Source organism: Vibrio sp. J502, from assembly GCF_025397955.1.
GTDB lineage: Bacteria > Pseudomonadota > Gammaproteobacteria > Enterobacterales > Vibrionaceae > Vibrio > Vibrio anguillarum.
Map to the genome: position 1 here is coordinate 634,386 of NZ_CP104554.1, position 461,373 is coordinate 1,095,758.

The 461,373-nt window shown below is 44.5% G+C and carries 384 protein-coding genes, 9 tRNA genes, 1 other RNA gene and 12 pseudogenes (1 of these 406 cut by a window edge); 239 read left to right on the forward strand and 167 right to left on the reverse strand.

The annotated features are described in order from the left end of the window. Window positions 1-63 precede the first annotated feature (63 nt). From tssI to N5E84_RS03160, 3 genes are read left to right on the forward strand one after another with little or no spacing between them, the layout of a single operon-like run. On the forward strand, window positions 64-2,043 hold the full coding sequence (gene tssI, locus N5E84_RS03150; protein WP_019281888.1) for a type VI secretion system tip protein VgrG: 1,980 nt from the start codon (window positions 64-66) through the stop codon (window positions 2,041-2,043). After that, window positions 2,043-2,831 (forward strand): DUF4123 domain-containing protein, encoded by a 789-nt coding sequence (locus N5E84_RS03155; RefSeq protein WP_019281887.1) that lies wholly within the window; start codon window positions 2,043-2,045, stop codon window positions 2,829-2,831. Before tssI ends, N5E84_RS03155 begins: the two co-directional genes overlap by 1 nt. Further along, window positions 2,821-4,431, forward strand: coding sequence for a hypothetical protein (locus N5E84_RS03160; RefSeq protein WP_095661310.1), 1,611 nt, complete (start codon window positions 2,821-2,823; stop codon window positions 4,429-4,431). The genes N5E84_RS03155 and N5E84_RS03160 overlap by 11 nt, the downstream gene beginning before the upstream one ends. Before the next feature lie 159 nt (window positions 4,432-4,590). Here the strand turns inward: N5E84_RS03160 and N5E84_RS03165 are convergent, their stop codons facing one another. Next, window positions 4,591-5,622, reverse strand: a complete 1,032-nt coding sequence (locus tag N5E84_RS03165; RefSeq protein WP_026027704.1) for an IS630-like element ISVa15 family transposase — start codon at window positions 5,620-5,622, stop codon at window positions 4,591-4,593. Between the two features lie 118 nt (window positions 5,623-5,740). On the opposite strand from N5E84_RS03165, the gene N5E84_RS03170 reads away from it, so the two are divergent. From N5E84_RS03170 to N5E84_RS03195, 6 genes and pseudogenes are all read left to right on the forward strand, one after another. Next, window positions 5,741-6,523: a glycosyl hydrolase family 26 gene (locus N5E84_RS03170; protein WP_214650825.1), complete on the forward strand. Its 783-nt coding sequence runs from the start codon at window positions 5,741-5,743 to the stop codon at window positions 6,521-6,523. A gap of 9 nt (window positions 6,524-6,532) precedes the next feature. Beyond that, window positions 6,533-6,832, forward strand: coding sequence for a type VI secretion system PAAR protein (locus tag N5E84_RS03175; protein ID WP_019283321.1), 300 nt, complete (start codon window positions 6,533-6,535; stop codon window positions 6,830-6,832). A 6-nt stretch (window positions 6,833-6,838) separates the two neighbouring features. Then, window positions 6,839-7,831 carry a glycosyl hydrolase family 26 gene (locus N5E84_RS03180; RefSeq protein WP_232513650.1) on the forward strand — a complete coding sequence of 331 codons (993 nt, stop codon included), beginning with the start codon at window positions 6,839-6,841 and terminating at the stop codon, window positions 7,829-7,831. Between the two features lie 9 nt (window positions 7,832-7,840). Further along, a complete protein-coding gene (locus tag N5E84_RS03185) occupies window positions 7,841-8,140 on the forward strand; it encodes a type VI secretion system PAAR protein (protein ID WP_088732997.1) in 300 nt (99 codons plus the stop codon). A 432-nt stretch (window positions 8,141-8,572) separates the two neighbouring features. Next, window positions 8,573-10,030 (forward strand): tetratricopeptide repeat protein, encoded by a 1,458-nt coding sequence (locus N5E84_RS03190; RefSeq protein WP_069212188.1) that lies wholly within the window; start codon window positions 8,573-8,575, stop codon window positions 10,028-10,030. A 445-nt stretch (window positions 10,031-10,475) separates the two neighbouring features. Next, window positions 10,476-12,113 (forward strand): annotated as a pseudogene (locus tag N5E84_RS03195) (DNA topoisomerase III); the annotation flags it as partial. Window positions 12,114-12,187: 74 nt separating this feature from the next. On the opposite strand, the gene N5E84_RS03200 reads toward N5E84_RS03195, so the two are convergent. Together N5E84_RS03200 and N5E84_RS03205 are read right to left on the reverse strand one after the other, a co-directional pair. After that, window positions 12,188-12,415: a hypothetical protein gene (locus N5E84_RS03200; protein WP_026028272.1), complete on the reverse strand. Its 228-nt coding sequence runs from the start codon at window positions 12,413-12,415 to the stop codon at window positions 12,188-12,190. A gap of 224 nt (window positions 12,416-12,639) precedes the next feature. Then, window positions 12,640-12,730: transfer RNA gene (locus N5E84_RS03205), tRNA-Ser, on the reverse strand. A 568-nt stretch (window positions 12,731-13,298) separates the two neighbouring features. Here N5E84_RS03205 and N5E84_RS03210 point away from each other — a divergent pair. Both N5E84_RS03210 and N5E84_RS03215 read left to right on the forward strand, forming a co-directional pair. Then, window positions 13,299-14,189, forward strand: a complete 891-nt coding sequence (locus tag N5E84_RS03210) for a formate dehydrogenase accessory sulfurtransferase FdhD (RefSeq protein WP_019281851.1) — start codon at window positions 13,299-13,301, stop codon at window positions 14,187-14,189. Between the two features lie 10 nt (window positions 14,190-14,199). After that, complete coding sequence (locus N5E84_RS03215; protein ID WP_069212187.1) at window positions 14,200-16,509, forward strand: FdhF/YdeP family oxidoreductase; 2,310 nt, start codon at window positions 14,200-14,202, stop codon at window positions 16,507-16,509. 54 nt (window positions 16,510-16,563) lie between these two features. On the opposite strand, the gene N5E84_RS03220 is transcribed toward N5E84_RS03215, so the two are convergent. The 3 genes from N5E84_RS03220 to N5E84_RS03230 all read right to left on the reverse strand — a co-directional run bounded on the left by N5E84_RS03220 (window position 16,564) and on the right by N5E84_RS03230 (window position 18,757). Beyond that, window positions 16,564-16,640, reverse strand: a tRNA-Pro gene (locus N5E84_RS03220). Window positions 16,641-16,702: 62 nt separating this feature from the next. Next, window positions 16,703-18,508: a DUF3413 domain-containing protein gene (locus N5E84_RS03225; RefSeq protein ID WP_017049110.1), complete on the reverse strand. Its 1,806-nt coding sequence runs from the start codon at window positions 18,506-18,508 to the stop codon at window positions 16,703-16,705. A 24-nt stretch (window positions 18,509-18,532) separates the two neighbouring features. Further along, entirely contained in the window at window positions 18,533-18,757 is a 225-nt protein-coding gene (locus N5E84_RS03230; protein ID WP_013856392.1) for a YejL family protein, read from the reverse strand. An 84-nt stretch (window positions 18,758-18,841) separates the two neighbouring features. On the opposite strand from N5E84_RS03230, the gene yejK reads away from it, so the two are divergent. Both yejK and N5E84_RS03240 read left to right on the forward strand, forming a co-directional pair. Next, entirely contained in the window at window positions 18,842-19,843 is a 1,002-nt protein-coding gene (yejK, locus tag N5E84_RS03235) for a nucleoid-associated protein YejK (RefSeq protein ID WP_081245451.1), read from the forward strand. 173 nt (window positions 19,844-20,016) lie between these two features. Further along, entirely contained in the window at window positions 20,017-21,213 is a 1,197-nt protein-coding gene (locus N5E84_RS03240) for an Hpt domain-containing protein (protein WP_019283224.1), read from the forward strand. Window positions 21,214-21,290: 77 nt separating this feature from the next. Here the strand turns inward: N5E84_RS03240 and N5E84_RS03245 are convergent, their stop codons facing one another. Both N5E84_RS03245 and nhaC read right to left on the reverse strand, forming a co-directional pair. Next, on the reverse strand, window positions 21,291-22,598 hold the full coding sequence (locus N5E84_RS03245) for an IS4-like element ISVa16 family transposase (protein WP_029388402.1): 1,308 nt from the start codon (window positions 22,596-22,598) through the stop codon (window positions 21,291-21,293). A gap of 148 nt (window positions 22,599-22,746) precedes the next feature. Further along, window positions 22,747-24,183 carry a Na+/H+ antiporter NhaC gene (gene nhaC / locus N5E84_RS03250; RefSeq protein ID WP_019282652.1) on the reverse strand — a complete coding sequence of 479 codons (1,437 nt, stop codon included), beginning with the start codon at window positions 24,181-24,183 and terminating at the stop codon, window positions 22,747-22,749. Window positions 24,184-24,605: 422 nt separating this feature from the next. On the opposite strand from nhaC, the gene asd reads away from it, so the two are divergent. Next, window positions 24,606-25,736 (forward strand): aspartate-semialdehyde dehydrogenase, encoded by a 1,131-nt coding sequence (gene asd / locus N5E84_RS03255; RefSeq protein WP_029189775.1) that lies wholly within the window; start codon window positions 24,606-24,608, stop codon window positions 25,734-25,736. A gap of 130 nt (window positions 25,737-25,866) precedes the next feature. Here the strand turns inward: asd and N5E84_RS03260 are convergent, their stop codons facing one another. Then, window positions 25,867-26,505: a YchE family NAAT transporter gene (locus tag N5E84_RS03260; protein ID WP_010318853.1), complete on the reverse strand. Its 639-nt coding sequence runs from the start codon at window positions 26,503-26,505 to the stop codon at window positions 25,867-25,869. Between the two features lie 629 nt (window positions 26,506-27,134). Between N5E84_RS03260 and adhE the strand changes: the two genes are divergently transcribed. Further along, window positions 27,135-29,807 (forward strand): bifunctional acetaldehyde-CoA/alcohol dehydrogenase, encoded by a 2,673-nt coding sequence (gene adhE / locus N5E84_RS03265; RefSeq protein WP_019281523.1) that lies wholly within the window; start codon window positions 27,135-27,137, stop codon window positions 29,805-29,807. 123 nt (window positions 29,808-29,930) lie between these two features. Here the strand turns inward: adhE and N5E84_RS03270 are convergent, their stop codons facing one another. Then, on the reverse strand, window positions 29,931-30,806 hold the full coding sequence (locus tag N5E84_RS03270; protein ID WP_069211943.1) for a DMT family transporter: 876 nt from the start codon (window positions 30,804-30,806) through the stop codon (window positions 29,931-29,933). Between the two features lie 122 nt (window positions 30,807-30,928). Beyond that, complete coding sequence (gene rne / locus N5E84_RS03275) at window positions 30,929-34,015, reverse strand: ribonuclease E (protein WP_069211944.1); 3,087 nt, start codon at window positions 34,013-34,015, stop codon at window positions 30,929-30,931. Window positions 34,016-34,630: 615 nt separating this feature from the next. On the opposite strand from rne, the gene rluC reads away from it, so the two are divergent. Continuing rightward, entirely contained in the window at window positions 34,631-35,578 is a 948-nt protein-coding gene (rluC, locus tag N5E84_RS03280; protein WP_029388080.1) for a 23S rRNA pseudouridine(955/2504/2580) synthase RluC, read from the forward strand. 106 nt (window positions 35,579-35,684) lie between these two features. Here rluC and N5E84_RS03285 read toward each other — a convergent pair whose 3' ends face one another. Further along, entirely contained in the window at window positions 35,685-36,269 is a 585-nt protein-coding gene (locus N5E84_RS03285) for a Maf family protein (RefSeq protein WP_019281525.1), read from the reverse strand. A 146-nt stretch (window positions 36,270-36,415) separates the two neighbouring features. Between N5E84_RS03285 and yceD the strand changes: the two genes are divergently transcribed. The 14 genes from yceD to ptsG all read left to right on the forward strand — a co-directional run bounded on the left by yceD (window position 36,416) and on the right by ptsG (window position 48,904). Continuing rightward, window positions 36,416-36,940, forward strand: coding sequence for a 23S rRNA accumulation protein YceD (yceD, locus tag N5E84_RS03290; RefSeq protein WP_010319120.1), 525 nt, complete (start codon window positions 36,416-36,418; stop codon window positions 36,938-36,940). Between the two features lie 33 nt (window positions 36,941-36,973). Next, window positions 36,974-37,144 carry a 50S ribosomal protein L32 gene (rpmF, locus tag N5E84_RS03295; RefSeq protein WP_010319119.1) on the forward strand — a complete coding sequence of 57 codons (171 nt, stop codon included), beginning with the start codon at window positions 36,974-36,976 and terminating at the stop codon, window positions 37,142-37,144. Between the two features lie 9 nt (window positions 37,145-37,153). Further along, the gene (gene plsX / locus N5E84_RS03300; protein WP_017042562.1) at window positions 37,154-38,179 is read left to right on the forward strand and encodes a phosphate acyltransferase PlsX; all 1,026 of its coding nucleotides are present in this window, start codon (window positions 37,154-37,156) and stop codon (window positions 38,177-38,179) included. Window positions 38,180-38,184: 5 nt separating this feature from the next. Beyond that, complete coding sequence (locus N5E84_RS03305; RefSeq protein WP_010319117.1) at window positions 38,185-39,135, forward strand: beta-ketoacyl-ACP synthase III; 951 nt, start codon at window positions 38,185-38,187, stop codon at window positions 39,133-39,135. A 63-nt stretch (window positions 39,136-39,198) separates the two neighbouring features. Next, on the forward strand, window positions 39,199-40,122 hold the full coding sequence (gene fabD / locus N5E84_RS03310) for an ACP S-malonyltransferase (RefSeq protein ID WP_017045257.1): 924 nt from the start codon (window positions 39,199-39,201) through the stop codon (window positions 40,120-40,122). A 19-nt stretch (window positions 40,123-40,141) separates the two neighbouring features. After that, entirely contained in the window at window positions 40,142-40,876 is a 735-nt protein-coding gene (fabG, locus tag N5E84_RS03315) for a 3-oxoacyl-ACP reductase FabG (protein WP_029388081.1), read from the forward strand. 234 nt (window positions 40,877-41,110) lie between these two features. Continuing rightward, window positions 41,111-41,344 (forward strand): acyl carrier protein, encoded by a 234-nt coding sequence (gene acpP, locus N5E84_RS03320; RefSeq protein WP_014204679.1) that lies wholly within the window; start codon window positions 41,111-41,113, stop codon window positions 41,342-41,344. Window positions 41,345-41,434: 90 nt separating this feature from the next. Next, a complete protein-coding gene (fabF, locus tag N5E84_RS03325; RefSeq protein ID WP_029388082.1) occupies window positions 41,435-42,679 on the forward strand; it encodes a beta-ketoacyl-ACP synthase II in 1,245 nt (414 codons plus the stop codon). Window positions 42,680-42,756: 77 nt separating this feature from the next. After that, a complete protein-coding gene (gene pabC, locus N5E84_RS03330) occupies window positions 42,757-43,554 on the forward strand; it encodes an aminodeoxychorismate lyase (protein ID WP_019281528.1) in 798 nt (265 codons plus the stop codon). Continuing rightward, on the forward strand, window positions 43,551-44,567 hold the full coding sequence (gene mltG, locus N5E84_RS03335) for an endolytic transglycosylase MltG (protein WP_019281529.1): 1,017 nt from the start codon (window positions 43,551-43,553) through the stop codon (window positions 44,565-44,567). The genes pabC and mltG overlap by 4 nt, the downstream gene beginning before the upstream one ends. Then, window positions 44,564-45,208: a dTMP kinase gene (tmk, locus tag N5E84_RS03340; RefSeq protein ID WP_017045261.1), complete on the forward strand. Its 645-nt coding sequence runs from the start codon at window positions 44,564-44,566 to the stop codon at window positions 45,206-45,208. The genes mltG and tmk overlap by 4 nt, the downstream gene beginning before the upstream one ends. A 9-nt stretch (window positions 45,209-45,217) precedes the next feature. After that, the gene (gene holB, locus N5E84_RS03345) at window positions 45,218-46,204 is read left to right on the forward strand and encodes a DNA polymerase III subunit delta' (protein WP_017049101.1); all 987 of its coding nucleotides are present in this window, start codon (window positions 45,218-45,220) and stop codon (window positions 46,202-46,204) included. After that, window positions 46,195-46,980: a TatD family hydrolase gene (locus N5E84_RS03350; RefSeq protein WP_017042571.1), complete on the forward strand. Its 786-nt coding sequence runs from the start codon at window positions 46,195-46,197 to the stop codon at window positions 46,978-46,980. The genes holB and N5E84_RS03350 overlap by 10 nt, the downstream gene beginning before the upstream one ends. 427 nt (window positions 46,981-47,407) lie before the next feature. Continuing rightward, the gene (gene ptsG, locus N5E84_RS03355) at window positions 47,408-48,904 is read left to right on the forward strand and encodes a PTS glucose transporter subunit IIBC (RefSeq protein ID WP_019281530.1); all 1,497 of its coding nucleotides are present in this window, start codon (window positions 47,408-47,410) and stop codon (window positions 48,902-48,904) included. A 349-nt stretch (window positions 48,905-49,253) separates the two neighbouring features. On the opposite strand, the gene N5E84_RS03360 is transcribed toward ptsG, so the two are convergent. From N5E84_RS03360 to N5E84_RS03370, 3 genes are all read right to left on the reverse strand, one after another. Further along, window positions 49,254-49,349: a MetS family NSS transporter small subunit gene (locus tag N5E84_RS03360; RefSeq protein WP_019281531.1), complete on the reverse strand. Its 96-nt coding sequence runs from the start codon at window positions 49,347-49,349 to the stop codon at window positions 49,254-49,256. Then, complete coding sequence (locus N5E84_RS03365) at window positions 49,349-50,809, reverse strand: sodium-dependent transporter (protein ID WP_017045264.1); 1,461 nt, start codon at window positions 50,807-50,809, stop codon at window positions 49,349-49,351. Before N5E84_RS03365 ends, N5E84_RS03360 begins: the two co-directional genes overlap by 1 nt. A 477-nt stretch (window positions 50,810-51,286) precedes the next feature. Continuing rightward, window positions 51,287-51,967 (reverse strand): outer membrane beta-barrel protein, encoded by a 681-nt coding sequence (locus N5E84_RS03370; protein WP_019281532.1) that lies wholly within the window; start codon window positions 51,965-51,967, stop codon window positions 51,287-51,289. Window positions 51,968-52,005: 38 nt separating this feature from the next. Between N5E84_RS03370 and N5E84_RS03375 the strand changes: the two genes are divergently transcribed. Both N5E84_RS03375 and N5E84_RS03380 read left to right on the forward strand, forming a co-directional pair. Then, window positions 52,006-52,095 (forward strand): YnhF family membrane protein, encoded by a 90-nt coding sequence (locus tag N5E84_RS03375; protein ID WP_094123948.1) that lies wholly within the window; start codon window positions 52,006-52,008, stop codon window positions 52,093-52,095. 18 nt (window positions 52,096-52,113) lie between these two features. Then, window positions 52,114-53,313, forward strand: coding sequence for a patatin family protein (locus N5E84_RS03380; RefSeq protein ID WP_019281533.1), 1,200 nt, complete (start codon window positions 52,114-52,116; stop codon window positions 53,311-53,313). Window positions 53,314-53,331: 18 nt separating this feature from the next. On the opposite strand, the gene pyk is transcribed toward N5E84_RS03380, so the two are convergent. Then, window positions 53,332-54,780 (reverse strand): pyruvate kinase, encoded by a 1,449-nt coding sequence (gene pyk, locus N5E84_RS03385; protein ID WP_069211945.1) that lies wholly within the window; start codon window positions 54,778-54,780, stop codon window positions 53,332-53,334. Between the two features lie 279 nt (window positions 54,781-55,059). On the opposite strand from pyk, the gene N5E84_RS03390 reads away from it, so the two are divergent. Together N5E84_RS03390 and N5E84_RS03395 are read left to right on the forward strand one after the other, a co-directional pair. Continuing rightward, complete coding sequence (locus N5E84_RS03390; protein WP_013856420.1) at window positions 55,060-56,277, forward strand: ROK family protein; 1,218 nt, start codon at window positions 55,060-55,062, stop codon at window positions 56,275-56,277. A gap of 90 nt (window positions 56,278-56,367) precedes the next feature. After that, window positions 56,368-57,312 carry a chemotaxis protein CheV gene (locus tag N5E84_RS03395; protein WP_017048555.1) on the forward strand — a complete coding sequence of 315 codons (945 nt, stop codon included), beginning with the start codon at window positions 56,368-56,370 and terminating at the stop codon, window positions 57,310-57,312. Between the two features lie 131 nt (window positions 57,313-57,443). On the opposite strand, the gene N5E84_RS03400 is transcribed toward N5E84_RS03395, so the two are convergent. After that, complete coding sequence (locus tag N5E84_RS03400; protein WP_017048556.1) at window positions 57,444-58,187, reverse strand: YciK family oxidoreductase; 744 nt, start codon at window positions 58,185-58,187, stop codon at window positions 57,444-57,446. A 90-nt stretch (window positions 58,188-58,277) separates the two neighbouring features. Between N5E84_RS03400 and sohB the strand changes: the two genes are divergently transcribed. Further along, a complete protein-coding gene (sohB, locus tag N5E84_RS03405) occupies window positions 58,278-59,339 on the forward strand; it encodes a protease SohB (protein WP_029388085.1) in 1,062 nt (353 codons plus the stop codon). 64 nt (window positions 59,340-59,403) lie between these two features. On the opposite strand, the gene rrtA is transcribed toward sohB, so the two are convergent. Further along, window positions 59,404-59,997, reverse strand: a complete 594-nt coding sequence (gene rrtA / locus N5E84_RS03410; protein ID WP_017045270.1) for a rhombosortase — start codon at window positions 59,995-59,997, stop codon at window positions 59,404-59,406. Window positions 59,998-60,000: 3 nt separating this feature from the next. On the opposite strand from rrtA, the gene N5E84_RS03415 reads away from it, so the two are divergent. Next, complete coding sequence (locus N5E84_RS03415; RefSeq protein WP_019281536.1) at window positions 60,001-60,609, forward strand: tRNA-uridine aminocarboxypropyltransferase; 609 nt, start codon at window positions 60,001-60,003, stop codon at window positions 60,607-60,609. Window positions 60,610-60,658: 49 nt separating this feature from the next. Here N5E84_RS03415 and N5E84_RS03420 read toward each other — a convergent pair whose 3' ends face one another. The 3 genes from N5E84_RS03420 to N5E84_RS03430 form a co-directional block, all read right to left on the reverse strand. After that, the gene (locus N5E84_RS03420) at window positions 60,659-61,984 is read right to left on the reverse strand and encodes an anti-phage deoxyguanosine triphosphatase (RefSeq protein WP_029388086.1); all 1,326 of its coding nucleotides are present in this window, start codon (window positions 61,982-61,984) and stop codon (window positions 60,659-60,661) included. A gap of 58 nt (window positions 61,985-62,042) precedes the next feature. After that, window positions 62,043-62,627, reverse strand: coding sequence for a 5'-deoxynucleotidase (gene yfbR, locus N5E84_RS03425; RefSeq protein ID WP_026028390.1), 585 nt, complete (start codon window positions 62,625-62,627; stop codon window positions 62,043-62,045). 121 nt (window positions 62,628-62,748) lie between these two features. Then, window positions 62,749-63,963: a pyridoxal phosphate-dependent aminotransferase gene (locus N5E84_RS03430; RefSeq protein WP_013856428.1), complete on the reverse strand. Its 1,215-nt coding sequence runs from the start codon at window positions 63,961-63,963 to the stop codon at window positions 62,749-62,751. 236 nt (window positions 63,964-64,199) lie between these two features. Here N5E84_RS03430 and N5E84_RS03435 point away from each other — a divergent pair, with 236 nt between their 5' ends. From N5E84_RS03435 to menE, 6 genes are all read left to right on the forward strand, one after another. Then, the gene (locus N5E84_RS03435; protein ID WP_019281539.1) at window positions 64,200-65,507 is read left to right on the forward strand and encodes an isochorismate synthase MenF; all 1,308 of its coding nucleotides are present in this window, start codon (window positions 64,200-64,202) and stop codon (window positions 65,505-65,507) included. After that, a complete protein-coding gene (menD, locus tag N5E84_RS03440; RefSeq protein ID WP_019281540.1) occupies window positions 65,504-67,219 on the forward strand; it encodes a 2-succinyl-5-enolpyruvyl-6-hydroxy-3-cyclohexene-1-carboxylic-acid synthase in 1,716 nt (571 codons plus the stop codon). Before N5E84_RS03435 ends, menD begins: the two co-directional genes overlap by 4 nt. Beyond that, the gene (gene menH, locus N5E84_RS03445) at window positions 67,209-67,997 is read left to right on the forward strand and encodes a 2-succinyl-6-hydroxy-2,4-cyclohexadiene-1-carboxylate synthase (protein WP_019281541.1); all 789 of its coding nucleotides are present in this window, start codon (window positions 67,209-67,211) and stop codon (window positions 67,995-67,997) included. Before menD ends, menH begins: the two co-directional genes overlap by 11 nt. A 45-nt stretch (window positions 67,998-68,042) precedes the next feature. Further along, entirely contained in the window at window positions 68,043-68,909 is an 867-nt protein-coding gene (gene menB, locus N5E84_RS03450; protein ID WP_029388087.1) for a 1,4-dihydroxy-2-naphthoyl-CoA synthase, read from the forward strand. Between the two features lie 94 nt (window positions 68,910-69,003). Then, window positions 69,004-70,002, forward strand: a complete 999-nt coding sequence (menC, locus tag N5E84_RS03455; RefSeq protein ID WP_019281543.1) for an o-succinylbenzoate synthase — start codon at window positions 69,004-69,006, stop codon at window positions 70,000-70,002. Beyond that, window positions 69,993-71,501, forward strand: coding sequence for an o-succinylbenzoate--CoA ligase (gene menE, locus N5E84_RS03460; protein WP_019281544.1), 1,509 nt, complete (start codon window positions 69,993-69,995; stop codon window positions 71,499-71,501). Before menC ends, menE begins: the two co-directional genes overlap by 10 nt. On the opposite strand, the gene N5E84_RS03465 is transcribed toward menE, so the two are convergent. From N5E84_RS03465 to N5E84_RS03480, 4 genes are all read right to left on the reverse strand, one after another. Beyond that, window positions 71,448-72,158, reverse strand: a complete 711-nt coding sequence (locus tag N5E84_RS03465) for an SDR family NAD(P)-dependent oxidoreductase (protein WP_019281545.1) — start codon at window positions 72,156-72,158, stop codon at window positions 71,448-71,450. The two genes, menE and N5E84_RS03465, sit on opposite strands and share 54 nt — an antisense overlap. Before the next feature lie 5 nt (window positions 72,159-72,163). Beyond that, complete coding sequence (locus N5E84_RS03470; protein ID WP_069211946.1) at window positions 72,164-72,562, reverse strand: thiol-disulfide oxidoreductase DCC family protein; 399 nt, start codon at window positions 72,560-72,562, stop codon at window positions 72,164-72,166. A 98-nt stretch (window positions 72,563-72,660) separates the two neighbouring features. Next, entirely contained in the window at window positions 72,661-74,532 is a 1,872-nt protein-coding gene (locus tag N5E84_RS03475; RefSeq protein WP_019281546.1) for an MFS transporter, read from the reverse strand. Between the two features lie 9 nt (window positions 74,533-74,541). After that, window positions 74,542-75,138, reverse strand: coding sequence for a TetR/AcrR family transcriptional regulator (locus N5E84_RS03480; protein ID WP_017048569.1), 597 nt, complete (start codon window positions 75,136-75,138; stop codon window positions 74,542-74,544). Window positions 75,139-75,316: 178 nt separating this feature from the next. Between N5E84_RS03480 and N5E84_RS03485 the strand changes: the two genes are divergently transcribed. Then, window positions 75,317-76,186, forward strand: a complete 870-nt coding sequence (locus N5E84_RS03485; RefSeq protein WP_019281547.1) for a Tim44 domain-containing protein — start codon at window positions 75,317-75,319, stop codon at window positions 76,184-76,186. 57 nt (window positions 76,187-76,243) lie between these two features. On the opposite strand, the gene N5E84_RS03490 is transcribed toward N5E84_RS03485, so the two are convergent. After that, a complete protein-coding gene (locus N5E84_RS03490) occupies window positions 76,244-77,311 on the reverse strand; it encodes a PLP-dependent cysteine synthase family protein (protein ID WP_013856440.1) in 1,068 nt (355 codons plus the stop codon). A gap of 119 nt (window positions 77,312-77,430) precedes the next feature. On the opposite strand from N5E84_RS03490, the gene N5E84_RS03495 reads away from it, so the two are divergent. After that, window positions 77,431-77,892, forward strand: a complete 462-nt coding sequence (locus N5E84_RS03495) for an Lrp/AsnC family transcriptional regulator (protein ID WP_017044403.1) — start codon at window positions 77,431-77,433, stop codon at window positions 77,890-77,892. A gap of 19 nt (window positions 77,893-77,911) precedes the next feature. On the opposite strand, the gene tesB is transcribed toward N5E84_RS03495, so the two are convergent. Then, complete coding sequence (gene tesB, locus N5E84_RS03500) at window positions 77,912-78,772, reverse strand: acyl-CoA thioesterase II (protein ID WP_017044404.1); 861 nt, start codon at window positions 78,770-78,772, stop codon at window positions 77,912-77,914. A gap of 146 nt (window positions 78,773-78,918) precedes the next feature. Here tesB and N5E84_RS03505 point away from each other — a divergent pair, with 146 nt between their 5' ends. Beyond that, window positions 78,919-79,350 carry a YbaY family lipoprotein gene (locus N5E84_RS03505; RefSeq protein WP_019281548.1) on the forward strand — a complete coding sequence of 144 codons (432 nt, stop codon included), beginning with the start codon at window positions 78,919-78,921 and terminating at the stop codon, window positions 79,348-79,350. Window positions 79,351-79,418: 68 nt separating this feature from the next. On the opposite strand, the gene N5E84_RS03510 is transcribed toward N5E84_RS03505, so the two are convergent. Then, window positions 79,419-79,721, reverse strand: coding sequence for an MGMT family protein (locus N5E84_RS03510; RefSeq protein WP_019281549.1), 303 nt, complete (start codon window positions 79,719-79,721; stop codon window positions 79,419-79,421). Window positions 79,722-79,790: 69 nt separating this feature from the next. Here N5E84_RS03510 and N5E84_RS03515 point away from each other — a divergent pair, with 69 nt between their 5' ends. From N5E84_RS03515 to N5E84_RS03550, 8 genes and pseudogenes are all read left to right on the forward strand, one after another. Further along, on the forward strand, window positions 79,791-80,534 hold the full coding sequence (locus tag N5E84_RS03515) for a hypothetical protein (protein ID WP_017044406.1): 744 nt from the start codon (window positions 79,791-79,793) through the stop codon (window positions 80,532-80,534). A gap of 83 nt (window positions 80,535-80,617) precedes the next feature. Next, a complete protein-coding gene (locus N5E84_RS03520; protein WP_019281550.1) occupies window positions 80,618-82,684 on the forward strand; it encodes a GGDEF domain-containing protein in 2,067 nt (688 codons plus the stop codon). 173 nt (window positions 82,685-82,857) lie between these two features. Further along, an RNA gene (gene ffs / locus N5E84_RS03525) (signal recognition particle sRNA small type) lies at window positions 82,858-82,954 on the forward strand. Between the two features lie 119 nt (window positions 82,955-83,073). Then, window positions 83,074-83,697 carry a TnsA endonuclease N-terminal domain-containing protein gene (locus N5E84_RS03530; RefSeq protein ID WP_019281551.1) on the forward strand — a complete coding sequence of 208 codons (624 nt, stop codon included), beginning with the start codon at window positions 83,074-83,076 and terminating at the stop codon, window positions 83,695-83,697. 2 nt (window positions 83,698-83,699) lie between these two features. Then, window positions 83,700-85,565, forward strand: a complete 1,866-nt coding sequence (locus N5E84_RS03535; RefSeq protein WP_017049080.1) for a Mu transposase C-terminal domain-containing protein — start codon at window positions 83,700-83,702, stop codon at window positions 85,563-85,565. Continuing rightward, window positions 85,531-86,319: pseudogene (locus N5E84_RS03540) on the forward strand (TniB family NTP-binding protein); the annotation flags it as partial. The gene N5E84_RS03535 and the pseudogene N5E84_RS03540, both read left to right, overlap by 35 nt. Window positions 86,320-86,371: 52 nt before the next feature. Beyond that, window positions 86,372-87,403 carry an IS630-like element ISVa15 family transposase gene (locus N5E84_RS03545; protein ID WP_026027704.1) on the forward strand — a complete coding sequence of 344 codons (1,032 nt, stop codon included), beginning with the start codon at window positions 86,372-86,374 and terminating at the stop codon, window positions 87,401-87,403. 6 nt (window positions 87,404-87,409) lie between these two features. Then, a pseudogene (locus N5E84_RS03550) lies at window positions 87,410-87,727 on the forward strand (ATP-binding protein); the annotation flags it as partial. A 3-nt stretch (window positions 87,728-87,730) separates the two neighbouring features. On the opposite strand, the gene N5E84_RS03555 reads toward N5E84_RS03550, so the two are convergent. Further along, the gene (locus tag N5E84_RS03555) at window positions 87,731-88,039 is read right to left on the reverse strand and encodes a helix-turn-helix domain-containing protein (RefSeq protein WP_017045290.1); all 309 of its coding nucleotides are present in this window, start codon (window positions 88,037-88,039) and stop codon (window positions 87,731-87,733) included. Between the two features lie 100 nt (window positions 88,040-88,139). On the opposite strand from N5E84_RS03555, the gene N5E84_RS03560 reads away from it, so the two are divergent. From N5E84_RS03560 to N5E84_RS03570, 3 genes are all read left to right on the forward strand, one after another. Then, the gene (locus tag N5E84_RS03560) at window positions 88,140-88,685 is read left to right on the forward strand and encodes a hypothetical protein (protein ID WP_017045291.1); all 546 of its coding nucleotides are present in this window, start codon (window positions 88,140-88,142) and stop codon (window positions 88,683-88,685) included. Then, a complete protein-coding gene (locus N5E84_RS03565) occupies window positions 88,679-90,031 on the forward strand; it encodes a DEAD/DEAH box helicase (RefSeq protein ID WP_116285022.1) in 1,353 nt (450 codons plus the stop codon). Before N5E84_RS03560 ends, N5E84_RS03565 begins: the two co-directional genes overlap by 7 nt. 28 nt (window positions 90,032-90,059) lie before the next feature. Beyond that, window positions 90,060-91,210 (forward strand): IS3 family transposase gene (locus N5E84_RS03570; RefSeq protein ID WP_095661212.1). Its coding sequence is split into 2 segments (ribosomal slippage): window positions 90,060-90,303 and window positions 90,303-91,210, totalling 1,152 coding nucleotides; the frame shifts between segments, so codons are not numbered across the junction. 328 nt (window positions 91,211-91,538) lie between these two features. On the opposite strand, the gene N5E84_RS03575 is transcribed toward N5E84_RS03570, so the two are convergent. Next, window positions 91,539-92,024: a VOC family protein gene (locus N5E84_RS03575; protein WP_081245312.1), complete on the reverse strand. Its 486-nt coding sequence runs from the start codon at window positions 92,022-92,024 to the stop codon at window positions 91,539-91,541. 110 nt (window positions 92,025-92,134) lie between these two features. Then, complete coding sequence (locus N5E84_RS03580; protein ID WP_026027704.1) at window positions 92,135-93,166, reverse strand: IS630-like element ISVa15 family transposase; 1,032 nt, start codon at window positions 93,164-93,166, stop codon at window positions 92,135-92,137. Between the two features lie 334 nt (window positions 93,167-93,500). On the opposite strand from N5E84_RS03580, the gene N5E84_RS03585 reads away from it, so the two are divergent. The 7 genes and pseudogenes from N5E84_RS03585 (at window position 93,501) to N5E84_RS03615 (ending at window position 99,868) form a co-directional block, all read left to right on the forward strand. Continuing rightward, window positions 93,501-94,109: a thermostable hemolysin gene (locus N5E84_RS03585; RefSeq protein WP_013856449.1), complete on the forward strand. Its 609-nt coding sequence runs from the start codon at window positions 93,501-93,503 to the stop codon at window positions 94,107-94,109. A gap of 10 nt (window positions 94,110-94,119) precedes the next feature. After that, a complete protein-coding gene (locus tag N5E84_RS03590) occupies window positions 94,120-95,619 on the forward strand; it encodes an AMP-binding protein (protein ID WP_081245310.1) in 1,500 nt (499 codons plus the stop codon). 1 nt (window position 95,620) lies between these two features. After that, window positions 95,621-96,362 (forward strand): annotated as a pseudogene (locus tag N5E84_RS03595) (TenA family transcriptional regulator). Continuing rightward, window positions 96,352-97,149 carry an SDR family oxidoreductase gene (locus tag N5E84_RS03600; RefSeq protein WP_081245308.1) on the forward strand — a complete coding sequence of 266 codons (798 nt, stop codon included), beginning with the start codon at window positions 96,352-96,354 and terminating at the stop codon, window positions 97,147-97,149. The pseudogene N5E84_RS03595 and the gene N5E84_RS03600 overlap by 11 nt, the downstream one beginning before the upstream one ends. A 27-nt stretch (window positions 97,150-97,176) precedes the next feature. Continuing rightward, window positions 97,177-97,806, forward strand: a complete 630-nt coding sequence (locus tag N5E84_RS03605; RefSeq protein WP_176212345.1) for a tetratricopeptide repeat protein — start codon at window positions 97,177-97,179, stop codon at window positions 97,804-97,806. A gap of 3 nt (window positions 97,807-97,809) precedes the next feature. Then, window positions 97,810-98,466 carry a response regulator gene (locus N5E84_RS03610; protein ID WP_013856454.1) on the forward strand — a complete coding sequence of 219 codons (657 nt, stop codon included), beginning with the start codon at window positions 97,810-97,812 and terminating at the stop codon, window positions 98,464-98,466. 61 nt (window positions 98,467-98,527) lie between these two features. Next, window positions 98,528-99,868, forward strand: a complete 1,341-nt coding sequence (locus N5E84_RS03615) for a sensor histidine kinase (RefSeq protein WP_176212347.1) — start codon at window positions 98,528-98,530, stop codon at window positions 99,866-99,868. 29 nt (window positions 99,869-99,897) lie between these two features. Here N5E84_RS03615 and N5E84_RS03620 read toward each other — a convergent pair. The 6 genes and pseudogenes from N5E84_RS03620 to N5E84_RS03645 form a co-directional block, all read right to left on the reverse strand. Further along, a pseudogene (locus tag N5E84_RS03620) lies at window positions 99,898-100,329 on the reverse strand (phosphoethanolamine transferase); the annotation flags it as partial. Window positions 100,330-100,366: 37 nt separating this feature from the next. Then, window positions 100,367-101,899 (reverse strand): IS66-like element ISVa11 family transposase, encoded by a 1,533-nt coding sequence (locus tag N5E84_RS03625; RefSeq protein WP_069211897.1) that lies wholly within the window; start codon window positions 101,897-101,899, stop codon window positions 100,367-100,369. A gap of 59 nt (window positions 101,900-101,958) precedes the next feature. Next, entirely contained in the window at window positions 101,959-102,312 is a 354-nt protein-coding gene (gene tnpB, locus N5E84_RS03630; protein WP_019283195.1) for an IS66 family insertion sequence element accessory protein TnpB, read from the reverse strand. Continuing rightward, a complete protein-coding gene (gene tnpA / locus N5E84_RS03635; RefSeq protein WP_095661309.1) occupies window positions 102,309-102,629 on the reverse strand; it encodes an IS66 family insertion sequence element accessory protein TnpA in 321 nt (106 codons plus the stop codon). Before tnpA (N5E84_RS03635) ends, tnpB (N5E84_RS03630) begins: the two co-directional genes overlap by 4 nt. A gap of 78 nt (window positions 102,630-102,707) precedes the next feature. Continuing rightward, window positions 102,708-103,919: pseudogene (locus tag N5E84_RS03640) on the reverse strand (phosphoethanolamine transferase); the annotation flags it as partial. Window positions 103,920-104,083: 164 nt separating this feature from the next. Then, on the reverse strand, window positions 104,084-104,527 hold the full coding sequence (locus N5E84_RS03645) for an Lrp/AsnC family transcriptional regulator (protein WP_017050939.1): 444 nt from the start codon (window positions 104,525-104,527) through the stop codon (window positions 104,084-104,086). Window positions 104,528-104,632: 105 nt separating this feature from the next. Here N5E84_RS03645 and N5E84_RS03650 point away from each other — a divergent pair, with 105 nt between their 5' ends. Continuing rightward, complete coding sequence (locus N5E84_RS03650; RefSeq protein WP_013856459.1) at window positions 104,633-105,217, forward strand: LysE family translocator; 585 nt, start codon at window positions 104,633-104,635, stop codon at window positions 105,215-105,217. A gap of 107 nt (window positions 105,218-105,324) precedes the next feature. Here N5E84_RS03650 and N5E84_RS03655 read toward each other — a convergent pair whose 3' ends face one another. From N5E84_RS03655 to N5E84_RS03665, 3 genes are all read right to left on the reverse strand, one after another. After that, window positions 105,325-106,983, reverse strand: coding sequence for a putative transporter (locus N5E84_RS03655; RefSeq protein ID WP_026027818.1), 1,659 nt, complete (start codon window positions 106,981-106,983; stop codon window positions 105,325-105,327). 285 nt (window positions 106,984-107,268) lie between these two features. Beyond that, window positions 107,269-107,970, reverse strand: a complete 702-nt coding sequence (locus N5E84_RS03660; protein WP_081245304.1) for a response regulator transcription factor — start codon at window positions 107,968-107,970, stop codon at window positions 107,269-107,271. Beyond that, entirely contained in the window at window positions 107,967-109,562 is a 1,596-nt protein-coding gene (locus N5E84_RS03665; RefSeq protein WP_081245303.1) for a sensor histidine kinase, read from the reverse strand. Before N5E84_RS03665 ends, N5E84_RS03660 begins: the two co-directional genes overlap by 4 nt. 176 nt (window positions 109,563-109,738) lie before the next feature. Between N5E84_RS03665 and N5E84_RS03670 the strand changes: the two genes are divergently transcribed. Continuing rightward, window positions 109,739-110,305 (forward strand): phosphoribosyl-AMP cyclohydrolase, encoded by a 567-nt coding sequence (locus N5E84_RS03670; RefSeq protein ID WP_094145483.1) that lies wholly within the window; start codon window positions 109,739-109,741, stop codon window positions 110,303-110,305. 69 nt (window positions 110,306-110,374) lie between these two features. Here the strand turns inward: N5E84_RS03670 and N5E84_RS03675 are convergent, their stop codons facing one another. Beyond that, window positions 110,375-110,851, reverse strand: coding sequence for a hypothetical protein (locus tag N5E84_RS03675; protein ID WP_164732777.1), 477 nt, complete (start codon window positions 110,849-110,851; stop codon window positions 110,375-110,377). 321 nt (window positions 110,852-111,172) lie between these two features. Between N5E84_RS03675 and N5E84_RS03680 the strand changes: the two genes are divergently transcribed. Then, entirely contained in the window at window positions 111,173-112,180 is a 1,008-nt protein-coding gene (locus N5E84_RS03680; RefSeq protein ID WP_026027817.1) for a substrate-binding domain-containing protein, read from the forward strand. A 70-nt stretch (window positions 112,181-112,250) separates the two neighbouring features. Here N5E84_RS03680 and edd read toward each other — a convergent pair whose 3' ends face one another. Next, entirely contained in the window at window positions 112,251-114,062 is a 1,812-nt protein-coding gene (gene edd / locus N5E84_RS03685) for a phosphogluconate dehydratase (protein WP_019282200.1), read from the reverse strand. After that, window positions 114,059-114,592 carry a gluconokinase gene (locus N5E84_RS03690; protein ID WP_013856467.1) on the reverse strand — a complete coding sequence of 178 codons (534 nt, stop codon included), beginning with the start codon at window positions 114,590-114,592 and terminating at the stop codon, window positions 114,059-114,061. Before N5E84_RS03690 ends, edd begins: the two co-directional genes overlap by 4 nt. Window positions 114,593-114,752: 160 nt before the next feature. Here N5E84_RS03690 and N5E84_RS03695 point away from each other — a divergent pair, with 160 nt between their 5' ends. From N5E84_RS03695 to N5E84_RS03705, 3 genes are all read left to right on the forward strand, one after another. After that, on the forward strand, window positions 114,753-116,129 hold the full coding sequence (locus N5E84_RS03695; protein WP_029388227.1) for a GntP family permease: 1,377 nt from the start codon (window positions 114,753-114,755) through the stop codon (window positions 116,127-116,129). A 26-nt stretch (window positions 116,130-116,155) separates the two neighbouring features. Continuing rightward, complete coding sequence (locus tag N5E84_RS03700) at window positions 116,156-116,764, forward strand: bifunctional 4-hydroxy-2-oxoglutarate aldolase/2-dehydro-3-deoxy-phosphogluconate aldolase (RefSeq protein WP_019282198.1); 609 nt, start codon at window positions 116,156-116,158, stop codon at window positions 116,762-116,764. A gap of 159 nt (window positions 116,765-116,923) precedes the next feature. After that, a complete protein-coding gene (locus N5E84_RS03705) occupies window positions 116,924-117,787 on the forward strand; it encodes a DMT family transporter (protein ID WP_069212230.1) in 864 nt (287 codons plus the stop codon). A gap of 484 nt (window positions 117,788-118,271) precedes the next feature. On the opposite strand, the gene N5E84_RS03710 is transcribed toward N5E84_RS03705, so the two are convergent. Both N5E84_RS03710 and N5E84_RS03715 read right to left on the reverse strand, forming a co-directional pair. Further along, window positions 118,272-118,649 carry a hypothetical protein gene (locus N5E84_RS03710; protein ID WP_410001437.1) on the reverse strand — a complete coding sequence of 126 codons (378 nt, stop codon included), beginning with the start codon at window positions 118,647-118,649 and terminating at the stop codon, window positions 118,272-118,274. Between the two features lie 45 nt (window positions 118,650-118,694). Continuing rightward, window positions 118,695-119,996: pseudogene (locus tag N5E84_RS03715) on the reverse strand (IS66-like element ISVa9 family transposase); the annotation flags it as partial. Between the two features lie 59 nt (window positions 119,997-120,055). On the opposite strand from N5E84_RS03715, the gene N5E84_RS03720 reads away from it, so the two are divergent. Next, window positions 120,056-121,206 (forward strand): IS3 family transposase gene (locus N5E84_RS03720; RefSeq protein ID WP_095661212.1). Its coding sequence is split into 2 segments (ribosomal slippage): window positions 120,056-120,299 and window positions 120,299-121,206, totalling 1,152 coding nucleotides; the frame shifts between segments, so codons are not numbered across the junction. Here N5E84_RS03720 and N5E84_RS03725 read toward each other — a convergent pair. From N5E84_RS03725 to N5E84_RS03825, 21 genes are all read right to left on the reverse strand, one after another. Further along, window positions 121,178-122,110, reverse strand: coding sequence for a hypothetical protein (locus tag N5E84_RS03725; protein ID WP_157731304.1), 933 nt, complete (start codon window positions 122,108-122,110; stop codon window positions 121,178-121,180). The two genes, N5E84_RS03720 and N5E84_RS03725, sit on opposite strands and share 29 nt — an antisense overlap. A gap of 313 nt (window positions 122,111-122,423) precedes the next feature. Beyond that, window positions 122,424-122,666, reverse strand: coding sequence for a hypothetical protein (locus N5E84_RS03730; RefSeq protein ID WP_019281957.1), 243 nt, complete (start codon window positions 122,664-122,666; stop codon window positions 122,424-122,426). A 48-nt stretch (window positions 122,667-122,714) separates the two neighbouring features. Next, window positions 122,715-123,884: an ISL3-like element ISVa10 family transposase gene (locus N5E84_RS03735; protein ID WP_076611988.1), complete on the reverse strand. Its 1,170-nt coding sequence runs from the start codon at window positions 123,882-123,884 to the stop codon at window positions 122,715-122,717. A 425-nt stretch (window positions 123,885-124,309) separates the two neighbouring features. Next, window positions 124,310-125,083 (reverse strand): outer membrane protein OmpV, encoded by a 774-nt coding sequence (ompV, locus tag N5E84_RS03740; RefSeq protein ID WP_019282463.1) that lies wholly within the window; start codon window positions 125,081-125,083, stop codon window positions 124,310-124,312. 375 nt (window positions 125,084-125,458) lie between these two features. Then, the gene (locus tag N5E84_RS03745; protein ID WP_019282461.1) at window positions 125,459-126,688 is read right to left on the reverse strand and encodes a beta-ketoacyl-ACP synthase; all 1,230 of its coding nucleotides are present in this window, start codon (window positions 126,686-126,688) and stop codon (window positions 125,459-125,461) included. Beyond that, window positions 126,685-127,410: a 3-ketoacyl-ACP reductase FabG2 gene (locus tag N5E84_RS03750; RefSeq protein WP_019282460.1), complete on the reverse strand. Its 726-nt coding sequence runs from the start codon at window positions 127,408-127,410 to the stop codon at window positions 126,685-126,687. Before N5E84_RS03750 ends, N5E84_RS03745 begins: the two co-directional genes overlap by 4 nt. Further along, the gene (locus tag N5E84_RS03755; protein WP_019282459.1) at window positions 127,407-127,871 is read right to left on the reverse strand and encodes a hotdog family protein; all 465 of its coding nucleotides are present in this window, start codon (window positions 127,869-127,871) and stop codon (window positions 127,407-127,409) included. Before N5E84_RS03755 ends, N5E84_RS03750 begins: the two co-directional genes overlap by 4 nt. Further along, window positions 127,849-129,084, reverse strand: a complete 1,236-nt coding sequence (locus N5E84_RS03760; protein WP_019282458.1) for a beta-ketoacyl-[acyl-carrier-protein] synthase family protein — start codon at window positions 129,082-129,084, stop codon at window positions 127,849-127,851. Before N5E84_RS03760 ends, N5E84_RS03755 begins: the two co-directional genes overlap by 23 nt. Before the next feature lie 9 nt (window positions 129,085-129,093). Beyond that, window positions 129,094-129,714, reverse strand: a complete 621-nt coding sequence (locus N5E84_RS03765; RefSeq protein WP_019282457.1) for a DUF3261 domain-containing protein — start codon at window positions 129,712-129,714, stop codon at window positions 129,094-129,096. After that, on the reverse strand, window positions 129,711-132,059 hold the full coding sequence (locus N5E84_RS03770; protein WP_019282456.1) for an MMPL family transporter: 2,349 nt from the start codon (window positions 132,057-132,059) through the stop codon (window positions 129,711-129,713). Before N5E84_RS03770 ends, N5E84_RS03765 begins: the two co-directional genes overlap by 4 nt. Further along, the gene (locus N5E84_RS03775) at window positions 132,031-132,642 is read right to left on the reverse strand and encodes a LolA family protein (protein WP_017048106.1); all 612 of its coding nucleotides are present in this window, start codon (window positions 132,640-132,642) and stop codon (window positions 132,031-132,033) included. Before N5E84_RS03775 ends, N5E84_RS03770 begins: the two co-directional genes overlap by 29 nt. Then, window positions 132,639-133,079 (reverse strand): acyl-CoA thioesterase, encoded by a 441-nt coding sequence (locus N5E84_RS03780; protein WP_017050416.1) that lies wholly within the window; start codon window positions 133,077-133,079, stop codon window positions 132,639-132,641. Before N5E84_RS03780 ends, N5E84_RS03775 begins: the two co-directional genes overlap by 4 nt. Before the next feature lie 8 nt (window positions 133,080-133,087). After that, window positions 133,088-134,632 (reverse strand): histidine ammonia-lyase, encoded by a 1,545-nt coding sequence (gene hutH, locus N5E84_RS03785; protein ID WP_019282455.1) that lies wholly within the window; start codon window positions 134,630-134,632, stop codon window positions 133,088-133,090. Beyond that, entirely contained in the window at window positions 134,613-136,343 is a 1,731-nt protein-coding gene (locus N5E84_RS03790; RefSeq protein ID WP_019282454.1) for a glycosyltransferase family 2 protein, read from the reverse strand. Before N5E84_RS03790 ends, hutH (N5E84_RS03785) begins: the two co-directional genes overlap by 20 nt. Beyond that, window positions 136,327-136,695, reverse strand: coding sequence for a 3-hydroxyacyl-ACP dehydratase (locus N5E84_RS03795; protein WP_017045145.1), 369 nt, complete (start codon window positions 136,693-136,695; stop codon window positions 136,327-136,329). The genes N5E84_RS03790 and N5E84_RS03795 overlap by 17 nt, the downstream gene beginning before the upstream one ends. A gap of 22 nt (window positions 136,696-136,717) precedes the next feature. Beyond that, a complete protein-coding gene (locus N5E84_RS03800) occupies window positions 136,718-138,103 on the reverse strand; it encodes an AMP-binding protein (RefSeq protein WP_019282453.1) in 1,386 nt (461 codons plus the stop codon). Window positions 138,104-138,110: 7 nt separating this feature from the next. After that, complete coding sequence (locus tag N5E84_RS03805; protein ID WP_019282452.1) at window positions 138,111-138,668, reverse strand: hypothetical protein; 558 nt, start codon at window positions 138,666-138,668, stop codon at window positions 138,111-138,113. Further along, window positions 138,668-138,925 carry an acyl carrier protein gene (locus N5E84_RS03810; RefSeq protein WP_013856486.1) on the reverse strand — a complete coding sequence of 86 codons (258 nt, stop codon included), beginning with the start codon at window positions 138,923-138,925 and terminating at the stop codon, window positions 138,668-138,670. Before N5E84_RS03810 ends, N5E84_RS03805 begins: the two co-directional genes overlap by 1 nt. A 15-nt stretch (window positions 138,926-138,940) precedes the next feature. After that, entirely contained in the window at window positions 138,941-139,201 is a 261-nt protein-coding gene (locus tag N5E84_RS03815; RefSeq protein WP_019282451.1) for a phosphopantetheine-binding protein, read from the reverse strand. Between the two features lie 190 nt (window positions 139,202-139,391). Beyond that, window positions 139,392-140,165, reverse strand: a complete 774-nt coding sequence (locus N5E84_RS03820) for a lysophospholipid acyltransferase family protein (protein WP_029388279.1) — start codon at window positions 140,163-140,165, stop codon at window positions 139,392-139,394. Beyond that, entirely contained in the window at window positions 140,159-140,896 is a 738-nt protein-coding gene (locus tag N5E84_RS03825) for a beta-ketoacyl synthase chain length factor (protein WP_019282449.1), read from the reverse strand. Before N5E84_RS03825 ends, N5E84_RS03820 begins: the two co-directional genes overlap by 7 nt. Window positions 140,897-141,011: 115 nt before the next feature. Between N5E84_RS03825 and N5E84_RS03830 the strand changes: the two genes are divergently transcribed. From N5E84_RS03830 to N5E84_RS03875, 10 genes are all read left to right on the forward strand, one after another. Beyond that, window positions 141,012-142,118, forward strand: coding sequence for a class I SAM-dependent methyltransferase (locus N5E84_RS03830; RefSeq protein ID WP_019282448.1), 1,107 nt, complete (start codon window positions 141,012-141,014; stop codon window positions 142,116-142,118). A 23-nt stretch (window positions 142,119-142,141) separates the two neighbouring features. Continuing rightward, a complete protein-coding gene (locus N5E84_RS03835) occupies window positions 142,142-143,386 on the forward strand; it encodes an NAD(P)/FAD-dependent oxidoreductase (protein ID WP_019282447.1) in 1,245 nt (414 codons plus the stop codon). A 206-nt stretch (window positions 143,387-143,592) separates the two neighbouring features. Beyond that, window positions 143,593-147,156 (forward strand): ATP-binding protein, encoded by a 3,564-nt coding sequence (locus tag N5E84_RS03840; RefSeq protein WP_095661305.1) that lies wholly within the window; start codon window positions 143,593-143,595, stop codon window positions 147,154-147,156. Beyond that, window positions 147,153-148,931 carry an EAL domain-containing protein gene (locus tag N5E84_RS03845; RefSeq protein WP_019282446.1) on the forward strand — a complete coding sequence of 593 codons (1,779 nt, stop codon included), beginning with the start codon at window positions 147,153-147,155 and terminating at the stop codon, window positions 148,929-148,931. Before N5E84_RS03840 ends, N5E84_RS03845 begins: the two co-directional genes overlap by 4 nt. Before the next feature lie 522 nt (window positions 148,932-149,453). Further along, window positions 149,454-151,085, forward strand: coding sequence for an ABC transporter substrate-binding protein (locus N5E84_RS03850; protein WP_127170311.1), 1,632 nt, complete (start codon window positions 149,454-149,456; stop codon window positions 151,083-151,085). Between the two features lie 117 nt (window positions 151,086-151,202). After that, window positions 151,203-152,123: an oligopeptide ABC transporter permease OppB gene (oppB, locus tag N5E84_RS03855; RefSeq protein WP_013856495.1), complete on the forward strand. Its 921-nt coding sequence runs from the start codon at window positions 151,203-151,205 to the stop codon at window positions 152,121-152,123. A 15-nt stretch (window positions 152,124-152,138) separates the two neighbouring features. Continuing rightward, window positions 152,139-153,041, forward strand: coding sequence for an oligopeptide ABC transporter permease OppC (oppC, locus tag N5E84_RS03860; RefSeq protein WP_026028150.1), 903 nt, complete (start codon window positions 152,139-152,141; stop codon window positions 153,039-153,041). Between the two features lie 22 nt (window positions 153,042-153,063). Then, window positions 153,064-154,035, forward strand: a complete 972-nt coding sequence (locus N5E84_RS03865; RefSeq protein WP_010319733.1) for an ABC transporter ATP-binding protein — start codon at window positions 153,064-153,066, stop codon at window positions 154,033-154,035. Then, complete coding sequence (gene oppF / locus N5E84_RS03870) at window positions 154,032-155,024, forward strand: murein tripeptide/oligopeptide ABC transporter ATP binding protein OppF (protein ID WP_010319732.1); 993 nt, start codon at window positions 154,032-154,034, stop codon at window positions 155,022-155,024. Before N5E84_RS03865 ends, oppF begins: the two co-directional genes overlap by 4 nt. 180 nt (window positions 155,025-155,204) lie before the next feature. Then, the gene (locus tag N5E84_RS03875) at window positions 155,205-156,155 is read left to right on the forward strand and encodes a glutathione S-transferase family protein (protein WP_029388200.1); all 951 of its coding nucleotides are present in this window, start codon (window positions 155,205-155,207) and stop codon (window positions 156,153-156,155) included. Window positions 156,156-156,234: 79 nt separating this feature from the next. Here the strand turns inward: N5E84_RS03875 and pta are convergent, their stop codons facing one another. Together pta and N5E84_RS03885 are read right to left on the reverse strand one after the other, a co-directional pair. Continuing rightward, window positions 156,235-158,379, reverse strand: coding sequence for a phosphate acetyltransferase (gene pta / locus N5E84_RS03880; protein ID WP_019282075.1), 2,145 nt, complete (start codon window positions 158,377-158,379; stop codon window positions 156,235-156,237). A 172-nt stretch (window positions 158,380-158,551) separates the two neighbouring features. Continuing rightward, window positions 158,552-159,748 (reverse strand): acetate kinase, encoded by a 1,197-nt coding sequence (locus tag N5E84_RS03885; RefSeq protein ID WP_013856499.1) that lies wholly within the window; start codon window positions 159,746-159,748, stop codon window positions 158,552-158,554. A 348-nt stretch (window positions 159,749-160,096) separates the two neighbouring features. On the opposite strand from N5E84_RS03885, the gene yfbV reads away from it, so the two are divergent. The 4 genes from yfbV (at window position 160,097) to N5E84_RS03905 (ending at window position 163,668) form a co-directional block, all read left to right on the forward strand. After that, a complete protein-coding gene (gene yfbV / locus N5E84_RS03890) occupies window positions 160,097-160,549 on the forward strand; it encodes a terminus macrodomain insulation protein YfbV (RefSeq protein ID WP_013856500.1) in 453 nt (150 codons plus the stop codon). Window positions 160,550-160,907: 358 nt separating this feature from the next. Continuing rightward, a complete protein-coding gene (locus N5E84_RS03895; RefSeq protein WP_013856501.1) occupies window positions 160,908-161,873 on the forward strand; it encodes an ABC transporter substrate-binding protein in 966 nt (321 codons plus the stop codon). Between the two features lie 59 nt (window positions 161,874-161,932). After that, window positions 161,933-162,877 carry an ABC transporter permease gene (locus N5E84_RS03900; protein WP_017050406.1) on the forward strand — a complete coding sequence of 315 codons (945 nt, stop codon included), beginning with the start codon at window positions 161,933-161,935 and terminating at the stop codon, window positions 162,875-162,877. After that, window positions 162,874-163,668: an ABC transporter ATP-binding protein gene (locus N5E84_RS03905; protein WP_010319725.1), complete on the forward strand. Its 795-nt coding sequence runs from the start codon at window positions 162,874-162,876 to the stop codon at window positions 163,666-163,668. Before N5E84_RS03900 ends, N5E84_RS03905 begins: the two co-directional genes overlap by 4 nt. A 101-nt stretch (window positions 163,669-163,769) precedes the next feature. Here N5E84_RS03905 and dusC read toward each other — a convergent pair whose 3' ends face one another. Further along, the gene (gene dusC / locus N5E84_RS03910) at window positions 163,770-164,726 is read right to left on the reverse strand and encodes a tRNA dihydrouridine(16) synthase DusC (RefSeq protein WP_095661344.1); all 957 of its coding nucleotides are present in this window, start codon (window positions 164,724-164,726) and stop codon (window positions 163,770-163,772) included. Between the two features lie 62 nt (window positions 164,727-164,788). On the opposite strand from dusC, the gene N5E84_RS03915 reads away from it, so the two are divergent. From N5E84_RS03915 to serS, 4 genes are all read left to right on the forward strand, one after another. Next, window positions 164,789-165,445, forward strand: a complete 657-nt coding sequence (locus N5E84_RS03915; RefSeq protein WP_019282072.1) for a YecA family protein — start codon at window positions 164,789-164,791, stop codon at window positions 165,443-165,445. A gap of 179 nt (window positions 165,446-165,624) precedes the next feature. Then, entirely contained in the window at window positions 165,625-166,227 is a 603-nt protein-coding gene (gene lolA / locus N5E84_RS03920; RefSeq protein ID WP_026027187.1) for an outer membrane lipoprotein chaperone LolA, read from the forward strand. A 48-nt stretch (window positions 166,228-166,275) separates the two neighbouring features. Continuing rightward, window positions 166,276-167,625 (forward strand): replication-associated recombination protein A, encoded by a 1,350-nt coding sequence (locus N5E84_RS03925; RefSeq protein ID WP_029388198.1) that lies wholly within the window; start codon window positions 166,276-166,278, stop codon window positions 167,623-167,625. A 102-nt stretch (window positions 167,626-167,727) separates the two neighbouring features. Next, a complete protein-coding gene (gene serS, locus N5E84_RS03930; protein WP_013856507.1) occupies window positions 167,728-169,035 on the forward strand; it encodes a serine--tRNA ligase in 1,308 nt (435 codons plus the stop codon). 79 nt (window positions 169,036-169,114) lie between these two features. On the opposite strand, the gene bioA is transcribed toward serS, so the two are convergent. Further along, entirely contained in the window at window positions 169,115-170,404 is a 1,290-nt protein-coding gene (gene bioA, locus N5E84_RS03935; protein WP_029388197.1) for an adenosylmethionine--8-amino-7-oxononanoate transaminase, read from the reverse strand. Between the two features lie 134 nt (window positions 170,405-170,538). On the opposite strand from bioA, the gene bioB reads away from it, so the two are divergent. Genes bioB through bioD form a run of 4 tightly spaced genes read left to right on the forward strand, consistent with a single transcriptional unit; the run spans window position 170,539 to window position 174,215 of the window. Continuing rightward, window positions 170,539-171,591: a biotin synthase BioB gene (gene bioB, locus N5E84_RS03940; protein ID WP_013856509.1), complete on the forward strand. Its 1,053-nt coding sequence runs from the start codon at window positions 170,539-170,541 to the stop codon at window positions 171,589-171,591. Then, complete coding sequence (gene bioF / locus N5E84_RS03945) at window positions 171,563-172,726, forward strand: 8-amino-7-oxononanoate synthase (protein ID WP_019282069.1); 1,164 nt, start codon at window positions 171,563-171,565, stop codon at window positions 172,724-172,726. The genes bioB and bioF overlap by 29 nt, the downstream gene beginning before the upstream one ends. 2 nt (window positions 172,727-172,728) lie before the next feature. Next, window positions 172,729-173,532 (forward strand): malonyl-ACP O-methyltransferase BioC, encoded by an 804-nt coding sequence (bioC, locus tag N5E84_RS03950; protein WP_019282068.1) that lies wholly within the window; start codon window positions 172,729-172,731, stop codon window positions 173,530-173,532. Then, on the forward strand, window positions 173,529-174,215 hold the full coding sequence (gene bioD, locus N5E84_RS03955; protein WP_043004323.1) for a dethiobiotin synthase: 687 nt from the start codon (window positions 173,529-173,531) through the stop codon (window positions 174,213-174,215). The genes bioC and bioD overlap by 4 nt, the downstream gene beginning before the upstream one ends. A 61-nt stretch (window positions 174,216-174,276) precedes the next feature. On the opposite strand, the gene dsbB is transcribed toward bioD, so the two are convergent. Together dsbB and nhaB are read right to left on the reverse strand one after the other, a co-directional pair. Then, window positions 174,277-174,816, reverse strand: coding sequence for a disulfide bond formation protein DsbB (gene dsbB / locus N5E84_RS03960; RefSeq protein WP_069212015.1), 540 nt, complete (start codon window positions 174,814-174,816; stop codon window positions 174,277-174,279). A 75-nt stretch (window positions 174,817-174,891) separates the two neighbouring features. Then, window positions 174,892-176,481, reverse strand: a complete 1,590-nt coding sequence (gene nhaB, locus N5E84_RS03965) for a Na(+)/H(+) antiporter NhaB (protein WP_013856514.1) — start codon at window positions 176,479-176,481, stop codon at window positions 174,892-174,894. Window positions 176,482-177,136: 655 nt separating this feature from the next. On the opposite strand from nhaB, the gene fadR reads away from it, so the two are divergent. Next, window positions 177,137-177,976: a fatty acid metabolism transcriptional regulator FadR gene (gene fadR, locus N5E84_RS03970; protein ID WP_010319711.1), complete on the forward strand. Its 840-nt coding sequence runs from the start codon at window positions 177,137-177,139 to the stop codon at window positions 177,974-177,976. A 52-nt stretch (window positions 177,977-178,028) separates the two neighbouring features. Here the strand turns inward: fadR and N5E84_RS03975 are convergent, their stop codons facing one another. Beyond that, entirely contained in the window at window positions 178,029-179,189 is a 1,161-nt protein-coding gene (locus tag N5E84_RS03975) for a DUF1887 family protein (protein WP_013856516.1), read from the reverse strand. A 176-nt stretch (window positions 179,190-179,365) separates the two neighbouring features. Next, entirely contained in the window at window positions 179,366-181,357 is a 1,992-nt protein-coding gene (locus N5E84_RS03980) for a methyl-accepting chemotaxis protein (protein ID WP_026027184.1), read from the reverse strand. Window positions 181,358-181,714: 357 nt separating this feature from the next. Between N5E84_RS03980 and hinT the strand changes: the two genes are divergently transcribed. From hinT to N5E84_RS04015, 7 genes are all read left to right on the forward strand, one after another. Then, the gene (gene hinT, locus N5E84_RS03985; RefSeq protein ID WP_026028145.1) at window positions 181,715-182,065 is read left to right on the forward strand and encodes a purine nucleoside phosphoramidase; all 351 of its coding nucleotides are present in this window, start codon (window positions 181,715-181,717) and stop codon (window positions 182,063-182,065) included. A 67-nt stretch (window positions 182,066-182,132) separates the two neighbouring features. Then, complete coding sequence (locus N5E84_RS03990; RefSeq protein WP_017042311.1) at window positions 182,133-183,524, forward strand: COG3014 family protein; 1,392 nt, start codon at window positions 182,133-182,135, stop codon at window positions 183,522-183,524. Next, a complete protein-coding gene (locus N5E84_RS03995) occupies window positions 183,524-183,913 on the forward strand; it encodes a YcfL family protein (protein ID WP_017045169.1) in 390 nt (129 codons plus the stop codon). Before N5E84_RS03990 ends, N5E84_RS03995 begins: the two co-directional genes overlap by 1 nt. Window positions 183,914-183,935: 22 nt before the next feature. After that, window positions 183,936-184,526 carry a penicillin-binding protein activator LpoB gene (gene lpoB / locus N5E84_RS04000; protein ID WP_019282066.1) on the forward strand — a complete coding sequence of 197 codons (591 nt, stop codon included), beginning with the start codon at window positions 183,936-183,938 and terminating at the stop codon, window positions 184,524-184,526. 34 nt (window positions 184,527-184,560) lie between these two features. Next, entirely contained in the window at window positions 184,561-185,412 is an 852-nt protein-coding gene (locus tag N5E84_RS04005; protein WP_043004321.1) for a phosphotransferase, read from the forward strand. Between the two features lie 100 nt (window positions 185,413-185,512). Beyond that, window positions 185,513-186,055 carry an alpha/beta hydrolase YcfP gene (ycfP, locus tag N5E84_RS04010; protein ID WP_013856523.1) on the forward strand — a complete coding sequence of 181 codons (543 nt, stop codon included), beginning with the start codon at window positions 185,513-185,515 and terminating at the stop codon, window positions 186,053-186,055. A gap of 354 nt (window positions 186,056-186,409) precedes the next feature. After that, entirely contained in the window at window positions 186,410-187,699 is a 1,290-nt protein-coding gene (locus N5E84_RS04015) for an NAD(P)/FAD-dependent oxidoreductase (protein WP_026028144.1), read from the forward strand. Window positions 187,700-187,812: 113 nt separating this feature from the next. Here the strand turns inward: N5E84_RS04015 and N5E84_RS04020 are convergent, their stop codons facing one another. From N5E84_RS04020 to N5E84_RS04035, 4 genes are all read right to left on the reverse strand, one after another. Next, a complete protein-coding gene (locus N5E84_RS04020; RefSeq protein ID WP_019282064.1) occupies window positions 187,813-189,894 on the reverse strand; it encodes a beta-prism lectin domain-containing protein in 2,082 nt (693 codons plus the stop codon). A 420-nt stretch (window positions 189,895-190,314) separates the two neighbouring features. Further along, window positions 190,315-191,085, reverse strand: coding sequence for a peptidoglycan binding protein CsiV (locus N5E84_RS04025; protein WP_019282063.1), 771 nt, complete (start codon window positions 191,083-191,085; stop codon window positions 190,315-190,317). A gap of 28 nt (window positions 191,086-191,113) precedes the next feature. Beyond that, the gene (gene mfd, locus N5E84_RS04030) at window positions 191,114-194,575 is read right to left on the reverse strand and encodes a transcription-repair coupling factor (RefSeq protein WP_019282062.1); all 3,462 of its coding nucleotides are present in this window, start codon (window positions 194,573-194,575) and stop codon (window positions 191,114-191,116) included. A gap of 8 nt (window positions 194,576-194,583) precedes the next feature. After that, window positions 194,584-195,153 (reverse strand): hypothetical protein, encoded by a 570-nt coding sequence (locus tag N5E84_RS04035; protein ID WP_019282061.1) that lies wholly within the window; start codon window positions 195,151-195,153, stop codon window positions 194,584-194,586. Window positions 195,154-195,318: 165 nt separating this feature from the next. Here N5E84_RS04035 and lolC point away from each other — a divergent pair, with 165 nt between their 5' ends. The 3 genes from lolC to lolE are packed head-to-tail and all read left to right on the forward strand — an operon-like array spanning window position 195,319 to window position 198,451. Continuing rightward, a complete protein-coding gene (lolC, locus tag N5E84_RS04040) occupies window positions 195,319-196,527 on the forward strand; it encodes a lipoprotein-releasing ABC transporter permease subunit LolC (RefSeq protein ID WP_019282060.1) in 1,209 nt (402 codons plus the stop codon). Then, window positions 196,520-197,206 carry a lipoprotein-releasing ABC transporter ATP-binding protein LolD gene (gene lolD, locus N5E84_RS04045; RefSeq protein ID WP_019282059.1) on the forward strand — a complete coding sequence of 229 codons (687 nt, stop codon included), beginning with the start codon at window positions 196,520-196,522 and terminating at the stop codon, window positions 197,204-197,206. Before lolC ends, lolD begins: the two co-directional genes overlap by 8 nt. Next, window positions 197,207-198,451: a lipoprotein-releasing ABC transporter permease subunit LolE gene (gene lolE, locus N5E84_RS04050; RefSeq protein ID WP_019282058.1), complete on the forward strand. Its 1,245-nt coding sequence runs from the start codon at window positions 197,207-197,209 to the stop codon at window positions 198,449-198,451. A gap of 138 nt (window positions 198,452-198,589) precedes the next feature. On the opposite strand, the gene N5E84_RS04055 is transcribed toward lolE, so the two are convergent. Then, on the reverse strand, window positions 198,590-199,099 hold the full coding sequence (locus N5E84_RS04055) for a DUF2062 domain-containing protein (RefSeq protein WP_010319231.1): 510 nt from the start codon (window positions 199,097-199,099) through the stop codon (window positions 198,590-198,592). Between the two features lie 6 nt (window positions 199,100-199,105). Here N5E84_RS04055 and N5E84_RS04060 point away from each other — a divergent pair, with 6 nt between their 5' ends. The 5 genes from N5E84_RS04060 to kdsB are packed head-to-tail and all read left to right on the forward strand — an operon-like array spanning window position 199,106 to window position 205,059. After that, window positions 199,106-201,349: a DNA internalization-related competence protein ComEC/Rec2 gene (locus N5E84_RS04060; protein WP_029388196.1), complete on the forward strand. Its 2,244-nt coding sequence runs from the start codon at window positions 199,106-199,108 to the stop codon at window positions 201,347-201,349. A 32-nt stretch (window positions 201,350-201,381) separates the two neighbouring features. Beyond that, the gene (gene msbA, locus N5E84_RS04065) at window positions 201,382-203,130 is read left to right on the forward strand and encodes a lipid A ABC transporter ATP-binding protein/permease MsbA (RefSeq protein WP_019282056.1); all 1,749 of its coding nucleotides are present in this window, start codon (window positions 201,382-201,384) and stop codon (window positions 203,128-203,130) included. Window positions 203,131-203,133: 3 nt separating this feature from the next. Next, the gene (lpxK, locus tag N5E84_RS04070; protein WP_019282055.1) at window positions 203,134-204,141 is read left to right on the forward strand and encodes a tetraacyldisaccharide 4'-kinase; all 1,008 of its coding nucleotides are present in this window, start codon (window positions 203,134-203,136) and stop codon (window positions 204,139-204,141) included. Continuing rightward, window positions 204,122-204,301, forward strand: a complete 180-nt coding sequence (locus N5E84_RS04075) for a Trm112 family protein (protein WP_013856535.1) — start codon at window positions 204,122-204,124, stop codon at window positions 204,299-204,301. Before lpxK ends, N5E84_RS04075 begins: the two co-directional genes overlap by 20 nt. After that, entirely contained in the window at window positions 204,301-205,059 is a 759-nt protein-coding gene (kdsB, locus tag N5E84_RS04080) for a 3-deoxy-manno-octulosonate cytidylyltransferase (RefSeq protein WP_019282054.1), read from the forward strand. Before N5E84_RS04075 ends, kdsB begins: the two co-directional genes overlap by 1 nt. A gap of 83 nt (window positions 205,060-205,142) precedes the next feature. Here kdsB and N5E84_RS04085 read toward each other — a convergent pair whose 3' ends face one another. The 6 genes from N5E84_RS04085 to pflA all read right to left on the reverse strand — a co-directional run bounded on the left by N5E84_RS04085 (window position 205,143) and on the right by pflA (window position 212,365). Continuing rightward, a complete protein-coding gene (locus tag N5E84_RS04085) occupies window positions 205,143-206,681 on the reverse strand; it encodes a SpoVR family protein (protein ID WP_019282053.1) in 1,539 nt (512 codons plus the stop codon). A 12-nt stretch (window positions 206,682-206,693) separates the two neighbouring features. Continuing rightward, the gene (locus tag N5E84_RS04090; protein ID WP_017042294.1) at window positions 206,694-207,965 is read right to left on the reverse strand and encodes a YeaH/YhbH family protein; all 1,272 of its coding nucleotides are present in this window, start codon (window positions 207,963-207,965) and stop codon (window positions 206,694-206,696) included. A gap of 82 nt (window positions 207,966-208,047) precedes the next feature. Beyond that, window positions 208,048-209,982: a PrkA family serine protein kinase gene (locus N5E84_RS04095; RefSeq protein WP_017042293.1), complete on the reverse strand. Its 1,935-nt coding sequence runs from the start codon at window positions 209,980-209,982 to the stop codon at window positions 208,048-208,050. A gap of 288 nt (window positions 209,983-210,270) precedes the next feature. Next, the gene (locus N5E84_RS04100; protein ID WP_013856541.1) at window positions 210,271-210,771 is read right to left on the reverse strand and encodes a YfbU family protein; all 501 of its coding nucleotides are present in this window, start codon (window positions 210,769-210,771) and stop codon (window positions 210,271-210,273) included. A 123-nt stretch (window positions 210,772-210,894) separates the two neighbouring features. Then, entirely contained in the window at window positions 210,895-211,560 is a 666-nt protein-coding gene (locus tag N5E84_RS04105) for an energy-coupling factor ABC transporter permease (RefSeq protein ID WP_013856542.1), read from the reverse strand. Window positions 211,561-211,624: 64 nt separating this feature from the next. Next, window positions 211,625-212,365 (reverse strand): pyruvate formate lyase 1-activating protein, encoded by a 741-nt coding sequence (gene pflA, locus N5E84_RS04110; RefSeq protein WP_013856543.1) that lies wholly within the window; start codon window positions 212,363-212,365, stop codon window positions 211,625-211,627. A 201-nt stretch (window positions 212,366-212,566) separates the two neighbouring features. On the opposite strand from pflA, the gene N5E84_RS04115 reads away from it, so the two are divergent. Next, window positions 212,567-214,444, forward strand: a complete 1,878-nt coding sequence (locus tag N5E84_RS04115) for a methyl-accepting chemotaxis protein (RefSeq protein ID WP_017048071.1) — start codon at window positions 212,567-212,569, stop codon at window positions 214,442-214,444. Between the two features lie 17 nt (window positions 214,445-214,461). On the opposite strand, the gene N5E84_RS04120 is transcribed toward N5E84_RS04115, so the two are convergent. From N5E84_RS04120 to N5E84_RS04130, 3 genes are all read right to left on the reverse strand, one after another. Further along, window positions 214,462-215,448, reverse strand: a complete 987-nt coding sequence (locus N5E84_RS04120; protein ID WP_029388195.1) for a lipid A deacylase LpxR family protein — start codon at window positions 215,446-215,448, stop codon at window positions 214,462-214,464. Window positions 215,449-215,648: 200 nt separating this feature from the next. After that, window positions 215,649-217,925, reverse strand: coding sequence for a formate C-acetyltransferase (gene pflB, locus N5E84_RS04125; protein ID WP_013856546.1), 2,277 nt, complete (start codon window positions 217,923-217,925; stop codon window positions 215,649-215,651). Between the two features lie 268 nt (window positions 217,926-218,193). Further along, window positions 218,194-219,735, reverse strand: coding sequence for a DUF3360 family protein (locus tag N5E84_RS04130; protein ID WP_017042289.1), 1,542 nt, complete (start codon window positions 219,733-219,735; stop codon window positions 218,194-218,196). Between the two features lie 614 nt (window positions 219,736-220,349). Between N5E84_RS04130 and N5E84_RS04135 the strand changes: the two genes are divergently transcribed. From N5E84_RS04135 to N5E84_RS04150, 4 genes are all read left to right on the forward strand, one after another. Further along, window positions 220,350-221,120: an ABC transporter ATP-binding protein gene (locus N5E84_RS04135; RefSeq protein WP_013856548.1), complete on the forward strand. Its 771-nt coding sequence runs from the start codon at window positions 220,350-220,352 to the stop codon at window positions 221,118-221,120. 126 nt (window positions 221,121-221,246) lie between these two features. Then, complete coding sequence (locus tag N5E84_RS04140; protein WP_026028918.1) at window positions 221,247-222,023, forward strand: ABC transporter substrate-binding protein; 777 nt, start codon at window positions 221,247-221,249, stop codon at window positions 222,021-222,023. A gap of 208 nt (window positions 222,024-222,231) precedes the next feature. Then, entirely contained in the window at window positions 222,232-222,972 is a 741-nt protein-coding gene (locus tag N5E84_RS04145; RefSeq protein WP_013856550.1) for an ABC transporter permease, read from the forward strand. Between the two features lie 2 nt (window positions 222,973-222,974). Beyond that, entirely contained in the window at window positions 222,975-223,652 is a 678-nt protein-coding gene (locus N5E84_RS04150) for an ABC transporter permease (protein WP_019282050.1), read from the forward strand. Between the two features lie 112 nt (window positions 223,653-223,764). Here the strand turns inward: N5E84_RS04150 and xthA are convergent, their stop codons facing one another. Then, window positions 223,765-224,574, reverse strand: coding sequence for an exodeoxyribonuclease III (xthA, locus tag N5E84_RS04155; RefSeq protein WP_069212014.1), 810 nt, complete (start codon window positions 224,572-224,574; stop codon window positions 223,765-223,767). Between the two features lie 711 nt (window positions 224,575-225,285). Between xthA and N5E84_RS04160 the strand changes: the two genes are divergently transcribed. Genes N5E84_RS04160 through N5E84_RS04170 form a run of 3 tightly spaced genes read left to right on the forward strand, consistent with a single transcriptional unit; the run spans window position 225,286 to window position 228,959 of the window. Beyond that, window positions 225,286-226,476, forward strand: coding sequence for a DNA cytosine methyltransferase (locus tag N5E84_RS04160; protein ID WP_019282049.1), 1,191 nt, complete (start codon window positions 225,286-225,288; stop codon window positions 226,474-226,476). Window positions 226,477-226,526: 50 nt separating this feature from the next. After that, window positions 226,527-228,494: an ATP-binding protein gene (locus tag N5E84_RS04165; RefSeq protein ID WP_043004325.1), complete on the forward strand. Its 1,968-nt coding sequence runs from the start codon at window positions 226,527-226,529 to the stop codon at window positions 228,492-228,494. A 57-nt stretch (window positions 228,495-228,551) separates the two neighbouring features. Beyond that, window positions 228,552-228,959, forward strand: coding sequence for a hypothetical protein (locus N5E84_RS04170; protein WP_069212013.1), 408 nt, complete (start codon window positions 228,552-228,554; stop codon window positions 228,957-228,959). Between the two features lie 18 nt (window positions 228,960-228,977). Here the strand turns inward: N5E84_RS04170 and N5E84_RS04175 are convergent, their stop codons facing one another. Genes N5E84_RS04175 through tnpA (N5E84_RS04185) form a run of 3 tightly spaced genes read right to left on the reverse strand, consistent with a single transcriptional unit; the run spans window position 228,978 to window position 231,240 of the window. After that, the gene (locus tag N5E84_RS04175) at window positions 228,978-230,510 is read right to left on the reverse strand and encodes an IS66-like element ISVa11 family transposase (RefSeq protein ID WP_069211897.1); all 1,533 of its coding nucleotides are present in this window, start codon (window positions 230,508-230,510) and stop codon (window positions 228,978-228,980) included. A 59-nt stretch (window positions 230,511-230,569) separates the two neighbouring features. Continuing rightward, window positions 230,570-230,923 (reverse strand): IS66 family insertion sequence element accessory protein TnpB, encoded by a 354-nt coding sequence (gene tnpB / locus N5E84_RS04180; RefSeq protein ID WP_019283195.1) that lies wholly within the window; start codon window positions 230,921-230,923, stop codon window positions 230,570-230,572. Next, the gene (gene tnpA / locus N5E84_RS04185) at window positions 230,920-231,240 is read right to left on the reverse strand and encodes an IS66 family insertion sequence element accessory protein TnpA (RefSeq protein ID WP_019283194.1); all 321 of its coding nucleotides are present in this window, start codon (window positions 231,238-231,240) and stop codon (window positions 230,920-230,922) included. Before tnpA (N5E84_RS04185) ends, tnpB (N5E84_RS04180) begins: the two co-directional genes overlap by 4 nt. Window positions 231,241-231,307: 67 nt before the next feature. On the opposite strand from tnpA (N5E84_RS04185), the gene N5E84_RS04190 reads away from it, so the two are divergent. The 3 genes from N5E84_RS04190 (at window position 231,308) to N5E84_RS04200 (ending at window position 236,073) form a co-directional block, all read left to right on the forward strand. Beyond that, window positions 231,308-231,946 (forward strand): ATP-binding protein, encoded by a 639-nt coding sequence (locus N5E84_RS04190; protein WP_095661304.1) that lies wholly within the window; start codon window positions 231,308-231,310, stop codon window positions 231,944-231,946. Continuing rightward, window positions 231,946-233,631 (forward strand): response regulator receiver domain, encoded by a 1,686-nt coding sequence (locus N5E84_RS04195; RefSeq protein ID WP_069211959.1) that lies wholly within the window; start codon window positions 231,946-231,948, stop codon window positions 233,629-233,631. The genes N5E84_RS04190 and N5E84_RS04195 overlap by 1 nt, the downstream gene beginning before the upstream one ends. A gap of 324 nt (window positions 233,632-233,955) precedes the next feature. Beyond that, window positions 233,956-236,073, forward strand: coding sequence for a methyl-accepting chemotaxis protein (locus N5E84_RS04200; RefSeq protein ID WP_069211960.1), 2,118 nt, complete (start codon window positions 233,956-233,958; stop codon window positions 236,071-236,073). 33 nt (window positions 236,074-236,106) lie between these two features. On the opposite strand, the gene rsmS is transcribed toward N5E84_RS04200, so the two are convergent. The 4 genes from rsmS to dinG are packed head-to-tail and all read right to left on the reverse strand — an operon-like array spanning window position 236,107 to window position 239,732. Next, a complete protein-coding gene (gene rsmS / locus N5E84_RS04205) occupies window positions 236,107-236,277 on the reverse strand; it encodes a pleiotropic regulatory protein RsmS (RefSeq protein WP_013856554.1) in 171 nt (56 codons plus the stop codon). A gap of 1 nt (window position 236,278) precedes the next feature. After that, window positions 236,279-236,827 (reverse strand): primosomal replication protein PriC, encoded by a 549-nt coding sequence (gene priC, locus N5E84_RS04210; RefSeq protein WP_029388376.1) that lies wholly within the window; start codon window positions 236,825-236,827, stop codon window positions 236,279-236,281. After that, window positions 236,824-237,603: a sulfite exporter TauE/SafE family protein gene (locus N5E84_RS04215; RefSeq protein ID WP_019282896.1), complete on the reverse strand. Its 780-nt coding sequence runs from the start codon at window positions 237,601-237,603 to the stop codon at window positions 236,824-236,826. The genes priC and N5E84_RS04215 overlap by 4 nt, the downstream gene beginning before the upstream one ends. 53 nt (window positions 237,604-237,656) lie before the next feature. Beyond that, window positions 237,657-239,732: an ATP-dependent DNA helicase DinG gene (dinG, locus tag N5E84_RS04220; RefSeq protein WP_038172098.1), complete on the reverse strand. Its 2,076-nt coding sequence runs from the start codon at window positions 239,730-239,732 to the stop codon at window positions 237,657-237,659. 513 nt (window positions 239,733-240,245) lie between these two features. On the opposite strand from dinG, the gene N5E84_RS04225 reads away from it, so the two are divergent. Both N5E84_RS04225 and N5E84_RS04230 read left to right on the forward strand, forming a co-directional pair. Beyond that, entirely contained in the window at window positions 240,246-241,268 is a 1,023-nt protein-coding gene (locus N5E84_RS04225) for a porin (RefSeq protein WP_019282894.1), read from the forward strand. 140 nt (window positions 241,269-241,408) lie between these two features. Next, window positions 241,409-241,957, forward strand: a complete 549-nt coding sequence (locus tag N5E84_RS04230; protein ID WP_157731302.1) for a DUF2057 family protein — start codon at window positions 241,409-241,411, stop codon at window positions 241,955-241,957. 48 nt (window positions 241,958-242,005) lie between these two features. Here the strand turns inward: N5E84_RS04230 and N5E84_RS04235 are convergent, their stop codons facing one another. The 4 genes from N5E84_RS04235 to N5E84_RS04250 form a co-directional block, all read right to left on the reverse strand. After that, window positions 242,006-242,473, reverse strand: a complete 468-nt coding sequence (locus N5E84_RS04235; protein WP_043004743.1) for a YchJ family metal-binding protein — start codon at window positions 242,471-242,473, stop codon at window positions 242,006-242,008. 67 nt (window positions 242,474-242,540) lie between these two features. Continuing rightward, window positions 242,541-243,755 carry an EAL and HDOD domain-containing protein gene (locus N5E84_RS04240; protein WP_095661303.1) on the reverse strand — a complete coding sequence of 405 codons (1,215 nt, stop codon included), beginning with the start codon at window positions 243,753-243,755 and terminating at the stop codon, window positions 242,541-242,543. Between the two features lie 97 nt (window positions 243,756-243,852). Further along, a complete protein-coding gene (lpxH, locus tag N5E84_RS04245) occupies window positions 243,853-244,587 on the reverse strand; it encodes a UDP-2,3-diacylglucosamine diphosphatase (protein ID WP_017048060.1) in 735 nt (244 codons plus the stop codon). A 36-nt stretch (window positions 244,588-244,623) separates the two neighbouring features. After that, window positions 244,624-245,118 carry a peptidylprolyl isomerase gene (locus N5E84_RS04250; protein ID WP_010319203.1) on the reverse strand — a complete coding sequence of 165 codons (495 nt, stop codon included), beginning with the start codon at window positions 245,116-245,118 and terminating at the stop codon, window positions 244,624-244,626. Window positions 245,119-245,297: 179 nt separating this feature from the next. On the opposite strand from N5E84_RS04250, the gene cysS reads away from it, so the two are divergent. From cysS to nadA, 16 genes are all read left to right on the forward strand, one after another. After that, window positions 245,298-246,680, forward strand: coding sequence for a cysteine--tRNA ligase (gene cysS / locus N5E84_RS04255; RefSeq protein ID WP_019283295.1), 1,383 nt, complete (start codon window positions 245,298-245,300; stop codon window positions 246,678-246,680). An 81-nt stretch (window positions 246,681-246,761) separates the two neighbouring features. Next, a complete protein-coding gene (ruvC, locus tag N5E84_RS04260; RefSeq protein WP_013856565.1) occupies window positions 246,762-247,283 on the forward strand; it encodes a crossover junction endodeoxyribonuclease RuvC in 522 nt (173 codons plus the stop codon). A 100-nt stretch (window positions 247,284-247,383) separates the two neighbouring features. After that, window positions 247,384-248,004 (forward strand): Holliday junction branch migration protein RuvA, encoded by a 621-nt coding sequence (gene ruvA, locus N5E84_RS04265; RefSeq protein WP_010319200.1) that lies wholly within the window; start codon window positions 247,384-247,386, stop codon window positions 248,002-248,004. After that, window positions 248,001-249,005 carry a Holliday junction branch migration DNA helicase RuvB gene (gene ruvB / locus N5E84_RS04270; protein WP_017042275.1) on the forward strand — a complete coding sequence of 335 codons (1,005 nt, stop codon included), beginning with the start codon at window positions 248,001-248,003 and terminating at the stop codon, window positions 249,003-249,005. The genes ruvA and ruvB overlap by 4 nt, the downstream gene beginning before the upstream one ends. 472 nt (window positions 249,006-249,477) lie before the next feature. Then, window positions 249,478-251,064 carry a cytochrome ubiquinol oxidase subunit I gene (gene cydA / locus N5E84_RS04275; RefSeq protein WP_029189795.1) on the forward strand — a complete coding sequence of 529 codons (1,587 nt, stop codon included), beginning with the start codon at window positions 249,478-249,480 and terminating at the stop codon, window positions 251,062-251,064. Between the two features lie 17 nt (window positions 251,065-251,081). Beyond that, window positions 251,082-252,218 carry a cytochrome d ubiquinol oxidase subunit II gene (gene cydB, locus N5E84_RS04280; protein ID WP_019283297.1) on the forward strand — a complete coding sequence of 379 codons (1,137 nt, stop codon included), beginning with the start codon at window positions 251,082-251,084 and terminating at the stop codon, window positions 252,216-252,218. Window positions 252,219-252,229: 11 nt separating this feature from the next. After that, a complete protein-coding gene (gene cydX, locus N5E84_RS04285) occupies window positions 252,230-252,337 on the forward strand; it encodes a cytochrome bd-I oxidase subunit CydX (protein ID WP_000270284.1) in 108 nt (35 codons plus the stop codon). Continuing rightward, window positions 252,330-252,632 carry a cyd operon protein YbgE gene (gene ybgE / locus N5E84_RS04290; protein ID WP_013856571.1) on the forward strand — a complete coding sequence of 101 codons (303 nt, stop codon included), beginning with the start codon at window positions 252,330-252,332 and terminating at the stop codon, window positions 252,630-252,632. Before cydX ends, ybgE begins: the two co-directional genes overlap by 8 nt. 179 nt (window positions 252,633-252,811) lie before the next feature. Further along, on the forward strand, window positions 252,812-253,231 hold the full coding sequence (ybgC, locus tag N5E84_RS04295) for a tol-pal system-associated acyl-CoA thioesterase (protein WP_017042272.1): 420 nt from the start codon (window positions 252,812-252,814) through the stop codon (window positions 253,229-253,231). Continuing rightward, entirely contained in the window at window positions 253,221-253,904 is a 684-nt protein-coding gene (tolQ, locus tag N5E84_RS04300; RefSeq protein ID WP_013856573.1) for a protein TolQ, read from the forward strand. Before ybgC ends, tolQ begins: the two co-directional genes overlap by 11 nt. Window positions 253,905-253,907: 3 nt before the next feature. Continuing rightward, a complete protein-coding gene (gene tolR / locus N5E84_RS04305; RefSeq protein WP_013856574.1) occupies window positions 253,908-254,351 on the forward strand; it encodes a protein TolR in 444 nt (147 codons plus the stop codon). A gap of 12 nt (window positions 254,352-254,363) precedes the next feature. Beyond that, the gene (tolA, locus tag N5E84_RS04310; RefSeq protein WP_017048055.1) at window positions 254,364-255,434 is read left to right on the forward strand and encodes a cell envelope integrity protein TolA; all 1,071 of its coding nucleotides are present in this window, start codon (window positions 254,364-254,366) and stop codon (window positions 255,432-255,434) included. A gap of 27 nt (window positions 255,435-255,461) precedes the next feature. Then, on the forward strand, window positions 255,462-256,799 hold the full coding sequence (tolB, locus tag N5E84_RS04315; RefSeq protein ID WP_103261226.1) for a Tol-Pal system beta propeller repeat protein TolB: 1,338 nt from the start codon (window positions 255,462-255,464) through the stop codon (window positions 256,797-256,799). A gap of 30 nt (window positions 256,800-256,829) precedes the next feature. Then, on the forward strand, window positions 256,830-257,369 hold the full coding sequence (pal, locus tag N5E84_RS04320) for a peptidoglycan-associated lipoprotein Pal (protein ID WP_010319189.1): 540 nt from the start codon (window positions 256,830-256,832) through the stop codon (window positions 257,367-257,369). A 15-nt stretch (window positions 257,370-257,384) separates the two neighbouring features. Then, complete coding sequence (gene ybgF / locus N5E84_RS04325) at window positions 257,385-258,161, forward strand: tol-pal system protein YbgF (RefSeq protein ID WP_081245171.1); 777 nt, start codon at window positions 257,385-257,387, stop codon at window positions 258,159-258,161. A gap of 132 nt (window positions 258,162-258,293) precedes the next feature. Beyond that, complete coding sequence (gene nadA / locus N5E84_RS04330; protein WP_026028138.1) at window positions 258,294-259,355, forward strand: quinolinate synthase NadA; 1,062 nt, start codon at window positions 258,294-258,296, stop codon at window positions 259,353-259,355. Between the two features lie 112 nt (window positions 259,356-259,467). Here nadA and N5E84_RS04335 read toward each other — a convergent pair whose 3' ends face one another. Beyond that, window positions 259,468-260,049, reverse strand: coding sequence for a UPF0149 family protein (locus N5E84_RS04335; protein ID WP_019283300.1), 582 nt, complete (start codon window positions 260,047-260,049; stop codon window positions 259,468-259,470). Window positions 260,050-260,198: 149 nt separating this feature from the next. Between N5E84_RS04335 and N5E84_RS04340 the strand changes: the two genes are divergently transcribed. The 6 genes from N5E84_RS04340 to N5E84_RS04365 all read left to right on the forward strand — a co-directional run bounded on the left by N5E84_RS04340 (window position 260,199) and on the right by N5E84_RS04365 (window position 267,739). After that, window positions 260,199-262,634, forward strand: coding sequence for a hybrid sensor histidine kinase/response regulator (locus tag N5E84_RS04340; RefSeq protein ID WP_081245172.1), 2,436 nt, complete (start codon window positions 260,199-260,201; stop codon window positions 262,632-262,634). A gap of 237 nt (window positions 262,635-262,871) precedes the next feature. Next, entirely contained in the window at window positions 262,872-263,321 is a 450-nt protein-coding gene (locus N5E84_RS04345; protein ID WP_017042265.1) for an L-alanine exporter AlaE, read from the forward strand. Window positions 263,322-263,489: 168 nt separating this feature from the next. Beyond that, window positions 263,490-263,577: transfer RNA gene (locus N5E84_RS04350), tRNA-Ser, on the forward strand. A 187-nt stretch (window positions 263,578-263,764) separates the two neighbouring features. Further along, window positions 263,765-264,799, forward strand: coding sequence for an ABC transporter substrate-binding protein (locus N5E84_RS04355; protein ID WP_019283301.1), 1,035 nt, complete (start codon window positions 263,765-263,767; stop codon window positions 264,797-264,799). Then, window positions 264,796-266,136 (forward strand): GGDEF domain-containing protein, encoded by a 1,341-nt coding sequence (locus N5E84_RS04360; protein ID WP_017045214.1) that lies wholly within the window; start codon window positions 264,796-264,798, stop codon window positions 266,134-266,136. Before N5E84_RS04355 ends, N5E84_RS04360 begins: the two co-directional genes overlap by 4 nt. Before the next feature lie 151 nt (window positions 266,137-266,287). Continuing rightward, window positions 266,288-267,739, forward strand: coding sequence for an NAD-dependent succinate-semialdehyde dehydrogenase (locus N5E84_RS04365; RefSeq protein WP_029388446.1), 1,452 nt, complete (start codon window positions 266,288-266,290; stop codon window positions 267,737-267,739). A gap of 11 nt (window positions 267,740-267,750) precedes the next feature. Here the strand turns inward: N5E84_RS04365 and N5E84_RS04370 are convergent, their stop codons facing one another. Beyond that, a complete protein-coding gene (locus tag N5E84_RS04370) occupies window positions 267,751-268,005 on the reverse strand; it encodes a DUF1496 domain-containing protein (protein WP_019283303.1) in 255 nt (84 codons plus the stop codon). A gap of 28 nt (window positions 268,006-268,033) precedes the next feature. Next, window positions 268,034-268,927, reverse strand: coding sequence for a pyridoxal-phosphate dependent enzyme (locus N5E84_RS04375; protein ID WP_019283304.1), 894 nt, complete (start codon window positions 268,925-268,927; stop codon window positions 268,034-268,036). Between the two features lie 448 nt (window positions 268,928-269,375). Here N5E84_RS04375 and N5E84_RS04380 point away from each other — a divergent pair, with 448 nt between their 5' ends. The 3 genes from N5E84_RS04380 (at window position 269,376) to fabV (ending at window position 273,720) form a co-directional block, all read left to right on the forward strand. Continuing rightward, window positions 269,376-270,002 (forward strand): TetR/AcrR family transcriptional regulator, encoded by a 627-nt coding sequence (locus N5E84_RS04380; protein WP_010319039.1) that lies wholly within the window; start codon window positions 269,376-269,378, stop codon window positions 270,000-270,002. Between the two features lie 55 nt (window positions 270,003-270,057). Further along, the gene (locus tag N5E84_RS04385; protein WP_029388447.1) at window positions 270,058-272,340 is read left to right on the forward strand and encodes an acyl-CoA dehydrogenase; all 2,283 of its coding nucleotides are present in this window, start codon (window positions 270,058-270,060) and stop codon (window positions 272,338-272,340) included. Window positions 272,341-272,517: 177 nt separating this feature from the next. After that, on the forward strand, window positions 272,518-273,720 hold the full coding sequence (gene fabV / locus N5E84_RS04390) for an enoyl-ACP reductase FabV (RefSeq protein ID WP_026028134.1): 1,203 nt from the start codon (window positions 272,518-272,520) through the stop codon (window positions 273,718-273,720). 121 nt (window positions 273,721-273,841) lie between these two features. Here the strand turns inward: fabV and N5E84_RS04395 are convergent, their stop codons facing one another. From N5E84_RS04395 to N5E84_RS04415, 5 genes are all read right to left on the reverse strand, one after another. Next, window positions 273,842-274,240, reverse strand: a complete 399-nt coding sequence (locus tag N5E84_RS04395; protein WP_017045220.1) for a hypothetical protein — start codon at window positions 274,238-274,240, stop codon at window positions 273,842-273,844. Between the two features lie 329 nt (window positions 274,241-274,569). Then, the gene (locus N5E84_RS04400) at window positions 274,570-274,752 is read right to left on the reverse strand and encodes a hypothetical protein (protein WP_010319035.1); all 183 of its coding nucleotides are present in this window, start codon (window positions 274,750-274,752) and stop codon (window positions 274,570-274,572) included. 172 nt (window positions 274,753-274,924) lie between these two features. After that, window positions 274,925-275,902: a J domain-containing protein gene (locus tag N5E84_RS04405; protein ID WP_019283307.1), complete on the reverse strand. Its 978-nt coding sequence runs from the start codon at window positions 275,900-275,902 to the stop codon at window positions 274,925-274,927. Between the two features lie 105 nt (window positions 275,903-276,007). Further along, window positions 276,008-276,691, reverse strand: a complete 684-nt coding sequence (locus N5E84_RS04410) for a DUF2786 domain-containing protein (RefSeq protein WP_017042255.1) — start codon at window positions 276,689-276,691, stop codon at window positions 276,008-276,010. 127 nt (window positions 276,692-276,818) lie between these two features. Beyond that, window positions 276,819-277,508: a DUF3334 family protein gene (locus N5E84_RS04415; RefSeq protein ID WP_026028133.1), complete on the reverse strand. Its 690-nt coding sequence runs from the start codon at window positions 277,506-277,508 to the stop codon at window positions 276,819-276,821. Window positions 277,509-277,783: 275 nt separating this feature from the next. Between N5E84_RS04415 and N5E84_RS04420 the strand changes: the two genes are divergently transcribed. Further along, the gene (locus N5E84_RS04420) at window positions 277,784-280,819 is read left to right on the forward strand and encodes an FAD-binding and (Fe-S)-binding domain-containing protein (RefSeq protein ID WP_029388448.1); all 3,036 of its coding nucleotides are present in this window, start codon (window positions 277,784-277,786) and stop codon (window positions 280,817-280,819) included. Between the two features lie 50 nt (window positions 280,820-280,869). Continuing rightward, window positions 280,870-281,361, forward strand: coding sequence for a methyltransferase family protein (locus N5E84_RS04425; RefSeq protein ID WP_019283309.1), 492 nt, complete (start codon window positions 280,870-280,872; stop codon window positions 281,359-281,361). Window positions 281,362-281,489: 128 nt separating this feature from the next. Here N5E84_RS04425 and N5E84_RS04430 read toward each other — a convergent pair whose 3' ends face one another. From N5E84_RS04430 to hutC, 6 genes are all read right to left on the reverse strand, one after another. After that, window positions 281,490-282,215: a DUF3581 domain-containing protein gene (locus tag N5E84_RS04430; protein ID WP_029388449.1), complete on the reverse strand. Its 726-nt coding sequence runs from the start codon at window positions 282,213-282,215 to the stop codon at window positions 281,490-281,492. A gap of 109 nt (window positions 282,216-282,324) precedes the next feature. Further along, the gene (hutH, locus tag N5E84_RS04435; protein ID WP_017048047.1) at window positions 282,325-283,857 is read right to left on the reverse strand and encodes a histidine ammonia-lyase; all 1,533 of its coding nucleotides are present in this window, start codon (window positions 283,855-283,857) and stop codon (window positions 282,325-282,327) included. 12 nt (window positions 283,858-283,869) lie between these two features. Continuing rightward, entirely contained in the window at window positions 283,870-285,567 is a 1,698-nt protein-coding gene (gene hutU, locus N5E84_RS04440) for a urocanate hydratase (protein ID WP_019283311.1), read from the reverse strand. Window positions 285,568-285,644: 77 nt separating this feature from the next. Beyond that, window positions 285,645-286,658 carry a formimidoylglutamase gene (hutG, locus tag N5E84_RS04445; protein ID WP_029388450.1) on the reverse strand — a complete coding sequence of 338 codons (1,014 nt, stop codon included), beginning with the start codon at window positions 286,656-286,658 and terminating at the stop codon, window positions 285,645-285,647. Continuing rightward, window positions 286,651-287,865 (reverse strand): imidazolonepropionase, encoded by a 1,215-nt coding sequence (gene hutI / locus N5E84_RS04450; RefSeq protein ID WP_029388451.1) that lies wholly within the window; start codon window positions 287,863-287,865, stop codon window positions 286,651-286,653. Before hutI ends, hutG begins: the two co-directional genes overlap by 8 nt. Window positions 287,866-287,992: 127 nt before the next feature. Further along, window positions 287,993-288,706 (reverse strand): histidine utilization repressor, encoded by a 714-nt coding sequence (gene hutC / locus N5E84_RS04455; RefSeq protein WP_029388452.1) that lies wholly within the window; start codon window positions 288,704-288,706, stop codon window positions 287,993-287,995. Between the two features lie 229 nt (window positions 288,707-288,935). Here hutC and yqfB point away from each other — a divergent pair, with 229 nt between their 5' ends. Further along, a complete protein-coding gene (yqfB, locus tag N5E84_RS04460) occupies window positions 288,936-289,280 on the forward strand; it encodes a N(4)-acetylcytidine aminohydrolase (RefSeq protein ID WP_010319023.1) in 345 nt (114 codons plus the stop codon). A 98-nt stretch (window positions 289,281-289,378) separates the two neighbouring features. Here the strand turns inward: yqfB and N5E84_RS04465 are convergent, their stop codons facing one another. Both N5E84_RS04465 and yeiP read right to left on the reverse strand, forming a co-directional pair. Continuing rightward, the gene (locus N5E84_RS04465; protein WP_010319022.1) at window positions 289,379-289,699 is read right to left on the reverse strand and encodes an HI1450 family dsDNA-mimic protein; all 321 of its coding nucleotides are present in this window, start codon (window positions 289,697-289,699) and stop codon (window positions 289,379-289,381) included. Window positions 289,700-289,701: 2 nt separating this feature from the next. After that, on the reverse strand, window positions 289,702-290,268 hold the full coding sequence (yeiP, locus tag N5E84_RS04470) for an elongation factor P-like protein YeiP (protein WP_013856610.1): 567 nt from the start codon (window positions 290,266-290,268) through the stop codon (window positions 289,702-289,704). A 134-nt stretch (window positions 290,269-290,402) separates the two neighbouring features. Between yeiP and N5E84_RS04475 the strand changes: the two genes are divergently transcribed. Continuing rightward, window positions 290,403-291,170, forward strand: coding sequence for a nucleotidyltransferase (locus N5E84_RS04475; RefSeq protein ID WP_013856611.1), 768 nt, complete (start codon window positions 290,403-290,405; stop codon window positions 291,168-291,170). Between the two features lie 24 nt (window positions 291,171-291,194). On the opposite strand, the gene N5E84_RS04480 is transcribed toward N5E84_RS04475, so the two are convergent. Beyond that, the gene (locus N5E84_RS04480; RefSeq protein WP_029388453.1) at window positions 291,195-293,501 is read right to left on the reverse strand and encodes a DNA polymerase II; all 2,307 of its coding nucleotides are present in this window, start codon (window positions 293,499-293,501) and stop codon (window positions 291,195-291,197) included. Window positions 293,502-293,982: 481 nt separating this feature from the next. Between N5E84_RS04480 and uvrY the strand changes: the two genes are divergently transcribed. The 8 genes and pseudogenes from uvrY to N5E84_RS04520 all read left to right on the forward strand — a co-directional run bounded on the left by uvrY (window position 293,983) and on the right by N5E84_RS04520 (window position 299,627). After that, window positions 293,983-294,627 (forward strand): UvrY/SirA/GacA family response regulator transcription factor, encoded by a 645-nt coding sequence (gene uvrY / locus N5E84_RS04485; RefSeq protein WP_026028128.1) that lies wholly within the window; start codon window positions 293,983-293,985, stop codon window positions 294,625-294,627. Beyond that, a complete protein-coding gene (gene uvrC / locus N5E84_RS04490) occupies window positions 294,627-296,459 on the forward strand; it encodes an excinuclease ABC subunit UvrC (protein WP_019283316.1) in 1,833 nt (610 codons plus the stop codon). Before uvrY ends, uvrC begins: the two co-directional genes overlap by 1 nt. A gap of 46 nt (window positions 296,460-296,505) precedes the next feature. Continuing rightward, window positions 296,506-297,063 carry a CDP-diacylglycerol--glycerol-3-phosphate 3-phosphatidyltransferase gene (pgsA, locus tag N5E84_RS04495; RefSeq protein WP_019283317.1) on the forward strand — a complete coding sequence of 186 codons (558 nt, stop codon included), beginning with the start codon at window positions 296,506-296,508 and terminating at the stop codon, window positions 297,061-297,063. Between the two features lie 268 nt (window positions 297,064-297,331). Then, window positions 297,332-297,405: transfer RNA gene (locus N5E84_RS04500), tRNA-Cys, on the forward strand. A 2-nt stretch (window positions 297,406-297,407) separates the two neighbouring features. After that, window positions 297,408-297,483: transfer RNA gene (locus N5E84_RS04505), tRNA-Gly, on the forward strand. An 85-nt stretch (window positions 297,484-297,568) separates the two neighbouring features. Then, a tRNA-Leu gene (locus N5E84_RS04510) sits at window positions 297,569-297,655 on the forward strand. 23 nt (window positions 297,656-297,678) lie between these two features. Continuing rightward, window positions 297,679-297,754: transfer RNA gene (locus N5E84_RS04515), tRNA-Gly, on the forward strand. 899 nt (window positions 297,755-298,653) lie between these two features. Continuing rightward, a pseudogene (locus tag N5E84_RS04520) lies at window positions 298,654-299,627 on the forward strand (carbohydrate porin). 84 nt (window positions 299,628-299,711) lie between these two features. Here the strand turns inward: N5E84_RS04520 and N5E84_RS04525 are convergent. Next, a complete protein-coding gene (locus N5E84_RS04525; protein ID WP_019282586.1) occupies window positions 299,712-300,194 on the reverse strand; it encodes a GNAT family N-acetyltransferase in 483 nt (160 codons plus the stop codon). A gap of 216 nt (window positions 300,195-300,410) precedes the next feature. On the opposite strand from N5E84_RS04525, the gene pheS reads away from it, so the two are divergent. The 3 genes from pheS (at window position 300,411) to ihfA (ending at window position 304,516) form a co-directional block, all read left to right on the forward strand. Beyond that, the gene (gene pheS / locus N5E84_RS04530; protein WP_017044058.1) at window positions 300,411-301,394 is read left to right on the forward strand and encodes a phenylalanine--tRNA ligase subunit alpha; all 984 of its coding nucleotides are present in this window, start codon (window positions 300,411-300,413) and stop codon (window positions 301,392-301,394) included. 16 nt (window positions 301,395-301,410) lie between these two features. After that, on the forward strand, window positions 301,411-303,798 hold the full coding sequence (pheT, locus tag N5E84_RS04535) for a phenylalanine--tRNA ligase subunit beta (protein ID WP_019282585.1): 2,388 nt from the start codon (window positions 301,411-301,413) through the stop codon (window positions 303,796-303,798). Between the two features lie 421 nt (window positions 303,799-304,219). Continuing rightward, on the forward strand, window positions 304,220-304,516 hold the full coding sequence (gene ihfA, locus N5E84_RS04540) for an integration host factor subunit alpha (protein WP_010319630.1): 297 nt from the start codon (window positions 304,220-304,222) through the stop codon (window positions 304,514-304,516). A gap of 70 nt (window positions 304,517-304,586) precedes the next feature. Here ihfA and N5E84_RS04545 read toward each other — a convergent pair whose 3' ends face one another. After that, window positions 304,587-305,360: a RelA/SpoT domain-containing protein gene (locus tag N5E84_RS04545; protein ID WP_019282584.1), complete on the reverse strand. Its 774-nt coding sequence runs from the start codon at window positions 305,358-305,360 to the stop codon at window positions 304,587-304,589. 347 nt (window positions 305,361-305,707) lie between these two features. On the opposite strand from N5E84_RS04545, the gene N5E84_RS04550 reads away from it, so the two are divergent. Beyond that, a complete protein-coding gene (locus N5E84_RS04550; protein WP_019282583.1) occupies window positions 305,708-306,355 on the forward strand; it encodes a thiopurine S-methyltransferase in 648 nt (215 codons plus the stop codon). Between the two features lie 121 nt (window positions 306,356-306,476). Next, on the forward strand, window positions 306,477-307,775 hold the full coding sequence (locus N5E84_RS21255; protein WP_019282582.1) for a methyl-accepting chemotaxis protein: 1,299 nt from the start codon (window positions 306,477-306,479) through the stop codon (window positions 307,773-307,775). Window positions 307,776-307,839: 64 nt separating this feature from the next. Here the strand turns inward: N5E84_RS21255 and purT are convergent, their stop codons facing one another. Further along, the gene (purT, locus tag N5E84_RS04565; RefSeq protein WP_017047011.1) at window positions 307,840-309,015 is read right to left on the reverse strand and encodes a formate-dependent phosphoribosylglycinamide formyltransferase; all 1,176 of its coding nucleotides are present in this window, start codon (window positions 309,013-309,015) and stop codon (window positions 307,840-307,842) included. A gap of 288 nt (window positions 309,016-309,303) precedes the next feature. Between purT and N5E84_RS04570 the strand changes: the two genes are divergently transcribed. Continuing rightward, complete coding sequence (locus N5E84_RS04570) at window positions 309,304-312,051, forward strand: EAL domain-containing protein (RefSeq protein WP_231494656.1); 2,748 nt, start codon at window positions 309,304-309,306, stop codon at window positions 312,049-312,051. A gap of 58 nt (window positions 312,052-312,109) precedes the next feature. On the opposite strand, the gene cdd is transcribed toward N5E84_RS04570, so the two are convergent. The 6 genes from cdd to N5E84_RS04600 all read right to left on the reverse strand — a co-directional run bounded on the left by cdd (window position 312,110) and on the right by N5E84_RS04600 (window position 318,190). Beyond that, window positions 312,110-312,997: a cytidine deaminase gene (gene cdd, locus N5E84_RS04575; RefSeq protein ID WP_019282580.1), complete on the reverse strand. Its 888-nt coding sequence runs from the start codon at window positions 312,995-312,997 to the stop codon at window positions 312,110-312,112. 208 nt (window positions 312,998-313,205) lie between these two features. Further along, the gene (locus tag N5E84_RS04580) at window positions 313,206-313,886 is read right to left on the reverse strand and encodes a CidB/LrgB family autolysis modulator (RefSeq protein ID WP_010319624.1); all 681 of its coding nucleotides are present in this window, start codon (window positions 313,884-313,886) and stop codon (window positions 313,206-313,208) included. Further along, window positions 313,886-314,218 carry a CidA/LrgA family protein gene (locus N5E84_RS04585; protein WP_033197434.1) on the reverse strand — a complete coding sequence of 111 codons (333 nt, stop codon included), beginning with the start codon at window positions 314,216-314,218 and terminating at the stop codon, window positions 313,886-313,888. The genes N5E84_RS04580 and N5E84_RS04585 overlap by 1 nt, the downstream gene beginning before the upstream one ends. Window positions 314,219-314,342: 124 nt before the next feature. Beyond that, window positions 314,343-315,767 (reverse strand): exodeoxyribonuclease I, encoded by a 1,425-nt coding sequence (sbcB, locus tag N5E84_RS04590; RefSeq protein ID WP_069211963.1) that lies wholly within the window; start codon window positions 315,765-315,767, stop codon window positions 314,343-314,345. A 151-nt stretch (window positions 315,768-315,918) separates the two neighbouring features. After that, window positions 315,919-317,286 (reverse strand): L-cystine transporter, encoded by a 1,368-nt coding sequence (locus N5E84_RS04595; protein ID WP_029388301.1) that lies wholly within the window; start codon window positions 317,284-317,286, stop codon window positions 315,919-315,921. A gap of 220 nt (window positions 317,287-317,506) precedes the next feature. Then, a complete protein-coding gene (locus N5E84_RS04600; RefSeq protein WP_019282578.1) occupies window positions 317,507-318,190 on the reverse strand; it encodes an NAD(P)H-binding protein in 684 nt (227 codons plus the stop codon). Window positions 318,191-318,406: 216 nt separating this feature from the next. Between N5E84_RS04600 and N5E84_RS04605 the strand changes: the two genes are divergently transcribed. After that, window positions 318,407-320,365: a methyl-accepting chemotaxis protein gene (locus N5E84_RS04605; RefSeq protein WP_069211964.1), complete on the forward strand. Its 1,959-nt coding sequence runs from the start codon at window positions 318,407-318,409 to the stop codon at window positions 320,363-320,365. 46 nt (window positions 320,366-320,411) lie between these two features. On the opposite strand, the gene N5E84_RS04610 is transcribed toward N5E84_RS04605, so the two are convergent. The 3 genes from N5E84_RS04610 to N5E84_RS04620 are packed head-to-tail and all read right to left on the reverse strand — an operon-like array spanning window position 320,412 to window position 326,006. Beyond that, entirely contained in the window at window positions 320,412-322,547 is a 2,136-nt protein-coding gene (locus N5E84_RS04610; RefSeq protein WP_069211965.1) for a type I secretion system permease/ATPase, read from the reverse strand. 1 nt (window position 322,548) lies between these two features. Beyond that, window positions 322,549-323,901 carry an HlyD family type I secretion periplasmic adaptor subunit gene (locus N5E84_RS04615; protein ID WP_017049398.1) on the reverse strand — a complete coding sequence of 451 codons (1,353 nt, stop codon included), beginning with the start codon at window positions 323,899-323,901 and terminating at the stop codon, window positions 322,549-322,551. After that, on the reverse strand, window positions 323,898-326,006 hold the full coding sequence (locus tag N5E84_RS04620) for a peptidase domain-containing ABC transporter (protein WP_019282577.1): 2,109 nt from the start codon (window positions 326,004-326,006) through the stop codon (window positions 323,898-323,900). Before N5E84_RS04620 ends, N5E84_RS04615 begins: the two co-directional genes overlap by 4 nt. A 325-nt stretch (window positions 326,007-326,331) precedes the next feature. Here N5E84_RS04620 and N5E84_RS04625 point away from each other — a divergent pair, with 325 nt between their 5' ends. The 10 genes from N5E84_RS04625 to btuD all read left to right on the forward strand — a co-directional run bounded on the left by N5E84_RS04625 (window position 326,332) and on the right by btuD (window position 346,727). Then, window positions 326,332-326,667 carry a hypothetical protein gene (locus tag N5E84_RS04625; RefSeq protein ID WP_013856638.1) on the forward strand — a complete coding sequence of 112 codons (336 nt, stop codon included), beginning with the start codon at window positions 326,332-326,334 and terminating at the stop codon, window positions 326,665-326,667. Window positions 326,668-326,682: 15 nt separating this feature from the next. Beyond that, on the forward strand, window positions 326,683-327,144 hold the full coding sequence (gene rtxC / locus N5E84_RS04630) for an RTX toxin-activating lysine-acyltransferase RtxC (protein ID WP_069211967.1): 462 nt from the start codon (window positions 326,683-326,685) through the stop codon (window positions 327,142-327,144). Window positions 327,145-327,166: 22 nt separating this feature from the next. Further along, complete coding sequence (rtxA, locus tag N5E84_RS04635; protein ID WP_069211968.1) at window positions 327,167-340,366, forward strand: MARTX multifunctional-autoprocessing repeats-in-toxin holotoxin RtxA; 13,200 nt, start codon at window positions 327,167-327,169, stop codon at window positions 340,364-340,366. Between the two features lie 191 nt (window positions 340,367-340,557). Further along, window positions 340,558-341,586 carry a nicotinate-nucleotide--dimethylbenzimidazole phosphoribosyltransferase gene (cobT, locus tag N5E84_RS04640; protein ID WP_019282575.1) on the forward strand — a complete coding sequence of 343 codons (1,029 nt, stop codon included), beginning with the start codon at window positions 340,558-340,560 and terminating at the stop codon, window positions 341,584-341,586. Beyond that, window positions 341,586-342,386: an adenosylcobinamide-GDP ribazoletransferase gene (locus tag N5E84_RS04645; RefSeq protein ID WP_019282574.1), complete on the forward strand. Its 801-nt coding sequence runs from the start codon at window positions 341,586-341,588 to the stop codon at window positions 342,384-342,386. The genes cobT and N5E84_RS04645 overlap by 1 nt, the downstream gene beginning before the upstream one ends. Further along, a complete protein-coding gene (cobU, locus tag N5E84_RS04650; protein ID WP_019282573.1) occupies window positions 342,386-342,985 on the forward strand; it encodes a bifunctional adenosylcobinamide kinase/adenosylcobinamide-phosphate guanylyltransferase in 600 nt (199 codons plus the stop codon). The genes N5E84_RS04645 and cobU overlap by 1 nt, the downstream gene beginning before the upstream one ends. Beyond that, window positions 342,982-343,584, forward strand: coding sequence for a histidine phosphatase family protein (locus tag N5E84_RS04655; RefSeq protein WP_019282572.1), 603 nt, complete (start codon window positions 342,982-342,984; stop codon window positions 343,582-343,584). Before cobU ends, N5E84_RS04655 begins: the two co-directional genes overlap by 4 nt. Window positions 343,585-343,806: 222 nt before the next feature. After that, window positions 343,807-344,835, forward strand: a complete 1,029-nt coding sequence (locus tag N5E84_RS04660; protein ID WP_019282571.1) for a succinylglutamate desuccinylase — start codon at window positions 343,807-343,809, stop codon at window positions 344,833-344,835. Window positions 344,836-344,989: 154 nt separating this feature from the next. Further along, entirely contained in the window at window positions 344,990-345,985 is a 996-nt protein-coding gene (gene btuC / locus N5E84_RS04665) for a vitamin B12 ABC transporter permease BtuC (protein WP_029388300.1), read from the forward strand. Then, window positions 345,972-346,727 (forward strand): vitamin B12 ABC transporter ATP-binding protein BtuD, encoded by a 756-nt coding sequence (gene btuD / locus N5E84_RS04670; RefSeq protein ID WP_010318604.1) that lies wholly within the window; start codon window positions 345,972-345,974, stop codon window positions 346,725-346,727. Before btuC ends, btuD begins: the two co-directional genes overlap by 14 nt. A 228-nt stretch (window positions 346,728-346,955) precedes the next feature. On the opposite strand, the gene N5E84_RS04675 is transcribed toward btuD, so the two are convergent. The 3 genes from N5E84_RS04675 to N5E84_RS04685 all read right to left on the reverse strand — a co-directional run bounded on the left by N5E84_RS04675 (window position 346,956) and on the right by N5E84_RS04685 (window position 349,553). Further along, a complete protein-coding gene (locus N5E84_RS04675) occupies window positions 346,956-347,531 on the reverse strand; it encodes a nucleoside triphosphate pyrophosphohydrolase family protein (protein ID WP_019282569.1) in 576 nt (191 codons plus the stop codon). 171 nt (window positions 347,532-347,702) lie between these two features. Beyond that, window positions 347,703-348,269 (reverse strand): DUF1415 domain-containing protein, encoded by a 567-nt coding sequence (locus tag N5E84_RS04680; protein WP_095661302.1) that lies wholly within the window; start codon window positions 348,267-348,269, stop codon window positions 347,703-347,705. A 69-nt stretch (window positions 348,270-348,338) separates the two neighbouring features. Further along, window positions 348,339-349,553, reverse strand: a complete 1,215-nt coding sequence (locus tag N5E84_RS04685) for an MFS transporter (protein WP_019282567.1) — start codon at window positions 349,551-349,553, stop codon at window positions 348,339-348,341. A gap of 154 nt (window positions 349,554-349,707) precedes the next feature. Between N5E84_RS04685 and N5E84_RS04690 the strand changes: the two genes are divergently transcribed. Continuing rightward, window positions 349,708-350,577: a LysR family transcriptional regulator gene (locus tag N5E84_RS04690; protein WP_026027359.1), complete on the forward strand. Its 870-nt coding sequence runs from the start codon at window positions 349,708-349,710 to the stop codon at window positions 350,575-350,577. A 23-nt stretch (window positions 350,578-350,600) separates the two neighbouring features. On the opposite strand, the gene N5E84_RS04695 is transcribed toward N5E84_RS04690, so the two are convergent. Then, window positions 350,601-350,828, reverse strand: coding sequence for a glutaredoxin family protein (locus N5E84_RS04695; protein ID WP_010318599.1), 228 nt, complete (start codon window positions 350,826-350,828; stop codon window positions 350,601-350,603). 165 nt (window positions 350,829-350,993) lie between these two features. On the opposite strand from N5E84_RS04695, the gene N5E84_RS04700 reads away from it, so the two are divergent. From N5E84_RS04700 to N5E84_RS04710, 3 genes are all read left to right on the forward strand, one after another. Beyond that, complete coding sequence (locus tag N5E84_RS04700; protein ID WP_069211969.1) at window positions 350,994-351,497, forward strand: M48 family metallopeptidase; 504 nt, start codon at window positions 350,994-350,996, stop codon at window positions 351,495-351,497. Further along, complete coding sequence (rlmF, locus tag N5E84_RS04705; RefSeq protein WP_019282566.1) at window positions 351,497-352,531, forward strand: 23S rRNA (adenine(1618)-N(6))-methyltransferase RlmF; 1,035 nt, start codon at window positions 351,497-351,499, stop codon at window positions 352,529-352,531. Before N5E84_RS04700 ends, rlmF begins: the two co-directional genes overlap by 1 nt. A gap of 62 nt (window positions 352,532-352,593) precedes the next feature. Then, window positions 352,594-352,815, forward strand: coding sequence for a hypothetical protein (locus N5E84_RS04710; protein ID WP_019282565.1), 222 nt, complete (start codon window positions 352,594-352,596; stop codon window positions 352,813-352,815). Window positions 352,816-352,837: 22 nt separating this feature from the next. Here the strand turns inward: N5E84_RS04710 and pilW are convergent, their stop codons facing one another. After that, the gene (gene pilW / locus N5E84_RS04715; protein ID WP_019282564.1) at window positions 352,838-353,551 is read right to left on the reverse strand and encodes a type IV pilus biogenesis/stability protein PilW; all 714 of its coding nucleotides are present in this window, start codon (window positions 353,549-353,551) and stop codon (window positions 352,838-352,840) included. A 145-nt stretch (window positions 353,552-353,696) separates the two neighbouring features. Further along, window positions 353,697-354,638 (reverse strand): homoserine O-succinyltransferase, encoded by a 942-nt coding sequence (gene metA / locus N5E84_RS04720; protein ID WP_013856656.1) that lies wholly within the window; start codon window positions 354,636-354,638, stop codon window positions 353,697-353,699. 137 nt (window positions 354,639-354,775) lie between these two features. On the opposite strand from metA, the gene N5E84_RS04725 reads away from it, so the two are divergent. Next, window positions 354,776-355,150 (forward strand): ATP-binding protein, encoded by a 375-nt coding sequence (locus tag N5E84_RS04725; protein ID WP_029388298.1) that lies wholly within the window; start codon window positions 354,776-354,778, stop codon window positions 355,148-355,150. Window positions 355,151-355,154: 4 nt separating this feature from the next. On the opposite strand, the gene N5E84_RS04730 is transcribed toward N5E84_RS04725, so the two are convergent. From N5E84_RS04730 to N5E84_RS04750, 5 genes are all read right to left on the reverse strand, one after another. Continuing rightward, window positions 355,155-356,291 (reverse strand): ABC transporter permease, encoded by a 1,137-nt coding sequence (locus N5E84_RS04730; RefSeq protein WP_019282562.1) that lies wholly within the window; start codon window positions 356,289-356,291, stop codon window positions 355,155-355,157. Then, on the reverse strand, window positions 356,284-357,432 hold the full coding sequence (locus N5E84_RS04735) for an ABC transporter permease (RefSeq protein WP_069211970.1): 1,149 nt from the start codon (window positions 357,430-357,432) through the stop codon (window positions 356,284-356,286). Before N5E84_RS04735 ends, N5E84_RS04730 begins: the two co-directional genes overlap by 8 nt. A 5-nt stretch (window positions 357,433-357,437) precedes the next feature. Then, window positions 357,438-358,412, reverse strand: coding sequence for an HlyD family secretion protein (locus N5E84_RS04740; RefSeq protein ID WP_019282561.1), 975 nt, complete (start codon window positions 358,410-358,412; stop codon window positions 357,438-357,440). After that, entirely contained in the window at window positions 358,409-359,845 is a 1,437-nt protein-coding gene (locus N5E84_RS04745) for a TolC family protein (protein WP_069211971.1), read from the reverse strand. Before N5E84_RS04745 ends, N5E84_RS04740 begins: the two co-directional genes overlap by 4 nt. Window positions 359,846-359,989: 144 nt before the next feature. Further along, window positions 359,990-360,244 carry a hypothetical protein gene (locus N5E84_RS04750; protein WP_013856662.1) on the reverse strand — a complete coding sequence of 85 codons (255 nt, stop codon included), beginning with the start codon at window positions 360,242-360,244 and terminating at the stop codon, window positions 359,990-359,992. Between the two features lie 360 nt (window positions 360,245-360,604). On the opposite strand from N5E84_RS04750, the gene N5E84_RS04755 reads away from it, so the two are divergent. The 7 genes from N5E84_RS04755 (at window position 360,605) to N5E84_RS04785 (ending at window position 373,239) form a co-directional block, all read left to right on the forward strand. Beyond that, the gene (locus N5E84_RS04755; RefSeq protein ID WP_019282560.1) at window positions 360,605-362,224 is read left to right on the forward strand and encodes a sensor histidine kinase; all 1,620 of its coding nucleotides are present in this window, start codon (window positions 360,605-360,607) and stop codon (window positions 362,222-362,224) included. After that, window positions 362,221-362,901 (forward strand): response regulator, encoded by a 681-nt coding sequence (locus N5E84_RS04760; protein ID WP_013856664.1) that lies wholly within the window; start codon window positions 362,221-362,223, stop codon window positions 362,899-362,901. Before N5E84_RS04755 ends, N5E84_RS04760 begins: the two co-directional genes overlap by 4 nt. Window positions 362,902-363,058: 157 nt before the next feature. Beyond that, window positions 363,059-363,838, forward strand: a complete 780-nt coding sequence (locus tag N5E84_RS04765) for a substrate-binding periplasmic protein (protein ID WP_019282559.1) — start codon at window positions 363,059-363,061, stop codon at window positions 363,836-363,838. Between the two features lie 24 nt (window positions 363,839-363,862). Continuing rightward, the gene (locus N5E84_RS04770; RefSeq protein ID WP_026027355.1) at window positions 363,863-364,837 is read left to right on the forward strand and encodes a chemotaxis protein; all 975 of its coding nucleotides are present in this window, start codon (window positions 363,863-363,865) and stop codon (window positions 364,835-364,837) included. A 160-nt stretch (window positions 364,838-364,997) separates the two neighbouring features. Continuing rightward, the gene (locus N5E84_RS04775) at window positions 364,998-365,816 is read left to right on the forward strand and encodes a hypothetical protein (protein WP_019282558.1); all 819 of its coding nucleotides are present in this window, start codon (window positions 364,998-365,000) and stop codon (window positions 365,814-365,816) included. Window positions 365,817-366,206: 390 nt separating this feature from the next. Then, entirely contained in the window at window positions 366,207-372,248 is a 6,042-nt protein-coding gene (pulA, locus tag N5E84_RS04780) for a pullulanase-type alpha-1,6-glucosidase (RefSeq protein WP_019282557.1), read from the forward strand. 319 nt (window positions 372,249-372,567) lie between these two features. Beyond that, a complete protein-coding gene (locus N5E84_RS04785) occupies window positions 372,568-373,239 on the forward strand; it encodes a DUF2726 domain-containing protein (RefSeq protein WP_019282556.1) in 672 nt (223 codons plus the stop codon). On the opposite strand, the gene N5E84_RS04790 is transcribed toward N5E84_RS04785, so the two are convergent. Continuing rightward, the gene (locus N5E84_RS04790) at window positions 373,227-374,288 is read right to left on the reverse strand and encodes a GGDEF domain-containing protein (protein WP_019282555.1); all 1,062 of its coding nucleotides are present in this window, start codon (window positions 374,286-374,288) and stop codon (window positions 373,227-373,229) included. The genes N5E84_RS04785 and N5E84_RS04790 overlap by 13 nt on opposite strands. Before the next feature lie 272 nt (window positions 374,289-374,560). Between N5E84_RS04790 and N5E84_RS04795 the strand changes: the two genes are divergently transcribed. After that, window positions 374,561-374,637, forward strand: a tRNA-Val gene (locus N5E84_RS04795). A 26-nt stretch (window positions 374,638-374,663) separates the two neighbouring features. Then, a tRNA-Val gene (locus tag N5E84_RS04800) sits at window positions 374,664-374,740 on the forward strand. 428 nt (window positions 374,741-375,168) lie between these two features. On the opposite strand, the gene N5E84_RS04805 is transcribed toward N5E84_RS04800, so the two are convergent. Continuing rightward, complete coding sequence (locus N5E84_RS04805; RefSeq protein ID WP_013856670.1) at window positions 375,169-375,387, reverse strand: helix-turn-helix domain-containing protein; 219 nt, start codon at window positions 375,385-375,387, stop codon at window positions 375,169-375,171. A 100-nt stretch (window positions 375,388-375,487) separates the two neighbouring features. Here N5E84_RS04805 and N5E84_RS04810 point away from each other — a divergent pair, with 100 nt between their 5' ends. From N5E84_RS04810 to N5E84_RS04825, 4 genes are read left to right on the forward strand one after another with little or no spacing between them, the layout of a single operon-like run. After that, window positions 375,488-375,724: a hypothetical protein gene (locus N5E84_RS04810; RefSeq protein ID WP_013856671.1), complete on the forward strand. Its 237-nt coding sequence runs from the start codon at window positions 375,488-375,490 to the stop codon at window positions 375,722-375,724. Beyond that, the gene (locus tag N5E84_RS04815; RefSeq protein ID WP_019282554.1) at window positions 375,717-376,928 is read left to right on the forward strand and encodes an Arm DNA-binding domain-containing protein; all 1,212 of its coding nucleotides are present in this window, start codon (window positions 375,717-375,719) and stop codon (window positions 376,926-376,928) included. Before N5E84_RS04810 ends, N5E84_RS04815 begins: the two co-directional genes overlap by 8 nt. Then, window positions 376,925-377,263, forward strand: a complete 339-nt coding sequence (locus N5E84_RS04820; RefSeq protein ID WP_013856673.1) for a hypothetical protein — start codon at window positions 376,925-376,927, stop codon at window positions 377,261-377,263. Before N5E84_RS04815 ends, N5E84_RS04820 begins: the two co-directional genes overlap by 4 nt. Before the next feature lie 8 nt (window positions 377,264-377,271). Further along, entirely contained in the window at window positions 377,272-377,412 is a 141-nt protein-coding gene (locus N5E84_RS04825; protein ID WP_019280941.1) for a hypothetical protein, read from the forward strand. Window positions 377,413-378,471: 1,059 nt separating this feature from the next. On the opposite strand, the gene N5E84_RS04835 is transcribed toward N5E84_RS04825, so the two are convergent. From N5E84_RS04835 to N5E84_RS04845, 3 genes are read right to left on the reverse strand one after another with little or no spacing between them, the layout of a single operon-like run. Beyond that, window positions 378,472-378,768, reverse strand: a complete 297-nt coding sequence (locus tag N5E84_RS04835; RefSeq protein ID WP_013856676.1) for a PAAR domain-containing protein — start codon at window positions 378,766-378,768, stop codon at window positions 378,472-378,474. A 9-nt stretch (window positions 378,769-378,777) separates the two neighbouring features. Then, window positions 378,778-379,341: a DUF6931 family protein gene (locus N5E84_RS04840; RefSeq protein WP_029189801.1), complete on the reverse strand. Its 564-nt coding sequence runs from the start codon at window positions 379,339-379,341 to the stop codon at window positions 378,778-378,780. Continuing rightward, entirely contained in the window at window positions 379,341-381,332 is a 1,992-nt protein-coding gene (locus tag N5E84_RS04845; protein WP_029388295.1) for a type VI secretion system Vgr family protein, read from the reverse strand. The genes N5E84_RS04840 and N5E84_RS04845 overlap by 1 nt, the downstream gene beginning before the upstream one ends. 675 nt (window positions 381,333-382,007) lie before the next feature. Between N5E84_RS04845 and N5E84_RS04850 the strand changes: the two genes are divergently transcribed. The 26 genes from N5E84_RS04850 (at window position 382,008) to N5E84_RS04975 (ending at window position 414,090) form a co-directional block, all read left to right on the forward strand. Then, a complete protein-coding gene (locus N5E84_RS04850) occupies window positions 382,008-383,399 on the forward strand; it encodes an ImpA family type VI secretion system protein (RefSeq protein ID WP_029189803.1) in 1,392 nt (463 codons plus the stop codon). A 26-nt stretch (window positions 383,400-383,425) separates the two neighbouring features. Next, window positions 383,426-383,956, forward strand: coding sequence for an Hcp family type VI secretion system effector (locus tag N5E84_RS04855; RefSeq protein ID WP_013856681.1), 531 nt, complete (start codon window positions 383,426-383,428; stop codon window positions 383,954-383,956). A 69-nt stretch (window positions 383,957-384,025) separates the two neighbouring features. Then, a complete protein-coding gene (gene tssB, locus N5E84_RS04860; RefSeq protein WP_013856682.1) occupies window positions 384,026-384,535 on the forward strand; it encodes a type VI secretion system contractile sheath small subunit in 510 nt (169 codons plus the stop codon). Further along, window positions 384,535-386,016, forward strand: coding sequence for a type VI secretion system contractile sheath large subunit (tssC, locus tag N5E84_RS04865; protein ID WP_064625423.1), 1,482 nt, complete (start codon window positions 384,535-384,537; stop codon window positions 386,014-386,016). The genes tssB and tssC overlap by 1 nt, the downstream gene beginning before the upstream one ends. A gap of 46 nt (window positions 386,017-386,062) precedes the next feature. Next, window positions 386,063-387,418, forward strand: a complete 1,356-nt coding sequence (locus N5E84_RS04870) for a type VI secretion system contractile sheath domain-containing protein (RefSeq protein WP_013856684.1) — start codon at window positions 386,063-386,065, stop codon at window positions 387,416-387,418. Further along, window positions 387,415-387,831, forward strand: coding sequence for a type VI secretion system baseplate subunit TssE (tssE, locus tag N5E84_RS04875; RefSeq protein WP_013856685.1), 417 nt, complete (start codon window positions 387,415-387,417; stop codon window positions 387,829-387,831). The genes N5E84_RS04870 and tssE overlap by 4 nt, the downstream gene beginning before the upstream one ends. Next, a complete protein-coding gene (tssF, locus tag N5E84_RS04880) occupies window positions 387,824-389,605 on the forward strand; it encodes a type VI secretion system baseplate subunit TssF (RefSeq protein ID WP_069211972.1) in 1,782 nt (593 codons plus the stop codon). The genes tssE and tssF overlap by 8 nt, the downstream gene beginning before the upstream one ends. Next, window positions 389,587-390,570 carry a type VI secretion system baseplate subunit TssG gene (locus N5E84_RS04885; protein WP_019282552.1) on the forward strand — a complete coding sequence of 328 codons (984 nt, stop codon included), beginning with the start codon at window positions 389,587-389,589 and terminating at the stop codon, window positions 390,568-390,570. The genes tssF and N5E84_RS04885 overlap by 19 nt, the downstream gene beginning before the upstream one ends. Window positions 390,571-390,578: 8 nt before the next feature. Beyond that, the gene (gene tssH, locus N5E84_RS04890; RefSeq protein ID WP_019282551.1) at window positions 390,579-393,185 is read left to right on the forward strand and encodes a type VI secretion system ATPase TssH; all 2,607 of its coding nucleotides are present in this window, start codon (window positions 390,579-390,581) and stop codon (window positions 393,183-393,185) included. Between the two features lie 142 nt (window positions 393,186-393,327). Next, window positions 393,328-394,482 carry an ATP-grasp domain-containing protein gene (locus tag N5E84_RS04895; protein ID WP_013856689.1) on the forward strand — a complete coding sequence of 385 codons (1,155 nt, stop codon included), beginning with the start codon at window positions 393,328-393,330 and terminating at the stop codon, window positions 394,480-394,482. 9 nt (window positions 394,483-394,491) lie between these two features. Beyond that, window positions 394,492-396,687 carry an MFS transporter gene (locus N5E84_RS04900; protein WP_019282550.1) on the forward strand — a complete coding sequence of 732 codons (2,196 nt, stop codon included), beginning with the start codon at window positions 394,492-394,494 and terminating at the stop codon, window positions 396,685-396,687. After that, window positions 396,684-397,817 carry an ABC transporter substrate binding protein gene (locus N5E84_RS04905; protein ID WP_013856691.1) on the forward strand — a complete coding sequence of 378 codons (1,134 nt, stop codon included), beginning with the start codon at window positions 396,684-396,686 and terminating at the stop codon, window positions 397,815-397,817. Before N5E84_RS04900 ends, N5E84_RS04905 begins: the two co-directional genes overlap by 4 nt. Before the next feature lie 2 nt (window positions 397,818-397,819). Next, window positions 397,820-398,515, forward strand: a complete 696-nt coding sequence (locus tag N5E84_RS04910; RefSeq protein WP_019282549.1) for a substrate-binding periplasmic protein — start codon at window positions 397,820-397,822, stop codon at window positions 398,513-398,515. A 33-nt stretch (window positions 398,516-398,548) separates the two neighbouring features. Next, the gene (locus N5E84_RS04915) at window positions 398,549-399,496 is read left to right on the forward strand and encodes a type VI secretion system-associated FHA domain protein (RefSeq protein WP_029189804.1); all 948 of its coding nucleotides are present in this window, start codon (window positions 398,549-398,551) and stop codon (window positions 399,494-399,496) included. Beyond that, complete coding sequence (gene tssJ / locus N5E84_RS04920; RefSeq protein WP_019282548.1) at window positions 399,496-399,963, forward strand: type VI secretion system lipoprotein TssJ; 468 nt, start codon at window positions 399,496-399,498, stop codon at window positions 399,961-399,963. Before N5E84_RS04915 ends, tssJ begins: the two co-directional genes overlap by 1 nt. Next, complete coding sequence (gene tssK / locus N5E84_RS04925; protein ID WP_019282547.1) at window positions 399,963-401,279, forward strand: type VI secretion system baseplate subunit TssK; 1,317 nt, start codon at window positions 399,963-399,965, stop codon at window positions 401,277-401,279. The genes tssJ and tssK overlap by 1 nt, the downstream gene beginning before the upstream one ends. Before the next feature lie 7 nt (window positions 401,280-401,286). Further along, a complete protein-coding gene (icmH, locus tag N5E84_RS04930; RefSeq protein WP_013856696.1) occupies window positions 401,287-402,429 on the forward strand; it encodes a type IVB secretion system protein IcmH/DotU in 1,143 nt (380 codons plus the stop codon). A 1-nt stretch (window position 402,430) separates the two neighbouring features. Continuing rightward, window positions 402,431-405,883, forward strand: a complete 3,453-nt coding sequence (gene tssM, locus N5E84_RS04935; RefSeq protein ID WP_019282546.1) for a type VI secretion system membrane subunit TssM — start codon at window positions 402,431-402,433, stop codon at window positions 405,881-405,883. 8 nt (window positions 405,884-405,891) lie between these two features. Continuing rightward, window positions 405,892-406,524, forward strand: coding sequence for a protein kinase domain-containing protein (locus tag N5E84_RS04940; RefSeq protein ID WP_029189805.1), 633 nt, complete (start codon window positions 405,892-405,894; stop codon window positions 406,522-406,524). A gap of 15 nt (window positions 406,525-406,539) precedes the next feature. Then, window positions 406,540-408,429 (forward strand): hypothetical protein, encoded by a 1,890-nt coding sequence (locus N5E84_RS04945; RefSeq protein ID WP_013856699.1) that lies wholly within the window; start codon window positions 406,540-406,542, stop codon window positions 408,427-408,429. Window positions 408,430-408,806: 377 nt separating this feature from the next. After that, a protein-coding gene (locus tag N5E84_RS04950) for an IS3 family transposase (protein ID WP_088732546.1) occupies window positions 408,807-409,984 on the forward strand; the annotation gives its coding sequence in 2 pieces (ribosomal slippage) (window positions 408,807-409,065 and window positions 409,065-409,984; 1,179 coding nt in all). 322 nt (window positions 409,985-410,306) lie between these two features. After that, window positions 410,307-411,017 carry a transcriptional regulator gene (locus N5E84_RS04955; protein WP_019282907.1) on the forward strand — a complete coding sequence of 237 codons (711 nt, stop codon included), beginning with the start codon at window positions 410,307-410,309 and terminating at the stop codon, window positions 411,015-411,017. Then, window positions 410,971-411,498 (forward strand): hypothetical protein, encoded by a 528-nt coding sequence (locus N5E84_RS04960; protein ID WP_019282908.1) that lies wholly within the window; start codon window positions 410,971-410,973, stop codon window positions 411,496-411,498. Before N5E84_RS04955 ends, N5E84_RS04960 begins: the two co-directional genes overlap by 47 nt. A 128-nt stretch (window positions 411,499-411,626) precedes the next feature. Next, window positions 411,627-412,415 carry a transcriptional regulator gene (locus N5E84_RS04965; RefSeq protein WP_013856703.1) on the forward strand — a complete coding sequence of 263 codons (789 nt, stop codon included), beginning with the start codon at window positions 411,627-411,629 and terminating at the stop codon, window positions 412,413-412,415. After that, window positions 412,399-412,881, forward strand: a complete 483-nt coding sequence (locus N5E84_RS04970) for a hypothetical protein (RefSeq protein ID WP_013856704.1) — start codon at window positions 412,399-412,401, stop codon at window positions 412,879-412,881. The genes N5E84_RS04965 and N5E84_RS04970 overlap by 17 nt, the downstream gene beginning before the upstream one ends. A gap of 204 nt (window positions 412,882-413,085) precedes the next feature. Then, a complete protein-coding gene (locus tag N5E84_RS04975) occupies window positions 413,086-414,090 on the forward strand; it encodes a GlxA family transcriptional regulator (RefSeq protein WP_013856705.1) in 1,005 nt (334 codons plus the stop codon). A 96-nt stretch (window positions 414,091-414,186) separates the two neighbouring features. Here N5E84_RS04975 and N5E84_RS04980 read toward each other — a convergent pair. The 4 genes and pseudogenes from N5E84_RS04980 to N5E84_RS04995 all read right to left on the reverse strand — a co-directional run. Then, window positions 414,187-414,459: pseudogene (locus N5E84_RS04980) on the reverse strand (IS3 family transposase); the annotation flags it as partial. Window positions 414,460-414,510: 51 nt separating this feature from the next. Then, window positions 414,511-416,060, reverse strand: a protein-coding gene (locus N5E84_RS04985) for an IS3 family transposase (RefSeq protein WP_410001431.1) whose coding sequence is annotated in 2 segments (ribosomal slippage) — window positions 414,511-415,592 and window positions 415,592-416,060 — 1,551 coding nt in all. Because the reading frame shifts where the segments join, the coding sequence is not laid out codon by codon here. 86 nt (window positions 416,061-416,146) lie between these two features. Further along, window positions 416,147-416,398 (reverse strand): annotated as a pseudogene (locus N5E84_RS04990) (transposase); the annotation flags it as partial. Window positions 416,399-416,505: 107 nt separating this feature from the next. Next, window positions 416,506-416,837 (reverse strand): annotated as a pseudogene (locus N5E84_RS04995) (IS4 family transposase); the annotation flags it as partial. 298 nt (window positions 416,838-417,135) lie between these two features. On the opposite strand from N5E84_RS04995, the gene N5E84_RS05000 reads away from it, so the two are divergent. Both N5E84_RS05000 and N5E84_RS05005 read left to right on the forward strand, forming a co-directional pair. Continuing rightward, window positions 417,136-418,167 (forward strand): IS630-like element ISVa15 family transposase, encoded by a 1,032-nt coding sequence (locus tag N5E84_RS05000; protein WP_026027704.1) that lies wholly within the window; start codon window positions 417,136-417,138, stop codon window positions 418,165-418,167. A 563-nt stretch (window positions 418,168-418,730) separates the two neighbouring features. Further along, window positions 418,731-419,498, forward strand: coding sequence for a potassium channel family protein (locus N5E84_RS05005; protein ID WP_019282399.1), 768 nt, complete (start codon window positions 418,731-418,733; stop codon window positions 419,496-419,498). Window positions 419,499-419,544: 46 nt separating this feature from the next. Here N5E84_RS05005 and N5E84_RS05010 read toward each other — a convergent pair whose 3' ends face one another. The 3 genes from N5E84_RS05010 to N5E84_RS05020 all read right to left on the reverse strand — a co-directional run bounded on the left by N5E84_RS05010 (window position 419,545) and on the right by N5E84_RS05020 (window position 423,632). Then, entirely contained in the window at window positions 419,545-420,933 is a 1,389-nt protein-coding gene (locus N5E84_RS05010) for a cyclic diguanylate phosphodiesterase (protein WP_231494631.1), read from the reverse strand. Between the two features lie 254 nt (window positions 420,934-421,187). After that, the gene (locus N5E84_RS05015; RefSeq protein WP_019282397.1) at window positions 421,188-422,108 is read right to left on the reverse strand and encodes an aminoimidazole riboside kinase; all 921 of its coding nucleotides are present in this window, start codon (window positions 422,106-422,108) and stop codon (window positions 421,188-421,190) included. An 84-nt stretch (window positions 422,109-422,192) separates the two neighbouring features. Further along, the gene (locus N5E84_RS05020; RefSeq protein ID WP_029388259.1) at window positions 422,193-423,632 is read right to left on the reverse strand and encodes a sucrose-specific PTS transporter subunit IIBC; all 1,440 of its coding nucleotides are present in this window, start codon (window positions 423,630-423,632) and stop codon (window positions 422,193-422,195) included. A gap of 273 nt (window positions 423,633-423,905) precedes the next feature. Here N5E84_RS05020 and N5E84_RS05025 point away from each other — a divergent pair, with 273 nt between their 5' ends. The 4 genes from N5E84_RS05025 (at window position 423,906) to N5E84_RS05040 (ending at window position 429,235) form a co-directional block, all read left to right on the forward strand. Beyond that, complete coding sequence (locus N5E84_RS05025; protein ID WP_019282395.1) at window positions 423,906-424,892, forward strand: LacI family DNA-binding transcriptional regulator; 987 nt, start codon at window positions 423,906-423,908, stop codon at window positions 424,890-424,892. A 118-nt stretch (window positions 424,893-425,010) separates the two neighbouring features. Beyond that, window positions 425,011-426,690 (forward strand): glycoside hydrolase family 32 protein, encoded by a 1,680-nt coding sequence (locus N5E84_RS05030; RefSeq protein WP_019282394.1) that lies wholly within the window; start codon window positions 425,011-425,013, stop codon window positions 426,688-426,690. 249 nt (window positions 426,691-426,939) lie between these two features. Next, window positions 426,940-428,478 carry a methyl-accepting chemotaxis protein gene (locus N5E84_RS05035; RefSeq protein WP_019282393.1) on the forward strand — a complete coding sequence of 513 codons (1,539 nt, stop codon included), beginning with the start codon at window positions 426,940-426,942 and terminating at the stop codon, window positions 428,476-428,478. A gap of 25 nt (window positions 428,479-428,503) precedes the next feature. Continuing rightward, window positions 428,504-429,235: a transporter substrate-binding domain-containing protein gene (locus N5E84_RS05040; protein ID WP_069211927.1), complete on the forward strand. Its 732-nt coding sequence runs from the start codon at window positions 428,504-428,506 to the stop codon at window positions 429,233-429,235. Between the two features lie 92 nt (window positions 429,236-429,327). Here N5E84_RS05040 and N5E84_RS05045 read toward each other — a convergent pair whose 3' ends face one another. The 7 genes from N5E84_RS05045 to N5E84_RS05075 form a co-directional block, all read right to left on the reverse strand. Next, window positions 429,328-430,311, reverse strand: a complete 984-nt coding sequence (locus N5E84_RS05045; RefSeq protein ID WP_026027546.1) for a rhodanese-related sulfurtransferase — start codon at window positions 430,309-430,311, stop codon at window positions 429,328-429,330. 90 nt (window positions 430,312-430,401) lie between these two features. Continuing rightward, window positions 430,402-431,184, reverse strand: coding sequence for a heme ABC transporter ATP-binding protein (locus tag N5E84_RS05050; RefSeq protein ID WP_010319753.1), 783 nt, complete (start codon window positions 431,182-431,184; stop codon window positions 430,402-430,404). Beyond that, entirely contained in the window at window positions 431,181-432,215 is a 1,035-nt protein-coding gene (locus tag N5E84_RS05055; RefSeq protein ID WP_019282391.1) for a FecCD family ABC transporter permease, read from the reverse strand. The genes N5E84_RS05050 and N5E84_RS05055 overlap by 4 nt, the downstream gene beginning before the upstream one ends. Before the next feature lie 10 nt (window positions 432,216-432,225). Beyond that, window positions 432,226-433,074: a hemin ABC transporter substrate-binding protein gene (locus tag N5E84_RS05060; RefSeq protein ID WP_019282390.1), complete on the reverse strand. Its 849-nt coding sequence runs from the start codon at window positions 433,072-433,074 to the stop codon at window positions 432,226-432,228. Window positions 433,075-433,125: 51 nt separating this feature from the next. Beyond that, complete coding sequence (locus N5E84_RS05065) at window positions 433,126-433,536, reverse strand: ExbD/TolR family protein (protein ID WP_013856733.1); 411 nt, start codon at window positions 433,534-433,536, stop codon at window positions 433,126-433,128. Beyond that, complete coding sequence (locus N5E84_RS05070) at window positions 433,533-434,240, reverse strand: MotA/TolQ/ExbB proton channel family protein (protein WP_019282389.1); 708 nt, start codon at window positions 434,238-434,240, stop codon at window positions 433,533-433,535. The genes N5E84_RS05065 and N5E84_RS05070 overlap by 4 nt, the downstream gene beginning before the upstream one ends. Beyond that, the gene (locus N5E84_RS05075; RefSeq protein WP_029388257.1) at window positions 434,240-434,950 is read right to left on the reverse strand and encodes an energy transducer TonB; all 711 of its coding nucleotides are present in this window, start codon (window positions 434,948-434,950) and stop codon (window positions 434,240-434,242) included. The genes N5E84_RS05070 and N5E84_RS05075 overlap by 1 nt, the downstream gene beginning before the upstream one ends. A 301-nt stretch (window positions 434,951-435,251) precedes the next feature. Here N5E84_RS05075 and hutX point away from each other — a divergent pair, with 301 nt between their 5' ends. Both hutX and hutZ read left to right on the forward strand, forming a co-directional pair. Further along, window positions 435,252-435,761, forward strand: a complete 510-nt coding sequence (gene hutX / locus N5E84_RS05080) for a heme utilization cystosolic carrier protein HutX (RefSeq protein WP_026027544.1) — start codon at window positions 435,252-435,254, stop codon at window positions 435,759-435,761. A gap of 54 nt (window positions 435,762-435,815) precedes the next feature. Continuing rightward, window positions 435,816-436,346 (forward strand): heme utilization protein HutZ, encoded by a 531-nt coding sequence (gene hutZ / locus N5E84_RS05085; protein ID WP_017044790.1) that lies wholly within the window; start codon window positions 435,816-435,818, stop codon window positions 436,344-436,346. A gap of 124 nt (window positions 436,347-436,470) precedes the next feature. On the opposite strand, the gene N5E84_RS05090 is transcribed toward hutZ, so the two are convergent. Continuing rightward, window positions 436,471-438,621 carry a TonB-dependent hemoglobin/transferrin/lactoferrin family receptor gene (locus N5E84_RS05090; RefSeq protein WP_029388256.1) on the reverse strand — a complete coding sequence of 717 codons (2,151 nt, stop codon included), beginning with the start codon at window positions 438,619-438,621 and terminating at the stop codon, window positions 436,471-436,473. Window positions 438,622-438,833: 212 nt separating this feature from the next. Then, entirely contained in the window at window positions 438,834-439,730 is an 897-nt protein-coding gene (locus N5E84_RS05095) for an ROK family protein (protein WP_019282387.1), read from the reverse strand. Between the two features lie 223 nt (window positions 439,731-439,953). Here N5E84_RS05095 and ribA point away from each other — a divergent pair, with 223 nt between their 5' ends. From ribA to N5E84_RS05135, 8 genes are all read left to right on the forward strand, one after another. After that, complete coding sequence (gene ribA, locus N5E84_RS05100; RefSeq protein ID WP_013856740.1) at window positions 439,954-440,601, forward strand: GTP cyclohydrolase II; 648 nt, start codon at window positions 439,954-439,956, stop codon at window positions 440,599-440,601. Between the two features lie 166 nt (window positions 440,602-440,767). Continuing rightward, window positions 440,768-442,030 carry an imelysin family protein gene (locus N5E84_RS05105; RefSeq protein ID WP_019282386.1) on the forward strand — a complete coding sequence of 421 codons (1,263 nt, stop codon included), beginning with the start codon at window positions 440,768-440,770 and terminating at the stop codon, window positions 442,028-442,030. Window positions 442,031-442,108: 78 nt separating this feature from the next. Then, window positions 442,109-443,491: a di-heme oxidoredictase family protein gene (locus N5E84_RS05110; RefSeq protein ID WP_019282385.1), complete on the forward strand. Its 1,383-nt coding sequence runs from the start codon at window positions 442,109-442,111 to the stop codon at window positions 443,489-443,491. Between the two features lie 9 nt (window positions 443,492-443,500). Continuing rightward, a complete protein-coding gene (locus N5E84_RS05115; RefSeq protein WP_069211926.1) occupies window positions 443,501-444,538 on the forward strand; it encodes an imelysin family protein in 1,038 nt (345 codons plus the stop codon). After that, window positions 444,528-445,625: a DUF1513 domain-containing protein gene (locus N5E84_RS05120; protein WP_029388255.1), complete on the forward strand. Its 1,098-nt coding sequence runs from the start codon at window positions 444,528-444,530 to the stop codon at window positions 445,623-445,625. Before N5E84_RS05115 ends, N5E84_RS05120 begins: the two co-directional genes overlap by 11 nt. Before the next feature lie 143 nt (window positions 445,626-445,768). Beyond that, window positions 445,769-447,322, forward strand: a complete 1,554-nt coding sequence (locus N5E84_RS05125) for a murein L,D-transpeptidase (protein WP_019282383.1) — start codon at window positions 445,769-445,771, stop codon at window positions 447,320-447,322. Window positions 447,323-447,542: 220 nt separating this feature from the next. Further along, the gene (locus N5E84_RS05130) at window positions 447,543-448,085 is read left to right on the forward strand and encodes a YcbK family protein (protein ID WP_017044782.1); all 543 of its coding nucleotides are present in this window, start codon (window positions 447,543-447,545) and stop codon (window positions 448,083-448,085) included. Window positions 448,086-448,160: 75 nt separating this feature from the next. Then, complete coding sequence (locus tag N5E84_RS05135) at window positions 448,161-448,817, forward strand: MBL fold metallo-hydrolase (RefSeq protein WP_019282382.1); 657 nt, start codon at window positions 448,161-448,163, stop codon at window positions 448,815-448,817. Window positions 448,818-448,864: 47 nt separating this feature from the next. On the opposite strand, the gene N5E84_RS05140 is transcribed toward N5E84_RS05135, so the two are convergent. Next, entirely contained in the window at window positions 448,865-449,530 is a 666-nt protein-coding gene (locus tag N5E84_RS05140) for a DUF2982 domain-containing protein (protein WP_019282381.1), read from the reverse strand. Window positions 449,531-449,729: 199 nt separating this feature from the next. On the opposite strand from N5E84_RS05140, the pseudogene N5E84_RS05145 reads away from it, so the two are divergent. Beyond that, window positions 449,730-450,118, forward strand: a pseudogene (locus tag N5E84_RS05145) (MarR family transcriptional regulator). Window positions 450,119-450,196: 78 nt separating this feature from the next. On the opposite strand, the gene N5E84_RS05150 reads toward N5E84_RS05145, so the two are convergent. Continuing rightward, the gene (locus tag N5E84_RS05150; protein WP_010320725.1) at window positions 450,197-450,673 is read right to left on the reverse strand and encodes a MarR family winged helix-turn-helix transcriptional regulator; all 477 of its coding nucleotides are present in this window, start codon (window positions 450,671-450,673) and stop codon (window positions 450,197-450,199) included. A gap of 392 nt (window positions 450,674-451,065) precedes the next feature. Here N5E84_RS05150 and N5E84_RS05155 point away from each other — a divergent pair, with 392 nt between their 5' ends. Beyond that, window positions 451,066-452,643 carry a BCCT family transporter gene (locus N5E84_RS05155; protein ID WP_069211925.1) on the forward strand — a complete coding sequence of 526 codons (1,578 nt, stop codon included), beginning with the start codon at window positions 451,066-451,068 and terminating at the stop codon, window positions 452,641-452,643. A gap of 233 nt (window positions 452,644-452,876) precedes the next feature. After that, a complete protein-coding gene (locus tag N5E84_RS05160; protein WP_017043629.1) occupies window positions 452,877-454,760 on the forward strand; it encodes a methyl-accepting chemotaxis protein in 1,884 nt (627 codons plus the stop codon). Window positions 454,761-454,887: 127 nt separating this feature from the next. Here the strand turns inward: N5E84_RS05160 and N5E84_RS05165 are convergent, their stop codons facing one another. The 4 genes from N5E84_RS05165 to N5E84_RS05180 all read right to left on the reverse strand — a co-directional run bounded on the left by N5E84_RS05165 (window position 454,888) and on the right by N5E84_RS05180 (window position 460,708). Next, window positions 454,888-455,607, reverse strand: coding sequence for a 3'-5' exonuclease (locus N5E84_RS05165; RefSeq protein WP_069211924.1), 720 nt, complete (start codon window positions 455,605-455,607; stop codon window positions 454,888-454,890). Window positions 455,608-455,612: 5 nt separating this feature from the next. Further along, window positions 455,613-457,502 carry a putative nucleotidyltransferase substrate binding domain-containing protein gene (locus tag N5E84_RS05170; protein ID WP_069211923.1) on the reverse strand — a complete coding sequence of 630 codons (1,890 nt, stop codon included), beginning with the start codon at window positions 457,500-457,502 and terminating at the stop codon, window positions 455,613-455,615. Between the two features lie 269 nt (window positions 457,503-457,771). Continuing rightward, window positions 457,772-458,962 carry an amino acid aminotransferase gene (locus tag N5E84_RS05175; RefSeq protein ID WP_088721173.1) on the reverse strand — a complete coding sequence of 397 codons (1,191 nt, stop codon included), beginning with the start codon at window positions 458,960-458,962 and terminating at the stop codon, window positions 457,772-457,774. A 291-nt stretch (window positions 458,963-459,253) separates the two neighbouring features. Further along, window positions 459,254-460,708, reverse strand: coding sequence for an HD domain-containing phosphohydrolase (locus N5E84_RS05180; protein WP_019282377.1), 1,455 nt, complete (start codon window positions 460,706-460,708; stop codon window positions 459,254-459,256). A 432-nt stretch (window positions 460,709-461,140) separates the two neighbouring features. Between N5E84_RS05180 and N5E84_RS05185 the strand changes: the two genes are divergently transcribed. Continuing rightward, window positions 461,141-461,373, forward strand: the start of a protein-coding gene (locus tag N5E84_RS05185) for a methyl-accepting chemotaxis protein (RefSeq protein WP_013856758.1). It continues 940 nt past the right edge of the window; the window shows 233 of its 1,173 coding nt (coding positions 1-233); its start codon is at window positions 461,141-461,143; the stop codon falls past the right edge of the window.

Sequence of the window (461,373 nt, forward strand, 5' to 3'; positions counted from 1 at the left end):
AGTGCATTCAATGAGTGTGACTTGCTTAAGGCTTTGCTGTTTCTAGTGTAAAGAGGATGGAAGATGGCCACGCTGAATTTTACGTTAAAGGTTGATGGACTCGCAGAGGATGTGTTTGTAGTGCGAGACTATCAAGGTCAGGAGTCGTTATCGGACACGCGACAGGTCAATGGTGAGCCTTGTTATGGGTTTCGTTATCACATTGAGCTGGCGAGTCGTCAATCCACGCTCAGTGCGATGGACGTGGTGGATAAAAACGCCCAGCTTGCGGTTATCCGTAATGGTCAGGTGGTTCAGTACGTGCATGGCATTGTTCGCCATTTTGGTATCGGAGATACCGGTCACAGCCACACCCACTATTCGCTGACTTTAGTCCCTGCATTAGAGCGGTTATCACTGCGCCATAACAGCCGTATTTTCCAGCTTAAAACGGTGCCTGAAATCCTTTCCGTTTTACTTGAAGAGATGGGCATCAGTGATTACGCCTTTTCACTCAAACGCGAGTGTGCTCAGCGTGAATTTTGTGTTCAGTACCGTGAAACCGACCTTGATTTCTTGCATCGCTTAGCCGCCGAAGAGGGGTTGGTGTATCACTTTGTTCATCAGGCTGGTAAGCACACGTTATTTTTCAGTGATGACAGCCAAAGCTTAAGCAAACTCGATAGCCCGGTGCCTTGGAATGCCCTGTCTGGAGGGGTAGCCGACACACCTTATGTGTCCAAGTGGGCTCAACACACTCAATCGCATGTGGCGCAGAGCCAATTAGCCGATTACAGCTTTAAAAAACCCGCTTACAGTTTCAGTCAAAACGCTCGTGGTACGGAGATGAATTACCAACAGCCGAACTATGAGCATTTTGATTTCCCCGGACGCTTTAAAGACGATGTGAGCGGTAAGGCGTTCAATCAAATTCGTTTAGAGTATTTACGCCGTGAAGCGCACACCGCGCAAGGCGCCAGTAATGAGCCTCGTTTACGCGCAGGGACAAAGTTTGACCTCATAGACCATTTGGACCCGCGCTTTAACCGTGATTGGGTCGTAGTGAGTATTGTCCATACCGGGAGCCAACCTCAAGCCCTCGAAGAATCGGGAGGCAGTGGCGCGACGACCTACTCCAACCATTTCACTGTGATACCCGCCCATGTGACGTGGCGAGCCACGCCGCAACCCAAACCACAAGTCGATGGCCCGTGCATGGCGAAAGTGGTTGGCCCAGACGGTGAGGAAATCTTTTGTGATGAGCATGGCCGGGTCAAACTGCATTTTCCATGGGATAGAGAGTCTGAGGGGAATGAGCTGAGCTCATGCTGGGTGCGCGTGTCTCAAGGATGGGCAGGAGGACAATATGGCATGATGGCCATTCCTCGTATTGGTCATGAAGTGATTGTGTCTTTTCTTCATGGCGACCCAGACCAACCGATTGTCACTGGGCGCACGTACCACGCGACCAATACGTCGCCTTACGTCTTGCCCGATCATAAAACCAAAACCGTGTTGCGCACGCAAACCCACCAAGGCGAAGGGTTTAATGAACTGAGCTTTGAAGACCAAGCTGGGCAAGAGTTGGTGTATGTGCACGCGCAAAAAGATATGCAAGTGAAGGTCGAGAACTCTCATCATGCCCGCATCAACTATGACCAGAGTGTGAGTATTGGTCATGATGAAATGCATGTCGTCGCCAATGACCGCAAGCTCACGGTAGATGGCTCACAAAGTCAGGTCACAAAAGGTAACTACCTCTCTGATACTCAGGGGGATAAACACGAATCCATCGGCGGTGATTTAGCACGCAAAATTGCGGGTGCCATCGGGGTCAGTGCCGACGGTGACATTACGATAAAAAGTGGCAGCAAAATTACCCTACAAGTTGGCGGAAGTTTTGTGGTGATTGATGCCAGTGGCGTTGCGATAGATGGTGGCACCATCTTGATTAAATCGGGAGGCTCACCCGGCTCACTAGCCCTTCCTTCAAGCGCGGAGGTTTTAGAAGCGGCCGCCTCAGCTGGGAGCGCTTTTGTCGCTAACTGCCCGGAGATGAGCTGATGCGTCATTTAGTCAATTATGCCGTGGTAGATCGAGCCGTGGCTCCTGAGTTTATTGCCGAAGTGAAAGAGTCGAATAACGAACATTGGTGTTTATTTCCAGAGCCAATCGAAGAAGACTTTGCCCTAGTGGCTCCTTTTCTGGTGCTCATGACACCAGAGCTTACCGCGCAGCTCATCACAAAAAATGCCCCTTGGGGATTTTTTCTTCAATCAGAACATGACCACAAGACGCTTCGCGCTCATCTTCGTCGTCTGATGAATATTGAGATCCTACAGACCAAAGAGCGGCTGTTTTTTCGTTACTACGATCCACGAGTATTATGGGCTGTCCTCGATGGATTTGAGCCACTCTGGCTAAACCACTTCCTCGGCCCGATACAGAGCGTTCATACCACATTCCCACAACAACGTGCGTCAGACTTCGAGCCATTGCTGACACCCTATCGCCGATTTGGGTATGAAACATTCACACCGTTTCCAATAGAGCGCATTCACTATCAAGCCATTCTTGCTCAGTGTGAGCAAAACTTGGTCGATGAAGTTGCCAGCATTGTTGGCGATACGGACAAAGTTTTTAGCGAAGCGCTGGTCAACCAATTGATTGAATGGGAGATCTCCCTTCCAACTTACATCAAAAGGGTTGCACAGTGGTGTTCAGATGAGAAAATTACTAGCCTGCTTAACTTTCCTAAGCCGTGGCAAACACTGTTGTCGAACACTCAATATCCAGCGGATTATCGAATCATGCGTCTTCAGTCTGAAGTAAGGACAACTCATGTCATGTAAACACCCGGCAGGTGTTGCCTGCCGCTGTAATCTAAAAGGCGATTGTTTAGTTCGCTACCAAATCACTAGCGATGCAGGACTATTCGAGTTTAAAAATGGCGATGTTGGCACTCGTACCGTCAAACTCGTGGATAAAGGGGAAGGCACTTCCGTTAATATTGCGATTGAAGGGAGCTGCGTCAATCATCTCTCTTCCTGCCCTACGGGGTACTTAAGCGATAACATCGCGTATTCTGAAGCGCTGTCGGCTTCACAATGTAAAAATCACACCTTGTATTATCGCGCGATACCCAGTGAAAGAATGGGGTTACTTGGGGCGATACAAAATTTACTGTCTGAAAACAAAGCCACCGCATTGAGCCATACCCGTTATAAAGTGTGTATCACGCAATGCGCCGGAAAACCGCAAGCCGAGCAGACACTGTGGCTTTCTCCACCTATTAGTTATCTTTTGGGGCCAATCCCCAATGACACCTTTATTGACGTGTATCCTCAGCTCACGCTGAAACCGAAGTTGACGTTGGCAGGAAAACACATCAAGAAAAGCATCTCAGATGAAGACCGACACAAAGCGTATCAGTACAAAGAGAGTACGGGGCAACTTGATGGTCTCAGTATTCCAACAAAGGAAATTGAAAAAGGCTTTTCTCTGTCAGGGAGTTTATCCATCAATGAAGGGAGCCAAATCACTCAGTATGGGGTGGGTTATACCCATACGGACTCTAATATCCCGGGTAAGCCCAGTACACGTGATTTAGACACGGAATTTGAGGGCATCAAAAAGAAAATGAAGCTCGTGAAAGCGGCGACCCAGATGGTGGAGCAGATACAATCGGGTCTTTATACGGAAAAGGCAGGCAAAAGTGAGGTGAAACTGTATCATTTCGATTTTCAGCCGCCCTCCTTAAGCCTTGAAGGGGAGCAGACCGTTAACGTGGCCAATAACGGGTTGGATGTCGACGGAAAGGTGACACTGGGTTTGGATCCCCTGATTGGCTTTGAGTTGAAGCTTGATATGCTGATGGCTGCAGCCATGTATTTTAAATTGGGCAACGTTGTGCAAACGGTGCGGGAGAAAGCCGCAGAGTTGGAGCAACGAGTCAAAGAAGGGAAAGCCGGAGCCGAGTTTGATATCACGCTAAAAGCCGCGTTGAGCGCGAAAGGCAGCATCCAGTATACACCACAGAAAGCGCCGACTTACGATTTTGAAGCCGAAGTGGAAATGCCGATCAAGGGCGATTTGAATGCTCGCAGCGGCCTTCGTGTTTGGATGATGGAAGGTGCGTTTAATGTAAATGCAGAAAGCAATGTCAATGCCAAGGGGATGCTGGCGTTAACGACAGAGACGAAAGATCCAAACGCTCGGGTTGAGTTGGTATTTTATCATGGTGGGATCTGGGCGGAAGTTTTGCTCGAAACCTCGACGGATATAAATACAAATTATACTGATTCATCAAATGGCGATGTCGGATGGGATGGTGTCTTGGGGTCAGAAGAAACACAAGAGCAATCTAACTCAACAAAAATCAAAGAAAAATGGCAATGGGTTGAAGCGAAAAGTAAACAAGATTCAGAATATCGCGTAGTCGTGATTGGATAAAAAGAGGAAACAATGAAAGCGTATTTTATTGCAGCGTGCATAACGTTACTGGCAGCCTGTTCGGGAGACAATGAATTAATGAGTATTAGAGAGCAAGTGTCTACAGTCGATATTAGCATTGAGAATGAGGGGCAAAAACCTGAGGTGATATATACCGAATCAACTTGAAGATGCAGGCTTGAGAACCTGAAAATGATCATTAATTCGAGATGTCAAAGAGCCTGCGATCTCTGGAAGAGTCACAGAAAAAAATTGGTCTATTGCCGCCTTGAAGTCCCGTTTTCTTTTGAAGTAAACGTTGTTCCTCGACTTCTCATTCATTACTTTCCATAGCCGCTCTATTGGGTTGAGGTTTGGACTGTAAGGTGGAAGATAATGCAGTTTAATATTCAGGACAAACGCCGCATCTTTGACTAAGTCACTGCGGTGATATCCCGCACCATCTAATATGATATGAAGCTTATGGGCTAACGAATAACTCTCTCTTAACTTACAGAAAAAACGAACAATCGATTCACTGTTAATGCTCTCATAGTCGTGAACAATGGTTGCACCAATATCCGACAGGTTCAGTGCGCCAATAATGTTCAATCGGCTACGATTACCCGTTGTTTCAATCACTTTATCCTGACCAGTACGTATCCAGCCATGCGATATCTTTGTTGATAGTGTTGGGTGAACTGCATCGATAAAGACTATCGATTCATCCTCGCCACAGCTTGCCTTTAGCGCTTCATACGCCTCTATGAATGCTTGCTGTTTTGCTTCATCAAACTTGTGTGGTATGCCTTTCGGTTGCTTGTAGCTAAAACCATTATGGTGAAGCCATTTGTTCATACCAGAAACAGTATAATCAAGCCCAAACGTCTCTTTAACATAGGCGACAATTTGATGAGTATGAGAATAGGTTTTCTCAGTCAAATGCTCGATTAGGTGCATGGTTTGAATAGCAGAAAGCTTGCTTTGGCTTCCTCCATTCTCAGGCTTAAGTTTTTCAGAAAGTACGTAGTCACTGAGGTGACGTGCAACGGTCGATTCATGAATACGAAGAGCTTGTGAAATCATAGTCTGACTCCAGCCTTCAGAAGCCAGCAAAACAGCCTTAATACGGTCGCAAACTCGACTATCACGCTCAATGTCGTGCATCTGTTCGAGTTGCAGTTTCTGTTGAGGAGTCAGTGTGATTTTCATGGTTTGTAGCATGATCCTGATTCTATTGAAAATCAAGCATCTTCAATGATCACGGGTATACACCACTAATATCCGAGCGCAAACCGTATACTGCCTTGGTCTATTTAATGAAATAAAAATGCTGGACAACTTAAAAACCAGCAGTGGCACCTTCACTTCTGGCTTTAATCCCACCGCTTATTTGCAGCCAGGTGAAAATTCTTTAGACCTTTATACCGCGCCTATTGGCTTATATGAGCGGGATTATACATATCATGACGATGACTATTGTGAAATGACGCTATACGGCGCTTTCCCTAATGGAGAGAAGGAGGAAATGTCCTCTTTGCATATCACCATCGAAGAGGGAAAGCCGACGGCTAAAGCGTCGAAAACCTATCCGGCTAATCACCAAACCCCATTAAATGATGTTGAGGGCGAGGTTGAAGGTAGAGCGACTAAATTTGCTCGCCCTGTTAACATTAAAACCATTCCTCGTTGGCGTTGGGTTGATGCGACGCCTATTCGAGAAGATAACCCAGAGCAGATGAAGCAGTTGTACCGCGCTTACAGTAACTTGATTGAGTTGATGGAAAAGCGCGATTTTGAAGGGTTAAAAATGGCTTGGTCTTTAGCCATGCGTGAAAAAGCAAAAGCCGATGGGTATTTCGCCAAACCGGAAGATTTCTATGATGCTGTTGGGTTTGAAGATACCTTTGATAAATGGGCAGATGCGGCTGTTAGGCCCCGCGAAGACTGGAGCGAATATAAGCTTGAATCGCATATGGATGGACGTCTTGTACGATTAAAGGATAAACGCAGTCTTTCTCCATTGAGAATTCGTTCAGTTAAAGAAGATCAAGGTTTTTCTGTCCTCCCCTATTTTTCGATGATCGATGGACGAGTCGTCGTATCACGTTAGGAGGTAATGATGCCAGGTGCCGCAAGATTAGGTGATATTGGCTCAGAGCATGATTGCTTCCCGCCAACGCCGATTATTTCTGCCAGTAGTGGTGTGTTTATTAATGGCCAACCCGCGGTACGTCAAGGAGATGCACTGCAAGATCATGGCTGCCCATGCTCTGAAAAACCCCACGGTAGCCACCCGCGAAGTATTTCTGGTGGTTCAAGTGGGGTGCTGATTGATGGCCAACCCGCCGCCCGTTTAGGCGATGCAATTGATTGTGGAGGCACCATCGCCTCTGCATCATCGGATGTGATGATTGGGTAAGGAAAGATGAAGTTAAATCCCGTACTAGTTCTACGCCTCGTGATGTTGTCCGCTCTAACCGCCTGTTCGGGAGACAATGAATTAATGAGCATTAGAGAGCAAGTATCCACAGTCGATATTAGCATTGAGAATGAGGGGAAAAAACCTGAGGTGATATACACCACTAATATCCGAGCGCAAACCGTATATTGCTTTGGTCTATTTAATAAAATGCAGATGCTGGACAACTTAAAAACCAGCAGTGGTACCTTCTCCTCTGGTTTTAATCCCACCGCTTATTTGCAGCCAGGTGAAAATTCTTTAGACCTTTATACCGCGCCCATTGGCTTGTATGAGCGGGATTATACATATCATGACGATGACCATTGTGAAATGACGCTATACGGCGCTTTCCCTAATGGAGAGAAGGAAGAAATGTCCTCTTTGCATATCACCATCGAAGAGGGAAAGCCGACGGCTAAAGCGTCGAAAACCTATCCGGCTAATCACCAAACCCCATTAAATGATGTTGAGGGCGAGGTTGAAGGTAGAGCGACTAAATTTGCTCGCACTGTTAACATTAAAACCATTCCTCGCTGGCGTTGGGTTGATGCGACGCCTATTCGAGAAGATAACCCAGAGCAGATGAAGCAGTTGTACCGCGCTTACAGTAACTTGATTGAGTTGATGGAAAAGCGCGATTTTGAAGGGTTAAAAATGGCGTACTCACTGTCAATGCGAGAGCATGCTAAAGCAGATGGGTATTTCGCTAAACCGGAAGATTTTTATGATGCAGTAGAGTTTGAAGACACATTTGCTACATACCCCGATGCAAAAGTGAAACCTCGTCGAGATTGGAGTGAGTATCAATTCAAATCCTACATGGATGGACGTCTTGTCAGGTTGATGGATAAGAAAAGTAGCTCCCCACTTCGAATTACATCTGCTAAAAATGACCTAGAACGTACATTCACTCCTTATTTTTCCATGATTGATGGTCGAGTTGTCGTATCGCGTTAGGAGGTAATGATGCCCGGTGCCGCAAGATTAGGTGATATAGGCTCAGAGCATGATTGCTTCCCGCCAACGCCGATTATTTCTGCCAGTAGTGGCGTGTTTATTAATGGACAACCCGCGGTGCGTCAAGGAGATGCACTGCAAGATCATGGATGCCCATGCTCTGAAAAACCACACGGTAGCCACCCACGAAGTATTTCTGGTGGTTCAAGTGGGGTGCTGATTGATGGCAAACCCGCCGTCCGTTTAGGCGATGCGATTGATTGTGGAGGCACCATCGCCTCCGCATCATCGGATGTGATGATTGGGTAAAGTATGCACTTAAATCTATTACTACCAATAAATAGCCAGCTTAGCCATCACTCTCTCAGCTTGCTCTAGAGAGGGTGATTTAATGCCAATCAGAGAACAAAGTTGCCACCGTTGCGATCACAATCGATAACGAAGGTGAAAAGCCGCCTGTGCTCTACACAGCAAGCTTTAAGAAATGGTATGAAATAATAGATAAAGCCGCAGGAGATTTAGTTGATGGTATGATTGGTTATGTTAGTCGTTTGAAATATCGTGATTTTTTTAGAGGTCGCGGGTATAAATCCACTTGTTTTTGCTGTTTGTTCTTCCTGTATAAATTAGCCAGATTGGTTAAACATTCCCGCTCAGTAGAAAGGATGTATGGATGCGTATTCTCGTCAAATACGGTAGTGGTTCCAACCCCAAATTCGTTCTCAATAGTAAAGGTGAAAAATGAAAATTGGTATTTTACTCTTTTTAGTGATGTTATTTCCTCCGATATTGGCAAGTAAGGCATTGGTCAGCGATGAGGTAGACCAAATATATTCGCGCTTGCAACAAGGTGATCATTCAGCGCTTAAAGCGCTAATGACTGACAATAGTGCTAAAGCCAATTATCTATTGGGTTTTATTAATGAGTTTGGTGTTCAACAGCAAAAAAGCGTCAAGGATGCTATCTACTTTTATAACAAAGCTTGTGAGCAAAGTAAGCTTTATGGGTGTTATAACTCCTGGTACTTTTACCAGTTTGGTATCGGTGTCGCGCAAGATAAACAACAAGCGAATAAGATTATTGAACATAGGATAAACGAAGAAGATATAAAGGATACTCAATGGTTTATCGATAAGGCTTATGCCTTAAAAGCGAACTTAGAAGTGGACCCTTCGGCCAGTGTCGAACTGTTGAAGTTTGTTTCTCGGTATGCGATTCGAGGCTCTAGTGAAACTAAAGAGATATTAAGGAAGGTGGGGTTTGGTCCTGAAGATGTACTGCGCTTAGCAGAAATGATGGCTAAGGATGGTGATCCGCAGTTGAACTTTTTAGTCGGCAGTTTCTATAACCAAGGTATTGCAGATTTAAATCATAGCCAAAGAGATATTGAAGCGATGAAGTGGTTTAAGCGTGCCGCAAATGCTGGCCATGATGAAGCTCAAAATATTGTCGCTATGGCAATGTTAAGGGGGAATATGGAAGAGCCCCTTAACCCCAAAGGAGCCATTACTTGGCTGGAAAAATCCGCCGCACAACAGAATATGAATGCACTGGTTAATTTGGGTGACATTTATTATTCGGGCGAATTAGTTAATCATGATTATCAAAAAGCTTATCGCTATTTAAACCAAGCGAATATGAGCGATCCTTCTCGTTCGGCCGCGTATTTGAGTGCGCTTTATTATAATGGCCAAGGAGTCGAAGTCGATTGCGACAAGGCGTGGGATTATTATGCTGAAAGCGTGCGCGGAGAAGATAACAAACATAAAAGACCGTTTATAGCACAATGCCTGAGTACGGCTAAACAACGCAAGGCACACGATAAGCTCCCCACAAATTTATATTTAGATATAAGTTACTCACATCGAACCGTTGAAGGCTGCATTATTCGTTTTGAGTTATCAACTGACAAGGTCAGCGATATCAATAGTGTTCGTATTGAGCTTGGGGTAACTTCAGGCGAAGCCTCTCTTGGTCAGCATTTGCTCGCTTTTAGTCATTTTGGTCTTCCTGTGTTAGACAGTGGTGAGCCGGGGCTAGTTACGTTCCAGCAATCAACATATCAAAGTCTCTTTTTAGCCCAGAGTGAAAATTGCAGTGGCTTAGATTTTAAAGCCACTCAGGCCACTGCCGCAATTGAAGGCCATGATACCGACTTAGTTAAAACAGGTTTACTAAAAGTGGTTAGCAGTCATTAATCGATTATTTATCTCATTAAATTATAGTCAGCGCTGTGATGCAGCAACTACCGAGTTCTTCAGCATGTCACTCGGTAGTTGGTAAATTACAAATGACCTAACGAAGCACCAAGGGAATATAGGCCTAGTGACCGCTGCCAGCTTGATTGGATGATAATTTCGCTGCGTACTTCTCCCGAGAAACTATAGAGTTGTCGAGCACAGTTTTATGTGAATTCATATTATCATTCAATTGGTATCAGTATTTTTAGTCCACTAAATTAGCAAGGACACTGACCTGTTTTTGTTTGGGCTATGTGAGACCACATGAAGCTCTTGGTTTATCGTCGTCTAGCTCATTGCATTTTTGTTTAGGATTGAATGAAAAACGATGGAAGTGTGAAAATGGAAATGTTCAATAAAAACAAAAATATAAATATTTTCATTGTTTTTTTCTTGTAATAGTAACCGCGAAGGGCAACTATTAGTTGATGAAGTGATTGATTATTGCAAAGTAAGCCAAAGTAAAAAAGAGCAAGCATTGCGGCTACTGATCAGCGATTTAAACCTTCCAGCCGTGCAGCGTGCACTGAAACAGATGCGCAGTAACCGCGAATTCATCCCTTTATCGGTTTCAGCGCTCGCGCGTTCAAGAGCCGATTGGTTGTATGGCATGAATATGTCACGGGCTTATACTTTGCTGGGGCAGAAAGCGGGCTATCAAGGTGTCTTGTCGGTTGGACGGGTACAAACTCCTATTCTAGGGCTTGTGGTACGTCGGGATGAGGAGATAGAAAACTTCATCCCGCGAGACTATTTTACATTACATGCGTTAATCCCTTATCAAACTGATCAAGTGGCGTTTGATATCCGTGCGCGCTGGAAACCCAGCGATGCTTGCCAGCCGTGGCAAGATGAAGAAGGGCGAGTCTTAAACCGCAAGTTGGTGGAAAATGTCGCACAGCGCATCGCAGGGCAACCCGCCACAGTGATTGAAGCCGAACAAAAGCAAACTAAGCAAGCCGCGCCGTTACCTTATTCCTTATCTGCACTGCAAATTGATGCAGCGAAGCGCTTTGCAATGAGCGCCCAGCAAGTGTTAGACACTTGCCAATCTCTGTATGAGAAGCATAAATTAATCACCTATCCGCGTTCAGATTGTCGTTACTTACCACAAGAACATTACGCTCAAGCTTCGTCAGTAACTCAAGCTATCGCGTGCAACGCCAAAGAGTTGTTAACGGCGGTCAGTGGCGCAAACTTAGCTCTTAAATCCAAAGCATGGAACGATAAGAAAGTGGACGCACACCATGCCATTATTCCCACACCAAAGCAGGCATCCGTCAATGCCTTGTCGGGAAATGAGATGAAAATATACCAATTGATTGCGCACCAATACTTGATGCAATTTTATCCCGCTGCCGTGTACGCGGAAGCCAAGCTGGTGTTTGATATTGCGGGTGGCTTTTTTGTTGCGTCAGGGCGACAACTGGTTGACACCGGTTGGAAGAGTTTGTTAGGCAAAGTCGATGAAGAAGAGAACGGAGTCGATGCCGTTCCACCACTGAGTAAAGGGACGGTGCTGACGTGTCGAGAAGGGGAGATTCACGATCGAAAAACCGAGCCTCCTCGTCATTTTACTGAAGCGACTTTGCTACAAGCGATGACGGGAATTGCTCGCTATGTTGAAGATAAAGAGCTGAAAAAAATCTTACGTGAAACCGATGGTTTGGGTACGGAAGCGACGCGAGCGGGGATCCTTGACACTTTATTCAAGCGGCAACTCTTAACACGTCAAGGTAAGCTGATTCTAAGCTCGCCAGCGGGAAGGGGTTTAATTCATGCGCTGCCAAATGAATCAACTTATCCTGATATGACCGCCCATTGGGAGCATCAATTGCAAGCGATGGCTGAACGTGGGCAAGCGTATCAACCCTTTATGCAAGTGCTGCAAGAGCGCATTATTCAGATCATGGAACAGGCGAAATCGGGCGCAGTGCCAGAGTCGCTTCGCTCATTGCCCAAAGTGGAGCGCCCTGCATTCAAACGAAAGATACGTAAATCCAGCAAAACCACGCGTTATCAACGTAATTCGGCTCAATAAAATGACATCAAAGAATCGGTCGCTAAGTAAGCTGAGGCCTGCGAATTAGGTAAGATATTCACCGACCTGACGAGCTAATTATCACATTTTCGATAAAAAAGGCTGGTATCCCAATCGGTTACATTGTCAGTCACTTTGCCGACAAGTGGTAGTAAACGCCACGCCTCGCGCTCTTGAAAAGGGTGGCTTGTTATCACGGCAAAACCAGCAATACAGCATCTTCCACCTTTAGAACGGATAAACTGGGCAATCGAGCTGACCGCTTCTTCACTGTAGGATTCAATCTTATAGAGATGGCTCATACATTTCTCCTCTCTAACCATGTCATTAATTACGACATAACCGCTGAATAATGGGAAGCATATTTGATGCCAGTTTCTAAAAAATACACCTTTGGTATGTGATGAATGGAGAGGGTACTTATCTAATGAATGGCAACTGGTGCGTGGAATAAAATATCAGTATGAGAAAATGATGTTAATCAGATACGAAAAGCCGCTGTAAAAACAGCGGCTTTTCTTAAAAGTGGCGGAGAGATAGGGATTTGAACCCTAGGATAGCTATTAACCATCGCCGGTTTTCAAGACCGGTGCTTTAAACCACTCAGCCATCTCTCCGTGTGGTGCGCATAATAGCGAGGCAATTTTACTTTGTAAAGTCTTGAGCTGATCGTTTGCTGGTTTTGTATGCAATTGACGATAATTTTCCACTAATGGCTTGATTCTTAGCGCCTTGTTGGAGAAAAAATGTACATTAATGCGTGCTTCGTTATGGCGCATTTTTTATTTGGTTGCTGGCTTAACGGTGAATTCTTACGATGTTTATACAGAAATAATCGGTTATGTATTAGCAACGGTTTACCAAGAGCCTGATGCTCTCTTGTAGTATCAGGCTACCGAAGTTTCATAAATGGAATGTTATTTCTTTTTTATGCCTTTATGTTCATATAATGCTTGAACCTCTGGGAATGACGGGTAACAAGCTAAAACTGGCAGGGAAATGGTACTAAACCTGAACCATAGCCAAAAGATGGCTTTCTTGACCCTGCGCAAGGTGAGGAGTAATTTGCAGCTTCCTGTGTTTAAGGCACTGCTTCCATTTCCAATCATTAAGTACAGAGTGTTTGCAGGAGTTTATCTTGCACTCACCTATGCTGATGATTGAAATCAGTCAATAAAAAGAACCATGCTAGAAGAAACGACAACCAATGACCCTCATGATGCTCAACCTGAGGGAACTGAACGCATTTATCGCCAACGTTTTGATTCCAAAATAGGGTTTCAAAATGAATACGATATTCTTGCTATTGAAGAGCCTTTACAAATCAGTTTGCAATGGAATGATACGGTTACTAACAAGCTGCATATCGAAGAGTGGAGCATGGCAATGCGAACGCCCGGTGACGATGCTCATCTCATCGGTGGCTTACTTTACACGCAGCAGGTGATCGATTCATATGACCATATACTCAATATGGAATTGGTTGACGACGAATCACGCCATGGCCAGAATCACTGGTTGGTCACGCTCAATCATCCATACACTGATGTGATTCAGCATCAGGCCCGTCGTTATATGAGCCAGTCGAGCTGTGGCATTTGCGGTATGACATCCATCCGAGCCTTGAGTTTGAGGCAAGAAATTCGTGTTGATGATAGCCCGAAATGGCTCTCTTCTGATGTTGTTATTGCGCTTCCTAATCTGCTTCTTGTTCATCAACCACTGTTTGCAAAAACGGGGGCGGTGCATGGTGCGGGTTACTTCGTGAATGGCGAGTTGATTGCCGTTGCGGAAGATGTGGGCCGCCATAACGCAGTGGATAAGTTGATTGGTCGAATTTTGAATGAGCAACGTTGGCACCCGCAAGGGGTATTAATTCTTAGCGGCCGAGTGAGTTTTGAGTTAATGCAAAAAGCGGCTATTGCTGGCATTTCAGTGGTGGTGGCTGTTGGTGCGCCATCACGTTTAGCGCTCGATATGGCGCGTCAGTTTGATATGACACTGATTGGTTTTATCAAAAAAAATCAGTTCAATATATACCATGGTCATGCACGTTTGCAGTCAGTGAAAGAGTGAGAAGAAGAATATGAGTATTAAGCAATATACCAGTTCGGCTGGTGGTTGGGGAGCGCTAAAAAGCACCGCGCATCATCTATTGAAAAGTCATAATGTTGCCAAAAATATTTCCAATCTTTTAAAAACCAACCAAGACCATGGTTTTGACTGTCCGGGCTGTGCTTGGGGTGAAAAACATGTCCCAGGGCGTTTTCGTTTTTGCGAAAATGGCGCTAAGGCCGTCAACTGGGAAGCCACTTCTCGACGCGTTGGGGCGGATTTCTTTAAGCAATATTCGGTTACTTGGCTCAATAAGCAGAGTGACTATTTTCTCGAATCTCAAGGGCGTTTAGCGGAACCAATGCGCTATAACGCTCAAACGGATCACTATGAGCCAATCAGCTGGGATGAGGCGTTTGTACTGGTTGCACAACACCTCAATCAACTCGCTAGTCCAAATCAGGCGGAATTTTATACATCAGGCCGCGCGAGTAATGAAGCTGCATTTCTATACCAGTTGTTTGCGCGCCGGTTTGGTACCAATAATTTTCCTGATTGCTCAAACATGTGCCATGAAGCTACGAGCGTCGCCTTGGTTCGCTCGATTGGCATTGGTAAGGGAACTGTGACTATTGAGGATTTTGAAGAATCCGATGCTATTCTTTTATTTGGACAAAACCCAGGAACGAATCACCCTCGTATGTTGGAAACACTGGCGTCAGCCTATAAGCGTGGCGCTCGGGTTGTTGCGTTTAATAATTTAAAAGAGCGAGGATTGGAGCGTTTTACTAACCCGCAAAATCCTTTTGAAATGTTAAGCAATGGTTCAACACCGACCACTAGCCATTATTTCACTCCTAAATTAGGCGGAGACATGGCGGCGGTTCGTGGCTTGGTGAAAATTCTTCTGGCTCGTCATCAGCAAGCACAGACCCGTGGTGAATCGATATTCGACCTTGATTTCATTGCCCAGCATACCGAAGGGATGGAGTCTTATTTAGCCATGGTACAGGCTACGTCGTGGTCAAGTATTATTGAACAATCTGGGCTCACGCAACAAGATCTAGAGCTGGTGGCAGATATTTACCAGGGCGCTAAACGCGTGATCGTGACTTGGGCGATGGGGGTGACTCAGCATAAGCATTCGGTGGCAACCATACAAGAGTTGGTCAATCTACAATTACTGTTTGGCCAAATTGGTAAGGATGGTTCTGGGGTATGTCCTGTCCGTGGCCACTCAAATGTGCAAGGTGACCGCACGGTTGGAATTAATGAAAAACCGCCTGAATTTCTACTCGACAATATTGAAAAAGTACTGGGCTTTACGCCACCAAAAGCGCATGGACATAACGTAGTTAATGCTATTGAGGCGATGCTACGGGGTGAAAGTAGAGTCTTTATCGGTTTAGGAGGAAACCTCGTTGCTGCTGCGCCCGATACCGAGCGTGTCGCACAAGCAATGAAAAACTGTAATTTGACCGTAAACATTGCGACTAAACTGAATCGGAGCCATGTCAACCCGGGCAAGGATGCGTTGATCCTGCCTTGTTTAGGTCGGACAGATATTGATATTCAGGCTCAGGGGCCACAGAAAATTACCGTTGAAGACTCATTCTCCATGGTTCATGCCTCTTCTGGGCGAATTGATGTTACAGGAGAGATTATGCGCTCAGAGCCTGCCATTATCGCAGGAATGGCAAAAGCGACCTTAGGGGAGGAAAATCCAATCGATTGGCAATCCATGGCCGATAATTACGATAACATTCGAGATTTGATTGAAAAGATTATCCCAGGATTTGCCAATTTTAATCAGCGGCTCAAAGGGCCTGGCGGTTTTTATCTTGGTAATTCAGCGCGTGAATTTAATTGGAAAACGCCCACAGGAAAAGCGCAGATAAGCAGCAATGCACTTCCTGAATCTATCGTTCCGCTCAAAACTCAGCAGATGACCAAGAAACCGATTTTTGTGTTGCAGACGATGCGTTCGCACGATCAGTACAACACCACGGTTTACGGTTTGGATGATCGTTACCGAGGTGTATTTGGCGAACGTAATGTCATCTTCATGAATGAAAAAGATATTGAGCAGCTGCAATTAAAAGCGGGTGAACGAGTCGATATTGAGACACTGTGGGATGATGGTATTAAACGTGAAATTTTGGGCTTCAAAGTGGTCGCCTATGTAATTCCTCAAGGGAATGTAGCGGCCTATTTCCCTGAGGCAAATGCACTCATTCCATTGAGCAGCAAAGGCGACTTTAGTGATACCCCGACATCAAAATCTATTGCCGTTGTCATTCACCCAACCAAAGTTGCACCACTGTTAGTTCAAACAGACTAAAAAATCAGATACTAAAGCAAAAAAGAGAGCCGAAGCTCTCTTTTTTTAGGTGTATGGTCGGACTGAGAGGATTTGAACCTCCGACCCCCGACACCCCATGACGGTGCGCTACCAAGCTGCGCTACAGTCCGATTGGCGTAATCTAATCATTTATCCCTTTAGCGTCAAGAGATAATCTTGCTAACGACCTGATTTAATTATCTTTGGCGTAAAATCTCTGCAATTCAGTTAAGCCTTGCATCAGTACAGGTAACGCTGGGCTAGAGTCTTTCTGACGTTGATAGTTTTCATCAAACAGCTTGAAGTTGCCAAATTTATCAATGAGAGTCGTTTGGGTATCGGTAATCAAAGCTAATTCACGGGCATCACCGGCTAAGATCCACTTCCTTTTGTTTTCATCAAACAAGTTTCTACCACTGCTAAATTCAATAGGGTTGGATGAAGCACCTAACAGATCCTGTAAAAGCGTGACTGAAAAATCTAAGTGACTTGAACGGTGTGAGTATTCTCCTGCCATTTTTCCAGGCCAATGGATGATCATCGGCACTTGTAACTGGTATCGGCTGTAATTGCTGTTAGCACCCCAGCTGTTGGTTTTTGTCTCGTTAAACTCCGCGCCATGATTTGAGGTGATCACAATCAGCGTATTGTCTTGCAATTGTAATTCGTCAATCTTAGTGAGCAGCAGGCCTATTTCTTGGTCGGCTGCATTGACCGAGTTATTGTAACCAGCACGCAGGCGATCGCTGGCACTACCTTTACTTGACCGAGGGTCAAAGTCATTAAAGTTGTCAACGGTCGTCAACTCCAAATAGCTGAACCAGGGTTGTTCGGTTTGCTCGGATACCCATTTATGCCAGCGTTGTATAGTTTGGTTATCTGTGCTCGATTCTTGATCAAAAGGAGCTTTAGAGACCGTTAAAGTGCGGAAAATCGTCTCTTCGTATAAGGTGTCGTCAAAATTATCGCCACTAAAGAGGCCAAACTGATAATTCTGTTTTTTCAATACATCTATCAGTATCGGAGGGGTACCTTGTGAACGAATGGCGTTGGCATAACTGCTTGGCAATCCATAAAACAAGCCAAAGATCCCAAACATGTCATTACTCGAGCTGTAATGATTATTAAACTTCAAATTTTCTGTCGCAAATTGGTAAGTGTTGGGCATGATTTCAGCTGTCAGCACATCACTTCTTAAATTATTGACACTCACTAGCAAAATATTGAGATTATTTGCTCTGCGGCCAAATTGAAGAGGCTCAAGAGGATAACGAACAATGTTAAGGTTCTCTTCATTATCCTTCAAACGCTTTAAGTACACATCACGATCAAATAGACCGTGTTTTTCCATGAACGATTTTGCCGTCATTGGATAGGAGAGCGGGAAGTTTGATTTTTGGCTGGTCACTGATGTTTCTAAATACGCATCAGACCAAACGTAAATAAGGTGGCTGGTAATAAAACTAATGAAAAATACCGCCGCGATGGGTCGGCCAACGTGTTTATGCGATAGTTTTCGCTGCTTACGCCAGACCCACTCCGAAAGCCCAAGTTGTAAGAGGAAAATGAGCGGCATGACCACAAACAGATGCTGTAAGTCGGCGGTGATAGCGCTGGTCTCATCGCTAAAAAGCAGTTCCCATACAATCGGTGTTAAGTGCAGGTTGATTGCTTGATAAGCTTGGGTATCGATTAATAAGAGTGTGAGTCCTAACGTTGCAAAACAGACCGCCACGAAGCGAAATAGTTTGCGCGACGGAATGATGAATGTCAGAGGGAATAAAACCAGCAGATAGAGTGCAAAGACCAAAAATCCAAAATGGCCGACCCAAGACACAGCTAAATAAAACTGCCCCAACAAGGTTTCAGGCCATGGTGATTGTACGATATATCGAGTACCAATAAGCATTGCTGCAATGATATTGAAGAAAGCAAACCAATGCCCCCAACCAACCAACCGTGATACGCGTTCACCGTATGTATTTTCGCTATCTGCCATGTGATTTTCTATCTATGCATTCTATTAGTGAGTAGTAGTTTCTAAAGACGACATCAATGCCTGAGCAAATTTTTCCGCAATCGCCTTACGCTGTGAAGCGGCAACGTTTTGGTTTAAGACATTCGTTGCAATGTTTCCCGCAATCATGAGAGTAAGCTCAGGGGAAGCACTATGTTTAGCGAGGATGGCAGCAACTTCTGTCAGGATATTTTCAATTCTTTCGTCGCTGTATTTAGATGTAATAGGCATAAAGACTCTAATGATGATAGTAAAAGCGGCTTATGATAACCTACAATGCCTTACAACTGAAACCAGAACGATGATAATTTCACTATGAGTCTTCACCTTTCCAACGTGATTTTGCACCAATTAAGCAAAAACGAGCAAGATGAGTTGGTGGTTAAATACCGCTCTCAATCTTTAGATAATGATACGTCTGCCGAAAATTTAGTGGCTGAGTTGCATCGCGTGTTTAATTCGAAAGCGAGCAAAGGTTTTGGTTCGTTTAAGTCGGACAGTGATTTTCAAACTTGGTTGCAAGAACTTCGTCAAGGTGAGCGTGATTTTTACGATTTTTCACAAATCAGTGCTCAACGGCTGAAAGATGAATTATCAAAGTATCCGTTTGCTGATGAAGGGATCTTAGTGATGGCCGAATATCAGTCACTGGCTACCGATTACCTATTTATTGGGCTTTTACCTCTCAACCAAAGTTTGAAAGTAACAGAGGGGCTCGACATTAGCGCGACAGATTATCTTGATATCAACAAAATGGATATCGCGGCGCGTCTTGACCTCTCAAGTTTTGAAACGGACAAAAACTCAAACCGCTACCTTGCCTATATCAAAGGTCGTGTTGGTCGAAAAGTGTCGGATTTCTTTCTTGATTTTCTGCAAGCCGATGTCGGGTTAGATACCAAAGTGCAAAATCAAGTACTGATGCAAGCGGTACAGGATTTTTGCACGGATTCTAAGCTAGAAAAAGATGAAGCGATCGGTTACAAGAAGCAGGTTTACGATTACTGCAGTGAGCAAATTAAAGCCGGTGAAGAGGTTCATATTCGTGAGTTGTCTGGTGAATTACCTGCTAGCCAAGACGGCACGGGTTTTTTCGAATATACGCAGGCACATGGCTATGAACTGGAAGAGAGCTTTCCTGGTGATCGTTCTACCGTGCGTAAACTGACCAAGTTTGTCGGTGCAGGGGGCGGTTTGAATGTGAGCTTTGATAGCTTATTATTGGGAGAGCGTATTTTTTATGATCCTGAAAGCGACACGTTAACCATCAAAGGCACGCCACCGAATTTAAGAGAACAGTTAACGCGCCAGCGTTAATCGTTTACCACTAAGAGAGCTTGATATGGCTCTCTTTTTTGTCTTTTCTCCCGATGTACAACTCAGCACGGTCCAAACTTTAGGTTTATGCTTGTATTAATTACAAGTACAAATTGGTAATCACAGTGTTTGGGCAAAAGAAATCAAAACGATTCAGCGTGAGATCGTATGGAGTGATTCTGTTTGGTTGGTTAATCTCCGTTGGTCTTGTGTTTTGGCAAAGCCATTTAAGCTACCAAGCCATGCATGCGGTGAAAGAGTTACATTACAGTGTTGAAGAACTTAAAAGTTCACTCTATTTTAAAGAGCCTTATCGTTCGACGCGAGCGAATGATATCGCGCTGAATGTGCAGCTACTCTATTCACTTAGGCTACAGCTGGAAGTTGAGCACCGAGATTTTTCATGGCGACCAGATATTCAGCAATTGCTACATGTGACTGATCGCTATATCACACTGACCAAATCGTATTTGTCGATTGAGCTTAACATTCAACCCTTGGTTGAACGCCTACAAGTGCTGCGCGATAATCCCACTAATTCAGAACAACTCAAGCAAATGTATGTGGTGTTAGGCGCTTATGTATTTGAAGCGATGTTCAGTGACACTGAGCAAAATCAGGGGATCTATCGAGCATTAGATAAACTCTATGTGGATGGGCAATCTTTACCAGCCATTCAGAAAAAAGAGTTAGAGCAGACATTAGCACAAGCGTCTGATTTACTGAATCAATACGCCCAAGGTGCACGTTTGGTCGACAATTTAATCAATCACTCTATTTACAATCAGCTTATCCATGTTGAAAACCAATACCATCGTCTTTTAAACATCTATGCTTATCTTGTCACGGGGTTAAGTGGTGGTGTTATGCTATTGCTGGGTTGGTTGATGTTTCGGTCATCAGTTTTAACTCGTTCTCATGTTAATAAAGTTCCCAGTGCTGCGAAAGAGGATACGTCATCTGAGATAAATCCCAGTCGTGTTTTGTCTACAGAAGAACCACAGGTGGAAACATCGGATCTGTCTGATGATTTGGCCATCGATATTGAATCCATGCTCATAACTCTCAATGGCGATGTTGAGTCTGTCACTCTGCTGTTGAGCGTATTTATACAAGATCATCAGCATGATGCCACTGAATTGAAAAGATTGGTGCATTCTGATTTGGAGGCCGCTCAGCGCCGAGCACATAGCCTGAAAGGCGTCGCGGGCAATCTTGGTTGCCGTTCTCTCAAGCAGATAGCGTCAGAAATAGAGTTGCGACTTAGTCAGAAGCAACGACCTACAGAGAAGCAATTGGAGTTATTAACGACGCAATTAGCGGCCGCTATAGCCAGTGCACAACACTACCTTGATCAAAGAAAACGATAAGCCAGTTCTATCGTGTCAGCTTTAAATGGTGATTCTGCTTGTAGTAAAAAAGAGCTCAGTTGAGTAATGCCGTTCACTTAAGAGTGAACGGCATTTTTGTTCTTAGCATACCGTTGTGGTCTAGGCTTAACTGTTCTAGGGAATGTTCTTTCCCTTCGCCCTTCAAGTATTAAGCTTTCAGCCATGTTGTGAAAACCCTTTAACTGACGAGGTATTGCTCCTGGTGTTGAGTAAGGTAAGCCTACAAGTAACGCAGATACATGAGCTAATGTGCCGTTAAAACTCAGTTGATAAGGAAGGTAGTTTCCCTTTAAATTGAAGCAGAGCTCTACCATCTGATATCGAATTAAATTGTAAGTAAGTAAGATGCCCCATAACTCCTGCTTTACCAACTCTGGCAAACGACTTCGCAGCGTGAGACGGTTTCCAAGCATGTATTGTTTTTGCTCTCGGTAGCCTAGCTCTATCTCCCAACGATGCTCATAAAGACCAGTAATATCTTTTGATGGGTAACGCAGCGGATCTGTCATAGAAGTTAATACTTGGTAGTCTTTTCCTTTAATTTTACGAGTGACAAGTCGAGCGGTTATCGACTTTGGTAAATCAGACCATCGCTTTCTAGCTCTTGGATTACTGTGTAATTGAACAAGTTTGTCATTTCGCCCTAAAGATTGAACAATGTCATATTGTGTATTTTTCTTGAGGGGAATAAGCCAATGGCGCTCTGAGCCAGAGTCTTGCCATTTATGTAATAAGCCTAAAGAATAGAACCCCTTATCGAACATTGTCACGCTATGATTCGGTGTTGTTTCTATCAGTTTTTCAGCTAATACCATTTCGTTTGTATTGTAGTTATCAAAAGCACTGGCCGTGATAATATGACTGCTTAGTTCCATTTGGCAGACCATTCTCACTTGCGGATATTGTGTCCCTTTTTGTCGAGAAAATGCATTTTCATTTTGCGGGTTATCGGGCGTGCGCCAAACCACTCCATCGACGCCAAGAAGCGTTAATCCATTCCACTGGGGTAACTTTGCACTTTTTAACCATGAAGTCGTCATTTGCTCAAAGACCGCTTTAATTGCGCCTTCACCCAACGTCTTTCGACGTTGAGTCAACGCACTCGGTGCGACAAAAGCTTTACCCGTACGATCGACAATATCAAGCTGGTTAACTAAGTCTTTCATGGATTTATTGTTATAGATAGCCATTCCAACAAGTAACCAAACCATGGATTCTAGAGTTAATTTCCTCTTTCTCATCGTGACGGTATCAGTAAGAGAATAAGCTTCGTTGATGAGGTCAATTGGAAGTAAGTCAGACAAAGTCTCAACGTTGCTAGGTTTCCAATCATTAATTATGTTTAGAGCTTGGGAAACATCCATAAAAAAATCCAAGTGCATTAAATACACTTGGATTTTGACAGCTCTGAAGGATCGTTCAACCGATCCCTTTGGCCTTAACTGATCGGCATTAGCTCAGTTGAGCTCTTTTTTAATGGTTTTTTAGTTCAATGACTTTTGCAATACTCTGCTAGGCTGACTGTTGGTTGAGAGCCGATGCTTGTTCAGCACTGTCTGCTGGTGCAGTAGGTTCACATTTATCAACAAACCAACCCATGTAAGAGGTAAAAATGGTTACTAAAATACAGACAAAGCTTAGCCACATAAAAGGGGCATATGAGAGCGTTGCAACGCCTAGAATGCTCGCCATATAGATGCCATTATCGCTCCATGGCACCATACCGGAGGTGAGCGTGCCACCAAATTCAGCGTTACGTGATAGGTTCTTACGCTGATAGCCTAAACGGTCATAGTTCTTGGCACAGATTTTAGGGGTCAGGATGAGTGAAACATACATGGCTGAGCCAAAAACGTTGCCCATAAATGCAGTACCAATAGTACTGGTTGCCAGTGAACCTGCGCTTGTCACGCGGCGCTCAAACAGTTTTGCGATGGTTTCAAGCACACCCACTTTATCTAGCAATCCACCAAACCCGAGACCAAAGACAATCACGGCAACAGAACCAAGCATAGAGGACATGCCGCCTCGGTTTAAGATTGAGTCAATGAAGCCAACGCCAGATTCAATATTGTAAGGTGCCCATGCGGTATTGAAAGCTTGCAAGAAGTCTACGTCTTGGATCATCACAGCCCAAATGATGCCCAGCAAAGAACCAAAGCTAATTACAGGAAACGAAGGCATTCTCATCGCAAGCAAGTCAAGTACAATCAGCACTGGCACAAAAGAGTATGGGGTAATGTAAAACTGCTGTTCCATCGCCTCAATCACGCTTTGTACTTGAGACATGTCTACGTTACCCGCATAGTGGAAACCAAATAAGGTAAACATGATACCCGTGATCACGTAGCTGATAAGCGCTATCGGCAGCATACCTTTAATGTGCTCCATCACTTCAACGTTAGACATCGAAGACGCAAGAATAACGGAATCAGATAATGGCGACATTTTGTCACCAAAGTAACAACCTGAAAGTACTGCGCCAGCGGTGATTGGTGCTGGAACGCCAAGACCCTGACCAATCCCCATCATGGCAATCCCCGCGGTACCAGCTGCACCCCATGAGGTTCCAGTTGCTAAAGCGGTGAGAGAGCAGATGATCATCGTTGCAAGAAGGAAAATAGAAGGATGGATTGCTTGAAGACCGTAGTAAATGATGGTCGGCACGATCCCGCCGGAGATCCAAGTACCAACTAATGCGCCAACAGCTAAAAGTATCAACACGGCACCTAAACCATTAGAAATACCATTCAGTGCTGCTTTTTCTAATTCTTTATATTGGTGACCTAAACGAACACCGAGCACAATAATGATGAACCAGCCAATGTATAAGGCCAGTTGGATAGGGAGATCGAGTTGAGCTGTAAACGAAAACGCGAGTAACAAAAACAAGCCTAGAGCAATAATTACTTGAATTAAGCTAGGTAGGCGTTGAGGGGCTTGCGTCATAAAAGAGCCTCTTGTCAGATTTATGATCTAAGGACAGAACGGTGCCCTTATTGAGTTCGATCGCACTTTACAATAGTTAGCATAATATATCGACATCAAACACCTCGGATGTGATTTATGTCGTTTAAGTGGTTAATCTTCGATGTTAAATGTTGATAATGGTTAAATTTAATGGTTGTAAATGTTTTGTGGTGAGGGGTTTTTGTGTAACAAGAATGTGATTATTTAGCGTTTCGTTGATTATTGAATGCTGAATCATAGTGCGGTTGAGTGATTTTTAGGCTTGAATGTGTTTTTTACAAAACTGGCTACGCAGAAAGAAAAAGTTACCACTTTTACTAAGAAAGTCTTGAGATTTTATGCTGAACCACTTATAGATGGAGCAATAAATTTTCATTTTAGATACATGGAGAGTGAGCGCGATGAGAGTAGGTTTAGTGGGTTGGCGTGGTATGGTCGGTTCTGTACTGATGCAGCGTATGGTTGAAGAAAATGACTTTGACTTGATCGAACCGGTTTTCTTTAGCACATCTCAAATTGGTATTCCTGCCCCAACGGTGCCTTCTAAGAAAGGCAATCATCATACAGGGTTACTGCAAGATGCTTATGATATTGATAGCCTCAAACAATTAGATGCCATTATCACTTGTCAAGGTGGTAGCTACACTGAAAAAGTGTATCCAGCACTTCGCCAAGTGGGCTGGAAAGGTTACTGGATTGATGCTGCATCTACCTTACGGATGGATAAACAATCAATCATCACTTTAGATCCAGTTAACTTGACACAAATTCAGCACGGCATCCATTCAGGAACCAATACCTTTGTTGGCGGTAACTGCACAGTCAGTTTAATGCTCATGGCATTAGGCGGCCTTTATGAGAAAGGTTTGGTCGAGTGGATGAGCGCAATGACCTACCAAGCAGCTTCGGGTGCTGGCGCTCAAAATATGCGCGAGTTGATCTCGCAAATGGGAGTAATTAACGATGCGGTGAGCTCTGAATTGGCTAATCCATCGAGCTCAATTCTTGATATTGACAGAAAAGTTGCTGAAACCATGCGATCACCTTCTTTTCCTACCGAGCAGTTTGGTGCACCACTAGCGGGTTCATTAATCCCTTGGATTGACGTCAAACGCGACAATGGTCAAAGCAAAGAAGAGTGGAAAGCGGGCGTTGAAGCTAATAAAATTCTGGGACTTCAATCGTCACCGATCCCGATTGATGGAACCTGTGTTCGTATTGGCGCAATGCGCTGCCACTCACAAGCATTAACCATCAAGCTGAAGAAAAATGTTCCGCTTGATGAAATCGAAGAGATGATCGCTACGCACAATGATTGGGTGAAAGTTATTCCAAACGAGCGCGATATTACCGCACGTGAATTGAGCCCTGCCAAAGTCACTGGCACCTTGTCAGTTCCCGTAGGACGTTTGCGTAAAATGTCTATGGGTGATGATTTCTTAAATGCGTTTACGGTGGGTGACCAATTATTGTGGGGAGCTGCTGAGCCGCTTCGCCGTACTTTGCGGATCATTCTGGCTGAAAAACAGTAAAGATGGATCTCGGTTTAAAACTACCTGAGTAAAAATAAAAAAAGGGCGCTTTATGCAAAGCGCCCTTTTTTTATGTTTTTATGCTTTTTGTCTGTAGTAACAGTAGTAACAGTGACGATGTTAACCGCGGTTATGCAAGGCCAGGAAATAAATTTCTGAGCCCATTGGCAATAAACTCAATACCGAGTGCGCCTAGTATCAAACCCATGATCCGCGTAATCACGTTGATACCCGTTTGACCTAAGAAGCGGACAATATAGGGCGCTGAACGAAACAGCAGCCAAGAGCTTAAACTAAATAACACCACAGTGATTATAATGCCCACGGTATCGAACATGCTTGGGTAGCGAGAGCCATACACTATGGTTGAACTGATGGCACCCGGTCCTGCCATTAAAGGCATAGCGAGTGGCACAACCCCAATTTGTTCACGGCTAATGTATTCAGATTTCTCTTGTTTGTTTTGTTTATCTTCACCCAATTTACCGCTCATCATCGAAAACGCGATGCTCAGCAGCAATAGGCCACCAGCTACTCGAAACGAATCTAAAGAGATACTAAACATATCCAGTAACATCTGCCCAGCAAGCAGTGCGGTAATCAAAATTATTGCCACAGCAATATTCGCTGTAGCCGCCGTTTTGTGTTTCTCTTCTTGCGTCATATGCCCAGTGAGAGAGACAAATATTGGCATAATCCCCACGGGGTTCACAGCGGCTACAAGGCCTAAGAAAAACTGCAGGAAAATGGCTAACTCAAAGGTTTGCATGGCATTTATCTCTAATGGATCATTTCGATGAAATATTACGTGGCTAATGTAAGCGAAAGCAAAGGATAGCACGAATGAAAAAAACTAAAGCGATTGGGGTTTTATTGCTGAGAAAAACTAATTCAATGAAGAAAACGTTTTACAATTGTTTTTCTAATGTATGTGAGTGGTGTTGTTTTTTGCTCAACTGTTAACATCTGCACATTTTTAATAAAATTAGTGCTCCTAGCTGGTGGTAAAAGTGAGAGTCGATATACTCTCAGTAGCACGTAAAATGAGGTGTGTTCATTCATCTATCGCTCAAAAATGAAACTTTTTTACAGATTGTTGTAGTTTTTATAGTTTTCGTTGTTTAAGTAAATGTTTTTTATTCATTTAATTATCTATATGTTTTTTGTTTGTTTTCAGTGTCTTGTGGGCGATTTTGTAGGGTGGTTACCCCTAATTGGGTAATTAGTTTTTGAGAACTGATCTGAGTCAATTTTTTTCACACTCTGAAATATTATACTCAGTCCTGAAAGCAATTTACTAAGTCTGTCATTGTTTAAGTTGTTGAGAAAAAACAAAAACACAAAGCTGCAAACTTAATAAAGAGTTTTTAACATTTTTCTATTTTTAGGAGATCCATTATGCCTGTAACTAATTTAGCTGAACTTGATGCTCTAGTAGCGCGCGTTAAAGCGGCTCAAGCAGAATTCTCTACTTACTCTCAAGAGCAAGTAGATAAAATTTTCCGCGCAGCATCATTAGCAGCTAACCAAGCTCGTATCCCTCTAGCGCAGCAAGCGGTAGCGGAATCAGGCATGGGTATTGTTGAGGATAAAGTAATCAAGAACCACTTTGCGTCTGAGTTCATCTACAACAAATACAAAGACGAAAAAACGTGTGGCATTCTTGAAGAAGATAAAAACCTAGGCACGATGACTATCGCTGAGCCTGTAGGCATCATCTGCGGTATCGTTCCAACCACTAACCCTACTTCTACTGCAATCTTCAAATCTCTCATCTCTTTGAAGACTCGTAACGGTATCATCTTCTCGCCACACCCACGTGCGAAAAATTCAACTAACGATGCAGCTAAACTCGTGTTAGATGCAGCAGTTGCAGCTGGCGCGCCAAAAGATATCATCGGCTGGATTGATCAACCTTCAGTTGAGCTATCTAACGCGCTAATGAAGCACGAAGGTATTACACTTATCCTTGCAACAGGTGGTCCTGGCATGGTGAAAGCAGCTTACTCGTCAGGTAAACCAGCAATCGGTGTAGGTGCAGGTAACGTTCCAGTTGTAATCGACGAAACGGCAGACATCAAACGTGCAGTTGCTTCTGTTCTTATGTCTAAAACATTCGATAACGGTGTGGTATGTGCTTCTGAGCAAGCGGTTATCGTTATGGACGAAGTGTATGACGAAGTAAAAGAACGTTTCGCGAGCCATAAAGCGCATGTTTTAAGTAAAGCAGACGCAGACAAAGTACGTAAGGTACTGCTTATCGATGGCGCACTAAACGCGAAAATCGTAGGCCAACCAGCAACAGCCATCGCTGAAATGGCGGGCGTTAAAGTTCCAGCAGATACTAAAATCCTTGTCGGTGAAGGTATTGGCGAAGTTTCTTATGACGATGAATTCGCACATGAAAAACTTTCTCCAACACTTGGCATGTTCCGCGCGACTTCTTTCGAGAACGCGGTAGAACAAGCAGTAAGAATGGTAGAAATCGGCGGTATCGGCCACACTTCTGGTCTATACACTAACCAAGACGTTAATGCAGACCGTATCCGTTACTTTGGTGACAAAATGAAGACGGCGCGTATTCTTGTAAACATCCCAACCACTCATGGTGGTATTGGTGACCTTTACAACTTTAACGTTGCACCATCTCTAACGCTAGGTTGTGGTTCTTGGGGTGGTAACTCGATTTCTGAGAACGTAGGTCCTAAGCACCTAATCAACAAGAAAACTGTTGCGAAGCGAGCTGAAAACATGTTGTGGCATAAACTACCTAAGTCAATTTACTTCCGTCGTGGTAGCCTTCCAATCGCTATGAGCGATCTTGAAGGCAAAAAACGCGCATTCCTAGTTACTGACCGTTTCCTATTCAACAACGGTTATGCAGACGACGTAGTGACTCTGCTGAAGTCAAACGGTATGGAAGTTCAAACATTCTTTGATGTAGAAGCTGATCCAACTCTATCTGTCGTAGAGAAAGGCGCTGAAGCAATGAAGAGTTTCCAACCAGACGTGATTCTAGCACTTGGTGGTGGTTCACCAATGGATGCGGCGAAGATCATGTGGGTTATGTATGAGCACCCAGAAACTCACTTTGAAGAGCTTGCAATGCGCTTTATGGATATCCGTAAACGTATCTACAAGTTCCCTAAAATGGGTCAAAAAGCAGAATTGGTTTGTATCACGACTACTTCAGGTACAGGTTCAGAAGTCACACCATTTGCCGTTGTAACAGACGACAAAACAGGTGCTAAATACCCACTAGCGGATTATGAGCTAACACCTAACATGGCTATCGTTGATGCGAACCTTGTGATGAATATGCCTAAGTCTCTAACGGCATTTGGTGGTTACGATGCTGTGACTCACGCTCTTGAAGCCTATGTATCTGTTCTTGCGAACGAATACTCTGATGGTCAAGCCCTACAAGCACTTAAGATGCTGAAAGAGTACCTACCATCAAGCTACAAAAATGGCGCAGCAGACCCAATTGCTCGTGAAAAAGTGCACAATGCAGCGACTATCGCAGGTATTGCTTTTGCTAACGCGTTCTTAGGTGTATGTCACTCTATGGCGCACAAGATCGGTGCTGAGTTCCACATCCCGCACGGCCTTGCTAACGCATTGCTTATCTCTAACGTTGTGCGCTATAACGCGAATGATAACCCAACCAAACAAACTGCGTTCTCTCAATACGACCGTCCACAAGCACGCCGTCGTTACGCTGAAGTGGCTGACCACTTAGGCTTGAGCCAAGCGGGCGACCGTACTGCTCAGAAGATTGAACGTCTACTGACTTGGTTGGAAGAGCTGAAGAAAGATCTCGACATCCCGCTATCTATCCAAGCGGCTGGCGTGAATGAAGCGGATTTCCTCGCAAAAGTTGACGTGCTATCAGTTGAAGCGTTTGATGACCAATGTACTGGTGCAAACCCACGCTACCCACTGATTTCTGAGCTAAAAGAAGTACTTCTTGCGGCTTACTATGGTACAGCGTTTGTTGAAGGTGAAACTTTCGAAGGCACTACCGTTATCAAGAAGAAAGATGACCAAAAACCAGCAAAGAAAAAGTAAGCTGAGTTATTGAGAGATTTTCGCTAGCACGAAACAATCTCTATCGGGAAAAGATAAAGCCTCACCGTCTGGTGAGGCTTTTTTTGTATCGAGTAACTTCATCATCAAAGCGTGGATGGGTATCTATCCCCACATGACTAAGATAGCGGCAATTGCGACTAGAACAAGCCCCAGCCCATCTTTAATTTTCACCGATTGTTTTAGCCAAAAAATAGAAATTAACATCGTAAAAAAGATCTCAATTTGGCCTAAAGTTTTTACATAAGGCACGGTTTGAAGAGACATTGCACTGAACCAACCAATAGAACCAAGACAGCTACTTGTGCTGGTTAATAGCGTTAGCTTAGGTCTTACCCATAACTGTTTTAATGAGTTGTTGTCGGTCACCATTAGGTAAATTAGCAGTAATAAAGTCTGCAGTGAAATGACCAACAATAATACCCAAGCAGAACTGTGTGGAAAGGGTAAGCCAAGCGCTAAACTGGCTTCACGTACCCACAATGAAGTGAGCGCAAAGGCACTACCACAACTTAATCCCAGTAAAACAGTTGGCATTGAAAGCTGCTTAATATTGCCGTGCGTGCTCATCAAAAATACACCAATGCCACCAACGATGACGCCAATCCAGCCCAAGCCTGTCAAATGAGTCCCAAAAAAAATCATTCCTAAAATAGCGGCAACTAAGGCTTCGCTTTTGGCTAGCCCAGCACCTACAGCATAGTTATTTAATTTAAACAGCTTAACCATGAGCGCAGTCGCGACGATTTGCATCAATGACGCGCCGATAATGAAAGCGATAAAGGTCAATGACAATGTAGGTAATTTCGCGGGTATGAAATGATACAAAGTGATGAGATAGAGAGCCGCGATAGGGCCAGCCCAAAGAAAGCGGGCAAGGGTAACACCAGTAGTACTGACCTCAGTTGCTAAGCGACTTTGGAATGCATTGCGCCAAGATTGCATGAATGCGGCCAGAAGGGTGAATAAGATCCAAGTCATGGAAGTCCATTTTGAGTGACAAGAAAGAGGCAATGCTATGAGATGCAGAGATATTGAGCAAGCGGAATATAAAAAGGGCTGCGAATGCAGCCCTTTAATGGTATTTAAACTCGGTTCAGAGATTAATACTGTGGTTTAGTCATTGCCGCACCAGCTTGACTTTGCGCTGACTGGCTGCCTGCTGCACGAGTTGCAATTCGTTCAGCATGGAAAGGTGCTGATACGATTTCAATCTCTTTGAGCAACAAAGAGCCTGAGGCTTTGGTCATCGGAGAGAATGCATGCGCTTTGATTGTTTTGGGTAATACGGCTTCAGGTGCCTTAGTTACTGCTTCAACCTTCAATGCTGGTACTTTCTCTGTCGTGGCTTTTTCTTCGACAACGAGCTCAATAGCGGTAGTCTTTTCAATAACAACTTCTGCGATCACTGGCTCTGAAATAACGGCTTCTACAGTGACCGATTCTGTGACTGAAACCGATTCTGTTACCATTGTCGATGGTACTTGAGGTTCAATAGCGTCCTGTAAAGAGACTGTAACAGGTTCTTCAACGACGCTCTGGTTCTCTTCGTGGCGAATAATGACCTTACCCATTGCCATTTCAGGGAAAGCAAAACCACCTAACGTTATCTCAGTATTGTTATCTACGACATCTGCCACTTGTTGAACAGGTTCAACCGCTGCGACTTGCTCTGTTACTGGTGCTTGATACACAGGTTTAGAGAGGTCATAGCGAGGCATCACTTTACCCATTGCCATCTCAGGAGAGGCAACCCCACCTTTGCGTAAACGGAATGGGTTAGGGCGACGATCACGACCACGGCGTCGACGTTGACCACTGGCTCGTAAATGACGAGGGGAGCGGCGATTGCGACGTTGATTTTGATCGTCATTCTCATTGTCGTCGTTTGGTGTAACGACCGATGTCTCAACAGATTGTACTGTTTCAGCTTTTACGGCTTCAATAACCTCTGCTGCCGGAGTTGTATTGATCAACATTTCAGCTTCTGGTTGTTCTTGAGCGATTGTCTGATCTTTTACACGAACTTGTTTGTTTAACTTACGGCGTTGACGGCGTTCTTTGACTTTTGCCGTTTTCTCTTCCGTTTTATCTTCATTCGCTGTCAAGGTAACGGCTTGCGCTTCAGCCGCAAGTTGTAGCCCTTGCTCCGCTAACTTTTCAGATTTGCTGTCATCACGCTTGTTGCGGCGCTCTTGTTTTGGCTTGCGAGCTTGTGTCTTACGAGGCTCGTTGGTAGCAACAATTTCTTTGTCTTGTGTTTCTTCAACAAGAGCAGAGGTATTGACAGGTTTACGTTTGTTTCTGTCACGGTTTGCGTTGTCGCGATTAACATTTTCACCGCGTCCGTTACGACGACGTTGGTCATTTCGATCACGACGCTGGCGTGGTGCTTGGCTACGTTCGTTTTCTTGTTTTTGTTGCTCTTCCTCAGTTTTCACCTCTTCCGTGGTGGTTGAGAAGATGCTACCAAGAGCTTTAACGATGCGGCCAAATAGACCTGGTTTGCCTGGTTCAACAGCGATCTCTTTGACTGGAACCGCTACTTCTGCTTTAGGTGTTGGAGCTGGAATAGTTTGTGCTGGAGCAGCAAACCCTTTCAACGCTGGTTCTTCAATGCGTTTTGGTTTGAAATCGATATCTGAGCTTTCTTTACCTTCTGCTTCTTTCAGTGCTTCTAGTTTCATTGGCACTAAGTAAGAGAGTATTTCTTGCTCTTCCCCTTCACGGACACGGATCACTTCAAAATGAGGCGTTTCCATTTCAGAGTTAGGGACAATGGTGATCTCGACTTCTTGAATGCGTTCAATATGATTGATTGAGCGACGTTTTTCATTGAGTAGATAAGATGCAATAGGAACGGGAACCACCGCCATAACTTGAGCGGTATTATCTTTTAGTGCTTCTTCTTCAATGAGACGTAAAACAGAGAGCGCAAGAGATTCATTATCACGAACCACTCCGGTACCAGAGCAGCGTGGGCAGATATGGTGACTTGCTTCGGCAAGTGATGGGCTCAAGCGCTGACGCGACATTTCTAACAAGCCAAAACGTGAAATTCGGCCAATTTGTACGCGAGCACGATCTAGGCGTACGGCATCGCGTAAACGGTTTTCTACTTCACGTTGGTGACGAACAGGAGTCATATCGATGAAATCGATAACCACTAATCCGCCCAAATCGCGCAGACGTAATTGGCGAGCAATTTCATCGGCTGCTTCTAAGTTGGTGTTAAGCGCCGTCTCTTCAATATCGCCGCCTTTTGTTGCACGAGCAGAGTTGATATCAATTGAGGTCAATGCTTCGGTTGGGTCGATAACAATAGAGCCACCAGAAGGCAAACGCACTTCACGCTGGAAAGCCGATTCGATTTGGCTTTCAATTTGGTAATGGCTAAATAGGGGTACTTCACCGTCGTATTTTTTTACACGACTCACGAAATCAGGACGCACCAAACGAATGTGCTCAAGGGCACGTTCATAAATTGTGTTGCTATCAATTAGAATTTCACCAATGTCACGACGCAGATAATCACGAATTGCGCGTACAATGACGTTGCTCTCTTGGTGAATAAGTAGCGGTGCAGGACGCAAATCGGAAGCCTGTTTGATTGCGCTCCAGTGATTGAGCAAAACGTTTAAGTCCCACTCTAGCTCTTCCGCACTTTTGCCCACACCTGCAGTGCGAACGATAAGGCCCATGCCTTGAGGAAGCTCTAAACTGCTCAATGCGGTTTTTAATTCGGTACGCTCATCGCCTTCGATACGGCGTGAAATACCACCGGCACGAGGATTGTTTGGCATAAGAACTAGGTAGCTACCAGCAAGAGAAATGAAAGTGGTCAACGCAGCGCCTTTGCTGCCTCGTTCTTCCTTTTCAACTTGGACAATAACTTCTTGGCCTTCTTTAAGCGCTTCTTTGATGTTTGGACGGCCTTGGTAAGTGTAGCCATCAGGGAAGTATTCGCGGGCAATTTCTTTGAGAGGAAGGAAACCGTGACGTTCAGCGCCGTAATCAACAAATGCAGCTTCTAAACTCGGTTCAACACGGGTGATACGTCCTTTATAGATGTTCGCCTTTTTAGATTCATGCCCTGGACTTTCGATGTCTAGATCAAAAAGTCGTTGGCCATCAACCAGCGCGACACGCAACTCTTCTTTTTGAGTTGCGTTAATTAGCATTCTTTTCATTTAAAAATCTCGTTATCTTTCTTTAGTTTTGATTATTGGACTTGTTGCTGGGTTTCGTTTTCACGGTGCCAGATCCCATGACTAAAAGGTGCAGCCTCCCGGCTGGAGGGGATGCTCTAGGGCACTTCAGTTATCGCACGCACACGATTGCCTGCGATCCGCGTATTGGCGGAAAATACTCAACATGAAATGACGATGAGTAGAGCAACAAGATAGCTTCGCTCAATAGTGTCTTACGCCATGTGCAGCACATTGACGCTTAGCAGTCTACTCACTATTTTGCTCAAAAATGGACGGTAAAGAATAAAAAATCACCGAATCATTCATTGCAGCTGTGAACTATAGCAGTGACAGGTAAACACAGCAATCTGCTTTGTTATGAACAGGTCAAAAAAATGAGAATAGGTCTAAAAGTTAGATGGCTAATTTAATGTTTATCAAAGAGTTTTAGTTGTTAAAGTAAGAATTGTAATGGGTAATATTTAATTTTATCCACAGTCACATTTCAATTGGTGTAATTCTCGCCAATTTGCCATTAAACAGCAGATGAAAATATTCTTTTTTGTGGCGAAGAAAATGTGAATTTAAACAATTTACAGTGGTACAATGGCGCCCATGAGTGAAATTAGAACCCAAGTCCAGCTCATCGATATCGATGAAGATATGGCTGGTCAACGCATTGACAATTTTTTGCGTAACCAATTAAAAAACGTTCCCAAAAGTATGGTTTACCGAATCCTGCGCAAAGGAGAGGTTCGTGTAAATAAAAAACGCATCAAAGCAGAATATAAGTTATCGGCTGGTGATGTGGTGAGAATACCACCAGTGACTCTCGAACAGTCGGATCAAGAGAGTAACACACCCAATACCAAATTGAGTAAAGTCGCCGAGCTAGAACACTGCATTATTTTTGAGGATGAGCACTTACTTATTCTGAATAAACCTTCCGGTACGGCTGTTCATGGTGGGAGTGGTTTGAAATTTGGCGCAATTGAAGCGCTGCGGGCATTGCGCCCAGAAGCTCGCTTTTTGGAATTGGTGCACCGTATCGATCGCGATACGTCGGGCATTTTATTAGTGGCTAAAAAGCGCTCCGCGCTGCGTCATCTCCAAGCCCAGTTTAGAGAAAAAACGATTCAAAAATATTACTTTGCTTTAGTTATGGGGCAATGGAAAAGCAGCTGTAAAGTCGTGAATGCGCCACTATTGAAAAATGAAGTGAACAGCATTGTGCGAGTCAATCCAAACGGTAAAGCATCGGAAACGCGCTTTAAGATCCTTGAACAGTTTGCACAAGCAACTTTGGTGCAAGCCAGTCCGATCACTGGCCGTACTCATCAGATCCGCGTTCATACTCAGTATACAGGGCACCCGATTGCGTGGGATGATCGTTATGGTGACCGCCGTTTTGACGCATATACCGCACAGTTTGGCATTGACCGATTATTCTTACACGCGGCGAATATTCGTTTTGTTCACCCTTCGACAGAGGCGTTAATGGACATTAATGCACCACTCGATACTCAACTAGAGCAAGCATTAGTCAAATTGAGAAACGCTTAAGGCCAGCTTTCATTCGCTAACGAGTAGCAACATAGTAGAAACATAAAGTAATGGTCGAAGTCATGGTATAAAAGTGAGCGCGGATCAAGGCGCTCACTTTTAATCATTATCCTAAAACGGTAATGCCTTGAGACTCAAGCATTGAGACTAGCTTAATTAATGGTAGTCCAACCAAACTATTAGGGTCATCACCTTCTAAACGTTCAAAAAGTGCAATGCCCAGGCCCTCACACATAAAGCTACCTGCGCAATGTAGTGGTTGTTCTTTTGCCACGTAAGCCGTCACCATCTCGGTAGATAAAGAGCGAAAATGAACCGTGAAGGGTTCTACGGTGACCGTGCATTGGCGGGAGACGGAGTTGTAAACCGCAAGCCCAGTATAAAAAGTGATGGCTTTTCCACTTTGTCTGAGTAACTGTTTAATGGCTTGTTCTTGAGTATGAGGTTTGCCAATAATCTCACCGTCAATCACGCAAACTTGATCAGAACCGATGACTAAACTGGGTTGGTTTGGATGGCAAGATCTTGCTTTCGTTTCCGCTAAACGAGTCACCAGATCTTGTGCGGGCTCACCAGGTAACGGAGTTTCGTCGCAATTAGGCGAGCAGGTAACAAAAGGTAAATCCAGCTTTTTAAGTAATTGCTGCCGAAACGGCGAAGTAGATGCTAAAACTAGTTGGTAATTTTGCATTTTGATTTAGAATTGCTGCGAATTTTACCGCAGCATATATCAATCAGACATGCTGTACATAATTCTCTCAGTGGAAAGGGGGAAAAACGAACTTTTTTGCCTTTTTCTTTGACTAAAACCGATTTGGAAGATAATATTCGCGCCCTATGCAAAAGGTAAAAATACCGCGATCGATTGATCCGGCTAAAGCAGCTCAAAAACGACTTGATTGTGATGGTATCATCCAACTCAGTCTTTTTAAGCGTTTAGAAGAATCAGTCGCAGGCGTTAAACGCGACGCACAAGTCTCATTGTCATTTGGGCTTGATGAACAGCGACTAGTTGTTATCTCTGGTAAAGCTAACATCTCTGTCGATTTAGAGTGTCAACGCTGTAACAAAGTTTTCGCACATGAGTGCGAAGTCCAATTCAAGTATACTCCTTACTTGGGGAGTAAAACGGATGAAGACGCACCGGAAGAGTACGATTTGGTAGATCCGAATGAGTACGGTGAGATCGACCTTGTACAATTAGTTGAAGACGAGTTCATCATTAATTTGCCACAAGTAGCAATGCACGATAGAGCGGAATGTAGCGTTAATTCAGACAATTTAGTATTTGGTGAACTTCCAGAAGAACTAGCGGAAGAAAAGCCGAATCCATTTGATGTTTTAAAAAACTTAAAACGATAATTCGTTATAGGTTAAGACAAAGGAGTAGGGTCAATGGCCGTACAAAAGAGCAAAAAATCACGCGCACGTCGTGGCATGCGTCGTTCACATGATGCGCTAACTACATCTGCACTATCTGTAGATGCGACTTCAGGTGAAACTCACCTACGTCACAACATGACTGCTGACGGTTATTACCGTGGCAAAAAGGTTATCAGCAAGTAAGGTTGACCTTTGCAATATTTAACCGTTGCACTTGATGCAATGGGCGGGGATTTCGGTCCTCGCGTAACAGTGCCTGCCGCCGTGCAGGCACTGTCGCATTTCCCAGAGCTCAAAGTGATCCTCGTTGGTGATCAAGTTTTGATCACACATCAATTATCTCAATTAGGTTATGAACTTAATACTCGCTTGAGTATTTTGCACAGTGACCGCGTTATTTCTAACTCCGAAAAACCTTCTCTGGCCTTACGCAATAGTGCTGGAAGTTCAATGGGCATCGCAATTGACCTAGTTTCTGATAGCCGTGCTGATGCTTGTGTCAGTGGTGGTAATACAGGTGCGCTCATGGCGTTATCTCGTTTTCGTCTGAAATTGCTGCCCGGCATTGATCGTCCTGCATTAGTTTCAGCGTTGCCGACGGCTTCAGGTCAACGCACTTGGATGCTGGATTTGGGTGCGAACGTATCAAGTGATGCAGATTCTCTGTTTCAATTTGCTGTCATGGGGAGTGCGCTGGCCGAACAGCATTTAGGTCGTTCTGCAAAAGTTGCCATCCTTAATATTGGTGCGGAAGAGATTAAAGGGAATGATTTAGTGAAGCGTTGCGCTGAAATGCTGAATCAAACTCAGGCCGTCAACTATATCGGCTATATCGAAGGTAATCAGTTGTTGGATGATGTCGCTGATGTGATTGTTTGCGATGGTTTCGTCGGCAATGTTTGCCTGAAAGCATGTGAAGGCACAGCACAACTCTTTATTGATAAGTTAAAAAGCCAACTTTTGGGCTCATCCATAAAGGGTTGGATTGCACGAAAACTGTTTTCTTCATTATTTACTGAACTAAAAACATTGAACCCCGACCAGTATAACGGCGCAAGTTTGTTAGGATTGCGCGGCATTGTCATAAAAAGTCATGGAAGTGCTGATGTACTCGCCGTCGTGAATGCGATTTCCGAAGCGGTACACGAGGTCAAACGACAAGTCCCCAGCCGTATAAGCGATCGTTTGGAAGCGGTTTTACTCGAGAGGCATTATTAGTCTTCATGTATAGCAAAATTTTAGGTACTGGCAGCTACTTGCCATCTCAGGTGCGTACCAACGCAGATTTAGAGAAAATGGTAGAGACAAGCGATGAGTGGATTATTGCCCGTACGGGTATTCGTGAGCGCCGTATTTGCGCGGAGAATGAAACCGTTGCGGATATGGCTTTCTATGCAGCGCAAAATGCCATTCAAATGGCTGGCATTGATAAAAACGATATTGATCTGATTATTGTTGCCACAACCAGCAGTAGCCATGCATTTCCTTCGGCGGCATGTCAGGTACAAGGCAAGCTTGGCATCAAAGGATGTCCTGCTTTTGATTTAGCGGCGGCCTGTTCGGGTTTTGTCTATGGATTATCGATTGCAGATCAACACATTAAATCGGGTATGTGTAAAAACATTCTTGTCATTGGTGCTGATGCCTTGTCTAAAACCTGCGATCCAACAGACCGCTCGACAATCATTTTATTTGGTGATGGCGCAGGCGCTGTCATTATTGGTGCAAGTGAAGAGCCAGGAATTTTGTCGACTCATATCTATTCTGATGGTGAGTTTGGCGAGCTCTTGAGTTTACCTGTTCCAGAGCGTGGTGGTGATGCTGATAAATGGCTTTATATGGCGGGTAATGAAGTCTTTAAAGTGGCAGTGACGCAACTCTCTAAGCTTGTTAAAGATACGCTTGCTGCCAATAACATGCACAAATCAGAATTAGATTGGTTAGTGCCTCATCAAGCTAACTATCGCATTATTTCCGCGACCGCGAAAAAACTATCGATGTCACTTGACCAAGTCGTAATAACGCTTGATCGCCATGGTAATACGTCTGCCGCTACTGTCCCAACCGCACTCGATGAAGCCGTGCGAGATGGTCGAATTCAACGTGGTCAAACGTTATTGCTTGAAGCCTTCGGTGGTGGTTTTACTTGGGGCTCGGCACTCGTTAAGTTTTAAGCGGATAGATTTTTATTTTAAGGGGTTGGTTCAACCTCTTGTTTTTACTTAAGGAAACAAACAATGAGCAAGTTTGCTATCGTATTTCCAGGTCAAGGCTCGCAATCAGTTGGTATGCTTGCAGAGCTTGGTCAGCAGTATGATGTCATTCAACAGACATTTGCCGAAGCTTCTGAAGTGCTGGGTTATGATTTATGGGCATTGGTACAAAATGGCCCAGTAGAAGATCTTAACCAAACCTCTCGTACTCAACCGGCATTACTCGCTTCTTCTGTTGCCCTTTGGCGGTTATGGCAAAGCCTAGGTTTAGAGCAGCCAGCCTTGCTTGCTGGCCATAGCTTGGGTGAGTATTCCGCACTGGTGTGTGCAGGTGTAGTTGACTTTAAGCAAGCCATCAAATTAGTAGAGCTGCGTGGTCAGTTAATGCAAGAAGCCGTTCCGGCAGGCGTAGGCGCGATGTCGGCTATTATCGGTCTTGATGATGAGCTGATAGCAAAAGCGTGTGAAGAAGCTGCTCAAGGTGAAGTGGTTTCACCGGTTAACTTTAACTCGCCAGGTCAAGTTGTCATCGCAGGCAATAAAGATGCAGTTGAACGTGCGGGTCAGTTATGTAAAGAGGCCGGAGCAAAGCGCGCGCTGCCATTGCCAGTTTCTGTTCCTTCTCACTGTGCTTTAATGAAGCCAGCAGCAGACAAGTTAGCGGTTGCATTACAATCGATTGAATTTCATGCACCACAAATTCCGGTTATCAATAATGTGGATGTAATAGCAGAAATTGATCCGGCCAAAATTAAAGATGCGTTAGTTCGTCAACTATACAGCCCTGTTCGTTGGACGGAATGTGTACAGTTGATGAGTGAGCAAGGCATAGAAAAGCTGCTTGAAGTTGGTCCAGGCAAAGTTTTGACGGGCCTGACTAAGCGCATTATTAAATCGCTTGAATCAGCAGCAGTGAATGACATTGCTTCACTTGATGCCGTTAAGTAATCAAAGGAAAGAATAGATGATGAACCTAGAAGGTAAAATTGCTCTCGTGACTGGCGCAAGCCGTGGTATTGGCCGAGCGATCGCTGAATTATTAGTTGAACGCGGTGCAACAGTGATCGGCACGGCTACTAGCGAAAGCGGTGCAGCGGCAATCAGTGAATATCTTGGTAATAATGGTAAAGGCCTAGCGCTGAACGTGACGGATGTGGAATCTATCGCAGCGACGCTGAAAACCATCAATGACGAGTTTGGCGTGATCGATATTCTTGTGAATAACGCCGGGATTACTCGTGATAATCTATTAATGCGCATGAAAGATGATGAATGGTCAGATATTATTGATACCAACTTAACGTCTATCTTCCGCTTATCGAAAGCGGTGCTACGTGGCATGATGAAAAAGCGCAATGGTCGCATCATCAATGTGGGCTCTGTGGTCGGTACTATGGGTAACGCTGGTCAAGCCAACTACGCAGCGGCAAAAGCGGGCGTAATTGGCTTTACTAAGTCTATGGCTCGTGAAGTTGCATCTCGTGGTGTGACGGTTAACACAGTTGCGCCAGGTTTTATCGAAACAGATATGACAAAAGCGCTGAATGATGACCAACGTACTGCTACACTAGCCCAAGTGCCAGCTGGCCGCTTAGGCGATCCACGCGAAATTGCCTCGGCAGTGGTATTTTTAGCTTCTCCAGAGGCTGCCTACATTACGGGTGAAACTTTGCACGTAAATGGCGGGATGTACATGGTATAAGTTGGTTTTTGAACGTTATTGATGAAATAAAGGCTTTGCTATTGTCAACAACGTGTAAAACTTGCTAACTATATGCGCAACATTTGTGCATGATTTAAGTCAAAAATGGTCTTAATTTCGGTTAAAATCGGTAAAATTGTGGTTTGACCAGCAATGACCCACTTGCAACTTTCCCTAGTTAGAATAAACTACGGAACCATCGCATTAGGCGAAATCTGTAAAGGAAAAGAAAACATGAGCAACATCGAAGAACGCGTAAAGAAAATCATTGTTGAACAGCTAGGTGTAGACGAAGCAGAAGTAAAGAATGAAGCTTCTTTCGTAGAAGATCTAGGTGCTGATTCTCTAGATACAGTTGAGCTAGTAATGGCTCTAGAAGAAGAATTCGATACTGAAATTCCAGATGAAGAAGCTGAGAAGATCACTACTGTTCAAGCTGCAATCGACTACGTAAACAGCGCTCAGTAATATCTCTCCCCAGGCGGCCCTCTGGCCGCCTGAGTTTTTCTAACTCTTCTATACCTCTCATAGAACTTTTCAACTCCGGAGAATATGATCGTGTCCAAGCGTCGTGTCGTTGTCACTGGCATGGGTATGTTGTCACCGGTAGGCAACACTGTAGAATCTTCTTGGAAAGCCCTGCTAGCTGGTCAAAGCGGTATCGTTAATATCGAACATTTTGATACCACCAATTTTTCAACTCGTTTTGCAGGTCTAGTCAAAGACTTTAACTGCGAAGAGTATATGTCTAAAAAAGATGCCCGTAAGATGGATCTCTTTATCCAGTACGGTATTGCGGCGGGTATCCAAGCACTTAATGATTCTGGTATCACAGTAACTCCAGAAAATGCCCCAAGAATCGGTGTTGCTATCGGCTCTGGTATTGGTGGTCTTGACTTGATTGAAACTGGTCATCATGCCTTGGTAGAAAAAGGCCCACGTAAAGTGAGCCCGTTCTTTGTACCCTCAACGATTGTCAACATGGTTTCAGGCAACTTGTCTATCATGCGTGGTCTTCGTGGTCCAAATATCGCTATTTCTACCGCATGCACAACAGGTTTACATAACATTGGCCATGCGGCACGTATGATTGCATACGGTGATGCCGATGCGATGGTGGCAGGTGGTGCAGAAAAAGCATCGACACCACTTGGCATGGCGGGTTTTGGCGCAGCAAAAGCATTGTCTACGCGTAATGATGAACCGCAAAAAGCGTCTCGTCCTTGGGACAAAGGCCGTGATGGCTTTGCTCTAGGCGATGGTGCGGGTGTTATGGTTCTTGAAGAATATGAACATGCTAAAGCACGCGGTGCGAAGATTTACGCTGAGTTAGTTGGCTTTGGTATGTCTGGTGATGCTTATCACATGACTTCACCAAGCGAAGACGGTTCAGGTGGTGCGTTAGCGATGGAAGCCGCGATGCGTGATGCGGGCGTAACAGGTACTCAAATCGGTTACGTCAACGCGCATGGTACTTCGACTCCAGCTGGTGATGTTGCGGAAATTAAAGGTGTTAAGCGCGCTTTAGGTGAAGAAGGTTCGAAACAAGTTCTTGTCTCTTCTACTAAATCGATGACTGGTCATTTGCTAGGCGCGGCTGGTTCTGTTGAAGCCATTATCACCGTTATGTCATTAGTTGACCAAATTGTTCCACCAACCATTAACCTTGATGATCCAGAAGAAGGTTTAGGCATTGATCTTGTTCCACACACTGCCCGCAAAGTGGAAGGTATGGAATATGCGATCTGTAACTCTTTTGGTTTTGGTGGTACAAACGGCTCGTTGATTTTCAAAAAAATCTAATGATTGTGGTTGTGACACTTGAGTTTGAACGGCTTGATGCTTAGCATTGAGCCGTTTCTTTTTGTGGGGTAAGCACGATGTTTTGGGTAAATGGACAACCTAGTAACACCCTATCTCTTACTGATCGCTCTTTTCAGTATGGGGATGGTTGCTTCACAACGATTCTCGTTTGCGATGGTGAGCTTCAATATTGGGATATGCACGTTGAACGCATGGAATCTTGTTTGCGGTGTTTAGCTATTCCCGCCCCTGATTGGCGGCAAGTTGAACATTGGCTCTCAACGATCGTTCCTAGTACCGCAAAATCCGGTGTGAAAATTCATATTAGCCGCGGACAAGGTGGTCGGGGTTATAGCCCTGCTAACGTTGGCGATTCTCAAGTCACTATCAGTACCTTTGAGTATCCAGCCCATTATGGTCAGTGGATAGCCGATGGTATCGAGCTTGGTGTATGCCAACAGCGGATGGGACTCTCGCCATTATTGGCGGGTCACAAACATAACAATCGACTAGAACAAGTTTTATTGAAGTCAGAGATGGATGCAAAAGGGTACGCTGACGGCATCGCGCTAGACATCAATGAGCATGTCATAGAAACTACGGTTGCAAATATTTTTTGGGTGTCAGGGGATAGGTTATGTACGCCAAGCTTAGACAATGCAGGCGTAGCTGGGGTTATTCGCCGTGTATTATTGGCGGCGGCTACCGATCTCAAGGTTGAGGTGAGAGCATTCTCATTAGAAGAGTTATTGTCGGCAGATGAAGTGTTTATTACTAACTCCTTATTAGGCGTTGCGCCTGTCACGGCAATTGCAAATACGATTTTCCCTATTGGTAAAATAACACGCTATTTTCAGGAGCGTTTTAACTCGTGATTAATCGAATTTTCGTTGTATTACTACTGATCATTATCGCCGTTGGAGCTGGATATTTCTACATTGAGCGACAGGTAGATGCTTATTTAGAACAGCCTCTATCGCTTCCTTCATCGCAAGTCGTGACCATAAAATCAGGCACGAGCCTTAATGGCGTATTAACGCTATTGAATGAGAAAAAATGGATAACGGATTTTTCGATGTACAAGTTAGTGCGACGTCTGCATCCTGAAATAACCAAAATTAAGGCGGGAACTTACCAAGTACAACCCGGAGATCGATTGATCGATCTCTTAAGTGACGTGATCTCCGGTAAAGAGCATCAGTTCTCTATTACCTTTGTCGAAGGGAGCCGCTTTAATGAGTGGCGAGCTCTGCTTGCACAAACCGAAGGCGTGACAAACACGATAGCTGATTTGGCAGAAGCCGACATTGCCCAAAAATTAGGCATTGAGCAGCAAAAGCTTGAAGGATTGTTTCTAGCGGAGACTTATCATTTCCCTTTTGGAACGACCGATCTTGAGATTCTAAAAAGGGCCAATAGACGTCTTGAGAAAATACTCGATCAACATTGGGCCAATCGCCAGCCAAATCTGCCAATTAAAACGCCTTATGAAGCGTTGATTTTGGCGTCAATTATTGAAAAGGAAACGGCTATTGCTTCAGAGCGAGAGCGCATTGCCTCCGTTTTTGTCAATCGACTCAATAAACGGATGCGGCTACAGACTGATCCTACGGTCATTTACGGGCTTGGCGATGCCTACGATGGCAATCTTCGTAAAAAAGACTTAAGAACACCGACGCCATTTAATACTTATACTATTTTTGGTTTACCTCCTACGCCTATTGCGATGGCGGGGGAAGCCTCAATCAAAGCGGCATTAAACCCAGAGCAGAGCAATTATTTGTATTTTGTTGCCAGTGGCTCTGGTGGACACGTTTTTTCTAAAACATTGAATGAACATAATCGCGCTGTTCGCGCTTATTTAAAACAGTTAAGAACCCAGTCATGAATGCTAAATTTATTGTTGTAGAAGGTTTAGAAGGCGCAGGAAAAAGCACTGCTATTCAATCCATTAGAGAAACACTTATTGAGTTCGGCGTGACAAACATCACTCATACTCGTGAGCCGGGTGGAACTGTTTTAGCAGAAAAAATGCGCGCCTTAGTCAAAGAAGAGCATGAAGGTGAAGTGCTTCAGGATATGACTGAGCTGTTATTAATGTACGCCGCTCGTGTTCAATTGGTTGAAAATGTGATTAAGCCTGCACTTGCGGCTGGTTCGTGGGTGGTTGGTGATCGCCATGATATGTCCTCTCAAGCCTACCAAGGTGGTGGGAGGCAAATTCCGCTAGAAACGATGCAAAACCTTAAAAAGGTAACGCTAGGTGATTTTAAGCCAGATTTTACGCTCTATTTGGACCTAGATCCGAGCATCGGTTTAGAAAGAGCCAGAGGTCGAGGTGAGCTTGATCGTATCGAAAAAATGGATATTGGTTTTTTTGAGCGCACGCGTGAACGTTACCTTGCCCTAGCTAAGGAAGATAAAAGCGTGGCTGTGATTAATGCTGAACAAACAATAGAAGCGGTGGCATTCTCTATCAAAGCAGCGTTAACCCAGTTTCTAGAAACCAATATGCTAGAGAGAAACTAGGGCTAAACATTGAGTAACAAATTAATGATAAATGATCTGTATCCTTGGTTAGCAGGCTATTGGCTTCAGTGGCAAACCAGCCTCAATAACCAGCAGTTCCCTGCGGCGAGCTTACTCGTTTCTCCCTCAGGGCTGGGCGCTGAACGGCTCATTGAGAAGTTGAGTGCAGCAGTGATGTGTTCGCATAGCCATTCAGAAGCGTGTGGGTTTTGTCATAGCTGCGAATTGATGAAGTCTGGTAGTCACCCTGATTTTCATCTGATCTCGCCTGAAAAAGAGGGGAAGGCGATTACCGTTGATCAAATTAGGCAATGCAATAAGTTGGCTCAAGAATCGGCGCAGCTTTCTGGTGCTCGCTTTATCGTTATTAATCCCGCCGATTCCATGAATGAATCAGCAGCGAATGCACTGCTCAAAACGTTAGAAGCTCCGGGGCGCAATTGTTTTTTCTTACTTGTCGCCTCTCGTATCAACCCATTACTCCCAACCATTATCAGTCGCTGTCAAAAAACGGTGCTGACACCACCGAGCAGTGAACAAGTCTCGCATTGGTTAAGTGAACAGACATCGCAACCTGTCCCTCCTTATGCGGCGCATTTAAATGGTTATTCACCACTAAATACGTTGGCGTTTATTCAATCGGGAGAGTTAGCAAAATATCAGGCTTTTGAGCAAAATATTGCCCATTGCTTAACCGATGCCAGTGCTGATATTTCCGCTTGTGTGAAGCAGATTAATGAGGCGCCTACCCAATATTTGGCTTGGTTGTGGACCATGTTGACCGATACGCAAAAGGTACAATTTGGCGTGGTTGAACAGCAGCAGCTTCCTATTAGCCTTCGATTAGCAAAACAGATCAGCTACCCAGTACTTTATCGCCAAACCAAGGCATTAACTCGTTTAATGGAAGAACTAAAGACGTTTAGTGGACTCAATAGCGAGCTACTGATCAGCGATTGGCTATTTAACTTTAATGATGAGAAAACATGTTTGTAGATTCGCACTGCCACTTAGATAAACTTGATTACGATACGCTCCATATCGATGTTGCTGATGTAGTAGAAAAAGCTCGTCAAGCCAATGTTAAGCAATTGCTTTCTGTTGGCGTAACGCTGGATTCTTTTGAACCAATGTTAGAGCTTATTCAGCCCTTTGATAATGTTCATGCTTCTTGTGGTGTTCATCCACTTGACGTTGAAAGTCATTTTGAATTGACCCGCTTCCATCAATACGCGAGTCATCCCAAAGTGGTGGCGATTGGCGAAACGGGGCTAGATTATCACTATCAACCGGAAACGGCTGAGTTACAGAAATTACGGTTTTCACAGCACATTGAAACCGCTGTTGCCCTTAACAAACCTTTGATTATTCATACACGAAATGCCCGGGCTGATACTCTTGAAATGCTCCGTGATGGTGGGGCAGAAAGGTGCGGTGGTGTTATCCATTGTTTTACTGAAGATCTTGCCTTTGCACAAGCCGCTATGGAGCTTGGCTTTTATATTTCTATTTCAGGAATTGTCACGTTTAAACAAGCGACAGAATTGAAAGAAGTTGTGAAGGCGCTGCCCTTGGAACGCTTGCTGATTGAAACTGATTCCCCTTATCTTGCGCCGGTTCCACACCGTGGTCAGCAAAATCAGCCAGCCTACGTTGTTGAGGTTGCTGCTTATATTGCACAGCTAAAAAATCTGTCATTAAAAGAAATTGAAGAAAAAACGACCGAAAATTACCAAAATCTTTTTTTGCGACGGAAAGTTGAATTGTCGTGAGAGATGCGTGTAAGACGGCGTTTTTTATCAAGTTAGTGTGACAATTAACAACTTATTACCTTATTTACTTAATCTGTTGAAAAAATAAGCTCGAAAGTTAAAATTGTAATTTTGTTACTAAAAATAACAAGTGCGCTAATTTTATTCACTCTGTGAAATTAATGGTATTGTTAGCAATGTCATTATAAAACATGGAGTTATATTAATTGATTGGCAGTGTTTACACCCTCCCGCATTGTGATCGGTCTATTGTTTTGAAACAAAATTTCGTTACTAACTAGAAAGTTTGAGTGGCATCAAGATATATTTAGAGGCGAAAAATATAATGCGATATGTGGTTACATTTTCATTGGGTGCTAACATTTAGGCTACGGGGGTGTGCCGTTAGAACCCAAACAATTCTAATAACTTAATCAGGAGCATAAACATGTTTAAAAACCTTTTTGCAAACCTGCAGAAAGTTGGTAAGGCTCTGATGCTTCCAGTATCAGTTTTACCAGTTGCGGGTATTTTGCTTGGTGTGGGTGCAGCGAACTTTAGCTGGCTACCAGAAGTTGTTTCACATTTAATGGAACAAGCTGGTGGTTCGGTTTTTGGTCAAATGGCACTACTCTTTGCAGTAGGTGTAGCATTAGGCTTCACGAATAACGATGGTGTTTCAGGCCTGTCAGCAATTGTTGGCTATGGTATCATGGTTGCGACGCTGAATGTATTAGCTGATGTCGAAATTGGTCATGCAAGGGACGCGTTGCTAGCCATTGGGCAAACGCTTGATGATTCAGCAATTGAAGCTATCAGAAGAAAGTATGAAACCGGTGTTCTTGGTGGCATTCTAGCCGGTGGCGTTGCTGCTTGGGCATTTAATCGCTTTTACAAAATCCAGTTACCAGAGTATTTGGGCTTCTTTGCTGGCAAACGTGCAGTACCGATTATTACCGGTTTCTTAGCGATTGCATTAGGTGTCATCCTTTCTTTTATATGGCCACCAGTGGGTGCACTGATCGCCTCTTTCTCTGATTGGGCAGCAAACCAAAACCCTGTCACTGCATTTGGTATTTACGGTGTTATTGAGCGTTCATTGATTCCATTCGGTCTTCACCATATTTGGAACGTTCCTTTCTTCTACCAAGCTGGCGAATGTGTTAATGGTGCAGGTCAAACGGTCAATGGCATCATGACTTGCTTCTTGACGGCTGATGATGCGTCTCGTGCTGCTGGTAATGGCTTTGGTCAACTAGCGGGTGGCTATCTATTTAAGATGTTTGGTCTTCCTGCTGCTGCATTTGCTATTGCTCATTCTGCAAAACCAGAAAACCGCGCTAAAATAATGGGCATCATGGCGTCTGCCGCATTGACGTCATTCCTAACGGGTATTACCGAACCTATCGAGTTCTCATTCCTATTCATTGCTCCAGTACTTTATGTTGTTCATGCTTTGCTAGCTGGTCTTGCTTATGTATTGACTAACGCTCTAGGTGTTGTTCACGGTCACACGTTCTCGAACGGTTTCATTGACTTTGTTGTTCAATCTCCTCGTGCTGAAAACATGTTGCTATTGGTTGGTCTAGGTATTGCTTATGCAGTTCTATACTATGTCGTGTTTACTTTCGTTATCCGTACGATGAACCTGAAAACTCCAGGTCGTGAAGATGAATCTGAAGAAGCTTCTTCTGCTACAGGCAGTGAGTTAGCTGGTGAACTTGTTGCGGCCTTTGGTGGTAAAGAAAACATCACTAACCTAGATGCATGTATTACTCGTCTACGCGTTTCTGTTGCTAAAACAGAAGCAGTAAACCAAGAGAAATTGAAACAGCTTGGTGCTGCGGGTGTTGTTGTTGTATCGGGTGGCGTTCAAGCTATCTTTGGTACTAAGTCTGACAACCTTAAAACTGAAATGGATGAGTGGATCCGTAACCACGGTTAATTCATATCTTTTCATTCCCCTATAAAAAAGGAGGCGAAAGCCTCCTTTTCTTTTGCCGCTAACTCGCTCATCAGCCATTCTCTATTTTTATAAGTTGATCATTGCCATCTCATTTATTAGTTGAGTTGTCCGCTTGCGGCGATAAGACGGATCTCACGCTTGGCTTGTCGACTTAACTCTCTTTTATCTCAAACGATAATCAAGTAAGGGCTATTTCGCTCTATTCCTTTATTCACATCACTTGTTTAATTTTGCTGTGGAATAGGTTTGGCTTCAAGAGGCAGGTGTAGCGGTTGTCGACAGGCATAAAAAAAGCCGATGATGACATCGGCTTTTAGAATCAACAGGATTATTGTTTGTTCATGGCTTTTTTAATGCAGATGGCGGCGCCACCCCACGTAATGCGCAAACCAATAATCATCATAATAATTGCACTTGTCGTCATTAGTTGCACTCCTTGCGGCTTGTTGCATTGATTGTTACGCCTATAGCGAATAGTAACCCGATCATGACCCATCCGAGGGTGAGGTCATAACCACCGTAACCTTCTGTGAATAGAGCGTTCAGTTTTGTGGCGACAATAATGGCCAAAATTACAGGTGAGATAAAGCGCAGACAAATATCAAACCACACGCCAATATTGAAATCGGAAATGCTGTTCACGTATTTGCGTACGTCAGAAATCTTAAATAGCCATGCCATGAGTGTAAGTTCCACTAGACAGCTCGCCATAATGCCCACGTTGTTTGCGAAGTGGTCGACAAGGTCGAGCAGCAACAGGCCACCGTTGGTCGCAAAGGCCATTGAAACCAAAAACCCTACGCTGATAACTACATTAGCGGCCTTTTTACGGCTCCATTTTAGCTTATCGATGACGGCTGAGGTGACGGCTTCAATGATTGATATGTGTGAGCTTAGGCCTGCAACAACAAGTGCAAAGAAGAAGATTGGCCCAAGAATATAGGGCGCTGGCAATAGGTTGATAGCCGCTGGTAACGTAACGAATGCAAGCCCAACGCCCGCAGACACGACTTCTGTCAACGGTTTGCCTTGTTCATGAGCCATGTAGCCAAGAACAGAGAAAATCATAATCCCCGCCAGAATTGAGAAACCACAGTTGATCAATACTGTCATGAAGGCGTTATTCGTTATGTCTGATTTCTCAGGAAGGTAGCTGGAATACGCCAGCATGATGGCAAAACCAATACTTAGGGTGAAGAAAATCTGTCCATAAGCAGCAGCCCAAACCTTCACATCCCAGATCTTGTCAAAGTCAGGCTCAAACATGTAGTTCACACCATCTAATGCACCTGGTAGGAAAATCATGCGGCCAATCAAAAGCAGTACCATGATAAACAGTATTGGCATCATGATTTTTGAAGCGCGTTCGATTCCAGATTTCACTCCACCGACGATAGCAGCATAAGTAATGGCCCATGCAATCAGCATTGCAATGGCGATTTTCCATTGAATACTACCGAGATTTGTCGGTGAATTATCGCCTAGTGCTAAATAGTTGCTAAAGAAGAAAGCATTAGTATCGGTTCCCCAACTTTGTGTAAACGACATACCAAAGTAGGAAATAGCCCAGCCAATAACGGCCACATAATACACAGCAATAATAGCGGCAACCCCTACTTGGAACCAACCTAACCATTCAAATTTTGCGTGAATTTTAGCCAGTGTGGCTGGTGCTGAACCGCGATGCTTTTGACCCATACTGAACTCTAGGATCATAAACGGTATACCCGCTGTGATCATGGCGAAAAGGTAAGGGATGAAGAATGCACCACCCCCATTCTCATAAGCCATATAAGGGAAACGCCATATGTTTCCAAGACCGATAGCCGAACCTACGGCAGCCAGAATGAACCCTGCACGGGATCCCCATTGTTCTCGCTTCATTGTTTACTCCTTTACGACTTCCCTGAGGTATGAAGCTTCTCTTCGGCTGCGGAGCCAGTGTTGGAGTGATGAATACTATCGGTACACTAAGTAGACCGTGAATATTTGCGCCATCATCCATGAACTGGCAAAAAGTTAGTGTTATATGTTGTCAGCTTTCCGAGAACTCAGAATATTGTTCTTAATAGTTCGATGTGTGTTTGCTGTATCTGAAATAATCAGCTACGCATGGGTTCGAGACTACAGACTAATCTAAGTTAAGGCAATAGATTGTAAATGTTATTCCCTGGTTTTTTGATGGTGTATTAGTTGTTAATTAATTAGGATCTAGGTGGAATGAACGTCATTTTTTAATAAGAATGGAATTTATAACTTCGTTGTCTAAAAAATATAAATGATAAAACTATTTTTTGTCGAAGAGTGTATGACTGAAAAACATACACTCACTAGTGAATCACACCACAATTTTATCTTGGTTTAAAAACGAACTGTCAGGCCGATATTAGCCGAAAATTGATTGATCCAATCAGATTTAAAACGAATCGCGCATGTTTCTGAAGAGGGCAGTGTGCAGGTTGCTGAAGTTTCGTTGTCAACAGAGGTACCTAACCAACGCACTTGGCTATTCAGCGCAATGTTATCGGTAAAGGCATACTCAAAACCCCCAAACAAGCTTGAAGAAAAACCATATTTATCTTTAGCCCAGTCAACATCCGTATAAGAACCACCGATACCTAGGCCTATATAAGCGGTCAATTGTTGGCTTGTCGGATAATAAATGCTGCTTTGAAAGTGGAGATAATGGATGTTGGCATCCGCGTTAATGGTTTCAACTGCGGTGTTTTGAGTGGCATAAAACAGACCAATTCGGCCTTTTTCGTAATCAGTTTCTATAGCGAGGCCATAACCAGAGGAAGCTTTTAAATCGTATTCATTGCTGGCTTGATCCTCGACTTCGCCCCCAATGATATACCCAAAAAAGGGAGAGACGATGACTTGCGCTTGTGCATAGTGAGCAGATAAAGCTCCTATGATAAGAATGATTTTATTGTATTGATGCATAATTATTAACCTAAGCCACTTTTTAACGATTAGGTTATTGTGATGGTAACTCCATAATTGTGCACGAAAAACCAACGATTCTTGAAGATACTTCACACTGATGTTATTACTTTGTTATCTGATAGGAGGTGGCTATGGAACTTGATCTAAAATATGCATTAGTGATTACTGCAACGGTCTTTACTATTCTCGTCGGTTTTGGTTTGATCGCTATCAGCCATTAATCAACGAGGGTTCTGCTGATGAACACTAGTGGAACTATCTCTGATAAAGAGACGAGAGCGGATTTAGATCGGCTCTCGAAGTACATTGGAGGAAAAAATGCATTGGTTGCCCAAGGTGGTGGCCAAAGAGGTATTTTTACCGCAGGTGTGTTAGATGCGTTCCTTCTTTCCAATTTTGACCCCTTTGATGAATTTTATGGCACCTCTGCAGGTGCATTGAATTTGTGCGCTTACCTATGCCGTCAGCATGGGTTAGGCAAGGCTTTTATTTTAGAACTCACCACGGATGCTAATTTTTTTAATCTATTTAGCTACGTTCGGCGTAAGCAGTTCATGAACTTGGATTGGGCTTTAGATCGCATATCGGAATTTCCTTATCGGTTGGATGTCGATATGGGAGCCCAAGTCCTTGCGAAAAGAAAAGCTTATGCTGCTGTTACCTCAGCACACTCACTCCACGACCATTATTTCCCGATATTAGAAAGTAACTGGCGAGAGGTGTTGATTGCCACCTGTGCGATTCCCCGCTTATATCCGCATGAAGTCAAGCTGGGTGATGACCTATATATTGATGGTGGAGTATCGGCATCAATTCCAGTTCAGGAGGCATGGCGTAGAGGTGCCCGTTTTGTCGCGGTAATCCGCACTGAATGCCCTGATGTCGACGCGGTAGAGAGTGGGTTACCGATGAAGCCGTTGCCTTCTGCTAAGCCTTACAACGAGGCTCATTGGTTACATGAACCTTTGCAAAATATTCAAGGTCAGTGGCGACAAAAATTGTCTTACTGGAAGCAAGAGTGGAGTGGTCTTCTCCATCAACAAATAGAACGTTTTAAGCTACAAAAACGTGAGCAAATGAATTTGGAGCTACTCAATGGTGGACGCTGGTTATTTGGCGCTGATGATATTTATCGCTTGAGTCATTTAATTGGTGACAAGTTTGATTCGGGGTTAGCGGATATGTTAATGGTGCATTACCAAACTTATTCTCTTACTCAAGAATTTTTGCGTGCGCCGCCGGATGATGTTTACATCCTACAGATTGTGCCCAGCGAACCACTGAGGTCAAGATCTCTCTTAAGCAGCAAAGAAGATCTGCTTTATGATTATGAGCTGGGACTGACGGCGGGTTATCGCTTTATCGACCAATTTAACCAAGCGCAGTCGGCATATCAGTCCCGTATTGCATCATCGGATTATTTTCCCCGCGACCATTAAGTCAACGGGGAGCACGGGTTATTCAAGGACCGGCAGGATACGCATGCAGTTGGTTGACCCTTCGACATCCATAATGTCACCTTGAGTGATGATCACTAAGTCACCGAACTCTAACAATTTTTTCTCCTTAAGCGTATTGAGAGCTGCAACGGCCACATCAAAACCAGTGTCTGCTTTGGTATCAAAATAGACGGGTGTGACTCCCCGATATAGAGCGCAGCGGTTTAAACTTCGTTCATTGGGTGACATAGCAAAGATAGGCAGTACAGAATTTAAGCGTGAGGTCATAAGCGCTGTTCTTCCTGATTCGGTCAGAGTCACCATGGCTTTGATTCCTTCCATGTGATTGGCCGCATAGATAGTGGACATCGCGATGGTCTCTTCAGCAGTCACAAACGAAGTATCGATTCGGTAATTTTGTTGGCTAGCTTCGATCATTTTTTCCGCGCCGACACACACTTCGGCCATCGAACGAACCGTTTCTACTGGGTATTTACCAGCAGCAGTTTCACCTGAAAGCATCACCGCATCGGTTCCGTCAAGCACCGCATTGGCAACATCCATTACCTCCGCGCGGGTTGGCATTGGGTTCTCTATCATTGACTCCATCATTTGTGTTGCGGTGATCACTACTCTATTGAGTGCCTTAGCGCGGCGGATCAGTTTTTTCTGCACACCAACCAGCTCAGGATCACCAATTTCTACCCCCAAGTCACCACGAGCGACCATGATCACATCGGAGGCCATAATGATGTCATCAATATTGTGATCATTGGCAACGGTTTCTGCCCGTTCCACTTTCGCCACGAGTTTGGCTTCAAGGCCTGCATCACGAGCGAGGCGGCGAGCGTATTTCATATCTTCGCCATTGCGAGGAAATGAAATGGCCAGATATTCAACCTGTATTTCGGCGGCGAGTAGTATGTCTCGTTTGTCTTTTTCGGTCAGCGCTTCCGCCGATAAACCGCCACCCTTTTTGTTGATGCCTTTGTTATTTGAAAGTGGACCACCGACGGTGACTATGGTGTGTATTTTAGCACCATCGACTGCTGTGACGAGTAGTTGTACTCGTCCGTCGTCCAATAGCAGCAAGTCATCCTGCTGCACATCTTGTGGTAGTTTTTTGTAGTCAATGCCAACCGAGTCTTGGTCACCTTGCCCTGGGGGGAGCTCTGCATCAAGAACAAATCGGTCACCTTCATTTAAGTAGACTTTTCCTTCTTTAAATGTGGAGACCCTAATTTTTGGTCCTTGTAAATCACCAAGTAAAGCGACATGGCGACCCAACTTAGCAGCGATAGCTCTTACTCGTTGCGCTCGCAGTTTATGGTCCTCGGAGCTACCATGTGAAAAATTCATGCGCACAACATTTGCGCCAGCTTTGATAATCGCCTCTAATATCTCGCCTTTGTCTGTTGATGGGCCTAAAGTAGTCACGATTTTTGTTCTTCTTAACACAGCGGTCATTGTGTTCTCCTGATGGGGCGGGAATCTAGATTGAGTATATGCAAGATCTGGCGAAAGAAAGGGGATAAGAGTGAAATTTATCGACAGGTGTCAGATGATTTTTGTCACAAAAAAAGAGGAGTTTCATATTTTTTGAATGTAAACAAATGGCAGTTTATTGGCTAAATACACGAAGATCTAGGTATATCCGTGATGCTTGTCACGGCAATATACTAAAGCGCTTCACAATTACTTCGCAAAGTAAAAAAATTGGCATGTTATTGATTTCTGGAGCTCCCAATGTATATGGCGCAACCAGGCCATATTGATCATATCAAACAGGTCAATGCTGGTCGTGTATATAAACTCATTGACCAAAAAGGTCCCATTTCTCGCATCGATTTATCGAAGGAGAGTGAGCTTGCTCCGGCAAGTATTACCAAAATTACTCGTGAGTTAATTGAAGCTCATTTAATCCATGAAACGACAGTACAAGAAGCGATCAGCCGTGGTCGCCCAGCCGTTGGTTTACAAACCAATAATGAGGGATGGCAATTTTTATCCATGCGTTTAGGGCGTGGCTACCTAATTATTGCCCTGCATGAGTTGGGTGGTGAAGTGTTGATCGACACCAAAATTGAGATCCATGAGCTAGACCAAGATGACGTGCTCGCTAGGTTGCTTTACGAAATTGAAGAGTTTTTTCAAACCTACTCGTCGCAATTGGATCGAGTGACGAGTATCGCAATTACCTTGCCCGGTTTAGTGAATTCAGAGCAAGGGATTGTACTGCAGATGCCTCATTACAATGTGGAAAATCTGGCTCTTGGTCCTGAAATTTATAAGGCGACGGGCCTACCTGTATTTGTGGCGAATGATACCCGAGCTTGGGCACTGGCTGAAAAGTTGTTTGGCCACTCGCAAGGCAATGAAAATTCGGTTCTTATCTCTATTCACCACGGTTTAGGGGCCGGCATTATCCTTGATGGCAGGGTGCTGCAAGGTCGGCACGGGAATATCGGTGAGTTAGGTCATATCCAAATTGATCCGCACGGTAAACGTTGCCATTGTGGCAATATTGGCTGTTTGGAGACAGTCGCCAGTTCGCAAGCAATTCGTGAAGAAGTGGCGCTGCGTATTGCAAACGGTGAGGTTTCATCATTGACTGAGCACAGTGAAATCACTATTGAAGATATCTGTGAGGCCGCAGCAGAGGGTGACCCATTAGCGGTGGATGTGATAGAGAAACTAGGGCGTTATTTAGGGGCCGCAATCGCAATTGTGATCAACCTATTTAACCCAGAAAAAATTCTTATCGGTGGTGTTATCAACCAAGCTAAGAACGTGCTATACCCTGCATTGCAAAAATGCATCGAAGAGCAGAGCTTACCTGTCTATCATCAAGATCTCGAATTAGTGGAATCACGTTTTTATAAACAGGCAACCATGCCCGGTGCGGCTTTGATTAAACAAGCTCTCTATGATGGACTTTTGCTGATGAAAGTTGTCGAAGGTTAATTTTTTCGCGGTTAGATCATTTATATTTTTTACAATTAACCCATATGGCTATACTGTTATGTGAGTTCACTATAATTTTCGGGATTTCGTATGTCAGGTGTTTTAAATACGGTTGACCAGCGCACCAATCTTGTCGGAGAGAATCGACTTGAGTTGCTTTTATTCAGCTTAAATAGCCGGCAAATTTTTGCGATCAATGTATTTAAGGTGAGGGAAGTGATCAAAGTTCCTCAGTTAACGAAATTGCCCGGTTCTCATCATAATATTACGGGTGTAGCCTCATTGAGGGGAGTGCCAGTTCCTGTCATTGATTTGCGCAGTGCGATCGGTTTTCCTCCATCTCGCTTGGATAGCCAGGAACAGAACCTCATCATCACTGAGTACAATCGAACCATTCAAGGTTTTTTGGTTGGGCAAGTTCGCAATATTATCAATACCGCATGGACTGAAATTCAGCCACCACCGCGTTTAGCTGGCCGGTCTAATTACCTTACCGCTATCACCCATGTTAAAGAGGTCAACAGTAGCCATATTGTTGAAATCATTGATGTTGAAAAAGTGTTAGCTGAGATTATTGATTATGACGTTTCTATCTCAGAAGGCGTTCTTGACCATGATTTGGTTGCGGAGATGGTCGGGCGAAAAATTCTGATTGTGGATGATTCTTCAACGGCTCGTAACCAAATAAAAGGGACGCTCTCACAGCTTGGTTTGGAAATTGTCGAATGCAGAGATGGCTTAGAAGCATTGAATCTTCTGAAGTCGTGGAGCGATGAAGGAAGAGATGTAACGAGTGAGCTTTTACTGATGATCACCGATGCTGAAATGCCAGAAATGGACGGCTATAAACTGACTTCCGAGATCCGTAATGATCCGAGAATGAAATCACTATTTATTACGTTAAACACGTCACTCAGTGGCAGCTTTAATGAAGCCATGGTACAAAAAGTGGGTTGTGATCGTTTTATCTCTAAATTCCAACCCGATTTATTAGTACAAGTGGCACAAGACCGATTACGTGATGTGCTTTCGTAAGATTTTTAGCCATCATTACAATAAAGTCGTCTCTAATGTAATGTGCTGACATGAAATAGTAACGTTCACCTCAAACGACAATGCCTTGCTGATGAGGCAAGGCATTGAAAGATTAAGAAAAAGCTAAGCCATTACTTTTTCGGTTGTGCATCGATACATTGACCATTCACGGCTTGGCTTTCCGGCGCCATTAAATAGAGATAAAGCGGCATGATATCTTTAGGCGTTTTCAACAACTCCACATCTTCAGCGGGATAAGCTTTGGCGCGCATGCCTGTGCGCGTGCCACCGGGATTAATTGCATTCACTCGAATTGACGTGTTGCTTAGCTCATCAGCTAGCACTTGCATCATCCCTTCTGTGGCGAATTTTGACATAGCATAAGTGCCCCAAAAAGCACGACCATCATGGCCTACGGTTGAAGACGTAAATACAATCCGCGCATCTGGAGATTTGTGCAGCAATGGCAGCGCCGCTTGGCTGAGTAAGAATTGCGCTTTGACGTTGACCTGCATGACATCGTCATAAGAATCTTCACCGATCTGATCAAACGGGCTGATCACACCCAAAAGTCCCGCGTTATGTAGCACACCATCTAAGCGACCAAACTGCTCTGCAATGGTATCGATCATATCGAGGTAATGTTGCTTGGTGGCTCCTTTCATGTCCAGCGGAACAATCGCAGGTGTTGCGTAGCCAGCGTTTTCTATCTCATCATAAGTTTGTTCTAACTTTTTCACCGTGCGGCCGAGCAAAATGACGGTTGCGCCGTGGGCTGCATAGCTGATGGCGGCTTGTTTACCGATACCGTCACCAGCACCTGTAACTAAAATGACTCTATCTTTGAGGGCATCTGCAGAAACTGAATAATCCACCTTGTGCTTCCTTATTGTTATGATTTGCTTTAAGTCTTCGTGACAAGGTGGTTACAATACACCAAATCAAAACCTATGAGGATTAGGACGTTGGAATTTTTATTGGACTACGGCCTATTTTTGGCCAAGATTGCGACAATCGTCGTCGCTCTTGTTGTGCTATTGGTCATTGTGAAATCAGTGGGCGGAAAAAACAGCGCGCAGAAAGGCGAGCTGGAAGTGGTGAATTTAACCGAGCGTCATAAAGAAATAGTCGAGCAGATGGAACACCATCTGCACGATGATGCTTTCTTGAAGGCTCGCGATAAAGCAGAAAAGAAAAGCGAAAAAGAGAAAAACAAAGTACGTGACAAAGCGATCAAAAAAGCGGCCAAAGAGGGAGCGTTAGATACCAAACGTGAACCGCATCTCTTTGTCTTGGATTTCAACGGCAGTATTGATGCCAAAGAAGTGAGTTCGCTACGCGAGGAAGTGACCGCCATTCTCGCCGTTGCTCGTCAAGGTGATGAAGTGTTGCTGCGTTTAGAGACTGGCGGTGGCATGGTGCATGGTTATGGTTTGGCTTCTTCGCAGCTCGATCGCATTAAAGCAGCTAGGTTACCCCTAACCATCGCAGTTGATAAAGTGGCCGCCAGCGGTGGTTATATGATGGCGTGTATTGCTGATAAAATTGTGGCCGCTCCTTTTGCTATTGTCGGTTCCATTGGCGTTATCGCGCAACTACCTAACTTTAATAAACTGCTTAAAAAACATGATATTGAATTTGAACAGTTGACCGCAGGTGAATACAAACGCACGCTGACTATGTTTGGTGAAAACAGTGATAAAGCGCGCGATAAGTTCAAGCAAGAACTCGAAGAGACTCACGAACTGTTTAAAGATTTTATCCGCGAGCATCGTCCAGCGCTTGACCTTGAGAAAGTGGCCACTGGTGAACACTGGTTTGGGACTCAAGCTCAAGAGCTCGGTTTAGTCGATGAGATCAAAACTTCTGACGACTTAGTGGTTGCTGCGTGTAAAGATAAAACGGTACTGGCAATCCATTATGTGCAGAAGAAAAAACTGACTGATAAATTGGCTGGTGTTGCGGGCGAAGCGGCCGATAGCGTGCTTCTGAAATTGATCAGTCGCGGTCAACGGCCAATCGTTTAGGTTAGGTGCGTCTTTCTCGAAGCAGGCAGATTATTTTTCGGAGAGTATTAAGCGGAGAAGTACGTTACTTCTCCGTTTTTTTTGATCTCAGCCATTCACCGATGGCGAGTATCAACCCGGCCAACATGCCTGCTAAATGCGCTTCGATAGCCACGCGTGCATTAATAAGCTCACTGGTGTTACTTGAAGCGCCGAAAATTTGCTCCCAGACAACTTTGACAATAACACCAACCACCAACAGCCAACTGCTGCGACGCCCTTGCAGTGCTTCTTGCAGCGCCAAATAGGCAAACATTCCATGGAGCGCGCCTGAAAGGCCGACATAGACTTGCATACGGCTCAAAAAAAGGCTGACGCCTACCATCAGGCTGGTTGCCAGAAGGCTGATTAACCATTTTTTACTGCTCGGCTGAAACACAAAATGGATAATCCACAGCCCTGCGAGGTTCATACCAAGATGTGTAAAGTTGGTGTGTGTGAAATTTCCTGTTAGGATCCGCCACCATTGGCCCGCTTCAATGGCAGGCCGATTCCACGCACTGAGGGCGGCCAGTGGCGGCCATTGCAACCCCAAGCAGACCAAGCTGATAGCAAGTAGTGCAAAATAACGATTTTTTTGATGGTTTATGTTTAGTAAGCAAAGGCGAAAGTAATTCACGTTATGTCTCGATACTGTTCTCAATGTGGTAAAGCGCGAAAAGCCTGCATCTGTTCTTTGATCGTACCGCTTTCCTCGTCGGTCGAGCTTATCATTCTTCAACATCCGACAGAAGAACATCGCCCAATGGGCACAGCCCGAATTCTCGATTTATCTTTAGCCAATTGCAGGCGCTTTGTTGCCGAAGATTTTAGCCAGCACACTCAGCTGAATGAGTGCTTAGCTGAGCCGGGTGTGTTCAACTATGTACTTTACCCGCATGAGACTGCGCAGCCCGTGTCGGCTATGAACATCAATGCTGATACCAGAAAAGTACGAGTTATTTTACTTGATGGTACTTGGAAGAAAGCGTATAAAATGTGGCAACTCTCGAGCAATTTACATTCGCTAGCGTGTTTGCACTTGCCGACCGATCTCAAAGGCAATTATCGCATTCGTAAAGCACCGAGTGAAAACAGCTTATCGACCGTTGAAGCTGGTTTTCATATCTTGTCATTGCTTGAGCCTCGGCAAAATTTTCAACCGCTCCTTGATGCTTTTGATGCGATGGTTGCCTTTCAAATTAGCCAAATGCCAGCTGGGGTTTTTAAGCAAAACTATATCAGTGAGTAACCGCTATATCAGTGAGTAACGGTGGCAGAAGCTACCACTCAACCAGCCATTAATAGTGATTATGAGCTGAGAACAGTTGTTGATGGAGCCTTTGCGCATAGCCATCGGTCATAGCCGAAATATAGTCACAGATGACGCGCATACCATCGTCTTCATTAGTTTGGGCTTGCCATTTACCGCGCGTTGTTTCTGGCAGTAAGCGTTCAGGATCGGCGCTCAGTGCTTCAAATAGATCCATGATGATCTGCTGGCCTTTGTATTCAAAACGCTGCACTTGCGGAATTTGAATCACATATTGGTTCACAAATGATTTCAGTACTTCCAGCGCGGCGGCCATATTGGGTTCTAAATAGGCGTTGAAGGCGAGTAATTCATTCTCAAAATGCGCATCAACGGCTTGAATATGAATGCTAGTCAGTAGCGCATTAACAATCCCGCCAATCGCATCTTTACGACGATAATGTTTGCCTGCAAACAGCATTTCACTGATGGAAGCGATGTGTTCTTCAAACCACGCATCGCCGCATTCGGCCAGTTTCGAGGCTGCGGCCTCTTGCCACTGTTGGCGAGTCACCATGCCAAGCACGATGGCATCTTCTAAATCGTGCACGCCGTAGGCAATGTCATCGGCCAGCTCCATGATTGAGCAATCGAGTGATTTAAAGCGAGTCTTGTGATGTTGATAAGGCGTTGCGGGCTGACCACGCATTTGACTGAGCAGGGCTTTATCTTGCGCAGAGAGCGGCTCCGTTACCCAACAAAAAATCGCGTGATCGCAATCGTATATTCCCTTAGCGGGCGACCACTCTTTAGCTTTCAACTGACGCTGGTGAGCGACTGCATTGGGTTGCTGTACGGCGCGAGTTTGGCTCAGCAGTGCAGGATATTTTAATAAGCCCAGCACAGTGCGGCGCGACAGGTTCATACCATGGTGTTCGGTGTAGGGCTCTAAGCTGGTCACAATTCGAAAGGTTTGCGCGTTGCCTTCAAAGCCGCCGTGATCGCGCATCATATAATTGAGCGCCACTTCGCCGCCATGACCATAAGGAGGATGGCCGATATCATGCGCTAGGCATAAGGAATCGATCAAACTATCCGAAGGCAGCAAATCACGAAACTCTGGTTGCTTGAGTTTAATTTGCGCCACTATACCAGTGCCGAGTTGCGCGGCTTCTAAGGAGTGAGTGAGGCGAGTGCGATGGAAATCATTCAAGCTAGTGCCATGTACTTGAGTTTTGGCTTGCAAGCGACGAAATGCTGCCGAGTGAAGAATACGTGCCCGATCGCGTTGGAAAGGGCTGCGGTGATCATCGCGGCGGATTTTATGCTCATCATCTTGGCGTTCAAGCCATTTGGGGTCAATGGATATATCCATGCCATCTCCTGCAGTACATTTATGTTTTTCAAACACTTAACAAGTAACTTAGCGTGAGTTAGCTGATCTCGTCCAGCGTTAATTCGAAACTAGGGGCAAAGGTATTGAGAAAATACTCCATCTCAGGTGTATGGCGATCTCGTAAGGTGACGTCTAAACGTTTTTTGGCCAGCGCATATTCATGGTTGCCCGCGCTGAGTTCTTCTAAGCATTTGAGATAGGCGCAGAGTGAATCTGCCTGTTTGACTATCGCCACATCTTCAGGGTGCGCGGCGTCTGAAACGAGATATGGAGCAAAATCCTCACGCAGCTCTTCAGGCAACATCGAGAGCAGTTTTTGTTCGGCAGCGGCTTCTATTTTTTTGTATTCTTTAGCAATATCGGGGTTGTAGTATTTAACTGGTGTCGGAAGATCGCCTGTCAACACTTCACTGGTATCGTGATACATACCTAAAATCGCAATCCGTTCAGGGTTGACCTTGCCGCCAAATTTTTTGTTTTTGATTACGGCTAAAGCGTGAGCGACAAATGCCACTTGTAGGCTGTGTTCAGAGATATTTTCACTGGAGATGGATCGCATTAAAGGCCAGCGTTGAATTAACTTCATTCGGGCTAAGTGAGCAAAAAAGTGACTCTCTTTCATTGCAATAAACATCCTTGCTGTTTTGGGGACCAAGAGAAAAATTGGCGATTAAAAGAAAACGGGCGCACTTTTAGTATCGAAAAGTGCGCCCGTTTAGCATATGGAAGTTTACGTCAGAATGCTACTGACTGTAGGTCGATAAGAAACGTTCGAAGCGGCCAATGGCAATTTCCAAATCTTCAATATGCGGTAAGGTGACAATGCGGAAGTGGTCCGGTTTTGGCCAGTTAAAGCCCGTTCCTTGAACCAATAGCACTTTCTCTTGTTTTAAGAAGTCGAGTACCATTTTTTGGTCATCTTTAATGCTGTACATTTTCGTGTCGATTTTCGGGAACAGGTACATGGCTCCTTTAGGTTTGACACATGAGACGCCGGGGATCTGGTTGATCAATTCCCACGCGCGGTCGCGCTGTTCGAGCAGTCGGCCACCGGGTAAAATCAGCTCATTGATACTTTGATAGCCACCTAATGCGGTTTGAATCGCATGCTGCATGGGCACGTTGGCACACAAACGCATTGAGGCAAGCATTTCCAAACCAGCCACATAACCTTTGGCAATGTGTTTTGGCCCGGTAAGGAACATCCAACCACCACGGAACCCGCATACACGGTACGCTTTTGACAGGCCGTTAAAAGTGACCATTAAAACGTCATCAGCCAGTGTTGAAATGGGCGTATGGGTTGCACCATCGTATAAGATTTTGTCGTAGATTTCGTCGGCGAAAATGATCAATTTATGCTTGCGGGCAATCTCAACAATTTCCAGCAGGAAATCACGGCTATAGACAGCACCTGTTGGGTTGTTGGGGTTGATCAACACAATACCGCGTGTTTTGGGCGTGATTTTACTGTTGATGTCGTTGAGATCAGGATACCAATCGGCTTCTTCATCACACAAGTAATGCACAGCAGTGCCACCGGAGAGGGCGACCGAAGCGGTCCATAATGGATAATCAGGAGCAGGGACAAGCATTTCATCGCCATTATTAAGCAACGCTTGCATCGCCATCACGATAAGCTCTGAAGCACCATTACCGATGTAAACATCTTCTACATCTAGGCTACGCAGCCCTTTTTTCTGGTAGTGCTGCACCACGGCTTTGCGCGCGGAATAGATCCCCTTTGAGTCGCAATAGCCTTGTGAAGTAGGCAGATTACGGATCACATCAACTAGGATTTCATCTGGGGCGTCAAAGCCAAATGGGGCGGGGTTACCAATGTTTAACTTCAGTATTTTATGCCCCTCTTCCTCCATGCGTTTAGCATGTTTGAGTACAGGACCCCTAATGTCATAGCAGACATTGTCGAGTTTTGACGACATCCCGATATTTTGCATTGTATAATTCCTGAAAAATAAATAATTTCTTTATTAAACTACACTAAATTGATGTTTGATAGAATAAAAATCTGCCACTGTGCGCTTTTAGGATACAGATGAGGATGCCCGTTATCACAGGAATCTGCAAAAGATAACTCGTAACCTTGATTTCGTTTCCCTCTCTAAATAGAGTAGCCGTCAGTAAATAGAGTAGCCGTCAGTAGAGCCCGTGTCTCAATGTTTTCGAGGTCGATTTGTCGCATTTTCATCAAGCTATTGCTCGGTTAATCGAGCAAATAAACGACGCGAAGGATGATGACGTTCGTTTTGTACAAATACTGCAAGAAGCTCCCCCTTTCGCGCCAATTGATTGGCTTGAAGCGCAACCCATTTTCCCTAAATTTTATTGGCAGTCACGTGATACGCGCGAAGAAGTCGTGGCATTAGGTCAACTGTATACTTTTTCTGAGGCTGAACCTGCCTACGCTATTCTTGGTCAGGAGCAGCGAGTTTGGGGTGGACGTTCTTTTGATGGGCATACGGACAAAAATCGCCGTTGTCTATCCTCATTTTTCTTTTTACCGCAAATTGAGCTGATTTGCTGTGATGGTCAGTGGTCATTGGCGGCGAATATTACCGCTGAACGCCAACGAACCTTGGTCGCACTGCATAAACTGCAACTTGAAGTTAGTCCGTTACGTGGTATGACGTCACATATAAAACAGGTCACCCATCAACCTAATGAGGTGAAGTGGCAGCAGTTGGTCAATCAAGTGCTTGAGGGAATTGGTCATCAAGCGTTTAAGAAAGTGGTACTCGCGCGGCAAACGATACTCAGTTTAGATAAGCCGTTAAGCGCGGCGCAGTTGCTTAAGGCAAGTGCGGCGCACAATCATCACAGTTTTCATTTTTTATTAGCATTTGATCAAAAACACAGCTTTATGGGGTCGACACCTGAGCGTTTGTACGCTCGTCAAGGGCAGACTTTGTATACCGAAGCGCTGGCGGGAACTATAGGTCGGGGAGAAAATGCGAGCCAAGACATGGAGTTATCTCATTGGCTTACCCAAGACAGTAAAAATCTTAATGAAAATCAATATGTAGTGGATGACATTATTGAACGGTTAACGCCTCATTCTGAAAGGGTTGATGTTGAACAGGACGTCCGTTTAGTGCGTTTGCGCAAAGTGCAACATTTAAAACGGGGTATCCATGCGCAGCTGAAAAAGGGGGTGAATGGTGTGCAACTGCTGAATGCTTTACAACCAACCGCGGCTGTGGCTGGCCTGCCGCGTAAAGCGGCGATGGATTTTATTCAGGCTAATGAGCCTTTTGCACGTGGTTGGTATGCCGGCTCAGTCGGTTATTTTAGCCATCAACAAGCGGAGTTTTGTGTGGCGATTCGCAGCGCTTTGCTGGTGGACAATCAGGTCCAACTGTTTGCCGGAGCGGGCATTGTTCCAGGTTCAGTTGCTGAGCATGAATGGCAAGAGTTAGACAAAAAAATGGCAACCTTACTGAGTTTGATCAGCGACCATTTTCCTCTAGGAGTGGCGTCATGAAGCATGACCAAGCAGTGCTGAACCGAATTTGGAGCCAAACGCTACTTGAGGAGCTTACTCGACTTGGGGTGCAAGAGATCTGTATTGCTCCGGGTTCACGCTCGACACCTTTGACCTTAGAGGCGGCCGCCAATCACAAGCTTTCAATCCATACTCACTTTGATGAACGTGGGCTGGGCTTTTTTGCTTTAGGTCTTGCTAAGGCGAGCCAAAAACCAGTTGCGGTGATTGTCACTTCTGGCACGGCGGCGGCTAATTTACTGCCAGCGATTGCTGAGTCACACCTCACGGGTGAAAAACTCGTTATACTCACGGCTGACCGGCCCGTTGAGCTTGTAGGATGCGGTGCGAATCAAGCAATCAATCAAGTAGGTATTTACTCATCACATGTCACGCAGGCGGTGAATCTACCCAGTCCATCGACGACTATCCCATTGACTTGGTTGTTAACCACAGTGGATGAGGCTATGGCTAACCAAGATTATATGGGTGGTGCAATACATATTAACTGTCCCTTTCCCGAACCACTTTATGCCGAACATGATGTAGATCTCTACGCGGACTATTTGGCTGTGATTGAAGCGTGGCGTCAGCGTGAGCAAGCATTCAGCTCTCGCCAGTACCAAACCGAAACCAAAACGTTAGATGATGGTGCATGGCTGAGTAAAAAAGGGCTGGTGATTCTTGGTTCGTTGACGTTAGCTGAAGCGAAGAAGGCCAAGCACTTTGCCAACAAACTTGGCTGGCCAGTCTTATGTGATCCACAATCAGGCGTGAGCAGCGAATGGGCGCATTTTGATTTATGGTTGCAAAATGCGCGAGCACGTGAGCTGCTTAGTGAAAGTGAGGTGGTGATCCAATTCGGTTCACGGCTGGTCTCAAAACGACTTACTCAATGGCTAGCTAGCCATGCTCACATGGGTAACGTGCAGTATATTTACGTTTCACCCCAAATGGCACGTAATAATCAAAGCCATCTGATGCAACAGCAGTTTGTCACTGATATTGCGTGCTGGGTCGATCGGCATATTGGTAAATTAACGGCTTTAGGTGCGGCGCAAGCGGGTTGGTTGGATCGGATAAAAACGGTCGCGCAAGAGATTGCCCAACTGGCTAAATTGCATTTGAACGGTGACTCTTCTATTACAGAGATTGGTTTAGCGCTCGATATGGCCGAGCGTAGCGAAGGGGCCGACCTATTTATCGGCAACAGTTTGTTCGTCCGTTTAGCCGATATGTTTGCTCAAATTGAGGGACGTTCGGTTTACTCCAATCGAGGCGCTTCGGGTATTGATGGCTTAGTGGCAACCGCCGCAGGAGTACAGCGAGCCAATCATAATCCAATGTTGGTATTTATTGGTGACACGTCATTGCTGTATGATCTTAATTCTCTAGCTCTGCTTAGCCAAGTCAGCACGCCTCTGGTGCTGGTGGTGGTGAATAATGATGGCGGCGCTATTTTTGATCTATTACCCGTTCCCAAAACGCACAAAACCGCCTTGTACCAAATGCCCCATGGCTACCAATTTGAACACGCCGCACGGCAGTTTCGTTTAGGTTATGTTTGTCCGCAAACCTTATCTGCTTATCAAAGCTTGGTCCGTGAACATTTACAGCAGGGTACTGGCACCTTATTGGTTGAAGTGACCACGCCGTCTGGGCAAGCCGGTGAGCAAATCACACAATTTACCCAGCAAGTTTATGCTTTGTAGTCGTTTTTATTGCAGCACCACCACAGGTTCGACGTCGGTCGAGCCTGTGGTGGTTTTTCTACATGGTTTACTAGGCAGTGGGCGAGATTGGTCGAAAACGGCGGTTTTTCTTTCGCCATACTCGCAATTATGGATTGATCTTCCCGGCCATGGCGGTAGTCAGTCTCTCTTATGTGATGACTTTGATGAGTGCTGCGCTCACATTTCTGCAACCGTGCTTAAGCAGCTTGGCGAAAAAACACCTATCGTATTGGTGGGCTATTCACTTGGTGGAAGGCTGGCAATGTATGGCGTGGCGATGCAGCGTTTTTCGGCGTTGAATATTCAAGGTTTGATCGTTGAGGGTGGCAACTTCGGCTTGCAGAGTTCTTTTGAACGTGAGCAACGATTGAAAAATGATCACCATTGGGCACATCGTTTCCAAACTGAGCAGATTGAGCGAGTTTTGGTCGATTGGTATCATCAACCCGTTTTTTCTTCATTAAATCATGAGCAAAGACAAACTTTAGTCACTCAACGCAGTGCTAATCTTGGGGCGGCAGTGGCTCACATGCTACTTTCGACTTCATTGGCAAAGCAGCCTTATCTGCTCGCACAACTTGAGCAAGCCGCATTGCCAATAGTCTATGTTTGTGGGGAGAAGGACAGCAAGTTTGTTCATCTGGCACAGCAAAGCGGTTTCGAATATCGCCAAGTGCAGGCTGCAGGGCATAATGTCCATTATGAGCAGCCCGAGGTATTTGCTCATCTTATTCAAGAGTTTATCAGCCAATGCTAACGCGTTGGTTCAAAAACTATAATTAATAGAACAATGGAAAGCACCATGGCTAAAACAGTCGGTATTACTGAACAAGAATTGTATGCACCAGTCATCTGGAGTAACTGCAGCGCCGAATATGAAGATATTCACTATCACAAATCGCAAGATGGCATTGCCAAAATTACGATTGCCCGTCCTCAGGTGCGTAATGCCTTTCGCCCACAAACGGTTAAAGAGATGATCAGTGCGCTGGCTGATGCGCGTTATGATGAGCAAGTTGGCGTGATCATTCTAACTGGTCTTGGTGAAGCGGCATTTTGCTCTGGTGGCGATCAAAAAATTCGTGGCGACTACGGCGGCTATCGTGATGAGTCCGGTACGCATCATCTCAATGTGCTCGATTTCCAACGCCAAATTCGTACCTGTCCGAAACCTGTAATTGCGGCGGTTGCTGGTTGGGCTGTCGGTGGTGGCCATGTGCTGCATATGATGTGCGATTTAACTATAGCGGCAGAAAATGCCCAGTTTGGTCAAACAGGGCCCAAAGTGGGTTCATTCGATGGTGGATGGGGTGCGTCTTACATGGCCCGTATCGTTGGGCAGAAAAAAGCGCGTGAAATTTGGTTCCTTTGCCGTTTTTATGATGCTCAAGAAGCGTTGGACATGGGGCTGGTCAACACGGTTGTGCCAGTAGCTGATTTAGAAAAAGAGACGGTTCGCTGGTGTCGTGAAGTATTGCAGCATAGCCCTATGGCGCTGCGCTGTTTGAAAGCAGCGCTCAACGCAGATTGTGACGGCCAAGCAGGTTTGCAAGAACTAGCGGGTAACGCAACCATGATGTTCTATATGACAGAAGAGGGGCAAGAAGGGCGCAATGCCTTCAATGAAAAACGCCGCCCTGATTTCAATAAATTCCCTCGTAATCCTTAAGCGTAAAATCGGCTCAAATCATCCAATTCTCCGTGATGATTTGGGCTAGTGGTCTCAATGAACAAAGTCGAATATCGAACAAAAGGTTGAAATTATGCGCAGCGCAACACTGTATCGCTACTGTTTACCGATGGATAGCGGCGTTATTCTCCGCAATCAGAAGCTGGTAGAACGTGAAGGTCTGATTATTGAATTACAAGATGATCACGGTTCAGCGTTGGGTGAAGTTGCCCCATTACCCGGTTTTAGTTTAGAGTCACTTGAGCAAGCACAGCAGCAGTTAATAGCGCAGCTTCAGCTTTGGGTTAGTGGTGAGCTTATTACCTATGATGATCTTTTTCCTTCTGTTGCCTTTGGTTTGTCGATGGCGGAGTTAGAGCTGGATGGTGGGTTGCCTCAAGCCGGACACTATCACGCAGCACCTTTGTGCTCGGGAGACCCTGATGAACTGATCCCGCTTCTGAACGCGCTACCGGGCGATCATAGAGTTGCGAAGATTAAAGTTGGGCTGTACGAAGCGATTCGCGATGGGATGATCGTAAATCTGTTTTTAGAATCCATGCCTGATTTGCAATTGCGTCTTGATGCTAACCAAGCTTGGACACCCGCTAAAGCTGAAAAATTTGCCCAATATGTCTCTCCTTCGCTGCGTCAACGCATTGCGTTTTTGGAAGAGCCGTGTCCATCTCCCAGTGACAGCTTGGCTTTCGCTATCAATACGGGCATTGCGATTGCGTGGGATGAAACCTTACAGCAAGCCGTTCGCCGTGCAGATTTTCAGCTAGAAGATCTGACGGGAGCGAAAGCCATTGTGATTAAACCGACCTTGATTGGGTCGGTACAGCGCTGTATCACTTTGATTGAAAAAGCTAAAACATTAGGCATTCAAGCCGTTATTAGCTCTAGCATCGAATCGAGCTTAGGGCTTTGTCAATTAGCTCGTTTTGCGCAGTGGCAACTGCCTAATGAAATTCCGGGGCTAGATACGATTAGTTTGTTTAAAGCACAACTCGAAAGCGCATGGCCCAACAGCGCATTGCCGATACAAACGCTCGCTCAGCAAACGGTGGTTTGGCAATCTCAATGCGAGTAGGCGTTTCCTTTTGCCAAAAGCCGTGGCAACAACATGCTTTGTATACGCCGCACGCGATCGCATTGCGTACGGCGAATCAAACCTACACTTGGCAGCAGTTAGCGAATCGTATTGACGCTTATGCTTTTGCAATGCAGCAACAAGGTTTGCAGAACCAAGATGTGCTGACGTTAGTGGGTAAGAACAGCCTTGAGTTAGTGTTAATCTACCTTGCGTCGTTAAAACTTGGCGTGATCTGCGCCATCACCATGCCACAACCTGTGATGCTGCTGAAACAGAAACTCAGTACCTTATACGGAGAGAATAAACCACATTGGTTATGGTTAGGTGAAGGAGCTAGGCTCAAGGAGAATGAGCTAACTTCATTGCTCGCTGACGCTAACATCCGGCTTTATACTCATGAACATGTTACTCATGAACATGTTTCGCCGCCCACGAGCGCTATGGTAAACAAGGCTGAGACACAGTTTGCCTCAATCATCTTTACTTCTGGCTCTACTGGGGTTCCTAAAGCCGTTATTCATACTTTTCAGCAGCATTGGTCGTCAGCCAGTGGTTTACTTGAGGTATTTTCATTTCGTTGCCATGATACGTGGCTGCTGAGTTTACCGATGTATCATGTGTCTGGGTTAGCCATTATTTATCGCTGGCTAGCAGCTGGTGCTTGCTTAAAAGTCGGCAGCGGCGATCTCACCCAAGATATAATTCATGTTACGCATGCTTCATTGGTTGCTACTCAACTGAAGCGTTTATTAGACAGTAAAACACCGCTCGCATTAACGCACGTGCTGCTTGGCGGAGGCCATATCCCAAACCATCTCGCCCAGCAGGCGGCAAAGCATGGCATTGAAACTTGGGTGGGTTATGGTATGACGGAAGCAGCTTCCACTGTCACAGCAAAACGTGTTAACGCAAGCCAGAGTGTTGGCCACGTGCTACCTAAACGGCAAGTGAAGCTACAAGGTCAGCGCATTTTCATTGGCGGTGAAACCATATCCAGTGGCTATTACCAACAAGGCTTAATCACGCCTCTTATCGATGAACAAGGATGGTTCGACAGCCAAGATCTTGGCCATTGGCAGAATGATGAGCTGTTCATTATTGGCCGCGTTGATAACCAATTTATCTCTGGAGGCGAAAACATTCATTGTGAAGAGATTGAAGCGGTATTATCTCACCACCCCGACATTGCTTTAGCGATGGTGATCCCTGTTCATGATGATGAGTTTGGCGCGCGCAGCGTTGCTTTGTTGCAATGCCAAACTATGCCTAAAAAAGAGGCGTTAGAGCAGTGGCTCAATGGTAGGCTTGAAAGATTTAAATATCCCATCGATTATTTTTTAATACCAAATCACTTGAGCGAAACGGGTATTAAAATATCGCGCAAGACCTTAAAAACATGGCTCACCGAACATCAGCTGCGTTATCGACCACTCAATGAGCGATCACCATTTGATGGTCTGGTGCTGCCAATCCACAAAACAGACGGGCTTATCTAACATTTCCTTTTGCTGTAGTTGATAAAGTTGCTTAGCCACAAACTCCGGTTCAAAGAGCTTATCGCTAGCCACATTACGCTGAAATGGTTTAGAAAGCGGGGTGTCGGTGGTTCCCGGATGAAACAGAATAGTTTGTGTGTTGGGATGAGTGCGAGCTAGCTCTATCGCAAAACTTTTCGTCGCCATATTTAGCGCCGCTTTACTCATCCGATAGCTGTACCAGCCGCCACTGTAGTTATCCTCTAAGCTACCTATCCGCGCGCTAAAAACCGTAATTTTTGCAAAAGATTGACGATCAATAAGTGATGGTAAATATTGAAACCAACGCACTTGGCTCAAAACGTTACATTGTAAAAGCCATTGAAAGTAAGACTCGTCAAACCTTGAGATACGCTTTTCCGGTGTATAGGTGCCGTTGTGTAGTTGCCCATTAAAAAACACAATTTGATCAAACTTATGCCCGATGTCGGCCAATGTTTTGGCAATCAAGGCCGTTGATTCGATACTGTAGTCGGTTGGAAAATGTTCGCTTGAGGATTGGGCGAGATATTTTTGTCTTGAGACGGTAACGATTGCTGGCGCGAAAGTCTGCGCTTTGAGCTCCTTTATAAAAGCTTGGGCGATGATGCTTGAGGCGCCAATAATGAGGTATTTCATTGTTATCACTCTCTGTTTTTACAAACGCCATTACGGCATTGAGCATGACTAAACCAGCGAGATATCGACATGCGATGTTTTGCAAAAAGGAGATAAATTTGGTCGCTAATCCATTTTAGGACGGGTAAGCGCGTAATGAATAACCAGCGATGTTTGTTGACTAAACGCCAAGCTAGAACGGTCACATCCAGCCCATAAAGCAGATTGCCTTGTTGATCTAAGCCATGCAGTATCGATAACGCCTTGCTTTTGTCGATAGAAGGAAAGCTACGCATAGCATCGCCGTCATTTATGTCGATAAGCTGAACCCGACCATGGTGAGCGAAGGTTTTTAATGAACGCATTTCATTGTAGCATAAAGGACACTGCGCATCGAAAAAAATCACTAAAGATGGGGTACTCATATGTATGTCATCAGCCTAACAGCCCGTGAATAACATATTTGTACGTTCACTCTTCAGTATAAGATCAAGCTAGTGTTTGGTTTGCACTCAATCCCAATCTAACGCCAATCCCCCCTGAGTTCTGCGACTTTTTGTTGCATCACTTGTGTTGTTGCCTCTTTGGGAGGGACGGGCTCGCCAGCTTCAATTTCTATATGTGACCAAAAACGAGTCGGTAGCCCACAGCAGGCGCGCCCTTTGGCACGGCTAAAATAGCTTCCCCACAACCCCTTCAATGCCATGGGGATGACAGGCACAGAGCTGCGTTTTAAAATAATATCCATCCCGCGCATGAAATCGCTGATTTCGCCATCCGCGGTTAACCGTCCCTCTGGGAAAATGCAGACGATATGCCCCTCTGCCAATGCTTGTTCTACATCGTTAAAGGCTTGGCGGATAGAACCGCGACGCGTTGCGGAAATAGGTATCACGCCTGCACGTTTCAAAAAGCGACGAAGTGGCGGCAAATTGGCGTAATCCTCTTCCATCACAAAACGAATTAAGCGAGGACAAACCGCGCTCAGCAACAGTGCATCCATATAGCTAACATGATTGCACACCAGCAGTGCTCCGCCCTTTTCAGGTAAGTGATGAAGATTTTTGTGGCTGACTCGATACATGGTATGCGTGAGCATCCACATTAGAAATCGCACCAAAAAGACCGGGACTTGGTAGCATAAATAGAGTGCAACAAAGCCATTAAGCAAAGCTAATATAATGAAGAACTGAGGGATCGTAAGCTCAAGAAAGCTCAAACAGACAATCCCTAATAGTGCGCTCGCCACCATAAACAGTGAGTTGTAGATATTCAAAGCGGCAATGACTTGTGCGCGTTGAGTGACTTTAGCACGCTGCTGCATTAGCGCATATAAAGGCACAATGAAGATGCCACCGCAGACGCCAATCAACAATAGGAAAAGAAACATCGGCCATAGTGATTGGTAGCTGATAAATTGATAAAAATCAGTAAATTGAGGTAATTTTTTTGGCACGGAGGTTGCCATTAAATAGCCAAATAATGTAATGCCAAAACTGCCGATAGGCACGATGCCGATCTCTATTCTATGATGCGATAATTTGTCACAGGTCAATGAGCCAGTGGCAATGCCAACAGAAAACAGTGCTAGCAAAAAAGAAACGGCGCTCTCTGTGCCATATAAATAGTGATGCGTGAAATTTGGAAATTGAGTTAAGTAGGCAGCACCTAAAAACCAGAACCAACTGATCGCCATTACGCATTGGAAAATAGTACGGTCTTGTTTGGCAATCGCAATGGTCTGCTTGGTTTGCTCAATGGGCTGCCAGCGAAAAACGAGATCGGGTGCGCAAGCAGGGGCTTTAGGAATATGACGGCTGGCTAAATAGCCTAACAACGCAAATAGCACCACCGCGCCAGCAGCCACGTATTTAGTGTAGGGCATCGAGGCAATGAGCCCAGCCCCCAATGTGCCTAATAAAATCGCTAAAAATGTGCCTGTTTCCACTAACGCATTACCTGGAACCAATTCATTTGGCTTGAGTTGTTGCGGCAATAAAGCGTATTTGACTGGGCCAAAAAAGGCCGATTGTGTCCCCATCAAAAACAGTAATAACAGTAAAATGGCGTAACTCTCGGTCATAAAACCGATCGCGCCAAGACACATGATGCCAATTTCAGCCAATTTCACTTTACGAATGAAAGCGGATTTTTCGTACTTGTCAGCAAGCACACCAGCAGAGGCAGAAAAAAGGAAAAAAGGAAGAATGAATAGCCCTGCGGCAAGGTTAATAAATAAATTACTGGAAACCGGTAACACGTTCGCTCCAGCAAACGCGACCAATAGCAGCAAGACATTTTTAAAGATGTTATCGTTAAATGCGCCAAAAAACTGGGTGATGAAATACGGAAGAAATCGTTGCTGAGTCAGCAATGAAGATTGAGATTGACTCATTGATGGTCCTTATCGCGCCCAGTGATTAAGATAGTTTGAGAGTAGGTTTTCAATCAGCTCTTTCCCATCGATGGGTTCGGCGGCGAAAAATTTATCATCTACGCTTAATAAGGTAATACCATGTACGCCAGACCACAGGACTCGGCTTGCTTGCAGCACTTCTTGTTGCGAGTGTTGTGGAGCAAGGATGGTCAATAAACCTTCAAGCATGGCGGTCATGTTGTCGATGCGCTCTGCTTGCCACTGGGGAAGTCGTTCGCCATTCATATTATGTTCAAAAATAAGTTGCCAGCGATTGGGGTGCAACTGAGCAAAATCGTGGTAGCAATAGGCCAATTTATACAACGCTTCTTTTGGATCGCTACACTTACCCACCACTTTTTTCGCTTGCGAAGAGAGTTCATCCAAGGTTTGAGCTACCACATGCAACAATAAAAGATTGTAACTGCCGAAGACATTGACCAAAGTGCTAGGTACGTAGCCAATCATGGTTGCGATTTTACGCAGGCTGAGCTCGTGATAAGTGTGATTTTGAAGAAAATGCTTCGCGGTCTTGAGTGTCAATGCAATCAGTTCTTCTCGTGTGTGATCGTTTCGTCTGGCCATGGTTACGTATCAATTATGAACAACGTTCGATATTCTAGTGGGGTGGTGTATAAGCGTCAACTTATGGACGGTTAATTTGCAATATTCTGATACATGTCTGCGAGAAGCAACGGTTTTCTTGTCTATCCGAAGTGGTTATGATGAGTAAGCCTCAATAATTATAACCCTAAGGAAAAACATGAAACGTTTTTTTTCCCTTGTAGCACTGCTGATGGTTGCTGTTGCGATCACACCGATAGCAGAAGCAAAGAAATTTGGCGGTGGTAAATCGTTTGGTAAAAGCTATAAAACGGCTCCAGCGCCCAAACAGCAGACTCAAAAAAATGACACCATTAAGCAAGATCAAGCAGGTAAAGCTGGTTCGACCAAAAAAGGTCTGATGGGCGGATTACTGGGTGGTTTACTCGCTGGTGGTCTACTGGCTGCTTTCTTTGGCGGCGCGTTTGAGGGTATCCAATTTATGGATATTCTGATCTTCGGTCTGATTGCTTTTGTGCTCTTTAAACTGATGCGCGGTATGCTTGGTGCGAAGCAGGGTAGCATGAATCGGCAGCAGCCTGCGTTTGGTGGTGTTAATAACCGGACGGAATTTGAACAGCCGAACGTGCACAACTTTGAACAACAGCCTCAAGCTACGGGTGGTTTTGGATCGAATGCACACAGCGATATCCCACATAACTATCCAGCCGGTTTTGACAAAGCAGCTTTCATTAATGGTGCGCGCGAACACTACCGTATTTTGCAAGGTGCTTGGAACCATAACCAACTTGAAACTGTTGAAGAATATGTATCGGCGAGCTTGTTTGAAGATTTAAAACAAGAGCGCGCAAAGCTAAACGGTGAACAGCACACAGATGTGATGTACGTAGACGCTGAAGTCGTTCGCGCCGATTACGATGCAAGTAAAGCGCAGTTGAGTTTGCAGTTTACTGGCCGCTACCGCGATTCCGTGGAAGGCATTGAAGAAGATATTAATGATGTGTGGCATTTAGAGCGTGATTTAACCGTACCTAATGCACCTTGGTTGATTGTCGGCATTCAAGGCTAAGACTTTTCACGATGGATCCAAAACGCCCAAGTTTGTCTTGGGCGTTTTGCTAGGTCACTAAGCTAATTTAGCCGTTGTTTCAAAGGCTTCTAATTTTGAAAGATAAGGTGTTAAATCACCAATATTGCTTTTCACCCAATCGGCACAGTAATAGGTATCTAAATAACGTTCGCCGCTGTCGCATAACAGCGTCACGATGGAGCCTGTTTCACCTCGTTGTTTCATCTCACTGGCAATTTGCAAAACCCCATAAAGATTGGTGCCGGTAGAAGGGCCTGCTTTGCGGCCGAGTAGTTTTTCCAACCAATAGATCGTAGCGACACTGGCGGCATCCGCAACGGTACGCATTTCATCGACTACGCCGGGAATAAAACTCGGTTCAACTCGTGGACGACCAATTCCTTCAATTTTGCTACCACACTGCAAGGTTAAGCTTGGGTCTCGGCTTTTGAAATAATCATGAAATACCGAGTTTTCAGGGTCTACAACGCACAGTTTGGTATTGTGTTTTTGGTAGCGAATAAAGCGGCCTATAGTTGCTGAGGTTCCGCCTGTGCCTGGGCTCATTACAATCCATGTCGGAACGGGGTGATCTTCCATTTGCATTTGGTTAAAAATACTGTCGGCAATATTGCTATTACCACGCCAGTCGGTTGCACGTTCAGCATAAGTGAACTGGTCCATATAATGACCATTCAGTTCTTTGGCTAAGCGGTGTGATTCGGCATAAATTTGATCAGAGCGATCGACTAAATGCGCTTGGCCGCCATAAAGCTCAATCTGCTCAATTTTTTTACGTGCAGTACATTTGGGCATTACAGCAATAAAAGGCAAGCCAAGTAAACGGGCAAAATAAGCTTCTGATACCGCAGTACTGCCCGATGAAGATTCAATGATAGTCGTTTCAGGGCCAACCCAGCCGTTACAGATGGCATACAGAAAAAGAGAACGGGCTAGGCGGTGTTTGAGCGACCCCGTAGGATGCGTACTTTCATCTTTGAGATAAATATCGACCCCAGCGACACAAGGCAAATCGAGCTTGATCAGATGAGTATCGGCCGAGCGTTGGTAGTCCGCTTCTATTTTTCGAATTGCGTTGTTAATCCATTGATGATCGGTGCACATGGTTCTCTCTCCATCGTTATTATGAGGGTAATTTACCCTTAATGTGAGAGAAAAGCTTTGCTATTTTGCCTGTCATTTTGTAGTTTTGGAGAAAATTATTCTCTTATTCTGGGGAGGCTATGGAGCTTGATAGAATTGATCGTATGATCCTCTCATTACTGCAACAAGACAGCACTTTGTCGCTAAATGATTTGGCTGAAGCGGTGAACTTAACCACCACACCTTGCTGGAAGCGATTGAAAAAGCTTGAAGAATCTGGCGTGATTGCGCAGCGAGTTGCCCTGCTTGACCCAGAAAAATTAGATTTGAGTTTTACCGCGTTTGTGTTGATTAAGACCAGCGATCACTCTCACGAATGGTACAGCCATTTTGTCATGACTGTGTCTGAGTACCCTGAGGTGATGGAGTTCTATCGAATGGCGGGTGAGTACGATTACATGATGAAAGTGTTGGTCAAAGACATGAAGTGTTTTGACCAGTTTTATAAAAAACTGGTCAATGGCGTGAAAGGGATTAATAACGTGACTTCAACCTTTGCAATGGAGTCATTGAAGTACACTACCCAATTGCCTCTGGCATAGCCTGCTCGTCCGAGTCTTTTTATTTGGTGAAGCGCATCACACCTTCTTGCACTGCTGTTGCGACTAAATCTCCTTGGCGGTTGTAAATCTCGCCACGCACTAAACCACGGGTATTGCTGGCCGTAGGGCTTTCTATTGCGTAGAGCAACCATTCATCCATTTTGAATGGGCGGTGGAACCAAATCGAATGATCAATCGTCGCGACTTGAAAGTTAGGCGTCATCAAAGAGACTTTATGAGGGTGCAACGCTGTGACTAAAAACCCCCAATCAGACGCGTAACCGAGCAAATATTGATGGATGAGTTGGTTATTTGGCAACTCACCATTAGCGCGTATCCACATGTACTGTTTTGGCTCCGCTTTTTGTGGTTTTAGCGGGTTAATTACGGTCACTGGACGCATCTCAATCGCTTTTTCGCCACAAAAAACCTTTTTTATTTTTTCAGGTAATAAGTGTGCAATCTGGGCTGCCAGTTCAGATTCAGAGGCAAAATTTTCAGGACCAGGGATGTCAGGCATGGTGTTTTGATGTTCAAAACCGGGCGCTTCACCGTGATAAGAAGCGGTGAGATAGAAAATCGGCCGACCATTTTGAATGGCTTTGACTCGTCTGGTACTGAAACTGCGTCCGTCTCTTAAATTCTCAACATCATAAATAATTGGTTTTTCAGGATCTCCGGGGTAAAGAAAATAGCTATGAAATGAGTGAACAGTGCGGTCGGAATCAACCGTATAGCGAGCCGCCGAGAGTGCTTGGCCAATCACTTGCCCACCATACACTTGTGGCAGACCTAAGTTCTCGCTCTCACCTCGGTATAAACCTTCTTCTAGCTTTTCCAGTTGTAGCAAATCCAATAGTTCATTTAATGGTTTACTCATAGACCCTCACCGAGATTCTTAATGTAATTATTATCATTGTTGACTAAGTCAATATCTTGTTAATACCAAATGGACGACCATGACAGCAGATAAAACCGAACCTATAATCATCACCTATCTAACACCATAACTGAGGTTTTATCCTTATGAAAAAGGCACTGTTGCTGATTATGTCGTCTGTTTTGGGTCTAATGCTTGTGGGTTGCCAGTCAGCGCAAAAACCAACCTCTTCCGAGAGCAATATTCAATCTATCATGGGTACGGTTTCGTACCGTGAGCGTATTGCACTGCCGGATAAGGCGCTTGTCACTATCACTTTGCAAGATGTTTCATTGGCTGATGCACCCGCTAAAGTGATCGCAAAACACCGCTTTGAAACTAACGGAATGCAAGTGCCGCTTGAGTTTGACTTGGCATTCGACAACCGAAAAATTGATGCTCACCACCGTTACAGCGTCAGTGCTCGCATCGAAGTAGATGGAAAACTGCGCTTCATTACGGACACCCATTACGCCGTGATTACTGATGAGAATAACACTAAACGGGTTGATTTGCGTTTGGTTGGTGTTAAACAGTAAAACAAGAAATAGTAAAACAGCCCTTTCCCGTGCTAGATAGGCGGGAAAGGCGCTTGACCGAAAGGGGCTTAGGGGCGCCACTGGTATAATCGAAGTTTTATTTTGCCATGCTCGTTCACTTCGACGCCTTCGGCGATCAATTTCTGTCGTTGACGTAACAAATCCTCTCCTTTTAGCGAAATCTCTCCTTTGCTGTTGATCACACGAAACCAAGGTAATCGGCTGTTTTTAGGTAGGTTACCTAATGCTTTTCCAACATGTCGTGCGTGGCCGGGGTAGCCAGCTAAGCGAGCAATTTCGCCATAAGTGGTCACTTTTCCCGCGGGAATTTGATGTATAACTGCAAAAATTTGCGCTAAAAATTGGTTCATGCTGACAATTCGTCCATACTAGCAGTGTCCTAGTTCGATAGTTACCAAGGAACGGTATAAGGAGAGGGCATGCTATTTTCTACCTTTCAATTTTTAATCACAACCGTGTTGGCTGTGGTTTGTGCAAGAGCCATAGGTTTAAGCGAAGGGGACATCCCTGTGCTGGCCATCGTGATCCCTGCGCTGTGGATTTTACCGCAAGGGGGTGTCGCGGGTGTGTTGCTACTGGCCGCAATGACCGCTTACGGTTTCACTTTATCTTATCAGCCGATCGCCCTTTCTGTCAGTGTTTGGGTGCTACTCCCGTTGTTGATGGTGGTCTTTTCTAAACGCAGTAGCATGGGTGTTATCTTAGTGAGCACGTTGATCGTACTGACGTTGCAAGTCGGTATCATCGTTACTCAATCGGCTGGGAAATTAGGCGGTACAGGCTGGCTTACTGTTATTCAGACTCTTTCTGTTATCGTTGTTTGGTGGTCGGTTGCGCACTGGAAGCCATCTAATAAGCACCGTTGGTGGGCGTTAGGGTTACTGCTACCGTTATGGATGGCCGATTTCTCGTATGCAGTGTTAGTTGCGTTAAGCATTACTGGCATTATGGCGTCGATGGAAAGTTTAACCCAATCCAAACCAGTCGCAGTGAATTGGAATGGTTTGTTATGCTGGACACTTCCGACGGTAGGCTTTGCAAGCTTAGTCGTCTCGCCCACAAGTGACGTACCAAACCCAGTATTCGTGGTTTGGATCTGTTTACTGGCAACCGCTTGGATGACCGATTATCTACTCAAGAGCACCGAAGAGAATACCGAATGACCAGAACACAAATGAATGTAGATTAGAGCATGTTGTGGGTGAAGTTGTGACTTCATTCTTATGCATATATAGAGCATTAGTATATGATGCTCACCTCTCAGTACAATAATATAAACGTCATGGTTCGTGCATTTCGGCTAATAGGTCTTTTATGGCTAGCAACGGCGGCACACAGCGTCATTAGTGCTCCCATAATCAACGCTAAAACATATCGAGTAGCGACAGAAGCGGACGATGTTGTCACGCGTATTTTGTTTGATGCCATTGCTTACCAATTTCGCCTTGAGATTGACTATGTTAATTACCCCAGCTTTGATGCGATCTTGACCGCTATCGAACAAGGGGAGAGCGATTTTGCAGCCAATGTGACTTACACCGAACAGCGTGCTCAACGCTTTGATTTCTCAAGTCCTACCAATATTGAATACACCTATGCATTTAGCCATAGCAACGTACAGTTAACCGATCTGGCGAGGGTCGGGGTTCCCAAAGGAACGATTTATGGTGAGCTGATTGCCGCTTATTTTCCTCATATCATACAGGTTGAGTATGATGGTGCTCGGCGTGCCAAAGAACTTTTAAGCACGGCTGAAGTCGATGTTGTCGTAGACGCGATTAATCAATTAAAGCCGATGTTGATGGCAGGGCTCGATGCGCAATTGCTTAATGACCAACTGCCTATTCAGCCGGTTGCCATTATTACGCTAAAAGGGCACAACACTTTATTACTCAACAAAATTCAAGAATATGTGCACTCAGCGTCGGTACAAAAACTGCTTAGAAAATCAGTACAAAAATACCAATTTGATATCCGCAAACAGGCGTTGCGTCAATCAGTCATCGATAGCGGCTTAAACGTGCAGCGACCGTTAAAAGTAAAATTGGAGAACATCAGCCAATTTGCTCAGTATCAGCACGATGGTAAAGTGAAAGGAATAAACGCGGACATTGTTTTTAAAGCATGTGACATTCTGTTGCTCAAATGTGAACTGGCCAGCCAGCCAGACGAAACGTGGGAGAGTATGTATGCCGATTTGGTCAATAAACGCATTGATATCCTAGTACCAGTTACCGTCTCTCAACAACGAAAATCCGACGTTTATTTCAGTGACACGTATTACCAGCCTGAAGCCGTCTTGATTAAGCGTGAAAATTACAAAGACAATGTTTACAGCAATGTGTCTGAATTAATTGTTGAGCGCATCGGCGTGATTAAAGAAGATTTCTTTGAAGAGCTGTTAGGAAAAATGCTGCCCAATAAAGTGCTACATGTTTATAAAACTCAAAATGAATTGGTCAAAGCCTTGCTCGGTAAGGAGGTCGATTACATCGTTCTAAACCGTGCTAACTTTAACCAAATATTGCGTGAAGCGGATAACTTATTGCCGTTGGAGGAAGATCTATTTATCGGCAGTTTTTACTCGTCTGAGATTGCAATGGGCTTTCCCAAAAATAGCATGGGCGCTTCGCTGGCTCCTTTATTTACTCGTGCTATTAAGATGATTGATACGCAGAAAATCATCAACACCTATGATTATCAACCGAATTGGCGAGCAACGTTAGCGGCCGAGAAAACTTTTTCACGCCACACTCAATGGCTGTTTACGTTGGTATTTGGCTTCTTGTTAGTGGTTGCTTTCTATCTACACTCACAATCTGTTACCGATAATTTAACCAAGCTGCGTAATCGCCGAGCTTTATATCGCCGTTATTCGAGAGGCTTAAACAGCGATCTAACCTTGATTTATTTAGATGTGAATAACTTTAAGCCGATAAACGATAACTATGGTCATGAAGTGGGGGATGAAGTGTTGAAAGCACTTGCCAGCCGTATCGATTCTATTTGGCGTGGTCGTAGTTACCGAATCGGGGGTGATGAATTTATCCTGATTGGGCAATATAGTGATGAGGAGCTTGAGCCTGTGTTAATGCAGTTAGAGTCCTTTACCTACAGCGATTCTGCTCGAAATTTAAACATAAAAGTCAATGTGGCGATTGGTGTGTCGAATTACAGAGATCATTTCATGAGCCTGGAAGAAGTATTGCACCAAACTGATATTGCCATGTACCAAAGTAAGCACCACGGTAGCGGCCAACGAGATAATACAAAGCCTCTTCTCAAGATAATCAGAAGTTCAAACAAGAGCTAAAATAGTTCACCTATTTTATTGAGTAGAAGAGAAAACAGAAGATTTGTTCAAATGGTGTTCACTTAAAACAAAAAGCTTCCATCCATTGGGATTTCGGCTTGCAATCATTACTATGATGCTTGATAATCGCCGCACTCTTTGGCTAGCAAGCCAAGAAAACAAATCAATGGAGGCTCTGGTCCTCCCGCAACACTAACTTGTGAACTCGGTCAGGCCCGGAAGGGAGCAGCCGCAGCAGGCGACGTGTGTGCCGGGATGTGGCTGGGGCCTCCACCCTTTTGATGTTTGCAACATATGTTCGCATAAATTGCAGAATAGTTTGCAAATTTGCATTATAAGTCTTCATAGACTATTTTTTGTTGTAGGTTTACAACAAAAGTGATTTGGCTATGTTTGACCAAACTAAGAAATCATCTCACGTACACAACATCTGTAAGTTCATGAGCTTGAAGAATGATGCTGTTGTTCGCACTCTCTCCATTCTGGAGTTCGATTTCTGTTTTCACCTCGAATACAACCCAAACATCAAAACTTTTACCTCTCAACCTTTTGGCTTTCATTACCAATTCAATAATCGTAAATGTCGATATACCCCAGATTTTTTAGTGACGGATCACAAGGGGCAATCAACTTTCTTCGAAGTTAAGCACTCCAGTCAGATACTCAAACCTGATTTTAGGGAGCGCTTTGAAGAGAAGCAGAGAGTAGCGTTGAATGAGTTCAACAGACGGCTAGTTTTAGTTACTGAAAAGCAAATCAGGATGGGACCAACGTTAGACAACTTTAAGTTGCTACACCGCTATTCTGGATTGCGTACAGTGACAGAATTTCAAAAGCGAGTTTTGGCTTTTATTCAACGCAAGCAAATGGTGAAACTGCAAGAGGTGTCTTTGTATTTTGGTCTATCAGAGCAAGACACACTTATCTCTACTCTACCTTGGATCTCTTCGGGGCACGTTAAAACAGACCTCAATACGATTGGCTTTGGTCTAGAAACTTGCGTTTGGTGCTAACTATGCCATCGGACTCTAATAATATATTTGGGTTCTTTGATGAGTTTGAAGCGTCAGAAGAAAAATCACAACGGCTTCCCAAAGAGCTAGTGCTAGAACCCATTGAAGTACTGTCGACCATAGATAGCTTGCCAGCAAAAATTCAGGAAGAGGTTCTTCGCCGCATAAAAGTTATTACCTTTGTGGAGACGCGCTTGAAAGGTGGGTGGACTGAGAAAAACTTGAAGCCCATCTTAAGTCGCGTTGAGTCAGAATTACAGCTTACTCCCCCTAGTTGGCGGACTGTAGCAACTTGGAAAAAATCCTACTCTGAAGCAGGTAGAGAACCATGGACACTTATTCCGAAGCATACGTTTAAGGGCAACCGCCAAAAAGAAATGGATTCGCAATCCTTGATTGACGAGGCAATTCAGAGCGTATACCTGACACGTGAACGACTTAGCGTTGCAGAAGCATACCGATATTATAAGAGTCGAGTGATTCAAATAAATCGAGGGATTGTTGAAGGAAAAATCAAGCCAATTGCCGAACGTTCTTTTTACAATCGAATAAATGAGTTGCCCCCTTATGAAGTGGCGATTGCAAGATTTGGTAAACGATATGCAGATCGGGAGTATCGCTCGGTTGGTCAGCAGGTCGCTGCAACTAAACCTATGGAGTTTGTTGAAATAGACCATACACCAGTTCCAGTGATTTTGATTGATGATGAATTAGATATTCCGTTGGGCCGCCCCTATTTGACGATGCTTTATGACCGTTTCAGTAAGTGCATTGTTGGTTGCAGTATCAACTTTAGAGAGCCAAGCTTTGACTCTGTTAGAAAGGCTCTGTTGAATTCACTTTTGGATAAAAGCTGGCTCAAAGCAAAGTATCCATCGATTGAGAATGAGTGGCCTTGCCACGGTAAGATTGATTGCTTGGTCGTCGATAACGGTGCCGAGTTTTGGAGTCAAAGCTTGGAAGATTCGTTACGGCCTTTGGTGTCAGACATTCAATACAGTCAAGCAGCGAAGCCTTGGCGAAAGTCAGGGATCGAAAAGTTGTTCGATCAAATGAATAAAGGGTTAGTTAACGCGCTGCCTGGAAAAACCTTCACCAATCCTACTCAACTACAAGATTACAATCCAAAGAAGGATGCGGTGGTTAGGGTATCGGTATTTCTTGAATTACTCCATAAATGGATTGTCGACTATTACCACATGGCACCAGATTCTAGAGAGCGTGAGATTCCATACCACAAGTGGCACCAATCGAAATGGACGCCTTCTTACTATGATGGTGCTGAGAAGGAGCAACTCAGAGTAGAGTTAGGATTGCTTAGACACAGAACCATTGGAGTGGCTGGGATCGGGCTGCATAACTTACGTTATCAGTCCGCCGAGCTTATTGAATATCGGAAATATTGCACACCTAATAATGGCAAAAAGCTTTTTGTTAAGACCAAAACAGATCCTTCGGATATCAGCTACATTCATGTTTACCTAGAATCAGAAAAGAAGTACATAAAAGTTCCAGCGGTAGACAACAGCGGGTATACAAACGGACTTTCACTTTTTGAACACCAGCGCATAAAAAAAGTACGCAGACTGAACACCAAGGAGCTTGCTGATGATGAGGCTCTTGCGGATACATTTCTATATATGAAAAAACGTATCCAGGAAGAAACCGATAGATTCCGTCGTGTTAAAAGTAGCAAGCCCAATCTTCCTAAAACAGGTAACACTTCGAAACTAGCAAAGTTTAATGATGTCGGCTCTGAGGGACCAAGCTCGATCAACGAGACTCCTGTTAGGCACAAATCTGAGGTTGTCTTCGATGCCACAGAGCACTTAGATGACGATGATTTTGAAGATATTGAAGGGTATTAATTTGAATTTAACGCCAAAGCAGCTTGAGCAGCTAAAGTCCTTTGAAACCTGCTTTATCGAGTATCCCGCGATAACTGAAATCTACTCTATTTTCGATCAACTTCGTTTCAATCACACTCTAGGTGGTGAACCAGAGTCTTTCTTGTTAACTGGTGAGGCCGGAAGTGGAAAGACGGCTCTGATCAACCACTACTTATCACGCTTTCAATCAGGTTCAACTTGGGGAAAGCAGCCAGTATTAAGCACTAGAGTACCAAGCCGTATCAATGAACAGAATACGCTTACCCAATTTTTGGTTGATTTAGATTGTAAATCAGGAGGAAGAGGTGTTCGGCGTCGTAATGAAATCGCTCTTGGCGAAGCGGTTGTAAAGCAACTTAAACGAAAATCTGTTGAGCTGATTATTGTTAATGAAATTCAAGAGCTTGTTGAGTTTTCAACCGCAGAACAGAGACAAGTTATTGCCAACACATTCAAATATATAAGTGAAGAAGCAAGAGTCTCGTTTGTGCTAGTGGGTATGCCTTATGCTGATGTGATAGCGACAGAACCACAATGGAACTCGCGGCTAAGCTGGAGGAGAAAGATACATTATTTCAAGTTGTTGAAAGCGAATAGTCATTCGAGTAGAACGGCATCTTATGGGTTTGATTTAGAACAAAAAAAGCATTTCGCCAGATTTGTCGCGGGTTTGAGCTCAAGGATGGGCTTTGATGAGCCACCGGTACTTACAAAGAATGAACTGCTATACCCGTGATCATTGAAGATGCTTGATTTTCAATAGAATCAGGATCATGCTACAAACCATGAAAATCACACTGACTCCTCAACAGAAACTGCAACTCGAACAGATGCACGACATTGAGCGTGATAGTCGAGTTTGCGACCGTATTAAGGCTGTTTTGCTGGCTTCTGAAGGCTGGAGTCAGACTATGATTTCACAAGCTCTTCGTATTCATGAATCGACCGTTGCACGTCACCTCAGTGACTACGTACTTTCTGAAAAACTTAAGCCTGAGAATGGAGGAAGCCAAAGCAAGCTTTCTGCTATTCAAACCATGCACCTAATCGAGCATTTGACTGAGAAAACCTATTCTCATACTCATCAAATTGTCGCCTATGTTAAAGAGACGTTTGGGCTTGATTATACTGTTTCTGGTATGAACAAATGGCTTCACCATAATGGTTTTAGCTACAAGCAACCGAAAGGCATACCACACAAGTTTGATGAAGCAAAACAGCAAGCATTCATAGAGGCGTATGAAGCGCTAAAGGCAAGCTGTGGCGAGGATGAATCGATAGTCTTTATCGATGCAGTTCACCCAACACTATCAACAAAGATATCGCATGGCTGGATACGTACTGGTCAGGATAAAGTGATTGAAACAACGGGTAATCGTAGCCGATTGAACATTATTGGCGCACTGAACCTGTCGGATATTGGTGCAACCATTGTTCACGACTATGAGAGCATTAACAGTGAATCGATTGTTCGTTTTTTCTGTAAGTTAAGAGAGAGTTATTCGTTAGCCCATAAGCTTCATATCATATTAGATGGTGCGGGATATCACCGCAGTGACTTAGTCAAAGATGCGGCGTTTGTCCTGAATATTAAACTGCATTATCTTCCACCTTACAGTCCAAACCTCAACCCAATAGAGCGGCTATGGAAAGTAATGAATGAGAAGTCGAGGAACAACGTTTACTTCAAAAGAAAACGGGACTTCAAGGCGGCAATAGACCAATTTTTTTCTGTGACTCTTCCAGAGATCGCAGGCTCTTTGACATCTCGAATTAATGATCATTTTCAGGTTCTCAAGCCTGCATCTTCAAGTTGATTCGGTATATATCCTTTGTTTGCAATGTGCCGAGGAGAATGTAGAGCGTTAAAACTCTTCTTGAAAGACGCGTTGCTTATGAGTTTTAACGAGAATGCTGATACGATAGACAGAGCAATTTTGTCACGCACTTTTGCATTCAAGTTCCCTTACCTAGATAACCCGTTTGATCGTCCTTTAGAGAAGCTTAGTCTTCATCAAATTGACTCTGGTTCTGTTTACAACTTAAATGCGATCACCACTGAAGATAAAATAGTGGCTCCTCGCTTTACTGACGCCATTCCGTTGAGCATACTATTGAGTAAAAATGGGCTTAAAGCTTAGAGGCTACTTTTCACGGTTTAGGCTGTCCAACAGCATCGCTTTCTCTTCATCACTCATCTTATCGATCGCACACGCCAATTCTGCGCTTAAATCATTTTCACAAAAGAAATAATTTAAAGGAACATTAAGCTCCTCAGCCATACGCTGTAGCGTGCCAATATCAGGTACATGTCTTCCTTTTTCGTAATGATTCATACGACCACTAGCCGAGCCTTGTTCCATGCCAATTTTCACCCCTAAATCTTTTTGGGTGATCTTGGCTTTTTTACGCGCAGCTTTGAGCCTCGCTGGGATTGGGTTGTCTTTTTGCACTTACACATTTCTTTTCAACCTTTAGATAACTTAGATTGTCTAAGTTTTACTGATTTTTGTATACTTAGCAATCCTAAGTTTTAGTTGTGTAAATGTTCAGATGAAGAAATCCAAGAAAATAAACGCATACATGTTTAACCTATTGATAGAAAAAGAGATGGATAACTTTTTAGTTGTTGAACTGAGAGATGCGTTGATGTCGATTACTAAAAATGTCACAGATCCGGATGAAGCGAGAAAGTATGTATATAGGCAAATACTCTCATTTGAACGTAAAGGTTGGCTTTTTTCTACAGGAAAAGATCGGGCTAAGAGATACCAAAAGACAGAGTTATTTCGTCAAATAGACTTTTCACCCCGTGAATCAGAGGTCAAGTCACCACCTGAAACAGAGTTAATCACTGAAGTACCGATGAGTGGATTAGCTGTATTACTAAAAGAAAAAAATCAGCATGAAGGTGAGCTGGCAATTGTTCTTGGTGAAGTTGAAGAATATCAATCCTTGATCAACCGATTTCCACAAAATCGTGATCTGTTTTTACCTTTGTTTACTGATGCAAAGGAATGTTCAGCTCGTCTGCTTGGTAAAATTAACGCTATATCTAAAGCTCTTAAAGCATCTGGTTTTCGAGGGATTGAATGTTAAGGTTATGGCAAGATCAATGTGTACAAATAGCTCTGAATAAGTTTGAAAAACAACATGCTCACTTCTTTTGTCAAGCAACGCCGGGTGCAGGTAAAACAGTGATGGCCGCTGAATTAGCAAAGCAGTTATTTATACGTGATGAAATAGATCTCGTGTTGTGCTTCTCTCCATCACTCACAGTCTCTGAAAGCATTAAACGAACATTTTCTTGGAAATTAGATTGCTCATTTAATGGTGGTTTGGGTTCTTTAGGCGCTTCTTATACTTATCAAACTATTCGTTTTTTAGGTGATGATTTTTGGAGTACGATGAGCAAGCATCGTGTGTTTGTAGTGTTTGATGAAATTCATCATTGCTCCTATGAAGAACAAGGGCGATCAAATGTATGGGGTGAGCAAGTGCTCGCGAAAATTCAAGGATTGGCTAAATACACTCTCGCTTTATCAGGAACGCCGTGGCGTTCTGATTCTCTACCTATTGCGATGGCTGACTATACCGACCCTGAAGGTCAGCTAATTTTCGATTATCAATATGGATTAAAGCAAGCCATCCAAGATCAGGTCTGCCGACGTCCAAAAATCGTATTGGTAGACAATGAACATTTAACCATCGACGGCAAAGGTGAGATGCAGTCCTTTTCTTCGATATTAAATCTTCTCAAAGAATCAGATATTTCTTATCAAAGCGTTATTCACAATGAAGAGGCTATGGGTTATTTGCTTGAGGAAGGGTGCAAAAAACTAGCGCAGATCCGTCAACAATCACCGCAAGCTGGCGGTCTAGTTGTTGCTTCCTCGGTTAAGCATGCGAAAGTGATACAGGAGTTACTGATACAAAAATTTGGGCAATCGGCGTGTATTGTTACGTACCATCATGATTCGCCACTTGAAGAAATTGATGCTTTTAGGCATGGGAGCAGTCAGTGGATAGTCAGTGTTGGGATGATAAGTGAAGGTACGGATATTCCTCGGTTGCAGGTTTGCTGTCATATGAGCTCAGTGAAAACAGAACTCTATTTTAGGCAAGTTTTAGGTAGAATACTGAGAGTCACAGACAGCCCAAATCAAGAAGCGTGGCTTTTTACCTTTGCGGAGGAAAGCCTTGTCGGTTTTGCTGAACGGATCGAACAAGATATCCCAGATACGTGCATGTTCATAAAGGATAAACAGGATGAAGAACAGTTAAATTTTCTTAATACTTCAATAGCTCCACAGTCAGAATTAAACCGACATTCATCAACGCAAGCGAATACTTTTACTTGGCAACAAATAGACAGTGACTCAGTGTCCAAGAATTCTGAGTACTCCCCAACTGATCCGCACCACCAGTTTTGGACACCTAATTAAGTGAGTACAATCACTAATGAGGTGAACCATGACAAACAAGAAAAAACGTATTCTCCATTCTGCTGAATTTAAAGCAGAAGCACTGAAGCTAGCAGAAAAGCTGGGAGTAGCTACGGCAGCGCAGCATCTCTCGTTACACGAATCCCAGATCTACGGTTGGCGTAAAGCAGCCAAGAAAGATACTAGCACCAGTCAGCGGGAAAAAGATCTAGCCGCTGAAGTCGCAAAGCTCAAAAGGCAATTGGCCGAGCAAGCTGAAGAGCTAGATATCGTAAAAAAGGCCGCCACCTACTTCGCGAAAAATCTAAAGTAGATAGCTACGAATTTATGCTCGAACACCTGCTGTGCTTCAGTGCTGTCCGCATGGCTAAGGTGTTCGGGGTTTCACGAAGTGGGTTTTATTACTGGATTAAGCATCGCCACAAGGCCACTCAGCGCGAGGTAACTCGCCAAGAGCTTGATACGAAGGTCAAAAAGGCTTTTGACAACAGCAAAGGCCGTGATGGTTCAAGGCGTATCCAGAAAGAGCTGGCAGAGAACGGTGATAGCCGTAATGTTAAAACCATTGCCGCTAGTATGAAGCGTCAGGATTTAACGCCGAAAGCGGCACGTAAGTTTAGGTGCACTACGGATAGCAAACATAAAATGCCAGTTGCTCCGAACCTGCTAGCTCAGGATTTTAACGCGGAGGCTCCGAATCAAAAGTGGGCGGGAGACATCACCTATGTTGCGACAAGTGAAGGCTGGCTGTATTTGGCGGTAATTATTGACCTTTATTCAAGGCAAGTAGTCGGCTGGTCTATGGATACCAGAATGACCGCAACACTGGTCTGCGATGCATTATCAATGGCCTTGTTCCGTCGTGGGTTCCCTGAGCAGGTGATCGTTCATAGTGACCGAGGTAGTCAGTACTGCTCAAAAGATTATCGAGACATCATAACCGCTTATAATCTAAAGCAAAGTATGAGTAGGAAAGGAAACTGCTGGGATAATGCTTGTGTTGAGAGCTTCTTCCATTCAATGAAGGTTGAAGCGATCCAATATGAGCCGATCATGACGCGAGACGAGATGCGTCAAACGCTCTTTGAATACATCGAGGTTGATTATAATCGGACAAGAAGGCACAGTGCTCTTGGGTATCTAAGTCCAGTTAACTTTGAAAATAAAAATGTCGCTTAATGAAGTGTCCAGTCTGGCTGGAGCAGATCAGTTCCTCGATGGTGCGTTAACTTGTTCGCGGATAAAGAGCAGCTAAAAATATTCAACATTACTGCAGATATACAAGAACCTGTTTACTTGGTTAGCAAACTTAATTCACCTCTTGCTAGGCGTTATGAGCAAGTCATTGATGTTATTGATCACTCTTTTAAGGTTGTTTGACTTGATTGAACCTCACATAAGCAGATGATATTGGCATTAAAGCTTCATAGCTGACCTTGCAATAGAAACCAAAAAGGGCTGGTTGTGCTACCTGCCCTTGAAATTTTATTAATGCATCACAGATCGACTATTCGTAATCAGAGGCATAAGTTTCTTCGTATGAGTGCGAGTAAAGCTCAAATAGGTTACCAAATGGGTCTTCTAGATAAACCATTTTAGCGAGCTTGTTATCATCTTTTGGGTGGTAACGCATGATATCCATACGCGCTTTACCGCCATATTGTTCAATGCGCTTAATCGCGCCTTCAAAGTCGTCGGTTTGTAGACAGAAGTGGAAGATACCAAGGCGAGAGAAGTCTACTTCGTGACGCTCTTCGCGCTCTTTCATTTCAAACAGTTCAACGCCAATACCATCAATTGTTACTAGATGTGCAATATTGAAACCTTTGAAACCCTCACCAAAAACAGCAATACACATGCGTCCAATCGCTGACTCTCGCTCTTCAATAACTTGTGTATTATTCATAACGATTTTTAAACCTAAAGCCTGAGTGTAGAACTCAACAGCTTTATCCATATTGCCAACCATAATACCGACGTGATTCATTTTCATAATTCGCTCCTAATACCTTTGATTTTTTGGCTTCGTTTCGATAGATGGAAGTATATGGAGATTTATTGATTAAATAAAATTATCAGTAATTATAAAAATGATATACCGAATCAACTTGAAGATGCAGGCTTGAGAACCTGAAAATGATCATTAATTCGAGATGTCAAAGAGCCTGCGATCTCTGGAAGAGTCACAGAAAAAAATTGGTCTATTGCCGCCTTGAAGTCCCGTTTTCTTTTGAAGTAAACGTTGTTCCTCGACTTCTCATTCATTACTTTCCATAGCCGCTCTATTGGGTTGAGGTTTGGACTGTAAGGTGGAAGATAATGCAGTTTAATATTCAGGACAAACGCCGCATCTTTGACTAAGTCACTGCGGTGATATCCCGCACCATCTAATATGATATGAAGCTTATGGGCTAACGAATAACTCTCTCTTAACTTACAGAAAAAACGAACAATCGATTCACTGTTAATGCTCTCATAGTCGTGAACAATGGTTGCACCAATATCCGACAGGTTCAGTGCGCCAATAATGTTCAATCGGCTACGATTACCCGTTGTTTCAATCACTTTATCCTGACCAGTACGTATCCAGCCATGCGATATCTTTGTTGATAGTGTTGGGTGAACTGCATCGATAAAGACTATCGATTCATCCTCGCCACAGCTTGCCTTTAGCGCTTCATACGCCTCTATGAATGCTTGCTGTTTTGCTTCATCAAACTTGTGTGGTATGCCTTTCGGTTGCTTGTAGCTAAAACCATTATGGTGAAGCCATTTGTTCATACCAGAAACAGTATAATCAAGCCCAAACGTCTCTTTAACATAGGCGACAATTTGATGAGTATGAGAATAGGTTTTCTCAGTCAAATGCTCGATTAGGTGCATGGTTTGAATAGCAGAAAGCTTGCTTTGGCTTCCTCCATTCTCAGGCTTAAGTTTTTCAGAAAGTACGTAGTCACTGAGGTGACGTGCAACGGTCGATTCATGAATACGAAGAGCTTGTGAAATCATAGTCTGACTCCAGCCTTCAGAAGCCAGCAAAACAGCCTTAATACGGTCGCAAACTCGACTATCACGCTCAATGTCGTGCATCTGTTCGAGTTGCAGTTTCTGTTGAGGAGTCAGTGTGATTTTCATGGTTTGTAGCATGATCCTGATTCTATTGAAAATCAAGCATCTTCAATGATCACGGGTATAAATTATAATTATAAGCGAAACGCAAGATGTCTTCGTGTTAGAACCAATACAAATGGCGATAGTAGAAAATGATAATTTTCCGTATCTAAGCCAATCCGTGACAGGCTAATTTAGAAAAATCGTTCAGTTCAGATTTGGCCACACATTTGCTAGTGAGCTAAGTGGTATCGGATATTCAACGGCTCCTCATCCATTGAGTTGAAGAAAAAATCTCTTATTAAGGGATTCTTAAGTTACGTCCGTTATTTTTGTTTACAGAGTAAGCAAAAAGGAAATGCCGATGAAAACCATACGCTCAGCATCTGATCTGCAATTGGCCGTAATTGATCCCTCTCATCCTCGCTGGTTGGAAGCCATACACCTTGTGCGCGAGCGTTATCAGCAAGCGTTTGATGCACGCCTTATTACTTTTATGCCTGCTTATTTAGCTTTGCTTGATCATGACGAAATGAAATCCGTATGTGGTTTTCGCGTAGCGCAGCAAGAGCCTCTATTTCTCGAACAATACCTTGACCAACCTGCCGATGAAATTTTATCGCAGCGTTTTGATTGCCGAGTATCCCGAAGTGCTTTGATTGAATTTGGCCAACTGGCCTCTTTTGGTCGTGGTTTATCGGCGCTGCACTTTACTTTGATCGCTCAACAACTGGTTGATTTAGGGTATGAATGGTGCGTTTTTACAGCAACGGATCCACTGCATGCTTTGATGCGTCGATTTGGTTTACAACCGACATTGATCGCGAAAGCGTCAGCATCTTGCATTCCTAACGCCAACCAAATTTGGGGCAGTTATTACCAACACAGCCCTCGAATTTTAGCGGGAAATTTGGCGCAGGGGCTGGCGTTGCTCAACCGATTTCATTTAAACCAGAAACAAGCGTGAGGCCTTTGCTATGAACCGAATTTTATCGGCGCTTCATCAACATGCGCAGCAAAAGCCAGATAGCATTGCCTTCATTGGGCACAATGCCAAACAAGAAAAGATAGCGCTGAGCTATCAACAGCTCTTAGAAAAAGTGGAAGCCACAGCACGCACATTGTGCCAGTGGCAGGTTCAGCGTATTGCATTAAAAGCTGAAAATAGTTTGGATTGGGTGATCATCGACCTTGCGGCCATGCACGCAAAAATAGTGCTCGTTCCTGTACCTACTTTCTTTAGCAAGGCACAGGTTGAACACTTACTGTATGAATCGGGTGTTGATGTTTGCTTAGGTGATTGGCCAACGCTAGGTGAACCTTTCTCAACGCTCAGCCATCTACCTGCTTTTGTCTATTTGGCGAATCCATCAGCACAGGTGTTGCCTTTGACGCAAAAAATCACCTTTACGTCTGGGTCCACCGGAACGCCGAAAGGGGTGTGTTTGAGTGACGAAAACATGCAAGCGGTCACGCTGGCGATCGCAGAGAAAATGTCCGCGCAAGTTGAGCGTCACCTCGTGATGCTGCCTCTCTCAACCTTGTTGGAAAATATTACGGGTGTGTATGTTCCTTTGATTCTGGGTGTGACATCGACAGTTGTCTTTGGCAGCGAAGTAGGCTTGACCGGTTCTAGCCAGTTCTGTGGTGCAACGTTCGCACTTGCACTGCAACAGTTTCAGCCGTCAAGCTTGGTGTTAACGCCTGCGTTATTGCTGGCATTAATTGAAGTCGTCAAGCAGAGCCCAGCTCTTGCGCTGCCTTTACGCTGGGTTGCCGTGGGCGGGGCGCGAGTGGCTCCCCAATTAATTGACGCAGCTCGCCAGCTCGGCATTCCCGCTTTTGAAGGGTATGGTTTGTCTGAAAGTGCTTCGGTCGTGAGTATGAATACACCCCAACAAAATCAGCCGGGGTCTTGCGGACAGGTGCTGTCTCATCTTCAGGTTTCGCTGGCACAAGATGGCGAATTGTTAGTTAAAGGCAACACGGCTTTGGGGTATTTAGGTGAGCCGTTTAGCCACGAGTGGTTGTCAACTGGCGATATGGCCACAATCGATGATGAGGGTTTTTTAACCATCATCGGGCGTAAAAAGAACCTCATCATCACCAGTTTTGGGCGTAACGTGGCCCCTGAATGGATTGAATCTCAAGCATTGGCTTTGATTGCACACCATCGATTTGTGGTGGTGGGCGACGGGCAGGCAGGCCTCACGGCCGTCAGTGATAGTCCTTTACCTGATCTCGTTACGCGCGTGCAACAGCTCAATAGCGTGTTGCCCGATTACGCACACATCACGCAGCTTTGGTTGGTGAGCGATATTCACTGCTGGCAAAAGTGGCTGACCGCTAATGGTCGCCCAAAACGCTTAGCTATTGAAAACGCACTGCAAGAGGCTCGCTTGGCGCGCCACACCACTAATCCACAGACGGTTTTTATCTCTATTCCTTCCTTCTATTCAATGGCTGAGGAGCTTTAAAATGAGCAAATTTTTCCATATTTTAAAAACACAAACTGAGCCAGCACAGCAGCAGATGTTGCAAGCTCCGGTATTTGATGCCTGCGCAAGAGGTGAGATCAGCCTAGAGATGTATATTCGTTTTCTCACTCAAGCTTATCACCATGTTAAACATACGGTGCCACTGCTGATGGCATGTGGCAGCCGCTTAGGCGATGAATATGAGTGGGTACGAACGGCGATTGCCGAGTACATCGATGAAGAAAAAGGCCACCAAGAGTGGATCTTGAACGATATTAAAGCGTGCGGTGGTGATGTGGACGCAGTGCGTCATAATGAGGGCGCAGGGCGCAGGGCGCGTCAGCGCTTCCATCGAACTCATGGTGGCGTATCTCTATCACCAGATTGATCGCGCTAACCCGTTGAGCTTATTTGGTATGGTGTGGGTACTTGAAGGAACCAGTGTGGGTGTCGGTGGGAATATCGCACGGTTAGTCAAACAGCGTTTGGAGCTTCCTGATGCGGCGATGACCTATCTCACTTCGCACAGTGAACTTGACCAAGGGCACATCCGCTTTTTTGAATCGTTAATGAACAACATTCAGTGTGTATCCGATCAAGAGGCCATCATCCTCTCTGCAAACATGGTGTTTGATCTGTATGGGCAGATGCTGCGAGAACTACCGCTTCCTTGCGAGTCAATGGTGCATGCAGGTTCGCAAGATTTAGCTTCGCAAGGTGTAAGGTCGCAATATGGATCTTAATCATCAACATGTTTTACTCACCGGCGCTTCCGGTGGTATCGGGCAACGCATTGCATTTCTGCTTGCTAAGCAAGGAGTCAGTCTAGTTCTGGTGGCTCGTGATGGTCAAAAACTCGAGCAACTTCGGCAAACGCTACCCATGCCTGAGAAGCATCTGACTTTGAGTGCAGATTTAAGCACAGAGTCAGGAATAGAGCAGATCAACACCTTCATTCAGCGCTTTTTTATGGGCCAGAAACGAATCAGTGTGGTGATCAATAATGCGGGCATCAACCAGTTTCGCTTATTAGCCAGACGAACCGCAGTTTCAGTGCAGCAGGAGCTGCATTTGAATTTACTTGCTCCGATGCAACTGACTCAATCGGCGATACATTGGTTGAATAAACCGGGGATTATTTTAAATATTGGCTCAAGTTTAGGGGCTATTGGTTACCCGGGTTATGCCACGTACTGCGCGACCAAAGCAGGGTTGCACCGTTTTAGTGAAGCGATGCAGCGTGAGCTTGAGGGGACGGGTATCAAGGTACTTTACCTAGCGCCGCGAGCGACCAATACCGAGCTAAATAATGACACGGTGAACCAGTTCAACCAAGCCGTAGGCAACCACTGTGATGAGCCAGAGGTTGTTGCCCAACATGTGCTTAGTATGCTCGAAAGCGAATCAACAACTCGCTGGATTGGCTGGCCTGAAAAAGTGTTGGTGCGATTAAATCAACTATGGCCAGCAGTGATTTCGTCGGCAATTAAAAAGCAGCAAGCGACCATTCTTGCCTTTTTGAACCGTTAAAGCGTGATAATTCAAGGAGAACAACATATGAAAACTGTGTTTAAATGGGCCAGTGCATTGGTCATCTTTGCGGTAAGCACGACACCCGCTTTTGCGATCACTCCTTTAGCTCAGGTTCAATCTGATTGGGCCAAATGCCAATACAAAATGAAGTCGAGCGATGATCAAGAACGTTGTTTTGAGCGTGTCATTATGCGTAACACCTTAGAGATGCAATCAAGCAACAGCCCAGAACTCAAAGTGTGGCTTGCCATCAATAAATCCTCATTAGCGGGCGTAAAAGGTGGGTTGGGTGCGCTATCTTTAGTGAAAGAGGCGAAATTATTGTACGAAGAGGTTATCGATCAAGCGCCTAATACCTTAGATGGCTCGGCTTTCACGAGTTTAGGCACCTTATATTACAAAGTGCCCGGCTGGCCAGTGGCTTTTGGCGACGACGTTAAAGCGGAAGAGTTGCTGCAAAGAGCACTGCTGATTAACCCGACAGGAATTGATGCCAACTATTTTTACGGTGATTTTCTTGCCGAGCAAGGCAGAACCGATGAAGCAAGAAAGTACCTGTTACAAGCACAACAAGCACCAGCAAGGCCACAAAGAGCGATTGCCGATGCTGGGCGTCAGCAAGAAATTGCCCTTTTGTTGGAGAATTTAAAATAACGTATGCGTTTATTATTAGTCGAAGATGACAAACAACTGGGCGAGTCAATGCAGGTGGCGTTGACTCGCCAAGGTTATACGGTGGATTGGCTAGAAAAAGGTGGCGGCGTGGCGTGTGCGCTCAAAACTGAACAGTTTTCGGCGGTGATCTTGGATTTAACCTTACCGGATATGGATGGTCTTGAGGTGTTGCGCGGCATTAGAAACGCCGGTTATTCGCTGCCTGTGATGATCCTAACGGCGCGTGATGATATTAGCGATCGCGTCAAAGGGTTAGATGGTGGAGCCGATGAATACATAGGTAAACCCTTTGCGCTAGAAGAGCTACTGGCACGTCTACGGCTTATCATTCGTCGCAGCTCGGGCAGCGCCGAGGCTCTGATTTCGATTGGTGATCTGAGCCTCTCTCTTTCCAAACAGGAGATTGAATATCGTCAGCAACCCCTCAAACTGACGCGCAATGAATATAAAATTCTCGCCAGTTTGATCACTCAAGCAGGGCGAGTGATGAGCAAAGAGCTATTGCAACAAGCGCTTCATGGCTGGGACGAAGGCAGCAGTGACAACGCTATCGAAGTTCACATTCATAACTTGCGTAAAAAAATGCCAGAAAATGTCATCAAAAATATCCGTGGTGTGGGGTATATGATTGAAAAATAAAAAAATCTTTTCGATTAAACGTCGTTTAACACAGTCGGCTGTATGGTTAAGCGGTGGCTTACTGCTCATTTCTCTTTATTTCAGTTTTTCTACTGCTCAACATGAAGTTGAGGAGGTGTACGATGCGCGCTTAGGTCAATCGGCAAAATTACTGTTGATGGCGACTTCTGTCTCTATAAAAGAAGGAGACAATGCCGATCTTCATCAACAGTTTGATCAGTGGATGCAAAGCATTGAACGTCTTTCGCAAGCCAACAAGGAGATGGCAACGCAGTATGGTCACCCTTATGAGCGGTACATTCTGTTTCAGTTTTATCGAGATGGTCAGTTGATGTACAGCTCCGATAGCCAGCAACCCGCTTTTAGCAGCAATGCCAGCAATAATGGATTTGGCAGCGTCACCATTGATGGCCAAACATGGCGCTATTTTCAGTTGTCGCAACCTCATCCTGATCACGGTTCGGAATACATTCTCGTTGCGGAAAAACAGAGTATTCGTGATGAAATGGTCAATGAAATTGCACTGTCGACTGCATTGCCGCAATTGATCCTGATCCCATGCGTTATCTTGGTGCTGGTGATGCTTATTGGCCGAAGTTTCAAACCACTGCAAGAGCTAAAATCGGCGATTGCCATTCGCAGTGTCCACAAGTTGGATCGCATTTACGTTACAGAACAAACCACTGAACTTTCACCATTAGTAGAGACACTCAACCAACTGTTGGCTCAATTAGAATTGGCTTGGCAGCGAGAAAAACGCTTCACACGCATGGCTGCTCATGAACTTAAAACACCACTAACGGTATTGAGATTAAATGCCGAAAACGCGATGCTCAGCCAGAATGAGCAGCAACTGAAATATGATTTGGACATGATTCTTAAGGGTATTGAGCGTACTGACCGCCTTATTCATCAGTTGTTGATGTTAGCCAAAGTAGAAAGCACTATGGAATTGTCATCACAAACGGTCGATCTCTCAGTCTCTATTAAGCAAGTTATCGCAGACCTTGCGCCGTTAGCGTTAAAGCACGACCAACAATTGAGCTTTGAAGGGCAGAGTTTGTCGGTTCAAGGCGACGAGCTATTACTCGGCGTGTTGTTTAAAAACTTAATCGATAATGCGATGCGCTATTCTGGCGTACACAGTCACATTGATATTACGTTGCATGGCGATGATCAGTTTATTCAAGTGAATGTGACTGATAGCGGCCCCAACATCACGAACGAAGCCCGAGAAAAAATATTTGATAACTTTTATCGAGCTAACAGTGAAAAAGGCGATGGGGCAGGGCTTGGAATGTCGATTTGCCGTGATATCGCCGCGCTGCATAATGCCACCGTCGAGTTGCTGCCGAGACACAACGACAGCAACATCTTCAGGGTTTGTTTTTATCTAAGTTAACGGGTCTCTTCTGTTTTTATCCATATTCTTTAGCGGCATGGCGCAAAAATATCTTGCGCTTTCTCGTATGCATTGGTTGATACATCCATAATGCCAAGTAAAGAGTGAAAGAGATTACTGTGAGCATAGGGCTGAGTGGCTGTTTGACGTAAACAGGTTTTATTCACGCCTTTCGTACGGGCGAATCCGTCAGATAACCAGACTAAAAGCGGTACTTGAGTTTGATCATCGGGTGCTAGGCTGTACGGCATGCCATGTAAGAACAGTCCATTTTCTCCCAGCGATTCCCCATGGTCGGAGACATAAATCAATGCGGTGTTGTATTGCGCTTGCAGTGATTTTAGCTTTTCAATCAGCTGCGCCAAAACAAAATCTGTATAACGAATAGTGTTGTCGTAAGTATTCACTATCTGTTCAACGCTGCAATTTTCAATATCCGCTCTTGGGCAATCAGGTTGATATTTCGTATCCGCCCCATGATCCCACGGGGCGATATTGTTAGTGTTGGAAGTTCCAAGGCAGGAGTGCATCGATATCAGGCTCAGATTTCGCTAGCTCTTTCATGCACTTAACCATGTAGTCGTAAAGGATAAGGCCGTTGGCTTTCGCTGTCTCGACGATACTGTAAAGCATCGCGCTCGCTTCAGCTCCATTGGGATTGGTCGAGAAGAGCCAGTTCTTTCTGCCTATAACCAGCGGTTTTATTGCGCGTTCAGCACGATTATTGTCTATCGATAAGTGACCGTCATCGATATAGCGGCTCAGCTTCGGCCACTGACCGAGCGTGTATTTTATCGCTTTACCCAGCGGGCTAGACTCAAGCACTTTCTGAGTTGTCATCCATTCATAAAGCTCATCCAGTATCGGCTTAGCATGCTCTTGGCGCTCTGCTTTCCGTTTTTCGGCACAGGCACCTTTTAAGCGTGATTCTATTCCATAGAGTTTCTGGATTTTAGCCAATGCACTATCCGCTTTGCCTGACTTGCCTTTGCCTTGCAGCTTTTTCGCCTCCATGAACTTGCGCCGAGCATGCGCCAAGCAACCGACATTGGTGACGAGATGAAGCCCATCATAAACACCATAGCCATCGGTTTGTAGATAACCACTGTAATCCCCCAAGAAGGCAACAGGGCACGCCCTAGCTCGACTGTTTTGATAGTCGTACAAGACGATATTTCTCACATTAGGGAGGGCGGCTTCAGGCGAGTCTGCGCCCGAGCAGTAAAGCCACATATAACACTGTTTATCTTCTTTGAGGACATTGAGCGGCGTTTCATCCGCCTGAATCACCACTTGCTCAAGTAGGTGCGTTTTTAAGGCCGCGTAAAGTGGAGCGAACTTCTCACTGACTTGGATAATCCACCTTGCCATGGTGGTTCGTGAGAGTTCGATACCCGACTGGGTAAACAGGGATTCTTGGCGGTAAAGTGGCATCGCGTATTGATATTTGCCGAGGATGATATTGGCCAACAAGCTTTCTGTGGCGAAGCTCTTCGGGATAATGCTTTGCGGCGCTGGCTTTTGAACGACGTGGTTTTTGTCTTCTGTTTGCTCGCATTGGCGGCAAGCATATTTAGGACGAACATATTCCAACACTTTTAGTACCGCTGGCGTGAACTCAAGTTTCTCGCTACGGTCTTCACCGATTTTATGCAGGTTATGTTGACAGCAAGTGCACTGCTTTTCATCGTCGTTTAAATCGAGTTCGATAACTTCACGAGGCAAGGTCTTTGGCAGTGGTTTGCGTTTACCACGTTTCTTCTTTGTGATGGTCGTTGTGACAACTTCAACCTCTTCTTCCTTAGCGGCCTCACACTCCGCTTCGTTGAAGAGATCACCTTGAGATTCATCGTAAGGCTTTAACGCCTCCGAGCGTTTAGCGAACTGACGGTCGAAGGCAAGTTTGAGCTGTTCAAGCAGCGATTGACGCTCTTGTTTCAATTGGGTTTCTGACGCCAACAGCGCTTTCACCATCGCTTGTAGCTCGGCAACATCTTGGCTTTCTGAGTTGATATTTGGCGTCTTTTTCATGGCATTGATTATACTAAAATCATGCCGTTAATGCTTGGTGGATATGGCTATATTATCGCTTAAGTCATTGTAAAATCGTTTATTCTAACGGGTTTATGGCCGATAATCGTGAAGCCAGAAAGCAGTCTGTCAAGCTCGAATTGAGTTAGGGTAAACACCTCATTTTGCTCTTTTGATGGCCACTTGTACTTGGCTTTTTCAAGGCGCTTGTACCAAAGAGCAAAGCCTGTTTTATCCCAGTACAGCACTTTGATTTTGTCGCGCTGTTTGTTGGTGAACAGGAACAGTGCGCCGCTGCCCAAGGGCAAGTCGGTGTCATTTTCGATAATCGCAGCGAGGCCGTTGATGGACTTTCTAAAATCGACGCTTTCGCGATAGAGATAGATTTCGGGAGCACTGAGCATACGTTTCATGACAGCGCACCGATAAGCTCTGCGAGATAGGTCGCTGGCGTGCCTTGTGGGATGCTCAGTTCAACATCATTGACGAGCAGCGCCATATTGGCAACGACAACGTGAGTGGCTTGATACTTTGTGGTCTTTTCAACGACTTCTGCTTTAACAAAGCCAACCGTGTTCGGTTTTTCGATGTGCTTTAACTGTTGGCGCTTAGCGTAAAAAGTGGAGAGGCTCAGTCCGTTACGTTCACAGAATAATCGTTGTGATAGTTGGCTGGATTCATAGTGTTCGAACAGGGTTCGCCATTCTTGGTTAGTGCGTCGTTTGGCCATTTCAAATCTCCTTTGGGTTGGAGGTTTGATCTTATTATTCGGGCTAGGTGATTAGAATGCGGGGTTTATGACGCGCTTACGATATTTCGCCATGTCTTTAGGATAGCGCTTAAAGTAGGTTGGCCCGTGACTTCCAATAATGTGCATTAAAATCATTCGGTTACCAGTTTGGTTGGCAATTTCTTCATCTAAGTTGTCTAGCATTGTGACGTCATAACAAGTGCTGCCGTCACATCGGCCTTCTCGCGCAGTTTTATCCAGCTCTTTCTGCGGAATATTTTTCGCGACACCTTTATCTCCTCCATCATTTTCTTTCCATAAGAGGTCGACGCCTGCGCGCTGCAAGATATCGAGGACGTTGTCTTGGTTATCCGCTTTGGTACGATCAAAATTATGACGATCCATATTGGAAAATAAACAAGGTACAGAGACCGCTGTCGCAGTACCACAAGAGGCGACATCACTGAAAAATATAGGCTGATAAGGCGCGGTATAAGCATTGGTATCACGTGTGTAGCCGTAGTATTGGTAATTTTGTGCGCGAGCCGTTTCTCCTAGCACAAATAAGACTAAGGTTGGTTTTTCTGCATCACGGCTATGGGTAGTTTTCGGTTGCTGCTGCGCATCAGCGCCGATAATTTGATACACCACGGGCTCGGTAAAATAACGATCTTTCACAAGACCGTAAGCGCTATAGACAAAGTGAGTGGGGATGATCATTTTCTTGAGGTAACTATTGTTGCGCCCAACCGACGAATAGTTCTGATAATACAGCGCCGCAATAATGATGATGCCGAGTAAAGAGAGCAATATTGATAGCGCTTTATAGCCTAAAAAGCGGGAAATGGATTTTTCTACTTTAAGTGGCGAAAGCAGTAATAGAGCGGCAGGGAGGATGCCCAACGCTGAGATCCAGACAATGGAATAGAGACTGACATAAGAGCCTGCCTCACTGCTATTGGTTTCAACGACATTGATCAACATGTCTCGGTCGACAATCGTGCCGTAATTGTAACTCGCATAACTCACCACAGCAGAAAGGATGAGTAAGACCGCAAAAAAAGGTTTTAGAAAATAAGGCCACGCAAACAGTTGGAAAATAACGTTCAGCGCCAAAAAGAAAAAAATCGGTATTGAGAAGGCAAACCCCCAATTGAACTGCTCAGCAGCCGAAAAAATCTGTGCCAACTTGGCATAAATAGGAATGTTGAGTACCAAGCTGAAATAGAGAGCAAGCAACAAGGTAATACTTGCGTATGAGAAGCGAGGATTTTTCATTGTGGGTTCCATAGCATACCGTGTGATTAGAAGACGTTATGGAACTTATAAAGATCTTTTCTTAATAAAGACTTAAGAAACTTAATGAGTTGGGTAATATGTGATATGCATCTTGTTGCGCTTGGTTGGTAATTTCTTCGTGCTTTGTTGAACGTTAAAAGTGATGGCGTATCACACTATTGCCGTTCGTCTTTAGGAGAGTCCATGACCACCATGGTGGTAATCGATTTCACCGTTAAGCACTCACCAAGCACATCGGCGTGAAAACGTTTATAGGCGCTGAGATCTTTGGTTTCGACGCGCAGCAAATATTCGTTCATCCCGGTAATATTGTGGCATTCGACCACCTCCTTGGCGTAGCGCACATGTTCTTCGAAACTGAGCTGCGCTTTTTTCGTGTGGCTGTTTAAGCCAATTGCCACATAAGCGACAAACCCGACATCAAGTTGGGTTTTATTTAAGACCGCTCGATAGCCTTTAATGATCTGCTTACGCTCGAGATCCTGCACGCGGCGCAACGTGGCGGAGGGCGATAAGCCGATGCGTTCAGCCAGCTCGACATTCGAGACTCGGCCATCAAGTTGTAGCTCTTGCAATATTCTCTCGTCAAATCTGTCCATGGCTTATTTTTATTGCTCAATATTAGTGGTATTGACCAATATAAGCACAATATTGCCAGCCGATACCATTATTATTTGTTCATCATTATTAAATAGAGAAAGAAGATGGATTACACACAATGGTGGCCACTGGTGGCTTTTGCTTTTGTTTCGACCTTTTCACCGGGTCCAAACAACATCATGCTGATGACATCCGGTGCGAATGTGGGCTTTATGCGCACTATTCCGCACATGCTTGGTGTAACGTTTGGTTTTAGCATTATGGTGCTATTGGTTGGTGTTGGGTTAACGGGTTTATTCCATCGTTATCCTATGTTGCAACAAGGCTTGCAAATTGCCTGCACCATTTATTTGGTCTATTTGGCGATAAAAATTGCGCTGAGTAATCCTTCGCAGGGAGAGAAGCAGTATCAACCGATGTCATTTGTTTCGGCTGTACTGTTTCAATGGGTCAACCCCAAAGGTTGGTCGATGGCGCTGACTGCGGTGAGTGTATTTAACCAAAGTGCGAGCTGGGCGCAGTTAATGCTGATTTCATTGGTGTTTGCTTTGGTGAACATTCCGTCGGTCAGTGTTTGGACTGCGGCGGGTAAACAGTTGAGCCACTGGATGAATCACCCAAGTTATGTCCGCTGGTTTAACGGCGCGATGGGCGCGTTGCTGCTACTGTCCGTTGTTCCTATGTTGTAGAGATTTGGTGAGACGTTGCTGTGTGGGAGCATTATCAACGCAGCAAAAAAAAGTGGGTACTGAGCGACCCACTTTGTTTATCTAGCTTGCCTGATATTAACCGTTCGCTATATTGCCCATAAAATTAACGCCAATATTTGCGGTGAGAGTATGCGCAGGCACATCACTAACGGATAGACAGTAGCGTATGCCAATGCAGAAGCGCCACTGCTTTCGTGCAGCGCATTTGCAAAAGCAAGAGCGGGTGGATCGGTCATCGAGCCTGCCAGCATGCCACAGATGGTGAGATAGTTAATATGGCCTAAAACACGAGCCAGTATTCCGACGGTGATCAATGGAATACCCGTGATCAACATGCCGTAGCCCATCCAACTGACGCCATCGCCTTGCACTAAGGTTTCAACAAAATTGCCCCCAGATTTTAACCCGACCACGGCTAAAAACAGCACAATACCAATTTCTCGTAGAGCAAGGTTCGCGCTGGGCGGCATAAACCAATACATTTTGCCAATGCTGCCGATACGCGCCAAAACAAGTGCAACAATCAGCGGTCCTCCAGCTAAGCCGAGCTTAATAGCGGCGGGGAATCCCGGTAGATAAAACGGAATAGATCCGAGTAATACCCCAAGTCCAATCCCAACGAAGACTGGTAGCATCTGCACATGCTGTAATTTTTGGTGCGCGTTGCCGACCATGCCACTGACCGCTTCAATCGCTTCTTGACGCCCGACTAAATTGAGAATGTCGCCAAACTGCAAGGTAGATTGGCTGGTTGGGATAAGCTCAACCCCGGCACGGTTTAAACGCGAAACTACGACGTCGTATTTCTCTTTTAAATCCAGATCGCGCAGCTTTTTACCAAGCACAATCTCGTTGGTGACGACTAAGCGCTGTACTCGCAGCTCCGTGCCGCGTGTCGAAAGTGATGCATCGACCTCTTCGCCAATCACCAAGCGTGCTTTTTCTAACGCTTTTTTATCGCCGACCAGATGAAGCAAATCATTCACTTCAACTCGTGAATCGGGTTTGGGCACGGAAAGGTGTTCACCACGTTTGAGGCGCGAGCACACAATATCGCCATCACTGAGCGCGGGAATGTCTTTTAAGAGCAGGCCATTTAAGTTGGGGTTTTTAATCGCAACGTTAATGGTGTGCAAGCTCTCTTTTTTGTGGCCGTTGTGGATCTCAAACTCTTCGGCTTCGGCGTCAACACTGACACGAAAGGCAATTCTGAGCAGCCACATGGTAAGCAAAATACCGCATATGCCAAAGGGGTAAGCAATCGCATAACCCATACCCGTAAGGTCAAGCATGTTCTCTTGGCCACCTAACTCAGTCAGGATTTGTTGCCCTGCGCCTAATGACGGCGTATTGGTGACTGCACCGGAGAATACACCAAGAATAACGGGTAAAGGCACATCAAACAGATAGTAAAGCGCAACCGTCACCACACAGCCCAGCAACACAATCAGTGCGGCAAAGGCGTTGAGTTTTAGTCCTGAGCTTCGAAGTGAAGAGAAAAAACCGGGTCCGACTTGTATGCCAATGGTGTACACAAATAGGATAAGGCCGAACTCTTGAATAAAATGCAACGTATTGTAGTCAAGAACCACACCCCACATGCCTGTAAAGTGACCGACGAGAATACCGCCAAACAGCACCCCGCCGATCCCTAAACCAACACCGTAGACGCGCCAATTCCCTATCCACAAACCCAGCACAGCTACCAGCGAGAGAATGCTGATAGAAAGTGCAATGTCACTCATGATGAGTCTCCTGAACAATTAAAAAACGGCTGATGGGCAAGCTTAATGAACGGCAGGGGTAGGCGTAAGAACTCGGTTAGTGGTTATGTCTACAGCTGGAGGGTTCAAATACGGCATTGAGAAGTCACCTAGTGAAATGAACTCTCGATGTCGTTTTGTGGTTGCCCTAACTTATGACCAGTAATACTGTAATGAACTACAAATGTTAACTATAGGTATGCAAATTTGTGCACCGGAACGAATATTAAATTTCTCAGATAACTAATTGTTAGATAAGAGTTAAATTTATCCATTTCCTGTGCGTTGCTCACCACTATTTTTATCGAGAAAATAGCCCATACCGCGTTTAGTTTTAATCAGTGCTGATGAGAAAGGGTCATCAATTTTTTTGCGTAGACGACGCATATACACATCGACTACGTTGGTTAGGGGATCTTGATGGAGACCCCAAACATTAGCAAGAATCCGTTCTCGGCTAAAAATATGACCAGGTTTATGCATCAATAGCTCTAATATGGAGAGTTCTTTGGCGGTTAACTCAATGGCTTGCCCTGCCCGTGTTACGGTCATGGTTGATAAGCAGAGCGTTAAGTCTGCAATGTGTAGAGTGGGCATTGGCGCAGAGTCAGAATGTCGACGTTGCAGCGCATCTAGGCGAGCCAGTAACTCTTCAAAATGAAAAGGTTTTGCCAGATAATCATCCGCACCAATGCGTAGGCCCCGAACCCGTTCTTCAACTTCGCCCAGTGCAGAAAGCATCAAAATGCGCACATCAATACCGGCTTCACGTATTTGCTGACAAAGAGTTAATCCATCGGTGTGCGGAAGCATTCGATCTAAAATTAAAATATCGGGCTCGCCGCTTATGAGTGTTTCAAGTGCGTATTGCCCATCATTTAGTCGCTGAATGTGGTGACCTTCTGCTTTGAGCCCTCGCTCAATAAAGTTGGCAATTCTGGCATCATCTTCAATTAAAAGAATTCTCATGATTCTTCCTCTTCCAGTTCAAAGGTAAGTGTAACGGTTGTGCCTTGAGCCAGTTGGCTTTGGAATGCGATGGTTCCGCGTTGCTGTTGCACAATGTTATAAGCCAGCGTTAAACCAATCCCCAAGCCATCAGGGCGATAGCGTTTGCCGTTTTCGGACCGAAAATAGCGTTGGAAAATCTGTGCGAGGTCCTCTTGGTCAATGCCAATACCGTGATCTTGCAATTGAAGATGAAATTGCTGGGGCTCAACTAGCAGAGTGAGCGTAATAGGCTGGTGATGTGGATCATAGCGCAATGCATTATCGACGATAATTCGCACGGTCATCAGTAGCTTATCTAAATCAGTATGAAAGATCCGAGCTTGCCAGTTTGCCTGTTGTGGGTGAAGGCATTCAAGTTGCACTTGATGCGCGTGAGTTAAAAGGGTGGCTTGTCTCGTCACCGACTGCCATAGACTCTCTAAGGTGATAGGGATAAGAGTCGGTTGGAACAGCTTTTCATCTTGACGGATAAGCAGCAATAAATCGTCGATCCGGTAGGAAAGGTGGGTTGCCGATTCATTGATACGCTGTAGCGTTTGTCGATACTCTTCATCACTATTTTGACGACTGCGAAGGGTAATTTGCGCTTCCCCTAAAATGGCCGTTGCGGGAGTACGCAATTCATGGCTGACGTTCGCAAAAAACTCTTTCTGCTGACGTTTAGCTTGCTCCAATGTTTCGAGTGCATTGGCGAGTTCTTGGGTGCGTGCGGTGACTTCTCGCTCAATGAGTTGACGCGAAGCGATCTCTTTTTGCTGCGCATTTTCAAGGCTTTGTGCCATGTAATTAAAATGCTGCGCTAGGGTTCTGAGCTCACTTGGTCCGCTGACCGATACTCGATGGTTAAGATGGCCTTGTTCTAAAGCTGAAGTGCTTTTTACCAGTTCCGCTAACGGTTTGGATAAGGTGCGCAGTAACCAGCCTCCGAGTAGCAAGCCAAAGACTACCCCCAGTGATGATAAGGTTACAATGACATTTTCTACATCAGATAATGATTTCATCGCTGCCGCTTCATAGCGTGCAGTACGTTGCTTCTGTAGAGAAATAGCTTGATTTAGCAGCTGGCGTAGGTCGGTATTATCCACTTTATCAAAGGTGTCACTGAGTAAAAGCCAGCGATCATTATTGTCTGTGATTTTTGCTATTTCCCAGGAGCGAAGCGCTGTTTTTAATCGTCCAAAGTTAGTTTCAAAGAGAGAAATGACTTTGATTTGCTGAGTGATCTCGGCGAAGTCTTGGTTGGTGATACCGTGTTGTTGTGCTTGCTCGGTTAGCAAATAGAGCTCGCTGAGCAAATCTTCAATTTTTGAAAAGCGCATGTCTCGTTTGAGCGTGCTGCCATCTTTGGTCAATAAATATTCGGCAAGCCAAATTTTTAACTGCTGTTTTTCCGTGCTCAACTGCATAAAGCTTTGCAAGATTTGATTGGAGATCTGTCCGCGCTGAATGTGCTCATTAGCGACGTTATTTGACCATAAAGCGGTGCCAGCTTGGGCTAAGATTAGGGTGAGTAACAGAGCCAGTACGAGAGATAATTGATAACGAAACATAATGATCGCCGCATAAATTCAATAGATGAGCAGAGTAAGCGATCCGTTGGTATTGGGTAAAGAATATTCATCTGAAGTTAATCTAAGCGCATGCTTTAGGTTCATCGAGAGGCCGTAAATTACTCCCATCAACCACATTACTCCCATCAACTAGATAATTAGATAAGGTCTTCATCATGCAACGTACACATAAAAGAATTTCTATTTCAGCATTATTACTCTGCGGGTTGTTACCGCTGTCCGCTCAGGCTTCTGACTTATTGGTTAATAACAATATTAGCCATCAAGAGGTGCTTGATGCCCAGCAAGCTTGGGGAGAAGCGTTAATCAAGATAAGCCAGACTTATGAGCAAAAAGGTCATGCTGAAGCGAAGAAGTTGGCAAAGCAAGTATTAGACCAAGCGTATGGCTATCAACAAGGTGCGGTGCTTTTCAAACCTACGCTTGCCAGTGGGGAGCAAACCTTTCGTACAGAAGCGGACGGAGCACTATCGTATTTTGTCGGCAGTGATAAGCAATACCCACAAGATTCTGGCTTTGCACTAAAAGGTTGGAAGGAGTATAGCTTTGATAACGCAGCAGTCTACATCAACGGCGATGTGGCCTTAACCATGGGGCACGTTAAGCTCATCGACAATAAAGGAAAGAAAACCGTGGTGGATAAAAGCTGGGCATTTAAGAAAGATGAACAGGGCCAACTGCGAATTGTTCTGCACCATTCATCACTGCCTTTTCAACCTTAATTGAGGGGAAAACTTTTAGATGTGGGTGATGGTAATACACCCACATCGCAGACCTTTCTGTTGTGCCAGTTAAACGCCAGCACGCTTGAGCAGGCCAGCCATCAGTGGCGAGCTTGAACGAACCTGTTTTGATTTGTTCTGTAATGTTTTAGCTAGCGTCGGGTTATTGATGCTTTTGGCAATGTAGGCCATTGAATGATAGAAATCTCCTGCGGATTTCATTTTATTGGCGTCATTTAATGGTGCTAACAACTGCACCATGGTTGTGCCACTCATTGCTTGTTGGGTGGCGTACTCTTGTACTGCATCGAGTAGAAGATCGAGATCGACCATCGCTTCGGCACTTTCCACACCATGTTTTTTCATCTCTTTGCGGTTACGTTTACGCATTTGCTTAATGACAAAGGCCGGTTTGTTGAGCTTTTTAAAAGTAAAGTAACCAAGAACGACTGCAAGCACGACACCGCCCGCCACATAACCCCAAATAGAACCGGAAGATTCAACAACAGGCTTTAGGGTTTCAACGGTAGTGGGTGTATCAGACATTATTATTTCCTTAGAATGCAGCTTCAAAATCAGAAGCTATTAATTAATCTGGCAGGGGGAAAAGCGCCTTGCGATGAATCAAAGATCCATGAAAAGGAGAGCTTCTGCCTCACATTACTCTCTTTTTGGGGTGAGGAGGCAAGAAAGCAAGTCCATTTTAGGGATTATTAATGAGTTTGTTGATAATTGTGCGAGTTGGTCACACAAATTACGCCATTGCCTCTGTGTGTATGAGCTTAGCGAGGTGATATAAAGATTGAAATGCACAGTCGTCATGAGGTTTAATGTTACAGTAACATTAAGTTGGAAAACAGAATAAAAATGAGCAGTATGCAACGTAAAACTAGGCCTACCCTGCAAGATATCGCAGACCGCGTGGGGGTGACGAAAATGACCGTTTCCCGTTTTCTACGCGACCCCAATTCGGTCGCATTGGCAACCCAAGAAAAAATTGCCGCAGTGATTGAAGAATTAGGTTATATACAAAATCGCGCCCCGGCGATGTTGTCGAAATCGTCAAGTAAGGCGATTGGTATTCTTCTGCCTTCCTTGTCAAACCAAGTGTTTGCCAATTTAGTTCAAGGGATTGAGTCGGTAACCAAAGCAAGAGGTTACGATACACTTATTGCCCACTTTGGTTATAACGTGCAAGAAGAAGAGGAGAAAATTGCCTCGTTGCTGTCGTATCAAGTCGATGGTCTTATTTTGACCGAAACGCACCACTCCGAACGTACCATCCAAATGCTAAAAGCGGCGGGTGTGCCAGTGGTTGAAACGATGGAGCTGCCAGACAAGCCGATCAATATGGCGGTGGGGTTGGATCACGAACAGGCCTCGTATCATGTGGTGACGCAGATGATTGATAGTGGCAAACAGCATATTGCCTATCTCGGTGCGCGTCTTGATACTCGAACGCAGTTGCGGATGAATGGCTATGATCGTGCAATGCAAGATGCAGGCTTAACCGCAGTTCATATCCTAACTCAAGAGCATTCAAGTTTTACTCTCGGCGGTGATTTACTCGAACAAGCCTTAGAAGAGAGGCCAGAGATCAACGGCATCTTCTGTACTAATGATGACATTGCAATTGGTGCCATGATGAAGTGTGCACATCGAGGGCTGAAGATTCCTCAAGATATTGCAATCGTGGGGTATAACGCGCTCGATATAGGTCAAGCGATTTCGCCAAAGCTAACCAGTGTAGAAACGCCTCGGTTTGAGATTGGCAAGAAAAGTGCTGAGCTATTATTGTCCGCACTGGCGGGTGAAGTGATTGAGCAGAAAGTGTTCGACTTAGGCTTTAGTGTCACCGATGGCGAGAGCCTGTAGTCAGCTTGTTATTCAGCCATTGAAGTGGTTGGGTTTGTCACTTCAATGGCTACATCAAGCTCATGTTGTATCAATTAGGGTAGAGGAACGAAGCCCCTTGATTGGCGGCAGAGACATTATCTCGGCACACTTTAAACAGATCGCGCCCCCAAGTTTGCTGTGTGAGCTCAGTATCACAAGTGGCGATATCGCGGCCTTCGGTTGGCGTTAAGTTCTCTAATCGGCCTGTCACCGCATCGACGCGGATCCTATCTCCCTCTTCAATAAGCGCAATTGCGCCGCCTCTTAATGCTTCCGGTGAGACGTGAATAGCCGCAGGAATTTTACCAGAAGCGCCGGACAAACGACCATCGGTCACTAACGCAACCTGATAGCCCGCTTTTTGTAAGTTGCCCAAAATCGGCATTAACTTATGCAGCTCAGGCATGCCATTGGCTGCTGGCCCATTGAAGCGGACTACAACCACGCAATCTTGATTGAGCTCGCCGCGTTGATACGCCTGCTCAACCTGATGTTGGCAAGCGAACACTTTGGCGGGCGCTTCAACAATGCGATGCTGCTCAGCCACGGCAGAGACTTTGATCACCGCTTGCCCAAGGTTACCCGATAACACTTTAATGCCACCAGAGCGCTGAAATACCTTATCAGGTAGGGCGATTACCGAGGGGTTTTTAGTTTGAGTACATGCTTGCCATTCTAGAGTATGGCCCACTAATTGCGGTGATTTTAGTTGATCTGCAAATTCACCAAACACGGGTTTTACGTCGCTGTGAAGTAACTGCGCTTGATGCAGACGCGTCATCAACATAGGTACGCCGCCTGCGAGCTCAAATTCATTGATATCCGCCGAACCATTGGGGTAAACATTCACCACAAGAGGAACGACGTCAGACAGATCACTGATATCTTGCCAAGTCAGCACAATACCCGCCGCGCGAGCAACAGCCAGTAAATGAATGGTATGGTTTGAACTGCCACCAGAGGCGAGCAAAGCCACTAGGCCATTGACTACGCTTTTTTCGGTCACCACCTCATAAAGTGGACGGAAATGCGCCGTGCCATCGCTCATGGCGGCAAGGCGGATTGCGGCATGTTGCGTCAATGCATGGCGCAGTGGGGAAAAGGGAGCGACAAACGCTGACCCTGCCAGCATTAAACCCATCGCCTCAAACACTAATTGGTTGGTATTGGCGGTGCCGTAGAAAGTGCAAGTGCCCGGGGAGTGATACGAAGCGCACTCCATATTCAGCAGCGCGCTATCATCAACCAAACCTGCCGCGTGTTTTTGGCGAACATCGACCTTCTCATCATTAGTAATGCCAGTGGACATTGGCCCTGCGGGAATAAAAGCCGTTGGTAGGTGCGCAAACGCCAGCGCGCCCATCAGTTGCCCGGGCGCAATTTTGTCGCAAATACCGAGCAGTAATGCGCCATCAAACATATTGTGGCTGAGTGAAAATGCCGTGGCTTGTGCAATCAAATCGCGTGAGAACAACGACATATCCATGCCCGCTTGGCCTTGCGTTACGCCATCACACATCGCAGGAACGCCGCCAGCAACTTGTGCCGTGTGGCCAAATGGGGCGAGCACTTTTTTGATTTGCTCAGGGTAATCTTTATACACTTGGTGCGCGCTAAGCATGTCGTTGTATGCTGTGATAATGGCTAAGTTAGAACGCGTTAAATCGAGAATGTGCGCTTTTTCTTGAGAGCAAGAGGCGGCGACGGCGTGAGCCAAATTACCACAAGAGAGTGATGCTTTACCCTTGCCACTGTGCTGCTGTGCCTTGACGCGGTTGAGAAACTCATCACGCAAAGTACGGCTACGCTGAATAATTCGTTCGGTGACGGCTGTGATGGTTGGGTTTAAGGCTGTACTCATGCTGACACCTTTTGACCATCTAAAGTGAGCTCGCGCAATGCCACTAGGGCGCGCTCTACAACCTCATCAATATCCGTATCGATATCAACGATAGCGACTTTCACTTCGTTGTCGGGGCGCTCTAACGTATTGAACTGGCTTTCCACCATGTTCGCTTTCATAAAGTGGCCTTTACGCGCTTGCATGCGCTTCATGATTAAATCAAAACTGCCATCGAGAAAGAGAAAGGTCACATTTTGGTTACCGTCACGGATTTGATCGCGGTAGGTTTTTTTCAACGCAGAGCAAACAATCACGCCGTGCTCATTTTTACTCTCTAAGCTAAAAGCCGCGTCACGGATGCGCTCTAACCAAGGTTTGCGATCGTCATCATTTAGCGGCTCTCCGCCTGCCATTTTGAGAATATTGGCTTTTGGATGAAGGTCGTCACCGTCGATGAATTTCGCCCCTAATTTCTGGGCCAGTTTCGCGCCTACAGTGCTTTTTCCGCAGGCGCATACGCCCATTACAATAATGCTACTACCAGTCATACGGACTCCTTGAGTGGTATTCTGAGCTGGATCTCATTTTTTAAATTCACTTGGAAATATGACTTTATCTTATCCATGTTATCGGTAACATGTTACCCGTAACTTAGAGATTTGTGAACTGAAACACAAACAAAACAATACGTGATATAAGGTGAAGAACATGGAATTGATGACTCAAAGCAGTAACCCTGCTTACCTATTAGCAATCGCGGGATGTGCGATTGCAGCACTACTGATTTTAATCATGAAGTTGAAGATACACGCCTTCGCTTCATTAACCTTAGTCAGCCTCGGCACTGCAATTGCCACCGGCGTTGCGGCGGAAAAAGTGGTCCCAACTATGATGTCTGGTTTTGGTGGAACCCTAGCGTCTGTTGCTTTGCTGGTCGGTTTAGGTGCGATGATTGGCAAAATTTTAGAAGTGACGGGCGGTGCTAAAGTGCTGGCCGATACCTTGATCGGCCGCTTTGGTGAAGAAAAAGCGCCGTTTGCACTGGGTATTGCTTCATTATTGTTTGGTTTTCCCATCTTCTTTGATGCGGGATTGATCGTGATGATGCCGATCATCTTTAGTGTAGCGAAGCGCTTTGGTGGCTCACCATTGAAATACGCGCTGCCTTCAGCTGGTGCTTTTGCCGTGATGCATGCCTTTGTGCCGCCTCATCCTGGGCCAGTTGCGGCTTCAGATCTTTTAGGTGCTGATCTTGGTCTGTTGCTGATTGTTGGTATCTTGGTCGCGATTCCTACTTGGTATTTTGGCGCTTACCTCTTTGGCCTGTATGCGGGTAAGAAATTTGATATTCCACTCTCTAAAGCGTTTTTTAATACCGAGCAAATTATTGATGAAAATAAATTGCCAAAATTTGCCACGGTATTAGCGATTTTAGTGATGCCTGTGCTGCTCATCTTTATGGATACAGGTCTTAATACCCTTGCGGTAGCAGGTGTGATTGACGGCAAAGCGCCATTGGTTGAATTCTTACGCATGTTGGGTAAAACCCCGGTGGCCCTGTTGCTGACTCTGCTAACTTGTTTACTGGTGTTTGCCAAAGATTTTGGAATGAGCAAGCTGGAAAAACTGTGCAGTGACTCGTTAGCGCCTATCTGTGCGGTAATTCTTGTGACAGGTGCGGGCGGCATGTTTGGTGGTGTGTTGCGCGCCAGTGGCATTGGCCAAGCATTGGCTGACGTGTTATCCGATACAGGCATGCCTATCATAGTCGCGGCGTTTGTTATCGCAACTTGCTTACGTGTGGCGCAAGGCTCTGCCACCGTGGCACTAACCACCACCGCCGCTTTGATTGCGCCAATTGTGGCACAAACCACGGGTTTGAGTGAGTTGGATTTATGTTTTATCGTGATTGCGATTGCTGGTGGTGCAACGGTACTATCTCACTTTAATGACTCAGGCTTCTGGCTGGTTTCTCGCTTGATGGAAATGGATGAGAAAACCACACTCAAAACTTGGACTGTGATGGAAACACTGCTTGGTAGCATCGCGTTTGTGATTGTCGCTGTCCTAAGCTTCTTATTATAAAAAGCGTTTTACTATAAGGTTATGAAATGAAAACTCTTGAACAACGATTGAAAGAAATCAAAATCGTCCCTGTGATTGCGATTAATGATGCTAGCCAAGCGGTCCCTTTGGCCAAAGTATTGGTTGAAAATGGGTTGCCATGCGCGGAAGTGACCTTTAGAACAGAAGCGGCTGCAGAATCGATTCGTTTGATGCGTGCCGCCTACCCAGAGATGCTGATTGGCGCAGGGACAGTACTGACCACGGCGCAAGTAGATCAAGCCATTGAGGCGGGCGTGGATTTTGTAGTCAGCCCCGGTTTTAACCCAACCACGGTGAGATATTGCCAACAGCGTCATGTGACAATTGTTCCGGGCGTCAACAACCCAAGTTTGGTTGAGCAAGCGATGGAAATGGGTTTGCGCACATTGAAATTCTTCCCAGCAGAGCCTTCAGGTGGCGTGGCAATGCTCAAAGCATTGACGGCGGTTTATCCGGTTAATTTCATGCCAACAGGTGGCGTTAGCCCAAGTAACGTTCAAGATTATTTGTCGATTAAATCCGTAGTGGCGTGTGGCGGTACGTGGATGGTACCGACAGATCTAATGGATAAAGGTGATTGGCAGGGAATTGCGGAATTGGTTAAAGCGCTATAACCCTTTCTATTTTCTTTAAGAACAACGGCTTGCTTCGGTAGGCCGTCTTTTTATTCCCTGCGCACCTCCGACCATTAACGATAAAAGTAATCGAGAGTAACGCGCGATCAAAAATCTCGTTACAATCGTTCTCCTACTCATTTCACGATAAGCTAAGCTATGTACGCAAACCGACGCGCAGAATTAATTTTAGTTATCACGACCTTATTGGCTGCTGCGGGCTGGGTGTTTTCCAAACAAGCTATTCAAGGCCTACCGCCTTTTGGCTTTATTGGTGTGCGCTTTCTTTTAGCGTCGCTGTGCCTACTGCCATTTTGTCTTAAAGCGCTGCGCCAAGCTTCACTGCACGATTGTTTAAAATCGATGAGTGTGGGCGTGTTGCTAGGTGGCTCGATTTTTTGCTGGATCCACGCGATTTCCATTAGCGACACGCTAGGCGAGGGCGCATTCATCATGAGCCTCTCTATGCTGTTTGTTCCGTTATTAGCATGGCCGCTGTTTGGCACTAAACCGGCGCGCGCATTTTGGTTGTCGCTACCCATTGCACTGATTGGGCTTTTTTTACTGTCGTGGAACGGGGAGTGGGTCGTCGCGACCAGTCAGCTGTGGTTTATGGCTGCGGCCTTTAGCTTGGCATTACATTTTAACTTTAACAGTCGTTTTTCGGCTAATCTGCCGCCGATGTTGCTCACTACATTACAACTGTTTGTTGGCGGCTGCCTTGGGGTATTACTCTCTTTACTGTTTGAGTCATGGCCAGATCACATAAGTTTGATGACATGGAAGTGGCTTGCTCTGAGCGTATTACTCGCCACCAGTTTGCGGTATTTGATGCAAACCATAGGTCAAAAGCACGCCAACCCCACCAATGCGGCGATATTAATGCTGCTTGAGCCAATCTGGACACTGGTTCTGAGCGTGCTGATTTATGATGAATCGATGCCAGCGAATAAGATTTTCGGCTGCGGCTTGCTGCTCTGTTCGCTTCTTTTCTATCGAATGGGCCATTTTCGTCATCGCTAAAAGAGCCAAAGCGTGAAGCGAAATTAAGTTGCTAGAGAGCTCTAAGAAGCATTGAGTTTCTTTGCCTTTTAAGGAAGAAAACAGACATTACGCACTTTGATAGCGTAGGGCCATCACGTTTGATTATCGTTTTTGGACAAACTGATTCCCTCTTCTTGAAGGGGAGGTTTTGTTGCTGACGCTCTTTAACCCCCTCCTAACCTCCCCCTGAAAGGGGGAGGAACAGAACAGTTGTCAGCTTCCGCTCTAGAGCATAATTGGACACAAATGAGCTGCAGCTTTTGCTAAATTAGCAGTTAATTGATTAGCAGAGGTATTGCAAAACTTCTAATGTCGTGAACATAATCATTAAGGCTCTACATAAATTAAGATAGGAGCTACTACATCAAAGCGTATCACCGAAAGCTAGACACTCTACTCAGTCCACGTAGGGAACTAGTAAACTTAGGGTGATACACCCATGTATACAACAAAAAAAACATGATCAGTTTTCAATTAGCAAAGCTGGCCAAAATGCTGGGTTAATAGTGAAATCAATGTCTACCTTTTTTTTGATGATTCCAAGCATTAGATTCATACTGTAGTTAAAGTCAAATATATATTTATCATTACCTGAAACATTTATCCCTAAAAAACCATACCAAATTAGGAGGTTAAAGATTCTCTCGATATTACCTTCTTCTACGCCATAATCTAATAAAGCTTGTTTTACATCTAGCCTTTTAAGTTCAGACGAACTTTGTATAAAGGCATATAGTATATCTTCCACACCTTCTTCAACATCATTAATTTCATAACTAATATCTGTCAATAAATCAGTAGAATAAGCTTCCAATCCTTTTTTAATATCTTCTTCCTCAATCCTATTATGATTGAGTGTATGCGCCCCATGATCCCACGGGGCGTTTTAATTTGAATGTGAGAAGTTCCAGGGAAGCAGTGAGTTGATATCAGGCTCAGACTTTGCCAGCTCTTTCATACATTTGACCATGTAATCGTAGAGTATCAGTCCGTTCGCTTTCGCCGTCTCGATGATGCTATACAGCAAAGCACTCGCATCAGCACCAAGCGGATTCGTCGAGAATAACCAATTTTTTCTGCCAATGACCAGCGATTTGATTGCGCGTTCCGCTCGGTTGTTGTCGATAGATAAATGCCCATCTTCAACATAGCGTATCAGCTTAGGCCACTGACCCAAGGTGTACTTGATGGCTTTACCAAGAGGACTCGATTCGATGACTTTCTGCGTGGTTAACCAGTCATAGATGTCATCCAACATCGGTTTAGCCTGCGCTTGTCTTTCTGCCCAACGCTCTTCGACCGAAGCCAGTTTTAATCGAGATTCAAGTGCGTACAACTTTTGGATTTTGGCTAACGCCACATCCGCTTTACCTGTTTTACCTTTGCCCTGAAGCTTCTTCGCTTCCATGAACTTACGACGTGCATGAGCGAAGCAACCGACATTGGTGACGTTGGTTAATCCATCATAAGCCGCGTAACCATCACTTTGCAGATAGCCTGAGTAATCACCCAAGAAGTTCACGGGGCACACTCTCGCGCGACTGTTTTGATAGTCGAACAAGACGATATTTTTCATGTCAGGGAGTTTAGCTTCAGGGGAGTCGGCTCCCGAGCAGTACAACCACATATAACATTGCTTGTCTTCCTTGAGCACATTGAGCGGCGTTTCATCGGCCTGAACCACCACTTGTTCGAGTAAGTGAGTCTTCAGTGCCTGATAAAGCGGTTTGAACTTTTCACTAACCTGGATTACCCACCTGGCCATGGTCGTTCTCGATAACTCGATACCTGATTGGGTGAACAAGGTTTCCTGACGATACAGCGGAAGCGCATACTGATATTTGCCTAAAATAATGTTGGCAAGCAGACTTTCGGTAGCGAAGCTTTTGGGGATGATACTTATCGGTGCGGGTTGTTGGTGAATGTGGCTTTTTTCAGCCTCTTGTTCACACTGACGACAGGCGTATTTCGGGCGAACATATTCCAACACTTTTAGGACGGCGGGCGTGAACTCAAGCTTTTCACTGCGGTCTTCGCCGATTTTATGCAAAATGTGTTGGCAGCATGAGCACTGTTTGTCGTGCTCATCTAGGTCAAGCTCGATAATTTCACGTGGCAAGTCTTTAGGAAGCGGTTGACGTTTACCACGACGTTTGATTGTCGTCGTGGTGATAACCTCATCTTCTGATCCGCACCACCAGTTTTGGACACCTAATTAAGTGAGTACAATCACTAATGAGGTGAACCATGACAAACAAGAAAAAACGTATTCTCCATTCTGCTGAATTTAAAGCAGAAGCACTGAAGCTAGCAGAAAAGCTGGGAGTAGCTACGGCAGCGCAGCATCTCTCGTTACACGAATCCCAGATCTACGGTTGGCGTAAAGCAGCCAAGAAAGATACTAGCACCAGTCAGCGGGAAAAAGATCTAGCCGCTGAAGTCGCAAAGCTCAAAAGGCAATTGGCCGAGCAAGCTGAAGAGCTAGATATCGTAAAAAAGGCCGCCACCTACTTCGCGAAAAATCTAAAGTAGATAGCTACGAATTTATGCTCGAACACCTGCTGTGCTTCAGTGCTGTCCGCATGGCTAAGGTGTTCGGGGTTTCACGAAGTGGGTTTTATTACTGGATTAAGCATCGCCACAAGGCCACTCAGCGCGAGGTAACTCGCCAAGAGCTTGATACGAAGGTCAAAAAGGCTTTTGACAACAGCAAAGGCCGTGATGGTTCAAGGCGTATCCAGAAAGAGCTGGCAGAGAACGGTGATAGCCGTAATGTTAAAACCATTGCCGCTAGTATGAAGCGTCAGGATTTAACGCCGAAAGCGGCACGTAAGTTTAGGTGCACTACGGATAGCAAACATAAAATGCCAGTTGCTCCGAACCTGCTAGCTCAGGATTTTAACGCGGAGGCTCCGAATCAAAAGTGGGCGGGAGACATCACCTATGTTGCGACAAGTGAAGGCTGGCTGTATTTGGCGGTAATTATTGACCTTTATTCAAGGCAAGTAGTCGGCTGGTCTATGGATACCAGAATGACCGCAACACTGGTCTGCGATGCATTATCAATGGCCTTGTTCCGTCGTGGGTTCCCTGAGCAGGTGATCGTTCATAGTGACCGAGGTAGTCAGTACTGCTCAAAAGATTATCGAGACATCATAACCGCTTATAATCTAAAGCAAAGTATGAGTAGGAAAGGAAACTGCTGGGATAATGCTTGTGTTGAGAGCTTCTTCCATTCAATGAAGGTTGAAGCGATCCAATATGAGCCGATCATGACGCGAGACGAGATGCGTCAAACGCTCTTTGAATACATCGAGGTTGATTATAATCGGACAAGAAGGCACAGTGCTCTTGGGTATCTAAGTCCAGTTAACTTTGAAAATAAAAATGTCGCTTAATGAAGTGTCCAGTCTGGCTGGAGCAGATCAATGTCTCAGTTTTACTATCAGGTAGCGTTATGCCTTCTTGAAATGCCTCGGCAACATTTCCAGCAAATTCGGCTATGAACTCGTTAATATCATTGGGGTGGTATATGGTTTTAACAAAATCTCGATAGTCTAGTGGGACAGGTTCTTCTCCATTTTGAATAAGACAAAGTGCTTTCCCCATACCATCAGATAACCCCGCGATAAATGCTCCACGCATATTATTTAGTTCGCCACCATTTGCAGTACTAGAAAGCAATGGAACAACGACACCGTGGGATTGAGCTACTTGACTTATTGCATCATTGGCAGATAAGCGGGGTTGTTCGTTGGGGTCGAAAGAACGAAATAAATACTTAGCTTTCTTAATTCTAGAAACTATCCGTGTTGCATAATCAGTTTTATGCTGCCCTTCTAATAGATATACAGGAGATCTGGAGTTGATTTTATTTGGTATTTTAAGAGGGTTTACTGTCTTGGCAGCGTCAATAAAGCTAGAAAGCTGGTCAGAATTTTCGTATGTGCTGTACCCTATAGTGTCGAAAATACCGACATCTCTGATTGATAAGCCCAACTCTCGGATTGATGAGTTTTTGACTAATAGAACTCTTTTTCCTTTACCAATTGCATATCCAATCTCATAGGTAACGTTGAAATTTAATATTGATATATCAGCCAATAAAAAATCACACTCTTCAATTTTTGATACAACTTGTTCAGATATGAAATGACCTACTATATCGAGTGCCTTCCAAGATTCTACAGCTACATTCCCCTTAGAGTTTACCTTCTGGATCGAAGATTCAATGGTATCCCCAATATCCCTCGGTTCTGCTGCGTACGCAAAGAATCCTTTTTGCTTCATAATATCCTTCAAGCCTCGTCGTCCCACACACCCTGGTGATCCAGTCTACAGTGTAATCGTAAAATATTGCAATTATCTCATGTAGTTATTGATGGTCGAGTCTAACTTTCTTGAGAGAATAGTAGAATTAGTAAGCCCTGAATGTTGTCGGCTCTCTAGGGTGAGAAAAGTAGGCCAAATACTCATTCGTAAAAAGGGGCTGATAAGTGGGCTAACTTTGAAAGGGGCAAAAACGCGTCAGCTAAAGGCGCTGGGCAATGGCGTAAAAACATTAAACCAGTTGGCTCAACGGTGGGTAGATTTCAGACTTTATGATATCCGCAAGCTAAGCTTCATCGTACTTCCCCGAATCTAATTCAGTGAAAAACTCATCGCCTTCCATTAAGTCATCTTCTTTGATATCCAAAAACCGAGAGCAAATTAGTCTCATTTTATCTTCTTCCGTAAGAGAATCATTTTGCTCTAGGCTTAATGCTACTGGTGTTACATTTATAAATTCATCAAAGTGTTTAGTTGAAGGGGGCATTCCCTCAAGAAGTTCTTTTTCTGATGGTCGTATTTTGCTCATTTTATCTTCTCAGTACATGATGACATTAGATAATGGGCTCTTCTCCGCTTAGGTGAGCTTGATATTTGGGTAAAAAGTTGAGTGTGTATCGGGAACCGATGTTTGTCTGATCTTCAATTTGAAATAGTCTGTATCTCTCACCCCTCTTGCCCTTCGTCTGAGTAAGCCAATCGAGACATTACCTGCTTCTACCCGAGCGTTAGTCAGTTTGTATTTTCCGTAGTTACAAATACCCACTTTTCTTTCCAATAAAGCATCGGCAAAATTAATTAAGGAAAGTATTCTGGTCGATTTGGCAAGACGACACCAAGCTTCTAGAGCTGCCACCATTGTTTCGTAATCGGGTTCATCCCATATGGCTTGTAGCTGCTCTTTGAGCATGTAAACAACGCACAAAGTCTTGTTGCTCTCAAGTAAGTCATCAAGTCTGTCAGACTGCCTATCATCCAATTTGTGAGCGTTTTTCAGTAGGAGGAAGAGCGTTCCTTTCAACATTTTTTTTTCGTCGTGAGAGCCATTTCTAAAAGCTTTTGCTCTCTCTTTTTTGATTAAGATGCAGTAGTTCTGCATGACATGAAATCGGTCAAAAACAATATCAGCATTGGGAAGCATTTTCCTGACCGCCGACTGGTAAGACTGGCCCATATCCATTGATACTGCTTTGATTCCTGATTTGGTTTCTTCTGATAGTTGCTCAAAGAAGGAGATCAGAACTTCTGCTTTTCGGCCATGTTCAACCCAAATTAAATGCCCAGAGACGAGGTCATAAACAACCGTCATATAATCGTGTCTCTTGGCTCTGGCAACTTCATCGACGCCAATATGAACCAAGTTATTCAGTTTCTCGGGGTCTAATGCTGGTAGGCTTGAACGCAAGTATTCCCTATCGATATTTTTTACTGTTTCCCAGCGGATTCCTAAATGTTGAGAGACGGCATGTATGCTCATATGGCGACATAACCCACTGATGAACTTGCAAAAGCGAGCGGTATAACGACCACCTTTAGCCACATATTCAGTCTCTTCGATCAACCGTCGTCCTTCTTTGTCTCTAGTTTTAGCCAGCTCAACCTCAATCGTACAAGGTCGCCCACTCACAGGTAAATCTTGAAGACGTCTTTTAACGTAGTGATCGACGGTGCAGGAAGTCCCTGATATTGGCTCTTTGACTTTATACCTACGATCTCGACGACAGCGAACGAGTACGCCTTGGGACATTTCTTCTATTGAACAAGATTCAACACACTGGCCTTTAAAGCTAAATAACGAGGAAGACAAAGACGACAAAATAGACTACTGACTTATTTTTAAAATAAGCATTATAAATCATGTGATTATGATGAATGAGCCTGTGCATACAGACTCATGAAAGCGGAGAAGAGCCGATAATGTATAGCATAATGAGTTACCAGCAAAACGCTGTAAACCACTCGATAACAAGGTTTGGGGCAGAAATGAGTTTCATGGAATCGTAGATTTGTACTGCATGAATTACCTCAGGCATGGAAAACTCAGACAGGCAAAAGGCAAGATTCATAGAGAATCAATGCGTGGGTTCATATCGACGCTATTTTGATCGAGAAGGGCAGTTCAAGTAGAAAAATCAGGCAGGGGATACGGCTCCTGCCTGAGGGCGGTACAGCTTAAAAGTGGTAAGCGACGGTTGCGCCAACGAGCCATTGGTTTGCGCTTTCTACGATTGGCGAATTGGTGACATCAGAGCCTAAACGGGTGTAAGAACTGGTTTGGGTGATTTCCCAACGGTCATTAATTGGGTAAGCCAGTTTGTAACCTAGGTTGTAAGAGAAGTCGCCACCTGCATGGTAAGCTTTACGCTGTGCGGTCGCTTCTTTGTCTTTCACACCGAAATAGTAGTTGTTGTAATCCGAACTCTGGTAACTAATGCCCGCAAAAGGTACCAAATCAACAGCACCTAAATCGATGACATGGAAGTAGTTAACGCCAGTTTTGTAGCCTTTATTTTCGTTGAGAATATCGTGTTGGAAGTAGGTCGATACGGTACCGTCACCCAGCGCGATATCGGCGTTTAAACCCAGATCAATCGTGGCTTTACGCTTATCCATTCCTTTAACGCTGTTTGCCGAATCTTGGTCATAAGTAACGCCGCTGCCCGTCAGGTAAGTACCTAGATTAACGACATCCCCTGTGTTACCAAAGAAGCGGTAGTTAATACCGGTGAGGTCTGCATTCAAATCTTCACCGTGGTAGCCAAAGTTCAGCAAAGCGCTGTAAGACTTGTCTTGATCCTTGAGTAGGTCAGTGCTGCCAAAAGCACCCACTTCCGCAACCCATTGACCTTCATGAGTATAGATATTGCCGTTACGAATGTACGTTTGGGCAGCTAAAGTGTTGCCCGCGATAAGCGATGCTGTAATAAATAGTGCGATCTTTTTCATTATGTTCTTCCATTTAAGGGCTTATGTTTGGATGTGAACACTGTACAAAATCGATAGAGAGGATAATATCAATAGCTTGTATGGTTATGTCTGACTTTTGTCAAAGCGGCTTATTCTTGCCTTACTCGTTGCAGTGGTTGGCTACGTTCGCTTATCCGAATCACATAGCCTTTCAGGTTTGATTTTGTGTGGGCAGGGCTCTGTTTGCTTGGCGCGGTGTTTTTTATTTTCAGACCGCAAATCCTCGAAGTACTTGCGAAAAGTATTGGCTGATTGCTGGTGAGTATTTGGCAGGCTATCAATATTTAAGAGGCAAATGCCGGATAAATAAACTCGTAAAAAAAGCCGTTGTGTGGGCAACGGCTTTTTATGGGATTATTCGCTGAATTTCTTAAAAATAATCGAGGTGTTGATGCCACCAAAAGCAAAGTTATTGCTCATTAGGTATCGCACATCCAGCTCACGTCCTGTGCCTGTAATGTAATCAAGATCGCCACATTGCGGGTCGATGTTATCTAGGTTAAGGGTTGGATTAAACCAACCGCTGCGCATCATTTCTAAACCCAACCAAGCTTCAACCGCGCCACATGCGCCCAATGTGTGACCAAAATAACTTTTCAACGAGCTGATCGGCACTTTACCCAACGCGTTTGCGGTGGCGTGACTTTCTGCTATGTCTCCCCGGTCGGTCGCCGTACCGTGGGCAGAAACATAGTCAATTTTATCTGCACTTAAATTGGCATCACGCAGCGCCATCTCCATACAGATTTGCATGGTGTCCATTTGTGGTTGAGTGACATGGGCGGCATCGCAGTTGCTGGCAAAACCGATGATTTCTGCGTGAATGGCGGCACCGCGTGCGATGGCGTGTTCATACTCTTCAAGCACTAAAGTTCCTGCGCCTTCACCAATTACTAAACCATCACGCTGAGTATCATACGGGCGTGGGGTGGTTTTTGGCTGGTCGTTTTTGAGGCTAGTGGCAAATAAGGTATCAAATACGGCCGATTCGGTAGGGCAGAGCTCTTCACCACCGCCCGCCACCATTACGGTTTGGTAGCCGTGTTTGATCGCTTCATACGCGTAACCGATGGCTTGGCTACCAGACGTGCAGGCGCTACTGGTTGGAATGACGCGGCCTTTGAGCCCGAAAAATAGGCCTACGTTCACCGCGGCAGTGTGAGGCATCATCTGCACATAAGTGGTGGCGGTAATGGCTCGAGTGGTTTTTTCGTTGAGCATGACACCAAACGCACCGATGGCATCGGTGCTGCCTGTTGATGAACCATAAGCGATACCGGTTTGGCCGTTAGTCAGCACTTCATGACCAATTAAGCCCGCTTGTAGCAGCGCATTTTCGGTGGCAACGGTCGCCAGTTGTGACACGCGGCCCATACCTCGGACTTGCTTACGTTTGTAGTGGCTAGGCAGTGTAAAGCCCATTATTGGCGCGGCGAGTTTTGTGTTTAAACCCTCATACTGCTCATAGGAGGGCATATATTGAGTGGCATTTTCACAAGCTCTGAGTTTTGGCTCAATACTGGCCCAGTCATTACCAAAAGCAGTCACGCCGGACATGCCTGTAACTACAACGCGACGGATCATACTAAGCCTCCATTAACCGAGATAACTTGGCGAGTAACATAAGCGGCAATATCAGACATTAAATAGCTCACAAGGCCTGCGACTTCTTCAGGTTCACCCATGCGGCGTAAAGGAACTTGTGGCAGAGCGTGTTCTTTGACGTGCTCCTCCACCATGCCTGTATCGATTAAACCCGGAGCAACGCAGTTGACGGTGATTTTGCGCTTAGCCAGTTCAAGCGCGAGCGATTTGGTCGCGCCAATCACGCCAGCTTTGGCGGCGCTGTAATTGGTTTGACCACGGTTGCCTGTGATGCCCGACACCGACGCTAAAGTCACAATGCGCCCACCTTGGCGTTTTTGCACCATTGGCATCACACAAGGGTGGAGGACGTTATAAAAGCTGTCTAAATTGGTGTGGATTACACCATCCCATTCTTGTTCTGTCATGGCGGGAAACGCCGTGTCACGAGTAATGCCCGCGTTATTGACCACGCCGTAATAAGCACCATGCAGAGCAATATCGGCTTCTAATACTTCGCGACACTGAGCTCGGTTGCTTATATCAAATTGAATCAATCGGCCTGAACCACCGTTTTGCTCGATGGTCGCTAGTGTTTGCAGGGCACCTTGTTGGTCGCCCATGTAATGGACAGCAATGGCAAAACCATCTTTGGCGAGCGCAATCGCAATCGCTTTGCCAATACCTTTACTTGCACCAGTCACTAATACGTGTCGGGTCATGCTTGACTCCTTATTTTCATCTCTTCTAATTTTTGTTCTGATGGCACATACACATTTAATTGGCATTCGGCCAAAAGCTGGTGCTGGTGCTCTATTCTTGCGCTAAACACAGCCATACCATTGTCTTGCATTAGTTGTTCAGCATAGATATCGAGCGTTTGCCCTTTCAAGAATGCATCGCACAGCGCGCGATAACGGCGACTGCCGAGCAGAAAGCCAATCGGTGGTTGAATGCTTTGGATAAGTGAATGATACCCAGACCACGCGGCAATAGCTTGTGCCATAAACTCGATACCGACATAGGCCGGTATGCTTTGTGTCGTTGAGTCAAAAAACAGGTGGTGCGATTCAATATCCACTTGGCAGTGGATAGATTCACTCTGTACCTCAAGCGCGCGGTCGATCAAAATCATCGGCGCTTGATGAGGCAGCAGTTGATCAATTGCAGGAAGCTTTGTCATTAACGTAACCAAAAATGAGGCTAATATTGTTGCCACCAAAAGCAAATGAGTTGCTCAAAATGGCCTTATTTTCTAAATATTGGGTGGTCTCCACCAGCGTAATATCGATGTCTGGCGCTTTGTTAGCACAGCGCTGAATGGGCAAAGGCAATTGGTATTGCAGTATATGCCAAGCAATGGCAGCTTCGGTTGCACTGGCCGCGCCGAGCGTATGTCCAGTGAGTGGTTTGGTTGAACTCACCGCAACGTGCTGGCCAAAAACGCGGAAAATCGCTTTACTTTCCATGCTGTCATTGAGCGGTGTTGCGGTGCCGTGAGCGTTGATATAGCCGATATCACTGGCGGTTAATTTGGCATCTTGCAGCGCGTTACGCATCGCCTGTTCTGCACCGTTTCCATCTGGGTGGGGCGCAGAAATATGGTGTGCATCGGAACTGTCGCCAGCGCCCAATAGCGCAATGGCGTGAGCGTGTTGCTGAGACGGCGTTTTACCCAGCAGCATAAAAGCGGCAGATTCACCAATGTTGATGCCATCTCGCTGTGCATCAAACGGTTTACACAAACGTTGAGACAATGCCTCTAAACCGTTAAAACCATTGAGTGTTAAGCGGCACAAAGTGTCGGCACCACCGACAATCACCGCATCAACCAGCCCTGCATTAAGCATTCTTTTGGCGGTGATAAAGACGCGGCCACTGGACGAACAGGCGGTCGAAATGGCGTAGCAGGGGCCGCTTATTGCAAAATAGCGCGCGATAAAATCACTGCAATTGCCTAATTCCTGTTTGTAGTAGTGGTAGCCGCTTGGGAATTTGCCCTGCTCTAACTTGTGGGTGAGTGCGATTTCGCCATCAGCAATGCCGGACGTGCTCGTGCCAACCACCACTGCAATGCGATCTGCGCCATAGGTGGCAATCGCGTGGCGGACGCTCGGTTCGATTTGTTGTAGTGCAGAAAGAGCAAGTTGGTTGTTGCGCGTATTGAACGCACTTAGATGCGCAGGGATTTCTGGTAGTGGCTCACTCACTCGGCCTACGATGGTTGTGGTGCCAGTATTGAGTGACGAGCAGTCAGCCACCATGTTGTCACAATAGCCCTGCGCCAAACTTTGGTGAATGTGCGACGAGTCACTCCCCATCGCGCAGTGAAAACCGCAATCTTGGACATAAATAGGTGAGCGAGAATCAATAGGAGAAGTCGTGGATGAGTTCATGATAGCTATCTACGGTTGTGTGGGCGGCAAAGGGTGCTGGGCACTGAGTGTTTTAATCGTAATGGTGTAATTCAATAATTGATTGTGGAAGCGAATATCGCCCTTCATCGCGAAGGGATGTTGATAATCAATAACAATCACTGTTTCACCCAGTTCATTGATGAGTGTTCGTCTATTCTCATCATCAATGATTTGCCACTTTACCTTATTTAACGAGGCTTCCCAAGCATTTCGCGGCCAGAGCGTGATCATCAGGTTAAAGAGTATCTGTTCGGGCTTCGGCAAGGTGTTTTCCAAGCCATTGAGTACACTGGTCTTAATAGTATCTTGCTGATAATTGAGCGATAAAATCCGCGTTCCCCAAGATGAAAACCCTGCCAGCACAATCTTGTCATCGGTCACCTGCAACTGGACCGGAAGCTGTTGGTTATGCTGGCCGTTATCATCTTGCCAATGGGCGCTGATCAACTGACTTGCCGTGACTTGGTACCCAAGTTGCGCAGGTTTGGGCAGAGTAACGAATGTGTTGGGGCTAATTTCTACCTGCGTGGAGGCTTGGTTTGGCACTAAAGAGCAGCCAGACAACATCAGTAACAGCAAGGGCAGCGCACGGCGTATTCTCATCATCATAGTTTTTCCTCATGCGCTTTCATGGCGGCAGGTTGTGATTTGATCGCCATTGGTGAAAGCAACCAAGCAACGAAAATGCCGCTCAGTACCGTCAAACCAAAACTGTGGATGGCGTGAGTTTGGCTAAGAGCAAGCAGACCAAACGAGAGCAAAGTCGTTAGTGCCGAAAGGGTTATGGCAAGCAAGGTACTGTGACTGCGGGCTTGTTCGGCAAAAAAGAGCGTGTAATCAATACCGATACCTATCACTAACACCAGTGCTAATAGATTGAATAAATTGAGCGTAGAGCCTGTTGCGACGGTGACGGCTAACCCAGCGATGCAAGCAATCAGCGAAGGTAACATAATGCGAATGCTATGTTTCACGCCGTAGCGCCAAATAGTGAGAGCGCTGATCAAGGTCAGAGCCAGCGCAATTAACTCCATCACTTTAAGGCGATACTGCCCAAACAGGGTTGAGATCTCTTCGGTTTTATTCAAATAGGCGTAGTCGCTATTTTTCGCCGCAAACTGCTTAATTACTGCTGCTTGGTAAACCTCTTTCAACAGCACTACCGCCGCCACTTTTTGCTCAACTTCACCTAAATAAAGAAAGCGCAGCGGTTGGGAAACATCATGGGCTAAATAATGCACCAGTGTCATGGGCAAAAATGACGCTTCAAGTTTAGGAGCCGAAGATAGTTTCAGCGTTTGAGCCAGTACTGCGCCTTGGTTTGCGTACAGTGCTTCAACCAGTGCGTAGTTTTCTTGCTGACGCTTAAGCGAGCTGATGTTTTGGCTTAAACTTTGGTAGCCAGAAAGTACGCCTTGTTGTTGCCATTGTGAAAATTGCGTATCTAATTTTTCTAACTGCTGCATTAATGCTTCATCATCGTTGGCACTGACGACCAACATCTGCTGTGATGATTGAATACCAGTCAAGGCGCTGATTTGCAGCTCTTGCTGTTTCAAGTCGCTAGGCATGGCTTGTAATTGTCGAATGTCATCGTTGTAGTGCACTTGCGTCAGGGCAAGGCTGCTGATGATCAATAACGCCGTGGGTAGGCCCCATTTAACCCATGGCTTTTGCCAAAGCGCAAACCATAAAGACCAATAAGTGATGCCGGGAAGCGTTCTCGATGAACTTGGTTTTTTGGCCAAAATCGGATACCAAGCCACGACCGTCGCGTAAGCGGCAACGAGCCCTAAGGCGGAAAATAGCGCTAACTGTTGTAAGCCGGGAAAAGGGGCGACCAGTAGACCGAGATAGCCAATTAAACTGGTGATTAATCCTAAGGTAATGGCAGTCAGGATATGCTTTAGTCCTTGCACGCTGTCCCAGTGTTCATTTGCGGCAAGGCGATCGGTCAGGTAGTGAAAGGCGTAGTCGATTGAAACGCCAATCAGGCTGGCCCCAAACACTAAGCTAAACAGATGGATCTGACCAAAAAACGCGGTGGTGATCACCATGGCAACCACTAATCCAACGGATACCGAGAGCAGTGCCAACAGTAAAGGCATGGCACTGCGAAAAACCAGCATCACCAACAGCACAATGCCGAGTAATGAGAAAAGGCCAATAGTGCTGATTTCTGACTTAGCACTTTGAGTACCAAAATCGGCGTAAAATAAAACACCAGTGTGATAAATGTCCGCACCGAATTGTTGCTTGATGCGTTGTTGCCATTGAGCAATATCGGGCACCACTTGTTGCGCTTTGAAACTGTATGGTGAGTCGTTGAGCTGTGCGGTGATCAGCACGTATTTTTGGCCTTGATACTCGCGGGTTAAGTATCCATCTTGCAAACGAAAATGAGACGATAGCTGGCTAAGTTGTGCTAAGTGGTCGCGAAATAGCAGAAAAGGGTCGTGACTGAGCTCTTGCCCTGTTACCCCAGAAAAAGGGTTATATAGGGCTTGCACCACCGCTTGCACTTGTTGTTCGGGATGTTGACTGAGCTGATTGCGTTGCTCGCTGGTGAGCAGTTGTGCTCGATGTTGAAAGTAGTAACTGGCCCAAGCGCTCTGTTGAGTGGCATCGATTTTCCCAACCACATCCTTGAAATAGCTACTCTGCTTGAGCTCGCTTTCTAGCGCTGTAACGGATTTGAGTCGGTCAGCCTCATTGGGCGCAGTGACAATAAAGACCACTTTATCGCTCATACTGGCAGTGACTTTTTCAAACGCTTGCTCGGCGAGCACACTTTGCTGGTTGACCGGCAGTAGCTTAAGGATATCCGTCTCGATCGGTGAGGCTGCTGAAAAGAACCACTGCTTGAGTAGTAAGCCAAGACAAAGGGTCACAAAAGCCAACCAGAACAATGCCAGCCGGTTCGATTTAGAAGTTAAACTGTGCTTGCTCAGCATGGGTTAAACGCTCTGGCTGGTGGTTTTGGTTAGTAAACTGAATCTCGGTTTTGTCGCCTCGCACTTCTTGCAGGATCAAACCATCAATGTCATCTCGCCCCGTTAATGTTATCGAGGTAAACACCGAGCTCAGTGGCGCATTTCTCGGCGTTAAATTTAACTGCCACTGGCCATCTTCGCTGTGCAGCGTCATCGTAAATTGTTCATTCAATTGCTGTGTGTCACCATGAAATACCGACAAAAAGAGATGGCTGAAATAAAACGCCATTGGGTTCTCTTTTTCGGTAATCACCTGTGGTGGTTGGTTAGCAAAAGTTTGGCGAAGCTTATCTTGAGTTAGCACCAAATTAACTGGAAATGGTGAGTTTTGTTGCCAAAGTAAGCCATTTTGTTTATCGAGCAAGAATTTCCCGGCTGACGACAGTGGTTGTTCGAACATCTCAATATGGCGGAGTTGAGTAAACTCTCCGCGTACGATCTGGTGTTTCGCCAACTGCGCTTGCAGTGAAGCAAGGTCGGTCACCTGCGCCCAGAGTAGGGGCGAGAATAGAGCTAAAGTTAGCCAGAGAAAACGGCGCATCATAATTTCCCATAGGTATGCCAGTGCTGCACTTTGTCGGTAAATAGCGTTGGTGAAGCGAAACACATCTCTTGCGTGTCGATGCGAACCGCTACTTGAGTGGTGTGCGCTTTACACATTCGTTGCCCGGTCTGGCTATCAAAAATCATGTAGTCAACACGCAAGCGATTTTCCCATTCTGTCAAGGTCGCTTTGACACGAATCGTATGGTTGAACGGGATCGCTTTCACGTACTTCACGTGGGTATCAATCACCGGCCATAGGTAGCCCGACTGAGTCATCGCGTGATAGCTGTAATCAATTTTTTCCATCAGCACGCGGCGTGCTTCTTCAAAAAAACGAAAATAGTTGCCGTGGTAGATAACGCCCATTGGGTCGGCATCTTGAAACGAGGTGACTAAAGTCACCTCACTTTCCAATGGATGGAGTACATCGCTCATCGCGCTTCCTAGTAAAGTGTCCAGTGGCGTTGTTGAATGCGGCTAATAAAGTGGCGCAAATCATGTTCTAGCGGACGATCTTCCACCACAAAGTCAAACTCTTGTAACACGGCTAAGCGCATCTGCTTGATATTGTGACTCATGTGTTGCTCATCCAGCTCATGATGACGTTTGCGCAATTCTATTGCTTGGGTCGCTGCTAACAGCGAGGCGGCCGCCACTTGTTCTGTCAGTTCAAGCACACGTAGACAATCACGTGCGGCAATGGTTCCCATGCTGACTTTGTCTTGATTGTGACACTCAGTCGAACGTGAAAAAACGCTGGCAGGCATGGTATGTTTCAAGGCTTCGGCCGTCCACGCTGAAATGCCAATCTGCACGGCTTTAAAGCCGTGGTTGATCGGTTTTCTTTCGCCTTCTGCGCCAGTTAAGTTAAACGGCAAACCGTTGTTGAATTTGTAATCCATCAATTGCGCCATTTGGCGATCGAGCAAATCGGCTAGGTTAGCAACCTGTGTTTTTAAGGTATCCATTGCCATGGCAATGTGGCCGCCGTAAAAATGGCCGCCGTGCAGTACGCGTTCATTATCGCCATCGATGATGGGGTTGTCGTTGGCACTGTTGAGCTCATTTTCAATCAGTTGACGTAGCCACGGCAGTGCATCTTGTACGGTGCCAATCACATGGGGTGCGCAGCGCAATGAATAGCGATCTTGCAGGCGATCACTGTTGCGAGGTGGGCGTTCTGCTTGTAAGTCATCGCGTAGCCATGCTGCGATTTGTTGCTGACCAGGATGCGGCTTGACGGCAAATAGTGCGGCATCAAAATGGAAGTCGTTACCCTGAATACCGACAGACACCATGGCGGTAATTTTGGTGCAGAGTTGAGTTAAATACTCGGCGCGTTTATAGGCTAAACAGGCCAAAGCAGTCATGACTGATGTGCCGTTCATCAGCGCTAATCCCTCTTTTGGTTTTAGCTTGATCGGGCGAATACCTAGTTCGTGAAACACATCTTGAGTTGGGCGCATCTCACCTTTATAAAGCACGTCGCGCTCACCAATCAGTGTGGCCGCGAGGTAGGAGAGTGGCGTTAAATCGCCGCTTGCCCCGACCGAACCTTCTTGTGGAATACGAGGGGCGATATCGTGGTTGATCAAGGTGACGATTTGGTTAAGCAGTTCATGGCTCACACCAGAGACACCTTGCGCTAGTGAACACAAGCGTGTTGCTAATACTGCGCGAGATTGCTGATGGCTTAATACCTCGCCTAAGCCACAGCCGTGAAAGCGAGTCAAATGCAGTGGTAATTGGTCTACTAGATTCGGCGGAATGGCAACGGTACATGAATCACCATAGCCGGTGGTTACACCGTAAATCACGCCTTCTTCTTTTAAAAGTCGTTCTAGAAAAGCGACGCCGCGATCAATTTTAGCGGTGAATTCCGCTGAAGAATTGAGGTCGGCCTGCGCGCCTTGCGAAATCGCGACAACATCTTCAATGGTGAGGCGATCGACGCCAAAAGTTATGCGGTTATCTGTCTGAATCATCATGCTGCTGTTTACTTAGAGTCCAAAAGTTGAAAAAGTTATACCACTGCAGTGGAGCTTGCAGTGTGTAATGTTCCAGCCGATCAGCGTAGCGTTGTACTACCTGCGCTAGCGCCGCTTGTCGCTCTTTTCTCGGTAAATCTATGTTGTCGCTAAAGTGCTCGAAATAGACGTTAAAATGTGGAGTTTTAGAACGTTCGTCTCTTAAGCCAAACAAAAGGTAGACGGGAGCTTTCAACACCGAGGCCAACATAAAAGGGCCTTGTGGAAACGGCGCGGGTTGGCCTAAAAAATCGGCCCATACGGCTCGGGTCTCTTTGCTGGTGGACGTTCTATCTCCGACGATCACCACCCATTCTCCCTGCTCTATTTTCTGTTGAAGCAAAATAGCAGTATCGGGGCCCAAACGGCTCACTTGAATGAGGTTCAGTTCTGAGTTGGGATTGATCGCTTTTATTACCGCATTGAAGCGTTCGGCGTGCTCGGTGAAGACTAACGCATTGATCTTAATATGAGAATGCCGACGTCCCAGAGCGCGGCACAGTTCAATATTTCCAAGGTGAGATCCTAAAAGAAGCACACCTTGTTTTCGTTTTGCTAAAGTTTGGAACGATTCTTGACCATGGATGGTCAAATTTTTTACCGAAAAATCGCCTTTCCATGCCGCCAATTTATCCAGCATAGTGTGGCCAAAAGAGAGCAGATGGTTATAGCTAGAGAGATGATTTGGCAGCGTGATTTGGCGACGGTTTGCGTAGCTTTGTAAGTGCTGTAAATACTGTTCAGAGGCTTGGCGAGCTTGTTTTCCAGTAAGATAGTAATAGCTCATTACAAGTTTCAGCATCAGGTTAAAAATTGGCCGACCGAGTAGGCTATATACCGCCAGTAACGCTTTAATACCCAGAACCGTTCCTCGTTCTTGACGCTTTGACCAGTGCTGGTTTGGCTCTGCACCACTTTTGTTGTGCCTGCTTTGGTTGCGTTTCAGCAGTTGAGGAATACGCGGTAACATGCCAAAAAATAATTTGCTGTGCATCCAACTGATTTTGACGTTATCCCATAGTGCATCGAAATGAGAGACGCCTCCTTCAGGATAAATGACGCGGGTTTCCACAAAATCGATATCGACCCCGTGCCAATACATGCGAACTAAGATTTCGATATCGAAATCCATGCGCGTGCCGATCTTATGGTTATTGAGCACCTCAACGGTGAGGTCTACAGGATACGCGCGAAAACCACACATACTGTCTTTGATCGTAAAGGATAGCGTTTCAATCCAAACCCAAATATGCGTTGCGTAACGGCCATATAAACGCGCTTTGGGTACGCTGTCATCGTAAATCGGCTGACCAGAAATTAGGTGGTTTGGATGTTGCTTTGACGCGGCCAGTAATTTAGGCAGCGCTTGTAAATCATGTTGGCCATCGGCATCAATTTGGATGACGTGACTAAACCCCAACTGCTGCGCTTGGCGAATACCAGCCATTACCGCACCACCTTTGCCTTGGTTTTGTTCTAGGGTAATTAGGTGAACATGTGTTTGCTGAGCGACGTTGCTCAACACCTGTTTTGTTTGCTGATTGCTGCCATCATCAACCAGTAAAATGGGAAGTTCAAATACGCTGAGTGATGAGACCACTTCTGCTACTGTGCTGCCGTGGTTGTAGCACGGAATTAAAAAACAAGCTTGATAATCAGCCACAGATTTCACCCAACTTCATTTTTCCTGATGAGTGAATGATGTTTAAACCCTCACGCTGTGAACTATAACTAAACGCGAGTTTCTGTTTTTCCTCATCCCAACTTAATGCCAGTTGAACGGTCATGTCTGGCAAGATAGGTTCTTGGAATTTGATCACTTCCATACCTTGAAAGCTTGTGGGTACAGATAAGTATTCTCGTGCATAGCGCAGTGCCCAATCGATTTGGGTAACGCCTGGCAGCAATGGAAAATGTGCAAAGTGTCCTGAAAAATCAATAATGTCGGCGTCAACGCGCAGCGTCAAATTCACCGTGTGAGGCTGAGTTTCAGCACATAATAATGTGGGTGTTCTTTTGGCCATAATCTATTGGGCTTCGTTATTTTTATGGTTGGAATAGTGTTTCTAGTTCAGCAACAAGGCGCTTACCTTGGCTGTTGAGTGGGATCTCTTTTACCACTCTAAAGCGTCGAGGTACAGCAATAGGTTCTAACCATTGGCGCAGTTCAGAACGCAGCAACAGCCAGAACTTCCCCTTTCCAAGTTGAGCTAATTTTTCAGTGCCGCAGGCTGACAGTACAATCGCTGAGATTAAGATCAAACGTTCACCGTCTTGTTGTGGTAACACGGCTGTTTCACTGATCCACGGCAGTTGTTCAATACGCTGTTCCACTTCAACCAGTGAGATCCGTTTTTCTTCGATTTTGATGATGCGATCGGTGCGACCTTTCAAGGTAAAGTGCCGCTGGTCGGAAAGCTCACATTCATCGGCTGTTTGATACCAATGATTTGGATCAATATGTGCAGAGCGCAAGGCTAAGCAGTGCTCGCTGTTAAGTCTTGCTTCAACAGTAGGAAAAAGCTGCCATTGCTGCGTTGCACTGTGCTGTTGCCGAAAAGCGATACCGCCAGTTTCCGTACTGCCATACACTTCGATAGGTCGTTGCCCAAACAGGGTTTTTGCGTGACAAGAAGCAGAGTAGGGAAGCGGGCCACCGGAAGAAAACAGTGTGCGCAGTGGGCTTGGCTGGTGCTCTTGTGATAAGCGTTTCAATAGCGCAGGGCTACTGATCAGCACAGTGTCCGGATGCGCATGTGCGGTCACTTGTTCTGGAAATTCCAAGTTGTGGCGGGCAAATGCTCGCCCTGCACACAGTGGCCATAACACACGAAATAGCAGCCCATAAATATGTTGATGAGAAACTGTACTTTCCACTTTTGTACCAATGAGCTGTTCGCCCCAAAGCTGCTCTAAAATGGCGATTTCAGCTTCAAGCTGCCGCAGTGTTTTGATGATAGCCTTAGGCTGACCGCTGGAGCCTGACGTAAACAGCGTCACGGTTTGTGTCTCTAATGAAAGTGGTGCAAAACAAACGGCTTCATCGCGCATGTCGTTGGGTAGCGCTAAATAGTTAAGAGAGAGAGTTGGCGTAGAATTGGGTATTGTTATTGCCTCATCACACAGCAACAACTCAAAGTGTTGGCTCAGTTCTGCCAGTGCCGCAGGTTGATAATTACCGGGCAGAATTAATGATTTTTGCGTGTAACAGACGGCGAAAAAACCGACTGAGAACCGATAGCTATCGCCAGCACACAGTGCAATATGATGTTCATTTCGCGACGCTAATTGCCGGCTTAGTTGGCTAACATCGGCGACAAAGTTTGCCCAGTTAATGGTGTTATTGAGGTCAAAAGCAACACAATGCGAATCGTTTCTTGGTGAGGAGAGTAACGTTGCAAGCGAGCAAAAATCGGGGTTGCCGAAAGTCATAGCGTACCTAGCCTTTGCGAATCCGTTGTCTTACTAGCCATTCCGTTACAAAGAGGCTGCCAGCAAGGAGATAACTGATCAATCCGTTATACAACGTCCAGATCTCGATAGATTGGAAGCAGGTATAAAGTGCGATGGCTCCATTCATGATGAAGTAGAGGCACCACACTTTAGTGACCGTGCGTGTGTACTCAATGCCACTTTGAGGAAGTTCAGGCTCTTGCAGCCTCGCCAACCGTTCAATCACTGTTTGCGGTTGCGTCAGGCTCAAGGCAAAAAGAGCCAAAAGACATATATTAACCACAACAGGGTAAAACAGTAGCCAACCATGCTGCTGAAATAGCATCCCCAAAGTCACCAAAGTGATACCAACGAACCCACTAAGCCAAGCCAGTTGCTTCAGTTCTTGAAGCTTGGCTTGCCAACCAGAAAGAATTCTTAAAGCGAAAATAGCGGCTAAGAAGCCCCCTATAGCTTGCAAACCAAACTGATTAATCCCGAAGTAGACCGCGAGTGGGTAGGTAAGCAGGACGATTGCAGACAAAATCGTCAGCAATCGCCGCATTAGCTTTCCTTAACAAGTTCAATAACCGATTCCACCACATCATTGACGGTGCGAACGGTTTTAAACTCTTCAGGCTTGATTTTTTTGCCAGTCACTTTTTGTAAGTGAACGACAAGATCTACAGCATCAATACTGTCGAGATCGAGATCTTGATAAAGGTGAGCGTCTGGTTGAATATCGGCTTCATCAATTTCAAATAGTTCAACGAGAGCTTCTTTAACTTGATCAAATACTTGTTGTTGGTTTACTTCTGTCATAACGCTATCTATTTATTAGTGGCTAGTTTGAGATGAAATATAATTTGCTAAGTTTGCCACTGATGCAAAGTGTTGGCGAGTATTGGAGTCATCAGCGTCAATGACGATATTATACTTCTTTTTAATGGCCAAACCGAGCTCTAAAGCATCGATAGAATCTAAACCTAACCCATCACCAAAAAGTGGTGCGTCAGTTTCGATATCGTTAACAGAGATATCTTCAAGATTTAGTGCGTCGATAATGAGCTGTTTTATTTCTGTGTGTAGTATTTCCACTTCAACCTACTTATATAATGTTCTAGCCGTTTTGAACAAAACCTTGATATACACTTCCCCACTTAAAGTTGCAGCGGTGTTGGCTACGTTCGCTCACCCCAATCATACCGTTATCTATACGGATGGGGACTTACTCACTTTCCGCTTCGCTGCAACTTGACGTTATGGGGCGATAACTTCAATAGTTTTGTCATTTCTGGTTATTGTTTTGGGGGAAAATCACCTCTGCAAGGTGGCGATTTAAACGTCGTGCTGCAGTGGTGGGGTTATCAGCACCTTCAATAAAAGGTGTGACGGCAACTTTACCCTTTATCTCCACATGGAAAAAGGGTTTGGTTTTAGGAACTTGGTACCACTTTTGCTCTTTTGTGAGAAAACTCGGAGAAACGGTAATATGTACGATGCGTAAGTCTCTTTGAGTTCGGATTGCGATTTGCGCCGCACCGCGCTGCAATTTGGGTTTAACGCCGGGTGTGGTTCGCGTGCCTTCAGGGAAAATCAATAATACGTTTCCGCGACTCATGCGTTCCTCGCACACATTTAACAAATCATCAGGTGTTTCATTTGGGATATAACCTGCGGCTTGAACAATCCGTTTCATAAAAGGATTGGCCCAGATAGCTGACTTAACCAAGCAATCGCACTGATGAAGTTGTGATGCAATGAGAACATAATCAATTAAGCTTGGATGATTGGCGATAATAAGGCAGCTTTTATCCTGTTTTAATAGTTCAGTGTTGGTTATTTTATAGTCGATGGCACCTGTTAATTTCATCAACTTACAAAATATATTGAATGAGTTTTGGATTGATTTTTGAACTTTATATTCTCGACGATCTGTTTGCGATGAAAATAATGCAATCAGTGGGATAATAATAAAACTCAGCGTTAATCCGCCTAAACCAAATATAAAAAAACAAAAACCTGTAGCAGCAATACGCCAGTAGCGGTTGAACTCTAACATTTTCCTTGCCATTTCCAAGCGCTTTGCGAGCCCTCAATGATCCATTCAGATTTTTCTGATAAATAGTGGTGAAGAAACGACAATGCTTGCGGCTGTTGTGGCTTGGTATCAGATGTCTGCATAGAGAGTGTAAAATCTGAACCGTGAGACAGGGTTAACCCTAAGGCATAGCCTTGAAATTGCCACTCTTCGTATTGTTGGTAGTCGCTAGGTAATGGCTCATCAAAATCAACCAACAGCACTTTGTGACTAGGGTGCCCATTTAAATAGAGCCAAGCTTCTAATATGGCACTTTGAAATGTGTTTTGTGCTGCTGCAATCGAGGTTAACGGGATCGGTTGTTTTGAAGCGATGGTTGCTAGGCCTGCCGCTGTATTATGAACAGATTGTGAAAATGCCATTGGTGAGGCTTCTTCGCCAGTTAATATTGACTTCACGATTTCAACGCTACGATGAAGTTCGCCATGACGACATGAAAATACCATGTAATCAATATGTTGTGATTCTATGGCAGTCAGTGCAGTCTGCACGGCTAATTTGCTCAAACTACTCATTCTGCGGCGCATCATTGGAGGAATATGGTCTGTGTTGAGCGTATTATCGTCAGGCCATATCTCTTCTCTCGCCCAATTTTGCCAATCAGAAGGGTGAGATAAGCCTGCAGAATTTGCAACCCAAGTATCAATATTTAACGTGATTATTTGCTGTTGATTTGACATAAGATATTGCATTGTTTTTGATAGGGTTAAATACTATGGCACAAGATTATTCTTCGCAACTATAAACGTTTGTATCCTTGACTTAAATATTGATTTTTAAGAATTGACTCGAACTTAGATTAAGTGTTTGGATATTGTTCACAAATTAAAGTTAGGTTTTAATGTGTTAAATCAAAAAATAGATCCTTATAACGCTTTAGAGGCAAAAACCGAAGCTCAAAAATTATCTTTTGCCCCCATCGTTTTTCATACGGCGCGTACATTACGTGACTTAGGCATACTGGCTGCATTAGATAATGCTGGCGAAAAAGGTTTAAACGCAGAACAAATTGCTCAAGAAACGAGCGTGTCAGAGTATGGCGTTAAAGTATTACTCGATATGGCCATCAGTGCCCACATTGTTTTATGGGATAAACCGAATTATTCATTGGCTAATCTAGGCATTTTTTTGCTGCATGATGGGATGACGCAAGCCAATATGGATTTCACGGCAGACGTTTGTTATGCCGCCATGATGCACTTAACCGAATCGATCACCGAAGGCAAGCCTGCTGGTCTGAAAGAACTCGGCGATTGGGATACCATCTACCAAGGTTTATCGCGTTTGCCCCAGCAAGCTAAAGAGAGTTGGTTCAAATTCGATCACTTCTATTCCGATCGTTCTTTTCCTATTTTGCTGAAAGAAGTGTTTCGTAAAAAACCGAAACATTTGGTCGATATTGGTGGCAATACGGGTAAATGGGCACTGCAATGTTGTCACTATGATTCAGACGTTGAAGTGACGATTGTGGATCTGCCACAACAGTTGGAAATGGCGATGGCTAACGTGCAGCAACAAGGTTTTACGCAGCGTATTCATCCTTTTCCAGCCAACATGCTCGATAAAGAACAACCGTTACCAAAAAATGCGGACGTGTGGTGGATGAGCCAGTTTTTAGACTGTTTTTCGCCAATGGAAATTTTGAGTATTTTAAAACGCGTTCGCGCCAATCTTTCTGCATATTCGACGGTTTATATTTTGGAACTGTTCTGGGATTCACAGAAGTACGATGCGGCTTCTTATAGCCTCAATGCCACCTCTTTGTATTTTACCTGCCTTGCAAATGGTAATAGTCGCTTCTATCGCAGCGAAGATTTCTTAGAAATCGTTCAAGCAGCAGGATTACAGGTGATCAAACGGACCGACAATATTGGCCTTGGCCACACCTTGTTAGAGCTAAAAGCCCAAGCTTAATTAAAATCGATGCGAGTCAATTCATGAATAAAGAGATAACTCAAGTTGTTATCATTGGTGCGGGCCCTTCGGGTTCGACTGCCGCGGCATTACTCCATGCGCAAAACATACGCGTGTTGGTTATCGAAAAAGCACTTTTCCCACGCTTTTCTATTGGCGAAAGCTTATTACCTGCTTGTATGGAAGTGATAGAAGCGGCGGGAATGTTACCTGATGTTATGCGTGCGGGTTTTCAATATAAAAATGGTGCTGCCTTTCGAAAAAATGGTGTATACGCTCAGTTTGATTTTACCGACAAATATTCGAATGGGCCGGGAACCACTTTTCAGGTACAGCGTAGTCAATTTGATAAAGTATTAGCGGATTCTGCTGTTAAGCAAGGGGTTGAAATTCGTTATCAACATCAACTGACGAATATCGAATTTGAAGAGAATAAATCACAATTATTGGTGACGGATCAACACGGTATAACGTATCAAATTGAAGCCGACTTCGTGCTTGATGCCAGTGGCTTTGGGCGAGTATTGCCTAAGTTACTCGATTTGGAAGAGCCATCGTGTTTACCTCCGAGAAAAGCCATCTTTACCCATATCATTGATCATATCTCCCCTGAACAACCAGACTACGACCGAAACAAGATACTGATCTCCGTCCATCCGCGTAATCCTGACGTATGGTACTGGCTCATTCCTTTTTCTAACGGCACATGTTCATTAGGTGTTGTCGGTGAACCGTCGTTTTTTGACGGCTATCCAAGTGATAAAATTGCGGCGATCCAGCAATTGGTGAATGAAATGCCTGAGCTGGCGGAACTGCTTTCGAAGTCCGAATACCCTAATCCTGCTGGTGAGCTAGGCGGCTATTCTGCAAATGTTAAGCAGTTGGCCACGGTAAATTATGCGTTATTAGGCAATGCTGGTGAATTTTTAGACCCGGTGTTTTCATCAGGTGTAACGATAGCCATGAAATCGGCTCAGTTAGCAGTGTCTTGCGTTGTACGCCAACTAAAAAACGAAAGTGTAGATTGGCAGCAAGAGTATTCTCAGCCATTAATGGTCGGAGTGGATACGTTCCGCACTTATGTGGAAGGTTGGTACAACGGCATGTTACAAGAGGTGATTTTTTACCAAACGCCCAATCCAAGAATAAAGCAGATGATTTGCTCTATTCTTGCAGGATATGCTTGGGATAGTAGTAATCCTTATGTCGCTGAGCATCAACGACGCTTATCAAGTTTAGCTGAAATTATTCGTACTTCATCTCATTAATAATATCCGCACCGAAATTATGTTTTGGTGCGGATATGCATCTCACATTCTAATTTTATGGGTTTATTCTCTTGTAAGATTATTCCTACACCGCATTAACGTGTTGATAAATATGTATTTTAATCAATTTTGTTCTGATGCCCTATTCTTGGCAATGACGAGCAGGATCGTTAAACTAGTTGGATATTGGAATCAATATCACGAGAATGAATTTGTTACGTATCTACTTGCTGTTAATTTTAGCAATTAACTTACTTTTTAATACTGTTTATGCCGCCGATTATTTATCAGATTCGGAACGTACCTATTTAAAAACAAAAAAAGTCATTGTAATGGGTGTATTGTCTGAACCTTGGCTACCTTATTGGGGCGGCATTGAGAATACAATCGGTATTCAACATGATTATGCGGTAGGAATAGGAAAAGAGCTTGATGTCAAAATTGAATATCGTAGCTATCAATCGATAACTGATCTTGTTGCTGCTGTGCATGGTGGTGATGTGGATTTTGCTATTGGTTTTAGCAAAACAAAAGAGAGAGAAGAAAACATTTTATTCAGTTTGCCACTCTATAATAACCTACGAGTGATTTGGCTAAGGGACAAAAAATTAAATCAGCAAGATATGAGTCATTTGAAATGGGTTTGCGTACAAGGTTCATCTTATTGTGAAACATTAGAGCAGAGCCATTACCCACACATATTACTAGCACAAAGTTTCTTAGAATCAGCAGAAATGATGAAGCAAGGTTTAGCCGATGCAACGATAACCAACTATATATCACTCAATCATTATATCAGCCCTAATTCTGGATATGACGGTGAGATTATTGCAGATGGTCGATTAGGTGTCGAAATAAATAGAATCATTTTGCCGATGGAAAATAATGAATTAAAAAACATTTTTGATAAACTCATTCTTGCTGAAGCAACTGGAAATACAGCTAATAAGATAGACTCGACTAATATTTATTTTTTGAATAATAAAGACAGCCTAAAATTATTAAGTCAAGAAAATAGCAATCAAATTGTCAGATACACCATAGAAGAAGATATATATCCACTCTCTTATTGTGATGAGGGTGATAATCAGGTGAAAGGATATGTCCATGATTTACTCAAGCTCATTGAGTCAAAAAGCTTCCTTAAATTTCAGTATGTACCGGCCAATGGCAGAGATATTAGACAGATGCTTATCGATAATGAAGTTGATTTATTGCCTTCATTAAATGTCGATGATATCGATAATCGTGATTTTATAGCGACCCCATCTTACACTAATTTGCAATTTGGTTATGTGGTCACTAAAAAGCCTTTTCAACAGAAAAAATTAGCGATATTAGATCGTACTGGTTACTTATATAGCCACTTAAAAATCTATGAAGATAATAAAAAAGTTAAAGTTTATAGAGATCTTAAAAAGGTTATTCTAGATTTAAAATCAGGTAAGATAACCCATGCCTTAATGAATCAAGATATTATAAATCAGCAAATGGCATATCTTGGTGATAAGTTCTTGATACTTCCAGCAATAGATAATGAAGGTTACTCTATTAATATCGGTATGGTCTTTCGAAAGGATGAGTCGATATTGTTTGAAATGCTCAGCCGATCTTTAACTATGGTAACTGAGTCTGAGATTAATGCACTAAAATCACTCCATAAGAAAGTGAATGTGAATTATGGTTATGATAAGCAGCAAGTTATAATCTATTCTTTGATTGCAATGTGTATTTTTTTGTTTTTATTATTTGGAATAATTATATTTTATAAGTTAAAAAGTTCCTTAAAATACAGTCAAATCAGTTCAAAACTTTCAGAAGTTCAAGTGCAATGGCTGACGGATTTGCTCGATAAAATACCCAACATGATCTTTATTTCAGATGTGAATGGGAAAGTAGTGTTATCTAACCGTTCATATAAGCAATGTAGCAAGGCTTCTCTAATTAGTGATGATGTGAATTGCCTCATATGTACTGGCATCGGATCTGTCGATCTGTCGAATAAACACTATCAGATTGATGAGAAATATTATGTCATTAATCATGAATCGATTGCGCATCCCAAGAGTGGGGATACTCATTACTTGACCGTTTGCAGTGATATCACAGAACTCAAGCTCTCAGAATTAGCATTACGTGATTCTAATAATAAGGCACTAGAAGCCGTAGATGCGAGGAATCATTTTTTAGCTGTAATGAGTCATGAGCTTAGAACGCCAATTGCGGCCATGCTAGGGTTGATGGAGATTTTATCAACTCGAATTAAAAACGATGAGAGCCGTTTGCTATTGACGAATGCAATTCGTTCTGCCGAGAGAATTAAGCACCATGTCCATGAGATTTTAGATTTTTCAAAAATGGAAGCTCAGCAATTACAATTAGATATACGCCAGCATAATATTTTAGAAGAGTTATGTCCCACCATTAGAAGCTTTGAAGCGAGTGCTAAGTTGAAAGGCGTTGAGTTCGTTGTTGATTGGGTGCCGACAGCTATTATTTACGCAAAGTTTGATGCGTTACGCTTAAATCAGGTTCTTACCAATGTATTAGCCAATGCTGTTAAATTCACTACGGCAGGTACGGTTTCGATCCACGTTGAATTGACGGAAGAACAGATAGTCTTTGCCGTAAAAGATACGGGGTGCGGAATGAATGAAGCGCACTTGGATTCGTTATTTAAGCCATTTATGCAAGCGGATAAAACCATTACTCGCCAATATGGTGGTACTGGGCTTGGTATGTCAATAGTATCGAATTTAGTCAATCTAATGGATGGTCATATTACGGTTTCCAGTACGCTGAATGAGGGGACTCAAGTAACAATAGTGCTTCCCATTTTTGGTGAGCTGCTATCTGAACCGTTGAGTCAACGTAACTACCGTTGCACTAACGAACGCATTATCGAGTGGTTGAAGTGTTGGCAAGTTTCGGTGAGTCAAGATGGTGTATCCTTGGTCGATTTTGACGCGATAATGACCAAAAAACATCTCTATCCTGACCTTATTATTGATAAGATAAAAGATAGTGAGCAAGTGCTGGTTCAACCGAAAAAAATGAAACTTTGTGGGCATGTTTTGGTGGTTGATGATGACGCTATTAACCGTTTGTTATTAAAAAAACAGCTGCATGAACTTGGTGTACAAGCAACCATCGTTGGTGATGGAGAAGAGGCATGCCATCTTTTACAAAGCGAAGACAGCCAGTTTGATTTACTACTAACAGATTGCCATATGCCTAAAATGGATGGTTTCGCTTTAGCAAGATTTGTTAAAAATTATATTCCGCAAGAGAGATACAAGGTGGTTATCGGTTGTACGGCAGAAGACTCACGGTTGATCGCAGAGAAGGCTCACCAGTCTGGTATGGAACACGTGTTGTATAAACCCTACTCGTTGGCGTCGCTGTATACTATGTTGAGTGGTTATCTTTCTATGTATCCTTTAGTAAATGCTGACTCAAAAAGCTGGCTTGAGAGCTTTTTACCGGGTGAAAAAAGTGAAATTGCTTCTGTTGTGGCAGAATCTTTAGCGGCCGAGGTCGATAGACTCGAAAAGCATGATTCTGATTACAAAATGATAGCTCATCGTGTTAAAGGCTCTGCCGAGGCGCTTCAACTGGATTATCTCGCGAGTCTTGCGGTTAGCTTGGAGCGCGAATTAGAACCACAAGCTGTTGTATCTGCAAAACAACGACTGATAATGGAAATGAAAATCGTGATTACACAAGCACAAGAATGGTTAGATAAACAGCAACGAGTAGATGACGAATGAACATTTTGATTGTCGAAGATGATCGAATTCAAGCCACGAGTTTGAAACTGAAACTCAGACAACTTGGGTTGAATAATGTCGATATTGCAGCAAATGGACACCAAGCGTTGGCTTTATGCTTGCGCAAAGAGATATCGCTGGTTTTTTGTGATATTCATATGCCGGAAATGGACGGAGTTACGCTTTTGTCGATGCTTGGGGATAAATATCCTTCACTCGGAATTATTATATTGAGTGCTGTTGACGATGCCGTGTTAGACCTTACTTATAACATGTGCTGTTTAGCGAGCTTTAATTTTGTCGATGTTTTGCGAAAACCCTATTCTATTGAGCAACTTGAAACCGTGATTCATGCGTTTCATGTGAAGTGTGAACAACAGGCCGCAAGCATTACGCCTATCTCATTAGGGTACAAAGAGATAGAAACAGCATTCAGCGAAGATTGGTTATTCAATTACTATCAACCTCAGTTTGATTTTAAAACGGGTGCCATGGTTGGAGTCGAGGCACTTGTCCGATTAGATCACCCAGTTCATGGTGTATTAAGCCCTGCGCATTTTCTGCCTCTTATTGAAGAGCTGAATTTGATGGATAAGCTGTTTTTAATTGTTTTGGATAAAGCATTATCGGCTTTAGGCAGTTTGTCAGCCGATCTCCAGTTATCAATCAATATCTCCCAGAGTAATTTACAACAGCTGATCTGTGACCCCATTCTTACTCTCTGTCACAAATACGCGTTTCCCACTGATAAACTCACGCTCGAGCTGACGGAAGATCATGTCTATAATGGTACGACAGCATCACTGGCTAATCTTGCGCGTTTAAGAATGCATGGTGTTGGTTTATCCATTGATGATTTTGGCACAGGCTACGCCTCTCTAAGTCAGCTCTCGAAATTACCCTTTACAGAACTTAAAGTAGATCAAAGCTTTGTCCGTGATCTCTCCACCAATTATAAAAACCAGCAACTCACCAACATGTGCTTATTGCTAGCGCAATCCTTAGGCTTGCATTGTGTTGTCGAAGGTGTGGAGGATGAAGATACTTGGCAATATTTACGTCATTTAGGCGTGGATACTTGTCAAGGTTATTATTCGGCGATGCCGATGCCGATTGGCGATCTCGCTGAACTGTATAGCAAAAATATCAGCAAGCAGTTAAGCCATCAAAGTATTGAAGATGGTGTGTATTGCTTATTAGTTGGAGAAAATTCGACTAGCGCTAATGCCCTAAGAAAAATGTTGATGAGAGAAAAACGCGTTACGCAGGTGGTCGTTGCCAGTGATCTCGCTTGCGCTGTAAAGAGATTGCGTGATTTACCTTTTAATTTAGTGGTTGTGGATAGCTACTGCAGTAAAGACGCTAGTTTGCAGTTGCATCAGCATATTGAATCGATGAATTTTAAGGGAAGACTTATTTTTCTCAATGAATATCATGAAGCAATATCTGCAGAACTTGCACATGCGCGCCACATTGTGAAATCAGCTGCATTGACTGACACCATTCAGAGCATAATGGGGGAGGTTGGGCGAACAGTTAATTTTCAACCTAGTTTTCGACTCAATGAAAGACTATCCAGCAGAGAGTTGAGTGTGGCAAATTTGTTGATTCAAGGTTTGACCAATAAGCAGATAGCTAATCAACTGGATATTAATCAGAAAACAGTCAGTACTTACAAAGCGAGAATTCAAAGTAAATTGGGCATTCGTTCGGCCATGGAGCTGATTCGTTACATTGAGCTCGATCATCTTAGTGCCAGTTTGAGCATCGCTTAAACTGAATGTCGATTTGCGTAAGCATTAGATTACACTTTTCGGTGAAAGTGTTTATTTATTATTACCAATCAACACGTTGTTAATTTATTGTTAATCGATTTTAGTGACACTCTTCACGGATTTTATTTTCAGATGGCAGGATTATCCCTTTAAGTTAGATCTAACGTAACTAAGATGTTAAAAAAAGGCTGATTTTCCAGTGAAACGTGCTGAAAATGTACTCAACACTAGATGATTTAGCACTATGGTCTGACCAGATAGCGCTTGGTAACTTTAATTCACTGAGTTTGAGTTAATTGTTGGGCTATTTATCTATTCCATTAGGTAAACCATGGAATTATGCATTTTTTTGCTACGATTTTATGGCAAATTACTTCAATGGTTGCTAATGTGTGCCGCTATCCTTAGGAGTTTTTAGATTTTTCTGCTTAGTTTTTGCGCTAAATAAATCTAAAGTTCTAGCGATGCTAGAGAGCTCTCAAGGAAGTCATGGATGCAAAAATAAAAACTTGGAGTTTATGCATGTATAAAAATAAAATCACCCAAGCCCTTCTTCTAGGGGCGGGTATGGCAGTGGCTGCCACTTCTACTTTTTCTATCGCGGCTGATGTTCCAGCTGGCACCAAATTGGCCAAAGTTCAGGAGCTCGTTCGTGGTAACGGTACTGAAGTCGCCACACTCGATCCTCACAAATCCCAAGGTGTTCCTGAGTCAAACGTTATAAGGGATATTTTAGAAGGTTTGGTCAACCAAGATGGAAAAGGGAATACCATTCCTGGTGTGGCTGAAAGCTGGGAAACAGCAGACAACAAAACTTTTATTTTTCATTTACGTAAGAATGCAAAATGGTCAAATGGTGATCCTGTTACTGCTCATGACTTCGTATATAGCTTACAGCGTACAGTTGATCCCGCTACTGCATCTCCTTATTCTTGGTATATGGAATATACTAAGATGCTTAATGCCAAAGATATTATTGAAGGAAAAAAGGATAAAAGTACTCTAGGAGTAAAAGCTCTTAATGATTACACCTTAGAAGTGCAATTAGATGAAGCTGTCCCTTACTTTGTCATGATGGCTGGCCATACAATTATGAAGCCAGTTCACAAAGCAACTATCGAAAAATATGGTGATCAATGGACTAAGCCAGAACACTTTGTTGGTAATGGTGCATTCAAAGTTAATACTTGGGTGGTAAACGAACGTTTAGTTCTTACTCGAAATCCTCAGTATTGGGAAAACAATAAAACCATTTTAGATAAAGTAACTTATTTACCTATAGAAAACCAAGTAGCAGAAATGAACCGTTTTCTTGCTGGAGAAATTGATTTCACAGCAGAGCTTCCGATCGAACATTTTAAGCGATTGAGGAAGGAGCACCCTGAATCGGTTGCTATTACTGGGTTGCTCTCTACTTATTATTATCAATTTAATACTAAGAAGAAGCCATTTGATGATGTTCGTGTCCGCAAGGCTCTATCTTATGCAATTGATCGTAATATCATTACTGATGCTATTCTTGGTCAAGGCCAAAAACCTGCTTATTTTCTGACTCCCGAGATTACAGCTGGCTTCAATCCTGTGCTACCTGACTACGGAAAAATGTCGCAAAAAGAGCGTAATAAAGAAGCACAATCTCTTTTGAAGGAAGCCGGTTTCGATTCATCGAATCGTTTGGCGTTTACCTTTCTTTATAACACTTCTGAAAACCATAAAAAGCTTGCTGTAGCGGCTGCATCTATGTGGAAGAAGACGTTAGATGTCGATGTTGTTCTTGAAAATCAGGAATGGAAAACTTACCTAGACACGAAAGATCAAGGGAACTTTGAAGTAGCTCGTGCTGGTTGGGCTGGAGATTATAATGAGCCTTCAACATTTTTGACCTTAATGACAAGCAGTAATACCAGTGCTGGTACTCATTATGGTAGTAAAGAATACGATGAAATAATCAATAAAGCACTTACATCAACCTCTCAGCAAGAACGTGAGTCATTATACGTAAAAGCAGAGGAAAAACTGGTGGAAGACATGCCTATTATTCCAATTTATCAATATGTAAGAGCTCGCTTGCTTAATCCCCAAGTTGGTGGTTTTGCGATTGATAACGCCGAAGAAAAGATCTACTCAAAAGATCTCTATATCAAAGCAAAGTAAGCCCCTTACGCTGATAACAATATAACGACTTAGACACTGCATGTAGCTATCTTCAGATAGTAATTTACATGCAGCGTCTTTCTAATTTTCATTGTCACAGACTGAAAGAGTGAGTTTATGCTTAAATTCATCGCAAAAAGGATATTGGAAGCGATACCAACCATGTTGGTGTTGATCACAGTATCTTTCTTTCTCATGCGTTTCGCTCCGGGTAACCCATTCTCAAGCGAACGTCCTTTACCACCGGAAGTGATGGCCAACATTGAGGCCAAATATGGCTTAGACAAACCTGTGTCTGAGCAATACTTCACCTACTTGACCAATATTTTGCAAGGTGATTTTGGCCCATCATTCAAATACCAAGATTATACGGTGAATGAATTGATCGCCGTTGCCTTGCCTGTCTCGGCAAAAGTCGGCTTTATCGCTTTTATTTTTACCGTTATCGCGGGTGTTTCCATTGGTACGATTGCCGCACTAAAACACAACACTTGGATTGACTACACCATCATGTCGACGGCAATGATTGGCGTGGTGATGCCGTCGTTTGTTCTCGCCCCAGCTTTAATTTATCTCTTCTCCTTGCATTGGAAAATATTCCCAGCTGGTGGTTGGTTAGATGGAAGTTTCCAATATTTAGTACTGCCAGTGCTGGGTATGTCGATGCTCTATATTGCCACCTTTGCCCGTATCACCCGTGGTTCAATGATAGAAACACTCAACAGTAACTTTATTCGCACGGCACGCGCGAAAGGGTTGAGTTATCCCTATATCGTTGTTAACCATGCTTTGAAGCCAGCTTTACTGCCTGTTGTGTCGTATATGGGGCCTGCATTTGTCGGTATTATTACGGGGTCTGTGGTGATTGAAACGATTTTCGGTCTACCGGGTATCGGTAAGCTGTTTGTTAACGCTGCATTTAACCGCGATTACTCATTGGTGATGGGTGTAACCATTTTAATTGGTTTCCTATTTATTCTTTTCAACGCCATTGTTGATATTTTGCTTGCGGTCATTGACCCGAAAATTCGCTACTAACAGGGACGTATGGTTATGTTAACGAAAAGAGAAAACCTAGCCGCGGTTGAGAAGTTTTCTGAAAACTTAGAAATAGCTGGCCGCAGCTTATGGCAAGATGCGCGAATTCGCTTTATGCGTAACAGAGCGGCAATGGTCAGTTTGTGTATTTTGACGATGATGACCCTTGCGGTGATCGTACTACCGATGATGGCCCCGTATACCTATGACAATACGGACTGGTATTCAATGCACGTTGGGCCCAATGCGGATCATTGGTTCGGCACCGATAGCCTTGGGCGTGATTTGTATGTGCGTACCTTAGTGGGTGGGCGAATTTCGCTGATGGTTGGCGTAATGGGCGCGTTGGTTGCTGTTCTGATCGGCACACTTTATGGTGCGGCGTCGGGCTTCATCGGCGGTAAAGTAGACCGCATTATGATGCGTATTTTGGAGATTCTATACGCTGTTCCTTTCATGTTCCTTGTGATTGTGTTGGTGACTTTCTTTGGCCGAAATATCGTGCTTATCTTCGTCGCTATCGGTGCAATTGCATGGCTTGATATGGCGCGAATTGTGCGTGGTCAAACCTTGAGTCTACGCAGCAAAGAGTTTATTGAAGCGGCGCATGTGTGTGGCGTCAGCAACTGGAAAATTATTACACGTCATATTGTGCCAAACGTGTTGGGTATTGTAGCGGTCTATTCGACGCTGTTGATCCCAAGTATGATTTTGACAGAGTCATTTTTATCTTTCCTTGGTCTTGGTGTTCAAGAGCCGATGACAAGCTGGGGAGCACTTCTACAAGAAGGTTCACAAACAATGGAAGTCGCTATTTGGCAACTTGCTTTCCCAGCCGCGTTCATGGTGGTCACCCTGTTTTGCTTTAACTATGTCGGTGATGGTCTGCGTGATGCGCTTGATCCTAAAGACCGATAATTAAAAGATTAAGGAAGCAATAATGAGCTTATTAGATGTCAAAGATCTGCGGGTCGAATTTACCACTCAAGATGGTATTGTTACCGCTGTCAACGATTTAACTTTTTCACTGGAGCAAGGCGAAACCCTCGGTATCGTAGGGGAGTCTGGCTCTGGTAAATCGCAAACCGTGTTCGCTATTATGGGTCTACTTGCCAAAAACGGTATTATCACGGGTAGCGCAAAATTTGAAGGGAAAGAGATCCTCAATTTGCCAGAAAAAGCCTTGAACAAAGTGCGCGCTGAACAAATTGCGATGATCTTCCAAGATCCAATGACGTCACTGAATCCTTATATGAAGGTCAGCGAGCAGTTGATGGAAGTGCTGATGCTGCACAAAGGAATGAGCAAGTCGGCTGCGTTTGAAGAGTCGGTACGTATGCTAGAGGCGGTTAAAATCCCCGAAGCGCGTAAGCGAATTACCATGTATCCGCATGAGTTTTCTGGTGGTATGCGTCAACGCGTTATGATTGCAATGGCGTTGTTATGCCGGCCTAAGTTACTGATTGCCGATGAACCCACCACCGCATTGGACGTAACGGTGCAAGCCCAAATTATGGATTTGTTGAATGAACTCAAAAGCGAATTCAATACCGCTATTATCATGATCACCCATGATCTGGGTGTGGTTGCGGGTTCATGTGACAAAGTATTGGTAATGTATGCAGGGCGTACGATGGAATATGGCTCTGTGGATGAGATTTTCTACAACCCGAGTCACCCTTACGCTGAAGGTTTATTAAAAGCCATTCCTCGTTTGGATACGGAAGGTGAAATATTACCAACAATTCCTGGAAACCCACCTAACTTGCTACGATTGCCACCGGGTTGCCCTTATCAAGAGCGCTGCCACCGAGTGACAGAACGCTGTAAACGTGAAGCACCTATTTTATTGCCATTTGCCGATGGTCGCCAACGTGCCTGTTTTTCTGATTGGGAGGCTTGGGTTAAATGAGCGAACAAAAACCATTATTACTGGATGTAAAGAACCTCAAAGTTCACTTCAATATTGCCTCTAAATCCGCGTGGCCGTGGTCTAAACCATCCAACCTAAAAGCCGTAGATGGCGTTAATGTGCGCCTATATGAGGGTGAAACTCTCGGCGTAGTAGGCGAATCAGGTTGCGGAAAGTCTACTTTTGCGCGAGCGATCATTGGTTTAGTCGAAGCCACCGAGGGTGAAGTGGTGTGGCTAGGAAATGATTTGACGAAAATGCATGAGGTTGAGCGTCGCAAAACCCGTAAGCAAATTCAGATGATTTTCCAAGACCCACTGGCGTCATTGAACCCAAGAATGTCGGTTGGCGATATTATTGCAGAGCCACTTCAAACCTTTTATCCAGAACTTTCGAAGCAAGAAGTAAAGGATCGTGTAAAAGAGATGATGACAAAAGTCGGTTTATTGCCGAACGTCATTAACCGCTATCCCCATGAATTCTCTGGTGGTCAGTGTCAACGTATTGGTATTGCCCGTGCGCTCATTTTAAAACCGAAAATGATCATCTGTGATGAGCCAGTTTCTGCTTTGGATGTTTCAATCCAAGCGCAAGTGGTTAACCTGCTCAAAGAGCTGCAAAATGAGCTTGGTTTAAGTTTGGTTTTTATTGCCCATGATTTATCGGTAGTGAAACATATCTCTGATCGTGTACTCGTGATGTATTTAGGCAATGCGGTCGAGCTTGGCACCTCGGAGGCGTTGTTTGCAAATCCATCACACCCTTACACCAAAGCTTTGATGTCGGCTGTGCCAATTCCAGATCCAAAACTGGAGCGTGCTAAGAAAATTCAGATGCTAGAAGGGGATTTACCCTCGCCAATCAACCCGCCTTCTGGATGTGTTTTCCGTACCCGCTGTCCTCAAGCGACGGAAATTTGCGCACAGCAAAAACCGCAGATTAAAGGTAGTGATGAACATGCTGTGTCTTGTTTGCATGTCGAACTCTAAATTTAGCCTGTGACAGGCTTAAGCGCGGCGCATTTCTGGGTCGCGCTTTTTTTATCTGTGCGCTTAGCGGGGTAAATCGCACTGTTCAAAATTTCTGAATAACAAGGACAACTTCCTCCGGTTTTACCATTTTCTATCCTACTTATAATAAAAAAGTCATCGGAATGAGGAGTGGAGATCATGGGAAAATTAGTTGAAGGCGTCTGGCACGATGTTTGGTATGACACCAAAAGCAGCGCTGGGCATTTTGTACGCGAAGATGCAGGATTCAGACACTGGGTCGACAGCCAGCCAGATGCACGATTTCAACCAGAATCGGGCCGTTATCATTTGTATGTCTCTTTGGCATGCCCTTGGGCTCACCGTACATTGATTTTTCGCCAACTCAAATCACTCACCGAACACATTGATGTTACGGTCGTTTGTCCTGACATGCTAAGTGAAGGCTGGTCTTTTGGTATTCCTGAACCTCTGTTCGGCTATACCAAACTCCACCAAATCTACACCAAAGCAAAGGTAGATTATTCAGGGCGAGTAACTGTACCTGTGCTGTGGGATAAGAAGACCAATACTATTGTTAGCAATGAATCTTCTGAGATTATTCGCATGTTTAACAGTGCATTTAATGAGTTAACGGGTAACCAGCAAGACTACTATCCGCAAGCACTCAGCAAAGCTATCGATGAATGGAATGCGTATATCTACCCCAATATTAATAATGGCGTCTATCGATGTGGGTTTGCGACCACGCAAGAGGCCTATGACGATGCTTATGATGCACTCTTTACGGCATTAGATAAGGTCAACAATCATTTAGCGACGTATCGCTACTTGGTCGGTAACCAGATCACCGAGGCGGATTGGCGTTTATTCACTACACTTATCCGTTTTGATGCTGTTTACGTCGGTCATTTTAAATGCAATAAACAGCGGATCGCCGATTATGAGAACTTAAGCGGTTACTTAAAAGAGCTTTACCAAATCGACGGTATCAAACAAACGACCGATTTTTACCACATCAAACGCCACTATTATTTCAGCCATATCGGCATTAACCCAACGCAAGTGGTACCTAAGGGGCCGGATCTTGATCTTGATACGCCCCATGAGCGCGGCTTTATTGGGTTATAACGAGGGTGGAAGTGTGCTATAAAAAAGGCTCTTATGTGATACATAAGAGCCTTTTAATCAGCAAGTTAGGCTAAGAATTTTATTTTGTTTCTTGGCTTGCTTGAATCGCCGTTAACGCGATTGTGTAAACAATATCGTCAACCAACGCACCGCGAGACAAATCGTTTACTGGTTTACGCATGCCTTGCAGCATTGGACCGATAGAAACAAGGTCTGCTGAGCGTTGTACCGCTTTGTAAGTTGTATTACCTGTGTTTAGGTCAGGGAAGACAAATACCGTTGCTTTACCAGCGACTGGAGAGTTTGGTGCTTTAGAAGCCGCCACGTTTTCCATGATTGCAGCATCGTATTGCAAAGGACCGTCGATAATAAGATCTGGACGTTTCTCTTGAGCAATGCGCGTCGCTTCACGCACTTTATCTACATCAGCACCTTTACCTGATTCACCCGTCGAGTAGGAGATCATCGCCACGCGCGGGTCAATGCCGAATGCTGCCGCAGAATCGGCCGATTGAATCGCAATTTCAGCAAGCTGTTCAGCATTTGGATCTGGGTTGATGGCGCAGTCGCCGTATACCAACACTTGATCAGGCAATAGCATGAAGAAGATAGAGGATACAATTGAGGCATTTGGCGCGGTCTTAATGATTTGGAATGGAGGAACAATGGTGTTGGCTGTGGTATGAACCGCACCAGAAACCAAACCGTCAACTTCATCCGCTTCAAGCATCATTGTGCCAAGGAATACTGAATCTTGCAGTTTTTCACGAGCCACAACTTCCGTCATACCTTTTGAACCACGCAGTTCAACCAAGCGAGCAACGTAGTTTTCGCGCACTGAGTCAGCATCGATAATTTCAACGCCAGCACCTAACTCAACACCTTGCTGCGCAGCAACGCGGCGGATTTCATCAGGGTTACCAAGCAGAACACAAGTCGCAATACCGCGCTCAGCACAAATAGATGCCGCTTTCACTGTGCGTGGTTCATCCCCTTCAGGAAGCACAATACGTTTACCTGCACGACGAGCATACTCAGTTAACTGGTAACGGAATGCTGGCGGGCTAAGGCGACGAATACCTTGCGTGCCCTCAGTGAGCGAATTAATCCAAGGGCCATCGATGTGGCTAGCAACATGATCGCTGATGAACTCGATACGTTCTTTATCGTCAGCTGGAACTTCTAGGCTAAAGCTTTGTAGGTTGAGTGACGTTTGCCAAGTGTTACCTTGCGCTTTAAAAATAGGCAAGCCGCTTTCAAAGGCTGGTTTACATAGGTTCACAATCTCTTGTGGCATGTCGTAACCGCCAGTCAGCAGTACCGCACCAATTTCAACGCCATTCATTGCGGCCAGAGAGGCGGCAACAATCACGTCAGGACGATCGGCCGATGTTACTAAAAGTGACCCTGGCTTAAAGTGCTCAATCATGTGTGGCAAAGAACGCGCACAGAAAGTGATGCTCTTAATACGGCGAGACTTAATTTCACCTTCATTAATGATTTCAGCTTTCAGGTGTTTGGCCATATCAATAGCACGAGTCGCGATAAGATCGATACTCCAAGGCACGCAACCTAACACACGAATTGGGCTAGTGTTGAAGATCTGCATCACTTCTAAATTGGCTTGTTTCGCGCTATCTGCATCATCAAAAATTTCTGATAAGTCAGGGCGAGTACGGCCTGCTTCATCAACAGGGGCATTAAGCTTGTTGATAATAACACCTGAAATGTTTTTATTTTTTGTTCCACCAAAGTTTGAGCACGCAACTTCAATACGCTCTTTCAACTGAGTTGGGTTGTCCGTTCCCGGTGTCACGACAAACACAATTTCTGCGCCCAGTGTTTTGGCAATTTCTGCGTTCACTTGGTTCGCGAATGGGTGTTTGCGTGTTGGCACAAGGCCTTCAATCAGCGTTACTTCAGAATCTTTATTGATGTGGTTGTAACGCTCAACGACGGTTTCAAGCAACACATCCATCTTTTCGCTACCGATCAACGTTTCTGCCGCTGACATCATCATCGGTTCTGCAATGCTGATGTCGCTGTTGCGACCGATAATCGTTGAAGTGAGATCAGGTTGATCGCCACCCGAGCGAGGTTGTGCAATAGGCTTATAAAAAGAAACGCTAACACCTTTACGCTCCATGGCGCGAAGGACACCCATGCTCACGCTGGTAAGACCAACACCAGCGCTGATAGGGATAAGCATAATAGTACGGGACATGAGTAGAGTACCTCAAACTATTGAAATCAATCTAACCGAAACTAGATTGAAAAAGGAACAAAGCCCAACATGACCTTCTTCGGAAATAAGCCTGCTGACCTAAATCGCTAGAAACTAAGGGTTGAGCCCCGGTAAAAAACTGGCTAACTCAGAGAGTTAGCCAGAAAGTCAATTAAAGACCTGCCAGACGAGCAGTATCTTCAGCAATCACTAGCTCTTCATTGGTCGAGATAACCATAGCTGGAATACGGCTGTTTGCCGTTGTGATCACACCTTCGCCGCCAAAACGTGCTTTTAGGTTTGCTGCGCTGTCGACTTCGATACCGAAGATAGCCAAACGGTTTAGTACCATTTCACGGATAGGGCCTGAGTTCTCACCGATACCACCAGTGAAGACGATAGCGTCTAGGCGACCGTCAAGGCTTGCTGTGTAGCCAGCCACGTATTTTGCTAGGCGGTGGCAGAACACGTCCATTGCACGAGTCGCTTCTTCTTTCTCACCGTAGTTATCTTCAACAAAACGGCAATCCGAAGTCACTTGAGTTAAGCCTTGTAGGCCAGACTCTTTGGTTAGCATAGTGTTGATTTGATCAACAGAGTAACCCAGTGCATCGTGCAGGTGGAAGATGATTGCAGGGTCGATGTCACCACAACGTGTGCCCATCACTAAACCTTCAAGCGGCGTTAGACCCATTGAAGTATCAACTGATTGACCGTTTTTGATCGCACAAACAGAAGCACCATTGCCTAGGTGACAGTTGATGATGTTAACTTCTTCAACTGGCTTGTTGAGTAGGCCTGCAACTTCACGAGTGATGAATAAGTGTGAAGTACCATGCATGCCATAACGACGGATACCATGCTCTTTGTATAGATTGTACGGAAGAGCGTATAGGAAAGACTCTTCAGGCATAGTTTGATGGAACGCAGTATCAAACACAGCTACGTTTTGAAGCTCAGGGAAGTTTTTCTTAGCGGCTTCGATACCGATGATGTGTGCTGGGTTATGAAGCGGTGCAAAGGTTGCAGCGTCTTGAATACCTTTCAGTACATCATCAGAGATAAGTGCAGATTGAGTGAACTGCTCACCACCGTGTACGATACGGTGACCGATAGCGCCAAGGTTAGCTTTAAGCTCAGGCTTAGAAGCAAGAATAGTTTCAACCATAAACGCGAGTGCTTCTTCGTGCGCTGCACCTTCGCCTAGTTGCGCTTCGTGTTTACCGTCAAGTTTCCACTTGATACGTGCTTCAGGAAGGTGAAGACATTCAGCAAGACCTGATAGGTGCTCAGCACCTGTTTCTGCATCGACAACAGCAAATTTAAGAGAAGAACTACCGCAGTTTAAAACTAAAACTAGCTTAGACATGTGTGACTACCTGTAATAATCGGTTAGGATAAAAATCATTCACAAGAATAGTAGAACCGTTGTGGAGCGCTACTAATCTTGGTCAATAAAACTTGAATTTCCGTATAATGAGACGGGGCTTTTAACGTAAAGTCGTCGATGCATTCCTTGCAGATTTCATCTCGGAGTTGCCTAAATTGTAAATAACGGCAACAATGAGATTGAGGGCTCGCAAAGAATAGCGATAATGGGCCAATATAACAAAAAAAAATTGAAATAATATTAACTTCTATCAATTTTTTACTAGATTAGTTGAATCATTAAACTATTTTTTAGTTGAATGGGCAGCATCGAGAGTGAGGGCGCGCTATGAATAACAAAGTTGGAATCGTTCACAGCCTGAAAGATGGTCAGAAATATATGGATGTTTGGCCTGTGCGCAAAGAGCTAGGCCTCATTTTTCCTGAGCAACGGATCATTAAAGCCACGCGTTTTGGCGTTAAGGCTATGCCAGCTATCGCCGCAATCAGTGTACTGACACAGATGGTTTTTGAAAATACACAGGCGATGCCCCAAGCAGTGGTAGTAGCACTTTTTGCCATAAGCTTACCGCTACAAGGTATGTGGTGGCTGGGAAACCGCGCCAATACCCAACTTCCACCTTCGCTTGCTGGGTGGTACCGAGAGCTGTACCAGAAGATTGTCGATACTGGTTTTGCTTTAGAGCCAATCAAAGCGAAACCGAGATACAAAGAGCTGGCTGCTATCCTCAACCGAGCATTCCGTCAGTTAGATGACGCCGCGTTAGAACGCTGGTTCTAGCCACCCAGGTAGCATGTGAATAAAAGGCAAAGAGGACTTCCGCAGTGAACTCCTCTTTGTTATTCAACTTTCGCCTTATTCTTATCTCTCTTTTTGTTACTTTACTGTTAAACCTCACTTCCCTTTAGCCTGAGTTACTGGTAATAATGTTGTCAGCGACGCTCAGTGCGCGTACATAAAAATATTAAAAACACAACATCCAACATGTATACCCAAACAATATGAAGTTGTAAGCAATCTGCAATGGGATGAATCCTAATGTGGCACAGGTTAACTGTGTTTAACGGGATGAGCGCATTTGCTAGCACTGCTACCGCTTTAAGTAGGAAGGGTATAATGCTTAAATCAAGGAGTTAAGATGAAAGCAGGCAAAGCCATTGTTACCGCCGTTTTTGCAGGAGCAGTATTACTCTCTTCCACAAGCATCATGGCCAAAACAGCGAAAGTCGCCGTATCGCAAATTGTTGAGCACCCAGCTTTAGACGCAACCAGACAAGGTTTACTTGATGGTTTAAAAGCAAAAGGTTATGAACAAGGCAAAAATCTAGATTTTGATTTTAAAACCGCGCAAGGCAACCCAGCCATTGCTGTTCAAATTGCGCGCCAATTTGTCGGGGAAAATCCTGATGTGTTAGTCGGCATCGCAACCCCCACGGCGCAAGCGCTCGTCTCTGCAACCAAAACTATTCCTGTCGTGTTCACGGCGGTGACCGATCCTGTCGGTGCTAAATTGGTGAAAAAACTTGAGCAACCGGGTAAAAACGTGACCGGGCTTTCTGATCTATCGCCAGTTGAACAGCACGTTGAGCTGATCAAAGAGATCATGCCAAACGTGAAATCTATCGGTGTAGTGTATAACCCCGGTGAGGCTAATGCAGTGAGCTTGATGGAACTGCTTAAATCGAGCACTCAAAAACATGGCATTAAACTTATTGAAGCGACAGCCTTAAAAAGCGCAGACGTACAAACTGCGACACAGGCGATTGCCTCAAAATCAGACATTATCTATGCCTTGATTGATAATACCGTCGCCAGTGCGATTGAAGGGATGATTGTTTCGGCAAACCAAGCTAAGACCCCAGTATTTGGCGCAGCAACCTCTTATGTTGAACGCGGAGCGATTGCTAGCCTTGGCTTTGATTATTACCAAATTGGCGTACAAACCGCGGACTATGTTGTCGCTATCTTGGAAGGCCAAGCACCGGGTAAACTGGATGTTAAAGTGGCCAAAGGGTCTGATTTAATGATCAACAAAACCGCAGCGGAAAAACTGGGCGTAACGATTCCTCAGTCAGTACTTGATCGTGCTACGAGCGTAAAATAAAGACCATTCAGAGCTAGAGCGAAGGCTTTAGCTCTGTTTAAGCAGAGAAAGGAGTTGTTATGTCTGCTTTTGCTTTTTTTGGCGCTCTAGAGATAGGGCTGCTGTACGGATTAGTGGCATTGGGTGTTTACCTCACTTTCCGTGTCCTTGATTTCCCCGATTTAAGCGTTGACGGCAGCTTCCCGATGGGCGCTGCGGTGGCCGCAACGGCGATTGTGGCAGGTATTAACCCTTGGGTCGCTACAGGAATGGCAATACTTGCGGGTGCCTTTACCGGTTGGGTGACTGCATTTCTTGCGGTTCGCTGCGGTATTTTGCATCTATTGGCGTCGATTCTCACCATGATTGCCGCCTTCTCCATCAATATTCGTATTATGGGACGCCCCAATATTGCTCTGCTTGGGGAGGAGACCATTCTTACGCCCTTTGAAGCCATGGGTGACTCGGTTTACATTCGCCCGCTGGTTGTGGGTGTATTGGTCTTGATGTCGGCCTGGTTTGTGGTGCGATTATTAAACAGTGACTTTGGACTTGGACTGCGTGCTACGGGTGTTAATGCCCGCATGGTGAGAGCACAAGGCGGAAGCACCTCGTTTTATACCTATTTTGCTCTTGCGTTATCGAATGGTTTTGTCGGTTTTGCTGGGGCACTGTTTGCGCAAACCAACAGTTTTGCTGATGTAACTTCGGGCGTAGGGACGATTGTCGTTGGCCTTGCCGCTGTGATCTTGGGGCAGACGTTGATCCCTGGGCGCCGGATCTGGGTTGCAGTGCTGGCGGTCATCGTCGGTTCAGTGCTGTACCGTTTAGCGGTCGCCTTTGCTTTGAGCTCGGGCATGTTCGGTTTGCAGGCATCTGATCTCAACTTAGTTACTGCTGTGCTGGTGGCCATTGCACTGATTGCGCCAAAAATGAAAAGGAACTTCAAAGCAAAAAAGGGTAATTCTCCTGCTCAGAAGTCGGTTGTTGCTAAGCAGGATAAAGCGTCAGGAGAAACATTATGATTCGTTTAGAAGATATTCAAGTCACGTTTAACCCTGGCACAATTTTAGAAAATAGAGCGTTAAGAGGTGTTCACCTCGAAGTACCTGAACATCAATTTTTAACTGTGATTGGCTCAAATGGTGCAGGGAAATCGACCTTATTAGGCGCTGTAACGGGCGAAACGCCCATGATGGCAGGCAAAGTACTCATCGATGAAGTCGATGTCACGCGCCAGAGCGTGGATCAGCGTGCACGTTTATGCGCTCGCGTATTCCAAGACCCACTTGCCGGTACATGTGGCGATTTAACCATTGAAGAGAATATGGCTTTAGCCTACATGCGCGGCAAGCGCCGAGGGTGGGGGCTGTCACTTTCTTCATCACGTCGCAAGTTGTTTCAAGAGCGAATCGCTATCCTTGGTTTGGGATTAGAAGATCGTTTAGGCGATAACATCGGCTTACTGTCTGGTGGGCAGCGTCAAGCGGTTAGCTTAGTGATGGCAACCTTATCTGACAGTAAATTGTTACTGCTTGATGAGCACACTGCGGCTCTGGATCCTAGAATGGCGGCCTTTATCATTGATTTGACCAAAACAATCGTCAAAGAATTTAACTTGACGGTGATGATGGTAACGCACTCGATGAAAGATGCTTTAGCGTGTGGTGATCGCACTGTAATGCTGCATCAAGGTGAAATTGTTCTTGATGTGTCTGGTGAGCAGCGTGCCAATATGAAAGTGCCTGATCTACTGGAAATGTTTTCGAAAGTTCGAGGCGAAGAGCTGGCAGATGATAGCCTTCTACTCAGTTAATGGTTTTATTTCGTCATCACAGAGGGTTAGTTAACACAGTGGTTGACTAAGCAGCAACAGGCTTTCTCGGCGTGAGGTTGAGAAAGCCTGAAGAAAACGCATCACAAGGTGTTTTGTAACCGATCACGGTAACGCTGAATGTGCTCCACGATAGGTTCTGATTTGGTGAAGGTCCTGATTTCGCGAAATAGCTCGTTAGCTTGAGGATATTCTTGACGCAAGTAGGTAAACCATTGCTTGACTCGATTGGGATAGTAAAAGCCTTTATCGCCTCTAATTTCAAATTGCGAATAGCGCAGGAGCAGATCAACCACATCATGCCAAGGCATCACTTTATGGTTATGTTTGACCACATTGCCTAAATTGGGAACGTTGAATGCGCCTCGACAAACCATCAATGACTCTACGCCCGTCGCTTTAATACAGGCTTGACCATCGTCATAGTTCCAAATTTCGCCATTAGCGATCAGAGGCAGAGACGTCTTCTGGCGTATCTGATTAATGTAATCCCACTTAATTTCACTGGCGCGATAACCGCCCGCTTTTGTTCGGGCATGAACTGTGAGCTCGTTTGCTCCAGCTTGTTCAATCGCATCGACAATTTCAAAGCAGTCGTTAGGGTCTTCCCAACCTAAGCGGATTTTAGCCGAAACAGGGATCGCTTTCGGTACCGCATCTCGGCATGATTTTACCACTTGATAAATCAATTCCGGATGTTGTAACAGCGCCGCACCGCCTTTGTGTTTGTTGACCGTTTTCGCTGGGCAACCAAAATTCAAATCAATGCCGTGCGCGCCTAATTCAGCAACTCGTGCGGCATTTTCTGCCATCCAATGTGGCTCTTGGCCGAGCAGTTGAACGTGCACGGGAACACCAGCTTGCGTTTTTGAGCCTGTTTTCAGTTCAGGACAAAGGCGATAAAAAACGTGGTCAGGCAATAATTGGTCAACGACACGCACAAATTCAGTCACGCACAGATCGTAATCATTCATCTGGGTGAGCAGTTCACGCATCAAGTGGTCTAGCACACCCTCCATTGGGCCCAAAATTACACGCATCATCATTTCGCCTTAAAAATTCGAGGCGAGATTGTAGTGGTTACCGAATCAAAAGTCACTAAATGCAAGAGTTGGTATATAATCCTTGGTCAACCATTTTAACTGTACAGATTTTCATGACCTACTCATTGCTCTCTCTTCCTCAATCAGCTCCTCAATCCGCTCATTTTTTTGAAGGGGCTATTTTGGCATCCAATTTCGCCACTAAGCCGTTAGAACCCACAACTTGGTTAGAACCTTTAGTGGGGGAGCAAGTCAAAGCACTTGAACCAGCGGTGATGGCGCAAATTAATCTGCAATATAACTTGCTCAAACGTAGCGAATATTCGGCGTTAGCCTTGCTAGATAATGCGACTCAGTGGGCTGATTTTGCTGAAGGGTTTATGAGCGTCTGGCCAGTCGTTGAACCGCAATGGTTAGAGACTCAAATTGGTGATGGCAGCCTGCGCATGCTGCAAGCTTTGTTGACCACCTTCATGTTAGCCATCGATGAAACACAAACACGGCAGCAGATGAGCGAAGCGGGTTTTGCAGCACCACCCAGTTTGAGTGATTTTGCTGAGCAGTTGGATGTCATGATCACCGAAGTGGCGTTAATGGCTGATGAATTAATGCTCGGCATGAAAACGCAGCGGGTTAACCCATTTAAAGAGATTGGACGCAATGATCCTTGTCCGTGCGCCAGTGGCAAAAAATTCAAACAGTGCTGTGGCCAGTAAAGTACGCCGCCTGAGGTTTAATCTCAACAAAACGCTGACAAACCCAAGCAAATAAGCCCTTATAAACGAGTTATTCTGATACATAAGTTGTTATGATAAGCGAACGCTTCTTATGAGAAGGCCCTTATCAATAAACCCTATAGACAAGAAAATTGTTATCCAACTGGAGTGTGGTAATCATGAAAAGAGTGTTAGCCCTGTTGCTGTGTAGTTTTTCTGTCGCTGTTTTGGCTGCGCCAAAAGAGGAGTTGAGCCAACGCCTCGCGCTGAACGCTGGTTTTAGCGCTACCTTTGCCCAGCAAGTGATCAGCCCTGAAGGTGATATTGTGATGGAAGGTCAGGGGAAAGTTGATATTGTTCGGCCAAGCCTTTTCCGTTGGCAAACGACCGCTCCTGATGAAAACTTACTGGTGTCTGATGGTAAAACCTTGTGGTATTACAGCCCATTTATCGAACAAGTGAGTATTTATAATCAAGAACAAGCGACGGAACAAACTCCTTTTGTGTTGCTGACTCGTAATCGCGCCAGTGATTGGGATCACTACAAGGTTGCACAAAACGGTGATGATTTCACCCTAACGCCAACCGCGGTAGATTCAAACCAAGGGCAGTTTCAGATAGCGATTGATGAGAAAGGGATCGTGAAAGGTTTTAACGTGATTGAACAAGATGGGCAGAAGAGTCTGTTTACGTTTAGCGATGTACAACTAACACCGGCCGCTAAAGCGCGTTTCACGTTCCAGATCCCGCAAGGTGTCGAGGTTGATGATCAACGTAATTGAGATAGGGACTAAGGCGTGAGTAATTATAGTGTGGGTAACTACAGCAGTGTGGGTAACTACAGTTTAGATTTTTCGGGTGATGAAGATTTCCGTCCGTTGGCCGCGAGAATGCGCCCTCAGACGGTTGAGCAGTATATTGGCCAGCAGCACATTTTAGGCGTGGGTAAACCCTTGCGGCGTGCATTAGAGGCCGGTCATATTCATTCGATGATCTTGTGGGGGCCGCCCGGTACGGGTAAAACGACCTTGGCTGAAGTGGCGGCGAATTACGCCAATGCAGAGGTTGAACGTGTTTCTGCGGTGACTTCTGGCGTTAAAGAGATCCGTGCTGCCATTGAAAAAGCACGCGAAAATAAAATGGCGGGTCGACGTACTATTTTGTTTGTAGACGAAGTGCATCGTTTTAATAAATCTCAACAAGATGCCTTTTTGCCACACATTGAAGATGGCACTGTGACTTTCATTGGTGCCACGACAGAGAATCCCTCTTTTGAGCTCAACAACGCTTTGCTATCTCGTGCTCGGGTGTACAAATTAAACTCGCTGGCTAGCGATGAAATTTTGCTGGCGCTCAATCAAGCAATCAACGATGCCGATCGCGGTTTAGGTAAAGTTGCAGCGCAGTTTATGGATAACGTGCTCGAACGTTTGGCTGAATTGGTCAATGGTGATGCGCGCATGTCACTCAATTATCTTGAGCTGCTGTACGACATGGCCGAAGAGAATGCGCAAGGTGAAAAGCTCATTACGCTCAAACTGTTGGCCGAAGTGGCAGGCGAAAAAGTGTCGCGCTTTGATAATAAAGGCGATATTTGGTACGACCTTATCTCTGCGGTGCATAAATCGATTCGAGGTTCCAACCCCGATGCGGCGCTGTATTGGTCGGCCAGAATGATCGCAGCAGGCTGCGATCCACTTTATATCGCTCGCCGTTTATTGGCGATAGCTTCGGAAGATGTCGGCAACGCCGACCCAAGAGGCATGCAGGTGGCGCTCGCCGCTTGGGACTGTTTTACCCGCGTTGGTCCTGCGGAAGGTGAACGTGCTATTGCACAAGCGATTGTCTATTTAGCGTGCGCGCCCAAAAGTAATGCCGTGTATAGCGCGTGGAAGCAAGCCTTAGCTGATGCGCATAATTTGCCAGAGTATGAGGTGCCGCCTCATTTGCGTAATGCACCAACCAGTTTGATGAAAGATCTTGGTTATGGAGCACAATATCGCTATGCCCACGATGAACCGGGAGCTTACGCGGCTGGCGAAAGTTATTTGCCGCCTGAAATGAGCGATACACGCTACTACCAGCCAACAAATCGAGGGTTAGAAACCAAAATTGGTGAAAAGTTAGATTACTTGGCTAGTTTAGATGCAAAAAGCCCACAAAAGCGCTATGAAAAATAGTCTCTTTTCGTTATCTTTGTCGGGTTCAATTTTCTCTACGCGTCGCTCTTATTAGAAAGGGATGCAGACGCGTTTTTCATAACTAAAAGCATAGGATTAGCAATGCTGGATTCTAAATTACTTCGCACTGAGCTGGATGAAACAGCTGCAAAATTAGCGCGTCGCGGTTTCAAACTCGACGTTGAGACAATTCGTCAACTTGAAGAACAACGTAAGTCCATTCAAGTAGAAGTTGAAAATTTACAATCCTCGCGCAACTCCATCTCCAAAGAAATTGGCCAAAAAATGGCCGCCGGCGACAAAGCGGGCGCAGAAGCAGTCAAGCTACAAATCGGCTCTCTAGGCAGTGACTTAGACGCGAAAAAAGCGCAGTTGAATGACATCCAAGCACAATTGGATGCGATTACTATGTCTGTACCCAACGTACCAGATGAATCGGTTCCTGACGGTAAAGATGAAAATGACAACGTAGAAGTTTCTCGTTGGGGCGAACCTAAAACTTACGATTTTGAGCTCAGAGATCACGTTGATCTTGGCGAAATGGCCGGTGGTTTAGATTTTGCTAGTGCGACTAAAATTACTGGCGCTCGCTTTATCGTGATGAAAGGCCAATTTGCTCGCCTACACCGTGCGATTGCTCAGTTCATGCTGGACTTGCACACACAAGAACATGGTTATACAGAAATGTATGTCCCTTATCTTGTCAACGCTGACAGCCTGTTTGGTACTGGTCAGCTACCTAAATTTGGTCAAGACCTATTCCATACTGAGCCACTAACTGAAAAAGTGAATGATGAAGAGCCACGTAAACTGTCTCTTATCCCAACGGCTGAAGTACCGGTAACGAACTTGGTGCGTGACACCATTTCTGACGAAGCCGATCTGCCACTTAAAATGACGGCTCATACACCTTGTTTCCGTTCTGAGGCGGGATCGTATGGTCGCGATACACGTGGTCTTATCCGTATGCACCAATTTGATAAAGTCGAATTGGTTCAGATTACGCGCCCAGAAGATTCAATGGCGGCGCTGGAAGAGTTAACTGGTCATGCGGAAAAAGTGCTGAAATTGCTTGAACTGCCGTACCGTAAAGTGGTGTTGTGTGCAGGTGACATGGGCTTTGGCTCTCGCAAAACTTACGATCTAGAAGTGTGGGTTCCTGCGCAAGGCACATACCGTGAGATCTCCTCTTGCTCAAACATGTGGGATTTCCAAGCACGTCGTATGCAAGCCCGTTTCCGTCGCAAAGGCGGCAATAAACCTGAGCTTGTACACACGCTGAACGGTTCAGGCCTTGCTGTGGGTCGTACTATGGTAGCCATTTTGGAAAACAACCAACAAGCCGATGGCCGTATTGCCGTTCCTAGCGTACTGCAACCATACATGGGTGGCGCAACGCATATCGGTTAATCATGATGCGTTAAACACAGTAAAAAAACCGACTTGCGAGTCGGTTTTTTTATGCATCAATATTCTATGTCGGTTCTATTTAAGCCCCATCGATTTGAAAGCATTGCGAATTTTGCAATGCCACCGCTACAGCGTTGATCAGTTTTTCAATGTCATCTACTTGGCTAATAAACGGTGGCATCACATAGATTAAACAGCCAAAAGGACGGATCCAGACCCCTTGCTCAACAAATAGCGCTTGAATGACTTCCATATTGACAGGGCGATGCGTTTCAATCACGCCGATAGCGCCCAGCCAGCGCGTCTCTTTTACCATCTCAAAACGGTTAAGCATGGGCAGTAAATGAGCAAATTGCGCTTCAATACGCTGGGTTTGCTGTTGCCAATCGCCCTGTTCGATGAGCTCTAAGCTAGCGCAGGCGACGGCGCACGCCAATGGATTAGCCATAAAGGTTGGCCCATGCATAAAGCAGCCCGCTTCGCCAGCACAAACCGTATCGGCGACTTGCTTGGTCGCCAGTGTGGCCGAAAGCGTCATATAGCCACCCGTTAAGGCCTTGCCGACACATAAAATATCAGGTGCGATATTAGAGTGCTCACAGGCGAAGAGCTTTCCAGTACGGCCAAACCCAGTTGCAATCTCATCGGCAATCATTAGCAAACCATATTGATCGCAAAGTGCACGCACGCCTTTTAAAAACTGAGGATGATAGATACGCATACCGCCAGCACCCTGCACAATTGGTTCTAAAATTACCGCCGCAAGCTCTTGATGAGCGTGCATTATTTTCTCTCGAAAATCATCGAGATCGCGTTCATCCCACTCATCCCAAAAACCGCAAGTTGGCGAATCGGCAAAAATATGCTGCGGCAAAAAACCTTTGTAGAGCGAATGCATCGAGTTATCTGGGTCAGTGACTGACATTGCGGCAAACGTATCGCCGTGATAGCCATGACGTAAGGTGAGAAATTTCGCTCGTGGTTGACCTTTTGCATGCCAGTATTGCAGCGCCATTTTTAAGCTGACCTCCACGGCGACAGAGCCAGAATCGGCTAAAAATACGTGCTCAAGATTGCTTGGCGCTAATGCCAGTAATTTTTTACAAAGCGTAATGGCGGGTTGATGTGTGATACCGCCAAACATCACGTGTGACATTTTATCAATTTGCTGATGCGCAGCGTAATTAAGGTGTGGATGGTTATAACCATGAATAGTTGCCCACCAAGAGGACATTCCATCAATCAAGCGTCGCCCATCTTCCAAATAAAGATGGACACCTTGAGCGTGAGTGACGGGATAACAAGTCAATGGCGTCAGCGTTGAAGTGTAGGGATGCCAGATATGTTGGCGGTCGAAGAGTAAATCCATGATCAGTCCATATTGCTGGGTTTGCTTAAAGATCAATCAAACGTAAACTTATGTTTTCTTTGTTTGTTGACAGTTTATCGCTTGTCAGTAGACTAGCCAAGCAACAAAATAATAAAACTGAATAAGGAAGAGATGTGGAAGTTCGTCATAACTGGACCGTTGCTGAGGTGAACGCACTGGTCGAAAAGCCGTTTATGGATCTACTGTTTGAAGCGCAGCAAGTACATCGTCAATACCATCCCAAAAATTATGTTCAGGTCAGTACGTTACTTTCTATTAAGACGGGGGCGTGTCCTGAAGATTGTAAATATTGCCCGCAGAGTGCGCATTACCGGACTGATGTTGATAAAGAACGGTTGATGGAAGTCGAGCGGGTGTTAGACGCGGCGCAAAAAGCGAAGCGCTCTGGCTCGACCCGCTTTTGTATGGGAGCGGCGTGGAAAAACCCGAAAGCGCGTGATATGCCTCTCTTGAAAGAGATGATCAGTGGCGTGAAAGAGATGGGCTTGGAAACGTGTATGACGTTGGGCATGCTAACGCCTGATCAAGCAAGTGAGTTGGCCAGTGCAGGGCTTGATTACTATAACCACAACCTAGATACCTCACCTGAATACTATGGCAACATTATCACCACTCGAACCTATCAAGATCGCCTTGATACCTTATCGCACGTGCGCGATGCAGGAATGAAGATCTGCTCTGGGGGAATTATCGGTATGGGAGAGAGCGCTAATGACCGCGCTGGCCTGTTGGTGGAATTAGCGAACTTACCAACCCATCCTGAAAGTGTACCGATTAATATGCTGGTCAAAGTGAAAGGCACACCGTTAGAGCAAGCCGAAGATGTCGAAGCGTTTGATTTTATTCGTCTGATTGCTGTTGCTCGGATCATGATGCCACAATCGGCGGTGCGTTTATCGGCTGGACGTGAAAATATGAATGAGCAGATGCAAGCGCTGTGCTTTATGGCAGGTGCAAACTCCATTTTCTACGGTTGCAAGTTGCTAACGACTCCTAATCCTGATGAAGATAGCGATATGCAGTTATTTAAAAAACTGGGTATCAATAGCCAACAAGTGAGCCAAAAACCGGATGAAGTTGCAGAAAGTGAGCTGCTTGAACGTGTCGTAAAACGGGTGGCAGCTCGTCCTACTAAAGATGATCTTTTCTACGATGCCAGCGTTTAATTCACGTATTTCAGCGGCGCTCAGTGCTCGTCACGATCTTGGGCTTTCTCGTTCTCTTATCGAGCTTGAGGGAGGCAACCAGGTTCGATTGTGCAAAGATGGCCGCCAGTATCTTAACTTTTCCAGTAACGATTACCTTGGCCTTGCACATGACTCAGAATTGATTGCCGCTTGGCAGCAAGGGCTGAGTATGTATGGTTGCGGTAGTGGCGCATCTCCTTTGGTCACAGGCTTTAGCTCAGCCCATCGCAACCTTGAATCTAACTTGTGTGAGTGGCTAGGTTATGAGCGAGCCATTTTGTTTGGCTCGGGTTTTAGTGCTAATCAGGCACTGCTGTTTAGCCTGCTCAATAAAGACGATTTGCTACTGCAAGATAAACTTAACCACGCCTCTTTGATGGAAGCAGGAATGCTTTGCGCAGCCAGTATGAAGCGTTTTCGGCACAACGATGTCACTCATCTTAAGCAACAGCTTAACAGCGATAGTCATACGTTAGTGGTGACTGAAGGGGTCTTTAGCATGGATGGTGATTGTGCACCGCTGTGCGAAATCACGGATGCACTGCAAGGTGAAGCGTGGTTGGCAGTCGATGATGCACACGGCATCGGTGTGTTGGGCGAGGGTGGGGCAGGCAGTTGCAGTGCGGCAGGAATAAAACCACAGCTCTTAGTGGTGACCTTTGGCAAAGCCTTGGGGTTATCGGGTGCAGCTATCTTATGCAATCAAGAGGTGGGTGACTTTCTTACGCAGTTTGCTCGTCACCACGTCTATTCTACAGCCATGCCGCCAGCGCAAGCTTATGCAGTAACTCATGCTATTTCAATGGTCACTCAGCAGTCTTGGCGCAGAGAAAAACTAACTGAGCTGCAAGCTTATTACGCTGAATCCATGCAAGGTTTCGATGGTTATGTTGAAACGCTAACGCCAATCAAACCCTACCTTGTTGGTGAGGCGCAAACAGCATTGAATATCGCCGAACAATTGCGACATCACGGGTGTTGGTTGACCGCGATTCGCCCACCAACGGTGGCTCAAGGCCGCGCCCGATTGCGTATCACTCTAACCGCCAACCACACTATTGCTGACATAGATCAACTAACCACACAACTGCAACGTGCGCTAGAGGAGAGCTGAATATGTCACAAACTCATGCGATAGAGATAAATGCGCTGCATGACAAAGCCGCCATTGCCCATTCTTTTAGCCGCGCGGCAAAGCATTATGATGTACATGCCGCTTTTCAACGTGACGTAGGACACCGTTTATTGGACAAAATGCCGCACAGTCTAGTAGGGAAAAGAGTGCTCGATCTTGGTTGTGGTACGGGCTATTTTTCAGAGCAACTGCGGCGTAGAGGGGCGTATGTGGTATGTGCTGACCTCTCCAGTGAGATGCTAGTACAAGCTAAAATACGTTGTGGTGATGTTGGCGTCACCTACTATCAAGCCGATGCTGAGGCGCTTCCTTTCGCCAACGCCTCTTTTGATTACGTTTTTTCTAGCTTAGCGCTGCAGTGGTGTGATGACCTTGTTCTACCACTGCGACAAATTCACCGCGTATTGAAACCACAAGGGATGGCTTATTTTTCGACATTATTGGACGGTTCGCTGTTTGAACTGAAACAAGCGTGGACAAAAATTGATACACATCAACACGTCAATGATTTCATCACACTCAATCAGGTAAAAATTGCGTTAGCGCAATCTCACGGTTACCACCATCAACTAGACTTGCCTTCGATCACAGTTTGGTATGACAAAGCTTTTTCCTTGATGAGAGATCTTAAAGGAATTGGTGCAAATCACGTAAGTGGACGCTCACAAGGGTTAACAAGCCGCAAGGCTCTACTGCAAATTGAGCAGGCATACCAAGCATTTCAAAACCATCAAGGTCTTCTACCTGCAACTTATCAGGTTTGTTTAGGGGTTATACATCGATGATTGATGCATTTTTTATTGCGGGTACGGACACCGACGTTGGAAAAACGGTCGCTTCAAAAGCGATTCTACAAGCATTAGCCGCCAAGGATTTGGTGACTATTGGCTACAAACCCGTTGCCGCTGGTAGCGAAAAAACGGAATTTGGCTTACGCAACTCAGATGCGTTACATCTGATGAAAGCGGCAACCAAAGAGATGCCCTATGGTGATGTGAATCCATATTCTTTAGCGCTCCCTACATCACCACATATCGCCGCAAAACATGAACACGTCGAGATTGATTATGGCGTGCTCAGTAGCAAATTAGCTAAGCATAAAGCGAACGCTGACATTGTGTTGATCGAAGGTGCTGGTGGTTGGCGCGTTCCGATCTCCGATACGGACTGCTTGTCTACTTGGGTTAAACAAGAACAACTACCAGTGGTATTAGTGGTAGGGATTAAACTAGGTTGCTTAAGCCATGCAATTTTAACAGCGGAAAGTATTATCGCCGACGGGTTGAAGATTGTTGGCTGGGTAGCCAACCGAGTGAACCCCGGAACTGAGCATTACGCTGAAATTATTGCAATGTTGGAATCGCGCATTCCAGCGCCTAAGCTTGGTGAAATACCCTATGTGCCAACGGTAAAACGGCAACAAATTGGTAAGTATATTAATGTTGATCCGCTGTTTGCGTCAGAGTAAGCGATGTGAATCAGCCCAAAGGCATCTCTTAGCGAGATGCCTTTTTTGATCAAGCAGGTTATTACCGCAGCTTATTGACGGGGGTTTTCGCGAACTGAGCTAAAACAACAAAAGCGAGCACCAGCAAGTTAGCAGCATAGATGACCACTAGCCACTGTGGCATGGAAAGCGTTAAAAATTGCCATACCACTTTCGAACAGTCACCGTAAGCTTCGAACATCCAAGGTGCCCATTGATTGAGTGGTGCCCAGCTGGGGAAAGTGACAAATAAATCACAAGTGGCAAAAGGAGAAGGGTTGAATTGGTAATCCACATGTTGCATAGCTAAGGTCAAACCTTTATAAGCACTGGCTCCCCAAGTAACGAGTCCAATCCAACGAACAATCGGATTATTGGGTGCGATTAAGCCAAGCAGAGCTGCTCCGCCAATTCCTAGCATCGCCACACGTTCATAAATGCACATCACACACGGCGCGAGCATCATGATGTGCTGAAAAAAAAGCGCACAAGCCTCAAAAAAAACCACAAAAAGAAGTAATAAAAACCAAGATTTTCTCGATTGAGAGAACAGTTTCAGAGTAGAAAAAAAAGTCACATTCAATACCTGTAAAGAATAAAAAGCCCTGATAGTTCAGAGCTTTTTAACTTAGATAAGTTTCATTATCAACCGAATATTTTAATGCCCGGCAGAGATGGCTTGAACTGCTTTGGCTGAATGGTGCGTAATCCACCCTAAGTCATAAAAATGCGCAGTCATGGGTTCAACTAAGAAGACAATGCCAAACAGGCCAACTAATGCCAATACAATCGTGTAAGGCAGAGCCATGATGACCATTTTGCCATAAGAAAGGCGGATCAATGGTGCAAGTGCTGATGTTAATAAGAATAAGAAAGCGGCTTGACCGTTTGGTGTTGCTACTGACGGTAAGTTCGTACCTGTGTTAATCGCGACAGCCAATAAATCGAATTGGTCACGCGTGATAACACCTTCTAGTAGCGCTGTTTTGACTTCATTAATATAGACAGTGCCAACGAAAACGTTATCCGAAACCATCGACAAAAGCCCGTTAGCCACATAGAAGAGAGCAAGCTGAGCCCCTTTATCTTCAACATTCAACACAGCATCGATAACTGGTTTAAAGAGTTGTTGATCGATAATTACGGCTACGATGGAGAAGAATACCGCCAGCAGCGCCGTAAAGGGTAGGGCTTCTTCAAATGCTTTGCCTAGCGAATGTTCTTCTATCACACCAGTAAATGCTGTCGCCAAAATAATAACTGAAAGACCAATCAATCCCACTGCCGCTAAGTGCAGTGCCAATCCAACAATCAGCCAGACAGCAATAGCGCCTTGGATCCAAAGTTTTGCGACGTCTTGATTGGTTCGATTTTTGCGCTCAGCCGTGTCAAAATCGACCAGAATTTGACGAACGTTAGCGGGTAATTCTGCGCCGTAACCAAATAGCTTCAGCTTTTCAACTAACACACAGGTCAAAATACCACAGAGAAAAACAGGTACGGTTACCGGAGACATACGGATGATAAACTCGCCAAAAAACCAACCTGCTTGATCGGCGATGATCAGGTTTTGTGGTTCACCAACCATGGTCATCACCCCGCCTAAAGCGGTACCTACGCCAGCATGCATCAGTAGTGAGCGCAAAAACGCACGATAGTTTTCTAGGTCATCACGTGTTAGTTCTGAGATATGCTCATCTTGAGTATGGTCATGAGCGGAGCTTGTCCCTTGTCCCGATGCCACTTTGTGATAAATCGAGTAAAACCCGACGGCGACACTGATGACCACAGCGATAACTGTTAAAGCATCCAAAAATGCAGACAGGAAAGCAGCTGTAATGCAAAAGGCGACCGAAAGCATCGCTTTTGAACGAATACCAAGTAGTATTTTGGTGAAGATGAACAGCAATAGCTGTTTCATGAAATAGATACCAGCCACCATAAACACCAGTAGCAGCAGAACTTCGATGTTATTCACAAGCTCATGTTTTACTTGCTCTGCACTGGTCATCCCAATGGCGATAGCTTCGATAGCCAGTAAGCCACCAGGTTGCAGGGGATAGCATTTAAGCGCCATCGCTAGGGTGAAAATGAATTCAACCACAAGTAGCCAACCAGCAATAAATGGGTCGACCAAAAAGAAAACAATCGGGTTGATAATGAGAAAAGCAATAATGGCAACTTTGTACCAGTCAGGGGCTTTACCAAGAAAGTTCTTGAGAAAAGCGCTTCCGAGGGACATCGGCATGGGTAGTTCTCTTACTGTTGAGATGATAGACGCTGTCAGCTTATCTTTAATTCATTATGTGAAGTGGCCAAATAGAACGTGTTAAACACGAAAACAGTATCTATCGGCAATGTTCTAGCGAAACAACAAACCGTTTAGGGATTATGGTTTTACCAAGACACTCCTTGAGTGAGACAAGCAATCCTTACTTCGACCGTCACTCTACTCCGCAAGCTTTTTTAGTCAATAATAATCAGGTTATTGATAAAACACTTACCGATATTTTGGTCAAAAACGCGATCAAAGTTGGGTAAGCATAGCATAAGAGTTGTGAAAAATTCACGCCGAGCCGTATTTTGAAGTGGAGTTAAGGTAATAGGCATCTAAATGACTAAAAAGAGCGAATTTTGCAAGCTTAAATTGATTATTTTAAGTTTATTAATGTGAGTTATATCTCTTTATTTTTTCTACTCTTATGAGTTCTTCCTTTTGAAGAACTGCTAAAAATTACCATTTCATTGACTCGGTATTGTTCATAAACAAGATGATTAAATTAGAGTTTAAGCTCTATTTTGTTTGTGATAACTTCGCGGATGGTTTGTTTCCGATAACGTTCAACTAGTGGTATGATGAGTCCCATTCGACCCAAATAAATAGAAAACTGGATAAGTACTTAATGGTCATTAAGGCAAAAAGCCCAGCAGGTTTTGCTGAAAAATACATAATTGAGAGCATTTGGAATGGTCGCTTTGCACCGGGTTCTATCTTACCTGCAGAGCGCGAACTTTCAGAATTAATTGGTGTAACACGTACAACGCTTCGAGAAGTATTACAACGCTTAGCCCGTGATGGTTGGTTGACTATACAGCATGGTAAACCAACGAAAGTAAACCAATTTATGGAAACTTCCGGTTTACACATATTAGATACACTAATGACGCTCGATGCTGAAAATGCCACCAGTATTGTGGAAGATTTACTTGCGGCTCGGACAAATATTAGCCCCATATTTATGCGTTATGCATTTAAAGTGAACAAAGAGCCTGCCGAGCGCACTATTACTAATGTTATCGAAAGCTGTGAAGCACTATTAAGTGCCAAATCTTGGGATTCTTTTATGGAGTTATCTCCTTATGCACAGAAAATCCAACAGCATATTAAAGATGATGGTGAAAAAGACGAATATAAACGTCAGCAAATATTGATTGCGAAAACCTTTAATTTTTACGATTACATGTTATTTCAGCGTTTAGCGTTTCACTCAGGAAATCAAATTTATGGTTTGATTTTTAATGGGCTAAAGAAATTATATGACCGAGTTGGCAGCTATTATTTCTCTAATCCAGAAGCACGCGAGTTAGCCTTGCAGTTTTACCGTGAATTATTAGCAGTATGTGAAAGTGGCAATCGTGAGCAGTTGCCGATTGTGATCCGTCATTACGGTATTGACAGCGCTCACATATGGAATCAAATGAAAACAACGTTACCGACAAATTTTACAGAAGATGATCATTAGAAAATTCGTTTTACTGTAAAAAAAGCCCGTATGAAACGGGCTTTTTTGTAGGTTAGATATCTTCGTTACCACCCGCTTCTTTAAACCAAGCGGCTAAATGTAATTTTAAATCTTTCAGTTCATCTGGGCCGATTAAGGCCAACCCTAAATCTTCTGCACGAGTAATGTCATTATGGCGGAGCGGGCGAAAGCTCACGAGCATAGCGCGAGCTTGTAGGCCACCAAGCAAATCACGTAATGATTCTAGCTTATAAAGCGTATCATCGCCGTCATCACGCATACCTTTCGTTTTACATTCAATAATATGCAGTTTGTTATTCACCACTGTAGCGACATCGAGTTCATTTCTGACTTCTCGCTCACCTAATTGACGGTAGACTTGAACATTCAAAGAGCGATCTTGAATGGTTGGCATATCATCTTGGATCTGTCTTATTGTACTGTGCACTAATGTTTCTAACCATTCTCCATTGGAAAATCGGCGCGCATCTTCGTTGGCGAAGGTTAAAATGCCATTTTGATAGGTGGCGATTTGTGCTTCGACAAGATCGGTCAACAGAATATGAAGTTCACGATACCCTTGTTGTTTTTCTGAAAGTGCAACATCTAGCCGCTGCTCTTTGCGGCACGTCGTCGCTAAATAGTTTAATGTGGCTAAACCAGGACCAAGTTCTAATGCATTACTTGCCCAGCGCTCGCCGAGTTCGTAAAGTTTTTGGTCAAGTTGTGGCGGAATATGATGCTCACTAAATTCACCCCGTGCACCAAAAATGGTTAAGTAGTCTGAAATGGTAATGTGGTCTTGCACTTGGGTATTATTTTGACCATCGGGATAAAGCCAACACAGCTGATCACTGTTCGGTTCGACGACAAAAATAGGCCATTGATAGCTACGGAACACCTCATAAACGGATAATAAACGATGTCTCAAACCACAACTTGCGTTCAGCTTGACTTCGTCGTATCTGGTTTTCAAATCTTCCGCTAAAAACTGGATAGCTTGTTTGATTGCTGAGGTATTGGAACCCGATGGGATTTCAAAAAACTCAGAAGTGATATCGCGCTGACTCAATACCGAGTGTAAACGTAAATACATTGATTTTTGGTCTTGATCACCGATGAAGACAATGTGCGAACTTACCGTTCGATTATCAAGCAGGGGAGTAACCAAGCGAATAGGGTCTTGGTCGATAATGCCAACATGAACAGCCATAGATCATCCTCATGTTTGGCTTGCAAAGAGTAGGAGGTAGATAATAATGCGCAAGCCGATAGTTATCATATAACGATGTGGCATCAAAAAAACAAGGGCGACTTTAGATTAAAAGCCGCCCTTGAGACATAATTTACATGTAACTTACAAATGGGGTTGAGTTTGTTAACGGTCACTCATAATGTAAAACGATGGACTAATTCATTCTGCTGATTAGCAAGCTGAGTTAGGTTGGCGCTTGCCTGTGCAATTTGAGACATGGCTTGATAGCTACCATCTGCGATTAAATTAATATCCTCGATACTGCGTGCAATGTCACCAGTTGTTTCACTTTGCTCGGCGGCCGCCTGTGTAATATGAGTACTCATCTGACTGATTTCTAGAATTAACGCTTGGATCTCTTCCATTGCGCTATTCGCCGTTGATGCTTGCTCGACAGAAAGTTCCATATCAGTCATGCAGCTTTCAATAACAGTACTGGCAGAAGATGAGCTGGATTGCAAGTTGCTGATCATACTTTCAATTTCAGACGTCGAATCCGTTGTGCGTTTTGCCAAAACACGAACTTCGTCAGCTACGACTGCAAACCCGCGCCCTTGCTCTCCAGCACGAGCAGCTTCAATCGCGGCATTGAGCGCCAATAAGTTGGTTTGTTCTGCAATGTTACGAATCACATCCAAGATAGAACCAATTTGGCTGCTCATTTTTTGCAGTTCACCGACAGCATCAACCGATTGATTTAAGCGAGTCTCAAGTTGATTAATGGTGGTGATATTGTCACTCATAATTTTACGGCCAGATTCAGAAGCCGATTCAACTTTCTGCACCATCTCTAGCGAACTTTGAGCACTTTGCGCTACTTCTTGTACTGAATGAGCCATTTCTGTCATTGCGGTTGCCACGCTCGCGGTTTGCTCACGTTGGGTGCTGAGTTGTGACTGTGCTTTTGAAGAGGTGGTTTGGTTATGGTTAGCTGTGTTGGTTAAATTTTCAGAAGCATCATTCAACTGCACCAAAATATGGTGCAAATTATCTGCTAGCGAATTGATGTGGCCACTTAAGCGACTAAACTCGTTGTTGTAACGAATTTCAATGCGTTGTGTCATATCTCCTTTTGTCAGCCCTTCTAGCGTTTTGAGTATACGATTTAACGGCTCACGAACACTTTGCGCAATGTGGTAACCAATACCCGTAGCCACTAGCACAACCGCAATACCAATCACGATCGCTTTAATAACTCCTTGCTTATAGACTTCCCCGGCTTCTCGCAGAGAGGCATTTAAACCGTCGGTCGCAGTATCGTTAAAAGAGTCTAAAATCGTCATTGCTTTATCGACCTCGATAGCCAAATTCGCAATGTTTTCATAAAGGGCTGTTTTCGCTAGTAAGTAACTATTGTGTTGATCAAGCACACCACCCTTTTGTCCAATATCTTGAGAGAACTTTTGGACGAGATCGTCAAATGTTTTTTTCAGTTCAGGTAATTGGGTCGATAAGCCTCGGTAAGCGTAGTTGAGGTGCGTGACCGCTTTTTTATTCATGGTGACGGCCTTGTCAACAAAGGCGACATCCGAACTGGCCAAAGCGTCTGAAGTGATTAATTCCGCATCTTTCAATTTAATGAAATAACTTTTCGCCATGACTTTAACTGAAATACTATTTTGCCCATCGACAAAATCTTTCATTCCGGTGCTTAAATCGGCATGAAGTCTTTGAAATTCACGAGTTGATTTTTGCACTTGAGCTTGCGCCTCAAACATCGCCTGATAATTATTCATGGCTTGTTCTGCTTCTGAAAAGTAGCGGAGTTCCATCTGTTTAAGTTGGCTTATCCGCTCTTCAAGAGAGGGGTTCATTGCACTTGCTTGTTGGAGCTGGTTTAGCACGTCAGCAAAATCTTGTTTTGCTTTAGCAAATTCTGAACGCATCACATTCATGCGATCTTGGTTTTGTGTCGTCAAAAAGTCCTTAAAAGATTTATCGGCAGAAAGCAGTTGAACACTTGTTTTGTTTGACAAAGAAACGAGCGGTAAGGCGGTGGTTGATACACTTTCGAAATTAGAATGAATTTGATTCATTCCTCCCATCATAATGGCGGTCGTTACTGCAAACATGATGATGATCAGTGTGAAACCAGCGTACATTCGCCTAATCACTGAACCCTTCATAATCCTCTCCCTAGAAAAATAGTGTTTTGTTTTAAAAAATAACAAAATAATGAGTATTGTATTGAATGTGAGACGTACATTTTATGACGGGCCTGGCAAAACGCATTTTTTATATTAGTGTTCTGTCATTTATGCTACGCGTACGGTGTTTTTTATTGAGCTTTTGACAGGGTTCACGCATACTCAAATCCAACTACACACCTATTATATTCAGTAGCATTAAGGTCAAATTAGTGTCGGTTCTATCGGTTGTCGATATGTTGTCGTGGGCCACTTAGGTATTAGCCTTGAACCACTTATCTCGATCTAATGTACTTTGATGTGACTGCGTAGGCCTATTTACTAGTGGAGTATTTCATGGCTGAAGAAACCATTTTTAGCAAAATTATCCGTAAAGAAATTCCTGCAGATATCCTCTATCAAGATGATTTAGTTACCGCCTTTCGGGACATTAACCCTAGAGCGCCTAGCCATATTCTTATCATTCCCAATGCGTTTATTCCGACGACCAACGATGTTGAACTTGAGCATGAAGCGGCTATGGGACGTATGTTTACAGTGGCAAAAAAAATCGCTCAACAAGAAGGTATTGCACAAGATGGCTATCGCTTGATAGTGAATTGTAACGCTCATGGTGGCCAAGAGGTTTACCACATTCATATGCACTTGGTTGGTGGTCGCCCGTTGGGTCCGCTTTTGATGAGCTAATGCATGGGTCGCCCAGTCACTATTGGGCGCTCGATTGATACGATTAGAGTTAAATATGGAGTATTGAGTGAAGCGTTACGTGCGACATATTACGGTTTTTTTATCGCCTTTTTTTCTCAATGCCTGTGCTAATTTTTCTGCGGGGAACTTGTTTAGTCATTACAGTGCTCAAAATGGCGCTGTCTATCAGTCAGTTAAATCTGGGCAGTATCAAGATGCGGAGAATGAACTTGCGGAATTTGTCGCGGGTGACATTCTGGACAATCTGGAAAAAGGGCGAGTCCATTTTCTTAACCAGAATTATGTAGACAGTAAGCGTAGTTTCGAATTGAGTGATTCTGCGGTTAAAATTCAACAAGATAAGGCATTGATTTCACTAAGTGATACGGCGACAAGTGTCGGTGCGTTGGCTGTGAATGATAACTTGATGGAATACGTTCCTGCGGATTATGAACTCGGTTTTTTACATCTTTATCTCGGTTTGAATTATTTACAACAGAACGATTTGGATGGAGCTCTGGTTGAAGTTCGGCGAGCGAATCAGGTACAAGAGCAAGCAAGGCAGGCTAGAGAAGCGGAACTTGAAAAGGCGCAAAAAGAGCTAAAATCACAAGGTGTGACACCAAACTTAGGCAGCGTACTAGCAAACTACCCTGATGCAGGAAAAGCTTTGCAGGCGGTGCAGAATGGTTACCTTTTTTACCTTTCTGCTTTGCTTTATGAAGCCTCTGGTGATGTTAACAGTGCCTATGTCGACTATCGACGCGCTTTGGCAGTCACTCCCGATAATATTGAGGTTATAGAGGGGACATTACGCGTTGCGAAACGATTAGGGATGAGAGAAGACCTAATCCAATTAGAGAAACGCTACGGGAAATCTCATTCACTGACTGCTTCTCAAGGTCGTGTGCTTATAATAGAAGAGCAGAGTGTGGTGAAAGCCTTAGATAGCTGGCGTCAATCTTTACCCTTGTATGACAGCAGAGGAAATGGCGCATTGTATTCTCTCGCCTTACCTTATTATCCGAATACACCCGTTGAATCATTTTCATCACTGACGATGAATGACAAAGTACTGACTTCTCATTTTCTGACGGATGTGAATTTAATGGCAAGTCGAAACTTGTCTGAGAAAATGCCCTCTATAGTAATAAGGCAAGTGTTGAGAGTGCTGGCGAAAGATCAATTGCGCAAAGAAGCGGCTAAAGATGACAATGTTGGTAATTTAGTCTTCAACGTTTGGAATCTGCTGACAGAGCAGCCCGATACGCGCAGTTGGCTAACGCTGCCAGGGTTGGTGCAAACGGCCAGTCTGCAAGTCAATGCAGGCGAGCAACGAATAAAGGTGGGAGAGCAAGAATATCAGTTTTCTGTACCGGAAAAAGGCACCACTTTGGTGTGGGTTTCTCGTCAGGGACGCCATTCAACCATCTGGCATAAACAACTAGGAAGATTGTAATGAAAAAGTGGATATTGGGACTGTTAGTCACATTCTCATTGATTGGATGTGCTGAAAATACCGCAGGATTAAGAGTTGATGGCGCTTCGCAAAAAGTGCTATTTGGCGACAATGTCTTAGGTAATCGCTTGGTTGTTGAAGATATTGCAACTAACCAAGTGGATGGTCATACGAGGGGAGTTGTGCGTTTAGTGAGTCATTACCAAGGTGACCAAATTATCGAGTACCGTTTTTCTTGGTATGACGATGATGGGCTTGAAGTCAATAACAGACAAAGTCCTTGGAAACAAAAGATCATCAGTGGGATGGAGACGGTGTCGTTGTCGGAGATTTCTGTCAATCCAAATGGAAAACAGTTTCGCGTACAGATCCGTGGGTCAAATAATTAAATTGGGAAAGTAAGGAGCCAATATGAACAAAAGTATTATCGCATTGCTAGGACTCGCTGTCATTTTGGGCGGCTGTTCAAATAAAGTCAGCTACGGAGATGCACAATCCGTTGAAACGACGACTGTTGATTTTGGTTCAACAGATTTACAAAAAATCGCGGGGGAAATGGTTGATAGCATGATGATGTCAGGTTCGGTAGCAGCGATTACCCGTGATTCTCGTCCTATCGTGTTTGTCGAGCGAATCAAAAATAAAACCAGTGAGCACATTGATACTGAATCTATCACTGACACCATCAGTACTAAGATGTTGAATTCAGGTAAGTTCCGCTTCGTCGACATGGGTCGTATTGAAGCCGTGCGTGAACAGCTCAATTTCCAAAATAATGATGAGTTGGTCAACCAAAGTACCGCCATTCAGTTTGGCAAAATGGTTGGCGCACAATATATGCTGTATGGCAACTTGTCGAGTATTGTGAAAAACGCAAGCAGTGATAAAGATGTATATTACAAAATGACGATGCGTTTAATGGATCTTCAAAGCGGCCTTATTGAATGGGCAGATGAAACCGAAATTCGTAAACAGCAGTCAAAAAGTTTACTCGGTTTTTAATCACAAAATTGAGTAATTGAGAGAAGAGGTCCTTATGGCGAGAATGTCTTGGCGTGAAGCTTGTCAGCTTGATCGTACCTTAACGTCGCTAGAAGGATTCTTCTCTACTCCCCCTGACTACGCACAAACGCTGACAGGGGGGTTAACAAACCGATGTTGGAAAATTGTCACGGAGGAACGCAGCTTTGTTTGGCGGCCTAATACTCCGATCACTCAAGCCTTTTCCATTTCGCGTTTTCAAGAATATCAAATTCTCTCTGCTATCGAATCTTCTCACTTAGGCCCCAAGCCACTTTCCATTAATGATCAAGGATTATTGGTTGAATGGATTGATGGCCAATCCCTTACTGGTGGTTTACCTTTCGATTCTCTATTAAAAACACAGATAAAGATCCATAATCTCAGTACAGCACGCATCCCAGTTGCCCCTTTCAGTTTTATCGCTCGGGTTGATCATTATTGGCTACAGCTCAAAGCTGAGTATAAAAGTGAGGACTTGTCGGCTTTATATCAACGTTGGCGCACCGCACCTAACCTTGCTGATGTTGGTCATACTTTGTGTCACTTTGATTTAGCTGGCTACAATATGGTTAAAACCGATGAAGGTAACCGCGTGATTGATTGGGAATACGCCTCAATTGCCGACCCCCGACTCGACCTGGCTTTAAGCATTGATGTTGCAGAAGAAAAACCATTAGAGGCGGTCTACCGTTATTGTCAATTGCGTGAGATTGTGGGGGTCGATGATTGGGTCGAAGGAGTGGTGGCTTGGCATCCAAGAGCAACAATGATGGCCATGTTATGGTATTTGTTAGCACATCAATTATGGGGTGATGACTATTATCGTCAACAAGCCGAACATCTAAAACGCACATTATGTAGCTAGGATCACTGTTTCGTCGTTTTGTTGCAGTAAATTAAGGTTAAAGTCTTTGAAACCACAATCTTCGTGGTAGATTAAAAACCTCAAGGAGTGGGGAGTTATTATGATTATTTATCTGCACGGTTTTGATTCAACAAGCCCAGGAAACCATGAAAAAGTACTGCAATTGCAATTTATTGACAGCGATGTCCGTTTTATTAACTACAGTACACAGCACCCAAAACACGATATGCAGCATCTTCTAAAAGAAGTGCATAAAGTGATTGAGTTGTCTGATGACCCACATCCGATTATTTGTGGCGTAGGCCTCGGCGGCTTCTGGTCTGAGCGGATTGGATTCTTATGCGGAATTAAGCAAGTGGTGTTTAATCCTAACTTGCATCCGGAAACAAACATGACTGGACGCATCGATCGCCCTGAAGAGTATGAAGATATTGCGACTAAGTGTGTTGAGCAATACAGGGTAAAAAATAAAGGACGCTGTTTAGTGATTTTATCTAAAGAAGATGAAATTCATGACAACAGCAAAACAGCAGCAGAGCTCGAAAACTACTACGATATCATTTGGGATGAAACCCAGAACCATAAGTTCAAGAAAATCTCACAGCATTTGCAAGCGATGAAGGCATTTAAAGAATCAAATTAAGCATCCGTGCATCATAGTTTCGACTGAACGACTCACAATTGTGAGTCGTTTTTTTATGGCCCAACCCCCCTATGTCTCGTAGTGAAATAGAGGAATTCTTTGGTTGCACCGTGAGTTTTGCTCTATATAATGATTAAATTATAAATATTTTGATAAATATCAAAAAAAATTGAGAGCAAGTCTTAAATTTGCCTAATTTGTGTGTAGTTACATGCACTTATCCTAATGAAACGTGCTGCGAAGATAGCTTCATTTGCTGAACAAGATTTATCTGAAGCAAGCGCATTACTGAGAATTCCTTCAGTGTGAGATTTCACGCTGAATCATGTTTATTTCTTTTTGAGGATTATTGTTGTGACACGAATTATCGTAGTCGGTGGTGGCGCGGGTGGTTTAGAGCTCGCGACTAAACTTGGTCGCACTCTTGGCCGTAAAAATCGCGCAGAAATCACATTAGTGGATCGTAAAGCAAGCCACTTATGGAAACCGTTATTGCATGAAGTGGCAACGGGTTCATTAGATGAAGGAGTGGATGCGCTAAGCTATCGCGCTCACGCAAAAAATCATCGTTTTGATTTCCAAATGGGTAGTCTTGCTGATATTGATCGTGAACGCAAAGTGATTGTTCTTAGTGAATTGCAAGATGAGCATGGTGAATTGTTAATGCCAAGTCGTGAGCTTGAATATGACATTTTGGTGTTGGCAATCGGTTCAACGTCTAACGACTTCAATACTCCAGGAGTTCGTGAGCATTGTATCTTCCTTGATAGCCCTGAACAGGCAAATCGTTTTCGTACTGAAATGAATAATGAGTTTCTAAAACTTCATGCGAAAAATGGTAACGGTACAGTTGATATTGCGATTGTTGGCGCAGGTGCAACGGGTGTTGAATTATCTGCTGAGCTACATAATGCAGTAAAAGAGCTGCGAACTTATGGTTTTGGCGATCTTGATTCAAGCAAACTGAATGTCAACCTTGTGGAAGCGGGTGAGCGTATTCTACCCGCTCTTCCACCTCGCATTTCTAGTGCTGCACACAGCGAATTAACGAAATTAGGTGTCAACGTTCGTACTGCGACTATGGTCACGCGAGCAGATAAGGATGGCCTAACAACTAAAGATGGCGAAAAGATTCCCGCTCAGATCATGGTGTGGGCTGCTGGCATCAAAGCACCGGATTTTATGAAAGAGATTGCCGGTTTGGAAACAAACCGCATTAATCAGTTAGTGGTAAAAAATACCTTACAAACCACAAGAGATGACGATATTTTTGTGATCGGTGATCTAGCACAATGTACACAAGCCGATGGTTCATTTGTGCCACCTCGTGCACAAGCAGCGCACCAAATGGCAAGCCAAGCGTTCAAGAATATTGTTGCTAAGCTTAACGGGCGTGAGCTCAAACCGTATGTTTATAAAGATCACGGTTCGTTGGTTTCATTAAGTCGTTTTTCTACCGTTGGTAGCTTAATGGGTAATTTAACCAAAGGCTCGATGATGGTTGAAGGTCGTATTGCGCGAGTAGTGTACATTTCTTTGTATCGCATGCACCAAATGGCGCTGCACGGTATGTTCAAAACAGGGTTGATGATGTTAGTTGGCCGTATTAATCGTGTGTTGCGTCCAAACTTAAAGCTTCACTAATATTCCCAGCGTACTGGCCATAAAAAAGCCTCGCCTTTGTTAAAAGGCGAGGCTTTTTTTGTCATCCCCCCACCACCGCCTTGGACGGTAGTGGGGGTTATATCAAATTCAAGTTATTTAATGGTACTTGAGCGATAAGTGTTATGTGTTAGCCAACTAGGCTGAGCATTGGTTGGTACTGAGCCATCTTGGTTAATGTTTGAGAAATGGAACGAATGTTGGTTCCAAATTCTCGTTGCATTTTTCCATGGTTTATCAGCATCGGCTGACTGGTAAACATAAACACCATGGTTGATAGCTCTTTCTGGAGCATAGTCATTTGCTACGACAATAAGCGATGCATTGTTATTGCCTTCTAGATCCGCCACAACAGGGTATTCCCACAAGGTGTCAGATGAGTTTGCAATCGTTGCTAATACAGCACCAGTACGCCCATCGAGGATTCGAACTCTTAGGAAGTCCTGTACGATAACTTCATCAATGCCATCACCAGTGAAGTCATAAGCAGAGACACCAATTTTTCCACTATTAGAGTCATCATTTTTCACAGACCAAACCTTACCGCCTTGCGCATTGTACATGTCAACAGCATAGTAACCAGCGTATACGATACCCATATTCTGTATGTTGTTGTTGATTTTTTCACCCACAATAAACTGTACAGCATTCACATGCTTTTTGAAGGTGAAGATAGGCTTTGGTTTACTCCACACATTTAAGCCTACCAGTTGGGTATTGCTTGGGACTGTATATCGTTCAGTGGTTGCTTTGCTCTTCATGACAGGAACAGCATAAGGAATCGTTTTAGTTTTCCAAACAGGAGCTAGGTAAGAAACTGTTTTGGTATGCCAGCCAAAGAACCAGTAAGAAACTTGTTTTGTTCTCCACTCCAATCCAAGATATGGAACTTCTTTGGTTCGCCACTCTAATGCCGGGTATTTAAAGGCTGAATCTTTTGAACCTAACGTTATTTTCGAACCATCATTGAGAGTGAATTCCATCTCGAGTACGCCATATGTCCACCACGTTTTATATTTGCCGTAGGTTACATCGATAGAGCGGACTTTGCTTGTATCAATAGTATGCAGTGAACCGCCTTGACCACCCACCATATTACTAGCTGTTGATCCAATAGCATCAATCAGATCTCCTGAGCGGATTTTAAGTTGGTTGTCATCTGCTATTTTCACTGGATGGTTGTGATGTAGATGGGTATATCCATAAACAGGGGACTTATCGATTTCATTGGTAGAGGTTGTAGCTTTGCCTAGGAAGTTTGAAATAGCTTGAGCACCACCACCTGGATTTTCAGTATTAGTAATTTCCCATTTCACACTTCCATCACTTTCTAATACAGCAAAAGAGCTATTTTGTGATGCTGAGAGTGACGCTGGTACTGAGATAATGATCTCAGGTTTGTTATCATTATCCAAGTTAGCAACGGCTGAGAACCAAATGTGGTCGTTTGTAGGATGCTGCCAAGTAAATGCGCCATTACTTTGATAAAGAGAGCCATTTGAGAACACTTCTTGTATGCCATCACCATCCACATCCAAGCTTATAGGTGATGGAGACCAATCGTAGGTGAATAATAGCCCAGTATCGTAGTTATAGACACCATCAGCCGATAAGATCTCAACAGAAGAGTCGTTGTTGAGGTCGCTTAATGCGATATTTCCTGATGCGCCACCACCAGTTTTGGTTTTAGTAATCTGCTTTTTAATATTTCCGTTAACATCAAGGATGTTGATGAATTTGCTATCTAGACTCGTGCTAACAATCTCTACCAAGCCATCTCCATCAAGATCAGCTATAGCAGGGGAATAGCGAGCATCGGCTATAACACCACCATTATTGTATGACCAAAGTTCAGAACCATCAACGCCACTCAGGGCTCTAATTATTCCCCCTTTCGCATATTTGTTACCTTCAAAAGTAACAACGATAATATCAGCGATATCATTCTCGTCGATTTTTCCGTCACCATTATCATCATTTAACTGAGCAACGATAGGTGCCGCCATGACTTGGTTAAACTCAGGTTGAAATGAACTGCCTTCCCAAGACCATTTTAATTGTGTTTTTATCTCACTAGGATTGTGATGATGGTGGTTTGATGCGATTGCAATGTTACTTGCTGTGATACTGCCTATTGACAGTAGCCCGGCCGCACATAACGAAAATTTAGAAGTCATCAGGTAACATCTCTCAGTATGTATGTTTGTGTAAATTCGGATTTAAATTAATGTTGTTAACCAGTGCCATGCTTTACGGAAATTTTTCAAGATCTGGATTGAATATTGCACAACATAAGTTAGGAGAGATTATCAAGGCTTAATTAAAGGTATTCAATCCAATATGGTTCTCATAAATGAGAGGTCTTAAAAATGAAACGCTCATTAGTGAAATACATTACCAGTTTAACTTTTAGAAGATCACGTACCCAAACCATTGGAATGGCCTGCAGGTGGTCAGCGAACGGTCATAGATGGCTGTGTTATTGGAATGGTTAATAACAGAATAGCTCTAACCTTTAAGGATATGAAATCAGTGAGCTAAACTGTATGAGAGATGAATAAAAGAAGAAACGCCCAGGCAGGGCGCTTTGTTAGGCTTTATTCTGCAACGCGGCGAACTTGAATGATCATTCCCATTAATGGATGGTCTAGATAGTGGGTTTCGTTGCTGCGCATACGGCGTTTTTGGTCCATCCGATAGCTCTTTAAAAACTCTTCCTTTTCCACTGTTGGGGAGATAGCTTCTAGGTTCCCCAGTTGAACCTCGGCATTTTGCTCTTCAGGTGTAATATCTAACTCCAATGGTTTACTTTGGAGCACGATTTCTCGCACACTCGGGGCTTTTAAGTCGAGCGTGGTTTCAGCATAAAGATAGTGCTGCACATAGATTTGTAATTTACCATCGAGTTCGTAAAGGGGGCTCGCGATGTTTTGTTCTAGCACACCGTTTACTGGCGATTCTTCTAGTACAGCCACTTTTTCACTGCCGTCAGTATTGAATTTAGCGGAGTAATCTTTACCCGCCTGAATATGGAAAATCGGCGCGGAAGCTTTGCCTTGATCGCCTTGACGCCAAGCCGTATGCAATAGCACTTCAAAGCCGGCGTGGTTTTTCAGTTTTTGTGCTTGCTCGTTAAGTTGGTAGTCGGAAAAAGGCAGCATTTTCACGCCTTTTTCTTGGCGATAGTTTAAGTCACTAAAACTGCCCGCGCGTTGAATATTGATCTCAGGCAATGAGTTAGGCCACGACTCACTGACCTTCTCTGCATCAATTGCACGCTTAAAAATGATCACTTCTATGTCAAATTGCCGTTGTGCCAGACTTGGCATCGAAATAAGCAAAAGTAGGAGTGGGATCAGTTTTTTCATTATGGCTCCATCATTTTTTGTGCGTAATTTATGCTCTAGGCATCAGGTTTTGTTGGAATTCGCTGAGCATACTCGACACAAATTGAATTCGTTCACGTCTATCGGCTAATGGTACAGCAAACTTAAACTTAGTTGGCCCTTCCATTGCAAATTTTTTCGGTTGTGATTGCAGAAGTCTAACCAAAAAGACGGGGTTAATGTCAGCATCTGGATAGAACTCAATGTAGCCGCCTTTTTCATGTGCTTCGATTTTCTTCACTTTTATACGTGCAGCATCAATTTTAACTTCAGCAACGCCGAGTAAGTTATTTGCAGCATCAGGTAACTTACCAAAGCGATCAATCAACTCGACTTTGAGCTCGGCGAGCTCATCTCGGCTAGCGACACTCGCTATCTGTTTATACATGGAGAGGCGAGTATTTACATCAGGAATGTAATCATCGGGTAATAGCGCTGGCAAACGCATTTCTACTTCGGTTTGTTCACGAAGCAAATCGTCAAGAGAAGGTTCTCTGCCATTTTTTAATGCTTCAACCGCTTGCTCTAGCATCTCCATATAGAGAGTAAAACCAATCGATTGGATCTGACCGCTCTGTTCATCGCCCAATAATTCACCCGCTCCACGGATTTCTAAATCGTGCGTTGCTAGGGTAAAACCGGCCCCAAGATCTTCAAGAGATGCAATCGCTTCTAAACGTTTCACGGCATCTTTAGTGATGGCTTTAGGATGTGGAGTGAGTAAGTAAGCATAAGCTTGATGGTGAGAACGTCCTACTCGGCCACGAAGTTGGTGTAGCTGCGCTAAGCCCAGGTTATCTGCTCGGTCCATAATGATGGTGTTCGCGGTCGGGACATCAATCCCTGTCTCGATGATGGTTGTGCAAACCAATACATTGAATCGTTGGTGATAAAAGTCGTTCATCACTTTTTCCAGCTCACGTTCACGCATTTGTCCATGGGCGACGGTAATTCGAGCTTCAGGGACCAGCTTTTCTAAATCGGCGGCCACTTTGTCGATAGTTTCTACTTGGTTATGTAGAAAATAAACCTGTCCACCGCGCATGATTTCACGTAATACGGCCTCTCGAATCGTATTGTCATCATGTTGGCGTACAAAGGTTTTGATGGCTAATCGTCGTGCGGGTGGTGTGGCGATAATCGATAGATCGCGCATTCCGCTCATCGCCATGTTTAATGTGCGCGGAATCGGTGTTGCCGTTAGCGTGAGAATATCCACATCAGCACGCATCGCTTTCACTTTTTCTTTTTGGCGAACGCCAAAACGGTGTTCTTCATCAACGATCAAAAGACCAAGATCGCTAAATTTTAGCTCGCTGGAAAGCAGTTTATGCGTGCCAACCAAAATGTCGACTTTGCCGTCAGCGACATCTTGTAGAATCTGCTTTTGCTCTTTCGCTGATTTGAAGCGTGATAAAACTTCGACACGGATCGGCAGGTTAGCGAATCGGTCTCGAAAGTTCTCAAAATGCTGCTGTGCGAGTAAGGTTGTCGGCACTAATACAGCCACTTGTTTATTGTTGTCGGTGCAAACAAAGGCGGCGCGCATGGCGACTTCTGTTTTGCCAAATCCAACGTCACCACACACTAATCGGTCCATCGCTTTTTTCTGACACATGTCCGATAGCACGGCGTTGATAGCTGTATTTTGATCATCGGTTTCTTCAAATGGGAAACCTGCTTTAAAGGTCGCGTATTGGCCACGATCCAGAGCGAACTTATAGCCTGGTTTGAGCTCTCGCTTGGCGTAAACATCCAGCAGCTCTGCAGCAACATCGCGGACTTTTTCGGCCGCTTTTCGTCGTGCCTTGGTCCATGCTTCACCCCCGAGTTTATGCAATGGTGCGCTTTCTTCCGCGCCGCCAGAGTAACGACTAATGAGATTCAATGAAGCGACAGGGACATAAAGTTTGGCTTCGTTTTGATACTCAAGGGTGACGTATTCGGTCATCATGCCACCCGCTTCAAGCGTCTGTAACCCGAGATAACGGCCGATACCATGATCAATATGAACAACGGGTTGCCCTGGTTTGAGTTCAGCTAAGTTACGAATGACAGCGTCACTATTGGTGACTTTACGATCTTTCTTACGGCGAAGAATGACACGGTCACCGAGTAAATCACTTTCGCAGATAAACGCTAAGTTGGCATTGTTATCAATAAAGCCGTGCTCAGATGCCCCTAATACGAGACATTGTTTTTCTTTTGCTTGGCACGCTTGCTGGAAGGTTTCTTTTTCGATAGGGCGCAGTTTTACGCGTTGCAATAGCTCTAGTAATGCTTCGCGACGGCCTTCTGATTCGACGGAAAAAATGATTTTCCCAGTGAAACTTTCACTAAATTGCCGGATGGCGGCTAAAGGCTCTTTATTTTGATGCATGACCGCCAAGTCGGGTAATGCACTGACCGCTAAATTGATCCGCCCTTGCTTTTCTGAAATCGGTTCTACACTGAGTTGGAGCTGAGCCACGTTTTTGAAAAGACTGAAAAGCTCATCTTTTTTAAGCCACAATTCATGAGGCGGCAGTAACGGGCGAAGAGGGTCAACTTTACGCTGCTGGTAACGATATTCGACGTCGGTTAAAAACTGGTCAATCGCTGTTTCGATATTTCCTACGATAATTAGTTGGCTTTCTGGCGCGATATAATCGAACAAGGTTTCGGTGTGTTCAAAAAATAGTGGTTGCCAGTATTCAATACCGGCTGGCCAAATCCCCTTTGAGACTTGCATATAGACAGATTCTGGTTCACGACGCGCTTCAAATCGTTGACGCCAGCGGGTGCGGAAATCTTCAATCGCACTTTCTGTGGTGGGAAATTCATGAGCAGGTAGCAAGCGTATCTCACTGATTTCTTCAATTGAGCGTTGATTCTCAGGATCGAAGGTGCGTATGGTGTCGATTTCATCATCAAAAAAATCAATGCGATAAGGATCGCTGCTGCCCATTGGAAATAAATCAAGAATCGAACCTCGGCTGGCGTACTCGCCTGGGCCAAACACTTGATCAACATGACGATAGCCCGATTTTTCCAGCTGAAGACGCAGTTTATCTAAGGAAAACTGATCGCCAGTTTTAACCATCAGGGTATGCTGTAGCAGAAATTCTCGCGGCGTCTGACGCTGCAATATGGTGCTCACTGGCACAATGGTAATGCCTGTTTTCAAGCTCGGTAATTGATACAGGCGCGCGATGCGATCAGAAATGATCTCTTGATGAGGCGAAAAACTATCATAAGGCAAAGTTTCCCAATCAGGAAACAGCGCCACTTCGGCGTCACTAAACTGCTCAATTTCGTGCTGCAGCTTTAAGGCGGTTTGAGGATCAGGTACAGCCAGTAAAGTGTGGCTATTATGCTGGTTGGCCAGCTCTGCAATTGCCAACGCAAGGCTTGCACCACGTAGGTTACCAATGTGTTTTTTGTCGCCCGCGCCAGCAGGTTTAATCAGAGTCAGTAAAGAGTGTGTAGTCATGAGAACGCTTATGGTTTATTTCGGTCTAAAGAGCGTTGACGCAGCAATTTTTGCTGCTGGTACAGTGCGGCTTTAATCAAGAGATCTTGGTCAGTATCTCGCAGTAAATCGTATTTCATCGTGATGAGATAGTGTTGCTCGTCAGCTTGGCAATCAATCACCGAACTATAGCAATAAATAGCGGCTGCAGGGTGGTCCAAAAACAGTTTACAGCGGGCTTGGGTACCAATCTCTAGTGCATTTGGATAACGAAGAGAGAAGCGACTGGCACCAAATGTGCTGGTGATGAAGCGTGAATGTGGCTCATCTTGCTGTGACAGCATAAAGGTTAGCAACAAATTCAGTTTCGAATTTTGAGTATCAAGTAACTGAACGACGTGCTTGAAATCACTATTTTTCAGTTCTAGTCGTGCACTTTCGGTGAGTGCATCCAACTGGCTAAACTCACTGGCCACAATAAATGGGTCAGGAATCTCCGCTTCAAATATTGATTGGGAAGGTAGCATAAATGTGCTGTCTAAAAGTTCAATATTGGTTGTCAGTCCATAGTGAACCGTAAAAAATTCTTGCTCGGTCATAAAGGCATCCTTCTCATCGCTTTGTTGATTATCGTCATACCGGCGAACTAATCAAGGTATGTCCTTGTTATCGAGTCTATTTAACCGATTTTTGGCAAATTAAAGCTACAACCTTCCACCGTTTCTCGTTACAGTACTGAGCATCACTTTTAGGCGGTTTTTCTTATGTTTCATCCTATTTCGGCGTTCATCGGCTTGCGTTATTTACGTGGGCGATCCGGTGATAGATTCAGTCGATTTGTCTCTTATATGTCTACGGCGGGGATAACCATTGGCGTGATGTCACTGGTGACGGTGCTTTCGGTCATGAATGGCTTTGAATCCCAGCTCAAAAATAGAATTTTAGGTGTGTTGCCTCAGGCTGTAGTTTCGCAAAATGGCGATCGCACTTTGCTCACGCAAGATGTGCCTCAATTCATTAGCCAACTCTCTAGCGCCAGAGCGGCTGAACCGATTGTACGCAGTGAAGCGGTTGTTCAAAGCTCATCGCAACTGGCCGCAGGCTTGTTGGTGGGAATTGAACCTAATCAACATGATCCGATTGCGGCGCACTTGATTGCGGGTCAAGTGAGTGCGCTCAAGCCGGGCGAATATCAACTGTTCCTTGGCCATTCATTGGCGCGGGCGCTCAACGTGACAATTGGCGATAAAGTGCGTTTGATGGTCACTTCAGCTAGCCAATTTACCCCCTTAGGCCGTATTCCTGCGCAGCGTAATTTTACAGTCGCAGGCATCTTCAATACGGGGTCTGATGTGGATGGACAGCTGATGCTGACGCACATCAAAGATGCAGCGCGATTGCTTCGTTTACCATCAAATACTGTGTCGGGATGGCGGCTCTTTTTTGACGATCCTTTTGTGGTCGCAGACCTAGCTAGCGCACCTTTGCCTGAGGGATGGCAATGGAGTGACTGGCGAGATCAGCGTGGCGAGTTGTTCCAAGCTGTTCGCATGGAAAAAAATATGATGGGTTTGATGCTTGGGTTGATTGTTGGCGTGGCGGCTTTCAATATCATTTCCGCGTTGATCATGGTGGTGATGGAAAAACAAGCTGAGGTCGCGATTTTGAAAACGCAAGGCATGACAGATCAACAAGTACTGGCCATTTTTATGGTTCAAGGCGCAAGTAGTGGAGTGATTGGTTCGCTTGTCGGTGGTGTGTTAGGCGTATTGCTTGCCAATAACCTCAATGGATTATTAGAAAGCATGGGTGTAGCGCTGTTCTCTGTGGGGGGAACGCTGCCTGTAGTGATTAACCCCATGCAAATTATGTTGGTGGTGATAGCAGCTATCACGCTCAGCTTATTCGCGACACTGTTTCCTTCCTACCGCGCGTCATCCGTAAAACCTGCCGAGGCTTTAAGATATGAATAACCTTTTACAATGCCATAACGTATGCAAAACCTACCAAGAAGGGGAGCTACGGACTCAAGTGCTAAAAGGCGTCAGTTTTGGCATTCAAGCGGGAGAGTTAGTCTCAATTATTGGGACTTCTGGATCTGGGAAAAGTACGTTATTGCACATTCTGGGTGCACTGGATGAGGCAACCGAAGGTTCAGTGTCGTTTTTAGGTCAGGATTTATCGAGCTTAAGCTCCAATAAACAAGCGAACATTCGCAATCAACATTTGGGTTTTGTGTACCAGTTCCACCATTTATTAGCCGATTTCACCGCTCTTGAGAATGTTGCCATGCCGTTGCTTATTGGTGGCCAAAAAGCATCGCGTGCTAAACAGGCCGCGCAAGCACTGTTAGAAAAAGTGGGATTGGGACATCGTTTATCTCATCGACCCTCAGAGCTCTCTGGTGGAGAGCGGCAACGGGTAGCGATTGCGCGAGCGCTTGTTAATCAACCCGATTTGGTGTTAGCCGATGAGCCTACGGGCAACCTTGATCACAAAACGGCGCTGGCGATTTATGATTTGATGCGTCAAATGAATCAAGAGTTTGGCACGGCATTTTTAGTGGTAACGCATGATAGCGAACTTGCTGAAAAAATGGACAGACAGATGCACATGCAAGATGGTTTGCTGATTAATGTGGAGGCATCGTAGATGTTCACCTCGCTCTCTTTAGTGATTGGTCGGCGTTTTAGCCTGGCAAAGCAGCGTAATAAAATGGTGTCGTTTATCTCGCTCTCTTCCATTATCGGTATCGCCGTGGGCGTTGCGGTGATCATCGTGGGTTTGTCGGCGATGAATGGTTTTGAGAGAGAGCTGCAGAACCGCGTGTTATCTGTCATTGCACACGGAGAGTTTGAAGGGGTTCAAAAACCCATCACGAATTGGTCGTCATTAGTCAAGCAAGCCGTGCAGCATCCAAAAGTGGAAGCGGCCGCTCCTTATGTAAAATTGACGGCGCTGGCAGAGAAAGGTGCGCAACTGAAAGCGATTGAGGTGCGCGGAATTGATCCGCAAATGGAGCGCGCCGTGTCGCGTTTATCTCAATTTGTCTCTTCCGATGCATGGCAAGGTTTTGTCGCAGGTCAGCAACAGGTCATTTTAGGCAAAGGAGTGGCGGATAAATTGGGCGCGGCAGTCGGTGACTATGTCACTTTGATGATCCCCTCTACGAATGAGAGCGCTAAAGTTCAAGCGCCAAAGCGCGTGCGCGTCAAGGTCTCAGGGCTTTTGGAACTCAATGGCCAAATTGACCACAGCCTTGCATTAGTGCCATTGGCAGATGCACAAGCTTACGCCAAATTAGGAGAGCGAGTGACGGGCGTTGCGATCAAGGTCTCAGAGGTATTAAATGCAACTCAAATTGTAAGAGAGGTCGGCAATACGCTTGATCAATACGTCTATCTACGCAGTTGGCAGCAAAAGTTTGGCTTTTTGTACCGTGATATTCAGCTGGTCAGAACCATTATGTATTTGGTGATGGTGTTGGTGATTGGTGTGGCGAGCTTCAACATCGTTTCAACACTTATGATGGCGGTCAAAGATCGTGCGGCTGAAATCGCTATTTTGCGCACTATGGGCGCGACCGATGGATTAGTGAAACGAATTTTTGTCTGGCAGGGTGTTTTCTCTGGTGTATTAGGCAGTGTGATAGGTGGCGTGTTAGGTGTGCTGATTGCGTGGAATTTAACAGCGTTAATCAAAGGATTAGAACGGTTAGTCGGCCATCAGTTTTTGTCTGGTGATATCTATTTTGTCGACTTTTTGCCATCACAAGTGAACCTATCGGATGTGGTGCTTGTCTCTTCGACGGCGATTGTGTTGAGCCTATTAGCTACTTGGTATCCGGCCTCTAGGGCCAGTCAACTGAATCCGGCGTCTGTGCTTAGCGCTAAATAATCTCAACTCGGATTCTTTTCGTTCATCAGCATTGAGCTATTTTTAGCAAACCAAAAGGACCACTTGGTCCTTTTTCAACATCATGCGACATCGTTTTACATGCTCAGTTGTATAGCCAGTCTCAATCTCTTGAAGCTTTTATCTCGCTTGGCGCTTTTGCCAGCTTCTTACGACAGAATAGCGCCATAAACCGTGAATGCCGAAGTAGCCAATTATGGCGGAGATCACTCCGCACATCATGCAACCCAAAAGGAATGGCGGACCAATGGTACTCATTTGTTGCATGATAAAATGCCAAGAGAGTTCAAAGTGAAATGGTTGTGGTGGTGTTTGCATTACCCATGCGCCAAGCTTGTAGGCGAAGTAGAACAGCACTGGCATGGTGATGGGGTTGCTAATCCAGACCAAGGCTACAGAGAGCGGTAAATTGACGCCGCACATAATGGCAAGGCCAGCGGACATGATCATTTGACTCGGAAGTGGAACAAAAGCCATGAACAAACCTACGGCGAAGGCGCCCGCTGCTGAGCGGCGGTTCAAACACCATAAATTGGGGTTGTACAGCACATTGCCAAAAATTTTTAATGCCTTCTGACGCTTAATCACTTCATGGTTAGGCATAAAACGTTTGATGAACTTTCTTGGCATCGTGACATGACTCTCTTATCTAATTACTGGACCCTAGCTTCGTTTTCGCTAACCGCCATTTCTGCTTCTTATTGGCCTTGGATGCCAGATTGGAAATGGAGTATGCCTCTATTCGCCATTCTTATACTCTCTGTCGGTTATAGAAAACTGCGCTTTCTCTCAGGAGTAACAATGGCTTTAGTGGTCATTTTGATCAGCGGGAACTTATTACGTGAGCAGTCCAACACTATTTTTCAGACAGGTTCGGATATTACCATAAACGGACAGGTTAACAGCTTTTTTAGACAAATTAGTCATGGTTATGAAGGAACAATTTCGATTCGATCAATCAATGGTCAAACCTTAGGCATTTTTTTGCGGCCCAAGGTGCGATTAATTGCTCCTTTGCCGTTGAAGTATGGTGACGTGGCTGAATTCTCCATCACAGTAAAACCTATCTTTGGTCGGTTAAATGAGACCGGGTTTGATGCAGAGGCGTACTCTTTGAGCCAAGGTATTGTGGCTCGTGCAACGGTTAATAATGGACAGTCTTATCGCATTGAATCATCACCAGAATGGCGAGCACAATGCTACCAGAAGATCAAAACCTGGCTCGCTGATGATCCCAATCTTGGTATTTTAATGGCGCTTACGTTTGGTGAGCGCAGTGATATTTCAACGGCACAGTGGCAAGCATTACGAGACAGTGGGCTGATTCATTTGGTTGCCATTTCTGGTCTGCACATTGGCATCGCGTTTGGTTTTGGTTATAGCCTTGGGCTCGTATTGATGCGTTTACATCATCGTATGGGGTGGTCGCCATTCGTCGTAGGAAGCTTGTGCGCACTAGGCTATGCTTGGTTGGCTGGCTTTACCTTGCCCACTCAACGCGCACTGATCATGTGTTTGCTTAATGTGGCGATGATTGTCCTCAATGTCCGTATCAATACGTTGCAGCGACTGCTTATGACGTTATCGGCGGTGCTGCTCATCGATCCTTTTGCTGCGTTATCCAGTAGCTTTTGGATGTCCTTTATTGCTGTCTCAGTGGTGTTCTACCAACTTTCTCTACCTCAAACTCAGCGATTTTTTTTATGGCGTTTATTGACGATGCAGATTGGGTTAGTGCTGTGTATGCTTCCGGTAACTGCTTATTTTTTCGGTGGAGTCAGTACCAGTGCGGCGCTCTATAACTTAGTGTTTATTCCTTGGTTCAGTTTTGTGGTGGTTCCGGCGATCTTTGTTGCTTTAGGGTGTACGGTTTTGACTTTTGATGGCGCACCTATGGTGTGGCATTGGGTGGCTAAATTACTCATTCCCGTTGATTGGTCAATTCATTATTCAAGCCTCAGTTGGTTTCCTATTTCTGGAGCTGTTTTGGTTCTGTTGAGCAGTGCTCTGTTGCTGTTTGTGTTTTCACCGTTGATCTCGCGTTTTGCACTTGCGGTTTACAGCCTAATTGTGATGGTTTCTTGGCTCACCATTCCGGTAAAAACGGGTTGGCGGATTGATGTGTTAGATGTTGGGCATGGGTTGGCGGTGTTGATCGAAAAAGAAGGACGCTACGTGCTTTATGATACTGGTGCAAGTTGGCAAGGTGGTGATCACATCCAAGCAACAGTTGCCCCCGTGTTAAACAAACGGGGAGCTACGCAATTAGACGGGTTGATTTTGAGTCACTTGGATAACGACCATGCAGGTGGAAGAGCGGAAGTTGAGCGTGTTTGGCAGCCCAAATGGAAACGTGCTAGTCAAACGATAGCGGGTTACCAACCTTGTATTGCTGGCGAACAATGGCAGTGGCAACAACTCTCTTTTGACGTTATCTGGCCACCTAAAACTGTAGCGCGGGCTTACAATCCTCACTCTTGCGTGATTCGAATCTTTGACTCAAATACCGGTTTTTCAGTGCTTTTACCCGGGGATGTGGATGCAATGAGTGAGTGGTTACTTGCGCGAACAGAGCAATCCTTACAAAGTCATATCCTGCTTGTACCACACCACGGTAGTAGGACATCTTCTACTGTTGCTTTGATTCGTAAGGTGAATCCTGAGGTCGCTATTGCCTCGCTCGCCAAAGGCGGACGCTGGCAATTACCTTCCGCACAGGTTGTTCAACGCTACCAACAACATGGAGCAAACTGGTTGGATACGGGTGAAGCAGGGCAAATTAGCGTTATTTTTGGCATGCAGAATTATCAAGTTAGCAGCTTGCGTATCTCTCGCTCTCAGCCTTGGTATAGGCAGATGCTCCGTAACGAGGTAGAATGAGCGCAATATTTTCTTAAAAACAAAGCATTTCTATGTCACTCAATACTGACGAAACCACTTGGCAAACCTTCAAACGCCTGTGGACCTATATCCGCCTATATAAATCTGGCTTAGCAGTTGCGGTTGTCGCATTGATTATCAATGCGGTCTCTGACACCTATATGGTGTCATTACTTAAGCCTCTTCTAGATGAAGGGTTTGGGAATGCGGAATCCGATTTCTTGCGAGTGCTGCCTTTTATTATTTTGGGGATGATGGCGCTGCGTGGTTTAAGTGGCTTTGTCTCCTCGTACTGCTTGAGCTGGGTTTCTGGCAATGTTGTGATGTTGATGCGTCGAAAAATCTTCAATCAATTCATGCATATGCCTGTTAGTTTTTTTGATAGAGAATCAACGGGTGGTCTGTTATCACGTATCACCTATGATTCAGAGCAAGTGGCTGGGGCGACCAGTCGTGCATTGGTCAGCATTGTTCGCGAAGGTGCGAGTATCATCGGCCTATTGACCTTGATGTTTTGGAATAGCTGGCAGTTATCTTTGGTATTAATCGTGGTTGCGCCAGTGGTTGCTATGGGGATTGGCATTGTCTCTAAACGTTTTCGCAAGATATCAAAAGGGATGCAGACCACCATGGGTGATGTGACCTCTTCAGCAGAGCAGATGCTAAAAGGGCACAAAGTCGTACTGAGCTATGGTGGACAAGACGTAGAGCGTAAACGTTTTGACCATGTCAGCAATCAAATGCGTCAACAAACAATGAAGCTGGTTGCGGCGCAGTCCACTGCTGACCCTATTATTCAAATGATTGCTTCTTTAGCACTTGTCACTGTGCTGTTTTTAGCCAGCGTTGATTCTATTCGTGCCGAATTAACACCAGGTACTTTTACGGTGGTATTCTCGGCAATGTTTGGCTTGATGCGACCACTGAAAGCGTTAACGAGTGTTACCTCCGATTTCCAACGTGGTATGGCGGCCAGCCAAACATTATTTGAGCTGATTGATTTAGAAACCGAGCGCGACACTGGTCAGTTTGAAGCCGAAAAAGTACGTGGTGACGTTAGAGTTCAGGATGTGACCTTTACTTATCAAGGTAAAGAAAAACCAGCGCTGTCTCATGTGAGTTTTGAGATTCCTCAAGGTAAAACTGTCGCGCTTGTTGGGCGTTCCGGCTCAGGGAAAAGTACTATCGCGAGCCTCTTGACTCGTTTTTATGATGTCGATTCAGGTGCTATCTATCTAGATGATCATGATATTCGTGACTATAAACTGAAGAACTTACGCACTCACTTTGCGCTGGTTTCGCAAAACGTTCACCTTTTTAACGATACCATTGCCAATAATATTGCCTACGCGGCAGAAAATGAGTTTACGCGTGAGCAAATTGAGCACGCAGCTAGGCTTGCTCATGCCATGGAGTTTATCAATAGCATGCCTGATGGCTTGGATACCATGATTGGTGAGAATGGAGCCAGTTTATCGGGTGGTCAACGTCAACGAGTAGCGATTGCACGAGCGTTATTACGTGATGCACCCGTACTTATCCTAGATGAGGCGACTTCTGCGTTGGATACAGAATCTGAGAGAGCGATTCAATCAGCACTTGAAGAGCTACAAAAGAATAAAACGGTATTGGTCATTGCGCACCGCTTGTCGACGATTGAAGAAGCCGATGAAATTCTAGTGGTCGATGAGGGTGAAATTATCGAACGTGGTCATCATGCTCAGTTAATTGCACAGGATGGGGCGTATGCCCAACTACATCGAATTCAATTTGGTGACTAATCAGTGATTGAAAAAATCTGGTTCGGACATCACCCAGCGTGTTTTTTGTTGTGGCCACTGTTGTGGCCCCTGAGTGTCTTGTTTCGGTTGGTCAGTCAAGCACGCAAGCGAGCGTTTCAAGCGGACAAAAAAGAGCGCTATAAGGCTCCCGTTCCTGTGGTGGTGGTGGGTAATATTACCGCGGGTGGTAATGGTAAAACACCGTTGGTTGTATGGTTAGTGGAAGCTTTACAAGAACAAGGCTTCAAACCAGGAGTTGTTTCGCGTGGGTATGGTGGTAAGGCTCCGGTTTATCCATTAGTGCTGCAAAGTGATACGCCAACCGCTCACTGCGGTGACGAACCTAAATTGATTCACCAGCGCACGGGGGCTCCGGTTGCTGTTGCACCAAAGCGCTCACAAGCAGTGCAAGCCCTGCTTCCGTTGGGTGTTGATGTGATCATCACTGACGATGGCCTTCAGCACTATGCATTGGAGCGTGATCTCGAATTTGTAGTCGTGGACGGCGTTCGTCGCTTCGGTAATGGGCAGTTCATGCCTTTAGGTCCGTTAAGAGAGCCACTCTCGCGGTTAGCGGAAGTTGATTTTATTGTGACTAATGGCGGTCAAGCTCAATACGGCGAATTGGCTATGCACCTTTCACCTAGCTTAGCCGTTAACTTAGTGACAGGTCAGCAAGCGCCAGTGAGCCAGTTACCTGCATTAGTGGCTTTTGCTGGCATTGGTTATCCCACGCGCTTTTTCAATACATTAGAAGCTTTAGGTGCAAAGACGGTATTGACCCAAGGTTTTGCTGATCACCGAGAGTATCAATATTCAGAATTAGAGGCGCTTGCGCAACATGGAGCAAACGTCATCATGACAGAAAAAGACGCAGTGAAATGTGCGGCCTTTTCACAAGAAAACTGGTGGTATCTTCCCGTTTCTGCGCAATTTAGTTCGCCAGATGAAAGGCGTATTTTGGACAAAATAAAAGAGGTAATGGAGTCATATGGATCACCGTCTGCTTGAAATTGTAGCTTGCCCTGTATGTAAAAGTAAGTTGACTTATGATAAAGAAAATCAAGAGCTTATTTGTAAATTAGATCGTTTGGCCTACCCAATAAAAGAAGGGATTCCTGTGTTGCTTGAGCCAGAAGCGCGCAGCATGACGATGGATGAGGGACGATAATGGCTTTCACCGTTGTTATCCCTGCTCGTTATCAGTCAACTCGCTTACCTGGCAAACCTTTGGCCGATATCGGCGGTAAACCCATGATTCAGTGGGTTTATGAGCAAGCGTTACAATCGGGAGCTGAGCAGGTCGTTATTGCTACTGATGATGATCGTGTTGAAGCGGCTGTCCATGCGTTTGGTGGCAATGTTTGTATGACATCATCACATCACGAGTCCGGTACTGAGCGTTTAGCCGAAGTGGTGAAATTAATGGGCATTGCCGATCACCACATTATTGTTAACGTACAAGGTGACGAGCCACTCATTCCACCGAGCATCATCAAGCAGGTCGCTAACAATTTAGCCAACAGTAGCGCGCCGATGGCGACTTTAGCGGTTGAAATTACTGATCAAGCTGAAGTGTTTAACCCTAACGCGGTTAAAGTGGTAACAGATCAAGAGGGTTACGCGCTGTATTTCAGCCGTGCGACAATTCCTTGGGATAGAGATAATTTTGCAACTGGTGGTCAAACGGTGATTCAGCCATTGCTACGTCATATTGGTATTTACGCTTATCGGGCTGGTTTCATCAATACTTATATCAACTGGCAACCCAGTGTACTTGAGAAAATTGAGTGTTTAGAGCAGCTTCGAGTACTGTGGTATGGTGAAAAAATTCACGTTGCCGTTGCTAAAGAAGCACCACCTGCAGGTGTTGATACACCAGAGGATCTTGAATTGGTCCGTGCTCTCGTTAGTTCACATAACGCTTAAACTGTTTGAATTTACGCTAAGATCGAAGGGAAAACTAAGAAAAAGGAGCTAAATAGCTCCTTTTTCTCTTTGGTCTCGGATTGCTAAATCCGAGTTTCACGGAGTTGTGGGCAGGCGGCTAGAATTTCACGTCGGCCGCTCTCTTTGAGCTCTTCCAAAATGACATCAAATCCCCATAAACGGTAAAGGTGTTTTAGTACCTCATGATAGCTTTGATCTAAAGGAATTCTATCGTGTGGAACGTGTTGAAGCGTCAGGGAACGATCACCACGAACATCCACGTTATAAACTTGAATATTCGGTTCTAAGTTACTGAGATTGTACTGTGCTGCAAGCTTTTCACGGATGGCGTGATAGCCAATATCATCGTGAATGGCACTAACTTCAATGAAATTCTTACGATCATCATCCACAATGGCAAACAGCTTGAAATCGCGCATTACTTTAGGTGAAAGATACTGGCTAATGAAGCTCTCGTCCTTAAAGTTGTGCATAGCAAAATGAAGCGCATCTAACCATTCTGTGCCAGCAAGCTCAGAAAACCATTCCCTATCTTCATCGGTTGGCTCTTCACAAATACGTTTAATATCTTTAAACATAGCAAAGCCAAGTGCATATGGATTGATGCCACTAAAATAGGGGCTGTTGTAAGAAGGTTGTGCGACGACACTGGTGTGGCTGTGTAGAAACTCAAGAATGAATTTCTCAGAAACAAAACCTTCATCATAAAGGTGATTCAAGATAGTGTAGTGCCAGAATGTGGCCCAGCCTTCATTCATCACTTGCGTCTGTTTTTGTGGGTAAAAATATTGGCTTATTTTCCTCACAATACGAACGATCTCCCGTTGCCATGGCTCAAGCAGTGGCGCATGTTTCTCAATGAAATAAAGAATGTTTTCTTGTGGCTCACTTGGAAAACGAACTTTAAGATCTTCTTCTTTGGTTTTTGCTTTGGGCACGGTGCGCCACAGTTCATTAACTTGTGATTGTAGATAAGCTTCGCGCTCTTCTTGACGTGCTTTTTCTTCTGCTATCGATATTTTTTCAGGTCGTTTATAGCGGTCAACACCATAATTCATTAACGCGTGGCATGAGTCGAGCAGCGATTCGACTTCGGGTACGCCATATTTTTCTTCGCATTCTGAAATGTAGTTTTTGGCAAACAAGAGATAGTCAATGATAGAACTCGCATCCGTCCAAGTTTGGAAAAGGTAGTTGCCTTTGAAAAACGAGTTGTGACCATAGCAAGCGTGCGCCATCACTAAGGCTTGCATAGTGACGGTGTTTTCTTCCATTAAATAGGCAATGCATGGGTCTGAGTTAATAACGATCTCATACGCGAGCCCCATTTGGCCATGTTTGTAACCTTGTTCCGTTTGAATAAATTTTTTGCCAAATGACCAGTGGCTGTAATTAATCGGCATGCCAATGCTGGAGTAGGCATCCATCATCTGCTCGGAGGTAATAACTTCAATTTGATTGGGGTAAGTATCGAGACGATAAAACTCAGCTACCCGGCGTATTTCAGTATGGTATTTCTCCAAAAGCTCAAACGTCCAGTCAGGCCCGTCTGGTAACAATTTGCTCTTGCGTTTTGAAGTACCTTTCGCTTTTGTTGTCATTAGTATGCCTCCCTAAGCTGTTTCCTTTTGGAATAGCTCCCTAAATACAGGGAATATGTCATCCACGGTGCGAATGTTTTTAATCGCAAAATTGCCAAATGAGGGTTGTAATTTTTCGTACTCGTGCCACAAGGTTTGGTGTGAGCGACGAGTGATTTCAATATAAGCGTAATACTGGCAATATGGCAGAAGCTTATTGGTGAGGAGTTCTTTACAACGAGGCGAATCATCAGCCCAGTTATCACCATCGGATGCTTGAGCTGCGTAGATATTCCATTCGCCGAGTGGGTAGCGTTGTTCAATGATTTCATGCATTAATTTCAGGGCGCTAGAAACAATCGTGCCGCCGGTCTCTTGAGAGTAGAAGAACTCGTGCTCATCCACCTCTTTGGCTTGTGTATGGTGACGAATAAACACCACTTCGACATTTTCATAAGTGCGAGTTAAAAATAGATACAGCAACACGTAAAAACGTTTGGCAATATCTTTAGTCGCTTGATCCATTGAACCCGACACATCCATTAAGCAGAACATAACAGCTTGGCTCGATGGAATGGGGCGCTTTTCAAAGTTTTTGAAACGCAGGTCAAACGTATCAATAAACGGCACACTTTCAATTTTTTTACGCAACGCTTCGATTTCTTGCTTAAGTCGCTTCTCTTCTAATACTTGAGCGGGCTCTCTATTTTGAATGCGCAGTAACTCTTCTTCTAATTCCCCCATTAAACGACGTTTTCCCGCTGTCATTGCGGTGCGGCGAGCCAGTGATTGTTGCAAAGAACGAACTACAGCGATGTTCGATGGTACACCTGCCGTTTTGAAACCCGCGCGATGAGTTTTCCATTCTGTAATCTTATTGATTTGATTTTTTTCTAGATTAGGCAATTCCAGATCTTCAAACAGTAGATCAAGATATTCATCTTTAGAGATTTGGAAAATAAATTCATCTTGGCCTTCGCCATCAGCACTCGCATCACCTTGTCCTGAACCATTGCCTTGTCCGCCACCTTTAGGTCTCTCAATTTTATCACCAGTAATAAACTGGTCATTACCCGGGTGAACCCGTTCTTTCAAACCGCCTTTTCCTTGATGAAACACGGGTTCTTTGATGTCGTGATTTGGGATCGACACATCTTCGCCAGACTCGGTGTTGGTGATGGAGCGACGATTCACTGCGTCTGCAACAGATTCTTTGATCTGCTCTTTATGACGGCGTAAAAAGCGTTGTCTATTGACCGCGCTTTTGTTTTTACCGTTCAATCTTCTATCGATAAATTGCGCCATGAGTATCCCCTTGAAAACGTCACCTTTACGTTAGCCATTGTTCGTATGGCTAACGCATGTACAGGTTTTGGTTTGCTTGAAGTTAAGAAGATTTACGGACGCGTAAATACCACTCAGACAACAGCCTTACTTGTTTTTCTGTATAACCTTTCTCCATCATACGAGCGACAAAATCGTCGTGTTTTTTCTGATCATCCGATGATGTTTTGGCATTAAAAGAGATAACAGGAAGTAGCTCTTCGGTATTTGAGAACATTTTTTTCTCAATAACAGTACGCAGTTTCTCGTAGCTGGTCCAAACCGGATTTTGCCCATTGTTATTAGCTTTTGCGCGCAACACAAAATTGACGATTTCATTTCGGAAATCTTTCGGATTGCTAATACCTGCCGTTTTCTCGATTTTCTCTAATTCGCTATTGAGCGATGAGCGATCGAAGAGTTGGCCAGTTTCTGGGTCTCGATACTCTTGATCTTGGATCCAGAAATCAGCATAAGTAACGTAGCGGTCAAAAATATTTTGACCATACTCAGAATAAGATTCCAAATAAGCCGTTTGAATCTCTTTACCAATGAACTCGACATAACGAGGCACTAAGTAGCCTTTTAAAAACTCCATATACCTTTCAGCGATTTCTTGAGGGAACTGCTCGCGTTCAACTTGCTGTTCGATGACATAGAACAGATGAACGGGGTTAGCCGCAACTTCCGTTTGGTCAAAGTTGAATACGCGCGACAGTATTTTAAAGGCAAAGCGAGTCGATAAACCGGACATCCCTTCGTCAACACCTGCGTAGTCACGATACTCTTGATAGCTTTTTGCTTTTGGATCGGTATCTTTTAGCGTTTCACCATCGTAGACGCGCATTTTGGAGAAGAGTGACGAGTTTTCCGGCACTTTTAGGCGCGAGAGGATACTAAATTGACCAAGTAATTCTAGTGTGCTTGGTGAGCATGGCGCTTTGGATAGTTCACTGTGTTCAAGCAGTTTTTGGTAAATTTTCACTTCTTCCGAGACGCGTAAACAGTAAGGGACTTTAACGATATAAACCCGGTCCAAAAACGCTTCGTTGTTTTTGTTGTTACGGAATGTCTGCCACTCTGATTCGTTTGAGTGTGCTAAAATCATGCCATCGAAGGGTAGGGCGGATAACCCTTCTGTACCGTTGAAGTTTCCTTCTTGCGTGGCGGTTAAGAGTGGGTGAAGCACCTTAATTGGCGCTTTGAACATCTCAACAAACTCCATTAACCCTTGGTTGGCTTTACAGAGTGCACCGGAATAGCTATATGCATCGGGGTCATCTTGCGAGAAATGCTCGAGTTTTCGAATATCCACTTTCCCAACCAGTGACGAAATGTCTTGGTTGTTTTCATCACCGGGCTCTGTTTTTGCGACGGCAATTTGATCGAGAATTGAAGGTCGTACTTTGACCACTTTGAATTTGGAAATATCGCCACCAAACTCGTGTAAGCGTTTGGCCGCCCAAGGTGATGTAATTGAGCGTAAATAGCGTTTTTCTATCCCATATTCCTGCTTGAGGATTTCGCCATCTTCAACCACATCAAACAGACAAAATGGGTGGTCATTGACTGGGCTACGAACGCCATTTGCAGACAAAACATAAATAGGCATTTGTTGCATTAAAGCTTTGAGTTTCTCCGCCAGTGAAGATTTACCGCCACCAACTGGACCGAGTAGATAGAGAATTTGTTTTCTTTCTTCTAAACCTTGGGCAGCGTGTTTGAGGTAGGAAACAATCTGTTCTATGGCTTCTTCCATGCCATAGAAATCCTCAAAAGTTTTATAACGAGAAATCACCCGGTTAGAGAAAATACGACTCAATCGGGGGTGTTTTGCTGTGTCTATCAGCTCAGGCTCACCAATCGCCATTAACAGCCGCTCTGCTGCATTGGCATAAGCACTTTTATCTTCTTTACACAGAGCTAAAAACTCTTGCAGTGATAGCTCTTCATCCTTGGCGGCTTCATAGCGTGCCTGAAAGTGGTCAAAAATACTCATAGTGAATTCCCCTCTGAAAACTGTCTAACTGACAACACCGCTTAAAAACACAAATTAATAACAATTTAAGACTAGTCCGAGTTTGACAATTTTGCTTAACAATTATGTGTTTATTTAAATTTCGTGACAGTAATAACGTCGAGCAGGTTGAACTATTTAGTGTGTGAATATCAAGAGTTCGAGGGATAAGTTGGTGTTGGAGTTAATAACTGCGAGGGGGAATGTAAAAAAGACGCAGTGTCTGCGTCTTTTCATCTTTCGTCAGCCTACCTTGCTAGGTATTAAAATTTAGGCATTAAAAATTTGTGTAAATTCTGCGGTTGACAAATGGTATTGGCGAGGACAATTACGCCAAGCCGTTAACATGCGACGATATTTATCTGACATTGGCATTTGGCTGTTGAAGTGGTGATCGGCTTTATCAAATTGTGGGTAAAGCCCTTCAGACTCAACCAAGAAACGCACGTAATGAACGCGTTGTGACTCTTTAGCGATATCAAACCCTAAAAAGTGCAGGCGGCGCTGATCCACATTTTTGCTTTCTGCATCGGAGAGCATTTTGTGTGATTCTTGCATGGCGTGATACATCTCCATGATGTCGATCACTTCGCGACACTCCGCTTCGGTCAAGCAGCCAAATTCTTTGTTGAGTTCTCGCATTTGCAGTTCATAACCACGTTCTACAATGGTTTGTAACCGCTTGTATTTTTTGGCGTTGTTGGGATCCATCTGTGACATCAAAAAATACTGATTAGATAGAATCAGTCGTTGAGCGTTGGTCATTTCCATGGAGGTAGCCTCACTAAATTTTATGTTCTATTTGATGGCATAAGGTTAACAGCAATTATCGACAATGAAACATGATCTCAACACGGATTTAATATGGAAAGTATAAAATGTGTGCAATTCTTGTCACTTTTTGTGTAAGTGGTTATAGATATAATCTTTGTCGGAAAAGACACGCAACCATTCCGGCTTAAATACGGATAGTATCGCTAACGCCATACCATTGAGCAGCCCTTCTGGGAAAGCGAGTAAAGGAACAAAAATTAGGTAATTATCGCGGATGACTTGCCAGCCATGTTGCCCAAGAAGCAATTGATAAGCGGTGTTAATGGCCAAATGCAGGCTACCCGTCAGGCCGCCATTTAAAAAACCAGCCACAAAAATAAACACAAAAATGTTGCGCGGTAGATAATGATAACTCAAAGCAAACAAAGCATAACTAACTAGGATTGGCAGTAGCGATGATAGCAGTAAGTATTCGGGGATGTTAAAGAAGGCCAGTTTACCGACCACCGCCAGTGCGAATGTAACAGGAATAGTTATAACAAATGCGCAGCGCCAGCCAAACATCATCGTGAGGGTTGTTAAACCGAGAAAATGGATAGGCAATCCTTCGGTCACTCCGGCTTGAGCTAACCACAAAAGAAAAAGCGCAAAAGAGGCAAAATAGGTGAGATGCTGAAAGGATTTCTCGGCCTTAAACTTTGTCCAAAATGAGTATTTAAAATCGCGAAGGGTCGTTAACCCAACAAGTAGCAGGAGCAATAGCACCGCAAGTTGTTCCAGCTGCATGGCTAGCCTCTCTATAAAAATGCCAGCATTATGCTGGCATTTTTATGGTTATTAAATCAAGCAATCAATATTTTATGTTTGAGTGATACTGAGCTAAGATCCCAACGATTTTGTCCATGGTCTCTTTTGACGGCGGATTCACACCTTCTAATGGGTATTCTAACCCCATTGCTTCCCATTTATGAGCGCCCAATTTGTGATAAGGCAGCAGCTCTACTTTTTCGATGTTATCCATATCTTTAATAAAATCACCAAGCATATGAGCCGCTTCTTCGTCATCAGTGTAGCCAGGAACAATCACATAACGGATCCACGTTTTTTTACCTATGGTGTGTAAGTAGCGCGCGAAATCTAAGGTTCGCTTATTCGACACACCAATAAAATCATGGTGGATCTCATCTTTCATGTGTTTGATGTCTAACATCACTAAATCAGTGGCATCGAGCACTTCATCAATCACGTCTGTGTGTTTGCGAATATAACCGTTGGTATCTAAGCAGGTGTGAATACCCTCAGCTTGCGCTGCGCGGAATAAATCACGAACAAATTCAGGTTGAAGCATAGCTTCACCGCCTGAACAGGTAATTCCGCCGCCAGAGGCTTTCATAAAATGGCGATAAGATTTTGCTTCGGTAATGATTTCTTCAACAGTCACTTCCTTGCCTTCATGGGTGTCCCATGTGTCACGATTATGACAATACATACAACGCATTAGGCAGCCTTGCATAAAAACAATGAAGCGAATTCCAGGGCCATCTACCGTGCCACAAGACTCAAAAGAATGAATACGACCAGTTGTTGACATCAGTTCATCTCGAATAGGTTATTTGCCCGTTATTTTATTACAAATGGTAGGGATTAAGTAGGGTTAATGTGCAATTGCCGCCGCATATCCTAAACCATATGTTGTGGCTCAAAATGAATGCCATGAAATTCTGCACATTGACTACACTGTATAGAAATAAGAACTCGTTGAATGCGATAGGGTTTAAATAAGGAATAGTTCATGGATGTACAGTTTTCTCAAAAGCAAAAAATCAGTCTATTTTTAGTTATCCTTTGTGTTGGTTTTTTAGGTTTAGGGATTTATACCGCAAAGAGCTTGATGGGAATGGATGAACAGTATCGCTCCAGTGGCGAAGTGGCATCCGGTTCTGTGGCGATATTTACTACTCAAGCAAATTTGTTGTCGCTTGCATCAGAGCTAAACAACATGCAAGGCAATCAGGTCAACTCGATTTTGAATAAATTGGATCAGTTGATGGGAGAGGTGAATGCTAATGTTGCTTTCCTGCAAAAGACCAATTTTGCTCAAGAAGGGGAAGTGTTGCTCAAGGCGGCCAAACAATTTGACCAATTTTTGCGTCCTTGGTTGCAAGTGAAATCAGAGGTGGGTTTCAACGTTAACGAAGGTAAGCTGGGTGAGCTGAAAACGTTGGCCACCACGATAGAGAAAAAGATAGATGAGACGGGGATGGTTACAATCAACTCGGATTTTCAAGCCATGGTTAAGGCGCAGCAAAATTATTTATTAGAACCCACGGAGCAAAACTTAAAACTGTTTAATCGTGCTATGGCCAGTTTCGTCAATATGTCTGATTCTTATTCGATGTTAGATCTGTATGAAAAAGAGATACAACAATTTAAACAGGCTTTTTTACGTGTGAGTGAACTGTCTCAGCAATTGCAAGTGATGGAGAAACAAAGAGGCGATACAGAGGCGCAAGTTAAGTCGGTGATTCAAGATATTTCAACCAAGCTTTCCGCGTTGAGTGAGCAATATCAGTTGGCCGCAAAAACGACCGCATCGCAAACACAGTGGTCTGTATTGGCGGCCTGTGCGTTACTTGCCATATTGACCATTGCTATTTTCCTTACCTTTAGTTTTTCTCTTTCTCGTTCTTTGTCGCAAACTATTCACGTGTTGAACAATATCTCGCGTGGCGATTTGTCACGACGTATGCCGATGACGAATAACGAAAAGGACGAATTCAATCAACTGGCATTGGCCATTAACCAAAGCTGTGAAAATTTAGGGAAATTGGTGAGTGGTGTGCAGAAAAGCAGTGAAGCCTTGTCTGGTGATGCCGCATCACTGAATGTTGGATTAGACACTTTGGTGACAAATCAATCTGATGTTTTGGGACAAACGCAATTATTGGCATCGGCCACAGAAGAGGTCAGCGTGACGACCCAAGAAGTCTCTAACTCATTGGAGTTTGTTGCGGAACTCAGCAAATCTTCTATGCAAAGCGCAGAAGAGGGAGGAAAAGTGATTTCCGTTGCTATTACGTCACTGGTTGAGGTTGGTAAAATCCTAAGCTCGGCCGCAGGCCACATTCATCAACTTGAACAAGCTTCTGCAAAAGTAGACTCGGTGATGGACATCATTAATGGTATTGCCGAGCAGACTAACTTATTGGCACTCAATGCCGCAATTGAAGCGGCGAGAGCGGGAGAGCAAGGTCGTGGCTTTGCTGTTGTCGCTGATGAAGTTCGAAGTTTAGCAGTAAGAACGGTCAATGCCGTGGCCGAAATTTCCGGCACTATTGATACTATGCAAAAGGAAAGTGCGGAAGTAATCACTTATATTGCGCAATCTGAGCAGTCTATGCAGAGTGGGCAAGAGAAAGGTAATGAGGCAATACAGGCCATCGCGCAAATTATCAAAAAAGCAGATGAAGCGGCGAATAAAACAGAAGCCATTTTTGCATCGATCCGAGATTTGGCGACGACTAGCCATTCAATGGCAGATAATATGATACAAATATCTCGAGCCATGAAAGCCTTGGAAGAGAACAATGAACAGTTAAGAGCAACCAGCCAGATTGTGGATAAACGCTCTAGCAGCCTAAGTGTAGACTGCCAAAGTTTCACCATATAATTTCAGTTTGCTAAACGTTAGAAAAAAGCAAAAAGAGAAATATTACCGACACCGTGAATGGAGCTTTTGTCTTCCTTATACTCAGGTGTGTTTGCGGTGAACGTTAAACTCGCACCGACTTGTTGAATATACCAAGCCGCACCAACTACGGCGGTCGCCTGAAGATTTTCCAAGTTAACTTGGTAATATTCAGATGGGTGATCTAATCCGTTTAAAGGCCTATCTCCTTCGATGGTAATGTCATTGAAGCGATAGCGTCCTTCTACACCTCCGAATAGAAACCATCCAGTATCCGAGGCACCAATCATCCCTGCCGAGAAAGGGTTTTCTGCACTGATTTGAGCACTGCCAAAGTTACCCGCAAGATCGGTCCCCCAACGCATCATAAAACCTGTGGAGAGATCACTGCGAAAGTTACCTACATTGACCTCTGAAACGTTGGAAAGCTCAACGTCAGTTCCTGCATAGCTGCGGTATCGTGTCAGATTAAAGTGAGATAGATAACCCACGCTGCCGACGATTTTTTCCTCTACTTGGTAGGCCCAACCATTGGGTTCGTCAGATTTAGTTATGCTGTGCACTAACTTTTGCGCTTTCTCAGAAAGCGCAGCATCTCCGGTGGTTCCAATGGTTAAATTTGCCCGCGTGGCTTGTTGGGGATGCAAACTAATATAGTTAAGCTCGGTGTGTAAATACCCAGCGTAAGGTCGTTCATTCGGCTCTGGTTTGGTAAGAGAAATCTCCGAAGGAGTCCACATTTTGTGGCCAATGCTGATTTCCCATTTGTCCAATGGGGCCGCTCCCCAAACCGAAAGGCTAAGTGGTTTAGCCCACCAATATGGAGCAATCGCCCCTGAGGTGTAGCTTAAAAATAAACCATTGGTGTAGTCGCGATCTACGCCAAATACGCCATCGTTATCGAGGTTAAAAGCAACCGTTGCGTGTTGAGAGGCCAGCGCAGAAGCACTGAGTAACGTCAATGGAAGAATGTGAAATAGCTTCATACGAACACTGCAGAGTATAGACAAACCCTAATCATATAGGAAAGATGCGCTATTCAGTTGATAAATAGGCAATTGAATCAAAATAAATGTGGTAAGCGTAACATTTGTGGTCGATGCATTACGCATTTTTGATTTCTGAGTATAAAAAAGCCCCACTCATCGAGCAGGGCTTAACTATTTTGCTAGTAATTTAACTGAAATTATAGAGATTCAGTGAAAGTACGTGCAATAACGTCAGCTTGTTGTTCAGCAGTCAGTGAGTTAAAACGCACAGCATAGCCAGATACACGAATGGTCAGCTGAGGGTATTTCTCAGGGTGTTTAACCGCATCTTCTAAAGTTTCGCGATTAAGCACGTTCACGTTTAGGTGTTGGCCACCCTCAATGCCTGCTTCATGGTGGAAGTAACCATCCATCAGGCCAGCAAGGTTGGCACGTTGACTTGCTTCTTCTTTGCCTAACGCATTTGGAACGATAGAGAAAGTATAAGAAATACCATCTTGTGCATCAGCAAACGGTAGTTTCGCTACTGAAGTCAATGATGCTACTGCACCTTTTTCGTCACGGCCATGCATTGGGTTTGCACCCGGTGCGAAAGGCATACCAGCACGGCGACCATCAGGTGTGTTACCTGTTTTCTTACCATATACCACGTTTGAAGTGATAGTCAGGATAGACTGAGTTGGAATTGCATCACGGTACATCTTAAGTTTACGGATTTTGCCCATAAACGTAGAAACAAGTTGGCATGCGATGTCATCAACGCGGGCGTCATTGTTACCAAATTTAGGATAATCACCTTCGATTTCGAAATCGATCGCTAGGCCATCTTCGTCACGAATTGGCTTAACTTTTGCGTATTTGATTGCTGATAGAGAGTCAGCAGCAACAGACAGGCCAGCAATACCACATGCCATCGTACGTTTAACGTCACGATCATGCAGTGCCATTAGCGCGGCTTCATAGCTGTATTTGTCGTGCATGTAGTGAATGCTGTTTAGTGCGGTCACATATTGCTTCGCCAACCAATCCATGAAGTGGTCCATTTTTGCCCATAGTTCGTCATAGTCAAGATACTCACCTGCGATCTTGTCCATTTTAGGACCAACTTGGATTTTCAACTTCTCATCAATACCACCATTGATGGTGTAAAGCATGGTTTTAGCAAGGTTTGCACGCGCTCCGAAGAACTGCATTTGTTTGCCTACAACCATTGGCGATACACAACATGCGATAGCATAGTCGTCAGAGTTCATGTCTGGACGCATTAAATCATCGTTTTCGTACTGGATAGATGAAGTATCGATAGATACTTTTGCACAGAAACGTTTAAAGCCGTCAGGTAGCTGCTCAGACCAAAGTACAGTGATGTTTGGCTCTGGAGAAGGACCCATAGTGTATAGGCTGTTTAGGAAACGGAAGTTAGAACGCGTAACGAGTGTACGACCATCAAGACCCATACCACCCATTGATTCTGTTGCCCAAATTGGGTCGCCAGAGAATAGTTCATCGTATTCAGGAGTACGTAGGAAACGAACCATACGCAGCTTCATTACGAAGTGGTCGATCATTTCTTGAGCTTGTACTTCAGTGATTTTACCCGCTTCTAGATCACGTTGGATGAAGATATCTAGGAAAGTCGAAGTACGACCTAGCGACATTGCCGCACCGTTTTGTGATTTAACAGCAGCTAGGTAGCCGAAGTAAGTCCACTGGATAGCTTCTTGTGCAGTTTCTGCTGGGCGAGAGATGTCAAAACCGTATTTTTCAGCCATTTTTTTCATTTGGCCAAGTGCGCGGTGTTGCTCTGCAATTTCTTCACGAAGTTGCATCGTTGCCGTTAGATCTTCGCCGTTCTCAAAACGCTCTTGTAGAGAAGTGAATTGAGCAAGCTTATCCTTCATTAGGAAATCAATACCGTAAAGTGCTACGCGACGGTAGTCACCAATGATACGGCCACGACCATAAGCATCAGGAAGGCCCGTCAGAACACCAGACTTACGACACGCTAGAATATCAGGAGTGTAGATATCGAAAACGCCAGCGTTGTGAGTTTTACGGTATTCTGAGTAGATTTTTGAAATCATAGGGTCAAGAGTTCTACCGTATGCTTTGCAAGAACCTTCAACCATACGCACACCACCGTTAGGGATGATAGCGCGCTTAAGTGGTTTCTCAGTTTGTAGACCAACGATAGTTTCAAGATCTTTTTCGATGTAGCCTGCATCGTGAGCAGTGATGGTAGAAATAACGTCAGTATCGAAATCGACAGGGGCTTTAGTCGCGTTTTCCTGTTTGATACCTTCCATTACTTTAGCCCAAAGCTTGTTTGTCGCTTCAGTACCTTCAGAAACTAGGAAAGATTCGTCACCTTCATACGGCGTATAGTTCTTTTGAATAAAATCACGAACGTTAACTTCGTTTTGCCACTCACCTGCAACAAAACTTTCCCAAGCTTTAGCAAATTGCTCTGCCATGACATACCTACCTTTTTAGTAGAAAAAACACGTACCGTCTTCACCGTTGAGCCAGTTATCCTCGAAAGGAGCAGTACACTCTATTAATACAATATCTATATTCACACTATTCAATTATCTGAATATAGATATTGTGCTTTTAAGCCTTGAATGCAAGATTAGACTAAAATTTTTTTGCAAACCTTAAACTAAATCAATAAAAGTTAAATTTTTCAAATAAAGTTTGGGTAGTGCGAGCACTACCCAAATTCGTATTAGTCCAAGCTCATTATAGCCAAGCTTTTAAACCGTATTGGTTTTCAAGCATACCAACCGCAAGCATAGCAATTAAACAGATGATCAGCACACCACCTGGAATGATGATTTTATCGATAAAAGACAGCTTTGATGCACGTTCTTTGTCGCCAATTAGGCCATTGTTATCGAGTAGCATGGTCAATGCCCACGCTAGAACAGGGTTCACCACAGCGCTACCAAAGATACAGATGCCCGCTGCTTGTGAATCTTTTGTGTTTCTTACCATTTGCATACCCGCTTCTAGTAAAGGAAGAAATACCCCTACTAATAGAGCAATACGCATCACTGGAGGCCAAACCGCTACGTCCATAGGGAAGCCAAGGATAGCAATAGTCATGACCAATAAACCTAAGATGATGGCACCACCAGGAATTGGGCGTTTAGCAATCGCCGCTGGGATCATATACGTTCCCCATGACGATGTGATATTACCACCACCAAGTGCTGTACCTACCATTTGACGAATTGAACACATGGTCATTGTGTCATCAACATCCATCAGTACTTTTTCAGTTCTCTTTGGATAGTTCAATTCTTGGAAAATTCGGTGACCAAGGAAATCTGGTGACCACATCGCAACGGCCAAAATAGCAAAGGGCAATGAGGCGATAAAGTGCTCTACTGTTGGCAAACCAAGCATCCAACCTTCAGTGGTTGAGCCCCACCAGTAAACAGGATTAAGGTTAGGTAAGCCCATTTGAGTTTCAAATTGAAGATCAAAGCCAGTACCGAATAAAAGCGCAATCGCAAGCCCTGTCATTGCACAGACAGGAATTGCTAACCAACGCATGTTGATTTTTGCAAGAAATGCATACAGCACAATATTGACACCTAAAACCACTAGGCCAACGTAACCTAAGCTGCCTGCGGCGACATCGGCCGATTGCAAACTGGTAGCCCAAGTTTGGATAGAACCAATTTGGCTCATTGTTCCGGTAAAGCCGAGGAAGATAAGCAACCCGCCTGCGGTTCCCTCGGAGGTTAGATTGACCAGTTTCGAGCCTCCTTTAAAGTAACTTAAGAGAAGACCAAAAACGCCAAGCAAAATTGCCAATGCCAAAGGGTGTGCACCGGCTAATGCGATTGAGCCGATAAGAGGGATCATTGGGCCATGGTTGCCAGCTAAGTTGGCTTTTGGGTTTAAGAAACCAGAGGCAATAACACAGAAGAAGAGGGCAGGAAATAACATCTCTACACGTGCAACTTCAATCGCGAAGTCTTTACCTAGATGAATGTGATCCCATGCTTGGGTTAGGCCATCAGCCCAAGACATCATTACCGCTGAGTACATGGCGATGATGCCGATTGTGCCCGCGATGGCTGGTACAAAATCTTCAAGTTCAAAACGGAAGTCACGACCAGGTAAGTTCAAACCAAAGCGACGGGGCTTCATGATTTGCAGTTCGTGGTCTAGGTAATCTGAACGGCTTGCAAACTCAGATGCTGGACGATGCAGCTCTTTATAGCTTTTCGTCTCGATTTCTGAGCGCTCATTGTTGACTACGTCTGGCATAGATTCCTCATATTTTTTAAAAGTTAGTAATTCGTACTGAATCCTAGTAATCCGCGAAGAAGCGGTAATGTTTTTAATTGAATATGTAGCACATCTCATATGTGCTTGCATAACAACAACTAAAAAAGAGAGTGTGGTTATTTATACAACCTTATCTTTGCTCGCGAGTTTAGCTTGCTTATCCTTTAGGGTGATTGATCTTGATCACTTTAAGAATAAATGTGAAAGAAAACTACAGCAGCCTAATGAAAACGGGGGGTTGAGGCGTTACTTGCTTGAAATAAGTTTTCACATTGTGATGTTTGTAAAAGAGTTTCAATGATATTAATGACCTTAAATATCCTATGAATCTAGGTGTACTTTATACATGAATAGGTTGTCTATTTTTAAGTAAATGTTAATGAAATGAGTTAACTGTTAATTGCTTGATGTGCCATTTATATGCGCCATATGGAGAAGTATTGGCTAAAATGTGAATTTTTAATCAGATAAAATAACTAAATATCCTTATTTCCAGGTTAATAATTTGTTGCATGTTTTCGGTGTGAATGCTAGTTTGCATCAAAAATGGGAGTTGGAATACTCTGCAGTAGCAAATACAGGGAGTTAAGCGCATGACTGATGTACCGGCGCTGAATATTAAAGAGCTGCACAAAACCTTTGGTCAAAACGAAGTACTAAAAGGAATCTCACTAGAAGCTCGTAAGGGTGATGTGATCTCCATTATTGGTTCTTCTGGCTCGGGAAAAAGTACCTTTCTTAGATGCATCAATTTACTTGAAACACCAACCTCTGGTGATATTTGGGTCAATGGTGAACTCATTCAAATGAAAAAAAATCGGCAAGGTGAAGCTTCACCTGTGAGTGAAAAGCAGGTGCAACGAATTCGCTCACGCCTTGCTATGGTATTTCAGGGATTTAACCTTTGGTCGCACATGACGGTGTTAGAAAACGTTATTGAAGCACCAATTCATGTGTTAGGAGTACCGAAAGCACGAGCCATCGAGAGTGCTGAGGTGCTGCTAAAAAAAGTCGGCCTGTATGAACGTAAAGACTATTATCCTGGTCACCTTTCTGGTGGGCAACAACAACGTGCGGCGATTGCTAGAGCGTTGGCCGTGGAGCCAGAAGTCATGCTGTTTGATGAGCCCACTTCTGCACTTGATCCTGAATTGGTGGGTGAAGTGTTGGGTGTTATGAGAGACTTGGCAGAAGAAGGCCGTACTATGCTGGTAGTGACTCATGAAATGGCCTTTGCTCGCGATGTTTCAAACCATGTGATGTTCTTGCACCAAGGTTTAGTGGAAGAGCAAGGAGATCCAGCCATCCTGTTCACCCAGCCTAAATCTGAACGGTTAAAACAATTTATATCCTCTATTTATTAATGTGTTCATTATGTTGTGGTATTCGTCACGACATAAATATTAAGCAAAACCAACATAAACATTAAGCAAAACCAACATAAACATAGCATGATAAATAAGTAAGACCTCAATCACAGGAGTATGGAAATGAAAAAGTGGTTATTAGTTGCAGCCGTTGCTGCTAGTGCAATGACTGGTATGGCCCAAGCGAAAGAATGGAAGACGGTTCGTTTTGGTATAGAAGGGGCTTATCCTCCTTTTAGCTGGACAGAGGCTGATGGATCTCTCAAAGGCTTTGATGTTGATATGGCCAATGCGTTGTGCAAGGAGATGAAAGTGGAATGTAAAATCGTTCCACAAGACTGGGATGGCATTATCCCATCACTGCTTGCACGTAAATATGACGCGATTATTGCAGCCATGTCGATTACCGACGAGCGCAAGAAAAAAGTCGATTTCACTGGTAAGTACGCATTAATTCCCAATAAATTTATCGCCAAGAAGGGAGCCGCGTTGGATTTTTCTAAAGAAGGTCTAAAAGGGGTGAAAATTGGTGTACAACGTGCAACAACGCACGATAAGTATCTTACTGATAATTATGGCGATGCAGTTGAAATTGTCCGTTATGGTTCATTTGATGAGGCCTATCTTGACCTAGCCAATGGTCGTATTGCGGCAGTATTGGGTGATGCCTCTGCATTGGAAGAGGGTGTGCTTAACAAAGCGGGCGGCGAAGCGTATGAGTTCGTCGGCCCATCATTAACCGATCCGAAATGGTTTGGCGATGGTTTTGGTATTGCGGTTCGTAAACAAGACAAAGATCTCACTCAAAAACTTGATATGGCGATTAAATCTCTTCGTCAACAAGGGATTTACCAAGAAATTGCGACCAAATACTTTAATTACGATGTATACGGTGAATAAGCTGTAACATCATATCTTACCCATATAATTAGAAGGTGAGAGTGGGCCGAGCATATGAATATGTTTATCGATCACTCTGTAATTAGGACTGGTTAGCTCAGTTGACTCCACCTTCTCAATTATGATGGGAATCCATTGATTCTTAACGGCTGGATCCTAGTTCCAGAAGTACCCAGCCGTTAAATTCTCCAGGGACTAGGGATGAATTATGTTGGACCTACACGGATATGAAGCCTCAATTTTGAAGGGAGCGGTGCTGACCATTGAAGTTGCCGTGCTCTCTTTATTACTTGCCATGTTACTTGGCATGCTAGGTGCGCTAGCCAAGCTTGCACCTTACCGTTGGGCAAGAGCCATTGCCACTCTTTATACGACCATCATTCGCGGTATTCCAGACCTTGTGTTAATGATGCTTATTTTCTTTGGCGGTCAAATATTGTTGAATAATAGCCTTTATTCAATCAACGAATGGCTAAACAATTGGTTTATGGCAAGTGACCCGAGCCATGAATGGACCGCTTATCTCCCCGATTATATTGATGTTAGCCCTTTCATTGCTGGGATACTAACCATAGGTTTCATTTTCGGTGCCTATATGGCTGAAACCTTTCGTGGCGCTATTATGGCGGTTGATAAAGGAGAGATGGAAGCGGCGAAAGCGTATGGTATGAGTTCTACCTTAGCATTTAGACGCATTTTGCTTCCTCAAATGGTTCGTCATGCATTGCCAGGGTTTGGTAATAACTGGTTGGTATTGCTCAAAACGACGGCACTTGTTTCCATTATTGGATTAGAAGATATGGTCAGAGTCAGCTCACTCGCGGCGGGTTCGACAAAAATGCCATTCACCTTTTATATGGCTGTCTCAGTGATCTTCCTTTTCTTTACCAGTGTATCAACCGGTCTTCTCAAATTGGTTGAGCGCAAGTTTAGCATTCACACGAGGTAAATATGGATTTTTCCCTTATTGCTCAAAGCCTACCAATTTATTTTAGTGGGCTATGGACAACGGTTTGGCTGGTGGGGTTGTCGTTAATCATCGGTTTGAGCCTTGCCATCCCCTTAGCGATTGCTAGAAATAGCCACAACTATTTTATTCGTACTCCAGCATGGACTTATACCTACTTTTTTCGTGGTACACCGTTATTGGTCCAGCTTTATCTCATCTACTATGGAATGGATCAATTTTTCCCGGTGAAAGATACCTTGTGGGAAAACGCTTGGTTTTGCGCGTTGGTTGCTTTTGTTCTCAATACGTCCGCCTACACGGCTGAAATTATTCGCGGTGCGATCAATGGGTTGCCTAAAGGCGAAGTTGAAGCGGCGAAGGCATACGGAATGAGTACTTGGAAAACGTATCGACGAATTATTCTACCGAGTGCGTTAAGGCGCGCACTGCCCGCTTATAGTAATGAAGTTATCTTCATGCTCCACGGTTCTGCGGTTGCTGGTATTGTTACCATTATGGATTTAACGGGGGCTGCGCGTTTAGTGAACTCTCGTTATTATGCCCCATTCGAGTCATTTTTAACCGCAGGTTTGTTCTATATGGGCTTGACCTTCATTATTTTGTTCTGCTTCAAACAGGCTGAAAAACGCTTCTTGGCTTATTTGCGTCCATTGAGCTGAAGGGCTGCGAGTAGCAATTTGTTGTACCGAGTTTGTTTCTATAATCAAGGCATAGATTAAAATAAGAAGCGCGCTGAATGCGCGCTTCTTATTGGCACGTTACTTTCTGTTCCTACAAAGAAAAACTGGACCAAATTGGCGCGTGATCAGAAGGTTTTTCTATTCCTCGAAGTTCATAGTCGATGCCGGCCTCTTGGCATTTTTTTGCTAGGTTCGGGGTCGCTAAAATGACGTCGATTCGTAGCCCGCGGTTATCATCAAAGCCGCGTGAGCGATAATCAAACCACGAAAATTGATCATTTACATCCGGATTTAACTGACGGAATGTGTCAACAAAACCCCAGTCCATTAAAGTTTGTAACCATTCGCGCTCTTCAGGTTGGAAAGAGCATTTTCCCGTTTGCAACCAGCGTTTTCTATTGGCTTCACCAATCCCAATATCCAAGTCGATAGGGCTGATGTTAATGTCTCCCATCACAATTATTTGTTCGTCAGGGGAATGATGTGTCGTTAAGTAACCCATTAGATCTTTATAAAACTGACGCTTATAGGGGTATTTTGTTTCATGGGAAATATTCTCCCCTTGAGGAAAATAGCCGTTGAGTATGGTTGTTTTTTGGCCGTTGTCATCTTCAAAAGTGGCCATAATCATGCGTTTTTGATGATCTTCATTATCGCTAGGAAAGCCTTTCTGTACTGAAATGGGTTCCTTCTTACACAACATGGCGACGCCATAATGTGCTTTTTGACCATGAAAATAGACGTGGTAGCCCATGGCTTCAACATCCTCAAGAGGAAAAGCGTCATCGTGTACTTTGATTTCTTGAAGTCCAATGACATCAGGTTGATGCTTATCAATAATCGCTTGCAGTTGATGAAGGCGAGCTCTCAAACCGTTGATGTTAAAACTGATGACTTTCATATAATTCTGAACCTCTTGGTATGTCTGGTAATTTGTTATGATTTCTAGGTTTTGATTCTTTTTAATATGCGGAATTACTCGTTATTTAACGCTCTAATCTGACCGCTATCGCCACTTTGTCGCCATTTTTAGGCGCTATATTTTCATATCTGCAATAGGATTTAAGCGTATTACTTCTGACGGATGATTTGGAGAAAAGTGAGCATAAATCATCGTTAGTTCAATCTTCGAATGTCCTAGTGCTTGTTTCAAGTCAAGAATATTACCATCTTTACACATGAAATCGGTGGTGAATGTGTATCCAACTACTCTTTATGGTTTCAAATAAGCAAAGTCTTTGTTCCTCTCTCAGGAAAGTGAGCTCAGATTCTGACTTAGTCATTGGATTCACACCGTTAACTGGATTAGGTGATCCCGATTCATTCAAAGCAATCAGCTTGTTGACGATGGATTCGAGCAAGCGAAATCGTGATTGTTTGAACTTATAGCCATTTGTTGTTTTCATGCCCACGATCTATACCAGCTCTATTTGCACGGTAATGTGCCGAATGCGCACACAGTATAAATCGGGTGTGAAGCGCTAAACAGTGTACTTTGTTCTCAAAACAAATATTGGAAATCGTCTGATTTATCGCCTGATGAGCTTCGGAAAATAGCTTTTTTTGGATAACTGAGTAGAATGTTTCCTCTTCTGATTCACGGGTATTTTGAATGACAGTTAAGACCATCAAAGCAATAGATTTATTCGCCGGTGCGGGCGGCTTCACTTGTGCAGCACATAGTGCTGGAGTGGATGTTATTGCTGCTATTGAGTTCGATCAAGCTGCATCAGATACTTACCGCAAAAACTTCATTGAACGTGAAAGACGTGAAATTCTTTTAAGAGCTGGTCCTGTTGATGGTGATATCAACAACGTTGACCCCAAAAAGCTAAGAAAAGAGCTAAAACTAAGACCTAGAGAGCTAGATTTAATTCTTGGCGGTCCGCCATGTCAGGGTTTTTCTACGCACCGTATAAAAAATGCTGGAGTTAACGACCCAAGAAACCAACTTCTATTGCGCTATTTTGAATTCGTCAATGAATTTAAGCCGAAAGCGTTCTTAGTGGAAAACGTGGCTGGTTTATTGTGGAAACGCCATAAAGACTTTTTAGATAAGTTTATCGCTCTTGCTGAAGGGGAGCATTACATCATCAAATTCAAAGAAGTATTGAATGCTAAAGACCATGGTGTTCCGCAGAACAGGAAACGTGTTTTCATCTTAGGTGTAAGAGAAGATATAGATAAAAAGTATGACTTTCCTTTCCCTCCAGAACCGACACATTTTTCTCCGAGTTCTAAGTTCTCTCCTAAATGGGTGCCAGCATCAAGTGTATTTGAAAAGGTACCAGAGGAACTCTATGAAGAATATTGGATCAAATATTTTAGAGATAAGTCCAAGTGGACTTATGATGAAACAATGCAAACTTTGGCTTCTCTGCCATATGGTTCACCTTTTAAAAATAATGATCCGTGTGATGTAAACATGAGGCCTACGCCGAAAATGAAGCGCAGGTTCATGGCTACTCCATTAAATGGCAGCCGAGAAGATGCTGGTGATGAACATCGGTTGAAATGTCATTCAGGTGATTATAAAGGTCACAAAGATGTTTACGGCCGCATAATGATTCATCTGCCAAGTAATACTATTACCACAGGTTGTAACAATCCGTCCAAAGGGCGCTTTGTCCATCCTTGGTTACATCATGGTATGACATTACGCCACGCAGCTAGATTGCAAACTTTTCCAGATTCCTTTGACTTCGTAGGAAGCACGACTGATATGGCAAGACAGATCGGGAATGCAGTACCACCATTACTCGGTAAAGTACTGATAAGTGATATATGCAGTAGATTGAAATAACTAAAGTGCCTACAATGTTAGGCACTTTTTTTAATCAGGAACTAAGCTGCATGGCTCAAATGAATGTTAGTGCCAGAGCTGTTGACATGCTAGGTCGGCAGCAGATAGCGGGTATTCCAACTGCTATACACGAGCTGTTTAAAAATGCACACGATGCATATGCTAGAAATGCAGAAATTGATTACTACCAGAATCAAAACTTAGTTGTTTTACGCGATGATGGTATTGGGATGACGGAAGAAGACTTCATTAGTAAATGGCTTACTATTGGAACTTCAAGCAAATACGGCGTCAACAGAAAATCTGAATACATTCCTGAAGGAATGGCCGAGCGAAAGCTAATGGGTGAGAAAGGCATTGGTCGTCTTGCTATTGCATCAATTGGGCGTCAGGTAGTCGTTTTAACTCGCGCTGAACGTCGTGATGGGTTACATGATATGGTTGTAGGACTTATACACTGGAGCCAGTTTGAAATTCCAGATATAAGTATTTCAGATATTACCATTCCAACACGTACTTTCCCCTTGGGTATACTTCCAACTGCTTCAGATCTTAAAAGTATGGCTAGTGAGCTGATATCCAACTTGCAAAAATTGGGGAATAGAATCCCAAAAGAGTATTTCGAGTTAATTTCAAAAGATTCTGAGTTGTTAAGTTTTTCTCCGGAAATGCTATTTAAAAATTTGCAGGTACAAACTGAGAGTAATTGGCAAAAATCATGTTGCGAATCGGAAGGATTCAGTTCGCAACATGATGAAAGTCCGGTTCTTGATGGATTTGGGAAAGGAACGCATTTCATCATCATGCCATGTGATGAAACACTTGCTCTAGATGTTAAACCAAATGATAAGTCTACTACTGAACTGCAAAAGATATTGGTGGGATTTTCTAACTCTTTGTCAGACAATCAAGAAGCTGTCCTCACAACAAAATTCCGTTTGCACCAAGGTAATGCTGACCCACAGGAATTGATTGAAGCTGGTTTTTTCAATAAGTTAGATGCAGCGAATGGTGATCATTTTGTTGAAGGTGAGTTTGATGAGTTTGGTCAATTTAAAGGTTTTGTAACTGTTTATCGCGGAGAACCACAGCAACATATTATTAACTGGAATGAAAGCTTTGGGCATAAAACTCGTTGTGGTCCATTTAAAATTCAATTTACTTATTTACAAGGTGATAATAGTGAATCATTAGTTTCACCTGAAACATATGTAGAAATTAAAAATAAATTACATATGTATGGTGGTTTGTATCTCTATAAAGATGGGATTCGAGTATTACCTTATGGTAAGCAAGAGTTTGATTTTTTGAGGTTTGAAGAAAAGCGTACAAAGAATGCAGGCTCAGCATTTTTCTCTCACCGGTTAATGTTTGGTGCTATCAGTATTGAACATGATGTAAACACAGAACTTGAGGAAAAGGCTGGACGAGAAGGTTTACGAGAGAATACTGCATATCGAGAATTTAAGGGTATTCTCGAACATTTCTTTGAACAATTGGCTGCGGATTTTTTTAGAGAAAACTCATCTAATGACAGATTCAGTGAGATAAAGAATAAGTTTAAACAGGAAGCTCTAGTTGAAAAAGAACTTCTGAAAAAGCGGAAGAAGAATGTTGGTCCAAAAAAAGAGCGATTACAGGCAGAGCTCGGAAATTTCTTCTCTGATCTAGAAAGTGGTTATTATATAAATGAAGCAAATAAGATCGCGCAGTTTGTGGAATCAGAACTGAATAAAACAGATGATAACTGGAGTGATAAAGAAAAACATAAATTTATAACTGAAGTTAGAAGTTATGTATATTCTAAATGGAAAGAATTAGACAAGAAGATCAAGATAATTCGACCAAATATTGGTTTGAATAAGTCGATCAAGCGAGATTGGGAATCCTATTTGAAGAATAGAGAGAAGATTACTAACGAAGTTATCATTCCAAATAAACAATCTATTGAAATTTTAATATCTGGCTATATAGAGCATAACGGCATTTCATTCTCTCTCCGAGACCGTGTTACCTAGTTATTAGAGGAAGAGAAAAAAACTCTGTCTAGAAACATTTCAACCTATAGAAATGAGTTGAAGGAAAATGTTGTCGAAATTGACTCGGCGATTAAGGTTAAAGCTAGAGTCAAGTCTAACGAGTATACTAATGCATTATCTGAAGTGATGTTAGAAATTAACTCAACTGCAATTGATACGATGTCAAGTGAAGAATCAATGGCTCTTATAGCTAATTGGGAAAATAGATTAGACGAAATAAATTCTCAAACAGATGCGTATTTTACAAAAATGCGCGATACGATTGAGCTGGTAATCAATGATTTAAATGATGATTCATCTAGTTCAGTTGATATCCTCAGTGCATTAGAGAATGAAAATGAACAATATAAAGAGTCTTTAAATCAATACTTTGAATTTGCGCAGTTGGGTATGTCGTTGGGTATTATTCAGCACGAGTTTAGTAGTACCGTATCCGCCCCATGATCCCACGGGGCGATATTGTTAGTGTTGGAAGTTCCAAGGCAGGAGTGCATCGATATCAGGCTCAGATTTCGCTAGCTCTTTCATGCACTTAACCATGTAGTCGTAAAGGATAAGGCCGTTGGCTTTCGCTGTCTCGACGATACTGTAAAGCATCGCGCTCGCTTCAGCTCCATTGGGATTGGTCGAGAAGAGCCAGTTCTTTCTGCCTATAACCAGCGGTTTTATTGCGCGTTCAGCACGATTATTGTCTATCGATAAGTGACCGTCATCGATATAGCGGCTCAGCTTCGGCCACTGACCGAGCGTGTATTTTATCGCTTTACCCAGCGGGCTAGACTCAAGCACTTTCTGAGTTGTCATCCATTCATAAAGCTCATCCAGTATCGGCTTAGCATGCTCTTGGCGCTCTGCTTTCCGTTTTTCGGCACAGGCACCTTTTAAGCGTGATTCTATTCCATAGAGTTTCTGGATTTTAGCCAATGCACTATCCGCTTTGCCTGACTTGCCTTTGCCTTGCAGCTTTTTCGCCTCCATGAACTTGCGCCGAGCATGCGCCAAGCAACCGACATTGGTGACGAGATGAAGCCCATCATAAACACCATAGCCATCGGTTTGTAGATAACCACTGTAATCCCCCAAGAAGGCAACAGGGCACGCCCTAGCTCGACTGTTTTGATAGTCGTACAAGACGATATTTCTCACATTAGGGAGGGCGGCTTCAGGCGAGTCTGCGCCCGAGCAGTAAAGCCACATATAACACTGTTTATCTTCTTTGAGGACATTGAGCGGCGTTTCATCCGCCTGAATCACCACTTGCTCAAGTAGGTGCGTTTTTAAGGCCGCGTAAAGTGGAGCGAACTTCTCACTGACTTGGATAATCCACCTTGCCATGGTGGTTCGTGAGAGTTCGATACCCGACTGGGTAAACAGGGATTCTTGGCGGTAAAGTGGCATCGCGTATTGATATTTGCCGAGGATGATATTGGCCAACAAGCTTTCTGTGGCGAAGCTCTTCGGGATAATGCTTTGCGGCGCTGGCTTTTGAACGACGTGGTTTTTGTCTTCTGTTTGCTCGCATTGGCGGCAAGCATATTTAGGACGAACATATTCCAACACTTTTAGTACCGCTGGCGTGAACTCAAGTTTCTCGCTACGGTCTTCACCGATTTTATGCAGGTTATGTTGACAGCAAGTGCACTGCTTTTCATCGTCGTTTAAATCGAGTTCGATAACTTCACGAGGCAAGGTCTTTGGCAGTGGTTTGCGTTTACCACGTTTCTTCTTTGTGATGGTCGTTGTGACAACTTCAACCTCTTCTTCCTTAGCGGCCTCACACTCCGCTTCGTTGAAGAGATCACCTTGAGATTCATCGTAAGGCTTTAACGCCTCCGAGCGTTTAGCGAACTGACGGTCGAAGGCAAGTTTGAGCTGTTCAAGCAGCGATTGACGCTCTTGTTTCAATTGGGTTTCTGACGCCAACAGCGCTTTCACCATCGCTTGTAGCTCGGCAACATCTTGGCTTTCTGAGTTGATATTTGGCGTCTTTTTCATGGCATTGATTATACTAAAATCATGCCGTTAATGCTTGGTGGATATGGCTATATTATCGCTTAAGTCATTGTAAAATCGTTTATTCTAACGGGTTTATGGCCGATAATCGTGAAGCCAGAAAGCAGTCTGTCAAGCTCGAATTGAGTTAGGGTAAACACCTCATTTTGCTCTTTTGATGGCCACTTGTACTTGGCTTTTTCAAGGCGCTTGTACCAAAGAGCAAAGCCTGTTTTATCCCAGTACAGCACTTTGATTTTGTCGCGCTGTTTGTTGGTGAACAGGAACAGTGCGCCGCTGCCCAAGGGCAAGTCGGTGTCATTTTCGATAATCGCAGCGAGGCCGTTGATGGACTTTCTAAAATCGACGCTTTCGCGATAGAGATAGATTTCGGGAGCACTGAGCATACGTTTCATGACAGCGCACCGATAAGCTCTGCGAGATAGGTCGCTGGCGTGCCTTGTGGGATGCTCAGTTCAACATCATTGACGAGCAGCGTCATATTGGCAACGACAACGTGAGTGGCTTGATACTTTGTGGTCTTTTCAACGACTTCTGCTTTAACAAAGCCAACCGTGTTCGGTTTTTCGATGTGCTTTAACTGTTGGCGCTTAGCGTAAAAAGTGGAGAGGCTCAGTCCGTTACGTTCACAGAATAATCGTTGTGATAGTTGGCTGGATTCATAGTGTTCGAACAGGGTTCGCCATTCTTGGTTAGTGCGTCGTTTGGCCATTTCAAATCTCCTTTGGGTTGGAGGTTTGATCTTATTATTCGGGCTAGGTGATTAGAATGCGGGGTTTATGACGCGCTTACGTAGTACCGCCAGAAATGTGAGGGAATCTATTCGTTCATTGAAACCTTGGGCTGATAAAAATGAGAAGTTGGGCGGGTTGTATAATAACATTAGCCATAGTTTTGCACATTTAGATGGCTATCTAAAAATGTTTACACCACTTAACCGCCGTTTGTACCGCAGTAAAGTTGAACTTTCTGGAAAGGAAATAGAGAGTTATCTTCGTGATATATTCGATGAACGTTTAACTAGACACCATATTCGTTTGGAGGCATCACCTCAATTTTTAACGCGAACTACAGAAGTTTTCCCATCTTCATTTTTGCCCGTATTTATAAATGTCGTAGATAACGCCATTTATTGGCTAAACACCCAGAGAGAAACTGAGAATCCAACGAAGAATATTAAACTGGATGTGGACGGTGAATTGCTAACAATAAGCAATAATGGTCCCTCTATCGCTATTCAAGATGAAGAGAGAATTTTCGAATTTACATTTTCTCGAAAAATGGAAGGTAGGGGTATGGGGCTGTATATAAGCAAACAGTCTCTGAACAGCGAAGGATTTGATATTCAACTAATTAGTGGGGGTGCTAGTGCTTCTCCATGTTTTGCTATCGGCAAGCAGATTTCGGAGGAAGCATAATGTCCGCATTTCAAGAACATTGTAATGAAATAGTTAGAGAGTATGTCGAATCTGTCATCATAATAGATGATGGGGCAAATTTAGGACAGGGTTCAGATAAATTAGAAGGCGTTGATTCTATTGTTGAACCAGAACCAGAAAGAAATGCATTCTTAAAACCAGAGCCAAAGTTTGAACAAAAGATAATAAAAAATCCAGAAAAGAAAAATAGTCATCCACTGAATACATTAGAATTGACGAGTGCTTTTTATAATCTGGGTATAATGGCTGGTATTCATCAACCACAAATCATTGATGAAACACCAGATAAATTTGCAAAGAAGACTGTTGTAGCATCAATGTCGGCAGATATTATCATTTTGGACTGGATGCTTAAAAAACATGATGATCGATATAGTCAAGAAGTGGTCAAAGAGGTTTTGTCTAAAGATGCAATTTCTGGTGGGAGATTAAGAGCCATTGTAATCTATACAGGTGAGCCTAAACTAAATGATTTAAGGAATAAGCTTTGGACATTTTTGAATAATACCACTCTCAAAAAAGACAAAGACTTTACTATTTATTCCGATAGTTTAAATATCGCTTTTTACAATAAATCTGAAACCACTGCTGGTGAGAGGATTATTTCAGAACAAGAGCTGCCACATGCAGCTTTAATTGAATTTTCTACTTTAGTTGATGGTTTAGTGCCAACGTTCGCTGTTAAGTCTGCTTCTGAAATTAAGAGAAATATAGGCAGGTTGACATCTAAATTCTCAAAGACTATCGATGCTGCATACTTGTCACACCGCTCCTTACTCCCTTCGCCAGAAGATGCTGAACTATTTATGTTAGAAATTTTTGTTAGCCATCTCAGAAGTTTGTTAGCTATCTCTAAGCCGGACAAAACATGTTTAGGCTTTGAGGCGATAAAGAAATGGGTTGACTCATCAGAAGCGATGATCTGCAGAGAAATAAATGCTTGTGGTGTGAAGTTCTGTATGACTAAAGATGGTGTTTTAGAAATACTTGAGAATGGATTAAATAGTGATAGAGAAGATTATGGCTTAAAAAAGGTACTATTTTCTTTGATAGATAGCAGTAATGATAAAGGTCAAACATTATCGAAAAATAAAGTTAGTAGTTTGGTTTCTAAAGAAAAGTTACATGAGCTTTTCGCAATCTATTCAAAAGAAGGAGAGTTACTCGATTCTTTGAAAGAGCTTTCAGTCTTGTCTTTATTTAAAAGAACTCGAACAGACATAACTAAAAACTTTCCTTATTTAACTCAAGGAAGCGTAGTTTATTGTATCGGAAGTGAAACGTATTATTTATGTGTTACACCTAAGTGCGATACAGTAAGGCTGACTGGAAAACATAATTTTTCTTTCACCCCTTTAGAAGAGGCTGATACTAAATTTGATCTGATTATCCGAAACCTAAATCTAGACAGTTATAAAACTTTACGTACACAGAGTAAATTTTACAACTTGAAGCATATAGAATTTTCTCCTTCAGAAGATGGGCGAGTTCAGTGTACCGAAGATAATGGGCGATTAGTTTTTGTTTCTGAACAAAATATGAAATATCAATGGATCGGAGATTTAGAAGAACTACAAGCTCAAAACCGCGTTACTGAATTAGTTGGAAATTTAAGCCGCAATGGTGTTGACGAAATGGAATGGCTAAGGAAGCAGTACCAGTAGCCAAAAAGTATCCACCGGCATAGCCAATGGGTTTTCATTGTCATCCCTAAACCACCGCCTTGGGCGGTGGTGATTGAACTTTGGGGCTATTGCCTGAAGAAGTGCCCATGTTAGAAGTAAACCTCTTATTCACCACAAGTAAGAGGAAACAAAAAACATGGGCGACTACAGAAGTCCATCACATGTCCATTGGCGTTGTAAATACAAGAATATTTTTATTAACATTTATGTAAACTTACGATTGATCTCTCAAGTCAATATGCTCTAATTAAAACGGTCACCGTTTTGTCTGAAAACCCTATTAGCGCAGCATAAGGATGTAGTATGCGAACACTTTCGGTTCAATGGAAAATAACCCTTTTAGCCGGCCTTTGCCTGTTAATTACGTCATTGTCTCTCATTGGTTTTTCTGTTTATAACGCAGTGAATAACCAACAAGCAATAAAACAACAAAGTTCAGATTCTGTGATCAATAAATCGCAGCAGTTATTAGAAACTCGGGCGCGGCTCAATGCCACCGAAGTATCTGAATATCTCAGTGAAGCTATGTATCGGGCTCAAATGCTTGCTGATACGGCCTTGTTTTTCAAATCAAATACCGAAGAAAATTTTGGTGAAAGCGAAGCGTTAAGGACATCTTTAGATGAAATGGTTCGCAAGACGGTAGTCAATTATCCCAATGTTCAGGGGGCTTATCTCGTCTTTAAGCCAAATTTGCTCGATAGCGAGGATGACAACTACCAGAATGCTGACTATGTAGGCTCAAATGAAATAGGTCGATTCGCTGCATACTGGATAACGTCCTCCAATGGTGAAAATGTGGTGGCAAATGTATTAAGCGAAGTGGCATTGAAGGATGAAGGAAACAGTGAGCGTTTCGCCTGCCCGTTAACAACCGCTAGTGCATGTATCTCATCGCCTAAAATCGTGATTCAAGATAATGAAACGTTTCTTACTTCTTCTCTCTCTCTGCCCATTTTGATTGATGGCGTTGCGATTGGCTTTTTTGGCATCGATTTAAAACTTAGCCCACTGGTAGCGATTGCACTGAGTTCAGATCAAAGTCTATTTGGTGGTAGTGGTAAGGTCTTTATTGTCAGCTTAAATAACACGCTTATTGCGACTGATGAGCGTGAATTAACCTTAGGCGCGCCACTGGCTGATTCAGTCTTGACTACAAAGGAGATCGCCAATCTTCTAGCCGAGGGTAAAGTCCATTCTCAATGGAATTCAGATCGGCAGTGGTTGTCTGTCTTTGCTCCTATTCAGGTGGCGAACCAGACTTGGGGCGTGGTTTTTGAAATGCCGACATCGAGTGTGCTAGCTGATGCCAATCAACTGGATCAGATCATTACTCAACAGGTAGAGAATGGCGTTAGAGCGGAGCTATTAGTCGGCGCATTGCTAGTCTTTTTAGGGCTCGCAATCATTGCGCTAGCTGCCACCCAAATTGTGAAACCTATTCGAGCGGTCGTGGAGCGGTTACGAGATATTGCTTCTGGTGAAGGGGATTTAACTCAGCGGCTTGTCATCAGTAGTCATGATGAAATCGGTGATTTGGCACGCGGCTTTAACCAGTTTTTAGACAAATTACAGGCTATCATTCAGCAGATCGTAGAAAGTGCGAACCAAGTAGCTCAAACGACTGAACAGGCACGGCAGTCTGCTGTACAAACGCGTAGCCGTAGTGAGTCTCAATTTAAAGAGATGGATATGGTGGCGACTGCCTCTGAAGAAATGACACAAACAGCAAGTCTCGTTGTGCAAAATGCCGAGGCTGCGGTGCAAGCCGCTTCGCAAGCTAATCACTCCGCACTGACTGGGCAGGATGTCATCCGTGCCTCTGAAGCTGAGATGCATAAGCTGGTGGTGCGAATGAGTGATGCGGTGCCTGTTGTTGAAGAGTTGGCTCAAAATAATATCAATATTACCGAAATCCTAACGGTCATTGAGGGAATTTCACAGCAAACCAATTTGCTCGCATTAAATGCGGCTATAGAAGCGGCTCGGGCCGGAGATCAAGGGCGAGGGTTTGCTGTTGTCGCCGATGAGGTACGTAATTTGGCCCAGCGGACTCAGAACTCTGTGGGTGAAATACGCAAAGTGATAGAAAAAGTCCAACAAGGTACTGAGGGCGTAGTTGAGGTGATCCAGCAAGGAAACGCGTTAGCAAATGGAACTGCGATGCAAGTTCAAAAGGCCGTTGCTGAATTAGAAATAGTGTTTGAATCCATCTCAGCAATTAACGATATGAATAGCCAGATTGTGAAAGCGGCCCAAGAACAGCAAGCCGTCTCTGGTGAAGTCAACCTCAACCTATCCAATATTCGTGATCTTAGCGCGCAGATATTGACACTGGTCGGTGAATCAGAATCGGTTGGTGCTCAGATAAGTCAACTCTCGGCCAAGCAACAACAGTTGGTTGGACAATTTAAAGTCTAACGGCTGAAAGAGTAAGAAGTAGATGTTTGCTTCTTACTCTCTCGCTGTATCATCCAGTTTACGCAATAAATCCTGCTGTACGATTTTCAGCGCTTCAAGTGCGGTGTGTGGTTCAATCTGATTAGTTTCTAATAAGTAGATGAGATCAACAGCGAGCTTTATCTCTTCAGACGCACCGTCTAGCGGTACAGTAGGATCATTCATTTTATTGGTTTTTCTCCCTGAACGTAATTTGTTTTTCGATCTTAGCCTTAGCTTCTTGGCAACGCTTGAGCCGTTGCTCTACCATTAATAACGCTTTTTGTGCTTGCTGCTGACTAACAGCAGAAGTTTGCTTGAGTCCGAGTTCTTTTTCTCTCACCATATCCATCAGCCTTCGCTCCCATTCTTGGTGCTGGGCTAGCTCTTGATATAACGCGTTGATCGGTTTGCGATAATAGCTGCGATGCTTGGGCTCACTTTTTCTGATCGATACTGTCGATATTTCGCGTTGGATTGCCGCAATTTGTGCAAGCAGTCGATCGGTTAGATATTGAGCTCGTTGACTGGTTAGCCGTTGACTCTCTTGTTCGCGCACGATGGAGTCAAAGGTCGCTTTTGCTTCCGTAACACAAGGGATTAATAAGTGTGCTTTACAGTGGAACAGGCGCTCATCAAACAGAGCCTGATGGTGTTCACCACGAGTTCGGTCAACACTGGCGGCTTGTTGTTTCAACTCTTCAATTAAGGACTTCAATTGAGAAAAATGGTTCATAAGCCTGCAAACCACGCATCATAAGTCAGCTTGATTGCAAGCACACTGACCACACTCACAAACACCGGACGAATAAATTTAGCGCCGAAACGAATCGCTGAATGTGCGCCAACAAAAGCTCCAGCCATCAAACAAACTCCCATAGTCAGTCCCAGCACCCAGTCAATATGCCCCAAAATGGCAAAGGTAACCAATGACGTTACATTACTGGTAAAATTCATCGCTTTAGCAAGGCCAGAGGCCAATAAAATGTTGAGTCGGTATAACGCCATCGAACTGACTGTCCAAAATGCGCCAGTCCCCGGCCCTGCCAGCCCGTCATAAAATCCAAGTATCAAGCCTTGCGCATACTGCTTTTTGTGAAGTACAGGGCAGGGAGGCGGGCTGACATTCTGGTGTGCATGTGGTGTTTTATGCCATATCGTATAGATAGCGGCAGCTAGAATAATGAGCGGCAGCACTTTTTGTAGCCAATCGGTGCTGATCGCATCGACAGCAAAAGTACCTATTGTTGCGCCAATTAAGGTGGCAATGAAAGCTCTGACCCAGCAACTTGGTTGAAACAACTTCTTCTTATAGTAGGTTAATGCGGCAGTTGATGAGGCAAATGTTGCCGCCAGCTTATTCGTTCCTAGTGCGATGTGCGGCGGAAGACCGATTGATAATAACGCGGGTACAGTAAGCATGCCACCGCCGCCAGCGACTGCATCGATAAAGCCAGCAATAAAAGCAACAAGCGCCAACACAATCAAAGTGGTTGGCTCAACAAATTCCATGAATAAAATCGGCCCTGAGTAATGAGATGAAAGGGCGTAGTGTTAAGCCCTAGCTAATATTCTATTGTTCTTTTAAATGGAGGAAGCGAGTCCAATAATGATTTTCCGTAGCGTTTTGAAACGATTCGGCGATCGAGAATCACGACTCTACCAGAATCACGCTCTTTGCGCAGCAATCTCCCGACGGCTTGGATCAGCTTTTTGCTGGCCTCAGGAACGGTTATCTGAATAAAAGAGTTTCCGCCTCGCTTCTCTATGTATTCGGCGTGAGCTTGCTCAACTGGAGAGGTTGGTACGGCAAACGGAATTTTTGTGATCACCAGATTCTCCAAAAGTTCTCCTGGTAAGTCTAGCCCTTCCGAAAAGCTACTGGTGCCAAACATTACGCTCGTTTTACCACACTGCACTAGCATTTTATGTTTATTTAGAATTTCTGTGCGTGATATTTCACCTTGGACTTGCAGCGCCCAGCCTCGTTTAACAAAATCTGTTGATATTTTTTCAGCCACTTCGCGCATTTGCCAGTAAGAAGCAAACAGCACTAAATTAGCTTTGTTTGGCTGAATAAACTCAGCGAGCCGCTCTACCAGATAATCAGTATACTCTTTCGCTTGCGGTTCAAAACGCATTGCTGGAATGAGTAACTCGGCCTGATTTTGATAATCAAACGGTGAAGCGAGTGCTAGGAAACGTGTGCCATCTTCTGCCTTTTCACTGATCCCTGCTTGCGAGCAAAAGTAGCTGAATGAGTTAAGAGCTCGCATCGTCGCGGAGACTAAGATTGCGCCTATGCAGCGGCTCCAGATCTGTTGATCAAGTTGCCAACCAATTTCTAGCGGTGAAACGTTAACAATGAAATCACCTTCACGTTCAGGGTGAATTTCAAGCCAACGTGCCAAAGGGGCTCCTTTTTCTCGCTTGGGCTCCGCCATCAGCAACCATACTTGGGCAAGGTTCTCTAAACGTTGAATATAAAAGCCTAATTCAGTCAGTGCTGGTTCTGCCAACCGAGCAGCGAGTTCGCCTTCCTTAACTCGTTCAGCAATCAAGTCCGCAATTTTAGCGACGGATTGATTGGCTTTTTGAGAGAGCCGCTTCAGGGTTTTAGACTCTTCTTCAAGCCATTGTGGCAGTTCTCCATGCTCAAAACGGTATCGCTTTTCTTCAAATTGTTCGGGTACAAACTGCTTTGTCAGTTGGCTCAAGCTTGGGATAAGTTGTTGCAGTGTCTCTTGCAGTTCGTTACGAAAACGTGCCACTCGTTTTTCTTCGGCTAAGCTTGAAAACTTGGTTACGGATTGATTGAGTTTTTCTAACCAACTTGCTGCGCCTTTCAAACTTGCGGACGCTGAAGCGTGATCTCGTGCTACATGAGGTAAGTGGTGTGCTTCATCAAAAATGTAAATGGTGTTTTCGGGCTCAGGCAGAATGACACCACCGCCAAGGTCAGCATCCGCCATGACCAAGCTGTGGTTGGCAATAATGACATCGGCTTTGTCCAGTTCCGAACGCGCCTTTTGAAAAGGACAATCTCTGTGGCCAGCAAAGCTACCATTACAACTATGCTTATCACTAACAATCAGTTGCCATAACTCATCTTTAATCGCTTTTGGCCACGAGTCACGATCACCGTTCCATTTTCCTTGAGCCAGTTTTTCATACATGGTGGTGAATAATTCAACGTCTTTTTTTTGTGGCTTTGATTCGAACAGGGCAATTTGTGATCCATCCACCCCACAAGCAGCCGCGAGTTTTTCGGTGCAACAGTATCGTTGACGTCCTTTGGCAAGGATAAAAGAGAATTGACGATCAGTGATGCGTCTAAATAAAGGCAAATCTTTGCTGATCAGCTGTTCTTGAAGTGCCACCGTGGCTGTCGAAACAACAACCTTTCTATTATTCAACACAGCAACAGGAACCGCTGCCATTAAATAGGAGAGTGATTTCCCTATTCCTGTACCCGCTTCAGCAATCAAGATTCGGTTGGACTTGTGATATGAACCACACAATGTTTTTGCAATCTCAGCAACAAGATAATTTTGTCCTCGCCGAGGAATGAAGTTTTCGAGCTGAAATTGCAGGTTTTGATAACTATCCCGAATGGATTTTTGGATTTTCGTTGTAAGCATACACAGACCTAAATAGCAGAGTGATGAGTCTAGCACAGTTCACTAAAGGATACGCAGTTCACGAAATCGTATGCTTTTAGATCAAATCTAGATCTTGTTCACAAAAAAAAACTGAACCTTCAGGAACTTATGTTTAATTCTCATTGTAAAAAATATAAAACTATCCATTCGGTTAAATGATGACATCAACATCCATTTAATCTTGCCAAAATAAATTTTACTGGTGTTTAATTCTGATGTTTCATGATTGTTAGTTTTTAGATTGTGTGATGTTTTTGCTTGGAAGTCGCCCGTAATTTTATGAAAATATCATGTAACTACATGTTTTTAATTATTTTTACCTTTATTTTTGTTTATTTTTTAGGATATTTGACATGCAGGATAATCTTTTGCAATCTAATCCTTGAGATTTAATGGCGGCAACGAACCGAGTTTAAATTTGGAAGTTGCCAGCAAAAACAAAGGGAACCGGATAAGGAATTCCCATACATAAGAAAAGGCAGTGGATTAATTATGAAAAAGACTCTATTAGCACTAGCAGTGCTTGCGGCAGCAAGCTCAGTTAACGCAGCAGAAATTTACGCTAACGACACGACAGCCGTGAAGCTCAAAGGCGAAGTTGATGTTTATTTGGCAACAACTAAATCTACAAATACCGCTCAAGTAGAAACAAAAACCGATCCAGATGTTAATGTTTGGGGAAAAATCCAGCTTGATGCAGAAACAAAACTGACTGATACCCTGAAAGCGTTTGGTTCTTTTGAAATAGAGGCTGGTTCTGATTACGAGTCTACTGATAGCAAAGCATCATTTGACGATTTGTATGTCGGCGTTAAAACTGAGACTTGGGGTGTTGCTGTAGGTGAAGTTGGAGATCTAGCTGACTCTATGGATGCTATCCAAAAAGATGATATTACCAATGAAGGTAAATACATGGGCTCTACAGGTGGTCACCGTAGCGAGTCAACAGGTCACGGCGCTGTATTTAAAGCTAAAGTTGTAGACGGTTTAGTATTTGTAGCTGATGTCAATACAGAATCTAACGAAAATGTTGACAATACCTACGGTGTATCACTTGACTACACTGTAGATATGTTTTCTATCGGTGCTTCATACCTAACAGGTGAAGCTGCAGCTGATACTGATTACTCTGTAGCAGGTATCTCGGCTTCTGTTGATGTATCTGGCTTTTTCTTCGCTGTGACTTATGGCCAATATGAAGGTAACAACAAGTATGGTTTCTTCACAGCCTCAGATTTCTATTCTGGTGATGCGATTGGTGTAGCTGCTTCTTACTCATTTAATGATGTACGCCTCTATTCAACTTATGCTGTTATGAGTATTGATGAAGTTACTAAAACCGGTGTAGATGCTAAAGGTGATACAGAAAACCTAGTTGTCGGTGTTGATTATGCTCTAGCAAGCAACATTACGGTATTTGCTGAATATCAAACTGCAGAAACATCAAATGATTTTGCTGCAGGTGGTAACCAAGAAAAAGATGTTGCTCTAATCGGTGCTTACTACACGTTCTAAAATACTTTAATTTTTAAGTATCATAAAAGCCAGTGCAGTGCATTGGCTTTTTATTTATCGGGAGATTTGATTTGTTGTTGAGAGCCTTTATTTGTATTTTAGTTTTCTTATGTAGCTCAACAGTGGCTAATGGGTATGAATTGTCTGTAGACTCTGGCATCGAGATACTTTACGTAAATGGGCAGAAGGCTGATAACTCTCTGACCTTTGACAGTGAATATTTGCAACTTGTTCTCCGGTATTCTGGACGCCTAAAAAGTGGTGGAAAAATGGAGTATTATGCTACCTACCCTTATTTGGTTACCCTGACATTCCAGGGGCAGAAAGACATAAATAGTAAAGCATTTATAAAATTGATTTCTAATCGTTATGACAAAATTAATGCTGAAAACGAACGGAAAAAACCAGTTTTTGATATTCAAACTTCTGAGGATGTGAGTGTCGAACAGAAAATTCTTCCTTCGACAGTCGAAGTATTCCCATATATGGATGTTGGATCTTTAGTTAAATCATATAACATTGACAACGCAATATTTTTTTCTGACAACCTCAAGAAAATAGATATGGTGAATAATTCTGATGCCGTTAGCACAACTGAAGACTCTCTGACCCAGCTTCAAATATGGTATCTAAAGTCAACAAAGGAAGAGCGCAAATCGTTTCGAAAATGGATTATCGAACAAGAGTGATCGCCATCAAATATGAAATGCCAAATTTCTCTAGTTTGGCGTTTTAATTTAAGTACAACACTTCTTAAATTTCTTGCCGCTACCGCAATGACATGGGTCATTTCGTCCTAGCTTCGTTGGTGTGTTCTCCTGTGGAAATTCACCGTCAATGTAGAACCAGATACCATTTTCTCGTATAAATCGTGAACGTTCTTGCAGACAAAATTGCTGTTGATTCTGTGTGTAATAGGCTTTGAAATGAACGAAGCCTTCATTTTCGTTGTTGCGGATACTTGCGGAGATGACGTCTAGCCCACACCATTGACTGTTGATTGATTCTTCAATCGCGTCGCGTTGCTGTGGTGCATTGCAACTCGGATGATAGGTATTGATGACGAAATCAACCAAGCCCAGAACATGGGCACTATAGCGGGCTCTCATCAGTTGTTCTGGATAGATGGCTAAAGCTGAATCACTGTGGATTGGTTCACAACAGTGTTGGAAATCTAAATGGCTACCACAATAGCATTGGCTCATAAATCCTCTCAAATTGCCCATTCATATAAGACGGGGAAGTTTAAGGAGATCTAAACTCGATGTCTACTCAGGAGTGGACACCCAGTAAATCGGCTGTCCATTTCACAGCTTCGTTGTAACACTCTTTCACCACGGGTTCTTCGATACTTAATGCATGAGCAATTTTCTCAACCTTTTGCCAGTCAGCCTGTTCATAAGCTCGAGTTAATTCAAGTACCAGACCTAATTCTCCTTTCCCCTCTATTAGTGCAAGTTTAACGTATTCGTCGATAGGCATCTCTTCCATGATACTTTCTAAAGGTTGATCGAGTAGGCTATCGAGTAGCGAAAACATTCCTGTTAGGAACGCAGACCCAGGTTCAACATTAATTTTTGCTTTCGCACCGATCAGTTCGCAATATCTTGCCCTTTGAATGGATAAGCCATACAAATAATCCGGTTTAGATTCTTGCGTCGAAGCAATCGCAACCAAGGAGATAAACTTTCTCAATCGTTGTTCACCGAGATAGATCAGCGCTTGTTTAAATGAGTGGATCTTTGAACTGACTGTCGCGGATGAGTTAACAAAGGTTAACAGTTTATAAGACAGGGTCAGGTCGGTGGCGACAAGCTCCTCAATGGCTTTGTAATCGAGGTTAGCTTTGGCTATTTCTTTGAACAGTTGCACCACAGTAAGAAATGCAGGCTCTAACGCTTTGCGCTGTAACATCTCTGGTTTGCTAAAAAAGTAGCCTTGAAAATAGGTAAAGCCCGCCTTTTTAGCTTGCTTAAACTCTTCATAGGTTTCTACTTTCTCAGCAAGGAACTCAATTTTCGTTGCGCCAAGTTTTTGAATAAAGCGAGCGGCCTTTTCAAGGGAAACAACACGGATGTCAAATTTGATAATTGACACATAGGGGAAGAAGACGAGCCAGCCTGAACTGGGTACAAAGTCATCAAGCGCAATTCGGTAACCAAGCTTCGCCATCTTTTTAATTGCTTCTAATAACTCTAAAGTTGGTTCGCAATCTTCCAATACCTCAACGACCAAATTTTGCGCAGGAAAAAGCGTAGGCACGAGGTTAACCAGGCTTTGATAAGGAAAATTGACAAACCCTAAATGCTTACCCAGCGTATTGTAATGAGTGGATAAAAAATGATCAGAGAGTAACCTGCTCGTTGCTAAGTCGGGGTCTATATCTGGAAAGGTGTTCTTAGGGCCGTCTCGAAATAGCAGCTCGTAGCCGATAGTTTTTCGGTCACGATCTAGTATAGGTTGTCTGGCGATATAGGAGTATTTCAAGGCAAGACTCTTATCTAATTATTGATATTATTGATATTACTTATTATAGCTTAGCTTTTGATACGAACAATGAATAGTATCAGAGTGCGACTTGACATCAGTTTTTAGAACTAAATGGCCGAGTTTGCAGTTCGTAACCATCATTAGCATAGACTAAGACTGAGCCTTGGGTGTACCAGTCACCCAAAACAATTCGCGTTGCGGTGCCATGAAGTTGATTTCTGTGATGAATCTCTGGTCGATGAGTATGGCCATGAATCATTAAATCGACCCCATACTGGGTCAGAACTCTATCCACTTCACTTTGTGTAACATCCATAATATCCATAGATTTCATTTGCTTATCATTGTGGATGCCCGACTGTACTTTACCCACAATACGAACCTTTACAAAAAATGGCAGCCGATTAAATACCCATTGTAGCCAAGGCTGGTGAACCTTCTTTCGATAGGCTTGATACTTTATATCGTCAATACAGAGTGTGTCGCCATGCAACACCACGGCTTTTTTTCCGTAAAGGTCAATTACTTGTTCTTCTTGGAGAAGAGTGATTCCGGTTTCTTTCGCAAATCGTTTGCCAAGCAAGAAGTCGCGGTTTCCTTGAGTAAAATAGCAAGGAACCCCTTCGCGAGTCAGTTGTTTAAATTCCGATTTTATTTGGTTGGCGAAAGGTGAATTATCATCGTCACCTATCCAAAATTCGAAAAGATCGCCAAGCACGTACAGTGCATCGGCATGAATGGCTTCTTCGCGCATGAAACGGATAAAACACTCGGTGATATCTGGTCGAGAAGGGCTTAGGTGTAAATCAGAAATAAATAGTGTATGCATAATAAAAATAAGGAGCGCATAGCGCTCCTTTTACCGTTACTCTTCGATGGTTGTGCCAGAAATGAACACTTCTTCTAGTGGAACATCTTGATGCATGCCCATAGAGCCTGTGCTCACGGCTTTTATTTTGTTCACAATATCCATACCTTCGATCACTTCTGCGAATACGCAGTAGCCCCAGCCATCTCGGCTTTCTGAACGAAAATCTAGGAATGTGTTGTTGTTCACGTTGATGAAAAACTGAGAACTTGCAGAGTGTGGATCCATAGTGCGCGCCATGGCAAGAGTTCCGATCTTATTGCTTAGGCCATTGTTGGCTTCGTTTTTAATCGTTGCGCGAGTTGTTTTTTCTTTTAGGCCAGAGGTCATGCCGCCGCCTTGAATCATGAATCCATCGATAACGCGGTGGAACAGAGTGTTATCGTAAAAACCGTCACGGCAGTACTGTAGAAAGTTTGCGCTTGTTTCTGGTGCTTTTTCTTCATTAAGTTGAATTTTAATATCACCAAAATTCGTGTGAAGGATGATCATGATAGTTACCTTTATCTATTTTTCGTTGAGGCCCGGATTTTAACTGAACTTTGGACACATTCAAATCAACAAATGTCTTTAGGGGCCGTATTATTGCGAGAGAATAAGGATGACCAAGCTAGGCTAGAGTTGTTATACTGTGAAGCCATTTTAGTTCAAACAGTTATTAGATAGAGATCATGCTGAAAATATATAACTCAATCACTAGACAAAAAGAAGAATTCAAACCAATTCATGCCAACAAAGTGGGTATGTATGTCTGTGGAGTCACCATTTATGATCTCTGTCATATTGGCCATGGTCGCACCTTCGTTTCTTTTGATGTGATTTCTCGTTACTTGCGCTACTTAGGCTATGACCTTACATTTGTGCGTAACATCACTGATATTGATGACAAAATCATTAAACGTGCTGCCGAAAATGGTGAATCTTGCGATTCGCTAACCGAGCGCTTAATCGCAGACATGCATGCAGATTTCGATGCATTGAATATGAAACGTCCAGATGTCGAGCCTCGTGCAACCGCTTATATCCAAGAAATCATAGGCTTGGTGCAACGACTGATTGAACGCGGTTTTGCTTACGTTGCTTCTAATGGTGATGTGATGTTTGAAGTCAGCAAATTTGACGAATACGGCAAGTTATCCAAACAAGATCTCGATCAGCTTCAAGCGGGCGCTCGTGTTGATGTTGATCTTGCTAAGCGTAGCCCACTTGATTTTGTGTTGTGGAAAATGTCGAAGCCGGGCGAGCCCACTTGGGAATCCCCATGGGGAGAAGGACGCCCAGGCTGGCACATCGAATGTTCGGCGATGAATTCAGCGATTTTGGGTAACCACTTTGATATCCATGGTGGAGGCTCTGATTTGCAATTTCCTCACCATGAAAATGAAATTGCTCAATCATGCTGCGCACATGACACTCCCTATGTGAACACATGGATGCACAGTGGCATGGTGATGGTGGATAGAGAAAAAATGTCTAAATCATTAGGGAATTTTTTCACAATCCGCGATGTACTTGCTCACTATGATGCGGAAACGGTGCGCTATTTCTTGATGTCGGGCCATTATCGCAGCCAATTAAATTACAGCGAAGATAACCTAAAACAAGCGCGTGCCTCGCTAGAGCGTCTATACACAGCGTTGAGAGGGTTGGATTTAACCGTAGCAGTTGCAGGTGGTGAGGAGTATGTCAGTCGCTTTACGATGGCGATGAATGATGACTTTAATACGCCAGAGGCTTATTCCGTCTTGTTTGATATGGCACGTGATATCAACAAGTTGAAGACAGAAAATCTTCAGCAAGCCAGCGCTCTTGGCGCACTTATGCGTGAGCTTGCCGATGTGATTGGCATTTTGCATCAAGATCCAGAAGCGTTTCTTAAAGGGGACGCTAATGGCGACGAACAAGTGGCTGAGATTGAAGCTTTGATCAAACTGCGTAATGACTCACGTGCAGCAAAAGATTGGGCTAATGCTGACGTGGCACGCGATAAGTTGAACGAACTCGGCATCATTTTAGAAGATGGCCCAAGTGGAACTACTTGGCGTCGTAAATAATCAGGCAGTTAACTTGTCGATGATGGGCTTGAACTTTATTGGTTAAGCCCATTTTGTTTTTCGTCCACGATTAAGGTTTTCATGTCAATTATTTTAGGTATAGATCCCGGCTCGCGAATCACAGGTTATGGTGTGATCAGGCAGCATGGACGATATTTGTACTATCTTGGTAGTGGATGTATTCGTACCTCCGAAAAAGAGTTACCTGGGCGGCTCAAGCAAATTTACGCTGGCGTGACGGAAATCATCACACAGTTTCAGCCTGATGTTTTTGCCATCGAGCAAGTATTTATGGCAAAGAATGCGGACTCAGCACTCAAACTCGGGCAAGCAAGGGGCAGTGCTATTGTGGCGGCGGTGAATGCGGATCTTCCAGTGTATGAATATGCCGCTCGACTGGTTAAACAATCTGTAGTTGGTACGGGTAGTGCTGATAAAGCGCAGGTACAACATATGGTCCAGCAAATGCTCAAATTATCGGCTAAGCCACAAGCGGATGCCGCTGATGCTCTGGGTGTGGCAATTTGTCATGCGAATACCAATAAAACCTTGATCGCTTTAGCTGGGCGGGCAAGCAGTGCTAAAAAAGGCCGATATCGCTGAAAAACCGATCTCGAGCGAGGTGGTATTTTTCTACTGGCTATACATCCAGTTATTTATTATCATCCGAGTCAAATAACCTCATTTCTCTAAGGAATTTCCTGTGATTGGACGTCTTCGCGGCATTCTGATTGAAAAGCAACCTCCAGAGCTATTGATTGAAGTCGCTGGCATTGGTTATGAAGTCCAAATGCCAATGAGTTGCTTCTATGAACTCCCTAAATTGGGCGAAGAAGCGGTCATTTATACCCATTTTGTGGTCCGAGAAGATGCGCAGCTTTTATATGGTTTCAACACGGTAAAAGAGCGAGCTTTATTTCGTGAAGTGATTAAAGCGAATGGCGTCGGGCCAAAATTAGGCTTGGGTATTTTGTCCGGAATGACGGCCGGACAATTTGTTTCATGCGTTGAACGTGAAGATATCTCCACATTAGTTAAGCTTCCTGGGGTGGGTAAAAAAACCGCTGAACGTTTGGTTGTTGAGATGAAAGATAGGTTGAAAGGTTGGGGAGCTGGCGACCTTTTCACTCCCGCTACTGACGCTGCGCCAGTCGATAACAATTCCTTGGAAGCGCTCACGAGCAATGCGGAAGAAGAAGCGATCAGTGCGTTACTGTCTTTGGGTTATAAGCCTCAACAAGCTTCTAAAGTAGTGGCGCAAGTAATGAAAGCTGACATGACCAGCGAAGTGCTGATTAAAGAAGCCTTGAGAGCAATGGTATGATTGAAGCTGATCGCTTAATTGCCCCTGATAGCCCTATTTTTAAAGATGAAGATATTATTGATCGCGCGATTCGTCCCAAAAAATTAGCGGATTATCGTGGCCAAGATCATGTACGCAATCAAATGGAAATCTTCATTAAAGCGGCACAAATGCGCAGCGAACCACTCGACCATCTGCTGATTTTTGGCCCTCCAGGGCTTGGAAAAACAACATTAGCCAATATCGTTGCCAATGAGATGGAAGTGAATATCCGCACAACTTCTGGTCCGGTATTGGAAAAAGCAGGCGATTTGGCGGCATTACTGACTAACCTTGAAGAGAACGATGTTCTTTTTATTGATGAAATTCATCGATTAAGTCCGGTGGTTGAAGAAATTCTTTATCCCGCAATGGAAGATTACCAGCTCGATATAATGATTGGCGAAGGCCCAGCCGCTCGGTCCATTAAAATCGATTTACCCCCTTTTACACTGATTGGGGCAACAACTCGCGCTGGCTCGTTAACCTCACCCTTGCGTGATCGCTTTGGTATTGTACAGCGCCTTGAGTATTACAAAATTGATGACCTACAGTACATAGTGCAAAGAAGCGCGGACTGTTTAGGGTTGTCGATGGAAGCGGATGGTGCACTTGAAGTGGCTAGGAGAGCAAGGGGAACGCCTCGGATTGCCAACCGTTTATTGCGCCGAGTTCGAGATTACGCTGAAGTGAAAGGTAACGGGCACATATGTATAGAGACTGCAGATAAAGCGCTAAACATGTTGGATGTTGATAGCCAAGGTTTCGACTATATGGATAGAAAGCTATTACTAGCGATTATGGACAAATTTGGCGGTGGACCTGTTGGTCTCGATAACCTAGCAGCGGCGATCGGCGAAGAAAAAGATACTATTGAAGATGTGTTAGAACCCTTTCTTATCCAACAAGGTTATTTACAACGGACCCCAAGGGGGCGAATGGCGACCGATCGCGCTTACCTTCACTTCGGAATTGAAAAATAAGTTTGCATCTCATCGTCATTTTTAGGTGGTAAGCACAAAGTGTGAACTAAATCTTATTTATGATAATTTTCTTATCACTAAAGAGTTAATGATGTGAAGTGTATTGTTAACTCTCTGTGTGATTCGTTGTATTAATTTCTATCCCTTTCACTAAATACTCACAACAATTTCATTCTTCCTTTGATGTGGATCATTTTGTTCTTTTTTTGTTCAGGTTTGGCGCGTGAAAATTGATGTAAATCAAGGCGTTTTTCTCCCATAAATCTTTTGAAACAACCTGCATTTAGAAGTAGTATTAGTCTCAGCTATATTAGCCAATGCTTAACAATTAACTAACCATAACGGTACATGCTTGCAACAAAATTCTGATATTTTTCAACATTTGATGAGGTTATATCACTGATGAATTTTGAGGAATTTTAACCCGTTCAGCATGTCAAAAGTGTCATTCAGCCGGCACAAAGGAGTTACCATGATTGACGTCGTTGATCTATCGCGGTTGCAGTTTGCACTGACAGCGATGTATCACTTCCTGTTCGTTCCATTGACTCTAGGTATGGCTTTTCTTTTAGCCATCATGGAATCTTTGTATGTAATGACTGATAAGCAAATCTATAAGGACATGACAAAGTTCTGGGGTAAGCTTTTTGGTATTAACTTTGCCCTTGGGGTGGCCACTGGCCTCACTATGGAGTTCCAGTTCGGTACAAACTGGTCATACTATTCCCACTATGTAGGTGACATTTTTGGCGCCCCTCTTGCGATTGAAGCACTTGTAGCCTTCTTTTTAGAATCAACCTTTGTCGGTTTGTTCTTCTTTGGTTGGGATAGACTATCAAAACGCCAGCACTTGGGCGTGACTTGGTTGGTTGCTTTGGGGTCCAATTTCTCGGCACTTTGGATCTTGATTGCGAATGGTTGGATGCAAAACCCAGTTGGCGCAGAATTCAATTTTGAAACTATGCGTATGGAAATGGTTAGCTTTGCTGAAGTCGTTTTCAACCCTGTCGCTCAAGTGAAATTTGTGCATACCGTCGCTTCTGGTTACACCACTGGCGCGATGTTCATTCTTGGTATTAGTTCATATTACTTGCTGAAAGGTCGAGACGTTGCGTTTGCACGCCGCTCATTCGCTATCGCTGCATCATTCGGCATGGCCGCTATTTTGTCCGTGATTGTGCTTGGTGATGAATCAGGATATGAAGTGGGTGAAGTTCAAAAGGTGAAGCTGGCTGCGATTGAAGCTGAGTGGCACACGGAACCTGCACCGGCTGCATTTACACTGTTTGGTTTGCCTAACCAAGACGCCATGCACACCGATTATGCAGTAAAAATTCCGTACGTGATGGGTATTATCGCTACACGTTCACTGGATACCGAAGTCACAGGGTTACGCGATCTACGCGATCAACACGTTGACCGAATTCGTAACGGTATGTATGCCTATGAACTGTTAGAGAAATTACGTGCAGGCGAAAAATCGCCAGCAAACATTGCCGCTTTTGAAGAAGTGAAAGGCGATTTGGGCTACGGCTTATTGCTAAAACGTTATACCGATAAAGTGAGCGATGCAACGGAAGAGCAAATTCAAGCCGCCGCCGATGATTCAATTCCAACCGTATGGCCACTATTTTGGTCATTCCGTCTGATGGTCGGTGTTGGTTTTGTGATGCTATTTGTCTTTGGTGCAGCATTTATTCAAACTTGTCGTCAGAAAATTGAGCAAAAACAATGGGTACTTAAAGCCGCCTTGTTCAGTATTCCTCTACCGTGGATTGCAATTGAAGCGGGTTGGTTTGTTGCTGAATATGGCCGTCAACCATGGGCTGTTGGTGAAATATTGCCGACCAATGTTGCCGCTTCTGCGCTAACTCTGGGCGAATTATGGACCTCATTGTTTGCGATTCTTGCACTGTACACTGTGTTCTTGATTGCTGAAGTTTACCTGATGGTTAAATTTGCTCGTAAAGGGCCTAGCAGTCTGAAAACTGGTCGTTATCACTTTGAGCAAAACGCAAACTCTGTTGAAGACAAAGTTAGCCGTCAAGTCGAAGCATAAGGCAGGGAGATAGAATAATGTTTGATTACGAAATCTTGCGACTAATTTGGTGGGTGCTGATCGGCGTACTGCTGGTTGGTTTTGCAATCACAGATGGTTTTGACATGGGCGTTGGTGCTCTTGTTCCCGTCATTGGTAAGAATGACAGTGAACGTCGTGTCATGATCAACTCTATTGCCCCACACTGGGATGGTAACCAAGTTTGGCTTATCACGGCAGGCGGTGCACTGTTTGCGGCTTGGCCGTTAGTCTATGCGACATCATTTTCCGGATTTTATTTGGCTATGATTGTTACATTGGCTGCATTATGGCTTCGTCCGATTGGTTTGGATTACCGTTCAAAAATTGAAGATCCAAAGTGGCGTAATACTTGGGATATCTGTATTTCAATTAGTGGCTTTGTACCACCAGTCATCTTTGGTGTTGCCTTTGGCAACTTACTACAAGGCGTGCCATTCCAACTCAGTGATTTCATGATGCCAACGTATCACGGTTCATTTTTTGGTCTGTTGAACCCATTTGCTCTGCTTTGTGGTTTAGTCAGCTTGTTTATGATTATTTTACAAGGTGCCGCTTGGCTACAGATGAAAACCACCGATGAGCTGCATGCACGCGCTCGTGGCGTCGCTCAACTAATGGGCTTGTTGGTTGCTATTACTTTCGTCGCTGCAGGGTTTTGGATCCAAAACATCGATGGTTACGTGATTACCAGCGTCATTGATACACATGCCGCATCAAATCCACTCAATAAAGAAGTGATACGTGAGGCGGGGGCGTGGATGGCTAATTTCAACGCTTACCCATTACTATGGATAGCGCCAGCTTTGGGTGTTGCCATGCCACTACTTGCTGTGTTGGCGTCGCGTTTTGAAAAAGGTGGTCTCGCATTCTTGGCTTCTAGCTTAGCCAATGCGGGTGTGATTTTCACCGCTGGTTTTGCGATGTTCCCATTTATCATGCCTTCAAGCTTAGTACCAAGTAACAGCTTGACCATGTGGGACTCAACATCGAGTGAATTGACGTTGAACTTAATGACAGTGGTCGCTTTTGTAATGGTACCTATCATTCTTGGTTACACCACTTGGACTTACTACAAGATGTTTGGTCGTCTTGATAGCAAGTTTATTGAAGAAAACAAAAACTCACTTTACTAAGGAGCATAGATATGTGGTATTTCGCATGGATTCTAGGTGTGCTTTTAGCTTGTGCATTTGGCATCATCAACGCTCTTTGGTTAGAGCATTCTGAAATGATGGACAAAGACAGTGAGTAAACTTGCAATGCAAGTCACTGAGTACCATAAACTGGTTGATAAGACTCTGCTCAGAGTCTTATCGCTCTTGCTTGGTTTTTATCATATCGCCATGATTATGTGGGATCCCGAGTTGTATTCTCAGAGCATTGGTGGTTTTAACGCGGTTATTTCACCACTCATGATATGGGCGCTGTGTGCAAGTATGGTTTTTGGTGTTGGCTTTAGACCACGCAAATGGTTTTGGCAATTATTGTTTAGCCCCTACATTTCATTATCGATCTTAATTTACCTAACGATTATTCGACTAGTTTGATATTTACTGTGTATGAATAACCTATCGAAGGTTGATTAACGACCCACATTAGTGCTGCCTCTTTGAGACAGCACTAATTTTTTGTTTCAAGTTTTGTAAAAGTCCACTCAATGCTTGTACTAACGTCAATGAGTTGCGTTATAGTATTCGCCTAAATCTGCATATGTGTTGGAACCTTTGTGCAAAATACAGCCTCAGCCTTTCATTGGCCTGTAACGATTTACTATGAAGATACGGATGCTGGTGGTGTCGTCTATCACTCAAACTATCTTAAATTCTTTGAACGAGCCCGAACTGAAATGTTACGCGCAGTTGGAGTGTCTCAGCAGACGCTTTTGCAGCAGAACATTGGTTTTGTGGTCAGGCACGTGGACATCGATTTTCTACAAGCTGCACGTTTAGACGATATGCTGACGATAAATACTGTGATTTCGGCATTGAAAAAAGCCTCACTGATCTTCTGTCAAGAGCTCGTCAATCCTGAAGGTAAAGTATTGTGTAAAGCAATAGTTAAGGTAGCATGCATCGACAATCAGAACATGAGGCCAAAAGCGATGCCTCAATCAATAATTTTGGAGTTAACCCATAGTGACTGCTGATATCTCAATTCTCGATCTGTTTTTGCAAGCCAGCTTATTGGTCAAGATGGTGATGCTAATCCTTTTGGGGATGTCTATCGTTTCGTGGGCGATGATCATCAAACGTAGTAAAGTCCTTTCCCAAGCAGAAAAGAACGCTGATGCTTTCGAAGACAAATTTTGGTCTGGTACTGACTTATCCGTTATTTATCAAGATGTCAAAAAGCGTAAAGATGAACTTTTGGGTACAGAAGAGATTTTTTATTCTGGCTTTACCGAATTTGCACGTTTACGCAAGACTAACGCCACTTCACCTGATTTCATCATGGAAGGGACGGGACGTGCGATGCGAGTTGCTGTCGCAAGGGAAGTGGACGAGTTAGAGACCAGTCTGCCATTTCTAGCGACCGTGGGTTCTATCAGCCCATACATTGGATTATTTGGTACGGTATGGGGAATCATGCACTCATTTATTGCGTTAGGTGCGGTGAAGCAAGCGACGTTAGCAATGGTGGCTCCTGGTATTGCAGAGGCGCTGATTGCGACCGCCATGGGTTTATTTGCGGCTATTCCTGCGGTGATGGCTTACAACAGGTTGAGCAATAAAGTTAGCAAATTAGAGCATAATTACGCCACCTTTTCTGAAGAATTTCATAGCATTCTTCACCGCCAAGCGATGGCTGGTAGGGAATAGACGATGGTGGGTTACCAGCGTAAAAAGCGCAAGTTGACAGCTGAGATTAACGTTGTCCCTTATATCGACGTTATGCTCGTGTTGCTGATTATTTTTATGGTGACATCACCGTTTGTCACTCAAGGCGTTGATGTCGAGCTTCCTAAAACCACCACTTCAAAGTCAGCGGCTGAGCTGAAAGGTGATAGTGATAGTAGTTTTATCATCGTGGAAATAGATAAAGAAGGTCGTCTCGGGTTGAGCGTAAATAATGAGGAAGTCGAGCGGGGTCTTTCGCTGCAAGATGTCATCATTAGAGTCAAAGCAGAGCTGTCGTTGAAACCGGATTCACCGGTTGCGGTTGGCGGTGATGCTGCAACGCCTTATGCAGAAGTGATACTGGTTCTGGATGAATTGAATCGTGCGGGCATTTCAAAAGTAGGTCTGCTAACCGAAATTAAAGGATAGTTTGTACTGTTCATGAAAGATCATAAATCCAAAAAAAGTGATTACAAAAAGCCCATCATTATCTCGGCTGTTTTGCATATAGTGTTGATCATTGCTTTGTTATGGGGTTCGGATTTTAGCCTAACTAAGCCCGAGCCTGCAGGGCAGATGGTTCAAGCTGTGGTGATTGATCCACAACTGGTACAAAAACAAGCCCAGCAAATTCGTAACCAGCGTGAAGCTGCTGCCAAAAAAGAGCAGGATCGGCTGGATAAGTTACGCCGCGAAAGTGAGCAGTTGGAAAAAAACCGCAAGGCGGAAGAAGAGAATATTCGCCAACTAAAAGAACAACAAGCTCAGGAAGCGAAAGCGGCCAGAGAAGCTGAAAAGCAACGTGCCGAGAAAGAACAAGAGCGTAAAGTGGCAGAAGAACGAGCTCGTAAAGAAAAAGAGCGAGCGGTAAAAGCGGAAACGGAACGTAAGATAAAAGAAGAAGCGGTAAAAAAAGCAGAGCAGGAGCGCATCGCTAAAGAGGCTGAAATTGCGAAAGCGGAAAAAGAACGCATTGCCCGTGAAAAAGAGGCAGAACAAGCTAAAGAGAAAGCTCGTAAAGAGCGAGAAGCAGCAGAGCGAGCCGAGAAAGAGCGAATAGCCAAAGAACAAGAGGCGAAGAAAGCGGCCGAAAATGCAAAAAAAGAGAAAGCACGTCTAGAGAGATTGGAGCGTGAACGCAAAGAACAAGAAGCGGCGCTGAATAACATTTTTTCTGGGTTAGAAACAGAAGCAGAGCAAAATAGCTCAGCTCGTTCCCAATTTGTAATGAACGAAGCTCAGCGGTATGGAGCAATCTATACGCAGCTCATTCAACAAAATTTGCTGATTGAAGACAGTTTTAAAAGTAAACAGTGCAAAGTGAACCTACGGCTCATTCCGACGGGAACTGGAGCAATAGTCGGTAATCTAAGCATTATTGATGGTGACTCAAGGTTATGCGCGGCGACGAAACGTGCTGTGGCGCAGGTGGGGACGTTTCCGCTGCCCAAAGATGATCTTGATGTAGTCAATCAATTGAAAAACATTAATTTAACTGTAGAACCAAATTAAAAGGAAAAGCTTGTGTTAAAGCGATTGATGTTAGGATGCTTACTTGTCATCGCAAGTAGTGTACAGCTCGCCAACGCCGCATTGGAGCTTGTGATCACCGACGGCATTAATTCAGCAAGGCCGATTGCTATCGTACCGTTTAAGTGGGAAGGTAAAACAAAATTACCACAGGATATTTCTGCGGTGATCGCGTCAGACTTACAGCGTAGTGGTAAATTCAGTCCAATCGATACTAATAAAATGCCACAAACCCCTTACAATGAAACCGATGTGAAGTTTGATGCTTGGACCAGTATTGGTGTTGATGCTTTGCTCACGGGTAGCATTACGCAAAATGCTGAAGGTAACTATGTCATCAACTATCAGTTAGTGGATGTGGTCCGTGGGCAATTGACGCAAGGGCAAAGTAAGGCATTAAGTAATGATGGGCAGTTGGTACTCTCTAAAGATCACGTGTTATTTAATAAAGTTGCTACCGTACCCGCCAATCGTATGCGTGAGTATGCGCACCGAATTTCAGATTTAGTCTACCAAGAACTTACGGGCGATAAGGGTGCCTTTCTTACTCGCATTGCCTACGTGGTGGTCAATGACGATGAGCAATATCCTTACCAGCTAAGAGTTGCCGACTATGACGGTTACAATGAACGGTTGGTACTTCGTTCAAAGCAGCCTTTGATGTCGCCGACTTGGTCACCTGATGGCAAGCAACTGGCGTACGTGAGCTTCCAAAACGGCCAAGCGGAAATATTCATCATGAATATTTATACTGGTGAAAGAGAGAAAGTGACCTCGTACCCACGCCATAATGGGGCACCAAGGTTCTCGCCAGATGGGAAAACCCTCGCCTTGGTGTTGTCTAAAACGGGCAGCTTACAGGTTTATACTCTGGACTTGGCAACCAAGAAGCTGAAACAAATAACGAGTGGCAGATCAAATAATACAGAACCGTTCTGGCATCCTGATGGTAAATCGCTAATATTTACTTCGGATCGGGGTGGTAAACCACAGATATATCAAGTAAATTTATTTGGCGGTTCTACCAATCGTCTGACATGGCAAGGCAGCCAGAATTTAGGTGGACAAATAACGCCTGATGGTCGATTCCTTGTCATGGTAAACCGAAGTAATTCGGGTTTTAATCTGGCGAAACAAGATTTGGAAACTGGTTCAGTGCAAATTCTAACAAAGACTTTGCTCGATGAGTCTCCAAGTATTGCACCCAATGGTGGTATGGTCATATACAGTTCTATTTATAACAAAGCGAATGTACTTTCGATGGTGTCTATAGATGGGCGTTTCAAAGCTAGATTACCGGCAACAAATGGTCGCGTTAGGGCTCCTGCGTGGTCTCCGTTTTTATAGCAAGTAAGTATCAAAAAGTAAGGAAAAAAAATGCAACTTAATAAAGTTCTTAAAGGGCTGCTGATTGCGCTACCAGTACTTGCAGTAACTGCATGTAGTTCAAGCGATGAAGCGACTAACGCTTCTGGTACTCAAACTAACCAGTCTACTTCAGGTTCAGCAAACAGCGTCGATACAACCGTAGTTTCTCCAATTGATGCGAATGGCCAACTCGCTGAACAAGAGCTAAAGGAACAAGCTCTTCGTGAAACCCAAACCATCTATTTCGCATTTGACAACGCGACAATTGCTGGTGATTACGAAGATATGCTTGCTGCACACGCGGCTTACCTAAGCAAAAATTCAGCAATGAAAGTTACCATCGAAGGCCATGCTGACGAACGTGGTACGCCTGAATATAACATCGCGCTAGGTGAGCGTCGTGCACAAGCTGTAGCAAAATATCTACAAGCGCTAGGTGTACAAGCTGACCAAATCTCGATCGTTAGTTACGGTGAAGAGAAGCCACTTCTTCTTGGGCAATCTGAAGAAGTGTATGCGAAGAACCGCCGCGCGGTTCTCGTATACTAATCGAGGAATCGCCTCATGTTCAGTAACTTTAAGCGAATTGTAACGCTTACGTTACTGGCAAGTGCAGCGGGTCAAGTGCCCGCTGCACCAGCTCCAGTAGCCGATCTTAGCAACAGCGTTTCAGTCAGCACATCTCGCGCTAAAAAACCATCATCTGAATCTGATGTGCAACGTCTTGAACGTCTGCTTGAAAACCGTAATAGTGTTCAACTTAAAATGCAGCAGCAGCTCGATGATATGGCACTTGAAGTCAGTGAACTACGTGGTCAGCTAGAACGTAACAGTTACGATATGCAGCAAATGTTGCAGCGTCAACGTGAACTCTTTATCGAGTTAGATCGCGTACGTGGCGAAATGAAGAATAAAACCACAAGTTCGTCACAGCCGACAGTTGACACTGATATAGCAGGAACGTTTAGCAGCAATGTTGATGAGCAAACCGCTTATCAAAATTCGGTTGATTTGATCCTAAAGAAAAGGGATTACAGCGGTGCTATTGCTGCGTTTCAGCAGTTCCAAAAAGATTACCCGGATTCTAATTTTGCCTCTAATGCTCATTATTGGCTAGGGCAGCTCTATTTTGCGAAAAAGCAAGATAAAGAAGCGACGCAAAGTTTTGCTGCGGTGATCACTTACAGTGATTCTAACAAGCGTGCTGATGCGCTGGTTAAGTTGGGTGATATTGCCAAGCGCAATAATAACTTGGCACAAGCCAATAAGTACTATCAGCAAGTTGTCGATGAATATCCTAGTAGTGCATCGGCAAAGGTAGCTAAAGAGAATTTGAATTAATAGTAATTTGAGTTATTAAATCAGAGGCCGTAAGGCCTCTTTTCAAATATGCAATTTATGAATCACTTTTGATCCTTCGTTAGGTGCGGTGTACAATGCTCGGATTCTTGGAAGTTGCGTAGAGCAAGAGCAATGAGCCACATATTAGATACGATTGAAACTATTTATCCATTTCCGCCAAAGCCCATTCCACTGACGGTTGAGCAAAAACAAGCCTATACAGCAAGTATCAAACAACTCTTAAAAGAAAAAGATGCAGTACTGATTGCGCATTACTATACCGACCCTGAAATTCAAGCTCTTGCTGAAGAAACTGGTGGTTTTGTTGGTGATTCATTAGAGATGGCCAAGTTTGGTAATCGCCATCCTGCCAGTACATTGATCATCGCTGGTGTGCGCTTTATGGGCGAATCAGCAAAAATCTTAACCCCTGAAAAACGCATTTTAATGCCAACGTTAAAAGCAGAATGCTCTTTGGATCTAGGGTGCCCTGCCGATAAATTCACAGAATTTTGTGATGCACACCCAGATCATACCGTTGTTGTGTATGCAAACACATCGGCGGCGGTCAAAGCTCGTGCCGATTGGGTGGTGACATCAAGTATCGCGCTGGATATTGTCGAACACTTAGATGCGGAAGATAAACCGATTATTTGGGGGCCAGATCGCCATTTAGGCTCATACATCGAGAAAAAAACAGGTGCAAAGATGTTGCTCTGGCAAGGTGAATGCGTCGTTCACGACGAGTTCTCTGCCGATGCATTGCGTAAGATGAAAGCACTGTATCCCGATGCGGCCATCCTTGTACATCCAGAATCACCAGCTAGTGTGGTAGAACTTGCGGATGCTGTAGGCTCTACCAGCCAGTTGATTAAGGCAGCAAAATCCTTACCTCAACAGAAAATGATTGTGGCGACCGATAAAGGCATCTTTTTTAAGATGCAGCAGTTAGTCCCTGAGAAAGAATTAATTGAAGCACCGACGGCAGGAGCTGGGGCAACATGCAGAAGCTGCGCGCATTGTCCTTGGATGGCGATGAATGGTCTGCGAGCGATTGAGTCAGCTCTTATGGAAGGCGGTAAAGATCACGAAATCTTCGTCGATGAAGCCGTGAGAGTGAAATCACTCATCCCATTAAACCGTATGTTGGATTTTGCGGAACAGTTAAATTTGCAAGTCAAAGGGAATGCCTAATTCCTTTCGGCGGTAGTGGATGAAAAAAGGCTCTTATTCAGAGCCTTTTTTATCGCAAGCAAATTGATGTGAAATTAACGTTATTCGAAAATAAAACTATTCAAAAACACAGTTATTGCTCTAGTGCCAACTGAGCGCCGCGTTGCGTTAAGCCACACAACATCACCGGTATGGCCTGATAGATTTCTTCAAACTGGTCGAGTCCTTGCATACCTTGTTGGGAAAGTGTTGCCAAGGACGTCTCCGGATCATAAAGCATACTCAGCGAAAGGAGTACGCCACCAAGTAGCGCATTGTCTTGGCTATCTTCAGGCATTAACGTTTCCCAATCATCACGCGTAAGTTGCCAACCTTGAAGAAAACCTTCACAAAAATCACGGACACGTTCAGTCACTATTTCTTGTTCATCGAGTGAGCAACCCACAGGCCAGCTCCATTGATTTTCGAGCAAAGCAGGGCGATAGTCATTCCACATTTCAACGATCAGTTGGAAATAGGTTTCTAACTGTTTGCCTTCGCTAAATGGCGCGATCTCTTCTCCTCCCCATAGAAAAGGGAGCCATTCCTCTGGTGGGAGCAAGTTAGGCGCTGACGCCATGGATGCCACAAAACCTTGAGTTTTGGCCTCATTAAGCAATTTATCTTCTAGTTCGGGTTGGGTAAGGAGTTCTTGTAAATTCACAGCAGATCCCATCAGTTGCCGAGTGTATTTGCGGTCATTTTAACGTTAAAGCGATGCGATGTGCGAATTTTGCTGATAATTTGTTGGCTTTAGTGAGGTTTTACAACAATCAACATATTGCTCGCTAAGATTGTTCACTATAATTTGCACAAAAGAAAAAGTTGAAAGGATTTATGAGAGCACTTATTTCATTGAAGAGAAAGAGCATTATCGCTCTTGCTTTGTATCTCTGCTTTTTTATTGCGATCACAGGTAGCGTCACTTATTGGGTGGTCGAAGCGCCACTACGAGCTGAATTAAATCAGAATTTAGATCTTCGTGCGGAAGTACTATCAGCTCAAATCCGCGAACCTCTCAATCGTTCTATTGGCGTGCTCCAAAGCATAGTGAGCCTTGGACAAGCTGCAGCCAACCAAGCTGAGCAAGACAGAATGCTCTATTCGCTGTTCACTATACTTGATGATGTTGTCGTCAGTGGTGGACTATGGCCGAAACCCTATAGTATTAATGCATCGCAGCGATACAGTAGCCTATTTTATAATCGAGCCGCTGACGGTCAAGTCGACAAATTGCATTCTTGGAACAATCAAGAAGCGCATGGTTACGATAACGAAGAGTGGTACAACGCAGTAAAAGAGAAGCCTGTCGGTAGTGTGGTATGGTCAGAAGTCTATGTTGATGCCTATACACACGTTCAGATGATCACGGCTTCATCGCCCTATTACGTTAACGGTGAATTTGCTGGAGTAGCAACAGTCGATCTGTCATTGGCGGGGTTAGCCACATTTATTGCCAGTCAAGCGGAGCTTTATAACCTTGGCGTATCCTTAAGTGATTCGGGGGGCTCCCTGATCACTGAACATAATTTTATAATACGTGAAGAAGCTAACGTAAGTCATTTCGGTTTTGGTGATTTTGAATGGCGAGTTGATGTTATTAATGCCCATCGGTTAGTGAATGACGAAGTGTTTGATCTGGTGATGAATGTCGAACGGAGTATCATTCCAATCCTTTTAGTTTGCGTTATGATCGGTTATTACTTGATCAATCAATATGTGATCAAACCGATTACCATGATTGCCAAAAAAGTGAGTGATTCTAAACAGGGCGGTATTATTGATATGCCGTATCGAAGCCAAGATGAGATACGACAGCTTATCGATTCATTTAACCAAAAAACCGTTTATCTTGAAGCGGAAAAAGTGAAAGCTCAAGCTTCCACTCAAGCCAAAAGTGCCTTCTTAGCAACCCTGTCACACGAAATCAGAACTCCAATGAATGGTGTTTTAGGAACCGCGCAAATCTTATTGAAAACAGAGCTTTCCCCAGAACAGAGGCAACACCTTAATAGTCTGTATGAGTCTGGCGAGCACATGATGGTGCTGCTTAACGAAATTCTCGATTTCTCCAAGATTGAACAAGGGCGATTAGAACTTGATAACACCCGTTTCCCCTTGGATTTACTGATTGGTAGTATTAACAGTGTTTACCATACCTTATGCAATGAAAAAGGACTGCAGTTTAGGATTTACAGCGATATTGTTCACGATCGCTGGTATTACTCAGATAAAGCACGATTGAGACAGATTCTGTTTAATTTACTGAATAATGCGGTCAAGTTTACCTCTCACGGCTTTGTCGAAGTGACTCTAAAAGAGCAGCAGATGGAAGATAAACGGTATCTTTCTATTCAGATACGGGATTCGGGGATAGGTATAGCAAAAGAGGCTCAGGAAAAAATATTCCGCCCATTTGAACAAGCTGAATCATCGACGACACGGCGTTTTGGTGGAACGGGGTTGGGCTTAGCGATTGTAAAACAAATTGTAGAGCTAATGGATGGGACAGTCACGGTAACCAGTGAGTTAGGAATTGGTACCAGTTTTCACGTTATGCTAGCGATAGAAACAACGACGCCCGGGACCATTGAAGTCAAGCCACGTCGCAAGCTTAATTACCAAGGACTGAAAGCTCTCATTGTGGAAGATAACCGGACCAACTCTATCATCATCGAAACCTTTATGAAGAATAAAGGGTTTACATGCGATTGTGTTGAGAATGGTGAATTGGCAATTCAAGCGGTTGTTGGCGGGAATTATGACCTGATATTGATGGATAACCATATGCCCGTAATGGATGGCGTAGAAGCGGTGTCTGCGATTCGGATCTTAGTTGGGGAGCAACGTAATGTGCTTATTTTTGGTTGTACTGCTGATGTTTTCAAAGAAACTCGTGAGCGAATGTTATCGGCCGGCGCTGATTATATTGTCACCAAACCCATTGATGACAATGAATTAGATGATGCTCTTTTCCAATTTGTCGAAAAACTGTATCAATATCATCCAGAGTCCTCTATGCCGCTAAAGATAGGCTCAGCAGAGGAATCATTGGTGACGTTTTATATGGCCGTGGAAGATCAAAACATAGAACTTGCATTAGCCATGATTCAACGTTTGATACAGCAGTTGCCGGAGATTGAAAATACTCATATTCATCAAGTGTTAATCGATACCCAAACAAGCTTAGAAAAACACCAGTTACCTACACAGCAGCAAGTCGATTTGCTAACGGTGTTGCTTTCCGATTTTTGTAATTAAATAACCATTTTGAGATTTAGTAAGAATGCGTTGTAACAGGAATTTAAAGAATAGCGTTAGATTCTAGTTTCCGATTCAAAATTGGTTATAAATTTACCTAAGTTAATTAAAATTGGTCACTAAATCTACAAAATATGTGTTCTAATTCCCTCATTATCTAGCTTGTTGTTATTTTCTAGGTATCTGTATTGCTGATTGGCATATTTAATAGTTATATCTATTGTGTAGAGGGAAGTAATGAAAGCTCGTGGCCCATTTTGTATTCGTCATGCTGCGGCGGACACATTTGCAATGGTTGTTTTTTGTTTTATATCAGGCATGATCATTGAAATTTTCATCTCTGGAATGACCTTCGAACAGTCGCTAGCATCACGTACACTGTCTATCCCAGTTAATATCGCAATAGCATGGCCTTATGGCGTATTTCGTGACTTTATTCTGCGCCAGGGACGTCAATGGTCTGAGACTGGCTTAATGAAGAATGTCTCGGATTTGGTTGCTTACGTTCTATTTCAATCTCCGGTCTATGCCGCCATTCTATGGGCTGTAGGCGCATCTACAGAGCAGATCATAACCGCAGTATCAAGCAATGCCATTGTGTCGTGTGGAATGGGCGTTCTCTATGGCTATTTTTTAGATATGTGCCGCCGTTGGTTCCGTGTCCCTGGTTATCATCGTAGCGCCTAACCGTGACACTCACTGAAGAAAGGCTTGTATTGAATTTCATCAAATAAGTCAATAAGTAGTCAAACGAACCAAAGTGGTGGGCTTTTTTATTATTTTGGCTTGACCTAATCCTATAGAATCATTAAATTAGCGCCTCGTTAGCCAAATGCGCTAACCACAATATAATTTGGTGAGTTGTCCGAGTGGCTTAAGGAGCACGCCTGGAAAGTGTGTATACGGCAACGTATCGAGAGTTCGAATCTCTTGCTCACCGCCATATTCTAAACCGTAGACGATCGTCTACGGTTTTTTGTGCGTAAAATACCATGTCAACTTAAGCTTAACTCACTGTTTAATCTAAACAATCTCAATGCATCCCCTGCTAAAAGTTATTAAATAGCCATTCACTCAAAAATAATTCCAATTCAGAGCTAAACTGTTATATATAAAACTAATTTCATTTATTGGCTATGGTTACGAAAAAGCACAAAGCTCAGACCTTTCATAAAGTTGCAGTGGCTATTGTTGTATTGGTAGTCACTATTGCTATTTTTAATAGGCAACTTGGTCATTTTTATGATGCTAGCCGTGTTGAAGAGCGTAAAGCAGTAAAAATAGCGGTTTCGCAAACGCCACTCTCTTCCTCCTTCATTATTGCCGACAGTTTGGGGTTTTTTGAACAACAAGGGGTTAATGTCGAACTAGTGCCCTGTTCTGGAGGTGTGGCCTGTTCTCAAGCTTTGTTTAGTGGGAATGTAGACTATGCGACTGCCTCTGAGTCGGTGGTTATGTTTAAGCTTTTCCAGCGTAATGATTTTGCACTATTAACCAGTTTTGTTGAGTCAGATAACGATTTAAAGCTGCTCACGTTAGAGCGATTAGGCATTGTTAACCTGAGTGACTTGGAAGGTAAAAAAGTAGGCATCGTTAAGGCGAGTGCCAGTGAGTTTTACTTTGATTCATTGTTGATTGCCAGTGACCTGAAAGAGATGGCTGTTGAAAAAGTCTATTTACCACCAGAAGCGCTAAATGACTCATTATTCTCCTCACAAGTTGATGCTATTTCTGTTTGGGAACCTTACGGTTATAAAACTGAAACCTCTGCACCATCCGATGTATTGAACCTTGGGCTATCTGGTATTTATCATTTGTCGTTTAATTTACTTTCGATGAAAGCAACCGTCGAAGAGGCGCATGATGAGATAGTGGCAATATTACGTGCATTAAAAGAGGCTAATGAATGGATTAACCTCAATCCTGAACAATCGAGAGAGGTGATTGCACAGGCCTTAAATATTCCGTTACCCCAACTCGAGTGGTCTTGGAATGATTATGTATTTCGTTTGTCGTTAGGTAATGCACTTTTATCTAACTTACAGCTTCAAGCAAGATGGGCGATTGAGGCTGGTATGGTTACGGGCGACAAGCCGGATTTTCGGACAGTGCTTGCTTCCAAGCCGATCGAGGAAGTGCTACGTACTAAGGTATCGATAAAATGATCAGTTCGATTGTGCGTAAATTGACATTATTGTTCGCATCCACGGCATTTCTAATCCTTTTGATCACTTTTTCTCTGTGGGGCTTACTTAAAGAACAAGAGCAAACAAAAAAAGATCTAGAAGATATTATGCAGATCCAATTGAGTGTGGATTTGTTGCGTAGCCAACTTTGGATTTTCCTGCAGTATTCTGATGTATCAAGTTTGGACCAGGTTGATATTGCTCAGCAAAGCCTCTCCAAGAGACTGCTTAATCATAAGATGATGGGCAAACATATCGAAAACTTACAACGTATGAATACTAGCCTTGCCGTCTTACTGCAACAAGAAAAAAAGCTTACTCATCAAGATGCTGAAGCAAAAAGCAACTCTTTAATCAGCGCGAAAGGGCTGTTACATTCACGTTACAATATGCTCGTGCAAAATATGACTGAAGAGTTGTTTTACTTACAAAAATCAGTCTTAGCAAAAAGCATTGAGAGTCAACAAATGACCTTGATGGTGAGTGCACTGAAAATATTATTTTTTTCAATCTTAGTGAGTGGCATTGCCTGGTTGATTTTGAAACGTTTCAAAAGGGGGTTTGCGTCAATTAAACAAGGTATCCTAGCTTTGACGTATGGTGACCTTGAAAGCAAGATTGAACCAGTTAATCTGGATATTGAATTTGTAGCTTTGGCTGACTTTTTTAACCATATGAAGGTCTCACTAAAAACGACAACCGTGACAAAAGATGAATTGCAATTAGAGGTTGAGCGACAAACCTCAGAGTTAAAAATTCAAAAAGATCAGCTTCAGTTTCTATCTGAACATGATTCGTTGACGGGGCTACTTAATCGGCGAGCGTTTGAAAAATTGTTGGATAACGCCATCGTAAAAGCCAATAGGACTAAGGTGAAGTTAGCGCTGCTCTTCATTGATTTGGACAATTTCAAAACCATCAACGACACTCAAGGCCACTGCGCGGGAGATGAAATTTTAAAGCAAATCGCGATTCGCTTAGAGGCCAGTATCCGCCAATCTGATTTTTCGGCAAGGCTTGGAGGCGATGAATTTGTAGTGTGTCTCGATCTGATTGATGAGTACGATTTTGTCGCAGAGAAAGTCAAACAAATTATCAAATGCTTAGGGCTGCCCATTGAGTTTGAAGGGCAAAGCCTAACCGTTGGTGTTAGTGTCGGTATCAGCTATTTCCCCTTACAAACCAATAGTATGCACCATTTAATGGCCTTGGCTGATGAGGCGATGTATCAAGCGAAAGAGGTGGTTGGTAACACTTATTGTCAAAACATTGATCCCTTAAGGGGAGTTTTTACAGTGGAAGACGTGGTGAGTTAACGCCATTTTTCTGCATAGGAAGCGGCTGGGTCGAGGCTGATGCATGAGTAGATAGCCGCAATCCCTGAATAATACCGTTTATCAATTGAACCTGACTCAGTTTCCTTTTACCCTGTGCTTCTCCCCTCTTATTATCGCTAGGAGCATTGTCATGCAGCTTCGTGATCCTCAACTTTTTAAACAACAATGTTATCTCAATGGTCAATGGGTTTGTGCATCCAATTCGCTCACCTCAACTGTTTACAACCCTTATGACGGCACTCTGATTGGAACGGTTCCGCAGCTAGATAGTGCGCAAGTTCAACAAGCGATTGAGGGTGCAGAGCTTGCGCAGAAACTGTGGAAAAAACAGCCAGCGGCGGACAAAGCGAGAGTGCTTAGAGCTTGGTATGAATTGATTGTTGAACACAGCGATGATCTGGCACTGATTTTAACCAACGAGCAAGGCAAACCTTTAGCGGAAGCGAAAGGCGAGATCAGCTATGCTGCCAGCTTTGTCGAATGGTATGCCGAAGAGGCAAAACGAGCTTATGGTGAGCTTGTCCCGAGTCATAGAGCGGATGCAAGAATACTGGTATCGAAAGAACCTATTGGTGTGGTTGCTGCGATCACGCCTTGGAATTTCCCTGCGGCTATGGTGACTCGTAAATGTGCTCCAGCGATTGCGGCTGGGTGCGCAGTGGTACTCAAACCAGTACCAGATACGCCTTTTACTGCACTTGCTTTGGCAGAATTGGCGCATCGTGCTGGGCTTCCCGCTGGCTTATTGCAAGTGGTGACCGGAGAGGCAATCGCAATCGGGCAGCAATTAACCAGCAGCAAAGTGGTACGCAAACTCTCATTTACTGGCTCAACAGGAGTGGGGAAAATATTAATGGCACAGTGCGCGCACAACATCAAAAAGTTGTCGCTCGAGCTGGGTGGTAATGCCCCTTTTATTGTGTTTGATGATGCCGACATTAATGCCGCCGTAGAGGGTGTGATGGTGGCGAAATTTCGTAACGCTGGCCAAACTTGTGTCTGTGCCAATCGAATCTATGTGCAAGAGGGCGTGTACGATAAATTTGTTAAAAAATTGGTTGATAAAGTCAGCAAGCTGATTGTGGGAAATGGGTTGGAATCAGGCGTAACAATGGGGCCTTTAATCAATGATGCGGCGGTGGCTAAAGTCAAATTACATATTGCGGATGCCACCGCGCAAGGCGCTCTAGTGCAATATGGCACTCTGCCTCAAGCCGGTAGCCGCTTGTTTGAGCCTCACGTATTAACAGAGATGACAGAAGAGATGTTGGTGGCTCAAGAAGAAACCTTTGGCCCACTTGCACCTTTGTTTCGTTTCACTCACGAAGAGGAAGTGATTGAACGTGCAAACCACACGGATTCTGGATTAGCGGCATACTGCTATACGCAGTCACTGGCTCGGGCTTGGCGCTTGAGTGAGGCACTGGAAGTCGGTATTGTTGGTATTAACGAAGGTTTGATATCAACTACAGTCGCACCGTTTGGCGGCATCAAAGAGTCCGGTCTTGGCCGCGAGGGAGCAAAGCAGGGGCTAGACGAATATTTGGAAGTGAAATACACCCTAATGGGAGGCTTAAACTAACCTTCCTCTCACTATTTTTGTTGAGTCAGTAACACCCATCTTAAGGGGCCATTGGTTTCAAAATCATTGGCCTCTTGGCAGATCATATACAGCTCACTGACTTGAATCACTGCACCGATAGAATAAGCTTGGTCCTTATAATAGCAAACACGTTGCAAAGCTTTACCTTCTGTAGCCACCACAACCGGTAGCGAAGCGGTATTGATTACTTTCGTGTAGCCAAAGCTAGGAGCAATCAATAATAACCAAACACAGTACTTCAGCATGGTGTATCTCCTATTTATAGTGAGGTAGTTAATCAAATTGCCGCTGGTAGCGGGGCAGCATACTTTCATTGCCCAGTAACCCACCTTGATGAATATAAATCACCGTTTTTTCTGGATGAGCTTCCATCCAAGGTAACAAACATTGCCACATCATAGGGTCATACAACAGATCAAATTCCACATGAGTCTGCTCAAGTAGATTTTGCCACATCCGATAATCGGCTTCGTACAATCGTCCAAAGTGATGCTTTTTCTCTGTAGATATAATCGTAGGGTACTGGCGCTCTTCAAGCTCGTCAAATTGTTGGATGAGGTAGTCATTTCCCCCTACACAAGCACAGGTCAGAACCTCAATGCCGTGCGGTTTTAGATATTTTTGCAGGTAGATCGCAGTGGTTCCTGTCCCGGAGGGCAACGCAACGACGAATTGCGTTTTTGTCTCCATTCTAATCCAGTTGAGAATTTCTAGAGCCAAATGCTTAATGCCCGTTTCGGCCATCTTTGAGCGACCGCCTTCCGGTACGACTAAGCATGAAGTATCAGGCTGACGGATCGTATCAATATACTGCTCGGGGGCCATTATATTGATGGGGCTAACTTCGATGATGTGCGCTCCTAAATCCAGTGCACCACGATAGTTGCCAATCGGCCTTTGTTGTAACCACGTTGGAATGTGGTCTACATAAAACTCAAATTTCCACCCTTTAATACGCGCAAGAGCTGCCAGAGAATAGAGAGCATTCGACTGCGCCGAACCATAGCTGATTAAAGTGCTGATGCCGGGGAGATCGCTATCCAATAACGCCATGAACTTACGCGCTTTATTTCCGGAAAAATGGCTGTGAAGTTGATCATCACGTTTTAAATAGAAGCGGTTATTGGCAAAAGTATGTTGCGTTATCGGGGTATCAGACAGTTTCATGATGATTTTCGAGCAGAAAAGGGCCGTAGTATATACTGACCTGAGTAAAAATTGCAGTGTTGGCCGGTTTTATCGCTCGTCAGTTACTGCTTTGCCTCTCATGCAGCAAAAAAAAGCCCAGAGCAAAAGGCGCTGGGCGGATACAAATAAACATAGGAGTTAATAAGAAAAAGCAGCATATCGGTAGTTACAGTAAGAAGAAAAATTTGACGGCCTGTAAAATTCTTAATGCTCTGCTAACTACACTTATTGAGACTGAGCATTTCACAATCAGTTCCATCTTAAAGCCATTTTTTTTCAATTTATTTTTAAAATATTTATCTTTCATTAGCTTACTTCTATTTTGCTCTTCAGCTCCGATCATTTCGTAAAAATGTGATGTTAATTGCTTGTTAATCAATTGTGTCGATAGTATATTTCAAACACCTGTTTGATACGAGTGATTGAAATGGCACCAAGAAGTAGTACCAAAGAAAAAATCCTAGATGTTGCAGAGGGATTGTTTGCTGAACATGGCTTCAACGATACATCGTTACGAGCTATCACCAGCAAAGCTGGAGTAAATCTAGCCTCGGTTAACTACCATTTTGGTGATAAGAAAACGTTAGTGCGTGCAGTGTTGAATCGTTATTTAGAAGCATTTATGCCAGCCGTTCAACAAGCGCTGCAGGAGTTAAACTCCCAAGATGAATATCAAATGTCGGAAGTGTTTGAGTCATTGCGTACACCATTACGTGCGTTGAATGATGTTAGGCCCAACGGTACCAGCCGTTTTATGTTGTTGATTGGTCGCGGTTATACCGATGTGCAAGGTCATTTGCGTTGGTTTATCACCACACGCTACAGCGATGTATTATCACTGTTTACTCAGTCAGTGATGAAGGCGAACCCAAAACTGACGCCTGAAACTCTATTCTGGCGTTTGCACTTCACGCTAGGCACGTGTGTTTTTACCATGGCGTCGAGCCAAGCATTGGCTGAGATTGCCGAAAGTGATTTTGGCAACCAAGTGGATGCCAAAGCCGTCGTCGACTTACTTATTCCTTATTTAGCCGCCGGCGTTGCGGCTGATTAACCCAATTAAATCTATTATAAGAAGTAACAATCCAAGCGAACAAAAGGATCTGATCATGAGCTCTCTACGAAGAAAATGGATAAGCGACCCCGCCTTTAAACTGTTTAAGCAAGTTTTGCCTCCGTTATCGGAGACAGAAAAAGAGGCGATGGAAGCGGGCAGCGTTTGGTGGGATGGTGAACTGTTTTCAGGTCGTCCAGACTTTACCAAGCTGCATCATTACCCAAAACCAACCTTGTCAGATGAAGAGCAATCTTTCATTGATAATGAGTTGGAAACGCTGCTGTCCATGTTAGATGACCATAAAATCGTGAAAGAGGATCGCGACTTGCCAGCGGAAGTGTGGACGTTTCTGCGTAAAGAGCGTTTCTTCTCTTTGATTATTTCAAAGGCCTACGGCGGTCGTGAATTTTCCGCACTCGCCAACTCCACCATAGTGTCACGGATTGCGACGCGCAGTATCAGTACCGCTGTTACAGTGATGGTGCCAAACTCGCTTGGCCCGGGAGAGCTTCTCTCTCACTACGGTACACAACAACAGAAAGACTACTGGCTTCCTCGCTTAGCTGACGGTACGGATATCCCTTGTTTTGCGCTGACCGGGCCAGAAGCAGGCTCCGATGCTGGCGGCATTCCTGATCAAGGCGTGGTGTGTTACGGCAAGCACGAGGGCAAAGAAGTCCTTGGGATTAAACTCAGTTGGAATAAGCGTTATATCACGCTTGTTCCGGTTGCAACTGTGCTAGGCCTAGCTTTCAAACTCAGTGATCCTGAAAAACTTCTAGGCGATAAGCTCGATATCGGCATTACCTGCGCGCTGATCCCTGCTAATCACAAAGGCGTGGAAATTGGCGAGCGACACGATCCACTCGGCCTTGCGTTTATGAACGGCCCAACGCGTGGTCAAGATGTTTTCATCCCGATGGATTGGCTCATCGGTGGTGCTGACTATGCGGGTAAAGGCTGGCGCATGCTGGTGGAATGTTTGTCGGCAGGGCGTGGTATTTCATTGCCCGCACTTGGTACGGCGATTGGTCACTTAACTTCGCGTACGACAGGTGCATACGCTTATGTGCGCAAGCAATTTGGCATGTCGATTGGTAAATTTGAAGGGGTAGCTGAAGCGCTAGGTCGTATCGGTGGCTTAACTTATTTGCTTGAAGCGACACGAACCTTAACCACAACCTCGCTCGATTTGAAAGAAAAGCCGGGTATAGTGACCGCCATTGCCAAATACCATATGACAGAAATTGCGCGCACAATTTTAAATGATTCGATGGATATTCACTCTGGTCGAGCGATTCAAGATGGACCAATGAACTACCTCGGAACACATTATCTCGGTATCCCGGTCGCAATTACGGTTGAAGGGGCCAATATCCTAACTCGCAATTTGATGATCTTTGGCCAAGGTGCCACTCGTTGTCATCCTTATGTTTTGAAAGAGATGGAAGCGGCGGCTAATCCTGATACAGAGCAAGGCGCGAAAGATTTCGATAAGCTGTTGTTTAAGCACATTAGCCACGCGACCAAAAATACCTTTGGGGCGCTCGGTGCTGCATTAACGGGTTCGCGCTTTGTCAAAGCGCAGATGAGCGGCCCAACAAAAGCGTATTACCAACAGTTAACGCGCATTAGCCGAGCACTTGCCGTGAGTGCCGATTTCGCTATGTTGACGTTAGGTGGCGATCTTAAACGTAAAGAGATGATTTCAGCGCGTTTAGGTGATGGTTTGAGTTATCTGTACATGGCTTCAGCGACCTTGAAAAAGTATGAAGATGAAGGCCGCCAACAAACTGATTTAGATTACGTGCACTACGCGGTGCAATATTGTTTGTACCACGCGGCTAAATCTTTGCAAGAGGCGTACAGCAACTTCCCCAGCAAAGTGGTTGGGCGCTTACTTAAGGTGTTGGTCTTCCCTTTGGGCAATCATTATGACAAACCTAGCGATGAGCTGTCGGTCAAACTGGCGGAAAGCTTAATGACTCCTGGAGCACATCGAGATCGTCTCACTCATCTTTGTTACATTGGGCCAGAGGAAGACGATAGCGTTGGCTTGATGGAAAAAGCGTTTTTGGCGATGTATGGTATCAGTGCACTTGAGCGCAAGCTGTTCCGCGCAGCCAAAGAGGGTAAAATTGCGCGTAAAGGTGCCCTGACTGAGCGATTGGCTCAAGCCTTAAGTGAAAATGTGTTGACTCAAACTGAAGTAGACCAAATTTTGGCCGCAGACAAACTGCGTTATAAAGCGATTCAAGTTGATCACTTTAGCCATGACTTGAGCGAGGTGATGACCAATAAGCCGGGAAAGCCAAAGCTTAATCATGTTGCTTAGTCGCGAATATCGTTACTAAAAGTGTGACCATATATCAGGGCATCCTAGTCGGGTGCCCTGATTGTTTGAGCCACGAGAGATCCAACCACTTGCAATTTCTGCCTGTTTTTAAAGAAATAGGGTGAGATCTTCGAGCGAAACTTTTATCCTAGCGGAGATTTTTGAAGGAAGTTGAATATGATCATCAAACCTAAAATTCGTGGATTTATCTGTACGACAACGCACCCTGTGGGTTGTGAAGCTAATGTAAAAGAACAAATTGCTTACACCAAAGCACAAGGCCCTATCAAAAATGCACCGAAACGTGTACTTGTTGTAGGCTCATCCAGTGGCTACGGCCTTTCGTCTCGTATTACCGCCGCTTTTGGTGGAGGTGCTGCGACCATCGGTGTTTTCTTTGAAAAACCGGGCACGGACAAAAAACCAGGCACCGCCGGTTTTTATAACGCAGCCGCGTTTGACAAGCTTGCTCACGAGGCGGGTTTGTATGCTAAAAGCCTAAATGGTGATGCATTTTCTCACCAAGCAAAACAGAAAGCGATCGAGCTAATCAAACAAGACTTAGGTCAAATTGATATGGTGGTTTACTCGCTTGCTTCACCAGTGCGTAAATTACCTGAAACTGGCGAACTGATTCGCTCATCATTAAAACCGATTGGCCAAACATACACCGCGACAGCGGTTGATACCAATAAAGACATCATCATTGAAGCCAGTGTTGAACCTGCAACTGAGCAGGAAATTGCAGACACGGTAACGGTTATGGGTGGTCAAGATTGGGAGCTGTGGATCCATGCACTTGCTGAAGCTGGCGTATTGGCTCAAGGGTGTAAAACCGTGGCTTATAGCTATATCGGTACTGAGCTAACTTGGCCAATCTATTGGGATGGTGCGCTAGGTAAAGCGAAGATGGATTTAGACCGCGCCGCATCGGCACTGAATGAACAGCTTTCTGTACTAGGTGGTACGGCTAATGTGGCCGTTCTTAAATCGGTTGTTACTCAAGCCAGTTCAGCTATTCCTGTTATGCCTCTTTACATCGCAATGGTGTTTAAGAAAATGCGTGAGCAAGGTGTACATGAAGGATGTATTGAACAGATCTATCGCATGTTTAGCCAACGTCTTTATAAAGAAGACGGTAGTGCGCCGGAAGTAGATGAGCAAAATCGTCTGCGTCTGGATGACTGGGAACTGCGTGAAGATATTCAAAAGCATTGCCGTGAGCTTTGGCCACAGATCACTACTGAAAACCTAAAAGAGCTGACGGATTACGTTGAATACAAAGAAGAATTCTTGAAGTTATTCGGTTTTGGTGTTGATGGCGTTGATTACGAAGCCGATGTCGATACTGAAGTGGCATTCGATGTAATTGATATCTAATCTATTGGTGTCACATTGACACAATAAGATGTTCTAATCTCAAAGGTCTAGCCACAATGCTAGGCCTTTGCTGTTATGGAGGGTAATACAGCATTATTCACCCTCAACAGCATTTTCTCGATCAATGGAACGGTTGCTGTTTCCCTGCAACAAAAAACACATCACAGTGGTGCTCGGCCGCTAATTGCTTGAGTAGGTGTTGGTTGATAGGCTCAATAGTATTTGACGCGATTATCGCACTGGCATTTCCGGAGCGGATAGCTTTAATCACAATCTCTAATTCCGATAACGTTTGAGAGGGTTTCATGTGGATCACTCTGTCGCAATGTATATTGAAAGAAGCAAACTGTTCATACTGTGGTCGAGGACATTCAGAGGTGAATAAGATCCACTGCTGTTGGTGCTGGGATAGCTTAGCAAGCTTTGACATCATGGCTTGTTCAATCGTATTGACTGAGCGATGGGCATTAGCCAAAGGGTACTGAGCTGATAGTTGAGAAGCGAAATTTACTTGAAGCATAATACTGTCCTTTCATACATGCTGTATGTGTATACAGTATTTGAGTTGTAGATACTGATCAAGTTTTTTTTGCTGAATTTATCAGCATAACCAAGCTTGAATTCGTTAGATTTTGTTTTAATTTATTGATTAATAACTATTTTTAGCAACAAATTAAATTGCTCAAAGATAAAGCGCCATTGTCTATTTTGTGATCAATGTGAGTATCCTAGTAACAGTGTCTCGTCATTAATTAGATAAGTTATCATAGTCGCTGAAATGGGTGTGCTTTAAAAATAGGCAGTAAAAAAGCGCCGTGTTGGCGCTTTTTCATGTATAGCTATTGATGCCTAATGTGACAGTGACTGTCGATCTCGAAATGCTTGCTCTGCAATATTAAACTGCCTGACATCCATGCGCGCAAACTCATTGCAACTTTCACATGAGTGATGCGATTTCCCATCAATATATTCGTGTTTTATTAATAGCTTTGGTTGTTTACACCAATCGCAAATACCTTCAATCGTAAACATGTTTTCTCCCCACCTAGAAGATTTAGGTGTAATTTTCGCGGCGCATTATCCCATATAAAAGAGAATTAAGTTAACTATTTGTTACTTTAAGTGAGATGGAGATCGATTGCGTTGTCTATCTTTAGCGAGTGTTTTAATCGCGAGCGGTAATATTTCGCATTAAAAATAACATTTACTTAACGTGAGGCAGGATGATTTTTAACGCACCATTGAGTCGTTTCATTTCGTCTTGTGAGCCTTGAAGATCTGGGTGGTATATTTTGCACAGTTGCTTGTAGCGAAGCTTGATGCTTTTTTCATCGGGAAGTTCACTGGGTTTAAAGCCAAATAATGCACAGGCTAATAGTAATTTTTGATCCTGAGATTGAGCCACATGATTGTTTTGCAGTCTTTTGATCTCTTTGAATAAGCTTTCAAGCTGCCTTTTTTGCTGTTTGATCATAAAGGCCTGCGATTCGATTTCTTGCTGGTGTTGACTATTTTTATCGTGTTGTTGAGTCTTACGTTTTCGGCTCCAGAAGCGGAAAAGATAGATAAGCATCAAAAGGAGTAACATCAGCAACAACAGAGATAAGTAATCCGTCATGATAGAGCTTGTCGAGTCGTGCTCAACGGGTGCAGTGCTGACCACCATGTCAGCTTCATCGCTGCTGTCAAAAGCGCTGTCTAATTGGCTGATGGAGGAGACTTGTTTTGCACGTTGTTGATTGAATTTTTCTTGCAATACACGGGCATAACCCTCTTCGGCTTGGCTACTCTTACTTGCCGCAATGCGATACCACATTTCTGACAATTCTAACGCAGAGGGTGGCGAAGGGAGTGTTTCGTAAGTTCTAGCGAGTTGTAATTGAGCATTCACATCGCCGCTAGTGGCTAAGTCTGTCAGCCAAAATAGAGCTTGAGGGATGTCTTTTGGGGTTCCTTGTCCCTTTAAATAGAGATTGGCTAGCCTAGATTTGGCTAAGGGGTGTCCATTCTGCGCCGCTTGCTGAAACCAATAAAACGCATTGTTTAGGTTAACAGCAACTTTGTCCCCTTGCTGATAAGCCAGCGCCAATTGATATTGTGCATTTGAGTTTTGTTGCTGAGCTTGGGCAGTTAGCTCAGCAACAGGAGAAGCCAGTACTAATGAGGAGAAAAACAGGCACAAACTAAGGACAACTCTCAAATTTTCACCATGTTTTGTGGGGCTAATTTCTGTTCAAATAGTAGCGCATTTCTATCGAATGCACAGAGCAGAATAGCGCATTAATGGTTATCTAAGACGTTTTGGAGCAGGTGCGCCATCAATCGGTCGGTTTACAGATACTTTACGGCCTTTTTTTAACCCAGTTTCGTAATCCGCGGTAATATTTTTCATAGCATCACGCAGCTGCTGCTTGAAGGTTTCACGGTCAATATTTTGAAACTCTTTATCAATGTAATTATTGATTTTGTTATTGGATTCATCATCGGCGGTGATCACTGGAAGCTTTTCTAATGCCCCTTCAATCCAACCCGAAACGAATGAATTGACGCGCCGTGTGACTTCCATGCTGGAAGTGCCACTGCCCGCGAAACTATTTCGAAATTGGCCTGTGTGCTCGTTCATTTCTCGGTAAATGATATCAAAAGCGAATGCGGCAAAAATAGCGCGATCGGCCTCACCAATAAACTCAACACGTTTGAGTCCTTTATGATTGAGTAGCACCGCTTCTACACCAAACTTAGTATTGATACCGCGGATCACTCGCAGTAGTGATGAGGTGATCGATGCGGGTAGTAAATGGGTTGATTGGGTTTTGCCCATCTTGATAAATTCGATGTCATCTTTATCAAGCCCATACTTCAGCATCAGGCTATGCGCCATCTTGATGGCATTGGCCGCTTCATTCACATTCGCGGAATTACCAAGTTCAAGACATTTAGCGATCTTCTTTAGAGCTTTCTGTTTATCCATTAATTCGCAAATACAATTCTACAACTTCAGAAAAGTCCGACATTTTAGCGGTTTTATGCTGGAAGTGAAAGCGAAGTGGAGAATCGCTGCCCAAAATCAGGCAGCGAGTCGAGAGGAGGTTGGTGGTTTAAATACCAAGTTCATCCAATAGGTCTGTAGTCAAATCATCATCACTGTTGTTTTGCTTGTCGTTTTTTGCTTTGGCAGACAGTTTTTGCTGAGTCGCTTCTAAAATTGAATCAGGGCTTTCATCTTCTTGAACTTCAAACTCTTCAAGTTGGATGAATTCGGTTTTATCCATTGCCAGTTCAAGATAGAAAATATTATTACTTTCTGTCGAGAAGGTAACTCGGCGTGCTTGTGGACGATCTAAATTAGTATCCACCGACAAAATTACCTGTTTGTTGAGTGACAGCATCTTCGGTTGGTTTTGGGTAATGTTGGTTTGCAGTTCTTTGCGGATTTTATTTGTGAAGTCGCCTACGAGTTGATTCATCAATTCGCCCAGTACATCGCCCACCTCGTCAGAAGTGTGCAGCACGGCCAGCTCTTCTTCTGGCATTCCCATGTTGCGCATATAACTGGTGTAAATTTCCAGCGCAGCCTTGGCCGTAAAGTTGATAACAACGAGCCCAGAGAAGCCACCATCAAACAAAACGAAACAGCCGAAATCTGGCTTTAGTGACGTTTTGTTGATTTTTTGTACCATCGCTGAGTAAGCAATGTTGGTCGCCGTTGCAGAACTGAGCACTCCTGACACTGATTGACAAAGCTTAAGCAAAATATCTTCAGTGGTAACAATCTTGTTTTTTTTCATTCTGATATCCGTAATGTGCATTGCAGTTTAAAAGCGGTATTTAACTCTCTATATCAATATATAAAGCATAAAGCGTTAATTAACTATATATAGCTAAAATGTTGTGTACAGGAAAAATGTCGTACTGATGACTTTTTAGAGAGATTCATTCTTGCATTGAGATTCTGATTTGATCACCTTTTTAAATGTTGTAAAGTGACGAAATTCAAAGATTAATATCAAAATAACCATTAACCCACAGCTGATTGGATCAGCGCAGTAGGGGCAGGAAGCAAATGTTACCAAGACTTCATCACCAAACGGACGTCGATCCCGTCGTTTTGAGCTTTTTACAACAACTCGAAAACGAGGGGTTTAGCGGCGATATCGAATCACAATACTCTAGCCGGCTTGCTGTTGCGACTGATAACAGTGTCTATCAGCAATTGCCTCAAGCCGTTGTGCATCCCAAATCAACTCATGACGTAGCACTTATTGGTAAGATTAGCTCAAAACCAGAGTTTGAGAGAGTCACTTTTTCACCGCGCGGTGGTGGCACTGGTACCAATGGCCAGTCGTTAACCAAAGGTATTGTGGTTGATTTATCTCGTAACATGAACCAAGTGCTTGAAATTAATGCTGATGAAGGTTGGGTAAGAGTACAAGCTGGTGTGGTGAAAGACCAATTAAATGATGCGGTCAGACCATTAGGTTATTTTTTCTCACCGGATCTTTCGACCAGTAACCGAGCCACACTTGGTGGCATGATCAATACCGATGCGTCAGGGCAGGGCTCTTTAAAATATGGCAAAACGTCGGATCATGTCTTGTCTCTGCAAGCCGTTTTTGCCGATGGCTCGGTACTTGAATCGGATCTCTCATTAGGCTTGCCTGAAAGTGGTACTTTTGCTGCAAACGCTTTGCAAGTGACCGAAGCGGTATGCCGTGGCAAGCGCGAACAAATTGTGGCGAAATTTCCACCTCTTAACCGCTTTCTGACGGGCTACGATCTTAAAAATGCGCTTGATGAAGAACGTGATCACTTTAATCTCACTCGGGTACTTTGTGGCGCAGAAGGCTCTTTGGTCTTCATCACAGAAGCAACCTTGAATCTGACGCCTATCCCCCAAGCTCGCACCTTAGTCAATGTGAAGTACAACAGCTTTGATTCGGCATTGCGTAATGCCCCTTTAATGGTAGCGGCCAATGCGTTATCGGTTGAAACCGTCGATTCCAAAGTATTAAATTTAGCTAAGCAAGATATTGTTTGGCATAGCGTCAGCGAGTTATTAGCGGATGTTCCGGGCAAAGAGATGCAAGGCATCAATATGGTCGAATACGCAGGCCAAAGCGAGCAAGAGGTTGCCGCGCAGGTCGCTTCATTGACGCAGCGTCTTGATCAGATGCTTGAGCAAGAACAAGCGGGCATCATTGGCTATCAAGTGTGCAGTGATTTGGCGAGCATTAACCTGATTTACAACATGCGCAAAAAAGCGGTGGGGTTATTAGGGGCGGCCAAAGGGAAGGCTAAACCCGTTGCTTTTGCTGAAGATACTTGTGTTCCTCCTCAACACTTGGCTGATTTTATTAGCGAATTCCGTACCTTGCTGGATGGCAAACAGCTCAGTTATGGCATGTTTGGCCACGTGGATGCCGGCGTGCTGCATGTGCGTCCTGCTTTGGATTTGTGTGACCCACAGCAAGAGCTTCTGATGCATGAAGTGTCTGATGAGGTGGTCAAACTGGTGGCAAAATATGGCGGTTTAATGTGGGGCGAACATGGCAAAGGTTATCGCTCCGAATATGGCCCCGCGTTTTTTGGTGAGGAACTATTTGCTGAATTACGACGCGTTAAAGCAGCCTTTGACCCGCACAATAAAATGAACCCCGGCAAAATATGCACGCCACTTGAGACCAATTTTGAATTGGTCAAAGTCACGGACACCAAACGCGGCTATTTTGATCGTCAAATCGATGTGAAGGTCCGTGACAGTTTCAAACAGGCGATGGAGTGTAATGGTAACGGTTTATGCTTTAACTATGACACCAGTTCGCCGATGTGTCCGTCGATGAAAGTCACGGCGGATCGTCGTCACTCACCGAAAGGCCGTGCCGGTTTGGTGCGTGAATGGTTACGCCAACTTACCGAGCAGGGTGTAGATATTCTCGACCTAGAGAAACAAGTGTTGGAGTCAAACCCAACCATCAAAACTATGATTGATCGCGTGCGTAACTCTTTCAATAAATCGCGTGAGTACGATTTTTCACATGAAGTGTATGAAGCGATGAACGGCTGCTTGGCGTGTAAAGCGTGTGCCAGCCAATGTCCAATCAAAGTGGATGTGCCGAGTTTTCGCTCTCGTTTTTTAAATATCTACTACTCACGTTATCAGCGTCCGGCTAAGGATTATCTCGTCGCGAATATTGAAACGCTTTTACCGGTCATGGTAAAGGCTCCGCAAGTGGTGAACGGGGTGTTGGCTCAGAAATGGGTACAAAGCCTCACCGCTTCAACCGTTGGTTACGTTGATGCACCCTTGCTTTCGGTACCGACGTTGGCAAAGCGTGTCGCAGGCCAAGTGGTGAAATTCGATATGCAGCGCCTCGCTGGGCTGTCACAGCAAGATCGCGCTGAACATGTGATTATCGTTCAAGACCCATTCACCAGTTATTACGATGCTGAGGTGGTTGAAGATTTCGTACAATTGCTGATCAAATTAGGCAAAAATCCGATACTGTTGCCATTCAAACCCAATGGTAAAGCGCAGCATATCAAAGGATTTTTAAAGCAATTCACAGCCACTGCGAAAAACACCGCTGCGTTTTTGTCACAAGTGGCTGATCTCAATATTCCAATGGTCGGTGTCGATCCGGCGTTAGTGCTTTGCTACCGTGATGAGTACAACGAAATTCTTGGCGATAAGCGCGGTGAGTTTGATGTGTTGACCGTTCATGAGTGGCTGTTGCCACGTTTGTCGGAGTTTAACCATCACCAAAACCACAGTGACGCGCCTTGGTATCTGTTTGCTCATTGCACGGAAAAGACCAAACTACCGAATGCAGAAAAAGAATGGGGCGCGATATTTAGCCATTTTGGTTCTCAGTTAAAAACGGTGCCAGTTGGTTGTTGTGGCATGGCTGGAACCTTTGGCCACGAAAAGGATAAGCTGGAGATGTCGAAAGATATTTATGGTTTAAGCTGGAAGCCAAGTTTAGAAAAACTGCCCAAAGAGCGTTGCTTGATCACAGGGTATTCCTGCCGTAGTCAAGTGAAACGATTTGAACAGGTAAAACCAAAGCATCCGTTACAAGCTTTACTGGCATTGTTGTAAACCCTAAGCCCAGACCTTACTGGGCTTTTTACTATACTGTCGATATTGGTTTGGATCGAAGCACAGTCAGGTGGAGCAGCATGGAAAAATTTGAACTGAAAATACCCCCAGTGGCGATATTTATTGTGGCGTTACTGTTGATGCATCGTATCTCATACAGTTTTGAGTTTGCAAGCCTCGCTTTACCTCTGCCTCGAGTGGTCTTTGCGATTTGCTTTGTTTTATCTGGCATCGTTGGTTTACTGGGGATTTACGAATTTCGCCGCAAGAAAACTACGGTCAATCCAACCAAACCAGAAACGACATCGTGTATTGTGGATAGCGGTATCTACCGTTATTCGCGGAATCCGATGTATCTGGGGCTATTTTTTCTGTTGTTTGGTGTGGCCTATTGGCAACACAATGGGTTGAGCCTCGTGGTCGCATTTTTATTTGTGTGGTTTATGAATCGTTTTCAGATTTATCCAGAAGAGCGAGTGCTGGAAGCGCGTTTTGGCGAAGAGTATGTCGATTACAAGCAGCGTGTCAGGCGCTGGATATAGTTGAATGGAAATCAAAAGCCCCGCAAGAATAGCGGGGCGGCAATCTATACAACGAACGTGGTTCTAGACAACAAATATGGTTCTAGATGATAAGCAAAAGAGCTCAAGCCATAGTGAAAAGAATACGGTTAGGCTGCTTTTGAAAATTGAGCTAAAAACATCTCTTTACGTTCATTGAAGCGATTAACTAAGTCATCGACTGCTTCTTGGTCATAAGGTTTCAGGCCACTGGCTACCATGCGCTTTACCCCTTTCCCTACGATTTGCCCGTTTTCTTTAAAGGCAAAGTTAAGCGTGACAATGCCACGTTTACCGTCAACATCAAACGTCGCACCAGAAAACTCAACTTCAGGTGAAGTGAGGTCTAAACGTTCAAATTCCACTTCCATGCTTTCATAGATGACTAATGGGCGCTGGCAGTTAATCATCATCTGCGCTTCTTCCATCAATGGCACCATGATGTGCGGGAAGTTCATACCAGAAAACTGCACATAGTTCGTCACAACGTGTTCGATAAATGCGGTGTTGTGGCTTACTTGGCCTTCACGGCTCATGTGTAGATACTCTTTGCCGGCAGTATCGACAAGAGCGCTCTCTTTCATACACTTATTTTCAATGTGCAGTGCAATGCCATCGCTGACCATGCCTGAAAAATCAAAACGCATCTTTTGGCTAATGCTTTCTTTTTGCAGCAATACTGCAAAGAGCAAATCGCCCGGAACACAGAAACGCTTGCTGTCTTCGTCGTGGATTGGGTTGAAATCTCCCGCCACTTTTTTAGCAAAGTGACTCGCTTGTTGGCGAGTGAACTGGAATTTTTGATCTTGATGAGAGAAATAAGATGTAAGAGACATAATGTACGCTGTATAGCCAAAACTGACGCGATTATAAGTCAACTCCACTCGATGAATGGTCCAATCAGTAAAAAGAGCCTCACAGAGAGCGAGGCTCAATAGCGTAACATTATAAGCTAGGGAGAAGATTTTCCGGCATGAGCGAGTTATGTACCGCCAGTTCTAACAAGGTATTGGCTTGTTCAATGTCTGGCGAGAAGTAGCGATCCTTATCGTAAAACGAAACTTTTTTACGCAGGATTTGTTTCGCTTCTTCGACTAATGCGGAGGATTTATTGGGCGCTCTGAAATCGAGCCCCTGCGCGGCAGAAAGATACTCGACCGCTAAAATACCACGCGTGTTTTCGCTCATATCACGCAGACGACGACCAGCAAACGTTGCCATCGACACGTGATCTTCTTGGTTGGCCGAAGTGGGTAAGCTGTCTACCGAAGCCGGATGGGCGAGCGTTTTATTTTCACTGGCTAGCGCTGCCGCCGTCACTTGCGCAATCATAAAGCCAGAGTTAACGCCACCGTTGTCCACTAAAAATGGTGGAAGCTTGCTGAGCGCGCTGTCAATCAAGAGCGCCATTCGTCGTTCTGACAAACTGCCGATTTCGGCAATTGCTAGTGCCAAATTATCCGCAGCCATCGCGACGGGCTCTGCATGGAAATTACCGCCAGAGATGATGTCGCCATCGTCTGCAAACACCAGAGGGTTGTCGGAAACGGCATTGGCTTCCACTTCTAGCGTTTCAGCCGAATTGCGAATTTGCTGTAAGCACGCGCCCATCACTTGTGGTTGGCAACGCAGTGAATACGGATCTTGTACTTTTTCACATGCGGTGTGGGATTCACCAATCTCGCTGCGGCTGTCAAGTACATGGCGATAAGCGCTGGCGGCATCCATTTGCGCGCGATGGCCGCGAACGCGATGAATGCGCGGATCAAACGGGCGGCGACTGCCCAGCGCCGCTTCGACCGACATCGAACCACACACAATGGCGGAGGCAAATAAGTCTTCTGCGGCAAATAACCCCTCTAGTGCAAATGCGGTAGAAGCTTGTGTGCCATTGAGCAGCGCGAGCCCCTCTTTTGGCGCTAAAGTAATAGGAGTTAGCCCTGCGATTTTCAACGCGTCCAGCCCAGAGATGATTTCGCCGTTGTGGCGAGCTTGTCCTTCGCCGAGCAGTACCGTACTCATGTGTGCTAAAGGTGCCAAATCGCCCGATGCACCAACCGATCCTTTTTGCGGAACACAGGGGTAGACTTGGTGATTAACTAACGCCATCAAGGCGTTGATCACCTCAAGTCGAATACCAGAATACCCACGGGAAAGGCTATTAATTTTGAGTACCATCATCAAGCGAACGGTTTCATCCGCCATGAATTTACCAATGCCCGCTGCGTGTGAAAGCACGATGCTGCGCTGCAAGGTTTCTAAATCTTCAGGGGCAATTTTAGTATTGGCAAGTAGGCCAAACCCCGTGTTGATACCATAAACAGTACGATTTTCGGCAATCACCTGCTCAACGACTTGTGTGCTTGCTTCAATACCCGCTATCGCGCTGGAGTCGAGTGATACGGTGACCGGCTTTCGGCTGACTTGACGCAGTGCTTTTAAGCTCAATTGGCCCGGTTTAATAACAAGATTTAACATGTTTTTTTGTCCTTACTTCAGTTGCGCGAGTTCATGGTTGAGCATTGGCAGGTCGAGCTTTTGTTCTTTAGCACAGCGTTTCGCAATGTCATAGCCTGCATCAGCATGGCGCATGACACCTGTGGCTGGGTCGTTATGTAAAACACGCGCAATGCGTTGCGCTGCGTCATCTGAACCATCGCAGCAGATCACCATGCCAGAGTGCTGAGAAAAGCCCATACCTACGCCACCGCCGTGGTGGAGTGACACCCAAGTTGCGCCACCGGCGGTATTGAGCAGTGCGTTGAGCAGCGGCCAATCGGAAACAGCGCCTGAGCCATCTAGCATACCTTCAGTTTCACGGTTTGGGCTTGCTACCGAGCCGGAATCTAAATGGTCGCGACCAATCACGACTGGCGCTTTTAACTCGCCACTTTTCACCATCGCGTTAAAGGCTTGGCCTAAACGTTCGCGATCTTTCAAACCCACCCAACAGATGCGAGCTGGTAGGCCTTGGAATTGAATGCGTTCGCGCGCCATGTCTAGCCAGTTATGTAGATGGGGGTTATCAGGGATTAACTCTTTCACTTTTTGGTCGGTTTTATAAATGTCTTCGGGATCGCCAGACAGGGCGACCCAGCGAAAAGGCCCAATCCCCTCACAAAACAGTGGGCGAATGTAGGCTGGCACGAATCCTGGGAAGTCAAAAGCGTTTGTCACTCCTTCTTCGAGAGCCATTTGGCGGATGTTGTTGCCGTAGTCGAGTGTGGCAGCGCCGCGTTTTTGCAGCGTTAACATCGCTTGAACTTGGACCGCCATCGATGCTTTGGCCGCTTTGACCACCTGGCTTTCATCTTGAGTGCGCATTTGAGCGGCGTGTTCCATGCTCCAATTTAAAGGTAAATAACCATTGAGTGGGTCATGGGCCGAGGTTTGGTCTGTCACCACATCGGGGGTGATATTACGCTCAACTAGCTGTGGAAAAATATCAGCGGCATTACCTAACAAACCGACAGAAATCGGTGTCTCCGAGCTATCGATCATCGCCAAGGCTTCATTTAAACTGGTGGCTTTTTTATCGACATAACCAGTGCGTAAGCGGTAGTCGATGCGCGATTCATCACACTCGACCGCAATCATGGAAAACCCAGCCATGGTTGCCGCTAATGGCTGAGCGCCGCCCATGCCACCTAAGCCGCCAGTCAACACCCAGCGGCCTTTTGCGCTACCAGCAAAATGCTGTTTAGCGATGGCGACGAAGGTTTCGTAAGTACCTTGTACAATGCCTTGTGAGCCGATGTAGATCCATGAGCCCGCCGTCATTTGACCGTACATCATCAAACCTTGCTTATCGAGCTCATTAAAGTGCTCCCAGTTGGCCCAATGTGGTACAAGGTTTGAGTTGGCAATTAGCACACGTGGTGCATTTTTGTGCGTCGGGAAAACACCGACAGGTTTGCCTGATTGAACCAAGAGCGTTTGATCCTCTTCAAGGCGTTCAAGTACTTCAACAATTTTATCAAAGCACGGCCAATTTCGGGCCGCGCGGCCAATGCCACCATACACCACAAGTGCATGTGGGTGCTCTGCAACGTCTGGGTCAAGGTTGTTCATGAGCATGCGCAGTGGCGCTTCGGTTAACCACGATTTGGCTCGAAGTGTTGTACCGTGAGGGGCGCGAATGGTGCGCGTAGTATCAAGACGTTGCTCTTGAGTGTGGGGTTGCGTCATGTTGAGACTCCTTGTGTTTCACAATGTGGCGCTATTGTTGTTATGGTGCCAGTATCGGGTTTAGTGAGGTGTAGCGATTAATCGTCGGTCATGGCATTGGCGATATCCCAACACAACCTTGCCGCAAGACGAGCGGTTTGATTGTCTTGGTCAAATCGCGGGTTGTATTCGGCAATGTCGGCAATTAACAGTTTGTTTTTGTGGTAGAAAATTTTGTCAAAATAAGGGGCGAGCGCTTCATAACTGACGCCACGTGCTGCTGGGGCGCTGACTCCCGGCGCCGTTGCAGCTGGAAAGACATCTAAGTCAATTGTCAAATAGAGATAGTCACACTGGTCAATGAAGTGCTGCAGTTCACGCAGATGATCAATCGGGCTCAGTGCTGAAAACTGATTATCTTGCATATACCAAACGCCCAGTTCATCGGCTCGTTGAAACAGTGCCGCCGTATTACTTGCTCGGCTCACACCTAAGCAAGCGTAATGAAATGGCCATTGATTTTGCTCGCACCATTGATGAATTTGATTAAAGGGAGTGCCCGAGCTAGGTCGCACCGAAGCGATCTCTGACTCAAAAGCACGCAAATCGAAATGTGCGTCAAAATTGATGATCCCAATTCGTGGTTGGCTGATGGCTTGTTGACTCAGATATTGCGCTGCGCCTTGAAATGTGGCCCAAGCGACTTCATGACCGCCACCCAGTACGATAACGGGCGTTTGTTTAAGTGTATGGGCAATCACATCAGCGCACTGTTGCTGAGCCAGCTCAAGTTCATCATCAATACAGCGAATATTGCCCAGATCAAAAAAGCGAGAGTGCTTATGCCAAGCCATGTTGGCCAGCGCTTGGCGAATGGCATCGGGGGCCTGTTTTGCGCCAATGCGTCCTTTATTGCGGGCCACCCCTGCATCGCATTCAAAACCGATAATGGCAATGGCTTTCTCATCTTGGTTTTGTTGAATTGGTAGCGTATTGACGGTACAACGTTGAGTTTGATGGTGAACGCGTGTACCTAACTCGCCATCTTCGGCATCGTGACGGCCTTGCCACTCGAAGCTGTGCTGAGTGTTGTTAAAGGTAGGGTTATTCATAGGTAAATGCTCCGTCAACTACGCGTGCATGCAAACGCGGTACGCCCACTTGATAACTTAAATCGGCTGGGTGGCTAATATTCCAAATGGCGAGATCGGCATCGTAGCCAGTGGCAATTTTGCCGCGAGAATCAGCAAAACCTAACGCTTGCGCAGCATGTTGAGTCACACCTCGTAAGGCTTCTTGGGGGGTTAAGCCAAACAGTGTGCACGCCATATTCATAATAAGAGTGAGGTCAGCAAACGGCGATGTGCCGGGGTTGAAATCACTTGCGATGGCCATTGGAATATGATGCTGACGCAGTAAATCAATCGGTGGGCGTTGGGTTTCACGTAAGAAATAAAAAGCACCGGGCAGCAAGGTTGCCACGGTATTGGAACGGGCGAGTGCAAACACACCTTGCTCATCTAAATATTCGATATGATCGGCAGACAAACCTTGGTAATGGGCGGTTAAAGCGCTTCCCCCTAGGTTTGATAATTGCTCGGTATGACCTTTCACTTGCAGCCCATGCGCAATTGCGGCTTGGAACACTTTTTCTGTTTGTGCCAGCGTAAAACCAATCGATTCACAAAACACATCGACGCTCGAAGCGAGTTTTTGTTCGGCCACCAGAGGGATGATTTCCTGACAAATATGCTCAACATAATCGTCTGATCGGTGTTGATATTCTGGTGGAATGGCGTGAGCGGCGAGCAGTGTTGTGACGACTTTAATGCGGCGATGATCCTCAAGGTGCTTAGCTGCTTTGAGCATTTTTATCTCATCATGGAGCGTTAAACCGTAGCCCGATTTGATCTCAACGGATGTGACACCGGAACACAGCAACCCCTCTAACCTTGGTAGTGCCAACTCAACCAATTGGTCAATGGATGCGGTGCGGGTGGCGTGGACGGTTGATAAAATACCGCCGCCTTGCTTGGCGATCGCTGGGTAGGGAACACCTTGCAAGCGCATTTCAAACTCATTGGCGCGGTTACCGGCATAGATAAGGTGAGTATGGCAATCTATCAACCCCGGAGTGATAAGCTTGCCTTGGCAATCTATGACTTTGTGTTCTGGCGTGGCAGTGATGGGAATGTGGCTATCAAGGCTGGCGTCAATTTTGCCCGCTTTTATCACCACAGTTTTAGGAGAGCTAGGTTGATAGCCAAGCTCTCCTTGTTCCATGCTGACGATACGCGCGTTGGTCAGTATTAGATCCATCTTTATTGTCACCGTTATCGCTTAGTACGCTGCTGATTTAAATGTATATACAAATAAATAAGGCAAAAGCGCACGCGGTGCAAGATGAATGTTGCAAAAGTGTGATCGAATGTTGAAATGTGTAGCGTTAGTCGAGCATCACTTTAGAGGTTAATTTGTATTTAGAGCCCGGGTGATAAAGCAGTGCAGAGCTGACTAACTTATCGCCACTCCAGGTACGGCGATTAAGTAGTAAACAGGGTTCATTGACGGCCAACTGCAACAATTGTTTGATGTGATGATCGGCAATAATGGCTTCAACAGTGTGCTCAATTGCACTCAATGGGCAGTTTTGTGAAAGATATTGATTGGGCGTCATGAAGGCGAAGTTTTGTTCAAGATAGTGGGGCGCGTAGCGGCTATTGACCCAACGCACTTCCAGTTGTATCGGAGTATCATTGGCAAAGTGAATGATTTCACTATAAAAAACAGAAGATCCTAGCATGACGCCGAGTTTGATAGCGACACTTTCATCTGCTGTTAACGCAAGTTGCTTTAAGACTTTACTGCGATATTGCTTCCCTCGGCTAGCGACCTCGTCAGCAATATTACGAATATCAAGTAGCGGTGATTCCGCTTTGTCTTCTACAGCGCAAACAAAAGTACCTAGCCTTGGTCGGCGTTGCAGTTTTCCATCAGCTACCAGATCCCGTATCGCTTTATTCACCGTCATCCGACTCACATTAAATTGCTCAGTCAGTTCTAGTTCGGTGCTTATGCGTTGGCCGACAGGCCAGTGTCCGGAGTCAATGTTATCTAAAATAAATTGTTTTATTTGTCTATAAAGTGGTGAGCTTGACATGGGCATGATGAGTTTTATTTGAATATACAAATAATTAACGAAGTCGCTGGGAAATGCAATATTTAGATAAGGCTTTGCGATCATCATCGGCCAAAACTGTGAATTGGTGAAGCCGCTATCGACGACAAAGGGTCAGTGTCACGGTAAGATGGCGCTGTAACTTGTGTTGTCAATAGTAACCTGTGTTGTAAATAGTAACTTGTGGTTTAAATAATAAAGAGAAAATGCGATGACAGCTCCAACAGAAATGACTTTTTTCGCTCGTTTTGAAGCGGATATTTTGGCGAAAAAGAAAGTGATCACCATTCGTGATGAGAGCGAAAAGCACTACCAAGTTGGCTCTATTGTCGAGGTGAGTACGTTGGAAGAGGGACGAAAGTTCTGCCGCTTGTTAATCAATAAGGTTGAACCGATCCTATTTAGCGAATTAAGCCACTACCATGCAGAGCAAGAAAATATGTCACTCACGACACTGAAAGAGGTGATTCAAGACATTTATCCCAATATTGAACAGTTGTATGTAATTCACTATCAACTGGTTGAAGAGAAAGCTCTGGAAAAAGATCACGCTTAAAAATAATAACGCCAATCAATCACGGTTGGCGTTATTGCTGTTTGCCTCAAGACAGTGTCACGACGATTTCATTATAAAACGCAGCAACAGTAATGAGGTTAGTCACGCTTCCACAGAATGTGGCAGAACTTTTGGTCTGGGTCGCGGCTAACGAGCATTCTTGCAAACACATCGTCTAGTACGTCGTCCTCTTCGTTGACAAGACCGATCAATACTTCCGCGTAAGCTTCCTTATCGACGTCAAAACCCACGTGTTGAACCCAATCATCACCAACGTCAAGCAGTTCAGCCGCGCCACGGTCTTCAAATTGTGCCGTAAACAGGATGACATCAACAGGTTCTAGATTATCGGGTGCCATTTCAAGAAAGATGTCGTAAGCCGCATCAATGGCATCGTCGTAAGAAATCAAATCAGACATTATTATGCTCGGCTCATGTATTTGCGTTCAGCGGTGTTGATAATAATACGGTCGCCAGTTGCGACATATTCAGGAACTTGCACGACAAGGCCAGTGCTTAAACGTGCTGGTTTTGAACGCGCAGAAGCTGAAGCACCTTTGATGGAAGGATCAGTCTCTTCAATCACAAGCTCAACAGATGAAGGGACATCTAGTGCTACCGCAACACCGTCAACGACAACCACATACATACCTTGGATTTCTTCAGTGATGAACAGTAGCTCATCTTCGATATCCGCCTGTTTAAACGTAAATTGAGTGTAATCTTCGTTATCCATGAAGATGTACTCATCACCATCAACATAAGAAAACGAAACCGCACGGCGGTTCATGTCAACGGTGTCGACAAAGTCATCGGCTTTTAAACGCTCATCAACGCGAGCGCCAGTGTTCAAATCAGTACAACGTAGTTTGTAGATTTTAGAACCACCGCGGCCACCAGGAGTGGTCACTTCGATGTCTTTGATCAATAGCGTCTTGCCACCAGAAATAATAGCAAACCCTTTTTTTAATTCATTCGCCTTTGGCATGGAATTTTTCCTTCATACTTAGTTTCGGCGCATTATACCTTGCCGTTTTCGAAAAGGAATATCTTGATTGATTGCTTTGCATAGTAGAACATGACCGCGTGTACTTTTTCTTAAATTAACTAACGCTTTTTGCTATGTATTTATCGGTTATTGACCCAAAACAACCCTTTCAGGCTGAATATCAAGCGGCTATCGATGATCTCATCAAGTTTCTGCGTGCCGGGTTAGGTGACAATCTACATAGTCTTTACCTTTATGGCAGTGTGGCGCGCAGAACTGCGCGTTATGGGCGCTCCAATTTGGATGTAGTGTTGGTCACGCACCGTGATTTCTCCGAGCAACGAGCAACTCTGCTGAATACGATAAAATGGCGATTTCAGAAAAGTTTCCCACATATCACCGAAGTCTCGATCAAAACTGCACTCGTGAGCGAGGTAGCCACTTTAGAGAGCATTTTTACGTGGGGATTTATGTTGCGCCATTGCTGCGTTTGCATCTTGGGTGATGATCTGGCGGAATGCTTTGGCGATTTCGAACCCAGTTGGGAAATAGCCAAACACTGGAATATGGACATCGCAGATTGGGTCTTTTTTTATCGTGATAAAATTGCAAAAACCAGTTCTGAAAGCGAACAGAGCAAGGCGCAAGTAGCCATTGCCAAGAAATTACTGCGCGCCAGTTATTCTTTGATTATGTATCGTGACAAAAATTGGTTTGATGATCCTATTGAATGCGGGCAGCAGTTTTTACGTTATCATCCGGAGAAAAAAATCGACATTGAGAGATTGGGTATTTTGCTCTCTGGACGAGTGATCGCCAAACGTTCAGTGATTGGGATTCTAGACAGTTATGGTCAATGGCTGGCAAAGCAGTACCAAAAAACAGAGTTTCGGATTGGTTAACCGCTGGCTAGATCGTCGTACTTCTTAAAATAGCCCAAGTTGTGGTTGGCTGAGCTGTTCGAAATTCAAGCCAACAAAAGGCAAAATGGCTTCTGCGACTGGCTGCAATTGTTTATCGATATAGTGCTGATAATCGATAGGACTTTTTAAATACTCTTTAGGCTCAGGGCCATTTAGTGTGATGAGATATTCGATACGACCCCGGTTTTGATATTGCAGCGGTACGTTTTTTTGGTATTCATGCAGCTTGCGCCGCAACCGTTTTTGGTACACGAGCTCATGGTCGAGTTGACCTGTTTGAGTTTGCTCAACGATTTCACGAATAAACGCCGCAGGGTCTTCACCATTAAAAATCATCGAATAAAGTTGGTGCTGAAAGCGTTGTGCGAGCGGAGTCCAGTCCGTTCTTGCACTCTCAAGCCCTTTAAAAATTAGCCGCTCGTTTTCTCCTTCACCGATCAATCCCGCATAGCGTTTTTTTGATCCTGTTTCTGAACCTCGGATGGTTGGCATCAGAAACTTTCGGTAGTGGGTTTCGTATTCCAATTCCAGCATCGATTCCAATCGGTACTCTTCACGCAAGTGGGTCGTCCACCATTGATTGATGTGTTCAACCAGTTGTTTTCCTACGCGATCCGCTTGCTGCTGTGAATATTGACCACCTAAAGAGACAAAGGTTGAGTCGGTATCACCATAAATCACTTGATAGCCTTGCGCCTCAATTAACTTTTTAGTTTGCTTCATGATCTCGTGTCCGCGCATGGTAATACTGGACGCCAAACGAGTATCAAAAAAACGACAACCTGACGATCCAAGCACCCCGTAGAAAGAGTTCATGATGATTTTTATCGCTTGTGAAAAGGCTTTGTTATTGTTCTTTTTCGCCACATCACGCGCAGCCCATAATTTCTCGATCATTTCTGGAAGAAAATGTTTGGTACGGTGAAATTGACCACCACGAAATCCCGTTACCGCTTGGTTATCCTCTTTGCCAATCGGAATTTTTAGCCCTTCAATCAAGCCAAGTGGGTCAATTAAAAATGAACGAATGATCGAGGGATATAAGCTTTTAAAATCAAGAAGCAACACAGAGTCGTAGAGGTTAGGGATGGAGTCCATCACATAGCCTCCGGGGCTTGCGACCCAATTTTCGGAGTGTAAGTTAGGCGCGATGTAACCCGCGCGATGCAATTGAGGTAAATAGAGATTGGTAAAGGCGGCGACAGAACCGCCGACGCGATCTAGCTCCACACCCGTGAGACGGGAACGTTCAATGGCGAAATCCAGCAAATGGGTATGTTCAAAGATTTTATTCACTAACACACAATCTTGCAGGTTGTATTTCGCCAGTGAAGGTTTGTCTTTTTTAAACATATGGTTGATTTCATCCATCCGATCATGGGCGTTGTGAATCGCTTTTCCTTCGCCTAATAGCTCCCTTGATACTGATTCCAATGACCAAGAACGAAATTGGTAAGTGGCTGTTTTTAATGTATCAATTCCATCCAACACTACTCGCCCGGGAATGGTAATAAACCCTTGCTGACTCTGGTTTGAACTACGAAAAAAACTGTGCTGTTTGCCGCGACCAATCGCAAGTCTTAACTTATGCCACTCGGCTCTTTTATGGAGTAAGCGAAAATCAAAATCAATCACGCTCCAGCCAATTACTACATCAGGGTCGAACTCAGTGAACCAATCGATGAGAGCGTTGAGCAATGCGTATTCGTCTTTCACCCATTGAATTGGGGTATCGCAAGGCTCAGGCTCACCAATCATGATTACGCGGCTGTCCATTGGGCTATCAAAACCAATCGAGTAGAGAATGCCTTTTTCAGAGCATTCTAAATCCAGCGAAACCACTTTCAGATGAGGAAGATAGTTGCCCGGTCGACATTTCGCCTGTTCTATTTTTGAATGGGAAAGCGTCTGGGTAAGCCGTCCAGTGAATTCAATGCTGCCTTTAAGAAAACGCTCCATAAGAAAGCGGTCGGCAAGCTTAATATCATCTTCTAACGTCAGAATATGATGTTGCTTTAGTAGTGCCGAAAACTCAGCATGCGTTTGAATCGTTTGACAATAACAACCCGCTAGGAGGGTATGTTCAAAATCTTCCAAATCCAATGTTTTTAATTCGATAGAGAGCTGCCGCTCTAACGCTAATTTTTGCGCTTGTGGTACATCTTTCTGTGGTATGAAGAAAACGGGTTTTTCACCACGGATAATCAGTTGGGTTGGACCTTGAGGCGTACTCAACCACAACTCAATATGAGTCGAGCCATGAAGGTCTCTTGCATGGCGAGTAAGTAAAAAACCGTGTTGAATAACCAAGCGTAATAAATCCAAATAGTCGTAACCTTGGGGGAGGGCATCATATCAGAGCTACGAGGTAAATAACGAATTTCAGTGAGGTGAGTAAGCGGGCGATGGAGATGAAATAACCGTTAATCGGTATGGTGTATGCATTTTAACTTTATGATTTGTTTTGGTTTTGTATTTTTATGAGGCTGGTTGCATTTTTATGTTTAGGTTCAAATTTGTCAAAAAATCATGTAAAAGTCGTGCGACATCTCTGCTAATATAATTAAGCTTTTGATTTGTTGATGGATTCTCATTGGATGATTAGCCGAACAAATAAGTACTTGCCAAATTTGGGGTTTGAGCACATATTCAGTGTGAGTAAAAACCAATGTTAAGTTAATTACCCGATTGTGAGTTAATTTCCAATTGTGAGCTAATTAATGTGGGCCGCGATGCTGCTATCCACGATTCAGTGGGTGCAGAGCCAATAGATGAGTGTGGAGATACAAGTTTGATAAGTGTTTTCCTTGTAGATGATCACGAGCTGGTTCGCACAGGGATACGACGTATTATTGAAGACGTCCGTGGAATGAACGTAGTAGGGGAAGCTGACAGCGGTGAAGAAGCAGTAAAATGGTGTCGCAGTAATCATGTCGACGTTGTTTTAATGGATATGAACATGCCTGGTATCGGCGGTTTGGAAGCGACAAAAAAAATTCTGCGCTTTAATCCAGATGTGAAAATCATCGTGTTAACGGTTCATACGGAAAATCCATTTCCGACCAAAGTGATGCAAGCTGGAGCCGCGGGTTATTTAACCAAAGGTGCAGGCCCAGATGAAATGGTCAACGCGATTCGCATTGTGAATAGCGGGCAGCGTTATATCTCGCCTGAAATCGCACAGCAAATGGCATTAAGCCAATTCTCGCCAGCTTCTGACAATCCATTTGCTGATCTCTCGGAAAGAGAGCTGCAGATTATGATGATGATTACCAAAGGGCAAAAAGTGACGGATATTTCCGAGCAACTTAGTCTTAGCCCCAAAACAGTAAATAGCTATCGCTATCGACTGTTTAGTAAGTTAGCGATAAGCGGTGATGTTGAACTGACCCATTTAGCTATTCGACACGGAATGTTAGACACAGAGACGCTTTAGTGAGTTCTTTGTTCGACTCGGTCGCTTTTCTTAAAACCGTTACCCATCAGCCCGGCGTTTATCGAATGTATAACGCCGAGGCTGATATCATCTATGTTGGCAAAGCCAAAGACCTCAAAAAACGCCTTTCTAGCTACTTTCGAAAAACAATCGACAGTGAGAAAACGCGCGCGTTAGTCAGCCATATCGATAAAATTGATGTCACCGTTACTCACACTGAAACGGAAGCGTTGATCCTTGAACATAATTACATCAAGCAATATTTGCCTAAATACAATGTGCTGCTGCGAGATGATAAATCTTACCCGTATATTTTTATTAGTGGGCATAAGCACCCTCGTTTGTCGTTGCACCGTGGCGCGAAAAAGCGCAAAGGTGAGTATTTTGGTCCATACCCTGATTCTGGTGCGGTTCGAGAGTCGTTACACCTCATCCAAAAAATATTTCCGGTAAGACAATGTGAAGATACCGTCTATAGCAACCGGACTCGTCCTTGCCTGATGTATCAAATTGGCCGCTGCGCTGCACCTTGTGTGAGTCATATCATTGCGGATGAAGAGTATGCTGAATTGGTTAATTATGTTCGATTGTTTTTGCAAGGCAAAGATAACCAAGTACTTGAAACATTAGTGCAAAAAATGGAACAAGCCAGCCAAGCACTGCAGTTTGAAAATGCCGCTAAATTTAGAGACCAGATCCAAGCCATTCGAAGAGTCCAAGAACAACAGTTTGTTTCTGAAGAGACGATGGATGACATGGATGTATTGGGATTTGCCCAAGAAAATGGCATCGCTTGCATCCATATTTTGATGATCCGCCAAGGTAAAATATTGGGTAGTCGTAGCCATTTTCCTAAAATTCCGGCTAACACGACTCAAGAAGAGGTGTTTGATGGCTTTTTAGGACAGTATTATTTAAGTCACAATGAAGCGCGTACGATCCCAAGTCGAGTGATCTTAAATGCGGGTCTGCTAGAGGATGAAAAGCCGCTGCAAGAAGCCTTACAGACCCTAGTCGGGCGTAAAGTTTCTTTCCACATCAGCCCAACAGGTGTGCGTGCTCAATATTTAAAATTGGCTAATACCAATGCATTGAGCGCAATAACGGCTAAAATTAACCATAGAATGACGATCAACCAGCGCTTTAAAGCACTTCAAGCTGTTTTAGGGTTGGATAGCATAGAGCGTATGGAGTGTTTTGATATTTCGCACACCATGGGAGAGAGCACGATCGCCTCATGCGTGGTATTTAACCAAGAAGGGCCTGTTAAACCAGAATACCGCCGTTATAACATCACGGGAATTACTGGTGGGGATGATTACGCTGCAATGGGACAAGTGTTAGATAAGCGGTATTCCAAGCAGCTTGACGTGGAAAAAATCCCCGATGTCATTTTCATTGATGGTGGTAAAGGGCAATTGAATCGAGCTTTGCAGATCATCTCTAGCCATTGGCAAGATTGGCCGAAAAGACCGGTGATGATTGGTATCGCCAAAGGCGTTACCCGCAAACCGGGGCTAGAAACGTTGATTACAACCGATGGCGATGAATTTAACCTGCCAAGTGATGCGCCAGCTTTGCATTTGATTCAGCATATTCGCGATGAAAGTCATAATCACGCCATTGCTGGGCATAGAGCCAAACGAGGTAAAACACGGCGTACCAGTACATTGGAAGGCATAGAAGGGGTTGGGCCTAAACGCCGGCAAGCACTGCTGAAATATATGGGAGGGCTGCAAGAGCTAAAAAGAGCCACTGTTGAAGAAATCGCCAAAGTGCCCGGTATTAGCCATTCTTTAGCTGAAAACATTTATCAAGCATTGAAACAATAAGAAAAATAACGCAACATAACCGCGCAATCGATAAGAGCCTATAAATATGCGTTTGAATATTCCTAATATTTTGTCTTTATTACGACTTTTCCTTATCCCAGTATTTGTCGTTGTTTTCTATCTGCCTTACGGCTGGGGCCCTTTTGCTGCGGCAATGGTGTTTTGGGTAGCGGGTTTTACCGATTGGTTAGATGGCATGCTTGCGCGAAAACTTGGGCAAACCTCTCGCTTTGGTGCTTTTATCGATCCAGTAGCGGATAAAGTGCTCGTTGCGACGGCTCTTATCTTGATCACCGACCATTACCACAGTCTCTGGATAACGATTCCAGCCGTGACAATGATTGCACGTGAAATCATCATTTCTGCGTTGCGAGAATGGATGGCGGAAATTGGTAAACGAGCGAGTGTGGCCGTTTCATGGGTTGGGAAGGTTAAGACGCTCACCCAAATGTTTGCATTGTGGGTACTGATTTGGCGTTATGATGATTGGATGGTGTGGGTCGGCTATGCAGCGTTATACATCGCCACCATTTTGACCTATTGGTCAATGGTTCAATACTTGGCGGCAGCTAAAGACGACCTCCTCAATGCAGAACATCATTAAGAAACGGGCTTAGGCCCGTTTTTTGTTCCTCCAATTTCTACAATCCCTTTCACAACATGCATTATTGCTTTAGTTAAAGCACAGTTATCTCGTGTAAAAGGTGGTTAATTTTGCTATCAAATTAACCAAATCTGTCCTTTTTGAATGTAAAATAGCCAAACGATTTAAAAACTAAAAAAATAATATTGACTCATCGAATCGAATGCGTAGAATGCATCCCGTACTTGAGAGGAACGGAAGAAACAACCCAACCCTTTGATGTTACAGGGGCGCGTTGGCAGAGGGGCTATGCAGCGGATTGCAAATCCGTGGACCTCGGTTCGACTCCGGGACGCGCCTCCATTGCGACACTAGCTCAGTTGGTAGAGCGCAACCTTGCCAAGGTTGAGGTCACGAGTTCGAACCTCGTGTGTCGCTCCAAATTTTGAGGTGTTGAACCTAACGTTCAGTATCTAAAGATGGTGTTACTAAATTTTGTAAACAGCATCGCAATGCAGAATTGCGTGCCCTGGTGGTGAAATTGGTAGACACAAGGGATTTAAAATCCCTCGACTTTCGAGTCGTGCCGGTTCAAGTCCGGCCCGGGGCACCATCTTTTTACTGCTTATGCAGTATGCGACACTAGCTCAGTTGGTAGAGCGCAACCTTGCCAAGGTTAAGGTCACGAGTTCGAACCTCGTGTGTCGCTCCAAATTAAAGCCCTAGCAGAAATGCTGGGGCTTTTTCATCTCTGTCTCACAGCCAGTTTACAACCAACGATATCGTTTTAGAGCAACCTTGCCAAGGTTGAGGTCACGCTTTTAGTTCAAAAGAAAGCGAACCTCGTGTGTCGCTCCAAATTAAAGCCCTAGCAGAAATGCTGGGGCTTTTTCATCTCTGTCTCACAGCCAGTTTACAACCAACGGTATCGTTTTAGAGCCACCTTGCCAAGGTTGAGGTCACGCTTTTAGTTCAAAAGAAAGCGAACCTCGTGTGTCGCTCCAAATTAAAGCCCTAGCAGAAATTGGGTAAATCCCCCCTACGTTCACTATATTCGTTGACGGTTTCGGACGTGAAATTGAAATATTTTAAGCAAAGCCATCACCATCAAAACAGCAATGCTTCGATTTATGGTCAAATCTCGCATCGTTTTCACTCTCTATTCTCAATTCTAGAATGTTAATAATTTGATAAAGCAACCATTATCTTGAGTTGTTATTATTTTGTGAAGTGAAATTTCGACCTACTTCACATAATTTTCGTGCCAACATTTAATTTATGGTGTGAATTATTTGCAAAGGCGTGATTTATATAAACTTATCAATAATGCATTCATGGGAACGGTTCTTAATGTGACATTGATCTATTTTTACATTGATTTGGTGAATGTAAACTCCATTCCCGTCAGCAACGTTAAGGGAATACATAAGCAGTGGTTGCTGAGTAATAAAGAAATTGAGTTATTCATGATTACCAAAGTAGCGTGCTACTTCCCCCGGTGAATCTGAACTTAACTAATTAATTTTATTACCTATATCTCAGGATGAGATTCAAGGTGTCAAGCACCAACATAATGATAATGATGACCATAAGGTCGATGGAGTATAAAAAATGAATTTTGCTACCTCTGGTAAACTTTCTCTTGCCGCAATTCTAATTTCAGCCGCACTACAAGCAAACGCAGGTATCAGTGTTGAAGGTGAACAAGGTGTTTTCTCAATCGGTGGTGATGTCGAGTTCGATATTAACCTTCGTGATAAAAATGCCACTGATAAGCAAGAGCTAAATCAAGACGGTCGTCTTTTGGTTCAAATCGCTGGTGAGCGCAGTGTGAGTGGTGACCGTTATATCAAAGCACAAGCACAACCTTTACTTAAAACAACGGGTGATGTTGAGCTTGATGATGCGTGGATTGCATTTGGTCAAGCAAATAACTGGGAATTGAGAGTAGGTCGTTATGAAGCATTTGATCTATTCCCTGTTGGTTAAGATACTATGCTTGAATACGCAACAGCAGAACCGTATCGAGCGAATGCGGCTCGTGGTCGTGGCGATAACGGCCAAGTCGGTTTTAGTAAGACAGCGGATAATCTTTACTTTGAACTCTCTACCAAATTTGAGAAGAATGCGACTACAGCGGATAAAAATGCTGTGTTCGTACGCCCAGTTGTTGCGTACCAAATCGTTGACTCAGTTCGTGTTGCTGCTGGTTTAGAAGCCAATCTGACAGCAGATGATAAAGATGCTGCGAATGATTTCCTTGGTTATGGCGCGACAGTTACTATTCTGCTAACGATCTTTCTATCAACGTGAACTATGCGTTCCGTGATTTCGACAAAACTAAACAAGAAGATACGACCATCGGTGCTAACTTACTGTTTAAAGGCTTTGGTCTAGGTCATGTCTATGGTGATGTTGATAAAGGTACTAGCGAGAAGGTAAATACCACTTATGCTTCTTACCAATTTGCTAATGTGATGGATGTGGAAGATTTCTCTGTTTATCTAGGTACTTACTACTCGAAAGTAGACGACACAGAAAACAAAGATCTAGGCATGCGTATCCGTCTAAAATACTTCTTCTAAGTTTTAAAACTTAAGCATTAAATCTCAACTGCTTTTGATGCCTACCGTCCGGTAGGCATTTTTTGTATAAGCAGATGCGATGATTTACAGCTGTTTAAGCATCCACACATCGCAGCCGTTGTGCTCAGTGCCGTCCATTGGTCGATCCAAATGTATAAATCCGAGCTTTTCATATAACTGAATGGCGGATGTCATACTAGATAACGTATCCAAATAGCAAGATTGATAACCTGCATTTTGAGCAAATGATAGGCATGCTTCACTGAGCATTTTTCCTAGCCCACAACCGCGACTTTCTGGTAATAAGAAGAGTTTTTTTAGCTCACAGATCCGTTGGCTATGATGAAAGGCTGCAATACCTGCTCCACCGACAATGATGCCGTCACGTTTGGCTACTAGATAAAGGCTGCTGCTCTCTTGCGTATAATGTTGACTCATGTTTTCCACTTCAGCATCAGATGGGCCAAAACCCTCACCGATGGCCCCAAATTCAGCGCCTACAGATTGGATAATTTTACAAATGTCCGGATCATCTTGTGGTTCGATTGGTGTTATCGTGATGTTCATTGTTTCTTCTTAAAAATAGTCATGTTTTTATTATTGTTTGGGGAGAGGGAGGTAATATCAAGAGAGCGTCAAAAATAATGCCGTTTTTTTGTTCAAGAACAAGCGTCAGTATCATTTCAATTTGGCTTTAGAGGTGGCTTTCGATACTATGTACAGCTATCTGAAAAATACAAAAACATCCTATACGGACACTACCTACAGGTAGATGAGGAAACGATGCAACATCTAGAAGAGATTATTGCTAATGCGACCGCAGCGATTAATGCTGCCGATTCGCTAGTCGCACTTGATGAAGTGCGTGTTCAGTACTTGGGTAAAAAAGGTGAGTTAACCACTCAGCTACAGAGCCTAGGTAAATTGCCACCCGAAGAACGCCGCGCTGCAGGTCAAGAGATCAACGTTGCGAAAGAAACAGTGCAACACGCCATTGCTACGCGTAAAGATGCTTTGCAGCGAGCAGAGTTAGAAGCCAAACTAGCGGCTGAAACGATTGACGTTACTTTGCCTGGACGCCGCATTGAAAATGGTGGCTTACACCCAGTGACTCGCACAGTTGAACGCATTGAGCAGTTCTTTGGTGAGCTTGGTTTTCATGTTGAATCTGGCCCTGAAATTGAAGACGCCTTCCACAACTTTGATGCGTTGAATATTGCTGCCGATCACCCAGCACGTACTGATCACGATACCTTCTTCTTTAATCCAGATTTAATGTTGCGTACACACACGTCAGGTGTGCAAATTCGCACTATGGAAAATGGTCAACCGCCGTTTCGTTTTATTGCGCCGGGCCGCGTATATCGTAATGACTACGACCAAACACACACACCAATGTTCCACCAAGTTGAAGGAATGTTGGTTGATGAGCACGTCAATTTTGCTCAGCTTAAAGGTATTTTGAACGATTTCTTATGTAACTTCTTTGAAGAAGAAGTTGAAGTGCGTTTCCGTCCTTCTTATTTCCCATTTACAGAACCTTCTGCGGAAGTGGATGTGAAGGGTAAAAATGGTAAATGGCTTGAAGTTCTAGGCTGTGGCATGGTTCACCCGAACGTTTTGCGCAGTGTTGGTATTGACCCTGAAAAATATTCTGGCTTTGCATTTGGTATGGGTGTTGAGCGTTTAACGATGCTTCGTTATGGCGTCAACGACCTACGCGCGTTCTTTGAGAACGATCTGCGCTTCCTCAAACAATTCAAGTAATTCAAGGGTAAACACAATGAAATTCAGCGAATCATGGCTTCGTGAGTGGGTTAACCCTGCGGTTACGACTGACGAACTTACACATCAAATTACAATGGCAGGCTTGGAAGTCGATGACGTTCTTGCTGTCGCCGGTGAATTTACTGGCGTCAAAGTGGGTCACGTTGTGGAATGTGGTCAACATCCAGATGCCGACAAACTGCGTGTAACGAAAGTTGACGTGGGTGAGGAAGAACTGCTTGATATCGTTTGTGGTGCAGCAAACTGCCGCCAAGGCTTAAAAGTGGCGGTAGCGACTGTTGGTGCTGTACTGCCCGGCGATTTCAAGATTAAAAAAGCAAAATTACGTGGTCAACCTTCTCACGGCATGCTTTGTTCATTCAGTGAGCTAGGGATTGATGTTGAATCCGCTGGCATTATGGAGCTTGCAGAAGATGCTATCGTTGGTACTGATTTCCGCGAATTCCTAAGCTTAGATGATGTGACTATTGATGTCGATTTGACCGCGAACCGCGCAGATTGCTTTAGTATTCGTGGCCTTGCTCGTGAAGTAGGTGTATTGAACCGCATTGATGTCACTGAGCCATCAGTCACCGCTGTTCCTACTTCAATTGAAGATAAAGTCTCTATTGAAGTGAAAGCACCGGCCGCTTGTCCGCGTTATCTTGGTCGCGTGGTTAAAAACATTAATGTTCAAGCCCAAACACCGCTTTGGATGCAAGAGAAGTTACGCCGTTGTGGTCTACGTTCAATTGATCCAGTGGTTGATATCACTAACTATATCTTGCTTGAACAAGGCCAACCGATGCATGCCTTTGATCTTGCCAAGATCGAAGGCGGTATTGTTGTTCGTATGGCCGAGCAGGATGAAAAACTTACGCTACTCGATGGTACAGAAGCTAAGTTGAATGTTGATACGCTGGTTGTTGCCGATCACAATAAAGCATTAGCCATTGCGGGCATTTTTGGTGGTGAAGGTTCAGGCGTTAGCTCAGAAACCCAAGATGTACTGCTTGAGTGTGCTTTCTTTGCACCAGACCATATCCGCGGTCGTGCTCGTAGCTATGGCCTACATACTGATTCATCCATGCGTTTTGAGCGCGGTGTTGACTACGCGTTGCAAGCCAGTGCGATGGAACGAGCGACTCAGCTGCTGGTTGATATTTGTGGCGGTGAAGTTGCACCTGTGGTTAGTGTTGAGTCTGAAACGGAGTTACCTAAACCAAATCAAGTCACACTTCGTCGCACTAAACTGGACAGTTTGCTTGGTCATCACATTGCGGATGCTGATGTGGTTGAAATCCTAAAACGTTTAGGTATGAGTGTTGAGAGCCGTGCAGACAGTTGGGTTGCTACCGCGCCAACGTGGCGTTTTGATATCGCGATTGAGCAAGACTTGATTGAGGAAATTGGCCGTATTTACGGTTACAACAATATCCCTAATCAAGCTCCCGTTGCAGCATTGAGCATGAATGACCACCAAGAAGCAAACTTGCCACTTAAGCGTGTTCGTCATTTGTTAGTTGACCGTGGTTACCATGAAGCGATCACCTACAGCTTCGTTGAGCCAGAGCAGCAGAAACTGATTGTTCCAGATGTTGAACCACTCATTCTGCCTAATCCTATTTCTGCTGATATGTCAGCGATGCGTTTGGGCTTAATCCAAGGTCTATTAAATACCGTGGTTCATAACCAGAAACGCCAGCAGCCACGCGTTCGTTTGTTTGAATATGGTTTGCGTTTTATTCCTGATGCCTCGGCAGAGAACGGTATGCGCCAAGAGCCTATGCTCGCGGGTGTAATATCCGGTACTCGTGGTGAAGAGCACTGGAACATGGACACCGCAACGGTAGATTTCTTCGATCTAAAAGGTGACTTGGAAGCCATTCTTGATTTAACCGCCAACGGCAAAGCTTACAGTTTTACTTCTGTTGCACACCCAGCGCTGCACCCTGGGCAATCGGCCGCCATCGTTGTCGATGGTGAGATTATTGGGGTGATAGGCACTGTTCATCCAGAGCTTGAGCGTAAGTTTGGCTTGAATGGCCGCACCATCGTATTTGAACTTGAATGGTCAGCTGTGAACACCCGTGTAATTCCAGAAGCTGCATCACTGTCTAAGTTCCCAGCGAACCGCCGTGATATAGCACTGGTTGTTGATGGCGCCATTGCTTCAGGTGATATTGTCGATGCATGTCGTAACGCTGGTGGTGAGCTTCTAAAAGAGGCGAAGCTGTTTGACGTTTATGTAGGCAAAGGGGTTGAAGAGGGCAAGAAGAGTTTAGCGATTGCGTTGATGCTTCAATCGACTGAACGTACTTTAGAAGAAGCAGATATTGCAAGCGCTGTTGAATCGATTGTGACTTCAGTAGCGGCACAGTTTGGTGCAGCCCTGCGCGACTAATTCAGAAAGTAGCCCAAGTATATTTGAGCAGGTTCAAGTTGGGCCTGCTTTTTTATATGCAATTTAGTGACAAGTTAGTGTTAAACAAGTCTATGATTTAACAGGTTATAAATTTTTTTATCAGAAATCGATATCCATTCAAAATAGTATGAAATTCTGAAAATGTTGGCTGTTATGATATAACTAACTAAATTGTCAGTGTTTTTTCTCAATCTTCGACGTCTAATTGTATAAATGCAGCCAGTATATGCGCTTATTTTGATGAAACTATTAATATTGTTGCGAATAAAAAAGTTGGCGAAAATCAGAAGCTTGGCATACACTTTTCAGGTAAAGCCGATATCTTATTGATTGGCTAAGCGAAAATGCTTTGGCGCTGCTTAGAAGCAGCAAGGTTTAACATAGCTTTGAGGGAAGTTTTATGGCGCTCACAAAGGCCGAATTGGCTGAAAACCTGTTTGAAAAGCTTGGATACAGTAAACGGGATGCCAAGGAAACGGTTGAAGTGTTTTTCGAAGAGATTCGCAAGGCGCTTGAAAGTGGCGAACAGGTAAAACTATCTGGTTTTGGTAATTTTGATCTACGAGACAAAAACGAGCGTCCGGGTCGAAACCCAAAAACAGGTGAGGATATTCCTATCTCCGCTCGACGTGTCGTAACGTTCCGCCCAGGGCAGAAATTAAAAGCCCGAGTCGAGAACATTAATGTCGAAAAATAGACCGAGCAATAGACCACGCTATGCGTGGTCTTTTTTTTCTGTTTATGGTGAGTTAAGGGTTCTGAACGTATTAGGCTGCTTGAATATGAGTAGTGATATACGGCTGCCAGGCGTTTTGGTAGAGCTCGATAGATTGGCGACGAAACTGGTTAATTTGTGCCTTTTCAATATCATGTAACGCTCGCTTCTCTAATGCGGCGACACGTTCAAACTTCTGGATCTGTTCATAGAAACGATGCTCGGGGCCATTTTTCACATCGGCAATGGCTTTAAGATGTAATTGTACTTCTGCAATGATGTTGGTTTTAGGAAGTTGAACCAGTAAGTTTAAATCACGATAGCCTGATGCGGCAGGCGATTTAAAGCGGTTCTTTACTTTTACGATACTGGCTTCTCGGCTTAATACCTCATAAGCCTCGACTAAGCTTGGTACATCATTTGCCACCAGGGTTGTTCTGGCTAAATCTGTGATCCTATCAGCTCGCCCACCTAATTCATGTTCTATTTTGTTTAATGCTCGGTCACGTGATTTCACGCCAGAAAAGTGAGCCTCTGTTGATGTCAGTAAAGCAGTACTTCTGCACAATGTTTCAAGTTCACGTTGAGCTTGGTGAGCTTTACTGTAGAGAATTTCAAAATCGTTGTAGGGTTGCAAAGGCTGGTTGTTGGTGGACTGGATGCCATATAAACCGCTTAAACTATGCTTGAACAGTTTAGATGAGAGTTGATTTTTCGATTCACCAACTTTGACATCACTTTCTGAATTGAACGGAACGGCTGCAAAGGCAGGGGCTCTGCTTAGTACTAAAAGCATCAGTGCCGTAGTACGTAAAAATAGGCTCATTCATTCTCCTTAACTTAGTCTAGGTAAAAGGTGAAACCAAAATAGACCTAAACACGTGATAACCAGAGTCGCTTGCTATGAGATCTTGGGATGAAGAAAGTGAACTCAATAGCTCGTGGAACAATTAATCCATAATTTTGCGCTTTATCACAGGTCTTATCTTCAGACGCCTCGCCAGGCTATCTGTTCAATTTGATGTGTTACCAAGTGTATCTAATGAGGATGAACCAAATATGAACATCTTTATCTGTCTTTGTGCTGTTTGTTTAACCCGTTGGGGATTCACTTATTAGTCAGTAGCATGTACTTTGTCTGGCTGTAGATTTTAATCGTAGAGCACGAAGATAATGAAAGATTCCGAGTTTTGGCACAAGAAATGGGCCTCCAACCAAATAGGATTTCACTTAGAAGATGTGAACCCATTGTTGATCGAATATTGGCCTCAACTCTCACCTCAACGAAATGAAAGTGTATTTGTACCATTGTGCGGAAAAAGTGAAGATTTGATATGGCTCGCTTCCCAGCATGAACAGGTTCAGGGTGTAGAGCTGAGTGAAATTGCCGTTCGTTCCTTTTTTGCCGAGCATTTTTATACGCCAACGGTCACTCGCTTAAATGGAGCGCATGAACTGTATCAGTTTGATGAACTGATGATTTATACCGGAGATGTCTTTAGTGCGCCGCTAAAAGCGGTTGAGCTTATCTACGACCGAGCGGCGTTAGTTGCACTGCCCCCTGAAATGCGAGAGGAGTACGTTACTCGCTTGCTTTCACTGTTAAAAGAGGGCGGAAGGATATTGCTTGTGACGCTGGATTACGTTCAAAGTGAAATGACGGGCCCTCCATTCTGTGTCGCCAAAAATGAAGTTGAGTCGTTATTCACTGACTGCAAAGTGACGTGTCTGTTTCGTGACGATGCTGATGAAAATCACCCTAAGATCAGTCAACGAGGATTAAGCCGTTTTGCTGAAGTCGTGTGGTTAATTGAGAAGTAACAGACTATGCTTAGATCGTTTATTTATACATCTTATATAACAATAAATAGGTAGGTTTTAGGCGTTTGATGAGAGCAAGCCATTACGTCTATATCAGCCGCTCTAATACTAAGGAAAAACTATGGGTTTGTTTAGTCGGAAGCCAAACAGCAATCAACAGTCTAAAAAGAGCAGTGATGAACTGGTGGTTGATTCAATAAAACGCACGATGGCTTATATTGAGTTTGATCCACAAGGACATATTCTGACTGCCAGCTCCTCATTCTTACAAGTGTTGGGTTATTCATTATCGGAAGTGGTGGGCCAGCATCATCGAATGTTCTGTGAAAGTGAATTTGTTAATGCGCCTCAATATAGTCAACTTTGGCAAAATTTAGCGCAAGGTAAACCTCATGCGGGTACGTTTTGCCGTTTAACTAAAAGCCATAATAAAGTCTGGATTGAAGCTACGTACATCCCAGTAAAAGATGAGCAAGGAAAAGTGGTTAAGGTGGTGAAGATTGCCAGTGATGTCACTGCTGCAAAAGAGAAATTGGATAGACAAGTGGCCGTATTTGAAGCTGTCGATAAGTCAATGGCTGTGATTTCTTTCACTCCCGATGGGACGGTTGTGGAGGCGAATCCAAACTTTTTGTCCTGTGTTGGATACAAATTGGCAGAAATCGTTGGTAAGCATCATCGACTTTTTTGTGATGATGAATTTTATAAAAAGGATCCTAATTTTTGGGCGTCGCTCGCTAGCGGCCATTTTAAAACGGGATTATTTAAACGTTTTACAAAACATGGTGATGAAATTTGGTTAGAAGCGACTTATAACCCCATCTTTAACGAAAAGCATAAAGTGATTGGTGTGACTAAGTTTGCAACTGATGTCACGCAACGAGTACTGCAAGCTCGGGCGATTAAAGATGCAGCAGAAGTGGCGCATCACACCTCACAAGAAACGGTACATATTGCTCAACTTGGGACGGGAACGCTAGCCGAAGCCGCCTCCATTGCTAAAGAGATTGATAACGCGATCACTAAGGCGAATACATCGATGACGCAACTGGCCAACCAGTCGCAGCAAATCACCAAAATTGTAACCACCATTACAGGCATAGCAGAACAGACTAATTTGCTGGCGCTCAATGCCGCTATCGAGGCTGCGCGTGCCGGGGAGTATGGCCGGGGTTTTGCGGTGGTTGCTGATGAGGTGCGCTCATTGGCCTCCAATACCACCAAAGCGACCGATGAAATTGGTAATATTGTTAAGCTCAATAGCGAACTGACCAACAGCTCGACATCGATGATGGGGGCAATTCAAGGCCAAGTCACGGCATGTAACAGCAAACTGGAAGAGACGCAAAAGCTGATTGATGAAATGAGAAAAGCCGCGGACAGTGTGGTTGGCACGGTCAGTGAACTGATTAAAGAGTAAGGCTCTGCAGCGAGTATTGTTGGTGAAGAAAATGAAAGCGAGCCTAGTGGCTCGCTTTGCGTTTTTACAGAATCACTTGCACGCTTTTGGCACATTGAATTGCGTTGTGCAAAGCCTGTTTGAGTTCTTTATCTTTCGCCAGAGCAACCCCAAGTCGACGGCGTCCATCAATGTCTGGTTTACCAAACAGACGAAGTTGAGTGTGTGGGATAGACAGTGCTTCATTTATTCCATCAAATCTAAGGTTAGTGGAGGTGCCTTGACCTAAAATAACCGCAGATGCCGATGGCCCATATTGGGTAATACTGTTGATTGGCATACCCGTGAACGCGCGCACGTGTAACGCAAATTCAGACAGCTCTTGCGAAATGAGGGTGACCATTCCCGTATCATGTGGGCGAGGGGACACTTCATTGAAGATAACATTATCGCCTTTTACAAACAGTTCAACACCAAATAAGCCGTAACCACCGAGTGCATTAACCACTTGTTCTGCTACATATTCAGCGGCTTTAATTGCGTTAGCCGACATCACTTGTGGTTGCCATGATTCGCGATAATCCCCTTCCTCTTGTCGATGGCCAATGGGAGCGCAGAAATGGACACCATCCACTGCTCGAATCGTCAAGAGAGTAATTTCGTAGTCGAAATCGATAAAGCCTTCGACGATCACTCTCCCAGCTCCACTGCGGCCACCTTCTTGAGCGTATGCCCAAGCGCGGCTAATATCCTCTTGCGTCTTAATCACACTTTGGCCTTTACCTGATGAACTCATCACAGGCTTAACTACGCAAGGCATACCGACATGCTCAATCGCCAGTACAAAATCATTATAGTCATCAGCAAACTGATAAGGAGAGGTAGGTAAGGCAAGAGTTTCTGCGGCTAAACGGCGAATGCCTTCACGATTCATCGTCAATTGAGTGGCCGTTGCAGTGGGGACCACGTTTAAGCCTTGCGCTTCCAGTTCAACCAGCTTGTGAGTGGCAATTGCTTCAATTTCTGGCACCACGTAGTCTGGTTTTTCGAGTTCGATAATGGCTTGTAGCGCATCTCCATCGAGCATATCCAATACGTGGCTACGATGCGCCACCTGCATTGCTGGAGCGTTGGCGTAGCGATCACAGGCAATCACTTCTAAACCAAGGCGTTGGCATTCAATTGCCACCTCTTTGCCCAATTCTCCGGAACCAAGCAGTAAAACGCGGGTGGCATTTTCACGTGTAGCAGTACCAAACATAGTGAATCCTTACATTCAAGCAATAGGTAATAGCGAAAACAGCCAAAATCATACTAAAATTAAGAATAAAAGCAAACGTTTGCCTTTGTGATGAGAGATGAGTAATTTCCTGTTCGTACTGTCGATAAAGTGGTTTGTGTAATACGCAGTAAACGAACTCATATCTGTACAAAATTAAGGCTGAAATAGCAATTAATGTGCAGTAAACAGCATTCGAGAAACTGCGTTAAGAATATGAAGTAATTTCAGTCTAAAGTTTATGTGGGATTGACTAAGAAAAAGACACCTATGGCTATGAAAACTTTCTTACGTTTGCGTTTTATTACTCTACACACGAAAACTGCTCTGTTGTTTTCTGTCGGGTTGGTTGGGATCATTCTTAGCAGCTTATTTATTACTCGCCACTTTTTTTTATATAGTTTGAATGAGCTTGAATCAATTGAGATTCATCGAGATAGCAATCAAGCTCAGTCGGTCATTCAAGATCTTTTAGTACAGCAAGAAAAGCGTTCTTATGATTGGGCTTATTGGGATGAAACTTATCTGTTGCTGTTGAATGGCGACACTCAATTTGCTGAGCGCAACTTGTATCCTGATTCCCTCGATACTTTAGGTTTAGACGTTTTGGCTTTCATCACCGAATCCTCGCAATTGGTTGAATACTTATGTCGGGATATTGAACCTGGCACAAACTGTTCGTTAGTGGAACAGTTGATACGCTCACAAGGTGTGAGCGACCATTTAATTCAGATGCATCACACACTTGATGAGGATAAAACTAGCCGCTCTGGCCTCATCCGTGTGGAAAATAGTGTGTGGGTGGTGAGCCTAACTCCGGTGCGTAACAGTGAAGGTACGGCTGATGTTGTGGGGTGGATGCTATGGGGACAGCACTTAACCCGCCGTTTCCCTTCTCAGTATCAGAACCTACTAACCGCTAAAAATGACATTGTAGTTACCGATGCTCCTGTGATTTTACCTGTTAGTCATAATCAAGAAGGTATTGAAAGAGATCAAAATAATATCACGCATTACACCTTACTCAGTGATATGACAGGGCAACCTATTGGCTATCTAAAAACCTGTGCTCAGCGGCTTTACTATCAAAAAGGGAACGAAACTTTTTATTATTTGATTTTGACGATCATCATTGCGGCCGGCTTTGTCGCCGTGGCTACTTTTGCTCTGTTTCGCAGTAAGGTAGCCAAACGGTTTGAGAATTTTGAGCGTGGGATCAATCAGCTGATTGAAGAGAGTGCATTCTCTTCACAATCGAGTGATAAACAAGATGAGTTTGAACGAATTACCGAACTTGTCCGTTCGCTTGCTGCCTCATCCTCCTTGGCGGAAGATAGGCTTAAAGAGACGTTACAGAAATTTGATGCACTCTATCAAAGCCAAAATCTCGGAATGTTGCTGGTGGTTGATCGCTTCATTGTCGATGTGAACCAAGCCTTGTTGGATATGCTTTCTTATTCTAGAGATGAGTTGGTTGGAAAGGTTTTAGATGAGTTTTGTATTATACAAAATGATGTGGTGTGCAGCAGTGAATTACTCTACCAAAATATAGAACAAGGGATGCGTGAATTTGAGGGACATGTTGTTACAAAGGGTCAGCAGCGTTTAGAGTGTCTTATCGAAGCTACATTGATAGAACAACGTGGGCATCGCTCTATCATGCTATCGATTACTGATATCAGCGAGCAAAAGCAGCAAGAGCAGCTTATTTACGACCTTACCCATTGTGACCCAGTGTCAGGTTTACTTAATCGTCCAACGATGATGAGCCAAGTCCAGCCTTTGATTGACAATCCGATCGAATGTGGTGGGTTTTCCATGCTCTACCTACGGGTTAAAAGACTAAAAGAAATTTCAGAAGTATATGGACACAGTGCTTACGATATGGCCGTTAAACATTTTTCGGCTACGCTCAGAAACCGTTTCAACACGTCCATAATGGGACGAATTAGTGAATATGAATTTATGGTGTGTGAGTTGGGTAACGGGGCAACCTCTTTTTTGATTCATAGAGGCACTAAGCTTATCGATAGTTACAAGAGGAAGACTGACATTGGCGGCTTGGAACTCGATTTGAGTGTGGAAGGTGCTGTGATTGATTCACAATTGGCTATCGATTCTTTTGAAACTTTGGTTCAAAGTGGTTTTTATGCCATTCAACAAACAGAGAAAGCTGGAGCCAGTCTGGTTGTCTCTGTGACACAAGAATTGTTTGTTCATGCCCAGAAGTCGTTAGCGATCAATCGAGATCTTATCTCAGCCGTGAAAGATGGTCATATTATTGCTTACTATCAGCCGATTGTTCGTGCAGACAGTGCCGAAATCATTGGCTTTGAAGCTCTGGCTCGCTGGAAGCACCCTCAACTTGGTATGGTTTCGCCAACCGTATTTATCCCTTTGGCTGAGCAACGTAAAGTGATCATTGAATTGGGAGAGCAGATACTAGGCCAAGCCTGCCAATTTATTAGCGAACTGCAAACGCAGTCGCAATTTTCGTTGGGTAAACGGCTAAGTATTCACGTCAATCTTTCTAGCCCGCATTTCTACAGTAAAAAATTGGTCGGGTACTTATCAGTATTGATTGAAAAATATCAAATTGAACCGGGACAATTAGTGCTCGAATTGACGGAAAGTATGTTGTTGGGGGCTGAAGAAGAGACGATCAAACGCATGGATGCGATAAAAAAACTCGGTATACAGTTGGCGCTTGATGATTTTGGTACGGGCTATTCCTCGTTTAGTACATTGTGTGATTTTCCATTAGATATAGTGAAGTTAGACCAGTCTTATATTTCCACATTGGAATCCAATGACAAAGCCAAAACCTTGGTGCGCAGTATTATCAATATGTCGCAAGAGCTAGGCTTAACTACCGTGGCTGAAGGGGTTGAAACTGCTTCGCAACTGCGCAAACTCAAAGTCTGGAATATTGATGAGATCCAAGGCTTCTATTTTTACAAGCCGATGAGTAAACAAGAGGTGTTCGATAATTTGTTGGGCGGAAAGGATATGCGGTAAAACCTGCACCATCAAAAGGAAAAAATCCCCATGCGTTGGGGATTTTTCACTAGAGCGCCTAAACCACAAGATAGGAAAGAGGAATGTCTGGGTTAATTACTTCCAAGGTGGCTTGAGTATCGGCTAAATGGCTAATACTGCCATCAGACATCTCAACTAATGCGGCTGCGACAATATTATCAAAGCGTTGGCCATCCATCATTAACTGAACAAGAGCAACTTGCAATGGTGGTAAGCTTGGGTTGAATGCGGCATTTTCAGCATACGCACCGACGTAGGTTTTACCATTCTCAACTTGCAGGGCAACACCACTGAGATTGTTGGTATAGGGTGCGTAACTGCGATTTAGGCCATTAAGAGCTAAGCCAATGAGTGGGTCATCTTCGCTAGTTGTTTTGCCGTGGTTAGCGTCTGCCATTAGACCAGAATCAACACCTAAATCGGCAGGACCAAATGATTCAGGTAGGTACTCTTGCAGTGACTTCTCATCACGCTGTGGTAGCTGAATGGCAAGCGAGTCTGCGGTCGTAAGCTCATTCATAAACTGACGGCAGTGCCCACAAGGGCTGAAGTTGATGGTAATGTCAGCAACGCCTTGTTCACCTTTCATCCACGCATGGCTGATGGCACATTGCTCGGCGTGTACGGTTTGGCCCAATTGCGCACCGGAAAACTCCATATTCGCGCCAAAGTACAAACGGCCCGATAAACCTCTGACGATGGCTCCCACGTAAAAGTTTGAAATCGGTACGTAAGCATAGGCGGCCGCAAAAGGCAGCAGTGCAACGCGCAATTCCGCATCATCTGAGCCAGAAAGAGAAAGCAGTTGGTTGAACTGTTCTGGTGATAGGGTTGCGTCAAAATCGTCTGATAGCAGAATAGACGACAAAAATTCTGCAACGGGTTTTGGCGTATCCGCTAGCGCCTGTTCAATACGGCTTTTCATAATGAGTCCTTATCTATGTATTGAGGAATATTCTAGGCGAAGAATGAAATTTTACTGAGATTTAAATCACGTAATTTAATGTAACATAATTTTGGTTTTCACATTTAGAGTGAGGTCACACATGAAATCGATTACAGTCAGCCTTAAAGTGAGACACGTCTACAATCAAAACCCATGAGTAGACGTATCTTTGATTTCTGTTGGCACTCTATAGCGTGGACAACCACATTGAAAAAGCAAAAAAACTTGGAGCAAGTATCGATGTGATTACGCCGCACACGACTAATGCAAGTGAACTAAATGCTGCGTCACGTGGATCTTTTTCAGCGCAGGTTGCTGTGCCCAGCGCATGAGATACGGTGCCCATGGTTAAGCCTTTAGCAATGGGATGCGTGATGTTGAGAAGGTTATAGATAGGGTAGGCGAGAATCGCGCCAAACAGCCCTACAATGACCACTAAAACGGCGGCAATGGCTGGCTCCCCACCGAGGTTACTGGAAACTTCCATCGCAATCGGTGTGGTAACTGATTTACCCAGTAGGCTGGCGATTAAATGTATATCCGTTTGAAGATAAACAGCAATTAAGCTGGCTGTGAGCATTGACATAGCACTGCCCACCCCGCAGGCGAGGGCAATGATGCGCCAATTTGAGCGGATCTGAGGCAGTTGTTCATAGAGAGGATAAGCCAGCGCCACCACGGCCGGTTGCAACAGAAAGCTAAGCCACTGGTTATCAGCATAGTAACTGGCATAAGGGATGTTAAAAAATAGCAAGATAGGAATGATGATCACAAGGCTGAGCAGTAACGGATTCATTATGGCCGTTTTGCATTTTTTGCTGATCCAACGTGTCAGGAAAAAGACCGCAATCGTGAGCAATAACCACATCACTTATTCCCCTTTTTCAAAAAACGATCCAGCCCTAAACCCAGACAAACTAATACGATCAGCGTACCGCCCACCGCGCTGGCAAGAATCGGGATGGCGTTACTCATCAATAAATCAAAATGCTCGATTAATCCGACACTGATAGGGACAAATAAAATGACCATATAACGGATAAAAAGACTGGCACTGGGTTTTACCCATTCGACAGGCACGAGCCCACTTGCCAATAAACTAAACAGAATTAGCATTCCGATAATACTGCCCGGAATGGTGATGCCAAGCCAATGTTGAAGATTGATACCTGCCATCAGGCAAAGGAAAATCAGCCCCATAGAGACCAAATATTTTGCAATGGTATTCACAATAAAAGTCGGTGCCTTGTTGTGCCTAAACTATTTTCGGAAATGGAATCGCAGCGTGTTGGTTTGAAACCTGACAGCGCGAAAACCTCGTACATTAACTCGCGATGTCTTCGACATAACGGTAAACGGATTTTAAAATAGCCATTTTCTTTTCGTCACTGCTGTGGGTGTGAACTAAGTTCTCTAAATTGAGCATGTACTCTTCAAGGTGGCTTTCGAAATAATCACGACAGTGAGTTGCCCAACGCCTTTGCTCTTCGTCACTTAATGTCAATGGGTAATGGCGAGCGCGGTAGCGAAACAGCAAGGGTTCGATGCGCTTATCGCTAAAACTAATGTCTAATGCGGCGAGGTTGACAGGGTCAGCTTGGCGAATGATCTCCATCGCCGCTTTGTCGGCGGGAGAGAAGAAACCGTCGTAGAGTTGAGTATCGACATCGTCACTGTGCTTATATTCTCGCTCAATTGTGTAGAGGCCAATCAGCCTTTCTCTGATCTCAGGGTACTGCTTGATGAGCGCTAAGTGTTCAAGGCACAGGTTTCTATCGACCCCGATATGGTCTGCATTTTCGGCCGTTAATGTTTTGGCCGGCGCAAGGATAGGGCATTTATTGAGATGCACTAATTTGATGGGCACTGGCAATTCATCTTCTGCCAACTCTTCGCGTTTGGTATATAGACGTTGATGCAGTTCTTCGCTGCTTAAATCGATCAGGGGTTGAGGGTTTTTGGCAAGGTCCACCACAATAACCGCATTTTGATTGGTGGGATGCCAAGCAATCGGCACGATCCAACTGGTGTATTGGCATTCTCGGCCTAACATACCCGATACGTGCATTAAAGGTGTCATGTTGACGATATCAATCAGATCATTGAGTTTGCGTTTATGGCGCATGTTAAAAAAGTAATCAAACAACTTGGGTTGGGCGGCTTTTACTTTTTTGGCCAGCTCAATGGTGGCGATAACATCGGCCATAGCATCGTGGGCATTTGCGTGTTCGATGCCATTGGCAACCGAGAGATGCTCCAACTTAAAACTGGTAAAGCCTTCGTCATTTTCGGGCCAGTTGATGCCTTCTGGACGTAGCGCATGGCAGGCGCGCATCACATCAAGTAAATCCCAGCGTGAATTGCCGTTTTGCCAGCTCCAAGCATACGGATCAATGAAATTACGATAGCAAGTGTAACGCGTTACTTCATCATCAAAACGAATACTGTTGTAACCAAGACTGGTGGTGTTGGGTGTGGCGAGTTGTTGATGAATTTTGGCGATAAATTCAGGCTCTGGCAAGCCTTGGGCCACCGCTTTTTGTGGTGTGATACCCGTAATAAGCGCCGCTTCTGGAGAAGGCAAATAGTCCGTTGGTGGTTGGCAATAGATAACCAGTGGTTCGCCAATAATATTAAAATCCATATCGGTGCGAACGCCCGCAAATTGGCTCGGACGATCTTTCGCAGGGTTGACTCCCCACGTCTCATAGTCGAGGAAAAAGAAAGTAGGCGGGTGCTCTTGTCGCATTCGATAGTATCCAGTCGCTGAAATTTAAGGTTTATTAGACCATTGCCTGTGTGACATAGCAATGTGCGAAGCATGCTCTGATGAGGATTTGAAATGAAAAAGCCGGCGCATTGGCACCGGCTTGGAGAAAAACGAGAACGTTCGATACTTTCTAGGCTTGCTGTTCTTGAACTTGTACCTGTTTACCGTTCAGTAAGCGGCTGGTAATGGTACCTGCCGTCATTGAGCCTGAAACGTTCAACGCGGTGCGGGCCATATCAATCAACGGTTCAATGGAGATAAGCAGTGCTGCAATCGTCACTGGTAGGCCCATCGCTGGTAGCACGATTAAGGCTGCAAAAGTAGCACCGCCACCGACGCCGGCAATACCAAATGAGCTGATTGCGATAATAGCCACTAGCGACAAAATAAAGTGCACGTCCATTGGATTAATACCGACGGTAGGAGCAACCATCACTGCGAGCATGGCTGGGTAAATACCAGCACAGCCGTTTTGACCAATAGTGGCACCGAATGAAGCCGATAGGTTGGCAATTGCTGGTGGTACGTTCAGCTTAGTGATTTGCGCTTCTACATTAAGAGGAATGGTTGCCGCTGAGCTACGTGAGGTGAACGCGAAGGTCAACACTGGCCAAATTTTTTGGAAATACTCTTTAGGGCTAACGCCTACAAAAGAAACCAATATACCGTGCACCACAAACATCAATGCAATGGCGACATAAGAGGCGACAATAAAACCGAGCAAACTCAGAATATCGCCCGTACTTGATGTCGCGACAACTTTCGCCATCAAAGCCGCAATACCATAAGGGGTTAGTGCCATCACCATTTTTACGAGGCGCATCACAATCGACTGTATCGCTTCGACAAAGGTGCGGATTGGCGTTTCTAGCTCGGCTTTCTCTGACATTACTTTACGCGCCGCAATACCCGTTAGTACGCCAAAAATAACCACAGCGATGATCGAGGTTGAGCGAGCACCGGTTAAGTCGGCAAAAGGATTGGTCGGAATAAAGCTTAATAACATTTGAGGAATAGTTAAATCACTCACAGTAGCGGCGCGGCTTTCTAGTACAGCAATACGCGCCGTTTCACGGCTGCCTTCAACGAGGCTGTCAGCTGTTAAACCAAAAGCTTGGGTGACAAAAATACCGATCAATGCCGAGACTGCGGTCGTCAGCAGTAAGATAGAAATGGTCAGGCCAGAGATTTTACCGAGCGAGCCACCTTTATCGAGCTTCACAACCGCAGCGATCATCGACACCAGCACCAAAGGCATAATCACCATTTTTAGCAAACCAACATAGCCGTTACCGACGACGTTGACCCAGCCTAATGTTTCCTTGATAGCCACATGTCCTTCACCAAGAACTACTTGTAGAGCAAGGCCAAATGCGCTGCCTAGGATTAACCCAAGTAGCACTAAGCGTGAAAGAGTGTGAGACTTTTTCTGCTGTCCGAAGAGAAAAAACAGAATGCCAATAAATACTGCGAGTGCGGCAATGGCTGCAACTGACATGATGCGACACCTTAAAAGTTGTGTACCCATGATTACGTTGATCGCCGATGAGCGATGTAGTCGATAATGCTAGGTAAAAGGGGAATAAAAGCGATGAAACGCAACCATATCTTTTAACGTAGGTTAATCCAAAGACAAAATCAGCATGATTTAGAACAAATGGTTATCAATCTTTCTATTGTGCTGGTAAATGAACCGATCGGTGAGTTATTTAAGCAAGTCATTGATACTTCTTGAGCAAGGCAAGCATGTCGCTAGAGTGCAAAATATCTATGGCGTGTGGTTGTATCTGAAAGAGGCAATAGAGCATAGCGCTTGCAACATCTTGCGCGGAAATGGGGATAAAATTGCGTAAGCGCCCTAGTAGCAGAGGGTGCAATAGAGTCAGAATCACTCGTACCCATTTTTCATCCGTTCGCTTGTTTTTCCGAATGCCAGTTAGAGGCCCAGGCCTGACGAAGGTCACTTGTTCAAAACCCATTCGGCGAATGGTTTCTTCCATTCTCCCTTTGCATTGTAAGTAATGAGATCGAGAGCGAGCTTTGGCACCTAAGCTCGAAACGATGGCGATGCGCTTGACACCCAATGTCTTCATTGTTTGAGCAACTTGACAAACCAACTCATAGTCTACTTTCTCCAGCCCCTGCTTTGAACCCGCTTGCTTACGGGTAGTCCCTAGTGCGATGAGACCAAGCTGGGGAGGGACAAAACTTTCATCCCAGTGCGTGATTTGCAGCTGCGGATGAATGATTTCTTGCAACTTTGGGTGTTGGATTTCGGTGCTTTTTCTGACTAAAGAATAGATTTGAGAGACGGCTTGCTCTTCTAGCATAATGGCTAAAGCATGCTGCCCAACGAGACCGGAAGCGCCAGCAATAATCATAGTTTTGTGTCGCTTATCCATCGTTTTCTCCTTTTTACCTTGCAGTGATTGTATGCAGTGCTGCTTACTTATGGCAGTGTATTCTTTCGCTTTCATCGTATTCAACCATTTATAAGCACCGATTTTAGAAATAATGCTTTAGTGACATTGCATCTTTATCGCTATTAACTAAATTTTTAGTGTAGGTAACTAAAAGAAATGAGCTGCTGTCAAATACAGAGATAAGGCGTAATAACAATGAAAATAAAATCTAAACTGTTGCTCAGCTTGATTTCGGCGACCATTATCCCTGTTGCTATTGTTTCAACGGTAATGGTGACGAATTTACGTTCACAAGCCGTTAGTGATTTTATTGAACAAAGTCATGGAGAAATGAGTCAGGTTGATAATGCCATTGCCATCTATTTTTCTGGCATTGAACAAAATGTGAAAATGTTAGCCAACTCACCCGCGTTGCAAAAAGTGGACAGTTCCATTACCCGTTATATCGACAAAATAGCTGAACCGATGACCCCAGATAGCAATGGAATGGTGGAGCGTGGAATTTATGAAGCGCTTTACCTTATGGGTGAGGCGCACAAAGGTTATTCGTACGTTTACATGGGAACCAAAGAGGGCGGATATATACAATGGCCGACGGGTAAGGCGTCGGACAATTATGATCCTAGAGCTCGCCCGTGGTACAAAACGGCGATGTCTAGTCCAGGCGAGATAAAACGCACTCAAGCCTATTATTGGGAGCCTGATGACGCCACGATTGTGAGCAATGTTTTGTCCTTTAATGCTGCTGGTACCCCAAATGCTGGGGTGGTTGCGATTGATGTTTCGCTAAAAACACTGACGGATATCGTGAAGAAGATAAAATTAGGCGAAACCGGATACATTATGATGGTTGAGGATAGCGGTAACGTCTTGGTGGATGCTAAGTACCCAGAGAACAATTTTCAATCCCTTGACTCCTTAGCTGCTGCATACAAAACGATAGGTCAAACATCCTCTGGTTTTATCAATATCGAAATTGGCGGTGTGGAATATATGGCTAATGTCATGAATTCCGAAAAGTTAGGTTGGAAGTTCGTTGGCCTGATTACTACCGAAGAAGTTATGGCAGAAAGCAATAGCTTGATCAAATACATTTTAGCGATTGTTTTTGTGTTGACAGTGATTTTCATCATTGGCGCACTTTTTTTAGCGGGGTTGATCGCCAAGCCGCTTAGTTTAGTTTCAAACGGCTTACAAGAGATAGCTGAAGGTGAAGGTGATTTAACCAAGGAATTGATCATTCGTTCGAACGATGAAACGGGTCAATTGGCTGTGTATTTCAACGCATTTTTGAAAGCCATTCGATTACTTGTACAGCAAATAGGCCATGCAGGAGAACAGATGGGGGAATCGGCGCAAAGAGCGGCAACAATATCGGAAGACTTGTCAGCCGTTTCTCAACGACAGAAACAAGCGGTTGAGATGGTATCAACGGCGTTTAATGAAATGGTGTCTACTGCCAATGAAGTAGCAACGCTATGCAGCTCGGCAGCCCAGGCTGCTGATGACAGTCAGCAATTAGTGAGTCAAGGCCAGCAAAATATCCACACCGCCGTCTCTAGTGTCAATCAGTTAGCCGATTATATTTCAACGTCTTCAACCACGATTCAAGAGTTAGAAAATGATAGCCAAGGTATCACTGCAATTTTAGATACCATTCGTGGCATTGCTGAACAGACCAACCTGTTGGCTTTAAACGCTGCGATTGAAGCGGCTCGTGCAGGGGAGCAGGGAAGAGGTTTTGCTGTTGTTGCGGATGAGGTTCGTGCGCTCGCAAAACGTACGCAAGATTCAACCGAAGAAATCAACGGCTTAGTGGTACGTTTGCAAAATAGGACCAAAGAAGTCGCAGAACAGATGACCGTGAGTTTAAATGCGTCACGGAAAACCGTGACAACGACTGAGTCGGTCAACGATAGCTTTACTGGCATCTATCAGTCAGTATTGTCGATTCACGATATGAATACTCAAATCGCAACGGCTGCCGAAGAGCAGCACCTAGTCGCAGAAGAAATTAATCGTAATATTCATCAAGTACAAGAAGATACTCATAAAGTTGATGATGTATCGAGCCGAGCTCTACTGAACTCACAAAATCTCGCGAGTTCAGCTGATGATCTGAATAATTTAGTGAGTAAGTTTAAGACCCAGTAATTTCTGGGGAGATTTTTTATACCTAACCCATTTGAAGGAGAGAAAGTTAACCACTGACTTGTTGTTCCCATAAACGTGCGTAAAGTCCTGCACGTGCGAGCAACGCTTCGTGAGTACCTTGCTCGGCCACTTGCCCATCTTCGATGACGATAATGTTATCGGCATGACGAATCGTCGATAACCGATGTGCAATACTGATCACCGTTCGATCATGGCAAATGGTTTCCATGTTGCTCATGATGGCCGCCTCTGACTGATAATCGAGCGCTGAAGTCGCTTCATCAAGCAGTAAGATTTTTGGGTTAACTAACAATGCGCGAGCCAGTGCAATGCGTTGACGTTGCCCGCCAGATAAGTTGGCACCTCTTTCTCCTACTTGTTGTTCAAACCCTTGTGGCAGCGCTTCAATAAAGTTTAACGCACCAGCAAGCTTTGCAACGTTTATCAGATCTGCATCGCTTGCATCGGGTTTACAAAGACGAATATTGTCGGCAACGCTGCCTGCAAATAGCATGCTTTCTTGTAGCACCACACTCATGCTGCGCCTTAATGAGACCGGATCTGCAATGGCGAGATCCATACCATCGACTAAGACTTGCCCATGCAAAGGTACATAAAGACGCTGTAGCAGTTTCGTTAATGTACTTTTGCCTGATCCGGAAGGCCCGGTAATACCGATAAATTGCCCCGGAGCGATGGTCAACGAGAGATTCGCTAAGACTTCCGGTGCATCGATATGATAACGGAAGCGAACATTTTTAAACTCAATGCCTCCTTGAACAGAAGGGATGGAAGCAAGGCCATCTTTACTATTTTCAGCCGGTTCGTTAAGAATGTCGCCTACGCGACGCAAGGCTACTAAGGTGTGCTGGAAATCTTGCCACACTTGCGCAAGTCGCAAAACGGGTTGAGTAACATGCCCTGCTAGCATATTGAAGGCGACCAATTCACCGGGGGTGAGCTGCCCATTGAGCACTAAATTGACTCCCCACCAAAGTAAAATGGCAGCGGCTATTTTCTGCACTAAGGCAATCAATTGCCCAGCAATTAAACTGGCTTTTTGGGCTGAAAACGCGCATTCAATTTGTCGACTGAGTATTTGCTGCCACCGTTCTAAAAATCGAGCTTCCGTTGCGGTTGTCTTGATTGTTTCTATACCCGTTATCGATTCAGTCAGGAAGGTGGTTGTCTCTGCTTCTGCGTCATACTCTGTCGTTACCTTGTGACGAACCCAAGGTCCAATACCTAACCACAGCAGAAAATAAATCACTAATGAACCGATAATCAGCCCGGTGAGCGCTGGCGCATAATGAAACATCACACCAATAAAGAGGGTGATAAAAATGAGATCCAAGAGCAGCATTAAGGTTGAGCCCGTCAAAAACTGACGTATTTGCCCCATTTCCCGTACGCGGGCGATGATCTGCCCGGTTTGACGCTGCTTGAAATAACTTAATGGAAGATTAATCAAATGCCGATACAATCGCCCCGATAGCTCTGCATTGACTTGACTAGAAAGATGACCAAAAACCGTATTGCGCAAATAACTGTAAAGAGGTTCAGCAATGGCCAGCGCAAGCATAGCCAGCGCTAAAACGTGCAAACTCGACAAACTTCGCCCCACAAGAACCTTATCAATAACGGTTTCAAAAAGTTTGGGACCAAACAGGGCAAACAGTTGCAGCACAATCGAATACAGAAACACATCACGTAGCTGTTTTGACTGACGAAGTACCGAAGGCATAAACCAGCGGAGGCCAAAAGCGACATCGCTTGGCTCTATACTCTGCTCAATCAGTAATAAGACCTCATAACAGGAACTTGACGATCCTTGCGCCAACGGAAACTCGAAATAGCGCTGTTTAATGGGATCGTACAAGGTCCAACCATACTCGTTTAGCGCATGAATGACATGCCACTGCTGACGGATTTTGACCAATGCAGGTAGCGGGATTGGCTCGCTTCCTCTGACGGTGATCATTCGGCTTTTCAGACCAATAGATTGAGCGGCTCGCTGAATGTCGAGAGCACTGAGCTCATTTTCGGCAACGCCTAGTGTATGAATCAGTTGTGATGGCGTGACTTTCTTATCAAACGAAAGGCTGGCAAACGAGAGGGCCGCTAATGCGCCATGGCTTTCTTGATCATGAACCGTTGAGACGGTGTTGGTTAAGGTATCCACTCTATTTTTCTCGCAATGCTTCAGCTTGATATTCTCGGATTGGGCTGAGTAGATAATCGATGATCCGACGTTGGTCGGTTTTAATCTCAGCCACGACAGACATACCGGGCAATAAGGCAACAGAGGTACCATCGACCTCAATTGTATGGTTTAACAATTGCACTTGAGCGGGAAAAACCAACCCAAGTTGCTCATCCATTGTCGAGTCTCTAGAAACGTGAACCAATGTTGCCGATAAGGTGCCGTAACGCGTATAGGGAAAGGCATCAATTTTCAACGTCACGGGTTGGCCAGCATAAATAAAGCCAATGTCTTTATTGAGAATTTTAACTTCGGCGACTTGTACCGAATCGTCAGGCACAATAATCATCAAATTTTGTGCTGGTTGTAAGACTGCCCCAAGGGTGTGAACACTCAATTGCTGTACAGTGCCAGTGACAGGAGAGCGAACCACTTGTAATCCTTCATGTTCGCGTACTTTGTCCAGTTCATGTTGCAGCGCTGAGAGTTGTAGGTGTGCTTGCTGACTTTTGTCTTGCCACTCTCTGGCTTTTTGCGCACGCAGCGCTTTTAAACGCTCTTCTAGGTTGAGATATTGCTTTTGCAGCACATGTTGTTGTGATGTTTGCTGGGCTAACGCTCGTTCGGATTCTAATAACTCTTTTTCCTGCTCCAGATACTGCACTTGACCGATCAAACGCTGTTGTTTGAGCTTTTTTTGAGCATCAAGGCGCTGAGTAATATTACTCACTAACTGCTTTAAGCCTCTGATATCGACCTCAAGTGAGGACTGGGAAGCAAGATTGACCTGCATTTCAGCACGCAAGTTTTCCAACACCGATGTGAATTCGTTCTTTTCAGTATCAAAGCTGTCGATGACCTCTTGCTGTGCCGAAGGTGCCAATGCCAAATACAGGGGATGTTGAGCTAGATCAGCCTTGCCACGCAAAGCTTGATACTTTAGAAATTCATGGGTTTGATAGCGTATTTGATGACGCAAACGTTCAATATCTTGGCTAACGCCTAACGTGTCCAGAGTCAGTAAGGGCATCCCTTTTTCGACACGTTCGCCGTCTGCTATATGGATTTGTGCTACTCGGCTTTGTTCGTAAGATTGGATCACTTGCGAGCGCCCAGGGACTAACAGCCGCCCGTTTGCGGTCGCTTGGATATCCAATTTCCCCCAATAGGTCCAAAGTAAGGTGAGCAGTAACCCTACACTTAGCGTGATGGCGGTGATGCGAGCAAACGGAGAGGGTGGGCTCTGCTGTAGAGCAAGATGGCCGGGTAAAAACTCAAAGTAGCCGTTCGTTTTCGGGCGCTTAGAGCGAAGCTTCTTTAACTGAGAGATCATACTCGCTCATCCTCTTGTTTTAATGCTTGTTGCAGTTGCCACAACTGGAAATATTTGCCTTGCTCTGCGAGAAGTTGTAGATGCGTGCCTTGCTCTGCAATCTCACCTTTTTCCAGCACGATAATTCGGTCACACTCTCTTACCGTAGAGAGGCGGTGTGCGATGGTAATAACGGTACGCCCGGCGGCAATTTGCTCCATATTGGTTTGAATGATGGCTTGTGATTCATCATCTAAAGCGCTGGTGGCTTCATCAAGAATTAAAATCTTAGGGTCTGCAAGCAGCGTGCGGGCAATGGCTAAACGTTGTCGTTGTCCGCCTGAAAGTGACTGCCCCCCTTCGGCTAAAATCGTGTCGTAACCCAGTGGCAGCTTTAAAATAAACTCATGAGCGCCCGCTAATTTTGCCGCTTGCACAATCTCATCCAAGTTGGCTTGTGGCTTTGAATGGGCAATGTTGTCACTAACACTTTTACTAAAGAGAAAGTTCTCTTGTGATACCACCCCCAACTGGCAACGCAATTCATGAACACCGATCTGTTTGAGTGAGGTGTTATCGAACATGATTTGGCCTGATTCAGGGCTGTACAGCTTGAGTAAAAGCCGAGCCAAGGTGCTTTTTCCCGACCCCGAGCCACCGACCACACCAATTTTCTCACCCGCTTGGATATTGAGTGAAAGCTGATTGATGGTCAGCGGTAAATCGGGTTGATAACGGAAACTCACCTGATTGAGAGTGATCGCACCTTGCAGCTGTAGAGGATGGCTGGCTTGCTGCTGCTCGGTGGGCAAATTGAGTAGGTCGGAAAGTTTATCGACTGCAATTTGCGCTTGTATAAATTGCCCCCACAGCTCGACGAGCCGGGCAAGAGTTTGTGCAACATGACTGGCGAGCATGTTAAAAGCGATCAGTTGACCTATGGTCATTTGTAACGCGAGCACTTCTGATGCGCCAATCCATAGTAGAAAGACGCTCGCTATTTTTTGGATGAACTGCACTGCGTGGCTAGAGCGGTTATTCCACTGCTGAACCACATAGTTGCTCGATATCATCTGTTCGGTTTGAGTATCCCAACGTCGAATAAAGCGAGGTTCAGTCGCTAAGCTTTTAATGGTATCACTCCCCGCGACGGTTTCAGTTAGAAACGAAGTGTTGTGCGCCATATGGGTAAATTGTTGTTCAATCGCTTGTTGCAGCCTTGGGGTTAGCCACCAAGCCAAAAAGAGATAACACGGCAGTGTGGCCAATACCAATAAGGTTAGCCCGCCAGAAAGTAAGCTCATCACATAGAAAAAGATCACGAGAAAAACGAGATCAATCGTGAGGGTAAACATCGAACCTGTGATGAACTCGCGTATGGTATCGAGCTCTCTTACTCGAGTCACAATCGCCCCAACTTGCCTTGATTTGAAAAACAGCAGCGGTAAACCAAACAGATGGTGAACCAATTTAATGCCAAGCTTAATATCAATGCGGTTAGCGGTATGAGCATATTGATATTCGCGTAAACCGCGTAGCAATACCTCAGCTATTCCAGAAATAACTAAGACGAACACTAAAACATCGAGTGTCGAGTGGGCTTGATGCACTAATACTTTGTCCATCACGACTTGGAAAAATAGCGGTGTAATAAGTGCAATAACTTGCAGTACGAAAGAGAATAAAACAATCTCAGCGATTAAATGTTTATGTTGCGATAATTCAGGTAAGAACCAACGAATATCAAAAGAGGATTGCTTTTTTTTGATATCTAGCGTTTTTCCATTCCAATTCTGTTTTAAATAGCTTGCATCTACTACTTTTGGGGTATCTGAGTCACATGGATGAATTAAACATTTATCCTGTTCAACTTTAGCCAAAATAAATGGGTGATTATTTTTGTTAAATAAAATAATCGGTTTCTTTATTTTAGCAATTCCAGTAAAAGACTTCACTTTATTAGTAGTGACTAAATAATTTCTTCCTTTTAAATCTTTTATTATTGAATCAATTGCATTAGATGGCGTTTCATTAGAAATATCTAATTTTATCTCACGAATTCCGATCAGCGGTAAGTAGACTGATAAGCAATGTAGCATGGATTTTTTTTCATTTAAATCAGTCATATATTTGATTCTTTAAGGGCCAAAAGATAAAAGGGTGGCTGATTATATCATTAATATCAATGAATGCTCAAATATTACCTGGTCTGACTTGCTGGTATTATTTTTTAAGATTTTTATTATCAATGGGTTATGGTCTATTGCGTTTGTGTTTCTTTAATTAACTCATAAGTTTTCGTTATTATGTGGTTGCGTGCTGTTGAAATGCTATATAATATAAAAAATGATTTTTTGGTTATCGTTACTCCTTTTAAAAGCAACTGCTTTTATGAGCCACTGCTTTTATAAGAGGATTTGTTTTATTTTTAAATTATGAGGTGATTTATTTATGTCTGAGAAATTTGTCCAAACAGTATCGAGTGTTAATTATAACAAAGGTGTTTTCTCTCTCTATTTTGTTGGACAGAATCAATCCAACATGGCAAACGGTATTATGGCGGAAAGTGATACGGACTTAGAGCTAAAAGAAGTGATTCATATGCCTGCTTCTGGTTTTATGTATATGGTTTCGATGGTTAAGAATATGCTTGAAGATCCTCGTATGAACGAAGAGTTAGAAAAATTAATTGCCGCAGGTTTTCTACCATCACCGAGTGAAGCACCTCAAGAGAACGAGAGTGGTATTGAGCCTGCTAAAAAACGCGTGACACGCACGAAAAAATAAAAGGTGGCTTAGCGTATGTTGATTCAAAATCACGCGGCGAAACTGGATCGTGCAATGATGCAGAAAATGATGGGTGGGATTCTTCTGCTCAGCCAATATTCTCCTCTGCATCAGCGGTATCTTATCAGTGAATGGCAGCAACGGATTATGCCATCATTTGAGTTAAATCAGTTTTGCTATTACGAAGATGAACAAGGAGGTCCAATTGCATTTTGTAATTGGGCGTTTTTGTCTGAGCAAGTGAGAGAGTTGCTATTGTCCGGTGAACGAGAAATCGAAGCCGCTGACTGGCGCTCTGGTGATCATATCTACATTCCTGAAATGCTTGCTCCTTTTGGTCACGGACGTCAAATCGTCAATGACTTACGACAGCGTGTTTTTTTGCCGTGGAAAGGGCAAAAAGTGTGTACTGTCCGCGGAAAAATCGATACGCAAAACGACCGCTGTATCCGTAAGGTACAGTGGTTTTCTATTTAAATAACAATAAGAGCCACAGTCTATGGGAAAACCATTTTGGAGAAGTGTCGAATACTTCTTCACCGGAAATTATTCCGCCGACGATGGAAATAACGACATTGTTGCCATCGGTATGGGCGGCAAAATTCATGCTTATGGCGGAGATGATCATATTCATCTGGGGTCGCTCGGAGCCACGGTATATACCGGTTCAGGTAACGATACGGTATCGGCGGGGGCCGGCTATCTAAAAGTTGAGGATACAACGGGGAACCTGATCGTTCGAGGCGCTGCGGGTTATGCTAATATCAAGAAAAACGGAGACGGTAATCTCTCATTTTCAGGTGCTGCTGCTGGTGTAGACATTGGTCATGACGGCCAGCATGGCAACATCAGCTACGCAGGTGCTGCGGCTTACAACCACATTAAGCGGCAAGGGTCATCAGGCCATGTTTCTTTCCAAGGTGCTGGTGGCTACAACGCTATCTGGCATGAAACCAATCATGGAAACTTGAGTTTCGAAGGTGCAGGTGCGGGCAATAAAATCGATCGTACTTGGTTTAACCAGTATCAAGGATCTCAAGGTGATGTGCGTTTTGTCGGCGCGGGAGTTGCTAACAGTATTAGCTCACGTGTTGAAAGCGGTAACCTGCACTTTAGTGGAGCTGGTGCGGATAACCATTTGGTTCGCAAAGGCAAGGTTGGGGATATTACCCTAGCGGGTGCCGGGGCATCCAACCGAATTGAGCGTACGCACAATGCGAACGATGTGTATACCGAAACACGCGGTAATATTCGCTTCGAAGGTGTGGGTGGTTACAACAGCCTTTACTCTGATGTGGCACATGGTGATATTCACTTCTCGGGCGGCGGTGCTTATAACACCATTACTCGTAAAGGTAGTGGCGGCGACTTTGATGCTCAAGGTATGGAATATGCCAAAGCGGATGAGATCGTTCTCACTGCCGCACAGATGCACGGTTTATCGATTGATAACGGCAACAAGTTCCATGCGGTTAACGCCGTAAAATCAGAGCGAGAGCCCAATACCTATTTGTTTGCTATTGCAGATGGTCATTACACCAAAATCAACAAAATCCGTCTCTATAACGATGCCGAATCCGGCAAACTCAAGTACTACTCAGAGGCGTGGTTCAAGCAGGGTAATCACTTAACCGATCTTGCTCATTCCGATGTTTCTTCTTCAGGTGGCTTTGAGTCCAATCCAGTCAACGGTGGTTGCACCCTTTCTAATATTGCCATTGAACATCAGCAATCAGTGACTGTTCATGCGGTTGAGAAAAGCTTGACTGAATATGAGTGGGTGACTTACGCCAATGGTGTGGTGATTGATGCGAAAGATGTATCATTGTCGGATGCAAAAATGGGTGGTTACGCCATTTTTGCTGATGGTACTAAGGTTGATGTCAAAGCGGTAAAATCAAACCGCAAACCCAACACTTATGTTTACGCTAAAATGCTGGGACAACACACGAAAATCGTTGTGGTTGAACTGGCGAACGATGCCGAAACCGGCGCGCTGAAATATCAAGCTCGCTCTTGGTATAAAGAAGGTGATCACACTGCCAATTTAGCTAACCAAGATATTTCGTCTGCGTATGGATATCACGCAATGGACAAAGAGGGTTACTCGCTCAGCGACTTGCATTACAGCGTTAACACGGTAAGAAGTACCAGCGAAACCGTGGCTGATATCGATGAATCCACAGATCAAACCTTATTCAAACCCGTAAGCGATAGCGGTGAAAGCTCTGGCGATATTCATTTCAATGGTGTCGGTGGCGGTAACGTTATTAAATCCAACGTAACACGCGGTCATGTTTACTTTAACGGTGGCGGTCTTGCCAACGTGATCCTGCATAGCTCTCAGTTCGGTAACACTGAATTTAACGGTGCTGGCGCGGCTAACGTGATTGTCAAAAGTGGCGAGGAAGGGGATCTTACCTTCCGCGGTGCGGGTTTGGCGAACGTGTTGGTTCACCAAAGTAAGCAAGGCAAGATGGATGTTTACGCGGGCGGCGCGGTAAACGTATTGGTTCGTATTGGCGATGGTCAATACCTTGCGCATTTGCTGGCTTACGGCAATATTTCCGTGCACAAAGGTAATGGTAACAGCCGTGTCGTCATGCTCGGCGGTTACAACACCCATACCCAAATTGGCTCTGGCAACGGCTTGTGGTTAGCGGCGGGCGGCTTCAACGTGATGACGCAAGTGGGTAAAGGTGATGTAGCATCGGTACTGGCTGGCGGCGCGAACGTGCTCACCAAAGTGGGTGACGGCGATCTAACCGCAGGTATGCTGGGCGGCGCAAACGTGATTACCCACATCAGCGGCGACAACGAAACCTCGAACACCACAGCGGTAGCCCTAGGCGGAGCCAACATTCTCACCAAAAAAGGCAAAGGCAACACCCTTGCTGTGATGGGCGGAGGCGCTAACGTACTTACCCATGTCGGTGATGGCACCACAACTGGCGTAATGGTAGGCGGCGCGAACATCCTAACGAAAGTCGGGAATGGCGACACGACAGGCATTATGCTTGGTGTTGGCAACGTGCTAACGCATGTTGGTGATGGCCAAACCCTTGGTGTAATGGGCGCCGCAGGCAACATCTTCACTAAAGTGGGCGATGGAACATCCATTGCAGTCATGATTGGGGCAGGCAATATCTTTACCCATGTGGGCGAAGGGAATGCTTGGGCACTGATGGGCGGCCTTGGTAACGTCTTTACCAAAGTGGGCAACGGTGATGCTCTCGCGTTAATGGTGGCCGAAGCTAACGTCTTCACCCATATCGGTGATGGCATGTCGGTGGCGCTTATGTTAGCCAAAGGCAACATAGCAACTAAAGTCGGTAATGGAACCACACTTGCAGCTATGGTGGGTAACGCTAATATCTTTACCCATGTAGGTAGCGGCAGCACGTTTGCGGCGATGATTGGCCAAGCCAATATCATGACCAAAGTGGGCGATGATCTCACCGCTGCGCTGATGGTCGGTAAAGCAAACATCTACACGCATGTCGGCGATGGAACTAGCTTAGGAATATTTGCGGGCGAAGTGAACGTGATGACCAAAGTCGGTAACGGCACAACGCTGGCGGCGATGTTCGGTAAAGCCAACATTATGACCCATGTCGGCGATGGTCTAACGGGCGTGTTAGCACTGGGCGAAGCCAATATCGTCACCAAAGTGGGTGATGATTTCATGGGTGTTGTGGCCGCGGCGAAAGCCAACGTCGTGACTCATGTCGGTGATGCAACCACCGCCGCTGTATTGGCGGGTAAAGGCAATATCCTCACCAAAGTGGGCGAAGGCACCACGGTAGGTTTGTTGATTTCCGATATCGGCAACGTGATGACTCATGTCGGAGATGGCACGACCATTGGTATTGCCAAGGGCAAGGCAAACATTATTACCAAAGTCGGTGATGGCTTGGGTGTTAACGTGGCTTGGGGTCAAGCTAACGTGTTTACTCATGTAGGTGATGGAGATCGCTATAATTTTGCCAAAGGTGAAGCCAACGTCATCAGCAAAGTGGGCGATGGTCAAGAAGTCTCTGTCGTGCAAGGTCAAGCCAATATCATTACCCATGTGGGTGATGGTGATGATTATACCGGTGCTTGGGGTAAAGCCAACGTTATCACCAAAGTGGGTAATGGCCGAAATGTTGTGCTAGCCAAAGGTGAAGCCAACATCGTGACTCAAGTGGGTGATGGCGATAGCTTTAACGCACTTTGGAGTAAGGGCAACATCGTCACCAAAGTCGGTGATGGTATGCAGGTGACCGCCGCGAAAGGTAAAGCGAACGTAACGACTCGAGTGGGAGATGGCCTAAACGTCACCGCCGCTTATGGGGATGCCAATATTAACACCGTGGTTGGTGACGGTATTTCGGTCAATGTTGCTTGGGGCCAATACAACGTCAATACCAAAATCGGCGATGGTTTGAACGTCGCGGTCATGAAAGGTAAAGCCAACGCTAATATTCATGTTGGTGATGGTTTAGGGGTTAATGCTTCTTACGCTCAAAACAACGTGGCGATCAAAATCGGTAATGGTGATTTCTACAGTTTGGCGGTCGCGTCGAGCAACACCAGTAGCAACAAGCTCTCAGCCCTGTTTGATAACATCAAGCAAACCGTACTTGGTGTAGGTGGTAGCCAAGCAATCAACTACTTAGTGCAAGGCGATGAAGCATCATCATCCGGCACGCATAAAGGCCGTGGTGCGATTGCGACACCTGAAATCACCAAGCTGGATGGCTTCCAAATGGAGGCGATTGAAGAAGTGGGCTCTGATTTGGGTGATAGCCTTACAGGCAGTGTCACTAAGGTAGATACCCCAGATCTCAACAAGATGCAAAATGCGCTCGACGTTGACGGCTCTTCTGATCAAACTCAAGCTCCGAATCTCATTGTGAATGGTGATTTTGAGCAAGGTGATCAAGGGTGGAAATCGACACACGGTGTTGAAGCTTCTCATTCGGGCAACGTCTATGGCGTGAATGGTGAAGGGCACGGCGCACGTGTGACGGAACTGGATACCTACACCAACACCAGTCTCTATCAAGATCTGACCGATCTTACGGAAGGCGAAGTCATTGCTGTGAGCTTTGATTTTGCAAAACGTGCAGGTCTATCGAATAACGAAGGCATTGAAGTTCTTTGGAACGGCGAAGTCGTCTTCCCATCGTCTGGTGACGCCTCTGCTTGGCAGCAAAAAACCTTAAAACTGACCGCACATGCCGGCAGCAACCGTATCGAATTCAAAGGAACAGGCCATAATGATGGGTTGGGCTATATCTTAGATAACGTAGTTGCGAAATCAGAAACGCCACAGCAAACTAATGCGGTGAGTGAGCATGCAACGCAAAATCAAGCGTCGCAGAATGCCCTATCAGACAAAGAGCGCGCAGAAGCGGATCGCCAGCGTCTAGAACAAGAAAAGCAGAAACAGCTCGATGCCGTCGCAGGTTCGCAAAGCCAACTGGAATCTACCGACCAACAAGCGTTAGGAAATAACGGTCAAGCTCAACGTGATGCGGTGCAAGAAGAATCAGAAGCTATCACGGCTGAGTTGACAAAACTGGCGCAAGGTCTTGATGTGCTTGATAGCCAAGCAACGCATACTGGCGAGTCGGGCGACCAATGGCGTAACAATTTTGCCGGTGGCTTGCTTGATGGTGTTCAAACCCAATTGGACAACGCAAAACAGGTTTCTGGTGAGCAGATTGCTGCCGCGAAACAGACGCACGCGGACAATCAAAACAAAGTCAAAGATTCGGTTGAACAATCGGAAGCGGGCGTCGCAAAAGGTGAGCAAAACCTGGCGGGTGCAGAGCAAGACATTGATGATGCTAGAACTGATGCTGAAAAACGTAAAGATGATGCTTTAGCAAAAGGCAACGATGCGAAACAAGCCGAATCTGACGCACACAGTGCCGCAAACGATGCGCAATCGCGTGGTGATCGCGATGCGATGAACGCGGAAAATAAAGCCAACCAAGTGCAGAATGATGCGAAAGGGGCTAAGCAAAACGAAAGCGATCGCCCTGATCGTCAAGGTGTTGCGGGCAGCGGCCTTGCGGGTCAAGCACATAGCGTCGAAGCCGCTGGTGCTGCGGGCCATATCAACGCTGACAGTCAGGCAAACGCTGATGGCCGCTTTAGCGAAGGCTTGAGCGAGCAAGAGCTAGAAGCCTTAGAAGGTGCGACCAATGCAGTCAACCGTCTGCAAATTAACGCAGGAATTCGAGCGAAAAATACGGGTAGTTCTGTCACTTCGATGTTCACAGAGACAAACGGCGACAGCATTGTTGTGCCAACCACTGCGTCTCAGGATGTGGTTCGAAAAGAGATTCGCATTTCTGGGGTGAATCTTGAAGGTCTTGGTGAGGCATCCAGTGATATAGCATTGGGTGGTAACGCCATCGACAACATGTTACGTGATTCTCTGCCATTCTACTCACTTCGTGCCGAACGAAATCTATTAGTGCAAGAAGGCGAAGAAGGTTTTGAAGTTCGCTCCTGGCCGGGAACCGATGGAAAGAGCAAGACCATTCTGCTTGATAACCCAGAAGATGCAGCTCAACAAAAATCCATTGAGCGCTTTATCTTGGCAAACTTTGACAACTTCGAGCAGATGCCAGATGAGCTGTTCTTAGTGGATAACAAGGTGCTCTCGCATCACGATGGCCGCACGCGAATTTTAGCACAAAAAGAAGAGGGTGCTTGGAAGTACAACACCAAAGCAGAATTGATGTCTGTCACCGAATTACTCGATGCTGCCAGTGTTACAGGGAAGATCCGTGGTGAAAGTTACCAACAAGTGATCGACGCTCTGACTGAGTACCATGCGAGTACGATTGAACACGCAGACTATGAACTGGAATCTGTGGAAAAACTGCTCAACCTACGTAAACAGATTGAAGGTTATGTACTCGGTCACCCCGATTCTGGCCGCGTTGAGGCTATGAGTTCACTGTTAAACCAAGTGAATGTGCGTTTAGAGGAAGTTTCGGTTCTTTCTGTCGCAGAGCAAAGCATCAAAACTCACGATAGCTTTAGCCGTCTGTATGACCAGCTTGATAACGCCAACTTGAAAGAGAGCAAACATCTGTATCTCGACGGAAACGGCGATTTCGTCACTAAGGGCAAAGGCAATCTTGCCAATATCGATCAGCTAGGCGGTAGCGATGCTGTACTTGAAAAAGTAAAAGCAGCCGTAAGTCATGAATATGGTCAAGTTGTTGCCGATACTATCTTCGCAGGGCTTTCTGCAAACGATCTTGCAAAAGATGGTAAAGGTATTGATATCGCTGGGTTAAACAAAGTACACCAAGCGATTGAACAGCACATGTCGCCAGTGAGCGCGACCATGTACATCTGGAAGCCGAGTGATCACAGCACACTAGGTCACGCCGCATTGCAAATTGGCCAAGGTCGCACGCAGCTTGAAGGTCAAGCCGCGGCTGATTTCAACAAGCAGAATTATGTGAGTTGGTGGCCACTAGGTAGCAAGTCATCCAATATCCGTAATATCTTCAACGTTGCAACAGAAGATCAGCCTGATCTTAAATTGCGTTGGAGCGACTTTAGCCAACCAGCTCATCAAAATGACACACTTGAGCATGATATGGCATCGGAAGAAAACGACCGTTTTGGTTTGAATGATGGCGAAACTAAGCTGAAACGTTTTATCGAAAAACTCAATGCCGCTAAAGGTATTGATGCCTCGTACAAAGACGTTTCTGAAGGTTACGCGAGTGTGCTACTGGGCAAGCCGGATATACTTGAAATGACAGGCATTCCAGCACATGTATTCCAACCATTCGTTGAACAGTGGAATGACACCAGTTACGACATGATGGATGTAGCAAACCGTTTTGCCGAAGAGCTACAGAAACAAGCTAAAGCGAGTGGCGATCCTGCCCTGGTGGAAAAACGCATCGATAATGTGGTTCGTCAGTTTGCTGAAAGAGCGCTGGAAGAAATCGAAGCCTTTAAGGCCAGCCAAGCGGATGAAGGCCGTGTATTCCGCATTAACTTAGAAGGGCTTAATACTGCGGCAATGCAGGCAGAATGGCATCGTCTAAGTAACGACCCGGATGCGCGTTATCAACTGCTCACCAAAAACTGCTCTAGCACGGTCGCTAAAGTGTTGAAAGCGGGTGGGGCAGATAAACTCATTGGTCACACATGGCTGCCTAAGTTTGGTGTTTGGACGCCGACAGAGCTATTTAACTTTGGTCAAGCGTTACAAGAGGCCCAGTTAGAAATCGTGGCTAAGAAGCAAAGTCATCAAGTAAGCGATGTCCTTGATGCTCTATCAGGCAACGAGAAGCAGAAAGAAACCGTCGCCATCGAAAATGATGGTACGCCACCGCGCGATAAAGAATCTCTGAGCCCATTGACTCGCTTCCTCAATAACGAGTTGTATGGCGATAAAGAAGCTCGCCGTAAGATTGGCGAAATCACGCAAACCCTACTTGACCATGCGGTAGAACAAGGTGAATCGCAGAAAGTCACCTTGAAAGGGGAATCGGGCCGTCTAACGGGGTACTATCATCAGGGAGCTGTATCAAGCGACACTGAAACGAGCGCGACCAGCGGTAAAGTCGTGTTGTTCCTGCACGGTTCTGGTTCTTCTTCTGAAGAACAAGCGAGTGCGATTCGCAGCCACTACCAGAAACAAGGTATCGACATGCTCGCAGTCAACCTGCGTGGCTATGGTGAAAGCGACGGCGGACCAAGCGAAAAAGGCTTGTACCAAGATGCTCGCACCATGTTCAACTACCTAGTGAATGACAAGGGTATTGACCCAAGCAACATCATCATTCACGGCTACTCAATGGGTGGTCCAATTGCCGCAGATTTAGCACGTTATGCCGCGCAAAATGGCCAAGCGGTGTCTGGCTTATTGCTTGACCGTCCTATGCCAAGCATGACCAAAGCCATCACCGCTCATGAAGTGGCGAATCCAGCGGGCATTGTAGGGGCTATCGCGAAAGCGGTTAACGGTCAGTTCTCAGTGGAGAAGAACCTAAAAGGCTTGCCAAAAGAGACGCCGATTCTGATGCTAACGGACAACGAAGGTTTAGGCGAAGAAGGCGAGAAGCTACGAGCTAAACTCGCGATTGCTGGCTACAACGTCACGGGTGAACAAACCTTCTATGGCCTCGAAGCGAGCAACCGCTTGATGGGGCAGTACGCGGATCAAATTGTCTCCGGTCTGTTTAATGCAGAGCAAGCAGCGGTAGAAGCGGGCGAAGTGCTGAAAGGGCTAGAGAAAGACTTTAAACGCTATGGCGACGCGCTGAAACCTGATACGAGCGTACCGGGTAAATCGAAAGACATTCGTACCACTAAAGATTTCCTAAATGGTTACAAAAACGACCATGCGAAGGAGATCGTTGACGGCTTCCGCTCAGATATGAGCATCAAGCAACTGGTGGATCTGTTTGTTAAAGGCAACTGGAGCGCAGAGCAAAAAGGTGCGCTTGCTTGGGAAATCGAAAGTCGTGCACTGAAAGTGACGTTCCAGAACAAGTCTGAGAAGTACAACCGATTGTTCCGTGAGATTGCTTCTGCTGGCGTGGTGGATGCGAAAGCGACTGAACAGCTCGCGCCACAGTTAATGCTGTTGAACCTATCGAATGACGGTTTTGGTGGACGTTGTGATCCACTTTCTAAACTCGTTTTGGTTGCGAAACAGCTGGAAAACGATGGTCAAGTTGGCGTGGCAAGACAACTGCTGGAGAAGATGTACTCTGCGGCAGCGGTGCTGAGCAATCCAACCCTTTACTCAGACAGTGAAAAAGCCAATGCAAGCAAGTTGCTCAGCAGCTTAGCGGCCATTCATGCGAAGAACCCAATGCATGATACGTCGATGAAAGTGTGGCAGGAAAAGCTGGAAGGGAAGCAAGCGCTGACCGTAAACGGTGTGGTTGAGAAAATCACTGATGCATCGGCTAACGGCAAACCTGTGTTGTTGGAACTTGATGCTCCGGGGCATGCGATGGCAGCTTGGGCAAAAGGCTCAGGCGACGATCGTGTTTACGGCTTCTACGATCCAAATGCTGGTATTGTTGAGTTCTCATCAGCAGAGAAGTTTGGCGACTACCTAACGCGTTTCTTCGGCAAGTCCGATCTGAACATGGCTCAAAGCTATAAGCTGGGTAAAAACGACGCAGGTGAAGCAATCTTCAACCGCGTGGTGGTAATGGATGGCAACACGTTAGCAAGCTACAAGCCAACCTTTGGTGATAAGACCACCATGCAGGGGATCCTCGATTTACCTGTGTTTGACGCTACACCGATTAAAAAGCCCGGTGCTTTAGATGTCGATGGCAATGCAAAAGCTGTAGATGATACGAAAGAAGCATTGGCTGGTGGAAAGATACTTCACAACCAAAATGTGAATGACTGGGAACATGTTGTTGTGACTCCGACAGCGGACGGCGGTGAAAGCCGTTTTGATGGTCAAATCATCGTGCAAATGGAGAACGATGATGTCGTTGCAAAAGCCGCTGCGAACCTTGCGGGTAAGCACCCAGAAAGCAGTGTGGTGGTGCAGATCGATTCAGACGGCAACTATCGCGTGGTGTATGGCGATCCGTCAAAGCTAGATGGAAAGCTACGTTGGCAGTTAGTAGGTCATGGCCGAGATGACTCAGAAAGTAACAACACGCGTTTAAGTGGCTACAGTGCTGATGAGCTGGCAGTGAAATTGGCCAAGTTCCAACAGTCGTTTAATCAAGCGGAAAACATCAACAATAAGCCTGATCATATCAGTATTGTTGGTTGTTCTTTGGTGAGTGACGATAAGCAAAAAGGCTTTGGTCATCAGTTTATTAACGCGATGGATGCGAATGGTCTTCGTGTCGATGTCTCTGTACGCAGTTCTGAACTGGCCGTAGACGAGGCAGGGCGTAAACATACCAAGGACGCGAATGGCGATTGGGTCCAAAAAGCAGAAAACAACAAAGTGTCGCTAAGCTGGGACGAGCAAGGTGAAGTTGTTGCCAAGGATGAACGTATTCGCAACGGTATTGCGGAAGGCGACATCGATCTCTCTCGTATTGGTGTCAGCGACGTTGACGAGCCAGCGCGTGGTGCAATCGGTGACAACAATGATGTGTTTGATGCGCCAGAAAAACGCAAAGCGGAGACAGAAACCTCATCTTCTTCTGCAAACAATAAACTCAGCTACTCAGGTAACATTCAAGTCAATGTGGGTGATGGTGAGTTTACGGCAGTGAACTGGGGCACATCGAACGTGGGCATTAAAGTCGGCACGGGTGGCTTTAAGTCGCTGGCCTTTGGTGACAATAACGTCATGGTTCACATTGGCAATGGTGAGAGCAAGCACAGCTTCGATATTGGTGGTTATCAGGCACTAGAAGGTGCACAAATGTTCATCGGTAATCGAAACGTGAGCTTCAACAAAGGTCGAAGTAATGATCTGATTGTGATGATGGATAAGTCGATCCCGACACCGCCACTGGTCAATCCATTTGATGGTGCATCACGTATTTCAGGAGTATTACAAAGCATCGCACAATCAGGAAAGGGTGCCGATTGGTTAGCGGCTCAAGAACAGCAGTGGACACTCTCTGGTGCGAAAAAATTTGTCAAAGAGATGTCTGGTCTCGATCAAACCAGCAGTGTTGACTACACCAGTTTGGTTGATTTGGACTCTCAGAATGAGCGCAGCAGCCGCGGCTTGAAGTCTGACGCTGAAGCAACGTTGAATAAAAAGTACAACCAGTGGCTAAGTGGCAATAGTAATAATGATACTGGCAAGATGAGCCGTGCGGATAAGTTCCGTCAAATGAACGAGAAGTTGGCCTTTAACTTCGCGGTCGGTGGTCAAGGAGCCGATATTCAGGTCACCACGGGCAACTGGAACTTTATGTTCGGAGACAACATCCAAGCGATTTTGGATACCAATCTCGGTTCATTGTTTGGCCTGTTAACCCAGCAATTCTCAGCAACGGGAATGGCTCAAACGACCTTTACCTATAATCCGCAAGACTTGCCTCGTCAGCTTAAGAATAAGCTGCTGGGTAAATTTGCTGAGGTCGGTGCAGAGACGACTTTAGGTGATATCTTCGGTGTCAATTACACCGCTGATGGCAAAATAGTCTCTCGTACTGATGAAGCGGTAGATGGCGTTGCCATTTTAAAAGAGATGCTAGAAGTGATTGGCGAGTTTGGTGGTGAGCAGCTCAGCGCATTTACTGACCCAGAAAAATTGCTAGATAGCCTCAAAGCGGGAATCGATATGGGTGCTGATGGTCTTCAATCCTTTGCTGAAAGTCATGGACTGAAAGAGAAAGCACCAGAGGAAAACGATACAGCGCAAGTGACTCTCAATGGCGCGCCTGCGGCAACGGAAAACGTATCAGCCACTGTTGAAGAAACCAAACCAGAGCGCGCATTTGGTTTTAATGCGCTCAATTTGCCCAATTTATTTGCCACCATGTTTAGCAAAGATAAGCAGGCAGAGATGGCATCATTGGTCAGTAATCTGAAGCAGAATCTCACCGCCGATTTGCTCAATATGAAGGATAAAACGTTTGATTTCCTTCGTAACAGTGGGCATTTGCAAGGGGATGGCGATATGAACGTTTCTCTGGGTAATTACAACTTCAACTGGGGTGGTGACGGTAAAGATCTCGGCGCTTATCTAGGCGACAATAATAACTTCTGGGGAGGACGTGGAGACGATGTGTTCTACGCAACGGGAGTCTCCAATATTTTCACCGGCGGTGAAGGCCACGATATGGGCGTTTTAATGGGTCGCGAGAACATGATGTTCGGCGGTGATGGTAATGATACGGCAGTTGTGGCCGGACGCATTAACCACGTCTTTATGGGCGCGGGTGATGATCAATCCTTTGTCTTTGGCGAAGGTGGTGAGATCACCATGGGGTCAGGTAATGACTATGCGGTCACTTCAGGTAACTTCAACCGTGTGGACATGGGAGACGATCAAGACTTTGCTGTAACCATCGGTAATAACAACCAACTTGATCTTGGTGCAGGCAATGACTTTGCGAGAGTCTTTGGCAATCACAACCGAATTGATGCTGGCCAAGGAAACGATGAAGTCAAACTGATGGGTTACCATGCTTCGATTAATGCTGGCGAGGGCGAGGATTACTTAATTGCCGCCGCCATCTCAAAATTCAGCACATTAAACGGTGGTGAAGGTAGCGATGTCATGGTGCTTGGGGGTTACCAAAATACGTTCAAAGGCGGTGCTGGCGTAGACAGTTTTGTGGTCAGTGGTGAGGTGATCGATAACGTGGTTGAAGATATTCGCCAAGGTGAAAACATCATCTTCAACGGTATTGATTGGAACCGTTTATGGTTTGAGCGTAGTGGTTACGATCTGAAAATCTCTATGGCACGCCATACTGATACCTCTTCCGATCAAACGCTATTTGATGCGTTAGGTTGTGTTACTTTCAATGATTATTTTGCAAATAATCGAGCCAAACTTATTATCGGTTTAGGTGAAAAAGACGCTCAAGGCGAGCAGGAATATACCTGCTTGACTGATAATGCGTTAGACAATCTCATTCAAGCGATGAGTTCCTTCGCGCCTAAGGTGGGAGAAAGCAACTTTATGGATGGATTAGCTTCTCAGCCTCAGCAAGCGATTATGGCCGCATGGTCGGATGTGAATACCGGGAAGTTTAGCTTGTCGTAATCATGTCTTTTATGGGTTAAAACCAGCCTTTGTGGACGTGTCTGTTTGACAATAGCGCCCATATAAACCTAAAAACGCCTCCTGATTTTATAGAAAACAGGGGGTGTTTTTTTGGCTCAAATAGGCAAAACCTAGCCGATACTAGCGAATACGAGTAAACTCTTCTCTTTTCATGGAAGAGCCCAGAAGCAATGTTAAAACAAGATCATAGCCAAGCGATACAACAAAGAATCGATCAAAAAACCAAACCGTTAGGAGCACTGGGCCAACTTGAATCATTAGCACACCAGCTCGCCTTAATCCAAAGTCAAAATCAGCCTCAGCCCGCTCAGCAGATCACCATTCATAAGCCTACAGTACTGGTCTTTGCTGGCGATCACGGCATTGCAGATGAAGGCATTAGCATTGCGCCAAGCGCGGTGACTCAGCAAATGGTGCTTAACTTTCTGGCGGGTGGTGCGGCCATCAACTGTTTTTGTCGCAGCAATCAAGTCGAGATGAAAGTGATAGATTGCGGGATCTTACTCCCTGTAGAAAGCGACAATCCGCACTTTCTTGTGCAGCGCTTAGGTAACCGAACGGAGAACTTTGCTCGCCAAGCGGCGATGTCTGTAGAGCAAGTGAAGCAAGGGCTACTGCTAGGCAATCAGGCCGTGCAGCAGCTCATCCGTGCGGGGTCCAATATAGTGATGTTTGGTGAAATGGGCATTGGCAATACCAGTAGTGCTTCTGCGATATTAGCGGCACTTTCTAAACATTCTGTTGAACAGTGTGTTGGTTACGGCACTGGCATTTCAACACAGCAATATCAGAAAAAAATACAGTTGGTGAAGCAAGGCGTAACACGCTGCCGTGGTTTGGATCCAGAAACGGTCCTTGCGGAAGTAGGCGGCTTTGAAATTGTGCAAATGGTCGGAGCATTTTTAGGCGCTTACCAGCAGCAAACGCCGATTCTGGTGGATGGATTTATCGTCACGGTAGCCGCGTATGTGGCCACTCTTATTGAACCAGATTGCCGCGAGTTGATGATTTTTGCTCATCAGTCCCATGAATCGGGCCATCAACGCGTACTGGAACTGTTAAACGCGACACCACTGCTTAATTTAGGGTTGAGGTTGGGTGAGGGAACGGGTGCTGTATTAGCGGTACCTTTGGTCAAAGCGGCCGCCGAGTTTTACAACACCATGGCCAGTTTTGCCGACGCAGGAGTGACAGTGTAATGCTGCGCGTTTTCGCTTATCAATTAGAGCTGTTCTGGTTGGCGTTGAGTTTTTTCTCGCGCCTTCCTATTCCTAACAATACGCCCTATTGCAGTGAACGAATGAACCGATCTGGGCGCTATTTTTCCGTGGTTGGTCTATTACTCGGCGCGATCTGCGGTGCCATCTACAGTGTGCTGATCCTGATTTTACCAAACGAGGTAAGCATCGCACTGACGATGGTGGCTAGTTTGCTATTAACAGGGGCGTTTCATGAAGATGGCTTAACTGACATGGCGGACGGCATTGGCGGAGGAATGACGGCTGAGCGCCGTTTGAGCATCATGAAAGATAGCCGCATTGGCACTTATGGTGCGGCCAGTTTAGTGATGGCGCTACTGTGTAAGTTTCTCTTTTTAGAGGCGCTACTTGGTTATGGCAACGTATTAATGGTGTGGGTGCTAGGCTACAGTTTTAGCCGTGCGATAGCGGCATCGTTGATTTTCGATATGCCGTATGTAAGCGATCTCGATAGCAGCAAAAGCAAGCCGCTAGCTAATAAACAAACCCTTCCAGAGCTCATTTTTCTACTGCTGTGCGGCTTAGCGCCTGCGTTATGGTTTGGTTGGCAGGTAAGCTTAAGTTTGGTATTGGTTGCTGTGGTTTTTCGTATTTTCTTCAAAGCTTGGTTGATGGCGCGTATTGGTGGCTTCACTGGAGATTGCCTTGGCGCTGCACAACAGATTATGGAACTGCTGATCTATCTGCTGCTTATTGTATTCGCTGGGTTGGGTTATTTGAGCATGGGACTGATTGAATAATGGTGCATTTGATTTTGGGTGGTGCGCGTAGCGGTAAGTCTTGTTTCGCTGAACAGGCCGCAAAGCAAGAACACCAAGCCCTGTTAATGCGGCTGCCGCAGGCTCAGCTTAACTATGTTGCCACCGCGATTGCGTTTGATGATGAAATGCAGGCAAGGATTGCTCACCACCAGCAGCAAAGAACGTCGGAATGGCAAGAGCACGAATGCCCTGAACAACTGCCTGAGTTAATTGCCACTTTTTCGGCACATGATGTGGTATTGGTGGACTGCTTAACGCTGTGGCTGAATAACGTTATCTATAACCATGGCCAGCAAGCTCACGAAGCGGAGATAAAAAAGCGAGTCGAGCAACTCTGTTTTGCCGTTGAGCAAACGCCCGCCACTTTGGTTATCGTCGCTAACGAAGTGGGCCTTGGCGTGATCCCGATGGGGGAGGTTTCGCGCTTATTTGTCGATAACGCGGGCTGGCTTAACCAAGCGCTAGCCAAGTTAGCAACCCGAGTGAGCTTTATTGCGGCGGGCTTACCGATTGTTTTAAAAGACATCGCTTTAAAAAACACTGCTCTAAACGACATCGCTTTAAAAGGCTCACAATGATCAATCTCTATTTGATGCGCCACGGTAAAACCGTCGGTCGGCCTGCGCTCAATGGTAAAACAGATGTGCTCGTTGAAGCGCATCGGCAAGAGCAGATCGCTCACACTTTGCTGAGATCCCCTTACTCCTTCTCAAACATCATTACTTCACCGCTACGCCGTTGCCATGATTTAGCGCAACAACTGGTTTTACAGCAGCCGAAATTGGATTACCAAATTGAGCCTGATTTCCAAGAAATGGATTTTGGTGACGTCGATGGCGTAGCCTTTGATGAGCTGCAATCGATGTGGCCAGTAGTGGAAACTTTGTGGACCAATCCGGCCCAACATCAACTACCGAATGCAGAAAACTTGGCCGATTTTCATCAGCGTGTAACTCGTGCTTGGGAGGCTCAGATTAAAGAGATCAAGCAAGACACTTTAATCATCGCTCATGGTGGAACAATCAGAATGATACTTGTCAATGTTCTAGGCACTGATTGGCAAAACCGCCATTGGTATAGTGTGTTGAATATCGACTATCAATCATTAACTCATATCCAAATAGGAAAAGATAACACTAAGAATGTGAGTGTGAAGAGCATCGGAATTCAAATTTAGCACCGGGTGAGCATGCAGTAGAGTATGGAGTAACTATCAGATTTAATGATAGAATTCCCGGCAATTAACGCCGGCCTCTGGTTAAGAGTATTTTGTATAAGGTATTGAGACGATCGTTGATGAGTTAAGTTTACCCTTATCCATCTTGATAAGTGGGATCGCCTCAACATAAATTGCTTCTACAATTCATTAACATACCGCTGTGCAATAAAGGAGTAACGCATGACGAAGTCCCTTTTCCGCCAATCTTTCCTATTTGATAGTTTGGATTTAGACCAAGAAATGGTCACTGGCGAAATCAAAACGGCAGCTGGTATTACGCTTAAAGTGCTCTCGCGTGGAGTGCTCGAAGTGATTCCCACTCATCTCAACGATGAGAGTAAGCACATCATTATTTCTTGCGGTATTCATGGTGACGAAACTGCGCCAATGGAATTAGTAAATAAGCTGGTGGATGATATTCAGTCAGGTTTTCAAGCGGTCCAACACCGCTGCTTATTTATTGTGGCTCATCCTCAGGCGACGAATCAACATACCCGTTTCGTGCAAGAAAATTTGAACCGTTTATTTGATGATAAAAAGGGCAATGCCTCCCTAGAAAGAGAGATTGCGCAGCATCTCAAACAGACAGTGAAAGACTTTTTCGAACACACCGCTGAGCAAAATCGGTGGCATCTTGATTTGCATTGTGCGATTCGTCACTCCAAACATTATTCGTTTGCCGTCAGTCCTAAATCTCGGCATCCTGTCCGCAGCCGCGCACTGATGGCATTAATTGAAAGTGCGCATATCGAAGCGGTGCTGCTTTCAAATTCACCCTCGAGTACCTTCAGTTGGTACAGTGCAGAGAATTTTGCCGCGCAAGCTTTAACGCTTGAGCTGGGGCAAGTCGCACCTCTTGGTCAAAACAACCTAGAGCGATTAGTCGCGTTTGACTTAGCCATGCGCGATTTGGTAGCCAATGCGACACCTGAACACTTGCCAAGAAAGCCAACCATTTATCGTGTCAGCCGTACCATCGTCCGTTTGCATGACGATTTTGATTTCATGTTTGATGATAACGTCGAAAACTTCACCGCGTTTAAACATGGTGAGGTATTTGGTCATGATGGTGAAAAGCCACTCATGGCGAAAAATGAAGATGAAGCGATCGTATTTCCTAACCGAAAAGTGGCATTAGGTCAGCGCGCCGCGCTAATGGTGTGCAAAGTGGCGACACGCTATGAAGACGATCAATTGGTATACGATTAACCGATGGTACTTTTGCCTGTTAATCTTTTGACCTGTTAACCTTTTGGCCTGTTGACAAGGTTAACAGGCGATTGCTTTGGTATATCACTTTCTATTTAAATGGCTTAACGGTAAGGTTAGGCCATTATTGTTTCTCTTATTTACATATAAGCGCATGACGTTCAATCAGTTACTCTTAAAAAAACAGCGTCGCTGGCATTACGCCCTCTACGCTATGCTGGCATTGTTGATTACGATGAGTGCGTTTTATTTGATGGTGGGTGAACTCTTTATCAGCCCATTTCACACTTGGTCACCACTGGAATGGCAGTTAGTGACTGAACTTCGTGCTCCTCGTCTGCTCTCTGCCGTCATCATTGGTGCTTCACTAGCCGTATCAGGCGCGGCGCTGCAAGTGCTATTAGGGAATGTTTTGGCAGAGCCGGGCGTGCTTGGTATTTCTGGTGGCGCCAGTGTGGCGATGGTAGTGGTGCTGTTTTTCTTCCCTGCTTTGGCCTCACCTGAAATTTTCATGCTTTGTGCCGTAGCCGGTGCGATGGTGTTTACTCTTTTACTGGTCAGCATGGCTAAAGCGATGCGTTTAAGCACAACTCGCTTACTGTTGGTCGGTGTTGCGCTGGGTATTTTATCTGGTGCTGTGGTGACATGGGCGTTTTATTTCAGTAATGATCTCAGTTTAAGGCAACTGGTTTACTGGTTGATGGGCAGTATTGGTGGTGCAAGCTGGTATCAACATACGCTTTCATTAGCTGCGCTTCCGGTGATCATCTGGCTTGCTCTGCAAGGAAAAACGTTAGACAAACTGATGCTGGGCGAAACTCATGCAAAGCAGTTAGGTGTGGATGTGCATCGACTACGTTGGAAATTGATTTTTGCCGTGTCGCTGCTGGTAGGAGCTGCGGTGGCATTGGGCGGTGTGATCAGTTTTGTTGGGTTGGTTGTTCCGCATTTATTGCGCTTGGCGTTTGGTTCTGAAAACCGCTACCTTTTACCTATGTCGGCTCTGTTCGGCGCACTTTTACTGGTCTGCGCGGATACCGTTGCCAGAACGGCGCTTAATGCTGCTGAGCTTCCACTTGGTGTCGTTACTACCACCATTGGTGCGCCGATTTTTATTTGGATGTTGTTGAAAAACCATGATTCACGTTAATAGCCTGCAGGTTTCATCACGCTTATTGCCACTCTCTTTTACTTGCCAAGCGGGAGAGGTGCTGCATGTTATTGGGCCAAATGGTAGCGGAAAAAGCACTTTACTCTCGGCGTTAGCTGGCGTGACAGAGAGCCAAGGTGAGGTCTACATTGGTGATCTTCAGCTTTCAAGCGCATCGTTAGAGGCGCTGTCACTGCACCGAGCTTATTTGTCGCAAAATGACAAGCCTGTTTTTAATGTCGATGTTTATCAATATCTTGCCTTAGCGATCCCCAGTTGCGCCGATTTACATTCTCAGGTTGTGAATCAAGCTGTGGTTCATCTCACTCAACGATTGAATATTCAAGACAAATTGCATCGATCCATTCACCAACTGTCAGGTGGCGAATGGCAACGTGTCCGCTTGGCCGGTATTTGCTTGCAAATTTGGCCAACCTTAAACCCTTACGCGCAGTTATTGATATTAGATGAACCCGCGGCGCCTCTTGATATTGCTCAAGAAGGGTTGCTTTATCGTTTGATTGAAGAGGTTGCACAGCAAGGGATAGCGGTAGTGATGGCCAATCACGATCTCAATCGAACATTGCGTCATGCCGATCGCGCTCTGTTACTGCAAGATGGCGTATTGCAAAGTTCCGGCTCGGTTGAACAAGTATTAGAGAGCCAAGCGTTAAGTGCAGCGTTTCAGACTCAGGTGAAGCAGGTTGTTGTTGAAGGAAAGCCTTACCTTATCTTTGATTAAAAGCACAACTGTCGTGCAGTAAGCACACTTTTAGCGCATCAATGTGATGAAGATATAATGGTAAAAATAATAAGTCTACTAAAAACAAATGGTTAGGTTTTATGTGAAAGTTGGCACGCCAATCGCATTAATAGAATCGATACATTCTCGTTCTTGTTAGGCTTTTTATAAGTCTCTTAACCACCTTGCTCCCACAAGGTGGTTTTTTTTATCTGAGTCTTTGCAAGGTTATTGCGTCAATGAAGCAAGGTCAGCAGGACGGTAATAGACTGATTTGAGCACTTTACCTTGGCGAATCGTTTTGCCTTCAGAGACAAAATCTTGTGCGCATTTAGCAATAATGTAGTCGCCTTTTTGTACGGCCATCAGCTCAATATCTTGTTCAGCATAGTAGGCTTGGGTATCGGCATACTCTTTTTCATTGCGACATACTTTACTCATGTTCGAGCTGTGTACTTCATCCCAGCATGGAATAAATTCGATGCCACGATTCACGGCAACATTGAGCAGAAGATCAATCAAATAGCTGATCGCTAAGTTGTCACTCACTTCGCTATGCCCTAGGTGGACTAAACGACCCATCAAGACATACACAGTATCGATGATCGCATCCGCTTGTTCCGTTTTATTGTCAGCTTCAGCAAGTTCAGTCAATTCTTCAATCGCGAGCGAAGTATGCAACGTGTCAGCTTTATCGTTTAAGCTGCTGGCATCAGCAACGGGGAGATCAAAGGTGCTACGAAACTCGGTAATATCGCGGTAAAGATGATCGTAAATCTCTTGAGTAAGCTTGGATAAATGCATTATCTCGGTCCATTGGTTTGGTTAACAGGGATTGTGACGCGTAGTAACAAATTGATAGTAATAAACTGATAGTAACAAATTGATAGTAATAAACTGATAGTAAGAAAATGGATAGTAACAAACTGATGGCAAAGCTGCGACCCATGCCATCAGTTTGGTCAAAGAACAGGGTTACTTATTGAGAAACAAATAAGGAAACAGTTGGCGGCGTTCTTGGTCACTTAGAGCACTAACACGAGCGATATTGGTATCGGGAATCGCTTCTGGGTTAGGGTAGTGCTTGAGTACTTTTTCCATGCTCTCTTCGCGAATAAGATGGAAAATAGGGTGCGGCGAACGGTTAGTTAGGTTTTCGTCATCTTCGGGGCGTGTGCCGCCAAAACAGTAGTGAGGGTGAAAGGTAGCGACTTGGAAGATGCCTTGCCAATCTTGTTGCGTAATTAATGCTTCGACCCAATCGATAAAAAAGTTGTACTCAAAAAAATCTTCGAGCATGTTTGGCACCACCACTAAGGTGGTCTCAAGAGACTGTGCCGAGCTGCCTTCTAACTCTAGCAATTGTTGCAAAATGTTTTGCAGCAATTGTTCTTCAGTATCGGCTTCACTGACGAAAATTTTGATCTGTTGGTTACGTTGTGGTTTTGCGGCGAAAGGGCAGAGATTTAAGCCAATCACCACATCGTTAAGCCACTGTTCGACTTCAGTTGTGATGGCGGTTTTATTTATCGTTACGCTCATAGTGCTTATTAAAACAGTCAATTTGGCGCAAGCATAACATGAGTCTTTTGATAAAGTGAGTGGATAACACTACTTGATCAATTCATGCAGCGGTTTGCGGTGCGCAAGGGCGTGGTCATCATGGCGCAATTTCCAACAGAGAAAAAACATCGCCACATACAACACCATTCCACCCGAAACCACTACCGGCCAACCGCCATTTTGCCAGCAATAGAGTAGGAAAAACCCGCCGAGGCTGCCACCTACATAGTAATGAACCAAATACAGAGCGGTCGCGGTTGCTTTTGCGCTGCTGGCCTTTTGGCTCACCCATGAATAGGCGAGCGTATGAGTAAAAAAGGCGCCGAAACTGATCAACATTAAACCGATCAGCATAAACGGGATTGATTCAACCAAGGCTAGCCACATCCCCGACAAACTGAGTAAGGCTCCCAACATCATGCCCGAAATGGCATTGTAGCGTTTTGTCCAGTTGGCGGTCAGTTTCGAGCTGAGTGTTCCCGCCAAATAACATAGGAAGATCAATGATGCTAAGCCAATCGGTAGCGAGTAGGGTTCGGCGACAAGCCGAAAGCCCATCACTGAGTAGAGATTAACAAACAGCGCGAAGTTAGTACCACCAATCAGCATCGCTAGCCACAGTGTGCGGTTAGAAAGATGTTTTACTAGCGCACGGTTGTGGTGAAAGAACAAGCCTCGTTGCGGCGTGAAATTTCGTTGAATGGGCAGTAACCACAGCACAATGATGGCGCATACGAAAGTGAGTATGGCAATCACAATCACGGCTTGTTGCCAGCCAAAGGCATCGGTCAATATACCGCCTAAAATTCGGCCACTAATGCCACCTAATGAATTCGCAGCAATATAACCGCCAATCGCTTGGCTAAATGCTTGAGGAGAAAGCTCCTCAGCCATGTAAGCCACGGCAACCGAAGCAAAGGCGGCCAATGCGACACCCATTAGTGCACGTGTTAAAACCAGCACCCATAGCTGTTGGCTGATCAACATTAAGCTGCCGATTAATGGCATCATGAATAGCCCTAATAACATCACTTTGCGGCGGCCAAAGGATTCAGAGCTGATTGCCCAAGGGACTAAACTGACGGAGAGTGCGAGGGTTGATGCGGCAAATAACCAGTTAATTTGGGTTTCTGAAACCGCAAAATGCGTAGCAAGGTAGGGCAACATTGGCTGAAAAAGATAGAGATTACAAAAGACTAAGAACGAGCCGAGCGCAAGTCCCCAAGTGACTTTTCGGTATTCTTTACTGCCAATTTCGATCATGATTACGCTTCACTTACGTTATGTATCTGTGATCACAGTAGCAGTGGCTTGGTGATTAATAAAATATATTAAAAATATCGTCGTGATATATAAAATATATCCCAACCTCGTTGGACGAATCTCGCTTCGTTTGATTCTGTGGAACCATAAAGCTATGGATACTCGCCATCTAAAACATTTTTCGGCTGTGGTTCAGTGCGGCAGCTTTACTTTAGCAGCCCAGCAACTGCACATTGCGCAGCCAGCGCTTAGTATTTCGATTAAAAAATTTGAGCAGCAATTAGGGGTTGTTTTGCTAAAAAGAGATGAGCGAAAAGTGACGCTGACCCATGAAGGGCAAGTGTTATATGAACACGCCACTCGTATTTTGCAGCAACTTGAAGATGCACAATTGGCGATGGATGAGCTTAAAGGGCTCGTCAAAGGCGAAGTGAGGCTCGGCGCGCCGAGCATGATGGGATCCTATTTCTTTCCAGAAATTGTAATGGCTTTTAAAAGTCACTTTCCCTTGCTAAAAATGACGGTGATAGAAGCGGGAACTCAGTCGATTAGAAAAATGTTGCTCAGTGGTGAGCTAGATATTGGTGTGATCCTCAATCATGATCTTCCTCCGGATTTAGAGGTTGATCCCCTCTTATCATCGCAAATGGTGGCGGTAGTGGGGAAAGAACATGAGTTAGCACAACGAGAATCGATAGATTTTAAGACCTTTTTTGAGCATGAATTGGTAATGTTTAAGCCCGGTTATTTCCACCGCGACTTCATTGATAAAGTGTGTAAAGAGCATAAGCTCAGCGCACATTTCTCTTTTGAAACCAATCTTTTGCCAATGATTTTAAGTATTGTCAAACATGAGTACGCAGTGACTGCGTTATTAGAGCTTGTAACGGAGCATGAACCGGATGTACGAGCGATCCCTTTTGAACCGCCAGTCTGGTTAGATTTAGCCCTCGCATGGCGCAAAGAGGGCTATTTGTCTAATGCCGACCGTACTTTTATTGAATTTGTGAAACAGTACGTGTGAAAGGGGCGATATGTATCGTTCGATTAACTTTGATAGATTTTTTCAAAGTTGTTTGGGTTCCAGCCAATCATAATCCGATCACCAATTTTTAAAGCCGGTACACTGCGCGCGCCGATCGCATCCAGTTCCTTCCGGCCGCGTTGCATTTTTGCGTTACATAAGCGGTAGGGGATCTGTTTGGCGTCAAGATAGCGCTGAGCATCTTTACAGTGCGGGCATTTATCTTTGACGTAGAGCACAATACGTTTCATCCAATTCACTCATTAACCGAACATAAAGGGCGGCAAGTTTACCCACCGAGGCGCTGAGTTTCAACTCTCTCGGATACGAAGCCTTGCTCCTTGTGATTGGAAAGATGAAACGCAGGCTTGATTCAGTTACACTTAGCGCCTTTTTTATGAGTCAGTTTCTGGGCTATGCATCCATCTTTTCGTTACATACAAAACTATCCGCCTCATCTCGTTTCACAAGTTGAACAGTTGATCACGGCCGGTAAATTCGTTAGTTGGTTTGAGCGACGCTACCCACAGCGCCATTCGATTCAAAGTGAAAAAGCGTTGTTTAACTACGCGATTGATCTCAAAAATCAATACATGAAGAAAACGGCGCCGATCAGTAAAGTGGTGTACGACAATAAAATCCACATTATCAATAACGCACTAGGGTTGCACAGTTATGTTGCCAAAGTGCATGGTGGGAAAATCAAATCTAGAAATGAGATCCGCATAGCGAGCATGTTTAAAGAAGCACCGGAGCCGCTGTTGCGCATGCTAGTGGTACATGAGCTGGCTCACATCAAAGAGAAAGAGCACAACAAGGCTTTTTATCAACTGTGTTGCCATATGGAACCGAATTATCATCAGCTCGAGTTTGATGCACGATTGTTTATGATGTATCTCGATTTAAAAGAGGAGCAGTAATGTCAGCCAAAGCGAAGTCGCAGAAAAGCCAACCAGAAGCGAGCCATAAAAAACCTGCGTTAAAAGCAAAGCAGGGGTTACATCCTCGTAATCAGCATCAAGGACAATACGATTTCCCCGCGCTGATTAATACACTGCCTGCTTTGAAGCCCTTTGTTATTCGCAACCCGAGTGGTGAACCGAGCATCAATTTCTCCGATGCGATGGCGGTGAAAATGCTCAACAAAGCGTTATTGGCACATCATTATCATGTGACCCATTGGGATATTCCCGCTGGGTATTTGTGCCCGCCGATCCCCGGTCGAGCTGATTATATTCATCGCGTGGCCGATCTGCTGCTAGATGAGTGCTCAGCAATCAAGCATGAGAAGGTTCACGCACTTGATATTGGGGTCGGAGCGAACTGTATTTATCCGATAGTGGGTGTGGCAGAGTACGGCTGGCGCTATGTTGGTAGCGATATTGATCCGATCTCTATTAAATCCGCCAATCTGGTGGTTAATGGCAATGCCTCACTCAATGGACGTATTGAATGCCGTTTGCAGAGTGATGCAAAACACATTTTTAAGCAGATTATTCAAGAAAATGAGCGTTACGATCTCACCACGTGCAACCCGCCTTTTCATGCATCACAACTACAGGCGCAGCAAGGCAGCGAACGTAAGTTGAAAAATTTACAGCGTAATCGAGTCAAAAAAGGTCAAGAAATTGCGGGGCAAGACGCTAACAGAAGTAAGGCGGTCACGCTCAACTTTGGTGGACAAAAAGCTGAGTTATGGTGCCCCGGTGGTGAAGCTGCCTTTATTAAAAACATGGCCTTTGAAAGTCAACACTACGCTCAGCAAGTGCTGTGGTTCACCACATTGATCTCTAAAAAAGAGAATGTACGTTGGATGCAAAAACAGTTAGATAAAGTGGGTGCTGCAGTGGTGAAGGTTGTTGAAATGCAACAAGGGCAAAAAGTGAGTCGATTCATCGCATGGAGTTTCCAAAATGACAGCCAACGCAAACAATGGTTAGCGGCAAAGTGCTAGGCTGACTTCGTTGATTGACTATATTGGTCAGTGAGTTGAGATAGCAATAGAAGGAGTAAGGTATGGACTTTGACCTTTATTTACCTTGCCAACCTGACTGGATCTGCCAGCCCTTCGCTTATCTGTTTGCCTTGCTTGCGATGATTGGGCTTGGGTTTTTTATTCGTATTATCTATCGCGAATATCAAAAAATTCAGCGCGCTCAGAAAGTCAGACGTCTTCGCCGTATCCAGTATCGTGACCGTACTGGTGGCAAAGACGGTAGACCCACCAATATCAAATAACCCTTGCCCTAGTAATACGATGTTAGGAAAAGGTATCGAGCGCCGCTTGATATTTTTTCTCTAACGCTTTATTTCCTGCCTTTTTCTCTAACTCTACCAATAATTGAAGCGATGTTTTTTGGTTACCGTAGCGCTGATTAAATTGCATCAAGCGGATGCGAGCTTGCGTGTATTGTTGAGCGTCAATTTCCAATTTAGCTAATTGCAGCAATGAACGAGCTCGATTAGGGTCATGGTCTAATGTTTTTGCAAAATAGTAGTGCGCTTGTTCTTTATCGCCAGATTTTAACGCGCAAAAGGCTGCGTTCTCATAGCTTGCAGGGACAAGGTAATAATAGGGTTGAGCAATGGCGCGGTTAAAATATTCATCGGCTTTTTGATATTCGCCCTGCTTGCACAAAAATGTGCCGTAGTTATTGAGAATATTGCCATTTTTGGGATGGGCGCGAAGCGCGGTTTGATAGGTTTTACGTGTGGCCTCTGTTTCACCGACAGTTTCGTAGTAGTGAGCCATCGCAAGTTGCGATCGATAGTAAGTTGGCGCATGTTGTGTGGCTTTTTCTAGGTTCTCACGCGCTTTGCTCATGTTGCCATTTTCTAAATAGCCTAGGCCGAGCGCAATGCGAGATTCGGCCATTTCAACCGGATCCGCTTTTACTTCAGGCTCACCTTTTTCGTTCACGGTGACACAGGCCGATAACGTGAACATTATCAATATCATCAGTACTTTTTTCATTATCTGCAGCTCCTAAATGGCTTAGACGCATGATAAGGAAATCAGAAGATTGAGGGAGAAAGAGCAGAGAAGAATGCGAGTCAGTATGCACTATGTTTGATGAAAACCTGAACACCTCATTACTGAGATGATCAGGCATGAAACACTAATCGTCTTTGGTAAATTTATCTTCGCTAAAGTGTTCAAGGTCGTAAGGTGTTTGTTGGTAAACACAGTAGTTTAACCAGTTTGCAAACAGCAAGTGACCGTGGCTTCGCCAACTGGCGACTGGCTTATTATCTGGGTTGTCATTGGGGTAGTAGTTGACTGGGATTGCGGGTTCCATCCCTTCACCTAAATCTCGAATATATTCACCATGCAGTGTATGTGCGTCGTACTCAGGGTGACCTGTGACAAACACGTTACGTTTGTCTTTGGTTGAGGCTAAGTACACACCCGCCACATCAGAGGTGGCGAGAATATCTAAATTCGTATGTTCGGCTAAGTATTCTGGTGAGAAATCAGCATAACGAGAATGGGGCGCTAAAAAGGTGTCGTCAAAGCCGCGTAATATCGGATGAAAGGGATGGTGGATTTCATGATGATAAACGCCCGATAATTTTTCTTTGCGAGTTCGTTTGGGTAGATTGTAGAGCAGTTTTAGCCCCGCTTGCGCTGCCCAGCAAACGTAGAGTGTGGAAGTGACGTGATTTTTAGCCCATTCCATCACGCTTTTTAAGTGTTCCCAATAAATCACATCTTCAAATTGAACCAACCCCAAAGGCGCTCCAGTGATGATGAGCCCGTCGAAGTTGCGATTTTTTACCATCTCAAATTGACGGTAAAAGTTCTCCAAATGCTCAGTGGGGGTATTTTTACTTGGGCGCTCATCAATTCTCAGTAATTCAATATCCACTTGCAGCGGAGTATTGGATAACAGGCGTAAAAACTGAGTCTCGGTTTCGATTTTCTTCGGCATTAAATTCAAAATCAAAACTTTCAGTGGACGGATGCCCTGTGTGGCGGCACGTGTTTCTGACATCACGAAAATGTTTTCATGACGCAGTACATCACCAGCAGGCAGTTGGTCTGGGATCTTAATCGGCACAGCTTTCTCCCTAAGCTATTTTTGGACGTCTATACTGCCGAACTTAACTCAATCAAAACCAGATGTCGATAGCAAAATGAATCTTGCTGTGAAATTGGTTACTATTGGATATCCGTTTACTTACCTGTTGGATACACATGGCGCTAACCTTAACTTTGATCAGGGGATTACCCGGCTCAGGCAAAAGCACCTTAGCAAGGACGCTACATGCAAAACATTTTGAAGCGGATATGTATTTTATCAATGAGAAAGGCAACTATTGTTATCAGCCAGATAAAATCGAGCAAGCTCATCGGTGGTGTCAACAGCAAGTGGAGCGCTGTTTAGCGCAAGGTGAGGACGTTGTTGTGGCGAATACTTTTGTTCGACATTGGGAGATGCGAGCTTACCAGCAGTTGGCTAAACGTTACCATGCAACCTTAGTGATTAATGTTTGCCGTGCGCAATACCAGAATGTTCATGGTATCGATGATGCCACTGTTGAGCGTATGCGTCAGCAGTGGCAGGAATGATTAATTAACGCTTCCGCTGGAGTTGGTAAAAAGCAAGGGCTCCCCAACCAAACACTTGCACCCACAAGATCCCCCACTGAGTGCTGATTTGATCCCATGATGCGCCCATTTGGTTCAAACTGAGAAAACTCTGAATGGCAGGCGTACTTGGAAAGAGGTTGGATATCCAAATGATAGGGCGTGGAATTGCTTCTAACGGCCAAATAAAACCAACTGAAAAAATCAGTGGCATTGAGCTGATTAATACCACTAACGTCACCAATTCTCGCCGCGGTGTAACTGAACCAAGCCAAATGCCGCATAGGCAAGAGGCCAGTAAGAAAGGCAGTAGAAGTAGCAATAAATGCCCCGCACTGGCGAGGGTGTTGACACCATGTGAGGTAAAACTGGCACCAAAGTAGTACATGCTGAGTAGATAATAAACAGCAACAAGGACAATGCTGCGTACCAATATTAATCGTAGCGGTGTGGTATGACTCCAATAGCCATTTCCGTGCTTTTGTGTTCCGCCCATTAATCCTGCCGCCATGATCATGGTTTGTTGTAAGATCAAAACAAACACCGCTGGGACAACGTAATCAACATAACCCATGCGTGGGTTAAAGGTCGGTTTTAGGTTGATGCTTGTGGCGGAATAGTGCTGAGCGGCCAGAGAAAGCGGTTCTCCTTCCATCACTAAACGTGACACTTTACTTTTCGCGGCTAAGGTTCCACCAGCTTGCGATAAGCCCTCAACGATGGTGCCGTACACTAGAAAGTAAGAGGCATCGCCAGCGTAGGCCAGTGTTGGACTTTTTCCAAGTAGTAGGTCTTTATAAAAATGTTCAGGAATCACTAAAATACCGCTAACTTTGCGGTTAAGAAAAGCCTGCTTGGCATCTTCAATGGTACTGTCTCGTTGAATCACTTTGACTTGTGGCGTTGCGTCAACCATGCGTTCTAGTTGGTAACTGGCTTGGCTTTTATCGAGATTGACAATCGAGAGTGTCTGCTCGCGTGGAGTTTGCTGCGTATAAGGCAAAGGGTATAAAAAGGAGTAAAAAACCACGCCACCAAAGACAGTCAACAGCACTACAGGGTTAGTGAATAGCGCTTTTAGCTCTGCTTTAAGTAGAGCAATGAATCGCGTAGTTTCAGTCATGGTTGATTCGCTCGGCTTGCTTGTGTTTACGGATAAGAATCAAAGTGAGCAGCAACGGCAATGCATAGCCCAGCATTGGCACTAAATACTTAAGTGATGACAGCAATTCAGCGTTATAACTTACTTGGCTTACTTGCACTTCAATGTAGTGACTCACTGGTAGCAGGCTTCGCCACCACTGCGCTAGAGTATTCATATCCGTCACTGGGAACGTAATGCCCATAAACGCAAAACTTGGTGCGGTAAAAGCGCCAGCAAAACTCATCGCTCTTGCCGGATCGAGTGTTAGAAAGAAAAAGAGTGCGCCCATGATCATACAGGCGAGCGTCATTGCAAGTTGTGCGATAATCAATAGAGCAAAACTGCCGTGCATTGGCCACATTAATATTTGATAAAACCAGATTAAAAAACCAATCCCTTGCAACATAAAAATCGGCAGATAACGCATCAATGTTAGCGTTAAAATTCGTAATGGCTTTTCTCCAAGCCACGTTTGCAAACCAAAGTGACGATGGTTTGCTGCCAAAATCATAATGGTACTGACCACGACAACGATTTGCCAAAGAGCGGGTATAACCGCCGAGACTAAAAATTGCGCATAGTTTGTATTGAGATTAAACAGGGGCGTAATCTGTGTCCTGATTGGTACGGCTCGCCCCATCGCACTCAATGTGGTTTGTTGGCTAGTCGCTAGGTTTTTTACGACATCCACTTGGGCATTGAACGTACTTTGTGCTTGAACAATAGCAGAGTTGATCAATCGTCCAACCAAAATGTATTGGCTATTGAAGAAGGTCGATACTTGTGGCTGCTCACCACGAAATATTGATTTATCAAATTGATACGGAATGACAACGTACGCGTAAATGTCACTTTCAATTAACGCAGTTTTGGCTTGATTGACATCTTGGAACTGGTGCGTGACTGCCATGGTCGAGGTTGCATCGAAATCTCTTATCAATTGACGTGACAATTGGCTGTGAGACAAATCGACCACGCCAATCGGCAGATCGCGCACTATCCCTTGTGAAAAAATCCACCAAATACTGAATGCCAATACTATTGGTATCCAGCTTAGGCTAGACAATAGCCAAGGGTCATGGCGCAGCAGAGGCCATTGAGGGCGAACCTGAATCGACATAAGGCTTATAGCTCAACCACTAAACTCATTCCCATACGCAAACCTTCGACAGGTGTGGTAGGGCGAGCTTCGATTTCAAAGGTGCGTAAATCAAACCCTTGTGAGGCGTCTGTTGATCGCCACGTGGCGAAATCACCCATCACTGCAATGTGGGAAACGATAAATTCTACTTTGGCTTCTAAAGCAGGTAAGTAAGCCGTAAATGTTGTGCCTTTCGTAAAATGCTTGAGTTTATCTTCGCGTACGTTGAGTACCGCCCATGAGTCTTGGGTATCCACGACAGTGACGACAGGGAAGCCCTGTGGAGCCAGTTCGCCGCTTTGCAGCAGTACTTGGGACACTTCACCGTCAAACCAACTCTCAATTTTAGTGTCCGCGGCATAAGCTTCAACTTCCGCTACGGCACCAGCAGCCATACGTTCTTTTTCCGCGGCAGCGAGTTTAGTTTCAGAGCGTGCGCCTTCTTTGGTCATTTGATACATCTGAAAAGCGGCGCTTTCAGTATATTTAGCGGCCTGCCATTGGGTATTCGCTTCATCACGCTTTTGTTCAGCGACGACACCATCACGGTAAAGATTATTGACACGCAAATAGGTCTTTTCCATTAAATCCGCTGCGGCTTTGGCTTTAAGCCATTGATCTTTTGCCGCTTGGATTTGCTGATCGCGTGCGCCTGTTTCTGCTTCTTTAGCCAGTGCGCCCGCCGCTTTTTGACCCGCAATCGCTTGATCTAATTTAGCTTCAATTTCAGGGCTGTGCAGCGTGAAAATGAGCTGGCCACGTTCAACGCTATCGCCTTTGCGCACCAGTACCTGATCAATACGGCCGGGAACTTTTGAGGAAATACTGTATTGTTGAGATTCAATTTGACCTTGTAAGCGGACAGGTTTAGGTTGAGATGCTTGGTAAAAGCGATAGCCTACCCAAGAGATCGCCACCACAGCAGCAAGAGCAATCAGTGTTGGTTTTACGGCTTTCATAAGGCATCCTTTTGAGCAGGTGATTCGTGAGTCATTGATGAGTGCAACAAAATCGCTGATTGTGTGTAGATAGGGAAAGTATTCATTTCACTGGTCAATGCCAGTAACTTATTTAAAGAAAGTAAGTAGTTGAAGCTGGCTAATGACTGTTGCGTTTTTATACTAGCAAGGTAGAGTTCTGCATCCACCACATCTAAAGACGTTGCTAAACCCTGACTGAATGCCTTTTGGCGTAGGTTCAGGTTTTCATTAGCCAGTGTGAGACTTGAGTTTAGTCCCATCACTTCTTCCAATGCTTGTTCGGCTTCCAAATAGGTTTTTTCCACCAACACGCTCAAATCTTGCTTAGCTTGCGCCTTTAAGTAACGTACTTGTGAAACTGCGCTGTGCGCTGCTTTGACTTGATCGCTGCGACCCGATGTTTCAATTAACGGAATGTTGACCCCAACACCCACTAACCAATCCGGTTTCATTTGGCTGGCCAGCGAATCGTCTTCATGTAGGCTGTAATCACCGTAAAGGTAGACTTCTGGATAGTATTTGCCTTGTTCAGCTTTGATCAAGCTGCTTGCTTGCTTTTCTTTTGCTTCAAGTAGTGCCAAGCCCGGATAGGTATTGAGCGTTTGCTCCACAAAAACAGAGAGCGGCGGTAAACGGTCATTGACAAACAGTGAACCACTTGGCTCGACTTTTTCTGTTTGACCTAGAATTTGGGTTAGTGCGCTTTGGGCAATATCTAAGGTTTTTTGTGCTTTTTTGCGTTCAACCGTTGCTTTATCTAATGAGGCTTCAGCTTGTAGCCGTTCCACATGGGCAATTTGTCCTTGTTGCTCTAACTTTAGTGCGTTATCACGGTGCTTGGTTAACCCTTGCTCAACGGCTTGGCGAGTCACTAAAACCTCTTTTGCCAAAAGAACACTAAAGTAATATTTGCTCAAGTCTTCATAGCGCGCTTGTGTTTCCATTGCGAGCTGGCTTTGTGCTTCTTCTTTTTTACCTTCCGCAGCGGCTTGTGCGGCGCTGATCCGTCCGCCTGTAAAAATGGGCCAAATAGCGCGAATCGAAGAGCTGAAAATATCACGTTCGGTGATGGTTGATGTGATGGAGCCTGCACTGGCGAGTATCGGTCCTAAAACTGGCTCCAAAGATGATGGGATAGATTGCCCAGTGCTATCGAATATCTGCTTTCTTGACAAAGTAACATCTTGGTCTAAACGCGTGTAGTTTGCACCAATAGAAACAGCAGGCAAATTGAGACTGTCTGTGGAATTTTCAATATGCTGATAGCGTTCGACATTTGCCCGCCCAGCGGCAAGTGAATTATTGCTCTGTTGCAAAAGATCCCATGCTTGTTGAAAGGAAATCGGCGCGGCGAAAGAAGGGGCTGCACCAAGCAGAGTAAAGACGAATAGGCTGAGTGTTTTCGCTTTCATGCTAAGCTCGAGTAATAATAATTAGAGTTAATGCTCTAGTTTTTTGCTGCGGAAGTCAACAGTGAGATGGGTTGAAATGTCGAAACAACAGCAAGTGATATGCGCTAGCATGAAGCGCATATCATCAAAATTCAATATTTAAATTTAATACTTATGGTAAGAAGGGCAGAGATAATCGGCCCGCCAAACCAATTTTTTACTACCTCTCACGTTTGTACTACCTTGCATCGTGGTCAGCACGTCCTTACCCGACATCTGCGGGAAAGCGAGTAGCACTCTCAGGTCATCATTTGACTCAGTCGCTATTTCTTCATAAGCCCGAACATGAGTAAAGGTTGACTGTAAATGGTTAAACAGCATATCTCGGGAAAGGCAAATTCCAAAGGCATCGCGTTTCATTGTAAGTGTCCTTCTGACAATGTTATGAATGGAATCGATAGCAATTGGTATGGTTATTATAGGGCTATCTTTTTGTGAGGTTTCCTCATCATCTTCTTCACTGCACAATTAGTATACAAATGCTTTGGCATTATAAGATAAAATTTTTCTAAAATAGGCGTGATATAGATCACGAAATAGCTATGATAATTTTTTATAAAACCTTGTGCATATTCTGCTTGGCAAGTCTTCGAAATAGATTGCAATAAAACGAACCAAAATGGTGCGTGGAATGCGTAGCATTGTTCACAGTTATTCGTTTCTCTCTTCGCTCAAATGTTAAATAAGTGTTAGCTTGTATACAGAGTTAAAGAGGGATTTATGGTGTGGAGTCGTATCAGTTTTCGTAAGCGTATGCTGATCATAATGACCCTTTCAGGGTTGATTGAATTACTGCTGTTAGTTGCCGCTGGTTTTGTGTACATCAAACATTCTCAAGAAGAAGAGATGGGCTTAAAGGCCTTAGGGGTTGCTTCATTTCTTGCACAAACTCCATCAGTGGTCGATATGCTTGAATCTGGTAGTGGGGTGGATCACCAACAGCGTTATCGAGAGTTAACAAAATTAATCGGTGCAACCTTCATTGTTATCGGCGATCAATATGGGATCCGCTTAGTCCACCCTGTTGATGAACGAATTGGTCTTCCCATGAAAGGGGGAGATAACGATCAAGCTTTGCTACATGGTGAGTCATACGTTTCTTTTGCTCAGGGTTCATTGGGTAAATCCGTGCGTGGAAAATCGGCGGTAAAAAATGCCCAAGGACAGATCGTTGGTGTGGTGTCAGTTGGTTACTTAATAGAACGACTACAAGATAAAATCGAACCTTTTCTTATCTACCTAATTGGGATGGCACTACTGGTAGTGCTGGCGAATGCTGTACTTTCCAGCTACGCCTCACGCCGTTTTCAGAAAGCGATACTCGGTTTTGAACCAGAAGAGATTGGCCGATTGTATGTCGAACTCGATGTCACCATGAGTACCTTAAAAGAAGGAATTTTAAGTATTGATGAGGCGGGTATTCTTCGTTCCATTAATAAAAGTGCGTGTGAGATTTTGGCGATTAACCGAGAGAAAGCGCTGAATCAACCACTTTCTCTTTTTCTGCCTGAAAGTGATCTCATGAGTGTTATTGAAAGTGGCACGCCTGATCACGACATCGAGCTGTACCTCAATCAACAACGTCTGATCGCCAATCGAAGTCCGATTATTGTTGACGGTAAAGTGGTTGGGGCGGTGTCCAGCTTCCGCCTCCGAGATGAAATCAACGAGTTAACTGAGCAACTCTCCCAAACCAAAGAGTATGCTGAAATGCTTCGCTCTCAAACTCACGAACATCGCAACAAACTCAACACCATCAGTGGGCTTGTACAGATGGGAGAGCTGGAAGCGGTTCAGCATTTAATCGGCCAAGAAACGGCTCATTACCAATCGCTCATTGAATTTCTACGTGAGACAGTTAGAGATCCACTCATTGCCGGAATGCTGCTGGGTAAAACTGAGCGAGCTCGTGAACTTGGTTTGGAGTTAGTCGTTGAAGAGGGATCGCGTCTAGAACCTTTGCCGCAGCGTATCAATGCCGAAGATATCGTCACTATCTTGGGTAACCTGATTGACAATGCATTTGATGCGACACTCACGATGATCCGCAATGAAAAACGGGTGACACAAGAACGACGCATCATTGAAGTGTCACTCAGCGATTATGGTGCCGAAATTATTCTTGAAGTGGATGATAAAGGGTGTGGTTTACCCGAACAAATGTCGCCACAGCAATTATGGCAAAAGGGAGTCTCTAGCAAAGCAAAACATAACCGAGGTGTGGGTTTACACCTGGTAAAACAGTTAGCTGATCGCTATCAAGGGCAGCTAGAAATGAAAAGTAATCAAGATGTTGGAACAAGAGTTACGGTTTATCTGCCTAAGGAAGAACAAGTATGAATACCCGTGTCATGATCATTGAAGATGATATCGCGATTGCGCAATTACATCATCGTTACCTGACACAAATTGAGGGATTTGAAGTCATTGGCATTGCAACGACTCACGCCGATGCCCAATTGCAGTTAGATATCCTCAAACCCGATTTAGTATTGCTGGATGTTTATCTACCGGATGGTACGGGGCTCGATCTCTTACAGAAAGTTCGAGGCAACAACCAAGGCTGTGATGTGATTTTGATTACTGCAGCGCGCGATGTTGAGACGCTACAACAGGCAATGCGTGGTGGCGTAGTTGATTACTTGCTCAAGCCAGTAATGTTTCCCCGTCTTGAATCGGCATTGAAGAAATACCAAACCCAACAATTAGAACTGGGTTCCGTGGCTGATGTTGACCAAAACGTAGTTGATAAAATGTTGACAGCCAATACCAGTGAGCTTCCCACTCATCTGCGTCTTCCTAAAGGAATTGATGGGGTTACGCTAGACAAAATACGCCATCTTTTTAACACACCATGCAGTTTGACCGCGGACGAAGCGGGAGAAAAAATTGGCGCAAGTCGAACCACGGCAAGGCGTTATCTGGAATATTTAATCAGCAGTGGTGAGCTAACCGCCGACTTAAATTACGGCACGGTTGGTCGCCCGGAGCGTTGCTATAAAAAAGTTGTACGTTAGGCCGAGAGATTTAATGGGTTAACCGCATGAAATTTAATGCTATTTAATCACGTCGTTCGTATTGTTGATGATGAATGCTTGCGATCAACTAGACGGCGTTTCAAACCCCATCTAAAGTTTAAAGACAAAAGGCAGATAACATCATGTAGGAGAGAGGATGAACGTAATCAAATATCTGCGTACTATTCTACCTATGTGGCTAATCAGTGTGTTGGCATCATCACCTGCTTATCCCGCTAGTCTTGAAACACTAACGTATTATACAGAGGCCTACCCCCCTTTTAATTTTATGAATCAGGGCAAAATCACTGGAATTTCGGTTGATTTACTTCAAGAAGCCGCTACATTCTCAGGGCATGAGGTGTTATTGAGCCAAATCGTATTGCAACCGTGGGCTCGTTCTTACCGCTCTGCCATCTTGAAAAAAGACGGGGTACTTTTCTCAACAACAAGGACGTCACATAGAGAAGAGTTATTTCATTGGGTAGGTCCAATTGATGAGATTAAAGTGGCGGTAATTGCTCGTAAAGGTAGTAATATCAAACTTGGAGAGCCTTTAGAAATTACCTCTTATAAAATTGGGGTAATAAAAGACGATGTCGGTGAACAGATGCTATTGCAGTATGGTGTTCCAAGAGATTCCATGCAAGAAGCGACCGATGTCACTATGCTTGCAGAGCAGTTAGTGAAAAAACGTATTGATTTGATCGCTTACGATGAGCGCTCAGCTCATTGGTGGATAAAGCAAGCAGGGTATGTACCCGATCAATTTGAAACGATTTATGTGTTAAAGCAGGGATTACTTTACTATGCTTTTAACAAAAATGTAGACCAAGCCCTACTAGACGATTTACAAATGGGTATTGATAAAGTAAAGAACACAGTTAATGAAGACGGTGTTAATCGATATCAAGCCATATTAAACAAATACCAATAACCATTCTTAAGATTAGTGACCAGTATGAGCAACCCAAGTAGTACAATTTTGACAGAGAGTGGTACCAACGAACTTGAGATTATTGAGTTCCATTTAGAAAAGGTACTGCCAGATGGACGCACGAAAACCTGCTATTACGGCATTAACGTTGCGAAAGTTAGGGAAGTGATACAAGTTCCTGATACCACCGATTATCCCAATGCTCAGCCGCATATGATCGGTGTATTTTCGTCACGTGATGTACTGACTCCGTTAGTTGATCTTGCCGGTTGGCTTGGTGTGCCTACTAATCCAAGCCTTGATCGAAAGTTTGTTATCGTGACGGATTTTAACCGCATGACCAATGGCTTTTTGATTGACAGCATTAGTCGTATTCACCGTATTTCTTGGAACGATGTTGAATCGCCGAGTCAGTTTTTAGAAGCGGGTGAGCAAGATTGCGTCGTGGCGGTTGTGCGCAAAGATGGCAACCTGATCATGATTTTGGATTTTGAGAAAATCATCGCTGACATCAACCCTGAATTGAGTATGGAAAAATACGATGTCACGGTGGACAGATCGGTCGACCTCAACCAAAAAATGATCAGCAAACGTAATGCGAAAACCATCATGGTGGTGGATGATTCGGCGTTTATCCGAAGCTTAATACAAGATACATTAAGCTCTGCAGGCTACAACATTATTGCGTGTAAAGACGGTGGTGAAGCCTATGAGAAATTGATGGAAATTGAAAAAGTAGCCAAGTCCGAAAACGTACCCGTGACAGAGTTAGTGAATGCGATCGTAACGGATGTAGAAATGCCGCGCATGGATGGTATGCACTTGTTGAAGCGCTTGCGTGACAGCGAAACTTATAAAACAACGCCGATAGTGATGTTCTCCTCGATCATGAGTGATGATAACCGAGCAAAAGCATTAGCACTGGGTGCTGATGATACCTTGACCAAACCCGAAATTGGCAAAATGGTCACCCTGATGGATAAGTATGTGTTTGCTTGATGTTAGAGTTGCCTATCTTTAGTCAGTAAAGGAGAGCCTCATATGAGGCTCTTTTTACTTATCACCAGCCACATCTTTTATTTGCAATCGAATACCACCGCACATAAACCAATCAAAGGGGCTATAGTTTAGATAGGAAAATATTTTGGAGGTAGGCAGTATGAAGCGAACAAGTAATATGCGAATTACTATGCTGATTTTCTTGGGTTCTATTGCTTTACACACCCAAGTATTTGCATCAGAAATGTCGTTAACCTTACATTTGCCAACACTACAAAATAATACTCATGTTTATTATCATGAGTTATTGCAAAAATCGCTTGAGGAGCAGGGGGTTAAGGTTAATATAATTATTACGCCGGATCATGTACCTCAAAAACGAATTAGTAAAATGGTTGAAAATAATCAATTATCACTGATGTGGTTTTTACAAACTCAAGAACGAGATGAGCGTTATGCGGGCATAAATGTTCCATTGACCAAAGGACTGATTGGTAAACGTATTTTGTTGATTCCACCTCAATTACAACGAACGTTTGATACTATTCATTCGCTTAATGATTTACAAAAAGCGGGATTAACCGCTGGGTTAGGCGTTAATTGGTATGATGTTGAGGTCTGGCGCAATAATAGCTTAAAAGTGTATCAACAAGACGGTGAATGGCGAAATCTCTATCAAAAACTATCTGCAGAAGGGCCGATTCACTATTTTCCAAGAGGTATGAATGAAATTTCCGATGAAGCTAAATCACTTCCGTATCTGGCCATTGAACAGCGCTTGATATTGCAATATCAAAGCGATTTCATTTTTTATCTTAGCCAAGAAACAGAACGCTACCAGCCGATCATTGATCGCGCTCTACGCAAAGCTCAAAACAGTGGCTTAATGGATAAATTGATTGAAAAACATTGGGGTAACAGTTTAGAAGCACTGCACCCTGAAAGTCGTACCATCATTCATTTAGATATCCCTCAATAGGCTATTTTTAGGTTCAATACTTGGCTATTTTTTTATGTTCAGTACTTAGCTATGGGACTAAGATCAAACTCTATTAGATTGGTCAAAATGTAATATTCTTTCACACTTTATCATTCCTCATTCTACGCTTTGTCTTTCCGATCACGTTTTTATCTTGCTCTCTCTGCTTTCCTTTCATCTCATTTACCCTGAGCGTGAGTGAACTCTGTGTTTTTCTTCTCCTCCCTTGGCTCTACGCCCTGAGAGCAAAATGGCAAGGGGGAGGTAATTGGCAGTGTCAAAATTATAACGTTAGCTTAGGTAGATATAGGCATATGTCTACTGATTTATAGGTTTTCTGCCAGCAGTGAGAGCAGGACGAGCACTAACGTTATAAAACGGATTACAACAATGAAAACAAACCTAACGAGAATGACTTTAGCGTTTGCTTCAATTGGTATGCTAGCGGGTTGTAATGACTCGTTAGACGTTCAAGTCATGGATGGGTATTTAACCAATGCCCAAGTTTGGCTGGATGTGAACGGCAATCGTCAATTTGAACAAAACGGACCTCAAGCGTATACCGACCAAAAAGGTATCGCAAAAATTAACGTGGCGGGGCTGCGTGGTGACGTCAAAAATTATTATCTGATGGCTTCTGTCATCAAGGGAAAAACCGTTGACCAAGATATTCCCACCGTCAAAGCGGCGCGCAATTATTTAATGATGGCGCCAGCAAATTATCCAGTGATCAGCCCTTTTACGACTTACCTCAGCGTGCAGATGCAAAATGGTAAGCGAGAGAGTAAAGCATTGGCTGAGCTGAAAAAGGCGCTGCGTATTCCAACTCTGGATGTCAAAGCGGATTATGTCGATAACCACATCTTGGTTGCTCAATCTGCTAAAGCGCTAGCGCAACTGCTACCTGCTACTATCGATGACTCCAGCTTGCCTGAATTGGCCAATACCTTGAAAAAAGCCAGTAAACGGTTTGGCGATGAGATCAAAAAAGCACAGCGAGAAAAGAGCGATATTCGCGATAAAACACTGATGCTTGAAAATGGTGAGCCTGTTATTGGCTTTGATAGCGATAGAGATGGCGTAGCCGATTTGATTGACCACTTTCCTTACGACATCCAAGAGAGTATTGACTCCGATAATGATGGCATTGGCGATCACGCAGACCTAGACGATGACAACGATGGCTGGCCTGATGAAACTGAATTGCGATTAGGGACAGATCCTTATGACGCCTTAAGCTTTGCTGCCGATCTCGATGGCGATGGCATTGCGGATGTCGAAGATGATGATATTGATGGTGATGGGTGGAGCAACGCCGATGAAGCGCGTTTAGGAACGGACGCCAATGATGTTTCAAGCGTTCCTGCTGATCTTGATAGTGACGGTATTGCCGATAACGAAGATGACGATATTGATGGTGACGGTGTGATCAACGCGCAGGATGTATTCCCACGAGATCGCTTAGAAAGCCTTGATACCAATAACGATGGGCTAGGGGATTTTGCCTCAAGCGACGATGACGGTGATGGCATCCCCGACAGCATTGATCCACAACCGAAACAGGCGGATAACTCGACAACCGAGCCGACCCCAACTTATCAAGAAGCGATTATTTACTACCTGCGTGATGACAATAATTATGACGGCTGGGGACTACACCTTTGGAACAACGGTAGCTGTGATTCTGTTTCTGAATCTGCGCTTAATGGCGTGGATTGGGGAAATCCTTACTTAGCCTCAGAAATCGACCCGATTTATGGAGCGATATATCGCATTCCACTTAAAGCAGAACATGGCAACTGCATGAATTTTATTGTGCACAGTGGCAATGATAAAGCGCTGGGCGGCGATGATTTAGTGCTGGATTTTGTCAAAGGCAATACGCTTTATACGCGCCACGGTAGTGCGGTATTGAACTACTCTCCGAATGAGCAAATTCAAGTTGCCATTGAGGGCGCAGCTGCACATTGGCTTGCGGTAAATCAACTGGCGTGGTTCGATCACAGCGAAGCGGCAAGCTATGAGCTTTGGAGCCGCGCGCAAGGCAATGGTGATATCGCCCATCCTGAACAATTCATTCATTACCCATTAGCCTTGTCAGGCGTGACCAATAATGCGCATTTCCCACATTTAGCGGGTCGTACCGCCTTCACATTGGATGTGAGCAATGAACAAGCTAAAGCGCTGCTGAAAACTCAGCTACTGACAGTGGCGAGAGATGCTGAAGGTAAAGTACTGGTTGCAACAAAAGTACAGATCCCAGGAATAGTCGATAATCTTTACACGGCTGGCAGCGATGATGCCGATGAAGCGAAATTTGGCGCTTGGATAGACGGTGATAGCGCGCATTTTGCGCTATGGGCTCCGACTGCGCAGCAAGTGGAGTTGTATCTGTATGATCAAGATAAAACCCTTCGCAGTACCTCCCCTCAGCCGATGGTTGAAGATCCAAACACCGGAGTTTGGCACTATCAAGGTGAGCGCTCGCTGAAAAACAGTTTCTATCGTTACCGTGTGCAGGCCTACCATCCTAAAACGGCGCAACTTGAATGGATGATGACGACTGATCCGTATTCGCAATCACTCAGCACATCCAGCCTTTATTCTCAATTGGTGGACTTAACCGCAGCAGAGTCAAAACCGGACGGTTGGGATGCTCAAATTATTCCTGAACTGAGTCATCCTGAAGATAACATTCTTTATGAACTACACATTCGTGACTTCAGCAACAGTGATAGCAAAGGAACAGCGGAATACAACGGTAAATACCTTGCCTTCTTGGAAGAAGAACGTGACAGTGTTGCGCACCTGAAAAGTTTAAAACAAGCGGGTTTAACCACCATTCACTTACTGCCAAGCTATGATTTAGCGTCGATTCCAGAAGATGAGCAAAAGCGGGTCGATCTTAATGATACGGTCGCAAAACTGTGTGGTATTAACCTGCAAGCGTCGCTCTGTTCTGATGGCACGTCGATGAGCGCGACTATACTTTCTTTGTTGGAAAAAACCGACCCGAATACACCGCAAGCACAGGCATTACTTGCGGATGTGCGGCCGCTTGACAGCTTCAACTGGGGTTATGATCCATTCCATTACAGCGCGCCAGAAGGCAGTTATGCGGTGCAAAGTGATGGTGTGTCACGGGTGAAAGAGTACCGCCAAATGGTGCAAAAACTGCATCAGCTTGGTTTTCGAGTCGTGCAAGATGTGGTCTACAACCATACCTACTCGTCAGGTTTGTATGACAAATCAGTACTGGATAAAACCGTGCCCGGTTATTACCACCGCTTGAACCCCATCACAGGTGCGGTTGAAAATTCTAGCTGCTGTGACAATACCGCTTCAGAAAACCGTATGTTCGAGAAACTGGTGGCCGATAGCGTCACGATGTGGGCGCAAGATTACAAAATCGACGGTTTCCGTTTCGATCTTATGGGACACTTGATGAAATCAAGCATGCTCAAGATTTATGAGGCGGCGAAAACGGTTGATCCTGACACTTGGTTCTATGGTGAAGGCTGGAACTTTGGTGAAGTCGCCAACGGTGCCAGAGGCGAAAATGCCACGCAATGGCCAATGGCTGGAACGGGAATAGGGACTTATAACGACCGCTTACGTGACGGTGTGCGTGGCGGTGGTCCATTTGATAGCGGTGAGGCGTTATTAACCACTCCGGGTTTTGCTAATGCAGGTGATCGATTTAGTGATGAGCTGAAATCGAAAATGGACTTAATTCGCTATGGCATGGCTGGCAATTTACAAGCCTATCCATTGCAAACCGCCAGCGGCATGACAGTGCTTGGCCGTGATTTCCAATACGGTGGCCAAGGCGCGGCCTATACACTTGACCCACAAGAGTCGATTAACTACGTCTCTAAACACGACAATCAAACCCTGTGGGACTTCAACCAATATAAAGCAAAAGCAGAAACCAGCTCAGCGGATAGAGCGCGCATGCAGATCATTGGTCTTGCGCCAGTAATGCTTGGGCAAGGTGTTCCTTTCTTCCATATGGGTTCAGAACTACTTCGCTCAAAATCGATGGCGCGCGACAGTTACGACAGTGGTGATTGGTACAACCGTGTTGACTTTAGCAAGCAGACCAACAACTGGAATGTCGGCTTGCCAAGAGCAGACAAAGATCAGGCCAACTGGAGTGCGATTCAAAGTGTGATAGCCAACCCCAATACGGTAGCTTCCGCGCAAGATATCGTATGGACAGACAATGCCTTCAAAGCCTTGCTGGCGATTCGTGCGCAAACACCGTTGCTCAAGCTAATCTCTGAGCAAGAAGTGTTAAATCGTGTTCGTTTCCATAATACGGGGCCAAATGCTCAGCCTGGCATGATAGTGATGTCGGTGAATGATGGTGTTTCAGCCGGTGCGGATCTCGACCCTAACGTTGAGGCCATCGTTGTCGCCATCAACGCTAATAGCGTCGAGCAAAGTGTGGTCATTCCGAACGCGCAGCGCTTTGAATTACATCCTGTTTTACGCACAGCACAAGATGTGCGCGTCAAAGAGAGCCAGTTTAACAATGGCCGCTTTACCGTTCCAGCCTTAACGGCGGCAGTATTTGTGATGCCGCAGCAGGGCGAGCAGGGTGCTGGCTTAAGCATTGATGCGCCACCAATTGATGTGGCACCTTATGGTTCAACCACGGTGTACGTGCGTGGTTCGATGAACGGTTGGGGAGTTTCAAATCCATTATCCTATCAGCAAAATGGTCTCTACACGTTTGAAGGTTATCTGACTCCCGGAGTGTATGAATTCAAAATTGCTTCTGAAGATTGGAGCACACTAAACCTGGGTTTTGGTGGCTTTAATATAGCTAGCGGTTCCGCGACATTGGAAAATGCAGGAAATGGCAATATCAAGCTTACCGTAACAGAGCAAGGTGTTTGGAAGTTCACACTGGATGCATCCAACAGATCGCAACTGGTGGTTGGCGTTGTGGATACAGGTGTTGACTACGCGTGTTATCAAGATAATAACCCCGCTTGTGATTTGCGAATCTATCAAGTGATGGTGGAATCCTTTGTTGATGGAGATTCAAACGCTGATTACGGCGTTGGTTACGGCAACTCGCACCACCGTGGTGATTTGCAAGGCATCATCAATAGCTTGGATTATATTGCTAGCTTGAACGTTAATGCGTTGTGGTTAACGCCAGTATTTGATTCCTGTGCGGGTCAAAATGGCGATGATAAGCTTGACGCTACTGGCTATTTTGCGTGTGATTATTTCAACGTAGATCCTAACTTTGGCAGCAACGCTAAGCTAAAAGAGCTGATTGATCGTGCGCATGACAAAGGGCTGTACGTGTTATTGGATGGCGTATTTGGTCACACAAGCTCTGTTGGCGTGAAAGCGTCACCGAGCGGCAAGTTGCCTCAGCTTCATGACGGGGAAAGTGGTTATCCGGGCAAGTTGGTCACTTATCCTAGCCAAGCGAGTGAGGCATTTTTCACTGAAGTTGCCAGCTACTGGATCCGTGAGTTTGGCATTGATGGCTGGCGTTTAGACCAAGCGTATCAAGTCCCGCTTGAGAGTTGGCGTTCGCTGCGTGCTGCGGTTGAACAAGCATCGCAAGATAACCTCAATGCAGGGAAATCATGGGGCACATTAGGCTATATGGTCGGTGAAGTATGGCAAGGGGCTGATGACATTACCCTAACTGCGTATGGCAGTGATGCAAACCCAGCGCTCTCCTCAGCCTTCAACTTTCCTTTACGCTATGGTGTAATGCAAGCACTAGCCGTGGAAGAATCTGGCGCAAGCGGTAGCGCTCTGAGTCTAGAAGCCAGTTGGAATAACCGAGCGAAATCGCCTTATCATGCCATGCCAAATCTAATGTTAGGTAATCATGATTTGGTTCGCTTTGGTGACCTGATCCAACGAGGTAATTTAGGCGATTATTATGTGCGACATCTTGCCGCGTTCAGTTTTCTTGCTGCTTATTCTGGGCCAATCACGCTTTACTATGGTGAAGAGATTGGGGATGAAGTCGAAAACTTTGCAGCGCAAGTGACACAAAATTGTGCCGCTGTTGGTTTGTGTGATGATCACGTTGCTCGTTCTAGTGGCAAAGTAGATGGTTCAAGCTTGTCACCACAACAGCAAGCGCTGAAAAACAGCGTCAGTCAATTAATGCTACTGCGCAGCCAATACCCGTCACTGGCTAAAGGGGAGCGGCGTAATGTGTGGATTGACGAGAGTTTGTACGCGGATCTTAAAGTGTACGGTGATGAGCAGATCCTCTATGTGCTGAACACCAGCACTGCGGAGCGGAGATTATCTCTTGATATGGGAAGCGTAAAAGCTGCGACTCAATTGAAGGATTTAATGACTGAAGAGACGATCGCCACGCAAATCGGCACAACGACAATCATCGTTCCGGCTTTAACTGGTCGCTTACTTCGACTGGATTAATCGTTAAAGCAATAAAAGCTCGCTACGGCGAGCTTTTTCCTTCTCTACTTTTTCCTACTAAGGCTCTCATTAATGAGCCTCTCGTTTGGTCATTGTCCATTGACAGAAAACACAAGTTGCGACATTTCACTCATTGGCGTAGCTTATCAACCTGAATGGCACTCTGGTACACATTCTAGATTCAGCTTACAAGAGAGCCTGCTGCCATGTGGATTAGGTCACCCTCTTCAACAAATCCATAGTAATAAACTGGCCTTTGGGCGGTACTTCGTTTATTAATTAGCGAGTTAGCTAATTACTTCAACATGGTTTTTATCGTATGACCAATATTTTTATCATTGTTGCACTGCTGGTGCTGTTTTTTGTCTTTATCCAAAAGTACGTGATCAAACACGACGATACCAAAGATTACGCTTATAAGAAGAAGGGGGCGTTACTCAATATGTCGGAAGGCGCCTTTCATAACGCGCTGAAAGCTGCAGTAGGGGAACACGGTGTGGTGTTGGCTAAAGTTTCAATGGCCAACGTGGTTACCCCAGCGGCGAACTTGAATAAAAAGCAGTGGTTTATCGCCAATAACCGAATCGCCAAAAACTATTTTGATTTTGTGGTGTGCGATGCAAGAACCTTAGAGCCGCGAGTGATCATCGAGTTGGATAATGGAAAAGAACTGCATAAAGGCAAGGTTGAGCGTGAAAAACTGCTGATGCATGTGTGTAAGTCTGCCAACATTCCATTGATTGGTGCGAACATCAAACACAGCTACCAAGTGAGCAAACTTAGAAGGTTACTGGCTGCACATATCGATCTGATTGAAACCGATAAAGAAGTGCGTTTTTGCAAAAAATGTGGCAGCCCAATGGTGATAAAAATTGCCAGCCAAGGCGAATTCAAAGGCCGACGATTCTTTACGTGTAGCCGTCAACCACAGTGTACCTATACTGAAAATTATAATGTGGTGTATGAAGTCGGAGAGGATCAAGAACTCTGAGAAGCCCAAAGTGTCGCATCATTTTTGCTGTCATTGACTTGGCAAATACGAACTTGGTTACGTCCATTTTTCTTCGCTTTATAAAGCTCAACATCGGCTAATTTCAGTAGCATATCCAACTTGTCACCTTCACGGTATTCACAAATACCGACACTTAAGGTCAGTTGGATTCGCTTCGAGCCATAAGCGTACAAATGTTGATTAATCGCTTCGCGTAATTTTTCTCCCACATGTTCGGCTTGCGCGATACTGTTATTAAACAAAGTCACACAAAACTCCTCCCCGCCGATACGGTAGAGGTTATCGTCGCCCACAATTTGAGACATTACCTGCGCCGTATCGATCAGCACCTTATCACCGGCATCATGCCCATGGGTGTCATTGACTTGCTTAAAATAATCAAGGTCAATCACCAGAAGACATAAAGTGGTATCTACCTTATTTTGCACAAAGTGAGCGAAGGCATGAGTGAGTGCTAAACGATTGTGAGAGCCCGTCAACGCATCACGAGAAGCAAGATAGCGTAGTGAGTTTTCGGTTTTTTTACGGCTAGATTCAAAAATATGAGCCACTGTCCAAATTCCGCAGTAGCAAAGAAGCAGATTGATCATCAACGGGACTGGATCATAAGCTTCATTCCATAAGGCTTGATAATAAATGTTGAACAGTTGCGGAATGAGTGCGATGCCCGTAGCGAGGCGGCCATGCTTAACCCCTAGCAATAGGTAAAAAAGTACTGGAAAAAAGGTGGTCCATAAAAATAGACCATTACTTAAAGGCTGGATAAAAGTCCCTGCGCTGATAATAAAGATCAGAAAATAAACGTAGACACGAATGTGAGTGACTGAATGTGCTTGTTGTTTTGCAATCAAGTAAACGTAATAGGAGTAACACATGAAGATAAATTCTAATGCTGCTAGCCCGTAGCTGTAAGTGTAAAAAACGTTAAATAGGACGAAGAAAAATGCAATAGCGGTTAACAGTAAGCTTAACCCACAAAGTACAGAGGCTCTCAAATGATGAGAATGGTTGAATAATCGCGCATCCATGTTACGTCACCGTATTGCATATCGAAGATATTGATAAAGGTTATAGTACGAGATAATTGGTCCGAATCAATGGATAATCTCACATAACTTATACAATGAAATAAATTGGACAGCTTACACCTATTGTTGATCCGGTTATTGTGCTTAAACCCAGAGTTGTGAATAAAAAACAGACAAGCTGGTGATAGATAAGCCAACTGGCTCAAAAACAAAGAAAATAGACTTGCACACAGCAAAAACAGCCGTTAATATCCACTCCGTTCTGAAGATATGCGTCCGTAGCTCAGTTGGTTAGAGCACCACCTTGACATGGTGGGGGTCGGTGATTCGAGTTCACTCGGACGCACCATCAAAATTGAATATATATGTAAATTTGGGTCCGTAGCTCAGTTGGTTAGAGTATCGCCTTGACATGGCGGGGGTCGGCGATTCGAGTTCGCCCGGACCCACCAAATTTCTCAATAAAACCCGCATATTAGCGGGTTTTATTGTTTCTGAAGCCTGTAAAGTATACTTGTACACTCTCTGTTATTTCTCTTCTTTTACTCAAATATTTATTCTGTTTTATTCACGTAAATTTTATTGACTATTGTCGCCATGGGCACCTGTGGGCACCATTGTGCCTATTCGGTGCCCTCGCCGTTTTTTCCTCGCTGGAAATGTGGTTTGATTTAGTAAGATCTGGATTTTGTTTGACCGAACAATTTTTAGCTTAAGTACCTAAACTGACATAGTATATAGGATGGCGTTTTGAGGAGATATGTGCACAGGTTGAATTTACGGCGTGATTTCACTTTGCTTGTATTTTTACCAAAAATTATTTTTGAGCTATAGTCCCCTGGCCACCCCTAAAGAAGATGCCACGAATATCAATCAGCATTTAATCTTCGTAAGTCACTAATTCTTCGATACGGCAACCAAAATACCGACATAGAGAATCAAGAGTTTTGGTTGTCGTTATATACCCTTCATCACGAATCATTTTGGCCATCGTAGATCTTTGAATGCCGATCTCATTGGCTATCTCAGCTCCAGAAACTTTTCGCCCTTCTTGCAGAGATTTTTTTTCTATTAATTGTTTTAGGTTATAACGAATCAATGTGATATTCCAAAATGATTTATTTTAGTGTCTTGATGGGACACCTTGATTCATCTATATTGACTATGTGTCCTGATAAAACACAAAAATGGAGGTCAATATGGACCAAACACTACTCACAGTAAAAGAACTCGCAGCTCGGATTAAATTTAGCGGCAACTACATCAATTCAAGGCTGCGAGACTCAGTATTCATCGAAGGTAAACATTACATTCGACCTTTCAATGGTAGAAAAATTCTTTACATATGGGAAGAGGTTGAAGCGGAATTATATCAAAGTGCGACACGAAATGCCGTTTATATTCCAATGGCAGCGGGGAGGGTATGTTATGGCTAGTATTAGGGCTCGTGGTGATAAGCTATTTATGGATTTCCGTCATCATAATATTCGCTGTCGTGAGCAGACACTTTTGGCTGATAACCCTAACAATCGCCGAAAATTAACTAAACTTCTAAACCAGATCGATGCAGATATCCGTTTAGGCTGTTTTGTTTACAGTGAATACTTTCCAGAGTCAAAAAATGCATCAAAGTTTGTTAAACAAGATATCCAAGCTCGGCGGAAGAAGGAAGAGTTGCTCGGTGCTTATAAAACGGCTTCGCAGGGGCTGCAGGGAATTACCAGCATTCCATTCGAAGATTTTGCCCATGAATGGTTCGGAGAAAATGAGGTCCGTTGGAAAACGAGTTATGTAAATAGCATGAAAGTGTATCTGTTTGGTTATCTAGTGCCAGAGTTTGGTGATGTGGATGTCGATCAAATTCAGCGGCCAGACATCCTCAAGTACCGCGCAAAGTTAATGCAGACTAAACCGGATGGAACCAAGCTGTCTACTGACTTTGTCAATCATGTAATGACACCTCTTAGGATGATTCTACGTGAAGCTGCAGATCGTTATGGGTTTCGTTCCCAGTTTGAAAACATCAAACCATTGCGAGTAGAAAAGCGCGACGTGAATCCGTTTACTTTGGAAGAAGTGATGGATTTCTTAAATGCGGTGAAAGTTGACTATCGCAATTACTTTCTGGTGCGCTTTTTTACCGGCATGCGCACTTCTGAAATCGATGGTCTGAAATGGCGATATGTGGATTTTCGTCTTGGGGTTATTAGTGTTCGTGAAACCTATGTCCAGGGGAAGATGGATACCACCAAAACTCTGGGCTCCGCTCGTGATATTCATATGTCGAGTATAGTGTTAGAAGCGCTCAAAAGTCAGAAAGAAGTCACTGGGGCAGGAGAGTTCGTTTTTTGTAACGCCGAAGGTAATCCATTAGATAAAGGTAACATTCGAGATCGGGTCTGGAAGCCAACTTTAAAGAAAATGGGTTTACCTTATCGTCGTCCCTACGAAACTCGACATACTGCCGCGACACTCTGGTTAGCAGCAGGGGAAGCGCCAGAATGGATAGCTCGTCAGATGGGGCATTCCAACACAAAAATGTTGTTCGAAATCTACAGTCGTTACGTTCCTAACCTGACTCGTCAGGATGGTTCAGCATTTGAACGCTTACTGACGCAGTTGAAGGAGAGAAATCAATGAAATACAACACCATGACCGTTCATTGCACCAGTTTATGTCTGGATGTATTAAATCAGGGTCATTTCTTTCGCTACACCACGCCCGATATTCTGGCGTTTAAGTCAGAAGTGAAAATACAAATCCGTGTACGACTAGAGCCGGTATCCAGTGCCATACAGGATGAAGAGGGAATGATTGAAGCGTTGGCGTCTGGGGTGATGAATGTGTTACTACATTATCATTTTACAGCCGGGCGTGTGTCACCGGATTTAATCATGGATTTGATACAACATCGGCTCGATAATTTTTTCAAAGAGTGGAAAGGCCGACGTGATACTCAGGGTATGTTTGGGTAGGTGAGCATATGTTGGACTACTTAGACCGTCCCATAGCTTTTCATCGTACGTTTGTTCAGTTGGGCATCGGTATTACCGGTGCTTTACTGTTCAGTCAGGCGTTGTACTGGTCAAAACGCACCAAAGATGCTGATCGGTGGTTTGATTAAATCGATTAAAGAGTGGGGCGAAAAAATGGGAATGACCCGCCGAGAGATAGATACGGCTTGTTCCAAGTTGAGAAGACTGGGTATTCTGATGGAGAAAAAAACAGGGGTGTCGTACCGGATTTACTACTGGATTGATGAGCCAAACTTGATTGGTTGTTTGGGCCAAACCCGTATGGCGGATTGCGCCAATTCAGAGGTTACTTGTCCGCCTAGCTGGAATGGCGAAATCCGTCAACCTATTACAGAGAAGACACAGGGATCACTAAAGACGACCACAGAGACTACTTCACGACGGAGTTTTTCAAGCTAGTTGTCGCCTCAAGTTAAATTTTATGCCGCCCGCATTTCTTCTTTTTTCTCTGGGATGATCTGGTGTGTTACTGCTCGTATATGAAAGCAAGACAAATATTGTCTACATAGATACCTTCCTACGTTGGAATGTGAAGAAAGTATTCACGTTTCAGGGGTATGACTTTAGGGTGCGAACGTTGAAAAATTTCAAGGGTGAACTGGTTCGAAAATGTGCACCAGGAGCTTCAAAGAAAGCGATGAAGAAAATCACTAAGACGGCTCAATCGTGGAGGGTCCATCGTTCGACAAGGGTCTCAATCAAGGAGTTGGCAGAACGGTATAATGCGACCCTCAGTGGCGGGTGAAGTCGGATTAATTTCATTCGTAAACGTGTAGTCCCTATATTACGTTCTCCACGTCTCTCAAGTATCAATTCTCTTAGCTCGGCACCTAGAGAAGAATGAGGACGCTTGCTCCGATTTTCCAGACCAGTGATTCTGCACTGCACATATCCTGATGCCACGGTAGTAATGTCTGTCTGGAAATACCAAAGCGGTAGCAGACAAGGTTTACATCACAACATTCCTCATACAAATTTACCCATGGTAATCTTTGTTGGATTTCTCTTTTCATCGAAATCCATTGTAGTTGAAAGAATGTCTATGAATCACACACTTCATTAAACTTTACATTTTTCAACCTTGTTTTAATTGATGTTGAGTGTAAATGGTGCGGTTCATCCACCTATTTAACTAGAGTGAAATGTAATTACCCTCCAATCAAGACAGTTGGCATCCCCATCACGATAGTCCCACCGTGGGCAGTTAGGTCGCCCATGCGCGCTGAGGGTTTATTGTTAATCAGCACGGTTGCACTTCCTTTAACTATGCTATCTGGAGGGCCGACACAAACACATATCTGTCCTAGAGTGGCAGCTGGTAGGTTGCCGATTAATACTGTTGTTGGCAGAGGGAGTAATGGCCCGCCTACGTGAGGGATTGGCACCACTGCTGGTGTTTGCATCGGGCACATGTGCATGTCTGTTGCTCTGGCTGCTGGAAGCATGTTCTTTCCCTATTGTTGACCGTTTCCACCGGAGGCGATGTTTAGACCCATTTCTACAAACTGTTGATAGCGCTCTTTTGCTTCTTCACCGTCAGGTAAGACTGCTGAAAGGTTAATGCATCCTGCGACTGCTTGTGCGTACAAGTATGGGGGAGGGGGAACGGTAGGATCTTCTGGTTTAATCATACTGCCGCCACTCCAAAAGGCCGCTTGAGCTGCCCAGCCAGCACCGGTTTCTAATCCCGCTTTTTCTGCCATTTGTTCAGCAAAACGGCGGCTTGTTTCATCAGGTGTATAAACCCAAGCTTTTGCTGCGCGAATGGCATTGGCTTCGTCTTCTTTCCAGTGATGCAGAGAAGCGGCGCAGGTTACGCTCCACCAAATGGATTCACGAACTGGGAGAGCATGCGCAAGAAAAGTCACAGCATCGGCAAACAGCTCTTGCTCCATCGCCACAGAAATCAAATCGATAGGTGTAGTATTTTCGCCTGCTAACTCTGCGAATGCGGCATTCGGCTCGTAGACACTTAAGATGTCTTGCGCGGATTGGTGGGGAACCTTTATCAACATCATCAATTTACCTTTGTAATTGCGCCTTGAATTTGCACCATGGCCCCGGCTTTTATTTGTGTCATGGCGCTGCCGTTAACCGACACTAACGCTGCTTTTACATCGACCTTCCCTTGGCCTTCAATATTGATCATTGCGGCTTTCACCTCTGCTTTTGCTTTACCTGAAACAGAGACTTGAGGAGCGTCGATCTTAATACCACTAGCGCTGATCTCGATTTTGCTCGTGCCCACTTTGAGTTCGATCTTCGATTTACCGCAGATCGACACTTGGTTGCCATCAACGCTGACCGTCGATTTAGCCGCAATATTGATGTTGGAAGCGGCATTGAGGCTTAGATCTTTCTCACTGTCACCCGTCCAGTTATCTTTACTTTTGGCGGTAAGTGTTTTATCACTTTCGACTTGTATGTGTTCTTTAACGCTTAAGGTGGCACTCTTCTCAACTTGGGTCTTTTTAATGCCTTTAATCGTTGACTGGCTGTCGTTATTTACGTCAAGTAGCAAATCTTTTTCAGCATGTAAATACACTTGTTCTTTGTCTTTTTGATCTTCAAACCGCAGTTCGTTTCCTTGCTTGCTACTGCCCTTAGGCGTTGAACGAGTTTTGATGCCATTTTGAGTATCCGAGCTGTAAGGGGCTGCGCTGTTTTTGTTGTATAAAGAGCCGGTCACGATAGGGCGATTGGGGTCGCCATCAATGTATTGCACAATCACTTCATCACCAATGCGCGGTGTGAATTGAGAACCGAACCCCTTACTGGCGAACCCTTGCGATACTGGCAACCAACATGAACTGTTTTCGTCATTTTTTCCGCCTCTATCCCAGTGAAATTGCACTTTTACTCGACCCCATTTATCTCGGTAAATCTCTTCTCCCTTAGGCCCGGTGACGGTTGCGGTATGTAAGCTATGGACACGCGGTTTGTCAAATATTTCTGGACGGAAAATCAGTGACGAAGGGATACAAGAAAACTGGTTCTGATAAGCGACTTCGTTGTTCGATTCTTCTCTGGATAGGCGATGTGATAGATGAGTGATGATGTACTCTTGGTTCATTGAACTGAGAGGATGGTACGTTAGTTCAAATTTATAGCCGCAAGCAAGCGTCGCTAAATTCGATGATGAGTGAGAGGCTGACTTCCTAAGATCTAACGCTTCCATATGCATTTTTGCTGCGTCACGGACTTCATTTTTATTCTCGTGACCAAATGCAAAGAGTTCTTGTGTCAATGAAGTCGGCGCGTAACTTTCGGTGCTTTTTCGGGGGCCGCTATCAAAAAATTCAGCCAGGTTTTGAGTATGATCGGCGACAGATACCTTTCCACTGCCAACATGGTGGGCTTGACTCCACGTGGTTAGTACGTGCTGCTGATTGTTGCCACCTATTTGATAACTTAACTTTGGATCCGGTATTTTCTCAAATCGTTGATTTGAATCGCCAATGCAGACTGTCGACTTATTGCATTGATGGCGTACATGGTAGTGCCATCCTTCGTTTGCTAACAAGCGTTGTATAAAAGCTTGGTCGGTTTCATCAAGTTGAACACAATACTCATGATTTTTCCCACTTCCGGAAAGGGAAAAGTGAAAATAGCTTTTGAGATCAGCCTGTTCTAGCAGCTTTTCAATGATCTTTTTCGTCGTTACGTTTTGAAAAATCTGACGACTGCGTTTGTATTGCAACAAGCTAAGTGGATCCAATATCTCTATTTGATAATAAAACTGCTGCTTGTCTTTGCTATATCCTGTGAATTGCAGAGTGCTACATATACCTGAAAAAAAACGCTTTCCAGAATCTAATTCGTAAGACACACAAACAGCTTTACCTAGGTTTTTGGTATCGATCTCCATGTTTGCCGCGATGGAAACGGAAAACTGACACCCGCCGGATACGCTTTCCTCTCCGATTAATTGCGTGACAATATAACTTTTGCTATCTGAAAGCTTAATGGTGAGGGAGCGGGTTTGGTGCTTTAATTCGTTACTGCTCATATTCAATTAATTCACTATTAAATAAACAGTTCTAAAAGGCTGTTTATTGGATGAATATTCGAAATTATCACATAATAATTGATGCTATTATTACTTGCTGTATTGGTATCAACTTTCATGCTCTATACATGTAATATATTTCGAGTTAGACCTTAATTCAAGGTAATTTGTCTATTTAATTATTATCTGAATAATATGTAATCGATTGCTTTGTGGTTATTTTTATGTTTGTTTCATTTTTAATGACGGTGAGCTTGTGCATTCATATTTTTTATGATGACAACATCTTTGATGAAGTATTTAAGATATTGTTAATGCATGAGGGGTTTGCGTGTATTTTTTATATTAAATCATAATAAAATCAACAATATATGTTATTTTGTGTCTTTTTATAGTGTTCTTTTAAAGAGGTAGGATGACCTAAAGGTCGCCTAAATATGGCGTAAATTGCCATTGCTATAATTCACCTCAAAGATACACTATTGGCAAATTGACAAATATGTCACTTCGTATGAAACAATATTAGTAGATGTTGTTTTTGCTGCAAAAATAAAAATTTTTCTGGTTGAAATAACTCAAGGCCTCTAGCGTTTTCCTTTATCTTAAAATACAGGAAATAGCGATTGAAGTTAATTGACACTTAAGCAAATAGTCAACCTAACAGAGCAGGAACCTATGCCTTTGTCAAAGCATCAAATTGAGCAACTTTCTAAACCTCTGAGTGATGATTCGATCTGTGGCGTTTATCTTAAACTGGAAAAAAGTGCTTTTCGCCCATTACGTAATGAATTTAATGTCGCGCAAACTGCGCTGCGTAAGCTAAGTCAAAACCCTAGTGCTGACGAGAGAGATGCGTTACAAGAGGCATGTCTAAATAAGTGGAAGATTCTCTCTGACAGTTTGTACGAACAGTTTTCAAAAACAACCAGAGATATCGAGCTCATCTCATGGTTTGTTGCTGCTCAATTCCTTCTCGATACCACATTAGAAAGTGCTGCGAATAGCCTTGAGTGGTTAGCGGATTTAAGTGAGAAGCACTGGGATCACCTCAACCCTGTACTACCAGTTGAAACGCTCAAATCTGATGATGATAAGGGCAAAGAAAGAGAGCAAGCAGATGCGAAAGTTAAAGCATTTTTCCAACTAGTCGGCGATAGCGAGGAAAGCTCGATTCTCTATGCGCCGGTGCTGCAACTGCCCTTAGTCGGGGAAGTGACGTTTTTTGACTTTCAAAGTGCAGAGAGAAAAGGCGAAATCAGCCAACTGAAATCTATGCTTACGACCACGGTGGCGCAAGAGCGTTTCGCAATTCAATTCAAGATGGAAAACGCCAAACGTTGTGTCACCCAATTAGATCGTTTGTCAGCGTTGGTGAGCACTAAGTGTCATTCTCTAGGCAGTCAAAGTACCAACTTCGGATTTGCGAAGTCACTGCTTACCCGTGTTGAAAACGCTTTGGTTCATCTAAGTGGAATTAAGTTAGCACCGAAAGCGGAGGCCAAGACAGTAGAGCAAGAGGTTGCCGAAAGTTCAGTTTCTGAAGGGGAGCTGCCAAGCCATATGGATACAAAACATATAGAGCGAATACCGATGGCATCAGAGCAGGCTCAGACCGTAAGCCAACACTTACACGCAGGAAACCTCTCTGAACTGGGTAATTTAAACAATATGAACCGAGACTTAGCTTTCCATTTGTTGAGAGAAGTCTCTGATTATTTTCGCCAGAGCGAACCGCATAGCCCAATTTCATTTTTGTTAGAAAAAGCGATTCGATGGGGATATTTATCCTTACCTGAGTTGCTGCGAGAAATGATGTCGGAACAAAACGGTGACGCTCTTAGTACGATTTTTAATGCCGCCGGATTGAATCATCTCGATCAGGTTTTGCTGCCGGAGGTGAGTACTCCAACGGTGGGCATTGAAAGCCCCCAAACACCTCAAGCGAAGCCTTCCGTTTCGGATCCGCGAAGTGTTGAAGAGCATGTATCTCAGACTTCCCCTGTAGATACCCAATCTAAGCAAGATCAAAAACCACAATCATCCGCTACGTCGGCTCTGAGTTGGTAATTGTGTTTAAAAAATAAGGAAAAATCATGGCAAGTATTTACATGCGTGTAAGCGGTCTTCAAGTTGAGGGCGCAGCGACTATCGGTCAGCTAGAAACGGCTGAAGGTAAAAATGACGGTTGGTTTGCAATCAACTCTTACTCTTGGGGTGGCGCTCGTAACGTTGCTATGGACATCGGTAACGGCACCAATGCGGATTCAGGCATGGTTGGCGTAAGCGAAGTTAGCGTAACTAAAGAAGTCGATGGTGCTTCTGAAGACCTACTGTCTTATTTATTCAACCCAGGTAAAGACGGTAAAACTGTTGAGGTTGCATTTACTAAGCCTTCTAACGATGGTCAAGGTGCAGACGTTTACTTCCAAGTTAAGCTAGAAAAAGCACGTTTAGTTTCTTACAACGTGAGCGGGACTGACGGATCTCAACCGTACGAGAGCCTATCTCTTTCTTACACTTCTATTTCTCAGAAGCATCACTATGAGAAAGAAGGTGGTGAACTACAAAGCGGTGGTGTTGTGACTTACGACCTACCGACCGGGAAAATGACTTCTGGTAAGTAATTCTTTCATTAGACATGCCACGTTAATTGGCATGTCTATTTCATGAATATCTCATTTTAGGACACCGTTATGGCATTGAACTCACAACATAAGCGCGTTAGTAAGAACCGTGTCAGCATCACCTATGACGTTGAAACGAATGGCGCCGTAGAGACGAAAGAGCTGCCGTTTGTTGTTGGCGTCATTGGCGACTTTTCAGGACACAAACCAGAATCAGAAAAAGTTGATTTAGAAGAGCGAGAGTTCACGGGTATCGATAAAGACAACTTCGATACAGTGATGGGGCAAATTCACCCGCGTCTTTCGTACAAGGTTGATAACAAGCTTGCTAATGATGATAGCCAGTTTGAAGTGAACTTGAGCTTCCGTTCGATGAAAGATTTCCACCCAGAGAACTTAGTTGATCAAATTGAGCCGCTTAAGCAGTTGGTTGAAACACGTAACCAGCTAAAAGTACTCTTAAGCAAAGCCGATCGTTCGAGAGATCTTGAGCGTCTACTGAAAGAAGTTCTGCAAAGCGCAGATGCCATCAATGGTTTAGCTCAAGAACTAGGTTTGAGCAGAGAGGGAGCGGAATAATGTCTGTAGAACAACAAGCAGTACAAGGTACTACTACTGAAGCAGAAGCAAAGCAGAGCTTTCTTGACCGAGCGATCAACGCGACAGCACAAACACCAGTAGATACGACAAAAGAGCTATTGAGCGTCATGGCTTCTCAAGCACTGGAAGGTACAGTGACTTGGGATAAGAACCTAACGTTGACGATTGAAAAAGCAATCAGCGCGCTAGACAGCAAAATCTCTGAGCAGTTGTCAACGGTGATGCAAAACGATGAGTTCCAAAAAATGGAAGGTTCATGGCTAGGTTTGCAAAAGCTTGTAAAAAACAGCGAGCTAGGATCAGATCTGAAAATCAAACTGGCGGATTACACCAAAGACGAATTGCTAGAGCAGTTTGAAGATGCACCAGCGATCGATCGCAGCCGTTTCTTCAATATGGTTTATCAAGAAGAATTTGGAACAGCGGGCGGTCAGCCATACGGTGCATTGCTAGGTGACTACGGATTCGGTTACGGTGATGAAGACGTTGCCCTGTTGCGTTACATGGCTGAAGTCGCTTCTGCATCTCACGCACCTTTCGTCGCTGCAGCGAATGCAAGTATGTTCGACTTCAAGGCATTCAGTAGCTTTTCTGAAGGCAAACCAGTTGCAGCAGGCTTTGATTCGCCAGCATATGCAAGCTGGAATGCATTCCGTGAAAGCGATGACTCGCGCTACGTTGCTCTGACTCTACCGAAAACGATGGCTCGCCTTCCTTACGGTGCAGCAACCGTTCCAGTTAAATCATTTGCATTTGAAGAACTTCAAATTCGGGACAACGGTCAGCAAATTGTGTCTTCAGACTGCGATTTTGTTTGGAGCAATGCGGCGTATGAGTTTGGTCTTCTGATGACTCAAGCATATACCAAGTACGGTTGGTGCACGGCGATCCGAGGTACTGAGAACGGCGGTAAAGTAGAGAACCTGCCAAACTTCACTCACTACTCTGAGGCCGGTGAATTGCTACAGCAATGCCCGACAGAAGTTAACCTAACGGATGAGCGTGAGAAAGAGCTGAGTGATCTTGGCTTCTTGCCACTGGTTCACTACAAAAGCACCAACTACGCAGTGTTTATGGGTGCTCAGACTGCGCATAAACCAAAAACGTACACAGATCCAGATGCAACGGCAAACGCGGCAATTTCAGCGCGTCTGCCATACACAATGGCAAGCAGCCGAATCGCACAGTACCTAAAAATCATGGGCCGTGATCGTATTGGTTCAAACCTAGCTCCAAATGACGTTGAGAAAGAGCTGAACTCTTGGATTAATCAATACGTTAACCCAAATGCGATTGGTAACGATGCGAAAGCAACACATCCATTGGTTGAAGCGAAAGTGACGGTAGAAGAGCAAGCTGGACGCCCAGGTGCTTACTCTGCAGTGGCTTACTTACGCCCTTGGCTGCAAATGGAAGAGCTAACCACTTCACTACGAATGGTTGCGAACATTCCTGGCTAATCCTATTCGGGGACGCTGTCCCCGAATGTTTTGAACTGAGTCGCTGATGTATACAAATTCCGAATTCGATCGCATTTTAGCTGAGAATCCTGCCTGGCAGGAGATATTAGTGTGCGCGAAAAGTCGGTCGGTGGTTCAATTCAAAGCATCGTTGGTTCGTTTGATCTCCGAGATTGATACGTCAATAAGTGAACAGTTGTCAGACGTTATTCAACACCCTAACTTTAAGCAGTTAGAAGCCTCTTGGACGGGGCTCAAATCGTTAGCGCAGCTGCAAGTATCCCAGCGTCGAGTAAAAATCAAAATGCTCGACTTGAGTTGGAGTATGGTTTCGGCAGATCTCAATTACTCTTTCGATCTAAAGCAGTCATCCCTATACCGAAAACTGTATTCAAATGAGCTGGATACCGCCGGTGGCAGCCCATTTGGCATGGTGATGGTCGATCACAAGGTCTCGGCTGATTACGCCGATGATCAGGAGTATGACGATCTCTACACCCTTCAACTGCTCTCTGAGCTGGGGGAGCTCTGTTTTTGCCCAATGGTGCTCGGAACTGACGAGTTTTTCTTTGGTGATGAACCAAGAAGGCAGCTTCATGACAGCGCGAGAATTGAGCGCATTCTTACTAGTCGAGATTTTGTTTCTTGGCAGTTGCTACGAGAAAAAAACTCATCACGATTTTTGCACTTGGTCATGCCTGAACATTTGATTCGTCAACCATACTGTCAATATCAGGCTGGATTTGTTTTTAACGAGCGCCAGCAAGAGAAATATGCCTTGTGGGGCAGCAGCGCTTACCTCTTGCTAGGTAATGTGATGCGAGAGTTTGATCGAATCAGTTGGTTTGGATTCCTGCGTTCTTACGATGAGACAGGTTCGTATGGGGCTATCGTTCAGGACTCAAAAGAACTTAAGACCAAGGTAGAGATCTACAGTGAAGATGATGGCTTTTGGTCGTCTCAGGGGTTCATGCCTTTAACCAGTATTTACATAAGTGGCCATAAAGGTTTCTTCAGCAATCAATCCGTTTGGCAAGCGCCTGATGAAGCTCAACGTCAGCTCGGTATGCTCCAAACCAACCTGATGGCTTGCCGATTTGCCCATTACATCAAGGTCCAAATTCGTGATCAAGTTGGTCGATATGACAGTGCAGAAACTTGTCGACGCAGTCTAGAGCGATGGCTAGAGCAGTTCATAAGCAACGTCAATTATGGTGAGGATGCCGTACTTGCCCGATATCCACTGCGGTCTTGCTATGTACGCATTGAAGAGGTTCCTCATGATAAAACCCGCTACCTATGCGAGATCATGCTTCAGCCTCAATATCAATACGAAATGATGGATGCGAAAGTGGTGTTAACAACTTCGGTATCTGGCAGTGAGGTTGGAGAGACATCATGAGCTTAATGGCTAAGTTAACCCAAAGCTGGAATGACGATATCGATAGTGTTCGAGATGCAATTGTTGATAACGTCTGTGATCTTATTTCCAGCCGAGCACCTCTGTGTTCAGAGATGCTTTTATCGGAAAAAGGAACGATTGCCGAGCTCGGTATGCGCAACATGGCTCGCGCTCAAAGTAAAAACAACACCAGTGACATTGTCGCAGAAATTGAAGTGCTGGTCCGAAACTTCGAACCTCGCCTGAGCCAGGTAGAGATTGATGTTCAAGAAGGGGAACTGGGTAGCAACCAATTGAGCTTTCGCCTTTCCGCCGTGGTGCATTCAGAGCTTGGTGATGAAGCGATCGTACTGGATTCTTTTTTGGATTTGAGCAGCAACAAACTAGATGTAAGGAAGTCGAATTTTGTCTGATTCATTGCTTTCCTATTTTGAACAGGAACTGCGCTTTATTCGCAATGAAACCTCTCAGTTCGCGGAACGTCATCCGGGGACGGCTCGTGCATTGGGAATGCGTAAAGACAGTATTGATGATCCTCAGATCGCGCGTTTGATTGAAAGTGTTGCCTTGATGAACGGCAAACTTCAGCAGCGTTTGGATGAGTCTTACCCAGAGCTGACAGAAAGCTTGGTGAACTTGTTGTTCCCGCATTATCTGAGGCCAATACCGTCATACAGCATGTTGGACTTCGCTATTTTTGAAGAAGCGAATGCAAAGCACAGTATTCCTAAAGGCACTGAGTTCGATGTCGCGAGCGAATCTGGCGAGCCAGTGGTGTTTCGCACTTCCGAAAATATAGCGCTGCTTCCAATTCAAGTTGCTTCGGCAGAAGTGCTGTTTGCGCCATTTGAACTGGCTAAGCCTGTGGGTGCAGAGAACGCAAAAGCGATGCTGGAGCTGACGATTGAGGCAACCGATAGCGGTATCGAGTTGCGTGATCTGGATATTGACCAGTTGAAACTGCATCTCAAAGGTGAAAGCCACTTTGCATTGCGTTTGTATGATGTACTCGCCGATGGTCGCTGTCAGGTGTGTATCCAGAATAATGGTAAGAGCTACTCACTAGGGAAGTCTGCGCTACAACCAATCGGCTTCGATGTGAACGACACTATTTTACCGTATCAAGCAGCAAGCTTTGGTGGCTTTAAGTTATTGACCGAGTTCTTCATGTTCCCTGAAAGATTTCAAGGATTCAAATTAGACCTTGGCAACATCATGCAACACGCAATCGGCTCAGAGTTTCGTATTCAGATTTTCTTGAATGAGATGAGTGTGGTGCAAGCTCGTAGCATTCAAGCACAGCATTTTTCTCTGTTTTGTACGCCATTGGTGAACCTACAAACCAAAGTGTCAGAACCTCTGCAAATCGACTTCACCCAAAAGCAGTACCCAATTTATCTTGATGCAAGCCAGGGTAATGATTTGGAAGTGTTTTCTGTTGATGAAGTGCTAGACGTGACGGAAGGTGAACCGTTTAAGGTCTGTCAGATCTACGGAGACAAGTACAACAGTACAGAGACTGCACTCCGTTGGCAGCTCGTACAGGATACCCACGAAAGAGGCGTGCTTCGCAGTGGCTTAAAAGTGGCTGATATTGGGCATGTTAGTGCCACGACGTCGTCCAGAGTTTGGTCGGTGACGACAACTGCGACTGACGGCATTCGAGCAGGTTCATTGCCTGTAAACAGCCAAGTGACATGTCGGGAATCTCTTACGATTCCAGCGACTATGAACTTGCTGCGCCGCCCAACCTTGCCAGTGCGCAGTCGTGATGCAAATAAGAATGTATGGGCACTGCTTTGCCATTTGCACTTTAACTATCACGCAATTCTAGGGACGGATGACCCAACCGCTACGCTGAAAAATGTGTTTGATTTGTATAACCACAACCAAGCGGTGCAAAACCACATCTATATCGAGTCCCTGCAAAATATCGAGCAGGAGCAAGTGGTGGCTCCGATCCGTGTGTCAGGAAAAACATGTTTTGCTTACGGCACAAAAATTTCGGTGACGTTAGACGCAAGTAATGTCAACGGAGGCGTATCGCTCTTTGGTCATTTGCTTGACCACTTCTTTGCTTATTTTGCAGGCTTCAACAGCTTTACTCAAGTGGATATTTATTTGGAAGGCCAAGACGGTGTTTACCTGTCCTTCCCGAGGAGAACTGGGTGCAAGAGTTTGTTGTAAGCCGTTTCGCTTATGGTGCGTTTGAGGGACAGCTAGAAAAAGCGTGGCAGATCTTCAAGCATCAGGCTCATTTAAAGGGGCAGCGACCTGAAGTGAGGTTTAGTGCGGAAATTCTCCCAGCTTACTATCAAGCAGAAGTCTCTATGGTTACTTCGGAGCGAGAGGGTGAATTTACGGTAAAGACATCATTGGCGGCTTTGTCTGGCAACTCTGGTTCGATGCCAAGAGCGATGTATGGCGATGCACTAAAAGCGCGTTTTGAACTTGGTGATGAAGCACCACTCGACTTTTTCGACATGTTTAATAACCGTTACTACCGCTTGTACTGCGAAACAAAGCAAAAGCATGAGCTGACGTATCAGATTGAGGAAGAGGCGTTTCATTGGAATCGTGACCGTCAATCTATTACTGAAATGCTTTCCAGTTTGGCTGGACAGACTGGAGATAAGGCACCAATGCCGGAATCTCATTTGGTGCAATACACCGGCTTATTAGGGTTGAAATTAACCTGCCCATTGGCGCTTAAGTCGATGCTAGAAGATTACTTCGAGTCGGAGTTTGAGGTTGAACGCAGTGGCCTAGAGTATTTGCCTCTAACAGAGTGTTCGTTAACTCAAATTGGCCAAGCCGGAAACAATCATCAATTGGGTATGGGCGCGTTGGTCGGGATGTCGACGCCAATGACGGGGCAGAAACTCAACATAAAAATGTGCCCTCAAGACTATCAGCATTACTTAAAAATACGCAGTGACAAAGAGATGGTTCTTGCGCTGGACCATATGGTTAGAAGCTATATGGGAGTGAATAGCAAGTATGCACTCTATATGAAGGTAAATAGCCAGTATCTGCCGAGAGTGAAGCTATCAAGCAGTCACCAAAAAGCGTTAAGAATTGGCCAATCCGCGTGGATGAGTCATCAATCAGATCGTCAACAGTTTGTTGAAATGCCACTGACGAAAAGTTAGGAAACAGAATGATAAATATTGAACTACAAAGCTTGGTCAAAAGGCTTACTCCGTTACTAAAAAGTGCCCTGGAAACGGCTGCTGGAGATTGTGTAAGTAAAGGACACTTTGCGATAGAAGCTGAGCATTGGTTTGTTCAGTTGTTACAACAGTCCAAAGGCTGGGAAGCCGCTTTGCAGCAAGCATCAATGGCCAAAGAGTCGATGTTGGAGCGTTGTAATGACCGTCTGATGCATTTGGCTCGTGGTAATGACTCTTCACCTTCTTTGTCCCCTGAGTTGGTTGAGTTACTTAAAGATGCATGGATGCTTGCTTCATTAAACAATCAGCAATCGGTGGTGAATGAATTTCATCTGCTTATGGTGCTGAAGCAGCGTCTGGACCAAAGCGCTTACAACGGCGTGTTGAGCTCGTGGGTGTCAGTCTTGTCTTCTGAATGGTTACGCAGTCAGTCGATGGTGATCAGCGGACCCAGTGAAGTCTCATCGTCTACCGAGAGCATGGCCCCAACCGGTGGTGACTCAGCGACGCCAGCTTTGGACAAATTCTCGCAAAACCTGACAGAGGCAGCGCGTAATGGCGAGTTGGACCCTATTACAGGACGCGGAGATGAAATTCGCAAATCCATTGATATTTTGTGCCGCCGCCGTCAAAACAGCCCGATCCTCGTCGGTGACCCAGGTGTAGGTAAAACGGCCATTGTTGAAGGTCTTGCCCAAGAAATCGTGAATGGCAATGTTCCACCTGCGCTTGCGAACGTTGAGCTGCGCAGCCTTGATTTGTCCCTTTTGCAAGCAGGCGCGAGCATCAAAGGTGAGTTTGAAAACCGCCTTAAAGATGTGATCAATGAGATCAAGCAGTCAACGACGCCGATCATCATGTTTATCGATGAAGCACATACGCTGATTGGGGCGGGTGGCACAGCGGGCCAGAATGATGCTGCGAATATTCTGAAACCAGCGCTTGCGCGTGGCGAGTTTCGTTCTCTTGCGGCGACCACATGGGCGGAATACAAACAGTACTTTGAATCGGATGCCGCGTTGACTCGTCGTTTTCAAGTTGTTGCGGTTAATGAACCCAACGAAGAAGATGCTATTCACATGCTTCGCGGCGTGAAGCGCAGCCTTGAAAAGCACCATGGCGTTAAAGTCATGCAAGAAGCCATTGATGCCGCAGTCGCTCTCTCTATTCGTTACCTTCCTGAGCGTAAGTTACCTGATAAAGCAATTAGTCTGTTGGATACGGCATGTTCACGCATTGGATTGAGCCAAAGTGCGGCACCTAGACAGTTGGAAGCCATTGCAGAAAAAATCCGCTACACCAACAACGAGATCGAAACGTTACATCATGAGTCGGCATTGTGGTCGATTGAAAGCGTACGCTTGGAAGAAGCAAAACAGCGATTGGCGGCTTTAGAACAAGAGCATCAGTCACTTGAACGCTCTTGGAACTCAGAGCGCCTCTTGGTGGAAGAGATCATTGAGTTGCAGTCTGGCTTAGACGCTGAGCTAAAAGAAAATGGCTCGGTGATATCGCATGAAGCGAAAAGCATGTTAGCAGACAAAATGGCAGCCCTGCGTGAGATCCAGGGTGAGCAGCCATTAGTCCTGCCACAGGTAACAGAGCAAACCATCGCTGAAGTGGTGGCGCTATGGACGGGTATTCCAGTGGGCAACATGCTTAGCCAAGAAGTTGAGAAGTTGATGCACCTAGAGACTCGTATCGGTGAGCGAGTGATTGGTCAGACAACGCCGATAGCAGAGCTTTCACAAGCAATTCGCTTGTCGCGTGCAGGTTTAACCGACCCACGCAAACCTGTTGGGGTATTCCTGATGTGTGGTCCAAGTGGTGTGGGTAAAACCGAAACTGCATTGGCGCTTACCGATTTGCTATACGGTGGCGAGCGAAATATCACCACCATCAACATGACGGAATTTAAAGAAGAGCACAAAGTGTCGATGCTTTTAGGCTCTCCTGCGGGTTATGTTGGCTACGGTAAAGGCGGTGTCTTAACAGAAGCGGTACGTAAGAACCCATATTCTGTACTGCTGCTGGATGAAATGGAAAAAGCCCACCCTGGTGTGCACGACATCTTCTATCAAATCTTTGATAAAGGCTCGATCTCGGACAGTGAAGGTCGACACATCGATTTTCGTAATACGATCATCATCATGACATCAAACGCGGCCGACAGTGCTGTTGTTAATGCGTGTGAAAATGGTCGACCGGATGTTCCGACGCTGACTCAGTCTATTTTCCCTGAGCTGCAAAAACACTTTAAACCCGCATTTCTTGGCCGTGCGACCATCGTGCCTTATTTCCCTTTGAACGATGAAGAAATGGCGCAAATTGCAACCTTGTCTCTGAACCGCATTCGTAAGCGCGTTCAATCCCACTACAAAGCAAGTTTTGAATTTCACCCTGATGTGATTGATCTGCTGGTCAATATGAACGATTCACCTGAAACAGGCGCTCGTGCCGTTGAGCAACTGATCAATCGTCAACTTATGCCGGATTTAGCGAATCAATGCATTGTCCGCATGAGCGAGAGCAAGCCGGTAGAAGCGGTCACTGTTCACGTTGAAGAAGGCAAATTTAAGATTCAGATTCAATAGCATTAAGAGGCGATAGACCTCAAAAAAACAATGGGTTGTATATCAATCCAACTAAAACAATAACGTAATTTTATTAACGCTTTTTGTTGCAGGCCGTGTTTAACGCGCCCTTTTAGCAGCACAACATTATGAGTACTAACAGATGACGCATTCAGTTTTTTCTACGCAACAATTGGAATGGATTCGTAAGAACTTAAAAATCGCAGTGATTCACGGTGGTGATAAAGAGCAGGAGGGCAGTTTTATCTTTGAAAACTTGAGCCCTCGCTCAACTAAAACGTATGCACCTGTTGCACACGATATTGCTAATGCACTGCGTGAATCTAATTTCCAATTCGTTGAGGTGTTAGCTGAAGACATTAACTTAGCGCAGTGCCTGAAAGATAAAGGTATTGACTTGGTGATCACGAACAGTGGTGGTTTGCAAGGTTTTGACTCCATGTGTCATTTGCCTTCTACATTGGAAATGCTGGGCGTGCCTTATGTAGGGCACTCGCCAATGACGGCAGGGATCTTGGATAACAAGCACCTGTTTAAGCATGAAATTAAAGCCGCTGGACTGCCGACTGCGCCATTTATCACCATTGGTATTGATGAGCATTTTGAAGATGTAGCAAAGCAAGATGCGATCGATCAAATTGAAGCACAGTTCAAAGACGGCTTCATTGTTAAGCCAGTGTCTGGCCGAGCTTCAATCCATGTTTATCCTGTTTTTAAGCGTAATGATCTCGCGGGTGTTGTAGAGCATGTACGTCAAGCGACGGGGAATACAGTAATGATTGAACCTTTCCTTGGTGGCCGAGAGTTTGTTGTTGCTGTTGCGGGAGAGTATGTCTTTAAAGAAGGTAAACTGACGCAGTCTGAAATGCCTATGGCTTTCTCAATTACTGAACGTGTACTGGATGCTGACGAGCCTATTTTTACTTCCATGGATGTAAAGCCGATCACTCAAGACCGTTTGGTTGCTGTTAATGAAGAGGGGCTACGCAATCAGTTAGCACTGATCGGTCAGAAGATTTATCGCCTGCTTGGTCTTCAAACCTTAGTGAGAGTGGACTTACGCATGGACAAAGAAGGCAACCTTTATGTGCTGGAAACCAATCCAAAACCGGATCTCAAACGTCCGGAGGGAGAGAAGGTAAGTTTGGTTTGCCATGATCTGGCTCGTGAAGGTATGGATTACACAGACCTAGTTCAGTCGTTGGTGTTTAACCGATTATCTTTCCTTAAGCAAAAACGCCCAATGTCGGTTGCGCATTGCCTCAATGAGCAATTCGACGCTCTAAGCGTGTGTTAGGAGTGAACTTTGAACTCTTTTAAGCAATATAGCCGCTTGTTGCTCGGAGCATTACTGGTTCTGTTATCACTAATGCTGATCTTTGTTGTTGGTTATGCACAAGCATTGAAAAGCTATCAACAGCAGAGCCGTGATGCGATTTTAGCCCAAACCGAAGCCGCCCGAATCGGTATAGAACAAGTTCTCAGTTCTGGTGTGCCGCTTCAGGACTTTGCTGGTCTTGAAAAAGTGCTATCGCCAATCGCGAAAGCGGATTCTTCTGTGGTTGATATCCGAGTAATTTCTGGGCAGCAAGAGCTATATCGCTACACCGATGACAACTTTGTTGGCAGCTTAGTCACCATCCCTTTGAGCAATAAATTCGCTCAAGTTGGTGCTTTGGAGATCTGGCTGAGTGATGAAGAAATAGAAAGGAGCATCGATAGGCACTTCCAGCCGATGGTGCTGCTGGTCGTTTTACTGATCGCTGCGTTTATTTTCTTTGTTTTACGTAGTCAAAACCCCAAGATCTACTTCACTGCATTTGGTGGTGTGTTCTTAGCCATGTCGGCGAGCGTGCTATTGATGGTCGGTGCATTGTACAAAGCCGGCTTGGAGCACAAGGCGGATTCTATGGCGAAGATTGTTACTCAACGTTTAGCCCCGGTACTGAATGCAGGGATAAGCTATCATCAAGTGAGTGGTATCGATGAGATGCTAGACAGCTTTCGTCAGTCAAACCCAGAAGTCTCTTCCATTGCAGTTGCTCAGGGAACTGAGTTGATCGCCAAGAGTAAAGCGCAGAACAGTGTGTCAGTCGATGAGATGGCCGAATTTCTAGTAAGCGATACGAAAGGGAACGAGGTGACGATCGCTTTTTCCCCCAAAGTACTGTTTGCGCAGTTGGTTCGTATACTAAAGAACTTTGCCATTCTATTTGCTGGTTGTGCGTTCATTTGCTTTGCTTTTATTCGCTTACTGAGTCACTCGGAGCAACAGCCAAAAAACGACACCGTACTGGCGCAGGTTAAGCCGCTGCTGTTGGTCACGGTGCTGATGGAATCGTTAATGGCGCCGGTTTTACCTCAGTACTTAACGCAAATCGCGGTAGAAAATGGCGCAGGAGAAAGTTGGTCGTCTTACTTCTTTACACTCTACTTTGTTGGCTTTGCTGCGACGCTATTGCCTGTTTCGCGTTTAGTTGAAGTGTTTGATATTCGCAAAGTACTTGGCGTGGGTATTCTGCTATCAGCGGTTGGTTGTATGTTGCTAGCGTACGAGTCCCAGTTAGCAATGGTGCTTATTGCTCGATTCACGTCTGGTGTTGGGCAAGCGACGATCTTTATTGCTGTTCAAGGTTATATTCTGCGTTGCAGTGACCAGTCTAACAAGACACAAGCCGCAGGTATCATCGTATTTTGTTTCAATGCTGGATTCATCTCTGGTGCGGCAATCGGTGCTCTGCTAGCTGATACCGTAGGCGTGCAAGGTATCTTCATGTTGTCGGCGTTAGTTGGTGGTCTAATGTATCTGTTCGCGTTGTCGCTACCGTCGATGATTCCTCAGAGGAATGCACAAGGTTCACTTAAAGAGAACCTTACGATGATGTTAAAAGATTCCGCTACTTTGATACGTGTACCGTCATTCATGCGCACCATGTTGCTCGTTGGTATACCAACCAAAATGATGCTAACTGGTGTCGTATTCTTCGCTGTGCCAATCCTTCTTTCTGATGTAGGCGTCGAGCGTGAAAGTATCGGTCAGGTGCTGATGGCTTATGCATTCTCTGTGCTTTTCATTAGTGGAAAAGTTTCGCCAATGATTGACCGTATTGGCTCTGCAAAATGGGCGCTTTGCTTAGGAAGCATTGTTGGCGCTGTTGCTTTGGCTATTCTTTCTGCTGCCTTCTTATTTAAAGATATAACCTATCTTGTCTTCGTCGCAACGTTCGCAATGCTAGTGATGGGTGTTTCACATGGCTTTATTAATGCCCCAGTTGTGACTCATGTGGTGACCACGACTCAAGGTGTTAATGCTAACTCAGTTGCTTCTACTTATCGCTTTTTGGAAAGGCTAGGTCATGTGTTGGGTTCGGTCGTTGTCAGTACTTTGCTTACTCATCTTGGAACGGACTACGCATTCTTTGCGCTTTCAGCATTCTTTACTTTAGCTGGCTTGTTGATGTGGTTGTTTGACCGTGCAGTACAAAAGGAGGTGGTAGCATGATTCGATTGATTTTACTTTTGGCACTGACTGCATTCTCATCGGTGAGTTTGGCAGATTGGCCAGAGTGGTTGGGCGAACGCTTGCAAGCAGAAAAGGTGGTGCAGTGGGAAATTAATGCCAACGACAACGATGTGTTGTTCGCCCCGCGAGGTGAATATCCTATGGTTTGGGTTTTGGTCTCTCGAAAAGCGGACGCGTATGATGTTGCGTTGTCGACCATCTTAAAAGTGTTTCGCAGAGAAATGCCTAACGTTTCATTTCGTGCTTTCCTTTTGCCTAAAAGCCAAGAGGAACTGGTCGCTTGGACGAAAGCTGCGGATAAAAAGGCGAACATGATCTACACGGTTGGCTCTAGTGCGACCGTCTCACTGCATAAGATTTACGCTGGAGGTAAGCTTCCGGTTGTATCGGTGAACGCAAAAGATCCGGTGTTACTGGGCCTGACGGATAACTACCACTCAAGTGGCAACAACTTTGCTTACACCTCCTTGAATTTGCCTGCTGATATTACGCTGAGCTTTTTACGTCGCTTTAAACCAAGTCTGACTCAAATTGGTGTGCTGTACGCCAAGTCGAACACCAGTGCTTATCTCACCCAGTTTTTGCCACTTCAAAAAGAGGCTGAGAAGCAAGGAGTGAAAGTCTTTCCTATCGAAGTTGACGAGAATAATCCTGAACTTGCTCTTCAACACGTTATGCAGACCACCATTGAATCGATGAAGGTCAACGATGGTAATTTATGTCAATCCTTGCTTTGGCTTACGGGTAGTTCAAGTCTTCTTAACCGACTTGATGAGATCAACCTGCATTCAGAGCCGCTTCCTCTGTTAACTGCAGTGCCTGATGCGGTTAATGGCACGCAACAAAGTGCGCTGATGTCTGTTGGCGTAGGGTTTGAAAACAACGCCCACCAAGCGGCATTTTACGGCATTGAAGTACTTAAAAAGGGCGTAGATCCTGGCTCTCTGCCTGTGGGAGTGCTGTCTCCACCAGACATCTCGATCAGCTTTAAACAAGCAGGCCGCGTTGATACGCAGCTTCCGTTTGTATTGATTGAAATGGCCAGCGATATCTATTCGCAAGATGGCAAGCTAGTGCGTTCTGCTGGAATGAGCATGGAGAGCTATTAACCATGATACGTGTCATTTTCATTGCCGTTATGTTGACCGTGCTTAGCCAACCTGCTTTGGCCTATCAGCGTCCAGAGCGATTATTGCTCGCTACCCAAGAATGGTTTCCTTATCAGTACCAAGAAAATGGGGAAATGAAAGGGCCGGGGATAGAACGAGTGAAGTGTGTCATGAGAGTGATGGACCAGCCGTATCAGCTTACGATGACTAACTGGGATAGAGCTCAGCTCATGACAGAAGTTGGCTCACAGCATGGTTTCTTTCTTGCGTCTCTCAACAGCAAGCGTGATGAGTATGCCGATTATTCTGCGACACTTGATCAACAGAATTGGAGTTGGTTCTCTCTATCTGATTCAACAGAGTTAGACAACGCAATGTTCAAGTCTCAGGTCGAAGTCGCTGCACTATTTGGCTCAAATAATTGGTTTTGGCTACAGAAAAACGGTTACCGCGTAAGCAAAAAACCAAGGACGCCAAAAGCCCTAATTGAGTTGATGCTGAATGGGGAAGTCGGAGCGGTATTGGGCAATGACGCTGTCATTGACGAGACGATAAAAAAAATGGGTATCAGTTATCGAGCGATTTCTCGGACACGGGTCAAATCGAATCCATTGGGCGTGTATTTCTCCAAAGCATTTACAAAGAAATACCCCAACTTTCTTAATGAATTTAACGAGGCGGTTGCTCAGTGTCGTTAACTCCAAATATTGAATTTATTGAAGGTCAGTCAAATGCCTCTATCGATTAGAATTATTAGCTCTCCAGATGGTGAAAGCATCGCCCAATGGAATCAAGCATTTCCAGACGATGGCGGAGATATCGGGCGTGCGTTTGGCGCGACGCTACAACTTAATGACGCAAGTCGTGAGATTTCAAGTACCCATGCAATGATTCGTAAGACCTCGCGTGGATACCAAATCATGGACAACAGCACCAATGGCCTTTACATCAATGGATCTGATGTGCCTTTGGGCAAGGGTAACCAATCTACACTAAGTGATGGTGATGTTCTTGATATTGGCCGCTACCGATTGCTGGTTTCTTGTTTCTTCCCTGAAACAGCGAAAGCGCAAATCCAGCAGCCTCACTCAGATAGTTGTCGATTAGGTGATGATCCGTTTAGTACTGAATCAACACCTTTTATTCAAAGTATTCCTGAAGTAGATGAAGCGCCTGGGTTCACCATCTCGACGACAGATGTGGTGGGGGATGACCCATTTGCGAGTGATGCCTCAGTTAAGCAAGAACTAGCGCCTCACTTTAATCTTGATTTTCAGACGGCTGAGGATGACCCACTGAAAGACAGTGATTTTCGTACGTCATTTCCAAACCATGAAGTGATGGCGACCTCCTCTTTCGCTCAAGAAGAGTCACCACTGAACCACTCTCAGTTTGCTATCACTGAGTTTAAGAATCATGGGCAGCGCTTACAGGAACGTACGGACAAAGCATTAGAGATGGCATTGGCAAGGTTGTTGTCTGACATTTCACCGAATGCGATGGAGTCGATGTTTGATGATTTGTCGGGCAACGGTTTTTGGTCTCGTAAACCGAAGTACTGGGATATGTACAAACGCTATTTCAACCGACAAGTAGAGAATCGCGATTGGCAAATTAAGTTTCAAGCGTACTTCAGAGATGCAATGCGTATGCAAAAAAACTTCGAAGGGGATCAGTAATGGTACGTCGTTTATGCCTAATGTGTATCGTCCTTATTATGTCAGGGTGCAGTTTATGGAGCTATGATATGGTTGAGCCAAAACTGGTCGTTGATATTAAAGCTGCGACCAATATTAACCCTAATGTTGAGGGTAAGCCTTCTCCGGTAGAGCTCCGAATTTATCAATTGACGAATAATAATGCGTTTGAAATTTCTGATTTTATTCAAATTTATAATGATGACCAAGGCGTTTTAAAGGCCGAGTTGGCCGTTTCTCGCCAGCTACCCAGCATTTTGCCGGGCGAAACTCGTCAGGAAATTATCCCACTTGGTAGTGGTGTTAAGTACATCGGTGTGATTGCGGGTTTTGCTGATTACAGAGAGGCGAAAAACAAGGTGATTTATAAGCCGCTAATTGTGAATTCAGCGGTTATCAGTATTGAAATTGATGGCATTAATCTGTCTGTGTCAGGGGAAGAAGAATAATGGATAATAATAAAGTCGTGTGGAGTGAGGGGATGTTCCTTTCCCCTCAGCACTTTCAACAGCAAGAGCGCTATGTTGAACATTTTACTCGTGAGTTCGCCGGACAAATTAGCCCTAATGCTTATGGATTGACCTCGCTAGAGCTTGACCGTTCGATGTTGAACATTGGTAAGGTTTCGGTGCGTCGCGCTAAAGGCATTTTCCCAGATGGAACACCATTTGAAATTGAGCAAGCACTCGTGCTCGATGTGCCGAAAAATACCAGTCATAAGAAAGTGTATCTGGCTCTTCCGGTTTCAAGACCGGGCACTATTGATGTGGGAGAAGACGCGCGTCTTAGACACTCTTCACAAGAACACCCCGTTTACGATACCAGCCGAGAGCACAGTGACCCGGTTCAATTAGAGCTAGCAACGTTGAACATTCAGCTGCGTTTGGAAGGGGATGAGCTAAAAGATTTTGTGTTGATATCCGTTGCTGAAATCAGTGAACACAAATCTGAAGGTGTTGTTGTGTTGAACCAAGCATTCGTTCCCCAATGCTTGCAGTTTTCCGTATCTAACTACCTAACCGATAACGTTGCTGATCTATTTGCACAAGTACAATACCGTTCCCGAGCGATTCATACTCGTTTACAAGCGGAGTCCAGCAGTAAAAGCTATCAGTCGTTGATGCGTGACTACTTGTGGCTGCAAGTACTGGGGGCTTGGATGCCAAAGCTTGAACAATGGAGTCTAGATGGCTCGTTGCTGACACGTCATCTTTATTTAGAGTGTGTTTCGATGGCTGGGCAGATGCAGGGTTTAGAAGGGAAGATGCCAAAGTCTTTCCCTGCATGGAACCAAGATGCGCTATACAGCATTTTTTCGACCGTGTTTTCTGAGTTACTGGTGTTACTGCGTGAGGTTCAGATAGATAACGTATCAACATTGAACTGGGACAAACAGCTGTTCGTTAGCCGCCGCTTACTGCGCACACTGGTTGATGATCGCAGCCTATACAATCAAGGCCGTTTTGTGTTGGCCGTTTCCTCGTCTATCGGTGCCACTCGACTCAGTGAAGAGTTTCCTCGTGCTGCGAAGCTAGCAGGGAACAGTGATATTGCCGGTTTAGTGCGTAATGCACTTTCAGGTGTTCCTTTGCGCCATCTTCCTTATGCACCTTCTGAGTTGAAGTCTTTGAATGACGCCGCTTACTTCGAAATCGATACTAAGTCTGAATTGTGGCAAGCGTTGATCAAACGTGATGAGGCGATCGCTCTTCATATTGATGAAAGAATTGATGATCTCCACGTCGATTTTCATGTGATCAGGTAGGTAACGGATGGGCGGATTATTTAACGAAGAACCGACGGTTCAAATTCGACGAGTGACATCGACCGAATCAGCTCACAAGCAGCATCTGTTGCCACCCAAAGCGGATACTTCAGGCACAGAGCGATTGATTGAGGATCTTGCCATTTATGGTAGCCCTTTATTGAATGCCGCCACGGAACTGTTGGGTATTTTAGTGACGATTAAGCGTCAAGGCACACCGAGAGACATCAACCGTTTTCGTCAAAAACTTTTGTACGCCATTGATGCGTTTCGTTTGCGTGGTTTGCACTTGGATTACCACCCAAGCGTGATTGAAAAAAGCTGCTTTGTGTTGTGCGCGGCATTTGATGAAGCTGTGCTGTACACCGCTTGGGGAGAGCGTGCTCGTTGGGAAAATCATTCGTTGTTGAGCAAGGTGTTTTCACAGCGCGATGGCGGAGAGGCCTTTTTTGTGTTGCTAGATAAGGCCAGCCAGCAGCCGAATAAACTTGTTGATTTTATTGAGCTTCAGTACGTGCTTTTGGCTTTGGGTTTCAAAGGGCGCTTTCGCCATGAAGACGAGAGCCAATTGCATGATATTACCGCTCGTGCGTACGGTCTCATTCGCCACTATCGCAGTGAAAGTCCTTTTCCGGTACCGCAAACACCAACGCTAATCGAAGGTAAACGCCCGTGGCTAATGATCAGTATGGGCAAAACGTTAGGCTTGGCTTGTTTGGTTCTGGCATCCGGGTATGGTTTTACTGAATATTGGTACAACAGCCGCGTGCAGCCGTTGTTGGCACAGTTTAGCGCGATCGATATGTCAGACGTCAACCTGAAGAAAAACAGCAGTGACTTAGTGTACTTAAGTTCCGATGCGGATTTGGGGCGACAGAGTGAAAGCCTAGAGGAAGAAACTGGAATGAAAGGAAAAGTGGTCACTCAGCAATGGGAGATCATTCTCGCGGTATTTTCTCGGGCGAGCGACGCACTTCGTTTATCGACAGAACTCAAACAGGCAGGCTATGAGTCTTTTACTCGTGAGATGGAACATGGCGTTGAGCTTTATCTTCACGCAGGTGACGACTTAAACACCATTCGTAAGTTGAAAAATGAACTCAATGTTCGCTTTGGTTTGAACGCCACGATTAAAAGAGCGCTGAAATAAGATGTTTAAAAAGATATTTTCTATTTTCTTGGTGATTACTGCCATTTTAGGGACGCTCGCATTTTGGCTTACAGCATCAGAAGAGCAACCAGTCTGGATAAAGTGGGGAATGCTCGCTGTCACCGTCGTTATTGTCTTCTTTACATGTGTTTGGTGGTGGAAACAGCGCAAGCTTAATCAAACAGAGAAAGAAGAGCATGATCAACACGTACTGCTTAAACAAGACACGCGTGTGATCCAGCAGCTGTTTCGTATCGCAACGAAAAAGATACAGGGACAAGCTCGTAACAAGCTAGAAAGCCTTTACAGTCTGCCTTGGTACCTAGTTCTAGGTGGTGAAAAAGACGCGAAAAGTGCCATTTTGCTACAGAATGGTTTTGAGCCAGTTAACGAGCGCTACTTGGATGAAAGTGATACGGAACAGTACCTGCGTTTTTGGAGCAACGATAACGCAGTCGTTGTAGAAGTCGGTCATCGTATATTTGATAACGACGGTATTGACGAGTCGCTTTGGCAGGTACTGGCGAAGCAACTACTTAAATACCGTCCGAGGCAAGGGCTGAACGGCATTGTGACGGTTATTGGGTGTGATCGCCTAATGACAGGAGACAAAAAAGAACGCACTAGGCTCTCAGGCATCTATCAGGAGGCTGTGTTGTCGATGGGCGCAGAGCTTAGCTTAAACTTGCCTGTTTATGCCGCTTTCTCTAAAGCTGACTCGATAGCAGACTTCACTGGTTTCTTTGAGAGCTTCACTGCATGTGACTCAGAAAATCCTTTTGGTATTACCTTTGAATGCGATGTTTCACGTCGTTATGACAAACAGCAGTTTGAGGCAGAAAGCCACGCGTTGATTCAATCCATTGCGGGGCAGCAGTTTGAGTTACTGAGAAACGTCAGCAGTGACAAGTCGGGCTCTATTATCGCTTGGCCTTATCAGCTAAGAATTTTCCTAGAGCGCGTCAACGAGTCTTTGAGCGACATTGGTCGCGAGAACCGTGTCCGAGAAGCCGTATGGATCCGCGGCGCTTATTTAATGTCATCCGGACAAAAAGGCATTGAGCACGATTTACTAACACAGGTAGTGGCCGAACGTGCTGAGTTCAACACCAATAATCAAGTTGAACAGCAGCCAAATCGTCGTGGTTTCTTTACGCAACGTTTGTTCAATAAGGTCATCTTGCCGGAGAAGAATATCGTCGGTGTTAATGAATGGCGTCATGCGGGTTATCTTGTATTTCGAACCGCTGTTCTAGTCTCCGTGGTTGGGCTGATTTCTATTGCAGGTCTGAAGTTACAAGAAAACTGGAATGTTGATGAAGATTGGCGCACAACGGCTCTATCTCAAATTCGTTTTTATCAAAACGATGTTCAAAAGCTGAGCAATGACAATTCGATGTCGGAGGTTGTGGCGGTATTAAGAGAACTCGGCGACGTGGTTGCTGAGGGCGTTCAACCTAAACCGTGGCATGAGAAAGTCAGTATTAAGCAAACAGATACGGCCGAGAGTGTTTACTCTGCTTATGAAAAACAGTTGCACCAGATAATGCTGCCAAAGCTAGAAGAGCTGATCAGCAGCGAGCTGTATGTTTATGTGAACCTTGGTAATCCAAGCCGAATCTTTGAGATTTTTCGTTACTACCAGATGTTGTTTGACCGAGAGCAACTGAACTTTGCGGAACTACAAACTTACTTACTTGATAACTTGAAAGACCAAGGTGAGCTTTCTCCGGACGAGCTTTACTCTTTTTCTCTTTTAATCGAAGACCTGTTTAAAAGTCAGTACGACAAGCAGCTACAACCGAACCTAGACCTGATAGCTGTTGCAACGAACAACCTTGAAGGCTTGTCACCAGAGCGACTGATTTATGCGCGTATTAAAGAGATGCCAGAGTACCGTACTCAAGTGGATCTCCGAAGCCAGCTCGGTGAGAAGTTCGATAGTTTGTTTGAGTTTACTAATGATTTCCATGGCTATCTGATCCCAGAAATCTTTACTAAGCAGGGCTATAGCCAAATTGATTTGACGGCAAAGTCGCCTCTGCTTAGAAGCTTGATGAGCGAGTTTAAAGCGATTCAAGGTGATATGTCTGGCGCATCAGTCATTGAGCTTAGAGAACTGAGCAAACAGGTTCAACGTCTGTATTTTGCCGATTACATCTACTACTGGAAAGACTTGGTCAACAACATTCAAATCAAGCAGTTTGGCGATGCTTCAGGACTCAGCTATGCACTAAGGAACACACGTTCTCCGGCTACGAGTCCACTACTTGATGTATTGGATGCAGTTGTGGTGAACACAACATTGGCTGTCGCAGACCAACCAGATACGAAAGGACAAAAGCGTGCAGCCGGTCAACTAGGATTGAAGAAAGCGAAAAAGGTGTTGAACAAAGCCGACAAGGTGAACCGAGCAGTTGGCGATAACCTGTTGAGGCTGCAACCTTCATTCGTCGTAAATGAAGCATTTTTACCTTTCTCTAGGTTTGTGAATGGGAATGGTAAAGACAAGGATACACCACTGGAGCAGTTGATCGTTCAAGTTGATGAAGTTAACTCGTTTTTCGATGCCGCATTGTCTAGTTCAAACCCCGGTAAATCATTCCATGCTTATGCCATCGCCCATGCGCAAGGTAGTAGCGACCCTATCGTGAACTTCCGTCAAGCTGGTAGCAAGGCTCCAAACATCGTCGCGTCTTGGACGAAGAGTCTCAGTGAACAAGTTTGGAAGCAAGTGGTGAATGGCAGCGTGGTGTATCTAAATACACAGTGGGATGAGCAAGTTTACCAGTTTTATGTGTCTGCCATTGAAGGGCGATTCCCATTTGATCAACATGGCCGTGGAGAAGTGAGCTTAGATGACTTTTCTCAATTCTTTAAACCAAGTGGCCGTGTGGCTCGCTACATAGAAGAAACCTTGAAGCCGTTTGTTTACTGGGATAACGGCATGCTCAAGCTAAACGAAGTTGACGGCCTAGCGCTACCAATAAACTCAAACACTCGTAAGCAACTTGAATTAGTTCAAAAACTGAGTGGCATTTTCTTCGGTTCTTCAGGAGATGATCTTGGGTTAAGGCTTGAAGTAAAAGCGAGCTCAATGAGTACTGACGTGACGGAATTCCGCCTACGAGAGGCTGAAACGATTTACGACTACAAACATGGTCCAAGAGTGTGGCGCGAGATAACTTGGCCAACCGCAGGAGTGGATGGCTATTTGAGTGCAGAATTCTACAGCGGTCAGAATCGAGTCGCACAACAATCATTTACCGGTCAGTGGGCGTTGTTGCGCGCTCTTTTTGCGAATAAGAGCAGCGCTACATCGAGCCGTTTGATTCGTAAGCTCAACTACAAAATTAACCAAAACAACATCGTATTGGATTACACGTTGCGTGATTCCAAACAACCATTGGATAAATCTTTATTTGTTCAATTCTCGTTGCCTAAGCAGCTTTAAGGTTGTCGATGTTGAAAGCAGTGATTGAACCGCAGGAGCGAGTGCGTTGCCAAGTTTTGGCGACTCACTCTCGTGCACACGAAATCAGTAACGAGTTGACCCACTACACTAAGCATTTTGATGCTGCAGAGAGCCTGCAAAGAGAGTGGGTTGCTTTGCAAGAGTGTCAGGGTGCTCAAATACAAAAAGTAGTGGATGTCGACTGGAGCAAATTGCAGCTAACGCTGGAGTTTGATCAAAGTGCGATACCGTTGATTGAGTTTGAACCTAAGGATTTGGCTTTATTTGCTTCGCTTTTGCCTAGCGTGGTTCAGGCGCTCAAACACTGTCATAGCAAGGGATGGGTACATGGCGATATCAAGCCATCTAATCTGCTTTATGTACCTCAATTACAACATATTCGATTGATTGATTTCGGTGCCAGTTGTCGGACTGGAACTTCTCGGGAAGCACTCTCCGATTGGCAAGCAACGCCTATTTTTGCTTCGCCAAATCAAAAGGGTGGGGAAGGTCTGGTAGAAACGGGGGATGACTGGTTTTCACTGATTCAAATCATCGATCAGGTCATGCCATATGCGCATGACTACTCAATAAACTCAACGCTTATCCAGTGGCGAAAAGCCCTGAGCCTTGAGATTTAGATAGAAGGAAAGCTAATGAATAAAAAACAGCTTGCTGCAGCCAATCTCGACTTCGATGTGTCATCAATCAAAGGGACGGATGGAAAATTAATCCCAAACTTAGGATGCGCGATAGAAATTGAGCAATGGTTGAAAAAACTGTCTCTCGCATGCGGGAGAAGGCACTCTAACAGAGCCTTGCCTTATTTAGAGAAAGCGATAGATGTTATCTATTCTGAGGTTGAGGCGGAATTGTATCGCCAATCAGGAAACAACACTAGCGCCTACGAAGCTAGCGCAGTGACTAAGCATCCTGTATGGCAGTTTTTTGTAGAACGAGTGACGAAAAAGTTTGGCAGTGTCGTTAAGGTGATTCAACCACACCGCTCACCAACGGAATCTGTCCGTTCGAAATTGATTAACCGTACTTTCTTCCAGATGCTGCATAACAAGCATGAAGTTTTGAAGCGTTCTCATAGCAGTATCTTAGCATCCGGTGAGCTTGGCCAAGCCAAGGTGGAAATTCTGGATGCGCAAGTTAATGCTTTACGAGATGCCTACTTTAATCATGCCAAATGTAATGCTGAACTTTGGCCTGCTATTAATGCTCTGTTCCAAAAAGGAAATACCCGCTCTGTTGAGGGCAAAGTAAACCTTGAAGACGGTTCAGTGACATTTGAAGCCTCACAAGCACTATTTGCCGAAGCAAAAGTCGAGTTTGAAAAAACTTGGGACTTCGGGAAAATGAAAAACCAAATCAAAGCATCCGCTGAAATTGGGGCCCGTGAGAGCAGCAAATTTAGTGCTAGTGCTAAGATCAATAAAGGCGCATTGGATGGCATTGGGCATAGCCGAGAGCTTTTTAGTGGAAACAAGGAGAAAAGTGTTAAATCTGAATTTGAGGTTAATAAGGTAACAGGAAATGCAACTTATAGCATTGATGATTCTGTAGTAACAACTCAAATTATACCGGGTATCGATTTAGAAATTGATGCGATGCTCGCTGCCGAAATGGGAATGAAGTTAACAGTTTCCCATGAACTTTCTGTGGCTGACTTTATGGCACTAAAGAGCGAGGGAGAACTGTTTGTTGGTGCGACAGCAAAAGTTCAGTTCACAGGTGCAATAAACAGTGCCAGCATGTTTTCTGAAAATGAAGTCATTAAAACCAAAATTGGTGCAAGTGCCTTTGTTGGTGCTAAGGCGAGTGGAACAAGCACCTTTACCTTGAAAGCTCGCGGCATGAGTATGTTGTCTGGTTGTGTGACTGGTTCTGCATCGGTTGGTTTAGGCGCATCTGCTGCTTTGGAAGCCATTGTTAAAGGTTCTGGAGACTTCACATTTAAAGCGGGTGCAGGTGCAACGATGGGGGTAGGGACCGGCGTAGAGTTTGGAACTATGGTTAACCCGATGTTACTCAAAGTGCTCCTGTGGGATTCATTTGGTAAGCACCTGCGTTCAAAGCAGACAAAACGCAAAACGGGAATTAAATACAACAGAAACGTTAACCAAGTGGCAGTGAGCCGTTGTGAAGAAAGTATCATGTCTTCGTTGAACATGATTGAAGCGGACTACCGAGTCTTAGCGGAAGAGCTCTGGCGTATTCCAACCTTCACAAACATGTCTACTAAGGACGAAGTCACTACGATGCATGACCGTATCGCGAGCCCTGATAGAAATGTTATGGATAAGTACCTAGAAACGCTTGGTGTCACTGATGCTATCAATATGAGTCCTGAGGATATCACTCAAGCGGCCGTGGATATGGATAATCAAGCACGCTTCAATCAATCGCAAAACATGCTTATGAAGCAAGCGAAGAAAGCGGCTTCGAAGAGGGGAGCTAAGTCACTCTCTGGTGGGCTGGCTTTAGCGGGAATGAATGTTATGAACCCAGCAATGGGGTTACTAGCGGTCAAACCTTAATCAATAAAAATGGCGAGATGTCTCGCCATTTGTTGATGCTGCTATGAAGAATAGTTAAATTTAGTTTTGACATTTATTTCGATTTATCAAATAGATACTGAATAATTCTCTATTGAGGTGTCAGGGTGGTACTCATGCCATGATAGGTGAACCAAAAAAAGCATGGTCAAAAGGTTTTATATTGTAAGTAACGGTTCTGTTTGGGTGATAAGTACTAAAAGTGTTATATACCCGTGATCATTGAAGATGCTTGATTTCTCATAAAATCAGGATCATGCTACGCACCATGAAAATAATACTGACTCTGTAGTGGCATAGTGAATTTGGTCACTTAGTTAGAGGTGATATCATCACCTCATAAGTTAACAGGTGACATTATGACAAAACGTACAAGACGACTATTTAGCGCAGAATTTAAGTTAGAAGCAGCGCAGCTAGTCTTAGACCAAAATTACTCAGTGACTGAAGCAGCCCAAGCCATGAATGTGGGCAAGTCCACGATGGATAAATGGGTTCGCCAGCTTAGAGAAGAACGCCAAGGGAAAACACCGAAAGCTTCACCTATGACCCCTGAGCAAATAGAAATTCGGGAATTGAAAAAGAAGCTGGCTCGCCTTGAAGAGCATAATGAAATACTAAAAAAAGCCACGGCTTTCTTGATGTCGGACTCACTGAACAATTCTTGATAATCAAGAAACTCAAGCAGAGCCACAGCGTAAAAATATTATGCGAAGTCCTCAATGTTCATCGAAGTAGTTATCACTATTGGCTTAAACGCCCAGCGTTAATTAATGCGGAAACAATAAAACTGCGCAGCTTGATTAGCGAGGCTCACGCCGCAAGCAATGGCTCTGCGGGAGCGAGAACCATTGCAGATATAGTCACAAATCAGGGTGTAAAGCTGAGCCGATACCGAGCAACAAAGCTTATGAGAACGCTTGGTTTAGTGAGCTGCCAAGAACCAAAGCATCGTTACAGAAAGGCTTCACAAGAACATATTGACGTTCCAAATCACTTAAGTCGTCAGTTTGCTGTTACGGCTCCAAATGAAGTCTGGGTTGGCGATGTTACGTATATTTGGACAGGTAATCGGTGGATGTATTTAGCGGTCGTTATCGATCTTTTTGCCCGCAAAGTGATCGGTTGGTCAATGTCTTTGTCGCCTGATAGTCGGTTGACAGGTAAAGCGCTGTCTATGGCCTATGAATCTCGCGGAAAGCCAAAAGGTGCCATGTTCCATAGCGATCAAGGCAGTCACTATACCAGCCGTAAATACCGTCAATTGCTGTGGTGTTTTCAAATAAAACAGAGTTTATCTCGCCGAGGAAATTGTTGGGATAATGCGCCGATGGAGCGCTTCTTTAGAAGTCTGAAGACGGAATGGGTGCCAGCTGTGGGTTATCGTAGCTTCGCTGAGGCTCAACAAGAGATCACCCGCTACATTATCGGATATTACTGCCAACTCAGGCCACATCAGTATAACGGTGGTCTAACTCCCAATGAATCAGAACGATTATATTGGGAAAACTCTAAAACCGTGGCCAATTTTAGTTGACCACTACAGGGGTGATTTGCACTCGTAGTTTTGGTGACATATCAGATTCCTTATAAGTAGTGATAATTATAAGGCTTAAATACCATCCAAGTTAACCGTACCATTACAGCGATTTGCTTCAAGAGCCACTAAGGTTTGTTGCTCCATTGATTTGGGCTTGGTGTATTTTATTCCTATCTGGAGCGCCGCATTAGCGATGGCAAAAATACGTAGGTTTTAACTGTATCTATTGAAGGTAGAGAATTTAATGGATAGAATTATCATTAATGACTATCTGGCTAGAGACAGTGATTGACAGCAAATCAACGGCAAGAGTAACAATATGTGGATATTTGATCATCGAGCAGATAAGCAGTTACATAACCTGCAGACAAATGACTATAGAAAACTAGATAATATAGAGAGTGACCTACTGAAATTATTGCTTACCAATCAAGGCAAAACGGTAACAAAGGCGCAAATACTCACATATGTATGGCCAAACAAAGTTGTTTCTGAGTCCAGCATTACACAAGCCATAACTAAGTTAAGGCAGTCTTTAAGTGACAATGCTAACGAACAGAATGTTATCAGAACAATACCCAAATGGGGCTATTGTCTTATGCCAAACACTGTTAAATTAGTAGCAGAGGAAAAAGCAGAAACAGATACAGCGATAAAAAAATACTCAGTAAGTTGGCTGTTGATAAGTGGGTTTACATTTTTGTTGTTTATAAACATTTTATTATTCCATTTCTTATTTGTCGCTCCTGATAGCGCTAAGTCCATGAGTTTTTATTCATTCAAGGTGGGAAGTAACAATTTTTACGTTGAAAAAAATGACAGAGTAAGTAGTCAGTTGGTAGAGACTATTATCCATAAAAAGAATCTCACTAATGTCAATTTCTATATAACTTCTAATCAAAGTCGACTTTACATTGCATGTTACAAGTTGATACCAAACAACGATCAGCAAAGAAGTTATAATTTTTCAGTTGATATAAATCGTGTCCTTGAGGATGTTGGTAATGAAGTGTTGGAAGTATGTCAATAAAACCATAGGAATCTTGAGTCTACTACTCATTATTACGTTGCTAATACAGTTCTACCTTGCTACTTCTTTCACACCTAGCTTTGTTAATAAGACTGAGACTGTCATTAGTAAAGTTGTCCTTACGTATGGCGAGGAAAAACAAGATTCTCGGTATAGAGAGGTAAGCTATACACTGGTTCCTTTTTTTCTCAACCGATATGAACTACTTGCAAATATTAAATTTGATAGTGGTGAGTCTGTAAAAACGCAATTTTTAATCACATTCTGGCCATTTAATGAATATTCGATTAAATTTATCAGTAAGCTTGTCGATAAAGAACAGGTAAGATTTTTTGATAGGCCAGAACAGCATATTCTATTTGATGGTGGGGATGAGGAATTTCAAGTACTACCAAGCGATGCAAGACAATACTGCTATGTTCAATTATCTGACCAAGCAATTCAGTGTGTAGACGTAAATAGTATAAATGGAAACAAATAATAACGTAGTGCTTTGCAGGTATTGCTCAGGACAGATTTACACTCAGTAACTCCGTTATGATAACATCATAACTCCTCATAACTCCTCATAACTGGCAAACCTCTTATGAAAACATTAAAGGATACATCATGTGGGTATTTGACCCAACAGCTCGGAGACAACTGTCACATCTAAGCCACGAAAAGAGTAAGAAGCTCAAGTCTACTGATAGCAAAATTTTAGAACTTCTGCTCCATAATCAAGGAGCTGTGGTTTCTAAAGAGTGTATTTTACAAGAGGTATGGGGAGAGCGCATTGTCTCTGCGTCTAGTATTACCCAGTCTATCGCGCAAATACGTTTAGCTCTTGGTGACAATGGTAAGGAGCAACGCTATATCAAAACTTTCCCAAAACAAGGTTATATGCTTGTAGTTGGTGGGGTTATGTTTTCACAGCCTAACTTAAGAGCTGGAGAAAGCAACTTTACCGCAGATGACAGTGAAAATAGCAATAAAAACAAACAGCAACCAGAAAGCACCTTGTTAAAAGCTGTAAACCCTCCATCACTATATATGCTTATCCAAGGTGTAATTACCGTTTGCCTATCCATAGGTGTTATTTCAATCTCGTATTGGCTTATCACTATCTACTTTAACTCTCTAAGCATCAGTACAAAACGGTGGGTAAGTGCCGAGATTGCAGGTATTAGCTATTATTACGAGTTTAGCCCAAGTGGTACTAAGCTATTAGAATCCATTTCAGGCATCTATCAAAGTAATATAAGCAAAATCTTCCTTTCTAAAAACCCAGAACAGATATATGTATCTTGCATCTATAAAACAGAAAAATTTAGTGAAATTCGTTCGGCTAACTTGAGTTTTTCTCACCAATACACAACTCAAAACATCAAAGAGGCTATTCGTGAACATTGCCAGTAAGTTAAACATCTTATTAGCAGTATTGCTTGCTAGCTTAACACTATTACTTGTGTATCAGAACAACATGTTTCATCCTTCTTTTCTTGAAGGAAGAAATAACACTTTGTTGTTCAGTCATGGTGTTACTTACAGTGCGTCGGGAGTCGAGAAGTATCGAGAATTTCATACTCTTGATCATAAATGGAGTGGTATGCATCAACTTCATACGACGTATGGGCCTGAAGATGATTCCATAAGTTTAAACGTTTCATCTTCAGTATATTTTTGGACATCGAGCTTATTCTCAACCAGCAGTACAGTATACAGCGAATTCTATACAGCTAGCGTTGAACCAGATGCTACGCAAGCACACCTTCTTCTGGAAAGAGCCGACGAATATTTCCAGACCGTTTATCAAGATAGTGATAACTTTTGTTATTCAAGTTTACTCACAGGCAGCGTGCAATGCGTTACGGCTGGCCGGTGATAGAGTTATTACTCTAAATTTATTCAACACATTTGGTTATAATGAAAATTATGGATGAAAAGATTATAAAAATCAAAATCTTAAGTAATTCTTTTTTTGTTATACTTTCAACATAAAAGGTAATTATCATATAAGTTCATTGGTTTAGTGCTCGAGGTTTAGGCATAGTAAAGGAAATTACTGTTACACAAGGAAATACGTACAATGCGTTTTACCTGTACGGCTCCTAAACCGCTTCAAATTACGGCCTTACTTTTCGATGGAATGCCAACAACCTCTATCTCTGGTCCAATTGAGATGTTAACTGTTGCAAGCACATTAGCGAGAATTCCAGAACCTAAAATAAACTTAGTCTCAACATCAGGTAATAATGTTCAAGCCCTAGGTGGCATTAGATTGTCACCAAACCGAGACTGGAGTGAAATTTCTGACACTGACGTACTTTTAATTGGTTCTTGTGGTGAACCGGAGAAGCTACCTCTTTTAATGAGTGACGAAATGGGGAACTGGCTCAAGAAGTTAATTAGTGAAACATCGTACGTTGTTTCACTATATACAGGGGCTTTTATCCTTGCTCATTTGAACGTGCTTAACCGAAAAACTGCCACTACACATTGGGTTCACAGCCGTTTATTCCGCGATCTGTATCCCAAGGTAAAATTGCAGCCGCATATCAAAATCACTCGCGAAGATAATTTGATCTGTACTTCCAGCGTTGTTGAGTACTACCAAGCAATAATGCTCGTTATCGATGGGCTTTTTGGTTCAAACCACAAAGAAAAATGTGATCATTTTTTAAAAGGGGAAGTAACAGAGGAACAGCAAGTATCTCATTCCGATTTTGTAGAGTTTAGGCAGCATAATGATCAACTGATTCATGCCCTTCAAGACTGGATGCACGAACAAAATCCCACTAAACTGAGTGTCGTCAAGTGCGCGAGTCACTGCTTTTTAAGTGAGCGGCAAATGAAACGTCGCTTTAAAATGGCAACGGGAGAAACTCCTATAAACTATATACAGAGGATCCGAATTGCTGTAGCACGAGAGAAATTGAATAGAACCGAATATTCTATAGAGCGAATTTGCAACGAAATTGGATACAATGATACCAACCACTTCCGCGTACTTTTTAAGAAGTATCAAAATATGACGCCAACTGAATATCGTAAGAGCGTGCAATGTTTTAGTGATAGCAATTTTATTATATAAGCCAACAGACGTTAGGTGTACAAGCTATTTAAACTAAGTTAGCTAAAATTTCTTTTTTTGCTAACTTGATCTGCTCCAGCAAGACTGGACACCACATTAAGCGACATTTTGCTGTTCAAAGTTAACTGGGCTTAGATACCCAAGAGCACTGTGCCTTCTCGTCCGATTATAATCAACCTCTATGTACTCGAAGATCGTTTGGCGCATCTGCTCTCTCATCATAATCGGTTCATGTTGGATCGCTTCAACTTTCATAGAATGGAAGAAGCTCTCAACACAAGCATTGTCCCAGCAATTTCCTTTCCTGCTCATACTTTGTTTTAGATTATAAGTAGTTATGAGGTCTCGATAATCTTTTGAGCAGTACCGCTGTTTTTCAAGCAAGTTGTCGTCTTTTTTACAATTTAGTAACGTCAATGATTACGCTGCACACTTTTCAGGGTTCAAGTACACCTCATCGATATAACTCCAGTCTCTCGTTTGCCGACTCCATCTGCCTGGATGAGTCAATTGAGCACGTCGGTAGACTTGCATGCGCTGTCGGAGAATTTCATTATCCTCCCCGCAATGCCTCTGCTGAGGTGTTACATACTTTATGCCACTGTGTTTATGCTCATTGTTATACCAATCAACAAAATTACCAACCCAACACCGAGCGTCTTCAATGGAAGAAAACCCATCCATTGGCCATGAAGGACAATACTTTATTGTTTTGAACAACGACTCAGAGTATGGGTTGTCATTGCTTACTCTTGGCCTAGAGTAAGAGCTTACAACCCCAAGGTCATACATCTTTGCAAGCATGGTGTAACTTCTCATAGGAGCACCGTTGTCAGAGTGCAAAGTAATGTTGCCTTGCACACACTTTTCCCGCCATGCTGTTCTTTGGAGTAACTCCGCTGCATATTCGCCTAGCTCCTGATCATACACTTCTGCACCTACTACTTTTCTACTGAAGATATCCATTATCAAATAGAGGTAATAGTGCTTCCCTCGTATTTTGGATGGCAGATAACTGATATCCCAGCTCCATACCTGATTTGGTTTGCAGGCTTTTTGAACCTTTGGTCGAGAAGGACTTATGCCAGCTTTGTTACGAGTTCGCTTACCTAGCTGGTTGTTTGCTTTTAATACACGATAAAATGTGGACTCTGAGGCAATGTAAATGCCTTCATCAGCCAACATTGGAACGATGATATTCGGCGGTAAATCGGCATACTCTGGTGTATTGCAGATATCTAATATCTGCTGCCTTTCGGCTTCTGATAGCTTATTATGAGGCTCGTGCTGCCGAGGATGCTGACGCATATCACTTGTGATTTCGGCAGAGTTCCGTGTCCAACGCTGGAACGTTCGTATTGATAACCCAACGGTGGAACAAGCCTTTGTCTTTGTTGCCCCTTTACGTACAGCTTCATCAACAAGCGTGACTATTTTAAGCCGCTCTGAGATAGGAATCAGTCTTCCTCGTTGATTTCCCAGAGGGCATTGAACTTTTCCCGCAAAACCAGTAGTGCAGCCGTTTCAGCAAGTGCTTTCTCTTTACGTGCCAACTCCTTCTCCAACGCTTTTACCTTTCTGCGTTCCTCACGTAGTTGCTTATTTTCTTTGTGTGATATTGAAGTTGATATTGCGCTCTGCGCCTTGATAGATAGTGCTCGCCAGGTTTTAACGTCATCGACAAATAACCCTTTAGACCTACAGTATTCAGCTAACTCGCGTTCAGACATTGTTGCAGTTTCAATCACTATGAAAAACCGCTGCTCCGCTGAATAATCAGTAGTAGTATTTTCTAACGGCGGCTCTGTAGACAATAGGCCGCTTTCAACAAGTTCATTTCTCCACTTAGATACCACGGAAGGACTCACATCTAATTCTTTAGCAATTCTTCGATGAGACCAATTATATGGTGGTAACAGCCAAGTTTGACCTTTCGTTTTCACATCAATTGGAACTGGATTAGCTGGCATAGTTATCTCCTTAAAAATCTAGGCGACAACTATGCTGACACAGGGGGGAAACGAGCGATCGCAATCACCGAAATACGCATGGCGGCCTTTTTTACAATTTCTAGCTCTTCGGTTTGCTCAGCCAACTGCCTTTTGAGCTTGGCAACCTCTGCGGCTAGCTCTTGCTCTCGCTGACTCGTATTGGTGTCTTTCTTCGAGTTCTTCCACCACCCATAGATTTGAGATTCATGTAAAGAAAGCTGTCTTGCTGCGGCAGCTACTCCGACTTTCTCTGCTAGCTTCAGAGTTTCTGCTTTAAATTCAGGGGAATGTTTAATTCTAGTTTTCTTAGTTGTCATTGTTCACCTCGTTAGTGACTGTACTCACTTAACTCGGTGTCCAAAACTGCTGGGGCGGATCATATTGCATAGAGCCCCCCAGCTAGGCTCTGTATCTTGATCACAAGTCATATCTCAAGAGATTTAGCGAGTAGGTACCCTCCGAGAGTGGTTTGCAACTTGAACCATCCTTTTCAAAGCCTTTCCCAGTCCACTCGAGCATTTCGCTTGGAGTCGTGCCATCCGGCAAATTTTCCAAGATTAATGTAAGCCCAATAGACAGTTGGAGCTTGGCGTGGTGGCTTTGTCTTTTCTTGTTTTGACCACAGCAGTTTCCAAGCTGGGGGCTTAGTAACTTTTGACAGCTTTGCTTCTCTGCTTCTGTTCTATTTAGACCAACATATCGCAACTGATGCACTCTTACAGCTATGAAGGCCGGTATGCTAAAAGCTCGTTCTAACTTTTATATGAATAGCCAATAATCGTAGGAAACTCACAAAAGCTCTTGTCCTTTGTGGGGTGAAGATCTTATTACCATTTTCGTCATGTCGTTCATTATCAAATTTAGCTTGTAATACATGGATATTGATTGTGCCTGGTGGGTGGTATTTTAAATATTTACCGTCATCACTTATGGTCGTTTTAAATTTTCTTGATCTTTTTATGTGAGCAGCAAATTTTTTAGGGACGATAACTTCTATACCCGTGATCATTGAAGATGCTTGATTTTCAATAGAATCAGGATCATGCTACAAACCATGAAAATCACACTGACTCCTCAACAGAAACTGCAACTCGAACAGATGCACGACATTGAGCGTGATAGTCGAGTTTGCGACCGTATTAAGGCTGTTTTGCTGGCTTCTGAAGGCTGGAGTCAGACTATGATTTCACAAGCTCTTCGTATTCATGAATCGACCGTTGCACGTCACCTCAGTGACTACGTACTTTCTGAAAAACTTAAGCCTGAGAATGGAGGAAGCCAAAGCAAGCTTTCTGCTATTCAAACCATGCACCTAATCGAGCATTTGACTGAGAAAACCTATTCTCATACTCATCAAATTGTCGCCTATGTTAAAGAGACGTTTGGGCTTGATTATACTGTTTCTGGTATGAACAAATGGCTTCACCATAATGGTTTTAGCTACAAGCAACCGAAAGGCATACCACACAAGTTTGATGAAGCAAAACAGCAAGCATTCATAGAGGCGTATGAAGCGCTAAAGGCAAGCTGTGGCGAGGATGAATCGATAGTCTTTATCGATGCAGTTCACCCAACACTATCAACAAAGATATCGCATGGCTGGATACGTACTGGTCAGGATAAAGTGATTGAAACAACGGGTAATCGTAGCCGATTGAACATTATTGGCGCACTGAACCTGTCGGATATTGGTGCAACCATTGTTCACGACTATGAGAGCATTAACAGTGAATCGATTGTTCGTTTTTTCTGTAAGTTAAGAGAGAGTTATTCGTTAGCCCATAAGCTTCATATCATATTAGATGGTGCGGGATATCACCGCAGTGACTTAGTCAAAGATGCGGCGTTTGTCCTGAATATTAAACTGCATTATCTTCCACCTTACAGTCCAAACCTCAACCCAATAGAGCGGCTATGGAAAGTAATGAATGAGAAGTCGAGGAACAACGTTTACTTCAAAAGAAAACGGGACTTCAAGGCGGCAATAGACCAATTTTTTTCTGTGACTCTTCCAGAGATCGCAGGCTCTTTGACATCTCGAATTAATGATCATTTTCAGGTTCTCAAGCCTGCATCTTCAAGTTGATTCGGTATAGGTAATAACCGAAGGCGATGTTGACTAACGCGATAATAGTAAAGGCAAGCGCAATTTTTTTGCGAATGGCTAAATCTTTTAAAAAAGACATGGTAATAAGTGACCTCGGAGTAAAACAACGGAGTTATACCTGTCCCACTTGCAGTATTGCTGTATTGATCACGTTCATTGACGCCAATTCCACCATTTTATTGATGTTTTTTCGGCCTCACTTACTGGTCATCGACAGCATCCTAAGTGGCTTGGGTATCGGGTCACGTCCATATGAAAATAGAGAGATATCCATAAAGTTGTGCATCGTATCACAATTGAAACTTGACTCCTATGGTGTTTTTTAGATTTTTGTGAGTGAGATATTGGGTGTGGAGAGCTTAGAATAACGCTCAAGACGGTTATTTTAAGCTTTGTTAAGGTCACAATTCTTTACATCTCAACCACCTAGTTTATAGTGATTTCCATTTTGAATTGGGTGCTAATTGGGTAACGAAAGGGATGGTTGTACTGTTCACTTGGTACTTTTGGCGTTAAGGTAAACGGAAAAAGGTATTTGAATCATGAAATTAAAAACACGTTTACAACTACTGTCTGCGATCGAACATAAAACTGAAATTCCGATGCTGCTATTATCGGTAGTGTATGTGATCGTCGCTTTACTACCAGATATTGCACCTTTACAACCCGAAGAGCTTGATTTTCTGGAGCATCTGCTTTGGATTATTTGGGCATTGTTTGCAACGGAGTTACTGGTTAAGGTCTTACTCAGCCCACATCCAGTGCGTTACATGGTAAAAAACTGGCCAGACGTGTTGATTGTGGCCATGCCATTCCTACGTCCGCTCCGTTTTTTACGCATTTTACTGATCTTGCCAAGAGCATGGCGTCAAACAAAGGCGGTGCTGAGGCAAAAAACGCTCAGCTTTATTGGGTTAACCAGCTTATCGACAGTGCTTCTTTCTGCGGCTTTTGTCTATTTGGTCGAAAAAGGCACGGATAGCCCAATCAATGATTTTTCTGATGCGATTTGGTGGGCAATGACTACGATTACTACAGTAGGGTATGGTGATATGTACCCGGTTACCCCGTTTGGTCGTGGTGTTGCGGTCTTTTTAATGCTTACGGGCATAACACTTTTTGGTTTATTGACGGCCAGTGTTGCGTCTTTCTTCATTGAAGATGATGAACAATCAGTGGCGAATCATAGCCAGCATCACAATAAACAACTCAATCAAGTATTAAAACAACTGTCTGCTCATCAGCCAGTTCGAAAACGTTTTCATTTAGCTCGCTACCGTGCTCAGTTGGCTTCTCGTCATAAGAAATAACCACTGAAGTTCTAGTTATCACCGCATTGGAATGCCAGAGATTGATCTAGGTGGTTTTAAGCAGAGTGATAAACTCACTGAGCGGCATAGGTTTATAAAAGAAATAGCCTTGTAAATAGTCAATTTCTCTTTCGTTCAAAAAATCAATTTGATCTTGGGTTTCCACACCTTCGGCGATGGTTTTTAACCCAAGTCGCTTAGCTAAATCGACTAAGTTTTCAACAATATGGCTAGAGATCGCATCACTACCGATCATGGTAATAAAGCTTCTGTCGATTTTTAAAATGTCAAACTTGAACTCTTGCAAATAGTTCAAACTAGAGTGACCCGTACCAAAATCATCAATTGCTAGCAACACACCTATTTTATCCAATGACTGGAAGAGCTTTTTTGCTTCATCACTATCAATAACCAACTCTCTCTCAGTGAGCTCTAACGTTAAAATATGCTTACGATTGTCGAAGGTTTCAATAAAGTGTTTGCAATCATCAAACAAATTGGAAGCTACGCAGTGCTTGGCTGAAATATTAAATCCAATACTGAAATGCTCTGGAAATTGTGACTGGTGTAATGAAAGTTCATGCTCTACTTGGGACATTAACTGAGTCGTAATAGGAATGATTAGCCCAGATTCCTCCGCTAAGGGAATAAAAAGATCGGGCCTCACTAATCCATGAACAGGATGTTGCCAGCGGGCAAGCACTTCGATATGGCAGAGCTGACCACTACCATCAACAATCGGTTGTACATACGGAACGAATTCGTTGGATTGAATAGCGCGTTTCACTTCTCCTTGCATTGACGAAGCTTGGCCGAGTTTCCAAAAAACAAATCCGCCTAAACCGATTCCCATTAAGAGAGCTAACATCGCACTGGTTTGTTTGGTGTTTTTAAAATAAAGCCAGTAGTCATCAATAGTTAATAGGGTCGATAGTGAATAAGGGTAGCGTTCTGAAGTATTAATGATTGTGGGAAATAACGGTTCGGAAGTTACAACGCCGGTCTCGTCGAGGTGATTTTTGCCAACGTGAAAATAAAATTTGCCATAGCCATCTAGTAAAATAAGCATGTTAGTTAGGTAATAGGAACTAACTCCAGTGATCACCATACCCTGTTCGTAAGTTCTGTGAAAAGCTAACACAGGCCGGAGAGGTGTGAGTCGATTACCAGCCATTAAATAGAGCTCACCACTGACATAGCTGTCGATTTGGTAGTGATCGTTTATTTGACCGTTTAACGAATTGCAATAAATCGTATTTTGTTTGGCTAAATTGATGGTCCGGATATCGGGAGTTGTCGCCACTAGCTCGCGTAAATAATGAATAGCATCTAGGCAATCCATATTGAGATAGGGCGCTGCACGTTCATTGGCAACATGAGCATTTCTTAGCAGTAGATTAATGTAATCCGTACCTTTTACCAAAACGTTTTGCATGTGATGATTCAAATCAGCTCGTGTCTGCCAAGCGATAATTGGGCTAGCTACAACGATGGGCAGTAAGCAAAATAGTAAGCTAACTATCCACCGTCTACATCGTTCATATTTTATAAATGTCTGCATCTGGTCCGAGTGCTATTTGTTTAATCATGCAGTAAGCGTAGCAAATATCCTCTGAAAATCATCCGTTTATTTCGCAGTTTGCTTGAACTTCAACACGACTTACGTCCTTGCAAGTACAAGCCATCATTTTAGCCAATCCATTGATCAAGCATGTGTTTATCTGGTAGCGCTGTCATTGCCCCTTTTTGGGTGGTGGCTAATGCTCCGCAGCCATTAGCCCATTGCACTGCGTTTATGATAGTACCCTTAGTAAACCACTCTTTATGTAATGACAACTGGCAAAGTAATCCACCGACAAAAGCATCTCCGGCACCTGTTGTATCGATAGGTTTTACGGCTTTTCCCGTAATCATTGTTTGCATCTCTGCTGTGATCACCAGCGCTCCTTTTGCACCTTGAGTAATGACAATCAGCGGAATGTTCAATTCTTTCACTGAGATTAATCCCTGCTCAAGGCTAGGGCGCTGCGTGAGCAAGAGCAGTTCGTCATCGGAAAACTTAACCACATCCGCCATTGCCACCACGCTCATCACCACTGGGATCATCTCTTCGGAGTTAGGCCAGACCTCTTCTCGTAGATTGGGATCAAAACTGACAAATCCCCCGTTGGCTTTGATGCGTTTAATCGCTTCAATGGTAGTGCTGCGACTCGGTTCACTGGCCAGTGCAATGGAGCAACAATGCAGCCATTCGCCCGCTAAAAAGGTGGGAATATCTGAACATTGGATGAATTGATCCGCGCTAGGTTTCACCATAAAGGTAAAACTGCGTTCGCCGTGCGAGTCTAAATCGACCACGACGGTTGATGTTCTTTGCTGTTCATCCAACTGTAAATATCGGGTGTCTACTTTCTCTTCGGTTAATGTGGATTGCATAAAGCGCCCCATAGGGTCATTACCCACACGGCCAAAAAAGGCGCTATTACCCCCCAATCTTGCGATGGCAACAGCCACATTCGCCGGAGCACCGCCCGGACATTTTAGATAGTGTGCTTCACCATCAGGAATTAAGTCGACGACCGCGTCGCCTGTCACCCAAACTCGATTCATTTTTTCTTCCAATATCCGTGTTATTCGCTGAAGAAATAAGCCCACTCACATCGAGCGGGCTTAGGAGCATAACAGCCTTGGGGGTTACGCTGTTGCTTGTTTATCAAGCTTTGCGCGCTCTTTGGCACCCAAAACAAGTGTTAAGGTAAAGGCAATGACAAAAGAAATCAGCATACCAATCATGTAGTAGCTGATTTTCTCTGGGTTAATGGAAATCACTCCTGGAAGCCCAGCCGCGCCTAACGCTTGTGCTTTGACATTAAACAAGGTAATGAATGCACTGGCACAAGCTGAACCGATGATCGCAGCAATAAATGGGTAGCGAAGTTTCAGGTTTACACCGAACATAGCGGGTTCGGTAATGCCCAGAAGGGCGGTCACACCTGATGGAATCGCAATGCCTTTTAATTTGATATCTTTGGTGTTCATACCAACCGCTAAAGCTGCTGCACCTTGTGCGACGTTTGACATGGCCGCAATAGGAAAAATAAACGTACCGCCAGTAATGGCGATGTCAGCTAATAGCTGTGTTTCGATAGCAATAAAGCTGTGGTGCATGCCAGTAATCACAAACGGTGCGTAGATGAAGCCAAACAGTGCACCACCAATGAAGCCAGCAGAATCGTATAGCCAGTTCAGCCCATCACCCAATAGAAAGCCGATATCGCGAGTAATCGGACCTACCAGAGTGAAGGTTAAAAAGCCTGCAATGAAAATCGAGAGCATAGGCGTCAGTAAATTATCCAGTACAGAAGGGATAATTTTGCGCAGGCCATTTTCGATTTTTGCAAGAATAAAGGCGGAGACTAAAACGGGTAAGACAGAGCCCTGATAGCCGACTTTCTGGATCTCAAAGCCAAAAATATTCCAAGTAGGGATGGTGCCTGCGACAGACGCGCCGCCAAATCCCCAACCATTAAGCAGGTCTGGGTGAACCATCAACATACCTAATGCAGCGCCAAGGAATGGGTTGCCGCCAAATTTTTTAGAAGCAGAAAATGCTAACAAAACAGGAAGATAAACAAAAGGGGCGTTAGCGAAGGTGTTGATCATGCTGGCAAGATCAGCCAAGCCCGGGTTGGCATCAATCAGTGACTGCCCTTCGATAAAAAGCCCAGTGGCTGTCAGTACATTGAACAACCCCATCAATAAACCGCCAGCAACGATGGCCGGGATAATAGGGACAAAAATGTCAGACAACCCTTTAACGGCGCGCTGCACTAGGTTCTGCTTTTGTGCTCCCGCGCTTGCAACATCATTGGTTGACATTTCAGCAAGGCCGGTCAGCTTGGCCATTTCCGCATAAACTTGGTTAACGATACCGGAGCCAAAAATAATTTGATATTGGCCAGCGACTTTGAATTGTCCTTTGACACCTTCAAGTGAATCAATGGCTTGTTCATCAACCAATGCGTCATCTTTTAGCGATAATCTTAAACGTGTTGCACAGTGAGCAAGGGCTTGGATATTTTCTCTGCCACCTAATTGCTCTAATAATTGTTTTGCTATGACTGGATAGTTCATAACCCACCCCGGTTGTTGTTTGGTATCCAGATGACTTGATCTCTTTAAGATAAGCATGGTGGATAAAATTAAAATAAGTATTTTTGGGAACGTTTGCAGAATGGATTTTTGATGAATGATTCAAAGTAGTCAAAAGCCAACCATTGATTCTGTGAATTAGATCAGTAAAAGAGAGATCGATAATTCTACAAACAGCGTTAGAATCACACTATTCGATCGTTTGCTGCGCTGAGTTTTGCAAACAATCCCAAAACAGAATGAGTAAGGTTATGTATGTCGAGTTTGCACGATGTCGCTAAGCTGGCCGGAGTTTCTAAATCGACGGTTTCACGCGTTGTAAATGATGAGTATGGTGTTAAAGAGTCTACAAAAATCAAAGTTTTAAAGGCAATTTCCGAATGCGGCTATGTGGTCAACCAAGTCGCTAAAGATCTCAAATCACAAAAAACCAATTTAATTGGAGTCATCGTTCCGCGAGTCTCTTCGCATGCGACAGCACAAGGCGTTGATGGTTTAAGTGCCATATTTGAACAAGCGGGCAAGCACGTGTTGCTTGCCAATACTCATCAAGATCACGCTAAAGAGTTGGAATATATTCAAATATTTAATCAAAAGAGGGTCGAAGGCATTGTACTTTACGCCACACACCTTGATATGCCATTAGTAAAAGCAATCCAACAATCTAATGTCCCGGTGGTCTTGGTTGGGCAAGATGGCTCACTGCACGATATCCCAAGTATTGTTCATGATGATCTTCGCGTAGGATTCGAAGCGGGTAAACGGTTGATAGCAAAAGGTTGTCAACACATTGGTTTTATTGGTGTTCAGAGCGATGACGTAGCGGTGGATTGTTTACGTTCTCAAGGGTTAGAGCAAGCACTGGGTATCAACAATTTAACCTTGTTGTTTCATGTGCGTGGTGATTTTTCGATTGAATCTGGTTACTTACAAGCTAAAACATTAATTACGCAATACCCACAATTAGATGGTCTTTTTTGCGCAACCGATAGAATTGCGGTTGGAGCGGTGAAAGCACTGCAAGAGTCTGGGTTTCAGGTTGGATCGCAAATAAAAGTATTAGGAGTTGGCAATGATGAGCTCGCATTTGTCAGTAACCCAAGCTTATCAACATTCAACTATGCCTTTGATAAAGCAGGTGAAAATGCAGCCAAGATGTTGCTTGAACGTATTGCTGGTCGTGGACAGGAGATGAGTAAAGTCGTGTTAACATTCCAAAGTATCGAACGTGAAACCGGCTAAGGCTGAAGGTACTTGCTGAGGGGAAGCCCGCATAATTGAGGGCAATATTTCACCAATGCTTGCAAGCAGGCTTATTTTTTTATATTTTGCAATCGTTCCCAAAAATTGAGTGTAAGTCATGTCATTAGAAACAGTGCCAGTGGAAAAAATGTCATTTGAAGAGATGGTGAGATTAGTTGGCGGCCCGGCCAATATTCATAGAGTACTCGCACCAAGAGGCGAAATCGTTATTGCGCTGCGAGATCCAGCTTTAGTCAATGTTTTGCCTAGCCATATGCGATTGCGAGAGGTGCTCGGTGAATGGCAGCTTTCATTTTTGATTCAACAAGATAGCATCAATGAATATGCCGATGAACTGATCAATAATTTAGGTCGAATGATTGACTCTCAGCTGCGGCTTAATGCGTACACCTATTCCTCGCCAAACGATTGTCCCTTTCGTCCAACGTGGCATATTTCTCCGCCGCAAGGGCTGCTCAATGATCCAAACGGTTTCATTTATCACCAAGGAAAATATCATCTTTTTTATCAGTGGTATCCTTATAGGTGTGAGCACAAGGATAAATATTGGGTACAACTGACGAGTACTGATCTTATTCACTGGCAATGGCAAGGTATTGCACTGACTCCATCAGATTGGTATGACAGTCACGGAGTTTTTTCTGGTCATGCTTTAAGTCACAACGATGAGTTGATGCTTTTCTATACTGGCAATGTTCGGTTAGGTGAACAGCGATTGCGTCAAACAACGCAGTGTTTAGCCGTGTCGCAAGATGGTCTCCGTTTTGAAAAACGTGGCCCAGTGATCCGTAATTTGCCAACGGGTGTCACTGAACACATTCGCGACCCTAAAATAGTGCGCCACCGAGGCAAATGGCTCATGTTATTGGGCGCGCAAACAACGCAATTGCAAGGTCGGCTCGCTATTTATCATTCACATGATCTTAAAGAGTGGCATTTCGATGGTCTATTTGGTGAAGAAATCGCACCGCTAGGTTACATGTGGGAATGCCCCGATATGTTTGAAATCGCGAGCCAAAGTTATTTTGTTTTTGGCCCTCAAGGGATTATTTCAGATAACGTGAACCACACAGTTGTCCATCAAAATCGTATTGCAAAAGTCTTATGGGATGACAATGATCATCCTCACTTTTGTCATCTGCAACCACTGGATCACGGCTTTGATTTTTATGCCCCTCAAACAATGCAAACGGCAGACGGGCGGCGCATCTTGTGTGCATGGATGGGGCTGCCTGACGAAATTAATCATCCTAGTTGTGACAACGGCTGGCTGCATCAACTTACGGCACTGCGTGAGTTGAGTGTTGAGAATGGTCAACTTATTCAAAGGCCTATAAAGGAGCTAGAGCAGTTATGTAACCAGCCGGTAAGTTTGGAGTTAAGCGATAAATGCACCATTCTCAACACCAAAAGTTTTGAAATGTGTATCACTTTGCCGTGGGGGGCAAGCTTACGTTTGTTTGAAAAAGGTGAGCAATACGTTGAACTGAGTTTGGATGCCCAGCAAAAAGTATTACGTTTTGATCGTTCCCATACTTTGATACGTCAAGGTGATGTGATTCGTGAATTGGCCTTAGAGTGTGAACAGGTTGAGCTGCAGATTCTCGCGGATAATTCTTCATTAGAAGTGTTCATCAACGGCGGAAAAGCAGTGATGAGTGCAAGAGTGTTTACCGAACAAGAGGCGACAGGAGTATCACTATTAAATGCGTTGGTTACGGCCAAATACTCTCCTATCCAGCCCGTCAGCGCTTCTTCATTCGCTACTCAATTCTAAATTAAGCCGAAAGTAAACTTTCGGCTTAAAAAACAATAGCCTTTTTCTTTCTTGGTCTATCCTTAAGTAAAAGATAAGTGAGATCAACATGATCGGTATGAGTTCAGACAATAGCAGAGATGATATTGACCTCTCTTCTGGTCTGCATTGTCCTATTCATTAAACACAAGAGTCAGATGGTTATCATGCGGTGCGATGAAGCCAACGCACAGTGCTTAACTCATACCATTGATTAAGGCGAAATGAAGTATGTGGAAAAGTGTCAAAGTGATCTTTGTTACCCAAGTTGTTCTGGCAGTGTCCATTGTGTTGGGCATTTCTAGTTACATTGATTACCAGTCAAAGAAAGCGGAGCTACAGCATAGCCTAGATACATCAATCTTGAATGCAAAAGAGCGCTTGAGCTACAGCCTACCTAAAGCAATTTGGGATTTTGATTTACATGCCGCCAAACTCACTATTTCAGCAGAGTTAAATAACCCAGACATACAAGCGGTTAGAGTGAAAGATGCGGGTGGTACACCGCTTCTTTTCCTGAGTACATCATCCGACTCTCAAGACGTCAAAGAGATGGAACCCAATGAGGGGAAACAATACGAATCCATGCTCTCTTCGGTGCAAAAGCTCACCTTTGTTGAGTATGAAAAGGAAAATGAAGTTGGTCAGGTAGAGCTTTTCTATAACACAGATAGGCTAGAAAAAACCTTGTTACAAAGTCTGCAATATAGCCTGATTGAGTTGCTGATTTTAGATAGCGTAACGATTGTATTCTTAATTTTGGCGTTAACGAAAACCGTCCTTCGCCCGCTCAACGATTTGACAGAGCGAGTGGCCGATCTTGCAACCGGTGAAGGGGATTTAAGTCGTATCATTCCAGAACCCAAATATAGAGAGTTTTCGCAGATCATCCGCAGTATTAATCATTTTACGGAGTCGCTAAGGGAGATAGTTGTACAAGTAACGAATGCTTCTGTGCAGTTAAAAGACACCGCAGAGATGAGTGGTCAGGTTGCCATGAGAAATGCGCAGCAAATTGATCAACAAAAACACAGTTTATCGACCGTCGCTGCCGCTTCCACACAGATGAGTCAGTCGGTGGCAACAGTGGCTGAAACCGCTAATGACGCCGCAAGGCAAGCAAGTGAGGCTTCTCAATTGGTCGATAATGTTTACCACTCAATAGAACGCTCTGCCGCCGAGATTGTAAACATGCGTTCCGAAATGGGTTCGGTAAACGCGGAGATGCATAAGCTGCTTGATGAAGGGCGAAAAATATCAACGGTGGTCGGGGTGATTAATGACATTTCCGAGCAAACCAACTTGCTGGCACTGAACGCTGCTATTGAAGCGGCACGCGCAGGTGAGCATGGTCGTGGTTTTGCAGTAGTGGCTGACGAAGTGCGCAACCTTTCGACCAAAACTAGCCAATCCACTGAACAGATCCAAACCAATATTCGCTCACTTAGCAGTGCAACAGAATCGGTTGAGCAAGAAATTATTCGCATCTCTAATTTGTTAGAAAGCACCGCTAAGCGAGTATCAGAGTCACAACATTCTGTGGAGCAGGTGAAAAATACTATCTCTGAAATTTCTGAAAGAAATGGCGAGATTTCGCATGCCACAGAAGAGCAGAAACAAGCCATTGATGAAGTCAGTCAGGCGATTGTTGAAGCATCAGAGGCCACTAATGAGCTGTCGAGTAGTGGTCAAGATAATGCTCAGAGAACGAAAGAAGTTCTTCAACTGAGCTCAAATATTAAAACTCATATGCGTAAGTTCAAAACATAAGTTCCACCTTCAAGGCGAAGAAAGTATGAAGCGTCTGTTGATCTTTATTTTCAGTATGATGATGGCCTTACCGAGTAGCTTTGCTGCTACTATTACGGCTGCGCAAGATCCATGGCCACCGTTTATTTCACCGGATAAAAGCATGCCGGGGCTATCGGTAGAAATCGCTGTTGCGGCTATGAAAACACAGGGCTATGACGTAAATTTTCAAATCATGCCTTGGTCACGAGCATTAGATGAGGTGAGTAAAGGCAGAATTGATCTGTTGCCTGCAACTTGGTATACGCAGGAGAGAACGGCTTATTTACTTTACAGTGATTCATATTTAGAAAATGAACTGAGCTTTATTAAAAGAGTAGGCGATGCTTTCGAATTTTCAGGTTTAAATAGTTTGAGTGGCAAACAAGTTGGCATCGTTAGGGGCTATGGTTATGGAGATGACTTTTTATCCGCCACTAATTTCAACAAACCAGACGCTAATGATCTCACGACTAACTTGAAGAAACTGCAAGCAAAACGAATTGATCTTACCCTTGAAGATAAGTTGGTTGCGTTATCGACCATGAAAGAGGCGGGCTTAAATAGCAGTGATTTTCAGTTTACCACTGCATCTTTGTCTAAAAATCCTTTACATGTTACCTCAGGCAAAGCGAACCCTAATGCGCAGAAATATATTGATGCGTATAACAAAGGGTTAGCCACGATTAAAGCTGACGGAACATTTGATGCCATTTTAGCGAAATACGGTATTCAGTGATTTTTTTTAAAAAAAGGCCGCAGTTTTAACGCTGCGGCCTTTTTCTATTCCAATAGGATTTGAATCCTTTGAAGTAAGCATTGGGGTAAATATTAGCGCTTTGAGCCGCGCTGCTCAGCTTTACGTGCTAATTTTTGCGCACGTTTTTGCTCGATCAGTGATGCGGTATCGCCGCCAATGTGTGCTTCTCCACGCTGTTTTGCGAGCTGAACTTGTTTTTCTCGCTCACGGAAACGGGCCAGTTGTTCCGCAGAGTGAGTACCGAAGCAGGATGGGCAACTGACGCCTTGCTCGTAGACTTCGCTCTGTTTGTCTTCATCGGTAATCGGCAAACGGCAAGCGTTACATACATCGTAGTGACTCTCTTTTAAAGCGTGCCCTACAGCCACTCTGCCATCAAACACATAGCAGTCACCTTGCCATAAGCTCTCTTCTTGCGGCACTTCTTCTAAGTATTTCAAAATGCCACCTTCGAGATGGTACACCTCATCGAACCCTTGCTCTTTTAAATAAGCCGTGGATTTTTCACAGCGAATCCCACCAGTACAAAACATCGCGACTTTTTTGTGTTTCTCTGGTGCGAGGTTCTTCTTCACATAATCAGGAAACTCACGAAAGGTTTCAGTGTGTGGGTTAAGCGCATTTTTGAAGGTGCCAATTTGGATTTCATAATCATTACGGGTATCGACAACCAGCACATCAGGGTCTGAAATTAGCGCATTCCAGTTTTCTGGTTTCACGTAAGTGCCCACAACGTGACGAGGGTCAATGCCTTCAACGCCCATAGTGACAATCTCTTTTTTTAGCTTCACTTTGGTACGGTTAAATGGCTGCTCTGAGGCTTGTGATTCTTTGTAAACCGTGCCTTTCAAGTTCGGTTCTGCATCAAGCCAAGCCAGTAGCACATCTATCCCTTTGCGTGTTGATGCCACAGTGCCGTTAATTCCTTCACTGGCTAATAATAGCGTGCCACGAATTTGGTTTTCCTCCATTAGTTCAAGAAGCGGTGCTTGCAGCTCTTGGTAGTGATTGAGTTCAACAAACTTATAGAGTGCACAGACGACGTACTGACTCATGGGGTACCTTTTAAAAAACGATATGAAGAATTGGGGCGCATTATAGCGAAGGGACGCGCCCACAAATACGGACAATTATTAAGGACAATATTAGATGGGGTAGACCATTGGGAAATCCATGGTTGGATGCGCGGCGACAAGTGACGAGTAGCCATACACCTGCTCAATTCTTTCTGCATTGAGCGCTTCCCAAGGTGGGGCATCGCAAACCAGTTTGCCATTGTGCAGCATCACCATACGATCTGCATATTGAGCCGCAAGGTTGAGATCGTGCAGCACGACGACAACAGCGCACTGCTCTTGGCGGGCTAATGAACGTGCAATGCGCAGTGTATTGTGCTGGTGAGCCAGATCTAACGCTGACGTTGGTTCATCCAGCATCAGGATTTTTTTGTCACCGGAGTGGTGAAGTTGAGTTAATACCCGCGCCAGATGTAAACGTTGTTTTTCACCACCCGATAAAGCCGGGTAGAGATTGTTCGCTCTATCGCTGATATCGGTTTGTTGCATGTAGTGTAGCGCCACTTCACTGACTTGTTGATGGCTTAAATTTAATGGCAGTGCGCCTAATTCCACCACTTCTTGAGCGATAAAAGGAAAGCTCAACGTACTTTGCTGCGGAAGAATGGCCAAGTGCTTTGCTAACTCATTCGGTTGCCACAGTGCTTGCGGAACACCGAAGTAAGCCATTTTGCCTGTTGATGAGATTTCACCGCTGAGTATTTTCAACAAGGTACTTTTTCCAGCACCATTGGGGCCAAGTAATGCCGTGACTTGACCTGAAAAAATCTCAATATCAATCTTATCCAAAATGGTTCGATGGCCAAATTTAACCGATATATTACTGGCTTGGATCGCTGCCGTTGTACTCAAAATACTTTGCCTTTTTGTTGAAACAGAAGATAAAGGAAGAAAGGTGCACCCACCAGCGCAGTCACAATCCCGACAGGCAGCTCCGCAGGTGCCACTGCTATACGGGCAAACATATCGGCGACAGTGAGTAAGAGTGCACCAAGTAAAGCCGAAATGGGGATCAAACTACGGTGATCGGGACCAACCAGTATCCGGCCTAGATGAGGGATGACTAAACCGATAAAACCAATCATACCCACCGCGCTGACGGTCACTCCAACGCCGAGTGCGCTGAGTAAAATCATTGAACGTTTAAGCCGTTGCACAGAAATGCCTAGATGACGCGCTTCAGACTCGCCAAGTAATAATGCGTTGAGCGCCATCGCTTGACGAGAGAAACAGACGAGCAGCAGCAGTAAGGTCACAGCGCACAAGAGAATATTTTGCCAGTTTGCACCCGCCAGTGATCCCATTGACCACAATGAGAGATCGCGTAGCATTTGATCGTCTGCAACATAATTCAAATAGCCAATACCCGCCCCCGATAGCGCGCTGATGGCGACGCCTGCGAGTAGCATGATGGTGACGGAAGTACCAAATTTACTGGTGCCTAATCGATAAACCAACAAGGTAGTCAATGCACCGCCTAAAAAGGCAAAAATAGGTACCACCGCAGCGCTCATCCACGGGTCGGAAAACAGCGCTAAATTGGCGAATAGCACAATCGCAAGTGCGGCTCCGAGGGCTGAACCTGCCGAAACACCGATAATGCCAGGCTCAGCTAATGGATTCCGAAACAGGCCTTGCATCACCGTTCCGCACAGCGCCAAAATTGCGCCGACCAACAAGCAGAGCAGGGTACGCGGAAAGCGTATCTCGTGGATGACTAAATTGATGTGCGCGGCAATGTCATTGGAGTGCAGCACGAGACTTTTTATGCTGTCACTGAAGCTGATATTCATTGGACCAACGGTGACAGAATAAAGGCTCACTAAGATTACCAAAACTAACAGCGTTGCATTCACCACATTTTTTGAGAGATGACGTAACAAAATAAGTTCCTTAAGGATAGAGCAATGCGTTTAGACGTTGCGCTTCAGCCAAGCTTTTAAGGCCTAACCCGCCGACGAGAGCGTGGCCATCGATGGTGATGATCTGCTTATTTATCCCAGCCGGAGTTGCTACTAACGTCGGTATGGATTGCAAAATGGCGTCTGCTCCTCCGAGTTTTTCATAACTGCGGCCACTGACTAAAATCACGTCCGGTTGCATCTCAATTATCGCTTCCATCGACAGTGGTTTATAAGACGTCACTTGTTCAGCGGCTGGGTTAACCGCGCCAGCCAACTCAATAATGCTGTTTGGCGTGGTGTCACTGCCCGCTACGTTGGCTGCCCTTCCTTCGTGGATAAGGAGAAATAGCACTTTTTTCGGTGTCTTGTGGGTAGATTGATGGTGGGTTAACGCCGCTATTGTGCTTTGAACTTGCTGTTTGAGCGCTTTAGCTTGAGGCTTTGCATCAGCGAGCGTCGCGATTTGGTCAATGCGTGCCAACAACCCCTGTGGTGTGGATTCATCATTCACCACCTCGACGCTAACGCCAGCGCCTTTAAGCTGTTGCAATGTGCTTTCTGGCCCCATTTCACTAGAACCAATCAATTGTGTTGGTGCTAAGGCTAATAATCCTTCTGCGGATAATTGGCGATGATAACCGATTTTTGGGAGAGCAAGATCGTTTGGAATTTCACTGGTGACATCGACCGCAACAAGTTTATTTTGTGCGCCTAACGCAACGAGGATTTCGGTCACCGCGCTGCCCGCACTGATGATCCGTTCTTGCGCGCAGAGCCAAGGTGAGAAGATGAAGAGCGTTATGGCAACAAGCCAATGAGAAAGAGATTTGTGTGTCATCGTGTTGTACTCATGAAAATCATACGGTTTTTAAAAGCGCGTATGAATAGGCTATTGGGGATGGTCGGTTAATAACTGAGTGGCAGCGATGCCATTGTCTTGCAAGAACGCCAGCAATTTAACCAACTGCTGCACTTCGGCGGTTTTGTCTGCGCCAATCACGATCGGGCGATCACTCGCTTTGCTTTGCTCTAACAACGCCAATGTGAAATTATTCCAATCGATATACTGTTTGCCATCGATAGCCCAGTAAGGTTCGTGCGCCAGAAGATTCACTGTGATTGACTGCTTGTTCACTTCACTCACGGTGGGTGAGTCGGTTGTTGGCAGTGAAACGTCTAATGACTCAAATTTAACCGCGGCTGTAAGCAGTAAAAACACCATGACAATAAAAATGATATCCAACAATGGCGTTAAATCTGGCATTAATGCGGATGAGTGAGAGTGCGGCGTTTTAATCATGATGCATTAACCACATCATTATCAGAGACGTCTTCATACTTAGCTACACGCTCTTGTTTGGTGGTGCAATCATGCTGTAAAGAAACACCTTCGAGCCATAAGTTGACATAATTTAGTGTGTGCTCAAGTTTTGCCATCACTCTGTCAGCCCATACGCCAAGCAATTGAGCGCCGGTAATTGCGGGAAGCGCGATCAGCAAACCTGCAGCCGTGGTTCGCATCGCAATGCCTAGGCCATCCGCAAGGTCGTTTGGCGTAATATTGCCAGAAGAGAGCGCCACCCCTTTGAACATTTCAATCAAACCTAACACAGTGCCAAGTAAGCCTAGCAGCGGGCTGATCACACCAATCAAAGATAAAATACGCAGTCCAGAATGCAGTTGATGACGCTTTTCTTGCAACCAAATGCCCGCCGCATCTTCACGTAATCCTTTAGAGAAATCGTGATGAGCAAGTAGCATGGCAACCCCTTTATAAAGCAATGGGCGCTTGCTGGAAAATTCACTGGCTAGCGTCTCAATTTGCGCTGTATTGGTCGGTGATATTTGGTTGAGCGCACTACCGATCGCACCTTTTCCAACACCAAGGCTCAGCAGTACTTGGAAAAGCCGTTCAGTAATAATCATGGTCGCAAGTGCTGAGCAGACAAAAAGAGGCCAGGCCATCAGGCCAAGTTGTTGTTCTAGTTGAGTAAGTAATTCCATTATCCTTCCAATTTAAAACGTACTGGGATTTGCACTCGGTGGGCTATTTTTTCACCGTTCACCACTTGAGGAGAGAATTTCCATTGTTTGATGGCATTAAGAGCCGATTCATCCAGCAGCGCCGCGCCCGACGAAGAGAGCAAAACCTGTTTGATTTGGCGGCCGTTTTCGTCTAACCACACCTCATACATAGCGACCCCTTCAATACCTCGTTTTTGTGCAAGCCTTGGATAAACAGGAGGGGCTGGGCGAGTAACAAAAGACGGCGCATCGACTAATTTCGGTTGATTAGTTGCACCATTACTGCTTGGGGTGGCGGCAGTTTTCGGTGTCGATTCTGCACTATTTTCATTCTCTACAGAGGATGTCACCGCTTCCTTTACAGGAGTTTGCACTTGTGCTGATTTTGTCGGTATTTTAGGTGCTGGTTTGTCTACTACAGGTTTGGACAGGCTCTTTTGCTGCACCACCTTTTGCGGCTCTTTTTTTGCTGGTTTGGGCTTGTTGGCTCTCTTTTCTGGAGGTGGGGTTTTTGTTGCTTGCTCTTGTAATACCTGAGCTTGAGGTTGAGCCACAAAGTTAATCGACACTGAGGTGGATTGATTTCCCGCAGGCATGGCAAACACTTTTGATTCGTCGTCAACAAACAAAATCGCCGCGTGAATTGCGAGAGATAGGCTGCCAGCGACAAGATATCTAGTGAAATTCACGTTGTACTCCATATAAAAACAAAGCGTTCAGAGAGAGGATTATCACCCATCAATTAAATAAGATCAATTATCAATTGCATTATCATTTGCATCAAATTATGATTTTATGAATTTGAAAAGATGGGTTAGAAACGCCTTGTTAGCACAGGGTTTTCTATCAACCACAATTAATCATAAACAATCTGAATTAATTCACCTTTGCCATAACTTTACTTACTGGATCGGGTTTTTAGTGGCGATTAATGTGATGTACTGAGCCAGCGTAAGGCGATTTAAAGCGAAGAACGAACTGGAAATGAATATGGATTTACTTGAACAGAAAGTGGCCTCTTTATTAGAGCAACAACCGACCTTATTGCCGGCAGCGATGGCGCAAGAGTTGAATGTGACTGAATTTGAAGTGGTGCAGGCATTGCCTGAAGAGATGGTTGCGATTGTTGATGGGGCTCAAGCTCAATCGCTGTTGGAATCACTAGCGGATTGGGGAATGGTCACAACGATTGTCCACTCTTTTGGCTCTATATTTGAAGTGAAAGCGCCTTTTCCAAAAGGGAAGTTGGCTCGTGGCTATTATAACTTGATGGGTAAAGAGGGCGAGTTACACGGTCATTTAAAGCTGGAATCTATCCAACACGTTGCTTTAGTCAGTAAGCCTTTTATGGGACGTGAAAGTCATTACTTTGGTTTCTTTAGTGAGCAAGGCGATAACATTTTTAAAATTTATCTAGGCCGAGATGAAAAGCGCGAACTGATTGCAGACCAAGTCGCACGTTTTAAAGCACTACAACAAGACGTTCATTCAAACCAATAATATTGATATAACAATAAGCCCTGAACGCAATGCGAAAGGGCCGAGGAGAAAGTCATGGATCAGCAGATCAAACAAGAGCGATTACAAGGACGATTGGAGCCTGAAATCCAAGAGTTTCGTCAAGAACGTCGTACATTGCAATTGGCTACGGTGGACGCGGAAGGCCGTCCGAATGTGAGCTACGCGCCATTTGTGCAAAACCAAGAAGGTTACTTTGTGCTGATTTCGCACATCGCTCGTCATGCGCGTAACTTGGAGGTGAACCCGCACGTCTCCTTGATGATGATTGCAGACGAAGGTTCATCAAAACAGATTTTTGCCCGTCAACGTTTGACGTTTGACGCCGTTGCGAGTGTTGTACCACGTGAAACGGCATTATGGCAGCAAGTCATCGGCCAAATGCAAGCTCGTTTTGGCGAGATCATTGATGGTTTAAGCCAGCTACAAGACTTTGCACTATTCCAATTGAAAGTAGAAAAAGGTCTTTATGTGAAAGGCTTTGGCCAGGCGTATCAAGTGTCTGGTGATGACATGGTTGATTTTGTGCACCTTGATGAAGGGCATAAGAAAATTTCCAACGCGTAATCTTAATCGCTCAAGATACATTGGACATTGGAAGAAAAGGCTAGTTATCTAGCCTTTTTTATTGAGGAGTTCATGGAACAACAAAGCCAGCATAACGCTGGCTTTGTGAATAATGGTTTAATCGCTAAAACTCATATTTAGCGGTAATAGCATAGTTACGCTCAGCTTGAGAGTAGTCGTTATCTAAGCTTGTTTTACCGCGGATATCATTCCAACGGTAGTACTCTTTGTCGGTTAAGTTAAATATGCCCGCAGTAATCGTGACATCTTGCATTGGTTTAAAGTAAGCGGTGATATCGACAATGGTCGCACTCGGCAGTTCAACTTGGTTTTCTGTACCGCTATTAAGCTTATCACGGTTGATATTACCGGCTGACTTCGCTGCAGTATAATTCAACTTCAGGCTAGTACCCCAAGTGGTACTTTCATCATCATAATTTAGTGCTGCGACAACATTCCATGGGTTTACGCTGTTCAATGGACGTCCGTTACCATCTTCACCTTTGCTATAACTTGCCGCTAGGCGTGTTGATATACCATTCGGGGCTCCAATTAACTGATCCAATTGTAATTGATTTGATAATTCAATTCCTTTGATCGTCGCTTCACTTAAGTTGACATAAGAGTAGTGCTCTATCTTGTTCTCTTTCTTTGTTATGACTTGTTCAATGAAATCATCATAATCGCTATAAAATGCAGAAATTTCAGTTGCCGAGGAATTTGTATTGTGACGATAACCCAATTCATAGGCCAAGCTTTTTTCTGACTTAAGGTATGGGTTTGGATCGTTCACATAATTGTGAGCAATGTTGTCATACGTGTAGTACAGCTCAGTAAAGTTAGGGGCACGGAAACCTTGGCTGACTTGAGCAAATGCCGAATGTTGATTATTGATGCGGTACAGTGCACCAAGACGGCTGGTGAGTGCTGAATCGTCAAATTTAACGAGGGGTTCTGTGGTGCTACCACCGGGATCGGTGCTAAATGAATCATAACGAAGGCCTGGTGTGACAATCAAATTACCGCTCAAAAGGGTGATCTCATCTTGAACAAAGAGGCCGATTTTTTGGTCTGTAGCATCCGGTGTATAAACCAAAACTTGATTTGGCGTGGCAGGATCCGAGTTGAGTTCTGTATTGGTATTTGAAATATCGCTACTGGCAAAACTTAAACCATAAATAAAGTTATGTTCGGTTTGACCTAAGGTAACTAACTTATCCAGTTGCGTTTCTAATTCAATTTTATCTTCATTATAGAAGTAATCTTTGGTTTGTTGGTTGTCCGCATTGGCTGGAGTGTAAGGAGGCCTTCCTGACGATGCTGGCTGAAAACGGTGCGTTAAGCCGTTATCTTCTTTGCTTTGCCAAGATGCTCGGCTAGTGATGGTGTCTGCGATGGCAGAGTCAGCTAGCCAAATGTGTTTGATGCCAAGGCGATACTGTTTCGTTGTATCTTGACCATGATAGTTTTTGTAACTGGAATGAGCGATATCAGAATCTGTTTTGTTATGCAGTGCTTCACCAAAGAACTCCAAACGGTGAGCATCGCTCAGTTGATATTGGAGCTTAAGTAGCAAGTCATTTTTTGCACTATCTTGACTCTCTATCGAATAATTTTCTTTACGATCTGCAAAATTTTGTTGCTCTTGTCCATCACGGCGAGTATAGGCGACCAAGGTCTCTAAATTGCCACTTCTATTTGCAATGGCAATATGTTCACTGAAAGATTTATCTTCTGAAGAGTAGGAAAGCTTTGCTTGTCCGCCTGTGGTTGCGTCTCCTTTTAGGAAATCACGAGGATCTTTGGTGTCAAAAGCGACGACACCACCAATGGCATCACTGCCGTGAAGGCTTGACGCCGCACCTTTGATGACTTCAACACTCTTTACCATATCGGGATCGATACTGATAGCGCTCGAATTGACAAAAGAGTAAGGACCTCCGTCGAATGCTTGTCCTTGTGTGACTCCATCAACCATGATTTTGATTCGATTACCTTCTACGCCGCGAATATTGATGGTCTGTACACCTTGGCGAGATGAGCTATTGGTTGAAACTCCAGGGGTATATTCAAGGATAGCTGCGACATCTTTTGCCATATTGGCTTCAATGTCTTTGCTCGAAACTACAGCAACAGAAGCGGCGGTATTTTCGATAGTTTGAGAAGTTCGCGTTGCCGAAACAACGACCTCATCGAATCGAGAAACTTCTTCTGCGAGAGCAGCAGGGGAAAGCGCTAGCAATATGGAGGCTGATAGTAGTGTTTTAGTGTACATCTGAGTTATTACCTTATTCATCAATAACAGATTCAAGCTGTGCGCAATGATATTGGATCTAAATGGTAATTACTATCATTTGTGTTTGTGTGTTAAGGTGAAATGTAAATAGAATTAGGAGTATATGTTTTAAATATCAGTCATTTGATATGTAAAACACTTGCTTTACTTAATTTTTCGATGACTAAAGTTGTGACTTTAATCACTTTCTGCTAGTTCAAACCTAGCCAAGCTGCACCACGGATGCCGCTGCTGTCACCATATTTTGCTTGGGTAAACACAATCTGTGCACTATCAGAAAAAACATAGTTCGCTGTTGCCCGAGGTAGATCAACATACAGCGATGCTACGTTTGATAATCCTCCGCCAAGCACTATCACATCAGGATCCAACACATTGACGATGCAAGCAAAGCTGCGCGCCATTTGATCAATCAATTGTTGATAAAGCTTTGTTGCTTGTGGGTCTTGCTGCTGGTAGCGAGTGATAATTTCGGCTGCATTCCACTCTTGTTGACCAATCAACTGAGCACTCTTTGTTAAGCCAGAACCGGAGATAAAGAGTTCAATACAGTTATCGCGTCCGCAATAACAGTGGCGAGTAGGCCCATCACGTTCACTGGTAAAACTTGGCAGCGGATTGTGCCCCCACTCACCACATACGGCGTTCGCACCGACCAATACCTGTTTGTTGATCACAATACCGCCACCGCAACCTGTGCCCAAAATCGCGCCAAAGACTACGTTACCATCTTTGGCGGCACCATCGACCGCTTCAGACAGCGCAAAGCAATTGGCATCATTGGCAATAACAACATTGCGTTGCAGGCGAGCGCACAGATCGGCTTTTAAATCTCGACCATTTAAAAAAGTGCAATTGGCATTTTTGATAAGCCCTGTCGCTGGGCTGATGGCTCCGGGAAGTCCAATCCCGATTTGGCAGTGAGTTTGCGTTTCGCTTTCGGCCATTGCAACCAGTTGACATAAGGTGCTTAGAAAAAGCTCGTACTCATGTGGGGTAGGGGTTCGGTGTTTAAAGAGGGTGTTTCCTGATTTATCCAGTACGCAAATTTCAATTTTGGTGCCGCTAATGTCGAAACCTATCAGCATGATTTTTCCTTATTTTGGATGTTGAGTGTGAGTCCTGACTATGGAATATAGTCTAATAATCAACGTGTTTTGTCTTTGAACTGAACAAGATAACGTGAAGTGGTGAGATTTTTTCTTTTGATTGCTGAGAATTGTTATATTATAACATTTCTCAGCAAGTGATCTTTTTATTGAAAAGGGGAGTATCTATCCCCATAGTTAGGTCATCAATGGGTCAATTCGAATGCAAATCAATTCAGCATTGCAACAAGCAATTATTCAAGTGAGTGTAGATATGGCGGAAGTACGAGCCAGAGTGGATTTCAAAGTCGGTCTAAAAAGCAATATTGACGCCGAAATACTCTCTTTTAGAGGACTGAAAACAGACAAAGAACATGTTGCGGTCATTTTTAAATCCGCTGATGTTACTCAGGAAACTCCTTTAGTCCGTATGCATTCAGAGTGTTTAACGGGCGATGTTTTTCACTCATCACGCTGTGATTGTGGTGAACAATTAGAAGAAACCATTAATAAAATGGGCGAAGTTGGCGGCATTATCCTCTATTTGCGTCAAGAAGGTCGAGGCATTGGTCTGTACAACAAAATTGATGCCTATCGCTTACAAAGTGCGGGGATGAATACCTATGAAGCCAACAATCATCTTGGCTTTGGTGACGACTTGCGTGATTTCACTGAAGCGGCGCAGATGTTGAAAGCGTTAAATGTGACCAAGATTCGTTTAGTCACTAATAACCCTAAAAAAAGTCGTGAGCTGAAGGAGCATGGTATTGAAATTGTAGAGGTCGTGAATACCGCGGCACATATTAAGTCGGGTAATGAAAATTACCTCAAGGCCAAAGTCTCCCATGGCAAACACAACTTAAAACTATAATTCAGATTTATAGATGATAGCCAAAAACCTCATTTCGGTGAGGTTTTTGGCGTTTTTACCTTGCAAAAAAATGGATAATTTGTATTATCGGCGACTAAAAGTGCAAATGATAATAATTAGCACTACCATAAGATAACGCTCAAATCGCCTCAACAAGGATGCTCCCATGAAAGTTAACACGCCTCTTATTCAGTCAATTGCTGCCTCACTTGCCATCGCAAGTAGTGCGTCATTTGCCGCTACCGTCACTAAGGAGCAGGTGGTCGAACATTATGCCAATATTGCTCATGCCGTGTTTGCTGATTCGCTGACGACCGCTCAATCATTAGAAAAATCAATCGATCAGTTCTTGATGACTCCCTCGGCGGCTAAATTGGAAGAGGTGAAACAAGCGTGGTTAGCATCGCGAGTGCCTTACCAGCAGTCCGAAGTCTTCCGTTTTGGCAATGCCGTTGTTGACGATTGGGAAGGGCAACTCAATGCTTGGCCTCTTGATGAAGGGCTGATTGACTACGTCGCTACCGATTACCAATATGAACTGGGCAATGAAGGCGCCAGCGCCAACATCATTGCCAACCAAACGTTGAAAATTGGTGCGACAACGATTGATGTCTCCACTATCACACCAGAGCTGATTGCCAGCTTAAACGAAATTGGTGGCTCTGAAGCTAACGTCGCTTCAGGTTATCATGCCATTGAGTTCCTACTGTGGGGCCAAGATTTAAATGGCACCAATGCGGGAGCTGGTGCTCGTGCTTACACAGATTTTGTCGTGGGTAGCGAATGCACCAATAACCATTGTGATCGCCGTGCTCAATATTTAAAAGCGGCTGCTCAACTGCTCGTGCAAGATTTGGCATGGATGGAAAAACAGTGGTCTGCGGATGAAAAAGCCAATTACCGTCATGAATTGCTTGCTGAATCAGCAGACAATGGTTTGCGTAAGATGTTATTTGGTATGGGGTCTTTATCACTGGGCGAATTAGCGGGCGAGCGTATGAAAGTGGCGCTAGAAGCAAACTCAACTGAAGATGAGCACGATTGTTTCTCGGATAATACCCATAACTCTCATTACTATAATGAACAAGGTATTTACAACCTTTATACGGGTTCTTACCAGCGTCAAGACGGAAAGGTACTAACAGGCCCAAGCCTGAATGATTTAGTGGCACAAAAGGATGCACAAGCAGCCAAAGAGATTCAAAAGCAGTTTGACAGTGCGCGCGCTGAAGTCGGTAAATTAGTCACGTCGGCTGAAAAAGATAATCAGCATTTCGATCAATTGATCGCGGCTAACAATCCTCAAGGCAACGCGATAGTCAATGGAGCCATTATGGCTTTAGTGGCTCAAACCGCTTCGATAGAACGTACCGCTTCAGTGATTGGGATTGATAACCTTAATCCAGATACTGCAGACCACGAATTCTAATAATAAGATGAAAGATCCAAGGGCTCAGATGAGCCCTTTTCCACGTTTACACTGAATAAAGATGTTGAGAAAAGCCCAATGAGATCGTTTTTTACCGTCGCGCTCCTAACCTTGTTTGCCAACCCCGTTTATGCCGATGAGGTGAAATCGGGTGGCAAAACCAGTACAACCAAAGCTGGGCCGAATGCTTACTCGCTTCCTGCGGCCAATTTGCCGATGAGCAAACGGCTCGATTTTAGCGTGGGAAACAGTTTCTTTCGTAACCCTTGGGTGCCAGCGCCATCATCCACTGATGCAAGAGATGGTTTAGGGCCGCTTTTTAACACCAATGGTTGCCAAAATTGTCACATCAAAGATGGTCGCGGCCATCCGCCAGAAAAAAATGACACACATGCCGTTTCGATGTTGGTTCGCCTGAGTATTCCAGCGGTGACGGATGAACAAAAAGCGATCTACGCCAAAGAAGGGGGGATCCCCGAACCCGTCTATGGTGGACAGTTACAAGATTTCGCTCTGCCCGATCAAAAAGCAGAAGGACAAATCCACATCACTTATCAAGAGATTGCGGTTGCTTTTACGGATGGCCACCAAGTGATGTTACGCAAACCTAATTTAAAAATTACTGAACTTGGTTATGGTGATATGCATCCTGACACCCAGTTTTCGGCGCGTGTCGCCCCGCCAATGATTGGCCTTGGCCTACTTGAAAGCATTGCTGATGCCAGCTTATTAGCAATGGCAGACCCTGAAGATAGTGATGGCGATGGTATCTCTGGCAAAGTGAACCGTGTTTGGGATGTAGAAAAAAAAGATTTTGCCATCGGGCGTTTTGGTTGGAAAGCCGGGCAGCCTAGTTTAATGCAACAGAATGCCGCGGCGTTTAACGGCGATTTAGGATTGACCAGCCGTTTATTCCCAAAAGAAAACTGCACCGAGAAGCAAACACTCTGTCAAACCTTACCTAACGGCGGCGACCCTGAGGTCAGTGACAACATTCTTGATTTTGTCGAATTCTATTCTCAGCATTTAGCCGTTCCAGTGCGTCGCAATGTCGACGATCCACAAGTGAAGCTGGGTCAATCATTGTTCAAACAAGTTGGCTGTGAGAGTTGCCACCGCACTGACCTTAAAACGGTAAAAAGAACGGATCGCCCAGCCTTGTCAGAGCAAGAAATCCATCCTTACAGTGATTTACTACTGCATGATATGGGCGAAGGGTTAGCCGATAATCGTCCAGAAGCCTTAGCCAATGGACAAGAGTGGCGTACCCCGCCTTTGTGGGGGATCGGCTATACGCAAGAGGTGAGCGGCCATACTTATTTTTTACATGATGGCCGAGCGCGTAATCTCATGGAAGCGGTACTTTGGCATGGTGGTGAAGCGCAAAGTGCCAAAGAGAAAGTACGTCAATTCAATGCCAGCGAACGCAACGCGTTGATCGCTTTTCTTAATTCTTTATAGGGTGCGAGCATGAAATTTCCTCTGCTATTTTCGATAGCGGTTACCAGTGTACTTTCGGCTTTCCAACCCACGCCGAAATCAGCGCTTGAGCCGCAAAAAAACAATCATGTTAGCCAAGGTGTTTATGAGGTTGAATTTGCTGCGGCGCAGCGTTTTGCTCAACAATCGCACCAGCTTGCTCAATTATTTGATCAGCAATGCCAGCCGGGCGATGTTGCATTGCCCTTGCTGAAAGAACAGTGGCAGCAAACTATTGGGGCGTGGATGTTTTTACAAGGGCAAGAGAGAGGGCCAGCTAAAGCACTCGAGCAAAGTTGGAACGTACAATTTTGGCCAGATAAAAAAGACACCACCGGGCGAAAAATGAGCCTGTTAGCGAGCAGTGGCAAGCACTGGAGTGAGGAGCAGATTGCAAACCAGAGTGTCACAGTGCAGGGGATTGGCGCATTGGAATGGTTACTCTATGACCCTCAATCGCCGCTTCTGAAAAACCAGCAATTAGAAACGGGCTGTATGATTGGACAAGCGATCAGCGCGAATTTGGCGACGAAATCTCATTTGATTGCTGAGCAATGGCAACAGAATCCATGGTTGATGCTGGATCTGAGCGCTTGGCAAGCCGAATACATTGCGTTGCTCTCCAACCAGCTTGATTACAGCATGAAAAAACTGAGCCGCCCCTTAGCCAATATCGGCCAGCCACGCCCTTATTTTTCAGAATCGTGGCGCGCCAAAGTCTCTTTGAATAACCTGCAAAAGAATGTGCAAGCGATGCAAGCACTCTATTTAGCAAAAGACGGTTTAGATCAGATGTTGCGGGAAAGAGATCAAGTCGCCATGGCCGAACGCGTAAAAGCACATTTATCCTTGATGTTGGAAACGTGGCCGCAAACAGCCAGCTTATTTGATTTATTGCAAACAAAAGCAGGCTACCGTGAGGTGCTTGCGCTCTATAACAAGTTCGAACAACTCAATTATTTACTGCATGACGAAGTCGCGGTAGAGCTAGGCGTAGTGATAGGATTTAATGCAACCGATGGTGACTGATCTAACAAGGCGTACGCTACTGAAAGCGGCGTTATTGAGCGCATCAGCTCCCCTGCTGCCGCTGGGGTGCGCCACTACGCGCCGTGGCCCACAACCCGCTTTGATTGGTTGCACTATTCATAAAGGCTCGCAGTTTCGCGCCGTTGTAGCCGGCGCCCAAGGCCAAGCGATTCACCAATTACCTTTGCCTGCAAGGGGACACGGTGTTGCTATTCATCCCACCTTGACGCATGCGGTCGCTTTTGCCCGTCGTCCCGGTGAGTTTTTGATGGTGTTTAACTATCAAAATGGAGAACTCATCAAATTGCAACTGGCGCAACCCACGCGACATTTTTATGGGCACGGCGTTTACTCAAATGATGGTGCGTGGCTTTATGCAACCGAAGGCGAGAAAGCGACAAGTCGCGGCATTATTGGTGTATATGATGTGCAGCACAGTTACCAAAAAGTGGCTGAGTTCAGTGGGTTTGGTATTGGCCCTCACGAAGTCATTGTGATGCCAGATGGCAGGCTCGCGATTGGGGTGGGTGGGGTGCATACCTTAGGCCGAGAGCCACTCAACGTAGAGAGCATGATGCCAAGCTTGACCTACCTTTCTCATCAAGGAGAAGTGCTTGAGCAAAGGATATTGAACGACCACCATTTGAGCATCCGCCATCTTGCTCATGATGGTGCAGATACTGTGCTGTGCGGCCAACAATACCGAGGTCAGCCGGAAGAGTATCCACCTTTGGTAGCGCTACATCACCAAGGTGGCGAACTCATTCCGCTCTTGGCAGAGCCTGAACAATGGGCAAGATTCAACCATTACATTGCCAGTATTGCGGCGACCGACCAATGGATTTTAGCGACTTCTCCACGTGGTAACTGTTACGGTATTTGGTCAAAAGAGACACTGCAACTGGTTGAGTTGGCCTCTTTGCCGGATGCTTCTGGCGTGGTAGTGCAAGATCAGCAGTTCCAAGTCAGTTCAGGAGCTGGCTTGGTCGTTAATTCACCCTATCCTCAACCTGAAATACGCACGCGTAGTAATGTCCAATGGGACAATCACTGGTCTGCCATTGATTACTCTCGCCAAAAAAGCTGAGTAAGCGAACTAAATTTGTTTAATGATAATTCTCATTGCATGAGAGTTTATGAATATATTGTTGATATCGACAACAACGTTTAGCAGATAGCCGTTTCTTTTGCCATACTGAAACGTGAATCAGCGTTGTTGGATAGATCGGAATGAGTAAAAGCATCCTATTTGCTTTATTATTGATTTTTAGTAGCTTTTCTCTTTACTCTGCCGAGAAAGTACAGCCTTTTGCTGTCTCGCAAGAGAATGCCTCGTTGCAATCTTTTATCCAATATCCGCATTTAGTCGAACGAATTTACCAAGAGAATGAGAATCGGCGCATTTGGCAAGATAAGCAGATTGTTCGTCAATTTGAACATCAATTGGAAGTGATTCGCCGAGCGGGGTTTAGCCCTTTATTTTCACGCCAGTTAGCGCAAATGAAAGCATATCGGAATCAGCAAGCGTTCAACGAATACGATCTGCTGGCGACCGATACTTTACTTTTGTATTTGAGTTACGCCGAGCAAGCTCCCAAAGTCGGTATGGCTTGGTTCTTTGAACGTAAGCTCAACTCTGCCATTGCTCCACCAAGCCAAGAAGCCTTGTTCGCCCTTCATGTTGCGGTGGAAGTTAACAGTATCGGCGATCTGCTCAATTGCTATGCGCCCAACAATGCGGCTTATGATCAACTGCTACACGCCTATGATTTTTTGCTCAGTACTGAAAATGCAGCGCTCTCGTTGTACAGCCAAAAAGGGTTAAAAAAACCTGGCGATAAGCTCTCACAACGTAGTGTGCTTATTGCCCGCTTATCATTAGTTAATATCGATGTTAGCACAGTGCGTGACGACGTAACTTGGTATGACAACAGCTTGGTCAAACCTGTGAAAGAGTTTCAAGCGATGCACGGTTTAAAAGCTGATGGCATGATTGGCCCCGAGACCTTAAAGTGGTTAAATTTGTCTTTGCAGGCACGCCTGTCTATGTTGGCATTAAATGCAGAGCGAACTCGTTTGTGGCCAGAATCAAAAGAGACACAGATCGTAGTCAACGTTCCCAGTTTTGATATGCGCTACTGGTATTTAGGTAAAGAAGTCTTTCAGTCTAAAGTGGTGGTGGGCCGAGTTTCACGCAAAACGCCACTCATGAGCACCAAATTAGATTCTTTGATCCTAAACCCGACGTGGAATGTGCCACACAAAATCATGGTTGAAGATATTCTGCCGATGGTAAAAAAAGATCAAAACTATTTGCGTCAACACAATATTGATATTGTTTCGAGCTGGCGCTCGAACGATCAAATTGACCCAAGCAACATCAACTGGTCTGCGGTGAATCCGGCCTCTTTTCCCTACCGAATGCGTCAGCAAGCGGGGCAAGATAATGCATTAGGTCTGTATAAATTTAATACGCCCAATCGTAGAGCGATTTACCTACATGATACGCCGAGTAAATACCTATTCAATAATACGTCGCGAGCCTTTAGTTCGGGTTGTATTCGAGTACAAAATGCCGATAAGTTTGCTTCGATGATATTAGAAACCCAAGGTATTAATGGTGATAAATTAACGGGAAAAGAAGGGTCTGCGAATGGCACGATCCCATTAAAGCAGCGCATCCCCGTACACATTATCTATCAAACCGTTTGGTATGAAGGTGGGGAACTGCACTACCGAGATGATATCTATCGTTATGATGCATTCAGTACCAGTAATGGGTGAATGGATACCGCTAAAACAGTGGTCACCTAAGTAAGCAGGGATGCGTCTCTCAATTTACCAAAAAATGACTTAATAAAGATCTCTTTTATGTTCAAAGAGTAACGATGCTGTGGCTCTCTCTTGAGCATTTCGAGCACAATTTATGCATTTGATCTTCACAATGGAGTCCGGTAGTGTCCGGGCTTGTTGAAAATAAATTCAGTTGTGAAGGTATCAAACCTTGTTAGTTTCTCGTCGTCACTTTATAAAATTGGCTGGTAGTGGTGTAGTTGTAGCGGCGTGTGCCCCCCAAATAGTATTGGCATCGTACCCTGAAACCTCTCGCATACTCGCGATGAATAATTTACATACCGGTGAAACACTTGAAACCTGTTATTTCAACGGTGTTCGTTATGTTCGATCTGAGCTTGATCGGCTCAACCATATTTGCCGTGATTTCCGCCGCAACGAAGTCCATCCAATGGACAAAAATCTATTTGACCAAATATCGAAAATTCAATCTCTACTTGGCACTCAAGCGGAAGTACAAATCATCTCTGGTTATCGATCTCCTGCCACCAATGAGATGTTGCGCACTCACTCCTCTGGGGTTGCTAAGAAAAGTTTCCATATGCTAGGCCAAGCAATTGATTTTCGGTTAGATGGTGTTCAGTTGAGTCAAGTACGCGAAGCGGCGATCGAATTGGGCGCTGGCGGTGTTGGTTATTATCCTAGCAGTGATTTTGTGCACATTGATACTGGGCCTGTACGTCATTGGTCATAAGGCTGTTCGTGACTTGTCAAATGAAAGTGTCAATGTCATAGTTCGGCCAACTGCGAATTCGAACAAGGTTTTAGTATGTCGTTAAAGTATCAAGTGGTGCCCGTCACTTCCTTCTCTCAAAACTGCTCTATCGTTTGGTGTGATGACACCATGGAAGGGATCGTGGTTGACCCTGGCGGTGATGTGAAACAGCTCGTGATGTTGATCAATGAACTCGGGGTAAAAGTGGTCAGTTTGGTTCTTACTCATGGTCATTTAGATCATGTCGGTGGAACCGAACCGCTGGCGCAGCAGTTGGGCGGCGTCGATATTATTGGACCACATAAAGCGGACAACTTCTGGCTACAAGGCCTCGAAGGTCAAAGCAAAATGTTTGGTTTTCCACTGACGGAAGCCTTTGAACCTACCCAATGGCTTAATGAGGGTGATGAAGTGAAGTTTGGCCTTCAAACTCTACAAGTATTGCACACGCCCGGCCACACGCCCGGTCACGTGGTGCTGTTTAGCCAGCAAGCGAAATTGGCGTTTGTTGGTGATGTATTGTTTAACGGTAGTATCGGCCGTACGGATTTCCCGCAAGGTGATTTCAATACCCTTATTCACTCGATCAAAACTAAGCTATGGCCACTTGGCAACGATGTGACGTTTGTGCCCGGCCATGGTCCGCAATCGACTTTTGGCCGTGAACGTGCCAATAACCCTTATGTCGCAGATGAAATGCCCCTGTATTGATCTTGATTAGGCTCAGAGTGTTCCTTCTGCGCCCATTAAACCATGTCTTAGTCTGGTTCGGCCGTCGCGAGGTAGCGCCGAATCAGCCCCACAAACGCCTCGGCGTCACGATCCAGATCGTGCGCTGAGATAAAAATATCATAATCAAAAAATTGCCGTTGATAGCGCATCCGATTGGCTAACATTGCCATAAGACCATGATAGTAATTACCGTTTGGCGCAGTGTAAGGTGCGTTGTCGAGTACCAAGTCTTCAAATTGAGTCTCTTTGCGCTGTTGTTTTGCTCCTAAGTAGAGCAGCGCGCGCTGGCTGAGCAAGATCTCACTAGCGATTCTGGGGCATACACTCTCAAGGTAAGGTGAATAATCCTTCAGTTTGATCCCAATCCAAGGCAAAGGTTGGTGCCAACCATGATATTCATAACTGCACACCCCAATGCGGCTGATATTGTTCCATTTTACGACCCAACCTCCTTTAAAGAGATGCTGCTGAAAATGGGTAGCGGTTAGAGTGTAGCTAACTTTTCCTTTCAAAATCAAAAGATAGAAGGTGATTAGAGTCACTGCCAGTGCACTTACTAACAGCAGCGCATGAATAATGTTGGATGAGAACATGACAATGCAAATTGAAGCGATGATACAAGTCGTATTTATCCATTTCACTAAAGGTGATTGCAGAGAAAAGCGCGTATTAGACAAATGTTGGGTGTGCATAAAACAGTGAAACTCCTTCGAGCTACAGCATCGTTGTTGGCTGTTGCGACCTGTATAAATTGTAGTCAGTTACCGCATCAAAATGCGTTTTTGCCCCTCAATCTGTGCTATGCCCTACAAATCGAGGACGATTTTTGATATAAAACGCGCTTCAAATTTTCACCACTGCTTGAAACGCAGTGAAATGGAGAAATATTCGATGAGACTTGCTCATAAGCGTAAGGTGCAGGCAAAATTGCAAAAGCGTATTAAAGCGACTGTTGCAAACTTGATCGCCTCTCAATCAGCAAAGCCTGTAACAGCGCAATCGACCGTAGCAAAAACCGCTGCAACAAAAGTAGTTGTGGAGAAAGCTGCGGCGAACTCTAAAAAAGTGGATGTTGCGTTAACGCCAAAACAGCAACAGGTTTTAGATATCGTCGCTAACCACGCAGAAGGTATGAATCCTAAATCGATCGGCTTAAGTGCTGGTCAAGAAGATGCGAAAGCTGCCGCTTGGGCCACTGGCGCACTCAAGAAACTAGTAGAAGAAAATTGGTAGTGAAAGAGCAGTTAGCAGGCAACAAAGTTATCTATAAAGCCATTTAATCTGCTGTTCGTTGTTAATGAATTAGCCTCGGTAGCCCCGAGGCTTTTTTACGATCAAATTTTAAAATGCAATCAAAGCTACTCTTCTTTGGTAATAGAGCCAATTTCGAGCATCGGTGCGACATCGATGTTTTCGGCATTCATCATAGAAGATAAACGTTGTACTGATGAGAGCAACAGGCTTTGCTCCCACTCTTGAAGCTGCCTAAATTGTTCGACAAAGCTTTCTTGCAATGGTTGCGGTGCCTTTTCTAGCAGCTTCTTACCTTCGTCCGTTAAATGGGCGTGCACTTTTCGTTTATCGGTATTGCTGCGAATTCGCTGTACGTATCCGTTGCGCTCTAATCTATCCAAAATGGTGGTGGCAGTGGCCTGGCTCATGTTCGTATGATCCGACAATGTGCGGATAGTCACCTCACCAAGGGTTTGAATTGAGCGCATTAAAATAAGCTGGGGACCAGTAAGTCCAGCGTCTCTATTCAGTTTTTTAGAGTGCAGATCAATTGCGCGGATAATTTGTCGAATTGAGATCAAAACTTCTTCATGTTTTTCCAAACTCATTGTCCCAAAAAGAAAGTTATTAATAAGCGGGGACCATAGCGCAGTTCTTTTCACTTGAAAAGTAGCATTCGACCTCTTTTGTTTTGGTCTAAGATGATGAGTGTATAAGTTGAGATGTAAAATGATTAGTACTCGAATGTTTTTGTTTTCAATTCCCACCCTTCATTGGTTGATATTTAACCTTTTAGGCTTGGCTTTTGCCTTCTATGGCATTTTTTGTTGATTTTTAGTGGAATTTTTCTGTGATGTTGGTAGGGTATTCAGCATATTGAAAAACAAATTGCTATGAGTACGAAGTTATTTTTGGTTTTTATCTTAAAATTGTTTCGTTCTCATGGTTATTAATCTCAACTGAAAAATCATGTCTAGATTTCTAGAGAGGTAAAATGACAAAAGGTATTGATAAGTACAGTATCGACAGTACTGACTACACTGTCGGGCAAGATAACGTGCAAAAGTGGGGGTTTGATGTTCATAACCCAGTGTTTGGCTTTAGCGCCGGATTTATTGCGCTATTTTTAGTCGCCGCTTTAGTTGTTGATCCTGAGGTTGCGAAGAGCGTGCTTGATGGCGTTAAATGGAAAATTATTGGCACTTTTGACTGGCTGTTTATTTGGTCGGGTAATCTTTTTGTGCTGTTTTGCTTAGGCTTGATTGTTTCTCCCTTTGGTAAAATACGTTTAGGTGGCCAAGAGGCGACAGCAGACTACTCTTTTATTTCTTGGCTCTCTATGCTGTTTGCCGCAGGGATGGGCATTGGTCTCATGTTCTGGAGTGTCGTTGAACCTGTGGCGTATTTTACCGGTTGGTATGAGACACCCTTAGGTGTTGCAGCTAACACACCCGAAGCGGCTAAACTAGCATTAGGTGCAACCATGTACCATTGGGGCCTACACCCTTGGGCCATTTACGGTGTGGTAGCGCTTTCCCTGGCGTTCTTTACTTACAACAAAGGGCTTCCGCTTTCTATTCGCTCTATTTTTTACCCGTTGCTTGGTGATCGCGCTTGGGGCTGGGCAGGGCATATCATTGATATTCTGGCTGTATTAGCAACATTATTTAGCTTAGCAACGTCATTAGGGCTGGGTGCGCAACAAGCGGCTAGTGGTATCCATCATGTGTTTGGCATTGATGCCGGAATGGGCTTACAAATTGTCGTGATTACCGTCGTTACTTTATTAGCGGTGGTCTCCGTGGTGCGTGGTATTGATGGTGGTGTCAAAGTCATCAGTAACATCAATATGATCGTTGCGTTCTTGCTGCTGATTTTGGTTGCACTGATTGGCTATACCGTAACCTTTTCATCCATTCCAACCACATTAATGGCGTATATTGAAAATATCATTCCACTCAGTAACCCGCACGGTCGAACTGATGAGGCTTGGTTCCAAGGTTGGACAGTGTTCTATTGGGCTTGGTGGATTTCATGGTCACCATTTGTTGGAATGTTCATTGCGCGAGTATCAAAAGGCCGTACTATCCGCGAGTTCCTCACCGCCGTATTATTAGTACCTACTGCTGTTACCTTGATTTGGATGTCTGTATTTGGTGGTTTGGCGATTGATCAAGTCATCAACAATGTTGGTCAATTAGGCGCGAATGGTTTGGCCGAAGTGCCACTGGCGATGTTCCAAATGTTTGATGCACTGCCTTATGGCACGTTACTTTCAGTGATTGCGGTTGTGTTAGTGTTGGTATTTTTTATCACCTCATCAGATTCAGGGTCACTGGTCATTGATAGTATTACTGCTGGAGGCAAAGTGGATGCCCCTGTCCTACAGCGTATTTTCTGGGCGTTGATGGAAGGCGCTATCGCCGTAGCCTTGTTATGGATTGGTGGCACCAATGCTATTGAAGCGTTGCAGGCTGCGGCAATATCAACGGCGCTGCCATTTACCATCGTCTTACTATTGATGTGTGTGAGCCTACTGTTAGGTATGCGAACCGAATTATCTAAGCACTAATTCAGATATACCCAAGGCTGCTTTAAGTGGGAAGGGTATGGACGTTAATCATCAAGGCGACTTTTAGTCGCCTTTGTGCTGTTTTTTTGACAGTCGTCATGACAACATTAATTAATAACTTTAGTAAAAGCAAAAGGTTATATTGTGTCAAAAATAGATACATAATTAGTGCAACTTATGCGAAATCTGGTTAATATTCGCCACCTTTTCCGCTTCATACATTTTGTAACCCAATGAAATTAACCTTAAAGCAAAAGCTAATCGGTGCCAGTCTTTCTGCCGTCGTCGTTATGGCGAGCGCGTTGACTTGGCTAGCCGCTGATCAACTCTTTGAACAAACTCGAAATGGCGTATATTCGCGGGCAGAAAGCTTGTCAGCTGCCGCTGCGAAAGGCATTTCGGACTGGATTGTGGTCCGTAAAGAGATCTCAACCGCTTTTAATGACTACACCGCTCAAGATGATGTCGTTCCTTTCTTACAGCAAGCTCGCAAAGCGGGTGGCTTTGATGATATTTTCTTTGGTACGCCGCAAGGTGAGATGTATCGTTCACACCCTGAGCGTAACCGTGCTGACTATGATCCTCGCCAACGTCCTTGGTATAAAGATGCCGTTTCAGCGAATAAACAAATTATCACCACCGCTTATAAAGACGCGATCACCAATGCACTGTTGGTGACAATTGCAGATCCTGTGCGTCGCAATGGGCAATTTGTCGGCGTCGTTGGTGCCGATGTGTTAATCGATCAGCTGATCCAAGATGTCATCAGTTTAGATGCGGGCAAAAATGCCTATGCGATGTTGATTGATGCGCAAGATGGAACCTTTTTAGCGCATCCAGATAAAAATTTCTTATTAAAACCAGTGTCGTCATTGTCGAAGACGTTGACGATGAACATGATAGAGCAAGCAGTGGCTTCAGGTACCGTTGAAGACGCGTCATTACAAGGTGTTGATAAACTATTTTACTTCGCCAAAGTGCCGCAAACTGATTGGATTTTTGCTATCCAAATGGATCGTGCAACGGAAGAAGCAGCGCATACATCCTTGCTCATTGACCTAATTGTGACTGCGCTTGTGATTACTATTGCTGTGATTGTCATCGTCTCTTGGTTAGTGAGCTTTCTGTTTAGAGATCTTAGCCGAGTATCCAAAGCCTTAGAGGAAATTGCTTCCGGAGACGGTGATTTAACTCAACGTCTTGAACCAAGAAGCGATGATGAAGTTGGGCAATTAGCACAAAACTTCAATACCTTTGTCGGTAACATGCACACTATGGTTTCTAAACTCAGCTTTGTTTCTGCTGCGTTGTCTGAACAGTCAAAACAGACGGCCGCTCAAGCCAAAGAGCGTAGTGCGCGTATCCGTTTACAACAAGATGAAATTAATATGGTGGCTACGGCCATCAATGAAATGGCCGCAGCTACACAAGAGATTGCCGGTAACGCAGATCATACCGCTCAAAACTCTGGTGAAGCGGTAACGGCTTGCGTACATGGTTCGAATCAAGTTTCACAAACACAAGGTTCGATTCAAAATCTGGCTCAAGAAGTTCAAGTGGCCACTGATGTTATCCTTGAGCTGGAAGCACACGGTAAACACATCAATACGATTCTGGCGACTATTCAAAACATAGCAGAGCAAACTAACCTGCTAGCATTGAATGCGGCGATTGAAGCGGCGCGTGCTGGTGAGCAAGGCCGTGGCTTTGCGGTGGTTGCCGATGAAGTTCGTGTGCTTAGCCAACGTACACACGCTTCGACAAAAGAAATTCAGCAGATGATCGAAACGTTGCAATCAACGACGGGTAAAGCGGTTGGCATTATGGGTGATAGCCGTATGCTTGCTGGAACCAGCGTAGATGATGCGAACGCCGCTGCAGCAAGTTTGATGCAAATTCATAATTCAGTTGAGCGCATCAGTGACATGGCGACGCAAATTGCCTCGGCCGCTGAAGAGCAAGCTTCTGTGACGTCTGAAATTACTCGAAACACGGAAGGGATCCGCGATGTGTCTAACGATCTTGCACAAGAAGCGCATGAAGCAGCAGCACAAGCATCACAACTTTCTGAGCTTTCGCATCAGTTAGAAAATGAAATTCGTCGCTTTAAGCTGTAAGTTCTAAGCGTAAAAGCCGAGATGTGATTAAAAAAGAGGAACCTAACATGGGTTCCTCTTTTTTTGCTCGTGTCGATCACGGTACTAAACCTTGAAGAAAGAATCCCTTTAAAGGAAAATCAAAAAGTTATAGCCACAACGTTCGGACACTTTGCTGCCGATCAAAATGATGAGCGATTTGTGCTTGGAATAATTCCGCGGTGGCAATGGCATCAACTAAAGCGTGGTGTGGAGTGTACGCTGGTAGCCCATAACGCGCCCGCGCTTGCCCTAAACGCACTGATTGTGGTTTTTGCCCTTTTAACTGGTTCCATAAACCTCCATGTAACCGTTGTTGAATTTCCGTTTCCAATTGCAAAGTATCGATCACCGGGAACTCAATGCCTTCACCCAATCGCACTTTTAATGCTTGATTGAGAAAGCTACGTTCAATATGGCGGTAATGAACCACAACAATTTTTCCAGATAAGGCCTTCAGTATCGACTCCTGCACTTCTGCCAAATCTGGCGCATCTAAAATATCGTTGTGTGTGATGCCATGGATAACCACCGAATCCTCTTTTAACGCTTGGCGTGGCCGAACTATCCAATGTTTAGAGCGGTTGAGATAGATACGGTTTAAGGTAAAAGGCACTAAGCCAATGGTGATAATGTCATCATGCTGCGCACTTAAACCCGTTGTTTCCAAATCTAAAGCGACAAACTCTATTTCATCGATTGGCGTGCTACCCTTAGCAATCGGCTTTGAATAAAAATCTTTGAGTAACGGATGGTTAACCAACGACTGCTTATTGGCATATTTTGCTACCCAATCGATGCTCGGTTTTTGAAACCATTGTTTAATCATCACTCTCACTTAAAGTTATTGCTGGCTTGATAACGGAATTTCAAGAAATTTTGCGCATTGCTTAGGATTTGAAATGCATCTTTTAAGTTACGTCTTTCAAAATCAGATAGGTTTTCTGGCTCGATATTGTTATCTGGCTCTATTTCTTGTTCAACGTCAGCCGCTTGGTGGCGAATGCGCACCATAGCGATAAACTCCATTGCGTCACGCAGATCTTGCGCCCGTCCTTTGGGTAGAATTCCGGCTTCAATGATGTCATCTAAACGTTCAAACGAGTTGGTAGAACGTGAACCGACAGCCAATGCATGCACACGGATTAAATCCGCTAACGGTGCCGTGCCGCGACGTTTTAAATTGATGGTGTTATTGTGTCGTCCATCTTTTTCCATCACAAAGTCTTTGAAAAACCCCAATGGTGGCGTGCGGTTCAGCGCATTTCGTGCAAGGCATGCAAGAAATCGATTATTTTTGCGTGCTCGACGGACAATAAACCCATTCAGTTGTTCTGCCCATTTGGTCCTGCCACACACTCCGTATAAGTCAAAAAAGATGGATGCATTCAATAGCGCCTTAGGGTTAGGGTTATCTATCCAATCGGCAAAGCAGGCTTCCCATTCTTTACGAGTCATACGCCATATCGAGTTGCTGGCCATAATGTCCCCCGTACAGTAGCTGTAACCGCATTGATCTAAGCTGTCGCAGACAAATTTGGCGAACGCTTCGAAATAAGCACCATGCTGTGTTTCTTCATAGCTATCGTCCAAAATTAAAGCGTTATCTTGGTCCGTGACAATTAACTGTTCGTCACGGCCCATAGAACCCAAGGCTAAAAAGCAGTATGGAATAGGCGGCGAGCCTAGTAATTCTTCGGCAAGTTCAATGATTCTTTGTTTAAAGCTACGACCAATCACTGACATCGCCGTGCCGATCATATGTGAGTTTGCATCTTCATTGACTAAACGAACAAAACTGTCTTTGACTTGGTGCGACAGTGTGGCTAACTCTTCAACGCTTTGTTGCTGGAAGATGCGACTTACGAGCAGCAATGAGTTTTGTGATTCGTAGCGAACAATGTCGGTCGCTTCAATGATACCGATCGGCTTTTTTTCTTTGAGTATAGGAAGATGATGAACATTGTACCGAAGCATTTTCAGCATGGCCTCATAGACATAAGCATTATGATCTAATGAGATAACCTCCGTTGTCATTACTTCCGTGACGAGGTGATTAGGATCGATGCCAACGGCTAATACACGCGTGCAGAGATCTCGGTCAGTCAGGATGCCGATTACCGGGCTGTTATCGTCGTCACTCTCTTGCAAAATATCAGGGTCAATCACCAGCAGTGAAGAGATACTCTCTTCCGCCATCTTGATCGCCGCATGTTGAATGGTTTCTGTTTTGTAAACGAAAGGGGCTTCTCGGCTGAGTAAGGTTCGCACTTTCGAGGTGGTGAGATCATTCTGCTCTGTTTTACTCAGTACAGCTTGGCGAAGGCGCGCGTTATCTTGCACTTCAACGAAGTCAGCAAAGGAATCATAGTTGTCATATAAATCCTGAAACCTTGCCTCTGGAATACAATAAACCAGCGTATCTTCAATCGCAGTGACCGGAAAACGAACACGGTTATTGGTCAATAGCCCCATTTGACCAAATAAGCCGCCTTCGGTTAGGCGGTTGTATAATTCGCCTTTGCGACGGTACACCTCGACGACGCCGCTGCGGATCAAATACAAGTCCTGGATATGATCACCAAAATGAATGATGGGTGTACCTTGTCGAAAATAGGAGATTTCTACGCTCTGCGTCACTTCGATCAGTGTTTCTTCAGGTAGTTCATTGAACGGTGGATACTGAGCAAGGAAGTTCTTGATTTCAATTAATTCTGCTTCCATGGAGGCTTCCTTGTGTTTCGGAGTTCATATTGTGGGATTCTGACGTCGTGAGCCAGCTAAACGATGTAACTGGTCAAAGGGAGCAGGTCACATCGGTGGCATTGGACATAGGATTCAGAGAGTTATAGTACATGAAAAGAACGAGCTTTGCAGGCAAGAGGGGAAAGTGTACGCGCTTCGATGTGAATCAAGTGCCATTTCAGTGAATTGAAGATAAAAAAATAGCCGACAAATGGCGGCTATTGTTGTCTATTTCTTATCATTATCGATTATAGAACCGCTGCAATACCTTTGCACAGTGGGCCCATATTCGATTTCGTCATGCCTGCCACACTGATACGGCCGGAACCGACGATGTAAATTGCCAATTCATCTTTCAGACGAGCAACTTGTTCCTTGTTCAAACCAGAAAAAGAGAACATGCCATTTTGACGTTCAATAAAGCTAAAATCAGCCTTCACACCTTCGGCTTTTAGGGTGGTAACAAACAGCTCACGCATCTCTTGAATACGTTCACGCATTTCTGTCACTTCGTTTTCCCATTCTGCGCGCAGTTCGGCGTTGTTGAGGATATAAGTAACGACCGCAGCACCGTGCGCTGGTGGGTTTGAGTAAATGGAACGAATGATCGCTTTGATTTGTGAGAAAGTTGTTTCAGCGACATCTGTTGAGCCAGCAACGATGGTAAACGCACCCACGCGCTCATTGTACAAACCGAAGTTTTTAGAGAATGAGCTCGCCACTAAGATCTCTTTATTGTATTTCGCAAAAGTACGTAGGCCTTGTGCGTCTTCTTCAACACCTTTCGCAAAACCTTGATAAGCAAAGTCAAACAGAGGAAGAAGCCCTTTATCAGCGACTAATTTTGCTAACGTTTCCCACTCTTTATCGGTTGGATCAATGCCAGTTGGGTTGTGGCAGCACCCGTGTAGAAGAACAATATCACCCGCTTGAGCTTGCTCAAGATCGGTAAGCATCGCTGCGAAATCTTTATCTTTCGTTTCGGCATTGTAGTACGAATACTGCGTGGTTTCTAAACCAGCCGCATTAAAAACACCGTGATGGTTTGCCCATGTTGGGTTGCTGATCCACACTTTCACGTCGCCGATTTGACGCTTAATAAATTCACCAGCTACACGCAGTGCACCAGTACCACCCGGCGCTTGCGCCGTTTTTGCGAGCTTTTGCGTCACAATCTCAGATTCATCGCCAAACAGGAGTTTTTGTACCGCGAGCCCATATTCAGCAGTACCTTCAATGGTGAGATAAGATTTGGTTTTTTCAGACTCAAGCAACGCCGCTTCCGCTTTCTTTACTGTCGCAAGAACAGGTGTTTCACCTGCTTCATTTTTGTAGATACCAACACCGAGGTTAATTTTTTCAGTGCGAGGATCTTTTTTAAACTCTTCGGTTAAACCAAGAATAGGGTCAGCCGGAGCTGCGACAACTTTTTCAAACATAATCATCATCCATGTAAAGTGTTAGAAGGGATTTTAGAAACATAAAATTAAGGTATTTATACCTTTATGAAATATCCGTTACAACACACAAAACAGAAAAACTGAAAATAATTTGTGTTGGCTAAGAATCATGAACAAAAAGGCGATTTTTTTAAAAAAACTCTATCATCCACCGTTTTCATGTGGGGAAATTAAATAGGTTTTACTTTGAGAAGTAGTCAGCTCAACGGCAAAATTCATCATCAAATACGATATTTTGCCATTGAGCGGAGGAGTCACTGTAACAAGAGATTAATGTTTATCCTGATGGCGAGCGGCAATGGCGACAAATTGTTGTTCAACGCTCAAAAAAGCCTCTACGACTTGTGGGTCAAAATGTGTCGCTTCGCCCTGTAGGATGATGGCTTTTGCTTCATCATGAGAAAACGCGGGTTTGTAAACGCGCTTTGAGATGAGCGCATCATATACATCAGCCAGTGCCATTAAACGGCCTGAGAGTGGAATCTCTTCCCCTTTGAGTTGTTTTGGATAGCCCGAACCATCCCATTTTTCATGGTGAGTGAGGGCGATTTCTTTCGCGATTGCTAAAAAGGAACTTGTGCCAAGGTGCTGCTCGGCAATCGACAGCGCTTGTGCGCCGATCTCAGGGTGTCCCTTCATAATAGTGAACTCATCATCGGTGAGCTTGCCGGGTTTCAGTAGGACGGCATCAGGGATACCGACTTTGCCAACGTCGTGTAATGGGGCTGATTTGTAGAGTAAATCAATATAAGTGGGCGTTAATAAAGGCTGATATTTCGGTTTTTGGCTTAGATATTGCGCGAGTACTTTGACATATTCTTGAGTACGTAAAATATGAGCGCCAGTTTCATTATCGCGAGATTCAGCTAAAGCGGCCAGGCTGACGATGGCGACATCACGCGTGGTTTTTACTTCATCCTGTGAGTTTTGTAGGCTATCCAACATTTGATTGGTCAACCAAGCCACAGAGCCTAACTCGTTATTTTCAAAAATTGGTAAGCGTTGTGCTATATCACCTTGAGTCACTTGGCATAGCGAATGCTCTTGAGCGTGCAATATTTGCTTCATCAGCCTTCCCCACTGCCAGAGGATAGCGATCACATAACCGCCCAAAACCAAAGAAACATAAATAAACTCTTTAATAATGCTTATCTTGCCATGCCCATTGATTAAACTGGCAGGGTTATGTTCAAGCCAAAAAAGATCTTTCACCGCGACCATGGTGAGTGTGGCTGTCAGAGTGATGATCATCAGCATCATTAACCCGATCATCTGCTTAACAATCGAATGCCTTTCACCTTGGAGTTGTTGACGATTCAATTGTACTGCGTGCTGGCGATATTGAGCTCGTTTAGCGATGAGTTGTAATAAGCTTCCGGTAAAGAAACCAAACAGTGTTAAACCAAACAGGACTTTTACGTTGCTATCGATGGTGAATTGATAGTGCTGATTGTAATAAAGAGCGAGTGGAATACTGACAAGAAAAAACAAAACACTATCGAGTTTTGCATACTGCTCTGTTTTTGCCCAATGATGGTGAATAAAGACATATCGACGCATTACCCATGCACAAAATACACTAATCGTGACATGAGTGGTGATTTCTAATGCGCTTAAACTGGACAACATCGGACAGATTCGTCCGCCATAGGTGGCAAATAGCAGCGCAGCTAAGAGGTAGAGCAGTGCGGTGAGTTGGCTGTTGTTTCGCTTGGTATTATTCATGAATTTGATTTCATTACAGTATGTGATGCTTAAGTTTAGGTGATTAAATTCGTTCAATGTTGTGTTTTCGTAATTAACCGATGTGCGGAGGATCAGAAAAGCGATAGATTCTAGTGATGTATTTCTAGGAAAGATAGCTAAATAAAATAAAGTCCATGTGATCCGATCAGTGCGTCATGTTATGAGAACAGAGGAGAGGGCTCAATGACGTTACTCAGCCGAACTTAACGAAAGTCAATCGTTACTCTGGCTGATAAGAGTGGACTGTTTAAAATTACCTAACACAACAAAAGTAAAATTACATCTACCGACTACATTGCAGATTCCTCCAAGCTTTCCTATCTTTAGTTATGAGCTCCAGGCGTTGCATAACAACTTCTTACATAACGTCATAGCTTTCGTCAGTGTTTTATGGCTAAAGGATAATAAATCATGCTCCTCATTAGGCTGGTACGTGTTTACGTGCCCTTAGTGCTATTGTCGATAGTTGCTCTTATGCCACAGCCAACACATTTTGGTGTTTGGGCTCTATTATTTGTTACTTTTGCTAGTGTTAGCTATGCAATTTGGAATTACGAATCCTTCATTTCCCAAGTCAAAGCTCAAAAAAAGACGATTGAACACCTTTCTCAAACACAAGAGATCCAACTGGATGGATATCATTC

Coding starts and splice junctions, on each gene's coding strand:
- tssI (WP_019281888.1), top strand. CDS start 64: ATGGCCACGCTGAATTTTACGTTAAAGGTTGATGGACTCGCAGAGGAT.
- N5E84_RS03155 (WP_019281887.1), top strand. CDS start 2,043: ATGCGTCATTTAGTCAATTATGCCGTGGTAGATCGAGCCGTGGCTCCT.
- N5E84_RS03160 (WP_095661310.1), top strand. CDS start 2,821: ATGTCATGTAAACACCCGGCAGGTGTTGCCTGCCGCTGTAATCTAAAA.
- N5E84_RS03165 (WP_026027704.1), bottom strand. CDS start 5,622: ATGAAAATCACACTGACTCCTCAACAGAAACTGCAACTCGAACAGATG.
- N5E84_RS03170 (WP_214650825.1), top strand. CDS start 5,741: ATGCTGGACAACTTAAAAACCAGCAGTGGCACCTTCACTTCTGGCTTT.
- N5E84_RS03175 (WP_019283321.1), top strand. CDS start 6,533: ATGCCAGGTGCCGCAAGATTAGGTGATATTGGCTCAGAGCATGATTGC.
- N5E84_RS03180 (WP_232513650.1), top strand. CDS start 6,839: ATGAAGTTAAATCCCGTACTAGTTCTACGCCTCGTGATGTTGTCCGCT.
- N5E84_RS03185 (WP_088732997.1), top strand. CDS start 7,841: ATGCCCGGTGCCGCAAGATTAGGTGATATAGGCTCAGAGCATGATTGC.
- N5E84_RS03190 (WP_069212188.1), top strand. CDS start 8,573: ATGAAAATTGGTATTTTACTCTTTTTAGTGATGTTATTTCCTCCGATA.
- N5E84_RS03200 (WP_026028272.1), bottom strand. CDS start 12,415: ATGAGCCATCTCTATAAGATTGAATCCTACAGTGAAGAAGCGGTCAGC.
- N5E84_RS03210 (WP_019281851.1), top strand. CDS start 13,299: ATGCTAGAAGAAACGACAACCAATGACCCTCATGATGCTCAACCTGAG.
- N5E84_RS03215 (WP_069212187.1), top strand. CDS start 14,200: ATGAGTATTAAGCAATATACCAGTTCGGCTGGTGGTTGGGGAGCGCTA.
- N5E84_RS03225 (WP_017049110.1), bottom strand. CDS start 18,508: ATGGCAGATAGCGAAAATACATACGGTGAACGCGTATCACGGTTGGTT.
- N5E84_RS03230 (WP_013856392.1), bottom strand. CDS start 18,757: ATGCCTATTACATCTAAATACAGCGACGAAAGAATTGAAAATATCCTG.
- yejK (WP_081245451.1), top strand. CDS start 18,842: ATGAGTCTTCACCTTTCCAACGTGATTTTGCACCAATTAAGCAAAAAC.
- N5E84_RS03245 (WP_029388402.1), bottom strand. CDS start 22,598: ATGGATGTTTCCCAAGCTCTAAACATAATTAATGATTGGAAACCTAGC.
- nhaC (WP_019282652.1), bottom strand. CDS start 24,183: ATGACGCAAGCCCCTCAACGCCTACCTAGCTTAATTCAAGTAATTATT.
- asd (WP_029189775.1), top strand. CDS start 24,606: ATGAGAGTAGGTTTAGTGGGTTGGCGTGGTATGGTCGGTTCTGTACTG.
- N5E84_RS03260 (WP_010318853.1), bottom strand. CDS start 26,505: ATGCAAACCTTTGAGTTAGCCATTTTCCTGCAGTTTTTCTTAGGCCTT.
- adhE (WP_019281523.1), top strand. CDS start 27,135: ATGCCTGTAACTAATTTAGCTGAACTTGATGCTCTAGTAGCGCGCGTT.
- N5E84_RS03270 (WP_069211943.1), bottom strand. CDS start 30,806: ATGACTTGGATCTTATTCACCCTTCTGGCCGCATTCATGCAATCTTGG.
- rne (WP_069211944.1), bottom strand. CDS start 34,015: ATGAAAAGAATGCTAATTAACGCAACTCAAAAAGAAGAGTTGCGTGTC.
- rluC (WP_029388080.1), top strand. CDS start 34,631: ATGAGTGAAATTAGAACCCAAGTCCAGCTCATCGATATCGATGAAGAT.
- N5E84_RS03285 (WP_019281525.1), bottom strand. CDS start 36,269: ATGCAAAATTACCAACTAGTTTTAGCATCTACTTCGCCGTTTCGGCAG.
- yceD (WP_010319120.1), top strand. CDS start 36,416: ATGCAAAAGGTAAAAATACCGCGATCGATTGATCCGGCTAAAGCAGCT.
- rpmF (WP_010319119.1), top strand. CDS start 36,974: ATGGCCGTACAAAAGAGCAAAAAATCACGCGCACGTCGTGGCATGCGT.
- N5E84_RS03305 (WP_010319117.1), top strand. CDS start 38,185: ATGTATAGCAAAATTTTAGGTACTGGCAGCTACTTGCCATCTCAGGTG.
- fabD (WP_017045257.1), top strand. CDS start 39,199: ATGAGCAAGTTTGCTATCGTATTTCCAGGTCAAGGCTCGCAATCAGTT.
- fabG (WP_029388081.1), top strand. CDS start 40,142: ATGAACCTAGAAGGTAAAATTGCTCTCGTGACTGGCGCAAGCCGTGGT.
- acpP (WP_014204679.1), top strand. CDS start 41,111: ATGAGCAACATCGAAGAACGCGTAAAGAAAATCATTGTTGAACAGCTA.
- pabC (WP_019281528.1), top strand. CDS start 42,757: ATGTTTTGGGTAAATGGACAACCTAGTAACACCCTATCTCTTACTGAT.
- tmk (WP_017045261.1), top strand. CDS start 44,564: ATGAATGCTAAATTTATTGTTGTAGAAGGTTTAGAAGGCGCAGGAAAA.
- N5E84_RS03350 (WP_017042571.1), top strand. CDS start 46,195: ATGTTTGTAGATTCGCACTGCCACTTAGATAAACTTGATTACGATACG.
- ptsG (WP_019281530.1), top strand. CDS start 47,408: ATGTTTAAAAACCTTTTTGCAAACCTGCAGAAAGTTGGTAAGGCTCTG.
- N5E84_RS03360 (WP_019281531.1), bottom strand. CDS start 49,349: ATGACGACAAGTGCAATTATTATGATGATTATTGGTTTGCGCATTACG.
- N5E84_RS03365 (WP_017045264.1), bottom strand. CDS start 50,809: ATGAAGCGAGAACAATGGGGATCCCGTGCAGGGTTCATTCTGGCTGCC.
- N5E84_RS03375 (WP_094123948.1), top strand. CDS start 52,006: ATGGAACTTGATCTAAAATATGCATTAGTGATTACTGCAACGGTCTTT.
- N5E84_RS03380 (WP_019281533.1), top strand. CDS start 52,114: ATGAACACTAGTGGAACTATCTCTGATAAAGAGACGAGAGCGGATTTA.
- pyk (WP_069211945.1), bottom strand. CDS start 54,780: ATGACCGCTGTGTTAAGAAGAACAAAAATCGTGACTACTTTAGGCCCA.
- N5E84_RS03390 (WP_013856420.1), top strand. CDS start 55,060: ATGTATATGGCGCAACCAGGCCATATTGATCATATCAAACAGGTCAAT.
- N5E84_RS03395 (WP_017048555.1), top strand. CDS start 56,368: ATGTCAGGTGTTTTAAATACGGTTGACCAGCGCACCAATCTTGTCGGA.
- N5E84_RS03415 (WP_019281536.1), top strand. CDS start 60,001: ATGTCTCGATACTGTTCTCAATGTGGTAAAGCGCGAAAAGCCTGCATC.
- N5E84_RS03420 (WP_029388086.1), bottom strand. CDS start 61,984: ATGGATATATCCATTGACCCCAAATGGCTTGAACGCCAAGATGATGAG.
- yfbR (WP_026028390.1), bottom strand. CDS start 62,627: ATGAAAGAGAGTCACTTTTTTGCTCACTTAGCCCGAATGAAGTTAATT.
- N5E84_RS03430 (WP_013856428.1), bottom strand. CDS start 63,963: ATGCAAAATATCGGGATGTCGTCAAAACTCGACAATGTCTGCTATGAC.
- menD (WP_019281540.1), top strand. CDS start 65,504: ATGAAGCATGACCAAGCAGTGCTGAACCGAATTTGGAGCCAAACGCTA.
- menH (WP_019281541.1), top strand. CDS start 67,209: ATGCTTTGTAGTCGTTTTTATTGCAGCACCACCACAGGTTCGACGTCG.
- menB (WP_029388087.1), top strand. CDS start 68,043: ATGGCTAAAACAGTCGGTATTACTGAACAAGAATTGTATGCACCAGTC.
- menC (WP_019281543.1), top strand. CDS start 69,004: ATGCGCAGCGCAACACTGTATCGCTACTGTTTACCGATGGATAGCGGC.
- menE (WP_019281544.1), top strand. CDS start 69,993: ATGCGAGTAGGCGTTTCCTTTTGCCAAAAGCCGTGGCAACAACATGCT.
- N5E84_RS03465 (WP_019281545.1), bottom strand. CDS start 72,158: ATGAAATACCTCATTATTGGCGCCTCAAGCATCATCGCCCAAGCTTTT.
- N5E84_RS03470 (WP_069211946.1), bottom strand. CDS start 72,562: ATGAGTACCCCATCTTTAGTGATTTTTTTCGATGCGCAGTGTCCTTTA.
- N5E84_RS03475 (WP_019281546.1), bottom strand. CDS start 74,532: ATGAGTCAATCTCAATCTTCATTGCTGACTCAGCAACGATTTCTTCCG.
- N5E84_RS03480 (WP_017048569.1), bottom strand. CDS start 75,138: ATGGCCAGACGAAACGATCACACACGAGAAGAACTGATTGCATTGACA.
- N5E84_RS03485 (WP_019281547.1), top strand. CDS start 75,317: ATGAAACGTTTTTTTTCCCTTGTAGCACTGCTGATGGTTGCTGTTGCG.
- N5E84_RS03490 (WP_013856440.1), bottom strand. CDS start 77,311: ATGTGCACCGATCATCAATGGATTAACAACGCAATTCGAAAAATAGAA.
- N5E84_RS03495 (WP_017044403.1), top strand. CDS start 77,431: ATGGAGCTTGATAGAATTGATCGTATGATCCTCTCATTACTGCAACAA.
- tesB (WP_017044404.1), bottom strand. CDS start 78,772: ATGAGTAAACCATTAAATGAACTATTGGATTTGCTACAACTGGAAAAG.
- N5E84_RS03505 (WP_019281548.1), top strand. CDS start 78,919: ATGAAAAAGGCACTGTTGCTGATTATGTCGTCTGTTTTGGGTCTAATG.
- N5E84_RS03510 (WP_019281549.1), bottom strand. CDS start 79,721: ATGAACCAATTTTTAGCGCAAATTTTTGCAGTTATACATCAAATTCCC.
- N5E84_RS03515 (WP_017044406.1), top strand. CDS start 79,791: ATGCTATTTTCTACCTTTCAATTTTTAATCACAACCGTGTTGGCTGTG.
- N5E84_RS03520 (WP_019281550.1), top strand. CDS start 80,618: ATGATGCTCACCTCTCAGTACAATAATATAAACGTCATGGTTCGTGCA.
- N5E84_RS03530 (WP_019281551.1), top strand. CDS start 83,074: ATGTTTGACCAAACTAAGAAATCATCTCACGTACACAACATCTGTAAG.
- N5E84_RS03535 (WP_017049080.1), top strand. CDS start 83,700: ATGCCATCGGACTCTAATAATATATTTGGGTTCTTTGATGAGTTTGAA.
- N5E84_RS03545 (WP_026027704.1), top strand. CDS start 86,372: ATGAAAATCACACTGACTCCTCAACAGAAACTGCAACTCGAACAGATG.
- N5E84_RS03560 (WP_017045291.1), top strand. CDS start 88,140: ATGAAGAAATCCAAGAAAATAAACGCATACATGTTTAACCTATTGATA.
- N5E84_RS03565 (WP_116285022.1), top strand. CDS start 88,679: ATGTTAAGGTTATGGCAAGATCAATGTGTACAAATAGCTCTGAATAAG.
- N5E84_RS03575 (WP_081245312.1), bottom strand. CDS start 92,024: ATGAAAATGAATCACGTCGGTATTATGGTTGGCAATATGGATAAAGCT.
- N5E84_RS03580 (WP_026027704.1), bottom strand. CDS start 93,166: ATGAAAATCACACTGACTCCTCAACAGAAACTGCAACTCGAACAGATG.
- N5E84_RS03585 (WP_013856449.1), top strand. CDS start 93,501: ATGCCGATGAAAACCATACGCTCAGCATCTGATCTGCAATTGGCCGTA.
- N5E84_RS03590 (WP_081245310.1), top strand. CDS start 94,120: ATGAACCGAATTTTATCGGCGCTTCATCAACATGCGCAGCAAAAGCCA.
- N5E84_RS03600 (WP_081245308.1), top strand. CDS start 96,352: ATGGATCTTAATCATCAACATGTTTTACTCACCGGCGCTTCCGGTGGT.
- N5E84_RS03605 (WP_176212345.1), top strand. CDS start 97,177: ATGAAAACTGTGTTTAAATGGGCCAGTGCATTGGTCATCTTTGCGGTA.
- N5E84_RS03610 (WP_013856454.1), top strand. CDS start 97,810: ATGCGTTTATTATTAGTCGAAGATGACAAACAACTGGGCGAGTCAATG.
- N5E84_RS03625 (WP_069211897.1), bottom strand. CDS start 101,899: ATGAAAAAGACGCCAAATATCAACTCAGAAAGCCAAGATGTTGCCGAG.
- tnpB (WP_019283195.1), bottom strand. CDS start 102,312: ATGAAACGTATGCTCAGTGCTCCCGAAATCTATCTCTATCGCGAAAGC.
- tnpA (WP_095661309.1), bottom strand. CDS start 102,629: ATGGCCAAACGACGCACTAACCAAGAATGGCGAACCCTGTTCGAACAC.
- N5E84_RS03645 (WP_017050939.1), bottom strand. CDS start 104,527: ATGGACAGATTTGACGAGAGAATATTGCAAGAGCTACAACTTGATGGC.
- N5E84_RS03650 (WP_013856459.1), top strand. CDS start 104,633: ATGGATTACACACAATGGTGGCCACTGGTGGCTTTTGCTTTTGTTTCG.
- N5E84_RS03655 (WP_026027818.1), bottom strand. CDS start 106,983: ATGAGTGACATTGCACTTTCTATCAGCATTCTCTCGCTGGTAGCTGTG.
- N5E84_RS03660 (WP_081245304.1), bottom strand. CDS start 107,970: ATGAGAATTCTTTTAATTGAAGATGATGCCAGAATTGCCAACTTTATT.
- N5E84_RS03665 (WP_081245303.1), bottom strand. CDS start 109,562: ATGTTTCGTTATCAATTATCTCTCGTACTGGCTCTGTTACTCACCCTA.
- N5E84_RS03670 (WP_094145483.1), top strand. CDS start 109,739: ATGCAACGTACACATAAAAGAATTTCTATTTCAGCATTATTACTCTGC.
- N5E84_RS03675 (WP_164732777.1), bottom strand. CDS start 110,851: ATGTCTGATACACCCACTACCGTTGAAACCCTAAAGCCTGTTGTTGAA.
- N5E84_RS03680 (WP_026027817.1), top strand. CDS start 111,173: ATGAGCAGTATGCAACGTAAAACTAGGCCTACCCTGCAAGATATCGCA.
- edd (WP_019282200.1), bottom strand. CDS start 114,062: ATGAGTACAGCCTTAAACCCAACCATCACAGCCGTCACCGAACGAATT.
- N5E84_RS03690 (WP_013856467.1), bottom strand. CDS start 114,592: ATGACTGGTAGTAGCATTATTGTAATGGGCGTATGCGCCTGCGGAAAA.
- N5E84_RS03695 (WP_029388227.1), top strand. CDS start 114,753: ATGGAATTGATGACTCAAAGCAGTAACCCTGCTTACCTATTAGCAATC.
- N5E84_RS03700 (WP_019282198.1), top strand. CDS start 116,156: ATGAAAACTCTTGAACAACGATTGAAAGAAATCAAAATCGTCCCTGTG.
- N5E84_RS03705 (WP_069212230.1), top strand. CDS start 116,924: ATGTACGCAAACCGACGCGCAGAATTAATTTTAGTTATCACGACCTTA.
- N5E84_RS03730 (WP_019281957.1), bottom strand. CDS start 122,666: ATGAGCAAAATACGACCATCAGAAAAAGAACTTCTTGAGGGAATGCCC.
- N5E84_RS03735 (WP_076611988.1), bottom strand. CDS start 123,884: ATGTCCCAAGGCGTACTCGTTCGCTGTCGTCGAGATCGTAGGTATAAA.
- ompV (WP_019282463.1), bottom strand. CDS start 125,083: ATGAAAAAGATCGCACTATTTATTACAGCATCGCTTATCGCGGGCAAC.
- N5E84_RS03745 (WP_019282461.1), bottom strand. CDS start 126,688: ATGATCCGTCGCGTTGTAGTTACAGGCATGTCCGGCGTGACTGCTTTT.
- N5E84_RS03750 (WP_019282460.1), bottom strand. CDS start 127,410: ATGACCCGACACGTATTAGTGACTGGTGCAAGTAAAGGTATTGGCAAA.
- N5E84_RS03755 (WP_019282459.1), bottom strand. CDS start 127,871: ATGACAAAGCTTCCTGCAATTGATCAACTGCTGCCTCATCAAGCGCCG.
- N5E84_RS03760 (WP_019282458.1), bottom strand. CDS start 129,084: ATGAACTCATCCACGACTTCTCCTATTGATTCTCGCTCACCTATTTAT.
- N5E84_RS03765 (WP_019282457.1), bottom strand. CDS start 129,714: ATGATGATGAGAATACGCCGTGCGCTGCCCTTGCTGTTACTGATGTTG.
- N5E84_RS03770 (WP_019282456.1), bottom strand. CDS start 132,059: ATGCTGAGCAAGCACAGTTTAACTTCTAAATCGAACCGGCTGGCATTG.
- N5E84_RS03775 (WP_017048106.1), bottom strand. CDS start 132,642: ATGATGCGCCGTTTTCTCTGGCTAACTTTAGCTCTATTCTCGCCCCTA.
- N5E84_RS03780 (WP_017050416.1), bottom strand. CDS start 133,079: ATGAGCGATGTACTCCATCCATTGGAAAGTGAGGTGACTTTAGTCACC.
- hutH (WP_019282455.1), bottom strand. CDS start 134,632: ATGATGATTCAGACAGATAACCGCATAACTTTTGGCGTCGATCGCCTC.
- N5E84_RS03795 (WP_017045145.1), bottom strand. CDS start 136,695: ATGGCCAAAAGAACACCCACATTATTATGTGCTGAAACTCAGCCTCAC.
- N5E84_RS03800 (WP_019282453.1), bottom strand. CDS start 138,103: ATGACTTTCGGCAACCCCGATTTTTGCTCGCTTGCAACGTTACTCTCC.
- N5E84_RS03805 (WP_019282452.1), bottom strand. CDS start 138,668: ATGCGGCGATTGCTGACGATTTTGTCTGCAATCGTCCTGCTTACCTAC.
- N5E84_RS03810 (WP_013856486.1), bottom strand. CDS start 138,925: ATGACAGAAGTAAACCAACAACAAGTATTTGATCAAGTTAAAGAAGCT.
- N5E84_RS03820 (WP_029388279.1), bottom strand. CDS start 140,165: ATGTTAGAGTTCAACCGCTACTGGCGTATTGCTGCTACAGGTTTTTGT.
- N5E84_RS03825 (WP_019282449.1), bottom strand. CDS start 140,896: ATGCAATATCTTATGTCAAATCAACAGCAAATAATCACGTTAAATATT.
- N5E84_RS03835 (WP_019282447.1), top strand. CDS start 142,142: ATGAATAAAGAGATAACTCAAGTTGTTATCATTGGTGCGGGCCCTTCG.
- N5E84_RS03840 (WP_095661305.1), top strand. CDS start 143,593: ATGAATTTGTTACGTATCTACTTGCTGTTAATTTTAGCAATTAACTTA.
- N5E84_RS03845 (WP_019282446.1), top strand. CDS start 147,153: ATGAACATTTTGATTGTCGAAGATGATCGAATTCAAGCCACGAGTTTG.
- N5E84_RS03850 (WP_127170311.1), top strand. CDS start 149,454: ATGTATAAAAATAAAATCACCCAAGCCCTTCTTCTAGGGGCGGGTATG.
- oppB (WP_013856495.1), top strand. CDS start 151,203: ATGCTTAAATTCATCGCAAAAAGGATATTGGAAGCGATACCAACCATG.
- oppC (WP_026028150.1), top strand. CDS start 152,139: ATGTTAACGAAAAGAGAAAACCTAGCCGCGGTTGAGAAGTTTTCTGAA.
- N5E84_RS03865 (WP_010319733.1), top strand. CDS start 153,064: ATGAGCTTATTAGATGTCAAAGATCTGCGGGTCGAATTTACCACTCAA.
- oppF (WP_010319732.1), top strand. CDS start 154,032: ATGAGCGAACAAAAACCATTATTACTGGATGTAAAGAACCTCAAAGTT.
- N5E84_RS03875 (WP_029388200.1), top strand. CDS start 155,205: ATGGGAAAATTAGTTGAAGGCGTCTGGCACGATGTTTGGTATGACACC.
- pta (WP_019282075.1), bottom strand. CDS start 158,379: ATGTCCCGTACTATTATGCTTATCCCTATCAGCGCTGGTGTTGGTCTT.
- N5E84_RS03885 (WP_013856499.1), bottom strand. CDS start 159,748: ATGTCTAAGCTAGTTTTAGTTTTAAACTGCGGTAGTTCTTCTCTTAAA.
- yfbV (WP_013856500.1), top strand. CDS start 160,097: ATGAATAACAAAGTTGGAATCGTTCACAGCCTGAAAGATGGTCAGAAA.
- N5E84_RS03895 (WP_013856501.1), top strand. CDS start 160,908: ATGAAAGCAGGCAAAGCCATTGTTACCGCCGTTTTTGCAGGAGCAGTA.
- N5E84_RS03900 (WP_017050406.1), top strand. CDS start 161,933: ATGTCTGCTTTTGCTTTTTTTGGCGCTCTAGAGATAGGGCTGCTGTAC.
- N5E84_RS03905 (WP_010319725.1), top strand. CDS start 162,874: ATGATTCGTTTAGAAGATATTCAAGTCACGTTTAACCCTGGCACAATT.
- dusC (WP_095661344.1), bottom strand. CDS start 164,726: ATGCGTGTAATTTTGGGCCCAATGGAGGGTGTGCTAGACCACTTGATG.
- N5E84_RS03915 (WP_019282072.1), top strand. CDS start 164,789: ATGCAAGAGTTGGTATATAATCCTTGGTCAACCATTTTAACTGTACAG.
- lolA (WP_026027187.1), top strand. CDS start 165,625: ATGAAAAGAGTGTTAGCCCTGTTGCTGTGTAGTTTTTCTGTCGCTGTT.
- serS (WP_013856507.1), top strand. CDS start 167,728: ATGCTGGATTCTAAATTACTTCGCACTGAGCTGGATGAAACAGCTGCA.
- bioA (WP_029388197.1), bottom strand. CDS start 170,404: ATGGATTTACTCTTCGACCGCCAACATATCTGGCATCCCTACACTTCA.
- bioF (WP_019282069.1), top strand. CDS start 171,563: ATGATCTTTTCTACGATGCCAGCGTTTAATTCACGTATTTCAGCGGCG.
- bioC (WP_019282068.1), top strand. CDS start 172,729: ATGTCACAAACTCATGCGATAGAGATAAATGCGCTGCATGACAAAGCC.
- bioD (WP_043004323.1), top strand. CDS start 173,529: ATGATTGATGCATTTTTTATTGCGGGTACGGACACCGACGTTGGAAAA.
- nhaB (WP_013856514.1), bottom strand. CDS start 176,481: ATGCCGATGTCCCTCGGAAGCGCTTTTCTCAAGAACTTTCTTGGTAAA.
- fadR (WP_010319711.1), top strand. CDS start 177,137: ATGGTCATTAAGGCAAAAAGCCCAGCAGGTTTTGCTGAAAAATACATA.
- N5E84_RS03975 (WP_013856516.1), bottom strand. CDS start 179,189: ATGGCTGTTCATGTTGGCATTATCGACCAAGACCCTATTCGCTTGGTT.
- N5E84_RS03980 (WP_026027184.1), bottom strand. CDS start 181,357: ATGAAGGGTTCAGTGATTAGGCGAATGTACGCTGGTTTCACACTGATC.
- hinT (WP_026028145.1), top strand. CDS start 181,715: ATGGCTGAAGAAACCATTTTTAGCAAAATTATCCGTAAAGAAATTCCT.
- N5E84_RS03995 (WP_017045169.1), top strand. CDS start 183,524: ATGAAAAAGTGGATATTGGGACTGTTAGTCACATTCTCATTGATTGGA.
- lpoB (WP_019282066.1), top strand. CDS start 183,936: ATGAACAAAAGTATTATCGCATTGCTAGGACTCGCTGTCATTTTGGGC.
- N5E84_RS04005 (WP_043004321.1), top strand. CDS start 184,561: ATGGCGAGAATGTCTTGGCGTGAAGCTTGTCAGCTTGATCGTACCTTA.
- ycfP (WP_013856523.1), top strand. CDS start 185,513: ATGATTATTTATCTGCACGGTTTTGATTCAACAAGCCCAGGAAACCAT.
- N5E84_RS04020 (WP_019282064.1), bottom strand. CDS start 189,894: ATGACTTCTAAATTTTCGTTATGTGCGGCCGGGCTACTGTCAATAGGC.
- N5E84_RS04025 (WP_019282063.1), bottom strand. CDS start 191,085: ATGAAAAAACTGATCCCACTCCTACTTTTGCTTATTTCGATGCCAAGT.
- mfd (WP_019282062.1), bottom strand. CDS start 194,575: ATGACTACACACTCTTTACTGACTCTGATTAAACCTGCTGGCGCGGGC.
- N5E84_RS04035 (WP_019282061.1), bottom strand. CDS start 195,153: ATGACCGAGCAAGAATTTTTTACGGTTCACTATGGACTGACAACCAAT.
- lolC (WP_019282060.1), top strand. CDS start 195,319: ATGTTTCATCCTATTTCGGCGTTCATCGGCTTGCGTTATTTACGTGGG.
- lolD (WP_019282059.1), top strand. CDS start 196,520: ATGAATAACCTTTTACAATGCCATAACGTATGCAAAACCTACCAAGAA.
- lolE (WP_019282058.1), top strand. CDS start 197,207: ATGTTCACCTCGCTCTCTTTAGTGATTGGTCGGCGTTTTAGCCTGGCA.
- N5E84_RS04055 (WP_010319231.1), bottom strand. CDS start 199,099: ATGCCAAGAAAGTTCATCAAACGTTTTATGCCTAACCATGAAGTGATT.
- N5E84_RS04060 (WP_029388196.1), top strand. CDS start 199,106: ATGACTCTCTTATCTAATTACTGGACCCTAGCTTCGTTTTCGCTAACC.
- msbA (WP_019282056.1), top strand. CDS start 201,382: ATGTCACTCAATACTGACGAAACCACTTGGCAAACCTTCAAACGCCTG.
- N5E84_RS04075 (WP_013856535.1), top strand. CDS start 204,122: ATGGATCACCGTCTGCTTGAAATTGTAGCTTGCCCTGTATGTAAAAGT.
- kdsB (WP_019282054.1), top strand. CDS start 204,301: ATGGCTTTCACCGTTGTTATCCCTGCTCGTTATCAGTCAACTCGCTTA.
- N5E84_RS04085 (WP_019282053.1), bottom strand. CDS start 206,681: ATGACAACAAAAGCGAAAGGTACTTCAAAACGCAAGAGCAAATTGTTA.
- N5E84_RS04090 (WP_017042294.1), bottom strand. CDS start 207,965: ATGGCGCAATTTATCGATAGAAGATTGAACGGTAAAAACAAAAGCGCG.
- N5E84_RS04095 (WP_017042293.1), bottom strand. CDS start 209,982: ATGAGTATTTTTGACCACTTTCAGGCACGCTATGAAGCCGCCAAGGAT.
- N5E84_RS04100 (WP_013856541.1), bottom strand. CDS start 210,771: ATGGAAATGACCAACGCTCAACGACTGATTCTATCTAATCAGTATTTT.
- N5E84_RS04105 (WP_013856542.1), bottom strand. CDS start 211,560: ATGCAGCTGGAACAACTTGCGGTGCTATTGCTCCTGCTACTTGTTGGG.
- pflA (WP_013856543.1), bottom strand. CDS start 212,365: ATGTCAACAACTGGTCGTATTCATTCTTTTGAGTCTTGTGGCACGGTA.
- N5E84_RS04115 (WP_017048071.1), top strand. CDS start 212,567: ATGGATGTACAGTTTTCTCAAAAGCAAAAAATCAGTCTATTTTTAGTT.
- N5E84_RS04120 (WP_029388195.1), bottom strand. CDS start 215,448: ATGAAGCTATTTCACATTCTTCCATTGACGTTACTCAGTGCTTCTGCG.
- pflB (WP_013856546.1), bottom strand. CDS start 217,925: ATGGCAGAGCAATTTGCTAAAGCTTGGGAAAGTTTTGTTGCAGGTGAG.
- N5E84_RS04130 (WP_017042289.1), bottom strand. CDS start 219,735: ATGCCAGACGTAGTCAACAATGAGCGCTCAGAAATCGAGACGAAAAGC.
- N5E84_RS04135 (WP_013856548.1), top strand. CDS start 220,350: ATGACTGATGTACCGGCGCTGAATATTAAAGAGCTGCACAAAACCTTT.
- N5E84_RS04140 (WP_026028918.1), top strand. CDS start 221,247: ATGAAAAAGTGGTTATTAGTTGCAGCCGTTGCTGCTAGTGCAATGACT.
- N5E84_RS04145 (WP_013856550.1), top strand. CDS start 222,232: ATGTTGGACCTACACGGATATGAAGCCTCAATTTTGAAGGGAGCGGTG.
- N5E84_RS04150 (WP_019282050.1), top strand. CDS start 222,975: ATGGATTTTTCCCTTATTGCTCAAAGCCTACCAATTTATTTTAGTGGG.
- xthA (WP_069212014.1), bottom strand. CDS start 224,574: ATGAAAGTCATCAGTTTTAACATCAACGGTTTGAGAGCTCGCCTTCAT.
- N5E84_RS04160 (WP_019282049.1), top strand. CDS start 225,286: ATGACAGTTAAGACCATCAAAGCAATAGATTTATTCGCCGGTGCGGGC.
- N5E84_RS04165 (WP_043004325.1), top strand. CDS start 226,527: ATGGCTCAAATGAATGTTAGTGCCAGAGCTGTTGACATGCTAGGTCGG.
- N5E84_RS04175 (WP_069211897.1), bottom strand. CDS start 230,510: ATGAAAAAGACGCCAAATATCAACTCAGAAAGCCAAGATGTTGCCGAG.
- tnpB (WP_019283195.1), bottom strand. CDS start 230,923: ATGAAACGTATGCTCAGTGCTCCCGAAATCTATCTCTATCGCGAAAGC.
- tnpA (WP_019283194.1), bottom strand. CDS start 231,240: ATGGCCAAACGACGCACTAACCAAGAATGGCGAACCCTGTTCGAACAC.
- N5E84_RS04190 (WP_095661304.1), top strand. CDS start 231,308: ATGACGCGCTTACGTAGTACCGCCAGAAATGTGAGGGAATCTATTCGT.
- N5E84_RS04195 (WP_069211959.1), top strand. CDS start 231,946: ATGTCCGCATTTCAAGAACATTGTAATGAAATAGTTAGAGAGTATGTC.
- N5E84_RS04200 (WP_069211960.1), top strand. CDS start 233,956: ATGCGAACACTTTCGGTTCAATGGAAAATAACCCTTTTAGCCGGCCTT.
- rsmS (WP_013856554.1), bottom strand. CDS start 236,277: ATGAATGATCCTACTGTACCGCTAGACGGTGCGTCTGAAGAGATAAAG.
- priC (WP_029388376.1), bottom strand. CDS start 236,827: ATGAACCATTTTTCTCAATTGAAGTCCTTAATTGAAGAGTTGAAACAA.
- N5E84_RS04215 (WP_019282896.1), bottom strand. CDS start 237,603: ATGGAATTTGTTGAGCCAACCACTTTGATTGTGTTGGCGCTTGTTGCT.
- dinG (WP_038172098.1), bottom strand. CDS start 239,732: ATGCTTACAACGAAAATCCAAAAATCCATTCGGGATAGTTATCAAAAC.
- N5E84_RS04225 (WP_019282894.1), top strand. CDS start 240,246: ATGAAAAAGACTCTATTAGCACTAGCAGTGCTTGCGGCAGCAAGCTCA.
- N5E84_RS04235 (WP_043004743.1), bottom strand. CDS start 242,473: ATGAGCCAATGCTATTGTGGTAGCCATTTAGATTTCCAACACTGTTGT.
- lpxH (WP_017048060.1), bottom strand. CDS start 244,587: ATGCATACACTATTTATTTCTGATTTACACCTAAGCCCTTCTCGACCA.
- N5E84_RS04250 (WP_010319203.1), bottom strand. CDS start 245,118: ATGATCATCCTTCACACGAATTTTGGTGATATTAAAATTCAACTTAAT.
- cysS (WP_019283295.1), top strand. CDS start 245,298: ATGCTGAAAATATATAACTCAATCACTAGACAAAAAGAAGAATTCAAA.
- ruvC (WP_013856565.1), top strand. CDS start 246,762: ATGTCAATTATTTTAGGTATAGATCCCGGCTCGCGAATCACAGGTTAT.
- ruvB (WP_017042275.1), top strand. CDS start 248,001: ATGATTGAAGCTGATCGCTTAATTGCCCCTGATAGCCCTATTTTTAAA.
- cydA (WP_029189795.1), top strand. CDS start 249,478: ATGATTGACGTCGTTGATCTATCGCGGTTGCAGTTTGCACTGACAGCG.
- cydB (WP_019283297.1), top strand. CDS start 251,082: ATGTTTGATTACGAAATCTTGCGACTAATTTGGTGGGTGCTGATCGGC.
- cydX (WP_000270284.1), top strand. CDS start 252,230: ATGTGGTATTTCGCATGGATTCTAGGTGTGCTTTTAGCTTGTGCATTT.
- tolR (WP_013856574.1), top strand. CDS start 253,908: ATGGTGGGTTACCAGCGTAAAAAGCGCAAGTTGACAGCTGAGATTAAC.
- tolA (WP_017048055.1), top strand. CDS start 254,364: ATGAAAGATCATAAATCCAAAAAAAGTGATTACAAAAAGCCCATCATT.
- tolB (WP_103261226.1), top strand. CDS start 255,462: ATGTTAGGATGCTTACTTGTCATCGCAAGTAGTGTACAGCTCGCCAAC.
- pal (WP_010319189.1), top strand. CDS start 256,830: ATGCAACTTAATAAAGTTCTTAAAGGGCTGCTGATTGCGCTACCAGTA.
- ybgF (WP_081245171.1), top strand. CDS start 257,385: ATGTTCAGTAACTTTAAGCGAATTGTAACGCTTACGTTACTGGCAAGT.
- nadA (WP_026028138.1), top strand. CDS start 258,294: ATGAGCCACATATTAGATACGATTGAAACTATTTATCCATTTCCGCCA.
- N5E84_RS04335 (WP_019283300.1), bottom strand. CDS start 260,049: ATGGGATCTGCTGTGAATTTACAAGAACTCCTTACCCAACCCGAACTA.
- N5E84_RS04345 (WP_017042265.1), top strand. CDS start 262,872: ATGAAAGCTCGTGGCCCATTTTGTATTCGTCATGCTGCGGCGGACACA.
- N5E84_RS04360 (WP_017045214.1), top strand. CDS start 264,796: ATGATCAGTTCGATTGTGCGTAAATTGACATTATTGTTCGCATCCACG.
- N5E84_RS04365 (WP_029388446.1), top strand. CDS start 266,288: ATGCAGCTTCGTGATCCTCAACTTTTTAAACAACAATGTTATCTCAAT.
- N5E84_RS04370 (WP_019283303.1), bottom strand. CDS start 268,005: ATGCTGAAGTACTGTGTTTGGTTATTATTGATTGCTCCTAGCTTTGGC.
- N5E84_RS04375 (WP_019283304.1), bottom strand. CDS start 268,927: ATGAAACTGTCTGATACCCCGATAACGCAACATACTTTTGCCAATAAC.
- N5E84_RS04380 (WP_010319039.1), top strand. CDS start 269,376: ATGGCACCAAGAAGTAGTACCAAAGAAAAAATCCTAGATGTTGCAGAG.
- N5E84_RS04385 (WP_029388447.1), top strand. CDS start 270,058: ATGAGCTCTCTACGAAGAAAATGGATAAGCGACCCCGCCTTTAAACTG.
- fabV (WP_026028134.1), top strand. CDS start 272,518: ATGATCATCAAACCTAAAATTCGTGGATTTATCTGTACGACAACGCAC.
- N5E84_RS04395 (WP_017045220.1), bottom strand. CDS start 274,240: ATGCTTCAAGTAAATTTCGCTTCTCAACTATCAGCTCAGTACCCTTTG.
- N5E84_RS04400 (WP_010319035.1), bottom strand. CDS start 274,752: ATGTTTACGATTGAAGGTATTTGCGATTGGTGTAAACAACCAAAGCTA.
- N5E84_RS04410 (WP_017042255.1), bottom strand. CDS start 276,691: ATGGATAAACAGAAAGCTCTAAAGAAGATCGCTAAATGTCTTGAACTT.
- N5E84_RS04415 (WP_026028133.1), bottom strand. CDS start 277,508: ATGAAAAAAAACAAGATTGTTACCACTGAAGATATTTTGCTTAAGCTT.
- N5E84_RS04420 (WP_029388448.1), top strand. CDS start 277,784: ATGTTACCAAGACTTCATCACCAAACGGACGTCGATCCCGTCGTTTTG.
- N5E84_RS04430 (WP_029388449.1), bottom strand. CDS start 282,215: ATGTCTCTTACATCTTATTTCTCTCATCAAGATCAAAAATTCCAGTTC.
- hutH (WP_017048047.1), bottom strand. CDS start 283,857: ATGTTAAATCTTGTTATTAAACCGGGCCAATTGAGCTTAAAAGCACTG.
- hutU (WP_019283311.1), bottom strand. CDS start 285,567: ATGACGCAACCCCACACTCAAGAGCAACGTCTTGATACTACGCGCACC.
- hutG (WP_029388450.1), bottom strand. CDS start 286,658: ATGAATAACCCTACCTTTAACAACACTCAGCACAGCTTCGAGTGGCAA.
- hutI (WP_029388451.1), bottom strand. CDS start 287,865: ATGGATCTAATACTGACCAACGCGCGTATCGTCAGCATGGAACAAGGA.
- hutC (WP_029388452.1), bottom strand. CDS start 288,706: ATGTCAAGCTCACCACTTTATAGACAAATAAAACAATTTATTTTAGAT.
- yqfB (WP_010319023.1), top strand. CDS start 288,936: ATGACAGCTCCAACAGAAATGACTTTTTTCGCTCGTTTTGAAGCGGAT.
- N5E84_RS04465 (WP_010319022.1), bottom strand. CDS start 289,699: ATGTCTGATTTGATTTCTTACGACGATGCCATTGATGCGGCTTACGAC.
- yeiP (WP_013856610.1), bottom strand. CDS start 290,268: ATGCCAAAGGCGAATGAATTAAAAAAAGGGTTTGCTATTATTTCTGGT.
- N5E84_RS04475 (WP_013856611.1), top strand. CDS start 290,403: ATGTATTTATCGGTTATTGACCCAAAACAACCCTTTCAGGCTGAATAT.
- pgsA (WP_019283317.1), top strand. CDS start 296,506: ATGCGTTTGAATATTCCTAATATTTTGTCTTTATTACGACTTTTCCTT.
- N5E84_RS04525 (WP_019282586.1), bottom strand. CDS start 300,194: ATGAACATCACGATAACACCAATCGAACCACAAGATGATCCGGACATT.
- pheS (WP_017044058.1), top strand. CDS start 300,411: ATGCAACATCTAGAAGAGATTATTGCTAATGCGACCGCAGCGATTAAT.
- pheT (WP_019282585.1), top strand. CDS start 301,411: ATGAAATTCAGCGAATCATGGCTTCGTGAGTGGGTTAACCCTGCGGTT.
- ihfA (WP_010319630.1), top strand. CDS start 304,220: ATGGCGCTCACAAAGGCCGAATTGGCTGAAAACCTGTTTGAAAAGCTT.
- N5E84_RS04545 (WP_019282584.1), bottom strand. CDS start 305,360: ATGAGCCTATTTTTACGTACTACGGCACTGATGCTTTTAGTACTAAGC.
- N5E84_RS04550 (WP_019282583.1), top strand. CDS start 305,708: ATGAAAGATTCCGAGTTTTGGCACAAGAAATGGGCCTCCAACCAAATA.
- N5E84_RS21255 (WP_019282582.1), top strand. CDS start 306,477: ATGGGTTTGTTTAGTCGGAAGCCAAACAGCAATCAACAGTCTAAAAAG.
- purT (WP_017047011.1), bottom strand. CDS start 309,015: ATGTTTGGTACTGCTACACGTGAAAATGCCACCCGCGTTTTACTGCTT.
- N5E84_RS04570 (WP_231494656.1), top strand. CDS start 309,304: ATGGCTATGAAAACTTTCTTACGTTTGCGTTTTATTACTCTACACACG.
- cdd (WP_019282580.1), bottom strand. CDS start 312,997: ATGAAAAGCCGTATTGAACAGGCGCTAGCGGATACGCCAAAACCCGTT.
- N5E84_RS04580 (WP_010319624.1), bottom strand. CDS start 313,886: ATGTGGTTATTGCTCACGATTGCGGTCTTTTTCCTGACACGTTGGATC.
- N5E84_RS04585 (WP_033197434.1), bottom strand. CDS start 314,218: ATGGGGCTGATTTTCCTTTGCCTGATGGCAGGTATCAATCTTCAACAT.
- sbcB (WP_069211963.1), bottom strand. CDS start 315,767: ATGCGACAAGAGCACCCGCCTACTTTCTTTTTCCTCGACTATGAGACG.
- N5E84_RS04595 (WP_029388301.1), bottom strand. CDS start 317,286: ATGTCAGTTGCAGCCATTGCCGCACTCGCAGTATTTATTGGCATTCTG.
- N5E84_RS04600 (WP_019282578.1), bottom strand. CDS start 318,190: ATGGATAAGCGACACAAAACTATGATTATTGCTGGCGCTTCCGGTCTC.
- N5E84_RS04605 (WP_069211964.1), top strand. CDS start 318,407: ATGAAAATAAAATCTAAACTGTTGCTCAGCTTGATTTCGGCGACCATT.
- N5E84_RS04615 (WP_017049398.1), bottom strand. CDS start 323,901: ATGATCTCTCAGTTAAAGAAGCTTCGCTCTAAGCGCCCGAAAACGAAC.
- N5E84_RS04620 (WP_019282577.1), bottom strand. CDS start 326,006: ATGACTGATTTAAATGAAAAAAAATCCATGCTACATTGCTTATCAGTC.
- N5E84_RS04625 (WP_013856638.1), top strand. CDS start 326,332: ATGTCTGAGAAATTTGTCCAAACAGTATCGAGTGTTAATTATAACAAA.
- rtxC (WP_069211967.1), top strand. CDS start 326,683: ATGTTGATTCAAAATCACGCGGCGAAACTGGATCGTGCAATGATGCAG.
- rtxA (WP_069211968.1), top strand. CDS start 327,167: ATGGGAAAACCATTTTGGAGAAGTGTCGAATACTTCTTCACCGGAAAT.
- cobT (WP_019282575.1), top strand. CDS start 340,558: ATGTTAAAACAAGATCATAGCCAAGCGATACAACAAAGAATCGATCAA.
- N5E84_RS04645 (WP_019282574.1), top strand. CDS start 341,586: ATGCTGCGCGTTTTCGCTTATCAATTAGAGCTGTTCTGGTTGGCGTTG.
- cobU (WP_019282573.1), top strand. CDS start 342,386: ATGGTGCATTTGATTTTGGGTGGTGCGCGTAGCGGTAAGTCTTGTTTC.
- N5E84_RS04655 (WP_019282572.1), top strand. CDS start 342,982: ATGATCAATCTCTATTTGATGCGCCACGGTAAAACCGTCGGTCGGCCT.
- N5E84_RS04660 (WP_019282571.1), top strand. CDS start 343,807: ATGACGAAGTCCCTTTTCCGCCAATCTTTCCTATTTGATAGTTTGGAT.
- btuC (WP_029388300.1), top strand. CDS start 344,990: ATGACGTTCAATCAGTTACTCTTAAAAAAACAGCGTCGCTGGCATTAC.
- btuD (WP_010318604.1), top strand. CDS start 345,972: ATGATTCACGTTAATAGCCTGCAGGTTTCATCACGCTTATTGCCACTC.
- N5E84_RS04675 (WP_019282569.1), bottom strand. CDS start 347,531: ATGCATTTATCCAAGCTTACTCAAGAGATTTACGATCATCTTTACCGC.
- N5E84_RS04680 (WP_095661302.1), bottom strand. CDS start 348,269: ATGAGCGTAACGATAAATAAAACCGCCATCACAACTGAAGTCGAACAG.
- N5E84_RS04685 (WP_019282567.1), bottom strand. CDS start 349,553: ATGATCGAAATTGGCAGTAAAGAATACCGAAAAGTCACTTGGGGACTT.
- N5E84_RS04690 (WP_026027359.1), top strand. CDS start 349,708: ATGGATACTCGCCATCTAAAACATTTTTCGGCTGTGGTTCAGTGCGGC.
- N5E84_RS04695 (WP_010318599.1), bottom strand. CDS start 350,828: ATGAAACGTATTGTGCTCTACGTCAAAGATAAATGCCCGCACTGTAAA.
- N5E84_RS04700 (WP_069211969.1), top strand. CDS start 350,994: ATGCATCCATCTTTTCGTTACATACAAAACTATCCGCCTCATCTCGTT.
- rlmF (WP_019282566.1), top strand. CDS start 351,497: ATGTCAGCCAAAGCGAAGTCGCAGAAAAGCCAACCAGAAGCGAGCCAT.
- N5E84_RS04710 (WP_019282565.1), top strand. CDS start 352,594: ATGGACTTTGACCTTTATTTACCTTGCCAACCTGACTGGATCTGCCAG.
- pilW (WP_019282564.1), bottom strand. CDS start 353,551: ATGAAAAAAGTACTGATGATATTGATAATGTTCACGTTATCGGCCTGT.
- N5E84_RS04725 (WP_029388298.1), top strand. CDS start 354,776: ATGGCGCTAACCTTAACTTTGATCAGGGGATTACCCGGCTCAGGCAAA.
- N5E84_RS04730 (WP_019282562.1), bottom strand. CDS start 356,291: ATGACTGAAACTACGCGATTCATTGCTCTACTTAAAGCAGAGCTAAAA.
- N5E84_RS04735 (WP_069211970.1), bottom strand. CDS start 357,432: ATGTCGATTCAGGTTCGCCCTCAATGGCCTCTGCTGCGCCATGACCCT.
- N5E84_RS04740 (WP_019282561.1), bottom strand. CDS start 358,412: ATGAAAGCCGTAAAACCAACACTGATTGCTCTTGCTGCTGTGGTGGCG.
- N5E84_RS04745 (WP_069211971.1), bottom strand. CDS start 359,845: ATGAAAGCGAAAACACTCAGCCTATTCGTCTTTACTCTGCTTGGTGCA.
- N5E84_RS04750 (WP_013856662.1), bottom strand. CDS start 360,244: ATGAAACGCGATGCCTTTGGAATTTGCCTTTCCCGAGATATGCTGTTT.
- N5E84_RS04755 (WP_019282560.1), top strand. CDS start 360,605: ATGGTGTGGAGTCGTATCAGTTTTCGTAAGCGTATGCTGATCATAATG.
- N5E84_RS04760 (WP_013856664.1), top strand. CDS start 362,221: ATGAATACCCGTGTCATGATCATTGAAGATGATATCGCGATTGCGCAA.
- N5E84_RS04765 (WP_019282559.1), top strand. CDS start 363,059: ATGAACGTAATCAAATATCTGCGTACTATTCTACCTATGTGGCTAATC.
- N5E84_RS04770 (WP_026027355.1), top strand. CDS start 363,863: ATGAGCAACCCAAGTAGTACAATTTTGACAGAGAGTGGTACCAACGAA.
- N5E84_RS04775 (WP_019282558.1), top strand. CDS start 364,998: ATGAAGCGAACAAGTAATATGCGAATTACTATGCTGATTTTCTTGGGT.
- pulA (WP_019282557.1), top strand. CDS start 366,207: ATGAAAACAAACCTAACGAGAATGACTTTAGCGTTTGCTTCAATTGGT.
- N5E84_RS04785 (WP_019282556.1), top strand. CDS start 372,568: ATGACCAATATTTTTATCATTGTTGCACTGCTGGTGCTGTTTTTTGTC.
- N5E84_RS04790 (WP_019282555.1), bottom strand. CDS start 374,288: ATGGATGCGCGATTATTCAACCATTCTCATCATTTGAGAGCCTCTGTA.
- N5E84_RS04810 (WP_013856671.1), top strand. CDS start 375,488: ATGGACCAAACACTACTCACAGTAAAAGAACTCGCAGCTCGGATTAAA.
- N5E84_RS04815 (WP_019282554.1), top strand. CDS start 375,717: ATGGCTAGTATTAGGGCTCGTGGTGATAAGCTATTTATGGATTTCCGT.
- N5E84_RS04820 (WP_013856673.1), top strand. CDS start 376,925: ATGAAATACAACACCATGACCGTTCATTGCACCAGTTTATGTCTGGAT.
- N5E84_RS04825 (WP_019280941.1), top strand. CDS start 377,272: ATGTTGGACTACTTAGACCGTCCCATAGCTTTTCATCGTACGTTTGTT.
- N5E84_RS04835 (WP_013856676.1), bottom strand. CDS start 378,768: ATGCTTCCAGCAGCCAGAGCAACAGACATGCACATGTGCCCGATGCAA.
- N5E84_RS04840 (WP_029189801.1), bottom strand. CDS start 379,341: ATGATGTTGATAAAGGTTCCCCACCAATCCGCGCAAGACATCTTAAGT.
- N5E84_RS04845 (WP_029388295.1), bottom strand. CDS start 381,332: ATGAGCAGTAACGAATTAAAGCACCAAACCCGCTCCCTCACCATTAAG.
- N5E84_RS04850 (WP_029189803.1), top strand. CDS start 382,008: ATGCCTTTGTCAAAGCATCAAATTGAGCAACTTTCTAAACCTCTGAGT.
- N5E84_RS04855 (WP_013856681.1), top strand. CDS start 383,426: ATGGCAAGTATTTACATGCGTGTAAGCGGTCTTCAAGTTGAGGGCGCA.
- tssB (WP_013856682.1), top strand. CDS start 384,026: ATGGCATTGAACTCACAACATAAGCGCGTTAGTAAGAACCGTGTCAGC.
- tssC (WP_064625423.1), top strand. CDS start 384,535: ATGTCTGTAGAACAACAAGCAGTACAAGGTACTACTACTGAAGCAGAA.
- N5E84_RS04870 (WP_013856684.1), top strand. CDS start 386,063: ATGTATACAAATTCCGAATTCGATCGCATTTTAGCTGAGAATCCTGCC.
- tssE (WP_013856685.1), top strand. CDS start 387,415: ATGAGCTTAATGGCTAAGTTAACCCAAAGCTGGAATGACGATATCGAT.
- tssH (WP_019282551.1), top strand. CDS start 390,579: ATGATAAATATTGAACTACAAAGCTTGGTCAAAAGGCTTACTCCGTTA.
- N5E84_RS04895 (WP_013856689.1), top strand. CDS start 393,328: ATGACGCATTCAGTTTTTTCTACGCAACAATTGGAATGGATTCGTAAG.
- N5E84_RS04905 (WP_013856691.1), top strand. CDS start 396,684: ATGATTCGATTGATTTTACTTTTGGCACTGACTGCATTCTCATCGGTG.
- N5E84_RS04910 (WP_019282549.1), top strand. CDS start 397,820: ATGATACGTGTCATTTTCATTGCCGTTATGTTGACCGTGCTTAGCCAA.
- N5E84_RS04915 (WP_029189804.1), top strand. CDS start 398,549: ATGCCTCTATCGATTAGAATTATTAGCTCTCCAGATGGTGAAAGCATC.
- tssJ (WP_019282548.1), top strand. CDS start 399,496: ATGGTACGTCGTTTATGCCTAATGTGTATCGTCCTTATTATGTCAGGG.
- tssK (WP_019282547.1), top strand. CDS start 399,963: ATGGATAATAATAAAGTCGTGTGGAGTGAGGGGATGTTCCTTTCCCCT.
- icmH (WP_013856696.1), top strand. CDS start 401,287: ATGGGCGGATTATTTAACGAAGAACCGACGGTTCAAATTCGACGAGTG.
- tssM (WP_019282546.1), top strand. CDS start 402,431: ATGTTTAAAAAGATATTTTCTATTTTCTTGGTGATTACTGCCATTTTA.
- N5E84_RS04940 (WP_029189805.1), top strand. CDS start 405,892: ATGTTGAAAGCAGTGATTGAACCGCAGGAGCGAGTGCGTTGCCAAGTT.
- N5E84_RS04945 (WP_013856699.1), top strand. CDS start 406,540: ATGAATAAAAAACAGCTTGCTGCAGCCAATCTCGACTTCGATGTGTCA.
- N5E84_RS04955 (WP_019282907.1), top strand. CDS start 410,307: ATGTGGATATTTGATCATCGAGCAGATAAGCAGTTACATAACCTGCAG.
- N5E84_RS04965 (WP_013856703.1), top strand. CDS start 411,627: ATGTGGGTATTTGACCCAACAGCTCGGAGACAACTGTCACATCTAAGC.
- N5E84_RS04975 (WP_013856705.1), top strand. CDS start 413,086: ATGCGTTTTACCTGTACGGCTCCTAAACCGCTTCAAATTACGGCCTTA.
- N5E84_RS05000 (WP_026027704.1), top strand. CDS start 417,136: ATGAAAATCACACTGACTCCTCAACAGAAACTGCAACTCGAACAGATG.
- N5E84_RS05005 (WP_019282399.1), top strand. CDS start 418,731: ATGAAATTAAAAACACGTTTACAACTACTGTCTGCGATCGAACATAAA.
- N5E84_RS05010 (WP_231494631.1), bottom strand. CDS start 420,933: ATGCAAAACGTTTTGGTAAAAGGTACGGATTACATTAATCTACTGCTA.
- N5E84_RS05015 (WP_019282397.1), bottom strand. CDS start 422,108: ATGAATCGAGTTTGGGTGACAGGCGACGCGGTCGTCGACTTAATTCCT.
- N5E84_RS05020 (WP_029388259.1), bottom strand. CDS start 423,632: ATGAACTATCCAGTCATAGCAAAACAATTATTAGAGCAATTAGGTGGC.
- N5E84_RS05025 (WP_019282395.1), top strand. CDS start 423,906: ATGTCGAGTTTGCACGATGTCGCTAAGCTGGCCGGAGTTTCTAAATCG.
- N5E84_RS05030 (WP_019282394.1), top strand. CDS start 425,011: ATGTCATTAGAAACAGTGCCAGTGGAAAAAATGTCATTTGAAGAGATG.
- N5E84_RS05035 (WP_019282393.1), top strand. CDS start 426,940: ATGTGGAAAAGTGTCAAAGTGATCTTTGTTACCCAAGTTGTTCTGGCA.
- N5E84_RS05040 (WP_069211927.1), top strand. CDS start 428,504: ATGAAGCGTCTGTTGATCTTTATTTTCAGTATGATGATGGCCTTACCG.
- N5E84_RS05045 (WP_026027546.1), bottom strand. CDS start 430,311: ATGAGTCAGTACGTCGTCTGTGCACTCTATAAGTTTGTTGAACTCAAT.
- N5E84_RS05060 (WP_019282390.1), bottom strand. CDS start 433,074: ATGACACACAAATCTCTTTCTCATTGGCTTGTTGCCATAACGCTCTTC.
- N5E84_RS05065 (WP_013856733.1), bottom strand. CDS start 433,536: ATGATTAAAACGCCGCACTCTCACTCATCCGCATTAATGCCAGATTTA.
- N5E84_RS05070 (WP_019282389.1), bottom strand. CDS start 434,240: ATGGAATTACTTACTCAACTAGAACAACAACTTGGCCTGATGGCCTGG.
- hutX (WP_026027544.1), top strand. CDS start 435,252: ATGGATTTACTTGAACAGAAAGTGGCCTCTTTATTAGAGCAACAACCG.
- hutZ (WP_017044790.1), top strand. CDS start 435,816: ATGGATCAGCAGATCAAACAAGAGCGATTACAAGGACGATTGGAGCCT.
- N5E84_RS05090 (WP_029388256.1), bottom strand. CDS start 438,621: ATGTACACTAAAACACTACTATCAGCCTCCATATTGCTAGCGCTTTCC.
- N5E84_RS05095 (WP_019282387.1), bottom strand. CDS start 439,730: ATGCTGATAGGTTTCGACATTAGCGGCACCAAAATTGAAATTTGCGTA.
- ribA (WP_013856740.1), top strand. CDS start 439,954: ATGCAAATCAATTCAGCATTGCAACAAGCAATTATTCAAGTGAGTGTA.
- N5E84_RS05105 (WP_019282386.1), top strand. CDS start 440,768: ATGAAAGTTAACACGCCTCTTATTCAGTCAATTGCTGCCTCACTTGCC.
- N5E84_RS05110 (WP_019282385.1), top strand. CDS start 442,109: ATGAGATCGTTTTTTACCGTCGCGCTCCTAACCTTGTTTGCCAACCCC.
- N5E84_RS05115 (WP_069211926.1), top strand. CDS start 443,501: ATGAAATTTCCTCTGCTATTTTCGATAGCGGTTACCAGTGTACTTTCG.
- N5E84_RS05120 (WP_029388255.1), top strand. CDS start 444,528: ATGGTGACTGATCTAACAAGGCGTACGCTACTGAAAGCGGCGTTATTG.
- N5E84_RS05125 (WP_019282383.1), top strand. CDS start 445,769: ATGAGTAAAAGCATCCTATTTGCTTTATTATTGATTTTTAGTAGCTTT.
- N5E84_RS05135 (WP_019282382.1), top strand. CDS start 448,161: ATGTCGTTAAAGTATCAAGTGGTGCCCGTCACTTCCTTCTCTCAAAAC.
- N5E84_RS05140 (WP_019282381.1), bottom strand. CDS start 449,530: ATGCACACCCAACATTTGTCTAATACGCGCTTTTCTCTGCAATCACCT.
- N5E84_RS05155 (WP_069211925.1), top strand. CDS start 451,066: ATGACAAAAGGTATTGATAAGTACAGTATCGACAGTACTGACTACACT.
- N5E84_RS05160 (WP_017043629.1), top strand. CDS start 452,877: ATGAAATTAACCTTAAAGCAAAAGCTAATCGGTGCCAGTCTTTCTGCC.
- N5E84_RS05165 (WP_069211924.1), bottom strand. CDS start 455,607: ATGATTAAACAATGGTTTCAAAAACCGAGCATCGATTGGGTAGCAAAA.
- N5E84_RS05170 (WP_069211923.1), bottom strand. CDS start 457,502: ATGGAAGCAGAATTAATTGAAATCAAGAACTTCCTTGCTCAGTATCCA.
- N5E84_RS05175 (WP_088721173.1), bottom strand. CDS start 458,962: ATGTTTGAAAAAGTTGTCGCAGCTCCGGCTGACCCTATTCTTGGTTTA.
- N5E84_RS05180 (WP_019282377.1), bottom strand. CDS start 460,708: ATGAATAATACCAAGCGAAACAACAGCCAACTCACCGCACTGCTCTAC.